Source organism: Tropheryma whipplei str. Twist, assembly GCF_000007485.1.
Lineage (GTDB): Bacteria > Actinomycetota > Actinomycetes > Actinomycetales > Microbacteriaceae > Tropheryma > Tropheryma whipplei.
In genome coordinates this window covers 230,687-692,059 of record NC_004572.3, presented here as the reverse complement: position 1 = coordinate 692,059, position 461,373 = coordinate 230,687, and the positions used below count along the sequence as shown (strand labels likewise).

Genomic DNA, 461,373 nt, shown 5'->3' with positions numbered 1-461,373 from the left:
CATAGGCGGTATCGTAGGCTCCTTCCTGGGCTCTAGTACTACACCATCTCTATATGGCACAGCGCAACATGTAACCGTGTAACCTGTAACCCCTGTTGTGTTACGTGTAACTCATACCAGCGCGACTGGTAACTCGTGTGTTGTGTTACGTGGTTACCTATATTGTGTTACGTGGCTACGCATGCCCACGTTACTGGTAACCCCCGGTGTGTAACTGGTAACTCCTGCTATGGAACCTGTAACGCAGCCCCATACACCAATCTGTCTTATACAGTCACACCCAACGCAAGAGGTGCCCCATCCAGTTATATAGCTACACCTACAGGTGTTACATCTGGTGGAACTAATGCTACAGGTCTACCTAAAGGACTAACCCTTGATAAAACCAATGGAGAGATAGACATCAGACTTTATTAGTCACAGTCCACAACAAACCCAGGCCTCCTTGCCGGTCTTGCAGGTGTCCTACCTACCGCAGTAACAAGTCTGGTTGATGCCTGCCCCCACACGATCACCCAGAGGCATCTGGGATAGCCTAGCTGGTAACACTGCCAAGTGTTAATCCTGTGCCAAGTGTTACTGCTTCGACTTTGTCAAACGGCAGTACTGCATTACCGGATGTTACTGCTGTGCATGTAGGTAACAAAGTATGTAAATAACAAACTCAAATACCCAAAATGCACTAACTATGTATGATGCGTGCAGCGTGACTCAGGTTACGTACCGAGCGATCTGACCGTGTACGATACTCAACCCCGTGAAGGTCGCTTGACTGGTTTCTTTAGATCCATTCCCTTTGGTACTGGCATGTAATTTTTTGGAATGGCATCCAGAAGCTTGCCAGCCTTCCACACTTCGCTTCGATGAAGGGTTTTCTTTAGGGACCTCATTTTTTTACCAAGTCTATTCAATGGTACGGACTTTGGATCTAGATGGTTTACATTCAGAACATGGATCTGTATGTTAGGAAGCACACGTTTTACCCTGCGCTGTTCTTCGGCCAGCATTTTCTGGGCCCTTTGTCTCATTCCCTCGATAATCAGAACAACCCCACATTTACCAACTGCCCTGTATATTGCATCTGCAGTTTTAGGGTTCACAGCAACTGGTATCTCACTGGTCTGCCAGCATCCTCTAAAGGTTTTTATAACAGCCCCCGTTGCCCCGGGGCGGCCCTCCACCTGGCTATACGCGACCTTTTCAGCTTGTTTACCAAGTGTGATCATAAAACTTAACAATGCAGCACCAACAGAGATTAGAATCAAAAGAATAAACACTAATATCGAGGTATAGGCCAAAATAACGGCAGCACTAATCCCCGCGACCAGCGGAGTGATACCGGCTGCTATCAGATAAACAACCACCTTTGGCCTACCCGAACAGGCTATACGAAGAACCTGCATTATCTGCGCAATGCGCCCGGGTGCTTTCTTGTTACTCTTTGGCATTTCTAAACCACCTCAGGGTACCAGAATACTTTAGTTTTCAACAATTTGTGCTTATTCGCTAAGGTGCAAAACAATATGCGCGATATTCGAGTATGTGATTCCATTCTTCAACAAACACACGCGTTCAACAGATGACAAAGACACAGAGAAAGCCCGTCAAATAATAGGTAATTATCGTGTCATAAAAACTCTGCATGAATCTGACCGCGCGGTTATTTACCTTGCACAGGAGATAAGCGGAGATCCGGGAATGGTAGCCCGCCAATCATTCATGGATCCCGGTGAATTAGTAAATCTCGTCGCCCTTAAAATGTACCGGGCGGGTGTTACTTCTGAACACATTGCAATTGAAGCTGATGCTCTGGATTCACTCAGGGGTCCGGGTGTTGTTGAATTGCGTGATGTCTTAAATTTGCCGGATAAAAGGGGTCTTGTGATGCGGGCTTTGCATGGACCCGCACTTGTTGACTTATGGGAAACCAGGGGCAGTTTGAGTCCTGGGGAAATGGTTACAATTCTTGCTTCCCTTGTCGCAACCCTCGCAAGGATTTCATCAGCAGGCTATGCTCATGGTGCTGTATGGCCTGGCAATATTCGTTTCGATGATATTGGAAGGCCCGTTCTGACCGGGTTTAGCTCTGCCAGAAAGCATGCCCCACCTAATGCAGACTGGCTTGATTTTTATTCCTTGTTGCGGGGGTGTGCAGTACTCATAAACGAAAAACAAGAACAAATGTTGCAAATATCCGCAGGGGTAAGAAAAAGACTTGATCCATTTGATCCGGAATTACCCGCATGGGTCGAGGCAAGTCTTTTCAGGCTGGCCGATCCCCAGCCACTCAGGTTTGAACACCCAATTTCTTTGCATGATACTTCTGGGTATAACTTACGCGAATCACCCAATCCTGTTGATTCTAATAGACAGACCGGAAAATCACAGATTATTCTGAAACTAACTGATAACAAATACGTTGCTGCCATCCTCGGTAAACTAAAACGTCCTTCTGTGTTGTTTATCGCACTGTTCGTATCTGTATTTGTTGTTCTTTTGATGGTTATCCCGAATAACTCAGGAGAGGATAATGAGAGAAAATCAGAAAAACCCGGATACGTAAAATCTAAAGGAACATTCAAAAAGCCTAGTAAAACCGGTAAATCTCGTAAAAGGTCTGAGGTTTCTGAAAAGCTTAGGAAGAATATGGAGGAATGTTTGGCCAGCAAGGATGCCGATTGTGTGGATGTTATGTCAGAGATAAACGCAGATCTTGGAGAGAAACTCGATGAAGGTTAATCTGTTCACCTGTTGCCGCTGATATTACCAAGTCTCGTATACCTTCTTATCTTGTTACATATACCTTTTATGTATTACCCAGTAATAGTAGTAGTGTTCATGCACTAACTTCACCAAATAGAACAGCTTCTGTTACGTTTATGAGTACAACATACATTTCTTGTTGATCAAAGTACAGCACCATCTCTATCTAACCAAGCCACAGGTGTATCTATAGGTCAGAGTACTATAACTATTACACCCAAGACAACGGGTTATATAACTTCTTATGCAGTTGCTAACACAGGTGTATACACATCAAACAGGCTCTGGCAGGGGTGGTGTGCCATGGATTACACTGTGTCATGGATAACACTGTGGCACAGTATCAAGCGGTAAGTATCAGTGATGTGCCTTCGCGTGGAGCAAATGGCAGTGATACATTCCTATACCCCACAGATCAACTAACCGAGGGTGGAGAAGGTTATACCCCAATCCCTGTATCTACCCAATCTCTATCTAACTTCACCATAGACACGGTCAGTAACACATGGACATACACGGGAAGTGGTAAAACAAACCAGACACAGGGTACTGTAACCCTAATCATTACTGCCTATAAAAACTCAACATCATCTACCCAACAGACATGGATTGTCATAACCGTAGGTGCAAGTAAGTGTATAAACAGACACTGCACAGCAAACACACAGAACCAGCCGCAGTAGCAGAGTAACCCGCAACAGAGTTACCTGTAACCTATACCTGCACCGACCTGTAACCGTGAATCTGTAACCCATGCATGCACGACTTGTAACCCATTACAGAGTTACCGGTAACCTGTGTGTTGTGCTACACGTCGCCCCTGCGGTGCGCGACCTGTTACGCCTGTTATGTCACCTGTAACTCACAACAACATACACCAATCTGTCTTATATAGCTACACCCATAAATGTTATATATGGCAGATGCTACATCTGGTGGAACTAATGCCACAGGTCTACCTAAAGGACTAGGTATTGATAAAACCAATGGCAATATAACAATCACCCCAAGTATTGTGCCTGGAACATATACAGTAACTATTACTGCAACTGCACCTTCCTATACTTCCTCTGCTACAACCCTTACTAGTACAAGTGTTAGTGCAACATATACATTTCTTGTTACCAGTACAGCACCATCTCTATCTGGTACAACCATAACCATATACACAACAACACCTGTCAGCTTATCTGTAACAGGTTTTATAACCAGTTACACAATAAGCCCAACCACCCTAACCACAGACAGTAACACCGTAACCATCAATATTGATACCAGTAACCCTTGACAGAACCAATGGAACCATAACAGGAAGCATAGATACAGGTGTTAGCCAAGGTATATATACAGTAGTAGTAACAGGTACTGCACCTTCCTATACTTCCTCTGCTACAACCCTTAGTAGTACAACTGTTAGTGCTGTATATATACTGAACAAGCTATTACTGTGTTATTTAACTGTGTTACCAGTTATTTAACTGTGTTACTTATAAGGAAAACATATCTGTGATAACCAAGGATATAAGAAATATTGCTGTTGTAGCACATGTAGACCACGGCAAGACAACCCTGATTAGCGCGATGCTTCAACAGACGAGCGATTCAACCACTGCAGAAGATAGGGTGCTTGACTCGCATGAGCTCGAGCGTGAAAAGGGAATCACGATTCTCGCAAAGAATACCGCAGTTACCTACAAGTCATCCGGAAGATCTGTGACACTAAATATAGTCGACACACCCGGGCATGCGGATTTCGGCGGAGAGGTCGAACGGGGAATGTCTATGGTCGACGGTGTTGTTGTACTGGTTGATGCAAGCGAAGGCCCACTTCCACAAACCCGCTTTGTTCTGAAAAAGGCATTACTCAAAAAGCTTCCGATTGTTCTTGCGGTTAATAAAACAGATAGAAGTGATGCTCGTATAGATGATGTTGTTTCTGAATTTCAGGACTTATTAATATCCCTGGCAGAAGAGATAAACGATCCGGCCCTATACAGTATCCTTGATGTCCCGATTGTATATGTTTCTGGCAGGGCAGGCCGGGCGAGCATAAATAAGCCAGATAATGGACAATTGCCAGATAGAAATAATCTCGATGACCTATTTGAAAAAATAATAAGCTATATCCCGGCACCGGAATATGATAAAAACGCCCCGCTCCAAGCACATGTTGCCAATATCGATGCCTCGGCGTTCTTGGGTCGCCTTGCTCTTACAAGAATTTATAACGGCAGCATATCAAAGGGGCAGACAGTTTGCTGGGTAAATGCCTCATCTAAACAGCGGGTGAATGTCAGGGTAACTGAGCTGCTCAAGACAGTTGCTTTGGATCGCGTGCCCGTCCCTTCAGTCTCTGCTGGTGATATAGTCGCCATCGCTGGCATACCGGATGTAATGATAGGTGACTCCATATGCGACCCTGATGATGTCAGACCCCTGCCCGGTATATCCATTGATGAGCCGGCAATTTCGGTTGTTATCGGTGTCAACACATCTCCTTTGGCAGGGGGTGTCCCGGGCCATAAGCTCACGGCAACGCAAATAAAAGAGCGACTTGACAGAGAGACAATTGGCAATGTTTCTATACGGGTCATTCCAACCCGGGGAACCGATGCCTGGGAAGTGCAGGGTAGAGGAGAGCTGGCCCTTGCAGTTCTTATCGAGCAAATGCGAAGAGAAGGGTTTGAGCTAACCGTTGGAAAGCCCAGCGCCGTAACACGTATTGTAGATGGTAGTCTCCATGAACCATATGAACTATTGACCGTAAACCTCATGGACGAGTATTTTGGTTCAGTGACAAAATTACTTGCCGAACGGAAGGGTAGGGTGGAGAGCGTTATATCCAATGCCGGGTGGACAAATGCTGATTTTGTTGTCCCTTCAAGGGGGTTAATTGGATTTCGTACTGAGTTTTTGACAATTACTCGCGGCACTGGGACTGCAAATGCGATTTTTCATTCCTATGCTCCGTGGTCCGGTCAGATTAACCAGCGAGCACAAGGATCAGCCGTAGCCGATAGGGCAGGGCATGTGACATCTTATGCAATCCTTGGGCTTCAGGAGAGGGTCTTGTTTTTTGTATCCCCATCCGAGCAGGTTTATGAAGGTATGGTTGTTGGCAGAAACTCTCGTCCCGGCGACCTAAATGTTAATGTTACAAAAGGAAAAAAACTTACTAATACCCGCTCTTCCACGGCTGAAGAGCTGGAGAAAATAGTCCCCGCCAGACATTTGTCACTTGAAGAATGTCTTGAGTTCGCGGGACCGGATGAGTGTGTTGAGGTAACACCAGAGGCTATTAGGATTCGTAAGATTGAACTCAGTCAATCGGTGCGCAGTAAGCAAAGGTGACCGCAGCTTTGCTAATATTAGCTTCAACACTGTTCCGTACCTTGCTGTCCGTATTGTATACTCAGTCAGCCACACTATATACTCATACGCTAATCCAAGCCTAAAAGCACGTGTATTACTGTACACACAGAGTCAGAGTAATGTAAGTATTACACCTATACTCTACGGAAGCTTTTCTATATCCACATATGTATTAGTAGATACAACAGGTGCTACATCAGGATCTACGGGTCTACCTAAAGGACTAAGCTTTACCTCTGGAACCATAACAGGAAGTATAGATATACGCCCGCATGTTAGACTGAACTGCGTATGCGCACCGGAGTGGATCTTGTTGACATCATCGACTTCAAAAAAAAGATAGACAGATCCAATCGCCTTCTTGAGCGTTTGTTTGCGCCAACCGAGCTATCGAATTCTTATAACAGAAAGGCCCTTTCTGTTAGATTTGCCCTCAAGGAGAGTGTTATAAAAGCCCTTGGCGGTCTTGCTGGTACATGGCACGATATCCAAACATCCGGCGGGACACACTTGCCAATCTCTGTATCTCTTTCTGGTAGTATGCTGCTCAAAGCAGATGAATTGGGCCTGAATGAATGGGCGGCCAGCGTAACCCACTCATCCGGTTTTGCAATTGCGAATGTTGTTGCTCAGCACAATACAACTATTTCGCATCCTCCATGGAGCATACAAGTCCCAACTTGTGGTGCAACAGAATGTCTTGGTTATGTTTTGGGAAGTGTCTTAAAACCGGGAGATGTTGTCTTGCTTGTTGGTGAGCTTGGTGCAGGAAAAACCACCTTTACAAAGGGTATAGCTGCCGGTCTTGGAATTGAGAGTGCGGTTGTTAGCCCGACCTTTACCTTGGTAAGGGAGCATGTTGCTCAAAACGGCGGAATGAATCATGTTGACTGTTACAGGCTTATTCATGACTTTGATGATTTTGATCTTGACCTAGATAATAGAGTCACTGTTGTCGAATGGCCCCTGAGTTTCTTTTGGAATTTGCCGAGGTATCTTAGCTTCAAGATTGATTTTACATCCAAGGATAATACCCGTATTTTTACACTGCATGCAAAGGGTTTTGATATCAAAGAACTTGCATTCATAACCCACACAATGTCTCAGTCACACACAATGTCTCAGTCACAGTAGGGCACTCACGCAGTAGGCGTATGAAGATTTTGGCAATAGATACATCCTCGCGCTTGGCTATTGCGTGCCTCGAAATTGACAATAATCGTATTACAACGGTTGGGAAGTGTATAGAGGATTCTGGCCGTCTGCATTCAGAACTTATAGCAGAGGCAATCAGTCAGGCATGTTCAGAGCTGCAGTCATTATCATTTATCGCTGTTTGCTTGGGTCCGGGGTTCTATACAGGTTTGAGGTCTGGCTTGGTTGCTGCGCGCATCCTTGGACTGTCGTTATCTATCCCTGTTTACGGTGTCATGGCGCATGATGCGATTTATATGGGTTATCTCTCTTGCGAAGAACATGTTTTCTGCGACCGAGGGTTGCATACATCGCAGGTTTTTTCACATCATGAACCTGTCAGCAAAAGCGCCGATGGAGCCAATCATGAAGAATTCTGTGACAGGAATACATATTCCATGGGCGACGCTATACATCGAAATGTGCCATCTATTGCAAGAACAATTATTACACCAGCGGGTCGCAGGCAGTTTTATTGGAGTCGCTATACGGGACTTGATAATGACGGACTACCTATTATTTATGCAGGTCCAGGACTAATCGATTCTTGCGATATAAATATTTTGTCTCAGGACTTCCCGTTCAATCCGGTATTTGTTGCAAGCGCACACGAACCCCAGTTTGAGGCACAGAAAGAGTCAAATGGCACGTTAACCGGATCGCCAAGACCGCGCCGGACAGGGCGGCATATCGATCGGGGTTCCTGTCCACCAAATGTGTCATCTACAATACCCCCCGGAATATTCCGCGCACGAGTTCCGCAAGCACACGACTGCGCAATCAACGTAGTGTCAAAAAATTCAATGCGTGAAACAGATACTCTAAAAACAGACGCCTCGATTGACAAATCGATCACATCTGACCGTCCGAATACCCAACCCATCCTGCCTGTTAGCGCTGTTAATCCTGTTATCTTGGGTAAGTTGGCGTATTTGCAACTCAAGGCAAAAAGGGCCTGTTCAAGGATTGAACCATTCTATATGCGCCGTGCCGATGTAACTCTTAGGGTGCCATCGGGCGAAATCAATAAGGATTTAGTCTCTATTCACCCCGCGTCCTTACATGATTTGCCCGATATTATGAAGATTGAACGCGGGTCCTTTACCGGGGAAGAATGGTCATCTGCGACCATGCTACAGCAGCTGCGCTTGGGTAGCTATTTTGTGCTAAAGGTCAGCGATATGCCGGTTGGGTATGCCGGGATATCGCACCCGAGGTTTGAGGATGTTGATCTTGAAACATTAGCGATTGATCCTGCTTGGCGTCGTAAGGGATTGGGGGGTATTTTATTGCGACATCTCTTTGAATATGCGAGAGATGCTGGCGTGAAAAGGTGTTTTTTGGAAGTCAAGGTGTGTAATCTTCCAGCTATTGGAATGTATAAAAAACACGGTTTTGTTACCCTGGGTCGGCGACCAAAGTACTATAACGGCGTTGATGCAATAACTATGAAGAAAGAGTTATAGTGTCTATTATCCTCGGAATCGAAACATCTTGCGATGAAACAGGTGTTGGCATAGTGTCTGGTTCAACTGTTCTTGCAAATGAGGTTGCCTCATCAAGCTTACGCCATAAACCTTTTGGCGGTGTTATCCCCGAAATAGCTGCTCGGGCGCATCTTGAGTATTTGCCAAATTTGCTTGAATTGGCGCTTGAGACGGCACAGCTCTGTATTAAAGATATTGATGGTATAGCTGTTACCGCAGGCCCTGGACTTGTTACCAGTCTTTCTGTTGGCGTTTCTGCGGCCAAGGCTTTGGGATTATCTACGGGGACGCCTGTTTATGGTGTAAATCATCTTGTTGGACATGCCGTATCGGCTTTTCTGGATGATTACACTAATGATGGCCTTGGTGTTATTCACCGCAGGGACAGTATCGGATCTAATGGAATTGAGAATGACGCCAGTTCGACACACTCACATACGCATACAACGCAGGTAAACAGACATTCAAACCTGTGTGTCTATACACCTCCCCGGCGTGTTTTACGAGATGTTTGTAAGTATATGCATGTCAGAGATTCAGTTGTTTTGCTTGCATCAGGTGGGCATTCCTGTCTGTTGAAAATACATAACAATAAGATATCGCTTTTAGGTGAGACACTGGATGATGCAGCCGGTGAGGCGTTTGACAAAATCGCAAGACTTATGGGCCTTCAGTATCCCGGAGGTCCTGCGATTGAGATGCTTGCCAGTTCGGGTAACCCCAATGCCGTGGAGTTTCCAAGGGCGCTGTTGACGCATTTTGAAGAACACAACAGGTATAGTTTTTCTTTTTCAGGGTTGAAAACCGCGGTTGGTAGGGTTGTTGAAAGAATAAAGAGTAATCCAGCCCATTCGATACCCAAGATAGAAGATATTGCTGCAAGTTTTCAGGAAGCCGTTGCAGATGTTTTGACAGCAAAAACTGTAGCGGCTGCCTTGGCCAGTGATGTGGATCTAATAGTTATGGGTGGTGGGGTAGCTGCAAATAATCGCATTAGAGAGATGCTTTGCGAAAGAGCGAAAATCCACGGCTTGGACGTAAAGATCCCACCTATTGCGCTGTGCACCGATAATGGTGCAATGATTGCCGCCGCTGGCTCGTGGCTTATGCAGCTGGGATACAATCCGAGTCATTCAAGGTTTTCGCCCGTATCGATTATGCCGCTAACCCAGATGGTTGTGTGACAATTTGCGTCTCTTCTTCCACTTAATAGCGCTTGACTGTTATTCAGCACTGCAAGTGGGATTGTTGGGTATCCACAATCCCAAGTGTTAATGGTCTCAAGCATCAAGGATGTGTTTGTAAATGCCACAGTCACAGACCCAAAGCATCACAGATCTAAGAGAGCTGCTCCCATACGATCACCCAGATACTTCTGGAGTAACCCACTCGGTGTCCTAGGCAATGGTCTAGGCAATATCGTAACCAAGGGCAATATCACAGGCGGACTCGTAGACTCCTTCCTGGATCAACATACGACACAACTAATCTCTCAGGTCTAACCTGTAACCCCCGGTGTGTTACTGGTAACTCACACCTGCGCGACTTGTAACGTAATGTTGTGTTACGTGGTTACCTATGTTGTGTTACGTGTAATACCCACACCCGTAATCTGTAACCCGCTGGCGCACAACATGTTACTCACCTGCGCATAACATGTAATGCTGTGTTACGTGTTGCACATGCCTGTGTTACCTGTAACCCACACCTGCGCGACTTGTAACGCTGTGTTGTGCGGGGTGGTCACCTACAATCCGTAACAGGTTACCCATTAAACAGAGTTACTGGTAACACACGCTGTAATAAACAACCCACACCCATGACTGTTATCTATATCATGGACAAGAAGAGGAACTTACCCCAGGCTTCCGGTTACATGTAACTCGGCACAGAGCAACCTGTTACCTATCCCCGCGCAACCTATGGCGTATGAGCTGCATGACCTGCAACCCCTGCCTGTGTTACATGTAACTCATACCTGCGCGGGTGGTAATCACTACCTGCGTAACCTGTAACGTTGTGTTGTGTAACCGGTAACCCCTGCTGTGTTACGTGTAATACGCACACCCGCAACCTGTAACTCATGGTGCGTCACGTGTTGCACATAACCGTGCAACCGGTAACTCGCCGGTGCGTAACCTGTAACCTATACTGCACAACCTGTAACACACATAGAGTATACGTAACCCCCCGGTTCGCAACTGGTTACCTGTGACTATCACACAACAAACACATATCAACGCAGGTGCTGGCCTAAAACCCCACACAGCTACCCTTACATATACCGACACCCTTACATATACCGCATATCGTGACCTCTCTACCACTGCTAGCCGTACTATACACTCATATGTCAACACGGTACACTGAAGTACCGTGTTGCACAGGCCCCGCATAACTCCTGCAGTTGCAAATGCACGGCGCGCTATGCTAAACACCCTTCCAGCGGATTTGCATAATCAACTCGTTTTGATTGCTCTTTCTGGCGGGAGAGACTCGCTGGCCGCTATGGTAATCGCGTCATGGGTTATTCCGCGCCTGAACGGACGCGTTGGTGCCGTTGTGGTAGACCATGGTTTGCAGGAGAATTCTGCACGCATTGCTGACGAAGTCAGAATACGGGCAGAGCAGTTTGCACTAAATCCCATTCTGATAAAGAGAGTCTCGCCCTCGAGAGTATCTGCTGGGCCAGAGGCGTCTGCCCGCATTGCACGCTATGCTGCCTTTTATGATGCTCTTGAAGAAACTAAAGCTTATGCGATTATCCTTGCCCATACACTCGATGATCAAGCAGAAACGGTTTTACTCGGCCTCATGCGCGGTTCGGGCCCGTCAAGTTTGCGAGGTATGAAGGCTGTATCGTACACTCCGGAAGATTGCAGATACATGAATAATAAGGCGTGTAATTCCGTCACCGCCGTGTATGCCCACAATACACAGCGGTGTTCATGTGACTCAACACAGCGGTGTTCATGTGACTCACGCCCGTACCCACCGCCTCCCGAACCGCGCAATGAGAACAGAAGTTATTTTCCGCACCCATCTTGTAAATGCGTGGAGGGTTCCGCAACGCGCTTCACAAACGCAGATATAGATTCGCGCTTTGGCGTGTTTATAAGGCCATTTTTGGATATTACCCGGCATGAAACAGGTAAGATTTGTGAGTTCTATGGGCTCGATTACTGGAATGATCCTCATAATGAGGATGTGCGTTTTTCGCGTGTTCGGATTCGTCACAATGTTATGCCGGTTTTGGAAAATGAAATTGGACCGGGTGTTAAATACGCGCTATCGCGAACCGCTAAGTTGGCACAATTGGATACTGAATATCTTGATCATTTATCAAATGAATTGCTCGATGAGATAGCGTCTAAAGAATCAGATTGGTCAATTAGGCTGCCGATTAATACTCTTCAAAAAACCCCAGTACCTATTCGACTTAGGGTTATACGACTTGCTGCCCTACAGTATTTTACTGTTAGTTTGAGTTTTAAACACACCCGTCAAATAGAGAGACTACTGTGCTCATCTTGTGACATAAAGCATGTAAACCTGCCACGGTTAATTACGGCACAGAGGGTTGGTAATTACATTTACATGCACACCTTACGCGGTAAACTGTAAGCATATGAAGCCGCTTTTATCAGAAGCAGTAATCCATAGGAGACTTGCACAGCTCGCTTTGCAGATAGACGAGGATTATCGTGGAACCTCGATTGTTCTGCTCGGGGTTTTAAAGGGTTCGATTATGCTTATGGCTGATCTAAGCAGGCTTTTGAGCAGTGATCTCAGAATAGAGTGGGTTACATTATCATCCTACGGAAATGACACTGTTAGCAGCGGTAGTATACGGATTGTCCATGATTTAGACGCCGACATAAGGGATAGGCATGTCCTTATTATTGAGGATATAGTTGATAGTGGTCTAACTCTCGGGTGGCTTTTGGCCAAGATGCGCGAGAGACGTCCTGCAAGTATCGAGGCATGTGTTCTGTTACGCAAACCCCATGCGAGGGGCACTGACGTCAGATACCTGGGTTTTGATATTCCAGATGAGTTTGTTATTGGTTATGGTATGGATTACGCCGAGAAATATCGTAATCTGAAGTCAGTGTACGTTTTGGAGCAATAATCTTGTCGAAGATAACAAAATCCCCTGTGCTCTATATCGTGCTCCTTGTTGTGGGGGTTTGGGTCGCTGTCAATCTGTTTCTCACAAATGCATATCAATCTATACGCACCGAAGAGGGGTTAGAGCTGATAAAAAGCGACTCCCTGGTGTCCGTGAGGATAGTTGACAGAGATCAGAGGGTTGATCTGGAGCTTGCGACCCCCTACAAGAACCACGGAACAAAAGTACAGTTCAATTATGTCAGTCAGCGTGCTACCGAGATCGTAAATGCCGTAAACAAAGCAAAAATAAAGGATGGCTTTACAGATGAAGTGCCAGCGCCCAGTGTCTGGGGGTCTATTATCAGCATGCTATTGCCAATTGCTGCAATTGGACTATTTCTCTGGTTTATGGCAGGTCCGCAAGCTGCCGGCGGCCGGGGGATTGCCCAGTTTTCTAGGATGCGCTCACGTCTTGTTAGCAAGGAAATGCCCAAGGTGCGTTTTACAGATGTTGCAGGCGCCGATGAAGCCGTTGAGGAGCTTCAGGAGATAAAGGATTTTCTAAGCGACCCTGATAAATACCGCAAACTCGGTGCGCGTATCCCAAAGGGGGTTTTACTGTTCGGACCTCCGGGGACCGGAAAAACCCTTTTGGCTCGTGCAGTTGCCGGTGAGGCCGGCGTCCCGTTTTTCTCAATTTCCGGTTCTGATTTTGTTGAGATGTTTGTTGGTGTTGGTGCAAGTCGCGTCAGGGATTTGTTTGAGCAAGCGAAGCAGAATTCTCCTTCGATAATATTTATAGACGAAATTGACGCCGTGGGTCGCCGCCGTGGGTCAGGCTTTGGTGGTGGTCATGATGAACGCGAACAGACCCTCAATCAGCTTTTGGTTGAGATGGATGGATTCGATGTTAAAACAAACATAATACTCATTGCCGCAACAAACAGGTCTGATGTTCTCGACTCTGCGCTATTGCGCCCCGGTCGTTTTGACCGACATGTTGCAATTGATGCGCCAAATTTGCAGGGTCGCCTAAAAATACTTCAAGTTCATGCACGCACGAAGCCTGTTAGTAAGTCGGTTGATCTTGAAGTGTTAGCTCGTAAAACCCCTGGCTTTACAGGCGCAGATCTTGCCAATGTTTTAAATGAGGCTGCGCTTCTTACAGCCAGGAGCAATGCCCAGATAATCGATGACCGCGCGCTTGATGAGGCTGTTGATCGGGTTATGGCAGGGCCTCAACGCCGCAGCAGGGTTATGACGGATCACGAAAAGCTTGTTACGGCTTATCACGAAGCTGGACACGCCTTGACCGCCGCGGCTATGCGTTATTCGGATCCGGTTACGAAGGTCACTATTCTTCCGCGCAGCAGGGCCCTAGGTTACACGATGGTTATGCCGGTCCAGGATCGCTACTCAGTTACGCGCAATGAATTACTTGACAAGTTGGCATATGCAATGGGAGGTCGCGCCGCAGAGGAGCTTGTCTTTCATGACCCCACGACAGGTGCAAGTAATGATATTGAGAAGGCAACCAGTATCGCCCGCAAGATGGTAACCGAATTTGGTCTTAGTAAAGATTTGGGTGCAGTGAAATTTGGTAACGCACATAACGAAACGCTTATGGGTGTAGGTCAAATGACCGCTCGTGATTATTCTGAAGTTACTGCGGAAAGGATTGATGTCCAGGTTCGGGCGCTTATACAGAATGCCCATGACGAGGCTTGGGAAGTGATAAGCAATAATAGAAACCTCTTGGACGATTTAGCCCTAAATCTTCTTGAGAAAGAAACTCTGAATCAGGATGAAATTGCTGAGATTTTCAAAGGTGTTCGCAAATTGCCTGAGCGTCATGTTTGGCAGTCCGCCCCTAATCGCGAGCCGAGTAATAAACCACCCGTAAAGTACAGTGCGATGGGGCCCGATTCCGAAGTGACCGCAAAATCGCCAAAGAGAACTTCCAACAGACGTAGGTTGCCTTCAGCAAGGCGCCCGAGGAAGGATTCGGAGACTCAGGAATAAGTTCAGCCATTCGGTGACGAAGTTGTGTAGATTTGAGAGTGGTTCGGCGCAATCCGCGGTGGCGAATTTGCTGTCCGCGCTTGGGCAGGACGTAGGCAGGCTAAAGGAGACTCCTTCTATTGCATCCTCTGGCCTTGAGTCTCTTATCTCTGGTAGTGAAACGAATCCAGCAGATTGCCTTGTTGACCTAATTCCCAACACACAAAAGGGGATTGTGATTTTGCGCGATATACCATTCAGATCGATCTGTGAACATCACTTATTACCATTTGTGGGCACGGCGAATCTGCTGTATGAACCAGGGAAGTTTCTTGCAGGCCTAGGTAATCTCACTTCCCTGGTGCGATGTGCTGCGCGGCGCCTTAGCATTCAGGAGCGCGTAACAGATCAAATAGCTGATGCGATTTATACGGGCCTTTGTGCGCGCCGCGTTCTTGTGTCACTTGCTGCCCGGCATACCTGCATTTTGGATGAAGCTGGAAATACAGAAGTTACGACCTTCGCGCATCGGGGTATAGGAGATGCCGATATCATCTCTTTTATGACAATAATCCGGTAGCGTGTACCTGCTATTTCGCTTGGGTTAACGTGTATTGTGATGAACATGAGCTATACTCCCGACCCATTTCCACCTCCTAATGTAATGGGCATTCTGAATATAACCGATGATTCTTTCAGTGATGGTGGACTGTTTTTAGACCCCTCTGCTGCCATTACCCAAGGTAGAAAGTTATTTGCTGAGGGTGCTTCAATAATCGATGTTGGGGGTGAATCGACACGCCCGGGTGCTGAGCGGATTAGCGTGGAAGAAGAAAAAAAAAGGGTTTTACCCGTAGTTAGGGAACTTCTATCCGAAGGTATTCATGTAAGTCTTGACACCATGAATGCAGACACAGCAAAAGAGGGCCTTAGCATGGGTGTTGCCATTATAAATGACGTATCAGCGGGCAAAGCCGACCCGGACATGCTAAGAGTGATAGCCGATGCAGGCTGTAAATACATCGCGATGCATTGGCGTGGGCACTCCATGTTTATGGATAGCCTTGCTCATTACGACGATGTTGTGAGTGATGTTCTTCGAGAGCTTAAGTTTGATATCGAGCGTATTACTGCCGCTGGGGTAAAGAGCGACCAGATCATCCTTGATCCTGGTTTTGGCTTTTCTAAAACAAGTGACCATAATTGGCAGTTGTTCAGAAACCTTGATTGCTTTGTTAAGCTGGGCTTTCCCGTGCTGATTGGTCTTTCGCGCAAGAGGTTTTTGAGTCGAGTATTTAAGGGGCATGATTTTTCTCCTAAAGATTCTAAGAATGTTGGAGGGTTGGATAACCGCGAAATACTTGCGCGCGATCTGCCAAGCGGGATACTGAGTGCTATTGCCATAACACGTGGAGCATGGGGCGTGCGTGTACATGATGTTGCCTCAGCTCACACGGCGCTGCGGACTCTACAGCTTGCGCAATACGGCTCGGTATATCAGGCCCACAAACGGGCGGCAAATACCGGAATAGACACCGCAATACCCGGCCAAGGCAACACTGATGACACCACTGCCTCCAGTAACCACACCAACAATTCTGAAACAGGAGCTTCTTTAAAAAGTGGCGTGAGTCAAGTCCGCAACATGATTGCCCCGCCCGTTATAAAGATAAGAAGTCTGCGCGTGTATGCATATCATGGGGTGTATCGTTCTGAGCGGGACTACGGTCAGCAATTCATTATCGATGCAGATATTCAATTAAAACATTTTCCAGAAGACAAGATTGACTCAACCCTAGACTATGACTCATTGACTGGAAAGTTTGTGCAATATGCCACCGCATCATCTGTGAATCTTATTGAGACACTCGCTGATCACCTTGCAAAGATTGCCGTCCTAGATCCAATGGTTGAGTGGGTAAGCCTCAGCATAACAAAGCCAAACCCTCCGCTCGCTTATATGAAACAAAGTAACACAGCCGCCTGTCATGCTATGCATAAACCTGATACCAGAGGTGATTATGCTAAAGAACACACAAATCTTACAGGCCTTCAATTATCGTGCACGGTTAGGAAAGTGCGTTCCGAAAGTGTAACAAGGGTCTATATAGGCATCGGTGCAAATGTAGGTAATTGCCTGGATAATGTCCAGCGCGCGATCAAGGATATTGCAGATCATCCAATGATTGAACTTGTCTCACTCGGCAGGCTTTTCCGAACCACCGCCGTTGTTGGCGAGAGTCTTGATGAATCTCTACCGGTATTTTTGAATACTGCAATCGCAATCGATACTGCTTTATCCATGCAGGATTTGCTTGCCTTAATGCTTTGTATAGAGAAAAAGCTTGGAAGAACTCGTCACAGTAGAACTCGTCACAGTTTATCTTCCGCTCAAGACGCCCACCAGGCTGATTCAACTAGCGATAATCCTAACCAGTTACATTATCCTTGTGCCGGACGCCAAGGCATCCAACAGCCTTTACATTCGTCAACTTTGGCGCACACTCAGGATGGGTTTGTTAATCGGCATATTGACCTTGATATCCTGCTCGCGGAGGGGGTTCAAATTACTGAACACGGGTTATGTATTCCACATCCAAGGCTCAGTAAGAGAGCCTTTGCGCTTTTGCCACTTGAGAGTATAGATCCTGATCTGCATATCCCCGGACATGGCCCAATTACTGACTTGATACATGGTCTTCCTGAGGATCAAATAAGCTCTGTTGCTACCCTTCGAGATTCCGGGTATGAATTATTCAGGCACTCTATTACCAGACTAAACAATTGTTCAGCGCATAATAAAGCGTATGTTACTCCGTCAGCGGGCCAGAATTATGATTCTGAACAGGATTTTGATGCTGGATTGTCACACACAGAATCACGCGGAAAAACAGAGCCACACGGAAAATATGAATAAAACCGCAGCGCTCGTCGCGGCACTGATTGTTTTTAGTGCTGTAATCGCTGCCCTAGCAAGCCAGGTTCTTTCTGAACTTGGATACAGTGTGTTTGTCCCGTCGTACACTTTTGTTTTTGCTTGCTTGGCTCTTGCATTGATACAAATTATTCTCGCGATTAGAATAAAACTCGTTCTCGTAAAGGGCAAGAGGGCAATAAATCCAGCCTTTGCTTATAGGATTCTTGCTCTTGCAAGGAGTTATATCTTGGCTGGATCCTTATTCTTTGGGTTTTTCTCTGGAACCGCACTGTACTTTGTGCGAGGGGGCTTTATTCCAGAAAAGTTTTATTTACTTATCCCACCTGCCATTGCTTCGTTGATTGTAATTATCGCGGGTGTTATCTCTAGGTTTCTCTTACGTATCCCAAAAGACCACGGTGCAGTCGCAAACTTAGAATGAATTCAATATCTTGCCATAAAGATACACATGTTATTAGTCGGTGTCTTTATGGTTGAACTTGGATTTAGGGCAAGTGGGTCAGGTCTTGCTTTCTTTTATCCAGGTGCAGTCCTCGGTATTTTCTTTTTTGAGATTTTCTTATACAATTTGATCATTCGGTGGAACCCGGATGTGCGTCTGAATTGCTATTTGGTTCGTCCGTTTGTGAATGGCAGGGGAGTGAAGTGGCAAAGCTTTTGGATTATATTGCCGAGTCGCGTGTAAAAAAAGGCGAGCTTCTGTTTGCTGTGGATGGCCTTTCAAAGTTCTACGGAAAAGATGCCGCCATAGAAGGTGTGAGTTTCGAGGTTAGGGCGGGTGACTGTGTCGGCCTTATCGGTCCAAACGGTGGTGGTAAGACTACCCTTATCAACCTGATTCTTGGCTTTATGCCACCGTCCTCCGGGGCAATAGCCTTTCACTCGGTTCTAAGCACACCGACGCAGCGCGGTCTTAATACTGGGATTATGCTTGATATCCCGGCTGTTCCCTATGGCCTTAGCGTTATTCGTTATTTCTCACTTGAGGCGAGGCATAGGCAACTGAATGACAGTGATGTCTATAGGTACATAAATGATTTTGATCTTGCTTCCAAGAGAAAGAAGAGCTTCAAGTCGCTTTCCCAGGGTTGGAAACGAAGGGTTCTTCTTGTTTGTCTTCTGATGCTGTCTCCAGAGTTCTTGGTTCTTGATGAGCCAACGAACAGTCTTGATATTGAGGGTATTACTTGGCTTAGGGAAATTATAAAAGCCAGGACGCAGCGCGGTCTTACAACTTTTGTATCGAGCCATAATCATCATGAGCTCTCCCAGGTTGTAACCCGCACTCTGATCCTGAAGAGGCAGCTTCGTTATAATGGTGATCTTGCAGACCTGGCCAAGGATGGTGGGGATCTTGAGAAGGCTTATTTCCGTCTTACAGATGATAGTGCGGTTCAGTATGGATAATTTTAGATTTTTGTATATAGATTTCCTTAGATCTCTCAGATCTGCGTATCTTTGGGTATTCTTTTCAATCAATATTGCTCTCGTCATTTTGACCGCATTGTCTAATTGGTTATTAGTCTCTCAAGGAGGTGTCTCTCACGAATCCGTCAGTAAGGCCATTGTTTCCATGCCGGTCTCGACCATTACCATATTTATCCCGGCTGTGGGGATTATGTTTATTTCTAGGGATTTTGTAAGTGGGTATATTCTTCGTGCCACGCTATTGCTTGGCGATTGGCGTAGGTTCTTTTTCCTAAGAGCTATTGAGGCTGTTGTTCTGTCTGCGCTCTTTGTGCTGGCTATTTGTGTTCTGTCGGTTCTTTTCAGTTCAGTCTTTCTGGCTTTTGCCGGCTACCCGGTTGCGAAGGCTTTTAGTTCTGATCTCTTCTTGTCGCTTTTGTCTTGTATCCCTGTATCGAGTGTTGTTGGCCTCATGGCGTATTTTCTTGGCTGGGCTTTGCGCGGTGCTGTTGTTTTTATGTCGGTCTATTTTCCATATGTTTTCGTCGCTGATCCGGTGCTTTCGCTTCTTATCCCGAATTTTGTCTGGTTTTCGTATCCCGGTGCAGTTACGCGTGCCACTAACTTCTTTCCGACTACACCGGGTGAACATGCACTTTCTGGGTACACATCTCCCTATATAGGCTTTTCGGTTGTATTGGCATACTGTGCTGTCGCGTTCCTATTGGCATATTTCAGAAATACTAGACGTGGTGGCATTCTCTAGCTGGGGATGGGCTATCTTCATGTTTTGGCGCAACGTGGCGTTATTCATGCGACATGGGTTTCTGCTCTGGAGCCGGTTTCATCCAATCTCGCTGCAATGGGAGATTGCTTGCGGTCACTTCGCTCAAAGGGTGAGTCATTCTTACCGGCACCGCGTAATATTCTCAGGGCTTTTCGCTATCCATTCGACTCTGTAAGGGTTCTTATAGTTGGCCAGGATCCGTATCCAACCCAAGGGCATCCAATTGGTCTTAGCTTTGCTGTCGATCATAAGGTGCGTCCGCTTCCCGGCAGTCTGCAAAATATATACACCGAGTATCGAAGTGATCTGAACCTTGATCCGCCACAGCACGGTGATATAAGTCTTTGGTCGGAACGCGGTGTTATGCTCTTGAACAGGACTTTAACGGTCCGCCCGGGCATACCCTCAAGTCACAGAGGTCTTGGATGGGAAGAGATTACACAGACTGCCGTTAGAGCTCTTGCGGCCCGCGATGTTCCGCTGATTGCGATTTTGTGGGGCAGGCATGCACAGGAGCTTAAGTCTGTTCTACAGAGTGACAGGGTTGCCATACTCGAATCTGTTCATCCAAGTCCTATGTCGGCCACGAGGGGCTTTTTCGGATCAAAGCCTTTCAGTAAAGCAAATGACCTTTTACGAGACCTTGGTTCCGCTCCAATTGATTGGCGTCTTACCTAATCGGGTCGAGAGAATAATTGTAAGCGGACACTGTGAGGGTCTTTAGAAGTTTTGATTGCCTTGGGCGGGATAAGCGTACTGCTTTAACGATAGGGAAATTTGATGGAGTTCATCTCGGCCACAGGCGTTTGTTGGAAAGAATCGTAGCATTACAGAATCAGGACACATCTGCGCTTGTAGTAACTTTTGATCGTGATCCAAAAACTTTCTTTAAAAAAGACATGTCCTTTGCGCCCCTCTGCAGTTTGGAGCAGAAGCTTTCTCTTTTAGAGAATTGCAATATTCCTAACTGTCTTATTCTTAGATTTGATGATGAGCTTGCGTCAATGTCGGCTGAAGATTTTGTACATAAAGTTTTGCTTGAGAAATTGAATATGTCTTCGATCGTTATTGGAGATGGGTTTCGTTTTGGCGCTCGTGGGCTTGGTGATGCGATGCTTTTGGAGAAACTTGCGCGCGAATTGGGCTTTTATCTTGAAGTAATTCCAAAAATACAATTTGGCAAGACAAATATTTCTTCGACGCTTATACGTAAATTTTTATCTCTGGGTCAAGTGGGCAATGCGTCAAGCTGCCTTGGCAGGAACCATGTTTGTACGGGGACAGTTGTGCACGGCAAAAAGCGTGGTCGCGAATTGGGATTTCCTACTGCTAATTTAGGCAAGGACGTCTCGGGCTTTATTCCGGCCGATGGGGTGTATATCGGCAGAATAATTTCTGACCGATCCTATCCCGCAGCGGTTTCAATAGGCCGAAATCCAACCTTCGGTGATTTGGAATTTTCGCAAATAGAGGCCCATGCGCTTTATGAGGATATTTCCTCACTTGATCTGTATGGCAGGCGGATTGACGTTGAGTTCATCGCGCACTTGCGAGATACCATGTTGTATAAATCTATTGACTCGTTAAAGGCAGCCATTCGCTCTGATGTTGAGCGGTGTAAAGAGTATTTTTCCACCACCGTGGGTTGATATCTAGTCGTGCCCGCTTAGTCAGTCAGCGCAACACGTTTATAAGCTTCATTACACAGTCATCATTACATAACATCGGTAACATGTTTACATATGGAGCATGGCGGGTTTTCTTCGCACAGCAGGTGCAACGCATGACCCCATCGACAGGTATCTCGCGCCTAAGAGTTACAGGGCGTGCAAACGAACCCACCAGGCACCGAAGGCTTTGTTGCGTGTGTAACCTTCATCTGTAATGCATAGACCTGCACTCAGCTTTATGTGTTAAATCAGGTGTTACAATGCGTGGATCATGTGTTAAAATGTAGGCGTCCATTACAGAGAGAGGGCGAGTCTGTAATGATTGAATATGTGTAATGGTGATGAGTGTGGTTAAAATGAGGATTCTTGCCGCATTGCTAATAATCCCTTTAATGTCTCTGATCGCAATCGGGCCTGTTAGCGCGGAGACGCAGCACGTACAAGAAACAGCCACAAGGTTGACAGCTGATGGCACAAACCAAATAATCAAAGAACTAGAACAAGCAGGATTCACCAAACAAGTAACAGGTAACAAGAGACAAGAAACAATAACCCTAACCAAGGATGGTGTAACTGTAACCCTTACACATGTAACACAACAGACACAGACAAGACTTTCCTGGGGTGATGACCCATGGGGTTTCTACATAAAACTGGAATGGCATGAACAAGTTGCCCTTGCTGCGGGCACTTCCTTCGGCGCCGGTCTTGCGGTTAAGGCCGCCCTGAAGCTCGCGTTTGACATTGTTTTGAGTAAATTGCAAAGGAAGTTAGCAGGGAAACTTGCCAAAGCGTCTCTCGCCGCTATGCCCCCATTTGAGGTATTTATGGAGTCTTTGAGCGCCTGCCCTCCCTTCCAACCCCGCTACATCCGCTTTGATCCCTTCAGAACCAAATGCAATTAACCCAGGTGGCTTTGTTGCAAGCGTATGTAATGCACTTCGTGCAACTCGCCTGCTGTGGGTGCTGACGCGATGAACAGACAATCATCCTTCTTTCCCCTCCTAACAGGTTTCTTCACCTATCTCTTTCTCCTTACAAGACCACATAAGAGAAGACTGTTCATGGCAGGATTAGTTAGGAAATATTACAGAGATAGTACTGCACGTACGTTGATCTTTGATTTTTATGAGTATTCTGTCGAAGGGGGTATTTTATGTCTTCTGTTGGGTGTACCTTCCTATATCCAACTTACAGAACCGCTCTTACTTGCTCTGGTGGTTGCTCTGGTGGCACTTTGCGTAGCACTAATTATGCACCATTCACAGTATACTCTCGTGCTATTCGATGATTGGGGAATTGATAAACGATCCTTCTTCCTCCGCTACTCCTATTACTCACAAACCCCCTCTTTCCAAAACCCAACCAAACGCAGACAAATCCTTCTGCTTGACACTGTTACAAGATATGGCAGAAAATGGAGCAGAGTGTATGTGGCTACCATGGCTGTATGCATTTTTTTTCTAGTTGGAACCCCGATTAGTGCCTGGTATCTCGGTGCGCTATCTTTCTTTGCTTGCCTTTTTTACACTTGTTTTTTTACGATTCTCCCATCGATCATATTCCCGTTCGCATTCGATGGTTTCCCCGCCCTCCTAGTCCGCAAACTCCTCTATAACCTACATATAAGAAGACATGGACCAATACCAAAGGAACTAACAGATATAGTTACCCAAGCCTATGAGATATACCCAGAAAGGCTTTATCCTTGGTTCCGCTCAAGGAAAAACCAGAGATGTGAAAGCCGGTAACTTGGTGATGCATAACGCTTCTGATGGACTTTCGTCGGATGATACAGATGCCGATACGGGTAAAAGATCAAAGCCAGGCAGGATAAGAAGGGCACTCAAGTCGACTATTAACTTTATTATTGATCTTCTTCCGTGAAGGTTTACCAAATCACTTCTTGTGTCACTAACTAAGACGTTTGTTGAAAACCTGTTTTAGTATTCTCCGCGCGGTGTAGTGTAAAGCCCATGACAAAACCCGTGGCATATTCTATCTATGCACTTATCGTTATCCTGACTGGTATTGGTCTGGGTATTATTGGACTTCCCTTTGCCACCCTTGCGTTTATCGCGATTTTCGTCTCGACTCCTGCTTTGTTTAGAGCTGATATCAGAGAGTTACGGCTTCCCAATGCAATTACGCTTCCGCTTATCGCAATTGGCATTGTGGCGTTACTTGCGGATCAGATTGTTCACCCCAATTTGGATATTGTCCTTTCTGCTCTTATCGCAATTGGCCTATCCTCATTCCTTTTTATTGTGTCTATTTTTGGCGGTATGGGAATGGGGGATGTAAAGTTATCGCTTGCCCTGCTCTTGTGTGCGGCGAATCTGGGCCCTGCCTTCCCTATAATTGCAATCTCTAGTGCCTTCCTTGTGGCATTCTGTTTCTGCATCCTGATATTTGTAGGTCTCTTTAGATTCTTTAAAAATAGTGGGAGAATTAGCTGTTTGCCGTTTGGGCCATTTTTATTGCTTGGATTCTGGACAACTGTTATTGTGTGGGGTATAGACAGATGGACAGATGTGGATATCCTCAGAATTATTTGGTGACAGTTTCTGCGGCACTGCCTTTGCCCGGATACCTGCTACGACAGCACTGAAAAGCTGACAAATAGGTCTCCTTGGTTACATTCCTTTTTGTCTTTTATTTCATTAGTTATCCAGGCCTGCTTGTCGTGCCACCCAGAAAACCCCCAGACTAACCCAAACATAATCATGTATATCACCTGGATTACACCACAGGTTAGACCTATCACTCCTTATATCGTCACCTGCGCGTTAATCTTGTCACCTGCGCGTTACCGCTACCGTATTACGGTAACCCCATCACAACAAGAACATACCCTATCTCTCCAGAGTGTCGCACACGGTCAAAGGCTGATATATTTAGACCTAGAAATGTGGTCCGTACGATTTTTCCGCCTGGTCTGCCTGCGTTTGGGTGTTTTGCTTCTGCTTGTCCTCGTTAGCAGCCTATTTTCTCTTTTTGGAACGGCTGGTGTTACATTTTTCTTGGGCGGTGTTCCGGTTGGTCTCTTGCTCGGAATTTCTACTTTAACCCTATTCTATTTGTCGATACGTCTCATGTTCCTAAGTAGGATTTATTTGGCAATAAGCGGAGTAACCAATTTTGCTGTTGTTGTATTTTATGGCAGGAATATTCCAGCAGACCAGGTTGTTATCTGGATTTGGATGGCATCTTTGCCAATTATTTGCGGTACAATCCTCTCTGTGCCTTTGTTTGGCTCCAGACGTTATGGTGCTTCGGCACCCGATGCTTAGTGGTTGTTCTCTTGTCTTTTTGTTTTCTTGGGTTGGAGTTAAATGACCTATGTTATCGCGTTCCCGTGTGTAGATCTAAAAGATAGGGCTTGTATTGATGAGTGCCCTGTTGACTGCATATACGAGGGTGGCCGGTCACTTTATATAAACCCGGATGAGTGCGTTGACTGCGGTGCATGTGAGCCTGTTTGTCCGGTTGAGGCGATATACTACGAGGATGATCTCCCTGAGGAGTGGGGAGAGTACTACCGCGCTAATGTTGAGTTTTTTGATGAAATAGGCTCTCCCGGCGGCGCGGCCAAGCTTGGACCTGTTGATTTTGATCATCCAATAATTGCCCAGTTGCCAAAGTCATCGGATAGTGTTTAGCCGCCAATTGTCTTTTAAGACGGTGTCGTCTCGCTTCTCTCTTTTTACTCCGCGGTGTCTCCTGCGCTTTGCCTGTATTATTGCGCAATTTACCAAGAGGGTATTTCTTCGTTTTTGGAACGGCCATTGGGTTGTTACCATTCTTGGAATATATATCGCCTCGAGAATAGTAACCACGATTTTGGTGTTGATTGTTTCCACGAATCAGCAGCCAACTTTTGCAATCTCGCATAACCCGGACTATTTTGCCTTTGCAAATATATGGGATGCAAGGTGGTACGAGTCAATTGTTTATTTTGGATACCCAAAGGTCTTGCCGACTAATGCGTTTGGTTATGTGGGACAAAATGCATGGGCCTTTCTCCCTGGGTATCCAATTGCGGTAAAGCTTGTTATGTTCCTGTTTGGCCTGGGCTTTCAAAAGGCTGCAGTTGCAATCTCTCTGATATTTGGCTTCCTTACCTGTATCGTTATGTATCTCTTGCAGAGGAGTCTGTTTTCCCGAGACAGGGCTATGCTGTGTGTTTTGTTATTTGCCTTTAACCCATTATCTCCGCTGTTTCAATTTGGGTATGCAGATACTTACAGCTTGTTCTTTGTGCTCTTAGCATTGTGGTTTCTGAGGCTTCGCGAATATGCCCTATTAGTTGCTGTTTTGCCAGGTATAGCCTTTTCTAGACCAATTGCCCTGGCGTTTGCCTTGGGTCTTATATTGTTGTTTCTTATGCGCTGCGTAAAATCCAGGCAAGGAAAAGAGGAATTTCCAAAAAAGGATTTTATATCCCTCCTGATAGCTAGTGTGGTTGCGGTAATTCTTGGCTTCGCTTGGCCCGTCATAGCAGGTATATTTTCTGGGAGACTCGATGCTTATTTGGCTACAGAGCTCTCATGGAGGATTTATATGCAGTCAGATCCGCATTTTGCAATCTTTCAGCCCTGGTTTCTCGCATTTTATTTCTATGCAACTTATTTTGGTATGCCAGGCTGGATTGGCATACTGACCGCGGCGGTCATAATCCTGATTTTGCTTTTTGTTTTGTTCTGTTATATACGACGCCTTGGTGATGAAATCTTTAGCTGGTCTGCTGCCTATATTGTCTACATTCTCGCGGTTTTTTTTCCTCAGAGCAGTGTTTTTAGAATAGCTCTTCCACTGTCACCTGCGCTTGTTCTTCTTGCGCGAAGAAAAAGCGTTGTTATCATATTTCTCGCTCTATCTGTGATTCTTCAGTTTGTATGGCTCGATGTCTTGTGGGTTATATCACCCGGGGGAGATCCAGCGCCACCGTAGGATTTGTGCTCTGCATTACGCGCGTGTTTGTGTCTATTTCCTGAATTCCTTTGCTATTTTGTGACTGTTTGTACCAAACTTCCCAGATTATCTCTCAGGGTTTGTTGTATTCAGGGTCCGTTGTGTTTATTGTCGTAAAACATCTGCGGTCTGGCATTGAGGGTATGGGTCCTCTGGATTTATTCTGCCAATCTGATATCCTCCTGTACAGGAACGGAAAGGGGTTGGCCGTGCTTTTGTTCCCTTGGGGGGGGGCGTCCTCAATCGCTCTGCAGCCAGTGGTGTTTCCTCTGGCGATGCTCTGGCTAGTGATCGTCCGACTACTAATTCTGTCCTGACCGATTGTGTTCTGGGGAGGATAGGGTGAGGCGGAAGCTGCTTCCCGTTTTGCTATTTTCTGTTTTTCTGTGGGTTTGCCTTCCCGCGCAATCTGCCCAGGCTTTTTTATTTGACGGTAAGAATAATATTTTTAAGCAGCTACAGCAAACGGCAGAAAAGAAACTAAAGGAATTAAAGGGTACTGCACAAAAAGCTGTAAACACGGTAAAGAAGAAGGTTGAGCAGGCGAAGCATACGGCGGAAACCAAGGTAAAAGAATTACAGAATACAGTGGCAACCGCCGTGCATAATGCGGTGCAGCCAAAACCCCAGAAGCGACCAGCAAAGCCTGTTGCTACAAAGGCCCCTCCTGCACCCAAGCCATCATCCAGCTCTGCTCCCTCGCGGGTATCACCGCCTACACCCCCCACTCACTCTTCTAGCGCCTCGGCGTCGGTGACTCATTCATCATCTATTCCATCTGCTACTCATTCATCTAATTCTTCTAGTGCTCGCGAGTCTTCTGGCGCAACCAGCACCTCATCTTCCTCGGCCGATGCTGGTAAATCTGTTGCGGCAGAGTCTTCACCCGGCTTGCTTATACCGGCCGCCATAACGGCAGCTGTAACGGTTGCCATTACATCAATTACTGCCGTTATGTATATCGTGTTTTCTCGTTTTCTTTAGATTCCACGTATTCTTGTCCGCTTTCACTCGCATTTAACTGCATTCGTAATCTGCGCCCCTGGTTTATCGGTTACGCTTGCTCTTCTAGATAAGAGATTGCTCCTACGGCAGGATTTACCACACAAGGTTCTATAGCATTGCATGCAGGATTGCATGACTTAACAGTGCCCTGTTTGGGCTTGTCGAAGGGCCCTGCAGTTCTGTAACTACCGACCTTGAGCTAAATTTCTAATAAGCTGCTCTATTTCGGTTTTGTAACCGTTAGGATCCCATCTCCAATCGGTGACAGGCAGCTTACAAAAGTTTCGGAATTTACAACCTCGTGAATCAGAGCGCGAAAGCTTATCTCTGGTTCATCTTTATAAACTGGGCTAGCAACTTTTCCCTGCCATAGGGCATGTGGTACGAGAATTGCCCCACCTGACTTTACAACCCCGAGTGCCAACTCGAAATAATTCAAAACATCGCGCGGGTTCGCGTCAATCAGGACAAGGTCATACATATTGCGATTCATGCGCGGGATAACCTCCAGCGCATTACTATTTATAAAACGCAGACAGGAGAAGTAGTTGGTAAGGTTATTTTTTGCTCGGTTATAAAAGTCGGGGTTTACCTCTATGGTTGTTATATGAGCCTTCCTATTGACCGAGACCATTTTTAGAGCCGATAGCCCAATACCTGTTCCGATCTCCAGAACCTGCGGGGCAGGCAATGCTGCAACCTGAGTTTTTATATGTGCCCCAATTGCAGGGCAAATTGACTGAATATAAAGCTCTTCTGACAGCAGTCTGAGGTGTTTTTCTTCTTCAGTATCCTTTGGTAGGCTCTGGGTAAAATTCCAATTAATCTCGGCCTTCACCCGGCAATGATATCAAAAGAGCTATTATTGTTTGCGTGCATGTATTGGGTATTGGCCTTGACAAGATAGTTATTATTGCTTTTTTTGCTGCCCTATTATTGAGCCCGTCGCAGCTTTTGGCCTATGCCAAAAAAATTGGTTTCTATGCTGGGAAGATACGAGTAATGTCTGATCTGGTGAAGAAGCAATTTGTTGATGCAACTAGTGAACGCAAGGTTCCCGTGGGTGACTTTAGCGTAACTGATGACGAGGCAACGTGATTAACATCAGGAATCTCCCCCAGACTAACCCAAACACAATCATGTATATCACCTAATACACCACAGTGATATACACCCATCTAACCCCCATGTTATAATCAACCCATAACAGGTCAAAGGAGATAAAATGCCTAAGACAAACATGAAGTTCCTAATAACAACCCTCTCTGTAATCTTCTCTCTAATATTCATAGCAACACCCACATACGCAACAACATCTGTAACAACAGATAAAGCAGTAGCAACAACCACAGAACCAAAAGCCAACCAAATAATCAAAGAACTAGAACAAGCAGGATTCACCAAACAAGTAACAGGTAACAAGAGACAAGAAACAATAACCCTAACCAAGGATGGTGTAACTGTAACCCTTACACATGTAACACAACAGACACAGACAAGACTTTCCTGGGGTGATGACCCATGGGGTTTCTACATAAAACTGGAATGGCATGAACAAGTTGCCCTTGCTGCAGGCACTCTTGCCGCTGGTGGCGGTGCCGGCCTGGCCCTTAAGGCCGCTCTAAAAATAGCCGTGAAGGCAGGCACCGCGTTTCTGGCTGGCCTGGAGGTGGTAGACAAGTTGAGTGACATCATTGGCGCAGGGCCCTGCCCTCCCTTCCAACCCCGCTACATCCGCTTTGATCCCTTCAGAACCAAGTGTGGCTAATCTGTAACAGATAAGGAGATAAAGTGCCTAAGACAACAACATCTGTAACACAACCCAGACAATCATCCTTCTTTCCCCTCCTAACAGGTTTCTTCACCTATCTCTTTCTCCTTACAAGACCACATAAGAGAAGACTGTTCATGGCAGGATTAGTTAGGAAATATTACAGAGATAGTACTGCACGTACAGTACTATCAGCCACAGATATCTTCCTGTTCTCATTTGTTATCACCTTTGCCATTGCTGTATTGATTGGTATGTCCTCTGCGCTATATTTCATCATCGCTTCTGTCCCAGGAGCTGTGGTATATGAATCCTCTCTATGGCAATTTGTATGGTGGTCCTCCATTCTGGTTTCCTTTGTTGTTGCCTACCTTTATCTACAGATCTTTTCACCTTCTGACAGATCCTTCCTCCTCCGCTACTCCTATTACTCACAAACCCCCTCTTTCCAAAACCCAACCAAACGCAGACAAATCCTCCTGCTTGACACTGTTACAAGATATGGCAGCAAATACTACAGAGATTTAGCTAAGTTCTGGCTGACACTATTAGCGATACTCGTCTTTATTGGCGCGTTGTTCATCTTTGTCACGCAGAACTTCTCAATTCTCAATCCTATTTTCCTGCTTCTTTTTCTTCTCTCTTGCCTCATCTCGTTTTTGGTGATCGACTCGCTCTCGGGTAGCCTAGTCCGCAAACTCCTCTATAACCTACATATAAGAAGACATGGACCAATACCAAAGGAACTAACAGATATAGTTACCCAAGCCTATGAGATATATCCACAGGTAACTACATAAGCTTTAGTTATGTACTGCATAACTAACCGACAGGTGCACCCTTTAGGGTCTTATCAAGTAATTGATCGAACCTCTTAGCAAAGTCCTCTGCATGCTCATTAGGCCATGAATAGGCGTTTGTCCGGATTTTTCTTTATCATTTACCAAACGCACCGCTCCAGAGATCTGCAAACCGAGGGAATGTTTTACTCGTGCACTCGATATCTTCTATAGTCAGTTTATGACGAAGGCCGATTATTGCGCCTGACGTTGCCATTCTGTGGTCTTTGTAGGTTTTCCATACACCACTTCTTGTAAGAGTGGTTGGGGTGATTTTTATATAGTCTTTCCCAGCTGTTATCGTCCCGCCCAGTGAACTTATTTCATTAACAAGCGCTTCAATTCTGTCAGTTTCGTGATATCGGATGTGGCCTATGTTATAAAACACACTTGGCGTTTCTGCCAGAGTGGCCAGTGCAACAAGATTGGGCACAAGCTCTCCAATATGCCCAAGATCTGCCCTAATTCCTGTTATATTTCCTGTTCCACTGACGGTAATAGTATTTGCGGTTTTTGTTATCTCCGCACCAAACTGCGGCAAAATAGCTTCCAAATATTTTCCAGGTTGCGATGTTTTGCTTGGCCAGTTCTGTATCGTTGCACTGCCCCCGGTAACAATTGCACCAATCATAAATGGAGCCGCATTGGATAGATCTGGCTCAATGGTGATATGTTTACCAGTTAATTCTTTGGGTGTTACTGCCCATACACCATCGGAGTGTGTTACATTGATTCCCCACTCGCGCATAACTTCAACTGTCATATCGATATATGGACGGCTTGGAAGGGGGTTACCGATATGTTTTAGAGTAAGCCCATTTTTGAATCTGCATGCAGATAAAAGAAGACCGGAGATAAATTGACTTGAAGAATGTTCGGTGGTTTCAAGAGCCCCACCCTCTATCTCCCCCCTTCCGTGTACGGTAAATGGAATACGATCCCCATCAACTTGAACACCAAGTTTTCTTAGAGCATGAAGTGTTCCATCCATTGGTCTTCGAATTGCCTGATCGTCACCGAAAAATTCAACTGATCCCTTGCATAGCCCTGCCAAAACCGGTAAAAATCGCATTACGGTACCGGCAAGGCCACAGTCAATTTTTGTGCTGCAGGTGTAATGCTTTGATGGGATTATCCTCACGTCGCTCGGCTGTATCAGATCGTTGAGGCATGTACAGTGTGGCGATATCACGCCGGTATCATGCGTACCGGTGTGATTGAGCTTCTCTATTTTGCACCCGATACGCCTTAGACCTTCGATCATGAGGTTCGTATCACGAGACTCAAGCAAGTTATGTATTGTAGTTTCCCCACTCGCAATCGCTGCAATTATCAAGTGTCTATTTGTTAGAGATTTTGATCCGGGTATCGACATCTTAAAGAGTGCTCTATTGCCTAGAGGTGGTTGGTACATTTCAGTTTTCGCCATCTTGTTGCCCACTAAAATTGTAGTAATGGAGCATGTTTTTTTCAGTGATGTGTCTGTCCACACTGGCAAAAAAATGGCATCACTATTAGCCAAAGAGTTTGGTATTAGTCGGGTGATAGACCTGCTCACATATTACCCTCGAAGGTACATCTGCAGGGGTAAGCTTACTAAGCTTTCAGAGCTAATTCCCGGAGACGAGGTTACGATTGTTGGCCGGGTTCTAAGCACCGAGCAGCGTAAGACATTCAGTGGAGCGAATTTTCTCAGCGTTACGCTCAGTGATGGAGAGAATATCATTCAACTTGTTTTCTTTCACCAACCCTGGCGCGCAGAAAACTTGAAACCCGGTGCATGTGGGCTATTTTCGGGAAAGGTAACAGAGTTCAATAACAAAAAGCAACTCTCACATCCCGAATATGAATTATTTTCATCAGAGCCAACAAGGGAACAGATACAGAAGTGGAATGAGCAGATAATACCGATTTATCGCGCTTGCATCGCGTGTCCAAGCTGGAAAATAGCCCGGGCTGTTGATTTGGCTTTAGAAGCGGTAAAGGGCCAAACTGTAGATTTTATGTCGGGTAATTATGGCTATATGTCAGTTGAAAAGGCGTTTTATGTTATTCATCATCCTACGGACAACGAAGAGCTTGAGGCCGCAAAAGAAAGTTTGCGCTTTTTTGAGGCATTTTTGTTACAAAGCGCCCTTCTACACCGAAAGCGGTTCCGCAATAGAGCAAGCGCAACACCTTTTATTCGTAAAAATGGCGGTTTTTTAGAGAGATTTGATGCGAGGCTGGAGTTTTCTCAGACTAATGATCAGTTGCGCGCTGCAGATGAAATTTTCGAAGACTTGTCGCTGTCAGAGCCAATGACCCGTCTCTTACATGGTGAGGTCGGTAGCGGAAAAACTCTGGTTGCGATAAGAGCTATGCTCCTTGCGGCAGATAACGACATGCAGGCCGTCCTCGTTGCGCCTACCGAAGTTCTTGCAAAACAGCATCACAGGAATTTAACTCGCATGCTGGGCCACGAGCTATGTGCCGAGATACAGCCATCTCTCTTGCTTGGTAGGGAAAAACACACCTTGCGTATTGCCTCAGGCAGAAGCAAGATCATTATAGGAACACATTCGGTCTTTAGTAAAAAAACCGTATTTCATAATCTCGCCCTTGTTGTTATCGATGAGCAGCACCGCTTTGGCGTTGGCCAGCGGGACGAATTACTTTTGAAAGGGGATTCACCTCATTTGCTTATGCTGTCTGCAACACCAATTCCACGAACAGTTGCCCTTTCTCTGCTGAATTTTATAGCAATAAGCGAGATAAAGACACCACCAAGCGGTAAGGCTGAAATTTCGACGCATGTTGTACCCCTTGCAGAAAAGCCTCAATGGGGAAGGGAGGTTATAAGGAGGATTTCCGAGGAAATACAAAAAGGTCACCAGGTTTTTGTTGTTGCGCCCGTTATAGAACAAAGCCGTACGGGCGCGGCCAGCATAAGTGCCTTGCTAAGGGAGCTTGAGGAAACCCCTCTCCTTCAAGGCGCGAAGATCTCCCGACTGCATGGCAAGTTGACCGCTGCGGAGTGCGAGAAGTCTATGGAAGAGTTCTCTTGCGGGGCCAGCGATATTCTGCTCTCAACAACCATGATTGAGGTGGGTATAGATGTTCCAAATGCCACGGCAATGGTTATTGTGTCAGCCGATCGCTTTGGTATCGCTCAGTTGCACCAGTTGCGCGGACGGATCGGTCGAGGTAATTTGCCCGGCGTGTGTCTTCTTGTTACTAATGCCCCCGAGGGCTCGGCGGCGCGCTCTAGGTTGGATTTAGTTGCAAGAACACATGACGGATTTTCTCTTGCGGAAATCGATATGAAAATGAGGAGAGAGGGAGATTTGCTCGGCCTGGGTCAATCTGGGCAGGGTAATTATCGCCTTTTACGCCTTGATGAGGACCTGCAGGTTTTATCGGACGCCCGATTACACGCGGAGGGAATAATGGAGAATGACATAAAACTCGAGAAGAATAAGCTTCTTCGATTGTTTTTGTCTCAATATTTGTCGGGCACTAATTTGAGTCGATTGCTTTCATAAGAAATTTATGTATTGAGCAATTTATCCTGTACTATCATCTCCGCCGACCACCTGATTTTAGAGTCAGTTATCTAGCTGTGTGCGATTTTATATCTAGATGTTCTATCCTGATACTCTGCGATGAGTAACAGGATAGCTGTTGTTCCGGGTACGTTTGACCCCGTTACAAGAGGACACATGGATATCCTTACCAGGACTTCAAGAATTTTTAACACACTCTACGTCCTGGTTGCAAATAATCCGGATAAAACCCCACTTTTACCTATGCATGACCGAGTTGATCTGGTTGGACAGGCTTTGGAAGAATACGGATTTCCCCGCAGTGAGCCAAAATGTGACAGTGAATCAGACCGTAATGGGCCAATAGTCAAGATTCATCGCTTTGAAAAAGGCCTGTTGGTTGATTGCTGTAAACAGCTTGGCGCGACCGTTATTGTAAGGGGACTTATTTCGGCCGATGCACACCGAGAGGCGTCGATGGCATATGCCAATCGGAATATGAGTGGCATTGAGACTGTGTTTATTTTACCTGACCCCCCACTGAGCGTTGTTTCAAGCAGCATGGTCAGGCAGCTTATCGCACTTGGTGGTGATATATCCCCGTATGTACCGGCTTGTGTAACGCGTTTTTTTGGGACGCACAGCGGTTAGGGCAACCCTTAGATTCATTCTGCAGTTATGAGTTGTACCTGTCTAGGGGTTTTATTGCCGTTTAACCCCACTCTCGGATGATCTTGCAATATAAGTAATTTGTTTTGCTACTCGAAATACTTGTTTCGAAATACTTGTTTCACTGGGCTTGTAGCATGAAATGCTGAGCGAAACCTGTCAAGATGGCCCACAGGACAAATGGACGCATTCTATTTCACAGAGTTCGTCTATTTCACAGAGTTCGCGTTTCCAGAACCGGTATTGTTGCACACACCTATGATCTTATTCGACGGTTTTATTCGACCCTGACATCCCGATTATTAACAATTTCGTTCAACCACGGAAATACCCAAGTGAACAAAATTGTGAACAGGATAACCAGTAACAGCAATGCCTGCAGTAGCTTAATCCAAAAAGATCCGGGGAGAATTCTCCATATGAACGCATACATATCAGCTGTTTACAATATTCACTATTTCATGTGGTACGTCTGCTTGCCATTTTTCAAGAACCGCATATGCGATAAGCCTCTCGGCTACAGAGAATGGTGGATTACATGTTGTCATCGTCATAATATAGGTTTCGTCTGGAACAGCAAATGACTGTGGCAAAGGCCGCAGGACATTCACCCCATCGGGTTTTACGTACTCACTGCTCCGATACGCGTATATGTACCAACCCTTTGGCGTCAAAACATAGATTTTGTCACCCAGCCGAAGTTCTGACAATTTTCCAAAAGCCGCGCCCCACCCAACTTCATGTGCTGCAACAGCAAAGTTACCGGATGTGCCAGGTAGCGCGGTATGCGGGTAGTGCCCAACTCCAGCGGTTTTGCTGTTCAAAACGCGCGTAACATCCGTAGTTTCTCTAATTACCCGCTTGTATTTGTTTCCAAAACGAGGAACGAACAAAACTGCTATATCCTCATAATCCTTTACCCTGTCGGTAACCGGCATAGTCTCCGTGGCGTCGGACCTGTGGCGCATGAACTGAGAAGCGGTGAGGTTTGCGCTATTGCCCTGTTCCCATGCGGTTAAGGGTGAGTCTATATATAAAACCCAGGTATAGAAAATCCCAACAAGTACCCCGGCGGTCATCGATAGTTCGCCAAATATCATGACAATCCTCGACCATCCTGACGCCGGTTTTGCCTGTTCCCCTCGCGGAAATTTGACGCCCCTTTTTGTATGTTTGGCGATCATACCCACTTGAATAATGTTACTGCCAGTAATTTGACCGAGACGGTATTATCTCGCACCGCGGGCTATTTGTTTAGTGGATTCTAACGATCCTGATTTCTTTTATATCTGTTACTTTGGGGTGCTGCACAGTAAGGCGAGTCTCAACAAAGGTCCGCGTTTTCCCTAAGGTATAAGCGGAGCTTTATCCATAAGAATATTTAGAACTTAATTTTGTTCAGTTAGTATGTAGTTGTATCATTCACCTGTTAGTGAGATTGCGGGGTTGCTGTGGCTGTTCCAAAAAGGAAGAAGTCTCGTGCTAACACTCGCGCCCGTCGCTCGCAGTGGAAGGCTTCTGTTCCCGGTTTTGCCAGGCTGGAGGAGCGCGGGAGACCTGTTTTTTACCTTCCGCATCGCGCGCGCCGTATTCTTGACTCCAATGGAAATGAGCTCTTTATGGAATACAAGGGCCGCCGCGTCGGGTAGGTGGATGGCGTTGATGAACTTCTTTTGCGGAAGTTCAATCTAACACTTCCTCCTGGGTTGCTTCGTACGGCGTTTGTCCACAAGTCCTTTTCTTTTGAGAACGGCGCGTGTCAGAATAACGAGCGTCTTGAGTTTCTTGGAGATGCTGTTCTTGGCCTTGTTGTATCGCATTACCTATTTGAGACCTGTCCTGAATACACTGAGGGCCAATTATCTGCCGCTCGCTCATATATTGTTTCCGGCACATCCATTGCACAAATCGCCAAAGAGTTAAATCTTGGTCAGTTTATGTTGCTTGGGAAAGGGGAAAAACTTGCCGGTGGTATGGATAAAACATCTCTTTTGGCTGATTTGCTTGAAAGTCTTATTGGGGCTGTTATGGTTGATCAGGGGTTCGAGAGTGCCAGAGATTTTGTATTAGCCCTTGTTGGAGAAAAGCTAAGACAAGTAGGTGAGTTTTCTGTCGACGATCCAAAGACGAAACTGCAGAAGCTTACCCGAACACAGTTGGTGTACGAGGTTGTTACCGAGGGCCCGCCGCACAGTCGTACATTCAAGGCAAGCGTTATTGTGAATGAAAAGAGATTTTTCGGGCAAGGGTCAAGCAAAAAACAGGCTCAAGTTGCGGCTGCAATGTCTGCACTTGCATCTCTGGAGAACAAAAGTTCATAGCTTATTTCTTGATTAGAGCGTTTGTATGATACGATCCTAAGAAATCTAGGTAGGCTGAGGTGATGTGTTTTGAATAAGCTTAGGGTTCGTGTTCTGTTTGCGGCTTCTGCCGCGCTTTTGTTCTTCAGCGGGTGTTTTGGCTCGGGTGATAATAAGTCGAGTGCGGAACATATAGTCCTTCCAAAAGTCACAGCTCCTGTCTCGTTTAAGAATGCGCTATTTCCCGCAGGTGATGGTAAGGCGGTGTGTCCTAAGGGTCTTTCTATTGCCTATGTCGGTATTGTTACCGGTCCGAATGCCGCCTTTGGGAAGAGCATAAATGAGGCGTTTCAACTTGCTGTTAAGCAGCATAACGACAATAATCCTGGCTGTCAGGTTACAGGTAAGGTGTTTGACACAGAGGGATCGCCGGATAAAGCTCCCGGAGTTGTCGCGCAGGTTATTGGAGACTCCTCGATTGTTGCAGTTCTTGGCCCGGCTTTCTCAGGTGAGAACCAGGCTGTTGGGGGTATTTTCGAAACGGCGCGTCTTGTACACATAACTCCGAGTGCAACCCTGCCAACACTTTCATCTCACGGCTGGAAGACGTTCTTCAGGGCCGCCTCGACTGATCTCGAGCAGTCTACGGGGGTTATTGCTTTGCTGGAGAAGCTAGAGGCCAAAAAGACTTTTGTTGTGTCTGATGACAGTGCATACGGTAAATTCCTCGGCGATCTTGTAAAAAAGGGTGTCGATTTGGCTGGAAGCGATGGAATTATAACCGGCAGTCGTGATTTTTCCTCTGTTGTCGCGAAGGTTGTTTCTTCCGGCGCCGACTCTGTCTTTTTCGCCGGCTATTACCCGGAAGCTGCTGCATTCTTTACGCAACTGAGGGGTGCGGGATTTAATGGTTATTTGGTTGTTCCGGATGGTTCACTTGATAGAAATCTCAGTAAGCTCGCTGGACAGGCTGCCGTGGGCGTTTACGCGGTTTGCCCTTGCACCGATGACTCGCAGGTCGCCGGTTTTGGTGATGCAATGAAAAAGGCCTACGGTCACTATCCGGGCATATACTCCTCGAGTGCATACGATGTTACAACCATTCTGCTAAGGGGGATAGACTCTGGGCGCACCTCTCGGTCATCCTTACTGGACTGGGTCAGGGGATATGATGCGTATGGGGTTTCTGGTCACTACAAGTTTAAGGCAAATGGTGATTTGCAGCACACCCGGCTGTATTTCTATAGGTTTGATGAGTCAGGTGCTCCTGTATTGGTTGGAGAGTAAAGTAAATAAAAAGGGTACAGTAGATAAAAGCACAACAAACCGGAGTCTGGTCCGGTTTGTTGCTTAGTTTGGATTATCTTTTGAGTCAGTCGTGGATCACGTTTGATGTGGCTTCCTTCATCAAGGGCTTTGGCTTTGCTACGGTTGAAGGCCTGACTTTCGGTGCCATCTATGCACTGATTGCCGTTGGCTATACCGTGGTGTACGGTGTTTTGGGGCTTATCAATTTCGCTCATGCTGGGGTTTTTGTTACCGGCTGCTACGCCCTTGTATTTACGCTCTCTGCGCTTGGTTTTAGCTCTTTTCCTTCTAAGAAGCCCATTTTTATTGTTCTTATTTACGTCCTCATCGCGGTGTTTGTTTCCATTCTTGCTGCTGCCGCTGTTGCCTTTCTTGTTGAGCGCGTTGCCTATAAGCCTCTTAGGAAGAGAAATGCCCCTAATCTGGCATTTCTAATTACTGCAATAGGTGCTTCCCTGACCATAAGTAATTTATTTTTTCTTCGTTCCCCAAATCCAGAGCCTGCACTTTCTATTTTTACCCCAGTCCCTCTTTTTAAATTTTTTGGTGCAACTGTTACAAGCTTTAATGTGGTGACAATTCTGGCTGCGGTAATCCTGATGTTTTTGGTTGACTGGTTCATAAGGCGGACCAGATTTGGCAGGGGCATTAGAGCTGTGGCGCAGGATCCTAACACTGCTTCACTTGTTGGAGTGAACCCCGAGCGGGTTATAGCGCTGACTTTTGTTCTTGGTGGTGTTATAGCTGGCGCTGCAAGTCTGTTCTATGTTCTAAAGGTTCCTTCGGGTGTTGTGTACAATGCGGATATTGTTCTCGGTTTAAAGGCTTTTGCTGCTGCCGTTCTGGGTGGCATTGGCAGCATTCGGGGCGCTCTACTCGGAGGGCTTCTGCTCGGTCTGTTCTCTAACTGGGGTGCTCTGCTTTTGGGTAATAGCCAGTGGGGTGATGTTTCTGTCTTTGTTCTTCTGTTACTAGTTTTACTTTTCAGGCCATCTGGTATCCTCGGCAGATCTGGCCTTTCGGCTAAAAGCAGGATGTGATGGGCTTTCTATCGTCTGTTATGCGGTGGTGGAAGGGTATGTCTCGCCCCCAGCAGTGGTTTTTTCTTCTTCCGTTTGTGGTCCTTGTTTATCTTTTGCCAATTATTAATCCTCCGGTTATCACAACCGAACCGGGCAATAATTTTCCAATCTCACTGTTTACAATGGCAATTTATGCCCTCGCCGCGGTCGGTCTTAATGTAGTTGTTGGTTATGCAGGACTTCTTGATTTGGGTTATATTGCATTTTTTGCGGTTGGTGCTTATGTATCTGCTGTATTTACGAGTCCGGATTCTCCGTATGTCAAAATTCCTTATCTTTGGACCATTCCTGTTGCGATTTTTACTGCCATGGTTTTTGGCGCAGCCCTGGGTGTACCTACCCTCCGTCTTCGGGGAGACTATCTGGCGATTGTTACTCTTGGGTTTGGAGAGATAGTCAGAATTATGGCGACTATTATCCCTGCCCTCCGTGGTAACCTCGGGTTTTCCAATGTTGGCCACCCGCCGGGCGACTATCCTTCTGGCCAGCCGATTTTCACGCCTGATAATGGAGTAGCTTGGTATTGGGTCGCTATTACAGTTGTTATATTCGTTCTTGTAATCGTTGGGAATCTCGAGAGGAGTATTGTCGGCAGAAACTGGTTTGCTATCTGCCAGGATGAAGATGCTGCAGAGGTTATGGGTGTGAATACCTTTTCCTTCAAGGTATGGGCTTTTGCAATTGGTGCTGCAATTGGTGGCCTCTCCGGTTCCCTGCAGGCTGCACAGACAGGGTTTGTAAATAATCAGCGTTTTGATGTTGCGACCTCCGTTTTATTCCTTGTTGCAGTCGTACTTGGCGGTTCTGGTAACAAATTTGGTGCTGCAATTGGTGGTGCACTTGTGGCGTATATTCCACTGCGTTTTACGGAGATTGCACAATACAAGTATTTGATCTTCGGTGTATGTCTTATACTTCTGATGCTTTTTAGACATGAAGGCCTGTTTCCTATGAAGGCAAATCTTTTTTCAAGACAGGTTTTGCTGCGGAAATTGTCATTGCGCCATTCACCCGATAAACGTGCGTCATCTTCGCCCTCGGGGTCTTGATATGCAAGACGCGCTGTTACAGTCTGAGCATCTTCTTGATGTGCGTGATCTCGTTGTTCGCTTTGGGGGTATTGTCGCGCTCGACGGCGTCTCGTTCAGTGTTGGCAGGGGCGAGATTCTGGCGCTCATTGGCCCCAACGGCGCGGGTAAAACAACCCTTTTCAACGTCATAACGGGTGTTTATCGACCAACCTCGGGCGATGTATCTCTTGAATCTGTGTCTTTGAAATCGGTAAAGAGGTATCGCATAGCCCGTATGGGAATTGCGAGAACTTTTCAGAATATTCGGCTATTCGGCGGTATGACCGTTTTAGAGAACGTCGCAGTTGGGCTTGGAGTGCATCACAAAACCCATATATTGGGTGCGCTCTTTAGAACCCCCAGGCATTGCAGGGAAGAGCGTGAAATTGTGGAGCGAGGCCTTGAGATTCTCGATATGGTCGGGATCGCCCAGGATGCCTATAAACTCGCGGGCAGTCTGTCTTATGGCAGCCAGAGGCGCCTTGAGATCGCCAGGGCTCTTGCTTGTCAGCCAAAGTTGCTTTGCTTAGATGAGCCAGCAGCTGGCTTTAATCCTGCTGAAAAAAATCAACTCGTGGAGCTAATTTTAAAAATCCGTGATGCGGGATATTCAATCCTATTGATTGAGCATGATATGAAGTTGATTTTTGATGTTGCTGATAGAGTGGTTGTCCTTGATTTTGGTAAGAAAATCGCCGATGGATTGCCGGATGATGTGCGTAATGATCCTCATGTTATTGCCGCCTATCTCGGGGAAGGGTAGTGCCGCTTGTTAACTCTTGAGAATGTGAATGTCAGTTACGGGAAGATTCGTGTGTTGTACGATATCTCGTTTACGGTAAATCGGGGCGAGATAGTAAGTTTGATTGGTTCAAACGGTGCGGGTAAAACCACTCTTATGCGCACCATATCTGGCCTTCTGAACACGTCGGGTAAAATCCTTTTTCAAGGTGAGGATATAACTAAGTATGCTCCCTACAAGCGTGTTCTTTCTGGTATTTCCCAGTCCCCAGAGGGGAGGGGGGTTTTCCCAGGCATGACAGTTCGGGAAAACCTTGACATGGGGGCTTATGCGAGAAAGGATCGTAAGAATATAAAGGATGATTTCGACAGAGTTTACGGGCTTTTTCCGCGTTTGCTTGAGCGTCGTGATCAGTTGGGCGGGGCTATGTCGGGCGGTGAGCAGCAAATGCTTGCGATTGCCCGTGCGATTATGAGTAGGCCAAAACTGCTTTTGCTGGATGAGCCGTCTATGGGCCTTGCGCCTCAACTTATTCAGCAGATTTTCAGTATTGTGCGTGAGATTAATCGTCAGGGGGTTACCATCCTCATGGTTGAGCAAAATGCGAATCAGTCATTGGGAATATCGGATCATGCAATGGTCCTGGAGACTGGGAATATTACCCGTACGGGAACCGGAAAGGAGTTATTACAAGACGGGTCCATAAGGAAGGCATACCTGGGGGTCTAGTATTTTCCGAAGGGTCTTTGACAAAGAGGCACTTAAAGGGGTTGTATCTCATGGAACATCATCCCTTTTTGAAATCCTGCTTAGGGCTGATTTCGGATATTCTGTAGCGCATGACATAGTCGCTTCTATTGGGAATAAGTCGAATGTAGATGATCGTGAACGGTGTTTGCGGGAGTATCTTGAATGCCGGCTATCTTCCTTTGATCCTACGCTGCGACTCACAAATCACCCGTCTGTTATCCTTATCGTCGGCGTTAATGGGGTTGGCAAGACTGCGACCGCTGGAAAGCTTGCAAATCTTTTACATCTACGAGGCAAGAAGGTCCTGTTAGCTGCTGCTGACACCTTTCGAGCTGCCGCTGTTGAGCAGCTTAGTATCTGGGCTCAGCGCGCAGGTGTTGAAATAATTACCCCCCCCAAGCCACGCATAGATCCGGCATCCGTTGCATATTCTTCCGTCAAAAAGGCGATTGATGATAATTATGATGTTGTGGTTATTGACACCGCGGGGCGTCTTCACAATAAGGCAAATCTCATGGCTGAGCTCGAGAGAATAGCGCGGGTTACCGAAAAGCTTGTCAGCATAGATGAGGTCTTACTGGTGCTTGATGCAACTACCGGACAAAATGGCCTGACTCAGGCTAGATCATTCCTTGAGGCTGTGAGTGTAACCGGAATAGTCTTATCCAAGACTGACTCGTCCGCAAAGGCGGGTTTTATTTTTCAAGTGCAGGAGAGCACGGGCGTGCCTGTAAAGCTCATTGGCACAGGTGAAGCAATTGATGATATAGCAGGTTTTGCACCATACGCATTTGTTGCGCAGATCTTCGGTTAGTTTGTCTTCGAGCTACCTTGATTCATGCTCGGTTTGTGTTTTTTATTTTATTCTGACAGAATCATCTGGTCGTCTTTTTCCGCGTTCTAGGGCTTGTTGCACAGTGGGTTTCTCGCATGTTTCTTTTTGGCTCTGGGTGTTCCGGGTTAGGTTGGTTTTATGGAAGAGCAGAAGATACGTATAAGGCTCAAATCTTATAGCCATGAAATAATTGACGTATCTGCCAAGAAGATAGTTGATACAGTCACGCGTGCTGGCGCTACCATTGTTGGTCCTGTTCCTCTTCCAACGAAGAAGAGCGTTGTTTGCGTTATTCGCTCTCCCCACAGACATAAGGACAGTCGTGAGCACTTTGAAATGCGAACGCATAAGCGACTTATCAATGTGGTAGATTTGACCCCCAGGGCTGTTGATGCGCTCATGCGTCTTGACTTGTCCTCGGAGGTCAATGTCGAGATAAAGCTCTAGGGGCGTGTCATGGCGAGGGCTCTTTTGGGTACTAAGGTCGGGATGACTCAGATTTGGAGTGGTCGCAGGGTTGTTCCGGTTACTGCCGTCGCGGTTACCACTAATGTTGTGTCTCAGGTGAAGGCCCCAGAGAAGGATGGTTATTCTCGCCTTCAGATTGCTACCGGCGCAATCGATCCGCGTCGCGTAAACAGACCGAGAAAGGGTCATTTTGCTAAGGCAGGTCTTACCCCACGGCGGTTTATCAGAGAGGTTGACTCAGAGGGATCGCTTGGAGATGAGTTCGGGCCTGAGATTTTTCAAGAAGGGCAGCTTGTTGATGTTGTCGGAAAAAGTAAGGGTAAGGGTTTTTCCGGCACGATGAAGCGGCATAATTTTCAGGGCGTGTCTGCAACACACGGCTCGCATCGCAATCATCGTAAGCCCGGGTCAGTCGGTGCTTCTTCAACCCCCAGCAGGGTCTTTAAAGGTACCAGGATGGCCGGGCGCCTTGGCTCAAGCAGAGTGACGGTGCATAATTTGCGTCTTGTGAAAATTGATTCAGAAAATGGGCTTTTGCTTGTTGAAGGTGCTGTTCCAGGATCGTCCGGCTCACCTGTTATTATCCGTGACGCTGTAAAGGGCGTGCCAATTGTCTCCTAGCGCGACCGTATTTGATATAGGTGGGAATGCGGTAGGTACATTGCAGCTTGTCGGGCATCTTTTCGACTCTGATCCAAACCTGCATCTGATACACCAGGTCGTCGTTGCGCAGCAAGCCGCATTCAGGCAAGGTACGCACAAAACAAAGTCTCGGGCTGAGGTGTCCGGATCGGGGCGTAAGCCGTTTAGGCAGAAGGGGACTGGCAATGCCAGGTGCGGGTCAACCCGTGCACCGCAGATGCGTGGTGGTGGTGTCGTACATGGCCCGGTTCCACGCAATTATGTTCACAGAACCCCAAAGAAAATGATAAAGGCTGCGCTGGCTGGTTGTCTCACCAATAGGGCGCGTGCGGGGAGAGTGCATATTGTTGATTCCTTTGGTGATACCCCCTCTGTTGCTGATGCGCTTACTCTGTTTCAGATAACCGGATTGTCAAGCAAACTGCTTGTAGTTGCACAGGCTAGTGATTCAGTTGCCTACAGGAGTGTCCGTAATATTCCAGGTGTGCGTCTGGTGCACGTTGGTCAACTCAATTCGTATGATGTCTTGAGAAGTGACGATGTCCTTTTTACGAGAGGGGCATATAACGTTTTTGTTGGCCCGTCTGGAGATTTAGCATTTTCTGAAGACCGCGACAATCCCGGTACATCACTTCCCAAATCTCCCACCCCGGAAGATAGCTCCGATGCCACAAAAGCTCGTTCGTCCCGTCATGATGATAGGACTGGGGCATGATGCGTCGTTACAGCTCCTCTGTAATAAATAACAAACATGTGCACGATGTGATACTCGGGCCTGCTATCTCAGAGAAGACTTATGGTCTTTTAGAAGATTCGAAATACACTTTTCTGGTGGATCCAAAGTCTAATAAGACTGAAATTAAGCTCGCGGTCGAAAAGATATTCGGTGTTAAGGTTTCTTCTGTTAACACTATGAATCGCCGTGGTAAGTTACAAAGGACGCGCAAGGGTATTGGTAGACGCAAGGACAGGAAGCGTGCTGTCGTCACCCTCAAGTCCGGCACAATAGATTTGTTTACGTAGGGTTGCTATGGCTGTTAGGAAGAGTAATCCGCTGACCCCCGCACGGCGTGGTATGTCTTTTTCAGACTTCGCCGAAATAACGCGCGCTACGCCTCACAAGTCCCTTTTATCGAAGCTGTCAAAAACCGGTGGTCGGAATAATCATGGTAGGATCACTGCGCGTCATATCGGTGGCGGGCATAAGCGTCGTTACAGACTGGTAGATTTTCGCCGGTCAGATAAAGATGGCGTAAAGGCCAAGGTGGCTCATATAGAGTATGACCCGAATCGTACCGCCAGAATTGCCCTTTTGCATTTCCTTGATGGGGCAAAGCGTTACATCTTGGCGCCATCTGGCCTGAAGCAGGGTGATGTTGTTGAATCTGGCAGTTCGGCTGATATTAGGCCTGGTAACAGTCTATGCATCAGGGATATTCCGGTTGGTACTATTTTGCATGCTGTTGAGCTGCGACCGGGCCAGGGTGCGAAGTTGGCCCGGTCGGCCGGCAGTTCGGTCCGCTTATCAGCGAAGGATGGCGATTTTGCGATCCTTAAACTGCCAAGTGGAGAGATTAGGATGGTTAGCCTGTCCTGCAGGGCAACCATTGGTGAGGTTGGCAACGGACAGCGTCTTAATGTAAGCTTGGGGAAGGCTGGTCGCAGCAGGTGGTGTGGCGTTAGACCTTCGGTTCGCGGTGTTGCGATGAATCCAGTTGATCATCCACATGGCGGCGGTGAGGGAAAAACTTCTGGCGGTCGGCATCCGGTTAGTCCTTGGGGTAGACCCGAAGGTAAAACCCGCAGAGCCAATAAGCCGAGCGATCGTTTTATTATTCGTCGTAAATCCAGGAAGCGTAGGTAAGCTTGTGCCAAGAAGTCTAAAGAAGGGCCCATTTGTCGACATGCATCTCTTGAAGAAGGTGCGGGCTGGCAATGAGAGTAAAGACAGGAATATGATTAAGACCTGGTCGCGCAGATCGATGATAATCCCTGAGATGCTCGGTCACACAATTGCTGTTCATGACGGCAGGAGGCATATCCCTGTTTTTATAACAGAATCAATGGTTGGTCACAAATTGGGCGAGTTTGCCCCGACACGGACTTATCGCGGTCATGTGAAAGATGACAGGAAGGCGCGGCGTAGATAGTGAGCGAAGAGAAAGATACCCCGCTTGAAGCCTTTGCATCTTTAAAGCACTCGGGCGTTACTCCGCAGAAGGTTCGCAGGATTGTTGATCTGATTCGTGGGCGGAGTGTTGATGAAGCGTTAGCGATTTTGCGCTTCTCTCCACATTCTGCCAGCGGCATTCTGTACAAGTTAATTGTTTCAGCCCAGGCGAATTACGCGAATTTGTTAGGCCGAGATGATGACCTTTTTGTTTCTTCAGTTTATGTTGATGAGGGTAAGACTTATAAGCGTGGCAGGCCTCGTGCTCGTGGCTCGAGCTCGCGTATCCTCAAACGTGGCAGTCATGTGACTGTTACTCTGTCCAAAGAGGTTCGGTAAGTATGGGACAGAAGATAAATCCGTACGGTCTGAGATTGGGTATAACAACAGACCATGTCTCGCATTGGTACTCTGATAGCACAAGGCCAGGTCAGCGCTATGCAGATTATGTGTCAGAGGATATAAAGATACGCAGTTACCTCACCAAAACCCTTGACAGAGCTGGTATTGCGCGCATTGAAATAGAGAGAACCCGCGACCGTATAAGGGTTGACATTTACACAGCTCGACCGGGTATAGTTATTGGCCGCCGAGGGGCTGAGGCCGATCGGTATCGACTCGAATTGGAGAAAATAACTTCCAAACAGGTTCAGCTGAATATACTCGAGGTAAAGAATCCAGAAACGACTGCCCGGCTCGTTGCGCAGGGTATTGCAGAACAGCTGGCTGCACGTGTTGCGTTCAGGCGCGCGATGCGCAAGGGTCTGCAGTCTGCTACATCCGCAGGTGTTCGTGGTATTAGGATTCGTTTGGCTGGTCGTCTCGGAGGTGCCGAGATAAGCCGTTCGGAGTTCTATATTGAAGGGCAGGTACCTTTGCAGACCCTTCGTGCCAGTATTGACTACGGTTTTTACGAAGCAAGAACTCCGTATGGTCATATCGGTGTGAAGGTGTGGATTTACAAGAAGCCCAGCGTTAGAGGTCGTACTGAAGGTGGTGGGTGATGCTTATTCCGAAAAAGGTTAAATTCAGAAAGCAACATCGTCCCAACAGAAAGGGCATGTCTGGGTGTGGCACCCGTATTGTGTTTGGTGATTATGGAATTCAGGCTCTTTCCCGTGCGTATGTAACTAATCGTCAGGTCGAGTCTGCGAGAATTGCGATGACTCGTCATATTCGCCGTGGTGGCAGGGTTTGGATAAACATATACCCTGATAGGCCTTTGACCAAAAAGCCCGCTGAAACCAGGATGGGGTCAGGGAAAGGTTCTCCCGAGTACTGGGTTGCGAATATACGCCCCGGCAGGATTATGTTTGAGGTTTCGGGGGTTTCTGAGTCGCTTGCAAAAGAGGCTTTAATGAGGGCGATTCACAAGCTGCCCCTGCGCGCAAGAATTGTTGAGAGGCAGGAGTTTGATGATGCTGGGCTCTAAGGGTTTGTCTCCCACCGATCTGAGAGGCATGACGGATGATCATTTGCGAGTTGAGCTGAAAAATGCAAAAGAAGAGGTCTTCAAGCTTCGGTTCCAATCTGCAACCGGGCAGCTCGCGCACAATGCGCGTTTGCGTGCTGTGCGTCGCGATATAGCACGGATCTATACTGTTATGCGTGAAAGAGATATTGGCATTCGAAGCGTTCAGGAAGAGGTTAGTCAATGAGCCAGCAGCGCGGGTACCGCAAGTCGCGCCGTGGGTATGTTACGAGCAACAGTATGGATAAGACTATTGTTGTAAAAATAGAGGATCGTGTCAAACATGCTTTGTACGGCAAGGTGATTCGTAAAACATCAAAGGTAAAGGCCCATGATCAGGGCAGCATAGCCGGTGTGGGTGATCTGGTCCTTATAAGTGAGACGAGGCCGATTAGTGCTACTAAGAGGTGGCGTCTTGTTCAGATACTTGAGAAGGCTAAATGACTTATCCACGTTTTACTCTGCCCCAGATGTGGTCGCTGTTTGCGGTCTGTGAAAATCGCGTCTGTGTTTGTGGGGTATTTGAGATTGCGAGGTCGAGTTGATACAACAGGAGTCTCGGCTTAAGGTCGCAGATAACACAGGTGCCAAGAGTTTGTCGGTTATACGTGTGCTTGGTGGGTCGAATAGACGGTTCGGATCATTGGGTGATGTTGTGGTTGCGAGCGTGAAGGATGCGGTCCCGGGCAGTTCGGCCGTTAAAAAGGGTGATGTTGTCAAGGCTGTAATTGTCCGCTCTACTAAAGAGGTTAGGCGTACGGACGGGTCATATATCAGATTTGATGATAATGCGGCTGTTATTCTGCGGCCTGACAATGATCCCAGGGGGACTCGCATATTCGGTCCGGTTGCTCGTGAACTTCGTGATCGTAAGTTTACGAGGATAATTTCCCTTGCCCCAGAGGTGGTCTAGCCTTGAGTGTAAAAATAAGAAAGGGTGACCTCGTCCAGGTTATTACGGGATCTAAAACTGGTGGCAAAAAAGGGAAACAGGGTCGCGTTCTTGCCGTTTCGGGTGACCGGGTCTGGGTTGAGGGTGTTAACTTGACTACTCGTCATAGGAAACGCGTGACAAATGATAAGGGCACTTCTTCTGGTGGGCTTGAAAAAAGAGAGTCGCCCATGCATATTTCTAATGTTGCCCTTGTTGATCCTGAAACCGGTGCGCCAACGAAGGTTGGTTTTCTTGTAAAGACCTCCGGTGATAAAACTGTTAGGGTCCGTTTTGCTAAGAAATCTGGTAAGGAGCTCACGTGACCTGCTACACTCCAAGACTTCTTACGCGGTACAGAGAGGAAATTGTTCCTGTGCTGATGAGTCGGTTTGATATTAACAACGTGCATCAGGTGCCGAGTATCACCAAGATTGTTGTGAATTCTGGGGTGGGTGATGCTGCTCGTGACTCGAAGATAATTGAGGGAGCCGTTTCGGATATAACACTTATAACGGGGCAGAAACCGAGGATCAATAGGGCAAAACAGTCGATAGCGAAGTTTAAATTGCGTGAAGGTCAGGCAGTCGGAGTAACCGCCACGCTCCGCGGTAGAAGAATGTGGGAATTCTTAGACAGGTTGTTGACTCTTGCTCTGCCAAGGATTAGAGATTTCAGGGGCATTTCTGACAAGCAGTTCGATGGTCACGGTAATTACACCTTCGGACTCAGCGAGCAGGGCATCTTTCATGAAATTGACCAAGATAAAATTGATCGGGTCAGGGGTATGGATATTACAGTTGTCACGACATCGTCGAGTGATGATATGGCTCGTGCATTGCTTGGTGAGTTGGGCTTTCCGTTTAAGAAGTGATTTGAGTTTTATGAGAGGGGGCTCTATCTATGACTATGACAGATCCTTTGTCTGATATGTTTTCGCGTATCAGAAATGCGAATCAGGTTCTGCATAAGAAGGTTACTGTTCCCTCGTCGCGACTTAAAGTGAGCATAGCTGATCTCCTCAAGCGCGAGGGCTATATTCTCGACTATTCTGTAATTGATGAACATCCGGGGCAGTTGCTTGTTATAGAGCTTAAATACGGCCCTGATAAGAGCAGGGCGCTTGTTGGGCTAAAAAGGGTCTCGAAGCCTGGGCTGCGTGTTTACGCAAAATCATCTAACTTGCCGGAAGTATTCGGCGGGCTGGGGATTGCTATCCTCTCTACTTCATCGGGCTTATTGACGTGCTCTCAAGCCAGGAAGAAAGGTGTAGGCGGAGAAGTTCTTGCCTACGCGTGGTAGATATGTCGCGGGTTGGAAAATTGCCTATAGAGATCCCAGTGGGGGTCGAGGTATGTGTTAACGGTCGAACTGTGAGTATTACCGGCCCAAAGGGCAGTTTATACCTTGATATTGCTGAGCAGATTGGTGTCTCTGTGAGTGACGGTAAGGTTCTTGTTTCTAGATCTGACGATAGCCGAACAGCCCGTGCCCTGCATGGGCTTACCAGAGCGCTAATAGCTAATAATGTGCATGGTGTCCTACATGGCTATACCAAAACTCTAGAGATAGTTGGCACCGGATATAGGGTCTCTAAGAAGGGTGAGAATCTTGAGCTTGCCCTAGGTTTCTCTCACCCGGTTTTTGTCGATCCAGTACCGGGTGTTTCGTTTGGTGTTGAGGGTAATAGTAAGATAATTGTCTCCGGAATAGACAAGCAGGCTGTTGGTGAAGCTGCAGCAAGTATACGGAAATTGTCTAAGCCCGAGCCGTACAAAGGTAAGGGTATACGTTATTCAGATGAGATTGTCCGTCGTAAGGTTGGTAAGGCTGGTAAATGAGTTTGACAAGTCGTGCTTCTGCCCGTAAGAGGCGCCATGTCCGCTTAAGGAAAAAGATTTCTGGCACGTGTGACAGGCCCCGTCTTTCTGTTACACGCTCTAACAGGCATGTTTTTGTTCAGGCTGTTGATGATATATCTGGTAAAACCCTTGTGAGTGCTTCGACTATGGAGAAAGATATTCGTGCCCTCGAGCTTGGCAAAACAGAAAGGGCTTTGGCTGTTGGAAAGCTAGTTGCCCAGAGGGCTTTGGCTGTTGGTGTTAAATCTGCCGTCTTTGACCGTGGTGGTTGCAAGTACACTGGTAGGGTTGCGGCAGTTGCCGAGGGTGCTCGAGAGGCGGGTTTGCAGACGTGATCCACGATGATGACACTGTTGATCTAACTGATACTTTGGCTGATGCGGCGGATTCCACGCGGTCTGCTCCAGACCCCGCGCCGGTAAGTGACGCATCCCCACGCGGGAGTTCTTCCGGCGCTGATGTTTTGGATGCCGCACGTCGTCAATCGGGCACGGTAAGACAGCCTGGTAATGACATGGTAAGACAGTCTGGTAGTGAATTGTCAGATCAATCAGATACAGATATCAGTGCAGACTCTGACACTTCCGCCTCCGAAGGCTCTGCTCGTCACTCCGCTCGTGGACGTCATCGTGACTCCCGTCAAAAAGGCGACTCTTCTTCTCGTGGGCAGTTTTTGGAACGGGTTGTCCGGATAAATCGTGTTGCGAAAGTTGTGAAGGGTGGTAGAAAGTTTAGTTTTTCCGCTCTGGTTGTTGTTGGTGATGGAGACGGGACGGTTGGCGTCGGGTACGGCAAAGCACGTGAGGTGCCTCTTGCAATTTCTAAAGGCATTGAAAGTGCGAGGAAGAATTTTTTCACCGTGCCGCGTGTTGCGTCAACTATCCCACATCCAGTTCAGGGTGAGGCTGCGTCTGGTGTTGTTCTGTTGAGACCTGCGGCACCCGGCACGGGGGTTATTGCCGGTGGTCCTGTACGCGCCGTTCTAGAATGTGCCGGCGTAAGGGATGTGCTGAGCAAGTCACTTGGTTCATCGAATAGCATAAATGTTGTTTATGCAACCTTGGATGCACTTAAACACTTAGAGGATCCGGCTTCAGTAGCCCGACGTAGAGGTCTTGACTATTACCATGTAGTTCCTAAAAGGATTGTCCGTGCGGTGAATAGTGTTGGGGCTAGCAGTGACACGGCTTAGAATTACCCAGATTCGATCTTCAGTTGGTGAGAAGCAGAATAAGCGTGGCTCTCTTCGCAGTTTGCGCCTGAGACATGTTGGTGATACTGTCGACTGTGATGATACCCCTCAAGTGAGAGGGTACATCAGTGCATGCAGTCATCTTGTGAGAGTTGAGGAGATTCATTGACCGCAGAAGATGTGTCGGTTGATATAGGCACCCCGGTGCGTCTTATTAAACTGCATCACTTACGCCCTGCACCCGGTTCTCGGAGAGCCCGTGTTCGAGTTGGTAGGGGTGAGGGTTCTAAGGGTAAGACAGCTGGCCGTGGAACTAAGGGAACAAAGGCCCGTGCGCCCGTTAGACCCGGCTTTGCAGGCGGCCAGATCCCTTTGCACATGAGCATCCCAAAGCTAAAGGGTTTCAAGAATCACAAAAAGGTTGAGTATTCGGTTATTTCAATAAAGCGTTTGTGTGAAGCTTATCCTAGCGGCGGTGTTGTGACCAGGGATAATGTGATGTCTGTTATTGGTAAAAAAAGGGGTTTTGTTAAGCTTCTCTCAGATGGTGAAGTGACCGTGAAGTTTGATATTACTGTTGACAAAGCCTCCGCCGCGGCCGTGGAGAAGATAACATCCGCGGCGGGTACGGTAACCCAAGCGCGCTAAGCACTGCAAATAAGGAGAGTTTTGTTTGGCGTAGTTAGGCGGATGTTTTCCACCACGGATCTAAGGCGGAAACTTCTCTTCAGCGTTTTTATCATTGTTATTTTTAGGCTTGGTTCGTTCATTCCATCCCCGTACGTAAATTTTACGAATGTTCAGGTATGTCTCGCCGCCAATTCCGGTGCGACTGGTATATACGAACTAATCAACTTGTTCAGCGGCGGTGCGCTACTTCAGCTCTCTGTTTTTGCCCTGGGTGTTATGCCGTATATAACTTCTTCAATTATTATTCAGCTCCTAAGGGTTGTTGTACCCAGATTCGAGCAGCTCTACAAACAGGGTCAAGAGGGCCAGGCCAAGCTTATCCAGTACACCCGATACCTTACAATAGGCCTCGCGGTGTTGCAGTCTACAACCCTTATAACAGTTGCACGATCCGGTGCGCTTTTTGCGGCATCTAATAGCCCGGCATGCTCTTCGCTTCTAACGGATGATAGCTGGTATTCGACCATAATAATCGTTATTGTCATGACAGCTGGTACAGGTCTTATTATGTGGCTTGGTGAGCTTATAACCGAGCGCGGTATTGGTAACGGGATGAGCATCTTGATTTTTACCTCGATTGCTGCAGGGTTCCCCGGTGTGCTTGTTGGGGTGTATCAGACAAGAGGTTTTGGGATGTTTTCGACTGTTGTCATCACCTCCCTTGTGGTTATGGTCGGAGTTGTTTTTGTGGAACAATCGCAAAGGCGTGTGCCTGTCCAGTACGCAAAGCGGGTCGTTGGCAGACGTATCCTCGGTGGCGGTAGTACGTATTTGCCCATAAAACTGAATATGGCTGGGGTTGTTCCTGTTATCTTTGCTTCCGCCATATTGCGCGTTCCGTCTATTATTGCCCAGTTTAGCCAGCCAGCTCCGGGACAGCCTCCAGCAGCTTGGGTTGTTTGGATAAACGAGAATTTTACAACAGGAAACAGTCCGTTCTATATTGCCCTGTACTTCTTTATGATTGTTGGTTTTACTTATTTTTATGTTGCTGTTACCTTTAACCCAACTGAGATAGCTGACAATATGAAGAATTATGGGGGCTTTATATCAGGTATACGTCCTGGGGTTCCGACCGCAAATTATCTTTCATACATAATCAAGCGCATTACACTGCCCGGTTCTCTGTATTTAGGTATCGTTTCCCTGATACCGCTAATTGCCTTTGCCCTCTTCGGGTTGAGTGCAGATATTCCCCTCGGCGGGACCTCTGTGCTGATTATGGTTGGTGTTGGCCTGGATACCGTAAAACAGATTGATGCGCAAATGCAACAGAGGCATTACAGGGGCTTGTTGACAGCCTAATGCGGGCTATAATGGTCGGCCCTCCGGGGTCTGGAAAAGGTACCCAGTGTGGTCTTATTCAGAGCAGACTTGGTATATCTGTCATCGCAACCGGTGATGTGTTTCGTGAACGCATGAAAACTGATATGGCACTAAGGGACATTGTGTCATCAGGTGGTTATGTTTCTGATTCGACGACCAATCGCATTGTAGAGGACTGCCTTGACAAGGAGGATGTGTCCTCCGGGTTTGTCCTTGATGGGTATCCACGAACCCTGCAACAGCTGGACTTTCTAGAGGGCTTTTTAAAACGACGTGCCCTTACGCTGGATGCCGTCTTTAGCTTGGAGGTTGCGACAGATCTCCTAATTGAGAGGCTGCGTGCCCGATCAAAGGAGTCTGGCCGTACTGACGACAGAGATTCTGTGATTGCTCGTAGATTGGAAATCTATACCGAAATGACCTTGCCGATTATCGATGCCTGCGAAGAAAAGGGACTGCTTCACAGGATAGATGCTTCCAAGGGTATAGAGGAAGTTTTTCAGTCCATCAAAGATGTATTTGACAGGGTGACAATTTAAAAGTGAATACCGAGTATTTGCACGTTTTGTGGTTTAACCCCGATACTGATTGTGAGCCCCGTTTTTATGACGTGCATCACCCGCTCATTCCTGCCACATCGGATGCAATAAATCGTGGTGTTGGTGTATTTGAAACAATTGGAATTCTATCGGGCAGGATACTGAATTTAGATGAACATCTTGAGAGAATGTGCACCTCCGCTAATCGCTTGGGCCTGAGGTCTATTGAACCGGATAGATGGAGGAGCCTAATCTTACAATCTGCAAAAAAAATTGCTGATCAAGAGCGAGCTGGACTCAGGGTTGTGTATGCCAGGAATAGCAATCGGTCTTATTTGGCATGGATAGCAGCTTTTGCTGTACGTGACCCAGATGCGCTTAGCAAAGGTATAAAAGTAATAACTCTTCAACGGGGTGTGCGGTCCGATGCAGGTCGACTGTATCCCTGGCTTCTTTTTGGTGCAAAAACTGTTTCCTATGCGGTAAACATGCATGCACTCGAGGTGGCACAGGCGCGCGGTGCGGATGATGCAATTTTCCTCAGTGAAGATGGACTTGTACTTGAGGGAACAACATCCAATCTTATTGCCTACAACAAGGGCGCTTTTATAACCCCATGCCCTCGGACAATGAGTATTCTCCCCGGCACAACACAGAAGAGGCTGTTTATGCTTTTGGAAGCCGAGGGTAAAAAAACACTTGAGACTTCTGTCGCCACTGAGGCATTGTACAATTCCGAGGGTGTATGGCTTACTTCAAGTGTGAGAATGATTACCCCGGTGGTTTCTGTGGATGGAAACCGTGTGCGCTTTGACCCGGGTTTGACCGATTGGCTAAACGAGTTACTGGCTCGGTCAGCTGTTTAATTTGCTCTTGAGTCGCTTTTCGCGTAGAATTTCTACCCGGCGTTTTGTTTTTTGCGTTAGGTCGGTGGTGTGGCGAAAAAGGATGGGGTGATCGAACTTGAGGGCTCCGTGCTTGAGGCGCTTCCCAACGCCACTTTTAGGGTTGAGTTGAGTAATGGGCACAAAGTCCTGGCTCATATTTCTGGAAGGATGCGGCAGCACTATATAAGGATTCTTCCAGAGGACAGGGTTGTTGTTGAGCTTAGTCCGTATGATCTGGCCAGGGGTCGTATTGTGTATCGCTACAAGTAGGGGTGCTTGTGAAGGTAAAGCCTAGCGTAAAGAAGATTTGTGGGGTCTGTAAGGTAATTCGCAGGAATGGTCGCGTTGCTGTTTTGTGTTCGAATCCCAGGCATAAGCAGCGGCAGGGCTAATGCGGTTGTATAGCTTTCATGGAGGGGCGGTTTCGTGGCGCGCGTAGCTGGCGTTGATATTCCCGGTAATAAGCGGGTTGAGATTGGCCTGACATATATCTGTGGCATAGGTCCCACGCGCTCTCGACATGCTCTAACTGCTGCGGGTATTTCATTTGATACGAGAGTGAAAGATCTGACCGATGATCAGTTGGTTGCCCTGCGTGCACACATACAGAATAGTTATAGAATCGAGGGTGATCTTCGTCGTGAGGTTGCTTCCGACATACGTCGTAAGGTTGAGATTGGCTGCTATCAGGGTTTGCGCCATCGGAGGGGTTTACCTGTTAATGGGCAGAGAACTAGAACCAATGCCAGAAGCAGCAAGGGCCCTCGCCGCACGGTCGCTGGAAAGAAAAAGGCGAGGTAGTAATTGTCAAAACAGGCTCAGAGTAGGTCGCGCAAAAAAGCTAGGAAAAATATCCCTGCAGGCCTTGCCCATATAAAGTCAACTTTCAATAACACGATTGTTACGATAACCGACCTATCTGGCAATGTGATTGGCTGGTCATCGAGTGGTGCAGTTGGCTTTAAAGGATCCAGAAAGTCAACACCCTATGCCGCACAGATGGCAGCCGATGCTGCCGCTCGCTCTGCTCAGGAGCACGGAGTGAAGAAAGTGGATGTGTTTGTAAAGGGTCCGGGTTCCGGCAGGGAGACTGCCATACGGTCCCTCCAGACGGCAGGTCTTGAGATAGGCTCCATAAGCGACACGACCCCTCTTGCGTTCAATGGATGTCGCCCCCCTAAGAAACGCCTGGTTTAAAGCGAAAGGAATAATGCGTTGCTGATTGCCCACCGCCCGACACTGATTGAAAAGAAAGTTTCTGATATTCGCTCGCGATTTATTATTGAGCCTCTTGAGCCTGGCTTTGGCTATACCCTGGGCAATTCGCTTCGGCGCACACTTCTCTCTTCGATTCCGGGCGCAGCGGTGACATCGATAAACATCCAGGGTGTTATGCACGAGTTTAGCACTATTCCAGGTGTTAAGGAAGATGTAACCGAGATTGTTTTAAATGTGAAGCGTCTGGTTATTTCAAGTGAGATTGACGAGCCGTTTACTGTCCGTCTATATAAAACCGGTGAGGGTGAGGTTTTGGCAAAGGACATAGAGGTGCCAACCGGCATAGAAATAGGTAATGGTGATCTTGTAATTGCAACCCTCGCCAAAGATGCGGTTTTTGACATGCAGCTTACAATAGAGCGAGGCAGGGGATATGTTTCAGCGGAACAGAATAGAAATGATGGAATGTCTCTTGCTGGGCATATTCCGGTAGATTCGATCTATTCTCCTGTTCATAAAGTAACCTATCGCGTTGAGGCTACGCGTGCCGGTGAGAGGACGGACTTTGATCGCCTGATAATCGATGTCGAGACTAAGCCTTCGATTCTTCCCAGAGATGCAGTTGCAAGTGCAGGGAAGACTCTTTGCGAGCTGTTTGGCCTTGCACGCGAACTGAATTCTCAGGCCGAGGGTGTTGAGTTTGGTGTTGATTCTATGATCCCGGAAAGTGATGAAGATCTGCGTATTCCGATTGAGGACTTGGGGCTCTCGGTAAGATCCTATAACTGCTTGAAGCGCGAAGGTGTAAATTATGTCAGTGAACTCCTGGGTTTTTCCGAGCAAGAGCTCTTGGATATAAGAAATTTCGGACAGAAATCTGCTGATGAGGTCCAGGAGAAGTTAGCTGAGCTGGGTCACAGCCTTAAGGGAAGCGTCCCGGGGTTTGATGGCTCTTACTTTGATCCGAATTATGGTTCGTAGGATTGGGTAGAAAGAGTGCCTAAGCCAAGCAGAGGCCCGCGTATGTGTTCAGGGCCTGACCATGAGCGGCTCGTTCTTGCGAATATGTCTGCCTCGCTTTTTCTTAACAAGAAACTCCGGACAACTGAGGCCCGCGCGAAGCGTCTTCGCCCCTTTGCCGAGAAGCTGGTCACCCTCTCCAAGAGAGGAGGGTTGCATTCTCGCCGTCGCGCCTTGTCGATTTTGCGTAATAAAGCTGCTTTGCATGAGCTTTTTACCAATATTGCTCCACTTGTTGAGGATCGTAACGGGGGCTATACTCGCATCACTAAAGTTGGTTTTCGATCCGGCGACGGTGCTCCGATGGCGCTTATTGAACTAATTCTGGAGCCCGTTTCCGCACGCACCCGCGGCACTGATACGCTGCCTGATACTGTTACCGATACAGGTCCTGATAGTGCGCCCGATCCCGTCCCGGGCAGTGAGCCGGGTAGCGCAGCGGGTGATTTGCCTGATGCCGATACTGCACCCGCGGACCCTGGCGAATCTTCTTCTAACCAGAGAGTCATTCGGTAATCCGCGTAAGTGCCGACTTATTCTAGTGAATAAGACCCGATATCGTCTTGATGTTGCATATGATGGAGCGAATTTTTGTGGTTGGGCACCGCAGCCCGGGCTTAGGACCGTCGGTGGTCTCATTCTTGATGCTTTACGCCTTATCTGCAGCGAACCGCCCGACATTGTCGTAGCGGCAAGAACAGATGCTGGTGTTCACGCCCTACAACAAGTGTGTCATGTTGACCTTATTTCATCACCAGACCCTGTTTGGCTTTTGCACAGACTCCGCTCTCTACTGAAATCCGAGACCGACCTTCATATCCTTTCTGCTGTCAAGGCACCGGTGAATTTTCACGCTCGTTTCTCAGCAATAGGCAGAAGATATGTTTACCGTGTCATTGACAAGCGCTCTTCGTGGTATCCCCAGAATAGATATTTTGTTTACAGAGTAAATGCTTTTTTGCAAGATTATCGGATGCGCAGGGCAGCTTCTGGCCTTATTGGGCTAAAGGATTTTGGTGCTTTTTGCAAGCCGCGTCGCATGGGAAGTACAGTACGTCATCTAAGGCAATTTGAAGTTATTAGGCAGCCAGATGGACAGATACATTTCTTTCTCGAATCAGATGCTTTTTGTCACTCTATGGTCAGAAACTTAGTGGGCAGCTTGATAGAAGTGGGTCGTGGGGCACTTACATTACAAGATCTGTTTTGCTATACCAAAATTGCGAAGAGAACGCCAAAAATTCCTACCCTGCCGCCCCATGCACTCACTTTGATTGGCATTGACTATCCGCAGGAACATCTTTTTGAGTGTCAAAACAGAAAAACCCGACAGAAGCGCACTTGAAGTTATCAAGACGACTACTACGGGGCAAGTTTGTTTTTCCGCAAGGAATGAATACACACTGATCGGTTTATCTGCAGTTTTCAAACCTGTCGAATACTTGTTACTGCAATGTTTATCCGTAAAGTTTCAAGGCAATTTTTTCGTAAAGCTCTTTGAGTGCAGTATGCCCTGGGCTTCCTTCATACTTGTTTTCAACGAGTAGCGGCACCCCTTCATCCCCACTTTTGCGTATATTCACATCCAACGGAATGCATGTTATTAGATCTATTGCTTCATGAGGATTGGTAATTCTGTTATCTTTCGCGGTGCTCTCTTTTTTGCATTGTTTATCCAAAAATTCTGCCACGAACTTACCACCGCCATGGCCAAAAATGTCTAGTTTACTTTCCGGGCAAGATGACATATTTTCAACCACACCGATAATGTTCTGTTTTACAGAAAGGGCGAACTGCCCACTTCGAATTGCAACATCAGCGGCAACAATCTGCGGAGTTGTTATGACTAGCACTTCAGAATTCGGCAATAACTGTGCAATAGTTATTGCCGCATCTCCTGTGCCGGGAGGCATATCGATTAGAAGAATATCTGGGTCAGCAAAATTCACATCACATAGAAATTGATTGATTGTTCTGTGAAGCAGCGGTCCCCGCCACGCAACTGCCCCTCGACGGCGCATGAACATTCCTATGGAAATGAGCTTAACGCCAAATTTATTGGCAGGCATTATCATGCCATTCTCTCTCTGTGGAATAAAATCTTCATCTATGCCGAACATTCGTGGTATAGAAAAACCATAAACATCAGCATCAATTACTGATACAGAAAAGCCCATTCTCGCGAGGCCAACACCGAGATTAGATACTATGGTTGATTTACCCACTCCACCTTTGCCGCTTGTAACAGCGATAATTCTTGTTTTTGATTCTTTAAATGGGTTGCTGCGTTTTTGTAAATTGAGAACCTCTTTCAGGTTTTGACGTTCTTGGTGCGACATAACGCCTATTTCAATTTTTATATCGTGCTCAGGGCACACAGCAGAGGCTGCATCGGTAACTCTTTGTTTTATTTTGTCCACCGCTGGGCAAGTCGGGGATGTTATATGTATAAGAATTGAGACTGTTTTGCTATCTGCGGTTATGGTTTTTACCATCCCGAGGCGTGTGATTGGTATGTGGAGCTCAGGATCATACACCTTCTCCATCGCGGAATAGAGTTTTTTTTCTATCACAAACTTTTCAGGAATCGTTCCCGAAGTCCTGTATGGTTTTTTCTGTCTCCTCAAGGCGCTTCAGTCGGTTATTGTTTTTCTGTTGATCTGTAATTAGCTGTGCTATTGATAACCTTAAATCGGCAACTTCACGCGCCAGATATTCTGTGCTGGCAATGTTCCGGTCGGCCATTTCGCGCATTTGTTTCATGTTCAGACTTTCACGCTTCCACTGTCTAATTTCTGCCAAAAGGATCAATGGTGCTGCGTACGCAGCTAGCACAGAAAGAACAAGTGTTAGAACCGGATATCCAATTTCTGCACTGTCAAATCTAAGACCGTTTGGAGCATAGTTACTCCAAAGAATCCAGAGAATACAAAATGTTGTGAAAAAAATGAAGAATGAGGCTGTACCCATATAGAGCGCAATCCTCTCGGTTCGCATTTCAAAAACACCAGGGTTATACCTCAACCTCATGCGCGATGTTAAAAGCGGAGTGTGTAACTTGCTACTCTTTTTCATTGTGAACCATATTCTCTTTATTGTTGGTACTGTCGATTTCATTTTTACGCCAATTTTTTGGTAACACGTAGTCCAGAACATCATCAATGGTTATTATTCCGAGCAACCTTTTGCGGTCATCGATTACCGGAAGCGAGAGCAGGTTATAGGTCGCCAAAATCCTGCTTACCTTTTCTGCATCAATTGTTGGCAGAACGGGCTCGATAGACGTGTCAATTATATGAGAGAGTTTCTGATACGGTGGCTGTCTCAGTAAGGCCTGGAAGTGGACAACCCCTATGAACCTCCCGGTCGGTGGGTCATAGGGTGGTAATGCCACACAGACTGTTGATGCAAGGGCTGGTGCGATCTCTTGGCGCCTTATCAAGGCTAGGGCTTCGGCAACCGTTGTGTCCGGTGAGACGATTACAAAATCAGAGGTCATCATGCCGCCTGCTGTATTATGCGCAAAACCGAGAAGAAGCCTAAGTTTTCTTGCCTCTTCCGGCTCCATGAGTTGTAAGAGGCCTTCTTTTCTTTTGTTTGACATATAGCCTATTAGGTCCACAGCATCATCAGGCTGCATCTCTTCCAAAATATCTGCTGTGCGATTATCGTCAAGGGCGTCTATAATCTTTGCCTGCTCCGGCTCTTCCATCTCTTCCAGAACGTCGGCAAGTCGCTCATCCGGAAGATCTTCAACAATCCTGGCAGCATCAGTTGAAGGCATGTCTACAATATCTGCCGCCAAGTCAGCAGCCTTTATTTCTGGGTTAGATATATAGTCGGGTACTTGATCAAGTCCCGAGATATCCTGCCAGTGCATAAAGCAGGTATTTCCCCTGGAAAATAGCCTATTTCCCGAGGTTCTAACAAATATCTTTCCGACATACCATTCGCCTGCCGGGTCTGCAAGTATCTCTATATCTTCAGCCCTTGCAGTTGTGTTATTTCCAATACTGACTTTTTTACCGACGATGTCTTGGGAAAGGCATATCTCACCCGATCTACGCCTGAACCTCTGAATATTGATTACCCCACGAGTTGCGACGTATCCGTTGTCTATTGCGGTGACTCGGTTGATCGAAACAAATATGTAGCGCTTTCCCACGATTTCAAGGACCATACCGATTATTCGAGGGGATTTTCTAAGCCTCGGAGTGCCCAACACATCTTTGACCTTTCCCAATCTGTCACCTGTTGGCCCGAGGACCGAACTGCCACAGACCCTTGAGATATAAACACTTTTACTCATGATGCTTGTTGAATCCACTGTTCCACATCAATTCGGGCCCTTGGTATATCACGCGACATATTTACAGGGCCATCTGAGGCTATGAGTATGTTATCTTCGATTCTTACCCCAATTCCTCGAAAGTCCTTCGGAACAGTTAGGTCATTTTTGTGAAAATACAATCCCGGCTCTATGGTAAGCACCATGCCATCTGCAAGCGTTCCATTACGATAATTCTCGCGCTTGGCAAAGGCACAGTCATGCACGTCCAATCCTAGGTGATGTCCCGTTCCGTGGATCATGTATCTTCTATAAAACTCGTTTTGCGAGGCCTTACAAATACCCCATTCGGAGAGGTGTCGGCGTATAACCCCCATTGCAGCTTCGTGCATTTTGTGGAACGGCTGACCGGGCATGGCCGCGTCAAACGCTGCATCAGCAGCTTCAAGGACAGCCTCATAGACTTTAGCTTGTACATCGGTAAATTTTCCACTTATGGGGACTGTTCTGGTTATATCCGCTGTGTACAAAGTCTCAAGCTCAATCCCAGCATCAACAAGCAACAGATCACCATCATTAATCGGGCCATTATTTACAGACCAGTGCAAAATACATGCGTTGGCACCCGCAGCAACAATCGTCTCGTAGCCTGTTTCATAACCCAGACTTCTAGCAGAAGTGTAAAATGCACCTTCGATTACGCGCTCACCATTCGTAACAGATTTGGCCTCGTTTATCGATTTCACGACGCGCTCAAAGCCCTGAGCAGTAGCATCGACCGCTTTTTGTAATTGGGTGATTTCCCATCTATCCTTCAAAAGTCTCAGTTCGCTTATTGCAACCTTCAAGTCGTTAATTTCTTCAGCATCCTTGCCTCTTGTCTTGCATAAGAGCACATTATCCGTTGGGCATCTAAAGTCCTTTATATCCCGGCACGTAATGCCCAAAAGAGTCTCTATTTCCTGCAAACTGGGCCTAGATCCTATCCAGAATGTACCGTTATGAGAATCCGTAAAGAAGTCATCGTTTTTTTTTCCAGCCGGTGGCTTAAAGAACAGTACCGGCTTCGTGTCGGGATAGATAACCAAAACGGCACCTGGGGTAGTTTCACATCCCCATCCTGTAAGCCAGGTAAATGAACTATCTGGCCTGTATCTGTAGAAGGTATCGTTTGCGCGGCATCGCATATCACCGGCCTCAACAACTATTGTCTTGCCCGGAAATAACGCGCAAACCGCTTGTCTTCGTTTTTCTGTATATTTCGCAACTTCACTCTGCTGGATTTTCTCTTCCAAGAAGCTCCCCCACCCGGAGAGCATATATTCGGTGAATTGGGTCGATCCTGGTAGGGTCGACCTGTTGCGATTCTTGTTCACAAACCGATTTTGCCCTATTTTGGATTATTAAGAAAATTTTTCTGCCCGCTTTTCTGGTGCATACCATGCAAGTAACGCCGCGCGAGATCCCATGTTGTGTGAGCTACTCTATTGCAGCAATTTGTAAATATTTTCGGCCTGACGCAGATGTTGCACTGTTTACAATCAAAAGCCTATTGCCAGCGCGACTTGTGGCTAATGAAACTTTGCACTTTTCTTTGCACTTTTGTTATACTGACACACCGAGATCGTAATGGGTATTTCAGAGGCACATACACCGCACAAGGATATTCATCTAGATGTGGGGTTAATTTCCGCTCAAATCATTTTGCTTCGTAACATATTTTCAACCGCACTTGGCAATATTCGCGCGTGTGATTCATATGCCGCCAGTTTGATTAAACGCTCTGAATCAGTTCAGAAGTGTTCTAAAGCACCGAAAGAGGTGTTTAGGGCCGAACTTGTTGGGGCCGCCTTGTCCGTGCAGCAACTCATGTCCGGAAGGGGTGAATACGTAGACTTGATGAGCTATTTTCTTATATCCGAGCTGATGCGGGATTTTCATCTTCTAGCCCTATCTCATCTTGAGGTCAGTGAAAAATATAGGATTGAGGAGCTAACATGCGTGGATTTGAAGGATAAGAAAAAACTTAGTCGTGAAATTTTTCGCCTTTTATCGCGAATAGCAAGAAACGATTCAACGCTATCCTCAATGATGTCGCTTTGGGGGAGGCGCATTCTGGGTGATGTTTTGCTTTTTATCAAGTTGTGTATTGGTCAAGATCACAATAACTCACGATCCTTACTATCCACCCTTGCCGGAAAGCACTCAGAGCGCATGAGGGCAATTGGCCTGATCGCCTAGGATTTTTTCGCAGCCTGTTTCAAGAGCCCTGGCTACATCAGATGTCGTCTGACATCACGCGCCGCTATAGACACTCAGAAACCCTGCGCCCTAGGATACGAACCCGCAAACGCGCTTCTTTTCCTGAACAATCCAGACATATGCCAGAGCGGATCCCGGGATGATGATCTCTTCGCCCCCCGTGTCTTTGAGGTTGAGCACCCCGTGGTTACCCACAGCGTCATTGACCTTCTGCAATAATTGCTCATGGGTTATATCCACATGAAAGGATATTTCCTTTATGCAATTTGCAATACCGATCTTTAGTTCCACGCTCCCATTATAGATAGGTTTTGGGGTGTTTATGGATATTTCTGAGTGCAGTTTACCTGACGCTATAGATTCTATTGCTCGAATTCCCGAGGGTAGCCGCGTGAGTGTTATCGGTCCCCCTGGCAGCGGTAAGACAAGTCTTCTCCTGAGTCTTCTTGAAAAGTATTCCGAAAGTTTTGAACCCGAGGAGGTTCTTGTCCTTGCCCCTGGGCGCCTCTTGGCCAATCGTCTAAACGGCATAGCCCTTCCGGCACTTCTGAAAGAGAAAAAGGTTCGTTCAGGGCGTCTTGTTGTTACACCGGCAAGTTTTGCATTTCGCATTGTTCAGAACAGTATGAAGGGTGAACGACCCACCCTTCTCTCGGGAGCTGATGAAGATCAGGTAATAGCTGAAACGATTGCACAAAATTGTGAATTATTCAAAAGTTCATATGCTCGTAGCCCGAATTTCAGGAGTCGGATGCGATTCTTTATCGAAGACCTCTCGAGACACGGGATTGACCCTGCCCATCTCGGCAAAATTGACAGATGGAAGACGTACGCTGCCCTAATAGAAAAATATCGCCTGGCAAGGACTTCTAACAATGCATTTACTGCCGTAGAAATAATTGAGCGCGCCGCACAGCTTGCCTCAACGGGCTACTTACCATACAGAGTCATTATGGTTGACGAGGCGCAAGAGCTTGCCGCAGAACATATGCGCCTTTTTTCGGCACTCGCGAGACGTAACATTACCGTAATCCTGTTCGGTGATCCCGATAAAGCTGTTGCAAGAAGCGCCTCCCCCTCAATTTTTCTTGACTTTTCAGAGAAATTGTTTGTTTTAAAAACAGTATTTCGCACACCCAGAAATCTGCATCTGCTGTCACAGAAGATCTGTCAAGGGATAGGTGTTACAGGTAGTGTCTTGGCACATAGACAGTCTTTCAATTCCTCAATTCTTGAAGGTCGTGTAGAAACTGTCATTTCTTCTTCTCGCGCGACTTCTATGGCAGATATCGCGCGATGGTTTAGAGAGAAACATTTGCTGGAAGGTATTGATTGGGAAGACATGGCTCTGATTATTTTTCAGAGGAGCTCTGCCGAGGTCTACTCGCATTTTCTTGAGCGTTTCGGCGTTCCGGTCCAGATCTTGGGTGGTGGTTTGAATCTTTCTGAAAAGCCTATTGCTGGCGCAATTTTGAATGCAATAGAGCTTGCCTGCTTTCCAGACATTCTTACCGGTAAGACCCTTGTCAAACTACTGCTATCGCCTATAGGTGGATTTGATGTATTTCTGATGCGTAAATTGACAATTGAGCTAAAGAGAATTGCACCAAAGAATATTCAAGTTTTGAATGAGAGATTACTTTGGGCATTTCATGCTTACCGTAAGCTACAGACCCAAGACACAGATGAGGTTTACAGAGTTTTTCTGGCCAGCAGGATAGGGAGGAGTTTAAAAAAAATATTTGAATGCTTGATAAGCCTCGAACGTCTGTATAGGGAAGATAATGTCAGTCTTCCCGTACTTATATGGCATGTATACAGTTTTCTCAATTTAAAATCGGCTGTGTCAAAAGAGCCCTGGCAAACTTCAAAAGTTTCACATCGTGTTCTAGAAGAAGTTATAGCACTACAAAAGCTCGCCGATGCGGTCAGCAAAAAAGACCCTCTGTGTTCTGCCGGGCTTATTCTGCAAAAAATAATTAACGCGGAAGTGCCGGTTGACAACTTGTCCATCAGGGAAAAACGGGGTTGCGTGACCATCCTGACCCCGGCATCCAGTGTTGGATATGAATACAGGGCAGTTGTAATAACTGATATCCAGGGCTTACACAAAATGGATTCCACACAGCTTGATCCAGAGCTAGCCCTGGCAGATATAAACAACATTCCGTTTTCCAGATATTTGGAAAGTAAATTGGCGGGACGTAGGCATAATTTGCTTAGAACTCTTTACCAGGCTGTAACACGGTCAACATCGGATTTATTGGTTTCTGTGATCGACAGTGCTGAGACTTCGCCATCCTGGCTGTTTTATGCTTTTTTTTCTGATTATCCATCCTGCGAATTGTCATCTTTACCCCTCACACTCAGAGGTATTGTGACACAGCTCAGGCTTGATTTAGAGCGAGATCCCGGTAATACTGAGGCTGCATCTGCACTTAGGTTACTTGCAAAAGAAGGTATTAGTCAGGCAGATCCACAGAATTGGTATGGATATTTGTCGAGAACAGAGAATAAGTCGTATGTTATGGACAGTATAAAGCCATCGGTCCTCGATAAATTTCACACTTGCCCATTGGGTTGGTTTACAGATCAACTTGATTGCAATCGATATCCCGGTAACGCAACAGAGATTGGCACAATAATTCATAGATGTATGCAGGAGCTTACATGTGATAACAGGCAGCCAAACCTGAATGAGTTTTTAGATTACGCGTACGCAAAACTTCGTGAAGCGGATTTTGAGTCGCGCTGGGTTCTTGAGCGAGAAAAAAAGCGCCTGGTTGGCATTATTAGGAAATTGGTTGATTACCTAATAGATTTTGATGCACATGGCGGAACGCTATTAGCATCCGAAAAGAGTTTTAGTTTTGATCTAAATGTGTTCAAAGACAGGTCGATTATGATATCGGGGCAAATTGACAGACTCGAGCGTCTTTCCAGTGGCGAGATCAGAATTGTTGATCTCAAAACTGGTAGTAGTTTATTGAGTAAAAACGATGCGGAGAGTAATTTACAACTTTCTGCTTATCAACTTGCTGTTGAGCATCTGGATATTGTTTACGAGACTTTACCGTCAGCTATGCTGATTTATCCGGCGGTTGGCACAAAAAAAGCCGCTATTCGGATAAAGGGCCCAATGGACAGAGATTCAAAAAGGGTTCTGAAAAATACTATTCGTGATCTTCTTTTGCAAAACGAAAGTTTCACGCTAACAGCTGCCCTTGAGGAGCATTGTGAATCTAGGACTGCATGCAAAAAACTTATGGTCCCACACGTTAGTTTTTCAGTGAAATGAATATGTCCCTCAGAGACAGTCGTCATATGTGCAGTATTCTCAATCTGCATGCGCCGACTGAAGAACAGAGGGCAATTATTGAATCTCCACTGGAAAATGCTCTTGTTATTGCCGGCGCAGGAAGTGGTAAAACTGAAACTCTTGTTCTTAGACTCTTGTGGCTTATTGCATCCGGCAAGCTCAAACCCGAGTCTATTATGGGCTTAACATTTACCAGAAAAGCCGCGGGCGAGTTGGCATCCCGCCTGCAGAAATCCCTTGCAATACTCAATTCTTATACTGGTGATGTATTGAGTCCAGAGATTGATGTTCTTACCTACAATTCATTTGCCAATTCCATATATCAAGATAACGCCCTGTTGCTTGACCATCCGGTTCCCTATACAGCAATTGAGGATTCTGAAGCCCAACTAATCGCGCGCAGACTTCTTGTGGAACATGGCCTTGACGAGGACGAGCCGTCAGAGACAATTGACAACTTGGCGTCAAGTCTCATAAAACTTGATGATGCCATAGTGGACAATCTACTCGATTTGGGTGAATTAAATCAGTTTGCCTCAGAATTTATCGAGTTTGTAGGTGCTTTTGATGCACCCGTTGCGAAGTCAGACGTATTCAGGGCCAAGAGGTTAATTGCACTTTCAAAACTTATTCCAGCTTTGAAAGATGAAAAAAAACTTCGCGGCAGAATCAGCTATTCCGAGCAGGTTGCATTCGCACTGGAGGTTTGTCGCCAGACTCATGTTTTGGCGGAGTTTCAGGAGAAAATAGCTTACGTTGTATTAGATGAATATCAGGATACATCACCCATCCAGGTTGAGTTTCTGAAAACTATTTTCGGCAATAGATGTCGTGTTCTTGCAGTCGGCGATCCAAGGCAGGCAATTTTTGGTTTCAGAGGCGCAAGCGTGGCTAATATTGCAAACTTTGCACGTGATTTTGTTTCCAACAAACAGTACGAATTGTCTATTAGTTGGCGAAATGACAAAAATATTTTGGATTTAGCAAACCACATTTCTCCGAAAATAAGACCTTTGCACCCAAGACCAGAAGCAAATGATGGGTCAACTTCGCTTGAGGTTTACACTGATCCCGAGCAAGAGGTGCATGAAGGCGCCCTGTGGCTCAATTCGGTTGTAGAAAAAGGTACGGCTGCGGTTCTTACACGAACTAGATCACGTTTGATTTCTGTAAGCCGTGTTTTGGACGAGATCGGTGTTTCGTACACTCGTGCTGATGTGAATATATTTTACGAGCCCGAAGTTGTTGACATCTTGTCATGTATGCGAATAATAAGCGGCGTAAATGAAAATCTTTCTTTCTTGCGTCTCATTACAGGTCCGCGTTGGCAGGTAGGAATAAGTGATCTACACGCCCTGCGGGGTTATATTGCGGTCGGTAAAAAAAACCTGGACAGAATATCCCTTTTGGAGGCGGTAAATCGTATAAATATACAAAAAACACCTATGTCTTGTGAGGGAAAGAAGCGCCTGGAAGATTTTTTGGAATTTTTTCGCAAAATAAAAGGTCTTTCATTTTTATCACCCCTTGAGTTGGCATACCTAATTGAGGAGTCCCTGAACCTTGATATAGAGGTTCAAATGTCCCACCGTGGTCGCGAAAACCTAGATGCACTATACGAACTGATTGCGTCCTTTAGGGGAGATAACTTAAGCGAAATGCTTGCGTGGTTCGATTCCCTTGAAGAAGAAGATGCCTTCAGAGGCCCCACAAAACAATCCTGCCCCGGACAAGTCGAATTATTCACAGTTCATAGCGCAAAGGGCCTTGAGTGGGATTGGGTTTTGCTTCCATTTTTGGACGACTTTCCCGCGAAGAGCAGAGAGAAGAGTGGATGGCTTAGCAAGACAGGCTTATTACCATTTTGCCTTCGTCTCGACAGAGAGAGCCTCCCCGAGTTCTATTTTCACAAATGCTCTGATTCAAAGGAATACAGAGCTGCTCGCCGACAATATGAGGATGATGTTCTGCAGCATCAGATCAGGGAAGAAAGGAAGTTACTCTATGTTGCTGTAACCCGTGCACGACAGGGCCTGCGAATCTCCGCTTCTGCTAGACAAAAACCCGGTCAATTTCTACGGGAGATTTCTGAATTTCTGCAAACAGATCTACCACAAGCTGTTCATAATAACCCGAAAAAGCGTGTTGGTTATTGGCCCCTTGATTCACTTGGCGCGCGTAGAAAACGGGTTAAACTCGCCGCTGCAGCCGTACACAATAGATCTATTGAAGAAAGTGAAGAATCGCTCAAGAAAGAGCCATTAAAGGCTTTGATAGCTGGAATGCTAAAGGAATTGGATATAAGCGTAGATAAACCGGAAAAGAGGATTTCCGCAACAGCGCTTTCCAAAAAAGATCCTAATGTTTTTTTGTTACCACAACCGCCTATAAAAAATGCATGGCTTGGAGTTGCATTTCATGCATGGATAGAAAATTATTACTCAACATATTCGGATATGTTATTCCACGAGAACAGTGCCGACGAATACGGCATCTCGGGCCCTGTCTTTGAGCAATCTCAACGATTTTCCCCAGAGCTTGACCAATTACGACATAACTTTATGCAGTCCGAATGGTCTTATAAAAAGCCCATTGCGGTTGAGCTTAGCCTTGAATGGCTTATTGGTGATGTTATTGTGCCGTGCACAATCGACGCTGTTTTTTTTGATGGCGATAGATATACAATTCTGGATTGGAAGTCGGGACTATCATCTAATCAGTATCGCATTCAGCTTTCGTTGTATCGGCTTGCCTTTGCTGAATGGAAAGGTGTCAACCCTGACAAAGTGGAAGCAAAAATATATTTTGCGGCCGATAATAGAACCATCAAGGTTAGGCCATACACTGTTGATGAGCTTGGTAAGATGCCGGGATTTCTGTCTGACCTTTTCTCATAGAAAAAGCCATGGTGATGTTTAAACTATTCATTTTTTGCTTCACTATTTTCCTCTTCAGTGTTTGTTTTTGCACTGCCAAGGAATTCTTCAATATTCCGAAGATTCTCAGATATCCCACTATCTGACACCTGATCGCTTTTGTATGTCTCTTCGTCAGAATATGCATTTACGTCATCAGACTGTATTTCATATAACCTTTGTTGTTCAAATGACAGATTCTGCGCATTCTCAAGCAGACCTTCAGCCTTGTGTATGGCTTGTTTAGGAGTATCTTCTTGCGCACTTGTGCGATCCAATTCCAAGAGAAGACGCTTTGCCATATCAATGAGTTCATGCTTTTCTTCTCTAACTCCATCGATTAGAATGCGTGCTATATCAAGCTCTGCATACAGCTTTGCACGCTCCAGGCAGCCTCTATCATGAGTGGTTGTACTAAAGGCTTCATATGCCTTTAGTATGCTTTCTGCACTTTCATGAGACAGTTGATTAAGCCAATGCAAATCATAGGCAGGGTCATCAATAGATGCATCTTCCCATTCCAGGATTGCGCATACCGAGCTTCCGCCCTCCTGATTATCTTGAAAGCGAAATGAATCCATCGAGAAATTTTTTTTAACGACTGTAGTTTGAAATTTCCACAGGTCTTCATCTTCTACCAGGGTCTCCCATTTTTCTTTGAGGGACCCTGGCAACATATTCGTTGCATTTGCCTTATCAACAAAATCTATAACTTCGTAACGGCAATCCTGAGCTGTTTTGTGTGTGTACCCAGCAGATATTAGAAGACCGCTCGGCAGATTATGAATCGCTGCTATTGCGCAGCCAATCGAAGTCGCAGCACCTTCACCAGGCTTTATATCTCTCAATGCATAGCCTTGTGGGTGATCCATAATGAGAGTCATATTCATCCCCGAAGACAGTTTGACAGGCTGATAGGCCAGAACATTCGGTATCGAAAATGGCAAGCGCGCTCTGACACCCTTACTAAGTGCTCTCAAATTTTTCACAAGTCTGGCCATTTTATCTTTCGCATTCTGCGAGAGTGGCACCCTTATTAACATCCAGCGATTATCATCACAACGTAGTATGGAGTCTACGTGGTGTGAATCAGAGGTGCCCCTGGCAACCTGTAGTACATTCAGGTTTGGTAAAGTCGCAACAGCCACAGCGGCCATTGACATTGGTGAGAGCGCAATCATGACCCTTAAAAGGCTAAGACTTTTTTGTGAATTGAGGGCGCAGCCACGCAAATATTGGCAATGTTTTTGATGGGAAATAATTGACAATTGATGTTTTTTCGGGACTTAGCGACCAACAGTGTGATGCTGTCCGTACCCTGAGGGGGCCTGTAAAAATAATTGCCGGCGCCGGAAGTGGCAAAACACTGACAATTACAAGAAGAATAGTCAATGGCATTATCTCCAATGAGTATGATTCCGGGCATGTTATGGCTTTGAGTTTCACTCGCCGCGCGAGCATGCAACTCAGGAGTCGCCTTGTAGAGCACGGCGTTAAAGGGGTTTATTCAGGCACTTTTCACAGCGCGGCACTTTCACAGCTCAGGTTTTTTTGGGAGACCTTTCACGGAAAGCCTCCAAGACAGATAATTCGCGATAAGGTGAATTTACTGCGGGACGCAGCACGAGGAATAAACTTTAGCTTTTCGGATGAGTCATTGTGTCAGGTTGCTTCGGAAATAGAATGGGCAAAACAAAACGGCTACGACTTGAGTGGATACGATAAGTGCAATCACAGAATTTCTGGTATGAGTGCCAGTCAGGCGCGCACTCTCATGCTTGCTTATGAGGATGTAAAGAACAATAGAAGGCTAATCGACTTTGAGGATATACTTTCGCTCACAGTTGGCATGCTGTCTGTTCAGCCGAGAGCCGTTGCTCGTGTGCGAGACAGGTTTAGGGTATTTTTGATTGATGAATTTCAGGATGTGTCACCCCTACAATTTGAGCTCCTGCGAATTTGGCTTGGGCGCAGGCGTGATATTTGTGTTGTCGGAGATCCTAATCAGTGTATATATTCGTTTGCAGGGGCAAAAAGGGATTATCTTGTCAAATTTGCCGACTATTTTCCGGGCGCGCGAGAGGTTTTTCTTAGCCGTAATTACAGATCTCGTCCGGAAATAGTGTGTTTATCTAGGCACATTATTGACTCTCACTCACCGGATATCGGACTGTACCAGCCCACCGAGGGTATCTCTCGCAATTATGCCGATACAAAAACGGCTACTCCTGCTCAGGATATGCGGGTAAATGCCGGAAATAGAGCGAAATGTCATTGCACGGCACCCCCTGGCACCAAAGGCGCGGTGAGATGTGGTAATTCCGATTTGGGTTATCGTGAAACCCCTATTCGTTGGCATACTTTTGAAAACCAGATTCAGGAAATGCATTTTATTGCTCAGAGTCTGAAGAATATTTCGCAGAGCTGTGCTGTGCTCTACAGAACGGCAATTCAGGGCGAGCGGTTGGCAAAATATTTACACACATCAGGAATAATTTATAGAAGCCAAGAAAGCCGGCTGTTTCATGAAACTGATGTTGCACAGATTGCCTGCAAGCGGGTTATTGAAAAGACGATTGAATGTAACGTCAGGGTGGTTGATTTGGTTGATAGTGTTGTGTCTGGAATATTCCCGCGCAAGCCAGATGCACTAACAGGCGAGTACGATGGTTGGGTTGCCCTTCAGGCATTGCGATTGTGCGCTAGGCGTTTCAATGGCAATGCTTCGTCTTTTGCCACATATTTGCTCGAAATGCAGCGGCATAGGCGTGAGCCTGAAATGCCCTTCGCAACCCTCGCAACCTTACATTCAACAAAGGGTCTTGAGTGGGACACTGTATACATAATCGGTGTCAACGAAGGTCTAATTCCACATCACACCGGTGACGAAGATGAGGAAAAACGCCTATTTTATGTGGGCGTTACCCGCGCGAGAAAAAACATTGTATTCAGCAGCACACGCACTCCCAGTAGGTATTTAACTGAATTGTGCTTATCACCTATATCTGCCAAGGAATAGGCATGCATGCCTGAATTTATATGCGCTATGTGCCTTGATTAGCTTTTACTTGCGTCCTTTCCGTTGCTATTTGTATCACCTTCATCGTCACCTGTGCTATTTTTGACATTTCGTTCTATTTCTGAGTCAAGCAGTCTTGAAAGTTCATCATCAATCTTGTCACTCTTATTCTCGCTAAGTCTCTTGATCAGACCCTCAGGATCGTCAATATCATGAGACGTAGGCACAAGGTCGGGATGCCCCCAAAGACTATCCCGCTTATAAGGCCCAACAGTTTGTGTTATCTTGTTCCACATGCTTTGGCTTGCGCGTAGCCTACGTGGATGAAGGTCGATCCCTATCAGGGAGGATAAAGCCTTCTCGGCCGGCCCGCCGCCAGCTCTTCTCCGGACAATTGTTTCATTTATTGCCCCAGCGTGCGGCAGTCGGGAAGTTGCGATCGTGGTAACAGTGCTAACCCATCCCTCAAGAATTGCTAACTGATCCTCAAGCACGCGCAGCGCATTTAATTGTTGTTCATTTGGCTCGAACTTTATTGTTCCCGTAATCTGCGTCAGTGCGCTTGCCGCATCGAAGTGCATGTCATTTATGTCCATCAGTTCGTTATCAACGCTCATACTTTTCGAAAAGCTGTGAATTGAGGTAAATATCCTACTCTTTATCCAGGCGCAGTGTTGTAAAACACATGCGTATGCAATCTCTCTGCATGCAAGATAAATCCCGGCTTCATCAAGGGGTAGATGAAAGTCGCTTGCAAACTTTACGACATTCTCCGCAACGATGAGGGCCTTTGGGGATTCGAGAAGCGGAATCCCAACATCACATCCAGACAAAACCTCTAAAGATAAATTGCCTGCTGCATTGCCAACTTGTACAAGTAGCGATGCTTTACTAACCTGCTGCATTGCCTGAGAAAGTTGAGAGATGAGTGGCTTGAGGGATTCTGGAAGATTATGTTGTGCCTGCTGAATGAGTTTCGATGCAATAACTGAACTAATCGGCGAAGTCAGGTCTAGCCATCCGCGCGCAGTATTCCTTACCCATTCATCCCTGGTGAGGATTTCACACGGTACTTTCACTTCTGTCAAAGAACTAGCTTCTGAGAGCCATAGGTTCGCTACATCAATGTTTTTTATCAGCCGCTCTCTTGTGTCGCTATCTATCTGCACTTTCGGCACTGTGTTTATCACTTGCTCTGCCTGACGTAGGACCTGAAGTTCAGGATTCTTTACCGGTCCTATAATGTTTGGAAGAAAGATACCTCCTTGCATCCACGGTGGAAGGCCCTCGTTGCCATCATCCTCGTGTATCATTCCATGATGATTCTACCTGAAATCATGATGATTCTACCTGAAACGGCAATAGCCTCCCAGCACCCTATTTCTCTTATTCAAAGGGTGTAATTTCATTCAAAGGGTGTAATTTCAAAACACGCTAACACATCAGTGCACCCTGATACATACAGCTACATACAGCTACATACAGCAAGGTATGCGCACAGAAGGAGTATGGAATCACGGAACCGCTTCGCAGCCCGCTGCCATGAATGTTTTACGCGCCTGAACACATCCAGCTGAATATATCAGCCTGCATCTTTTTACACTCCGGGGTGCAAGAAAGATGATGACTGCGAAAAATTGTGCTTCGTCAAAGGTTCTGCGAGTACTATCAGGCGTACATTCCATCCTTCGGTAAATGCTAATTGGTGGTGTTTTCTTATACCGAACCATAAAGTAATGCTTTAACCCTATATCGAGACACGCGTACGCGCTTTGGCTTGCGTTACGCATAAAGGCTTTAGCGTTGTTCAGGTAAGTTGAGCGATGGAGTTGTATGCGCGATGTTGTCGGTAGCCAGAATTATCTCGCGGTCATAAAGGTTGTTGGAATAGGTGGCGGTGGTGTTAATGCCGTGAATCGCATGATTGAGCTTGGCCTGCGAGGGGTTGAGTTTGTTGCGGTAAATACCGACGCTCAGGCTCTCCTTATGAGTGATGCCGATGTCAAGCTGGATGTTGGCCGCGCAAGCACACGTGGCCTCGGTGCCGGTGCCGATCCCGAAGTTGGTCGCAGATCAGCCGAAGAGCATGCCGGTGAAATAGAGGAAACACTTACCGGCGCGGATATGGTATTTATAACCGCCGGTGAGGGCGGTGGGACCGGCACGGGAGGTGCACCAGTTGTCGCAAAGATTGCGAAATCTGTTGGTGCGCTCACGATTGGGGTTGTGACGAAACCTTTTGGCTTTGAGGGTAAAAGGCGCGCCTTGCAGGCAGAGCAGGGGATTGCAGCCCTGAAAAATGAGGTCGATACCTTAATTGTTGTTCCGAATGATAGATTGCTTGAAATAAGTGACCGCAATATAAGCATGCTGGATGCGTTTGCAACAGCCGATCAAGTGCTGTTGTCAGGTGTTCAGGGTATAACTGATCTCATAACGACACCCGGGCTTATTAATCTTGACTTTGCCGATGTTAGGTCAGTTATGCAGGGTGCAGGATCTGCTCTAATGGGGATAGGTTCCGCACGAGGCGCCGATAGAGCGATTAAGGCTGCGGAACTCGCCGTCGCATCTCCACTACTTGAGGCTTCGATTGATGGTGCACACGGGGTGTTGCTGAGCATCCAAGGTGGATCTGATCTTGGCATTTTTGAAATAAATGATGCGGCAAAGCTGGTGCAAGAAGTGGTTCATCCTGAGGCAAATATAATTTTTGGAGCTGTTATCAACGATACTCTCGGTGATGAGGTGCGTGTTACGGTGATAGCTGCGGGATTTGATGGGGGAGAGCCAACCCTCAAACCAACTTCTATCGCTCCGCTACAGCAAGATAAGTACCCGGATGCGCTCACCCCCTCTCAGTCTGATGATTACCCATTTGAAGAAGATGGTCTGGATGTCCCAGATTTTCTCCGCTAGGCGCGACACGTTCTCGGATTTTTAGCAAGATTGCACACTGAGGCTTGGGTTTAAGGTTAGGATATTCCCTGGCGTAACAAGGCTGCGTCGTAGTAACAGATAGAAAGGGGCATGCGATGGCGGGTGGTTTGAAAAAGGCAATGGTTTATCTTGGTTTGGCTGAAGATAATCAAGAGCTGCACAGCGCGCCTAGCGGTATGTCGCATCTGAGGCGCGTTCCTCACCCCAAGCAGCAAATGAGCGAGATATTCACTTTTCATCCGAAGAAATATAGTGAAGTTTCGGGCATTGTTGAGCGTTTTCGTCAGAACATACCCGTGATAATCGATATGTCTCAGCTATCTGATACCGATGCTCGCAGGATGATTGATTTTGCCAGTGGACTTTCGCAGGGCCTTGTCGGAAAGATTGAGCGCGTAGTTGGTAAGGTTTTTCTCCTATCTCCGGAGCATATTTCCATAAGCACCGAATCCAAGAAGGAGGAGTAAACTTCTCTATTCTGGTTTTTTGAGCAGTTCTTGTTTTGGTATACTGGTTCGGAAGATCAGAAGTTTTTGAGGATCGGGCTCCACATGGTTTTGTCTCCCAGCGACATCGTGAACAAGAGGTTCGGGGTGACCAAGTTCAGGGAGGGATATGACCAGGATGAGGTTGATGATTATCTCGATGAGGTTGCTGTCGATCTTCGTCATTTGCTTGAGAGAAATGACGAACTGTCGTCTGAGCTGGAGAGTGCCAGGGGGCAAATCCAAGCCCTAAAGGATGAGCTGGCCGAGGCTTCTCGCGGTGCCTCTGGTGGCTCGTTTGGTGATCAGGCTGCAGAGATTCTTGCTCTCGCAAAGCGTGCCCGTGATGAGTATATACAGGAGGGTGTTAAGAGGCGGGATGCTATTGTTGCCGAGGCCCGTGAATCCGCTGAACGTGCTGCTCGCACATCTGAGAGTGAACTCACCAGGCGGGTTGAGGCTCTCAAACTCGAGATACCTGCCCTCGAGAAGCGTGTTCTTGATTTGCGTGCTTTCGAGAGTGACTATAGGGACAGGTTGCGTGCTTTTTTGCAGAGCGGGCTGCGTGACCTAGAGCCTAAGAACCCCTCTTGACGACTAGAACCCTGCGGTTCTACGCTCTGGTGGGTTTTTTAGTTTTTCTGGATCAGGTTACCAAGTATCTTGCGCATGCTTATCTTGCGCGCGATTTTATTGTTATTCCGAATCTTTTTAGGCTTACTCTTGCGAAGAATTCGGGTGCTGCCTTCTCTTTTGGAACTGGCTTTTCTTGGCTTTTCTTTTTGCTCGGGATTATTGCCCTTATTTTTATTGGATGGTTTTTACCGAGGACAACTGGATCGATAGTATTTTTGGCCCTGTTACAGGGAGGTATTGCTGGCAATGTGTTTGATAGGCTTTTCAAGCCTCCATATTTTGGTAATGGCGAGGTGGTGGATTTTCTAAACACCCCATTGCTCTCTGGAGTTGTGTTTAACATTGCCGATCTTTTCATATTGGCTGGAGTCTTTGGGACGTTCTTGTTTTTGAAGGGGTCAAAGTAATATCTGGGTCAAAAGTTTTTGTTATCCCTCCGCATCTTGATGGATGCAGGATTGATTTTGCAATCTCCAGTCTTAGCGGAATGTCAAGGAGTTGTGTTGCTCGGGCAATTTCATTGGGCGAGATAACACGGCAGAATGTCTCGGATAAGAGGCTTACAAAAAGTGATCTTGCCAGTGGGGTTTATGTGTGGAACAGGCATGCACTTCATACATCCGGTGAGGATTCTGCCGCGCCAGATTCCGTACATTTTTCTTCCACACTTGATTCGTGCTGCCTGGATCCGTGCGCATCTACAAGAGACTTACTGCGCGTTATCTATTCTGATGATGACTTATTCGTGATAGACAAACCTGCCGGTGTTGCAGCGCACGCGTCACCAGGCTGGTGCGGCCCAACTGTGACGGGCTGTCTATCTGGTTTACTTGCAGCGTGTGGTCCGCAAGATAGACAGGGCATTGTACATCGCCTTGATGCAAATACATCTGGACTTATGGTGCTTGCTAAATCCGATCTTGCTTATCACAATCTGAAGGCTGCCTTTCGTGACAGAGCTATTCATAAGCGTTATAAGGCCTTAGTGCAGGGATACCCTGACCCAAGCAGTGGTGTTATAAATGCCCCAATTGGAAGGGATCTAAAGCACCGCGATCGGTTTTGTATTGATTACTCTGGACGTGATGCTGTTACTCAATATTCTACAGAGGAGGTGTATCCGGGATTTACCCTTTTATCAGTTGCTCCAAAAACAGGAAGGACGCATCAGATAAGAGTGCATTTTTCTGCCCTGAGACATCCATTGGTTGGGGATGTAAAATACGGTGCTGATCCGGTTTTCTCCCAGAAGGTGAATCTAAAAAGGCAGTGGCTTCACGCCTATCACTTGAGCTTTACGCACCCTGTCAGTGGTGTATTTGTTGAATTTGAGTCAAGAATACATGAGGATCTTCAGGAGAGTCTCAGGATTCTGTCGAAGATATACGATGGGTCATAAATAAGGTTCTTGAGGGATTATATGAGTTTTGTGCATTTGCATGTGCATACTGACTATTCGATGTTGGACGGTGCCGCCCGGACAGAGGACCTTATGCGGAAGGCAGCAGAAGACAAGATGCCGGCAATTGCAATAACTGATCATGGGAATACTTTCGGGGCATTTGATTTTTGGAAAACTGCAAAGACATATGACATCAATCCGATAATTGGTATGGAAGCCTACTTGACGCCAGGAACGAATAGAAAAGAAAAAGTTCGAAAATTCTTCGCCTCGGGCGGTCCTGATGACGTCTCAGCAGGCGGGGCTTATACGCACCTTACCCTTTTATCACAAAATAACGAGGGAATGCATAATCTTTTCAAGCTTTCTTCTCTTGCAAGCATTGAGGGCTACTATTTTAAACCCCGTATAGATATAGAGTTGCTCAATCAGTATTCAAATGGCCTGATTGCCACAACAGGCTGCCCAAGTGGGGAAATACAGACTCGGTTGCGTCTTGGTCAATATTCTGAAGCTCGTCAGGCTGCGGCACAAATGCGCGATATTTTTGGACCCGAAAACTATTACTGCGAAGTGATGGATCATAACTTAGAGATTGAAAAGGCAGTTATGCCAGATCTATTGCGCTTAGCGGGTGACCTGGGCTTGCCTCTGTTGGCAACAAATGATCTTCATTATGTGAATTCTGAGGATTCGGCAAGTCACGCAGCGCTTTTATGTGTTCAATCAGGGTCGACTATAAATGATCCTAATCGTTTCAAATTTGACTCGGATGAATTCTACTTGAAATCTTCCAGTGAGATGCGGATTCTTTTTGAAGACCTTCCTGAAGCTTGTGACAATACCCTTCTGGTAGCGGAACGATGTCATATCAATTTTGATACACAAAGAAGTTTCATGCCGCGGTTCTCCGTACCGGAGGGTGAAACAGAAAATAGCTGGTTTGCCAGTGAGGTAAAGAGAGGAATTGCCTCAAGATACCCAAATGGTCCCAGTAGACGGGTTATTGAACAGGCTGAATACGAAATTCGTGTTGTTCAAGAAGCTGGCTATGCTGGCTATTTTTTGATAGTTGCGGATTTTATAAATTGGGCCAAACTGAACGGAATTCGCGTTGGCCCAGGTCGCGGAAGCGGAGCAGCCTCAATGGCGGCATATGCGATGCGTATAACAGATCTAGACCCATTGGAGCATGGGCTTATCTTTGAGCGCTTTCTAAATCCCGCAAGGATTTCAATGCCAGATTTTGATATCGATTTTGATGAACGCAGGCGGGGTGAAGTTATAGACTACGTCACAAAAAAGTACGGGTCGGATCATGTTGCACAAATTGTGACTTTTGCAACCATTAAGGCTAAACAGGCCCTCAAGGACTCTGCGCGGGTCTTGAGTTATCCGTATAGCTTCGGCGAGCGGCTCACAAAAGCTATGCCCCCCGCAGTCATGGGCCGTGAAATTCCCCTGCGCGCTATTTTCGATACCACTCATTCACGTCATAGGGAAGCCAGTGAAGTCAGGCAGATGATTGAATCTGATTATGAGATGCAACAAATCTTTAATACAGCAAAAGGATTGGAGAACTTAAAGCGCCAATGGGCCGTGCACGCAGCTGGCGTAATCATGTCTGATGCTCCTATTATCGACATAATTCCAATCATGAAGCGCGAGTCTGACGGTCATATAGTGACGCAATTTGACTACGCTTCGTGCGAATCTCTCGGTCTTGTAAAAATGGACTTTCTGGGCCTTCGTAACCTGACAATTATTGATGATGCACTTGCTAATATTCGGCAAAATAAAAATACCAAGGTAGATCTTGAAAATCTCCCCCTCGATGACCCGGAGGTTTATAAACTTTTGCGCAGAGCCGATACATTAGGTGTTTTTCAGCTTGACTCCGGGCCAATACGGCAACTCTTGGAGCTTATGCAGCCTGATAGTTTTGATGATATATCTGCGGCAATAGCACTTTATAGGCCCGGCCCGATGGGGGCTAGGTCACATACGAATTATGCACTTAGAAAAAACCGGAAGCAAGAGATTGATCATATTCATCCTGAGCTCACAAAGGATCTGTCTGTTTTACTGTCTTCCACATATGGCTTGATTGTATATCAGGAACAGGTTATTGGGATTGCGCAAAAACTCGCGGGATTTACCCTCGAAGAAGCTGATGTTCTTCGCTGGGCAATGGGTAAAAAGAAAAAGGATGAGCTCGATCGGCAGTACAATAAGTTTGCTAACGGCATGCGAAAGGCTGGTTACAGCGACGGTGCTACGGAAGCACTGTGGAATGTTCTGTTGCCTTTCTCCGATTACGCATTCAATAAAGCACACGCAACGGCATATGGACTCATATCGTACTGGACAGCTTACCTAAAAGCACATTACCCAACAGAATATATGGCTGCCCTTCTTACAAGCGTTGAAACCTCTAGGGATAAACTCGGTCTTTATCTACAGGAGTGTCGACATATGTGCATAAAGGTTCTGTTACCAGATATAAATGTTTCAAGGAGCGGTTTTACACCATCGGGGGAAAATATTTTGTTCGGCCTGGGGGCGATTAAAAATGTCGGAGCCAATCTTATTGACGATATCCTTGAGGTCCGCGAGGATGGACCATTTGTGAGCTTGATAGATTTCGTTCAGCGTATGCCACACTCGGTTTTGAATCGTAGAAGTGTTATGTCTCTAATACAAGCCGGGGCATTTGATTCAATTCATCCAAATCGTAGATCTTTGATGGATATACACAGGTCAGTCTTGGAAAACTGTCAGGCAAATGCCCGCCGTAGCGATGTGTCATTGCTTGATGGCCTGCTTGATGAATATGAGGGATTTTCACCACCCGATATACCTGATTGGGACAATCGTGAACGATTGAAATATGAGCGTGAAATGCTTGGAATGTATGTTTCTTCACACCCTCTAGATGGCCTTGAGGATTCACTCCTAAAATTCAGGGACTGCTCTATTGCCGAGTGTATTAGCCGTAAGCCTCAAGATGTTATAAGGGTTGCAGGTCTTATTACCAGCGTAGAGCACAAAGTTGCACGCCGCACTGGTATGCGGTATGCCCATGCGATTCTGGAAGATACCAGTGGTGAGATTCAGATCATGCTATCCGGTCAGAACTACAACAATTTTTCAGAACAACTTGTTACAGATTCAATTGTTTCCGTTACCGGCCGCATCAGTTTTCGTGATGATGCCACGACCTTATACTGTGATTCCATCAAAGATGTATTGCCAGTCAAGAAAGAAGCGCGGTTACGCCTGAAATGTTCTGAAGGGTTTCTCACGCAGAACGTGTTTATTGCCCTTGACGATGTTCTGCGGAAATATCCCGGAGATACTCCTGTTACGATGGAGGTTATTATCACCGATAACTCAGTTGTGAAGAGCAAAACCTTTGAGCTCAGTCGCTGTGTTGAAATTAGTAATGATCTCATTGCCGAAGTGAAAGGTATACTTGGGATAGAGGGGATTTCCGGTTAATTTGCTTTCTTTTCTTTGCCGTTTTGTGCACTTTGTTGCACCCCCACATCCGGCCCCATCGTCTAGAGGTCTAGGACGTCGCCCTCTCACGGCGGTAGCGCGGGTTCGAATCCCGCTGGGGTCACACTTGTTTTTCTACTTCCTTCGGCCTATTCAAAAACATGTTTGAATCCATATCTTTGTCGATCTTTGCTGTGATTTTGGTGCTTGACATGCTGGTGACTGTACGTCGACCTGCCGTGCCGAGTTTCAAAGAAGCTCTGTTTTGGTGCTTTGGCTATGTGGCCCTCGCATTGGCGTTTTTTTGCATCCTTTTGCATTTCCGTGGACTTGATGATGCGAGTATGCTTCTGACCGGGTGGCTTATAGAATATAGTCTGTCAATCGATAATATTTTTGTCTTTATTACGATAATTGTTTTCCGTTTTGCGGTTCCTGAAATCTTCCAGAGATATGTTTTGTCAATTGGAATTCTTATTGCAATTTTTCTCCGAGCGATTTTTATTTTCTTTGGATCGGTCGTTATAGAGGCCTTTTCTTGGACATTTTTTATATTCGGCGCACTCCTCATATACACAGCTCTAAAACAATTTTCTGCAAAGGGACACACATCTGGATTGCTTGACAAGGTAATGATCAGGATGAATGTAAGTAAGAACTACGATTCGATGAGACTTAGAACCGGACCTCGCGGCAGCAGACGGTGGACCCCGATGGTTGCCGTTTTTATAGCGATAGGGGTTGCCGATACGATGTTTGCCCTTGATTCTATACCGGCTATTTTTGGGATAACAACTGACCCCTTCCTTGTTCTTGCGGCAAACTTTTTTTCTTTGACGGGCTTGCGGCAGCTATACTTTGTTCTATCTGAATGCGTGCACAGACTGGAGTATATGAAGTTCGGGGTCGCGGCGCTCTTGGCTTTTATAGGTATTAAGCTCGTGCTTGATGCCGGGCACTCTCACGGAATACCTTTTATTCCTGGGTCAAGTGTTTTGTTTCCTGTTATTAACATTTGGGTGAGTTTGTCGGTCATACTTCTCATCATCGCTCTGTCTGTTGCGCTTAGTCTTATAAAAACGAAAAAACCTAAGAAACTCAATAGCGTTCCCTAGCGTCTATTGACCTCTAGGGAACACGATGTGTTAGTTGAGATGACATGAAGCTTGATAGCACCCCTGACAGGTTTGTTATAACGGGCGGCTCGCCGTTACGTGGTGAAATTGCTGTTAAGGGTGCTAAAAACCTTGTAACGAAGGCAATGGTCGCCTCAATGCTCGGCAATTCACAGAGCGTCTTGACAAATGTGCCCAATATATCGGATGTCCTTATTGTCCGGAGACTTATGGAGGCTTATAACGTAAGTGTACGTGCCACGCAGAACGACACACTCGTTATTGATCCGATTCTTCTTGGACAGTGCTCTCGGGGTGATATTGATGTTTATGCCGGATCCAGCAGAGTTCCAATCTTGTTTTGCGGTCCGCTACTTCATAAAACAGGACAGGCATTTATTACTGGCTTGGGCGGTTGCAGGATTGGGGAACGACCAATTGATTTTCATTTACAAGCCCTGAGGAAGTTTGGCGCAAGTCATGAAAAACTTCCAGGTGGAATACTTCTTTCAACAAAAAAAAGATTGAAAGGTGCGAGTGTACACTTTCCGTATCCAAGTGTTGGTGCCACGGAACAGGTACTGCTGACGGCTGTTTTAGCAGATGGTGTTACAGAGCTTAGAGGTGCCGCAATTGAGCCGGAAATAATGGATCTGATCGCGATATTGCAGAAAATGGGTGCGATCATTACCTGCGCACGAGACAGGGTAATTTTTATAGAGGGTGTCGACAGTTTATCAGGCTATACACACCACGCTATCAGTGACCGCAATGAAGCCGCCAGTTGGGCCTGTGCTGCACTTGCAACGCGAGGTGATATCTTCGTGCGGAACGCCGAACAGGCACATCTTCTCGCATTTCTTAGTGTATACAGGAAGGTTGGTGGAGTGTTTGAGATCAAAGATGATGGAATAAGGTTTTTTCATCCCGGTGGTAACCTGAATCCCGTTGTTGTTGAAACAGATGTTCATCCGGGCTTCTCAACAGACTGGCAGCAGCCCCTCGTTGTTGCCCTGACACAGGCGAGCGGCAGATCCGTCGTGCACGAGACTGTCTATGAATCTCGCTTTGGATTCACTGAAGCTCTCAACAGAATGGGTGCAGATATTTCTGTGCACGAGAATGGTTTTCAGGGAACACTTCGCAGGGTGCCACACAGAGCCATAGAGCAAGCTGCTGTGATAAATGGCCCAACTCCATTGACCGGGCAAGACATAGATGTTCCAGATCTGAGAGGTGGATTCAGTCATTTTATTGCTGCATTTGCTGCAGAAGGAAAGAGTATCATAACCAATGCGGGTATTATAAGTCGAGGGTATGAGAACTTTGTCCATAAGCTTGAAAGATTGAAAGTTGATTTTGAGGCATGAAGGAAACGCGTTTGCCTTCGCGCTTTTGGGTTTTTACGTTTCTTATCAATCCCCTTGTGCGGCTCTTGTTTCGTTACACACTGCGGGGTAATGTTCCGCTAAGGGGTCCTGTTATCATCGTTGCAAATCACAATAGTGAACTAGATCCGATTTTATTTGCGATAGCTATTTGGCGCATGGGTCGAAAGCCATATTTTATGGCGAAGCGTCAGTTATTTTCCGTGCCTGCCTTAGGTGCATGCCTGAGGTTCTTGCGGCAGATTCCTGTTACCCGACCCTCTGATACGCCATGTGGTGATATGACAGAAAATACACACGCGCCTTCACTCTTGACAGCTATCAGGCGCCTTCGTGCCGGGGGAGTTATTGTGCTTTATCCCGAAGGGTCTGTTACACGGCATCCCGAGCTGTGGCTTGACAGTTTCAATCCGGGATTTGTTCATTTGGCAAGCCTAACAGGCACACCCATTATTTGTGCGGCCCAGTGGGGTGCACAGAAAACTCTTCCTTATGGAAAAAAGTTACCAAAATTTGGGCTGCGCAATGCGTACAGTGTTGTATTTTGTGCCCCGGTGCATATTCCGAGAAAAAAGCTGTCAGATGAGGAGATTAAGCGCTTCAGTAACCTGATGAAGGAAAAAATTAATACAGCCCTTGCAGCTATCAGGTTATCCGATGAGACAGGCTTCATGCGACATGAAAGAGGGTGGGTTGCGCAATAAAGTCGCTGTTATAGGTTCTGGATCATGGGGGACCGCCATTGCCAATCTGCTTTGTAAGGCGGGGAATGAAACTATTCTATGGGGCAGGGATGAAAATGTTATTGATGAGATAAATAACGCCAGAGTCAATTCGAAATATCTTCCAGGAGTAGAATTATTCCTACGGGCAACTTGTGATCTTGATTATGCCGTTGCCGACGCCTCCCATGTATACATAGCATTACCGAGCTTTGCGCTATCAAAAGTATTACCCAAATTATCCCTGGATAAGTTTTCCATTGTAATAAGTCTTATAAAGTGTCTTGAGCCTGACACGGGCAGACGGATGAGTGAGGTTATTTCGGAGGCTTTGGACCTCGGTCACAATCGCCTTGCCGTCATAAGCGGCCCTAATCTCGCACTTGAAGTGGCCAATGACGAACCCAGTGTGTCGGTTGTTGCGTCTGCGAATATTGCAACAGCGAATATTGTGGCTGGCACTCTGAAGTGTCCTGGGTTTTATTGCATTCCAAGTTCCGACATCAAAGGTGTTGAAATATGTGCTGCCTCAAAAAATCTGGTTGCACTAATATCTGGAATAGCCAGAGGTATGGATCTTGGGGATAATACACGGGCTGCGCTAATAACGCTCGGATTCAGAGAGCTCTTGCGTCTTGTGCTTGAAAATGGTGGTACTGAGGAAACTGTTTTTGGCGTAGCGGGCCTGGGTGATGTGGTGGCAACGTGCAATTCTCATTTGTCAAGAAATAACAAAGCAGGAGTTTTGCTTGCAAAGGGTGCCCCCCTTGATGAGGTAAAACAAACCGCAGAGGGGGTTGTTGCCATTTCGGGCGTTCTCGCCCTCGCGGAACGCAGTGGTGTATACATGCCAATTGCGCAAGCGTTAAGTCAGGTTATTAGCGGTAAACGAACGGCACATTCGCTTCTGGATATTTGTTTTAGCCTGGCGTAATGCGCAGGTTGCTCTTATTATTTGGTGGTCGCTCACAAGAGCATTCGGTTAGTTATGCATCGGCCAGGGCGTTGCTTGAACATATATGCGATGAATGGACTGTAATTCCTGTTGGCATAACAAAACACGGCGATTTTGTATACTGCAGCACTGTGTCAGAGCAGGATTATGGCGAAGTCATTGATAATGGTAATAGAGTTGTTTGGCCCAGCCGCGCGGGGTGCAAAAAAATTGAGGTAGTCCAGGCTCGCGGCAAAAGCTTTTTTGTTGAGTTCGATCTCGTATTTCCTCTCCTTCATGGGGTGTTTGGTGAAGACGGAACAATCCAGGGGATGCTTGACCTGCTTGATATTCCTTATGTTGGTTCCGGAGTATTTGCAAGTGCAGCTGCGATGGATAAGCACTATACAAAAATACTGTGTTCCCACGCGGGCATTCCGGTTCTGCCGTGGTATCTCATTAAGGGGCATGCTTGGCATAAGAACAGAGATTCTTTTTTGAAGCAAATTTCTGACAGATTTACCTTTCCTCTGTTTGTGAAGCCTGTTGATGCTGGCTCGAGTTTTGGTTGCACTTTTGTTGATTTTTTCGAGCAATTGCCAGTGGCTATAGAACATGCTCTTCAACACGGAAAATCTGCTATTGTTGAGCCTGCCCTTGATGCTCCAGAAGTTTTTTGCTCACTCATTGAAAATAATGGGGTATTGCAGTGCTCTGAACTCGTTTTTGTAAAACATAGTGGCAGTAAGTTTTATGATTATTCCGCCAAATACCTGAACCCGGTTGAGTTTGTGATTCCAGCTCAGTTTGACAATACCGACGGATATGCCGAGATTGCTTCAAAAGTTTTTTTCGAGCTTGGCTGTCGCCACTACGCTCGGATTGATTTTTTTGTTACAGAATCGGGTCTTGTTCTAAATGAGATTAACACATCACCCGGCCTCACTCAGAAATCGATTTTTCCATCAAGCTTTAAGTCGATGCAATACAGTCAAGTTATAGAGACTATTCTTGCCTCAGCCTACTGCCAGGTCAAACGCTAAACTGAGACTTGCATCAACTGCATGAAGCCACTTTTGGCAGGTAATTTACCGCCAACCCAAGTGTTGCCAGTGCTGTTGCTGGTGATATTTTAAAATTGTCCAAAAACACCTCAGCTGCCGGCGATCGCCCGTAGGTAACGGCTCTTACATTGAACTTTACCCCATGAATATTTGTATTAAATTTGTCATTTATTACCCAGTCAACATTGTTTACACTGACACACAATTCAGTTGTCGGCTTTTGCACAGGAAGTCCGCAACGCAACACGGCTCCCAATGGTTCTCCCCATGCAGCTGTTGCCTGGGCAGTTGTTTTTCTGCTTACCAGATTTCCCAGTACTTGCGGAAGTCTTACTGTAACAGCTGCACAATTCGGGTTATTCGCACTTTGTGCGGGTTCAAGCACAATAGCCGTGCTGCAGCCAAAAAGCGCAGAGCTAACAATAAAGGCACACACGGTTTTGCAGGAAACTCCCATCGTAGCAACCTTAAATCCATTGCACGCTAAACTGTACAATTTCCCGTTTCAAGCAGGGATTTTATGTATCCTAAAAACCTAGCAGCATCCGCGCCATCAATAACCCTATGGTCGTACGATAGGGCAAAAAACGCCACGGATCTTATCGAGATACACTCGTTTCCTTGCGCGTCTAACACAATTACCGGACGCCTTGCAATAGCACCAATTCCCAAAATCGCGAGTTGCGGAAGAAATACAACCGGCGTATCAAATAGAGCACCTCGGGAACCGGTATTCGTGACTGTAAATGTTCCACCGGTAAGTTCATCTGGAGATAGTTTGTTGTTACGTGCCCTTCGCGCCAGATCAAAAACACTTTTTGCAAATTGCGCCACCGTCATATCTCCAGCGTTTTTTATTACGGGTGTCAGCAACCCTCTTTCGGTGTCAACAGCAAGTGAAATATTTTCATAATCCGGAAAAACTATTTGATCATCCACAATATGGGAATTAATAACTGGATATTTTCTAAGTGCTTGAACTGTGGCGTTGATTATAAACGGTAGGACGGTTAGATTCACACCCTCCGCTTCTTTGAATTTTTCTTTTATGCTATTGCGATAGTCAACTATCCTTGTTAGATCTACCTCAATTACAGTGCTAAGCTGTGCGGTGTTCTGCATTGAATGAACAGCCCTCTCAGCTATTATGTTGCGCAGGCGAGACATCTTAATCCGCGTCCCACGGAGTTCTGATACTTCGCTGTCAAAGCTTGCGGCACTTTTGTCATGTTCTGGACTTGATGGGATGTTTTGAGCACATTCGGTTGAGGTATTTGTTGTGCGGTTACTCGCCAACAATACATCCTCCCTTAGGATTCTGTTGCCCACTCCGCTCCCGACTATGTTAGTTAGATCAATATTCAGTTTTCTTGCAAGCTGTCTAACAATCGGTGTTGCGTACGGTATTTCTGCATTATGCGCAGTAGGCAAATTGCCTTGCTTGTCGCCTTCATCTCCAATATGATCTGCTTTTGCTGATAGATCCGGTTTGCTCTCTGCGGTATGCAGTGTGACTGGCCATCCAGTATCTTCGATTGGACGAGTATTGCCTAACAGGTTACCGGTGGAATCCCCTGTTATTACATCTGATTGTTTTACCCCGTGGTCAAAATTGCTTTTCGTCTCATCTTTATCGACTGCTATCCTAGCGAGAATCTGCCCAGGTTTTGCCGTTTCATCGCGCTGAACAAGTATTTCTTCCAATATCCCAGTTAAAGTGGACGGAAGCTCGGTATCAACTTTATCCGTTGAGACTTCAACCAGTGGTTCATCAACTTCAACCCGATCCCCAGCTTCTTTGAGCCAGCGAGTTATGACGCACTCACTTACGCTTTCACCCAATGCGGGCAGGATAAAGTCCTCACTCATTCAAAGTCTCCAGGATCATAACCATATGTAACACACATCCCGCACAAGCGCCGCATTTCCAAAGATTTTTGTAGGCCGTATTTTGCCTTAAAGTCACGCGGTCTGCATTTACGCAACCACGCGATAAATGATATTTCTTGTAATGCCCAGGTACTAAATACCATGTAGGGGTTTCCCTGCGAGTGCAAGCATCGCTTCGCCGATAGCTTCTGCCTGGGTTGGATGTGGATGAATAAGCGATGCAACATCTGATGGGTTGGCTTCCCAATTTACAATCAATTGAGCCTCGGATACAAGCTCACTAACCCCATCGCCGACCATATGAACCCCAAGGACGTCCTTGTTTTTGTGCTGGACCACCTTAATGCTTCCCGCAGCCCCCATAATGGAACTTTTTGCATTGCCAGCGAGATTGTATTCATAGGTAACTATTTCATTCACGCCATATATCTCTGCTGCCCCAGCTTCTGTATATCCGACAGATGCGACTTCTGGGCTTGTGTAAATCACCCTCGGGATATTAATGTCTGCCACAGCGGATGGGTCAAGACCAGCAATTTGTTCAGCCAAATATATGCCCTGCTGATACCCCCTGTGCGCAAGCTGTAGACCACCTACAACATCTCCCGCAGCGAATACATTAGGCACACTTGTCCTCAGTTTTTCATCAACAGAGATGGCACCTCCATCAATTTCTATTCCAACTTTGCCTATTGCATCTGTTGCGGGTGCCCTGCCAATTGCCACCAGAAGCAGGTCAGCATTTACTTTTTCGTTTGAATCAAGGGATACCACCACACCATCTGTCTGTGACACATCCATTATTTTGTGCCCCAGATAAAGCTTTATACCTCTTCGCCTGAAAACCCGTTCGAGCTGTTTGCTAACACCTCGCTCCTCGGAAGGAATAAGAGTTTCTTGAGCCTCGAGTATGCTCACATCAACACCGAGATAATTAAAGATACTTGCAAACTCGACGCCTATTACACCCCCGCCAATAATGGCAAGACTCGACGGGAGATGATCTATCTCGAGAATAGAATCGCTGTCAAAGATGCACCCCCCGCTTAATCCCGGTATGCCTTTCGGTCTAGAACCTGTTGCGATCACTATGTTTTTCCCTGTAATATCTTCTGTGCCGATCCGAACAGAGTTTTGTGAACTAAGCGTTGCAAAATTCGGGTAGACATGGATACCGTAGGATCTCAAAAGTGACTGTAGCCCACGGTACTTACTTTCAACAATGCCATTCTTGAAGACATTTACAGCATTTATATCAACACCAGAAAAACTATTTATAACCCCAAATTTTGACGCATTTTTGGCAATATGGGCAGCTTTTGCACATTGTACAAGCGATTTTGTTGGGATACATCCCCTATGCAGGCATGTCCCGCCAACTTTATCCCCCTCAGCAAGTGCAACCTTCATACCTAATTGCGTTGCGCGTATAGCAGTCGCGTAACCGGCACTTCCCGCACCAAGAACTATCAGATCGTAGTCCATAATGCTCTAGAACAGCTTTCGCTCTGGAGCAGAAGACAGGCATCGGCAAAATTCAACAAGGGACCTTACAGCCACGCCAGTCGGGCCGCAAGAATTAAATCCGGTGTCGTAAGATGCATTTGCTGGACCTGCAACATCCAGATGGGCCCATGGGATAGCCTCGCCCGAGTCATTTGTTGTCTCAAATTCTTTGAGAAAGACAGCACCAAACTGCATCCCAGGTACTTTATTTGAAGTTGGCACATTGACAATATCTGCGATATCAGACTTTAACGCCTTTTGTAAGGCATCATCATCTATTGGGACAGCAAGAAACTTCTCCCCAACACTTTTCGCCGCAACCTCAAGCGAACAAAGCAGGTCGGGATTATTACCCATAAGCCCCGAACAACTTTCTCCTAGGGCAACTTTTGCTGCGCCCGTTAATGTCGCAATATCAATAATTACATCTGGCCTTTCGTCACCAGCAAGGGCAAGCCCATCGGCTAAAACTAACCTGCCCTCTGCATCAGTATTCGTTACCTCGACCGTTTTTCCGCTGTACGTTCGAAGTATATCCCCAGGGCGGATAGCACTTCCTGACAGCATATTTTCCGCAAGACATAACCACCCCGTCACCCTCACAGACAAACGCAGAAGAGCGACAATTCTGAGCACGGCAAATACATTAGCGGCCCCGGTCATGTCGTATTTCATGCCGAGCATTGCAGATGCCGGTTTTAGCGACAAACCACCAGTGTCGAAAGTGATTCCTTTACCCACCAAACTCAAGTGCTTCTTGTATTGCCCGGGAGTGTACGAGATCTTCACAAGCCGCGGCGGGAAATTAGACCCGCGCCCAACACCAAGAATTCCACCGCAAGACTTTTCCTGAAGGCGCTTTTCATCCCAAGATTCAACAGAAATGTGGTCAATACCCTCCAGGTCCTTCGCAACAAAACTGGCAAACTGCGCAGGATACAGGTCATCCCCGGTTGTGTTCACAAGGTCCTTCGCAAGGCCAACTGATCCTGCAATAACCTTAGCGCGGGCAATTATCTGCCTGCACTCACTATCCGTTATGCCGTTTATGTTATGAGAGACACGTATTACTTCGGGACACTCGCTCTTCTTGCTGCGATATTTATCAAATCTGTATGCTCCAAGAAATGCACCTTCTACGATGGCACTAAGCTTATCCTTCTGCGTCACAGAGAAGTCGATCTGAATACATCTGGCACCAATTTGCCTTACCGCAGATCCAGCTGCGAACATTAATTCTGTCGCAGAAAATGCCTTGCCAACCCCTATAAAAGCCAGAACAACATGTTTACTACCGTCAAGGGGAATGCGAGTGAGCTCATCCTTGGATCCTGTTACACCAAGCTTTTGAAGGATATCCTCGTACGCTCTAAATTTAGAGTCTTCGGGCAGCCTTGGCACTGCGCCAGAAGCTACAGGAACCACGATGACATCTGCCACAAGTGAATCGTCACTTGTAATCTCTACGGTCACAGTATTCGTGTAATCACTCATGTTAAACAGACTGCGCGCGCCCACGCGCGAGTAGATCCCTTCCAAATAAACATATCTCAAATGTTACAACAAAGCAGGTTATATGTAGTCCCAAGCAGCATATTTCCATGAATAGCTTCGTATAGCACACAATAGTCCCAGTCTCGCCGTGCGGATTTCTTCTTCTGGAGTCATAACAAGCGTATTATCGAAAAAATTATTCACAGCTTCCGGTAAATTTTTTGCTGCACGGTAGAATCCTTCCAAATCAGTGCGATTCGTTTGCCTGATCGCTTCAAATGTGTTTATTAGGTTTTGCTCGTGCACAGATTTGAGGGGTGCATCATTCCTCTCAAAATAGAAGTTTTTACAGATCCTGTCAATCCGTTTCAAACACTGCACTATCTCCAGAAATTGACTTTTCTGTCTAATCTGACAGAGTTGCGAAAATGTCTTATCTGCTTCGGAAAGTACTGTCTTTTGGGCAGCATATACGATATTTTGAAGGGAAGCTGTGTCCATGGATAAAGTCCTTGATTGACTGTCTGAAATGCGATGTCGCCACCTTCCCAGGATCAGGTCAACAATAGAGTCCTCTACACCATCCAGAATCACATTGCTTATGCCGCGGTGCTCCATAATGTAACCCTGCATAATGTCAACAACTTTCCCAACAGCAACCCGAATATCAATTGGATTAAGATCATACTTCTGCGGCAAAACACGCAGAATGTCAACAAGTCCACTTGCGGTACGCCTTACCCCAAACAGATCCGAACTGCCTGTTGAGGTTATCCCCAGAGCGGTCATCGCAACTAATTGATCCAAGCGATCTGCGATTGACAATATCGCACCGGCTTGTGTTACGGGCAGTGATTTTCCCGCACTTCTGGGTGCCTCCATGTCTTCCAGCGCTTGTGCGACTTCAGGCGGCTTTCCAGCCCGCTGTGCATATATTTTTGCCATAAAACCCGAAAGTTCTGGCATTTCGGTTACCATTTGTGAGGCAAGGTCGAATTTTGCTATTGCCGCTGATTGTCTTGCTGTATTCGAAAGATTTTTATCAGCCTTCATAAGTGCAAGCAGCTCGTCTGTAATCCTTTGTATGCGCTGTGATTTTTGCAAATAGCTTCCCAGTTTTTCCTCATACACAAGGCCGTCAAGCATTTTGTACAAATTTTCGGGTGACAGTTTAGAATCTGCCTCCTGAAAAAAGAGGGCATCTTCAAAGCGAGTTCTTATTACAGCCTCATTCCCGGATCGCACAGTTTCTTTATCGCACAGGCCATTTGCGAAGGTTATGAAGTGCTGACTTATGGTTTTTTGATCACATTTTTCACGCTGTATACGTTTGCAAGTTGCACATTTTTCAGATAGCGTTATGTACTTTTGCTTTTTCATAATTGCATTCAAGACAACTTCCGGCAGCTCCAAATACTTTTTTTCAAATCTGCATATCACCAAACTTGGCGCCTCAACTAAATCCGTTATTTCTTCAATTGGCTGAGTTGAAAAGTCGATTTCACAAGAAACACTTTTAGCAGCGAGATTAGCGGATTCAAAGATTATTTCTCGTCTTTTGCTTCTGGAGAGGATTACACCGTTTCGTGTAAGAAATTCTTCGTAATTGTCGGCGGCCTTTACCGGCACGATAGGGGTTTTACTATTGCGCAAAACACGCGTATGCATCCCGGATTCCAACAAAGATACCCTTATATTAAGCTGTCTTTGTCCATACAATGCAACAAGCCATCTTATTGGCCTGGAGAATACCAATTTTGGGTCATTCCAGCGCATATTCCGCGAACTCCGGATTTCTAGAACGATTTCGGCAAATATCTGCTCAAGGAGTTTGGCTGCGGACTGTCCTGGAATGTTTTTTGTTATGAAGACATGCCTTCTGTTTTTGTGGACAGCAATTTCTATTTCGTCAAGACTCTTACCATTTGCTTTTAAAAACCCGGTTAGTGCATCTGTTGGTTTTTTATCATCATCAAATGCCGCTTCTACCTTTGGTCCTCTTATTCGCACACTCGAGTCACTTTGCCTGGGGTGCATTTTATAGATTCGTATAACAATTCTTCTTGGCGTTGCATCCACGCTATATTTCTCAAACTTAAGTTGCGACCTTCCCAGTTTTTCTCTAAGCGTGTTTTCAACAGTAGTGATGATTTCTTGTGTGCTGGGCATTTCTTCTGTTCCGATTTCAAACAGGACAGTTTCCGGGCCCTTTGTTACAGGGTCTTTCATGTCTGGCGGTTTTTCTATCGCTATATCGATGCCTTTTGTGTGTACTGTATCGTCACTCACCTCACCATTTGATCTACTTTCGACCCACGTAGCAGAAATCTCTTTGGTTAGTGTACGCATCAGTGAGAACGCTTTCGCGCGTTCAGCGGTGCTAATTGCACCCCTTGCATCAAGAATATTGAAAACGTGGCTGCACTTCAGTACAAATGTGTATGCGGGAAGAGGAAGGCCAGCGCGTAAAAGCATCTTAGCCTCATCGGAATATATCTCGAAGAGCTGTTTATTTCTCTCGATATTTGCTTTCTCGAGGTAATAAGCTGACATCTCGCGTTCGTTCTGCGCAAACAATTCACCATAGCTTATATTCTTCGAATACTCTATGTCTTTGAAGTGACTAACCTTCTGAAGGGCCATCATTATTCTTTCAATTCCATAGGTTATTTCAACCGCACTTGTCTTTAGCGGCACCCCACCAACCTGCTGAAAATATGTGAATTGGGTTATTTCAAGTCCATCAAGCCATATCTCCCACCCAAGGCCCCAAGCGCCCAATGCAGGACTTTCCCAGTTATCCTCAACAAAACGTATATCGTGTTTTTTAAGGTCAATTCCGATGGCTTCCAGACTTTCTAAGTACATCTCTTGCGGATTGCCAGGTTCGGGTTTTAGGAGAACCTGGAATTGCGTGTGGCACTGCAGTCTGCTCGGGTTTATACCATAGCGCGAGTCGTCAGGTCTAACACATGGCTCAACATACGCAACACCCCAGGTCTTGTCACCCAGCACTCCCAGCAGAGTTGCCGGGTTCGCGGTCCCCGCACCAACTTCAGTATTCATCGGCTGAAATACGAGACACCCTCTGTGAGCCCAATATGTCTGAAGAATGAGAATCGTGTCTTGCATTCTGGGTGTGTGTTTCTGCACTACAGTAGTCTATATTCTCTCCGGAGGGGAGTCGCATGTTATAATTCCCCCTAGGTTATGCCGGTAAAGATAAAAACCCAGTCGCGCGGGTCTGATAAAGAGGCTTTTGCCGGGGCTCCCTCTACTTCGGGTGCTTCCGGGGCCGTTCTTGACGAGGATCTTTCAACTGATCCTGCTTCGCATATCTCTGCACAAGCCACTGCATCCGATACCGACGTTGCATCTAAAGGATCGGAAGGGGATTTCGAGGCGATCGTCCTTGCGGATACAAAGGATGATGAGTCAACCCCGGCTTCGCCCGTAATTTCTGGCGCCACTGCTGACCCTGTAAAAGATTATTTAAAGCAAATCGGTAAGGTATCACTCCTAACGGCCGACGAGGAGGTTAGCCTTGCGAAGCGGATCGAGGCGGGCCTGTTTGCCGAGGAAAAACTCTCAGAGTCAGGTGATCTCGCGCCGAAGCTCAAGCGTGAGCTGAGGTGGGTTGTGCGCGACGGTCAGCGTGCGAAAGACCACCTTTTAGCCGCTAATTTGCGATTAGTTGTTTCTCTGGCCAAGCGGTATACAGGCCGAGGAATGCAGTTTCTTGACTTAATTCAAGAAGGTAATTTGGGTCTCATTAGGGCTGTTGAGAAGTTTGACTATGTAAAGGGATTTAAGTTCTCAACTTATGCGACATGGTGGATTCGTCAGGCTATCACTCGGGCCATGGCCGATCAGGCACGGACAATCCGTATTCCCGTTCATATGGTCGAGGTTATAAACAAGCTTTCCAGAGTGCAAAGGCAACTTCTACAGGATCTTGGACGTGAACCGACCCCGGATGAACTGGGTCGTGAGCTTGACATGCCACCGGAGAGGGTCGTTGAGGTTCAGAAATACGGCCGTGAACCGATTTCTCTTCACACCCCTCTCGGCGATGAGGGTGACAGTGAGTTTGGCGATTTGATAGAGGATGTTGACGCTGTTGCGCCTGACGATGCCGTTGGGTTTAGTATGCTTCAGCAGCAACTTCGTCTTCTTCTTGATTCTCTTTCGGAGCGTGAAGCCGGCGTTATTCGTATGCGCTTTGGACTTGATGATGACATGCCCAAGACATTGGACTACGTCGGTGAGTATTTTGATGTAACTCGGGAGCGCATTAGGCAGATTGAGGCAAAGACGATGGCGAAGTTACGGCACCCATCGCGCTCTCAATGTTTGAGGGATTATTTGGGGTAACTTGAGGGGTTGCCTGGCCATCTTCTTCGGCCGCGCTCTTCTTGTTGCCTTGCGTGTTCTACGTTCTGGCGGGTCAGTCTTACCCGGTGTTCTTGCTGAGTTTATATCCCCTGGGATTCTCATTCGTCTTATTGGAAACTCTGAAATTATTTTTGTGACTGGGAGTAACGGGAAGACCTCGACAACCCGGATGGCAGTTAGCATTCTAAGAGCTCATGGGCACGAGGTCTTTACGAATTCTAGTGGTGCCAATATGAAATATGGCATAATCGCCAGTTTGTTGGCAGTGCCAAAGCGCACCCGTAAAGGTATTGCCTTGCTTGAAGTAGATGAAGGGCATATTGAGACGCTTGCAGATCTCTTGAAGCCGAGTACCGCGCTTTTCCTAAATCTCCAGGTCGATCAGCTGAACCGTTTTCATGACCCAGGAACAGTGCTCGTCAAGCTGAAAAATAGTCTTGCATTCGTCAAGGATGTACTTATATTCAATCTTAATGAACCGTGTTTTTCTGAGCTGCTAGAAAGCAGTCTAGCATCTCAGAAACTGAGTGTGTACGGATTCTCTTCAAGCAGTGACATTCTAAACTCAATACCTCCAACCGGACTTTTACCGCATCTTAGGGGTCAATTTTCCCCTCCGGGACGTATAGAGAGCTTGTGCCATATTGAACATTATTCGGCCCGCACAGCGCACTTCTCAATACAAGGTGTCGACAGGCTACAAGAAATACAATTGCGCACAGAAGGGGTGCATCATGCACAGAACGCTGCTGCAGCTTTCGCGCTGTGCATGAAAATTTTGGGCGATGAATTTGATCCAAACAAAGCATCTTCTGCGGTAAGTTTATCAACACCTGCATTTGGCAGAGATCAGGTTATTAGTCTGGCCGGTCAACCGGTCCGGATCCTTCTTATGAAGAACCCAAGGAGTATGCAGGTAAATCTTGAAAGTATTGCTGCAGGATCTCGTGTAATGATAGGCATTGACGGAGGCACCCCTGATCCGTCCTGGCTTTATGATGTTAATCTTTCCGCTATAAAACGCGCTGTGGTAACCGGTAGTATGGCATGGCAGGTTGCCCTGGCCCTTTCGTACGCTGGTGTTGTAATTGATTTGGTTGAACCGAACTTATTTAGGGCTACAAATTATTTCCTTCGCCACTCAAGTTCCGACAAATTTCAGTCTTTTTATAACAAGAAAAGCGAGGTGCTACGCAAATCAAATTTTGACAATAATCAATGTGTCACCGCTACCCATTTGGATGCTGATTTCAACAGAGATCAGTTTGGCGCGAAAGATGATTCGGCAATGGTTATGATCCTCAATTACGAAATGTCCATGAGGCTTCTTAGGCACTACAGGTACCTGGATAGCTCGTGCTATTAGTTGATTTGTTTCCACACCAGCTGAGTATTCGTGGTGATAGGGGTAATGTAACAGCATTGAAGGCTCGAGCGCATTTTGCTGGCCACAAGCTTGAGATATACGATCTTCACCCGGGGAATGTTTTGCCGACCGGTGTATCGGGAGTAGTTATCGGTTCAGGCCCTGATTATGTTTTAGCCGATCTTCTCGGTGATATGAGAAGACTTGCCTGTGACCTCAAAGCCTTGAGGGATGACAATGTGCCGTTTTTAGCGATTTCAAATGGTTTACGGCTTCTGTCAGAAAAATTTGTATCACATGATGATGTTGAACACACTGCCGCGGGAGTTTATCCAATTTCCTGTCATAGAATTCGCAGACGTGTTGGTGAGTCGATTGTAAAATGCGATTTTGGTGAACTTGTTGGGTTTGAAAATCACGATATCGAGATAACTGACAATGAACATCCGTTAGGTTACGGCTTGGACAGTAGGGGAACTTTTTCTAGGCCACACGGGTTTTTCCTGGGGAATTTGATGGCATGTTTTTTGCACGGTGCCTTTCTGCCATTGAACCCCATTGTTGCCGATTGGTTTTTATCACGCATGGGTGGCTGTGCAACAGCACATTCCGTCGATAATGACTGTAACCCTAAACAATCTTGTGATAATCGATATTGTTGCGCACAACCCAGCGCAACTGACTTGGATTTTTATTCACACATGGCACGGAGGGTAATCAAAAAAAGGGTTACCCGCGCGATTAGATACAAGTTTATTCCAGGTAAATAAGCTCAGCTTTTACACGCGATAAGACATCATCTATTGTTGTCCCACAAGACTCTGCCCATTGTCTGGCAGTTAGCTCTGAAAGCCCTCCGGATCCGAAAAGAATAACATGGTTTTGGCTGACACGCAGTGCATTTAAAAAGGGGTCTTGCGGTACGTGATCATAACTATTTTGCAAATTGTCTTGCCGTCGATCGATATCTTGACAGATCTCTATAACAGATGTTTCGGGCCCAACCTCGATTAGTCTTGCCCGGTTACTTCGTCCTGTAAGAGGAACATTATTGCGCACCGCAAGCGGGCTGATTCCATCAGCAAACCCACATGCAATTATTGCACGCCCCTGCTCGGGAAGAAATTTTATAATTGGCGCAACTAATGTCATAACGCCTTTTAGTTCTTCTTTTTCGTAATAACCAAAACATGAGAGGCCTAGCCTTACGTAATCTAGCCTGCTCTCCGGCAGGCCCAATGCCGCAACGGACGCTGCGATATGCATTATTGGCCTGGCACGCCGGCTGTAACTTGCGAGATATGGCGTGACGTTTTCCGTGAATATCTTTAGGGAACGTCTATCTTCCTCTGGAGAAGTGTTAGACAGGTGGGACCAAAATCCAGTTATCTTTATAAGGCCCATCTCCTGAAAGTCTTGTGCAAGACAGACAAGATTTTGCCAGTCCTTCACGCCACACCCACCCCGACTGAGGCCGGTATCAAGCTTTAGATGAATTAGAGCTGGTTTATAACCAGACAGCACCTCGCATGTCATTGTCTTTTTTACACACGATGCGATATATCGCAACTGCCATTCTGCACCTATGCCAATTTCAATATTGTTCTCAATTAGGCTCGGCAGGTCTTCACAGTCTGGGGTAATATGCCAAGTAAATACTCGCACTCCCGGCGATAAGGCTCGTTTTATCAGTAGGGCTTCTTTTGGGAGAAGAACGGCAAAATTGCGAATTCCACTCATTTTTGCCACCTCGGCAACACGCATCGTCCCGTGTCCATTCGCATTTGCCTTTATAACCATGAAAACTTTTGCCGGTGCGACTTCATTTTGCAACCACAGAAGATTCTTTTTCAAAGTCCCGAGACTAATAAACGCTTGAGCGTGGGAATTGGATAAAGCAGTTCTTTGTGTCATTTGGTCTGTTCGTTATCTGCGTTTCTTTTCTTCATCCGACCTTATCTTTTTATGTAAGCCAGCGTTTCTCAACCCTGTATGCTAGTCCTGCGGTAAGGCAGAGGGGGTCTATTCCCGCTGACAAACCCCAAGTCTTTGCACCGCTTTCTCCCCATACGGTAACTCTTGTTCCATGTTTATACGAGTCAGGTGTAACCTTCGCAACCATGTAGTCCATGGCTATTCTTCCGATAATGGGGTATTTTCTCTTTTTTATTTCAACAGATCCTTGAGCCTGAAAGGGCAGTCCGTCTGCATATCCTATGCCTATGAGTGCAACATTTTCCTCTGACTGTGTTCTGTATGTGTGACAATAACTTACACCCGCTCCTGCCGGCAGTTTCTTGCACGTTACTACGCAGCTTTCAAGATGCAAAGCAGCTTTGCACTCTGTATTATCACCCAGGCCGTATATATCGTGTGAGAATGGCTTTATAGGCGCATCTGATACATCCACTGTGAACCCAATTTCTTCAAGAAAGATCTTTTCGTGGGCTTTGCGCACGAAACACTTTCTGACCCCTGTGCTGTACAAGGTGTAAGCAATTTTCACAAGCCCGTGCCCAAATGCGTCGGCACGCAGATCGACCGTTATATCACCATCGGCCTCCAGGCACAGAAGGGCATTATTCTTTATACTCTCCAATGTAATGGTTGCTAAACGCGATATCATACTTTGACACAAAACACTTGTTTGATACTGACTTTTAGAAGATTTCAGGAGCTATCTTGTCGAGTAATACTGATTATAACGCCGATGACATTGCCCTACTAGAGGGCTTGGCTGCTGTTCGTAAACGGCCTGGAATGTACATAGGCTCAACCGACAATCACGGCTTGGCCCATTGTCTGTGGGAAATAATCGATAATTCTGTGGATGAGGTTTTAGCTGGATTTGGCAATGTTGTGAACATTACCTTGCATGGCGATAACAGTTTTTCTGTTCAGGATTTTGGCCGAGGGATACCTGTTGATATTGAAAGCAAGACGGGCCTAACGGGTGTTGAGTTGGTTTTTACAAAGCTTCATGCGGGCGGAAAGTTTGGCACAGGAGCGTATTTCACATCGGGTGGATTGCATGGTGTTGGTGCGAGTGTTGTAAATGCCCTTTCCGAAAAGCTCTCTGTTGAGGTTGACAGAGATGGAATGACATGGGTAATGGAATTTCGTAACCAAGTGACATCTGGCCTTCGATCTAAGTGTAAAATCGCTAGTAATGTAACGGGAACACGGGTGCGTTTTTGGCCTGATCCGCTTATTTTTGGTAGTGCAGAAATCTGTATTGAGTCTTTGCATCAACGCGCGATGCAAACTGCCTTTTTAGTTCCAGGCCTCAGGGTGAATATTGAAGATAGGGTGCTTGGCAAGAGCTCTTCCTATCTCTTTGAGGGCGGTTGCAAACAATTTGTAGAGCATCTTTCCGCAGGAGAGCTGATTACAGATGTCTTGTGTATTAGAGGTAAAGGTAGTTTTTCTGAGGCGGTTCCCGTTTTGAAAGAGACGGGTAACCTTGTTATCAGCTCAGTTGAGCGGGTGTGTGATGTTGATATTGCTCTTGCGTGGCGTAATGATTTTGAAACTCATATCAATAGCTTTGTAAATGTGATCGAAACCCCGAAGGGCGGAACCCATTATTCTGGTTTTGAGCAGGCTCTTTTGAAGACTATTCGAAACGCAGTGTCAAGTCAATCTAGGTATTTGAAGTCTGGCAATAACCGCCCCGAACGCGAAGATGTTTTTTCGGGACTGACCGCTGTGGTATCCGTAAAATTGCCCGAACCGCAATTTGAAGGCCAGACCAAGGAAGTGCTGGGAACACCCGCGGTGAAAGGCATAGTTGCAAATATCGTGGCAGATAATCTTCAAAAACTTTTTGAAGATCCAAAATACAAAACCCAGATCCGGCGTGTCTTAGAAAAAGTTGTTGCACAAATGCACTTTCGGTTAGCCGCACGGGCTAGTAGGGAGACTCAGAGACGTAAGAATGCACTTGAAACTTCGAGTTTACCCGCAAAACTTGTGGATTGTCGAAGCAATGATGTTAACGAAAGCGAACTGTTTATTGTTGAGGGAGATTCTGCCCTCGGCACTGCTCGCAGGGCCAGAAATAGCGAGTACCAGGCACTTCTGCCAATTCGAGGGAAAATCCTAAACGTACAAAAGGCGAGTGTAGCCGATGCACTTGCTAATGCCGAATGTGCAAGTATTATTCAAGTGATTGGTGCCGGATCTGGAAGTAACTTTGATATAGCACAGGCACGCTATGGCAAGGTGATAATAATGTCTGATGCTGATGTGGATGGTGCTCACATTAGGATTCTGTTACTAACCTTATTTTTCAGGTATATGCAGCCGATGATTTCATCCGGCCGTGTCTTTTCAGCCCTTCCTCCGTTACATCAGGTGGTGGTTAAAAACAGCAATGAGAAGATCTACACCAGATCAGATCGTGAGCTAGAAATGGTTTTGTCAAGACTGAAACAGGAGGGGCTTGAACATAGGGAGCCGATTCAGAGATACAAGGGCCTTGGTGAGATGGATGCCGATCAACTTGCAGAGACAACTATGGACAGATCAAAGCGTACCCTTCTTAGGATTAGGATGTCTGATGCCCAACAGGCTTCAGACATTTTTGCGCTCCTTATGGGGAATGATGTCGCACCACGCAGGGAGTTCATAGCAAATTCCGTGGTTAGCACTGACAGAATAGACAGCTAAGATTGCACTGGCAGACCTTGTCAAGGATCCAGGCGATTTCCCAGGCTTGACTCTTCCAGATGTCATATCTGCCGCTTGCGCCAAAATGTCCACATGTATCTTCTACATGGAGTATTGCGTTTGCACCTTTTTCGCGTAGTCTACATACCCACTTTGTGGGCTCGATAAAGCTTACCCTTGGATCCTTTGTTCCTGTTATTGCCAGAATTGACGGATACCGCGACGCATCATTGGCGATATTGTGATATGGAGAGTAGGACTTTATCCATTTGTAAGCCTCTTCACTGTCGGTTGGATTGCCCCATTCTGTATATTCATGAATGGTTAGCGGTAAGTTTGGCATTAGCATCGTTGTGAGCACGTCAACAAACGGAACTCCAGCTATCGCTGCGGTAAATAGCTCTGGTTCTGAATTGATAACCGCCCCGATGAGCATTCCACCTGCACTGCGACCTTCTATTGCAAGCTTTTCTGATGACGTGTAGTTATTTTCTATAAGCGTTTTTGCGCAGGCAATAAAATCCGAAAACGTCAGAGGCTTGTTTTCATATTTGGCTTGGCGGTACCAATTTTCACCCATTTCACCACCACCTCGGACATGGGCGACTGCATAAATAACCCCTCTGTCCAACAGGGGTAATCTTTTAGTTGAAAACTGCGGATCAATACACACCCCGTAAGAACCATATCCGTACAACAAACATGGGGCTGGATAATGCACAAGATCCCTACGAAACACCAGTGAAATAGGAATTTCAGTTCCATCTTTGCTCTTTGCCCAGAGTCGCTTTTCGACGTATTTCTCTGGCAAGTAGTCAATAACTATTTGGGAATGTATTTTTGTAAATCGCTTTGACTTCACTTCATACATATAGGTTGCTTTGGGTAATTTGAAGCTTTCAAGGCTTATTTGAAGGTAAGCAGATGACCATTCTTCATTAGATTCCGAAAAAACTGAATAAACTTCCCCTTCACAGTTATCAAACTTGACTTCCTCCCATTTCAGAGCTTGCAGACTTGTTAGTACATCGTGACGCGCCTCACATGCACCGTTATTATCGATGAATTGCACAGTGTTTTTGTGTCGTTCTGTATTTGAATCAAATACAGTTTTTGCACTATGCATGTCGTGTGTCAGTTGCGCAACGGCAATTTTTGGGAGTCCGTCCTGCCTGTACGAAACGGTCAAATAATCCTCAAAAGCCTCAATATCAGTTATATTGCGCTCAAGGTTATGTGGAATTATTGGGACGCACTGCAATGGGTTTATGAAATTTGCCGCGACCAGTTCGAAATTGACAGCATTGCGATTGTGAACTATAAGGAGGATGTCTTTTCCGTTGATTATTGCATGTTCTGGCGTGTATAAGACATCATTTTCTCTTGGCCACACTTCTCTAAGTGACCGGCTGTCTGATTCAAGGTCAAGAATCCAGTAGGCCGAGGTTTGACTATTCCCGCTTCCTATAAACAGAACTTTCTCGCTTTTTGATACTTCAAATCCGAGCCAATACTCTGAGTCATGAAACACAAGATGTTCTACACCGGACCCAAGTGTGTGTTGCCAGATTTTATCCGGCCTCCATGCTTCATCTGTTGTGCAGTAGAAAAAACTTTTTCCGTCCGGATGGAAACATGCTCCTGCCGCTGTGTTATAGATAACATCCGGTAAATCCTCAAAAGTTTCAATATTTCTTACTCGAAGTGTATATCGCTCGCTACCGTCGTTGTCTATCCCATACAGAAGATATTTTCCGTCGTTCGATATACAAAAAGTTCCAATAGAAAAAAAATCATTTGAACGTGACTCGGCATTTGCATCAAAAATAAGCTCCTCGTTGCTGGATGGGGTTTTATCAAGTTTTGGAGGAAAATCCCCAATTGACTGGATGCGGTAGTAATACGGATATGATTTTCCTGAAACCGTTCTCTGATAGAACCACCACTTCCCCTTTCGCACCGGGGGAGATACGTCCGTCTCCCGTATATGATGTTTTATCTCGTGAAATACTGTGTTTTGAAGGTCCGCGAGGTGTTTTGTGGCCTGAGCGGTACGTGTCTGCTCTTCCTTTAGATGCTTTTCTGCTGCCTTCTTATCCGATCGAAGCCATTCGTAATCATCAATTATTCGATCTCCGTGATTCTCAAAAAATGTTGGGGATTTCACATAAATAAAGCTACCATCCAGAGAATTTCTTGATTTTGGGACCCCTTTTATTTTTCTATTCTTCGAGTAGGGAATTGTCACTTACGCAGAGTAGGGCATTGTCACTTACGCAACTCGATCGCCTAACAAATCTAGATCCGGGGTATAAACCGTGACATGCGTCACTCATAAACCGTGACATGCGTCACTCATAAACCGTGACATGCGTCACAATGCGAACTAGACGTGAATTAGATCCGTGAATAGATCCGTGCCGTATCTGCGACCGATAGATTCACTCCAGTATACTTGAGTTTTGAATGTGGGGCTATGGCGCAGGCTGGTAGCGCGTCTCGTTCGCAATGAGAAGGTCAGGGGTTCGAATCCCCTTAGCTCCACTCGCAGAACTTCGGTAATGTTCAGATTGGAGCGCTGTGCGGGCTGATATCGGTGTATATGGTCTTGCGGTTATGGGCAGTAATCTTGCGAGAAATTTTGCCGGCAAAGGTATCCGGGTTGCTATTCATAACCGGTCATCCGACAGATCTAATTCCCTCGCACAGCAGCACAGTGAGTGTAATTTTATTGTTGCGAAGGATGATAAAGATTTTATAGATTCACTCAGTTCGCCCAGAACTGTCCTTCTGATGGTTAAGGCTGGATCTATTGTGGATGAAGTTATAGCTCGACTCTCCACCTTTATGCAACCAGGAGATGTGATAATCGACGGTGGTAATTCTCTGTACACCGATACAATCAGGCGTGAGGAAGAACTCAAGGCGAGGGGGTTGCACTTTATAGGGCTTGGTGTTTCGGGCGGAGAGGTGGGCGCCCTCGAAGGCCCCAGTCTTATGCCCGGAGGATCTGATTACGCTTATTCGATCGTTGGTCCTATGCTCGAGAAGATAGCCGCTAGGGCGAATGGTGAGCCCTGTGTTGCGCACATAGGTCATAATGGCGCGGGACACTTTGTGAAGATGGTCCACAATGGCATTGAATACGCTGATATGCAAATAATTGCCGAGTCTTATGATCTTTTAAGACGGGGTTTGGGGCTCTCTCCGACGCGTATATCCGATATTTTTCGTGAGTGGAACAGCGGTGAGCTTGAGTCGTATTTAGTTGGAGTAACAGCTGACATACTTTCTCATAGAGACAAGAGAACCGGAAAGCCGTTTGTTGATATTGTTCTCGACCAGGCTGGTGCAAAGGGAACCGGTGCTTGGACAGCGCAGAACGCACTTGACCTTGGTGTTCCCGCCGGTTCCGTGTCTGAAGCAGTTTTTGCGCGCAGTCTTTCATCGGATGAACAGCGTTGCCAGGTGCAACAGAAACTTTCTAGATCACAAGCATCAAGTCATGAAGCACCCTTGAAGGAGGCGGAGTTTATCGATGCTGTACGCAATGCCCTTTACTTGGCAAAGATACTTGCGTACTCTCAGGGTTTTAGAATTATTAGTGTTGCAGCCGCCAAGCATGACTGGGGTATAGACCTTTCTGCCTGTGCACGAATCTGGCGTGCGGGCTGTATAATCCGGGCAGTTTTTCTGGATAAAGTTGCCCATGAGTACAGTAAGAATCCGGACCTCACAAGTCTTATGTGTTCTCCGGGTTTTTCTGATGAATTGGTAGGCAGGTTACGGTTTTTGAGGGAAGTTGTTGCTTCTGCAGCCCGCCTGGCTATTCCAGCACCTGTTTTTTCATCTCTCTTGTCATATATCGACGCGCTTGCTTCAGATCGCTTGCCTGCATGTCTGATTCAGGCGCAGAGAGATGATTTTGGTGCCCACACTTACAGGCGTGTCGACGTTCCGGGGATTTTTCATACCCTTTGGTCATCAGACCTGAGCGAAGTGCCCGCCTGAAATACTTCTCGTGTTTCCGGATCCTAAAAACTATTCTCCAGCAACAGCGTGTTGTAATCCGCTCGGCCTTTCCGTGCCAGGTACAGTCGTTGCGTTTCTTTTTTGCGTTTCTTTTGTAAATTATGATTCTACATAAACAGTGTTGCATAACACACACCGCTGCTCTAATATGACATACTCGCCCTCTGTGGGCCATATTAGAGCTGAATGCAATGCGGCCCCTAGTCACGTTGTAAGGTCCGTCAGCGGTTTGCCATTAATAGGTGTCATTGCTAATAGGTGTCGTTGCCGTGCACGAAAGGATATCCGAGATATCTAATTAGTCGGTCTTCTCGCTTACTTTTTCCCGATTTCTCTTGTGGCAATCGATATTGTTTCACTCCTGCACAACTTTTTGCAGTCACACTGCTTTTGCCAATGGCTACGACATTGCCCAAATTGTCTATTGCTGCCAAATTCTCTCCAACAATTGCTGCGTGTAACCACTCTTCGCCTTTTAGAAACTTGTGACATTGCACACCTCTTGTTGCCCTACCTCTTGTTTGATAAGAGCTAAGGCGTGATGTCGTCATTCTTTTTGATACAGTCAGTACATTTGCCCTATCTACATCTTCTGTATAGCCGAAACTGATAACCCTGTCGTCATCATCCTTTAGGGTTACACCTGCAACCCCTCTTGCGGGCCGATTTTGGGGGTTAACAAGGCCTGCACTGTAGTGCAAGAGATTGCCTTTTGCAGTTATGAAAACAAAGTACCCACAACTGGATACACCTCTAGCGGCCCCAACAACCCTGTCACCCGCACTGAGAGTAATTACCCGCTCAGTTCTATCTGGCCATATAGCCGGAGTTACACGCTTCACAATTCCACTTGATGTGGCAATGGCAAGACTTTCTTTCTGGTGAAGCTCGAAAAGCAAAACAGCTTCTTCGTCATTTTCAAGTCCGAGGAAACTCTTTGCAGTGACAAATCCACTGTCCAATACCGGAAGACCGATTGGAGTGAATGGTATGACCTTTCCCGCACTGGTCAGAGCGCCAATTCTTGATCTCACCCCACAAACAATGGAAGATTTCACAACACGCAAAGGTTCGCTGTGGGTATTGAATGCCATGTCAAACGTCTCGGGTTGGCTCAATTCTGATATCAAATCATTGTTCACCTCAATTGTGAATATAAAGCCATTGGTGGTTAAAACAACTTGACGAGGATAATCCGTCTTTTGTTTTTTACTTTTGACACTTGACTCTAAAATCGTCCTACGGGGTGATGGGAGTCTTTGTGCCACCTTTTTTAGTTCATCGATAAGAATCGCATCGATTTTGTTCGGGTCAGAAAGAATTTCTTCAAGGTCTTGCGTGGTTTTTCTAAGTTCCTCCTGCTCAGACTGAAGTTTTATAGTCGAGAGTTTGGTTAGCATATTCAGTCTTATATCCAAGATGTATTCTGCCTGATCCCGTGTTACATTCAGGCACTTCATAAGGTTTTTCCTAGCCTCTTTTATACCTTCGCTGTTTCGGATTATGGAGATTGTTTTATCTATATCGACTAGAGCCAAAAGAAGCCCATCGATCATATGAAGACGCTTTTTGTGTGTTGCCAAATAGAACTTACTGCGCCTTGTTATCACACATACACGGTGGTCTATAAAAACCTTCAGCATATCCAGCATGCCAAGGGTTTTAGGCTTTCCGTCGATTAGGGCAACACTGTTGACACTGAACGATTCTTCAAGAGGGGTATGCCGGTAGAGGTTATCCATTACCTCATTTGGCGAAAAGTTCGGCTTAATTCCTATAACAAGCTTTAAGCCGTTTTTTCTGTCACTGAGATCAGTGACATCGAGAATTCCGTCGATTCTGTGTGCATTTACACCCTGTTTTATTTTTTCAATAACCCTTTCAGAGCCAACCATATAGGGTAGTTCAGTTATGACAAGATTTGTATGACCGATACCTGCGTAATCAATTGATATCTTTGCCCTGATTTTAAATGAACCTTTACCCGTTGCATATATTTCCTTGAATGCTTCTTTGCCAACAATTATCGAACCTGTAGGAAAATCAGGTCCTGGCAGGATTTTCATTATTTGCTCTAGACTTGACTGCCTATTGCGAACAAGATATATAGCTGCTCGAACGGTTTCTTGTAGGTTATGCGGGGGTATACTGGTTGCCATTCCGACGGCTATTCCGCTACTTCCGTTTACAATCAAGTTAGGTAACAGAGCCGGTAAAACTTCAGGTTGCGTGAATTGGTTATCATAATTTGGCACAAAATCAACAACATTGCTCTCTAAGTCGTTAATCATCGCAACTGCCGCTCTGGATAGTCTGGCCTCTGTATATCTGCTCGCTGCCGGCCCATCATTCAGAGAGCCAAAGTTGCCGTGTCCATCAATCAGCGGAATTCGCATTGTGAAGTCCTGTGACATCCTGACAAGCGTGTCGTAGATTGCTGCATCTCCGTGGGGGTGAAGTTTTCCCATAACCTCACCGGTTACCCTTGCACACTTGACATGGGCTTTATCTGGGGATAGACCCATCCGACTCATTGTGTATAAGATGCGCCTCTGTACGGGCTTTAAGCCATCCCGCGCGTCTGGCAATGCCCGAGAGTGAATAACAGAGTAGGCGTATTCCAGAAACGAGTCTTGCATCTGATGCAAGAGGTCTACATCTGTTATTTTCTCGTTATCGGAAATTACATCAAATATCTCAGGGATGTCCTTATCCAAGCCACTCAATTCTTGTTTTTGTCAGAACCGAAAAGGATTTCATCCCAGCTCGGAACGCTAGTACGCCTCGATGTCTGACGAGCCCTTTCAGGGTCAGCTGCCCGCGCATCCCGCTTTCTATCTATGTCTATTAGGTTCGCCACTTGATTGATATCTGTTTTTGCAACCCTTTGCTGCTCAATACTTTCTTTATGTCGTTTTCTGAGTGCATCAACCAGATCCCGAGCAGAGTCATCCAGAAGAGGCTCTTTTTCTCTGGCAACCGCCACGTCGTTTACTGAGAAAAATCCCGGTGTATTTTCTGCCGCGCGTGTTCTATTTTCTGAATCAAACGAGAGGCTGCCAAGAGCCCCAAAATTCATTTCTTTTGGAAAGGAATCAAAAGTCTCGCTGCATATTTCTTCCGGAACTAATTCCCTTGCTGTGGCATCAACAGGTCTTAGTGACATATCCTTGTGATTAAAATCCCATGTTGCATGATGCGGCTCTGCGTCTGATACGTACTCAACACCCAACACCCACGCACTGAATCCCTTTTTGGCAGATATTTTGTATTCCGAAACACCTTTTTTCTCAAGGGCACTGAGAAGAATTTCACCGAATGACTTATCGCCGAAACTTACTCCGAGTGCCATTTGCGCCATATGCGACCTTTCTGCAGCAACAGGTGGCTCAAATCTTTTTACTCGCTCAATGCTTGTTGAGAGCTTTTGCGCTACCTTTTCCGCAGGCAGGCCCTCTCTAATGAGAGCCTGAATGTCTTTTACGGATGCTGCTCCACACCCGTCTAATACATCTCGTACCGGAGGTTGTGTAGCGGGGTCTGCGTAGGGCAACAGTTCATTGGCTGCAATTCTGAATTTTGTGCCATCCTCAGCTGCAAGAATGAGAAAGCCATCCTCAAGCCCTATGACTGAAAGATCGTACATATTCCTATCCCCTTTGGTAATAAAACCCGCCGCCCACATAATATTTTCACAAATCTCCCGGATAATTTTGTGTCAAGTTTTGTTTTTGGAAATAAACGTCTATAAATATAGACTGAGATGTTCCTTCAGAAGGAGGTAATTTGCATACTGACTACGATACCCCCCGGCAGACAGAAGAGCTTACGGAGTCGATTGAGGTCTTAGAGAAGACCGCCACGGATGATCTCAACACTGACGTTGATGAGGACTTCGATTCTGCTTCTTTTGAGCTGCCTGGCGCAGATCTGTCTGATACTGATCTTGAGGTTGTTGTTATTCCACCTCAGGAAAATGAGTTTACTTGCACTTCTTGCTTTTTGGTGAAGCACCGCTTGCAGCTTAGCTCAGTAGCGAATATGTGTAAAGATTGTGCCGGCTAGGCGAAGCAGTCTCGTTTGTAACGGGCAATATTAACGGCAGTATTTGGAAAGCTTGCGGAATAGTATTTAGCTGTCTGATGGGCAGGCTTTTATCGCATCTACCAGTTTTTGTGGTTTTCGGGATGACACAATCCAATACGGTGTTGGGTCTTCAGGGTCAATTATAGAGATCTTGACGAGATCTTTGACCCACCCCCGTGTCATTTTAAAACTCCGTGGGTGCAGTCTTAGTCCGAGTTCGTCGTGCACGTCTTTTCTGTTTATTACCCGACAAGTTCCGATGTATTTAATTGGTATTTCTACATGTCCTGCACGAAATATCCCACCTGATACTTCTAGTTTCGGGCTCATGACTCTTAGCCATAGACATAGAAGGATATATACACCCGCGGCAATTGGGATAGACCACAATAGGGTAACTCCCGCCCTCTGCAACACCGGCATAGAAATTAAACCCGAAATGGGCATTGCAAGTGCTACCGCCAAAAACAGCCCTGGACCCGGCCAAAGCCTTTCTGTATAACGCATAATCATACGAGGTTTATGAACAAGACCGAGAAATATTTTATTTGATATTTATCTGACTCTTGTGCTAGGTCTATTAGAGTGACTGTTGAGGTGTTGTTCAAGGGTGGCTACACGCCGCAGCGCGCTTTTGATGGTGATGCCGGTTTTGATCTTCAGTCAAGCCACACAGCGGTTATACAACCGCGCTGTCGACAGGTTGTAAAAACAGGTATTGCGATCGCGTTGCCGGATGGCTATGCCGGTTTTATCATGCCACGCAGCGGGTTAGCTTCTGAGAATGGTATTACACTGGTCAATTCACCGGGCGTGATTGACGCTGGGTATCGTGGTGAAATATCGGTTGTGCTGATCAATACGGATTTGCACCAGGCTTTTCATATTTCACAGGGTGACCGAATTGCTCAGTTGGTTATTATGCCGGTTTGTCATGCAAGTTTTATAGAGGTCGATACTCTTCCTGGGAGTGCAAGGGGCATCTCTGCTTTTGGTTCAAGCGGAAGGCACGATACACGTGGATGACAGGTCAAAAACAGGTCCTTTTGACGAATCCGAGGTAGATTCCGTTAGAATCTTCGTTGATCTCGGCGGAATTAAGGTACCTCCGTGCGAACGCTTGTCTATTCGGCTTGAGTTTGACAGGGTTACTAACAAGCCTGTCGCGCTCGGGCTTGATTATGGCAAAAGCACTCTGCAGGTGCAACCATTCGCTGCCCCGAGTAACTCAAGTTTGTGGGAGGATGTTAGAAAACAACTTCGAGATCAATTACTCTCACGCGGTGCGCATTTGGTCGAGACTGATGGCGCACTTGGTAAGGAGCTGCGCGCGAGTATTCCAGTTCTGATGGCTGGTGAGACTTTTTCAGAGACCCGTTGGGCACGTATAGTTGGTGTTGATGGTCCCCGCTGGTTACTGCGGGGCGTTATTGTCGGCGAGGCCTTGACAAACGATTCTGCCGCAGCAGAAATCGAGAATCTATTCCGTAGCCTGGTCGTTGTAAGGGGGAATCTCCCGATGCCTCCACATGAGATGATACCCTTGCGTATGCCGCTTGAACTAACTTCTGGTGTAACTCAAAGTTTGGTGTAGTGTATGCGTTTTTCAGATTTTTCTGAATTGCTTGCAGGTATTTCAGGTAAGCGCTCTGGCGGGCGTACTGGTTTTAGCAATATTCTCTCGGTGCTCGGTGGCGTACGGGGTGTTGTGGAGTCGCTACTCCCACCTCTGGTTTATATTTTGACTTTTTCCATTCTGAAAGATTTGCTTCTTGCCTGCATTATCTCGGTTTTGCTTTCATTGTTCATTGTTTCCCTGCGCATTGCCAAGCGGCAGTCGCTTGTCCCGGCATTTTCTGGTTTTTTTGGGTTTGTCATTTCTGTTCTTGTTTCGTTATATACAGGCCGGGCTATTGATGTTTTTGTTATCGGTATTGTCTGGAATGCGGTTTTAGCGCTACTCTTACTGGTTTCCGTATTGCTCAGGATGCCTGTTTTTGGTTTCCTTCTTGCTGGCCTTTTAGGTGACTTAGGATGGAGGAAGGATCCGAACAGGGTGTGGGCATATTCTGTAATTACGATAGTTTTTTTCGCTGCCTCTCTATTGAGGGCTGTAATTCAGCTGCCCCTGTATCTGTCGGGAAATTTTGAATTACTTGCAACCACGAAAATTTTTATGGGTTACCCTCTTCTTGGGCTTACCGTGTTTACCTCATGGGTTTTGTTTAGAAAAATTAACTCGAAGAGTAAGTAGACTGGTGGTGTTTTTCACGGATTTTTTATGTGTACAAAACGGCAGTATGGTCTACTTGAAAGTATACGAAGCCCAAGAGACCTTGACTCTTTTACCCCGCATCAGCTTGATGAGCTTGAGTGTCAGGTGCGCGATTTTCTCATCCAAAGTGTCGCAAAAACCGGTGGGCATCTGGGGTCGAATCTTGGCGTTGTCGAGCTGAGCATAGCGCTACACAGGTCATTTAGATCTCCCGAAGATTGCATAATCTTTGATGTCGGTCATCAGTGCTATGTTCACAAGCTAATAACCGGCAGGCACGATTTCAAAGCTTTACGGTGCAAGAATGGGCTATCCGGTTATCCGTCACGACATGAATCAAACCACGATATTGTCGAAAACTCTCATGCTTCCGCTGCACTTAGCTGGGCGGATGGCGTGTCACGTGCTCGGACTCTGTTAGGTAATGACAATTATGTTATTGCTGTTGTCGGCGATGGGTCACTGACAGGCGGGATGTGCTGGGAGGCGCTAAATAACATCAGCGACGACAATAACCGCCGGCTTGTAATAGTTGTCAACGATAATGGACGGTCGTATGCTCGTACAATTGGCGGTATAGCACGATTTTTGAATGCGGTTCGTGCAAGTAAGAGTTATTTGTGGCTCAGGGAGTCAAGCGAAGCGGTGTTTTCGCATATGGGGTCACCCGGGCGGCGCCTGTACCAGGGGATTAGAGGGGCAATACATGGGTTCTTGAGCCGCTTTTCAAGCTCAAATAAGCTTTTCTCGAATCTTGATATCCGGTATTTAGGACCGATAAATGGCCATAATCGCAAAGCTCTTGAGAAGGCATTCAAACAGGCGAAGCAATATGCACGCCCAATTATTGTTCACGTGATAACAGAAAAGGGTCATGGATATCCCCCAGCGCTCGAGGATGCTCTGGATTGTCTTCACACTGTTGGTGTAATAGATCCCAGCACTGGTAAATCCGCCTCTGTGCAGGGCCAAGTGCGTCAAGATACATGGACTGGCGTCTTTGGGGAAGAGCTTTTGCGGCTTGCCGAGAGCAATACAAACATTGTTGCTGTCACCGCTGCCATGCTACACCCAACTGGCCTTTCCATGTTTGCTGAAAAATTTCCACACAGGGTTTTCGATGTTGGTATTGCGGAGCAGCATGCCGTTGCATCTGCCGCTGGGCTTGCGTATGAAGGGCTACATCCGGTTGTTGCGATTTATTCAACCTTTATGAATAGGGCCTTTGATCAGGTTATGATGGATGTTGCCTTACATGGCGCACCGGTAACGTTCGTCCTTGATAGGGCAGGGATAACAGGTCCTGATGGGGCTAGCCACCACGGAATTTGGGACCTTTCGCTTTTGCGAATTGTGCCAGGTATTAAACTTTATGCTCCACGGGATGCTAGCACATTGAGAAATACCCTCGCGCTTGTCTGCTCCGAAGATTGTCCTACTGCTATACGTTTCCCAAGAGGGAGTGTTTGCGACGATCTTCCGGCTTTACGTTCTCTGGACGACGGAATTGATGTGCTCTATGGATCTTGCGATCGCGAAGATATCGTTATTGTTGCCATTGGCGTTATGGCACATGCATGCGTTAGAGCTGCCCAATTACTGGCAGAGTCTGGAATAGAATCAACTGTTATAAATCCTGTTTGCTTCTGGCCCCTACATAGGCAGGTCCTGGCCAGGGTGTCGAAGGCAAAGCTGGTTGTGCTTGCTGAAGAAGGGGCGAAATCACCCGGTCTTGGTGACTATATTGCCGGAAGACGATTGTTAGAATTTGTGATCCCAGGGGATTTCCAACCCCAGGGATCACGCGATGAGTTACTTGATGCAATTGGTTTAAATGGGGAGCATATTGCCCGTAAGATAAAGGCCCGGTTCAATCAAATTATCAATTGCGTGTAAGGCACCACGCTTTAAGACACCATGCTTGTGTTATGCCCTTTTGAGCCATGAAACATCGTTATTCACCGTCTCTTTTGTAGAAAAATATCATGAATTCACTGGATAATTTGCTAGAACGTATACAGTAAATCAACTAAACAAACAAGACTTACGCAGCTGAGACTTACGCAGCTGTGCAGTGTTGCATTGCGCTGTGTTCAGAATATTTTTGTGACCAGAAATTTTTGTTACACAGGGGCGCTAATTATCTACTGACAACGGCCAGTAAATTTGACCTGAAATAGGTTGTGTGATCCGTGAGGGGGTGACGGGAATCGAACCCGCGCCACCAGTTTGGAAGACTGGAACTCTACCACTGAGCTACACCCCCAGTAAATTCAATGCTACTCTTTTATCTCTTTGAGATTAAGCGGTTTACCAATTCCATATGATCGCCTGAGTGTACGAGAATTCAGATGTGCGCCTGTTAGGTTGCTTGAGAAGGCTAAGTGCAAGGAAGAATCACGGGCATCAATCAAATGATTATGTCAGGTGATTTGTAAACTCCATAACCCGTGGGTATCGTATTCCTGTGCCCTCCGGGGTGTAGCTCAGTTTGGTAGAGCGCCCGCTTTGGGAGCGGGAGGTCGCAGGTTCAAATCCTGTCGCCCCGACTTTATGCTGAAACATCCCTCCCCTGTTCTATAATTTCCGGAGAAGCAAAAATGGGCAGAACTTTGAAGAGTATCGTACAAAGGGTCAGTGAGACAGAGCTGAAGCTGCAGGTAACTATTCCCTCCGAAAGCTTAAAGCCCCATGTCGACAGGGCCTATAGGGAAGTTGCAAAAACTGTCAGTGTTCCGGGTTTCCGTCGTGGAAAAGTTCCAGTCAGGATTATTGACCAAAGGATTGGAAAGCATGTAGTGCTCGATAGGGCTATCAATGACTGCATAGGCGATTTTTTCCAATCCGCAGTTGATGAGCAGGGCCTAACCCCCGTTGCAGCACCAAAAGCGCATATCGCTTCTCTTCCGACAGAGCCCGACGCTTCGCTTGAAGTTGTGTTTGATGTGCATGTTTATCCGGATGTAGATTTCCCGGCTTTTGAGAATAAGCAGATAGAAGTTGATGCAATAGATGTCACAGATAGTATGGTTGATTCTGAAATAGTTGGTATTCGGGAAAAGCTGGCAACTTTTACTGCTTTAGATAGGCCAGCTATTGATGGCGATTTTCTGATTCTTGACTTACAGATTCTTGATGGCGATAAAGTCTTAAGCGAATCGAATGCCGTGCCGTACGAGCTTGGTTCCAATACTCTGTTTGACGGCCTTGATTCTGCCTTGACCTCTGCCCGTGCGGGTTACACCACAACAATCGATCTAACCCCTCCCGTAGAAGATCCGGCAGGCGAAAACCCTCAGCAAGATCAGTTTGCTAAAAGCGGGGATACAAGACGTGTAAAACTGAAAGTTTCCTCTGTCAATAAACGGGACTTGCCTGAGGAAAATGATGAACTTGCACGTCTTGTCGGTGGGTTTGCAAACCTCGAGGAGTTAAGGAAGGATTCTGCAAAGAATATTGAGAGGTCAATGCTTTTTCAAAGAAGTCTTCAGGCCAGGGATTTACTGCTCGAGCAATTGCTGTCGGAAATTACCTTTCTTCTTCCAGGACCAATAGCTGATGTATTAGACGAGATTAAGGATGAAGAGGAAAAGCAAAACAGAACAAAGCAAGCTCGCAGGGATATATTGCTTGATTTACTTGCAAAGACTTTTTCTGTAACCCTCAAAGAGGATGAATTGGAGCGATATTTGTCAAGTGCCGCAGCGCAGAGAAAGATGAGTGTTGCCACACTTGTCTCTGTGATAAAAAGCGCGGGGCAGGATAAGTATGTTATTTCTGATATTGTCCGAAACAAGGCACTTTCAATTGCATTGAGCAGAGTTAAAGTGATTGACTCGGCAGGAAATCCGTTGGATATTTCTGAGTTTACGATTAAGACTGATGGGGATCCGAAGGTCAGGAGGTCCGAATGAACAGAAGGCAAGGATTGCGCTTTGTGAGGTCTGCCTGTTTCCGTCTGTTGTGCGCATTATCCCTCGGTATTGTCATGTATGGAGCGTTTGCTGTTCTATCATTTTTGACTTCGATTGCGATAGGTAGTTTTACTTTCCCTTCATTCGACTCGTCATCCCCCCCGGGATCCCAGTTTTTTTCATCCGGTCCACAGTCGCTTTTTGCAGTGCCCATGGTCGGCTTTTTGCAGGGTGCTTCTTTGCTTGCGACGGGTTTTTCAAGATTTGCCTTTGACACCGCCTTTGGAAGTATGCGCTTTACGGTCTCTTCTCTTCCTGTCTCCACGGTTGTGTTGCTTGTGATCTTGTTTATTTCCTCCAGACTTCTTGAGCGTTTTTTACCGAGTAAGTCTTTGAAAGAGAAGATTCTGCTGTCTCTGTCTTCGTCTGTTGTTGTCACACTTCTGGCACTTTTTTCACTCTTTGTTTCTGACCCGACAATAATTTACAGTTTATTTTTTCTAATTTTTGATTTTCTTGCTTTGTTTCTGACCGATCTCCTCGGCAGGTTACGTCTGCGCCTTACCGGATTTATTCGCGAATCATTATTTTTTGTTACCCTGTTTGTTGTACTTGGATTTGTTGTTCTGGTCGTGCTGATTGTGCCAAGTTACACCGAATTTCCTTTTCTTCTTTCCGCCCTGGTTATCTACAGCGTCCCTTTGTCTGTCGTGTTTGCTGCGTATGCGGGTGGCGCGGGGTTCTTTTTGAGGGTCGATAGCGTGTATGAAAAGGTATCGTACTTTCATACGCATATGTTATTCGTACTGGTTCTCTTGATTCTTCTGTTTTTTGTCGCCCTGCGTCTTGCTGCCATGAGAAAGCCATGCACAAAAAAACAGGCCCTTTCTTCGATATGGCATATGCCGACAGCGGTGTTTTTATTGGCCATTGTGCTGTCTTGTTTTACGGCCGGGTTTTCCATTTCTCCTGTTGTTCCTTCGGGTAGTTTTGTTACAGTTGAAGTTGGTATGAACGGCGTCATTTTTGCTGTGTTGTTAATGGCCTGGGCGTACCTTGTACAGGTTTTTGCAATCTATGCCGCTCCATTTGTTGCCAGGAGAATCCCATTTTTGTACAGGATAATAAGACTTGGTGTTCGGAAGCGTGGTACCGTGTCAAGAAAACAGATAAAGCGAGTTCTTAAGGGGTTGCCGTGAGCGAGACAAAGCAAACAGTTTTTGATCGCCTTCTTCAAGAGAGGATTGTTTGGCTTGGTGAGGCTATAGATGACAAGCTTGCGAATGAGATATGCGCAAAAATATTGCTTCTGAATGCTGATGACCCGAAGGAAGACATTTTTCTGTATATCAATTCACCGGGCGGGTCCATAACTGCAGGGATGGCGATTTATGACACCATGCAGTTTGTTAGCAATGATATTGTCACCGTTGGTATTGGGATGGCCGCCTCGATGGGTCAGGTGTTGCTTACTTCGGGCACCCAAAACAAGCGCTACATTATGCCGAATGCTCGTGTTTTGCTTCATCAGCCATTGGCCGGTTTTGGGGGGACAGCGAGTGATATACAGACACAGGCGAAGTTGATTCTAGACATGAAGTATAGGCTCAGTCAGATAACCGCCTCTAGAACGGGTAAAACTGTTGAGCAGATTATGGAGGACGGCGACAGGGATCACTGGTTCACTGCCGAAGAGGCATTGGAATACGGTTTTGTTGATCATATACGTACCGAGTAGGAAAGGGCTTTATGTACCCAAATTCAAGATATATTTTGCCGAGTCTCGACGAGCGTACTGCCTATGGGTATAAACAGGTTGATCCGTACACAAAGCTGTTTGAAGATCGCATAGTTTTTCTTGGAGTTCAGATTGATGATGCATCTGCTGATGATGTTATGGCACAGCTCTTGGTTCTTGAAGGTCAAGATGCTGAACGCGACATAATTATGTATATCAATTCACCTGGCGGGTCTTTTACAGCCATGACAGCCATATACGACACGATGCAGTATATACGTCCGCAGATACAGACAGTGTGTCTTGGGCAGGCCGCCTCGGCTGCTGCCGTGATCCTGTCGGCCGGAACTCCAGGAAAGAGACTTGCCTTGCCAAACGCAAGAATACTAATTCACCAGCCCGTTGTCGCCTCTTCCGGTTACGGTCAGGCAAGTGATATAGAGATACAGGCTCGTGAAATAATGCGCATGCGCGAATGGCTAGAAAAAACACTTGCCCAACATTCCAATAAGTCTGTAAAACAAGTCAGTAAGGATATTGATCGTGATAAGATCCTTTCTTCCGAGCAGGCTTTGGAATATGGCTTGATTGATCAGATATTGGTTAGTCGTAAAGCTGGCCTGGGTAAGAAATAGGGGTTATGCTTGACGGATGATACCGAATATCGGTGTTCTTTTTGCGGAAAGGAACACCATCAGGTTGATGATCTGATAGCCGGTCCGGATGTGCGTATATGCAGCGAGTGTGTTGTTCTGAGCTGCGAGATTGTTGAGGATAGAAGAAATGAGGCTCTTGCGAAGCAAGATGCTTTTATCAAGAGAAAACAGCGGTCAGTTCTTGAGGGCTTACCGAAACCCGCTGAGATATATGCCTTTCTTGATGAGTATGTAATTGGTCAGCAGAAGGCAAAGCGTGATTTGTCGGTTGCGGTTTATAACCATTACAAGAGGCTTGTCTCGACAAAAAGTGAGAGCGAAAATGAAGTTGAGCTCTCCAAGTCAAATATTCTACTGATTGGCCCTACAGGTTGTGGCAAAACTTACCTCGCACAAACCCTCGCTCGGATGCTTCGTGTTCCCTTTGCTGTCGCCGATGCAACAGCTTTGACAGAGGCGGGATATGTCGGGGATGATGTTGAAAATGTCCTCTTAAAACTTTTACAGGACGCTGATTTTGATATTACTCGCGCCGAGGCGGGTATCGTATGCATAGATGAGATTGACAAAATATCTCGCAAGGCCGACAGTCCCTCAATTACGCGGGATGTTTCAGGAGAGGGTGTTCAACAGGCTCTCCTGAAAATTCTAGAGGGTACGGTAGCGTCTGTTCCTTTGCAAGGTGGTAAAAAGCATACCCAATACGAACAGGCCAGCATAAACACGAGGAATATTCTTTTTATTGTTGCAGGCGCTTTTTCCGGGATAGAGGAAATTATTTCATCTCGTATCGGCAGATCTAACATGGGCTTCGGGTCGGATTTGCTTAGGAAAGATACGGATGTATTTGACCAGATTTTACCCGAGGACTTGAGAAAATTTGGGCTTATTCCGGAGTTTATTGGCCGCCTTCCGATTGTTACAGCAATTTCTCATCTTGACGGAGAGGATATGATTCGGGTTTTGACCGAGCCTAAGAATGCACTTGTAAAGCAGTACAAAAGGCTTTTTTCGCTCGATGGGGTTTCTCTTGGGTTTGACCACGAAGCGCTTGAGGCAATAGTAGAATTGGCACTCAAAAGAAAAACTGGCGCACGAGCATTGCGCTCTGTCATGGAATCGATTTTGAGCCCCATAATGTTTGATGTTCCATCAAGAGGTGATATCGAAAGTGTCCGAATAACTGCCGAAACAGTTGCAGGTGGTGGCCCGCATCTTACGATGCGATGTGCTAGGTCTAATTACATCAGATCAGCGTGATATCTCTCCGTACTCTATCGCGAGAATCTGAGCGTCCCCGTCGATAAGCTCACATTTGTCGATTTTTCCCGCTCTCCGCAAGTCATCCATTATTGGCATAATTATTTCCGGATTGGGTAATGCGATTTTCAGGTAAGCAATTTCTGTTTTTTGCGACAGTTTTGCTTCCGTTTTGCCGCCTCTCACAAGAGACATAAAAGAGCATGCAATTTTTAACAGCTCAATATCCCCTGAATGGAGTTTCAGTGTTTCTGGCCAGCTCTGCGTATGCACAGAGGTTTCGTTAAACCACGACCATGCTTCTTCCGTTGCGTATGGTATGAACGGCGCGAGAAGTTTTATCACAATATTCGTCACTACCAGAAGTGTTGTAAGGGCACTTTCATCACCGGCGTATGCCCGGTCTTTTACAATTTCCACGTAATTATCACAGAAGTTCCAAAAGAAGGTTTCTGTAGTGTCAAGCGCTTTTGAGTGATCAAAATTTTTGAGGGCGTTTGTAGATTGCTCAATAGTCTGATCTAATTGCTTCAAAAGACTGAGATCCAAGGGGTTCGAAATTGCTGCAAAATCAATTGGGTAACATCGCTTCATATCGGGTTGTCCTGAATAGGTTTCTTTATTTTTATGCAGATGCACAACAAATCGCGCAGCGTTTAGCACCTTGAGGGCGAGTCGACGACCTATTTTTATCTGTGTTGGGTTTTCAACATCAAGAGCCGTATCAACCCCGAGTCTAGCGCAGGCTGCCCAATACCTGACCGCATCCGCACCATAACGGTCGAGTATATCCTTCGGAGTCTTTGCATTACCTTTTGACTTTGACATTTTCTTTCTGTCTGGGTCAAGAATAAATCCGGAAATAGCGGTACTCTTCCAGGGCGCAGTAGCATGGGCATACTCACTTCTAATAATGCTTGAGAAGAGCCAAGTCCTGATTATATCTTGCCCCTGTGGCCTGAGTGAATACGGGAAAATTGCCTCAAATAGCTTCGGATTTTTTAGGTACTTTCCGGCAAGCTGCGGTGTAAGGGAAGATGTTGCCCACGTATCCATAACATCGGTTTCGGCAACAAAACCATTGGGTGCCCCTCGTTGATTTTCAGAGTATCCTCTTGGTACCGCAATTGTCGGATCGAGTGGAAGGTCTTTTCTATCCGGAAAGATAGGATCATCAAATTTGGCATTCCCACGGTCATCTGTTTGATACCAGATCGGAAATGGCACCCCTAGAAACCTTTGTCTCGAGATTAGCCAGTCACTGTTCAATCCGGTTAGCCAGCCTTCATAGCGTCTAAGCATTGTTTTTGGATACCACTGAAGTTGTTTGCCAAGCTCAATTAATCTTTCAGTCAAAGCATTATCGCTGTAGCCATTCCGGATGTACCATTGTCTTGTTAGCAGTATCTCGAGCGGTTTGTCACCTTTCTCGAAGAACTTTACAGGGTGGGTTATTTTTCTCGGCTCACCGATAATTGACTTTTCAGAAATAAGCATTTCAAGGGTATGTTTCTTTGCGGCACTTAGCGTTTTTCCACTGAGGGTAGCAAAAGCTCGCCTTCCTCTTTCAGACACTATTGGGTCTGGGGCATCAGGCACCACCCTGCCGGATGCGTCGATAATCGGGCAGCTCTGTAGGTTAAGGTCTCTCCACCACTGGACATCAGTTATATCGCCAAATGTACATACCATTGCAATTCCACTTCCCTTGTCCGGCTGTGCGGCTCTGTGTGGTAGGACGGGTACCTTTACGTCAAATACCGGTGTAATGACATGTGATCCAAAAAGATGTTTGTACCTGTTGTCATCGGGATGCGCAACCAGCGCGACGCATCCAGCAAGTAATTCGGGCCTTGTTGTTTCGATTTCTACGGTAGCGTTTTCATTCTCGAAAGCGAGTCGGTAGTAAAATCCGGTTATTTGCCTTTCTTCAATTTCCGCCTGCGCCACAGCGGTGCGATATGTCACGTCCCACAATGTTGGTGCCCAATCCTGGTACGCAGCGCCTGAGTTAACGTTTTCTAGAAAGAAATGCTGAGATAGATGGATTGCATCATCATCTATGGTCCTGTAGGTTTGTGACCAGTCAACCGAGAGCCCGAGGTAATTCCAAAGCTCCTCAAACTTTCTCTCATCTTCTTCGGAGAGCTGTTGGCATAGTTCAATGAAGTTCCTTCTTGATATAGATCGCGCCATCGAATCGTTATTGATTTGAGCAAGTTTCAGATTCTGGCAATATGGCAAAGATGGATCACATCGTACCGAGAAGTAGTTTTGTACACGTCTTTCTGTCGGCAACCCGTTATCATCCCACCCCATTGGGTAAAACACAATTTTGCCCTGCATCCGCTGAAATCGGGCAATTATGTCTGTGTGAGTGTAACTAAATACATGTCCAATGTGCAACACCCCAGATGCCGTTGGGGGTGGTGTATCAATCGAATATACGTCTTGTTTTGCACTAACCTGCTCTAACTCAAAGTTATAAATCTTTGAGCTTTTCCAAAGCTTTGACCATTTTTCCTCAAGGCCCTCTAAACTCGGTTTATCTGGAATATTCATTTGTTATTTCTACAATCTCCAAAAAGCTGCATCTCTTGCCGCTTCTTAGCAAGTTTATGTTAGCAATTTCACTGTTAGCAATTTCAAAAGGGATTCTAGCTCTGTTGGTGCTTTGCTGAACATGTCATTGTCATAATAATGACATTGCTATGGGGATCTCATAGTATTGATCTCGATAGAGAAAGGTTTTCTTCAGATGTGTGATCAAGGCGAGGTTTCTTCGCAGAACAGTTCGGATTATAAAGAACAGCGCCCTACACCACGGCCAAATCTTCCGAAAATTGAGGAGAGTGTATTGGCCTTTTGGTCGAGCGATAAGACCTTTGAAGCCTCGCTTGAGCAAAGACAACACGGTAAGCGGTGGGTGTTCTATGATGGCCCTCCATTTGCCAATGGCCTTCCACATTTCGGGCATTTGTTGACAGGTTATATAAAGGATGCTATCCCTCGATATCAAACAATGCGTGGTCAGTATGTTCCACGAGTGTTCGGGTGGGACACCCACGGTTTGCCGGCAGAGCTTGAGGCAATGAAGCGTCTCGGCATAACCGAGAAATCTCAGATTGAATCTATGGGAATTGCGAGCTTTAACGAAGCGGCCAGAAAGTCAGTACTGACATATGTTGATCAATGGGAAGAATATGTTAACCGTCAGGCGCGATGGGTTGATTTTAAAAACGGATACAAAACTCTCGATCTTGATTACATGGAGTCAGTTCTATGGGCTTTTAAAACCCTTTACAAAAAGGGGGTTATATACGAGGGATACAAGGTTTTACCGTATTGCTGGAATGATCAAACACCCCTTAGCAACCACGAATTGCGCATGGATGATGAAGTGTATAAACAACGCTTGGATGATTCCCTTACGGTTACTTTCCCCCTTATTGGCCAGAAGGCCAAAACGTGTGGACTCGACGGTGTTGCAGCCCTTGCCTGGACGACAACGCCATGGACTTTACCGAGCAATATGGCTCTTATCGTTTCCCCGAATGTCGAGTATGTTGTTGTTTCTTCTGCTCGGCAGAATTCTAATTCTGATTTTTTACTCTGCAAGTCTTCTCTTGATTCATACGCAGAGTGTCTCGGTTATGAATCAGGGCAAGATGCCCGTGCATCAATTAGACGCACTCTCCTTGGAAAAGAAATTGAGGGTATCCATTACAAGCCCCTGTTTGACTATTATGCCGACTTGCATAATGCCTTCACGATACTTTCTGACAATTATGTAGATGTTACAGAGGGAACAGGAATTGTCCATGCATCCCCAGCGCACGGTGAAGATGATAAACGAGTGTGTGATGCCTTTGGTGTGCCAACAGTTGTGTCAATCAATGACGCTGCGTGCTTCACGGATGTTATTAGTAACTATGCGGGGATGCATATCTTTGATGCTAATGCGGTTATACGTTCGGATTTATCACGGGATGGTCGTATTCTGCGTCACGAGTCCTATAAGCATTCGTATCCGCATTGCTGGCGCTGCCGCAGCCCCCTTATATACAAAGCGGTTACGAGCTGGTTTTTTAGGATAACCGATTCGGTGAACAGAATGCTTGAATTAAATCAGCAAATTAATTGGGTGCCAAAGAGTGTGAAGAACGGTCAATTTGCAAAATGGCTCTCTTCTGCAAAGGATTGGTCAATATCTCGTACAAGATATTGGGGCACCCCTATTCCTGTTTGGAAGAGTGATAACCCAGAATATCCCAGGATAGATTGCTACGGATCCTTGAAAGAGTTGGAAGATGATTTTGGTATAAAGCTTACAGATTTGCATCGCCCAGAGATAGATCGGTTAACCAGACCCAATCCCGATGATCCAACTGGCGCGTCTACCATGCGCCGTGTTCCTGACGTGCTCGATGTGTGGTTTGATGCTGCATCAATGCCATTTGCCCAATTGCATTATCCGTTCGAAAATATCGAGCGATTCGAGGCAAACAAGAGCGCTGATTTTATTGTCGAATATGCTGGCCAGATAAGAGGATGGTTTTATCTTTTGCATGCCATGTCAACAGCGCTTTTTGACGGCGTGGCGTTTAAAAACGCGATTTGTCACGGCATTGTCCTCGGCGACGATGGGCAGAAGGCATCCAAAAGCCTGCGTAATTATCCTGATGTTTATGACGTATTTGAGAATGAAGGGTCAGACGCCGTTCGCTGGTATCTAATTTCTAGCTCAATTTTACGCGGCGGAAGTCTGATTGTTAGTCGAAAAAAAATTCAGGATGCGATCCGGCAGTACATTACGCCACTGTGGAGCAGCTGGTATTTCTTTCACATTTATTCTGAGGCTGCCCGGCCAGGAGGCTATAAGGCCAGGTTTTCGGTCGACTCTCAGGATATTCTGGATCGCTACATTCTGTCCAAAACGGGGCTTCTGGTAGAAGATGTTACACGCTTTATGGATTCTTTTGATATGGCATCAGCCGCACTGCAGCTTCGTGATTTTGTTGCTGTTTTGACTAATTGGTATATCCGCCGCAGCCGTGATAGGTTCTGGGATGGCAGTGATACAGGTGCTTTTGACACCTTGTATACGGTGCTTGAGACTTTATGTCGGTTAGGGGCAGTATTTGTTCCGATGGTTTCTGAGCATGTCTATAAGTGTCTTACCAACAGTCGATCCGTGCATTTGTCTGATTGGCCCGATGTGGCGACTTTTCCTAATGAGACCGGTCTTGTTGAGACTATGGATAGGGTTCGAAAAATTTGTTCAACAGGCTTGAGCCTTAGAAAGCGCCTGGGCATAAAGGCCCGGCAACCACTTTCCTCAGCACATATCAGGGTCGCTCAAGTGGGATCTTTGGCTCAATACAAAGACATAATATCCGGAGAGCTAAACGTAAAAACCGTTTCAATTGAGGAGGGGTCCTGCACTCAGCGAATGCTAAAAATATTACCCCGTGTAGCAGGTCCCAGGCTTGCAGGGGATGTTCAGACTGTTATTGCCGCGGCCCGACGTGGTGACTGGACTGACCACGACGGGCATGTCACCGCGGGTGGTATTCCTTTGCTTGAAAATGAATACCAACTTGTTGCAGGTGCGCAAGACTCAAAAAATTCACAGCCCTTGCCGTTTGGCGGGAGTGTAACTCTTGATACGCGTATAGACGAAACGCTGAGGTCGGAAGGTGTTGCGCGTGATACTGTACGACAGATCCAAATTGCACGAAAAGAAAAAGATCTGAATATTACCGATCGCATTTCCTTAGAGGTATGCGTGCCCGATGAGCAAGTAAAGAACAATCTTCTAGCTTTCAGTGAGTTGATCTGCAAGGAGACTCTTTGCGACCGTCTTGATATTCTTGTGAAAAAGGGTATAGACGGAATTACAGTTTCGCTGGAAAAATTTAGACAATAGCTGTGTGATACATCTATTCGGCTCGATAGCCTATTCAGTTTGTCCGCCTGAGTTTCCCTTACTGGATGATTGGAGCCTGTAGGCCGTGTCAGAGTTTTACAGGCAGATTATGTCAAGAGCCGGCGAGGCCCTCCCGCAGCCGCGGCTTGATGGCACCAAACTTGCCCTATCGTATCTGTCAAATCCTCAAGAATGTGCTCCGGTAATTCACATCACCGGAACAAATGGGAAAACAACTGTAAGCAGGATGATAGCCTGCATCCTAACATCTCTCGGGCTGCGTGTCGGTTTATTTACTAGCCCTCACATTACCGCTCTCGAGGAGAGAATTCAGATTGACATGAATCCCGTCCAGGGGCACATCTTAGAGAAACACTGGTTCGATATTCAGTTTCAGTTGCGGCTCGCGGATGCTCATCTTGAGAAAAAAAACTGCCCACCGCTGACATTTTTTGAGTGTATGACGGTTCTTGCATTTTCATGCTTTGCAGATACACCTGTGGATGTCATGGTGCTTGAGGTTGGTATGGGTGGTGCTTGGGATGCAACCAATGTTGTCGATGCCAGGGTGTGTGTTTTTACGCCAATTGATTTTGACCATACAGGTCGTTTGGGAAGCAGGTTAGAAGAGATTGCACGCACAAAAGCTGGGATAATCAAGCCAGGATCTTTTGTTGTAGCTGCAGAACAACATCAAGTTGTGCAAGAGTGCCTTGAGGATTATTTTGCATCCATAAATATCGGATGCCAGAGCTATGACACAGAATTACCTGACAAAATAAGGTTCTTTGGGCAAGATTTTGACTGTGATTACAAACCCGTTGCGGGAGGGCAAATACTCGATTTGCGTGGTCTATACGGTGAGTGCAACGAGGTTTTTCTTCCACTTTTTGGTGGATATCAGGCTAAAAACGCTGCCCTGTCCTTAGCTGCCGTGGAAAGCTTTTTTGGTAGGGTGGAACATGATATAGCCCTCGAGGCCTTTTCAAATATAACGAGCCCAGGGCGGCTTCAGATTATTTCTAAAAATCCAGTTGTTTTACTTGATGCAGCACATAATCCACATGCGGCAAAACATCTCGCAATTGCTCTGGATGAATTTTTTTCCTTTGGGAAAATTGTGTTTATTCTAGCGTTTTTATCCGATAAAGACATTGAAGGCATAATTCGTAATCTAATGTCTTTTTTACACGGCTCGCTGCGTGTAACGAGTGACTCCGTAGGTTACAGTGAATCGGAAAGCACCCGGTTCAGTAACCCTCGTGTAACATTTGTCATAACACAATCAACACACCCGCGAGCGGTTGCCGCTGATGTAGCGTTTAGCATTGCTAAAAGAGTTGTAGCTAACGAGGGACTTATAGTATGTGAAAGTGCGAATGATGCGTTTCAGTACAGTACCAGGCTTAACCCGGATGCCATTGTTGTCTCCGGCTCTATCAGCATTCTTAGTAGTTTTATTCCGCGATGAATAAATGAATTATCTCAGGACAAAGGTTGCAAGAGTTGTTCTCTCTTTTGAGCTCGTTGCATTTATTCTCGCAGGTGTTTTTTTGTTTACCATGCCATTTGACAGATTCCCTTCAGGGATTTTTATTGCTGTTGTGGCTCCGATGGCTTTTCTTGCGCTGCTCCTTAGTTCAAAGGTTTTCGGTATCACACTGGGCTGGATTGTGCAAATCTTTATTGTCACCGTTGGGTTTTTTATATCTATTCCAATTGCAATATTTGGGTTTATATTTGGCACGCTGTGGGCCTATGCGCTTTGGTCTGCGAGGCGCCATAACGGGCATATGGGGCAATAGGATTTGGATTAGACTGTGCTAGTCGGTAAATACTGTGCTAGTCGGTAAATAAGGGGGAATTATTTTGGAGCAGACACTCGTGATTATCAAGCCAGATGGGATTCGGCGTGGTTTGATCGGACAGGTATTGTCTCGCATTGAAGCAAAAGGCTATCAAATAGTCGATATCCGCATGCTAGTTCCAGACAGACAGTCAGTTGAAGAGCATTACTTGGAACACCGGGATCGACATTTTTATCTTCCGCTCGTAGATTTCATGACCTCTGGGCCTATTGTTCTGGTTAGGGCAGAGGGTCATGGGGTTGTAGATGCCCTTCGCACTCTCGTTGGCGTGTCAGACCCGACTTTAGCCTTGCCGGGCACAATTAGGGGCGATTTCGGGCGCAACTGGGGTCTTGGTGTTATACAGAATATAGTCCATGCCTCTGACTCGGTCAAGTCTGCTAAGCGTGAATTGGATATTTGGTTTCCATAAGGTTTTGCTTTGAATATTTCCTATTGCGTCAATCCCTTGGTCCTAATACCGTACCTTTAAAAATAACCTGTAACGGGAGTGTTATTTACCGGTAAACTTCTGCGTCCGAGTATATAATCCGTTAACGGACGCTCTTAGCTTTGCGTCGTTTGGCGCCTTTTGCGCATGGGTATCGGTACTGTTTGATATTTCCTGAGGTCAAGTCTGGCCTCGGATTGTGTTTGGTAGATGCATGGTTGATACGGGATCGAAGCGAGCCAGCGGTTATAAAGTTGTGTTTCAAGCTCCTGACTTTTCAGCGCGTATTGTCTCGCAAAAAAAACGGAGCGATATCACGCCTCTCCGTCAATCAAAACGTAGGGCGTCGAGAACTTCCCCCGCTGAAACAGGAATTTTACGGCGTAACACGCAGCGTGTTATGTTGGTTCGCGGCTCTGGCGCCTCAGATGTGCAAGTTGGCATCCTAGAGGAGGGCATCCTTGTTGAGTACTACATGGCTCGTGGTGCTTCAAGTTCTCTTGTAGGGAATATATATATGGGCAGAGTGCAGAATGTCTTGCCCGGAATGGAAGCTGCTTTTGTTGATATCGGCTGTGGCCGTAATGCCGTTTTGTATTCTGGCGAAGCTGTTTGGGAGGGCGTTAAGGCTCAGAGTATCGAAAATACCGTTAGAGAAGGCTCCTCGGTCCTTGTTCAAGTAACGAAGGATGCGGTTGCTAACAAGGGCCCAAGGGTTACTGGACAACTATCTCTCGCGGGTCGTTACTTGGTTTATGCCCCGGGTTCGGGCGGTGTAAGTCGTCGTATTGCACCATCCGAGCGCGCGCGCCTTCAGAAATCTCTGAAGGCAGCTGTGGAAGATGTCTCAAGTCTCATAATACGCACAGCAGCCGTTGGCGCAACAAGTGAACAGCTTGGTAATGATGCAAAGATGCTATGCGAAGCCTACAGGGCTATAAAGGAAAAGTCAGAAAACGCCACTGCCCCTTCAATAATCTATTCAGAGCCCGATCTCCTAATCAGGCTGCTTAGAGATACGTTCAATAACGACTTTAAAGAATTAATTGTTGAAGGTGCTGAACTCTATGAGCGGGTAAATTCCTATTTACAAGACGTATCACCGGAAATGCTGGGTAAAGTAAGTAAAAGTTCCGAAGAAGACTTGTTTGATGCATATCGCATAACGGAGCAAATAGATAGATCGTTGAACAGAAAGGTGCTTCTTCCATCTGGTGGGTCCCTCGTGGTTGATCATACCGAGGCAATGACCGTTATAGACGTTAACACCGGTAAATTTGTCGGAACGAGTAGCAGCCTAGAGCAAACCGTTACCGACAACAATCTAGAAGCGGTTGACGAAATAGTGCGACAGATTAGACTCAGGGACCTCGGTGGAATAGTTGTTATTGACTTTATTGACATGCTTTTACAAGAGAATCGCGATCTTGTTTATAACAGGCTATTGGAGGCCTTATCTCTTGATAGATCTCGTCACAAAGTTGCCGAGATAACGAGTTTGGGTCTTGTTCAAATGACCCGCAAAAAACTCGGTGTTGCCTTAGAGCCTGTCAGTGAGTTGTGTGATCGCTGCTCCGGCCGTGGTAGGGTCATAAATCCAGTACCCAATAAGCCACGTGCGCGGAAAAAGCATAGACTAAGGCAGGTCAACAAGGAGGCTTCTGATGCTGCGGTGAGAATTATTTCTGCAATGCAAGACACAGCGGGTTATTCTGATGCACGCAGTGACACCCTGTCTTCACGCGGCGCCCTTACGCCAGACAGTCAGGTCTCCATTTCGGTAGGTAATCGTCGTCGTAGGCTTGTTACATCGACTATTGACGCTAGTGGCGACCCGAGGGCGTCTTAGATTAAATTTTCTGCGTGCCTTATACGGGTGTTTTATGGCCTATCGTGTCTTTGGGAATTGTTGCCTTGTTGTTTTTTCGTGTAGAATCTTGTGTCGTTTCTGCTTTGCTTTGCAGGGGGCTTTGTGTTTGCTGTTGTGAAGGCTTCGGGCTTTCAGCGCTTGGTTGAGGTTGGCTCAGTTATTAGCATTGACCCAACCAATGTTGATTCTGGGGGTTTTGTCCACTTCCCGGTTCTGCTCCTGGTTGATGGTGCGGAAGTGGTTTCAGATCCGGATAAACTTCGGCTCGCGCGGGTGTCTGCGAAGTTTTTGCGTAAACTTCGTGGCCCAAAAGTGCGCATTCATAAATTTAAGAACAAAACAGGGTATCATAAGCGTCAGGGCCATCGCCAGGGGGTTTACGTTTTTAGCGTGACCTCTATAGAGCGTGGCGATTAGTTTGCTCGGTGCGAATTTATTATCGTTTTAGGTAGGTTGCGTGGCTCATAAAAAAGGTGCCAGTTCCAGTCGGAATGGCCGTGACTCCAACGCGAAGCGTCTTGGCGTTAAGCGCTTTGCGGGTCAAGTTGTGTCCGCTGGTGAGATACTTGTTCGTCAGCGCGGTACGCGCTTTCATCCTGGCACTAATGTGCGCCGCGGGGATGATGATACCCTTTTTGCTCTCGCTTCTGGCCGGGTCAGGTTCGGCAGATCTGGAAAGCGCAGGGCTGTTAGCGTAGACACGTAGTGTCGGGGATCACTCTCCCTGAGTTTGTCGATTGTGTAACTGTAGAATTTTCTGCTGGGCGCGGTGGTAATGGCTGCGCCTCTGTGAGGCGCGAAAAGTATAAGCCTCTTGCTGGCCCTGACGGTGGGAGTGGAGGTCACGGGGGTAGCATTTTTTTAAAGGCTGATACTTCTGAACGTACTCTTATTTCCTTTCGCCGCAAGGGCCATTACTCTGCCAGTAATGGGGCACATGGCCTGAGTAGACTGCGTAATGGTGCTCGCGGTAAGGACTTAGAAGTCTCTGTCCCCTGCGGCACATCTGTTTATGATGAAGGCGGTAGGCAAATAGCTGATCTTGTATCGCCTGGCAGTTGCCTGCAGGTCGTTCGTGGGGGCACTGGTGGCCTTGGAAATGCCGCTCTTGCAGGTTATAGGCGCAAAACCCCAAGGTTTGCCCTGTTGGGCTTGCCCGGCCAGAAGCGCAAGCTCAGGCTTGAGGTCAAATCTATTGCAGATGTTGCACTTGTTGGTTTTCCTTCGGTTGGAAAATCAAGCATAATCAGTGCAATCTCATCTGCAAAACCAAAAATTGCGGATTATCCGTTTACAACCCTCCATCCCAATCTCGGTGTTGTGCAATCTGGCCCGTACAGATACACGGTTGCTGATGTCCCAGGCCTCGTTGAAGGCGCCAGTAAGGGTATTGGTCTAGGCTTAAATTTTCTCAGACATATTGAGCGGTGTAGCGTTGTGGTCCATGTAATAGATTGCGCAAATACACAGCAAGATCCCATATCAGGTTTTAATTTAATAGAAAAAGAGTTGTCAGAATACAAAGTTGCAGAGAACGCGATTCCTCTGAACAAAAGGCCTAAAGTTATTGTTCTCAATAAAATTGATGTCTTGCAGACTAAGGAGGAGCAGGATACTTTGCTTTATCTGCAATCAGTTTTCAAGAAATTGGTCACAGATGTGTATGCAATTTCCGCCGTAACCCGTTCAGGGTTGCGACAGTTTACTCTGAGACTTGGCGAAATATGTCAGGAATACCCCTCACAAGTGCAACCGACATCACAGACCATATTGATCCCTGCAAAAAATACCCCTGAATTTTCCTTAGATAGAACGGATGGAGTGTATAGAGTGACCGGCAAGAAACCGGAAAAGTGGATTCTGCAAACTGATTTTTCAAGTGATGAAGCAATTAGTTATCTTGCAGAAAGACTAGATCGCCTGGGAATTGAAGATGCATTGGTCCGTGCCGGTGCAACTTGTGGTGATGAGGTTGAAATCGGCGGCGTAATCTTTACATGGGATCCGAGTGTTGCCAACACATCATTTTCTCTCTCTGTGTGATTCCCATATATTAACATGCACCCACCTAAGTTATCTTTAGATTGTTTGGTATGTAGTATTGAATCGTGCTAACCGTGTCGTCTATGTGGGTGTTTAAACTGTCGGCTGGAAGCACTCACGGGGTTGGTCACATTCCATTTGTTGAACCAGCGATTTTTTTGCTGCTTGCCTTTGTTGCGTGTGCTGTACTGTGGTCTTACCGGAATGTAAGCAATAGGCATGAGCAATATAGAGAAACGTATGATCAGGTGTGTTCCGCTGTAAAGCGGTACGAGAGTCTCTATGACAAGCACACCAAAGACTGATAGGGGAGCCCGGATAGGTGTTATGGGTGGAACGTTTGATCCCATACATCACGGTCACCTTGTTGTTGCCAGTGAAGTGGCCAGTAGGTTTTGTCTTGATGAGGTAATATTCGTCCCGACCGGTCGTCCGCCACATAAGAAGGAAGTATCTGACCCCTGGCACCGTTATCTAATGGCAGTTATTGCTACTGCCTCAAATCAACGTTTTTCTGTTAGCAAGATTGATATAGAAAGAACTGGACCCACTTTTACAGTTGATACCTTGAGAGAGTTACGTGAACAACTGCCATCATCAGACCTATTCTTTATAACCGGAACAGATGCCCTCGCCAGGATTTTTTCCTGGAAAGACGCTGATACACTTTGGTCTCTTGCGCATTTTGTAGCCGTTAGCCGCCCGGGGCATGAAGTTGTGGATATTCCGAATGACAGGATAAGCTTCCTAGAAGTGCCCGCCATGGCGATTTCATCTTCTAATTGTCGTGAGAGGGTCAGATCCGGATTGCCAATTTGGTACCTTGTTCCTGAAGGGGTCGTCCAGTACATAGCAAAACACGGTTTGTATAGGAGCTTGTATGGATGATAATAAGCACCTCACAAGGCGTCAGTTGAGAGAGATTTTACGCTCCACGCGCAGTGAACAGATTGATGTGCCATCTGTAACGCACGACTCGCCCCTGCCCACCTCGCATATGTTTCTCACCGAGGGGACGGACTCTCGACTTCGCGTAGAACATTCGGAAAGATCAGTAGATGGTTACACAACAGACCCCTCCAGCCCGGATTTTCCGCGCTTTATGAGCAGAAAAATGCGGAGAGCACTCGAGTCTTATAGGTCATCTTCTGAAGAGCCTCTCGAGAAAAAAACTGAAACAACCCCCATCGAGGTAATTCCGAGTGGCGGGGACCATACTAAGGTTCACTTTACAGACTCCCTAGAGTTGCATAACGTATCTTCTAAAATCATTCCTCAACCTTCTGCGCCAGTTGCAGCCGGAGTGGTTGGAACTGGTATTGATAAAGGTAAAGTGTTGCATACTCGCCGCAGCAGGCGGTTTGGTACAGCAGTAGGTTCCTCTCTTCACGAGAGTCCAACTACTACCGGTGAATCCAGAGAGTTTGAGGCACGCAATCACTCCATTGTTGCCACCTCTGCCCTGGTTATTTCTGCCCCAAATGGTCCGACTGAAATGATCACTGATACAGGTGATGTGTTTCACACGGACACGGTTGGTTTGCCGCAACTCATATCACAGACTGGTGGATACACGGGCGTCTTAGATACTTCAGAAATGCAGGAGACCTGTGACACTCAGAACTTTGCTATCGCCCCTGTGAGTGCAAGTCGTGCTGTGTGTGCGTCGCAAACACCAAAAAACCTTTTCTATAAACCCAAAAAGCGCATTTTTTGGGGCTTTTTTATCTCATTTGCTATAGCGACTGCTGTTTCTATTGGGGTCGGTCTGTTTGCTATTGGGGTTATTCTTCAAAATAGCAGATAGCTCTAGATTACCCGAAATATACCCCTTTGCAAGGGGTATATTCGTGCTGCTTGTATTTTGTTTCGTCGATCTATTGTGTAAAAGCCTGATTTACCTTCAGGGTGTTTGTGTTGTTAAAATGTTTAGGCAAGCGGGGCTGTGGCGCAGCTGGTAGCGCATCTGCATGGCATGCAGAGGGTCGGGGGTTCGAGTCCCCTCAGCTCCACCCTGTTTGACGTTCTGTTTTTTGTTTGTATCTGGTCCGGTGCCCATACCACAAACGACACTCTTAGCGGCACTAAACTCTGTGTGAATCCTGACAGGGCGTTTTACTACGAGTTTGAAGATATAGGTAAACCTAGGGTTTTACAGCTTGTAAAAGGCGGTTCATATTATCGTTGTTATGATGAATCCAAAAAGGCCTTGTATGATAACCCCCGTACCCGTTATGCTAAACCTTGATGATGGGTTGTATTGTTCGGGGGTTTTTATGAAGCGCATTCTTGTGCTGTTATCCTTATTCGGATTCCAGCCGGTTATGTCAGCTGAGCGCGCCAGCCTCTCGGATTTAAGTGGCCTGCCCTTATCAGGGCCTGGGATTGGAGGGCGCTTCTCATCTTCCACCAAAGACCTATCTGTTCGTTATGATAGTCCCGGTAATGCACTGGAGCTTGGGTTCTGTTCATTCTTGTTCAGTTCATTCTTGTCCAGGGTAATAAATTGCATTAAGGCCAAGTCGGCAGCTAATGATGCAGTTTCACGGGCAGCGGGCAAATTTCCGGGAAGCACTCTTATTGGTGGAAAGGGTGACGCTTTTCGTCACTGTTATTGGAGCGCTCGCATGACAATCGACATGGGTGAAGCAAAGGGATTCGGGGATAGACACGAGGCTTTTTCGCATGGTCCTGAGAGGTATATGGATCTAAAGAATAATGAAATTGGCCGTTCTGTTGGCGCTGTTTACAGAAGTTACGAGTCAGCTTCAAGAAGATGTGAATTTCTTGCGCACACTGACCAGCTTGTCACCCGGGCATAGATATTCTTTAGTTCAGCATGAGTTCGCCAGTACCTTCAGAGTTGCCCTGTACTCCGAGGCATTCAAGAAAATATAGTCTTCTTCTCACCTGTGCTCTGATTCTCTCTGGCCTGCTGGGGGTTGCATTTTTCGCGCTGGTGTTATTTCCATGGACGCCTTTTGCAAGAGCGCTTAGTATGCGGTCTTTTATTGCACAAGCCCTTGCCTTTCCCCATATTTTTGGTGCATGTGTTGTGGCTGTATCAGTATTGGTCTTGTTTTTTGCGCGCAGACTCTCAAGTCTCTGGATTGCTGCCTCCACACAGGGAGTGTGGGCTTTGTCTGGCGTGCTGCTGATTATTTTTCCATCAACAATTACGGCAGAGCCAAGTCCTATACAAAAACAGTCAATTGCAGGTATAACCCTGAATATTGTTGCGTTTAATACTCAAAACAGCTTCACACATGCCGATATGACGACTCTAATCAGTGCTTTTGATCCGGATATTGTGGTTCTTCCCGAAACAACCAAATCCGATGCGACTCGTGCTGCTGGCGGAACTGCTTTTGCGAACTCGGTGTATGGGTACGGGGATCTTTATAGCAATGGTATCGCACTAACAACCATTATGGTCCACCCTCGGCTTGGCGGTGTAACTCCAATAACGGAGGTCCCGGAAGTTACTTTTGGTACTGTAGGCCTGAAGATTAATTCGCGCCATCAATTTCGAATTTTTGGTGTTCACACGTATCCACCGGTTCCGAATGTTTTTAATTCGTGGGAATGGGATCTTGACCGTGTTATCTCGTTTGGCGAAAATAACCGAGAAGGTCCTCTTATCCTAGCCGGTGACTTTAATGCAACACTCAGACATGGACCCTTGGCGAATAGACAAAGACTTGTTGACACAGCACGTCGATGCAGCCGCGCACCTGCGGGTACTTGGCCATCTAATCTCCCTTTTTGGCTTCGCACGCCCATTGATCACGTGTTTGTTACCCCAGAATTCGAGGTTTTGAAATGCTCAACCATGATGGTTGGTACATCTGACCACCTTGCTTACGCAGCAACGGTGCGCCTGTCGGAATAGGTGCCAAGATCACTACAAATACTCATCAAATAACAGTTCGGACCCCTCAGGATACCTGATTTGCGTGACTGTTTGGCGAGTATTTCATGCCCACCAGGTACAACTTTAGACCAGATCCTGCCAGGGTGCGAAACAGATGCGTTCTACTATTCAATGACATCTGTATTAATGACATCTGCATCGATGATATCTGTAATCAATTGCATCTGTTATTGAATACAAATATGCTCATTACCGCTATGCCCATTACGACCCAGAGTGTTATTAGTGCCACTGAGTTATCTTTTATGAGTTTTTCTGTTCAATTTCGATCAGTGAGTGCTTTATCAAATTATTTGAAGACCCACAATACCCTCCCACCTCACCATTTGACCGTATAACCCTGTGACACGGTACAAAAAACGGCAGGGGATTCTTTGCGCAATAAGCACCAACAGCCCTTGGTGAGGAGTTTACTTTTGATGCTATCTCACCGTAGCTTACACATCCACCGTATGGAATTTTTAAAAGCATATTGAGAACATCTGCCTGTTTTGCAGATGCCTTTTCCAGGCTTATGGGCACCGAAAATGTCTTTAGAGTTCCTGAGAAATATGCGAGGATTTCCCGCCTTGCCTCTGCGGTTAAATCTGTGGTCAAAGATGAGTTCTTATTGCTCGCATGACAATCACATGAACCCTCCGAAAGCGACCTGGTTTTATATCTCGTATTTTTATGTGCATCATCTATCACACTTGCATACCGAAAGATTTTTACCCTAATGATATGTGTTTGCGAAGAATAAACCTTTACCCTAAAAGCACAGGCTCTCATGCGTACTGCAAATTCCACTGAAGACATACTAGACTGCTTGCCTAAAGGACGTTTCCTGCATCTCGATTTCGTTTATGAGTTTCCGTACGCGCTCGGGTATTTCAACCATCTTAGCTTTCACAGATTGTGCCCACAGTTTTCCGGCACGGTATGATGATCTAACTAAAGGTCCGGCCAAAACGCCTGAGAATCCGATCTCTTTGGCTTGCTCTTTATATTCTATGAACTCTTGTGGTTTTACCCATCTTGCCACGGGTAAATGCCTGGGCGATGGTCTTAGATACTGAGTTATTGTTACAATGTCACAACCGGCACTTTTGAGGTCTCTCAATGCCTGTGTTACCTCTTCACCGGTCTCGCCCATTCCAAGAATAAGATTTGATTTTGTTATCATCCCAGCCTTTTGACCTTGTGATATAACATCCAGCGATCTGTCGTATCTGAATGCCGGTCTAATGCGCCTGAATATCCGTGGAACAGTTTCTATATTGTGTGCGTACACTTCCGGTTGTGCTTCGAAGATTTGCTGGAGCAACTCTGGCTTACCGTTAAAATCTGGTATGAGTATTTCAACCCCACTTCCAGGGCACTGTTTGTGTATTTCTCGGATTGTTTCTGCATAGAGCCAGACACCCCCATCGGGCAGGTCGTCGCGTGCTACTCCGGTTACGGTGGCATAGCGTAACTTCATTTGCGCCACGGACTGTCCAACCCGTTTTGGCTCATCCAGGTCGAGCTCTGCAGGTTTTCCCGTGTCTATCTGACAAAAATCACACCTGCGAGTACACTGCGATCCTCCGATCAGGAAAGTTGCCTCTCTATCCTCCCAGCATTCGTAGATATTCGGACATCCGGCTTCTTGACAAACAGTCCGCAAATTCTGTTTCTTAACACGTTCCTGAACCTTTCTGTACTCTGTACCAATAGTTGCACGAGCCCTTATCCATGAGGGCTTCCGTTCTATAGGAACCTGCGAATTTCGTACCTCCAGGCGGAGCATCTTACGCTTGCCCGGGGAGGGTGCTCCCAAACCGGCTGAAGGGGGCCTTACATTAACTTTGCTTGAATTGCCAGAATCGTTCATATTTTGCACGCTGCATGTCTATACGTTGCCACGGCAGGTATTTATATATTCAAGCGCGCTGCAGATACTGTTGAACACGCTGTCAAGTATTTCTTTTGGTGTAATAGTTCTCTTCAAAATTCTTGAGATCGTTGTTACTCCGGCGTCGCTTATTCCGCACGGCACTATTTTTTCAAATGGCGCAAGGTCATTACTGCAATTTAATGCAAAACCGTGAAGAGTGACGTTTTTTTGAACCCTAACACCTATGGCCGCCACTTTTTCATCGCTAACCCCATTTCTTACCCAAACCCCGCTCCTGCCGGCGATGCGGAACCCATTTATTCCTACTGACTGCAGTGCGTTTATGAGCCCTTCTTCGATTTGTCTTACGTAGCGCAAAACATCTGGGGTTGCGCCCAGACTAAGTATCGGATACCCAACTAATTGCCCGGGGCCATGCCAGGTTATTTTGCCACCTCGACCAACTCTAATCACCTTTTCGTTCTGTGGCATCTCCCAGCTCCTGGTTCTGGCTCCCGCTGTATAAACGGGCTCGTGTTCACAAAAAATCATTGATGCCTGACGGTTTTTATTTGTTTGACTTTCGGTTATCTTTTTGTGAAGTTCTTGTTGCATTCTCCATCCTTCCTCAAAGGGGAGATACTCAGGTGCAAGTCTGATGCACTCAATTGCTAGCACTCGAATAGAGTACACCAACCAGTATCCGGGTAAATTCGAGTGCACCCCGTTGGGATACGTCCGCTCTGTTCTGACTGTCTAAGTCAGGATTTCGCTTAAAACCGGACTAATCGGGTTAAAATTGAGTGTGTTTGAGACCGTTTCTGGCCGTTTTTTGAATGCGCTTTCTACGCTCCGCGGTAGGGGGAGTCTGGTCAAACGAGATATTGATGTTGTTCTCAGTGAGGTTTATAAAACTCTTCTTGACTCAGATGTGTCATTTGAAATTGCACAGGCCTTTGTGCATAGGGTGCGTGACAGGTCGATGTCACAGGAGTCTCTGCGTGCAATCAATCCGCACAAACGTGTCACCCAGATTGTTTGGGAGGAGCTTGTAGACCTTTTAGGTCACCAGAAGACTGCCCTAAAATTCTCCCGCACATTCCCTACCATTATCATGCTGGTTGGCCTTCAGGGCTCTGGCAAAACCTCTTTTGCCGGAAAGCTAGCTAAATGGCTTATGGAGCGTGGGCATACGGCTGCGCTTGGTGCATGCGACCTGCAAAGGCCGGCAGCTGCCAGTCAACTTCAGGCAGTTGCAGAGCAGGCCGGTGCCAGCGTACTAATACCCAAGTCAGGTAATGCCCTAGACGCCGTAAAAACTGTCGTCAAGACCGCACGAGAAAAACAATTCAGTGTTTTGATTATTGACACTGCCGGCCGCATGAATGCTGATTCGGACATGATGGACCAACTGAGCGAAATTGACAGGCTTGCAAAGCCACATCAGACTTTGCTGGTTGTTGATTCTGCAACAGGCCAGGAGGCTTTAAATATTACCCGTGTTTTCTGCCAGCACCTCAGTGTAACGGGGGTCGTTATGTCAAAGCTTGATAGCGACGTAAAAGCGGGTGCAGCTCTATCGGTTTCATCACTTAGGCCGATTATTTTTTCCTGCATTGGTGAAGGGGTTGATGATCTTGAACAGTTTAATCCTGACAGTGTAGCGCGTCGCATGCTCGGCATGCAGGGCCCCCTTGAGGAGCTCGACGATGTTCTGAGGCTTTCTGACAAAACCCCAGACTCACATTCGCCCATTACCCTAGAGGATTTTTTGGACTCTATACAAAAGATAAAAAATATGAGACACAAGCTTTCGGCTTTCTTCCCCAACTCAGGCGATCTTGAAAGCATGTTAGATAGCAGTGAAACTATTCGTATGCAGGCAATTGTGAGGTCTATGACTCCGCAAGAAAGGGCACAGCCGCGTATGCTCAACGCGTCCCGTAGATTGAGAATTGCCACAGGGTCTGGAACAACAGTCAATGATATAAATCGGCTTATTCAAAAATTTGAGTATGTATCGAAGGTTTTAAGTTCCGGCAATAGCATGAAACACATGACATTCATGAATGGCCGTTTTCCAGCATTTGGTATGCGGCGCAATAACAGCAAAACTGCGAAGTCAAAACGGAGAAAGCATCGCTAGTACTGGTTTTCAGTAAATAGTTTTCACTGTTTAAAAACCCATCAAAGCACCCAACGTCCTGCACCAAACTGTACGGTATTACTGTGGTATACAACACCGCGTTATACGGTATACAACACCGCGTTATACAATGTATCCGGGTGTATTCGCTTGGATATACTCAGTTTTGTTATACTGTTGTTTGCGCTTTGCCTGCTGAGTCAGTTCTGGGGGTTCCGTGGCGGTCAGAATACGCCTGAAAAGAATAGGGAAGGTAAAGAGGCCTTTTTATCGTATTGTTGTGGCCGACTCGCGTACAAAACGTGATGGAAAAGTTATAGAACAGGTTGGCAAGTATCACCCTGTCCAGAACCCTTCCTTTATAGAGATAGACTCTCCCCGCGCGCAGTACTGGCTCTCGGTTGGTGCCAAACCAACCCAACAGGCTCTCGCACTCCTAAAGCTTACCGGCGACTGGGCGCGTTTTTGCGGTGAAGAAAACCCGGTCTCACGGGTTGAGCAGCCTGTGTCAATAGAGGCCGGAAAGTCGGCTCCCAAGTCGCGCCGCCGTTCTGCGCCAGTTGCAGCCGGTGAGGCGACGCCTACTGTATCAGACAGGTCTGATTTACCCTCCGTGAGCGATACACCCCAGGATGTCCCTGAAGATGTGAGAGGGCAGGCATGACAGGAACAGCTATTGAGGCTCTCGTCCATTTGATTCGTGGGATTGTTCTAAATCCTGATGATGTTAGGGTTGAGGCTTTTGAGGATGGCGTGCGCGTTTTTGTGCATCCTTCTGACTGCGGTCGAGTTATCGGGCGGCAGGGGAATACAGTAAAGGCACTCAGGACAGTTGCCAGGGCACTAAATCGGGGTCCTTTCATGCTTGAAATAGTGTCCGACGAAGAATAGTGCTCCTTAGGGTTGGCGTCCTTCTTCGGCCCTATGGTTTGCATGGCGGTCTTTTTGTGTCTGTCACGACGGATTTGCCCGATGTGCGCTTTGCGGTTTCTGCGACCTTGTTTTGCTCCAGACAACTGACTGACGCAAGTGATACGTGCAGTGTTCTTACCGTGCGCGCTTTGCAGAAGAAGGTTGGTGCGGTGACTGCTAGAAATAGGTGGGTTATTTTTTTTGAAGAAGTACGGGATAGAACTCTGGCGTCAACATTATCCGGATCACTCCTTCTGGCTGAACCCATTGAAGATTCTCGCGATTCCGAGTTGTGGTATGACTCTCATTTGGTTGGGATGAAAGTTACCTTGGAGTGTCGCAAGGAGCTTGGGCGTGTTGTTGGTGTGGAGCATCTTCCAATGCAGGATCTTCTCGTCGTGGAGACAAAAGCCGGCAGCGTACTTCTTCCGTTTGTAAAATCAATAGTAACCTCTGTGTCAGATGGTGAGATAATAGTAAACCCACCTGGTGGAATGTTCGTTTCACAAGTAGATTCTGCCTCCTAATAGACACTTGTTGCTGTGTCGGCCTATTATCTTTGTTTGTCATGCGTTGTGATTTTGTAAGTATATTTCCTGAATATTTTGATGTCTTAGATATATCTCTAATTGGGAAAGCTAGACGAAATGGACTGCTGGATTTAAGAGTCCATAACCTCAGGGAATATAGTGAAGCCGGTAGGGTTGATAGCTCGCCATATGGGGGCGGACCCGGTATGGTAATGAGTGCAGAGCCTTGGGCACGTGCAATAGAACACATTGCTACCGGAGAATCTCTAGTTGTTTTTCCATCACCCTCAGGACAACCATATTCCCACGATTTGGCCCAATCTCTATCGTCCGAGATGCATATAGTTTTTTGTTGCGGGAGATATGAGGGGATTGATAATAGGATTTACGAATGGACCGCTACTCGTTTACGGTCTTCTGGAATAAGTATTGGGGATTATGTACTAAATGGTGGCGAGATTGCCGCGCTGGCTATTCTTGAAGGTTTTGTTCGATTTATACCGGGTGTGTTGGGTAACCCAGAAAGCCTGGTAGAGGAGAGCTATCAGTATAACCTACTTGAATATCCGGTTTATACCAAGCCTGCGGTCTGGAGAGGTCTAGAGGTTCCCGACATTCTTTTGTCTGGCAATCATGATTTGATAAGAGAATGGAGGTATAAAAAACAATTGGAAATAACTCAAAAGACCAGACCTGATTTGTACTCGACGCACATATATGAAACTGATTCTTAAACTTTGACGCATGCGCGACAAGTTATTTGACGGAGAGTAAAAAAGCCAGTTTTCTGTGGTAGCATTCCAGGGTTCGTTCTTTTAGGTTTGTTGTGCATGCTCTTGACGCTCTTGACGCTCTTTCGATAAAGGCTGATATTCCCGATTTTTCCCCCGGTGACACTGTTAGGGTCTATGTAAATATAACTGAGGGTGACAGATCTCGTGTTCAGGTTTTTCAAGGGGTAGTTATTGCCCGACGTGGTTTTGGCGTTCGTCAGACGTTTACTGTGCGTAAGATAAGCTTCCAGGTGGGTGTGGAGAGGATATTTCCCTTACATTCTCCTTCTATAAACCGGATAGAGGTTGTTACCAAGGGAAGTGTTCGCCGTGCGAAGCTGTACTACATTCGCAAGCTTAGGGGTAAAAAGGCAAAGGTCAAACAGAAGCGTGAACTGTGAATGTCGTGCTTCACTCTTCTTTACGTTCCTTATGGGAAAAGTTTCGTGGCACCCTGTTTACACTTCTTGTTGTCGTTACGATCGTCGTTATTGTAAGGACATTTCTCTTCGGCGTTTACTATATACCGTCGGGGTCGATGCTGAACACCCTGCAGTTGGGTGATCGGATATTTGTAAGTCGCCTCCACCCCACGCTGTTTCCACTAAAGAGGGGTGATGTGGTTGTCTTTCGGGACAAGAATCACTGGATTCCCGATGATGATACTAGTTCTCGGTCAGGTTTGCTGGATTTGATTCTTGGCTTTATTGAGGGCAGAGAGCCCCATAAGCTTCTAATAAAGCGAGTTATTGGTTTACCTGGTGATAGGGTTACTTGCTGCAGCGAAGCGGGCCGGATTGTTGTGAACGGTAGGGAGCTAGACGAGACCCCTTACCTGTATGATGCAACACCCCCGGCAAGCAGTATAGTCTTCGATGTTGTTATACCTGAAGGTCGTTTGTGGGTTATGGGAGATAACCGAAATAATTCAGCTGATTCTCGTTTGCATATTGGGTTGCCAGGAGGTGGGTTTGTTCCAATTGCTGATGTTGTTGGCAGGGCACTCCTGGTGTTTTGGCCTTTTGGTCATTGGAAGATTCTTCATAACTATCATGACAGTACTTTCAAAGGTGTTTCGAGAGTTTCCTGATTTAGGATTCACGGTAAGTGTTTGACGAAAAATTGTTTTGTATCAGATCTGGTTTTTGTCGGATATAACGCCCTTCTCGTGGGTATTTGACCTAGACAAGTCCTGCGGACAATTTGGCGAGTGGAATTATTGACTGAGAGAATTGAGCTTTTCAAGTGATTTAACTCGTAGAATTCGGTTACCGCGTCTCGTGCGTCATTCGTGTATCTTTTGATCAACTTTGCTTGAGTGAGTTTTGAACAGATTCGGGTTATTACAAGAAAATCATGCTGCGCAGGTTCATCATGTATTTTTGTGGCTAACAAGGAGAGTGTCAATTGTGTAAATACAGTTTCTGTATCTACACAGTTGACTTGTGCCAACAACGGCTTTTGTGCAAGAGCTTTGCTCAACAATGCACACGGCGTGACTCATGACGTCTCAAAATATGCCCTGGGCCGAATTGCGGAAGATAAGGCGTGCGACTATCTTTCTGTAAATGGCTATATTGTGCTTGATCGTAATTGGTATTGCAGATTTGGCGAGCTAGATATCATTGCCAGGAAAAATGGGGTAATAGTTGCTGTTGAGGTAAAGGGTGGTAAACGCAACGCGGACTACCCAATCTGCAATATAACTGTCAAAAAGCTGTCGAAACTGACATTTCTTCTGAAAGCATGGCTTCACGAGAATAAATTAAACGAATTTTGCATTGATCTCAGGATAGACGCCATCTCGGTTACATTTATTCCGGAATTGCAGATCCGTCATTTTGTTGGAATTTTGTGATTGCAAAAACTTACTCCGTTGCGCTAAATGGCCTTCAGAGCAGCATGGTTGAACTTGAAGCGGATATAGGTAACGGCCTTCCAATTTTTACACTTGTTGGCCTCCCGGATGCTGCCCTTCTTGAAGCTCGCGAGCGTATAAGGGCGGCGTGTAAGAACTCCGATCTTCCCCTGTCGAATAGGAAAATAACAGTCAACCTCTCACCAGCGTCAATTCCAAAGCACGGCTCCGGCTTTGATCTGGCAATAGCTATTGCATGCCTATCTGCCATGGGTAAAGTTGACCGCAGTCTCGTGAGTCAAACTGTTCACATAGGTGAGCTTGGTCTTGACGGTATGCTCCGACCCGTTCCTGGGATTTTGCCAAGTGTGCTCGCGGCAAGAACATATGGATATCGCCGCGTTATGCTTCCTGTAGAAAACGTTCATGAGGCCAGGTTGGTTCCAGAAATCGAGGCGATACCGGTCCCCTCATTGGCCCATGCGGCAGTAGCCTACGGTGCTGATGTGACGGTTCCCAAAACTAAGACTGTGCCCGTACAAGCTGTGCTAGATAACAGTGAATACGGGGGTGATCTTTCTGATATATCTGGGAATCAACTTGGTATTGAGGCTCTTCAAATTGCCGCAGCCGGTGGGCACAATCTGTTTTTTTATGGACCAGCGGGTTCCGGGAAAACAATGCTTGCAAGCCGCCTGCCAGCACTTCTCCCAGATCTATCTCCACAGGCATCACTCGAGGTAAGTTCTGTTGTATCCCTTTCTGGCACAGGCTTAAAGGATGGGCTTATAACTAGACCTCCTTTTGAGGCACCCCACCACAGCATAACGGCATCTGCCCTTGTTGGCGGCGGAGCGAAGCGAATTATTCCCGGTGCTGTTTCCAGGGCTTCACACGGTGTTCTATTCCTTGATGAGGCTCCAGAGTTTTCACCACGCGTTCTGAATATGTTGCGCCAGCCGCTTGAGACTGGGCAGATTAGTATTCACAGATCTACAACCACTGCAACTTTTCCGGCCACTTTTCAACTCATCCTCGCTGCCAATCCATGTCCATGCGGGAATTTTGGGATTAAAGATGCGGAATGTGTATGTTCTTCTTCAGCACGTCGTAAGTACATGGGCCGAATACACAGACCAATAATCGACAGGATTGATATTCAGCTGATGATAAACAGGATTAGCATTGCTGAGCTTCGCTCTGGCTTGTCTGGATCATCGGGTATGACAACTGAAAGCGTGCGGAACACTGTTCTCCTCGCTAGAGAGCGTACCTTGTACAGAATGAAAGATACGCCGTGGAGCACAAATAGTCAGGCGTCAAGTGACTGGCTGCAGAGGCAGCCAATTCTCCCCGGTGCCACAGACAGTCTCGACATTGCATTTCAAAGAGGTCTACTTAGTATGCGGGGTTATCACAAAGTTATTCGTCTGGCCTGGACAATTGCAGATATTACCGGTGTTTCAAAATTAACTAAGAGTGAGATAGACAAGGCTCTTATTTTCAGAACATCTGGTCAATATGGTGGGTAGACAAGGAAGGCAATTTATTGAAGAACATTATTAGTACGCTTAATCTGCCAGATAGGGAAGTTATATCCGCTGTGAAGCCCCTATGTTTTTCTGAGGAGTTGAGCGAAGATCAGGCAGTGGATTACTTTGCTCGTGCAGCATGGAGCTTAATTTCTGAGCCGGGTGACCGCATTGCCGGGCGTCTAATAAGCTGCATGACAGCTCCTAGAGCACTGGGTTGGCTGCTTGGTAATATCTCCTTGCCGTTTACCCTAGATGAATTTGAATCGCAGCAGCTTGAAAAGCACAGATCTGTCTGGAAAATGCGTGCTGACTATCAGCAATTGCTGAAATCATTTCAGGCAGCACATCATACGGGTGCAAAACTTGTTGTAACCGATAAGTACAACAAGCTGCAGGATGAGAAACCCCATATTCTTTGGGTAAGGGGCAACTCCCCGTCTATTTTGCTGGACACGAGTCAAAAGGTCAGTATTGTTGGCACGCGATGCTGCAGTTACTACGGAAAAAGTGTTACAGCGGACATATCCTACAGTCTTGCCAGAAAGAATTATGTAATTGTTTCTGGTGGTGCTCTTGGAATTGACGGGACAGCACATATGTCTGCTCTTTCTGCCGGCAAATCAACGATAGTATTTTTTGCGGGAGGGGTGGACTGGATTTACCCAAGAGGTAATGAGGCGCTGTTCTCAAAAATTTGCGAGTCTGGGATTATAGTTTCTGAAATGCCTTGCGGCTCCAGACCTACCAAATGGCGCTTTTTGCGCAGGAACAGGCTGATAGCCGCTATTCCATCTGCTGTTGTCGTAACTGAGGCCGCCGCGCGCTCAGGTAGCATCAGTACAGCGTACCATGCGGCTGATGTTCAGGTGCCAGTCGGCGCAGTTCCTGGACCTATTAACTCACCCCTATCAGAAGGGTGCAACCGACTTATACGCGACAGGATTGCAGAAAGTGTTACTTGTGCGGATGATGTGGTTGGATTATTCGCCCCACTCGTTGTTTCACCTATCCAAAAGGACTCTTTTGGGCTACAGGCTAGTAGAATTAGGGTTATTGATGCTCTGAGTAAAAAGTATGACAGAGATATAAGTGAGATATGCCGCCTGTCCGGAATGCTCTTTGATGATGTGTCGTCCCTTATGCGTTTGCTTGAACTGTCGGGGCAGGTGATCCGATCAGGTTCCGGCTGGCGCCTATCAGGTAGGCTTAGATGAAAATTTATGTTGGATAAGGGCTCTCTCAAGAGATCAGTGTGCCCCTGCGGCGACACCCTCAACGAGGGGTTTTGCTGTTTAATACGCGAGTTTATTATTTACCTGGAAAATGTTAGGGGCTACAGTTCACACACTTGTCGGGCATATTATCGTGACCTGATGTGCTTTGGTGAATACATTATTACCCATGACTCTCGCGAGAATGTAAAGTCCTTACGAGATGTGTCAATTCAGGATTTACGCTCGTGGCTATACAGTCAAAGCCATAAGTCTGCAAGGTCTATCAGACGGGCAGTCTCTTCTTTGAAAAGCTTTTTTAGATGGGCATATGACAGAAAGATCACTGCCCAAAACACTGCTGCTGCCCTAAGGGCACCGAAGTCCACTTCGCAGCTACCCTCTGTTTTATCGGAAAAAAGGATTGCACAGATCCTGGGTAATTTCTCACATACGGTCCCAGTAATACAGTTACGTAATACGGCAATTTTTGAGCTGTTATATGCATCGGCGATTAGAGTGTCTGAGTTGGTCTCTCTAGATCTTGATAGTATTGACCACGATCTGTGTACCGTCAGGGTTGATGGTAAAAATGGTAAACAGCGGGTTGTGTTGTTTGGCAAGCCCGCATCACATGCTCTGGATTTATACCTGAATATGCGCCACACCCTATTATCTGACAGATCAAGTAAAGCCCTATTTTTAGGTTCCCGTGGTCGTCGCATAAATCCACGTGTTGTGTATCGACTGGTATCAGAACTCCTTGAGATGCCCAAGGGCCCGCGGGGCCCGCACGTTCTTAGACACTCTGCAGCGACCCATATGCTGGACAATGGGGCTGATCTCAGGAGCCTTCAGGAAATCCTGGGTCATAGTAGCCTCAGTACAACCCAAATTTACACACATGTTTCTCTAGAGCGCTTAATAAGCAGTTACAACCAGGCACATCCAAGGGCCTGAATTCGCGCATTGTATTATGTTTACGCCACATTGCCTACATGTCAAGTCAATGAATTTGTGTCGCTTTCGCAGGAATGCCCCGGGTGTGCAGTCCGGAATGTAGAACGTGGAATAGTTCTGGGTTTTTGATGCTCTGAGTTAGTATTCTTCTGTGAATAACAGATCGGTTTGCCGCGACTGGCGATCTGATATTCCTCGTATTTGTGCGGTTCATTCTGGCTGTCAAAAACTGCATATCCCAGAGTGGATCACCTGTGAGGGTTTGCCCACTGAGATTTACAATTCTCTATTATCACTTCGTCAGGGAAAGATTGCCGGTCGTTATATAGCGACAGCAATTAGTTTCCTGAATACAAACCCTATCTTTGCGCTTTCATACGCCTCTGAAGCTGCCAGGATCGCTTACCGGTTGCCCGCAGTAAGATTCATCCTCGCTAAAGCCGCGTTCGCCTGTTGCAACTTCACTCTCGCGCTTAGAAACTTTAGAGCTGCTCGTCGATTGTCAGGCGGTCTTGAGCCTGTGCCCTGGATTATACGTTGCCTTTCGAAGATGAACCGCTCCGATGAAGCTGTTGCGGTCGGGAACGATGTTTATGCACTGCCTGCAAAACCTAGCGTAAGGCAAGAAATAGCGCTCGCGATGGCAGAGGCTCGTATAAAACAGGGCAGGCCAGATTTAGCTTTGCTTGAGCTGCAACAAGTACAGTTTAGAGTGCCATACAGGGACGAAGCCTTAAGGTTGATGCACCGACTCGGCGCCTTACAAGAATCACATAATGTGTGATAACTTGTTTGCTTTCAATTGTTAGGTAATAAAACGGAAGGCTTTATTTTTCCGAAGAATAGCAACGGGTTAATGTAAATCCCGTTTTTTCGCACCCCAATATGTATTCCATCTCCAAGAGCTGAATTCTTAGTTACAGAACTGACGACAAATTTTGCAAGCTCTTTTCCAATTTTTGCACCGACCGGACCAGCTGCAACCGATCCTGCATACTCACCCAGAAGTTGTACAGCAGTATTCAGTGCTTCTCTAAGCCCCTTTTTTACTGAACCGAGAATAATATTCGTATGAAGCCCTGTCTGTACTTGACCAAGTTGTTGCCCTCGTGTAACACGCTGGCCTTTTATAACAGAAGCTTTGACAGGCTCAAAGCTTGACACCAGGCCGTTAGCATGAGTGATACTTATAACGTATCTGTTCGCAAGAAATCCAGAAAATTTTATTACTCCATCAGCTGGGGCATATACAGACTCATTCTCTTTTGCAGCAATGTCTATCCCCCTGTGGAAGCCAGAAAGATATTTTTCTTTCTTATTTCTTGGGGGTTTAAAGCCACGTATAACCTTCTTACTGCTTGATACAGGCCATTTCCAATTCTTCTTATTGAGATCGACAATACTTGTGATTATTTTCTTTATTTGATCGATATAATCGTCGTCAAAGTTAACAAACTGGGTGTTTATGCTAGCTGTGCTGGGCAGGCTGTACACAGAGTTTCCGGCAAGAATCCCGGATGCACATAAGATGATTAGCAATCTTATAACCGGCCGAATAGCCCTACCGGGTAGCAGCACATGTAATTTCTTCACGAAAGCAGTCTTATATCACTCATCACATCTTCCTGAATGTTTAGCAAAAATTGTTGATTTTAAGATGGTTATTTTTCTGCTGGTATACTTTCCCGCGTGTATTCTGTGGGTTTGTGTTCTGGAGGGGTGGATTGCCGCTAGTTACTATTAGGAATTTGCTGGATAACGGTGTACATTTTGGGCATACCACGCAGCGTTGGAATCCAAAAATGAAAGGGTTCATCTTAACCGAGCGGTGCGGCTCCTATATCCTTGATATGCGCGAGACCATTAGGGGTATAGTTACCGCCGTTGATTTTATTAGGGACACTGTTGCTCGCGGTGGTGAGGTGCTTTTTATCGGCACAAAACGTCAGGCTCAGCAGGTTATTTTCAAACAGGCGAGCCGTGTTGGTCAGCACTATATAGCACATAGATGGCTCGGTGGTCTTTTGACTAATTTTTCAACAGTTTCTAAAAGTCTTGTGCGAATGAAGGAGCTTGAAGAGGCTCGTCTTGATGACTCAGTTTCAACCAAGAAGGAACAGCTTATCCGTGGGCGTGAACTTCAGAAATTACGCCGTAGCCTCGGAGGTATCCGGAATATGACAAAGCTGCCAGCGCTACTCTGGGTTGTTGACACAAACAGAGAAGGCATAGCAGTTGAGGAGGCCAGAAAACTTGGTATACCGGTTGTTGCAATCCTTGATTCCAATTGCGATCCGGATCTGGTTCAGTTTCCGATTCCTGGAAATGATGATTCGATCAGGTCTATCGAGCTCCTGACTGGGATTGTTGCCGATGCTGTTGCCCAGGGACTTGTTGAGCGTCATAAGGCCCCGCAGGACGATATTGAACCGATGGCTGAATGGGAAAAGCAGCTTCTTCAATCCGGTGATTCGTCAGGTGAGACTCGTCCTATTTCCGGCACAGATCGCCCTCTTGATGGTGATCTTTCCAAGGGGCCTGCCCCGCAGGACGAAGAGCTGTCAGATTAGGATATCTTTCTTTATGAAGGAAGTGAGTGTGTGGTGGATATAAGCATGGCTGATGTGAGGCTGTTGCGTGAGCGTCTCGGTGTTGGCGTTATGGATAGCAGGAACGCGCTCATAGAGGCCGGTGGCGATATCGAAAGGGCGGTAGAGATTTTAAGGCTTAAAGGCCTTAAATCGGCTGAAAAGCGCGAGGGGCGCTCTGTTAGCGAGGGTCTTGTGGTCTCAAGGCAGTTTGCGACTCATGCCGTTTTGGCTGAGTTGTGCTGTGAAACGGATTTTGTTGCTAAAAGTGACAGATTTCTGGCCCTGTCGGAGAAAGTTGCTGATCTTGTCAGCGATGCCGATTCTCTTGAAACGGCCCTGCGTGTCCGGTGCGATGAAGGGTCTGTTGCTGATCTAATTGCCCTAGAAGCCGCTGTTCTGGGCGAGAATGTAGCCTTGCGCCGGTTTGCCCGTGTCGAAGGCAGCAGATTTTCTGTTTATATGCACCGTACAAGCTCTGATCTTCCTCCGCAGGTTGGGGTCATTCTTGCGTATGAAGGGCATGATGACGCAACAGCCCGCTTCATCGCCCAGCATATCGCGTTTGCGGCTCCCGAATATCTATCGGTTGGTGATATACCTCAGGGTATTCTCCAGAGGGAACGTGATTTGCTCACTGAAATATCAAGGGGTGAAGGTAAGCCGGAAGAGGTTTTACCTCAGATTGTTGAGGGTCGTTTAGTCAAGCTTTATAAGCAGAATGTGCTTCTTGAACAGGATTATGTGCGTGACAATAAGGTAACTATTTCAAAAGTGCTAGAAGCTACAGGTCTTCGTGTGATATCTTTTGCGCGCTTTCGTGTTGGAACCTGAGTGTGCATAGATGGCCAGTCGCAGAGTTCTTCTGAAGCTTTCGGGTGAATCCTTTGGTGGCGGCGCTCCGTTGGTTGACCCTGACGTGGTTAGCGCAATTGCCAGCGAAATAGTGAGGGTGTCAAAAACAATACAAATTGCCATTGTGGTTGGCGGTGGTAACTATTTCAGGGGGGCAGAATTAAGTCGTCGGGGCATGGCAAGGGATCGCGCAGATTACATGGGCATGCTCGGGACTGTGATTAACGCCTTGGCACTTCAGGACTTTCTGGAACAGGCCGGTGGCGATACTAGGGTCCAGTCGGCAATTAGCATGTCTCAAGTTGCTGAGCTATATGTGCCCCGTCGGGCCGAGAGACATCTTACGAAGGGCAGGGTTGTTATATTCGCTGCCGGTGCGGGTATGCCATATTTTTCAACCGATACTGTTGCAGTTCAGAGAGCGCTTGAAATCAAGGCAGATATTGTTCTGATTGCTAAAAATGGTGTAGATGGCGTTTATACAGATGATCCGCAAATAAATCCAAATGCAAAGAAAATATACAAAATTACGTATCGCGAAGCGCTGGAGAGGGGTTTGCGTGTTGTTGATTCCGCTGCCCTTGGGCTTTGTATGGAGCACGGATTGCCAATGCGTGTATTTGGGATGGAAAGTCTTAGAGATGCTGTTTCCGGTCTTAAAGTCGGCACGGAGCTAAGTCAATAAAGTTGTGTCGTGGTTAGGACTTTTCCTGTTAGATCCTTCGGCTAAACAGATTCCGCAACTCTGGGGTGTGATTTTGAGATAAGTGGGTTGTAAGTTTTGTTACGCTTAACTGTGTGCTGCCCCTTCTGGGTAGCTTGTCGAGCTTTGATGGTTTGGATCTTAGGTGGGCATCATGTGTAGCGGCGATGTGTCAGAGCGAATGAACAAAACAATTGAGCTTCTCAAGGAGCAGTTTTTGTCCATACACAGTGGCAGGGTAAATTCAGGACAATTCGAAAAAGTTATGGTTGATTGCGAGGGCGCTAGCGTTCCTCTGGTTAGCCTCGCGAGCATTAGGGTTTTGAATGCTAACACGATTGTCGTTACTCCATACGATTCAGCGCTTCTTTCACAGATTGACCGTGCACTTCGTAATGTACCGAATATTGGCACTCCCGGAAATGATGGGGAGTGCATAAAGATTGTCATGCCACAGCTAACAGAAGCGCGCAGACACGAATATGTAAAACAGGCTCGGGTGAAAGCAGAAGAGGCGAGGGTTTCAGCCAGGAATATACGCCGCAAGGCTAGGGCAAGCCTTGATGCTATGGGACTGGCAAAGGATGAAATTGTCCGTCGTGAAAAGGAATTAGACAAACTAACTAAGGATGTTATATCCGTAGTAGATGATTTGTTGAGACATAAGGAGTCTGAGCTTCTTAGGCTTTGATCCAGCCCCAAGACTTATCCGCAAATCTGTAGTGTTTGAATGAGGCTGCAATGCTTAGATATTTCTTCATGCTAAAACAAAGGGTACAGGCCCGCACGGGAAGGGATTTGGTCCTTGCAATCGGTGTGGGTCTTATTTTGGGCGGACTGCTTCTCATCTCTCTTTTTGTCTTTCTGCATTTGTTTGTTCTGGTTTGCATACTTGTCGGAGTTACCTGCCTTGCCGAGATCTTTACAGCCACCCACACGCGCGGTATCTTCATAGTCCGCCCTTTCTTGACCTTGTCTACTGTTGTTCTGCCCGTATTGGCATTCTTTTTTGCATCCTGGTTTTTACCGTCGATCGCGTTTTTCATGCTTACAATCCTGCTTGCCCAATTTTTTCTGCGTGCCAGGTTTTCTTTACATTCATTATTCATTTTTTTGTATATACCAATTACCGTTTCACTCTTCGCATTTATTGCCGCACATCCAACGGGAAGGTTATGGGTGTTTTTCATGCTTGTCACGGTAATTGCATCAGATACATTCTCGTACGTCTTTGGAACACTGTTCGGAAGGCATCTTCTTGCACCGCGTATAAGTCCAAATAAAACATGGGAGGGGCTCATGGGTGGTTTCTTTTCATCTCTCTTTTTTGGCACACTAACAGGTATTTTGCTGCTTCACAAGTCATTGCTGTTCAGTGCAACTGCCGCCTCAATTCTGTTTCTCTTTGCAATCCTTGGTGATTTAGCCGAGTCTTATATAAAGCGCAGACTTGGTGTTAAGGATATGAGCGGAATACTTCCCGGGCATGGAGGAATGCTTGACAGAGTGGACTCAATGCTTTTAAATATTTTTCCAATTCTTTTGCTTGTGCACATGAATTTTGTGTAAGGTACCCCATGCTCTCTGTCTCGACTGACACGGGGTTGTCGCCTGGCACGGTCCTTTATATCCGGGCAGAAAATCACTTTCTTTGCAACATCTCGTTTTATCGTGTCCTAAACGCTCACTGCGAACCATTTGGTGTATCATCTTTGCGTGCGCGTCGGTACATGGAATGTCAATTCAATTAGGGCACGTCTTGAACGTGTTTTGGCTTGGCTTAAAAATGAATGCATTGATGTTGCTGCCCTACAGGAGACTAAGGTCAGAACTGGGGATTTTCCTGTCGATGCCTTTAGAGACGCGGGATATTATTCTGAAGCTCATGGCCTTAGGGGATTTGAGGGCGTTGCAATTGTTAGCAGGTTCCCGATTAGAAGGGTTACGGTTAACATTCCTCGTGCACCCGGATTCTTGAGTGACCGCTGGGGTACGGATATTCCGCAGGAGGCTCGGGCAATTTCCGCAACGACTGGTGGTATTCGTTTGTATAGCCTGTACGTTCCCAACGGAAGGGAAGTCGGCTCCCCGCACTTTGAGTATAAGCTCGCATGGCTTAAAGCTCTTGCATCTCATGTCAGGACTGTTCTTAGAAGAACTCCGGGCATTCCTCTAATGCTTGTTGGGGATTTTAACATCGTCACCTGCGAACAAGATACAGCTGATCCCGACTTTCAGCTGCCTAATGACATAACCTGTTCAGGTCCTGAGCGTGAGGCCTTTCAGGCCATCCTTGACACGGGGATGTTTGACCTTATCCGCCCTTTTGCCCCAATTGGCTTTACATCCTGGAGTTATCAGCGTCAGCGTTTTCAGAATAACCAAGGCCTCAGGATAGATTTCATGCTCGGGTCTGATTCAGTCCAAAGAAGGACTATTTGGGGTGAAATCGATCGGGTGCAGAGAAGGCATCTTTTTGGCCTTACTCCCAGTGATCACGCCCCACTGGTGTCGGTTATTGATCCCCCTAGGCGGACATTTCGCAGAGACGACTGAACCTACCTGATTTTTGCAGTGAGAAAATTCCTGTTTCGTCGGACCTCTCCCTTTGCGCTCGGATACGACAAACGGCAAGTTGACACGTTTTTTTCGGCTGCTAAGGTTGCTTATGAAAACTCTGACCCGAAACTCCGGTCTTCACTTATTAGAAATATTACTTTCAAGCTGAGAAGGCGCGGTTATTCTCCAAAGCAGGTTGATGCAGCTTTAGATCGTCTTGAACGGGCGTGTATTTTTAAAGAGCGACAGGCCTATGTTGCACTACATGGATCCCAGGCATGGAAAGAGCATGTTGCATCCAGAATTCAACAGATTGCAGACCGTCTTCAAAAACCGCCGAGAAAACGTTTTATCCGCGAAAATTGGGGGTACGAGCCTAATTCTGTTGATCGAGTGCTTGATCGAGTGCTTGGCTATTTACGTCGTACCGGCACCCTAAGTGAGGATGAAGTCCGCTCTGCGGTCTTTCGACCCTCGTACAGGGGGTACAAAACAGGTCATGTTGATGCGTATCTCGATGAAGTTAGATTGATTATCATCATGCTTGAATGGAGATAAGCTGCGCCTAATCTTTATGGGCAGTGAATGAATATCCAGACCAGATGATCATGCGTCATATTTGCGCTTCGGATGACTAATTACGCCCGTTTTATTAGAGAAAAGCGTATCCTAAACCCTTAGGCGCAATAGCACCGCATCGACCGACTGTCTTAAAAATTGTGTTTATTACTTAGGATTACGAATAAATCCAAATCTCGCGCACAGCACTTCTGTACTCCCGGTGAGATTAGTACCAACCCTTTCGCACAGAATGTTCCCATGCCCCACACGGGTTGCCAAACCTTGCAGATATGTACCTCAAACCCCATGATACTTGGGTCTTTGGGTTTGTTCGCCAATCATCTCCAGCAACTTTCATTTTGTTACCTGGGAGGGCTTGGGGTATCCCATACGCCCCAGAATATCTGTTCATTGCGTATGGGTTCCAGCCAGATTCCTTGTTCCACAGTAGAACAAGGCATGTAAACTGCCTATAGTCCCATCCAGAGGCATAAACCCTTTCAAGGGCCCATGATTGTATTTCGCTGGTCGCGACGGGCTTGTAAAGTACGCTAAAAGAACCAAGTGGCCTTGAGGTGTACGCCCTGGAGTCCTGAGCATGCGGTGAGACGAAATAACCCCCGAGAGCAAGTGTTTGACCCTCCTTTTTCAGGTCCTGCAGGTTTTCAAAACCTTGCCAGGCGGAGCGATAAACATCATCAAAAGCGTACGCTCCACTTGGGGTGCCAGACAAAAGGGTCATCGTAAATGTGGCAACCGCGACCCTGACAGGCCAACCCCGGCGCTTTCGAAGAGCTTCCTTTTTACGAAGCTCTCTGCGCGGAAGGCGCCACGCGAGTGACTTGTACCTGATCGACCGCATCACAAAGATTATACAGCTCTTCTTGCATTTAACTTTGCGACTGATTCTAAGTCTGAACCCCCTGAGATACTTCCCAAAACACCGACTTTATTCTTATCAAAACCGGGGCAATCTGAGGATCTTTGAGTTTGCTTTGGGATGATTTTGTTGCCGCTGTTTGCCTCAAGAATTGTCAACATTACCTCCTCTATAGTCATGTTGTGGGTAGGTTATACTTAAACCCGGATTTGTTCGGTTTTCCAAGGAACGGAGATTATGGCTAAAAAAATCACTTTCAACGAGGATGCTAGACGTGGTCTTGAGCGTGGTCTCAACACATTGGCTGATACTGTAAAGGTCACCCTCGGGCCCAGGGGTCGCAATGTAGTTCTGGAAAAGAAGTGGGGTGCACCTGTAATAACAAATGACGGTGTGACAATCGCCAAGGAGATCGAGCTAGATGATCCGTACGAGAAGATTGGTGCAGAGCTTGTCAAGGAGGTTGCCAAGAAGACTGATGATGTTGCAGGTGACGGGACCACAACATCTGTTGTATTAGCCCAGGCTATGGTACGTGAGGGCCTCAAAAACGTGGCTGCTGGTGCTGATCCTATCAGTTTGCGCCGGGGTATTGAGAAGTCTGTTGCTGCGGTATCGAAAGCGCTTCTCACCTCCGCGAAAGAGGTTGAGACTGAGGCAGAAATCGCTGCCTGCGCCTCGATCTCTGCCGGGGATCCGCAGATAGGGGATATTATTGCCCAAGCACTCGAGAAGGTTGGCAAGGAAGGCGTTGTCACTGTCGAGGAGTCAAATACTTTCGGGACCGAACTCGAGATAACCGAGGGCATGCGTTTTGATAAAGGCTACCTTTCGGCTTATTTTGTAACCGATGCGGAGCGGCAGGAAACGGTTTTTGAGAACCCTTACATTCTTATTTGTGATAGCAAAATATCGAGTGTTAAAGATCTGCTCCCGGTTGTTGACAAGGTTATCCAGTCTGGTAAGCAACTTCTTATCATTGCTGAAGATGTCGACGGCGAGGCGCTTGCAACGCTCGTTGTTAACAAGATCCGCGGAATTTTCAAGTCTGTTGCCGTTAAGGCTCCCGGTTTCGGTGACCGTAGGAAGATGATGTTACAGGATATTGCCGTTCTTACAGGCGGTCAGGTCATTTCTGAGGAGGTCGGTCTAAAGCTCGAGAATGCCACTCTTGATCTTCTGGGTCGTGCCCGTAAGGTTGTTGTTAGCAAGGATGAGACGACAATTGTCGATGGTGCAGGGTCGTCTGATCAGATTGCTGGCCGCGTTTCGCAGATCCGGAAAGAGCTTGAGAATAGCGATAGTGACTATGACAGGGAAAAGCTACAGGAGCGCCTTGCTAAGCTATCGGGCGGTGTTGCTGTCATTCGTTCCGGTGCAGCGACTGAGGTTGAATTGAAAGAACGGAAACATCGCATTGAGGATGCGGTGCGTAATGCAAAAGCTGCTGTAGAAGAGGGGATTGTTGCAGGCGGTGGTGCTGCGCTTCTCCAGTCTGGCACTTCTGCCTTGAAGGATTTGCAGCTCACCTCGGAGGAGGCGGTTGGCCGAAATATCGTTCGTTCGGCTATAGAGGCGCCCCTCAGGCAGATATCGTTGAATGCTGGTCTTGAGCCTGGTGTTGTTGTTGGTAAGGTATCTTCTTTACCTCAGGGTCACGGTCTTGATGCATCAACGGGTGAGTACGTTGATATGCTTTCTAGGGGTATTTCAGATCCGGTAAAGGTTACGCGCTCTGCTCTTGAGAACGCTGCTTCTATAGCTGGGCTTTTTCTGACTACCGAAGCCGTTGTTGCCGAGAAGCCTGAGCCAAAGCCTGCTCCTGGCCCGGCCGATCCCGGTGCCGGGATGGATTTCTAAATCCTGTTTTGCCTGACTAGCGGCACGCACTTCTGTGTGCCGCTATTGTCTTGTGTCTCTTTTATGTCATTCTCTTGCAGAACTGTGATTTTGTGCTTATCATCGCAAAGATCAATACGGTGACGGGGGATACATCAGGGAGTGAGAGTAGAAGTACACATGCCCCGTGCGGAAAGAGTGTTTCAGCCCTGAATTCGAGCATTTTACCCGAGTCGTTAATTTCTCTGTCAGTTGCAAAGAACCAGGTTCTTATTAGCGCGGATATTGCCGCGCAGAATATTAGGATACTGCCAATTGCTCCGGTAAATTTGATGTTTTCTGTGAAGTTGACAGATAGTAATATACCGGCGCTTAGTAGGGGTATATAGCTCACTACCCTCCATATTTTCGGTATTTTTCTTGCAAGAATGGCTGCAGTGCAGGCTAGAAAAGAAAATATAACAGGCAGGGGTGCTGGCGCGAGGATGAAGCATACAGCGGAGAGTATGATTGCTGCTATTTTTCCGAAATATTTGTAATTTGCCAAAAAGGCCAAGATTCCGATAGAGACAAACTGCATTTCCGAACCTGTAGGTGGAATGCAGTACAGAAAAATAGCTATCAAAATTGCATCCAGCAGCTCTTTCCAGTAAAGAAATTTTGCCAATGCAATACCTACGAATATGGCAGCAGCCGTTATGCCTGCTTCAATATCGTAGAAGGACTGAAGAAGCCCAAACGCAATAATCGATACCATCAGAATGGAAAGCCTGTTCTGATGGCTGCGCACTCGACTGGGTAGGGCCAGGATCGTAACGCTTGCAATGATAATTAGCATATATGCCCCGAGGGTACCGTAGTTCGGAGCGGTATCTTTCCAGTTATTTATTCTTCTTAGTTCGCCAAGGGGGTCGGATTTAGCAAGTATGTATATAACTATCGCTGATGCCAGAACTACCAGTTTTTCTGCCACTGTGGTTGATAGAGTGCGCAATTTTCAAAATTTCTTTTAGCTCTTGAGTTTCTTGATTCTTAGACCATGCCTCTTCGAAACTCAAAGATTTCGGGTTTAATCACCAAACAAAGTAGCCTTGGATCAGTATACATATTGTATAACCGGGTTTTAGGGGCTTGTGTGGATTATAGGAGTCTAAAACTTGCACTATTCGGTGCTGGTCGGGTTGGCTCCTGCGTTGCACGTTTCCTGCTGAGCAATGCAGATGAACTAAAAATACGCACCGGGGGACTAGATATAGAGCTCATTGGGATCGGCGTAAAGGATTTGAGCAAAAGCCGTGAGTTGGATGCTTCGTACTATACCGATGATTTAGAGGGATTAATTCTCCGCGCGGATGTAGTGATTGAGTTGATAGGTGGCCTCCATCCTGCAAAGGAGCTTATAACAAGGGCTTTACAAGTAGGTGCAGATGTTGTAAGTGCAAATAAGACCCTTATCTCTGAGCATGGCCGTGAGCTTCTGGCATTGGCATCCAGCGTTGGCGCACAGTTTCTGTATGAAGCCGCTGTTTGTGCGGCAATTCCTGTTATACGCCCTCTTAAAGATTCTTTGAGTGGTGATGTTATACAAAAAATTTCGGGCATTGTAAACGGGACAACCAATTTTATTCTTGACAGAATGGAATCAACAGGGGATTCCCTCGAGAATGCACTAAAAGTTGCTCAGGATTTGGGTTACGCAGAGTCTGATCCCAGCGCAGATATAGAGGGGCATGATGCAGCCGCAAAGGCAACAATACTTGCCTCTTTAGCTTTTCATGCAGATATACCAAGAACTTTGGTGTACCGCGAAGGGATATCTAACATCACCCAGGAAACCATAAGCGCAGCAAGGGCGAGTAATAAATTCGTGAGGCTTTTGGCAATATGTGAGCGGATGGCAAATGACACTGATATTAGCGTCCGTGTGCATCCAGCGCTTATCGATCGCAAGCACCCCCTAGCTGCCGTGCGTGGCAATAAAAACGCAATTTTTGTACAGGCAAAGCTGGCTGGCCCACTCATGTTTTACGGCTCCGGCGCGGGAGGTCTAGAAACTGCTTCTGCCATCCTTGGTGATGTAGTGAGTATAGCCCGTAGATACAAGGCTGGATCTATCCCAACCTCCGAGATTTGGATAGATAATAGACGCAAGAGATCTGTGAAAGTGAGTCCGATAGATCTTATAAAAACCAGATATCAGTTTGTTTTATTTGCTATACAGTCTCCCGAGGCGCTTGCTCAGATTGCCAGGACATTCGCGGAATGTAAGGTGCTTTTGGATAGCCTGGTCCAGTCCCGGGTGGATTGTTCGAATCTACACACAAAACTCTCTGAGTCTGATGTAATAATGCGTCTGGTAGTTGTAACTGAGGTTGTTACAGACTCCGCCATATCCTCTGTAATTGTGGAGTTAAAAAATTGCTCGCATGTTGTGAGTATAGTAAGTGTTATGCGGATTGAACAGGGCGGTTTTGAAGAAACTGGCCTTGCGTTACCGGAAACGGCGTGATGCACGATGTATTTTAGAGGGATTATCAACGAGTACAGATCACGCCTGGGGCTTGACGCGGACCTTAAGGTTGTTACCCTTGGTGAGGGTAATACCCCCCTTGTGTATTCAGAAGCTCTGTCGAGCCTAACTGCCTCTTCTGTGTGGTTAAAGTTTGATGGCGCTAACCCAACTGGGTCGTTCAAAGATAGAGGTATGACAGTTGCCGTATCAAAAGCTGTGAATTCGGGCGTGCGCACGGTTATTTGCGCATCAACAGGTAACACTTCTGCTTCAGCCGCAGCTTATTCCGCCGCTGCAGGTATAGAGTGCGTTGTTCTCATCCCCGAGGGCTTCGTAAGTCATGGTAAGTTGTGCCAGGCTGTCGCACACGGCGCGAGAGTTTTGCAGATTAGAGGAAATTTTGATTCATGCCTCAGAGTGGCTAGGGAGCTCGCAGAAATTCACCCCGTACACCTTGTAAACTCAATAAATCCAGACCGTATAAGCGGACAAAAAACTGCTGCGTTTGAGATAATTGATGCCCTGGGGGATGCGCCAGATTACCATTATCTTCCTGTTGGTAATGCTGGTAATTACACGGCATACTATCTTGGATACAGTGAAGAGAAAGTTCGTGGAAACAGTACCCATATTCCGCGTATTTTCGGCTTTCAGGCAAGTGGTGCTGCTCCGATTGTCTCAGGGCATATTGTTGAAAATCCGCAGTCAATAGCAACTGCTATTCGTATTGGCAATCCGGCTTCTTGGAAACAGGCTCTGCATGCCCAACACGCGTGTAATGGTTATTTTGGGAGTATAGATGATTCAGGCATCCTCGAGGCACAGAAATTATTGGCACGCACTTGTGGGTTATTTGTTGAACCGGCCAGTGCGATAAGCGTTGCAGGCCTTCTTGCCTCAAAACCCCCAGAGGGCAGTAGTGTTGTGTGCACTCTAACTGGCCATGGATTGAAGGATCAACAGCTGGCCTTTCGTAAATCTGATGGCACAGAGTATTCCCTTCCGTCATTACCCGGTGATTCGCAATCAATAGCTTCATATTTGAATCTCGCGTGATGCCGCCTGATGCATCTGTTGCGCAAAATCACGGGAAGCAGTGAGATTGGAGGGTTGTAGGAATTTGAGTTTCACAGTTAAAGTCCCCGCGACAAGTGCAAATCTTGGCCCTGGGTTTGATTCGCTGGGCCTTGCCCTCGGCATGTACAGCACACTCAAGGTTGAGATTCTTGATGTTCCTGGGATTACGATAGAAACGCGGGGTTCCTCTCAATTTCCCTCTGATGACTCTAATCTAATAGTCAGGTCTTTGTTGCATGTCTTTGCATCCAGGGGTTTTACCGCACCCGGACTTCGCCTCGTGTCGGATTTTGATTTTCCTCCAGGACGGGGTCTTGGGTCGTCAGCAGCTGCAATATCTTCTGCGGTTCTTGCGGCACAGCGAATTATGTCTCATGCCTCGTATCCGCATGATAGTGCCGAGAGCTTTATTCTTGCAACAGATATAGAGGGCCATCCAGACAATATTGCAGCAGCGCTATTCGGTGGTCTTACAATAGCCTGGCTGCGTGGCTCTGGCGAAAAGACCGTTTCCCCTTCTTATAGACATGATTCCTCAGCCCGGCAAGGCACAGAGCCTGCATATAAAAAACTCGTGCCACACAGGGCCATCCGGCCTGTTATTTTTGTTCCGGTTAATCAGCAGATGTCAACTGTGGTCGCTCGTGGTCTGCAGCCATTTTCTGTTCCGTACACTGATGCCGTTTTCAATCTCTCCAGGTCTGCTTTATTAGTCGCAGCTTTGACGCAGAGTCCTGATGTTCTTCTAGAGGCAACTGAAGATCGATTGCACCAGAATTACCGTGCTGATGCTATGCCTGAAACATTCTCACTTATAGAACATTTGAGACATGCCAAACTTGCTGCAGTTGTATCTGGCGCTGGTCCGTCTATCCTTGTTTTAACTGTCGATCCTGCTGAACGCCTGAAGGCAATTGATGTGGTTACCTCTCATGCCAAAGGTCAATGGGAGCATTTTATGCCTGCTATTGATTTTGAAGGTGCTAGAATTTTCGATGGGCATGACCCTCTAGGACCCTTCTCTTGAGGCTTCGCCCGTGCGGTGTATTCTTCTGTTTTGATAATATTTTGGACTGTCTGGTCCTTGAAGGGAAACCATGTCTGATGGTGAGGATATTCGTAACCTCAGTCTTTCTAAATTACGCACTCTGGCGATTCAGAGGGGTATTAAGTCTGCCTACCGGTACAAGAAGAGCGATCTTTTAGAACGCCTGGCCGCCGCTGATAAGTCGGTTGTGGATGCCGCTGATTCGCCCGGAGAGAGTCCTATAACACTTGATGATCTGGCGAACGCTATACCGGAAGGTACGCCAGAGAGGCAGCAAACAGGCGATATCCGGCGTGTTAATGAGCCTGATCGGGTTAGCATAACTCGTGAGCGCCGTGGCAGGAGTCGGCGACGGCGGATCGAAGAAGGGATTTTAGACTCTTCACAGCTCGTTCCGATTGCAGGGGTTCTTGATGTACTGGATAGTTGTGCCTTTATACGAACTACCGGGTATTCTCCGGGGGATTCTGACATATATGTCTCACTGAGTCAGGTAAAAAAATATTCGCTCCGTAAAGGTGATGCAGTTGCCGGCGAGGTTGCCCGGGTAAAAAGTATTGATAGTTACAAACAGAGGCATTTTCCGCTTGTTAGTGTGAACACAGTAAATGGTTTAGAATTTCAGCAGGTAACTACTCGTCCGGCCTTTGAATCAGGTATGTGCGTGCCCCCTACGCGTCGCCTTAGAATAACACCAAAGACGGCCCCGGTCGAAAAGAGGATAGTTGATCTGGTATCGCCGGTGGCCAAAGGAACACGTGGCCTTGTTCGTGGACCAAGTAAAAGCGGTCGCACAACTGTTCTGCACGAAATCGCTGCCGGCCTGTGTGAGCAAAATAAAGAACTTCATCTGATTACTCTCCTTGTTGGTATAAGGCCCGAAGAGGCAACTCACATGTCCCGTACTTTGAGAGGTGAAGTGGTTGTATCCAGCATGGAATGCTCGCCCGAAGAACAAGTTGGCGTTGCAGAATTGGTTCTTGAGCGTTCTAAGCGTCTTGTTGAACAGGGTAGGGATGTTCTTCTTATTGTCGATTCGATGACCCATCTTGGTCGCGCCTATGCTCTTGTTGGTGCGCCACCAAGTCGCCTGATTGGATCCGCAGCGGAATTAAGTGCTTTGCGCCCGATCACAAGCTTTTTCCTTTCCGCACGCTGTATTGAAAATAGCGGCTCGATAACAATGCTTGCCACAGTTCTTAGTGAAAGCGAGAGTGCGTTTGACCGATTGGTTGAATATGATCTTGTTGCTGTGAGCGGCATGCAGCTTGTTTTGGATAAACTGGCCTCTGAGCGCCGAGATTTTCCAGCCATTAACCCCATACGGAGTTCTAGTAGGGATGAATTTACTCTCCTGAGTGCTTCTGAACAGAGTGAGGTGAAAAGGCTTAGAGTGCGCAGCGAGGGCTCGTGATGTTACCTGTACGATCGGCTTCTAAGACTTTTCTATTGCATATTTTGTCCCATCGCTGCATTCTTTAGGCTGGTAGTGTTTGAGACCATAGATACCCTCTTGCGAGAGCATAGCATCATAGAAGACAGGCTCTCGCGCTGTGACGCAAGTCCGTCTGAAATGAAAGATTTGAGCTTGAGATATTCGAAGCTATCTCGGGTAAAAGCTGCCTATGAGGAGTTTCAGAAAATATCACTTGATCTGAGTGCCGCCCGCGAACTTGCGGATGATGATCCCGGATTTCTCGTAGAAATTCCTGTTCTTACGGAAAAGCTTTCTGACGCTCAGGCCAGACTGCAAAGCCTTTTAACTCGGAGAGATGAAAACGATCATCGTGATGTGATTATGGAGATAAAGGGTGGCGAGGGCGGTGCAGAGAGCGCGCTGTTTGCCGCTGACCTATTGAGAATGTATGCGTATTTTGCCGATTCAAACGGGTGGAAAGTTGAGATACTGAGCTACAGTGAAAACACATTGGGTGGCTACAAAGATGTTCAGCTTGCAATAAGAAAAACACCATCAAGCACGCATGGGGTTTGGGAGCTTCTCAAATACGAGGGTGGTGTACACAGGGTACAGAGAGTACCAGCTACAGAATCACAGGGCAGAATACATACATCGACAACCGGAGTTCTGGTCTTTCCTGAAGTCGATGCCCCGGGGGAAATCGAAATAACTAATGATGAAATCAGAATAGATGTCTTTAGATCATCAGGACCCGGAGGACAGTCTGTTAACACAACAGACTCAGCAGTCAGAATAACCCATCTCCCAACAGGAATTGTAGTCTCCTGCCAAAACGAGAAAAGCCAGATACAAAACCGAGAATCAGCAATGCGGATCCTGCGAGCGAGGCTTATTGCTAAACGCCAGGATGAAATTGAAAAAACTACTCATGCAGCGAGAAAAAGCCAGATACGGGCCATGGATCGCTCTGAGAGGATTAGAACCTATAACTTCCCAGAGAATCGCGTGGTTGACCATAGAACGGGCTATAAAGCGTATAACCTTGACCAAGTGTTGAATGGTGATGTCTCTCAGCTTATTCGGTCATGTATAGAGGCGGACACGGACGTTTAGATCTTGTTTAGAGATCTTCTGTTGTGGGGCACCCGGCGGCTTTCCAACTCGCTTTCGCCCAGGGTTGAATCTGAAATACTTCTAAGCTTTGCTTGCAATATTTCGCGAGAATGTGTTATGCGGCACACCCTCCTATCAACGGGCAGTGTTAGCCCTATTGAAGTGGAAAAATATAAGAAGCTTATCGCGCAACGTTCAGAGGGATATCCCGTACAGTATCTAGTCCGCACGTCTGGTTTTTACGAACATGATATTTTAGTGGGCCCTGGAGCTTTGGTTCCGCGCCCTGAAACGGAGATCCTGGTTCAAAGGGTGCTTACAGAATTGTGTACCACGGGAACACTGATCCGGTCTGTATGGGATTTGGGTACCGGAACTGGATGTATAACCCTCGCGCTTGCTTCGCGTGCTACTGATATTGAATACTTGGCTGTGGATAAAAGTAATTCGGCTATACAGTGGGCTGAGAAGAATTTGCGCCATCTAAGGAATGTCACAATTCGCAAAGCCGACTTTACCGTTGATAGTGATTTGCTAGCTTTACTAAGCGAATTTGGCCCCCCTGATGTTGTAGTTGCAAATCCTCCATATTTGCCCCAATCGGTGATGCATGAGAAATATGAGCCGTATATGGCACTCTGTGGGGGAGGCCCTGAAGGTCTAGACCTTCTTCGGGCAGTTGCGAGGGCTTCTTCGATTGTCCTGGCTAATTCCGGGCTTTTGTTCTTAGAACATTTACCCGATCAAAGTCAATCCCTACGCGTATCCCTTGAGGCCATGGGCTTTTGTGATATAGAGAGCTTTTGTGATCTTAACGATAGGCTTCGCTTTTCGTCTGCAAAGATCATTAGGCTGGATTAGCCGCATTGAGATCCATAAATTACAGTTTTCAATTAGGATGGAACAGTAATGCCACAGACTTTTAACTGCAACAAAGATCCACTGTCCGCTTTTCGCGCCGCCAAAAGGTCGATTTCATCGGGTGGTGTTATTGTTGTACCAACTGATACCGTGTATGGCCTTGCGGCTGACGCGTTTCAGCCTGAAGCGGTTGGTAGGCTTCTGGAAATAAAAGGCCGCACCGCGGCTCCTCCCGTTTTGGTTGGCAGTATAGAAACATTTCAAGCGATTGTTGATGTGCTTCCGGAGCCGGCATTGGCTCTTGCCAAGCGTTTCTGGCCTGGCCCTCTCACACTTGTTCTTCGTACAAGACCTGGTTTGCTGTGGGGTGACACGGTTGCAGTACGGATTCCTCGGCATAGTTTTTTGTTACAACTGCTGGATGAAATAGGCCCTTTGGCGGTTTCATCGGCGAATATATCTGGACGGCGACCAGCTCTTTCAGTTCGAAGTGCTAGGGGTTCTCTTAGGGATAAGCCTGCTATGTATATTGACGGTGACCGAATTGATAATCCAGATCGAGTGCCCTCTTCAATAGTTGATTTAACAGATTTTTGTGAAGATTCAGCCGGTCGAATTTTTGAAGGTGTGTCTCCTAAAACTGCCCAGCCACGCCTTCTGCGCGATGGCGCTATTCCGTGGAAATCTCTAGAAAAAGCCATGCAAATGAAGCTTGTGAAGCAGTGATCTGACATTACAGAGAACAATACGGTTGTGTGGGGATGAATAGCATTTGATTGTTTATCTCTCTGTGGCCCTTTTTGCGGCGCTTGTTACTGCTACTTCGGTCTATTGTCTTTTGAAAATTGCCCCGAAGTTTTGGGCGCTCAGGGAAGTGCGCCCTCGCGATGTGCACACAGTACCAACACTTCGCATAGGTGGGATACCCATGTTTGTGGCATTTTTGTTTTCCATAGCACTCGCGAGGTTTATACCTTATTTTTCAGATGTCTTTCGTACAGCGGATCCGGTTCTAACAAGCCTGGTTATAGCAGTTTCTGTTATAACGCTTTTGGGATTTTTAGACGATCTATTTGAGTTGCATTGGCTTATAAAGCTTTTGGGGCAAATCTTTTCTGCTGCAATAGTTAGTGTCATGAGCAGGGGTATTTTTCACTCCTTTACAGGTGGGGATCTTTCTTGGCTTCTTACCATTGCAAGTATCGTTCTGATTGTCACGACAATGAATGCAATTAACTTCATTGATGGGCTTGATGGCCTGGCTGCTGGTGTCTGCCTCATTGGTAATGGGGTGTTTTTTGTTTACATATATTTCTTTACTCGTGAGATTTCCCCGAGTAACTACTTTAACCTGGTCGGCCTTCTTGCGGCCATTTTGTTTGGAATATGTGCAGGGTTTATACCATTCAACTGGAGACCTGCAAAGCTATTTATGGGTGATTCTGGGGCATTGCTTCTCGGGTTGGTTATGTCCGTTGCGGCCACGACAGCAGTTGCTCAAGCAAGCGCCGTTACATTTGTAAGACGTGCACATTATGTTCCAGCATTTATCCCAATACTCCTTCCTTTTGCTGTGCTCGGATTACCAATTTTGGATTTACTTTTTGCGATTATGAGGCGGCTTTTATCTTTTAAAAGTCCGTTTAATCCCGATAAAAAACATCTACACCATAGGATGCTGCATATGGGACACTCTTCTGTTGCGACTGTTGTTATTTTTTATGCTTGGAGTGGGGTTGTTTCTGTTGGAATGTTACTTTTTTTGTTTACTTCGACGATTTTTGCCGTTCTTTTTTTGCTGTTTGGGGTGCTTGTGTGTTTGATCTTTACGTTTTTACCCATAGTGAGGAAAAGGTCTTGGAATCGAAATTAAAAATAACACCGGGTGTAACCTTGAGAAATAATGCAAGCTAATGGCTGCCTCGCGCACTAATAACGCCGACTCGGTTATCCTGCTTTTTCGCAGGATTCTCTTGGTGTGTCCTGCCTTTACACTTGTGTCCTATTTACTTTTGGGTATTCTGTTTTTCTATATTGCAGGCCAAAGAGGTGTGCTCGGAGTTCTTTTGAGTGGTGCATTATCCGTTTTTTTTATGTCCAGCACTGTGCTAAGTATGATTGTCGCAGGCAAATTCAGGAAGAGTCCATTGTTTCTTAGCGCATTACCCCTAGCTGTTATGTCTGGGTGGGTCGCAAAAATAGTTGTTTCTCTGATTTTTGTATTTTCACTAAAGAATCAAATGTGGTTTGACGGATTTGCATTTTTTTTATGCACAACACTAATCTGCGTTGGAAGTCTCGTAATCGATACACTGCTTGTTCTTCGTAGTGGTGTTTTTGATAGTATCTGAGTGTCTATTGTGTTTTCAGGGGGTGGTTTGCTTCTTTCTGATTCGTGTCAGGCAGGAGAGTTTTGTGGACCCTCTGTTGAGGAGTTTGCACCCTCTGCTCTTTTGTTTCACGGGACTTTTCTAGAGGTGAATCGGATTATTCTTATTCGGTTTCTGGCTGTTGGTTTAATAATCGCTTTTTTTTGGCTCTCCCTCCGTAGGCCTAAGCCGGTTCCGGGAAAATTTCAGTCTCTTATTGAATTGTGTTTGGAATTTGTCCGTAAGAACATAGCTGAGGACATCCTTGGCAAAGATGCCCATCGATTTCTTCCTCTCTTGACCGGCATTTTCTTCCTCACTTTGTCTATGAACATAATGGGCATTATTCCTGGGCTCAATATTGCTGGCACATCTGTTATTGGGCTCCCTCTGGTAATGGCCCTTGTTGCCTCTGTTTCATTTGTTTATGCGGGTTTTAAAAGGCACGGTTTCCGTTATATGTCTATGACGCTTTTCCCCGCCGGTGTCCCACGCCCGCTGTATATTCTCGTTGCCCCAATAGAGTTCCTTTCTGTGTTTATCTTGAGGCCGATAACCTTGACCCTGAGGTTAACTATGAATATGATGGCCGGCCATCTTCTTTTGGTTCTTTGCTTCCTCGCAACTGATTTTTTGTTCTTCACCGTTGGTGGGGCTTTCGCGGTTTTAGGTATTGGCACTTTATTGATCGGGCTTGCTTTTACCCTTTTTGAAATTGCAGTTTGCTTTTTACAGGCTTATATATTCACCCTTTTAACGGGGGTTTATATAGAGCTTTCACTTGCTGATGAGCATTGAAATAGATGTTTTTGGAGAATAACGAAATGAATGGAGATTATGCATGGGTAGTGTTCTTGCTGAAGTAGCTGGCAGTCTTGCATCTATTGGCTATGGACTTGCTGCAATTGGTTCCGCAATTGGGGTAGGTATTGTTGTTGGTAAAACGGTTGAATCTGTTGCAAGACAACCAGAATTGGCCAAACGGCTCACCGTTTTGATGTATGTTGGTGTTGCATTTACTGAGGCTTTGGCTCTAATAGGTATTGGGACTTACTTTCTGTTCAGGTAGCTCTCCGAAAGTTGTAGGTATATGAAGTTTGCACAACCCCACAATCCGCTGCTGCCTAGTGTTCCGGATATTGTATTCTCGGCCATTGTTCTGGCTATTGTTTTACCATTTTTTTGGTGGTTTGTTATTCCGAGAATTAGTAAGCTTCTGAGTGATCGATCCTCCCTGATAGAGGGAAAGATTTCGGAGGCTGCCTCTGCGCATGCCCGCGCGCTCGAGACCCTTGAGCTCAGAAAACAGCAGCTAGATGAGGCAAAATCCGAGGCTTCGCAAATTAGGCAAGAGGCGCGGGATGATGCCCAGCTGATACTACAACAAGCCCGAGAGACAGCCGATGAAACAGCTGAGCGTGTCATGCTTCACGCGAGGGAGCAAATTCAAGCCGAGAAGGCTGCAGCTCTTCTTTCTTTGCGTTCGGAGATTGCAACCTTGGCTCTCGCCGCAGCAGGTAAGGCTGTTTCCGAGAAACTTGATGACGATAAAAAGTCTCGTGAATTGGTTAGTGCATCTATCGCAAAGATGGCTGAAGATGCCGGGTAGCTCGTCCAGGTCATCTCTCGCGCATTTGCGCAATCGACTCAGTGAGTGCAGCGATTTACAGAGCTTATATGAAGTGGCAGTTCTATTGGCGATTTCTCGGCGCCTTCGCTCATCTCTTGTATCCCGATCTCTTAGTTGTGTCTCAAAACAAAAGCTTATTGCGGAACTTACTGGAAAGGATCCGGATGCCTTTATCTGTATGGCAGTTAGCCTTCGCTGGTCGGAGCCAATTGATCTTCTGTATGCCTTTGAGGAGATGTTTATAAGAGCGTCTTGCACGCGTCGATTTGCAGATTGTCGGGATTTTTTAGATGAGCTTTTCTGGGTGTCAAGCATTGTTGATTCGCATAAGATTCTTGATAAGACTCTAAGCGCGCGTTTTCTGCCCGCATATTCGAAGAAACAATTGATTTCCGGCGTGTTTGCCGGAGCTCACGAAGGCACTTTGGCTGTTCTTGAATATTTTGCATGCTATATGCAAAAGAAAAGAGCGTTTCGTGAATGTGTTTTTTTTGCAGAGAAAATAGTTGCTGATGAGCTTGGTGCACAAATAGCAGATGTAACAACCGAAAGGCCATTATCGCGGGAGCAGAGGGATGAGTTAGTTGATGTGCTTTCTAGGCGTTTCAAAAGAAGAATTATTTTGCGCGAGGTTATTAATGAAAAAGTCTTCGGAGGTGTCAGGGTTCAGGTGAATCATTCAGTGATAGATGATACTGTCGCTGTTCATCTGAATAACTTGGCTCTTTCTTTTGGTGCACTTGAAACTTTTAGCTGAAAAGGGGGATATGTCTAAACAACCGATAATCACTTCTGAGGAAGTAAGGGGGGTTATCCGCAATCTCCTGGATTCAACTCTTTCTGCAGCGAGAGAGGCAAATGAATTTGAGGTCGGCAGGGTTGTCGATGCAGCCGATGGCGTTGCTCATATTGAAGGCCTTCCGGCGCTCATGGCGAGTGAGCTTGTCGAATTCTCTAATGGCACTTTCGGAGTCACGCTAAATCTGGATGAAGATTTGGCTGGAGTAGTTGTTCTTGGGGAGTTTGATGGAATCGTTGAGGGAATGGATGTCAGGTCAACCGGACGGGTTCTATCAATTCCTGTTGGCGACGCCTTTCTTGGTAGGGTTGTAGACCCACTTGGCCGTCCTGTAGATGGCTTAGGTGAAGTGCCCCACGAGACCTATAGGGAGCTTGAATTACAAGCCGCAGGTGTTATGCAGCGGCGGTCTGTTCACGAGCCAATACAGACTGGGATAAAGGCCATTGACACAATGATTCCAATCGGTAGGGGTCAACGCCAGCTTATTATTGGCGATAGGCAAACCGGAAAGACCACTATTGCAATTGACACAATTATCAATCAGAAAGATAACTGGTCGGACCCGGAGAAGCGTGTTTTTTGTATATATGTTGCTATTGGCCAAAAGGGCTCGACAATTGCGGGGGTAAAGCGTGTCCTTGAAGAGGCGGGGTGTATGGAATATACGACCATAGTTGCAACCCCCGCGTCTGATCCGGCGGGCTTCAAGTACATCGCTCCATATTCTGGATCTGCTATCGGTCAGCACTGGATGTATCAGGGCAGGCATGTTCTCATTGTCTTTGATGACCTCAGCAAACAGGCGGAGGCTTACCGAGCGATTTCACTTCTCCTGCGGCGCCCCCCAGGCCGTGAAGCGTATCCGGGTGATGTTTTTTATTTACATTCCCGGCTCTTGGAGCGTTGCGCGAAATTGTCAGACGAAATGGGTGGTGGTTCAATGACTGGCTTGCCGATTATCGAGACAAAGGCTAACGATATCTCTGCATATATACCGACTAATGTTATTTCTATAACAGATGGCCAGATTTTTCTACAGTCAGATTTGTTCAATGCAAATCAGAGACCCGCAGTTGACGTGGGGATCTCGGTCTCCAGGGTTGGTGGTGACGCCCAGATAAAGTCGATTAAAAAAGTGTCTGGGATGCTAAAGTTGGAGCTTGCTCAGTACAGGGCACTTGAGGCGTTTTCCATGTTTGCGTCTGATCTTGATGCTGTCAGCCGTCGCCAGCTTGACAGGGGCGCAAGACTTTCTGAATTGTTGAGACAACAGCAACAGTCTCCTTATCCAGTTGAGGATCAGGTTGTGTCGATTTGGGTGGGGTCGAATGGCTATATAGACGATATACCGCTTTCTGATGTATTAGATTTCGAACGTGATTTGCTGGAATACCTGAGAAATAGAACCTCTATTCTTGACGATTTGCGTACATGTGGTGACCTGACAGATGCTCTTCTCGAACGCTTGAAGGAGGCCGTAGAGTCCTTTAAAAACAAGGTCTATTTTATGCGGGTCGATGAGCGCGAAAAGGATCCTCTGGAGGACGAGAATATAGGTCAGGAAGAGTTAGTTCGTTCACGTCGGGCGAACTGAAAGCTCGGAGGTTTTCTGTATGGGTGCGCAGCTTAGGGTATATCGCGGAAAAGCAGCCTCAGCATCGGTGACGAAGAAGATAACCAGCGCTATGGAATTGATTGCTGCCAGCCGAATCGTGAGGGCGCGTGAGAAATGTGGTGCTTTCGCTCCATATGCGGCTGCATTGTCTCGTGCCGTCTCAACCGTATTGAGTTATTCTGATGAAAGGCATCCGCTTATTACCCAGATTGAGCATCCGAGACGGTCCGCCATCCTTGTGTTTGCGTCGGATCGAGGACTGGCCGGTTCGTTCAATGCGCAGGTTATGAATGAGGCTGTGCAGCTTGGAGATAATCTGACAGAACGGTCAATTGAGACAGATTATTATCTAATTGGCCGCAAGGCTGTGAATTTTTTTAATTTTAGAAAAATACCGTTTGTACAAAGCTGGATTGGAAGCTCAGAGCGCCCAACATTTGAGATGGCTCAGGAAATAAGCAGAACTATTTTTAGCTGTTTTTTACCCGCGAGACAGGATAACAAGCATGATTTGGGGGCACAGGTTGTTGAGGCAGAAAATATTGATATGCCTCATACACCCGATATGGGAGATATGCAAAATAATACCTTTCGGCGTAAAGTTGACGAAGTTTATATTGTGTTCAATCGTTTTGTAAACCTGGTAAACCAAGTACCAACTGCCTTTCGTCTGATCCCAATGGAGGTTGTGGATGAGGTTTCCTCATCATCCAATATTCAACGGGAACATGATAGGCCCGTTTTGCCTCTTTACTCTTTCGAGCCAGATGTAACATCGGTTTTGGATGAGCTTTTGAAGGAATATGTTGAGAGCAGGGTATTTGACACACTACTTCAGTCAGCAACCGCAAAACATGCTGCCACTCAACGGGCTATGAAATCTGCGAGTGATAATGCCGACAAGCTTATAGAGAAATACACAAGACTCGCGAATAATGCGCGCCAGGCGGAGATAACTCAGCAGATCTCTGAGATTATCGGAGGTGCTGGTGCCCTCGATTCAGGCTGAATGTTTCTGTGATTGTTTTGTATATTAGGATGCGGATGATTGGAGATTATGACAGGGGATGCAGTTGGGCGGATAGTGCGGGTTACGGGCTCTGTCGTAGATGTGGAGTTTTCACGCAATAACCTTCCTGGCGTTTTTAACGCCTTGAAGACCCGTGTAAACCGTTCTGGAAAAGAAATTGAGATAACCCTTGAAGTTGCTCAGCATCTTGGTGACGACTTGGTCCGTACGGTTGCCATGCAATCTACTGATGGTCTAATAAGGGGTCAAGAGGTGCTTGATACCGGTGGACATATCACTGTCCCTGTAGGTGATGCGACAAAGGGAAGGGTTTTTAACGTTGTTGGTGAGGTCTTAAACAGTAACGGCGAAGATATCAAATTTGATGAGTATTGGTCTATACACCGCAAGCCGCCAGAATTTAGTCTTCTTGAAAGTAAGACTCAGCTTTTTGAAACTGGCATTAAAGTTATTGATCTTCTAACCCCGTATGTTCAGGGCGGTAAAATCGGACTCTTTGGTGGTGCTGGTGTTGGTAAAACTGTTCTTATTCAGGAAATGATACAAAGAGTGGCCCAGGATCATGGCGGTGTATCGGTTTTTGCCGGGGTTGGTGAGCGTACGCGCGAGGGTAACGACCTGATTCGCGAGATGCAGGATGCTGGTGTTTTTGATAAAACCGCTCTTGTTTTTGGACAAATGGATGAACCTCCCGGCACACGCCTTCGTGTCGCCCTAAGTGCCCTTACGATGGCAGAATACTTCCGAGATGTCCAGAAGCAGGATGTCTTATTGTTCATAGATAACATTTTCCGTTTCACGCAAGCAGGATCAGAGGTGTCTACTTTGCTTGGACGTATACCCTCGGCTGTTGGATATCAGCCAAATTTAGCTGATGAAATGGGTGTCTTGCAGGAGAGAATTACATCAACACGAGGTCACTCAATTACTTCTCTTCAGGCGATCTATGTGCCGGCAGATGATTATACGGACCCAGCCCCGGCAACAACTTTTGCTCATCTTGATGCGACAACTGAACTAAGTCGTGAGATTGCCTCAAAAGGCTTGTATCCTGCTGTTGACCCGCTTGCGTCAACCAGTCGCATACTTGATCCAAAATACATTGGTAAGGATCATTACAGGGTCGCAGTTACAGTGAAACAGATTCTGCAAAGAGATAAGGAGCTGCGGGAAATAATTGCAATTCTCGGGATTGATGAGCTATCAGAAGAGGACAGAGTTACAGTTGCCCGCGCCAGGCGGATTGAGCAGTTCCTGAGTCAGAATACATATATGGCAAAGAAATTTACGGGTGTGGACGGATCAACTGTCCCGCTTCAGGAAACAATCGATGGATTTGATGCAATCTGCAGAGGTGACTGCGATCATATTCCAGAACAGGCCTTTTTCAATGTCGGCGGACTTGAGGATGTTGAGCGCAAGTGGAGTAAGCTGCAAAAGGAATTAGGTTAAATTGGCCACCTTTGAAACGAAAGTTGTTTCTGCGAAGTCATTTTCGCTAACATGCAGCGCAACTCTTGTTGTTGCGCGCACTCGCGCTGGAGAAATAGGAATTATGGCTGGACATGAGCCTTTACTTGCGGCACTTGTTCCGGGGTCTGTAAAAATCTTTGATTCGGTAAATAGCGTTCGTGCCCTCAAAACAGGCCGCGGGTTTTTATGTATGAATAACAATGTTCTCGAGATTGTTGCCTCGGATATAGAGGTCGATACACTCGAGCAGTTGCACGGCGCTTAGAATTATTCACATAAGGTGATCGCACATTCGGCTGTGCCGCGTTTGCTAGATTTGTTTGCATTATATATAATCGGGCTGTTCGCGTTTTGCGCTCCTCGTTGCCGGGCTTTGTTTTCTGGATTGCTCAGGGATTCGTCGTTTGTGTATCGGGTGGCCTTAGAGAAGGAATATATGGCTAGAAAGCTCGACATGGATAAGGGTGCGATTATCTCTGAGTATGGGCTTTCAAAGGGTGATACAGGATCCCCAGAGGTGCAGATTGCCCTTCTCACAGCGAGAATAGCGCGGCTTACGCAGCACCTGAAAGAGCATTCTTTTGATCATCACTCGCGCAGGGGTCTTATGCTCATGGTTGGCCGCAGGAGGCGTCTTCTTTCTTATTTGCACGGGGTTGATGTTAGCCGGTATCGCGCGATTCTCAGCAACCTCGGTTTGCGCCGCTAGGTTTGGCTTTGTACTTCGTGGATTGGATTTTCTAGTTGGATGACGTGCAGTTTTCTGAGGGAGTGATAGATAACGGACGGTTTGGCACTCGCACGATTAGGTTCGAGACTGGCCGTCTCGCGAGGCAGGCTCAGGGCTCCGTCGTTGCTTATCTGGATGGCGAGACGATGCTTTTGTCTTCTACCAGCGTCGGCAAGCAGCCGAAGGAAGATTGTGATTTTTTCCCGCTCACGGTTGATGTCGAGGAGCGTTCCTATGCTGCAGGAAAAATACCGGGTTCATACTTTCGTCGTGAGGGAAGGCCCTCCACAGAGGCTATTCTTGCATGCAGGCTGATTGACAGGCCCCTGCGGCCCAGTTTTAATGCCGGGCTGCGGAATGAGGTTCAGGTAATAGTTACTGTTCTTAGCATTGCTCCAGGCGAATTCTATGAAGCTTTGGCAATAAATGCGGCGAGTGCATCAACCCTTGTATCTGGCCTGCCTTTCTCTGGCCCAATTGGCGGTGTGCGTCTCGCTCTTATAGATGGTCAGTGGGTTGCCTTTCCGAGATATGAAGACCTGTCCGGGGCCGTGTTTGACCTAACTGTTGCAGGACGGGTGTTTGTCAATGAGTCTGGCAAGGAAGATATTGCAATCATGATGGTTGAGGCAGAGGCCACAGAATCTGCCTGGGATCTTATTCATTCTCATGGCGCTAAAAAGCCCAATGAGGAGGTTATTGAGGAAGGAATCGAGTCAGCAAAGGTCTTTATACGTACCCTGTGTGACATACAGCGTGATTTGGCAAGCAAGTTGTCATTGAGCCATACGGAGCCGGATTTGTATCCGGATTATTCCGATAGTGTACATTCCTTTGTGGAGGGTCTGGTTAAATCTGACCTCGAGAAAGTCTATCGGGGCAATCATGATTCGGGATACGCTCCGAATGCTTTATCTGCGTCCGATGAGATAAAGCAAAAAGCGTATGATGCTTTTCATGACGCAGTGCTCTCGGGTCGATTCGATCAAGATAGCCTTTCTCAGTTTCCGCATGCGTACAAGGCGGTCCTAAAAGATGTTGTTAGAACTTGCGTTCTTGAGGGTTTTGCCCGAATGGATGGTCGTGGGCTTTCCGATATACGCCCCTTGGATGCGGAGGTCCAAGTTGTCCCTCGCGTTCATGGATCGGCTGTATTTCAGAGGGGCGAGACACAGGTCTTGGGCGTTACAACCCTTAATATGCTCAAAATGGAGCAGCAGATAGATTCTTTGGCGCCGATTGTATCAAAGCGGTATATTCATCACTACAATTTCCCCCCGTATTCAACGGGCGAAGTCGGTCGTGTTGGTAGTCCGAAGCGCAGGGAGATAGGTCACGGCTTCCTTGCCGAGCGCGCACTTGTTCCGGTTCTGCCGAGCCGCGAAGATTTTCCGTATGCAATCCGACAGGTTTCAGAGGCATTGGGCTCCAACGGCTCCACATCCATGGGTTCTGTTTGTGCCTCGACATTATCGCTTCTGAATGCCGGTGTTCCACTTCGGGCGCCAGTTGCTGGAATAGCTATGGGTCTTATCAGCGGTCGTGTTGATGGCGAAATGCGATATGTTACGCTAACGGATATTTCCGGCTCGGAAGATGCTTTGGGGGATATGGATTTTAAAGTTGCTGGGACATCTGATTTTATAACTGCGCTTCAGCTTGATACGAAGCTCGATGGGATTCCAGCACATGTTTTGAGTGAGGCTCTGGCACATGCCCGGTCTGCGCGTTTGGCAATTCTAGATGTTTTAACTCGCGTAATAGATTCTCCCGATCAGATGTCGGAATATGCCCCCCGTGTTGTAAGAGTAAAGATTCCTGTTCAAAAGATTGGCGAGCTGATTGGTCCAAAGGGTAAGGTGATAAATTCCATTCAGGATGAGACAGGTGCGGAAATTTCTATCGAGGATGATGGAACGGTGTATATAGGATCATCTCAGGCCGATTCTTCAGAGAAAGCCGTCGCAATGGTGAATTCCATTGTAAACCCAGTAGAGCCTTGCGTTGGTAGCCAGTTTCTCGGGACTGTTGTAAAAAATATGCCCTTCGGTTCTTTTATAAGTCTTGTTCCTGGTAAGGATGGCTTGCTTCATATATCTGAGATACGTAAGATGGTAGACGGGAGACATCTTGAAAGTGTCGATGAGGTCCTGAGCGTTGGTCAGAAGGTGCTTGTTGAGGTATCAAAGATCGACGATAGGGGTAAATTGTGCCTTGTCGCTGTCAAGTAGCCGCGCTCCTGCTTTGGCGCTAGTTTCTTGTTTGGGGTCCTTTTGCATGGTCATACGCATTCTTCTTTTGATGTACATATAAACGTATCTATTTATAAACGTTTATTTATTGCTCTTTGTCTCACCGTTGGCTTTACGCTTATTGAGCTACTTGCCGTGTATCTTAGCGCGTCAGTTACTTTGGCATCCGATGCGGGGCATATGTTTATAGATTCACTCGGCCTTTTTAATGCACTTATTGCGGCAAGGCTTGTTGCCAAATCAAATAGAAATTCACATAGGACTTATGGGCTCTATAGAGTTGAGGTGTTTTCTGCCGGAGTGAGTATTTTGATTATGTTTTTTCTGGCTTTTCTTATAGCAAAAGAGTCGATTATGCGTCTTGTGTATCCTGAAGAACATATATCAGGATGGGTGATTTTTGTAACGGGTATTGCAGGTCTCTTGGTGAATCTTTCTGCCGTCCTCGTGTTGCATTCTGCCAAACAAAAGGGGATTAATCTCAGAGCCGCATACATGGAAGTGCTTTCTGACGCCATTGCGTCTGTCAGCGTTATGTTGTCGGCAATACTCATTATTCTGACAGGGCTAACTATTATTGATTCAATAGCTGCGATTGCCATAGTTCTCTTTATTTGCTACCGTGCGGCAAAACTTGGCAAAGAGGTTATTAGAATCCTTTTGCAAGCTTCACCTGTTGATATACAAGAGGTGGAAAGCAGTTTGCTTGGAATTGATGGTGTGATTTCAGTCGATCACCTGCATGCGTGGACCTTATCGGACGAAAAGCACATTGCGACGGCGAATATTCTAATTCACAAGCAGACAGATCAGAACAAAGTCCTAGTGGAAGCGGAAAGAATTCTTTATGAGCAATACGGCATCTTGCATACGACCCTGCAAATATCTCCGATGCGACTCGAGAGCAGATTGGCATGCGGAGGGCCCGTTATTTCGCATCGATGAGGACCCGTTTTATAAGTACGACGATACTTGCTGCGGCTGGAACAGCCACCACAGCACCAGGAACACCTGCCAGCATTCCACCTGCTAGGGCTGATATAACCACTAAGGATCCTGGGACAGAAACCGCCTTTTTCATTATTTTTGGGCTTATTACATACGCTTCAACATTCATATACACCAGATAGTAAATCACAACCGCCCAGACCGTCCACCCCTGTGCAGAAAAAAGGGTTATACCAGATATCAGGGCTGAGCTTGAAATAGTGCCGACCAGCGGAATCATAGATCCTATGAAAGCTATAAAGGCCATGAGTATCGGATACTTAAATTGCAAGATTGAAAAAATAAGAAGGGTTAAGGTTCCATTTATTGACGCTAGGAGAAATTGTCCGGCCGTGTACCGTCCGACAGATGACAGGACATCCTCAAGCGTATCTTTTACGAATTCCCGCCTTGAAGCCGGAACAAGTTTGTACCCTGTGGCTTTTATCGTTGGCAGTGTGGCACTAAAATATATTGTGAGTATCAGTACAATCACTATTCCGGTGACAGTATTCACTATTCCGATGCCTATGTTAACCACACTACCGGTTATGGTTGTTACATTGTTTTGAATCCATAACCATCCTTGCTGTAATAATTCATTAAAGTCAAAATCAGGGATAGCTTTTCTTAAGAGGGAAATAAACTGCCTGTAATTCCCCTCCGTCATAAATGAGCTTACCGTCTTCCATAAAAGAGCTGTTTCGCTTGTAAGTATCGGAATAATAAGCCAGAGGGCAACCCCCAGAAATGCACTGAAAAAAAGAAGAAGTAACACAACTGACACACCACGTGAAATACCGAGCTTTACAAGCGCTGAAATCAGCGGTTCGATTGCCAAAGTAATAAATAGCGCAAGGCCAATATACGCGAATAAAACACCCATGCGAAGGATGAGGAGACAACACAAAATACCTAAACCAACACCAAGGGTTGCCCTAAACCCCGTTAGGAAAGGCTGGTAGATGTGAAAGACGCCCGCTGTGCGTTTATCGTTATTCGACGTGTCTATACGGCTCATACAAAAATTTTTATTGATTATCCTGTTTATCTGTCGCTTCATGAAGCGTGCATGAATCGTCTGACACGCTGGAGGGGATATCTGTGCTGTTGAGCGCGGTTGCCTGAACAATTTCACTTAGATTCTGAAAATATGATGCGATGCTATCGCGCTCCGAGCGCAGATCAACAAGCTGCTTTTCAGTCTCCGCTATGAGTTCATATTTCTCCGCCCGTGCTTCGCTGAGTATTTGGGAGGCCTGCTCTTTTGCTTCGCTGAGTATTTGGGAGGCCTGCTCTTTTGCTCTGAAACGCAGATCTTCACTTTCCTTGGTTGCCGACTCCTTCATTTGTTCCAGATAAGTTCTTTGGTCCGCAATTTCTCGATTTATACTCCCTAGAGTTGCGCTCGCTTGGTCAATGTAATTCTTCAGTTGCCCAACAGCCTCATCTTGCTCCAATTTCAGCCTGTTATTCGCCTCTTGCCTAAGTCCCGCAAGTTCTGCTTCAAGCTCTGCTCGGATTATTCCAGATCGCTGTGTTAGCTCCTCGATTTCCGCTTCACCGGCAGACCTCTTCTGCGCAAGTTCTGCTTCAAGCTCTTGCAGTCTTTGTCTCCTTTCATCATCAAAATTTTGCCTAAGTCCCGCAAGTTCTGCTTCGAGCTCTGCTTTTCGGTGACCCATAAGTTCGTTATGTTGGAGCATAGCTTGCTCCATACGGTTTTTATTTTCTATAAGTTCTCGCTCTATCTGGAGGTTTAGGGCGGTTTTCCTTGCAATATCCTCCTGCTCTTTCGCTCTTAGTTCAGCGATTTCCCGACTCAATTCAGCGCGTCTATTCACCGATTCCGATGCTAGATCTGCCTCGAATACCTTTCTTTTCTGTTCAAGCTCAACCCGTAGCGCTTCGCGTTGAGCATTTAGAGACAGTTCTGTCTGTGCTTCAAGCTCCTTTATGCTAGATTCTTTTTCTCTGCATTCAGCTTCAAAATTACCTCTTCTATTCGCCAGCTCTTCCTCGAATCGCGTTTCTTGTTCGGTAATTTCCTGTTGTATTTTCAAGTTTTTTTGTTGCAACCGACTAAACTCTTGATTCGCGTTGTGCAGAATCTGAGAGGCCTCTTTCTCGGCTGACGCCTTGAGGGATTCAATTTCCCTTTGGGCAACGGTGCGCATCTCTGAAACCTCGGTGTTAACTGCTGAGCGAATTGAATTCGCCCCCCTTAGGGAATCCTCGCGAAGCCTGGAAGAGTTTGTTTTAGCTGCGGCCATTATGTCTTGCGCCTGCTTTTCTGCGGAAGACACCATTTCCTTGGCATTCTCTTTGGCCTGTTCAAGCTTGCTTTCAAAAAACTCTCTTGCCTCTCGGCGTAAATTGTTTACTTCTTCGGTGGCCGTTTTTCTGAGCCTTGCCGCTTCTGCTTCTGCCTCTGAGAGCAGTCGTTGTGCCTGCTGTTCGGCCATTTTTAAGGAGGTTTCTAAATGCGAGCCAATTCCGGAAAATCTTGATTCTTTCATTACATCAAGCTCACGCTGCAAAGAGGAGATTCTTTGCTTAAGATCGCTTATATCGCCATCTCGATCTTCTATTTGCTGTTTTCTGGCCGCATTTTCCGCACGTGCCGCACTCAAATCCCTTAGTAGACTTGCAATTCTCCTATCTACCTCATCGCGATCATATCCACGAAAGACCTGCGGGAACTCGCTTTGCTTTTTGTTCAAAACAACACCTCTTATGCATACAATTGTATGCACGATTTTACTGCTTGGGGTTTGGGGTTCTCGTTTTGCGGCTGAAGATTAGCGTATTTTGCTTGCTCTTTGCCGGTATTTTTTTACTTGCCTCAGCTGTTTTGCAGCAGCTTTTTTTTGTGGAGTTGTTTGGCTATAAGAAAGATCACTTTTCAACTTCTTCTGGCTACATACTTCTTCGTGAAAATGAACTTTTTGAGCAGCCTGATATGTCAGTTCAGGTCTCTATTACCCCAAGGGGTAATCCGGAGCCTTTTGAAAAAAGTGCAGGTATATACACCGCATACTCTAGCGAAATACAAGAATGGCTCAAACATTACTCATACAGCGTCTTCGATTTTGCTGCAAATACGCTCAGCCTCGGTGGTTCCGGGAAGGATCCGATGAGTTTTCTTGCTCGCAATAGGGATTTTTTTATATCTCAGGAATTGCCGGATAAGAATGGGAGGATACGCCTTAATCCACCGAGAGGTGTTTCGGTTCTGCTGCAGATTCCAGGCCCTGCGATGGTTGAGGTTGTGCGGATAACGCCTATGGCGGGGCTGTTTATGTGGCTCCCTCTTATTGTTGGACTTCTCTTAATTACCCTCGGGCTTATCGTTTATGTTTGGAGCAAATTCAAGTCCAAACGGAATCCATATGGTCGTCGATCTACGTACATAAGTGGGTACACTAAACGCAGGCCTTTGCGGCATTTTTTTACATTTATAATCTGTTTACCTCTGGTTGCTGGTACCTCGATAGCTTGTGGGTCGGATAAGGATAATATCTCGAGCCTCGAGCTTCTGCGCGAAATGCATGCTCATAAAATCGCAAAAAGAGTTGTAGAAACGCTGCATGTCGCAGATTCAAGACTGTCTGACCCACAGTCGGCTATGGCGGGTACCGCACTACGCCTCAGGCAGGCGGCCTACAAGGTACTTCGTAAAAATAAAAATGCCAAGGTTGATCTGCCAGCTTTTGATACTGCCGCTTCTGTGAGGCTTATTCTCCCGGAGAATACAAAATCGTGGCCCAGAGTCCTTTTGCTTGTTATCGATAGCTCCGATGGTCCGTCAGGCGAAAAACTTCCGCCTTTGGCTGTTCTCCTTAGACAAAATAACCCTCTTGATAACTATCTAATAGAGTATCTCGCGAGACTCACGCCCAATATTGTGCTTCCAAAACTTCCAACTGCAGAGGATGGTTCGATCCTAGTGCGTCCAGAATCGAAATTACTTGCCGTGCAACCGAGCGATATTATTGCTAAATATCGTGCCATGCTTAATACCGCTGGGTCAAGCAAGTTATTTGATCAGTCAGCTGATATCTTGGCCTCACAGATTCGCTCTAGCAGAAGTGCAAAGCAGAAAAGTCTTGCCGGTAACTCAATAATTATTTTCCGCGATAGACAGTCTGGGCAGATAGGGATGACAACTGCAAATGGCGGAGCACTTGTCTTTGTAGATATGCTTGAGCTAGAGAGAGTAATTCCGAGCGGTGGATACAGTATTGTTCCGCAATCCGGCGGAGAGGTCAGCTTGTTATCCGGGATTGTTTCCTCTCTCAGAGGTATCGAGACAACTTACTCTAGCCAGCTTTTGTTCTACATTCCTACTGTTGGGTCGAATGAGAGAATAGCTCTTTTGGGCTTTACTCGGGGGATTGCCTCTGCCAGAGAAGTGCGTTGATGTTCGGTACTTATCTAGACTATGCTGCTCATGCCCCCTTGATGCCTGAAGCTGCCGCCGTTTATCAGGAGTTTTGCAATATGCCCGGCAATGCTTCTTCATCGCATTTCTATGGCAGGCATATGCGTGCTGTTATTGAAAAGGCAAAAGAAGGAATCCTTACTGCACTAAACGCTCCACCCGGGACGGAAGTTTCCTTTACAAGCGGAGGAACAGAATCTATCAATACCTGTATATATGGGACATATCTATTCAGAAATTCTTTTGTTAGTCATATAAACGATGGGAATATCAGCAAAAAGATTATTCTGGCCAATCCTGCAGATCACACGGCGCAGCTCAGCAGTATAAAGAGTTTGCCTTATGCCGAGATAGTATGGCTGCCGATTGATAAATATGCAAGGGTGCTTCCTGATAGCCTCGAGCAGGCAATACTGCAGAAGGATCCAAATAAAATTGCTCTTTTTGCTTGCACGTGGGTTAATAGCGAGCTCGGTACGATCTCTCCAGTTTATGACTACGCCAGGATATGTCAAACATATGATATTCCTGTCCACATTGATTCCGTTGCGGCAACCAGTTTAATTGATTTTTCGCGGCTGGTTGGGAAAGTTTCTCTCTCAATTGCAGGTCACAAAATTGGAGCACCCCCCGGCACAGGTGCCATTTTGTCATCATTCTCGTTTCCACCACTTTTACGAGGTGGGAATCAACAAAGACTCAGGTCTGGGTCGGTGGATCCGCTTGGTTCAACATCCCTGTCTATTGCATTAAACAGAAAAGTTCAATCTTTGAGGGCATTGCGACAGCGCTTGGTCGAGGTGGTTTTGTCTGCCGTTCCAGAGGCAGTTGTAAATTCTGACACTCAGGACAGTAGTGACGCAATTCTTAATGTTTCGTTTCCCGGCTGTTCATCTGACACGCTGCTTTATCTGTTCGATGAGGCAAAAATAGCTATCTCATCCGGTTCCGCCTGCCATTCCGGGGTTATTCAGCCATCACATGTCATGAGCGCGGTGGGCCTCAAGCCAGATTTGGCAAAGGCAACACTCCGGTTTTCCCTTGGCTGGGCTAGTACATTTGATGACATAGAGGTACTGTCCCAAAATCTTGGTGACATATACAAAAAGGCTTTGATCGCGAAATAAATTCACGTATAGAGTATTACCTGTGAAGGTCTTGGCTGCTATGAGTGGCGGTGTCGATTCCGCCGTCGCCGCCGCGCGTGCGGTAGATATGGGTCACGATGTCGTTGGAGTTCACTTGGCACTCAGCCGTAGTGCTTCTGGCAAAAGGGGCTGTTGCACCCCTCGGGATGCGCAAGATGCTGCCCAGGCTGCACAGGCAATTGGGATTCCGTTTTACGTGTGGGACTTTTCTGAGGAGTTTCAAGAGAAGGTTATTGATAATTTCATTTCAGAGTATTCTGCCGGAAGAACCCCAAATCCATGCCTTCGTTGCAATGAACACATAAAGTTTTCTTCACTTCTGCGGCGTGCCTTAGCTCTCGGCTTTGACGCTGTTTGCACAGGTCATTATGCTCGTGTTTTCTTGGATGAAGATGGAACCTATCAGCTTCATAGGGCGAGTTCTTGGGCCAAGGATCAATCATATGTTTTAGCTGTTCTGCAACAGGCGCAGCTAAAGCACTGTTATTTTCCACTTGGTGCAACCCCATCAAAGAAACTCGTACGTCAGGAAGCGGACGAAAGAGGGCTCAAGGTTTCCAAAAAGCCAGACTCTCATGACGTATGTTTTATTCCGAGCTCTAATACGGGAGCCTGGCTGTCACAGAGGATTGGCAGACGGGACGGAGATATAATCGATGATCTCGGTCAGAGAGTTGGCTCTCACACTGGCGCGTTTGCATACACTGTGGGCCAAAGGAAGGGCTTACGTCTATCTAGTCCAGCCTGGGACGGAAAGCCACGTTATGTTTTAGATATTGAACCTATCAGTAACACGGTTGTTGTTGGCCCTCGCGAATCTCTCAGGGTCGATGAGCTCTCTGGTGCGTTTACAACAACAGGATGGTGTTTTACCTCTCGGCCTATTGAGTGTTCAGTTCAGGTTAGGGCTCACTCGGATCCTGTTAGCGCAATTGCATTTATTCGTGACGATGTTCTTGTGGTAAGACCTGATGAACCCGTTTTTGCAGTTGCAAAGGGGCAAAGTGCGGCTATTTATCGTGGAACAAGAGTTCTTGGACAGCTTATGATTGACAACACGAAGAAATATGCCTCATCCTGACGGGGATCTTGATAGACGCATTGAACTTCTAACGGCCCAGATAATTGCGGCACGGAAGGCGTATTATCAAGAGAACACCTCTCTCATGAGTGATGTTGAGTATGATGCCCTGGAGCATGAGCTAAAAGATGCCGAGCATGCAAAAGGCTTTTCTGACCGCAATTCACCTAGCTTAACAGTTGGGATTGCCGCACAGCTAAACCTATTTGAGCCCGTGAAACACATCGAGCCAATGTTGAGTTTAGATAATGTTTTTTCGCTCGATCAACTCCATTCATGGTACGAAAAGACAAAGAAGATTTGCCCTGAGGGTGATCAATGCACATTTGTTTGTGAGCTGAAAATTGATGGCGTTGGTGTGAGTTTGCGTTATGCAAACGGGTATTTGATTTCAGCAGCTACCAGAGGTGATGGTGCTATCGGCGAGGATATAACCCAAAACATGTTATATGTTCCGTCCATCCCTCCCAGGATCGCTTTACCGGGAATATTTGAAATTCGCGGCGAAGCTTTTATAAAGCGCGATGAGTTTGACAGAATAAACCAATTGTCATTGGAGCGTAGCAAGCAGTTTGCGAATCCAAGAAATTTTGTAAGCGGATGTATAAGAACAAAAACACCAAATATGCGATACTTGGAGTCAATTTCCTTCTATGCTCATGGATTTACGCAAGTTTATGGATATACCTCAGGAGGTATGAATCTTCACTCTGATATAACTGCTTCTGGCGGCGTTAAGACTGAAATAGAACATGGTATGTTTTCTGCATATTCCAGGCTGTCTGAATGTAAAATCCCAGTAAACTCGTACAATCGCCTGTGCACTAATTTCTCTGAAATCGAGTCTTATATTGAAAACATTCGATTGAATCGGCAGTGCGTTCCGTACGCAATCGACGGTATCGTTGTAAAGATCGATAGCCTCCAAAAACAGGCACTTTTAGGCAGTACAACAAAAGCACCACGGTGGGCTGTTGCGTATAAATTTCCTTCTGAATCTACTGTAACGCGTCTTCTCGATATAGAAGTGAGTGTTGGAAGAACGGGACGTGTAACGCCTTATGCCGTTCTTCAACCAATTCAACTCGATGGGTCTGAAGTATCGCGTGCAACTTTGCATAATCAGAAGGTAATAGGTGATAAGGATTTACTAATCGGTGATTACGTGAGGATCAGAAAAGCTGGCGATATTGTTCCCGAGGTGCTTTGCGCCCTGCCAGAGAAACGCGATGGCAGTGAGGTTTTATTCAAGATGCCATCGCTCTGTCCGTCGTGCGGTGCAGAACTTATGCCAAGTAAGTTAGGGGATATCGACCTTAGGTGTCCAAATATGCAGAGCTGTCTTGTACAGCTCGCGGGACGTCTTGAGTATATAGGTTCACGCGGTGTGCTGGATATTGCTTACCTTGCAGAAGAGAATGCATACGCCCTGAGTCACCTTAGAAAGTTCGGAAAGTCTGCGGAGGTTCAACTCTTTAAAATTACAATTGATGATCTGGTTGCTCTTGAATTTATGTATAAAGGAAACATGCGATCGCCTTTTCGTAAAAAGGGTGATAGTTTCCCAGGATTTGAGGAACCCACAAAATCTGCACAGGATATGGTAGATAGTATTGAAAGAGCAAAGCGGTCCCCACTCTGGAAATTTCTGCTCGCGCTAAATATACGTCATATCGGTCCCGCATCCGCAAAGGCTCTGGCAGATCATTTTGGCTCTATTGAATCCATAATAAATGCCAAAATAGATGAATTGCTGAAGGTTAGATCCTTAGGAGAAACAATAGCTATTTCGGTGCATGACTGGTTTAGAGACCCATGGCGGGTGGAATTGGTTAATACTTGGCGTTCCGATGGAGCACTTTTTGGGCATTAAAGATTTCAGTTCCAGCATTTGCGTTTTTATTTCGTTTGGTGAAACTTTGATGTTTTACCATTATGCCTTTGTAGAATAGAATTTCATGCAGGCGCGGCGGTGTATCTGTGTTTATTTGAATTGTTCGGAGGGTAGGTTTTGTCGATAAGTATCGACCAGGTTAAGTCCCTTGCCCGCTTGGCGTGCATTGACGTTACTGACTCTGAGGCTGATGTGCTTTCCAGGGAGCTTAGTCAGATTATTGACAGACTCGGTTTTGTCAAAAATGGGATATCGGATAAGAGCATAACAGGCGACGTATCTGAGCCCTTGTCCAACAATACTGGCTGTTTTCGCCATGATACGCCGGGCCCCGTTCTTGATATTGCTCCGGTTCTGTCGAATGGGGAAGATGGCATGTTCCGGATATCCGCCATTTCAGGGGAGGATAGTGCTTTCTGAAATGCCGGCTCACAGGCTGGCCGCCCTGATTCGCTCGAAAGAAGTAAGTGCACTTGAGGTCGCTGAGAGTTTTATAGACAATATTGAAGCCTCGGACTCGCGCATATGCGCATTTCTATATACAGATTTTTCATATACCCGTGACGTTGCAAGAAGGGTAGATGAAGAGCTAAAGTCTGCAACAAAACTTTCGCCATTAGCCGGCGTGCCAATTGCCGTGAAAGACATGATTCTAACAAGGGATATGCCCACAACCGCCGGATCAAAGATTCTGGAAGGGTGGATTCCACCGTACAACGCTACTGTAATAGAGCGTATTTCTCGTGCCCGTATGCCAATTCTAGGAAAAACGAATCAGGATGAATTTGGGATGGGCTCATCTACCGAATATTCTGCCTACAAAACGACAAGAAATCCGTGGGATTTGAGCAGGACTGCGGGCGGCTCAGGGGGTGGTTCCTCTGCGGCTGTGTCAGCTTCCCAGGCACCTTTGGCTCTAGGTACTGATACCGGTGGATCTATTAGATTACCCGCTCACTGTACCGGAACTGTCGGGATAAGGCCAACGTATGGGAGTGTCAGTCGCTATGGAGTAATTGCCCTTGCAAGTTCCTTTGATCAGGTTGGTCCTTGCTCTAGCAATATTCTTGATGCCGCCCTCTTGCACGAGGTTATTGCTGGGTATGATCCTGCGGATGCTGTCTCTATAAAAGATCAGGATCTAAACTTTTCGCAAGCTGCCTATGAAGGTGCTAACAGGGGTATTTCTGGGGTTAGGCTAGGTTTCGTAAACCCAAGCAATTGGTGTAATTCAAAAATCACAGACCTTTTTGGAAGAACTTTGAAGAGCTTGGAGTCTGAGGGTGCAGTTCTGCATGAGGTACAGTTTCCGAATTTTGACCACGCGGTTCAAGCTTATTATTTGATAATGCAGGCCGAAGCATCCTCGAACCTGTCTCGTTATGATTCTATTCGGTTTGGTCCACAGGAGATGGCAGCTTCTGCAAGTGGGACTGTATCAAAAACTCGGTCTATTCGGTTTGGTCCCGAGGTCAAGAGGAGAATTCTCCTTGGCACTCATATTCTTTCTGCCGGTTATTATGATGACTTTTATATGTCAGCTCAAAAAATTCGTTTATTGGTAAAGCGTGACTTTGCCAAGATATTTTCCTTAGTTGATGTTCTTCTTTTACCAACGGCACCCACGCCCGCCTTTAAACTCGGCGAAAAGATTGACCATCATACTTCCATGTATAAGTCCGACACAGCGACCACTCCGGCCAGTTTAGCTGGTTTACCAGCCGGAAGTATTCCTATGGGAGTGATTGATGGTTTACCTGTTGGGTTACAGATAATTGCACCCGGTCAATTTGACAGTAGGGTATATTCTACGGGCGCTGCAATCGAACAGATAATCGGGGACATACATGCAATGAAAAACACAAAGCATAATACGGGGCAAACAGCGTGAGCGAGGTTGTTACTTATGAGGATGCACTCAAGGATTTTGAGCCGATTATTGGCCTTGAGGTGCATGTTGAACTTTCGACGCAAACCAAATTGTTTTCTTCAGCCCCCAATATTGCCGGACCCCTTGCCTCTTGCGCATCGCAAGGGCCCAACACTCTTGTAACTCCTGTTTGCTTGGGGTTGCCTGGCTCCTTGCCGACCGTAAACGAACGAGCTGTCGATTATGGCATAGCCCTGGGTCTCGCTCTTGGCTGTTCTATTGCAGATGAATTAATATTCGCGAGAAAGAATTATTTTTATCCCGATCTGCCAAAAAATTATCAGATATCACAATTTGATTCTCCACTGGCATATGACGGAAAACTTGAGGTTGAAACGGAAAGCGGTGATGTGTTTTTTGTTGAAATCGAGAGGGCACATCTTGAGGAAGATGCCGGGAAACTTGCCCATAAGAGTTCAACCGGCAGAATTCAGGGTGCACAGTATTCTCTAATTGATTACAACCGTTCCGGTGTGCCTCTAGTTGAAATTGTTTCTAGACCTGTTTTTGCCGATAGGTGCGCCCCCCAGGTGGCGAGGGTGTTTGTTGAACTGATTAGGGAAATTGTCCTTTCCCTTGGCGTGTCTAATGCTCGGTTAGAGCGGGGAAATATTCGGTGCGATGCAAATGTTTCTCTTCGCCCACGTGGGCTGGGTGCAGGCATTCTACCTAATAGAACCGAAACTAAGAACCTAAATTCCCTGCGTTCTATTGAGCGGGCTATTAGATACGAAATTCAGCGACAAGCAACACTTATTTCTTCTGGCGAGCTTGTACGGCAAGAAACACGGCATTGGCGCGAGGATCGGGGCATAACCCTATCAGGTCGTGTAAAAGCTGATTCTCATGAGTATCGCTATTTTCCTGAACCTGATCTTTTGCCCATTCCTATTCCTTCGGACAAAGTAGAGGCAATCAGGTTATCGATGCCAGAGCACCCCTTGGCACTTCGTCGTCGCCTTAAGGCTGAATGGAAATTTAGTGATCTTCAGTTTCGTGATGTACTAAATTCCTCGGTTCTAAAACAAGTTGATGAAACTGTCAGAGCAGGCGCAACGCCAGATGGCGCAAAAAAATGGTGGACAGGTGAGATTACGAGAATTGCTTCCCAACGACGCTGCAACGCTTCAGATTTGATCTCCCCGGAGGCAGTTGCAGAGATTGAGTTACTAATAAGTAAGGGAATCCTGAATGACAGCCTTGCAAGAAAGGTACTTGCGGCTGTTATTGATGAGTCATTGAGCGTACAGCAAGCGATCGAAAAATACGATTTATCTCTCACAGAGAGCGCTTCTGTAGAGAGAGTTCTTGAGAAAGTTCTTAGTGAAAATCAGGAAGTTGTACAAAAGGTAATTTCTGGCAAAACCCAAGCTGTCGGCGTATTGGTCGGCAGCTGTATGAAGGCCCTGGGTGGTAAGGCAGATGCCTCAAAGCTTCGACAGACTATCCTGAATAGACTCCTTCCACGGTAAGCTCTTGCGGTAAAGGCTTGTATCACTTTGTGCTGTTTTCGACAGTGATCAGGTGTGCTTGAGTCCCATGAGAATCCCCTTGTGATCACTGCCCTCTAGGTGTATTAGCTTGCCGCCTGTCGCCGTAAAACCTGTCGAGAGTATGTGGTCTAAATCTATAAGCGGGAAAACGGATGGCCACGTGAAATCAAAACCCCACGACGCAGTGTGCATGTCTTTAAGGTTATTTTTCAGGAGTTTTTTGAATCTCGAATCTCTTGCACTCATTCCAAAACCACCAACAACGATTAGTTTTTCTGAATTCTCTTGAGAAAGATAAACTGACAAATCTTTTATCATACCTTCGTATTCATCTTGAGCCAACCTGTCTAGTTGATTTTTCCGGAGGCTTACAACATACATCCGCACAGTTTGTTCCTTAGATATTTTTATGTCGATTTTTCCGGCACTTGTTAGCTTGGAGCCAAGCTGGAGCATAACTGCATTCTCAAGTGGTTTTTTTGACCAAATACCTACAGTTCCAAAAATATGCCAGAATGGAAAGCTTGGGGAAAGGCTCCCGACCAGGGTGCCTATTGCAGCATTCTTTATTCCCTGTAATGCGATGATGTCTGGATTGCTTTCTAATAGTGTTTTTACATCCCTGTTAATATTGTCCGGAGGTGAGTTATTTCTTGACCGGTGTGTAGTTTGCGCTTCGCTTACACTCGCTTCAGAGTTCATATCCTGAGTAACAATGGTTAAATCAGGCACTTGACTCTCACCTGACGGGAGGGCGCTAATTCCGATTTGAGTTGCCCAGAAAATGACCGTGATTGTGCCAACCAGGGAGGGGATAAGGGAAAACCTTATCAGCGAGGGTACCAGGAAAATAAGAATGGGCACGATAAGCCATGGTAGAAAATCTTGAGAGATATATCGCACTTGTTCGGGCAGGGTGTCACTTATGAAAAATAAAGCACTGCATGAGACAAAAAAACATATGAGGAATATTTTCTTTATCACTTACTCATAATCTCATGCCCGTGCAAATAGGCTTGTTACGTTGGAATCCTTAAATCTTAACTTGTGCTATTTTCGATATCACTGTTTTGCAGTGTGCTGAGTCCTGCTTTCAAAGCGGGCGTATATCGCTTTGTACCAGGAATGAACGATTCTTGTGCATAAAATTACCGCGTGATAGACTCTAGTTGAGTCGCGGGAGTCTGGTTTATCAGGCTGAGAGTGGGGCTCTGGGTGCCCCTGACCGTTTGGACCTCCCCGGGTAATTCCGTAGGGTGGGAGCCTGTTCTACCCCCTCTCGTGTTTGTCCTGTTCGGGGGTTGAGTGTGATCCGTCGTGTTATTGACATAGTCTATGCAACCGTTTTATCCGTTGTGTATGCTCTGATTCTGCTGTCTCTTAATTACGCCTATGGCTTGCTGAGCCTATTGTTTTCCATATTGCCCGGCATATCTGGCGTGCTTACTGGGCTTTTTGTGCTTGGTGGGCCACTTGGCGGGATTATTGTGCGAAAACCCGGTGCAGCAGTTTTTGTATCAACCCTTGGGGCGCTTATTGAATCAACCCTCGGGGTTCAGTGGGGCTGGCTTAACCTACTTTATGGTTTTGCGCAAGGGCTGGCGGCAGAGACAATATTTCTGATCTGTTGCTATAGGATCTATACGCCTTTTATCGCTATTCTTTCCGGACTCTCTGCTGTATCTTCAGGGCTTTTTGTGGAAATCATACTGGCCGCATTACTTGAACATACTAGCTTGTACATTGTTATTTATGTGTCAACCTCTTTGATAAGTGGGGCAGCTATAGGCATTTTTTCATGGAAAATCTATCTCGCCCTGAAGAAATCTGGCGCTCTGGACCCTCTTGATACTTTCAAGTAAGTAGGGTTTTGGATTTGCCAGTTTCTTCTTTTACCAACGAATCATACTGCGAGAATAACTGGGTTCTATGAGTAATCCGAATATTGTAGCTACACAATCCGCGATACGCGAGGATGTTGAGATCAGCAACTGGTCTTTTTCTCATTCGGGTGAGACGATCATCAATAATCTCTCTCTCAGTATCAGGCAGGGTGAACGTGTTCTTATAATCGGGCCATCAGGTTGTGGTAAATCCACTTTACTGTTAGCCCTTGCAGGGCTTGTACACGGATTCCGGGGCAGTATTCTGATTGGAGGTGAACAACCCGCTCCTGACCAAACTGCTTTTGTTATGCAAGACCCTGATAGTCAGGTTATTTTTCCAAATATTGGTGATGAAGTTGCATTTCCGCTAGAACTTACAATGCCCAATAGGCGAGATATTTGGGAAGCAGTTAGCATGGGCTTAAAAAGCGTTGGTCTTAGCCTCCCGACCACAACCCAAAGTGACAAGTTATCACACGGCCAAAAGCAATGTCTTAGCATAGCGTGCGCTTTCGCGTCCTGCCCAAAGATTCTGCTTTTGGATGAGCCACTTGCAAGCCTTGATAAAAACAGTACCGAGCAAGTGCTCAAGTGCTTCGATAGTCTATTTGATGTCATGGGTAGCAGTTTCGCTTACACAACGTTTATAACCGGCCATGACGTTGAACCTTGGATAAATCGCGTAGACAGAGTAGTTGTGTTTAATTCAAAAGGCTCACTCAGCTACGACCTTCCCGTGGGCGCAATAAAAAATAATAAAGCTATCCTACAGAAAGCAGGAGTTTTTTATAAACACAGAACCCTGGGTAATAGGTCAGGCCCACGTACACTGCATGATTCCAACCGACCTGTAATTATGGAAGTTACAAATCTTGCTGTTACACGTGGTAAGAATAATCTCTTTGAGAATGTGACTTTCCAAGTGCATTCCGGAGAATGCATAGCGATAATAGGACCTAATGGCGTCGGTAAAACCAGTATTTTACTTACTGTCTCGGGGCTAATGCGCGCCAAGCGCGGTGACATATTCTTTGAATGCTGTATGCATGACTCGCGTGGTAGATGTCAATATTCCTGCGGCATGAATAGAGATATTCTCACACATACATCACCCTGTGGCAGTTTTCGAAATATGCATCCCCCTGCGCGCTGCATAAAAAAACCAAGACATATGGCACGCAATCTTAGAAAACATACTGCAATTGTTATGCAAAATCCGGAGCATCAATTTTTGGCATCCTCAGTCGATAGGGAATTAGCCCTCGGTAAGGGTAATTGTTTCGGAAATGATGATTTGTTAGAAAGACTTAATCTTCTTGATGCAAAATCATTAAACCCTTTCACTTTGTCATGGGGGCAGAAACGCCGTCTTGCTCTTGCAATCTCTGTCTCCATGAGGCCAAGGATTCTTTTACTCGATGAGCCACTTGTTGGTCAAGATGCTGATATCTCTGATCAGATAGTTGATTTTCTTATTGATTTGAAGCTCAAGGGTCTTGGAATCCTTATTGCAACACACAGTAAGCCATTAATTGATGCTCTTGCTGACAGAGTTATGGAACTCAAAGCGGGGGAGATTGCATGGAAATAAGGCTGCCCTATATTTCCTCTATTTATGTAAATCCTTTAACTCGTCTTCTGGCCGGTATCTCCGTGACTGTATTTTTGCTTTTGAGCCTAAACCCATACCGATCTGCAATTTGTGCGATTTTACTATTAGTTTTGTCTGGACTTGATAAACAATGTCTGTATTTTTTGTTATCGGTCACGCTGGTATCGGGTCTTACCTTTATAAGTGCTTTATTGTATGCAAAACCGACAGGTTTGACATATGCAAAGTTCAGTGTGTTTGATGCAACAATAGTGCAAATTACCGACGGATCTCTTTACTTGTCTACTTCTCTTTTTGCCAGGATGATTGCATTTGGCGTTATTTCACTTCTTGTTTTTTACCGTATCAATTTCACGGCTCTGGCTGATGGGTTTGTGCAGTTATTACGTGTTCCGCGAAAATTGGTATTTTCTACACTCTCTGGGCTTAGAACTTGTCTTCTAATCGGACGGGATTGCAGGAATATACGCTACATGTGCGCCCTTAGAGGGGTATCTTTTTTTTCGAGAGGTGTTATGCCGCTTTTTGTATCAGCAATGAGAAGGGCGTACTGGCTTTCAATCGTACTTAAACTTAGGGGTATTGAGGCTCTAGCAAAGACGCACGCCCGATCAGCACATCTCGGTGTCAATGATCTGATGTTTTTCTGCGCATGTATCGCAATCATGGTTGTTTCACACAGTGTGTCTGTAGGTTAGCATGCAAGGCCCCTGATTCGATTATCGGATCCAGGCAGCCGATACACAACCAAGCGCCCCCGACAGGAATCGAACCTGCGACACAAAGATTAGAAGTCTTCTGCTCTATCCGCTGAGCTACGAGGGCTCAAGAAAGAATCGCGGCCAAAGCAGTGACAAATGATACGAAAGCTATAACCAGCGACACTGAAACAAGAAGCGCGTGAACAACAAAAAATCTGGTGACCTTTCCAAGGTCATCCCTAGATCTCTTGTCTTTCTTTACCCTTATCATAAACTGCGGCCAGACCAGAACATTCCACGCAGCATTCACCATGAGAATTGAGGGTAACAGGTAACCCATACCGTAATTATATCCAACCGGCGCTACACTTATGTGTGTGGCTCCGACTCCCTCGCATCTCGTATGGGTTGACTGTGAAATGACAGGTCTGAATCCAGAGCGTGACGAGCTTTTGGAAGTTGCAGTCGTTGTAACTGACAAGGACCTCCTCCCTCTGGACGAGGGGGTTAATGTTGTTGTGTCACCTTCTTCAGAAGCTCTTGGTGCGATGGATAACTATGTTGCGCGCATGCATAGAGTATCCGGTTTGCTTGATGAGCTCTCTAATGGGGTTCCTGTTTCTGAAGCCCAGGCAATGGTCAAGGAATACATAACAAAGCACGTAAAAACCGGTGGGATTATGTCTGGTAACAGTATCGCAACCGACAGGTTATTCATTACACGCTATATGCCCGATGTGCACGCTATTCTTCATTACCGAATGATTGATGTTTCGAGTATAAAGGAATTGGCTGTCAGATGGGCACCCGAGATATACAGTGGCGCGCCCAATAAAAAGGGTGGACATAGGGCAATGGCTGATGTTCTAGAATCAATCGCTGAACTTGCATACTATCGCGAACATTTCCTAACTGGTACTGCGTGAGAGGCGGGCGATTCGCGGTATGATCGTTCTGCATTTATCTTGGTGGATATAGCTCAGCTGGTAGAGCACCTGGTTGTGGTCCAGGATGTCGCGGGTTCGAGTCCCGTTATCCACCCTGAGTTCTGGGAGTTTTGTGTGTTGTGATATATCAAAGACTCTATGCGTGAAGCCGTTTATAGATCCTGAAGAAGAGATCTCACACAGGGTGTCGTTTCTGGCCGATTATTTGCGCCATTCCCGCGCATCGGGTTATGTTCTTGGTATAAGCGGTGGACAGGATTCCGCCCTGGCCGGTAGATTGTGCCAGATCGCCGTTGAAAGTGTGCGATCTATTGGTTTTGATGCAACCCTCTGGGCCATCCGCCTACCCTACGGGCAACAGTTTGATGAGTCTGATGCCCAAACTGCAATGCAATTTATATCTCCCGATGAGGAGCTTAGTTTCGACATACGTAGCGCAACAGACAATCTATGCGTGGATCTCAATAGGTCTCTTGGGTCTAAGATAAGCGATTTTAATCGCGGCAATATAAAAGCAAGGTTGCGCATGGTTGTGCAGTACGCGGTTGCCGCCCATCATGATGCTCTTGTTGTTGGAACAGATCATGCGGCTGAGGCAGTAACCGGGTTTTTTACAAAATTTGGTGATGGCGCAGCAGATATTTTGCCTCTATACGGTCTTACAAAGGGTCAAGGCAGGGCTCTCCTCAAAGCCCTTGGCGCATGCGACTCAATTATCGAAAAAGTTCCAACAGCCGATTTATTAGACGATTTACCGTGTTTGCCTGATGAAACTGAGTTAGGGTTACAGTACCGAGATATAGATGCCTTTTTGGAAGGAAAACCGGTTTCTGAAGATATTACGATGGCTATTACTGAGCGGTACAAATCGACCCTTCATAAAAGAATGCCCCCCATAACCCCACACTCAACATGGTGGCGCAAATAATCTCCTGGTAAATGATCATGCTATGAGTTGCGCACGAGGGGGCACACAGGTTTATTTGCCCCCTGCCTGAATGTCCTTTACCTGCCTTAGGATATCCCTCGCCGCAGTATCAAATCCGGGTCTCATTCTATAGGGCTCTGAGGCCACGTTGTTGTCCTGACCCGCCTTCACTGTATCTGCCCCCGCTAAATCTGTAATTGGTTCTTGAGGGTGCCAATTTTCTTCATCATTCGTGTTTACCTTGCCTGTAAGGGGCCTGTAAGAGGGGTTTTCAGAGCGGAACCGACTTATGTCTTCGCGAATCCCTTTCGTAGCCTTACGAGGATTTTTTACCCATAGGGCCACTCGATCCCGAAACTCGTACGTGATTGCATCAGTGTCTCCGTTCAGCGTAGCTCTTCGCACCTCTCCAGCTATTTGCCCGGCCCAATCAACAAGCAACTTTGCTCCATACTGAGGCATAATGGCAATATGCATGGTACATCTCTCGAATGTTTGATCTGAATTTCGTTTATTTTCTTCAAGGGAATATTGATTACGAAATTCTAGAAATGTATCTATCAGGCATTCTGCTGCATGTTTACGAGCAAGAATTGCATCTCTCTTCAGAAGCTTTTTTACAGACGATCTGGTAATACAGCTGGCAATAAAAACAGAAACTATAACACCAGCAGACATGATTAAAGCCTGTTGTACCGCGGGCAGGTCAAAAACGCTTGCTACCCTCTCCCACGGCATACACCAAAGCTATAACGAATTTCTGTAAAATCGCGTTAATTCCTTTCTGTGTTGTCAGTAATTGTGAAACTCATACTAGTTTTCACAATTTTTCTAAACACCAGGTTGGCTCTTTTACCGTGATGTATAAAGACTATGTTTACACCGCATGAGAGGAAAAAGGATGAATCACATTACTGTTTCAGGATTGGTTGCCACTGAGCCGAGAAGTTTTCTCACCGCTGAGGGTGTCCACATAACTAGTTTTAGATTGGCTGCCCAGGACAGGCATTTTAGCCGAAATGCCAATAGCTGGGTTTCTGGGGATACTAACTGGTTTACCGTAACTGGATTTCGCGCACTAGGTTCTAACGCGGCAGAGTCTATTTCGAAGGGTGATCGGGTTATTGTGTATGGCCGTCTTCGACTGAGAACTTGGGGCGATAACAAAATGGCCGTGGAGATTGAGGCAGAAAGCTTTGGTCATGATCTACGGTGGGGGACCAGCGTTTTTTCCAAGCGTTTTTATCAGCTTCCCGAGGCTTCCGACAACTTGCGTACGAAATATGATGTTGATGAGGCTGAAACACCTGAGATTCATGCAAAGGCTGCGTAATTTCTGAGCTGTTTTGTGTCTTAGTCTTTGTCAAATTTTCTTAACCTGTCTGACTGTTTGCTATGACAACCTTCCTTAGCTGTATTTTATTTGGAAGTTTGTTACATTCGTAGAATGGTTTGTATCGGGCTGTCAAATGGTTTGCGAAATGTCTTGTCGTGAGCGCGTGCGTAGTATGAGGTCAGTATTTCATGGGCTGATCTTTCGAAAAGTGTACTTTCTTGTCGTCTCTATGATATGTTTTGGGGTTTTTGCTGGGTGCTTGAACAGTGAAAGTGGTTCACGTGATTCAGGCAGTCAATTGCATACACCTGCACGGGCTAATCTGGCTTTATCTGCTGCAAAAAACAAAGATGCTTTTGATCAGGCAATCAAAAGCATCTTTGTTCTCCATAAGAAAGATGAATTACCAAGCCCGATTGAGCTTGCTGCTTCTTTGGTTCGCGCCGGGTTTTCCAAGAAAAGCATTCAGGTTACAAATAATCGGACAACTCTTGGTGCTTATGCCTATTCAATGAGCGTTTCAGTGTTTCTTCATAACTCGTGTTTGGTAGGGCAGTTTATCCGCTCTACAGGTGAGTATTCTTCGTCTATACTCGACCCGGTTGGAACAACGCAGCTATGTCTCGTGGGAAAAACTGTGGATATAGAATAGCTTGGTATGTCCGAATACATTTACTCTATGGTGCGTGCCAGAAAAAAAGTCGGCGATCGCTTAATACTAGATGATGTAACGATGGCATTTTTGCCAGGCGCAAAAATAGGTATGGTTGGTCCAAATGGTGCCGGTAAGTCAACAATTCTGAGAATCATGGCCGGACTTGATTCGCCCAGTAATGGAGAAGCGCTTTTATCCCCTGGTTACACTGTAGGGATACTTCTTCAGGACCCCGAGCTTGATGACAGTGCAACAGTTCTCGAGAATGTGCAGATGGGCCTTGGATCCATAAGGCATGATCTGGACCGTTTTAACCAAATATCTGCATTGTTGACTGACCCATCTGAGGATTACGATGCATTGTTGACTGAGATGGGCACCCTACAGGAGCGGATTGATACTGCAAAAGCATGGGATATTGACTCCAGGCTTTCTCAAGCCATGCATGCCCTGCGTTGTCCGGAACCAGATCAAAAGGCTGCGCATTTGTCAGGTGGTGAGAGGCGAAGGGTGGCGCTGTGTGCGCTTTTGTTAACGGCTCCAGATCTTTTGTTGCTTGATGAGCCGACTAATCATCTTGATGCCGAGAGTGTTCTATGGCTTGAGCAGCATCTTGCTCGTTACCAGGGTGCTGTAATAGCGGTAACGCATGATAGATACTTTCTTGACAATGTTGCTCAATGGATTGCTGAGGTTGATAGGGGGCATCTTTATCCCTACGAGGGAAATTACACAACCTATTTGGAAAAGAAACGTGATCGGCTAAAAATCCAGGGTAAAAAGGATGAGAAGCTTGCGCGGCGTCTCAATAATGAAATTGAATGGGTTCGTAGCAGTCCAAAGGGTAGGCAAGCGAAGTCCCGCGCGCGCCTTGTCCGTTATGAAACAATGCTTGAATCTGCACAAAAAACTGGCAAAACTAATTTTGATGAAATCCAGATTCCCCCCGGCCCCCGATTGGGGGATAAGGTACTTGAGGTTGAGGATCTGACAAAGCTGTTCGGCTCTCGGGTTGTAATCAACCGTCTCACCTTTAGTCTGCCCCGGAATGGTGTCATAGGTGTTGTCGGGCCAAACGGTGTTGGTAAAACAACGCTTTTTAGAATACTTGCGGGTGAGGAGAAAGATTATTCAGGACGTGTTTCCTTTGGAGATTCAGTCGTCGTATCGTATGTCGACCAGACTCGATCAGGTATAGATCCAACTAGAAATGTATGGCAGGTTGTAAGTAATGGCCTTGACTACATGGAGGTTGGAAAGGTGGAAATACCGACCAGGGCATATATCTCGCGTTTTGGCTTCAAGGGGTCAGACCAACAGAAATTGGCAAAAGTTCTTTCTGGCGGTGAACTAAATCGGCTGAATCTTGCTCTAACCCTAAAACAGGGTGGCAATCTTTTGTTGCTTGATGAGCCGACCAATGATCTTGATGTTGAAACCCTGTCATCACTTGAAAGTGCCCTTGATGCTTTTCCTGGATGCGCGTTTGTTATAACTCACGATAGATATTTTTTGGACAGAGTATCGACTCATATTCTTGCCTACGAGGGGACACCAGAGTATCCTGGAGAATGGCGTTGGTTCGAGGGGAATTTCCAGGGGTACATAGATGACAGGCTATCTCGACTTGGCCCTGATAGTGCGGGAGTTCATAGGCAGTTAGTTAGGGATTAGTGTTAGTACTTGTTCCCGTTCGTTGGGGTGATCAGGACCCTTACGGACATGTGAATAATGCGCAAATGCTCCGCATCCTCGAAGAGGCAAGGATGCGCGGTATATGGGGTCCTTCTGGCGCGGTTACCTTTGATCCCGGCGCGTCTGATGGACGGTCTGATGGCCAGAATCGGCAGGATGATATGACCGTTCCTCGGAGTATAAATTCTAATACGATGACGGTTGTGGCAAGGCACGAAATCGACTATTTACGCCCAACCATGTACCAACTTGAACCACTCCAGGTCGAGATGAAAATAACTCGTTTGGGTGGGGCAAGTATTGATATGTATTACGAGGTATGGCCTGATGATGACAGGGTTGGCCGGCCACTTGTAAGGGCGGTGTCTGTTTTTGTCCTTGTCAGCACTAAAACCGGTAGATCGCGTAGAATGTCAAACAGCGAGAGGGAGTACTTTCGGCGCTACATGGATTGATCCGCTAAATTGATTGATATTAATCCTTCCATTTAGTTACCCCTCCATTTAGTTGCATCGTATAACCGTAAACTGTACGTCTTCAGCGGATCTTGACCGTAATGTGACGCAAGTTTCAGCCTAAGGTGTGCTTGCAGCCCATCCCAATACGCTTTCGTATATCCTGGCCATTACCTTTACGATTTATTTTTACAGAAACTTTTTTATGAAAAACATTCCTTCAGTTTTACAGCTATTTCAGCCTCATGGAGATTGTCAGTTACTATGCGCCTCAGGCCAACCGGTGCATCCTTATTGTCGCGAAGCCATGATTTTGTTTTTTGCACTAAATCTGTATTTGATAGGCGTAGGGGGAACATACCCTCCGATATTGCGCTCGCGATGGCAAAGGTTCTGTTTTTAAAGATATCTAAAACATTGTCAAAATATACATCAACAAATGGAGATAACTGATCTGCTGACTGTACGAATTGGAAGCCCGCCGATATGCTACGAATAGTTGAGTTTGAAAGTGTTCTGTCCGTCAGAATTTTTTGCCAACAGTCAGCTTTTTTATTCGGCAGGGCTGCCCTGGCTCGAGCTGATAATTCACGTCCTGTTATTGTGTTATCTTTTTTTTCGAAGTTGTTTATCTCATCTTCATCTATGTAATCTCCTGCCGCCAGGGCAGCAATTATGTGCCACTCTAGGTCCGCATCGAGCTGCACCACATTGCATTTTCCAGTCAGAATTGCCAGAAGCCTCTCATACTGCATTTTTGTTGAACAAAACAGCGCGTATCCTTTCAAGAATTGAAGCTGATTGTCGCTGTTCGGTTGCGCCCTTTCAAACATTAACCACACCTTTTCGGCAATAGATGCCTTTGTGCTTTTATCATCTTTCGTATAGAAGTTGATACACTTATTCACTCGCTCAAGAATCCACTTTGTGTCCTGTTCACTTTCTACATGCCTGACAAAGGTCTCGACAAATAAACTTGGGTCAATCAGGCAGTCACGAACATTAAGCCACAAATTGCACCATATTATCGATCTGGACAGCGGGTCTTTCAGTTTTGACAAGTTCTCCAGTATGCAGTCCATTGACTGTATGTCAAAGCGCACTTTACAGTACCCGTAATCTTTGTCATTCAAAAGAATTAAATTAGGCTGCTTAATACCTACAAGCTCTCGTACGGCGGTTTTTGCGCCTGATATTAAAACTGATGTCTGAATAGTCTTCTTCAGGACATCTGATTCGAGATTGTATAGGCCAATGTTAATTCTGTGACTTCTTTGAGGGCCATCCTGTTCTAACGAAAAACTGTCAAATTTTCCGTCTTTCACGCAAAATTTTGCATTTATCGCATTTACGCCGGGGGTCTCAAGCCATTGCTTTGACCATTCGTCAAGCGTTTGACCGCTAGCTGATGACAGCTCTGTTAATAGATCTTTCAGGGTTGCATTTCCGTATGCATATTTCCTGAAATATCGATTAAGTCCTTCATAAAATTTTTCTTCTCCAATCCAGTGGACCAGCTGTTTCAAAACAGACGCTCCCTTGGCATAGGTTATGCCATCAAAATTGCTATAAACATCTGACAGTCTATGCACATCAGCAACAACTGGATGCGTTGTTGGCAGTTGATCTTCCACATATGCCCAACTTTTTTCTGTCAGAGCAAAAGTTGCCCATGCATCTTTATACTCCGTTACGCGCTCTGAGGCCATTGTCGAGACAATCTCGGCAAATGATTCATTAAGCCACAGGTCGTTCCACCATCGCATTGTGACTAAATTTCCAAACCACATATGGGCAAGCTCATGCAAAATCGTTACAACGCGTCTTTCCTTTAAGGCACGATCCGCACGCCCTCGAAAAATATAATTCTCGCTCAGCGTGACACATCCGATATTTTCCATAGCTCCCATGTTGTACTCAGGGAGAAAAACTTGATCATATTTTTCAAACGGGAATGGGTGCGAAAATCGTTTTTCATAATATTCAAAACCGCTACGGGTAATGTCAAATATGTAGTCAGCATCAAGATATTGATTCATGCTTTTTCTGCAATAAATTCCAAGTGGAATAGAACGCGCACCCTTATACACGCTCTGAGTGCCTACATACGGTCCTGCAGCAATTGCAAAGAGGTATGAAGACATTTTTGGCGTTTGTCCAAAATTCCACACCCTAGGACAATTTTCTGTTGTACCGAGAGTCGTATTGTTAGACTCATCTTTTATCTCCCTGCACGTGCTATTTGAGATAACATGCCAGTTCTTTGGAACCTTTGTGGAAACGATAAAACTTGCCTTTATATCCGGCTGTTCGAACACCGCAAATATTCTGCGCGCATCTGAGACTTCACACTGTGTATAGAGGTATGTTTCGTTGTCCACTGGATCGGTAAACTCGTGCATTCCTTCACCAGTGTTTGTGTATTCAAAGTAACCTTCGACTACAACCCCATTATCCGTTTCTAGATTCTCTAGGGCTATTCTGCTTCCATCAAACACACTTTTTATATCGAGGGGTATTCCATTCAATGAGACGCTCTCTATGGCGTTCGCAAGTGCATCGATAAACGTATTTGCGCCGGGCTTCGAGTTGAACTTGACACATGTTCTTGAGAAGAATCTTTCCCTCTTTGTCAGATCAAGAAAAATTTCATAGTGACAATCCTGTATAACCGATGCTCTCTCAGCAGCTTCAGTCCTAGTTATATCTTTCATTATCAATATCCCAATGTCTCAAATAATGTCTCAAGTTACCGCCCAGATAGACCAACCGTTTTCTGCATGGATTGTATAAAAATCAAATCTTGGATACCCACGGCCTTATAAAGACCCCAGGTCACAAGTTTGTTTTATAGGTAACTAGCATATATGCTTGTGTGCGTGAGTTCTTCGTCTGTTCGTGTTTGGCTTGATCCTTTTTGTCCCTGGGCTTGGCTGGTTGCCAATTGGCTCGAGGAGGTATCTCTGCATCGGAAGATCGATGTTGATCAAAGGACTATGTCATTGGCTCTTTTGCCTGGGAACAGCGCCCGTCGAAATGAACCATTTATGGAAGCGAGCCTGGAAGCTACCCTTGTTTTGACGGCTGTGGCCCAGGAACTCGGCTCGGGCGCTTCTAAGCGTCTCTATATGTCACTTGGGAAAAAGATTCACAAGGAAGAATTCAATCTGGGAAATACCGCGACGCTTATTGCAGACTCTCTTTCTGACACCGGGTTACCCGAAGATTTTTCTAGACGGTCTTCAGAGTATTACAATCAGCTGCAGGAGAGCACATCTACCGCGCTAAGCCTTGTTGGAGACCAGTGCGGCACTCCAGTTGTCAGTGTTGGGGATGTTGCTTTCTTTGGTCCCGTTATTTCGCGCGTGCCACGTGGCGAGGATGCAGTTAGGTTTTTCGATAGCATCGTTTCGGTTTGTTCTTGGAGTGGATTCTATGAGCTCAAGCGTACTCGGAGTGAAGGTCCGCAAATAGACTGACATGAGCGGCAGGGTTCATCTGGCTACCGATCATGCCGGTTATGAGTTCTCTAAAGGTCTTTTGAACTTTCTTGCTGATGAGCATTATCAGGTTGTTCATCATGGTGCAGTTAATTGTGATCCTGAGGATGATTATCCATCTTTCTGCATCGCTGCGGCAGAGGCTGTAGTACGGGATATTACAGACGGTATTCCATCTCTTGGGGTTGTTATCGGTGGCAGCGGAAACGGTGAACAGATAGCTGCAAATAAGGTTAAGGGTGCAAGGGCCGCCCTGGCGTGGAATGAGTGTACCGCTCGTCTTGCCAGGGCACACAATAATGCAAACGTAGTTGCCATCGGTGCAAGAATGCATGCCCATGACGAGGGTTTTCGGATAGTTTTGGCATTTCTACGGGAACCATTCAGTGAGGACTCGCGGCATATCAGAAGGATAGATGCGATAAGTTTGTATGAGTGTCAGTCTTGATTGTACCTTTGATTTGTTCTCTGACGAATGCCTGAGGGGCATTCAATCCACCGTTCTGCAATTCAATTTGAGCATAATTTCGTTGGAAAAAAAATAGGGATTTCTTCCCCGCAGGGGAGGTTTTCCCCCGGTGCGCGGCTACTTGACAAGCAAAGAATGATATCTGCCAAAGCATACGGAAAGCAGCTGCTTCTGGGCTTTGAAAATAACCGGTTCTTGCAAGTTCATCTGGGGATATACGGCGCTTGGCAATTCTATGGGAATATATCCTGCGCACCAACTATATTGCCCGGGGCAGAAGGTATTCAAAGCATTGGTGCCCCCAGGCGATTGAAGGGGCCTTGCATAACCAAGAACAGCGGCTCTACCCCCGGGGCATCTTGGAAAGACCTGATGTTTAAGCATCAGGCCCAGGCAAGAGCTAAGCTCATTACAGACACCGCAGGGGTTCTTCTGAGCGGACCGGCGGTCTGCAAAGTTTTGACACCCGAAGAGGCGGATGAGCTTATCTCGCGACTTGGTCCGGATCCGGTCGTCAATCCGATGGGATACAACCGCTTTATCAAAGCAGCTCGAAAAAGCAACCTCCAAATATGCAAGCTACTCATGAACCAGTCTGCTATCGCTGGTATAGGGAATATATACCGCGCGGAAATTCTATTCAGAAATAGAGTAAACCCATTTCTTACTTCGAACACCATCCCGGAAGACACCTTAAAAAGGATATGGGACGACTGGACAGTCCTGTTAAAATGCGGAATAAAAACCGGACAGATGATCACTATGAATAAGGCGCCGGGACACTGGGTTTACAATCACCACAAGTCCCCATGTTCAGTCTGCTTTCACCCAATAGATTGCGTAAACGTGGCAGGCAGAAAGCTGTACTGGTGTGTCGTCTGTCAAGCGTAGTTTACTCAACCGTCTTATGCGCCAAAAGAAACCAACGGTCTTTATCCAGGGTTCTTGCAACTTCTATGACAGCATCTTGACTCGCGGCATCAAGTAAGCTCGGGTTTTCAATTGCCTCGCCTATCACTAACAAAACAGCGTCAAGCTGCGCAACAGCTATGTCAACAGCCTGCTCGGAGTTGATAAAACCTTCCGGAACAGCTGGTGTACTAGTTTCTGCTGCAACACTTGCTATTCGCCCATCAACTGGAACCCCGACAGACACAGCCCTTTCCGCAAGTACATCCGCCGCTTCACGAGCGTGGTCGATAATCTCATCAAGCAGCCTGTGAAGTGCAATAAAATTCCCGCCGCGCACATGCCAGTGAAGCTGTTTGAAATCGACCGATAGAGCTGTTAGGTTCACTACTATCGGGCCAAGGAATTGTGAAACTCTCAATGCTGTTTCATTTTTCTCTCTGAGAATTGTTGTCATAATTTCTCCGTATCTAGTTAACACATTCAAATAAGAATAATTCGGTAATCGAAACTTATCGCATGTGCGGGTCGTGCAAAGTATTGGTTAGGCTACACTAATCTTTCATTAGCTAGTATTCGATCAGCGCTATTCTTTGCCATACAGGCCATCAAATAACGGCTGCTGAAGGGCTTTGATTTGCCAATCTCGCAGCCCTATTTTACGCAAAACACCGCCCATTTCACATAGAGAACTAATGTCTGTAGCAATAACGGATTTTAGTGTATGAGTTGTTATCAAATTTTCCAGCGGAACATTTATTTTTTCAGCACAGCTTTGGGATATGGCCTTTGCCAGGTCCATACGTTCTTTTGGGTATTGTTTTTCGCTGGTTATTACTTTTCTTTGAATTTGTGATTCACTGTTGCGGCATTGCACTCTTGCGCGACTTATTGCATTGTGCCAGAGATTTATGTACTGCTTTCTAAAAGGTCGTTTGTCTTTTTTGAGAAGTGTTTTTAGAATCTCTAAGTTTTCAGGGACTTGTTTTGCCAGAATTCTTATTGCTTTGTTACTCAGGATTCTTGGGGTAAATATATCTTTTGAGCGCGCTATTTCGTCCCTTGCCTTCCACAGGTTCTTAGCTACAGCGCGCTGCATGTCATCTTCTAAGCCATGGCAAAATTTATCTAGCTTATCTATTTCGGATTGATGTTTGACAACCATGAACACATGAGAAAATTCTTCCTTTGCGATTTCCAGTTTATTTTCCGCACGCAAGGCAGTTTTGAGGGCCTGGCTTAAGTCGAGCAGGTGTTTTACATCACCCTCGGCATATTCGAGATATTTCTTATTCAAGGGTCTGGCAGACCAATTAACGGTTGAATATTCCTTTCTCAGTTTTACATTAATGAATTTTTCAGTTACGTATGACAGATTAACCTTTGGTATATTGAGTAGCCTGCATGCGATCTCGGTATCAAAAAGATTTGTTATATGTATTCCAACTCTTTTTAGGCTTTTTATATCATTTATTGCCGCATGAATAACCACCTCTTCTGACCCTATTAGGTCGCCTAATTTACTGAGGTTGTCAATTTTTGATGTATCAAAGATGAAGCAACCAGTTGGTCTTCTGTACAGCTGAACGAGCCAGGGGAATTCCTGATCGTATTTGAATCTATTGGCCCTTTCGGTATCAATTGCAAAGGGTCCAAAACCACTCCTCAAGCCTTCTAATGCTTCTTCATACTGCCTGTTAGTTTCAATCAGAGAGTGCAAATTTGTTTTCGAAATCAGAACGCTACAAAGACAGTTTTTCAATTGGCATAAGGCCTGCGAGATTCTCTAGGGCACTGGAAAATGCGTGCGCATGTGGCAAAATGTCTGTTGTTACCGGAGTCCAGCTAACCCTCAGCTCAATGCCGGATTTGGAACCCATATCTCTAATATCCCCGAAATATCTTGCGGTGCATCTGCTAACCACTCCTGAAAGTGATTTATACCGTGCACCGGCACTATCCAAGGCATCGGTTGTCCATTGCCATGCTATTTCCTCAAGGAACGGATCATGTCCCATGTCATTTTCAAGCGGAGCTTGTAAAAAGCAGATAAATCTTATTTTCCCTTGCCAGCGCTCCATGTATTGATCTTCGTTTAGAACAACAAAATTGCCGCTTGCAAGAATCTTTCCCTCAGTTTCCTCAGAAACATTCGCTCCAAATGCAATCGAGTGAGTTGCCTTTGCGGGCGAGGGGGATATTTCCCAGACATGCATCCCAGATCGATAGGTTGCAGTACGCAACTCTCGCTCTATTTTTTGAAAATCATACGACATACAAAATGACACAACCAAGAGTTTATGAGGCCTATCCCTATTCTTCGTCTCTGCCTCGCCGGTTTTGCAAAACCCATCTTGTGTAAACACTTTTTATTCTTTGCTTTTTATAAAATTCTTGATCGACTAAAACCTGTGTAAGCTTCGGTGTGCAGAGCGTATCTGTATCTATTCGGGGTCCAGTGCTGTTTTTATCAACAATACTTATGCACAGTTCATCTATAGCACCAGCAGACAGCAGCATTCTTATTAGGGTCAGTCCGCCCTCACACACAATCCGTTTGAACCCAAGGCTTTTGACAGCTTTGGCTATTAGTACCCCCATTGTCTGCGAATAACGTGTAATATCCCCAAAATTATCAAGCCAGATTACATTTACGCTTGCACCAATGGTGTGTCTTATTTGCGTTTCTGTTGTTTTTGGCGCGATGACGATTGTATTTCTATTCGCCGAAATCCCACCGAGGTTACCGCTATTTGTTAGTACTATAAGAGGCTTATTTTTTACCGATATATTTTCAACTCTTGCAGTGCGTGCCCCGACAAACACCGCGTCATTAGCCTCTCGTATGGTGTGCAAAATCATTCTATCTCGCGGATTGCTTAGACTATCAGAGGTGCAGTTATCGGAATTTAAATTTCCACTAAAGGACTGTATGTAATTTGCACATATCCAGTCATCTTTCGGGAATTTATATTTTTCAGAAATAAAATCCTGAATAGCTTTGCTCAAAGCATTGCCTTTACGCGGGCTATAAAAGCTGACATCCCTCTTAGCCTGAGAGGACTGACAAGCCTTGTAAGCCCCAAAGTCAAGGGAAAATCAGAAGGTACACCCAGAGCGTTTTCTACTGTCTCACCGTATATACCCTGAACAACAATCGATGCAAAACCACGTGTTGTGGGTGCTTCCTTTGGTGCATATGCCCAGATATAGACCCTATTCTCTTTGACTTCAAGTAAAAACGATAGAGGTGACTGGCACTCTGGAACTTCCCTGTTCACAAGGGATGAGGCATGATCAGGCAAAGGCGGCAGCGAGTCAGAAAAATATAGGAGCAGATTCAGTCTCTCGCCTTCCGGAATAGCAATAAAGTCATCACGTATTTTTTCCAGAGCCGACGTCATTTTAGATCAGCCTTACTCTCTGACGAAACACAGAAAATCGCCCTAATGCACACCGCCCGTGATCCATGGAAACAAAGGAACTGCCGTGTCACCAAAAGCTAGGGATTAGGGCCGGTTACGATAGGAGCACGCACCAGATTACCCCACTCAGTCCATGAGCCATCGTAATTCCTTATATGCTTCACACCAAGTAAGTATTTCATAACAAACCAGGTGTGACTTGATCTCTCGCCGATCCGGCAATAGACAATCGTATCTTTATCAGCACTGTGACCAGTTTGTCCGAAATAGATTTCTTCCAGTTTTTCTCTAGGCAGAAAGGTCCCATCGCTCCCAACTGCGCTTGACCAGGGGATTGAGACAGCACTTGGGACATGTCCCCCTCGCAGAGCACCTTCCTGCGGGTACTCTGGCATATGCGTCAGTTCGCCCGTGTATTCCCTTGTTGAACGCACATCAATCATTTGCTTGCCAATATGTTTCGCGACATCATCCCTGTATGCCCTTATCTCATCATCGTTGCGAACAGGCAGCGCATACGTACCCCTCGGGCGATTGGCAACTTCTTTTGTCATCGGGCGACCCTCCGATATCCATTTATCACGTCCACCATCAAGTAGCTTCCAGTTATCGTTACCGTACAAGCAAAATACCCACGCCGCGTACGCCGCCCACCAGTTTGACTTGTCTCCGTAAAAAACTATTATGTCATTGTCTGAAATACCTTTTGATACACACATATCGCGAAACTTTTCCGGGGACAGATAATCCCTCAGAACCGTGTCGTTCAAGTCGGTATGCCAGTCAACCTTTATAGACCCAGGAATATGCCCGCTCTCGTACAGCAGAACATCCTCATCGGACTCAATAACAGTCACGCGATCAAGATTCTTGGCAAGCCAATCTGTCGTAACCAATCGGTTCGGATCTGCATAAGAAGATATCTTCTCTGCATCACTAAGAAATTCTTTCACAAAACCCCCAGTCCACGACAAACACCGCGTCAAATCACTTTGTCACCACAAGGGTAACAATTCAAGCACAACCGTTCCAAGTATATTCCCGGCAATTCTCCTTTACAAGCATGGCCAGAGTCCGTCAATATATGCATTGACACGGTATATGCATTGACACGGTGCACCGATCTGTCTGGAAGCTTTCAAGTGCTATTACATGCGCTAACTGCGCCACATCCGCGACAATCCAGTGTGGGCGATACTGGACTCGAACCAGTGACCTCTTCCGTGTGAAGGAAGCGCGCTACCACTGCGCCAATCGCCCCCTGCGAATGTATGCCACGGACGTCCAATATCCGCGACAATCCAGTGTGGGCGATACTGGACTCGAACCAGTGACCTCTTCCGTGTCAAGGAAGCGCGCTACCACTGCGCCAATCGCCCGTACACTACACCGCGAGGTGGCGACGGGATTCGAACCCGTGTACACAGCTTTGCAGGCTGCTGCCTCACCTCTCGGCCACGCCACCAAGTCTCAAGCAGCACAGAACAAAAGTAAACGGCAAAAGACCCGAGCGGATGACGAGATTCGAACTCGCGACCCTCACCTTGGCAAGGTGATGCGCTACCACTGCGCCACATCCGCGACAGAAGTATTCTAGTACTTATTGCAGTCGCACGTGAACAAACTGTCAGAAGAATACCTCGCGTAGCACATATAACCCACCGCCATCGTACCCCAAAACAAGAATAAAACCTTATATTTAGGCCTAGTACCAATTTGATTTTTGCCAGAATTCCCAGGCTTTGCAGGGTGTTTTATAGCGAGAAGTTATATACGAAAGCCCCCATTCTATTTGTGTATTCTGATTCGTCATCCAGTCATCCGCAATATTTGCCATTTTGCTACCCGGGAGTGCTTGTGGTATCCCGTAGGCTCCGCTGGACAGATTGTACGCATTCCATCTCCATGTGGACTCACGAGTCCACAGAATCTCTAGACATTTCCATTCTTTTTCATTCCACCCACGATCAAACACCCTTTTCTTGGCATATCGCTTGGCCTCCTCACGTTTTGGCAGGCCAGATATTGCTAGAAGATAGAGCGGATTACTATCATCCTTTTTATTTTTATTCTTCCTAGTGCGCCCGCCCGTCTTACTAGTATTCGAATCTATCTCAATGATTTTCGTGTTGATTCCAGTTGACCTTGCAGGCTCTGTCTTGGCTATTGCAGCCCTCTCCTCCTCTTGTTTTAGTTGTTTTTCTTTTGCAAGGGTAGTTCCTTTTAGAGACGCGAGCATGGACAGAAGCCTCGTCGAGAGATCACGCTTCCGCGCCATATCAAGTTTTAACTGCTCGACACTTTTTACGGCTTCTGCACGCTTAGCATCAACTGAAACAATAAGTTTTTTTTGCAGAAGTCTTGTCTCTTCAATTTGTCGCTGAATATACGAAAACGAGTTATAACTGGCAAACATCTTGTTTCTAAAATTAGACAGGTTGTCCGTGTATCTATTCATAACAGTGAGGCCGTATAACAGTCCATCTGGTACCTTGAATGCATCAAGATCGAATGCAATCAAACTACCCTGAAACATGCCTGTTATAACACGATTTATCTGTTTACTGGATTCAACAATGGATTTTTGCGCATTTCGCCTCTGTAAATTAAGGTTGGAAAGACTGTTGTCAATTATTTCGAGGTTATTCTCACCGACGGTGTAATCTGCGGACAATTTCAAAACCCGGTCACTCGCCTCGTTTAATCGTTGCGATAGCCTATTCAGCGCCAAATTTATTGCATGTATTTGTTTTTGCTTTTCTCGTATGTCTGTTTTTGCTTTCTCGATTTCACTCCATGAAGGTAATTCTGACTCATCAGCAACAACGTAGGTTGTGTGGAAAAATGCAAGACTTGTAACTAAGATACACACACACAGTTTTTTGAAACGGGATTGTGACAAATGCAACCTCACCGGATTCTTCCCGTAACCAGGTCGTGTATACGCTTTAGATCGGCAAGCATTGAACCTATTGCAACCCAGTGAATCGGATCAGGTTTTGTAACGCGTAGAGGTGTTGTCAGGATAGGTATCGCAGACGTTGGTGGAGTTGTGTCAACCGCGACCTTATTACGTATAACTTTCTGCATAAACCTATTTGATTTATTGGGTTTCCATTGTCTTTTAAAAAGCTGTGTATCGTGGGCGGCCTTATTCAACTGTCTGGAAATTTCCTTTACGGCACTGTCTTTACTGAGTTCGGGGGTAAAGCTGTCCATGTAAACATGAAGCATGCCTATTAGATGACCTGCGATTCTCTCTAGCCTAAATAGCACCAATACATCATCATCAAATTTAGCTCTCATCTTCTTAGCTTTGTGGTTCAAAAGCATACTTTCTTTCGCCTTTTCGACAGCCTGATCGGCGCTTTGTATGCCGTGCTTCATAAGTTCTATATTTCTGTTAAACAGCCTTGTATCTGTGACCTTATCTGGAACCCTAAGCGCTTCTGATAGGCCCTGCATTGTAGAAGATGTTATATCGGCAAGGGATCTCATTTTTTTGTACGCGGGTTCGATCTGGATCGGCGGGACAATTATTAGGTTTACCACAAATCCAACCGCCGCGCCCAAAAGACTTTCCATTACCCTGACGAATGCATAGCCACTATTTGTTGGGATAATGGCTGCAACGAACATTGTTGAAATAACCATTTGACAAATTGCGTTATACCCAAACTTCAGTATCCAGCCGATTGTTATTCCAACAATCCCACCAGCGATAATCAATAGTTTGTAATTTCCCGGAAAGGCAATGCCAAGTATCAGTGCCACTGAAGTGCCCAAAATTGCTCCAACCGTATTTTCAGCTCCAAATCTGAAAGCCTGACTTATACTCGGTTGTATTGCCAAAAAGGCCGTAATTGTTGCAACTATTGGATGGGAGTCGGGAAAAATCAGAATACTAGCAATCCAGGCAATAACGATTGCACATGTCGCCTTTATTGGCTGGATAAGGGATCCCCGCTCTTCTGCCGCTACCGCTTTGTGACCGTACAGGACGAGCTGTTTTGTATTTTTTCGCACAGATACCCCTAAATTACTCGGTGAATCTAGATCCTGATTGTAAAGTTGCTCTTTGGAAGCATCCTTATTTCGTTTAGCATATCGGACCCGTCATATCCGTATCTGACAATCTTTAGTGTTGATTTCTTCTGCTTCCTGCGCAGAAACCTCCCTATGAAGAATGCCTCAAATGCAAACAGACGTCGTATAAGGATCAGTTCAACATTTTTCGGATAACGCAGTGCAAACTCCGTGTATATACCCTCATCATGCTGCCCACTGTCTCCTATTAGCACCCATTTTATACGGGGAAATTCCGAAATTAATCTCTCAATATTTTCCCTTTTGTGCTGATTTCCATTTCTAAACCATCTATCATGAGTTGGCCCCCAATCAGTTAGAAGCAGTGGTCCTTGTGGGTATATGTTTCTTGTCATAAATCTCTCGAGAGCAGCTGCGGTGTTCCACGCCCCGGTTGACAGATATATAAATGGTGCCCCAGGGTTTGCGCGTGCCAACAGTTCAAATAGAACATTCATGCCGGATACAGGATGTCTTGCGCGTTCATTAACAACAAACGTGTTCCATGCGGCAACCAACACCCTCGGAAGACGGGTTACGACTATCGTGTCATCTATATCCGATACAAAACCTATTTTTACTCTTTTTGAAACAATTGCTATTTGACACCTGAAAGACCCGGAGCGGGGCGTTGCCAAGTACACCGTGTGCATTCCTGGTGACAATTTGACGGGTACTTTTGCATCTATAACACCCCCGCGATCTGCCCTGAAGAAATACTCAACCGGGTTGCAGGTACAGAATGAATCATCCATGGAAGCATTTTGAGTTCCAATTGATTGCCCAATCGTCGGAGCATAATTCTTACATTTGCATATTCGTGCCTTTACGAGCACTCCAGGAACCGGTATGCTGAAAAAACTTCTCCATCCCCTTATGTCCTTGTTCTTTTTGGCGCTCTTCGGGTTAACCATAAGAACCCTCCCGAGTACTCTTATCCATTCTTCCGATCCGTACCCCATAACAGGGTTTATTATTTCTACCCGTTTTCTTTTTCTTGCCCACTTTCTCAGCAATTCGTGCATCCTATTTTCCCAAATTGCCGCGAAGTGTAGCGAATTATTTTGAATTGCTGAATCTTTGTTGTCAGAATATTTTTTTGCAAATTTTTTTATGACGGTTATGAGTGTTACGAAGCCAACAAGAATTGCAAAAAAGATTAGGGCTGCGTAATGCAATTTTCCTGATAATTCCCGGTAATTGCTTACCGCCAAGAAACCGAATGTGACGTATAAAACTGCCCACAATGTACATGAAATCATCGTCCAGAAAATGAACTTTTTATATTTCAGCCCTGCAATCCCGGCCGCCACTGGCACTACGGAGTGTAAAACTGGCGTAAACCGTGAGATAAGCAGTGCCTTCCATTCGTGTTGCTGAATAAGGCTGTTTGCTCTATCAAATTTGAGATTTTTAAATTTTATTTTCCTAAGAGATTTTCCAAAGAATTTTCCAAGAAGAAAACCGCATGTTTCGCCAACAAATGAACCGAATATTACGGCAATCAAAAGAAGGAGGTATTCACCAAAGTTTTTTACCCCAAGAGAAGCTACGATGATAACCGCATCGCCCGGGACCACAAGCCCTATAAGAATCGAAGTTTCAAGGACAACCGCCACAAAGGCTATCCCAATTAGGAGCAGTGGGTTAATGCTACTTATAACCTCAAGGAAGGTATGCACGAAGTCGAACACCTACTAAAGTTTAGTAAATGGAGACAATTGTGGAAGAAGATCGGGGTGTTTTTTGGGTGGATTACCCCGTTGACCTCTCCGAGGATTTTGCTGACAGTTGTTTCCGATACCTCTTTGAAGCCCTTTTTTACGATTCGGAGAATTGCTTTTGGCTGGATGATGCACGACCACTGCAAAACCGACGACGCAGTGCGATTGGCTCTGGTCCGTCGGTGAGTCTTCGATCTGGGAGCTGTCTTGATCCGACTGATGTGGAGTCTTTTTTCTCAAAGCTCTTGGATTGTGACCCACAGCCTTGGCCATTAGGCTTTGTTGGGTGGATTGATTACGAAGTTGGCGCATGTCTATTGGGTGTAAATTATCCAACACAGCAAGATGCTCCTGCTACAGGTCAAACTAATTTATCCTCGTGGATTTGCTGCAACCGCGCGATATGTATTGACTACAGAATGGGATTGCTGAAAATTATCAGTTTTTCCAAAAATACTGTTGATGCAAAAGAATGGGTAAATAGGGCTTCAACTCTGGTTGAGAAGCTCTTGATGAAAGGTTCAATAGACCGAGAAGATTATATCCCGCAGGCTAAATCAAGGCATTTAGCAAACTCAAAACTCATGCCAAGAAATAGTTTTGCTTCAGGGTTGCAGTGGCTTCATACCGATCAACAATATTTGCAACTTATTCACAGAGTTCTGGAAAAAATCATGCGTGGAGATGTTTACCAAATTTGTCTGGCTAACAGACTTACGATCAGGAACTCCGGTAACAGGTCACCATTTTCTGCCTTTTGGGCCCTTAGACAGAAAAGTCCAACACAGTACTGTGCCTATATCAAAATCGGACCGCGCCACTTTGTTAGCTCTTCCCCAGAGCTTTTTCTGGCATTATCTGACAATATTCTTGTCACAGAACCGATCAAGGGAACACGCCCAAGGGGTAGGTCTCCTTCCGAGGATTCATATCTGATATCGGAGCTTAAAACTTCTGAAAAAGAGAAAGCCGAAAACCTTATGATTGTCGATCTAATGCGCAATGATTTTAGTAAAATCTGCTCTTCGGTTGAAGTTGATTATATGTATAGGGTCAGAACATATAAGGGTTTGCATCAGCTTGTATCGAGAGTAAGCGGTATCTTGCGCCCAGGACGTGGATTTTTTGATATTTTGTGTGCAACATTTCCAGCAGGATCAGTGACCGGAGCACCCAAAATCGCAGCCGTCAAGTCTATATATGATTTGGAAAGGGCAAGAAGGGGAGTTTATTCAGGTGCATTCGGTTATATATCGGGCGATGGAAAGAATATCTGTTTTGCGATGTCTATTAGATCAGCAGTTTTTTGCAATGGAGAAGTCAGTATTGGTAGTGGAGGGGGAGTGGTGTTTGATAGCGATCCGGAGTTTGAACTTGCCGAGACTAAACTGAAGGTAGCGGCAATGATTGATGCGATTTTGGGTAGGTAGATACTCTTCATGAAAACCTATAACCGGTTCATCCAAGAACATGCATGCGTTACGTGCCTTAGATACATTGTGTGAGAATATGGAATACAATTTTCGTGCCTTAGAAGAAAAATGGGCCCCAATCTGGGAGCGCGATAGGTTATTTGAGGTTGATGAAAATGATTCTGAAACACCTCGAAAATACGTTTTGGATATGTTTTCCTATCCCTCAGGGGACTTACATATGGGACATGCTGAAACATATGCTTACGGTGATTTCATAGCTCGTTACTGGCGTCACAGGGGCTACAATGTACTTCATCCTGTTGGGTGGGACTCTTTTGGCTTGCCTGCGGAAAATGCCGCAATAAAGCACGGTTCAGATCCAAAAGTCTGGACTTATAGGAATATTGATCAGCAAGCAAGAAGTATGCGACTTTATGCCGCGTCGTTTGACTGGTCTCGACGGTTGCATACATCAGACCCTGAGTACTACAGATGGAATCAATGGCTTTTTCTAAAACTTTATAAACACGGTCTTGCCTACAGGAAAAAGGCATGGGTTAATTGGGATCCTTCTGACAGAACTGTTCTTGCTAATGAGCAGGTTCTACCGGATGGCACTAGCGAGCGCAGCGGAGCTTTAGTTGTCAAAAAGAAGCTTACTCAGTGGTTTTTGCGAATAACTGCGTATGCTGATCGTCTTCTTGATGACTTGAGCATGCTTGAAAATAATTGGCCAGAGCGAGTGATTACAATGCAGCGCAACTGGATCGGCCGCTCGGAGGGTGTTTCGATTGAATTCAATATTCCAACACTAAAGCGACCTGTAACGGTGTTTACAACTCGTCCTGAAACTATTTTTGGTGTCACTTATCTTGCGCTTGCTTTTGATTCTGAGGTGACAGAAGAGCTAGCGAGCAAATCTGGCGTACTAGGCGAGTTGCTCGAATTGCGACATAATATTGATAAAACCCATGAGGGTGTCCGTGGTCTAGACCTAAAATCCTTTGCAATTCACCCGCTTACAGGACAGAGTGTCCCAATTTTTGCGGCGAGCTACATTCTTTCTGACTACGCAAAGGGAGCTGTTATGTCGGTTCCAGGTCATGACACTCGCGATGAGAGGTTTGCTGTGAGGTACAACCTTCCAATAGTCAAAATTATGGAAGATAATCGCCTTATTTCTTCTGGTAAATACTCTGGGCAGAGTGTCACGCAAGCAAGGGAAAATATTACTAGAGATCTATGCGCGAAGTCCCTTGGAAGAAGAGAAATATCCTATAGGCTCCGTGACTGGCTTATTTCAAGACAGAGATATTGGGGGACCCCAATACCGATTCTGTACGATTCAAATGGCTCCGAAATTCCTGTTGAAGAAGATGATTTACCTGTTCTATTGCCGGATTCAGAGGGTATTGATCTAACTCCAAGCGGACTGTCACCACTTGGTGGTATTCATGACTGGGTAAACCTTCATAAGGCTGGTTCGCTCTTTCGAAGAGATACAGATACGATGGACACATTTTTTGATTCATCGTGGTACTTTCTGCGATATCTGAATCCTGATTGTGATACTGCGCCGTTTACCTTGGAGAAGGCTAAGAAATGGGGCCCTGTAGATCAGTACTGTGGCGGGGTTGAACATGCCGTGCTGCATTTGTTATACGCAAGGTTTATAACCAAATTCTTGTACGATATCGGGTTTGTCGATTTTAAAGAACCATTTCTGCGTCTTATAAATCAGGGCATGGTTGTCCTGAATGGGGCAAAAATGTCAAAGTCAAAGGGCAATATTGTTGAATTTTCGAAGGAAGTTTCCCAACACGGAGTTGATGTAATCCGGTTCGCTCTAATATTTTCTGGACCACCAGAAGAAGATATTGATTGGAAAGATGTATCAATGACAGGAGCGGCAAGGTTTCTATCGCGTTGCATTCAAACTGCAAAAGAAGTTCCAAAGCGCACCGCCGATCTTTCATTGGGGGATATTGAGCTCAGGAAACACACACACAGCTTATTGAATGATATCGACTGGTTAGTCGATTCTTATCGTTTTAATGTTATTGCCGCACGGCTAATGGATCTTCTGAATATAACTAGAAAAAAAATTCAGACAATAGGGGCTGATAATCCTGCTATACGAGAGGCAATTGAAACAATTGCGATTGCCCTTGATATGTTTTCCCCCTACACAGCCGAGGAAATGTGGGAAATTTTGGGCAATAAATACAGCGTCAGTAAAGCGCTTTTCCCAGAAGTTGATACAACTTTCTTAGAACAGAAAACCACCTGTGCAATAGTGCAGATAGACGGTAGACTACGAGGTCGACTGAACGTTTTGACTAATATAACAACTGAGCAGCTTGTACACAGCGCCCGGAGCCTGCCGGCAATTGAGCATGCGCTTTCTGGCAGGTCAGTAAAGCGGGTAATCTGTGTTCCACCAAAACTTGTAAACTTCGTTGTGGAGCCCAAATAGATCGTGCTGCAAGCTAGGTAAGTTTTACACAGTTTTTGCTTTTTCATTTGTTCATAGGGTGTAGCAAAATATCTTTTCTCTATGCACAAGTTTCGCTGGACCCTTTCTGCGGCGACTTCTTGGTCCTTCGTTATCTCTTTGGTACTAGCGTCGGGCCTGCTCATTCTGGTTTATACAAAACCTTTTTTTGGCCCTGATAAGAATTCTAAAAATGTTTCATTTGATGCTATTGAAAGTCCTGCACATACCAGTTTTACAGCCACATCCTCTGGAATGAATATGATTAGCGTTCATGTAGCCGGTGAAATCGTTCATCCCGGAGTCTACTCTCTTGAAGCTGGCTCACGCGTAAATAACGCAATTATTGCTGCAGGTGGATTCAAACCGCTTTCTGATACTAATTCAGTAAATCTTGCAGAATTACTCCGTGATGGGCAAAAAATTGTTGTTCTTCCAAAAGACAGTGAATCTTCGCCTGTAAATATAAACACTGCGGATGCCCAGAGATTGCAGTCAATAAAGGGAATAGGAAAGGCTACAGCTAAAAGAATTATTGATTGGCGCAACAAACACGGACCCTTCAAAAGGCTGGAGGATCTGAAAAAAATATCTGGTATAGGTAACAAACTTATCAAGAGCATAAAAGACAAGGTTATACTTTGACAGATTTTCGTGCTGTGCCCTTAGCTTTATCGGCCTGGACTACATCTGTTTTGTTGGTGCAACACGTTAGGCTGTGGTTCCTCGTATTTGCCCTTTTCGTGCCGTTTTTGTTTACCACCTTCAGATATACTGCCATTGGGTGCGCAGCAACAAGTATCGCGATATGTTCTATATTTTTTGTTATTGAGCCCATTCGAGAGCCTCCTGCTCTTCTTTCTGCAACAACCACGAATTCCGTTCATAAGCTTGTTGTAAGGATTGACTCGTTGCCCCGCAGCAGTGCCTATGCCTCGAATTTAAAATGCACCTTGCTTGAGATAGACACTTATTCTGACCTATCTGTTCCATGCGCCCTGAGAGGTGATACTGCGTATTCGGTTGGAAGTGCTATCGCTCTCAATGGCAAGCTCAAGAAGGCGCCCCCGGGCCGGCGTGAGAGTGTTTATATATCTCCTGTCAGCGACCCGAAACCCGTACGCCATTCGCCTTGGTATCTGGACTGGGCGAATTATCTTCGAAATGGTGTATTCGAAAAGGTCTCTTCCATACCTGGTGACGGGGGAAAGCTGCTTTTAGGTTTATCAGTTGGAGATACACGTGGCGTAGGACAATCGCTTGACAAAGCCATGAAGGATACTTCTCTAAGTCACCTAACTGCCGTTTCTGGATCAAATTGTGCAATGGTTGTGGCTATCATTGCGAGGCTTTTTAGTTTCTTGAGGGTACGCTTTAGGGTTATTGTATCCATTCTTTCTCTTCTCCTTTTTGTGATACTGGTTATTCCCGATTCCAGTATTGTTCGTGCAGCAATTATGGCTTTGGCAACCCTGTGTGGACTCTATTCAGGCCGTATAGGTGTTGGCCTGCCAGTTTTGTCTCTTGCTGTTTTAGGTATGCTTCTGTGGAATCCGTGGTTTGCTTGCGATTATGGATTTTTACTCTCCGTTGCAGCTACTGCGGGTATCTTACTCATGTCAAAATCGATTGAAATTAGAATGCAGTCTATGAGATTTTTGAGATTGAATCTGGGGCCTATTGCGCCACTGATTGCTGTACCATTATCTGCTCAACTTGCTTGCCAGCCAATACTTGTATTGATTACTCCACAAATACCACTTACGGGTGTTGTGGCTAATGCAATCTCAGAGCCTGTTGTCCCAATTGCAACAATTCTTGGTCTTCTTGCGGTTTTATTCTCACCAATTGACATGGTGTCGCACCTTTTTCTTATGCTTGGATACTTACCGTCTGAGTGGATTGCGCGTGTCGCTCGTGCTCTCGCCTTTATTCCACCGCTTCCATTTCCGGGTGGTGTTCTGGGCGTTATGCTCCTGATCACTCTAACATTGAGCATTATTTTTGTCGTTAGAAGATTGACGGGCACGACAGTGCCCATGCAAAAGAGCAAAGTATGAAGAAATATCGTTTGGCTATTGCACTATCAGCTGTTCTCTCAGCAATTTTTGTGTATTTTGCTGCGTTTACAGGAGGGCAAAATTGGGTCGTAGCTGTGTGTGACGTAGGTCAAGGCGATGCGGTTATGATTCGCAGTAACTCGAGTATTGCCATGGTAGATATGGGTGCAAGTGAAAAGTTACTCGATAAGTGTATGAAAAGATTTTCTGTTCAAAGGATTAATCTTCTTGTTATAAGCCACTATGACCGTGACCATGTTGGAGGATACAAGAGCGTTGTTGGGAAGGTTGACAGGGTGCTTACCGGTGAAAATGATCGGCTCTTGGCAAGTGTTATAGAAAGCACCCTTGTAAAGGGTGGGGCCAGTATGTCACGCGTACATAAAGGGGATACCGGACTCCTTGGTCAGATGAAATGGGAAATTATTTGGCCCCGGAGAGATAATCCGCCAAACTTACGCCGTGGTAATAACGGAAGCGTAGTTATAGCCTTTCGGGGAGATAAGCTGAGCATGATATTTTTGGGCGATCTTGGCAAGCCGGCACAGCAGTTAATTTTTAGTGATTTTACAAACACTACGCACGGTGCATACGACATAGTCAAGGTTGCCCACCACGGTTCATCTGATCAATTTCCTATGCTTTACAAGCATATCTCTGCTAAATATGGGATTATTTCTGCGGGGAAGCAGAATCGATATGGGCACCCAACGAAAATCGCTCTTGAAATACTTCGAAAGTATGGTACGCAACCCCTGGTTACGTCTGTTTCAGGTTATATTTCCATTTCTGGTAACAGGGATAATTTTGAGATTCATAAGGAGCATGACTAATATCCATGGCATGTGGTTACTTGAAACATCGACTGATAGTGTGCTTGGCGGTATCAGTCTATGAGTATTGACCCTCTTGTTTTGTTATCAGGTAAATGCGAGTACTCGGCCAATGAGGCTATTGCTAGCATAAGGAAAAAGATAACAGATTCCCTGTCAGCGCCCGAGGTTCATGTAATCTATGCGGACAATTATTCCGCGGGCGAGTTGCACCGATTGGCATCACCTTCTTTGTTGTTTTCTCCAAGACTTGTAATCGTAAAACAAGTCGAGGAGTGTAACGATATTTTCCTTGATGAAGCTATGTCCTACATACAAGATCCTTTTAAGGATACGTGTGTTGTGTTTAGGCACAAGTCTGGTATTCGGGGCAAAAGGCTGCTCGGAGAGCTAAGAAATATAGGCGTAGAGATTGCCTGCCCTGATCTCACCCCGTCACGTTTTGTATCTGATTTTTTCAAGAAGGAGAAGCGTAACATAACCCAAGCTGCTATTAACCTGCTCGTAGAATCTTTTGATGACATACCGGAGCTGGCTCAGTTTTGTAAACAGATTATTTCCGATACCAAAGGCACCATCTCGGCCAAAGGCACCATCTCGGAATGTGAAATTGCTTTCCTTTGCTGGTCTAGGCCTGGTGCATCAGTCTTCCGGGTGGTCGATGCGGCCATGAATGGCGACGAAGCTGCTACTGTACTGCTTCTCAGTCGACTCCTTACAGAGGGTGGTAGTGCGATTCCCCTTGTTGCCGCCGCAAGCGCAAGACTCAGACTTCTTGTTAAAGTGAAGTATGGCAAGAAGGTTACTGCCGCACCCTGGCAGATTGCACTTGCTAAAAAGCAGTTAGCACCCTGGACGAACAGTAGCTTCATGAGCTGTATTCTAGCTCTTCATGCGGCAGATCGTGCCCTGAAAAGCACGGCGGGGAATCCAAACTATTTGGTGGAGCATGCCATGCGGCTTATCGCAAGAAGTGCCCGTCTGGACTGAGTTCTGTAACCGGTGATCTATCCGGCTATGAAGGGTAGGATACGCCGTAGAAACATTACCGGGCACACTACCATGCAGGAAGCCCCACGCTGTGACCCACGCTGTGACACTCGATGTAACCCCTGCTGTGACACTGGCAAAATAAAAGTGCATCAATAAACACTGGGGGTTCTTAAAGGCTAAGGGTCTCTAAAACAGAGACTACCTCACCTGACAAAGCTGTGAAGAACACAAAAGTCCGGCAAGTGGTTCCAAATTCACAACAGCACCCTATCCACTACAAGAGATCGCATATCGTCCGGATCAATGCACTTACAGTCAGAGCTCTCATGCCCTGCTGCCAGATCTCTCGCAACCCGTTCAATCTCAAAGTTCAGCCTACTGTATTTCGAGGTAAGAGCCTTAATTATTCTTTCAACATCCTGTAGATGGGAGGTTTTCATAAATGACACATTACCGACTTCTTCAGAAATAAGGATTTTGAGGCGTATCTTTTCGGCAATCTTCATTCTCTTTATCGCGATCCCTTGCAGGTTTAAAAGCTTAATCGCATTGCTGAGTCGTGCACTTTCAACGCTTCCCTTTTGCAACTCACAACGACTGCGGGCAATTTCGAAATGGTTGAGCATCCTATCACACATAGCCGAACAATCACGGTACTTGCTCTCAGTAACACCCAATTCAGCCTGCAGAGCTTGAACCCTCGAGTTTCTCTTGTCCAGGTTTCGGCGCGCTGCTTCCTTTAACAACTCCGCAAAGCAGGTATCAAACTCATCCTTGCGGTTAATAAGCAGGTTATCAATATGCCGGTTGCAATCGTTCCAGATAGCCCTCGCACGCGTGCGCTCTTTTCTGTCGAGTCGGTTTATTGCCGCCTTGGTCATGGTAACCGTCACAAGTTCCGAGTCGATCAAGCACGCAAGGCCCCGCATATCACAGATTGTCAATTTACTAGGATGAACAAGCATTATGCTAAGAGCTGTTGAGAGCGGTGACAAAACCTCCATTGGTCCACAGGTCAGGAATGAATAGTGTGGCGAGAGTGGGTTATCGATATTCCATCCCTGCGGGGTAACCATTCGCCGAGTTGAAGATAGAATCGCCGCCTCATGCGACTCGGGAAGTGCCCTCCCGGTCCAGAGCCAACAGGAAGTTGACCTGACCGGAACATAACCATACCCAATTTGATACTGTATATCGGCTAACCTGTGGTCAAATGCGAGCTTCTGGTCTGGTGTATAACAGACATCAATCCGCCTCAAGGAAAGGGTGCCAACTGCAGCCGCCATGCTTATTGGATCCAAATCAGATGGGGTGATCAATGTAATAGATCTACGCTTTTCCGCACTCATAGAGAGATGATGTACGAGAACCCCTGGCAAGTCAAATTATTTTTGAAAAATACCTTATAACCAGGTAAAAGTTCATTTTATAATATCGATAAAACTCTTAGTTTTTCCGATCTCATTTTTTATTTTTTCAGAATTCACCGTGTTTGTTTCGACTTTAAGGCTATTTTCCAGGCTCAACAGCTTTGCCTCGAGCTGATCTAGAAGCAGTCTTGATCGCAGATTTCTTTCTGTATCATTCTTTTCCCAAGCTTCATTTTCTTTTTTCCGTATTGCCAAATCCAATTTGCGTAGATCATCTTCAAGAGATTTTGTTTTATCTTTTGGCACACTACCAATTTTTTCCCACTTGTCTACAAGCACCAGATATTCCCTACGTGCCTTACGGCAATCATCGATACTCAGAATGCTTCTACCTTTTTCCAATAGTTTTACTTTCTCTTCGAAAGCTGCGTTCTGTTTCTCCTGTATTTCTATGAGGCTTTTTTCATGCCTGTCGACGAGTTCGGCTGTTGCGGTTCGGAAATTTTGCCAAAGTTCATTCTCCTGACTTCTTGGTACTTTTGGAAGGGATTTCCACTCGTTTAGAAGTGTTTTATACCGGGCATATGCATCTGTTGTCCTTTTTATGGACTTAGCTTTTTGAATGATGCTCCGTTTTTGCTGCACAACACGATCGTTCTTGGCTCGTTGATCCTTGAAATAATTATCTAGGTCTTTTTGTAATTCCATCTTTGCAACTTTCATGCGTTTGTGCAGACTGCCCGCATGTTTTGGTTTTTCAAGTTCATACCACTTCTTCAGAATCGCTTTTGCTTCTCTATTTCTTTGTGCACCGTTTTTATTCTTTTCATTGACCAGCGCTTCCAGCTTGGTAACAAGCTCGTAATTATCTTCATAGACTTTCTTTTGCTTTTCTGAAAGATTTCGTTGAGCTTCCTCAAGATTTTTTCTAGCAAGTGTCAGCTTGTCGCGTAGAACCGTAATATCACCTAAGAACTTCGGAGAGGCAATTTCTTCCTCAAGTCCACATATTTGCTCTTCGATCTGCCGTGGCTGCGCGTAAAGCACGAGAGTGCGGGTAAGAATAATCTCAACCCGTTTACGTACCGCGTCATATTTCCGCCTATAGTGGATCAGCGCTTCCTGAGGTGTTCCGTCTGGGTAGTTCCCGATTAGTACATTAGCGCCGTTACTCCTTAGGTAGACATTGCGGGCATCATCTACAAAACCCCATTTGTCACTGAGCATCTTTAATCCCTTATCTCGTGCCACTCGGAGTCTCTGTGTACACATATTTTTCCATACAGATTTTCTGGCAGATTTTTTCAGAAAGTACTTCCATGCTATCCTTCTTTCGTTTGTTCGGGGGTTTACTTTGTCATCGTGTTCTAGGACGCGCCTTTCTCGCGCCCTTGGTGTTCCTCTCACCCCCAAGGCTGCTCGCCTGATGGAGGTGCGCCCTTACCCTCCCGGTCAGCATGGTCGGTTTAGGCGTAAGGGTGATAGCGACTACGCTGTTCGTCTTCGCGAGAAACAGCGTCTCAGGGGTCAGTACGGTTTGCGCGAGAAACAGCTCGCATCTGTCTATCACGAGGCACGCCGCGTAAAGGGCTTGGCTGGTGAAAATCTTGTTGAGATGCTGGAGATGCGACTTGATGCCTTGGTTCTGCGCGCCGCCTTTGCGCGCAGTATTTCCCAAGCTAGGCAGCTCGTTGTTCACAGGCATATTCTTGTCGATGGCAAGCTTGTTGACAGGCCGTCATACTCGGTCTCTCCTGGGCAGACGGTGAAGGTAAAGCCGAAAAGTGTACCGTTGGACCCATTTCAGGTGGCAGCATCCGGCGGGCATGCCGATGTTTTGCCGCCTATACCGGGCTATATTGAAGCTGACTTGGAAGGATTGTCATTTAGGCTTGTTCGCAGACCGAAACGCTCTGAGGTCCCTGTTACCTGTAACGTTCAGCTCGTTGTTGAGTATTATGCGGCGCGCTAGGTAGTGTGCCCCGTGTTTAGAGCTTTTTCTTTTCTTGTCGGCATTTTTACTGGCGTTTTGCTGTCAGCCCTCGTTGTTCGCAGTTCCTCTGGCCTTCGTTTGCTCAGGACGGTCGGCGACTCTGTGTTACGCGCATCGGGTACACTCATGGAGTGCACCCGTGAGGTAAAGGATGCTAAGGGGCGTTCTTAGGCATACTTAGCTGTCTATGCTTACCTCCGATTTGCGCCTTTTGTTCCTGGATTTCTTCGCTAAGCGGGGTCACAAAGTCTCGCCCTCTGCGTCTCTTATCAGTAATGATCCGTCGGTTATGTTTACAATAGCCGGCATGTTGCCATTTATCCAGTGTTTTCTCGCCCTCGAGCCCCCACCCCATCCGCGTGTTGTTAGTGTGCAGAAGTGCATAAGGACATCTGATATCGATGAGGTTGGAAAAACACCTCGTCATGGGACATTTTTTCAGATGATGGGTAATTTCTCCTTTGGTGACTATTTCAAAAAGGAAGCAATTGAATATGCCTGGGAATTTTTGCTTTCTGAGCTTGACCTAGCTCCAGATAGATTGTGGGTGACTATTCACGGAGACGATAAGGAGTCTGAGAAGTTTTGGCTGCTATGTGGTGTTCCGCAAGAGAGAGTTCAGAGTCTAGATAGTAATTTCTGGTCGACAGGTAAAGCTGGACCTGCGGGTCCCTGCAGCGAGGTCTTTTATGATCTGCATGGTGGCCCGGGTCCGGGCCCGGAAGGAGATCCAGACAGATATCTGGAGGTGTGGAACCTCGTTTTCATGCAGAATCTCAGAGACAATGATGGGCATATCATTTCTTCTTTGCCGAAAAAATGCGTTGATACAGGTATGGGCCTTGAACGGATTGCGATGATTACACAGGGCGTCGGAACCATATACGATACTGATGAGCTAAAACCGATACTTGATGAGGCTGGGTATATTTCGGGGAAACGGTACGGAAAAGACAGAAGAGATGATATAAGCCTTAGAGTGCTCGCAGATCATATTCGCTCCTCTCTTATGCTTGTCGCAGACGGACTTAGACCCTCAAATGAAGGGCGTGGGTATATTTTGCGAAGACTGCTTCGTCGAAGTGTGCGCGCTGCGAAATTACTTGGAATTCAGGAAAACTGCTTTGATCAACTTTTTGCGAAAGCAGCCCAGGTTATGAAAGTGGGTTATCCAGAGCTTGAGGGAAAGCTTGCGGAGATAAAACAGGTTGCATGTCTTGAAGAACAGTCTTTTTCCCGCGCACTTAATGCCGGAACACAGCTTCTTTCACGTTCTATGTCTTCATCAAAGAAACGTGTATCAGGTGACCTTGCCTTCAGGCTTCATGACACGCATGGCTTCCCGATTGACTTGATTACTGAAATTGCCAAAGATTCGGGTCTTGATGTTGATATGGATGGGTTTTTTACGCTCATGAAAGAGCAAAAAGATCGCTCGAGGGCCGCCCTGTCAAGGTCAAAGCCAATTGTTTCGGATACTACAGGTTATGAAGGCCTGAGAAGTAATTTTCTTGGCTATGAGATGTTGCAGGTGGATACTAAAATAACTGCTCTTGTAAAAGATGGCACTATCTTGACTTCTGCTAAGCAGGGGGATTGTGTTGATATAGCCCTTGAACAAACCCCTTTTTACGCAACGGCTGGGGGGCAAGAGGCTGACAGGGGTTTTATAGAATCAGATAATTTTTCTGGAAAAGTCGTTACCGTTTTTTCTCCCCTGCCTGGCCTTACTGTTCATCGCTGCGAAATTGTTTCAGGTCTTGTTGTCTCGGGAGAGGTAGTTCGGGCAAGTGTTGATTCTGCTAATAGATTCGCCGCCTGTCAATCACACACGGCAACTCATGTTATACATGCGGTAGTTCGCGAGATGTTTGGATCAACATCTGTTCAAATGGGCTCTTATAACCGTGCTGGATATCTGAGATTTGATTTCTCATGCAGTTATGCGCCGACCGATTCTCAGAGGATAGAACTTGAGGAAAGGGCTAATCGTGCTATACAGTCTTGTCTTGAAATTTCTAGCACGTATACGACCCTTGAAAAGGCGGTAGCCTCTGGTGCAATTGCTCTTTTTGGTGAGCGGTACGGTGACACTGTGCGTATGGTTGAGATAGGTGGACCTTGGTCACGTGAATTGTGCGCGGGGACTCATCTTCGGAATTCATCAGAAATAGCTGTTGTTTCTCTTGTTTCCGAAACTTCAGTCGCTTCAGGCATCAGAAGGGTTGAATGTTTAACAGGTTTTGACGCATTTTCTCATTTTGCTCAAGAAAGGGCACTTGTTGATACCGTGATGCGTACATTAGGTGCGACAAGACAGGAAATGGAAGGGGCTATCGATGATCTACGTGAGAACCTGAAGCGATCGAAGCACGCCTTGCAGACTGCAAAGGATAAGTTTCTGAGCGCTTTTGCACCCCGATTACTCCAGGAATTTAAGTCTGTTTCTTCTGTTCGTATTCTTATCGCTGATCTTTCGAAATTCTTATCTGGTCCATTGTTTTCACCTTTCGAATTCACTGCTGAAGATATCAGGGCTGTAACTTTGAGGTGCAAGAAGCTTCTAGAAGAGCCACATGTTTTGCTTCTGGCTGCCGTTATTTCAGGGCGGGTACATGCAGCCTGTTCCATTGATTTAAGCTCTGTCAAGTTATCTTGTATGGATGATTTATCCGCTAATAACTTGATCAAGGTTTTTCTTAAAACATTGGACGGTTCAGGGGGCGGGCGTGCCGATTTTGCTCAAGGGGCGGGTTGGAATGCAAAATTGCTTGACTCCGCTTTGGATAACTTGAAGGCCTGCGTAATTGGTAAACTTTCCGGGGTATAGAGATTTATCAAGACACATGGCTAAATCAACATGGTTAAATCAGTAGCTGACCGGTTTTTTTTGGGTCTTGATTTTGGGTCCACACGTATTGGCGTTGCTAGGAATTGCGGCAGTCTGGCGGTTCCCGTTGGCGTTCTTCCCCGCGCCTCCTGTGCTGAGATTCTTGGTTATATCAGTCGGTATTCTATTGATGAGGTTGTTATAGGCCTCCCGTTAACTCTTGCTGGAAAGGAAAAACAGTCAGCGCGGTTGGCAAAGGAGTTTTCACGCTTTCTGGTTTCTTCTGGTGTACAGGTGAGGTTTTTTGATGAGCGCTTCACAACTGTTATCGCGACACAAAAGTTTTATTCCCTTGGGAAAGGTGTGAAGCAGATTCGCAAGTGTGTCGACGCCGCCGCCGCGACTGTTATGTTGCAACTCTTCCTTGATATGGAAGTTAAAGTTGACCCTCTGGAGAGAAAGCCTTGATTCGACGATCTTCTTTTATACGGTATCTTCGTGATCCATCGGATGGTTCCGAAGATGGTATTAATGGTTTTTTCGACGCAGATACAGATTCGGTGAATGTTACTCGCAAAACGAGACGGTCCTTATTGCGCAAGACGCGTAAGAGTTTCTGGTACCGATTTTGCAATTGGCTACGCCGTCGAATGCTCTTGAAAATACTCTCCCTTTCTCTTGCTGCTCTATTCCTGTTTATCGCAGCCGTGTTCGTTATTAATGTTTCAAGTGTGCAACGCGCTGGTGATATTGTGCAGGTTACTGTCCCATCCGGTACTTCTGGTGCGAAAATTGCAGATATTCTGGCACAGAATAGTGTTATCGGTGATAAACGAGGTTTTATTGACTTATTAGTTGCCCAAAAAGTTTCTCTTCGTGCCGGAGTGTACAGGTTAAAAAGAGGTATGTCACCCCGGGAGGCTCTGCTTGCAATGCTTAATCCAGAAAATCGGACTAGCAATACGGTTGTCATTATTGAGGGTGCAACTTTGACAGGAATCTTTAGTGCTTTGTCAAAAAAAACAGGTATACCGATTGTCGAATTTGAAAAAGTTGCATCAGATTTGAGTAATTTTCCTGATCTTCCGAGGCAGGCCTCTTCCGTTGAAGGTTTTTTATTTCCCGCTACATATGACATAGAAGAAGGGGCAACTGCAAAATCTTTGCTGCTTGCTATGTACAAAAGAATGTGGGCAGAGATTAGGACCCTTGGAATTCCGTCTGAGAATGTGTGGCGTACTGTGGTTCTTGCGGCTCTTATTCAGAAAGAGGGAATTCCGTCTGATTTTGCGCGCGTATCTCGCGTTTTTGTAAATAGGCTCGAGCGGGGCATGAATCTTCAGTCTGATGCAACGGTCTTGTATGGCCTAAAACTTTCTGGACAAGTGGTGACAACTGATGAACAAAGGGAAGATAAGGGTAATCCATACAATACATACGTACATGCAGGTCTTCCCCCCGGGGCTATCTCAAATCCTGGGGCTGCGGCACTCAAGGCTGCAATATATCCCGCGCCGGGAAAATGGCTTTTTTTTGTTACATGGAACGAATGCACCGGCGAGACAATTTTTTCTGAAACATTTTCTGAGCATCAAAAAGGGGTTGACAAATGGCTTAGATGGCGCAAAAATCACCCGGATGGTAAGTGCTGATTGCTGTTTACAAATGCTGTTTTGGGCCTTCCGGTCTCCCATTCTTTGTCTCCAAAAATTCATTCTTTGGCATATGACCTGTTAGGTTTACCCTTCCGGTATGTCGCAAAAGAAATGACAATCGATGGGTTCCGTGATTTTGTTTCTAAAATTATTGATGAAGATTATCGGGGGCTTTCGGTTACCATGCCCTTGAAATTCCTCGCAGCGACCTGTGCCGATCGCCTGTCTAATCTGGTACGGCGCTGTGGGGTTGCAAATACTCTTGTTTTTGAGTCACACAGCGAAGAACGTGTAGGTCTTACAGATCAATATCTTTCCAGGATCAGTCCGGATCAAAAAACATTTTTTGGCAAGTCACAGTTACTTGACCCGAACACGCAAATCCCGTCTGACTCAGAACATATGCCAGACCCCCGGGATTTATCCTCAAGGATCCTTACTGCGTATAACACAGATGTATACGGCATAACTAGGACTATTTTTCACTACGGCCTTGATTGCTCCGAAGTTGCTATACTGGGCTGCGGGGCAACTGCCGCATCTGTTCTGCTTGCCCTGGAAGAGCTATCTTGTACTGGTAACACGGTTATTTATGCAAGGAATCTATCTGCAGCAAAAGGCATGCAAAAAAAGCTTTGCCTTGATCTTGACATTCTGCCAATTAGCACATTCAAAGGTAACTTTTCCTGTGTAATAAGCACTCTGCCATCTGACGTGGTGTTGCCAATTCCGCGATCTGTCCGTGGCACCTTGTTTGATGTAAATTACAATCCTTGGCCGACCGGTATTGCGCGCTCTTGGCCGACCGACAGGGTGGTTTCTGGGCGTCTTATGCTTGTTGAACAAGCTATTGCCCAAATTAGCCTTTTTTGTTTTACTCAACTCACTCAGGAGATGGAATGTCTTCTAAGAGACACATTGTACGCAAGGATTGTGACTTGCTAGAGTTTCCTTTCAATGCTAGGTCCAGGTTTATTCATCCCAGGATTGCAAGTATTTTTATGACTCACTCTGAATTACCAAATATCTTCGCCGGATAAGTTACATCACGATAAACTTATTGCAATGTTACGTTGGTTTACTGCTGGCGAGTCACACGGGATGGAGCTTGTTGCCATCCTTGAGGGGCTACCGGCAGGCATACCGGTTTCTCTCGAGCACATAGGCAATGAACTGTCAAGGCGCAGGCTGGGATTTGGGCGCAGTGCAAGGCAAAAATTTGAGAAAGATCTAGTTACGCTATCGGCCGGTGTGTTACATGGCTCAACCCTTGGTAGTCCAGTTGCGATTAGGATAACTAATTCTGAGTGGGGTAAATGGGAAAAGATTATGACCCCGGAAGTGCCTTGTAAATCAGATATGTCTGATGCAAAAAGGGCTCAGGGTCTCTATAAGCCGCGGCCAGGCCATGCCGATCTGGTCGGTATGCAAAAATATGGTTTTCAAAATTCACGTCTTGTTCTTGAAAGAGCCAGCGCTCGCGAGACAGCCGCGAGGGTTGCATGTGGGGCCGTTGCAAAGGCCTTTTTGCAACAACTGGACATTTTTATCCTAAGCCACGTAAAGCAAATTGGTTCCATAAAAATTGATTATGAACAGGGCGCGTATCCGAGATTTTGTGATTTAGAAGCAATAGACTCTAGTCCTGTTCGGTGTTTTGACAAGAACACATCTGAGAAAATGAAAGATGAGCTTCACCGAATCAAGCGGTGTGGCGATACCCTTGGTGGTGTTTTTGAAGTTTTGGCCTATGGCCTCCCTCCCGGCCTGGGAAGCTATGTGCATTGGGATAGACGCCTTGACGCGATGCTTTCAGCAGCTATTATGAGCATTCAAGCAGTAAAAGCGGTTGAGATTGGTGACGGACTTGCGATCTCCGCTCTGCCTGGGTCAGAGGCACATGATCAAATTGTGCTTGAGAGTGGTTTACTAACGCGCATGTCAAATCACAGCGGGGGAGTTGAGGGTGGTGTAACAACCGGATCTGCTTTGAGGATCAGTGGCAGCATGAAACCTATATCGACTGTCCCTCGTGCACTAAAAACTGTTGATATTTCTACACGCCAACCGGCTAATGCCGATCATCAAAGATCTGATATTTGTGCTGTTCCTGCGGCGGCAGTTGTTGGAGAATCAATGGTTGCACTCACGATATCTTGCGCAATCTTGGATAAATTTGGCGGAGATTCGCTTTGTGAAATAAAGCGGAATTTCTCTGGTTATCTTAACTCTATTCCAAAAAATCTCATGTCTGTCATAGAAAGATAGCTTCGGCCGTAATCGGATTAATTGGAATCAATGGCTATCGTACTAATTGGTCCTCCTGCCGTCGGGAAAACCCTTTTGGGGGGTCTTGTTGCAAAGCGCCTTCGGGTAATCTTTAACGATACAGATTTTCTAGTGGAAAAATTTTTTGGACCCGTGAAAGAACTGCTTTTAACCTGCGAAAGTCAGTTTAGAGATGCTGAGTCCATCTGCTTGCGAAATGCCCTCTCTCGCGGGGGTGTTGTCGCAACTGGTGCAGGGTGTGTTCAGCGAAAGGAAAATCAGAGGTACATATCCAGGCATTTAGTTATTTTTTTGCGCACCTCATGCGATAATGTCGCTCCACGCCTTTGTTTTGACACACGTCCCGTAACGGGTGATATTGAATCATGGATTGCTGTGTACAACAAACGAAAAGATATTTATTCAAAACTGGCAGATATTGAATTTGATGTCAATAAGAGCAGTCCGATATCTTTAGCAGATCAACTTGTACGGTTTATTTACAATCGCTCTTGGCATCGAGAATTCTGATACCGTGCCTAGATTTTACTGTTGTCTTGCCGCAAGGTAGGTTGTAAAGGCGGAATCTTGTGATGAAGAAGTACTCGTTGACAACGCACAGCACGGAAACTTGCCAGATCTTGTTTACAAGCGTGTCAAATGTGTTCAAATACATACCATCCGGGACACGCCGCATTCTTATTATGTACCAGGATTCTGTTTCACAGGTGTTACCAATTTTTTCTGCTGCTTCGGGGGTTCAGTGTTATCGATACTTGATTCCAGATTCAGAATCAGCAAAGCAACTTGGTGTAGCCGAGCAGTGTTGGAGATTTCTTGCTCAAAATAATTTCACTCGCTCCGATCTGATCGTAAGCTGCGGTGGTGGGGCAGCCTCAGACCTGTCTGGATTTGTAGCATCGTCCTATTTGCGGGGGATAAAGGTTATACATATTCCCACAACTCTTGTTGGCATGGTTGATGCGGCTATTGGTGGAAAAACGGGAATAAACCTTAAAGAGGGTAAGAACCTTGTTGGTTCCTTTTATTCCCCATATATTGTTTTGTGCGATCCTTCAATGCTAACAACCCTCAATGAGGAGCATTTAAAATCAGGTCTTGCAGAGATAATAAAATGTGGGTTTATACAGGATGAGAGTATCCTCAGCATTCTGGAACACAACGCGCAAGACCATATGGATTGCTCGCAGCGCGTATGTGCAGAAACTTTACCGCCGAAACTCCTTGAAGAATTGATTCATAAAGCAGTATCTGTAAAAATCACAATGGTTGACTCTGATTTTAGAGATACGCATAAGAGGCAATTTTTGAATTATGGTCATACATTAGCTCATGCCCTTGAGGCAGCCACCTCTCATAAGCTGCCTCACGGTCAGGCGGTATCCATCGGCATGGTGTATGCAGCACAGGTTGCTTTTGCAAAGGGTTTAATTGGCAGAAATATTTTGACGAGACATGAGCGAATTCTTGAAACATACGGCTTGCCAATTTGTCCACCTGAGGTTCAGTGGCGCAACATTACTCCCTACATGCAGCGTGATAAAAAGAATATGCAGAGCAATGATACGGATAGCGACAAAGATTCACGAGAGATGCCTCAAATCAGTACGCAGAGTAAACTAGTTTTACTACGTGAAATCGCAAATCCTTTTATCAGTTCGGTTTCTCATACGGTATTGCTTAAAGCGTATGAAGCCATGTTTCCTCAATAGGGGCGTATATTGTTCAGATCCTTTATCGTATACATAAAGGGTGTTTGCAGTGGCGAAATTCCAGGATAACCAAGTGGAGATGTGTGAGTAAGAAGAAAATCTATATTCTCAATGGACCGAATCTTGCTATGCTTGGCAGTCGTCAGCCTGAAATATACGGCACGATAACTCTGGAACAGATAAAACAAGAGCTGACTGAATTTTCCAATGATGTTATTGAATTACTTTTTTATCAGACAAATGATGAGGCAGAGATGCTAGATTACATTTATCAGGCAAGACAGGATGCCTGTGGTGTAATTATCAATCCTGCGGCTTTTACACACTACAGCTATTCTCTTAGCGATGCTCTTATTTTGCTACGGGAGCGGGGTATTGCAGTTATTGAGGTTCATCTTTCAAATCCGTATGCCAGGGAGAGTTTTAGGCACAAAAATGTTATATCCCGTGTTGTTAACGCACAGGTTTCAGGGCTGGGGGTTGATTCGTATAGACTTGCCCTTGACCATATCGTACGAAAGATAGCACGTTAGGTGTTGGGCATTTGAAAGGGGATTGTGGCGTCAACTTCCGATATCCGTAATGGTGTTGTTCTCAATATAAATGGGCAACTGAATACAGTGATCGAATTTCAGCATGTAAAGCCCGGGAAGGGTGGTGCATTTGTTAGGACAAAACTGAAAAATATTCTGACTGGAAAGGTTGTTGATAAAACATTTAATGCAGGTGCCAGCGTTGTTCTTGAGAATGTTGATAGGCGTGATTGCACCTATCTGTATCGTGATGCTGATAGTTTCGTGTTTATGGATCTTGCTGATTACGATCAGATACGCCTAACTGCCTCTCAGGTTGCTTCTGCTGCAAACTATCTTTCCGATAATCAGAAAGTTGTTATCGCGACACATAATAATGCGCCTCTGTATGTTGATTTGCCTCCGTCTGTTGTGCTTGCAGTTACGCATACAGAACCTGGCGTTCAGGCGGACCGTTCAACAGGTGGAACTAAACCTGCAACCCTTGAGACTGGTTATCAGATTCAGGTTCCACTCTTTATTACTGTCGGGACTCGTATAAGAGTCGATACCCGCACGGGGGCATATATCGGCAAAGCATGAGGATATTAAATTGTGACCCGCCAATCTTTTTTTATAAAAAATGTAACACTGCCAGGGCTTGGCGCGAGAACATTGTTTTTGTCTGGTGGTCTTATCCAGGAGATTATTTGCAAAGACATTGAGGAGCATCAGTTTTTATCTACAAAAAATACTGATAAGGCTTCATGTCGGGTTATAGACGCTGAAGGGTTTATTGCCCTTCCTGGTCTTGTTGACCTGCATACTCACTTGCGAAATTCCCGTGATGGTTCCATAAGGGATGTTACCAGTGCAGCTATTGCAGGTGGATATACAACAGTCTCGTCGATGCCAAATATGCATCCCGTGCAAGACTCGCCAGAGGCCGTAAATATCCTGAAGGCCATTGCAAAAGAGGATGCGGTATGTGATATTCGGCCGGTGGGCGCTGTAACAAAGGGACTAAGGGGTAATGAAATTACTGATATGCACTCTCTGCTGGATGCCGGTGTAAATATATTCAGCGATGATGGAAATTGTGTGCATGACCCCGGGATTATGCATCAAGCACTATCTTTTGCGGGGAGAAATAATTGTGTAATTGCCCAACATGCTCAGGATCCCACATTGACAAAAAGTGCTCAAGGGGACACACAAGGCCCAATAGTTGCACCCAAGAGTCTATGGCCTTCAATTGCTGAAAGTACAATAGTTGCCCGTGATATCCTGCTTGCCCGTGCAGCAAATGCACGGCTTCATGTGTGCCATGTTTCATCACAGGAAAGCGTTTATGCAATAGCCTGGGGTAAGAGTCTTGGTGTTCAAGTAACAGCTGAGGTTACTCCGCATCATCTCTTGTTTTATGACTCCCTCGTAATGACAGGAGATACTCGATTCAAGGTGAACCCACCACTTCGATCAAAAGAGAGTGTGGAATGTTTACGAGACGCTCTTATTCGGGGCGTGATTGATGTTGTTGCAACTGACCATGCTCCGCACAGGAATAAAAGTCCCTTTTGGCATTCTGCGCCAAACGGCATGACCGGTTTAGAGTTTTCAGTTTCAGTGATCCAAAAAATTTTTGTTAACTCCGGGCATCTAACTTGGCCAGAAGTTGTGCGGATAATGTCAAACAAACCTGCTGAAATTCTTGGTATGACACCTAATACAGTTAAAGAAGGTTCCGCGGCTAATTTTTTTCTTTACAACCCTGACGTGACACGATTCGTAACATTTGATGATTCTTTAGGTCCGAGTGTAAATTCTCCATATGCCGGGATGAACTTACCGGGGAAGGTTATGTACACCTTTTATGAGGGTAGACTTGTTTTTGAAAACTAGGGCAAGATTGTCTTCTGCTTTTGTGAGGTTTAAAAATAGGCGTGCTTAGCTTTCGGTCTGCGGTATTCGTAATGGAAGATGGTTCTTGTTTTGAAGGTGTTCCATTTGGTGCTGTTGGTACTGCATTTGGCGAGGCCGTTTTTTCGACATGCATGACCGGGTATCAGGAAGTTTTTACAGACCCGAGTTACACAGCGCAAATTCTTGTTATGACAGCTGTGCATGTGGGTAACACAGGTATTAATGATTTTGATAACGAATCGGACAGAATGTGGCCAAGTGGGGTTGTTATAAGGGATCCATCCCCAATCGCATCCAGTTTTCTTGCCAAAATGGATTTGGCAAAAGCCCTTGCTAGTGAGGGAGTTATCGGAATTTCTGAGGTGGATACGCGCGCTATTGTTAGAAAATTACGCACATCAGGCGCCATGCGTGCCGGTATATTCTCGCAACCGGACCGACCTTTGCCCGATTTGGTGGATCAGATAAGGGGAACGCAGTCAATGCATATGCGTTCTCTAACATCCGAGGTGTCCACAACATCGCGCAGGTTTATCAGTTCCGAGTCCCATTTTGCAACTCTTCTTGTCTTAGATCTCGGAGTGAAAAAAAGTACCATCAATTTACTTCTAGAGCAGGGGTTCGATATTTGGCTTATGCCTCATAATATTTCCTTTGATGAGGCTATGCAGATCAAACCTGATGCGATATTTTACTCAAATGGACCCGGTGATCCCGCGGCGAGTGGTACCCAGGTCGATCTCTTGCGCAGTCTGTTGAGAGCGGGTCTGCCCTACTTTGGTATTTGCTTTGGGAATCAATTGCTGGCCAGAGCCTTGGGTTTTGAAACCAAGAAGCTTCTCTTTGGGCACAGGGGGATCAACCAACCCGTTTTCAACAGGGCAACAAAACAGGTTGAGATAACATCTCAAAATCATGGATTCTCGGTTGATATGCCAATCGATCGTATTTCTGTTTCACCTCTGAATTTTGGACGGGTCGAAGTATCTCATTATTGTCTTAATGATTATGAAGTTGAAGGCATAAGATGCCTTGATATTCCCGCCATGTCAGTCCAGTATCATCCGGAATCTTGTGCCGGCCCGCATGACTCGCGCTATCTTTTTCGTGAATTTAGAAGAATGGTCGAAGGACACCTAGAGCGAAGATACAATGCCGAACCCTAGAGATATAGGATCTGTTCTCGTAATCGGCTCTGGTCCTATAACTATAGGTCAAGCATGTGAGTTTGACTATTCAGGAACCCAAGCTTGCAGGGTGTTGAAAGAAGAGGGTATAAGGGTTATCCTCCTTAACTCCAATCCCGCGACAATTATGACTGATCCTGAGTTCTCTGATGCAACTTATATAGAGCCAATGACTATTGAGGTCCTTGAGGCAATTCTTGACAAAGAGCGGCCCGATGCTGTTTTACCAACTCTTGGTGGGCAAACCGCGCTTAATCTGGCGATGCAGCTTCACAACAAAGGTCTTTTGGAAAAATATGGAACTCAGCTTATAGGTGCCACTCCGGAAGTAATTGCGCGCGGGGAAAATCGTGAGATGTTTAGGCACATTGTTCTTTCTTCTGGCGCCGAGGTGGCAACCTCGGAAGTAATAACCTCTGTAGAGGGTGCCGTTTTATTTGCCCAGAAAAATGGATACCCACTTGTTATCAGGCCATCGTACACGATGGGTGGACTTGGATCTAGTCTTGTTCACACTGAGTCCGAGCTTGTAGATTCTGTAAAGCAGGGTATTGAAGCCAGTCCGAATGGCCAGGTTCTTCTTGAGGAGTCGATTGTTGGCTGGAAAGAATATGAACTTGAACTCATGCGCGACGTGGCGGGTAACACAGTTATTGTGTGCTCAATAGAGAATATTGATCCCGTTGGTGTCCATACCGGTGATTCGGTTACAGTTGCACCGGCAATGACCCTAACTGACCGCGAGTATCAGAATTTGCGCAACATAGCAATTGCCATTATTCGCATGATTGGGATAAATACCGGAGGATGTAATATACAGTTTGCGGTAAACCCCACGGACGGCCGTGTTGTTGTAATCGAGGTAAACCCCCGCGTTTCTCGTTCATCCGCGCTGGCAAGTAAGGCAACAGGATTTCCGATTGCAAAGCTTGCGGCAAAGCTTGCATTGGGATACCGTTTACACGAAATAAAAAATGATATAACAAAAAAAACCTTTGCAAGCTTTGAGCCGTCACTTGATTATGTTGCTGTAAAAATACCTCTGTTTGCCTTTGAAAAATTCCCAAAGGCAAATCCCGAGCTTACAACTAGCATGAAATCCGTTGGTGAAGTTATGGCAATTGGGCGGAACTTCACAACTGCTCTGCAAAAGGCCATGCGTTCACTTGATCAGCCCCATATGTGTTTTCATTGGCAGCCATTCGAATCACCGGGGCATTCAATTGCTTCTGATGTACCTGACCCGCGTGAGTATTACCTGGATTTCATAAGGACCCCTCTGCCATCGAGGCTTGTAGCAATACAACAGGCTCTTCGTTTTGGCGCCAGTATAGACGAGGTTCATGAGGCATCCAGGATTGATAAGTGGTTTGTCTCTCAGATAGATTTAATAAATAAAACGGCAGATTCTTTAAAAGATCTTTCTATGGATTGCCTATCTCGTGCAAAAATGCACGGTTTTTCCGATAGGCAGATAGCTGACCTTCTCAGAATTGATGAAGAGGATGTGAGAAAAAGACGGTCCGCACTCGGGATAGTACCCGTGTATAAGACAGTTGATACTTGTGCTGGCGAGTTCCCCGCCGTCACCCCATATTACTATTCGAGCTATGACTCTGAAAATGAGGCTATTCCATCACCCTCCAGAAAGGTAATTATTATCGGTTCGGGCCCGAACCGGATCGGTCAAGGAATTGAGTTTGACTATTCCTGTGTTCATGCCGCAATGGCACTCTCGGGAATGGGTATCGAAACAGTGATGATTAATTGTAATCCGGAAACGGTTTCAACAGATTACGATACAAGCGACCGGTTATACTTTGAACCTCTCACCCTGGAGGATGTTCTCGAGGTTATATCTGTTGAACAACGCAATGGTGATCTTCTTGGCGTTATAGCCCAGCTCGGTGGGCAGATTCCGCTCAGTCTTGCGAAAAGCATACAACATGAAGGTATTCCGATTCTTGGGACATCACCTGAGTCAATTGATTTAGCCGAGAACAGGGATCTATTTTCTAACCTCTTAAGGTCACTCAATTTGCCGACTTATGAGCATAGAACTGTTAGTAATAAAGATGAAGCTATTATCGCTGCAAATAAAATGGGTTTTCCGGTTTTACTTCGTCCAAGTTTTGTTCTGGGGGGTCGGGGCATGAAGGTTATTCATGACTCTCAGGCTCTGGAAGATTATTTCAACACCTTTCACGCGGTTGATTCAGAACACCCGCTTCTGATTGATAAATTCTTATCTGATGCGATAGAAGTAGATGTTGATGCGCTCTATGACAAGCATGAATTGTTTATAGGCGGCATCATGGAGCATATAGAGGAAGCAGGTATTCATTCTGGTGACTCGAGTTGTACGATTCCCCCGGTAACTTTGGGCAAAAACATTGTTAATCAAATTGTTAGCACAACACATGCAATCGCCCGTACACTTTCTGTTCTAGGCCCTGTGAATATCCAGTTTGCCATTGCTTCGGGCATTTTGTACGTTCTTGAGGCTAATCCGCGCTCTAGCAGGACTTTACCTTTTGTTTCAAAAGCCACCGGAATTCCCCTTGCAAAAGCAGCTACGAGGATAATGCTCGGTCATACAATAGAAGATTTGCAGAGAGAGGGTTTATTACCCCAAAGGGATATGCGGTTCTTTAACCCAACAGATCCGATTGCGGTAAAAGAAGTTATTCTCCCTTTCAAGCGCTTTAGAACAAAGTCGGGTGAGTTTTTGGATACCTTACTGGGTCCGGAGATGCAGTCTACTGGCGAGGTAATGGGTATTGGGCCAACATTTCCTATTGCATTTGCAAAAAGCCAACAGGCAGCGTTTAGTGAATTACCTCGCACGGGGGCGATTTTTGTGTCTGTTGCTGATCACGATAAACGTAAAGTTGTTCTTCCGGCAATGCGGTTTTACAAATTAGGATTTAAAATATTTGCAACATCTGGTACGGCCGACACTCTGCGTAGGTTTGGTATAGATGTTGTTACGATTCAGAAATTTAGTGAAGCTAAAAAAACCTCTTCCCGGTCTGTTGTTGACCTCATAAGGGAAGGCAGGATTTCCCTTGTGATTAACACACCGTCTGGAGGGGTCAGTATTGCAGATGGCTATGAGATAAGGGTTACCGCCCTTGCCTGTGAAATCCCTGTCTTCACAACTATTTCGGAAATGAACGCTGCAGTTATAAGTCTTGAGTCGGGTTCGCACGAAATCGCGAGTTTGCAGGAGCTATATTCTAGCCGCGCGCGTTCAGCTGAAAATCTCTGCGGATGATCTCTTTCGGGGATAGATTGCAGAATGCCTTCACTGATTTTGGGCATCTGTGTGTCGGAATAGATCCACATGAGTGGATTTTGGAGCAGTGGGGGCTTCCAAACTCTCCCGCTGGTGCGCAAGAGTTTGCCCTTAGGATACTTGACTTATCATCTGAATGTGTTGGCCTCTATAAGGTACAGGTTGCTTTTTACGAAAGATTTGGCTCGAAGGGGATTTTTGCGCTTGAGGAGGTAATATCCGCAATTCGCTCAACCGGCGCTCTTGTGATAGCCGATGGAAAAAGGGGGGATATTGCATCGACAATGTCAGGATACGCAAAGGCTTGGTTGTGTAGGGATTCACGGCTCTTTAGTGATGCCCTGACCGTATCTCCTTATGTTGGTCTTGGCAGTTTTAAGGGCAGCATTGATATCGCAAGACAAAATGGCGCAGGCTTGTTTTTTCTCGCGGCAACTTCCGAGATGCATGCATTTCCGATACAGAGTGCAATTCTGCAAGATCGCCAGGGAATTTTCGGTGAGTCCTCTGGAAGCATATTGTCATGTTCCGATATAACCGTTGCGTCATACATTTTTGAGAGTATCGGGACTCTTGTAGGTAATCCCTCTGATTGTTCCAGTTTTGGAGTTGTTTTGTCTGCCACAAGCGATCTTTTATCTCTGGGGATTGGTTGCAATCTCTCTGAGTTTTCAAGGGTTATGCCAATTCTTGCACCGGGCTTTGGTTACCAAGGGGTAGAGCTTAAGGATTCCCGAAAACGATTTGGCAGTCTTATCTCTAATTTGATAATAAGTGAATCTCGCAGTCTGCTTGCCTCAGGCCCCAGGCGGTTTTCTGCACTTGTGAATACTCGCTCCGAAGAGCTAAGATCGCTTTTTGACGATTCGCACGAGAATGCTGGTTAGGAAGGTTATTGGCGATATATGAGACGCCCTCCTCCAAAACCCGACTGGCAGTCGGCATCAAAAAAAGGGGTTGAAGTGCGGAAGATCCGTGCAGAAGTGAAGAAGAAAATCGCCTTTCTACCGCACTGCTCCCTGTATTTCCTTCGTTATGGGCGAAACAGGAAGGGCAGTGTAATTTCAAATATGCGTGTTGCAGATCTTTTATCCCCTCTGCCTGGTATTGGCAGAGTAAAACTCGCTCGTGTAATGCTTGAACTGGGCATTGCTTCCCGTAAACGAATTGCGGGTCTTGGGTCGCTTCAATATGTTCGTCTTGAGGCATTTTTGAAAACTCATCTTGGAATACAAAGGATGCAGCTTTTTGACTTATGGACTGACCTTTTGGATCTTTTGACCATTGTTGCCGGGCCAACGGCAGTTGGTAAGGGTACGGTTATAAGCCATTTAAGAAAATGTCACCCTCAAGTCAAAGTTTCTATATCTGCTACAACAAGAGAGCCGAGGGATAGCGAAAGAGATGGTATTGATTATTATTTTGTTACCGATGAGGTATTTGATTGCATGGTAAGAAGTGGGCAAATGCTTGAATGGGCCACCGTGCATGGCCTTCACAAATACGGAACGCCAAAGGAAGAAGTTGAACGTCTGCTGCACACGGGCCAGCCGGTTATACTCGAAATTGATCTCCAAGGAATGCGCAAGGTAAGGAAGATATTGCCTGCAGTTAGAACGGTTATTTTACTGCCTCCCGCTTGGGATGACTTGATTTGTAGAATAAAACGCCGCGGGAGTGAATCACAGGATGAAATTGATGCACGTCTGGCAACAGCAAAAAAGGAACTTGAGGCTATAGGCGAGTTTGACTACAAGATTGTCAATGCTGATGTTGAAATTGCGGCAAATGAATTATGGCTGGCCATGAATCGTGTTTAACAACATCTGGCTATATTTACTCTTGCTAGAGTTCTGTTGTTTACAGCATTGTTTTGGGTTAGTATATTTGCTGTTCGGTTTATTTGGAAAATGTAAATACTTTTCTGGAAAAGGTTTTGTATATGGAAGAAGATCGCGGAATAGCAGATCCACCTCTTGATTCTTTGCTCAGCAGGTCGGGTTCAAAATATGGCCTTGTGATCTATGCGGCTAAACGCGCGCGGCAGATAGATCAGTACTATATTGACCTGCATGAAGGGTCGTTTTATGCTCATGTTGGGCCGCTTGTTTCTGTTGATGCTGATGATAAGTCCCTTACAGTCGCAATGCGTGAGATTGCCGAGGATAAACTCGATCTTAAGTCTTCTGCAGCCGAGTGATGCAAAATGCGATCGGGCGCATTTTCTTGGGCGTATGTGGGTCCATCTCGGCATACAAGTCTGTTTATCTTGCCAGATTATTCGTAAAAGAGGGCTACGATGTTAGGGTTGGCTTCACCAATGGGGCTTCCCAGTTTGTGGCAGGCGAACCTTTTCGTGTTTTTACCGGGCATCACGTTCTGAATTTTCCCTGCGATGACCAGAGTCATATTGATATTTCTCAGAGTCATATTGATATTTCTCGGTGGGCAGACGCCATTGTGGTTGCACCGGCAACTGCAAATATTCTTGCTGCCGCCCGGGCGGGTTTGGCAAGCGATATAGTCACTCAGACCATTCTCTCCTCTCATGCTCCCGTATTGTTCGTCCCCTCTATGCATACTGCCATGTGGGAGAATCCCGCAACTCGTGATAACGTCAATTGTTTGCTAGAGCGTGGTTATCATGTTCTTGGTCCGGTTACTGGTGATCTTAGCAGTGGTGACTGGGGTATTGGGCGAATGGTGGATCCCTGCGAAATTGTGCAGTATGTTTCACGCAGCCTTTTAAACCACCAGACTGGTAAGCTGTCGGGTAAAAAGTTTCTAATAACCGCCGGGGGAACAAGGCAGCCAATAGATCCGGTTCGTTATATCGGGAATCGTTCGAGTGGAAAGCAAGCAATTGCCATAGCTAAAGAAGCGCAGAAGAGGTCTGCTGAGGTGATTCTTATAGCAGCAAATGTCGAGGCGGTTACTTTGCCAACCGGTATGAGAGTTATTACCGTCGTAACAGCTGAAGAGATGCGGAAGGCCTTGTCCGATAACATTGATACGAGCGATGTTGTCATAATGGCTGCAGCAGTTTCTGATTTTCAACCAAGAGAGGTTGCGTCACAGAAAATAAAGAGTAATGATGGCTGGACTTTGCAGCTTATCTCGACCGATGACCTTCTTCGTGAGCTTGCCAGCAATAAATCCCGCCCCAGAGTGCTTGTAGGGTTTTCTGCTGAAACAGAGGAATCTGCCAATTTCCGTATAGATATCGCTCGACAAAAGCTCCTTAGCAAGGGCTGTGACTACATGGTTGTAAATCAAGTTGGTTTTGATGTTGGTTTTGATGTTTCCGATAATGAGGTCAGTTTAATAGATGATAAGCAGGTCTTTTTCACGGCAAGGGGTAGTAAGGATTACATTGCAAAGCGTATCCTTGATTTCCTCTCCGAGAGAGTGATCGTTACATATATTGACCCTCTCGACAGGTCGCTTTAAAGGTAAGTTGTGATTCTCACATCTGAATCTGTGACAGAAGGGCATCCGGATAAACTATGTGATCAGATTTCTGATGCGATTCTTGATGGTGTTATTTGCAAAGATAAGAATGCCCGTGCAGGTATTGAGACAATTGCAGGTAACGGCGTTGTGCATGTCTTCGGTGAAGTATCAAATCCGGATTCTGTTGATATACCCGGGATAATCAGAAAGACAATCTTGGACATTGGTTATACCAGCGAAGACGCGGGCATAGACGGTAATACGTGTTCGATACAGGAATCCATAACCTCTCAATCCAAGGAGATTGCAGATGCTGTAAACTTCTCTCTCGAATATCGCAATCAACAGGGTGATTTGGGGCGAAACAGTTTTTCACAACAAGGCTCAGGCGACCAGGGAAGCGTCTTTGGCTATGCGTGCAGGGAAACACCAGAGATGATGCCCTTGCCAATTACTATTGCGCATAAGCTTGCATACTCCTTAGCCTTCGTGAGAAAAGAGAAGATTCTTCCGTATCTTTTGCCTGATGGAAAATCGCAGGTTACCCTAGGTTATGATTCGGCGAATAGACCCAAAACGCTTGAAACAGTCGTTATTTCGGCACAGCATGAAGATTCTGTTGACCTAGACAAACTGAGGTTTGACATTCTTGAGCGTGTTGTAAGACCGGTTATTTCAGCAACCGGTCTTGATTGTAGCAAAGCTACTTTTTTGATAAATCCGGCTGGAAGATTTGTTACGGGGGGACCTTCCGCAGACTCTGGACTTACCGGTCGAAAGATTGTTGTTGATACGTATGGATGTGCCGCAAAGCATGGTGGAGGTGCCCTTAGCGGTAAGGATCCATCAAAGCTTGATCGTTTCGCCTCCTATATGGCGAGATGGGTTGCTAAACACGTTGTTGCGGCTGATTTTGCCGAATCGATTGAAGTACAGATCTCATACGCAATTGGAAAAGCCCATCCGGTTGCGTTTAACATTGACACACACGGGACAAATACTATCGCCTTAGATAAGCTCAAGCGTGCAATTCTAAAGGTATTTGACTTCAGGCCCGCTGCTGTTATAGATTCTCTCGATCTAAAAAGGCCCATATATCAAAAAACGGCTGCATACGGCCATTTCGGTCGAGATATCTTTACCTGGGAGCGCATCTGTCCTGATAAGCTTAACGCTCTTTTGGGTGCTGTTTAAGTGCCGCGTGTAGCAAAAGTTCTTCTGAATTTATCGGGACGAGATATTCTGCTGGACTATTTTGTACCAGATGGTTTACATATAAACAGAGGGCACCTCGTAACTGTTCCTTTCAGGGGCAAAATCTGTGAGGGTTATGTCTTGAACATACACACTCCAGAATCTTACGTAGGACATTTGCGTTTTATCCATGATAAGCCCTTGGAAATACCTGTTCTAACACGTGATATAAGCCTTTTGGCTCACAGGATTGCACGAAGAAACTGCAGTCAGATTGGTAATTTGCTGCATCTTGCAATTCCTAAAAGAAGAGTCAGGATAGAAAAAGCCTTCTTTAAAAATCTGTCCGGCATAAAAGATACGGATCCACCAGTCCAGAGTCAAGATTTTGCCTTTTTCAGTCAGCGCGTGCGCTTGACCTCACGGTGCAGGTATTCATTGTGCGTCCCGATAGGTATCGATACTCAGGGTATTCAACCGTGGGCCCACGAATTTGCTGCCCTTGCCACTCAATGTTATCGATCTGGTAGAACAGCAATTCTTGCTGTTCCAGATCAAAAATGTCAGAGGCAACTCTTAAAGGCACTGTCAAAGGTGCCTGAATTACGGAATGATGATATAAAGATTCTTAATTCAAATCAAACTTCGTCCGATAGATATAAAAACTTTCTTGATTGCCTCCTTGATAGGGAGAGAATCATTGTTGGGAACCGTTCTGTTATTTATGCGCCCAGCAACAATCTAGGGCTTATAGCAATTTGGGATGAGGCAAATTATGCATTTCTTGAACACAGGACTCCATATCCACATATAAGAGATATTGCACTAATAAGACAACAAATCTCCGGCTGTGTTTTATTATTTGCTTGTCATATCCCAAGCATGCCGGTTATGTATCTGGAAAAAACCGGTCATATAGAATGTGTCGGATACGCATATCGAAGAAGGCCAAAACTTTTTGTACCGAAAGAACCCGGGCAGATTCCATCTGATGCCATAAGAGTTATGAGAAACGCTTTGGATACGGGACCCGTTTTGGTTCAGGTGCAACAGAAGGGTCATATTCAAAGCTTTTCCTGTGCAAATTGCGGCCAACTTGCCCGCTGTAAGGACTGCTCCGGACCTCTCACAAAAACATCTTTTTACGGCACCTCTCAGTGTAAATGGTGTGCCAAAATTGCCGATAACGCATGTTCAATTTGTGGATCACAAAAAATTGTTATGCTCAGAAGGGGCAGTGATAGAACTGCATATGAATTAACCCAGGCATTTCCAGGGTGTAACGTGCTAACAAGCGATTCATCGAATCCGATTGAGTTACTTGATGTCAAAATGCTTAAAGGCACTATTGTTGTTTCGACTTGCGGTAGCGAGCCGTTAGTTTCGCAGGGCTATGCTGCTGTTTTAATTCTTGATGCAAACACAATGGCCGTTAGGCAAAACTTTGAGACTGCCTACTCGACTCTAAAAAGGTGGACTGCTGCAATTTCCCTATTACGACATGATGGCACTCTTATAATTCCAGGTATTGTAAATAGATTAGTGAGAGCGATCGGCGCTTGGCAACTTGTGAGCTATCTGGAAACAGAGTTGGAGCATAGGATTACCCTAAAATTACCTCCGGCTGTGAGAATTTTCAGTATAACTGGTCGTAAAAGTGAAATTGATATTATCGCTTTGCATCTCAGGGAATTTGATCCTGTTAGGGTTTTTGGCCCTATAAGCCAGGATGATTCAAAATTTCGCTTGATTGTTATGAACGATTTTAAGGATGTCAATAGAGTGATGGATTTTGTGAAAAAAATGTTGGATTCTTTGCGTGGTAGCTCTATCAAAATTAGATGTGACGACCCGGAAATTCTCGATGAAATCTAGTTTACGGATTGTATATGCCGGTACTTCAAGCGTTGCGTTGCCAGCGTTGCGTTGCATAAAAACAAGCCAACATGCTCTGGTTGGAGTTTTAGCAAAGCGCGTTCCGGCAGATCTATGCAGTACGGATTTAAACAATGTTATTTCTGTACAGGCGCAGAATTGGCAGATTCCGGTAATAGAGGCACCTATTCTGCGACCCCCTAAAAGCTGTACGAAATCCGCGCTCGCGAGGTACGAGTTAGCGCGAGAAAAAATACATTCCTTAGCCCCAGATATTGGTGTGATAGTTTCATATGGCGTTCTTCTTGGCGAAGAAATTCTATCCATTCCCCGCTTTGGATGGATCAATTTACATTTTTCTCTTCTTCCACAGTTTAGGGGCGCTGCACCGGTTCAAAGAGCAATTATGAATGGTCTTGATTCGAGCGGTTTCACAATTTTTCGGCTTGAACGGGAATTAGATTCTGGTGCAATACTTGAAAGTAAAAGATACACTTTTTCACGAAATCTCAACTCAGGTGAGGAGATTTTAAAAATGGCCGAGTATTCTGCACCTTTTCTTGTTGAAGTGCTGGACTCTCTTGACAGTAAACTTGAAGCTGCCGTGCCACAGAAGGGAAGTGTCACGCATGCGCCAAAATTGACTTACAACGAATGCCAAATTGACTGGACGCAGAATTCTGAGAAAATCCTAAGACTTATAAGGGCTGCCAATCCAGATCCATCTGCGTATTTTTTTGAAAATAATAAGAGAATAAAAGTTATCTCGGCGAAACAACCTTCTGATTGTTTCGCAAGTTCATTAGCACCCGGTGAGCTTGTTATGCTTGACAAGAAAGTGTTTGTCGGAACGGCAGATCTGCCGGTTGAACTTGTATTGCTTCATCCGGAGGGTAAAAATAAGATGTCCGGTTACGCATGGTGGTGCGGTTTGCGGACCAGACATTAATCTTGTTTCTCACAACATCACAGCCTTTGATATTGCTTATGTCATAACCGATTACGGTAATTCCTGGGAATTTTTATTTGCTAAGGTTCACAATTGTTATGTTTGCTGTATTCAAAAATTGCCCTTTGTGTGTCTTATCGACAAATTAGTAGATTGTTCATGATTATGGAATTGGGCGTGATAACTGTCACAGTCCGCGTCCTAATTGGCTAGACTTTATGCGCATAAAGCAGTTTGTGCGTTTGTAATGTCGTCTAAATCACTTGTTAGGGTTTCTCTGAATATAGAATTATTGGGCAATGGAGATTCGTATAAGTCCGAGTATATTGTCGGCAGATTTTTGTAATCTTGAGCGGGATCTTCAACTTATATCTAGTGCAGACATGGTGCATGTTGATGTGATGGATGGGCATTTTGTGCCGAATATCACCTTTGGTCTTCCTGTTGTGAAAAGAATATGCGAAGTTTCACCGGTTCCGCTCGATGTTCATCTAATGGTCGAAAATCCAGATTATTGGGCTTTGCAATACGCTGACCTTGGTGTTTATTCCGTCACATTCCACTTTGAAGCAGCGAAAGATCCAATTGCAACTGCCAGAAATATACGATCTAACAAATCAAAAGTTGGACTTGCGGTAAGTCCCGATACTGATATTGGGGAATGTGTACACGTTTTGCCAGAAGTGGATATGCTGCAGGTCATGACAGTTTACCCTGGATTTGGCGGACAAAAGCTTATCCGAAGGGTTCTTGATAAATTTTCTAGAATTACCCGATCAGAGTTTGAAAACCTATCGTTTTCAGTTGACGGCGGTGTAACATTGGGTAATATCTCAGAAATTGCCTCTGTTGGGGTGGACACATTTGTTGCAGGGTCGAGCGTTTTTCTATCTCAATTACCTGCCGATAGCGTCGAGTCCCTCAGGAAACTTGCCAAAGTGGCTTATAAAAGATTCTAGAGATACTTGCCTGTTCGAAGCCATTCGATCTGGTCACCCAATAGGGTTACAATACATCATCTCGGCCAGACAATCGCAGTGCCTCGACTATCTGTTTTACTTTCTTTGCATCATCTTTTGTTGTAACCAAAAGAGAATCGGGCGTATCTACAACAACTATGTCTTTTGTGCCTATCACAGAGATTATTCTGTCGGTCTGACTTACAACTATCCCTGTGGCTGAATCCGAGAGTACGCGGCTAGTTTCCCCGAGAATAACAAGGTCGCTTCCTCCCCGTGAGTTTAGTCTTGCAATTGATGAAAAATCTCCCGCGTCGTTCCATTCAAACTTCGCCGGGACAGTCACCATCCTACCTTCTGCGGCGCACGGTTCTGCGACAGAGTATTCTATTGCAATACGAGGCATTTTTGGCCAATTCTTTTTTAGCGCAGAATCCAAATCAGGGCTATTGGCAATGTCTATTATCAGGCTGTGTATGTCAGGTCTTGCCTTTTCAAGCTGTTCAAGCAAAACACATGCCTTAGCTATGAACATACCGGCATTCCACAAATATTTTCCAGAAGATAGATAGCGGTCTGCATCTTTCTGGCTAGGTTTTTCAACAAATCTTTTTACCGACAGGACCTGCGGTGCCCCCTTTATTCCAGCTGAATCGCCACATAATATGTATCCAAACTGTGTTGCAGGCTCAGTTGGGGTAATTGCAATTGTTACAACATATCCTTCATTTGCCGCTACTACGGCCTGTGCAACAGATTGCTGAAACAGGGGAGAGGTTTTTATCACATGATCGGCGGGGAATGAGCCAATAATCACATCAGGCTCTCTAGTATTCAGAATGGCCGCGGCAAGGCATATTGCTGCTGTTGAGTCTTTGGGTTCTGGCTCCAGAATTACGTTATGCCCCTTAAGTTCCGGTAGCTGGGATGTAACTGCGTCGAAGTGGTCAGAGCCAATCACTACCATAATTCGATCTACCCCAGAGATGGGCACAAGACGATCCCATGTATCGCGCAGCAACGAGGTTTCAGTCCCGGTCAGTTTGTGTAGGAACTTAGGCGACGCCGCTCTCGAGAGTGGCCACAAGCGGGACCCTATTCCTCCCGCAGGGATGACACTGTAGAGCTCTGAGCAGTCCATAAACCATCCAAAATTCTACCCCAGAGATGGGTACGTTCCACCACTTCAAGAAGGTTATGCTCCAGAACTGAATTCTAACCTATCTTCTTGTAATCGAATGCTACGTGGGAGAGGAATTTACCTGCCTCTAAAAAGATTTTGTAGTGTAAATTTCGTGTGTTACACTGCGACTGTCTTTTGTCGACTAGTGAAGGGTGTGTCGCTTGGATAGAAAGCTTTTTCTCGTATTTGCTTCAGTTGTAACTCTTTTTTCTGTTTCATGTTTTGGAAACTCCAAAACCTCTTTAGAGGGGTCGGTATCAGTAACTGGGGCTTCTAGTCAGAGCGTGGCCCAATCAGTTTGGATATCAGAATTTCGCAAGATCCATCCGGGTGTAACAGTCAACTATGAACCTCAGGGGTCTGGTGCGGGGCGTAGGGCATTCTTGTCTGGTGCAGTTGATCTGGCCGCGACAGATGTTCCCTTTGCTGACCCCGAGCTCACGGGGGACTTTAAGGGTTGTACTGCGGATGGTCCGCTTCAGCTTCCTGTCTATATCTCTCCGATCGCGATAGCTTATAACCTTCCAGGGGTCTCTGACCTAAAACTTGACGCTTCCGTAATTGCTGGGATTTTCAGTGGGGCAATAACTACTTGGGATTCGCCTAGAATTTCTGCTCTCAATCCTGGCATAGAGTTGCCGAATAAAAAGATAACCGCTGTGCACCGCTCGGATAATTCGGGGACTACAGAGAATTTTTCAGATTATATTCATACCAATGCCCCCAGTGATTGGCCCCATAAACCATCAACTAAGTTCCCTTATACATACGGTGAGGCCGCTAAAGGTACCTCTGGGGTAGCGCAGGTTTTGAAAGCTACAGTTGGCTCTATAGGTTATTTGGATCTCTCTTTGGCTCGTGGAATGTCTCTTGCGACCCTGAAGGTTGGTTCGGGCTTTTCAAAACCATCGGCCGAGAGTGCTACCCTGACAGTGAGCGACTCTGAATTTCCGAGCAAGAATCCGAATAGTTTTTCTGTAAAGATAAATCGCAGGACAGAGAAAGCTGGCGCCTGGCCCCTTATCCTTGTCAGTTATGTCGTTGCTTGCGTTGGCTACAAAAAAGGCAACAAAGACGCTATTTTCTCGTATCTCAAGTTTATTCTTTCTGAAAAAGCCCAGGGTCAAGCAGCACAACAGGCTGGCTCTGCTCCATTACCGGAATCTCTTTCAAAGAAACTTCTCGAGCTTGTCAATAAAATCGCTGAGAAAAACGGCGCCTAAGGGGAGATCTGTCTTTGCTTTTCCGCCCCCATTGCGTGTTTTTGCTGATGGTGTGTTCTAAGTTTCTGTAAGGTCTTTTTTCGTGCGTAAGGACTTCTTCCTTTATGTATGCCTTCTGTCCGGTGTATGTATCCTTGCCATCCTTTCTTCTGTTCTTATTTTCCTTGGCCTCCAGGCACTTCCTGTGCTCACCAATCCAGATCTCGTTTTACCCTCCGGTTCGGTTGGTATTTGGGACTATGTAGTTCCGCTCGGCTTTGGCAGTATTTGGGTTTCATTTTTAGCTCTTTTGCTTGCTGTTCCTTTTTCCATTTATTTTGCGCTGTTTACAACTTTTTATATTCCGCAGGGTCTATCAAAGCTTGTTGGTCGCGTAGTTGATTTTCTTGGAGCGGTACACTCTATTGTGTTTGGTCTATGGGGTGTAACAGTTATTGCTCCGGCTTTGGTGCCGGTTTATGAGTGGCTTGGCACGCATTTTCCATGGCTGCCATTTTTTACAGGCAATATATCCACAACGGGGAGAACAGTTTTTACAGCAGCCGTTATTTTGGCTGTTATGGCATTACCCATAATAACTGCCTTGTGTAGGGAAATTTTTTTTCAGATTCCCAGATTCCTTATTGAGGGTGCTTTTGCGCTTGGGGCTACAAGATTTGAGGTCATGAAGCTTGTCGTAATACCGCTTAGTAAAGCAGGTATTGTCTCTGCAGCTGTTCTTGGGTTGGGCAGGGCAATCGGAGAAACTATAGCTGTTGCTTTGATTCTTAGCTCATCTGGTGTTATAAATTTTTCTCTTATAGCCGCCCAAGCTCCGAGCACAATTGCTGCCAATATAGCTTTGCAATTTCCAGAGGCGCAGGGTAATCTTCTTGCCGCGCTTATTGCCTCAGGGCTTGTTTTGTTCGTAGTTTCTTTCCTAATCAATTTGGTTGCCAGAAAAATAACGAATCGTCAGATTAAAGTCCTAAGAGGTATATAAGCTGGGCATTTGATATATGAGTAAAAGATGTGCGCACTTGCTTCGTGAGATCCTTAGGGTCCAGGAATGACTAAGTTACCTCCGCGTAAAAATATGCACAAGAGACGTGTAAGAAATAGGGTGTTTACCTGTGTTGTTTACGCTTCTTTTGTAATCGCGATATTACCCCTTCTGTCACTTTTTTATACGACGATTGCAAGTGGTTTAGGACGCTTTGATATTGCATTTTTTACACGTACCATGGATGGCACTGTTAACGCTGGAGGTGGTGCCTTGCATGCAATTATGGGCAGTTTTGAAATAACAATACTTGCAGCTCTAATCGGTATTCCACTTGGCTTATTGGTTGCAATTTTTTTAGTTGAGTATGGGTCTGGGGGTTTTTTGTCTCGCACAGTTGCCCTCGGGGTGGATGTAATGGCCGGCATACCATCGATTGTTGTTGGACTTTTTGTATATGCCTTTTTTAGTCTTGTTCTTGATCAACCCGGTATCCGCTCGGGCTTTCTGGGCGCTGTTGCGCTCTCCATTTTGATGTTACCGATAGTCATACGCTCTGCGGTTGAAGTCTTGAGACTTGTCCCAAATGACCTCAGAGAAGCGGCTTATGCCCTGGGAACTCCAAAATGGCGGACAATACTTTTTATCGTTTTACCAACTGCTTTTTCTGGTATTGCCACTGGTTCAGCCCTTGCAATTGCGCGAGCAGTCGGAGAAACTGCACCTCTTTTGATTGTTGCAGGTTTTACCAATTCGCTTAATCTAAACCCGTTTGTAGGGCGCATGATGACCCTCCCTGTTTATGTCTACACACAATACTCATCTCCTGGTGTCGATGTAGGCGCATTTTTGGATAGGTCGTGGTCAGCAGCTCTTGTTCTTATTGCAATTGCAGTCTCTTTTTATATCTTAGCTCAGATAGTTTCTAAAATGATTGCCCCAAAATCTACGAATCGTTGAGAAGGGTTATATGACTTCATTACTGGAAATAAAAGATTTAACCGCCTTTTACGGGCCATTGAGAGCTATAAAAGATGTTTCGCTCTCGATACAAGAGGGGAGTGTTACGGCTCTCATTGGACCTTCGGGGTGTGGAAAATCAACTTTGCTCCGGACTTTAAATAGAATGCATGAACTCTCTCCCGGTGCAAAGGTTAAAGGTCAGGTATTACTTGATGGTCGTGATTTATATCAACTCGATCCGGTTTATGTCCGCCAAGAAGTTGGCATGATTTTTCAAAGGCCGAATCCATTTCCAACAATGTCGATCAGAGAAAATGTCCTTGCAGGTATAAAGCTTAACCGCAAGCGCATCCATCGCATTCAGCAAAACGAGTTGATGGAACGCTGTTTGCGTAGCGTAAATTTATGGGATGAAGTGCATAATCGCCTGGGTCGACCCGGGGGAGAGCTCTCTGGAGGTCAACAGCAGAGACTCTGTATCGCTCGGGCAATTGCAGTATCCCCGAGAGTTATTCTCATGGATGAGCCATGTTCGGCACTTGATCCGGTGTCAACCAAGGCAATTGAACAGCTTATTTGCAAGCTGAAAGAAAAACATACAATTGTTATTGTCACGCATAATATGCAACAGGCATCGAGGGTGTCTGATTGGACTGCGGTGTTTAACGTTGCAAGAAGCGGTGGATCTGGTGAATTGGTTGAGCATGACAAAACTGAGGTCATATTCACAAGCCCAAAGAACGAAGTTACTCTAAATTACATTTCTGGTAAGTTCGGCTAATGGTATGTCCAAGATGATTGCGCCCCCAGCGGGATTTGAACCCACGGCCTTCTGCTCCGGAGGCAGACGCTCTATCCCCTGAGCTATGGGGGCACTACTCTACAATCTTAGTAACATACAGGGAATATCTTTATAAGTCTTTTTAGACCATTTTGGGTAAGCTCTTTCGTGGAGATGACAAATACTGAGGCAATTTACATAAGATGTCGAAATAAATAGGTTTTAGACGATGAATGTGGAAGATCTGAAGAAATCCGTAACCAATATTGTGCACTCAATGTATAACTTTGATTGTTCAGAAATTGTTTCACTAACTCGCCCACCGAAGCCTGAATACGGTGACTGGGCTTTGAGTTTACCTCTAAAACTGGCAAGCCTTCTGAAAAGTCCCGCTATTGATATCGCACAAAGCATCGCTTCGGCATTATTAGAGCTTGATGGGGTGCAAGATGTATATGTTGCAAAGCCTGGTTTTATAAATTTAAAACTCAGCCGCGAACACACTACTGGTATCATCTCAGAAGTTCTAGAGCAGGGTAGTTCTTTTGGGCGCAACACAACCCAGTCTAGTAAAAAAATAAATCTTGAATTCGTTTCCGGAAATCCAACCGGTCCGCTCCATCTGGCACATACTAGATGGGCAGCTGTTGGTGATTCAATAGCTCGTATCCTTATAAACTGTGGTGCTGATGTTACGCGGGAGTATTACATCAATAATGTCGGCAATCAAATACATCTTTTTTCTGAGTCAGTGTACGCCCGGGCACTTTCTAAGTCTCTACCTAAAGATGGGTATCCGGGTGAGTATGTAAAAGATATTGCAAGAAGAATACAGTGTGAATTTCCGAATATTATTGATCTGTCATATGAGGATGCAATCAAGATTTTTCGCAAGAGATCATGGCAGATACAAATAGAGGAAATTAAAAAGTCTTGTATAGCCTTTAGGGTCAATTTCGATGTTTGGTTTAGCGAGGAGTCTCTGCATGAGCCAGATCGTTTTGGAAAAAGTCAAATTGATAAGGCGCTTGCTAGGTGTAAACAGAACGGATACCTTTTTCAAAAAAATGGGGCGTTTTTTATTCGCACAACTGAATTTGGTGATGATAAGGATCGCGCAGTCTTGCGCTCTGACACTTCCTATACCTATTATGCTGCGGATTGCGCATATTACCTGAACAAGATCAATAGGGGCTTTTCGGACCTTGTCATCCTGGTGGGTGCAGATCATCATGGGTATGTTAAACGTTTTCAAGCAATGTCAAACATATTTCATGTAGATTCTGAAAATAACCGAAAAAATGTGCAGGTTTTATTGGGACAAATGGTTTTACTAAAGAATAAACGTCAATCAAAGAGGGAGGGTAATGTAATTGGATTATCCGAGATTATCCAATCGGTTGGCGTCGATCCACTGCGTTTTTGGTTTTGTCGTTATCCAATAGACACACCAATTGACTTGGATGAGCAGCATCTCAAAAAGCGCAGTAATGACAATCCGGTTTACTATGTACAGTACGCTTATGCCCGCACTCGTTCTCTTATTCGTAGCGCAAACCTATTGCAAATGGAGAAATTTGGGTTTTTTCCGGAGCTACTGGTGCATGAAACGGAAACCGCGCTTGTGAGTTTATTGTATGATTACAAAACTGTTGTTATCGACGCGGCACGATTCTTGCAGCCTCACAGGGTTGTGAGATATCTTGAGAGTCTTGCAGGTGCGTATCACAAATGGTACGACAAATGTAGAATAATCCCAAGAAAAGGTATTCTCGATAAGAGCGAGGCGGAGCTTGTAAACACCCGTCTGGAGCTCAATAGGGCAGTGGGTCAGGTCTTATACAATGCCTTGGATTTGATTGGAGTTTCGGCGCCCGAACGCATGTGAGGGTTTTGACTCTTCCTGCGTAATATATTTGTAGTCCGGGAATTCGCTACTCAAGACGGGGGCGATAACCTTCTTTATGCTGGTCTTGGAAGACAGTGTCAGCTCAACATAGTCCCCGGGCGCTGCGCCGACATTATCTATGGTAACTTTCACTTTTGGCCCGAAAACATTACTGCCCTCAGATAAGAAAAGTTCAACCTGTTTAGATGAGCTCGTCTCAGCCGTTATCGTCTGCCTCTTGTCTGTAAAGACTGTCATAACGAGAAATCCGTGTCCTGAATCATCTGCAACAATGAAAATATTTCGAATTAGGATAGTTCCAAGATTTGCCGAGGCGCCAACACCGGCAGAATATGTAATTGTTGTTGCCGCAGGGGTTAGAAGTGAACAGCCAGCCGAAGCAAATGTGCAGATAACTAAGATGGCGACGCGCATAATCAGTCGGATCTTTAACGGCAGGTAGAGAGACCGTGATACCCCTGGAGACATAGCACAATTCTAACGTACATGTTTTATTAGAGGGTACACAAAACGTATATGAGTACTGCTTGCTGCGTGCATAACCTATAATTCCGTTAGGGGGTGGTATGCAGTTCAAAGTGGGACAGACTGTGGTTTACCCTCATCATGGCACGGCATCCATTTTGGAAATAAAAAAGCGTGTTATTCGCGGTGAAGAGGTAACTTATCTGAAATTACATGTTTCAGATGGCGACTTGATGATAGAGGTGCCAGCCGAAAAAATAGAGGCTGTGGGCTTGCGTGGCGTTATCGATTCAGACGGTGCCCGCAGGGTTGTTGAAGTTTTACGCGAGAATCTGGTTGATGAGCCAACCAATTGGTCCCGGCGCTACAAGAGTAATTTGGAAAAAATAGCGTCTGGGGATGTCACGAAGGTAACAGAGGTTGTAAGGGATCTGTCGCGACGAGAGAAGACCCGTGTTCTTTCCGCTGGAGAAAAACGGATGCTTACCCGCGCCCGCGGTATTTTAGTTGCAGAGTTAGCGCTTGCCCGTCACACAAACCAGGAAGATGCGGAAGCTTTGCTTGATGAAGTGCTTGCTGAATAAGTCAGTATGGCAGTTGGATTGCTTTTGCTTGCGGCGGGTGTCGGTAGCAGGCTGTCTTCTTCTCTGCCGAAGGCATTTGTCTCAGTTGGTGGTTTGGATTTAATACAATGGTGCCTAAAAAACTTGGGTCAGTTAAGAACAGCTTTGGAAGTTGTTGTCACTGTTCCAAAGGGTTTTGTTGAGCTTTGCGAAAGAAATGTTTTACAGAGCCTAGGAACTCTTGAAAAGATTAAGATAGTAACTGGCGGGGCAACTCGGCAGGATTCCGTTGGTCTTGGTATCAGGTATTTTTCTGCAAGGATAACAAAACTTCTTGTGCATGATGTAGCTCGTGCATTTACACCTCCTGAGATTTATCTATCGGTTATTAAGCAACTTGAGACATCTAAAGCTGTTATTCCTGTAATTGCGATTGTCGATAGCATAAAGAAGGTAAATATGCAGGACGCATATCGAGAGGTTGCACGGGGCCCCGGTGAACCTTTTCATACCAAGAGCGTGTTGCATCTTGACAGGAGAGAATTTTTTAGCGCACAGACCCCACAGGGCTTTGATCGCGCGCTGCTTGAAGCTGCCCACGAGCGCTCTGTTGCTAGCAATGAACAGTTTGCCGATGACTCTGTAATGGTTGCCCAGATTGAAAAGGATATAACACTGATAAATGGACATGAGGCGAGTTTTAAGGTAACCAATCCGTGTGATTTGCAGCGCGCCGAATTTGCGGCATCAAGTCTGCTCTCTAAGTCGAATGTATCTCCTGTAAACATCTCGCAACCGCCGATCTCTGCTCTAAGCATGCCGTTACCACTCATTGGGGTTGGTATTGATTTTCATAAATTCATTCTGGACGAGTCCCCACTCTTCTTGGCTTGTCTAGAGTGGAAAAATTACAGAAGATTGCAAGGTCATAGTGATGGGGATGTTGTTGCGCATGCTTGTACAACGGCTCTTTTATCTGCCGCGAATATGGGGGATATAGGAAGTGTCTTTGGTGTTGACCTGGCCGCAACAAAAGATGCATCCGGGGCTTATTTTTTGGAATCAACTAACAGACTTTTGGCAACAAATGGATTTTGTGTTCTAAATATTGCGGTGCAAGTTATTTCTAATACCCCGCGCCTTGCAGACAGGAGAGTCGAAGCAGAGCATGCAATTTCAGACTGTCTATCAGGCGCGCGAATCAGTCTTTCTTCTGTAACAACTGATGGCATGGGGTTTCTAGGTCGCGGTGAGGGGATTGGGGCAATTGCTGTTGCTCAGATTTACCACCGATAATTCTTGTACAGATTAGTATTTGCTTTATAAGTGCAGTGAATTGGTATAGATCTGCTTTGTTCATTTGACATACTGTATCTTGTAATGACGTTAAATTTATACGATACCCTCTCAAGACGCATTGTTACCCTAGACTGCAGGGATCGTGTGGAACTCTACGTTTGCGGACCCACAGTACAATCACCTCCACATATTGGTCATATGCGATCGGGCGTAGTCTATGACTGTTTGCGACGGTGGTTGGAATACAAAGGCCTTCCGGTTTTGTATGTACGCAATATAACCGATATAGACGATAAAATACTTGCCTCTGCGCGCAGTACTGAAACAGGCGAAACTTGGTGGCAGATTGCCTACAGGGTCTCTGGATTGTTTAATGAAGCCTATAAGGCGTTGTTTGTAAAGCCACCAGACTATGAGCCATTGGTAACAGCGCATATTCCGGACATAATAAAGGCAATAGAGATACTCATACAGAAAAACGTCGCCTACAGGGCGATGGATGGTTCAGGTAACGTCTTTTTCAGTATTGATAAGCACCCAAGTTATGGTGAGCTAACTGACCAGAAAGATCTTTTAATCGATGATTGCATTACTCCTGGAAAGCGTGACCCCAGAGATTTTACTCTATGGAAAGAAAAAAAAGACACAGATCCTGACTTGGCTTTTTGGGAGTCCCCCTGGGGTCCCGGAAGACCGGGCTGGCATATAGAATGCTCAGTTATGGCAACGAAGTACTTAGGCACTCGTTTTGCCATACACGGGGGTGGAGTTGACTTACGTTTCCCTCATCATGAAAATGAGTTGGCTCAAGCCCGCGCTTTGGGAGCGCATTTTGCTGATATATGGATGCACACGGGGGCAGTCAATGTTGAAGGTATCAAAATGTCTAAGTCTTTTGGTAACTCAGTTCTTGTTCAGGATGCTTTGTCAAAAGTGTCACCGTCTGCTTTGCGATACTATTTTCTAACTGCACACTACCGCTCAACCCTTAATTACACGGAAAATTCTTTGTCGCAAGCCTGTAACACTTGGAATAAACTTCAAGGATGTATATACCGAGTATATGACTACCTCGAACGCGAGGGTTATGAAAACGACTTCTGCGTTTCCCAATTGAATACGGATTTTTCTACCTCACTTGATAATGACCTAAATATACCCGAAGCTCTTGCTATTGTTCACAATAAGGTAAGAGAAATGAATCGCTTGGTTGATACACAGGCAGATATGCAATATTTGGGGAATACACTGTCAGAAGTTGTAGAGATGCTTTCTATTTTGTGCCCAATTGATCATAAAATAACATACACCAGTGGAGCGCAGGATAATAGCAAAGCCTTGCTTCAAGTATTACTTGAAGCAAGAGACAGGGCGCGCTCTAAGGGTGATTTTTATACTTCAGACCTTTTGCGAGAATTATTAGCCGAAGCGGATATAAGCGTTTCAGACGGTCATGTGTCTTATGGTAGTCCGCGGGGATGAGACGAAAAAACAGGTCAGTTTCTAGCTCTTCAAGAAGGTCCGGGTTACCAAACCAGATTGAGCACAATACGATTGTTGGAATAAATCCGGTATACGAGGCGTTGCGTGAAAGGGTGCCATCGATAAAGCTCCTTATAGATAAAAGTTTTGCGCTTAAACACAATCCACGAGTGTCAAAAATCATGAATTATTCAGATATTCCTCATATATTTGTACCTCGCAGCACACTCGATAGATTGACAGACTTGCCTCATCAGGGTGTCGCGCTACTGTGCAAGTCTTATAGACCCAGTCGCGCGGAAGAGCTCTTGAAACAGACTTGGCCCCGTCCTCCTTTATTCATTGCATGCGATCAGGTTACAGATCCTCGCAATCTTGGTGCGATTGTACGCTCAGCGGCTGCCTTTCGCGCATCGGCTGTTCTAATAGGCAAGAATCGCAGTGCTCGTGTAACACCTATGGTATGGAAAGCGAGTGCTGGGGCAGTTGGCAAATTACCCATTGCGGAGGTGGGGAATCTAACCCGTTATATTGTCCGTTTTAGAGAGTACGGTGGTTTTGTACTGGGTTTAGATTCGAATTCTAAGACTCCAATTGATAAAAGTGTTTTTTTAAAAAAGGAGGACAAACGTGCACTTCTGCTTATTGTTGGCAGCGAAGGTAGCGGCATAAGTCATCTTGTAAAAAAACACTGTGATGAACTGCTTACAATTCCGACGGATGCTTCTGTTGATTCTCTAAATGTGTCGGTTGCTGTCAGTATAGCCTTGTATGAACTGCAGCGGTAAAGTGCTTTTTGCGACAAGAGGTTTTCTCAAAAACTGCACTTTGTGCTTCAATAGGAGAGTAGACTCGGGTGTTTTGCCCCTTATTGTTTTGAAGAATTCTTTGGGTTTAGCTAGATGGATTTAACTAAGAGGGAGCGACGTGATCGCGCCCGGGAGAAGGCCAGGCACATACGTGACCAACAGGTTAAATCCGAGAGGCGCGCGCGGTGGTTTATCCAGGGCGGTGTTCTACTTGCAATATTTGCGGTTGTAAGTGCGGTAGTTCTTGTTATTGTTTTTTCTGTTCCTTCTCAGGCAGCTGGTCCACGTAATATGGTTTCTGATGGTATTGTTTTTGGGCCAAAAGGGGAACCAATTTTAACTGAGGGTATCCATCCTGAGTTCGGTCCTACTCCTTACTATGAAAGTGCGGAGAATGGAAAGATAAACATCAGGGTTTACGCTGACTACAGCTGTCATTACTGCAAGCAGTTCGAAGAGACTACCTCCGCGTATCTCAGCAGTTTATTGGATGGCGGTAATGCAACCCTGTCTATCCACCCAATTGCGATATTTGGTTCAGGGCTTAATCGTTATTCGGTTAGGGCGACAAATGCCGTTGCGTGTGTTGCAAACTACTCTCCGAAATATTTTCTTTCTGTTAATGCCGCCTTGTTTCAACACCAAGAATCTGCACTTCAGAACAGAGGTTTGGGCAATGATGAACTTTGGACTATTGCCTCTGCATCCGGGGCTTCTGACCCAAAGGTTGAGGAGTGTATAAAGCACGAGATGTTTTCAGATTGGGCCGTTGCTGCTACCGAAAGGGCTACCAGGTATATTCTTCCTAATAGTGACAATGTCTCCCTCAGGGGCACCCCAACTGTTCTTGTGAATGGTGCCCTTTATACTGGCTCTCCGGGTGATCTTGACTCTTTTAAGCGCTTTATTGCCGAATCTCAGGGCAAGACTTTCAGTACAAAACCGCCGAGTCACACAGGCGCTCGGAATACCTAGACATGCGAAGGGCTGTATTGTAATCTTGTGTGCCGTTTTATCCTGCCAGCTTGGCGCAATTGGTAGCGCACCCGACTTGTAATCGGGCGGTTATGGGTTCGAGTCCCATAGCTGGCTCTGCATCTATCTGTTTTGTGTTTCTGCCCCTTGCCCGGTTTATTTGGGGTCTTGGACTATTTTTGTGCTGAGAAAATTTGCTTTCCCGGGGGAGTTTATTGCCCTTGCCGTTTTATTCACCCTAACAGGCCAGGTTTGGTTTACAGTTCGTGTGACTGACAAACTGCTTTCTTCAAAGGATTTTATCGAGATAAACGGATCTAGTTTTTTTAACTCCTCTATTCTTTTGACCCTACTCGTTCTGAGTTTACTCAGCAGATTGTTTAAGCTGTTCCTAGCAAGGATATTACTTTTCTCGATTGCAGTTTTGATGCCATTGCTCTTTGTCTTTACGAAACACGTCTTCTACGCAAAACTGTCTGAGAGCTTCGGAATCTCTGGGGAAACATCCCTAGAGAATATTCTATCTACTGCAAGTATTATTCCTCAGATACCGCTGTTATTATCTATCGTTGCGTACACTGCATACTTGCTATGTTTTTCTGTAGCGATTTTTTTGAAGAAAAAAAATAGGCACAGCAGCAATAATGAAGAAAAGTTGCAAAATAAATACATTTGGGATAGTTTAAGCAGGGGAGTTGACCCCACTTAAGGTTTTATCGCATGTCTTCAAATCACTCTGTTTCTCATGGTAATTCTTTCGCAGCATGGTTTTTGGTTGTGTGCATCTTATCAGCGTTTCTCGCTGGGGGTATATTTCTTATATTCGACTTAAAAGTTTTACTTCTTCCCTGCGCCGTACTGGTCGTTGTAGGCATCCTGGGAGGTTTGAGCTTCAAGAAGAAGACTTATAATCAGTAATTTCTCCAGTGCCTGGACGTTCTGAGCAAAAGGTCGTTTGAAGTATCTGGCCCCCAACTTCCTGGAGTGTATTGGGGTATCAGGGTATTGTCGTTTTCCCAAACCTCCTCAAGGGGGTCTATTATGCCCCAACACAACTCCACTTCTCTTTGCTGCGGAAACAAGGAGGCCTCACCCCTCATTGCATCCAGAATTAAGCGTTCATAAGCCTCTGGACTTGATTCAGTAAATGAGCTTTTATACGAAAAATCAAAATTCACCTGTCGAATATCAGAACGATAACCGGGCACTTTCGACGCAAACCAAATAGACACACCCTCGTCTGGTTGCAACCTTATAACAATCACATTTTGCAAAATACTCATATCAGTTGGCTTGAATACAAGACTTATATATGCACTACGTTTTGCCATCCGTTTCCCAGTTCTAACGTAGAAAGGTACACCATACCAACGTTCATTATCGGCATTTAGCTTTATCGCCGCGAATGTTTCAGTTCTTGAAGATGGATTAACCCCATCTTCTTGCAAAAAAGATACAACCCTCTCATCCCGTAGATAGCCGGATGAGTATTGGCCACGAACAGCATTTTGAGCTATATTTTTCGGAAGACTCACACATTCCAAAACTCTCTGCTTCTCGTGCCTTATATCACTCGCGTTATTCAAATTCGAGGGTCTCTCCATCGTAATTAGAGCCATAAGCTGCAAAAGATGATTTTGTAATACATCACGTGCAGCACCGATTCCGTCATAGTACTTACTGCGACCCTCAACCCCTATATCTTCAGACATCGTAATCTGCACATGATCAACATGTTTCCTATTCCAAATAGGGTCAAAGATTTGGTTTCCAAAACGAAAAGTAAGAATATTTTGAATGGTCTCTTTACCAAGATAGTGATCAACCCGAAAGATAGCACGCTCAGGGAAAGCTGACCTAAGCACTGAATTAAGCTGTATTGCACTTTTAAGGTCATTACCAAAGGGTTTTTCAACAGCAATTTTATGCAAACATCCTCTAGACAGCCCACTAGCAGACAAGTTTTTCATGATGGGAGTAAATACATTTGGCGGAACTGAGAGATAAAAAACACAATTACCCCCAGTTTCCTCTTTGGTGGTTTCTAATTTCTCAGAGAGCTCAATATATGTCTCGGGGTCGGAAAAGTCGCCACTTACATGATGTACCCTTTTTTGGAGATCAAGAAAAACAGACTCTGACCATCCCGTCCTAGAGAAAGACTTAACGCAATGGCGGAAGTGACAGATAAAATCTTGCGCCGAGAAGTCTCTATTCAGAGCAATTAAAACGAACCCATTTGATAGAAGAGAGTTATGAAACAAGTCGTACACCGCTGGCAATAGTTTTTTGGAGCTCAGGTCACCCGTTGCCCCGAATATAGCAAGCGCCCCAGGCAGGGCAATCTGCTGTGTTGCGCAATTCACCTTTGGCATTTATATTCCACTTCTGTTTTAAAATCCATATGCGCGATCAGTTCAATTGGATAGAGATGGCTCTAGGCCTGGCAGATTCAAAGTCAGATCTTCTAATGAATTTACAAAAAGAGTCAAAACAGGTCGTCCGATGGACCTTAGAACCTGCGCATCACCCGCGGCCTGAGATCTTATCAACTTCCCAAAATCAAAACCCAAGCCCGGTATCTCCAAACACCTGTCAGAATCCGTTACAAGTTGCAAGAAGCTGCCAATTCGGGGGCCACCCTTGTGATACTGCCCAGTTGAATGCAAAAACCTCGGACCCCAACCGAATGTAACAGGCCTGTTATAGCGCAGCACCATGTACTTGACAAGATCCATTACCCCATCGTCATTCTTTGGGTCTAAATATGCTTGAATCGCAAGATACCCGGAGGGCGGGATTGCCCTCCCAAGGGTATCTAATAACTCACCAAGATTCTGAGTACAGGCACCTCCAAGGGTCTTTATACCGTTTTGAAGAGATATAACGGGCTCATCTTCAGGTTTTTTAAAGTTGCCTAAAATACCTCTTGTCGCCTCCTTAGCCTTTTCTACATCAGGCTGGTCAAAGGGGTTTATGGAGAGAATATGCCCTAAAACAGCAGTTGCAAACTCCCACAATACGAATTGTTCGCCAAGCCCCGCAGTAATTCGAGCACAGAACTCTTTATCCGCACACTCTGTCTCAGATTGAATACTTTTCTCACTAGAATTCTCGCTAGAATTCCTAGATCCATCTTCTAGCCGTACATCAAAATACGACACACCTTCCAGTCTGACTTTAGACAGGTCACCATTCGTAACAATTGGCAAAACCCCGGTTAAATCTTTACCTGTTGACTCTGCCAATAATTGTTCTATCCAATTTCCTATAAGGCTTTCGGAAGCAATTGCGGCCTTACCCTCAACAGCTAACAATGCGCCAAGTATAAGCGCCGGATTTGCTTGGCTATCTTCCTTTAGTGCAACAAAGGCCCGCTTCGCTGCAGATAGTATCGGAGTAACATCTATTCCGCACAACACTAATGGTACGATTCCAAAGGCTGTTAGGGCAGAGAATCGCCCGCCAACACTTGGATCTGCATTAAATACTCTGTAACCCTTTTCTTGCGCGAGTAAGTCTAATGGTGAGTTAGGGTCAGTTATGCAAATAATACGGCTACTTGGGTCTATTCCAGAGCCTTTAAAGTGTTTTTCAAACAAGCGCCTGTGCGAATCAACCTCAAGCGTGCTACCGGATTTGGAAGATAATATGAGGGAAGTCCTGTCGAGTGGCTCGGATGCGACTCTGAATACGTGATCAGGATCGGTTGTATCAAGAACAATAAGAGATGTTTGAAAGTAATCACTCATCAACTCAGAAGCGAGAGAAGAGCCACCCATGCCACTCAAGACAAAGCGGTCAACCCCATTTTTGAGAAGATCATTTCTTAACGCCTTTGCTGATTGTGCAACGGGGAGAGAGTGATCGTATACATCAAGCCATCCAAGACGTCTTGAGGCTTCCTCTCTTGCACTTTCCACCCATACCGAGCAATCCTTCGCAGAGATACGCGAAGCAATTTTTTTATCAACTAGGGTATCAAGAATGCACCTGATCTTTTCTTTCTCACTTGATAAAACTTCCAAAACTACCCAACTACGCGACAAATCGCGCAACACCGCAAGCCGCAAAGGCTCAGAAGCGGGACCTCACATTCGACTTTAACTGATTCCAGGAATCTATAAACTGTTTAACACCATCAGCTTCAAGCTTGTCTGTTACCTCAGTATAATTCACGCCAAGTTCAGCAAGTTCACTGAGGATGGCTCTTGAATCTTCGTATGTGCCAGTTATTGTATCGCCCCTTATTTCACCATGATCATTCACTGCATCAAGTGTAGCCTCTGGCATGGTGTTTACAACATCTCGTGCCACTAGATTTGTAACGTAACAGGTATCGGGGTATCTCGGATTTTTCACACCGGTACTAGCCCATAACGGTCGCTGTTTATTGGCTCCCTTATCTGCAAGGATCTTATATCTTGGTGTCGCAAAAGCCTCCTCATACACCTCATAAGCAAGTCTGGCATTCGCAACTGCAGCCCTGCCCTTCAAGTGAAGAGCCTGCGGTGTGCCGATGTTATCTAATTGCTCATCAACATAGACATCAAAGCGGGAGACGAAAAAGCTGGCAACAGAAAAAATGTTTTCAATGGATCTTCCTGCTTCAACAGCACGCTCAAGGCCTGTGAGATAGGCATCTATAACTTCTCTGTACCTCTGAAGACTAAATATCAGCGTGACATTAACACACACTCCAGAAGCAATCGACTGCGAGATAGCCTCTAACCCTTCCCGCGTAGCGGGAATTTTCACATACAAGTTAGGCTTGTTAATTGACTCCCATATGCTTTTCACGGAACGGAATGTTCCCTCCGTGTCATACGCAAGAGTTGGGTCAACTTCTATGCTAACCCTGCCATCAATACCCTTCGAAGCGCTATAAGAATCTGCCAGCAGATCAAGCGCCCCACTAACATCCTCAGAAATCACACTTAAGACTGCCTCATCAAGGGTGCATCCTCTCGAAAATGCGTTTTTAAACGAGGAATCGTAATCACGGCTAGAGGCAATGGATTTGGCAAAAATACTTGGATTAGTTGTAACCCCAACAACGCACTGCTTCTCAATCCTCTTCTTCAGGTCACCATCAGTAATTCTCGAACGGGAAAGGTCATCAAGCCACACACTTACACCGGCAGTAGATAATTTCTGCAGGCTATTCACCACACCCTCCCAACAGAGCATCTGCTGTTTTTACAATATTCTCAACGGTAAAACCGAAACGTTCAAAAAGAACATCCCCAGCGGCTGATGCTCCATAGTGTTCTATAGAAACGGATGCGCCCTTATCTCCAATATACTTCGACCAACCCAGCGACAAACCTGCCTCAACAGAAATTCTGGTTTCTACGTCTGGAGGAAGGACATGGTTGCGGTAACTTTTCTCTTGTTGATCGAACCACTCAAGACACGGCGCCGAAACCACTCTTGTGGGAATACCACGATTTTCAAGAACTTCCCTAGCACCTATTGCCAGCGAGACCTCTGAGCCCGTCGCGATTAATATCAATCTCGGATAACGCGATCCATCAGCTAGGATATACGCTCCCTTTCTGAGTTCGCTGGCAGGTGCAAGACAAGTCCTGTCGAGCACAGGAAGATTTTGTCGTGATAAAACAAGCCCAACCGGACCATCACGCCTCTCAAGAATTTCTTTCCAAGCCCAGGCAACCTCGTTAGCATCAGCGGGCCGAATGACAGATAAACCAGGGATGGCACGCAAGGCCCAAAGATGTTCAACCGGTTGATGAGTCGGCCCATCTTCTCCCAGTCCTATTGAGTCATGAGTCCAAACAAAAATAGATGGTATCTTCATGAGTGCAGCAAGTCTAACCGCAGGACGCATATAGTCACTGAAAACCAAAAAAGTCCCACCAAATACCCTTGTATTCCCGTGGAGAACAATTCCGCTTATTAGCGCAGCCATCGCATGTTCCCTCACTCCAAAGTGCAGGATGCGACCATAACGATCAGATTTCCAATGATCAACTGTCACACTTTCGGGTAAGAAACTGTTCGCAGACTTTATAGTCGTATTATTCGATTCTGCGAGATCCGCCGACCCGCCCCATAACTCTGGCATAACTTCAGCGATACGGTTTATAACTTGCCCACTGGCCGCCCTGGTAGAAATCGGTTTCTCCGAGGAAAAAACAGGCAAAACATGATCTATATCCGGAGTAACCCCATTTTGTAATCTGTCAAATAAAGCAGCCTCAATGGGATGCTCTTGACGCCAAGATGAAAAGACATTTTCCCAATTGTCCTGCTGTGACTGGCCTCGATCAAGTGCCCCTTTAGTGTGCTGAAGAACACCGTCTGGAACCTCGAATGTTTTTTCGGGATCAAAACCCAGAATACGCTTCAGGTCTTTCACTTCATTTACGCCAAGTGCAGCACCATGCGCAGCGCCCGTATTTTGTTTGCCCGGTGATGGCCAAGCGATAACCGTTTCCAGGATTATTAGCGACGGTCTATCAGTATCCTTTTGCGCTTCCAAGAGGGCCTCATAGAGGGAGAGGACATCCTCCCTATACTCTGCCCCTGCTCGACGCCAGGGAACCTCGATTACTTGCCAACCGTATGACAGATATCTGGACTTTATATCTTCAGAAAGGGCTATATCAGTATTATCTTCGATACTTATATAGTTTCTGTCAAGAATCACCAAAAGATTACCGAGCTGCTGAAGTCCAGCAAGAGAACATGCCTCAGAAGTAACACCTTCTTCTATATCACCTTCACTCGCGATCACATAGACATAATGATCGAATATATCCGTCTTGAAGAGGCCCCTTTGGAACCGCGCGGAATATGCAAACCCAACAGCGCTAGCAAGGCCTTGACCAAGAGGACCTGTTGTAATTTCAACCCCGGGTGTATGCCCATATTCCGGGTGTCCGGGAGTCAGCGAGCCCCACTGGCGAAGGCCTCGAAGATCCTGCAGGGAAAGTTTATAGCCGGCCAGAAAAAGCTGAATATATAGGGTAAGTGAACTATGACCGCAGGATAACACGAATCTATCGCGCGCCGCCCAGGAAGGATCAGAGGGGTTATGGCGCATAACCTTCTGAAACAAAAGATAAGCAGCGGGTGCCAAACTAATCGCCGTTCCGGGGTGACCGTTCCCGACATTTTCAACTGCGTCTGCCGCAAGTACCCGGGCTGTGTTTACCGCCAGATCATCCTTATCATCCCAAACAAACACAGTCAAAGCAGAAACCCTCCGTTCCCGCGAAACATTATATTCCATTCTGGTTGCAATGCGAATACAGTCGATCTGACCAGTATTTTATGTGTGGGTATTTTCAGTATTTATTTTCTAGCAGTGCCATATATGCTTCCCTATTCAGGTAGACTTGTCTGTGAGAAACCGTCCGCTTTAATCTGAATGGGTATGCAGGGTCGTTCTTTCGCTAGACAAATAAGGGCTTACGTCTCCCTCACCAAACCTAGAGTTGTTGAACTTCTATTATTGACGACTGTACCGACCATGATTCTGGCTCAGCGTGGCGTGCCAAACCCTCTGAGCGTCTTGTCAGTCCTGCTCGGCGGGGCAATGAGTGCCGGCGCAGCTGGAGCGTTTAATTGCTACATAGACAGAGACATAGATTCTAAGATGTCGAGGACGAGAAATCGTCCCCTTGTAACAGGGGCACTGTCCCCAAAGGCATCCCTTATTTTTGCCTGGATGCTTTGTGTGATTTCAGTCCTGTGGTTTTTATTGTTTGTAAACTGGCTCTCTGCCCTTTTATCCGCCATAGCCGTGTTTCTCTACGCTTTTTTTTATTCAATCGTTCTAAAAAAGAGAACCCCCCAGAACATAGTCTGGGGTGGCCTTGCAGGGTGCATGCCTGTCTTGATAGCCTGGGCCGCTGTAACAGGCTCTATAGATTGGCCAGCGATTGTCTTATTTGCTGTTGTTTTTTTGTGGACCCCACCGCATTACTGGCCACTTTCCATCCATTATTCAGAGGATTATCGACTTACCTCGATACCGATGTTGGGTGCAATATTTCCCAGAAAATTGGTTGTTTTGCAGGTACTTCTCTACGCGTTTGCTGTGGTTGCCTGCACATTACTGTTGATTCCAGTTGCACACATGACGCCCCTGTACGGCCTGTTCTCGGCTGTACTGGGCGCATGGTTCGTTTATGAAATATATCGTTTATATGTGAGAGTTGTGCGCGGACATGAGATAAAGGCAATGCACATATTCAGCTTATCGAATACTTATCTTTCGCTTGTCTTCCTATCGGTTGGAATAGACGGTGTTGTTTCTCAGCTTCTCTAGGCACTTTTCGGCTCGTACTTGACCGATATTGTTGAGCAAAGAAGGTCAGAGCCGCAGCCAGGAGTCCTGCCAGCATTAAATGGGATGCTACCAGATATTCCGGAAGGTTCGTGTGAACTTGAACTAATCCGATTGCTATCTGAACAAATAACAAAAGGAGGAGACAAGCAGATGCTCGTTTTGTTCCAAAACCCGCTTTCATTGAAAATACAAAAACGGTAAGAACAAGAAAAAACAATATAACTGCAGAAACTCCGTGCAGCAATGGAGCAAGCCTCAAAGAATTTCTTACAGCAGCAGGATCTCCAGAGTGCTTCAGATTGCCAGTTGTGAGTATTCCAAGTACAAACACAAAACAAGCAAACAGAATTGTAAAAACAGAAAGAAACCTGTAAGCAGCTGGATAGCAATCAATTTTTCTGCGTGTGTAGGTCACAAAAACGGCAAGACATGTATCTGATATCAGGAGTATCGAGACAAGGGTATGCAGGCCAACAACGTATGGATTCAATTTTGTCAGAACACTTATTCCACCAATCAAAGCCTGCAAAGGAACCCCGAGTGCAGACAGAAGTGTGAGATAAAAAATTGTTGAATGTGTTTTTCTAAGCTTCCAAACAGCAACAAGCGTTATAAGTGATATAACAGCAACCGCAAGCGCAACCAGGCGATTTCCAAACTCTATATACCCGTGTATTCCATATCCGGGCGCAGCAATGAGGCTCTTCTCTGAACACGCGGGCCACGAAGGACACCCAAGTCCCGACTTGCTTACACGAACAATATTTCCCGTAAACAAGATGAAAAACTGGGACAGCGCATTTACGATAAGAAAAACTCTAATCCGCACCGTCACCCCGGGTATGAGACCGTTCCTCAGGCCCGGAAAATAATTCCCAGTTTTTGAAACCATACAACAAAACCATATAACAGGGTTATGTGACAAGGCCTGTAAAGTTATCAATTGCCAGATATGCAAAAATAATCTTTTGTCACATACCTCTTATCCCTGATATCGTTACTTCACGCGTTATTTGGATAGTAATTAATGAGTGTTCTAGAGCAAGCCGGATATATTTCAGATTTTGTTGGCCAGACTTTTCATTGGAGCGAATAAGTGAGCGAAAATCTTATCGCCAATAGACCTGACCTTGATAGCCTGGGGAAGTATGAGTATGGGTGGCACGATTCAGATCGTGCTGGGTCAGACGCCAGGCGGGGTCTATCGCGCGATGTTGTAGAGGAAATATCCGAAACCAAGGGGGAACCTGACTGGATGCGCTCAATGCGCCTCAGGGCACTTGAAATCTTTTATCGCAAGCCAATGCCAAACTGGGGCGCTGATCTGACTGGAATTGATTTTGACCAAATAAAGTACTTTGTACGTTCAACTGAACGACAGGCCAATTCTTGGGAGGATTTGCCAGAAGAAATACGTAATACATACGAAAGGCTGGGCATTCCGGATGCCGAGCGGCAGCGTCTTGTGGCAGGTGTTGCTGCACAGTACGAATCAGAGGTTGTATACCACCAGATAAATGCTGAGCTCGAACGGCAGGGGGTGGTTTTTCTGGACACAGATACAGCCCTCAAAGAGCACCCGGATATTCTGCGTAAGTATTTTGGGTCAGTTATTCCAGCGGGAGATAATAAGTTTGCCGCACTGAACACCGCCGTTTGGTCCGGGGGGTCTTTTGTATATGTGCCAGAAGGTGTTAAGGTCGAAATTCCCCTTCAAGCGTATTTCAGGATTAATACCGAGAATATGGGTCAATTTGAGCGCACCCTGATTATTGCCGATAAAAACAGCTACGTTCACTATGTTGAGGGGTGCACAGCTCCAATATATAGTTCGCATTCACTGCATTCCGCGGTTGTCGAAATTCTTGTAAAAGAAGGTGCAAGGGTGCGTTATACAACTGTTCAAAACTGGTCTACTAATGTCTACAACCTGGTAACGAAACGTGCATATGTCTCAAAGAATTCAACTATGGAGTGGATTGACGGGAATATAGGGTCAAAAGTTACCATGAAGTATCCGTCTGTTTATCTTGCAGATGAGGGTGCAAAAGGGGAGATTCTCTCAGTTGCCTTTGCCGGTCCGGGGCAATATCAGGACGCCGGTGCTAAGGCCATACACATTGCACCCCGAACAAAGTCAGCAATTGTTTCGAAATCTATTGCCAGAGGGGGAGGCCGCACTGCTTATCGAGGGGAAGTAAGGGTTGAAGAAGGCGCAAAAGATTCAGCTAATTCTGTCCGATGTGATGCATTGTTAGTCGATACAATCTCAAGGTCTGATACATATCCAGCGATAGACATAAGGAGGGATGATGCGCAGCTAGCCCACGAAGCTACCGTGTCAAAGGTCAATGAGGACCAGCTCTTTTATCTTATGAGTCGCGGTTTGGAAGAAGCTGAGTCTGTTGCGATGATAGTTCGGGGTTTTATTGATCCTATAGTGCGAGAGCTACCCATGGAATATGCAATGGAGCTCAATAAATTGATTGAAATGAGCATGGAAGGTGCAGTTGGCTAGTCAATCGCCAACACAAACTCGGTCCGAGAGATTCTGTTCTGAAAATCCTAGTGATTTTCCGGAACCGAGCAATAGAGATCTGGCCTGGAAATATGCCCCAATCCCCATTGTAGAAAACTTCCTTAGCAAGGATTTTTACCCCTATGAATACCATATATCTCTCGCGGGCTCAGATGCGGGTAATGTAAAGCCAGCCATTGATAGGCCGATTTTTAGGTGGTCTACAAAAGAAAATGTTGCCCTAGGGCGCGCTGGTTTGCCCGAGGATAGAGCCTCTGCTTTTGCGTGGCAAAGGACACAGCGTGTATTGCTCGTTGACCTGGAAGGCACAGAGTCTATTATCCTCGATCGAAGATTTGAGCGCTGCACGGTTGCACATACCATTATTCATGTAAAAGCTCACGCAGATGCAAAGTTATTCATAAATAACCACGGTTACGATGGGCTTATAGAAAACCTGGAAATAATTCTTGAAGATAATGCAATTCTTCAACTTATTAGCTGTCAGGATTGGGATGAAGCATCTGTACATCTTGCGTATCATTTTGTGTATTTTGGAAAAAATAGCCGCCTGAAGCACTGTTCAGCCACGACTGGTGGTCGGTTTGTGCGCCTTAATCCAGCGTTTCAATTGGCAGAAGAAGGTTCCGAAGTTGAATCACTTGGTATTTATTTTGCCCAGAATAAGCAACATTTTGAACATCAAGTATACGTGCATCATGCAGCACAGGATACAAAGAGTGAGATTAATTACCGTGGTGTTCTATCTGGTAATGGTGCACGCACAGCCTGGGTTGGCGATGTGCTCATTGATACATTAGCGAGAAACTCTGATTCGTATGAGCAAAATAGAAATCTCATGATAGGCAGCGGCACCAGAGCTGATTCTGTTCCTAATTTGGAAATAAAAAATGGAAACATCCTGGGTGCCGGGCATGCCAGTGCAACTATGCGCTTTGACGATGAGCATCTCTTTTATCTACAATCAAGAGGTATAGACAAGAATCAAGCTTTACGTATGGTTGTCTCTGGCTTCGTACATGGCATGTTACAGAAGTCTGATATCGGGTGTGGTGGGGATGTCCTTCTGTGCTTATTTTCTAAAAAGCTTGATGCTCTTGTATCTTGTATTGGGGATTGAGCTTCAGCTGGAGGGTGCATTCTATTGAAAGTTTGCCCGGTATCTGATTTGACAGAAAATCAACCGGCACGATTTGAAGTAGATGGTGTTTCTGTGGCCCTCGTAAAGTTATCAGACGGGTCAGTGTACGCGGTAAATGACTGTTGCACGCATGCAGATGTTCCACTTTCTGAAGGTTTTGTTGATGGTGAAACAATAGAGTGCTGGGCACACGGGGCAAAGTTTTGTCTTAAATCCGGCGAAGCTCTTACTCTGCCTGCTTCCACACCGGTTGCAACTTATAAGGTTGTTCTTCAGAACGGATTCGTGTTCATTGACCTGCCTTAACCAATAGAACCCTATGAGTATTTGTTTTCCGGTATTTGTTTTTCCGGCAATTCAATTATCCATAAAATTGTTCTTGTCTGTTGTTGTAACAGACTTGTCTATGAGGATACTTAGCGATACCAGGGACGGTTTATGTCGGTTTTAGAAATAAGGGATTTATGTGTCACTATCGGAGATGATTCTGTCAAGAAGGAGATTCTCAAAGGGGTGTGTTTAAAAATCAAGTCAGGCGAAAAACACGCAATTATGGGCCCAAATGGTTCTGGTAAGTCAACGCTAGCCTCTGTAATAGCAGGCCACCCCCGATACACGGTTACCAGCGGATCGATAACCCTTGATAACAAAGATGTGCTACAGATGTCTGTTGACGAGCGCGCGCGAGCAGGGATCTTTCTTGCTATGCAGTACCCGATGGAAATTACGGGCGTATCTGTCGGTAACTTTCTGCGTACAGCAAAAGCTGCCCTTGATCAGAAGCAACCTCAAATACGCCAATGGATTGAAACGGTGAGGGGTGCAATGGATAGACTCCAAATTGAAAGAGCTTTTCTTGAACGCAACGTGAATGAGGGTTTTTCCGGGGGCGAGAAAAAAAGGCACGAGATACTGCAGCTTGAGCTTTTTAAACCCCTCTTTGCTATTCTTGATGAAACCGATTCAGGTCTTGATATTGACGCGCTGAGGGTAGTCTCGGAGGGCGTTAACCGAGCACATTCGGAAAATAATATGGGCATTTTGCTAATTACCCATTACACGCGTATTCTTCGGTACATAAAGCCAGATTTTGTTCATATCTTTGTCAATGGACGGATTGTCGAAGAAGGGGGAGAGGGTCTTGCCGACCGTCTTGAAAAAGAAGGATACAATGCGTATGTGTCATAGATACTTTCACTTATTCTTTGAACAATGAATACCTGTGAAGATGATCCGCTTGGCCTTGGTAAACAGCCCGATGTATGCGAAGGCGCCTTAGAGGCATTGAAAGATGTTATCGATCCCGAGCTCGGAGTTAACATAGTTGATCTCGGCCTTGTTTACGGCGTGTCCCTTGACGAGGCCGGGGTTCTGTCGGTTCGTATAACGCTCACAAATCCTGGATGTCCGCTTGCTGATGTTATTGAAGAGCAGATAGCATATTCTCTCCAGTCTGTATGCGATTCGTATCGTCTGGAGTGGGTCTGGTTTCCACCGTGGACTCCGGAGAGAATAAGTCATGACGGCCGCGAGATGATGAGAGCACTTGGTTTTGCTCTGTAATTCGTGGGTTGCCCCTACACCCAATTCCCGGCAGACCCATCGCCCGGTTAGCACGAATATCGTATGCAAAATTTCCCGCAGGATCTAACCTTCCAGCAAGTCTTCGTATTCCTCATCGGTTATTCTCTTTCTTCTGGAAAATATCTTATTTTTCACATATGATTTACGGGCTCTTACATCCTTACGTGCGCAGTAGAAAAAAGCGAGAAACGCAGCTACAGCAAACACAACCCACTGAAATGCATATGACCAGTGCATTCCAACATTTTTTGCTGGAAATATAGCCTCAATTGGTAAAACCATCTCAGATGATCCTGGGTAAAGACTGTCTGTTTCGCCGGTGTTTCTATATACTGGAGAGTTCTTATTTATCGCATTTGGCACAGCATAAAAGTCTGTTATCACATCGGAGTTAATATAGGATTTTATAACAGACAAATTTAGACGGTTTATTTGTCCATTATTTATTCTGGCATCCTGAAACACAGGTTTCTGTAGCCTCAAAATCATATGCTGTTCCGGCTGTTTATCATAGACCTTAGGTGTTGCTTGCTGTGCGTTTTTGATCCACCCTCGCTTTACTATCAGAATTTTTCCATCAGAAAGCCGAAGAGGGGTTAGCACGCCAAACCCAACATCAGATCTGAACCATGTGTTTCTAAGAAGAAGCTGTTTTTCATAGAGATATCTACCGCGCGCTTCCACCAAGCGCCATTCAGGATTTTCTTTCTCTATATTCTCAACAGGCTTGATAGGCGCCATAAGGTTGCGTTCAAGAGCTTGATTTTCAAACATCGCATTCTCTGCGCGTGTATATTGCCAAAATGCTAGCATTACGCAAACTATCGCAAATATACATACAAGAGCAAAATAACCGAGAAAATTTTTCTTACGAGCTTTCAAGATTGGTTTTACCGGTAAATGATTCAACACCAATAACAAAATTTCGTAATTGTAAAAAATTTAATAAGAAATCAGAATGCTCTTCACATGCAGTCCAGACCTTATGTCTATCCTCGCTGTGTATTGAGGGATTCCTCCAAAGGATTTTATGAGATGCAGTATTGTCACACCCTACGCGCGAACATATAACCCTCACAGCACGATTCTATATCTTGGTCTTTATTTTAGATTAAATTGTCATAATATATATTATCAGTCATTAATAACCAACGATCCTAACGCTATAAACAGAGACAATCATTCACATTCCGGCACAAAGAAAATATGTGTAAAAGTGCCTTTGATAGGATTTTGTGGGGCGGTAGCTCAGCTGGTTAGAGCTGCGAACTCATAATTCGTCGGTCACGGGTTCGAGTCCCGTCCGCCCCACGTCACGCGCCGAAACTCCTTCTCCTTATTGAAAAATCCCGTATTGCCCTAAGGAAGTCTACTTTCCTAAGGTCCGGGCCTAGAGCCTCGAGAAAATAGAATTCGCTGTGTGTGCTCTGCCATGGCATGAAGTCTGACAGTCTTTGTTCTCCGCTTGTTCTTATTATCAAGTCTGGGTCAGATAATCCCCCAGTATACAGATTTGCTGATATAACCTCTTCGGTTATCTTCTCTGGCAGATCTCCAATTGGATACGTATTGACTATTTTTCTAACAGCCTCGGTAATTTCCGCTCTACCACTGTATCCAATTGCGAGATTTACAGTCATAGACCTTTCTGAATACCTGTTGGTTTTGGTACTAGATTTTACGCCCTCTAGGCTGTTACCTAGCAACTCCGGTAGATTTTCGCAGGATCCGACATGATTTACTTTCCATCTCTTGGAAACTTGTGCAATTAGGTCGCATATAACCTGCACCAGGTCATTTAGCTCCTGGCGGTTCCTGTTTTTTAGGTTGTCATTAGACAATAAGTATAGCGTTACGATATTTATATCGAGCTCATCGCACCAATGCAGAAAATCAACAGCTTTACCAGCCCCCGCCCTGTGCCCGTCGGAAATTCGATCACGCTTCTCTTTACGTGCCCATCGCCTGTTCCCATCAACAATTAGTGCAACATGCCCTGGCAGGTTATTTAGGTTAATCTGTCCTAAAAGATACCGTGCGTACACCTTGTAAATAAGTTCAGAAACAGATCTAAGCATTTTCCCGCCCAATACGCTTTTATGCTTTGTCAGGGTGCTTATCTATGATAAGAGTTATTGGGTAGCTTTTTGGTGCTACGTTGTGCTTCAAGGCGCTGCAGCCCTGAGGTATTTCAGTAATCGGAGGTGCTTTGCGCGAGTCAGAGGGTGTCATGCTTCAAATGACCGGTATAACCAAGTCGTTTTCTGGGGTTAAAGTCCTTGAGGATATCTCCTTTTCTCTCCGAAAAGGTGAAGTGCACGCCATATGTGGTGAAAATGGCGCAGGAAAGTCTACCTTAATGAAAATTCTCTCTGGCGTGATTCCTGATGGATCATATGATGGTGAAATAATCCTTGAGAATAAAAAAAGGCGTTTTAAAAACCTTGCTGCCAGTCAGGCGGCCGGGGTGGTTATGATTCACCAAGAGCTTACCCTCATACCCGAAATGTCCATTGCGGAGAATATATTTTTGGGTAATGAGCAGAGATATTCCGGACCTTTTTCTGGGCAAATAGACTTTACAAAAACCCGCACAAAAGCTGTGGAACTTATGAAACTTGTTCATCTAACAGAATCCCCAGACACTCTTATTAAAGATCTCGGGGTTGGAAAACAGCAGCTTGTTGAGATATGCAAGGCGCTTGGTAAAAATGCAAAGATTCTCGTTTTTGATGAACCAACTGCTGTTTTGAATGAGTCTGATTCTGAACATCTCCTGAATCTTATGAAGAAATTCAAGACCCAAGGTCTGTCATCCATAATGATCAGTCACAAATTGAATGAGGTAAAAAATGTTGCAGATACCGTGACTGTTTTACGAGATGGCAAAAAAATAGATACCATACCTGCCGACGCAACGACGGAAGATGATATCATTCGCAAAATGGCAGGCAGAAGCTTGTCCACGCGCTTCCCTGAGCTTTCACCTTCTATTGGTAAGGGTGCCTGGCAAATAAAGGATTGGACTGTTATACATCCCATTAGGCGAGAGATATACGTTTCGAATAACATCTCTCTTACGGTTCACGATGGTGAAATTGTGGGTCTTGCTGGCCTTGTCGGTGCTGGGAGAACAGAGCTTGCGCGGTCAATATTTGGTCGTCAGTTCGGAATCTATACTTCTGGAAAAATATGCAGGAACAACAAAGAACTTAAGATAAACAAAGTCAGCCAGGCGATCGGTAATCATATTGCATATGTCACAGAAGATAGAAAATCTTTTGGCTTCAATCAGTTTGATGATGTGAAGAATACGATTGCCTCTGCCTCACTGAAACAGTTTTTAGGTAAACACCATTTTTTGGATGATGGCAAATTGCACACTGTTGCTGAGGATTACCGCAAAAAGCTAAAAATAAAGACGGCCAGTGTTGCTGCACCAATTACCTCTCTGTCTGGAGGCAACCAGCAGAAGGTTATTTTGGCCAAATGGATTTGTACGGGACCTGATTTTTTGATTCTTGATGAGCCAACACGAGGTATAGATGTAGCCGCCAAATACGAGATTTACTCTATCATCGGAGAACTTGCTGCCTCCGGGAAGTCTATTTTGTTTATTTCTTCAGAGCTTCCCGAACTGTTAGGTATGACAAATCGTATATATACTCTGTTTGAGGGTAAAGTAACTGGGGAGTTTAAAACTTCAGAGGCTAGCCAGGAGCTACTTATGCGTTATATGACTTCATATGGAAATAATGAAAATTAAACTTTTTTCTAGTAGAAATTTTGGGATTCTTGTTGCAGCCGTTGCGGTCGCTCTGTTTTTTCAGGTAGCTTCAGGCGGTAGGATGCTGACAAGCGACAATGTGCTCAATATTGTCAATGGAAACAGCCATATCTTTATTGTGTCGATTGGCATGGTGCTTGTAATTGTTTCGGGCAATATTGATCTTTCAGTTGGTTCTGTTGCTGCCTTTGTTGGAATAGTTGTTGCCGTTGCTACCGATAGCTTTCATTTAAGCGCATGGCAAGCCATTATCCTGGGGCTGCTAATTGGGCTTGTAGTCGGGTGTTGGCAGGCTTTTTGGGTTGCCTTTGTGGGTATCCCGGCTTTTATTGCCACTTTGGCTGGCATGCTTACTTTCAGAGGTCTCAATCAGCTTGTGGGCAATTCTCGGTCAGTACCCGTGCCAGATGATTTTACTTACTTTGGTGCCGGTTATCTCCCCGATATATTCACTAACACTGCGTTCAATGTCCCGACAGTTATTTTGGGCTTTGTTGTCTTCCTGCTGTTAGTGATAATGCAGATACTTCGCAGGCGCAACAGGAAACTACTTGGCATTCAGCAAGAGAATATTCCCGTATTTTTACTGAGAATCGCAATATATGGGCTTGCCGTGGCGTATCTCACATATCTCTTTGCCACAGGTCATCCCGGGACAAGCTTCCCAATTCCTGGTCTAATATTTGTTGTTATTGCTTTTATCTATGTATTCATCTCCGAGAGAACCATCCTTGGAAGGCATATATATGCTGTTGGCGGTAATAGAAATGCAGCCATTCTCTCTGGTGTCAGTGTGAAAAGAGTTAATTTCTTTGTCATGGCAAACATGTCAATTCTTGCCAGTATTGCGGGCATGATGTTTGTTGGTCGCTCTGGAGGGTCTGGTCCATCTGATGGTGTTGGATGGGAACTTGACGCAATAGCTGCTGTATTTGTCGGCGGCGCGGCCGTCAGCGGTGGTGTTGGGACAGTTATTGGCGCATGCCTTGGTGGTGTGGTTGTTGCCCTTCTAAGTAACGGCTTGCTTATCATGGGTATTAGTGCTGATATAGCTGCGATTATCAAGGGTTTAGTTTTGTTGGCAGCTGTTTCTTTTGATGTCGTTAGTAAAAACCGGGAAAAACCGTCTATAATCAGATTGTTTGTACGACGAAGTGGACTTTCGCGGGATAAGGCCGGTGGTCGAGGATGATCCGGTCTGTTGAGTTTGAGAGTAATTGAAAGGATTCGGTATGTCCATCTCAAAAGGGTTATTCAGGGCGGTTTTATTTACGGCTGCCGCGTCATTGTTTTTAATGTCCTGCCTTGGCGGCGGTAGGGATGAGAGTAAAACGGGCGGTGTGTCATACACGAAGGGATTCCCGTCGGATTCTCTTATTGGTGTGGCTATCACGAAGAAAACAAGTCAAAACCAGGTTGATGCTGGAAATTTCTTCGAGGAGCTGCTTAAAGACGCCGGTTTCAAATCCAAAGTGGTATTTGCCAATAATGGCGTTTCAGAACAGCAAAGCCAAATTGACAATATGATTGCTTCTGGAGCAAAAGTAATCGTTGTTAATGCAGTTGACTCGAGTCTTTTGGGTCCGCAGCTAAAACGAGCTAGGCAAGCTGGCGTAATAGTCTTTGACTACGATAGGTTGCTTGAAAACACAAAAGATGTTGACTTTTATGTTACATACAACGCTCGTACGGTAGGAATTCTTCAGGCCAATGCTTTGCTGCAAGGCTTAGAGAAGAAAAAGCCGGGTGGTCCGTGGAATATTGAGCTTTTTGCTGGCTCCCCTGATGACAGCAATAGTAGGATCTTCTTTGATTCCGCGATGAGTGTTCTGAACGAAAAAATCAAGTCTGGCAAGCTCATTGTCGTGAGTGGTCAGACGGATTTTGCGAAGGCTGTAACTCAGGATTGGTCAGCTGAAAATGCCCAGAAGCGCATGGATGTTCTTTTGTCTACGTATTACAACACAAAGCAGTTGGATGGCGTTCTTGGGCCAAATGATGTCCTTGCCAGGGCTATTCTCCGCTCTGTCGAGCTAGCTGGCAAGCCTGTGCCCGTTGTGGTTGGGCAAGATGCTGAAGAGCCTTCGTTAAAGCTCATTGCTGCCGGTAAGCAATACTCGACAGTTGCGAAGAGTACAAGAGCTCTTGTTGAAGCAACTGTTAAGGCTATCAAGCAGCTTGCCGATAAGAAACTGCCTGAGACAAACAGTAAATCTAATAATGGTGAGGTGGAAATTCCAACGATTCTCCTGACGCCTAAAATTATAACGAAAGAGAATCTTGACACCATTTACAAAAAGTAGGCAGTAAGAATATAGCAGCGGCGGTGTCTATTGCCGCTGCTATATTTGAGGTATCGTGCGCCTGTACCGTCCCCTCTTTTATGCCTGTTTACTTCTGAGCTTTTTATTTTTCATTCTTTCTGACCGGTACGGTATGGAGAGAACCCAGAGCCCTCACACGGTTGACATAAGTCAGAGGTACTTTGCTGACTCGAGCTTATCTCTGCTCCCACATCTACTAGATCCTGATATCAAACATATTGCTTTAGATGTTGATGGGCATCCCGAACTAAAACTCAGAAAGGGTAATAAAGGAAAACATCCGATTGCAAGTATTAGCAAAGTTATATTGGCCCTTATGCTTATAGAGCGATACTCTCTTTCAGAGCTAAACGATGGCCCAAATATCACCTACGATACCGAAGATGTCAGTTTTTTTAGAAATTCTGTCAAAGATGGAGATTCGTACGCACCTGTTTATGCAGGCCTTACCCTGACACTAAAACAGTCCCTTATACCGCTTATGTTACCCTCGGCAAATAATTATGCAACCTCTCTTGTAAAGCATCTTTACGGAAAGTCTTATCCAAAATTTGCTAGAGAATGGCTTGATAAGAACGGCCTATATAACACTGATATTTATGAGGCAAGTGGATTGGATGACAGAAATGTAAGCACCGCCGATAACCTTATCGTGCTTGCGAAAAAAGCTTACTCTAACCCTGTTTTACGCGGGATAATGCGCTTAAAAGAAGCTAGCATTCCAAATATAGGGTTGGTAAGAAATACGAATAAAGCGTTGGGTATAAACGGAATTGACGGAATAAAGACAGGTAGCAGTCCGGCAGCAAAATCCAATCTCTTATTTACTGCAGCTATTAAAACAAAAAATGGCTTGATTCGTATTTATGGCGTATTTAAGACAGAGAAAAGCTACGCGTCACTCTACGGAAAACTGGACACCCTCTTGAAAAGAGTACGCGCGTACTTTCATCAACGTAATTTATTAACTGACTAAACAGTAATTCAGGAATTACAATGCTCAAGGAATACAGCTGTAACGCACTCTTCTATAACAAAACGCCCGCCAGTTATCCCCGGCGGGCGTTTATAAAAACTCAGCTTAAGCTCTAATAGCTACCTTGACGACGTTGTGTTGAGCCGCAGCAGAGAAAACATCATACGCCCTCTCCAAATCGGACAGATCAAACTCATGTGTAACGAATTGACTTGCATCGATTTTGCCCTCAGAAAGCGCAGCAAGAAGGAGGGGAATCGTATGTGTACTAACAATGCCCAGTGTTACGGCAATGTTTTTGTCCCACAGGTCTTGGAGGGGAAAGTCAACCGGTGCCCCATGAACACCAATATTGGCAACTCTCCCACCGGGCGCAGCAATCCCAAGCGCCATACTGAAAGTTACCGGAACACCAACCGCCTCTATCGCAACATCGACCCCGAAGCCACCTTCTGTGAGCTTCTTAACATCTTCAATTGCATCAAGAGGCCTTTCCCTATTGACACGCACGGTATCTGTCGCACCCAACTTTCGGGCTAACTCAAGACGGTTAGAGTCAGCATCAACTGCAATTACCTTTGAAGGTGAGTAAAGCAAGCTCGTAACAATTGCGCCCAATCCAACAGGGCCGCAGCCAATTACGGCAACTACACTACCGAGAGTAACCTGCCCAGCCTGTGCACCCACTTCATGGCCAGTCGGAAGAACATCAGACACCAATATGCCAACCTTTGGATCGAGGCCAGAGGGAAGTTTGTGAAGTGAATTATCTGCAAGCGGTATCCTGGCAAACTGAGCTTGAACCCCGTTAATCAGACCACCAAGACGCCATCCCCCGGGACCCTCTGAATCACCCAGACAATGACCGTTATTATTCGCCCTACAGAACCTACAAACCCCGCAGGAAGACATTGGAGAGACGATAACACGATCGCCAACCGAATGGGATTTAACGTCTTTACCGACCTCAACTATCTTCCCAATCCCTTCATGTCCGAGCACAGTACCCGGTTTCACGGCCGCAACATCACCTTTGAGGATATGAAGATCACTACCGCATATCGTAGTAGTCTCCATTTCAAGGATGACATCCGTGCCAAGCTTTATAGTCGGGTCATCAACTGTGTCCAGACTCCTTTTTCCAGGTCCGTGATAAACAAGCGCTTTCATGCGCACCACCCTTTCTTAGACAGGCGAAGAACACCGCCCACAGCAAAACACAAGAAGCGGATACAACACTGTAACCACCCTCAAATTCTAACACGTTTACATAAGAATATGTATATCTAAATAGCGAGATTTTGGGATTCTGTAACGAGTAGTATGCGCGGCCGCAACACACCCCCGTATAACCCAAAGGTACTGGCAAATAATGGCAAAACAAACACCTCAAAATGGAATAGAATACATGGGATGGCAGATAAAGCATCAACATATCCCCCATTGCCGCTTACCCTACCCTCCCCGGTTTATGACTCTCATACCCATCTTGCGCCTGGCACAGATTACAAAGATCAATTAGACCGCGCTGAGGCGGTAAATGTAATTGGGGTTCTTCAGGTTGGCACTGATGTTAACACCAGCCATGCATCCGTGGAGCTTGCAATGCAAGATCAGAGAATTCTTGCTGCTGTAGCAATTCATCCAAATGACGCTGCGGATATCTATAAAAAGGCAAATGATGCCACACACCGAGTTGAAGGCCAACCACACACAGAGTGTGAAAAATGCATACCCCCAGCAAAAGCTCTTGAAAAGAGTTTGACACAGATCGCGAACCTCGCTGGTAGTAAAAGAGTGCGAGCAATTGGTGAAACTGGCCTGGATTATTTCCGCACACAGAGTGATTTATATCGAGCAGCTCAGAGATTTAGCTTTGATGCGCATATACAAATTGCAAAAGAACATAATTTGGCACTTCAAATTCATGATCGAGATGCACATCGGGACGTTATTGAATGCTTGTTGCGTGCCGGTGCCCCTGATAGGACGATTTTTCATTGCTTTTCCGGTGATGAACAGATGCTTGAAATTTGCATAAAGAACGGATGGTACATGTCATGCTCTGGAATCATTACCTTTAAAAACGCGAGAGAAATGCAAAAAATATTTGCAAAAGTTCCAAAAGAATTGCTTCTGGTGGAAACAGATGCGCCATTTCTAACCCCCTCCCCTTTTAGGGGTTTCATGAATTCCTCCTATATGCTTGCCCATACCGTAAGGGCCCTGGCAGAAATAAGGCAAGAGAATATCGATCAATTATGCACTCAACTTTCGCGTAATACATGCGAAATATTTGGTAAGTGGTAGCCTGCAAGGCCCACCATTATTTAATGGACCTCGCAATCAATCGTCCCGCATCCTATGGATATCGTGATGTATCTGTTTCTGATCGCGGTAAAAAATATGCTAAAATCGCCACGTACTGGTGGGTCCTGTCCCACCGTCCTGATTATTATGCTGTGCTGTTTGTTATATTGTCCTGTTTATCGTGCTGTTTGGGATGGCTAGGTCATGAATAACAATTCTTTGCAGCGGATGTATGGCAAATGACCGGAGTATGACGAATAACCAGGGTATGGCAAATGACCGGACAAATAACTGGAGTGAGTGGGTGCGAGAATGATTGGCGTTGCGCGTAAGCTGTTTCAAAATCCGTCGGGGGGGGGGATATCCCGCATTAGCATGCCGGTTTGCCTTACCGGAGTTTCTGCCCTTCTTCTAGCCCTTGTCTTTATCACGCCCGCCTCTCACGCATATGCCGGTCGGGCCGGTGCCCATGTGTTTGCCACCCGAAACTATAACTGTTTGGGTACTTTTCTTTTTGCGTATCGCCAGCGCGGGAGCTCAGCACCTAAACCGGTCTGTAGAGAGTTCTATCAGCGTAAACCCTCTAGCAAACCACCGGTGCCTCACAAGCCCGTGCCGGCCAAACCCTCTAGCAAACCACCGGCACAACAGAGGCCACCGGTGCCTCATAATAACCCGCGGCCCTTACCTGCCAAACCGACTTCACAACCAACTTCCAAACCACAGCGGCCTTCGGTGCCAGTAGTGCACCCAGTGCCTCCCGCCGCACCAACTACATCACCAACTACAGTGACTGCTCCATCAGAACCTGCACCTACTACTGACACAACTAAGCAATTGTCCACTAGTAACGGGCGTGCTCGCTTGCCATGGTGGGTGATGCTTGTCACTGGATTATCAGGTCTATTTCTAGGCTCTGGACTGGTTGCCCTTCCCTTCCTCTTATAAAGAGTACTTGCCTGTAAATTTCTACGCTTGTCTTATGACAATGCCCTGCAAGCGATGAATCCTGACCCAGCGGCCAGTACCCGCGGGGTAAATCAACAAATGATTTACAAACAACCCTTAAACACCAATGGCAATCAACTGCCCTCGTATACACTACATATATGATTGATGTTCTTGATCACTTTGCTACAACGGTTATTGACTCTGCGCGCTCGTATGGACCGTGTCATGATGCTATAGAGGATATGGTCGGACAGGATGATGGCGATGGTCTTGCGCACTATGCCAGGAAGGGGGAGATAACTCGTTCATATGTTATGGGCATACCCGTCATTGCCCTGTGTGGGAAGAGGTGGCTTCCTTCCAGGCTACCTGACAAACTACCAATCTGTCAGACCTGCAGTGATATATACAACAGCCTGAGCGATTGATTAGCCTTCTGTATCTGTCAGGAATGTACTTATATCGCCAACAAATTTGATATTGCCTTCTGGAATTGGGTCAATTGCTGCTCTGGCTACTTCCGCCGCAAATTCTGATACATCGTACAGCTTACCAGTCTTATTCCTACGCTCATCTAGCGCACCGGGATACAATCTATTGATAAGCATTGCTGTAACTGTGCCGACTATCATATCCCCAGAGACAACAACAAAACCTATATACGGTATATCTTTCATTTTTTGCACGAGAGCATCTTCCCCGGCGCGTTTTGATAGCGCAACTTTTTCGTACTCAGGAAGAGTCTGGCAGGTAGTTATAAAATGCGCCTGGTGACTTGTTACAAACACCACCCTGGAGCCAGCTGGCATAAATGGAAGACAGGTCTCCACGGTATTTAGTTGAGCATCTCGATTTAACCTCATAGGGTAATCGCCGGGCATGCCAGATTCCATGCCACCCGATGCATTCAGAATGAGTATGTCGAGCTTTTCTACTTTCTCTTTTAAAAACCGCCGCAGAACATCCTGATCTGTAGTTATATCAGCCCGAACCGCACAACCTTTAATGCCTGTACCAGATTCTATTTCATGAAGGACCTTATCAGCTCGCGCGGCACCATTCCTGTAAACAATGGAAACTTGAGCTCCCCCTTGAGCAAGAAAATATGCGGTTTTAGCACCGATACCCCTTGAACCACCGGTGATAAGGACGTTTTTATCGCGTAAAACATCAGAATCAAAGACAATTAATCCCAAGTCAGTCACGACAGAGAATCCCTAATTTTTTCATAACCAAAACAAATGAGACAAGCAAAACCGTACAGAAAAATCACAGGTGCGGCAAGCAGAAACATAGAAACAACATCAGATGCCGGTGTAACAGCCGCACTGAACACAATAACAACCAAGATAATCACTCTCCACATTTTCACTATTGCCTTAGCAGAAACAACTCTCAAGATATTCAGAAACACTAAAAAGGACGGTATAACAAATGCCGCGCCAATGACCAAAAGGAGTTTTAAGGCAAACGCATAATACAGTCTCGCGTCCATAATTAGAGTATCCTCGGGCGAAGCGAATTCGGTTGCAATCTGGACAATATTTGGAAACAAGCGCCATGCCAAAAACGCACCGAACAGAAACAGTGGTACATTTACAGCAACAAATAAGATGGCAATTATCCTTTCAGTGCGCTTCAGGGCGGGAAGGAAAAAATAAAAGAGCTGATGAAGCCAAACGGGCGAAGCTAGGATAACCCCAATGGTAAAAGCAACCTGGATCCTCAGCTCAAAAGCTGCAGACAAAACTGGAAAATTTAAAGTCGCAATCCTCTTTCTGCTAAGAAGGGTACGTATCGGCTCCCTAAGAGCTGCAAATATTTGATCAAAAAAAATCCACCCAATAACCGAACAAAGCAGTATGGCAAGACCGGAAATGAGCAAAACCGATCTGAACTCCGCAATATGCCCAAGCAGGGTCATGCTTTTGAAACTATTTGCTCTTCTTAGCTTCTGTAACACTCGCACGTTTCTCTGATTGTTTTTCCGACTTCACAAAAGGCACAGAGCTAGCAGATTCAGCAAAGTTTCCCTGAGAATCATGATGCCCATCTTGCGATCGGGTAATATCTGAAGCCTCATTAAACGACCGCCTGAAAATCTTCAAAGCCTCTACAACACTTTTAGATAGCTTTGGTAACCTCGAAGTTCCAAACAAGAGCACTATAACCAAGAGTATTACAAGCAAATGCCAGCCGCTAAAAACATTACCCATCGACTTAGTTCCTGGAAGTAGCCATGAGGATATCAAAAACAAAAATAAGCGTCGAGTTTGCGGGAATATCACCCTGCGCTTTATCGCCGTAACCAAGGGCAGGGGGAACGACAATCAGAAGCCTGGAGCCCACTTTTGCGCCGACAAGCCCATCTTTTACACCTTTTATAAGCCCATCAAGGAGAAATTCCGCAGGGGCGCGTCTGTTCCAGGAGGAATCAAACACTTTGCCACTCCAAAGAGCACCAACATAATGCACCGTGACTTTATCAGTTGGCTTAACAGGATGTCCCGACCCCTCTATTAAGGTAACAACAGACAGAGCCTGCGGAGCCGGGGCCGTAACAGGCAGAATCTTTGGTCCATTCGCGGAATCAACAACAGTCGGTAAACCCGGTGGAGAAGGCTTTTTTGGGCCATTAAGCTTTGTTGCAATCACATTTAGAACATCGAGGACAACAACCGCATTATCTCGCTCACCAACACCTTCCGGCCGAGAATCAGACCCCCACAGCAAAGCCCCCGGAACCTGCGCGAGAATTCTCGAGTGTACTTTTACTTTCTGGAGGATTTTATCAAGATAAGCCCCCTGGCCAACAGTATACGTCGAGATCCCTCTAGCGGTGCCAAACTCCCCTGGCTTTATCCTATCCCCTGTTGTTCCGTTGAAATAAGCCACTTGGTAAGCAACCAGGTCGCCTGATTTTAACTCCGGACCGTCACCCTCATCAATTACGGTGCGGGTAACATCTTTCACCTTCACAACGGTCTCAATAGACACCCTGACTGGCGTCCCAAATTTACCATCAACCTTGATACCCTGATCGGCGCACCCCGACAAGAGCGCAACAAGCCCGAAGGTCAGAACCACAAATTTCAAAGAAACCATTAGCTAATATAAACAGTCTAGCCTATTTGCTCCGGAAGCCAGGCGGGAATGTCATCTTTGTCGAACTTATGTTTATGGATAGGTTTCTGCCTTATCCGTAAACTATTTTTTTTGAACAGTCGCCTAACCATTATCAAGAATCCGCCAGGCTTCATGCCAGAATGATTTGGCCGTATCGAGAGGCCTTCAATATGCCATTTTCTTTGGAGGGTTTCATAAACAATGGGTTCGGTATAAAATCCTGTATTTCGCAGCGTTTCAACCAGTCTAGAAACTTGAATAAGTCCAGTTGCATAACAGACAAAAATACCTCCCGGACGCAGTGCGACTGTCACCGATTCAACGCACTCCCAGGGCTTGAGCATATCCAGAACAACCCTGTCGATGCTACCACTTTCAAGATTCAAAAAAATATTCTCCCTTAGATTACCTTCAACACAAATCCAATTATCCGGGATATTGTTACAGCTCGGATCGCAGGTCGGATCACTCTGTGTAGATGTTTTACTCAACGGATTACCTCGCGATTTAAAGCCAAGAAAGTCACTCACATTTCTTTTAGCAAGTGCTAAGAATTCTCTACGCTCCTCAAATGAATAAAGAGTGCCAAAACCTGCCAGAGCATTTAAAAGCCATATCGTCAGAGCTCCCGAACCAACACCAGCTTCGAGGACATTTAATCCTGGCCTTATGTCCGCAACGGCAATTATAAAGGCGCAAACTTGAGGAAAAATAATGGCAGTTTTTCTCTTTGCAAGACTTGTGTAACTATCAAGTGTTGCACGAAATGCAATAACTTCATGGTTTTTACAGGTTGTTACAACAACACCTTCCGGATGGCCAAGTATCTGGTCACAATTTATTGCCCCAAATGATGAGTCGATCCTTTTGCCCGGAACTAATTGAACAAGCTTTTTTTTATTTTTCGGATATACGAACTCTGACCAGTCAAAATTTTCGAATAAATACGAATTATTAAAGGACATAATAGTATCTTAAATTATTGGTATTTGGGAACTATAGGTGTCTGTAATAGAGGTGGTGTGGCTAGTTTTTTAGATTGTCGGGTTCTTATCGCCGCATTTGAGGATTGGGGTGATGCCGGTAAAGTATCAACTACAGCACTGAGGATGCTTATGGAAATTTTTCATGCAAAACCAGTGAAAGAAATAGATGCCGATGATTATTTGGATTACCATCTGTATCGTCCTCGTTGTGAGTCAAAGGATGGTGTACGAAAAATATACTGGCCTGCGCCAACTGTATATAAGATGAGCAATGAGCCCGGTGTTCCGTCTGGTTCTGCCGAGGATATCTACTTTCTCATAAGCCCTGAGCCGAATATGCGTTGGAGAAAGTTTGCAGTTGAGATTGTAGATTACGCAAAAGCCAACAATATAAGCGGGATCATATTTCTGGGGAGTATGTTGACAGATATTCCACATACACGGCCGTTTCCAGTCTTTCTAACAAGCGAAGAGCCAAAGGTGAGGTATGAGATTGGGGTCGCGAAACCAAGTTACGAGGGTCCGGTTAGTGTTGCTTCTGCAATACAGGAAGCTGCTCGAAAGGAACTGATAGACACTCTAAGCTTATGGGCTCCCGTACCACACTACACCCAGGGACTTCCCTGCCCAAAGGCACTATTAGCACTCTTAGTGCAAGTTGAGAACCTTCTGTCTTCATCATTCACAGATCAGATAAGCCTGAAGGCCGAGGTGCAAAAATGGGAGGAAAGAGTCACACAGGCGGCATCTTCAGATCCCAGGCTCTTAGAATATATAAAACAGCTAGAAGAGCTGCAGGACCGCGTTGCCCTGTCATCAACTGCGAATGACCATCTTGTAAAGAGTCTTGAAAGATACCTATCAAGTATCAGACGCGAGTCAGAGGAATTCCCAACAATTTCTCGACTGCGCGAGCTTCCGGAATAGTTATTGTACCTTTTCGTGCGTAGCTATCAACAGCATCAAGGGCCTTTGGAGTATCAAGATCATTGCAGAGGTGAAACCGTATTGCCTGATACAGACTTAGATCTAAGTCTGTACCGTTCTGCCCCGCACTACCATGCTCAGAATAATCCCTCATTTGAGGTGAATGTTTAGGATGAATGGGCTGCCTGTGGTCAAAATTGCTGTCAAATACGCCACCGTGAATACGCTCCCAGGCTCCTTGCGTGCCTTTATTTTGATCTGCGGTAGACCTAATACCCTTCGCCCCAATATATTCTTGTAACGCACTCTTCCAGAGTCTGAACCTGGAAGCCGCCCGATCAAGACACTCATCCTGCCACTCCCAATCCTCTCTGTAGTGTCTTTGCAACAGCGCTAACCGGATAACTGAGTGATGCAGGCCAATTTTTTCGCATTGCTCGCGTAATTGTGAGATAAATACAAGATTGCCCTTTGACTTCGACATCTTGTCCCCCATATACGACACAAGTCCGGTATGCATAAATACATCTTGCACAGTATCCTGTTGCTTATTATCCTTTGGCGCACGAATCAATTTGGATAATACATTTGTAAATTCATGATGCGGGAAAGCAAGATCACGGCCCCCACCATAGATATGAAGCACATTTTCGTATTGTGTCTGTAAATTTGATAGGACAGCGCATGAAATATGCCATGCGGGTCTTCCCGCACCAAAAGATGCCTCCCATTGTGGCTCTGCGCCGCGCCCCCTCCACAAAAGCGGGTCAAATGGGTTTTTACCTGTATCTGTTTCAAGCATCAAACTCATGGCTGTTTTTCTGTCAAAACAAAACATTTTTCCCGGATCAGTTAAGGTTGAATCAAAATATACATCTCCATTAGGCAGTTTGTATGCCATATTACGACTGATAAGACCCTCTATGCCTGTTTTTATTCCGTCTAGAACCTTCGAAACGGGAATAACATAACCTGGCGGAAGGCACTCAAGAGTATGCATATCTTCAAAAAAACGCTTGGTCTGGGTTCTGGCCAGGTCTTTGTAATGAATACCAACTTTCTCTGCGTATTGAAATAGAGGCTCATCGATATCACTTATATTTTGAATGTACAGAACATCTCTACCAGAGTCCAACGCCAAACGAAACAGTGTATCAAAGCCCACATACGTAAACGCGTGTCCGAGATGAGTTGATTTGTACGGGGTTATTCCACAGACGTATAAGCGCAGTAAGCAATCTTCAAGTTTTACAATAGACCTGGTCCGTGAATCAAACACCTCAAATGTGTACAAATGCTACCCCGTATACGGCCAATTGGCTTCCATGGAATGCGCCGGAAAAACAACTAAAAGAAGGAAACAATTACCAGAAACAGCCCGAACAAAACCCTATAATACACAAACAAAACAAAGGTGGTCTTTGAGATAATCCTCAACAGTGCGCTAACAACTAATAATCCAACAACGAATGATACAATCGCCCCAATCAGAGAATAACCCAAGGAGTAATAATCCGTGTCAGGGCCGGCTACAAGCCCATACATCCCTCCAATAAAAGTAACTGGTAGGGATAACAAAAAAGAGAAGCGAACCGCAAGTTGTCTATCAAAATTCAAGAACCTGGCGGTTGTTATCGTTATACCGGAACGACTGACTCCGGGAATGATTGCAAAAACCTGCGCCGCACCTATTAAAACAGACTCGATAAAAGTTATCTGAAAAATATTTCCTTTTTTTCGCCGAAAAAGGGCGTCGGCAAAGCCAAGCAAAAGACCGAAAACAATAAGTGCAACACCCATTGTAAATAAATTTCTCGCTGCTGAGAAGAAACCATCTGGCACGAAGCGCACAAGCAGAAAACCTAATAGAACAACTGGAATTGTGCCAGTGACAAGGAGAAGGCCCAATCGTGTGTATTCATTACGTTTCCCTTGTTTTTGTCTAATACCGAATTGAATAAAAGAATAAATAGATCTAGAGGTCTCAGAAATAATGCCCTTTACATCTTTGAAAAAATACAAAATAAGCGCAAAGCTAGTACCGAGCTGGACTGAAGAAAGAAAGAAACGCCCCGGAACATGAAGGTTTAGAAGTTTCGCCAAAATGTACATATGGGCAGTTGAGGATATAGGCAGGAATTCTGTAATACCCTGAACAATTCCAAGCAAAACCGCCTCAAGCACCAATCGATCCTTCCAGCCGATAGATTATTCTAAAAGATCATCGTCTGCCGGTAATCCGAATAACACCGGCACGCACGTGCGCGAGAGGGGACTTGAACCCCTACGCCTTTCAAATTGGCACTAGCACCTCAAGCTAGCGCGTCTACCGATTCCGCCACCCGCGCTCGAGGATATAGACTACCAGATGCTGACATAACAGAACATCCACAAACTATTGTGATTGCTTTTTGTACCGTGCGTAGAATTTCTCAACACGCCCTTCAGAGTCTAGGATACGCTGCTGCCCAGTATAGAAGGGGTGGGAAGCCGATGATATCTCGACTTCAAAAAGAGGATAATGATTACCATCATTCCATTCAATTTGCTTTTCAGGTTTCAAAACAGAACGCGTCAAAAACATCTCACTGCTTGCGAGGTCCTTAAAAACAACATACCCGTATTCAGGGTGGATATCAGACTTCACCTACACTCCAAACAACAAAGGCGCTCAACATCACCTTAATCCTAGTCTAAACACAGAATATTCTGAAGCGAGAAATAAAAACTGCTTGAACTGCATGTGACACAGAAAGCAGGACGGACAGGATTCTGCAACCCGCGGGGGTTAAAAACCCATTGATAAGCCACCGTCCACAGGCAATACAACTCCGGATACATAACTTGCCTCATCACTGGAAAGCCAAAAAACAGCATTAGCAACTTCCTCTGGCAGACCAATTCGACGTATTGGCACCCTTTGTATCAATTCCTCTCTCAAATTGTCAGGGATTGACGATACCATATCCGTCTGCACTATTCCGGGAGCTACAACATTCACAGTAATGCCAAAACTTGCAAGCTCACGGGTTAAAGCTCTAGCAAGGCCTATCATTCCAGCCTTAGATGCTGAATAATTTGTCTGACCAATACCACCCATCCCAGCAGAAACACTTGATATAAAAACTATGCGACCAAACTTATTTCGCATCATCGATCTACTCGCAAGTTTGGCAAGCCTCCACGCGCCTGTCAGATTGGTATCAAGGATATGTTGAAAATCATCCTCTTTCATCCGTAGAACAAGTGTGTCCCTGATAATTCCAGCATTTGCAATCGCCACATCAACAAAACCGAATCTCTCTTCTACCTCTTTGAAAGCTTTTGTAAGTGAGCTAGAGACGGTTACATCGCACTCAACTGCAAGGCAGCCAGCATCCTTGAAAGCTTCAGGTTGCCTTACTCCAATCGCGACATTGTAGTTGAAGCTCTTGAACTTTTCAGCAATTGCGCGACCTATCCCCCGGTTTCCCCCGGTTATAAAAACTGTTCTCTTGCTAGACATAGACTAGTTGCAGGATACTTGAGAGCCTGCATACAGCCGCTCAAACGCATCTATTGTGCGGTCTATTTCGTGTTCCGCAACAATTTCCAAGGACCTGCGTTGCATCGCGGCAAAATCAGCATCATCAAGGGCGATAACTGCGGTGAGCTTAGAGGCCAGATCATCTGGATCCCCTGGACTAAACAAATATCCATTTTCACCGTCACGAACAAGATGGGGAAGAGCCATAGAGTCAGCGCCAACAACTGGCAAGCCGGAGGCCATAGCCTCCATGGTAGCAATTGACTGAAGTTCCGCAGTAGATGGCATAACAAAGACCGAGGCTTCAGAATACGTCTTCCTGAGATCCCCTTCTTCCAGATACCCACAAAAAACCACTCTGTCCGAAACCCCTAGGGAATATGCGAGTGCGCGCAGGGGTTCCACTTCTTCACCAATCCCAACCAGTTTTAGGGTTATATCCTTGTTATTTAACTTTGCAAAAGCCCGAATCAAAACATCTAACTGTTTCTCGCGGGTGATTCTGCCGACATAGAGTAAGACACTGCCCCTTTCAAAAGAGGGGGTATATCCTGAAAGGTCTATACCACAGCTTATCGGAACAACATTCTCAATAGTTGTGTATCGTTCCAAAAAATTTGCCGCACTTTGAGTAGGACTTGTTACAACATCTGCCCGTGCAAAACACCTAGATGCATAATGCCAGTTTGCCTTCCAAAGAAACTTATGCAAGAAAGTTGGCAAAAACTCGCAATAATGAATCACATTATCAGGCATAAAATGATTCGTTCCAACAAGGCGCACACCACGCGCCCTGCCCTTTTTGCTCAGGCTAAGACCGATCATAAAATGCGATTGATAATGAATCACATCGGGTTGAAAGTCATCAATAATTTTCGAACAAAATCTCGAAACAAACAGCGGACTTGCAAAGCGAAACCAGCTATGACCGGGCCATTTAACACTTGGCAAGCGATACACCAGAACGGCATTTCCCTCAATTTCCTCGAGATACTCGCCGCCTCTTCCCCGAGTTCTGGAAGGGGCAACAACCCTGACAATATGTCCCCGTTCTATAAGACACGAAGCAAGCCTGCCGGAGAATTTGGCCGCACCATTAACTTCAGGAGGAAAGGTTTCTGTTCCTATCAGAACCCTAAGCGACTTTCCGTGCACCATGCACTAAAGTCCTAAGACCTTACGGAAAAAACACACAGGAACATACTACACTCAAACACCCAGAATCGGGTGCTTGGTTAAGCAACAAAATATAGAAGCTATGTACCAAAGTTCCTAATTTGAATGGACCAGACACAAATATGGAGCATATCCTTACCAGGGCATTTTGTCGAAAGTAACAAGAGCCAATATGAGTGCGTCAAGCTAGAGATCACTTTTAGATCTCAAATAAATCCTGCAGAGCCCAAGCACGCCCCATATCGCTATACACCCGGCTGAAAGCATCAGAATATACCCCCACACCGGCATATCATCGATTTCCCCCAGAACAATTGCACCGAGGACCACTGCAACAATTGGGTCAATCACAGTCAGTCCCGCAACTACGAGATCTGGGCTACCAATTCCATGAGCTTTTTGGACCATATATGCACCCATAATCCCTGTTGCAAAAAGGGCAAAAAGGGCAAAAAGGGCAAAAACATTGAAAAAACCCGCCTGTATTCTGCCAATCACAGTATCTGTGAATGTTACAACAAGACCATACATTATCCCTGCCGCAACAATATAAAGCACAAAATTCTTGTATTTCATGAGAAATAGAAGCACGATACATATAGAGAGCGCAACAAGAATTGTGACAGTTATTTTCTTGTTATCGATTGTTTTTTCCTCGGCAAACAGGGCAGCCACGAGAACAAAAAGACCCACTCCGGTAACGCATGACAAAACGGGTAATTGTATTTTTCCGAAGCTGTACACAGCACGGCCCCTTTTTTTCTGATGGATACTATTTAATGCGACAGAGATAACAATTGCCAGTGCGCCAAGAGGCTGAACAACAACAAGTGGTGCAAATACCAGACTGAGAACCTGTAGAATGCTGGCAATAGCCAGCAGCACAGCCCCTAAAACCCATAGCCTCTGCTTGAAAAGCATTACGAACTTATGAAGCCCCGTTTTGTTCTGCATGAAAGTCTCTTTTACACCCAGATTTTGCAGGTGTGTCCCGAAAGAGACGAAGAATAAGGAGATAATCGCCAGGAGTGTACCAATTAGAGTACTAGGCATGACCTTCCTCTGTTGCAGTTATAACGGGATTTTGTACAGGTAAAATTTTACTGTGAGTCAGGACAGAAGATACACCGGTTGCAATACACACAGCAATACACACAGCGCGCAAGATAGAGAAAAAGAAGGGGCCGTGCCTAAAATCAGCGGTGGCAAAATACTGCCAATATATATTACGGGTCACGCGGTTCTTCACGCCCCGGCAAAGCCTGTAACCGACTTTTCTGGGATACAGGAAATTGTACGAGATATGTTTGCAACAATGTTTGCAGCGCCCGGAGTAGGGCTTGCTGGGCCGCAGATCGGTCTTGGTTTAAGGATTTTTGTCTATTCCTACACCGAGGGTGATACCCTGCACCAGGGTGTTGCGATAAATCCGGACTTGCTGATTCCAAAAGGTGTTCCTAAGCGACAAACAAATAAGCAACAGGCAAATAACTCTACTTCTTGCGATGAGCCTGATAGAGAAGGTTGTCTTTCATTCCCGGGATATCAATTTCCCTTAGAAAGAGCTCCTCAAGTAACTCTCAGTGCATTTGATGAAAATAAAAAGCCCTTTACTGTACATGCTACAGGGTGGCTTGCGCGCATTTTTCAACATGAATTCGATCACTTGCAAGGGACTTTATACGTGGATCGTCTTGCTCAAAAATATTCCGGAGAGGTTCGCCAAGCAGTTCTAAATAACAAGTGGGGTATTCCGGGCAAATATTGGGTTCCGCAAGAGCCCAAGGAGTGAGAGCTTTGGACACTAATCCCCGGAGTTCCTGAGTTTTCCGCTCGCAATAGTGTGTCTGCAAGCAATCAAAACACCCACAATAATCATCGCAGCCGCACCGACATAATTAAGGTCCAGACCGAATGAGTTCTGCTGCAGATTGTAACGCATAGGTTCGAGAGCAAATCTTCCTAGGCCATACAGCACGAGAAACGCAGCAAACACGGAACCTTTTGGAAAAACTGTTTTTACAAATACTCTTTTTTCTAGAACCAAGAGGATGACAATAATGAACACATTAAGGATAATTTCATACAGAAAAATCGGATGAAAATATTTTTCAACATTCAAATCCTTAAACCCCTCATGACTAAGCTTTAAACCCCACGGAAGAGTTGTCTCAGTTCCAAACACCTCACCGTTGAAGTAATTTCCCAATCTTGCAAAGCATAAAGCAGCCAAAATTCCTGGAGCCAGGGCGTCAAGAAAAGTAAAGGGTGGTACTTTTTTTATTTTTGCGATAACAAAAAAGCATATAAGCCCAGAGAATACCCCACCAATAAACCCAAGACCACCCTCCCATATGGCGAATACCTTGTAAAAGGGCTGATGTTCATACATCTGCGTGTGGCTCACGACATGCCACAATCGCGCTCCCAAAATAACAGGAATCAATAGGGATGTAACAGCGAAGGCCGTAAACTCTCTGTTACCGGTAAGGACAATAAAACGCCTATTTGTTAACTCGAATAAAACCAGTGCCCCTGCAAGCATAAATACGGAATACATATGCACATATAAGGGCCCGAGCCAAAATCCGGATATAGGCGGTGGTGGTATGTAAAAATGCATTTCCCTTATATTTTAAAAGCTTGCAGTGATAAAGACTTACTGGGCCTGCGTGAAATATACTTAGTGGTACTGCATGCCTTTGTCTGTGCGAGGCCCCGGTTTGGAGGAATTATGCTGTCAACGCACTTTCAGGTGCGGGCCTTCCCCAATAAAAGTCTTTTAGTGGAAGAAGTAGCCAATAGATTTTTGCTTACTCTTGAGAATGTCTTGCAGAAGAAAGCTTCTGCCCATGTTGGCCTTGAGGGCGGTACGATGAGTGAGCTGACCCTGTCAAGAATCGCGATGTACGCCGCAAGGGCAAAGGTGATCTGGAATAGAGTTCACTTCTGGTGGTCAGATGAACGATATCTTCCTGATGGAAACTCGCACAGAAATTATGAGCAGGCAAAGAGATGTCTTTTTAGTAGAGTAAAAGTCCCGGAAGGTAATATACATCAGATTCCTTTCATACCTGGTGATATCAATTTAGCTGTTCGTAGATATTCAGATGAACTGGAGAGGCTGTCCCAGGATAATGGAAAGGTTCCGGAATTTGACATACTTTTCCTGGGAATGGGCCCTGATGGTCACACTGCATCCCTCTTTCCCAATATGTCGCATCCAAATGTTTCTGTTGTACCCGTCTTTAACGCGCCAAAACCCCCTCCTGAGAGGATATCTATGACCTTGGGCGCTATAAATAGTGCCAACAGAATATGGGTGCAGTTATCAGGGTTGGAAAAGGCCAAACCCCTCAAAAGCGCCCTAGAGGGGGCAGATGTCCTAGAGCTGCCTATAGCTGGTGTAAGGGGAAGGTTAGAGACTATTATCTTTGCAGATAAGGATGCTGCTAGTTTGATACCTGCAGAGGCTCATACACAGGATTATTAGTTGAAGCGGGATAGGCCTTCTGTGATAATCTCTATGGCCTTATCTTTACCATTCCAGGCACCAAGCTTTACCCATTTACCTTCTTCTAGATCTTTGTAGTGTTGGAAGAAGTGCTCTATTTGGTTTAGCACATGCTTTGGTACATCATCTAGATCATTTATATGATCACAGTAAGGATCTTTCAGGGCAACACATAGAACCTTGTCATCCTCACCACCATCATCAGTCATATGGAGGACACCAACAGGGCGGATATGTAGGGCAACACCGGGGAAAAGCTGGTTCTGAACAAGTATTAGGGCATCGATTGGATCACCATCAAGGGCTAGGGTGTTCTCGATGAATCCATAATTTGTTGGGTAGCCGAATGCAGTTGATACGACACGATCTAGGAAAAGACGACCTGTTTTCTTATCTATCTCGTATTTACTGCGGCTGCCACGGGGAATCTCAACAATAGCAGTAAGTGTCTGCATCCTTAAGCGAACCACTTAGTAATAGCAAACCAAGAGGAGACTGCAGAGATAATTGCAACAACTAAGGTAATGGCAGCGTTACGTGCAGCTACCTTTACCTTACCCAGAACCTGGTCTACACTCTGGTTTGCTTGGGCTAGAAGACTGGTTGCAACGGTGCTTGCCTGGTCACTGACAGCCTGTACTTGGGTCTGTATGGTTTGGGCATTCTGGGCAACTGCTTGCTGGGCAACCTTGACACCTGCCTTTACGACTGCATCAGCACCTGCCTGAAGGACACTCTGTCCAGCACGTTTGAGTGTGTTCTCAAACTTATTAGCTTCTCTCTGTACTGTATGTTTGAAGTTATTAGCTTCTCTCTGTACTGTATTTTTGAGTTCATTTGCCTTTTTCTTTACTGTATGTCCTATATGGTTGAAGACATTACCTAGGGCATCACCAAGACCTGCATGTCTGGGGCTTGCAAAGGCAGACTGTTGTGTAGTTACTATGAGCGTTAGAAAAGATAAAGTGACAAGTGCTTTCTTCACCGTGTAGCTACTCCATTCGTTATTACATTACTTAGTAATCACGTTTACTATTCTTGTTATTTACGTCTTTTATTTATGCTTGACTTACCCGTGTGGGGCAATTATATCACTGGCTGGAGTATAGGGAGATGGAGTATGTTCTCTGTTCTAAAACAAACAGAGTATGGGAGAACGGGGATAATCAGCACATGTAATGGACAGATACATACACCAGCCTTTATCCCTGTTGCAACCAAAGCAAGTATAAAGGGTGTTCTGCCAGAACAGATGAAACAATTGGGTGCGCAGGGGCTACTTGCCAATGCGTATCATTTACGAAGCCCTGCGGCGCCTGAGCTCACGCAGGGCTTCCTCTAATATCTTCTGCCCTTCTTCTTTGCTCCGCCGCTCTTTTACGTACGCAAGATGAGTTTTAAATGGCTCACTCCTGGGTGATTCAGGAGGATTGGCATAGTCACATCCTGCTATAAGGCCGTTCAATGGATTGGTAATTACCCTTGGTATCTCATCCAAGGGCACATCGCTTGCATAGTACCTAACAGTCTTATTCCCCTCTTGATCCCAATAGGTTACACAAATACGACCATCTTCAATTTCAAAAGAAAGGCCATCCCCGACCTCTGTGCCAGACTGAGCCGTAAACAACTTTTTCTTATCAGAGACAGAAGGCTGCTTCATAACCACCAGACTTATAGAATACAAACAAGCGAGCAACGCATACTAAAGCAATACTCCAAACACGCAATGCCCTAAAGGCGAAACCTTGCTAGAACCGAGAGAGTGATAATTGTAACACCCCAAAGAAGGGCAAGCATAACAGTAAGGCGATTCAAGTTACGCTCGGCCACACCGCTTGATGCAAAGGAAACGGTAATACCGCCCCCGAACATATCTGACAGTCCGCCACCCCTTCCCTTATGCAACAGTATAAGCAAAACAAGGGCAAAACTCGTCAAAACAACAATCCCAAGTAGCACAAGCTTTAGAACGATCAAAACATCCTCAGTCAAAAAAACAGGCACAAAGCCGAGAAAGCACAAACACATGCAGTTCGCAAACCCGAGTATACACCAGATTTACAAACAGCACGTCTTTATCAGGGATGCGAAATCAGATGCATTCAAGGAAGCTCTGCCAACAAGAATGCCGTCTAGCAAATCCTCGTTAAAAACTGCAGATGCGTTAAATAGATTCACTCCCCCACCGTAGAGCACCCGAACATTTACAATGTCTTTTATTGCTGCAGCCATCCTGACAATGTCCCCTGAATTTGCACAGTTTCCCGAGTTAATAGCCGATGAGGGTTCATAAGCAACCAACATGTGTAACTGATCGCTATCTAAAAAGTGTGTTTTGGATCCAAGGGCGTAACCGATGCTATGTTTTTTATCTGATATCGCTTTGAGGTGACTTAGAACAGAACGAAATCTAGACAGAGTTGCATCAAAATGATCACCCGGTGAAATATCACCAATACACAAGATCGGACAAATCCCCGCCGCAAAGCTTCTCAATAATTTATTTGCAATAAGACCGTCGTGCTTGTTATTGAGCTCATTGATTGCACTATTGTTGCCGGGGTAGCATGGTAAACATCTTTGCTCTGAATGACCTATTAGGACGTACTTGCAGTCTAGATCTTTCAAAAACTGGGCTGAAATCTGACCTGTATGTGCGCCATCTGAAAATGCGGAGACATCCTGGGCTCCGTATGATATCTGTATGTCATCCGATGCAACGAGAGTTTGTACGGAACGAAGATCAGTAAACGGCGGGAATACTGCAATCTCACAGGAATCAAAATCATGACCATTATCAATAAGCCTCCAGTTGAGCTCCTGTAAATACGAAACAGCCTGACTATGATTTATGTTCATCTTCCAATTGCCGGCAATTATTTTTTTCTCTTGAGAGTGAACATTCGAGTCTTGCACGGGATACGCGCGCTTTGGAAGCATTTTATAAAACCTCTAATGCTGGCAATATTTTTCCCTCTAGCAGTTCAAGGCAGGCACCACCGCCTGTTGAAACATGACTAAAATCTCCATAATCAAAACCAAGAAGGCTAACAGCTGCTGCTGTATCGCCTCCTCCGATAAATGTAAACGCACTAGAAGACGACAATGCATCAAGCAGTGCACGTGTTCCATTTGAAAAGCTTGGGTTTTCAAATAAACCAGCCGGGCCATTCCAAAAAACAGTTTTCGAATCTTGTATTACATTTCTAAAGATACTCTGAGTTTCAGGACCTATATCAAGACCCATATAAGATATAGATTCAGCTTTACTTACAACCCCAAGGGGTGAAGTTAGGCTTCGCGCCTCAATAACATCTACCGGAAGTATAAGTTCAACATTATTTTGCTTAGCAAAATCAATGATTTTATTTGCCTCCGGGATAAAACTCTCTTCCAGGAGACTTTTGCCTGTTTCACACCCCTGTGCCGCTAAAAATGTAAATGCCATTCCACCACACAGTAACAGACGATCAACCGTTGGCAGGATATTCTCTATAAGCCGTAGCTTGTCCGATAATTTTGCCCCGCCGAGAATAACGGTATAGGGACGCTTGGCCTCGCTGGCAAGATGTGAAAAAGCCTGCATCTCTGATTCAATTAAAAAGCCTGCCGCCTTATTTGAGAAAGCCTGTGCAAGCTCATACACACTAGCATGCCTCCTGTGGGAAGCACCAAAGGCATCATTGACATACGCACCCGCAAAAGGCGCAAGTTGCTCAGCCAGAATCCTTCGATCAGCCTGTGCCTTTGAAGTTTCCTCGGCAAAAAATCGTATATTTTCAAAAAGAACTATCCCAGACTTGTCCAGATGCCTAGTAAGTTCACCATAAAGCTTTGTATCTAGATCAAGAAAATCCACAAGCGGTACATTGACTCCGATATATTCCGATAGTCGCTCAGCACAGGGTTTTAGGGAAAATCCTTGCTGCTCATTTTTAACCGGTCGCCCGAGATGAGAAATCAATATAAGTGGCGCGCCACGGCCAAGCAAGCTTTCTATAGTCGGAAGGGAAGCTCTTATACGCAGATCATCCGTTATTGTGCCGACCTCATCCATAGGCACATTGAAATCAACCCGGACAAAAACAGGAGCATCACAAGGAAAGGTGAAACCGCCAAGAGTTCTCAAGGCAACTCAGAGCCCAACAGACGCCATATATTTGGCCAAATCAACCAGCCGCCGAGAATATGCCCATTCATTGTCATACCAGGCAGATAGCTTGACCATATTGCCAGAAATCCGCAAAAGATTGGCATCATATATACAAGAATGACCGTCAGCGACTATATCACTTGAAACAAGCGGATCCTCTGAATAACAGAGGATCCCTTTCAGGGGGCCCAATGCCGCTCGTCTATAGGCCTCATTGACCTCCGGAGCGGAAACATCTGTTTTTGACACAAGTGAGAGATCTGTTATTGATCCCGTTATAACAGGAACTCTGATGGCAAACCCATCAAGCTTCCCCTTGAGATTTGGGAGAACCAATCCTATCGCGGACGCCGCGCCGGTGGATGTCGGAACGAGGTTCATTGCCGCTGCTCGCGCACGCCGCAAATCACTATGCGGTGCGTCCTGCAACCTCTGATCAGCCGTGTATGCGTGGACGGTTGTCATCAGGCCACGCTCTATGCCGAACGTATCATCAAAAACCTTTGCCAGGGGCGCCAGGCAATTTGTAGTACACGAAGCATTAGACACTATGCTGTGCTTGTTTGGATCATAGTCTGTATGGTTGACACCAACGACGAAGGTGGCATCCTCGTTCTTTGCCGGTGCGGAAATTATAACCCGCTTACTGCCGGCAGTTATATGTCCAGACGCGAGATTTGCATCTGTAAATAAACCCGTTGACTCTATGACGATATCAACACCATTCCATGGAATTGAAGAGGGGTCTTTTTCGGAAAAAACTGCGACCTCCCTTTTTCCAACAAGTAACTTGGTGCCATCATGGCAAACACTTTCAGGGAAGCGCCCAAAAATTGTGTCCCGTCTTAGAAGATGCGCCAACACTTCAGGCGAGGTCAGGTCATTAATTGCAACAACATCTATCTCAGGACCATCAATGCACGAGGGAGAAGATAAAGCCCTGAAAAAGCCACGACCAATTCTTCCAAAGCCATTAATTGCTATTTTGACCGTCACACAACCCCTTTATAAAATTATCTAAACGACAGACCTGCCGGCAATTTTCAAAAACTTATCTGTAACGCCATGCCAATTGACTATACTCCAAAAAGCCTTTACGTAATCAGCTTTTACATTTAAATAGTCTAAGTAATACGCATGCTCCCACATATCGAGGAGGAGGAGATTCCTCGCAGATACTGCGTTATTTTGATGATCATAAAATTGCTGAATAATAAGCCTTGATGCGACCGGCTCCCATGACAGAACGGCCCACCCAGAGCCCTGTATGCTCAAGGCTGCGGCCGAAAAATGATTCATGAAAGAGTCGAAGCTGCCAAAATCCCGCTCAATAACCTCAAGAAAGGGACCGGCCGGTGCCTGACCAACCTCGGGGGTTAGAACACTCCAAAAAACAGAATGATTCTTATGCCCGGCAAGATTAAACGCCAGATTCTTTTGCAATTGTGGCACCCTAGAAAAATCACCTTTATCACGTGCTTCACAAAGCTGCTCCAGAGCTTGATTTGCGCCGTCAACATACGCCTTGTGATGCTTTGAGTGATGAAGCTCCATGATTTTTCCGCTTATATAGGGCTCTAGAGCAGAATAACCGTAAGGCAGATCAGGGAGCGTATACAACAACAAACACCTCGACTTACCAAAGAGCTACGAAAACCAAACGCTAAGGATAATTGTAGCGCTATTCAGACTAGTTACTGAAACGGGATGCTAAGAGAATGTATCAGGAATCCCCAGGGTTTTGGCCCTTTTATCGGCAAGGCATAAAAGCCGACGAATTCTGCCTGCGATAGCATCTTTAGTCATAGCCGGTTCAGCAAGTTTGCCAAGTTCCTCAAGGCTCGCATGCGTATTGTTTAGGCGCAACTGCCCAGCATACAACAAATGTTGTGGGGCATCTCCCTTAAGAATCTGTAATGCCCGCTCAATCCTTCTAACAGAGCTAGCCGCAGCTATTGCACTACGCCTCAAATTGGCATCATCAAAATTTGGTAAGCGTGGACCTAAATTTTCTGGGTGCCGCAATTTAATAAATTGTTCAATTTTTTCGACGCTGTTTCGCGCTCCAACATTACGAAGAAGAGGGGCAACATTATCGATATCGCGAATAACAACCTTGTAAGAGCCCCTCACTTCCTTTATTTTTGCAATAACATTCAACTTATTGATAGACCCCTGTAGGCAAAGAGCTGTTTCATTACTTGGTGCATAAACTTCCATCGCGAATTTGCGTGTCGATTCTGTGAACACTCCAGATGCAAGGATTGCACCCCTTACCAGTCCCTTTAGTGCAGAACCAGATGCAAGGGCAAGATGATTTGGCAATCCCCGTACGGGCGCAAGCGACGTATCAATAAGCCCTAATTTCCTTGCTAAAGATGGGTCATCAATTCTCAGAAGAAAGCAACTCTCACCTATATCGTTGCGGGGGGTTGAACGAATAAGCTTTGGGGTAATACCGTATATATTCCTCAAAACACTTTCAACTCTGTTCAGAAGCAAGGATCCACACAGTTTTACCTCTATAACGACACGTCTCTTTATTATGTTCAGGTCAGCCCCAAAGCGCAACAGTGCCGTTAGTTCAGCTGATCTTGTTTGAGCATCCCCTATCGGAAGAGAGAGTAAATCACATCTCAAGAGGTGAAGGGCTTGCAACAGGGAATTCACGGGTTCATTTTATTTCAAAGAGAATGCTTCTGCACATTCCTTGATTTTCTCGGCGGTTTTTACACCAAACCCTGGCAATGCAGATATATCTTCAATGGAAGCCTGCCGAATTTCAGCAAATGAAGAAAATCTTCGCAAAAGCTGCATAACTTTCTGTTTACCAAGGCCCGGAATGCGGAAGAGCTCACTTGTCAAATATGCCTCACGCCGTCTTGTCTGTTGTTTTAGCGCAAACCTGTGAGATTCATCTCTAATCTTCTGTAATAAGAACAGCGATTCGCTGTTAGGTGGAAGAATAAGTGAGGTTTTGACCCCTGGCGACCAGAGCTCTTCAAGTCTTTTTGATAGTGCAAAAACAGGAATCTTTAAACCCACCTCTTGTAATGCCCCCACAGCTGCTGATAGCTGAGGCTTACCACCATCGATAATCATCAAGTGTGGATAATCCGGCGAATCTTGTGCAACTGACTCGAGGGACCTTAACCTACGACATATAAGCGAGAACATCGAAGCAGTGTCATTGTTCTGATCAATATGTATATTAAAGTGGCGATACGCCGATTTCTTTGGCTCTCCGTTCTCGAAAACCACCATGCTTCCCGAGGTGTTTGTGCCCAAGAGATGAGAAATGTCAAAACATTCAATGCGCACCGGCAATGAATTCAAGTTCAAATATTTTTGTAACTCAAAGAGAGATCTATGCCTCTCGGTGTAATCAGAAGAACGCCTCAATCTGTGTCTTTCCAATTCCGAAAGCGCATTATCTTTTACAGTCTCTAAAAGTCTCCTTTCCTGCTCATTCGGGTGATATACAATTTCTATTTCGAGCGACCTGTCAATATTTTTGTCGTTCAAATGAGCCGAGAGTGCACTAAGATAACTCGGTTTGTCAAAAAGAACAATCCTTTTCGGAAGGCTTAGTTTGTCATACACCTGAATAATCGACTGGGACAAAAGCTCAGAAGCTGACTGATCTTCCTGTTGTTCAAAATGCCATGAATACACAGATTTTATGCGACCAGCAATTACTCGAAAGCACTGTACTGAAGCGATAGAATTATCGGATACGACGGCGATAAAGTCTGCCGACACTGTTTCATCTAGCAGAACCGCGCTCCTGGATAAAACCGTTTGTGCGGCTTGTATCTTATCTCGCAAAATTGCCGCCTCTTCGTATTCTTTGTTCTTAGATGCCTTGAGCATTTTTTTCTTCAGAGATTCTAAAAGAGAAGAAGATTGACCCTCTAGAAAAGCCATGAGATTTTTTATTCTTTTCTGATATTGAAGATGGGTTGTTTTTAAAGAACATGGCCCGAAACACTTATTAATCTGCCCTTCAAAACACGGCATCCCAGAGGCAATTGCCCTTTTATAGTTTGTCGGAGAACAGGTCCTTATTTGAAATATCTTGTGCAACAAGCTAACTGTTTCCCGAAGATGAAACACTTTTGGATATGGACCAAAATGCGTAGCGTACTGAATTTTTCTTCTGGTAATCAAAAGTCTAGGCACCTGTTCGCCTATTGTCACAGCCAAGAACGGATAGGCTTTATCATCTTTCAATTTCACGTTACAAGGCGGGGCAAATTCTTTTATCCATGAATATTCAAGTCTCAGTGCCTCTATATCGTCTGCGACGCACGTCCACCCAACCTTTTTGGAAATAGACAGCATATACGAAATACGGCGCCCTCGCCTTGCATTCGTGAAGTAACTTCCCAAGCGATTGCGAAGATTTTTTGCCTTACCAACATAGAGAATACGTCCATTTTCATCTTCAAATCTATAAACCCCCGGTTTGCAGGGTATCTCTATCCTCCTTGGTGGGTACATAAGCTACCTCACAAGCATTTTTTAAGGAAATAACCTGTTGCACTGTCGGGATGGAGTGCAACTTCTTCTGGTGTACCGCAAGCAACCACTGACCCACCAGCATTACCCCCTTCAGGGCCCATATCTATTACGTGGTCTGCTGTTTTTATAACATCCAGATTATGCTCAATTACGATAACTGTGTTGCCGTTATCAACCAGTCTATGAAGTATCTCAAGCAACTGCCTAACATCATGAAAATGTAACCCGGTTGTTGGTTCATCCAGAACATACAGAACATCCTGTGCAGTGCGTTTTTGAAGTTGCGCGGCAAGCTTTATCCTTTGAGCTTCCCCACCGGACAGTGTGGGCGCGGGTTGACCTAAAGTCATGTAGCCGAGCCCTATTTCATCCATGAGTTTCAATGGTTGATGTATAGATGGAATAGCCCTAAAAAACTCAACAGCTTCACAAACCGGCATTGTTAATACATCATGTATACTCATATTGTTGTAGAGAACCTGGAGCGTGTCTCTGTTGTACCGCATTCCATTGCAATCCTCGCAATCCACATAAACATCGGGCAAAAAATTCATTTCAACCTTTATGCATCCATCACCCTTACATTTTTCACATCGTCCACCTTTGAGATTAAAACTAAATCGACCTGGTGAATACCCCCTCGCACGAGCTGTTGGTGTTTTAGAAAAAATATCCCTTATTTTGTCAAACACCCCGGTATAAGTCGCCAAATTTGACCTCGGAGTTCGTCCGATAGGCTTCTGGTCTATATGAACAACTTTTGAGATATTCTCCGCACCATCCAGTGCAGGTGCCAAACGAACAGTCTGTTCATTGTGCTGCATCCCATTGCGTACCGTACAAGCATCAGTACAATCTGCATCCTGACAATTATTCTCGGAAGGCGTATTCCCCTTGCAAATATTCGAGAGCGCTTTGCACAAAACAGAGTTTACTAAGGTTGATTTCCCAGAGCCAGAAACACCTGTAATGACTATAAAGGTTTTTAATGGAAAGAAAACCGTTATATTTTTTAGATTATTTTCTTTTGCACCCGAGAGGGTAATTCCACACGAAGAAACTCGGCGCTTCTTCGGTGTAGAGACCATAAGTTCACCCGAGAGGTATTTTCCTGTAAGACTACGACTGGGCATTTTACCGACTGGACCAGAATAAACGACCTGCCCGCCCATTCTCCCCGCACCAGGCCCTATATCAACTATCCAATCCGAAGATCTAATCGTCTCTTCATCATGCTCAACAACGATAAGCGTATTCCCGCGGTTCCTAAGATTCAGCAATAGCTTTATAAGCTTCTCGTTATCTCTCTTGTGTAGACCAATGCTCGGTTCGTCCAGAACATAAAGCACCTCCGTGAGACCTGAGCCGATTTGAGTTGCCAATCTTATTCTTTGGGACTCACCTCCAGAAATTGTTGTAATACTTCGTGACAAAGTTAAATACCCAAGACCGAGTTCAATCAGAAACTCCAGTCTTGAGATAATTTCTCTGAGTATTGGAGAGGATATTTTCTCAAATTTTCTTGGAATATCCAATGCTTTAAAAAAGTGGAGTATTCCGTCAAGAGGCATATCACAAACATCAATAATATTTTTGTTAGACACTTTGACGCAGAGTGACGATGCCCTAAGGCGCTTTCCAGAGCACGAACGACACGGTGAGTTGTATAAATAACCCGAAAGAGATCCTCCAGAGTTTTCTGATACATCCCTTTCTATCTTTCTTACAAGACCCGTGTAATACCGCACTCTAGTGTTGTGTAATAGAAAATTTTTTGCGTGCAGTATTGTGTTTTGTACGTAATCTGTAAGATCACTCCACGGGGTATTGAGGGTGAATTTAAGATTCCTAGCAAGGGCTGATATCTCGCGCATGAAGTTTTTTGAAACAATTTTTTTACCTATAAGGTCTAGCGCTATCTTCTCAACTGAAAGCTGTATATCAGGCACTAATGTGGTCATATTGACAGATCGAACTGTGCCGATCCCGTCACAGTCGGGACATGCGCCGACAGGTGAATTAAACGAGAAGGTTCTCGGCTCTATTTTGTCAAAGTTCAGAAAGTGTAAATTCGGGCATGCTGAGTTTATAGAAAAGCGAAATACATCACCTTTGAAGGTTTGAACTTCACAAATATTCGAAAGGCCAAATGCGGTTTCAATTGAATCTGTTAACCGAGTTAGCATATTGTCCTCAGAAACAAGCCTATCTACAACAACTTTTATTGTGTGGCGCGAATTTTTTTTAAGTTTCGGAACTTCTGTTAGTAAATAAATTTCTTCATCAACAACAACTCGCGAAAAACCAGATGTGGTAAGCCTCGAGAAAAGATCAACAAATTCCCCCTTTTTTTGTCGTACAAGTGGTGATAAGAGCATGAATCTTTCACCGTGTGGAATCTTGGCAATTGAATCTACTATCTGCTGAATAGTCTGTTTTTGTACGGGTAAATCACATTCCGGACAGTGCAAAACCCCAACACGCGCCCACAGAAGCCGCAAATAATCAAATATTTCCGTGACCGTACCGACGGTAGAGCGCGGATTTCTACTTGTGGTTTTTTGGTCAATCGCCACTGATGGGCTGAGTCCGTCGATAGAATCCACCTCCGGCCTATCAAGTCTTTCTAAAAACTGTCTTGCATATGCAGAAAGAGACTCTATGTACCGCCTCTGCCCCTCAGCAAAAATAGTGTCAAATGCAAGACTTGACTTTCCGGAGCCGGAAAGGCCTGTAAAAACAGTCATTGAATTTCTCGGAATCCGCACATTAAGGTTTTTTAAATTGTGAACCCGCGCGTTTTTAACGCGCAAAAATGACCTGCGACTTGACACTTCTACTCTGATTACTGTTTAATTTTCCCGCCACTGCCTCGCGGTTTTAGGAACTTCTCCTTGAGGGACTGTATTTCATCACGTAATTCTGCGGCTTCTTCGAACATTAAACTCTCGGCTGCCATATACATTTTTGCCTCAAGACTCTTTATATGAGACTTTATCTGCTTTCCATCTATCTTTGGATCAGGCAAGCTGTCAAGAATTGTGCAATCTATTTTTCGCGAAGGTCTTGACAATACCTCTGTTATGTCACTTACTGTTTTTTTTATCGGAACAGGTGTTACGCCCATCTTGCGATTGTAATCCTGCTGGATTCGCCTGCGTCGATTTGTTTCATCAATACTTTTCTGCATTGACTCGGTCATATTATCAGCGTACATATGCACTTCGCCCGACACATGCCGAGCTGCACGTCCGATTGTTTGAATAAATGATGTTGTTGAACGCAGAAACCCTTCTTTATCCGCATCTAAAATTGCAACAAGACTTACTTCGGGTAAATCCAAACCTTCGCGAAGTAAATTTATCCCAACAAGAACATCAATTCTCCCCATGCGTAAACTCGTCAAGAGCTCCACGCGATGCAGCGTATCAATATCCGAGTGCAAATAACTGACATTCACACCAGCCTCAGATAGAAAATCTGTTAATTCTTCAGCCATGCGCTTAGTAAGTGTTGTTACAAGAACTCTTTCTGAGAGCAATTTACGTTTTCGAATTTCTTCCAAAAGATCATCTATCTGACCTTTTATTGGTTTTACCGTAATCTTTGGATCAACCAGTCCTGTTGGTCTAATTATTTGTTCAACCACACCATCTGATTTACTCAGCTCATATTTACCTGGTGTGGCTGATAGATATATCACCTGCCCCACTCTCTGACGAAATTCATCAAAACATAGAGGACGATTGTCAATTGCACTGGGTAAGCGAAATCCATTTTCAACGAGGGCCTTTTTTCTTGAAAAGTCACCCGCATGCATGCTTCCTATCTGCGGAACAGTAACATGGGACTCATCAATGACGGTTAAAAAATCATCATCAAAATAATCTAATAGACAAAATGGCGGTTCGCCGGGCGCTCTACCATCAATATGTCTTGAGTAATTTTCTATCCCCGAGCAGAAACCCAACTGTTCCATAAGTTCTATATCGTATTCTGTGCGCGTTTCAAGTCTCTGTGCTTCAAGTAAGCTATTGTTTCGCTTAAAATATCGGAGTCGCTGCTGCAGTTCTTTTCGTATATCCACAATTGCTCTTTTTAGATTCTCTGAACTTGTAACATAGTGCGAGGCCGGAAATATTAGAACACCTCTCTGTTCCGAGAGTACATTTCCCGTAACTGGATGCAAACAGAGAACCCTTTCAATTTCATCGCCCCACATTTCAATGCGAACTGTATATTCTTCGTAGACTGGAATTATCTCAATCGTGTCGCCACGAACCCGAAAATTGCCTCTTTCAAATCCGACATCATTCCTGTTGTATTGAAGCTGTGTAAATCTTTCCAAAAGAACTCGTTGCGAAATCTTTTGACCAACCTCAAGCCTAAAGCCTGCTTTTAGATATTCAGACGGTGCACCAAGACCATATATGCAAGATACGGTGGCGACAACAATAACGTCACGCCTGGTCAAAAGAGAGGTTGTCGCCCTATGTCGCAATCTTTCTACCTCAGAATTGACAGAAGCATCTTTTTCAATAAAAGTGTCAGTTTTAGGAACATATGCCTCTGGCTGGTAGTAATCGTAATAAGACACAAAGTATTCAACCGCATTATCGGGAAAAAACTTACGAAACTCATTTGCCAACTGGGCTGCGAGAGTCTTGTTGTGGGCAATGATAAGCGTAGGTCTTGCAAGTTTTTCTATAAGCCACGCAATTGTTGCAGATTTTCCCGTACCCGTAGCTCCAAGAAGCACAATGTCAGTCTCACCAGATTCTATTCTGTCTGACAGCTCCCCAATCGCCTTCGGTTGATCGCCAGATGGATCATATTCGGCAGCGAGCCTAAAATATTTTGGATGTAAGTTTTTATACACTTCGGTCTATTGTTTTCATAATTTGGAAGACCGAGGCAACACACTGCCTCAAATGAGAAAAATCAGATGTATTCTGTATCATGCACAGCGTTTTTGAAACTCCGGAAGTGTGCACTGAATAAACCTTTACCCCCTTATGAGGGGCGCGTTCCTCGCGAAAATCATGAGATAAATCCCCCGTGCGCAGGGAGCCCCCCGTGCGCAGTAAATCCCCAGCGCGCAGTGAGTATTGTGGCATATAAGGGGTCTGAGAATGAATCCTCTGCAAAGCCTGGATACGATTAAGGTTATTACGTTTCATTAGTCTGTCAATGCGACTCTCGCAATCTGAATGCACAAACAGTACACCTGAATGCTGAATTTTACCGGAAGCAAACACTCCACATTCCCCAGGCGCAAAGCCCACAAAAGGAGAGGTAGATTCGAGAATAGGGATCTCATAAATCACAACCGGCTCATTACGCAATTGCCAAAAATAATCTAATGCCAAGCTGTTAACTCTCTGGTGGGTAAGCTGATTTAGCACCCTCCGCGCGCGCGAATCCGAGAAAACAAGCTCAGATAGACTTTTCTCATCGTTGCAGAGAAAACGTCCTTTTATCTCCTCAATAAGACGCACATCTGTTCTGTAAAGAACCTCAACCAAACTATCCGCGCTGACAACACGGAGACCAAATTCAGATAATAGGCCAGCAACACAAGACTTACCGGCAGCTATGCCGCCTGTAAGTGCGAAGAGCTGCATTACCAATAACTAGTCTTGTTCACTGCCCTTTGCAGATTCTGGAGAGTTTGTTGTATCTGAATCTATCGCAGATACAGATTCAGCAGATGGCAAGGCCTCGGGTGCATTTGAAACAGACAAAGCCTCCAGTTTTTTCTGGAATTCTGAGACAAAAACTGTATGCGCATGCCACACGTCACGAGCGACAGCGTACCCCTGTTCCCACCTGGCCTTTTCCTCTTCGAAGCCTTCTTTCCACTGATTTGCCTCAGGGTCAAATCCCTCTGGATATTTGTAATTACCATCATCATCGTATTCAGCCAGCATTCCATAAAGCGCAGGATCAAATCCTTTGGAATCGAGAGTGAGAGCAGCAGTTGCCTGCTTTAAGGAAAGACTAATCCGCCGAGAATCAATATCAATATCAACTATTTTTACAAAGACTTCATCTCCCGGAGAAAACACATCCTCAGTTGATTCAAGCGATGAATCAAGTAACTCAGAGACATGTGCCAGACCTTCGACATCTTCAGCAAGTCTCACAAATACACCAAAATTCATCACCTTTGTTACAACACCGGGCATTATTTGACCTATTGCATGGTCATGCGCAAAGACCTGCCACGGGTCCTCCTGGGTTGCCCTTAGAGAGAGTGAAACACGATGTCTTTCAGAATCAACCTCAAGTATTTCGACCGTTACCTCTTCGCCCACTTTCAATACCTCAGATGGTTGAGTAACGTGCTTCCAACTAATTTCTGAAATATGCACAAGACCATCTATCCCGCCGAGATCAACAAATGCGCCAAAACTCACTATAGAAGATACAGTCCCCTTACGCACCTGCCCTTTGTGTAAATTGCCAAACAGAGAAGTGCGCGCTTCAGACTGGTTCTGTTCAAGAAGAACTCTGCGCGAAAGTACGACATTATTACGCTGTCTATCAAGTTCAAGAACCTTCGCCTCAATCTCCATCCCGAGATAAGAAGAAAGATCCCTTACCCGCCTTATATCAATCAAAGAAGCAGGCAAAAACCCCCTAAGACCTATATCAACAATCAGGCCACCCCTGACTATCTCTATGACCTTACCGGTGACCGTCAGGTCACTGTCCTTTATCTTTTCAAGATCACTCCATGCCTTTTCATACTGAGCCCGCTTCTTGCTGAGGATAAGTCGACCTTGGCTATCCTCCTTCTGAAAAACAAGAGCCTCGACAGTTGACCCAACCTCAAGGAGCTCATTCGGATCAACATCGGCCCTGAGTGAGAGTTCCTTTACCGGTATAACCCCCTCAGTCTTGTATCCGACATCAACAAGGACCTCGTCACGATACACCCTCACAACAGTTCCAACAACGATGTCACCATCACTAAAGGATTTGACAGTTTTATCTATTTCTGACAACAAAAGATCTTCAGAAGATAGCTCATCAATTACTTTCATATTCACGCCACTAATTTACCTAAATCTCAAAAAAATGAATGACAGACCCCAGATGTACCCGTACAGCAAACCGCAAAAACTGTAGCAGCAAACGGCTATCATTCACAACTCCGACACTTTAAGAGTACATTCCAGCATATTTAGCTAAAAATTCAATAGATGCCCAGAGGGATAAGACAAGTCTCAAAAAAGCTGTACGGAAGTCCTGTCAGCCCTATATCGCCTCCTTCTAACACCCGAGATGCGGTTATTTCTGACGGGCTTTTGAGTTTTGGAATTATATTTCCGAATGCTCGGCGATCCACGCCTTTGCGGTGACGCAGTTAAAGCTCTGTTCAAATTTGCTGCATTAGTGAATTTCTGTAGGCACCGAAGAAGTCTTGGTGTAATCGAATTCATTCTATACCTTCGAAGAAACCCCTCGAGTTTCTTTGTATCAATCTCTCCGGAAAGTGACAGATCAGATACGCTAGCTGGCAAAGGCAAATCATTAACAAGCGTATTTAGCTTACGATTTCTGAGTGCGACATGATAGTCGTTTCGTATATTTTGCCCAACAACTCCTGATATTTCCCAGCGAGACTCAATAATCTTCTGAAGACACCCGTATTTCTGCAAAAGAGTGGTGGCTGTTTTTTCACCAATTTTTTTTATGCCCGGCAGATTATCACTTGACTCACCAACCAGTGCTGCCATATCCGGATAGACGTGCGGTTCTATGCCATACCTATCCATAACCGCTTCAGGTGTGTAGACTGCAAATCCCAATCTGTGCTTTGCTGAGAAAAATAATAGAGAAACTTTATTATTCACGAGCTGAATAAGATCCCTATCCCCCGACAGGATTCTTACGTCACTAAATCCTTCTTCAAGGGCTAAACGAGACAGAGTCGCGATTATATCATCGGCCTCATAATTCTGGACTGCAAAATGGTTCACCCCAATAAGATGCAGAAATTCCTTTATCAGATCAACTTGCGGAAAAAATTCCTCAGGTACTTTTTTACGGGTGCCTTTATACTCTGGATACGCCTCGGTTCGAAAGGATTTCCTCGATACATCAAACGCAACTGCAAAATGACTGACAGGCCCTGATTCAAGAAGCTGGGTGAGGCGATTAACGAAGCCATAAAGGGCATTCACCTGCACCCCGTTGACTACCGCAATCGCTTTCGTTCCGTAAAAGGATCTAAAAGCAAGAGAGTGGCCATCTACTAAAATAAGTCTCTTACTTTGGTCTAGTGTGCCCGTCAAGCTTTTATAACTGTTCTATTTGCCGGCTAATTGCGCAATGATGCTCTTTGAAACTTCTTTCATGCTAATTCTCCGATTCATTGACATTTTCTGTATCCACCTAAACGCTTCCGGCTCGCTAAGACCCATATGTTTACAAAGCAAACCCTTAGCATGATCAGTTAGTTTCCTGACCTCAAGATGAGTGCTAGCATCATCAAGTTGCTTTTGCAGCGAGTTAATTTTCCTGAATCTTTCGAGTGCAACCGCAACTGCAGGGATAAGATTCCCTCGAGAAAATGGCTTTGAAACATAAGCCATAACCCCCGCATCGACAGCCCTCTCAACAAGCTCTTGTTGATTGAAAGCGGTGAGAAGAACGACTGCCGAACGGCTACTAATTTTTTCCGCTGCGGTAATGCCATCCATAAAGGGCATTTTTATATCCATAACAACAATATCTGGGTTGTGTTCGAGTGTAAGGGCAACCGCAGTTTCTCCATCGCCAGCCTCGGCGACAACCTTATAACCAGCATCACTCATAATGTCATTGATATCCATGCGAATAATAGACTCATCCTCCGCTACGACGGCACAAGGTGACAGGTCTGCTGTCTGCAGAGGGAAACTTTCATTTCTCATCAAATACCTCCCCTGAGGACATAGTGTATCGTTAAAGTCAGCCGGCGTGGCGGAACGGCAGACGCGGAGCACTCAAAATGCTTTGCCCTCATGGGCGTGTGGGTTCAAATCCCTCCGCCGGCACCGCCGTGTTGCGCATTTCGATTTAAGCGCCAAAGATACGAGGTGTCGGAAAACTGTTTAGTTTACCCCGGACGCACTTGTACTCGGGTATTTTGAGCAGTCTTTATAGATCTAGGACGTGCTTCCAAGCTCGTGGATTCTCATATGGTTTGTACTCCCCGGCACCCCAACTGGTGATCCTGAAATAATCACAATCTTCTCTCCAATCTCGGCCAAATTGTTTGTGAGGAGAACATGTTCAGCCTTACGCATCATCTGATCAGTCTGATGGAGCCTCTCTATCAAAAAACATCGAACACCCCAAGAGAGAGAGACCTGTCGGACAACGGACCCAACCGGACTAAATCCAATAATGGGTATATCATGACGCAGTCGCGACACCCGTCTTATTGAATCTCCACTTTCACTAAAGACACACAGATAACGCGCATCGATAAACTCAGCAACCTTTGCTGCGGCCCAGGCGAGGGCACCACCCTGTGTTTTTGGAGTTGTACCAAAACCGACTATTTGTGAAATTGCCTTTTCCTCTGTTTTTTCAATAACCCTCGACATGACCCGCACAGCTTCAACGGGCCACTCACCAACACTTGTCTCACCGCTTAGCATCAGTGCATCGGCTCCATCAAGAACAGCGTTTGCAACATCACTCGCCTCAGCCCTGGTGGGCCGCGAGGAAGAGATCATTGACTCAAGCATCTGGGTTGCGATAATAACCGGCCGAGCAAACCTGCGTGCAACCTTAACAATTTCCTTCTGGGCTACCGGCACATCTTCAAGCGGCAGTTCAACCCCAAGATCACCCCTTGCTACCATAATCGCATCAAACCGCAGTGCAATCTCCTCTATGGCAGATACTGCTTGAGGCTTTTCTATCTTTGCAATAACAGGAAGGCGAATACCCTCTTCATCCATAACCTTGTGCACAGCATCCACATCTGATGCGCAGCGCACAAAACTCAAGGCAATCATATCAACTGGAAGAGAAAGGGCCCAGCGGAGTGAGTCAATATCCTTTTCAGATAAGGCCGGAACTTTAACTCCAACACCCGGAAGGTTAATACCCTTATTATTCGAGACCTTTCCCGGAACTTCAACACGTGTAGTGATCCGAACCCCGTCATTCCCAATCGCCCTCAGGGCAACTTTGCCATCATCAATTAAAAGCAAATCCCCCTCTGAGACATTATCTGGTAATGTCGGCAAAGTTGTGCTGGAAAGCTCTTTCGTTCCCAACACCTGCTCGGTTGTGATTGTAAAGATATCACCCTCTTGTAGGGTATACGGCCCAGAAGCAAAACGCCCTAAACGTATTTTTGGACCCTGAAGATCAGCAAATATAGCAATATGCCTGTCTAGCTCAGCAGCAGCCGTCCTAACATTCAGAAATACCTCCCTGTGAAAATCCAACGATCCGTGGCTGAGATTCATGCGAAAGACGTCGGCACCAGCGGATATAAGATCTCTCACAGAATCAAGATCTGATACTGCCGGACCGAGAGTAACAACAATCTTGGCCCTACGCATAAACAACCACTAGTTCGCTCTAAAAACACCCAGGTAACTGAACAGAAAACGACGCGCCCCTGGAGGGACTCGAACCCCCAACCATTTCCTTAGGACGGAACCGCTCTTCCATTGAGCTACAGAGGCAAATCAGCCACCTACTCTGACAATATAGTAGTTATCCGTCCAGATCCGCGCCACACGGACAGATCGGCCATAGTCCGGTGCGTGGAGAATCAAGCCTGGGCCAACATAGAAACCATTGTGACCCGGCATGAAAACAAGATCTCCGGGTCTTGCCTGCGAGCGCGGCACAATTCTCCCCGCGGCGGCTTGGCCAGAGACAGAGTGCGGGAGGGCTATGCCAAAGCGAGCAAAAACATACTTCACAAGTCCGGAACAGTCAAAACCGTAAGAGGGGTCCGCGCCGCCAAATCTATACGGAACACCAACATACTCTGACGCAACATCAAGCACACTCGACGGAGTATATGGGACGGGCACTAGTGCCGCACTCAGGCCAAATACAGCAGGACGATAGGATGAAACGCCACGACGCACCACAGAATAAGCATCGCCATTGAGTGCGGGCAGTGTATGAGCGCCACCAACCTGCACGGCCTGCACCTCATAAGGATTAGAAGCAACCGAATACGTATCGACAGCATAAACCGGCATTGTAACAGTCGAGACGGCAATAGAAATAAAAACAACGGCAAGAGAGGCCATAGGGGCAGACCGGCCCTCACTGCGCCTCAAGAGCCCCCTCCTTCTTGCGCCCACACTTGGCACATACCTGGAATATCTATCATCCCTGCTGGGAAAAGAAGACCGAATACTAACTGCTGTCAAGTAACCTCCTAAAAATCTGGAAAGCGCAAGACTGCACGCAAAACAGTACGACCGTAACACAAAACACGTAATGCAACAAGCTTGACACAAGAAAAACGGAATATGCGCTGCAAAAGGATGTGTGGGGAGGAGCGGGTTTAAGTGCAAGACACACACGCCCTTGCGGATCAAGAGGTAATGCAATCTGGCCAAGTCAGGTCACGCAAAAGATAAACCTTTAACCAAAAGGTCAAGCACAATAACAGCCCAGAACATGCAGCCAAGCGGTTGCGGTACTAAAAGCTCCCCGACTTGGACTCGAACCAAGAACCTGCCGGTTAACAGCCGGCTGCTCTGCCAATTGAGCTATCGAGGACTGTGCGATAAAGGATATCATGGCATGCTTTGTCCAGAATTTACGAATAATTAATCTTCCTTTGTGTATTGCGCTGCGAAATTGCGCAATATCACAAAGGAACACCTAAAGCATCCAGAGTAATATCCGCCTTTAGATACTCAGTCTGGCAAAAGACTGTTGCGCTGCTTCTCAAGCTCAACAATTCTCTGTCGTAGTTCCAGGCTCTTCTCCAGGCTCTTCTCCGAGCTAAGTTGCCTCAAAAGAAGTGCCTTTTCTTCGAGAAGATGCTGATTTTCAAAACTCCTCACAAGGCCCTCTAAATATGAATCCAATTTATCCGGAGACACTGGTACGGGCAGAACTTCAAGGGCCTGTAGAGTGGCGTGATATTCACTTGGAACTGTTGAATGGATTAATTTTGAAAATTCAGCAGGAGAGATACTCCTATTCTGCTCCCGAATCACCATGCCTATCATCTGGGCAATAAAAGAGAGGGTTGGGTTGTGAAAGGAATAGTCGCACATGGCAATAGCGGTATCCCTTTCAAGAAGGTGCTGGTACTGCAACAAACTCTTTATAACTTGTTGCTCAAGCGCAAATCTGGCATCAGGAGGATTGGTAGGGGCAGCAAACTCCTTTTTTTTCCAATCTTCCTGCCATGGGATTTTTGAAGGATGGAATCTAGAAGATATATGTTCAAGTTTTGGCAAAAGTAAATCGACCTGCTCTCTGTCAATTCCAAGCCGACTGCAAACAAGGCCTGTGTAATGATCACGAAGGATTCTGTCAGAAATTTCTTTCAAGAAAGGCAAAATCTTTGCAAGTGCTGCACGCCTCTCCGGGAATGTCCCCAGTGGGCATTTAGACAACTGATGATTAATTACAAATTCGTACAACGGAATAGCCCGCTCAACCAAGTCAATAACTGCCTGCGCTCCATTTTTAATGCGCAGCTCACATGGGTCAAGTCCTTTTGGGAAAATTGCAGCATATGATCTGGCAGCTATCTCCGGGCTGTCTTTGAATGCGCGCATAATTGCATGCTGACCTGCTTGATCACCGTCAAAAGCAAAGATAAGCACTCCGGAATCGGAAAGCATCCGCTTTATCAGCCTCATATGACCGATACCCCAAGAAGTGCCACAAGTTGCGACGGCTTCATCAATGCCAGACTGGTGACAGGACATAACATCTGTATAACCCTCAACAATCACAACACGATCCTTCTTTGAAATAGCCTTTTTTGCAACATCAAACCCATATAGGAGGGAATTCTTTTTATATAGGCTGCTTTCGGGACTGTTTATATACTTTGGTCCCTGAGCATCTTCAGCAAGTTTTCTTGCACCGAAGCCTACTATGTTTCCAGTAACATCCTTCACCGGCCATACTATTCGTGCTCTGAAGCGATCCATACCAGATGGATTTAGCAATCCCGCTGCAACTGCTTGTTGTAGGGTAAATCCTTTATCTCTTAGGTGTTTATAAAGGTCACCAGAATTCGTGGGCGAAAAACCAATTTGATATCTCTCACACAGGTCTCTGTCAAATCCCCGAGACTTTAGGAAAGTGACTGCGGGGGTGGAACTCAGTAGCTGTTCAGAATAGAACTCTGCGGCAGATTTGCAGGCGGCAAGCAGATTACTTCTACTATCCGGCGTGGAGTCACCTTCATAATAAACAATTGTGATCCCTAGAGTTCTTGCGAGCTGCTCGACCGCATCAACAAAATTTAGGCCTTCTATTTCCTGAACAAAGCTAATAACATCCCCACCCTTACCGCAGCCAAAGCAATGATATAGACCCGTTTCACGAACATGAAAACTCGGTGTTCGCTCGCTATGAAATGGACACAACCCGGCGTATGCACCAGCAGACTGACGCTTCAAGTTTGTGTACTCGCCAATAATCTCTCGGATGTTTGCTCTTTCTTTTATTTCGTGAATAACCTCTTGCTTGATCTTGCTCATAATTGTGATCTCGCGCTCTCTGATTTCATGAGAAATTCTCTTACAGCATCTGATTCTGAGCAGTACCGTTGCATAAGTAATAGAGCATCAAGATCAGTAAGGCTAGCAATTTGATCCAAAACAACCCGGCGTTTTTCCGCCTCACACTTTGCAAGCTCCCAATCCTCGCGAAAAAGATCATCAAGGGCATATGCATCCTTACAGGCAAGTTCCCATATTTTTTCTACAAGTCGCAGCAGGGCCTTGGCTTGTAAAACATAAAACTGTTTTCTTTTCTGCATAACACACACAAAAACCATTGATTTCAGGAGCGCTATCTCGGCCAGAGTTGTATTCGGTACAACAAGCTGTGCGTCAGATCTATCACGCTCAACAAGTGATTCTCGCGTGCGTTCAATCGCAGCATATGCGAAGCGTCCTATTAGATTACTTGTAAGGTTCTTCAAACGCGCTAAAAACCCCCGCATAGAAATACCTGTCAGATATTTATTGTGTAACGAGCCAAAAGCAATATTGCGAGACAAATCACGCCACATCTCACTTAGATTAGAAAAAGCCTCATCGGCTTTATCAGCGATTTCACAACTGAAGGTTTCTGTCATAAATCTTTGAATTTGGTGCGGTAAGTTTTGTGAGCGCAAAACAGAGTGTAAGTTCCGCTCTAAGAGCAGAGAATCTTCAAAATCATGAACCGAATAAGCTACATCATCAGCAAAATCCATTATCTGAGCCTCAATGCTCAAGATATGAGCCCTCGAGAGCTTGCGTACCCAGGAAAAAGTTTCCCTATCTTCTTCATAAAAGCCAAATTTATGAACCGCATCACAGTCACACAGAAGGTTTTGAAGACCCGTAGTCTCTTTTGTTGCAATACAAAACCTTCGTGCATCTTTCAATGACCAGGGGTATTTACACACTGCGTTTAGGCTGGCCCTTGTAAGATTTAGCCCAAAACTACGTCTAGTATCAGGTGCGTAAACTTTTGGCTCAAGACGTGTAATAACCCGAAAAGTCTGAGCATTTCCTTCAAAACCACCTATCTCACACGCCCATTTGTTCAACACCCTCTCTCCGTTATGTCCGAACGGTGGATGGCCTATGTCGTGCGCCAAGCACGCCGTATCGACAATATTTTGATTCACCCCAATTAGGTGTGCAATATCCATTCCAATCTGAGCAACCTCAACTGAATGTGTAAGGCGGTTCCTAACGGTTGTTAAATGTAAAAGAGGACTATAGACCTGGGTTTTATCGGCCAATCGTCTCATGTAAGCAGCATGAACAACACGGGCTCGATCACGAGTAAAACTATCCCTTATGTTTTCTGTTTTTTCGGGATACAGACGCTCTCGATCGAAATCATTGTAAGTAAACTGTTTCATATGAGAAGTGTACGAACACCGTGCGCGAAATGTCTTACAGGTTAACAGTGTCAACAGCGCATTCTATCTGCCAAACCTACGACTTCTGCCCGAGTAGGCACGCAATGCAGCCCAGAAATCGTCACGTCTAAAATCTGGCCAAAGTTTTGACATAAAGATAAGCTCTGCATATGCAGACTGCCAGAGCATAAAGTTACTCATCCTATTTTCACCGGAAGATCGCAGGAATAAATCAACATCTGGAAAATCAGGCATGTACATTCTCCTAGAGATGATTTTTTCGTTAACTGACTTAGCAGAGATGAGACCACTATTTACATCACTTACAATGCTTTTTATAGCATTTACAATTTCCTGTCTCGAACCGTAATTGAGGCACACATTCAGATTCATAGCAGTGTTTTTCTTGGTAATTTCCTCCGTATCCCTCAATTCTTTGACAAGAACTTTACCAAGCCTATTTGGTACGCCAGACCAGCGCACCCTAACACCCCAATGAGCAAAAAGTTCACGACGCCGAGCAATTACATCGCGCGTAAATCTTAACAGAAACCGAACTTCATCAGGTGCCCTAAGCCAGTTTTCTGTTGAAAATACATACAGAGATAAATACGGTACACCAACCTGAACAGCCCCGGCCACAACATCAATCAAAGCGCTTTCGCCGGCTTTATGCCCCTCAATACGCGGCAAATTACGCTGATTAGCCCAGCGCCCATTTCCATCCATAACAACCGCAACATGTCTTGGCAAAGATTTCCTCGGGATATGCGGCGGAGTTTGACCCGTCCAGTCGACTGAAAATATCTCCACGATTACACATTTCCTGCCAGCATATCCTCACCAGGACTTCGCAACAATTTTTAGGCTTTTCAATGGATGATCAATATGCCACTGCGTATACTCAAAGACAAAGTTTCTTGCCTGTCCGCGAAGCGACTCATCGGACTCGTTTATATAGGGCCAATCGCCCTCCCTCAAGGCCAAAAGATACTCGCATAACTTATTGTTTACCACCGGATGTTCTGAACAAGAAGTGCAAACAAGACCACCTGCAGAAATATCTATTGTGTACTCTACGAGAGGTAAAAGGCATTTGGCGCAATTTTCAAGCGCAGGCCGCCATCCCGCTGCAGACATAGAACGCAGAAGGTATGAACTGCAGATAGCCTCAGGCGAGCTAATTCCTCTCGAAAGTGCTGAAAAGGCACCGTGTAAAAGATCAAACTGCTGAACCGACCCACCGGCAATACCGAGACGTCTCCCAGTCTCTGCAATAACATTTGCAGCAATATAAGATTCCGTACTTTTCACAAGCCTCGACCCATATGATGCCAGAATTTCTGCCTGACTTACACCGTCCATACCACGACCGATGTACAAAAAAGCATCGATTACGGTAAAAGGTTCAAGCGAAGAGCCAAAGCGAGACTTAGGACGCCTAATTCCCTTGGCAACAAAATCCGATGTTCCATTGGACCGTGTAAAGAGGGTAATGATCCTGTCTGCTTCACCCAGTGGTTTTGTTCTAAGAACAATAGCTCTGTCACGATAATGCCCGCTCACATCCCAATTCTTACACACGTACCATTCAGGAAAGGTAAATCTTGCCAAGAAATGACTCACTTTTTTGCCAGTTCTTCACAACCTTCACAATAAGACGTAGATATACCTTTTTGCCAAGAAATGATTCAATGGCTAACCGCGAAGTAATTGATATGTTTTTAATTGTTCTGCCACCCTTGCCTAAAACAATCATTTTTTGACTGTTTCTTTCAACATACAAATTGGCATGAATAAAAACCCTATTGCTATCCGTCAAAATCTCTTCAACCTCTACAAGCAATGAGTGGGGAATCTCTTGCTCCAATAGACAAAGTGCTTTTTCACGAATTAGCTCAGATATCTGATCAGACACGGAAGGCTTTTCATGATCAAAAAATAGCTTTTCAGAAAAATTGAGGCAATTCTCGAAAAAGACATCTTTCAATAAATCAATCTGAACCGCCCGTTTTGCAGAAACTGGAACAACGGCGGCAAAATTACACCCAAGGTCAGATATTTCGGATAACTTTAGCAACAAATCACGCTTTTCTACGCGGTCAATTTTTGTTACAATTGCAATTTTTTTATATGGCCCAATGGCCTCAACTTTATCCAGGATGAACCTGTCCCCCGAGCCTATTTTTTGATTTACCGGGAGGCATATACCAATTGAGTCGGAGGCAGACAGAGCACAAGTGGTCATTTCATTCAAACCTTTACCGAATGGGGTTTTCGGTTTATGAATCCCCGGTGTATCTGTTATTGCAATTTGTGCATTCATCCTGCTTATAACACCGCGGATAATTCTTCTTGTAGTTTGTGGCTTATCACTGGTTATCGAAAGATGTTCTCCAACAAGAGAATTTATAAGCGTCGACTTTCCAACATTTGGCCTGCCAACGAGTGTAATTATCCCCGATCTATAGCCTCCGGGGGATCTAGATACGACCAAGCGAAGGCCTAAGGTCTGGGGTTATTGTAATCTCTTCAGAAGGCGTTCCAAGATTCTCCAGGGCAAAAAAATCCTCTATGAGCTTTGCCTGGAGAGAAAACATTTCCTTTTTAGAGGGCGCATCAGAGTGATCAAACCCGAGCAAATGCAAAAAACCATGTACCACGAGCAAATAGATTTCATGCTCAAATGGATGCCGCACAGCCTGGCGCATTACGGTCTCTGGACAGACGACGATATCACCCAGGACACCATAGACAAGTGAATTTTCACTGCCAGGGGCTATTTCATCGATTGGAAAACTTAAAACATCGGAATCCTCATTCACCCCAAAATGCTTAATCTTTAAGTCACGCATTTCTGCTGCAGTTATAAAACTCACACCAAGATATGAGCCCTTGTCTATGAATAACGTACGGTAGAGAAAATCAACTAGAGATTCGGTTTTAAAATAACAATCGTTGTACCCCGAGCTGTTCTGCAGATACAGCAAACCTGTCACTCACCCAGTGCTTCACCCGACAATATGTGGGCATGAACATGAAAAACAGTCTGCCCGACAAGGGCCCCGGTATTGAAAATGAGCCTAAACTGACTGCCAAAATCCTTTGTTAGCCTAACCGCTATTGCAAGAATTTTATTCACAAAGAGGGGGTCATCACGCACCGCCTCTGTTACGTCTTTCCACGGATGTTTCGCTATTACAAGATAATGAATTTTCGCCTTTGGCGCAATATCCTCTATACATATAAATTCATCATCCTCAAAAAGAATCTCTGCCGGAACCTCACGATTTATGATTCTTGTAAAAATAGACGTCATATCTGGCTATGATAATACCCGATGAGGCAGGAAAATTACCATCGCCCCAGGAAAAAATTAACAAGCGACAAGGCCGCAACACTCGCTGTGGAGGATTTAAGAGTCTCAATTCCCAAGCTACAGCAAATTCCCGGTATTGTGGAAATCTCTTCCCTGGTAATCCCACCTTCAGGGCCAATTAGAAGAAAAACTGATTTTCTCTGTAGAAACAAATTCCCGAGAGAGCTAAGTCTTGTATTGGATCCTGGATCTAAAATGATGGCAAGAGAGTCTCCAATTTCTTCGACAAGCCGTTCTGATGGTATATCAGCCTTCACAACGGGAAACCATGCACGCCGTGACTGCTTGGCAGCCTCACGTGCAATACTCGACCACCTGCGACTCGATGAATTGAAACTTCGATCTGATTTCCAGGGCACTATCCTGTCAACACCGAGCTCAACAGCGCTCCGCACAGCAGATTCTGCGCTTGCGCGTCTGCACAGAGCTTGAAGCAAGGAAACAGTGACGCGATTGGGCTTATGAAGAGTAAGATTCATTATCCTTGCGGTAATGGTTCCTGGCTGGCTTGACACAGTGACCCGGGCATTCGCTGTGCGACCCATTGTGTCTGTTAGACCAATTTCCTCGCCAACTCTTATTCTTCGCGAAAGACAGGCATGCCTCTGTTCCCTATCTGATAGAAAAACCGTGTCACCTTCTGATAGCTCAGAAAGGTTCTCAGCAATAAAAAATCCGCTCATGATAACACCGACAGAATTTTTTAGAAAGGTATCTTATGTAAACTTATTTTTCAGCCACGAAAAAAATCCTGATGTACGCTTTGCAAGCTTCGGTTTTGGTGGGTTAGGCATAATCTTTTTCAGTAACGCACGGTGTTCTGGATCTAATTTCTGCATGAGCAATACATTCAGAACAATACAAAGATCGCCCTTTCCCCCCCTCAGAGTCACTGCGCCTTTATTCGCAATCCGAATCACATCCCTATTCTGACTCAGAGCTGGAATAACAACAGCAAGCTCTCCATCTAAGCTGTCAATTTTTACCTTTGTGCCAAGTAAGGCGTCAACGAGGCTTATATCGAGTCGGCAGTACAGATCCTGACCGTCACGGAGAAAATAAGGATGTTCTTTAACCTTGCAATCAACATATAAATCACCTGGCATTGCCCCGCCGGCATTGCCCATATTCGGGATTTTTATTCTCATTCCGGTTTCTACCCCGGGGGGAATATTGATTGTAATATCTCTGGGGGCACTGCGGCTCCCGTTACCGTAACATCTCCTGCAGGGATGATCTATCCTCTCGCCATTACCTCGGCACTTCGAGCATGTATTCTGGGTAATCAAATTGCCAAGCGTCGTCCTTACCTCACCCCTGACTACACCAGAACCGTTGCAGTCAAAACATACCTCGGCCTTATATCCCGGCTCACTCCGAGTGCCATTACACACATCACAAACAACGAGTGAGTCGATCTTTACAACCTGTGATCCGCCATAAATAGCTGTTTTTAGGTCAATATCAATATTGACAAGTAAATCAGAGCCTCTCTGAAATTCAGCAGATGTATCAAAAAAACTCTGGAATAGATCAGACAGATTAAAATCAGACGAAAAACCACCTGATACATGCCGATCATACCGTTGACGCTGTTCAGGGTCGCTCAAAATATTGTAAGCATGTGTTACAGCCTTAAAGCGATCAGCTGAATCCGGATTTATATCGGGATGCAACTCACGCGCAAGGCGCCTATAAGCTCTTCTTATTTCGTCAACACTCGCATTATGGTCAACACCAAGAATGCCATATAAATCTTCCATCTTACAAAGGTCAAAAATTCAGAAAGATAGCCCAAAAATTACAAGGCATACCACAAATCCGAAGCTCAAGGGACATGAATAAACCCTTTCACCCCCGATAAGACTCTGATCTACAGACCTTCTTCACTCCCTCTATCGAACATAATACTCAAGGGTCAAAACTAGCATAAATCAGACCTTGACCTCCTTATTCAAAACTATCAATATTGTTATTTTTCCAGTCAAACACACATCTTCCCCAGAGCCTGAAAGCAAAGAATTCAGAATCCACTACAAGTTTCAAAAGATAAACGCTTGTATATGGAAAAGTCCTCGGCATCAATCCAGTACATGAATCTGATAAAGGTCATTATGTTCTACGCGTAAAATCCCTCACTAGAGCAAAAAGCTGTATAAACACTGTCAAATAAAATGACAACAATTTACAGATTCAAAGACACTAAGGCTATAGAGCCCAAGTAGGATCTAAGACGCGAAGATACCGCGAAACTAGATGTTTGCTCGCATTCATTGTTATCCAAGAAACACATGAGGCCCTCCTGAGGATTCTCACAGTAAATCTAACAGAAGAATCAGGATGCTTTTCGATAAAAAACCCCTCCTCAAGATGCAACCCATGACCGACAATTGAAGCCAAAATTAGGGCCACTCGATTCACATCACTGACAGCATAAACAACCCGCATAACAGAACGAACACGCCGCAGGCCGCTCCTTAGCGCAACAATGCATCCAGGGCGGGCAAAATCAAAACCACTCTCATCAAGAATTCGCTCCTTATCTCTCAATATCGGTGATCCACCCAGACAATCAACTTCCCCAGGATCTAAAACCCTCACATTAAGTCCAGCAAGACGATGAACTTTCCAGCACATAAGCAATTCTCGAGAAGAAAAGAAACGCTTATCACCACTACCTAGGCTTACTGAAGCTTCAACCAGTCTATAACCACTCGGAACATATTTTGGAGACCCCAGACAATCTGTCACACCAACACATGGATACTGTGCGGGCGCAAATCTAAATGATTTAGCCGAGGCCCGTGACATAAGGCCACCACGTTTATTTGTACGATGAAAGCGTTGCAACAAATACCTCCTGCGGAACCTCGACCCTGCCAATCAGCTTCATGCGGGCCTTGCCCTGCTTCTGCTTTTCAAGCAACTTGCGTTTTCTAGTAATGTCACCACCGTAACACTTGGCCACAACATCCTTTCTAACAGCACGAATGGTTTCACGCGCTACAACTCTGGATCCAATCGCGGCCTGAATAGGCACCTCAAACTGTTGTCGTGGAATAAGCTCACTCAAGCGCTTTGAAATACTGGACCCATAAGAGTACGCCTTACTGCTGTGGACTATTGCACTAAATGCGTCTACCTTGTTTCCTTGCAATAGGATATCAACTTTTACCAGGTCGGCGGGCTGACTGCCTTCAGGATTATAGTCAAAGCTAGCGTACCCTTTTGTCCTACTCTTTAAACTGTCAAAAAAGTCAAACACTATTTCAGCGAGGGGCATGACGTAAATAAGTTCAGCTCTTACTGAGCCAAAGTACTCAATACCCTGCATAACACCACGTCGTGCTTGACAGAGTTCCATAATCGAACCGATGTACTCCTTTGGAGACAATATGGACACCTTGACGGTTGGCTCTTTTATTTCTTTTATTTTGCCAGACGGAAAGTCACTAGGGTTCATAACGACCAAAGTTTTTTCACCATCAGGAGTGATTTCGTAAGCGACACTGGGGGCCGTTGAAATCGTCGCAAGACCAAATTCACGGTTAAGTCTTTCACTTACTATCTCCATGTGCAAGAGACCCAAGAATCCGCATCTAAAACCAAAGCCAAGAGCAGCAGATGTCTCTGGAGTGTACACAATCGATGCGTCAGAGAGTTTTAATCTGTCAAGCCCTTCGCGAAGCGCAGAGTACTCGTTTCCGTTAAGCGGGTAAATACCTGAGAACACCATCGGCTTGGGATTTGAGTAGCCTGGCAAAGGTACTGTAGCTGTGTGAGTATCGGTTGTAATTGTATCCCCAACCCTGGATTTCCTGACGTCTTTGACGCCTGTTATGAAATAACCGACTTCACCAACTGAGAGACTGTGGCGCGATTGCGGTTCGGGGTTAGAAACACCCACTTCCAATAAGGTATGCTCAGCGCCTGTCGACATCATTCTTATTTTGTCACCGACACGTATCGTTCCATCGCACATTTTTACATACGTTACAACCCCTCTGTACGAGTCATAGATAGAATCAAAGATAAGCGCGCGAGGGGCAGAGGTAACATCCCCTTTCGGGGGCGGAGCTTTTCTGACAATTAGATCAAGTAGTTCTTTTACGCCATAACCTGTTTTACCCGATACATGCATTACGTCTTCTACTCGACATTCCAAAACCTCTGACAGCTCCAGCGTTGCCCCTTCGACGTCGGCAGAAGGCAGATCAACTTTGCTCAAAACGGGTATTATCAAGAGATTATTCTCAATTGCAAGATGAAGATTGGCCAAGGTTTGCGCTTCAACCCCTTGGGTGGCATCGACGAGAATAACAGCCGCTTCACACGCGGCCAAAGAACGAGAGACTTCATATGTAAAATCAACATGTCCGGGGGTGTCAACCATGTTCAAGACATATTGCGTCGCATCGCAATCCCACTGCAGCGTAACAGCCTGGCTTTTTATGGTTATGCCCCGCTCGCGCTCTATATAAAGCCGGTCAAGATACTGTTCACGCATATCCCGATCAGAAACCGCGCCAGTTAGTTGAAGTATGCGGTCGGCAAGAGTTGATTTACCGTGATCTACATGCGCAATAATCCCAAAATTACGTATTTGCTCAGGCAGAACCCTATCAGTCATAAAAAAATTCTATGCATAAATTGTTGCGATCATGGGCCATTATTACATCTGATAGCATAGTTTTGCCCGATCTGACTGGCTGGTTCGAGCTGTGGGGTTTGTCGCCCTCCTCCTTCCGGTCAGTTTAGCTCGAGCGTAAGCCTGACGGTGCTGCGTGGGTGCTTGCCGTCTCTTGTACGGGTTAATATTTGTGTCAATTAATATTTGTGTCAAAAGGGTTAATATTCAAAAGGGTTATTTGTGTTAAAGAATTCTAGAGCGCGAGGTGTCTTAGTCAGTGGCTAATATAAAGTCTCAGATAAAAAGGAACCGGACAAACGAGAATAACCGCTTGCGAAACAAGGCGGTCAAGAGTGAGCTCAAGACACTTATCCGCCTGGTCAAGCGTGCGGCGCGCGATAATGATTTGCCAAGGGCGGAAGATGCCCTCAGACGTGCTTCTTTGAAGCTTGATAGAGCCGTTAGCAAAGGCGTTATACACCCCAATCAGGCGGCCAACAGGAAGTCTGGCATAGCAAAACTTGTTGTGGCAACTCGCCTGAGAAACTCGACTGCCGGAGAGTAAGGCCCCTTAAAAAAACCCTTCCATAGAGGTTTCAGTCACAAGAGGTTTCGGCCACAGTTTTTAGGCTCTATAACAATCGTATACAGAGTCTATTTTCCGTATTTCAGACATAACCTTTTCCAAACGCGAGACGTCATAGGCTTCGCATACAAATTTATTACTGGCCCTATGCTGATTTGTTGAGAGATTAGCAGATAGGATATTTATACGATATTCAGAAAAAACCTTGGTAATATCATTGATCAAGTCGGGCCTGTTTAGGCCATCAATTTGAATAGACACCCTGAATGGCTTTGTCTGGGCGCTACGGCTCCATTCAACTTTGACCAACCTGCTATCTTTCTCCGGCATATGTGAGATATTGCCGCAGGACATGATGTGAACCGAAACCCCCGTACCTCTCGTGACATAACCGATAATCTCATCGCCGGGAACTGGTGTGCAGCACCTTGCAAGGCGCACTAGGATATCATGTATCCCCCGAACCAGAACAGATGGCTCGTTTGCAGGTTTGTCTGTTGCAGGTTTGTCTGTTCTAATAACCTGTATCGGGGATGTCTCATCCTCAACGGTGTCATGAATCAGCTTGGACAGGGTGTCAACAACGGCCAAGGCTTTAAGCCTTCCCTCGCCAACAGCGCGGTAGACATCATTGATATCACTAAAGCGCAGAGATGACAGGAGTTCGGGTAGGCGCTTTTGAACATATTTTACGGACACATTGCGCTTTCTAAAGCATTTTAAAAGAGCGTTTTTACCCAGCTCAATTGCCTCTTCTCTCCGGCTTTTAGTAAAGAAACTTTTTATCTTATTTCTCGCCCTTGTGCTTTTTACAAACTCAAGCCAGTTTTTGTTTGGAGAGTAGTTGGCAGACTTAATCGTCAGTACCTCTACTACATCGCCTGTGGATAACGGTGTGTCCAGTGAAACCATACTGGAATTAACCTTTGCGCCAACAGTTCTGTGCCCAACTTCGGTATGTACGGCATAGGCAAAATCAACAGGTGTTGATCCTGCTGGAAGTCCTACAAGCTTGCCGGCAGGCGTAAAAACATAAATGTCCTTTACGCTCAACTCATAGCGCATATTCTCGAGCAACTCGTTTGAATCACTGCTTTCCTGCCAGTCGGCTATGCGCGAGATATAGACAGACTCATGATCAAGTGCCGCAGTTTTTCTGAATGCAACCGTAGGAGATCGCAGTTTTTCCTTGTATTTCCAGTGGGCAGCAATCCCAAATTCTGCCTGACGATGCATTTCTGGGGTTCTGATCTGTATTTCTACCGGAAAACCCCCATCGAGCATAACTGTTGTGTGTATTGACTGATAAAAATTCGACTTTGGGGTTGCTATATAATCCTTAAATCTCCCCTGCATTGGTGTCCACCGTGTGTGCATACTACCCAAAACTGCATAGCAATCACGCAGAGTAGGAACCACGATTCGGAAAGCTACTAAGTCTTGTATGTCTGAGAAACTATGACCGCGCAAGACCATTTTTTGATAAATCGAATATATTTCCTTTGGCCTCCCCGATACCTTACCGCGAATTCTCAGAAGCTTCAATTCATCGTCAATCCCCGAGCGAACCTCATTTATAAGTTTCTCTCGCCTGGGGGAGCGTTTATTTACAAGCTCCAAAATTTCCTGATAAATCTTTGGCTCAAGCACCATAAAAGATAGATCTTCTAATTCAGTTTTTATATTTTGTATGCCGAGTCTGCCAGATAATGGGGCATATATTTCCAAAGTCTCACGGGCCTTACGCTTAGCCGATTCAATCGGAACAAAACCCCAAGTTCTTGCATTATGCAGTCTGTCAGCAAGCTTTATAACAAGAACTCTTATGTCCTTAGAAATCGCAACAATCATCTTCCGCCAGCTCTCGCTCTGCACATTTACGCCGTATTTCATGCGATCGAGCTTTGTCACCCCGTCAACTAACAGAGCGACTTCCTGGCCAAAAGTTTCCGATACTTGGTCTATTGTGAAATCAGTATCCTCAACGGTGTCATGCAAAAGTCCAGCAGAAACGCCATTTGGGCCCATTCCAAGATCTGACAGTATTTCCGCCACCGCAACTGGATGCGAAATATATTCTTCTCCAGAGTACCTCTTTTGACCCTTATGACACTCACTGGCAATTTTGTAGGCCAGAGTTACCCCGGATAGATCAGCCTTTGGGTGATGCTTTGCAATGACTTTCAAAATATTATCTATGCCGGTTGTACGATACTGACTAAACAACCTGGAGAAAAGACTTATATTTGCTATTTTCATTACAAAGCTCCTGTGCACATTTTAGCTCTTCAGGAACCCCGCAAAACACAGAAAAATAGTCAACACGACAGATGCATGTAATTTATATTTACCTACATACTTAGATGGTCTGAGCCTGGCCTGTTACGCTTACGCAATACAAGATCTCTGAAGCTAAGAGAAGACACAGAAGCCCATTAATAAATCTCAAATATTGTTATACAAAATGCAATCTATATGCTCAGTATGCTGGAGTGTCGCTTAGCATCCTTGACCAAACGGGTTTGTGTAACAGTTATCAGCAAAGAGACTTATCTTCCAGCCAAAAACGTCAATATTACGTGGTTGGGCATCCAGAAATATTTCACCAATCGCAGGTTCCCATCCGGTCCCCCAGTTAACTTTTGCTCTATAAAAGACTCTCAGGGTTACAATATGATTTCCTACCTGCCCATACACATGACTGGCTCGATTCGTGTAAGACACATCCGAATAGCCATCGCCATATGTCCAGGAATATCTAACCGGGTAAATCCTGACATCAAAATCATCACCCAAGAGATTGAAAGTACCGCTTCTGCTTCTTGCAATTGCAGTTATATCAACTGGTCTGCGCACTAATGCGTACGGCTTTACACTGATTGTTGGAGGCGGGGGTGCTATTCTCTTCTGATCATATAGATCACGTATTGAAATACTCCGCTTTATAGGTTTGCGTACAGGTGTTTTGCCAGGAGGCTTGTCGTTACCAAGTGGCGCACACCCCCAGGTGCCTGGCGCACATAAAGTATCTGTACCTCTGACATAATGCCAATCAGGTTTTACCCTGCTAGGTGAAACAGACCCAACCCTTTTGCGACCATGACCACCGCGATTAGGACGTGGGTGCTTCACTCTGTGTTCTGATTTTTCAGCGATATATTCACCGTCTCCCGGGGTAAGAGATGTATCGGCGTAAACATGATCTGTCTTCGTGAATGACGAGAAAAACTGGGAATGTACGCAGAGCAGAACCATCACAGGAATTATGGTCTTTCTAAACATTCAGATCCTTTACAGAAATTGTGCAATAAATTGTTTCGTAAAAACAGTACGACAAAAAACACTCAATATATGAAGTTTTCAACAGGTCAAAACGCACTCGAAGGGATTCCAAGCATTTCAGCAGCCTGTGCGCTAGAGCGTGCGCGGTTTTATACAGATCTCAGGCAACTATGAATAGGACATACATCAACCCGGCGCCTTGACAGATGCTTTTCTTAGACGCTTTTCTTTCCCAGAAGGTAATTTCTTGCATAACAAAGCATATGTTGGAGAAGCTATAACAATCGTTGAATACGCACCGGCCAGCATTCCGATAAAAAGCGCAACAGATATATCACTCAGCGTACTTGCACCAAGGATCAAAGAGCCAATGAACAATATCGAAGCAACCGGCAAGACTGCTATAAGAGAAGTATTAATAGACCTGACAAACGTCTGATTGACTGCCCTATTCACTATCCCCTTATAATCCGAGCAAGTTGGATCAAGAGCCCTATTTTCACGTACCCTATCAAAGACAACAACGGTGTCATAGAGTGAATATCCGAGAATTGTCAATAAGCCAATAACTGCAGCAGGAGTTATTTCAAGACCCAACAAACCGTAAATACCAGCTGTGATGATAAGGTCGTGAAAAAGCGCAATAATAGCCGATAGGGACATCCTCCAAGTTCTGAAGTAAAGTGCCATAACAACAAAGACAAGGAGCAAAAAAATAACAAGCCCCTGTATTCCCTGTCTTGTAACGTCTTGCCCCCAACTTGGACCAATGTATGATGCCGCGACCGCGTCATGTGACACCCCATACGTATCGGCAAGGGCATCACGCACACTATTTGACTGAGTATCTGATAGCTGATCTGTTCTTACAACAAGGCCCTTACCGAAAGTTGTCACAACAGATGGCTTGTCTACAGTTTTCTTCACTACTTCTCTCGCAAGCTCAATGCTTTTTTGCTTCACATCAGAAATAACAAACTGAGAACCTCCGGTGAATTCAATGCCAAATTTGTATCCACCGTGAAAGAACGGTCCGAGAATTGCGACAAGAAGAATAACAAAAGACGCGGAATACCATATCTTATACCGACCAACGAAGTCTATTGATCTCCGTCCACTGTAAAGATCGTCACTAAACCGCGCAAACCACGCCATTAATGCCCGGCCTTTCGCTCTGCTATCGTCTTTTGAGATTTATCACGCGTCATAAGCCTACCCCTGTAAACAGCTGATTTAACATTCAAACCACTGTATTTCCGAGTAAAGAAACTACTGTGGGAAAGATACTGCAAAACGGGATGCGTGAAGAATACAACAACAAGCAAGTCAACAAGAGTTGTAAGGCCAAGGGTAAACGCAAAACCCTTTACGCTTCCCACCGCGACTAAAAACAAAACAATAGCAGCCAAAAAGTTCACTGCATCAGAGGCGCAAATTGTCCGCAGTGCGCGTGACCACCCACGATCCACTGCACGGACAATATCCCTTCCTTCTCGTAACTCATCCTTAACCCGTTCAAAATACACTATGAAGGAATCGGCAGTAATACCAATTGCAACAATCAGACCGGCAACACCAGCTAAAGAGAGACGATACCCGTTTTGCCAGGAAAGGAAGGTTATTACAAGATAAGTAACAATAGCCGAGCAAATGAGAGATGATACTGTCAAGAGCCCAAGAAGTCGGTACTGAAACAATGAATAAACCACAACAAGAATCATTCCCAGGATCCCAGCCAAGATTCCGCTTTGTAACTGGCTCGATCCTAGGGTGGCGGAAATATTTTCGCTTGACTGGACCTCAAAGCTAACTGGAAGAGACCCGAAACTAAGCTGACTGGCAAGAGCAGTGGCAGTTGTCTGGTTGAAGTTACCCGTTATCTGCGGATTACTGGTAACACCCCTGACTTCAGGAGCTGTTATAACAACTCCATCCAAAACGGCTGCAAACTGATTTCTGGGGGCCGCAAGAGATATAAGGCGATTTGACACATCCTTAAATTTCTCACCACCGTGCGCGTTAAAGGTAATCGTAACACCCCAGCCAATAGAAGCACCTGCAAAATGCGATGAAACGGGATCTGCCACCGCTCTTGATATATCAGTTCCGCTTACTTCAACAGGTCCCAGTAGATACTTTGTGGTTCCGTACTGATCACATACAACAAGGGGAAGATTATCTGGGGTACTGTCCCCGGCGTTATCTTTACAATTGTGTGAATCAAAACGATCGCGCCAGTATTTCGTAATCCACGCCATATCGCTGCCATTTTTTGGGCGCGGAGAAGGAATCATGCCAGACGTATCGTGTGGAGTCTTGGGAATATTTTTCCGATGCTCGCTAGATTTCGGCGACCCACGTGTGGCATTCTTATCACCAATCGCGGCGCTGGCTGTCGAACCTGCATGTGTGGACCCTTCATTCATAGCAGCATGCTGAATGGGCTTCGTTAGTAAAACAGCACGCATATCCATCTTGGATGAAGAGCGAATCCTGTCATAAACCTCCTTAGAGGGTGTGCCAGGAATAGATACGGATATATTTGTACTACCCTGGACGGAAATCTCTGCCTCGGAGATTCCGCTTGAATCAACCCTATTGCGAATAATAGCAACTGCCTGCTGGAGCTGTTCGCTGGTAATCTCCTTTTCGGCAGACTTAGCACGCAAGACAATCTGCGTTCCGCCCTCAAGATCTAGGGCGAGCTTCGGCAGAAAGGTACTGCCAGAGAAAAAGACCTGCCAGATATCTAGAGAAAGAAGGAGAAGGACAACCACAGCCAGGATGCCAAGAGATCTCCTCGCCTTTCTTATTGCAGGTGGGAATTTATGCATTCACGAGATTCTGCAGAAGCCTTACTTATCCCTTGCAGAACGTGTCGACCTCGCCTTGGGTGCAGCGGATGAAGAGGCGGCAGAACGTGCAGTCCCAGTTTTTCCCGCCGTACTTCTCTGCTTCACCGCTTGTTTTGTAGCACCAGATCTCCGTGAAGCACTTCGTGAAGTATTTTTAGATACCGATACACCAGCACCCTCAGGGCTTCGCAGTACATCTGTATCCTCGGGTCTTTCATCTAATACCTGTTCACCTGGCGCCTGCAATTCCTCAACCCGGGCAATCGTTCTCGCATGAACTGACACAACACACCCGGGAGCAATCTCGAGGAGCGCTTTTTCGTCATCTATATTCTTCAAAGTACCAAAAAGGCCAAAAGAAGTCATTACACACACACCCGGGAGCAACTTGGCTTGAAGAGCAGCCATCTCCCTTTTTCTTTTCATTTGCGAAAAGAAAAAAGCAACCAGGAGGAGAACAAGGGCAATGGGGAACAATAACTCAAGAGACATGACAACCTTCTAAGACGAACCTCATAAGTATAACTCAAAGCCAGATAGATCTTCCTTGAAACCCATGTGTTTCCTGGCTAAATCGGTAATCTGACGGCCTCTGGGGGTCCTGACAAGGAGACCCTGCCTAACCAAAAACGGCTCTATAGAGTTTTCAATAGTTTCAGCCTCCTCGCCCAGATAGGCTGAAAGGGTTTTTATTCCAACCGGGCCTCCTGAAAAACGATCGAAGATAGCATGCAACACCGCCCTATCAAGTCGGTCAAGACCCAACGAATCGACTTCATAAACATCCATTGCTTTGAGTGCTATCTCCTTTGAGAGAATTTCTGATGAATTCGATACGAGCAAATAGTCACGCGTTCTGCGCAAAAGACGATTCGCAACACGAGGTGTTCCTCGACTCCTGACGGCAATACTTTCCAGGGCATCGTCGTAATACTGAATCTCCATAAGTCGTGCACTCCGAATCAAGACCTGCAAAAGCTCTTCTGGAGAATAGAAATCGAGGCGTGCAGTAAACCCAAAACGATCCCGTAATGGCCCAGGCAAGAGACCTGCTCTGGTGGTTGCGCCGACCAGCGTAAAAGGGGACAATTCAAGGGGAACGCTCGTAGCACCAGGACCCTTGCCAACCATAATATCAATGCGAAAATCTTCCATGGCAAGATAGAGCATCTCCTCAGCGACCCTACTCATCCTGTGAATTTCGTCGATAAAGAGAAGTTCTCCGGGCAAGAGGCTAGATAAAAGAGCAGCAAGATCTCCGGCATGCTGTATGGCAGGGCCGCTTGACATTCGTATTGAAACCCCACATTCAGCGGCAACAATCATTGCAAGAGTTGTTTTTCCAAGGCCTGGGGGTCCCGCTAAAAGTGCATGATCGGTAACACGCCCCTGAATTTTTGCTGCCTGTATCAAAAGGGCCAGCTGATTCTTTACCTTATTTTGTCCTACAAACTCAGCAAGCAGTTTCGGGCGCAAAGCACCTTCTGTTTGTTTTTCGTCAGACGTCACATCCAAGAGGTTATTCCTGTTTTGCAAGATATCTAAGGGCATTTCTCAAAATTTCTGGCATAGTCAAAGACTGATCTTTTTCTAAAACAGATTCCACGGCCGCAGCAGATTCCTGTCGCTGCCAGCCCAACCCAATAAGAGCCTGGACAATCTCGGCACTTCTATCAACCGCTTGTTCCTGTTTCCTGTTCTCTAATGGGACCGAAGTCAATTTCCCAGCAAGCTGTAACACTATTGTTCCGGCAAGCTTTTTTCCAACACCACTCACTCGCTGCAAGGGCTTGTCATCACCTTCCAGAACGGCCGCAGCAACCTCTGCCGGGGTCAAAACCGAAAGGATGGCAAGCGCAACCCGCGGGCCAACACCGGATATTGTTATTAGCTGTTCAAAAACAGTGCATTCCAGAACAGATGCAAAACCGTAAAGCGAAACCGAGTCTTCTCGGACTTGAAGACTGGTATAAAGTTTTACCTCAGCATCTACTTCAGGGTTAAAAGATTGTGGCACACGAACCAAAAAGCCTATACCATGCATGTTCACAACAACACTGCCGGGACGTACAGCCTCCAACAATCCAGAAAGTGACGCGATCAAAGCAAGCCCTCTGGCGCAAGCAATGCATATACAGACACTTACCGACCCCGCTCTGTCGAACTGGCCCCGAGTGCTGATAGCCATCGCAGCCTCGCCTCGGTAAAATGCTCATTGTGCAGTGCATATCGCCTGGCGCAACATACAGCAAGGGCCAAAGCATCTGACGCATCATGCCTGAGTGGAATATCTTGGGATAAAAAAACCCTATTTACCATGCTACGAATTTGATCCTTCTTTGCGTTTCCATACCCACAAATAGAGGCCTTTATTTCGCTCGGTGTGTGAAACGCAATATGGGTACCATGTTTGTAACATAGATAACTCGCCACGCCTATAACACCCGCAACGCCACTCACTGTACTCAAATTATGCTGCGCGAACACCTTTTCAAGCGCAAATAAATCCGGGGAAAACTCCTCGAGCATTGATAGAAGACTATCACCAATCTTTCCAATACGATTTTCAAATGACAAAGATCTATCGGTATGAAAAACTTTTACCGCCAAGAGCTCAAGAGAAAGAGGCCCGGTCGCATTTACAACGGCCACTCCACAATTGGTCAAGCCAGGATCAACAGCCATTATTCGCATGCGAGGTCTTTCCCGGAAAGATTTGTATAGACACCCTGAACATCATCACTCTCCTCGAGAGCTTCTATCATGCGAATAATCCGATCGTATTTTTGCTCTGGCAAAGAAACAGTCGAGTTTGGTACATACACCGTTTCTACTGACCTGTACTGTATCCCACTATCCCTCAGGGCGTTACAGACGGCAGACAAATTTGACGGCTCGGCAATAATCTCAAATCCGCAGTCTCCGGTTGGCACAATATCATCAACTTCGGCTTCAAGAACCGCCGACAAGACAAGATCTTCAGAGAGAAGATTTCCATTCGCATCACGGTCCTGAAGAACAACAATGCCTTTCCTCTTAAAGTTGTACGCAAGACTGCCGGGATTCACCATAGAGCAACCGGATCGCGTAACAATGGAACGAATACCAGCCGCACATCGGTTTTTGTTGTCAGTAAGGCATTCAACCAATAGTGCAACACCATCAAAAGCCTTTACTTCGTAGACAAGACTCACGTAATTTATGTGCTCGCCAGTCAGGCCCGAGCCACGTTTTATCGCCCTGTCGATATTATCGTTAGGCACAGAATTTTTTTTGGCTTTTTGAACAGCTTCAGCAAGGCCCGGGTTGCCCGCAAGATCAGGCCCCCCTTGCTTAGCGGCGACCTCAATAAGTCTTATAAGCTTCGCGAAATTCTTTGATCTTTGAGCATCATTAACCGCCTTTTTGCGCTTTATTGTTGCCCATTTTGAATGTCCTGACATACATCACCGTGTATCGATTATGACATACCAATAGCCTGAGCTCTATTCTAGACCCAGATGTAAAAAATATTCATGCACGGCTGCACCCCCGGTAAGCTCGGGATGAAATGCTGTTGCCATGACATTTCCCTGTCTTACAGCAACGATATCGCCCGACTCGAGACGAGACAAAACATCAACGCCCTCACCAATCTGAGTAATCTTTGGCGCACGAATAAAAGGCACAGTAATTTTTGAGTTTAGAAAGGAAACTTCGCTCTCAAAACTGTTTATCTGCCTTCCAAAGGCATTGCGCCGAACGGCAATATCAAGACAAGACAAAGTCTTTTGGTTAGGAAAATCTTCTACAAACGTCGATAGCATAATCATGCCCGCACACGTGCCGTACACAGGCATGCCAGACATGATGCGGTCTCTCACCAAATCAAACAGGCCGCTCTTCTGGGTCAGAGCGAGCATAGCAGTAGACTCCCCACCGGGAATTATAAGTCGCGTGACCCGGGAAAGATCTTCAGAAGTTTTTACTTGAATGTGGTCAGTGTTTAGCCTGCTCAAAATAAACAGGTGCTCATAAAAACTTCCCTGGAGGGAGAGAACTCCAACGGTCATTACACACCCCGATTCGAAAAACGCACATCAAGATTGGAAACACCGGGCATAGCCTGACCTAAATTACGCGACACGCGGGCTAGGAGATCCGCATCATCGTATTGAGCAGTCGCCTGAACAATTGCTGCGGCATAGGCTTTTGGATCTTCAGATTTAAAAATTCCCGAACCAACAAATACCCCGTCAGATCCAAGCTGCATAACAAGCGAAGAATCCGCTGGTGTTGCAATGCCGCCGGCAGTAAACAAAACAACCGGCAATCTGCCAAGCCTGGCTGTCTCTCGCACAAGATCAATTGGCGCGCCGAGCTTCCTGGCCCTGGCAGGAAGTTCATCTTCCCGCGCTTGTGTCAACGCAGATATCTCAGACAGGATAGCACGTATATGTTTTGTAGCCTGCGCAATATCGCCCGTACCAGCCTCCCCTTTTGACCTGATCATAGAAGCGCCTTCCGAAATACGACGTAAGGCTTCGCCGAGATTGGTCGCACCACAAACAAAAGGAACTGTAAATTTTCGTTTGTCGATATGATACGAAGAATCCGCAACAGACAAAACTTCCGATTCATCTATGTAATCAACTTTTAGTGACTGAAGGATTTGCGCTTCGGCAAAATGACCGATCCTTACTTTCGCCATAACAGGAATTGACACTGAATCCATTACCCGCTCAATCAAACCGGGATCGCTCATACGCGACACGCCACCAGAAGCACGAATATCAGACGGTATTTTTTCCAATGCCATAACAGCAACAGCGCCAGCATCCTCGGCTATCTTTGCCTGATCGGGTGTAACAACATCCATTATTACGCCCCCTTTGAGCATTTGCGCAAGACCTACCTTTAAATTGTCAAGCCCCATATCACGCCCCCGTCAAACTAAATCGTCCCACCCACGCTGTAGGTCACATCTCACTTGTTCTATCAGTTTTGGCAAGGCTTTTGTCCTCGCAATAATCGGAAAAAAATTAGAATCAAAAGCCCAACGCGGAACAATGTGCTGATGCAAATGCCCAGCAATCCCAGCACCCGCAACGCGGCCTTGATTTATACCGATATTAAAGCCTTCACAGCCCAACACGCGCTTGCTAACCAGTATAGCTTTCTGCAGCAAAAGACCCATTTCAAGAATCTCATCAGAACTCGCAAGATCATAGGTTGCAATATGCCGATATGGGCACACAAGGGTATGTCCCGAATTGTATGGATAAAGATTCATAACAACATAAGACAAGTCCCCTCGATAGACTATAAGACCCTCCTCATCTGTTTTTCTGTATGCAGAGCAAAATGGACAGGTCTCGGGATTTCCATCATGCCTGGCACCTTCCAGATACACAACACGATGTGGGGTCCAAAGTCTTTTATATCCATCCGGAATACCGGCAAAATCAGATGAACCTTCCTGCATATAATCAACTATTCAAGAACAGAATCGAAATCTATACGCGTCTGAATCTGTTTTTTACGGTCTATACTTGCACAAATTCCATCAAAGCATTTCTGAATGGGTAAATCAGATATCTGAGTTCCATCGCGAAATCTAATTGCAACGGTTCTGTTTGTCAAATCACGATCACCTGCGACCAGAACAAAGGGGATTTTTTCCTTTACATAGCTACGGATCTTTTTCGGTAAACGATCTTGCATATAATCAACCCTCGCCCGGATCAAACGCGACGAGAATCTAGAAACAAATTCCTCGAGATACGGTATATGGGCAGATGTAACAGGAAGGGCGACCACCTGTTCTGGGGATAACCAAGGGGGGAATGCCCCAGCATAATGCTCCGTAAGAACAGCGAAAAACCTCTCAAATGACCCAAAGAGGGCACGATGAACCATAATCGGGCGTTTTCTTTCTCCGGCACGGTCTGTGTAGAAAAGGCCAAATCTTTCAGGAAGATTAAAATCAAGCTGAATGGTCGACATCTGCCAATAGCGACCTATTGCATCTTTTGCCTGAACAGAAATTTTAGGTCCATAAAATGCCGCTCCGCCCGGGTCGTCTCGCGTCTGAAGGCCAGAATCCTGAGCAACTTTTTGCAAAATATGCGTTGCATAAGCCCAATCTTCATCGGAGCCTAAAAACTTACCCGATGCATCCCGAGTTGATATCTCAATATAAAACTGATCCAGCCCATAATCACCAAGAAGTGAAATTGTAAATTGCAAAGCCTTGGATACCTCGTCTTCAAAAGACTCTCTTGTGGCGTATATATGTGCGTCATCCTGAGTAAGCCCGCGCACACGGGCAAGCCCATGAATTGCCCCGCTTTGCTCATAACGGTACACAGTCCCAAATTCAGCAAGTCTAAGAGGCAATTGTCTATAACTCCTGGGCTGTGAGCTAAACACAAGGCTGTGAAAAGGGCAATTCATGGGCTTCAGATAATAATCAAACCCTTGAGAACACGAATCCTTATCAAGCCTCATTGGTGGAAACATGCTTTGGCCATACCATTGCAGGTGTCCGCTTCTTTCAAAGAGATCCCTTTTTGTTATATGCGGGCTGTACACAAAATTGTAACCCTCCTCAAGATGACGCAGGCGCGCGTACTGCTCCATTTCACTGCGAATAATCCCGCCCTTAACATGGAAGAGCGCAAGACCCGGGCCGATCTCATCTGGAAGGCTGAATAAATCAAGCTCTTTCCCAAGCTTTCGGTGATCAACAAGCTTTGCAAGCTCGACACGATCCAGATACCCCTTAAGATCCTTGGCACTGCCCCAGGCTGTTCCGTAAACACGCTGCATCTGTGGATTATCCGAATTGCCCCTCCAATACACAGATGACACATGCGTCAGGGCGAATGCATCCCCTATGAACCGAGTCGATGGAAGATGCGGGCCGCGGCAAAAATCCATCCAACGAACAGAACCAGAATCTGCATCGATATTGTAATAGATCGATAGAGTGTCATCGGTTGCGTTAATAATCTCCAATTTGAAAGGTTCATCACGAAACTGACTGTGCGCCGACTGCCTATCTACAACTTTTCGCACAAATTTCTGATCGCTATGCACTATCTCGCGCATCTTATCCTCTATAACTCGCAAGCTATCCGAAGAAAAAGGTTCGTTTACGGAAAAATCGTAATAAAACCCGTTTTCCGTAAACGGGCCAATACCAAGTTTTGCGTCCCCATAAATACTCTGAACCGCCTGCGCCAAGACGTGCGCACAAGAATGTCTGAGTATATCCAAACCATGCGGCGAGTCAAGCTCAATTGGCTCGGGCACCTTACCGGATGGAATTGATTCTGACAGGTCAAGTAACCTATCATCGCAAATCATGGCAACAACATCCGAACGACCAGAAAAAAATTCAAAACCGTCCACTGACTCATTCTACTTCGAAAGCGGACATATGAGGCCGTAACAGTGACAATCAAAAATAACAAACGTGTACAATACACAGGTGTGCACGCAAGGCGCGTGTGGGACGTGGTCAGAGGTGCTGTGTGTTTGAAAATGCAAAAGAGGCAGCTGAGTATATAAAATCGAATCAAATTGAAGTGCTTGATGTTCGCTTCTGTGATTTTCTCGGCGCTCAACATCATTTTGCCGTCCCTGCTCACGCAGTGGATGATGAGTTTTTTCAGTCACCCCAGGTCTTTGATGCTTCCTCTCTGAGGGGCTATGCGGATATAAACCATTCAGATATGCTTCTTGTCGCAGATCCATCGACGTCCTATATTGACCCGTTTAGACACCACAAAACCCTTGCGATGATCTTTGATGTGCACGATCCACGCACGGGGGACGTTTACGAGCGCGACTCACGTAATGTGGCTAAAAAGGCAGAAAAGTACCTCGCGGGGTGCCGTTTTGCAGATACAGCGTATTTCGCAGCCGAAGCTGAGTTTTTCATCTTTGATGACGTTCGGTTCAAGATCAGCAATCACTCATCATCCTATTCTGTTGATTCAGAGGAAGGTATTTGGAACTCATCACGCAGGAAAGGGGGTGGGAACCTTGGTAATCAGCTCAAACACAAGGGAGGATACGCCCCCCTTCCCCCTGCGGATCAACACGCCGACCTGCGCGATGACATAATGAATGCCCTAACAAAGGTTGGTCTGCGTGTTGAAAAAGGTCATCATGAAGCTGGCTCCGCGGGTCAAGGTGAGATAAATTACAGATTTAACACACTCGTCAATGCAGCAGATGATTTGCTGAAATTCAAATATGTCGTCAAAAACACAGCACATGAATGGGGAAAAAGCGCTACCTTTATGCCAAAGCCAATTGCCGGAGACAATGGGTCCGGGATGCACACTCATCAGTCACTGTGGAAAAATGGAAAACCCCTGTTCTACAGTGAAACCGGGTATGCCAATTTGAGCGATATCGCCCTGTGGTACATAGGTGGCCTGCTAAAACATGGCCCTGCTCTAGCAGCATTTACGAACCCGTCAACGAACTCATACAAGAGACTTGTTGCCGGATTTGAAGCACCAACCAGTCTCGTTTACTCTGCGGGCAACCGTTCGGCTGCTATCAGGATCCCCCCAACAATCGGAGCTGAAGGCAGTAAAAGAATTGAATACAGAGTGCCGGACTCCTCTTCAAATCCATATCTCGCGTTTTCTGCCTTGCTTATGGCAGGAATAGACGGAATAAAGAATAAAATACACCCGGGCAGCCCGGTTGAGCAGAATATGTACGAGCTCACAAAGGAGCAGTCAAGGGACCTGCGATATCTACCAAGCTCACTCAGCGATGCACTGCGTGCTCTTGAGCAAGACTGTGATTTCCTCCTTGAGGGGAATGTATTCACCCGTGAATTCATTAGCGCATGGATTGATTACAAGAGGAAGAATGAGCTTAACCGGATTGCGCAGTATCCTCATCCACTTGAATTTGGGATGTATTATGGGGTGTGATCTGTATGTCACGCAAACCTTCTCCAACCAGACGAACAAGGATACATCGCTTTCATAAAGGTTCCTGCGGCAGGAAGCTGGTGGGTCTTACATGTTATGACTTTTCAACAGCCAGGGTCCTGAGTGATTGCGAGCTCGACTTTCTTCTAGTTGGTGATTCAGCAAGCGGTGTGATTTATGGATATGAAAACACAGGCAGTGTCTGTCTTGACGAAATTATTTACCTTGCCGCAGGCGTTGTAAGAGGTGCACCAAATAGCTTTATTATTGTTGACCTTCCCTTTGGAACATACGAAAAATCTGATGAATTAGCTGTCGAAACAGCAATAGAGGTTATAAAAAGAACTGGGGCCTCGGCTGTAAAGCTTGAAGGTGGTGCTCGAATGGCATGTAGGATAAGCGCGATTGTAAGAGCTGGTGTGCCGGTTATGGGACATATTGGGTTTACCCCGCAGACCATTAACGCTCTTGGGGGGTACAAAATACAGGGACGTGATAACGCCGATTTGATTTACCTGGATGCACAGGCTGTTGAGCAGGCAGGGGCTTTTGCGGTTGTTATGGAAATGGTAACTGAAGATCTTGCGAAAACCATAACCTCAGAAATCAAGATAACAACAATTGGCGTCGGCGCGGGGAGATACACAGATGGACAGTTATTAGTCATAAATGATTTAATTGGCCTGAGTGAAAAGAAAATAACATTCGCGCCACGATACGCAAGTATTGATAATACTGTGGCATCCTGCGTAAAACTATGGCGAAAAGATGTTCTAGAGGGCAATTTCCCTCAGAAAGACCATATTCCAGCATAATGACCCCAAAGAATGCATATGGCCATCTTGTGCCGGGAGATATTTCCGCCGCAAGATGGGTTGATCCCAAAATTGCGCGGCCCAATTATGTTGGAAAAAAAAGAGTCCCAAGGTATACAGGTTCGGATATTTATAACAAAGATGAAATTGAACGAGTGAGGGCTGCCGGGTCAATAGCAAGCCAAACATTGGATTATCTCGCAGAGCATATACGGGCAGGAATTACAACAGACGAACTCGATAGACTTGCGCATGAGTTTATAACCTCAAAAGGCGCATACCCATCACCATTGGGCTATCAAGGCTTTCCAAAGTCTATCTGCACTTCAATAAACGAAGTGATTTGCCACGGAATACCGGATAACACTGTTTTGGAAGATTGCGACATTGTGAATGTAGATGTAACAGCATTTTTTGAGGGAATGCACGGTGATACAAACAGGACATTTATCATCGGAAATGCTCCTGAAGCAACCAAAAATCTCGTGAAAAATACAGAAGAAGCCCTGCATGTGGCAATAAAGGCGGTTGCACCCGGGAGAAGGGTCAATGTAATAGGGCTTACAATAGAGCGGCTTGCAAAGCGCTTTAACTACGGTGTGGTAAGAGAATTCACAGGCCACGGTGTTGGAAGGGCATTCCATACTGGACTTGTTATACCCCACTATGATGCAACACCGTATTATGATCGCATTCTTAAGCCCGGAATGATATTTACCATAGAGCCCATGCTGAACCTCGGTACAAGGCATTGGAATATGTGGGAAGATGGGTGGACTGCAGTTACAAAAGATCTTTTACCTTCCGCACAGTTCGAGCACACAATTGTTGTTACGCAAAATGGGGCGGAAATACTCACCCTGTCATAGGTACCAAAACACTATCTAACTTAGAACTAACTAGAAAAATATATGTGAATATACATTACGCCATAGGCGGACACCATCCTGCAGTATTGAATGCTAGAGCAATAAAACCTTGACCATGAACGAGGGCTTGCTATACGCCGGGTTCTGTTCGTTGGATTAAAAACCAACGAGGCGGCCATCCATCTTGACCTGTTGTTGCCAACAGGCTCTAGCGATCTACCCGGGAACTAAACGAGCAGCCTAAGTTCCCTGCTTGATCTTGCTCCAGGCGAGGTTTACCCAGCAGATTGGGTCACCCCAATCCCTGGTGGTCTCTTACACCACCTTTTCACCCTTACCGTAACGGCGGTTATTTTCTGTGGCACTCAGCTCTCGGGTCACCCCGGGTGGGCGTTACCCACCGCCTTGCTCTACGGAGCCCGGACGTTCCTCGGTACCAATAGACACCGCGACCGCCCGCAAGCCCTCCGGATAGAGTCTATCAAATAAGAAAACAATCACAGTAAGGGCAAAAGAAAGGCTTCTTGCCCCCAGCACTCTGCCATCTTTGAATATCTGAGCAGTTTAAAGTAAGACAGCACCCCGTGCATGTATCGTTTTCTATAGTTGCAACAGCATACCCCAGGCCATCTTTCCGCTTGTTATACATCTGCAAAAGCTCGTCCGGTATAGCGCCTACAATGTCCTGTCGCTTTTCTAGTAACATGTCGGATGCAGCATCCCGCTGATCATTCTGGTCTTTGAGTCTGCGCATTTCATCCTTTATTTCAACAATTCTGGAATTAATTTGCTGCAAGCGACTCATATAAGCAGACCTTGCCTCATCTGCTGCGCTTAGCCTGTCAGCATATCCGGTTAATCTGCGATCTAACCCTGTCACCTCCTTCTGTAAACTGTGTAATTCTTTTGGTTTTTTAGCTGAAAGAAGCAGGTTATTCACACGTGTTTTTCTTTGCATTGCACTTGCAAGATCGCTCTTATACTTTTCATAAAGAGCATTAGCTTTCTCTGAGCCAACAGTTAAGGCAAGCAAGGTCCCATTTGCGGCACGCAAAGCTGCGCTAAGTGTATCAAGACGCCTATTACGCGATAACTCTGCATCATGACAGCGCTGAATCTCTGTATCAAGTGTTTGTAAATCAGATAATAGATTCCTGTGCTTTTCTGTATAAAAACTAGACACGAAAATCCCACGGATCAGTCCTAAGAGAACTTACTTCAATCGACAAATCCGGAAAACGTTTCTTTATCAACTCCGCGGCATATCCAAGCCAGAGCCATTCGGAAGCCCAATGTGAAACACAAATAAGAGCTGTGTTTTTCCGGATAAGAATACCCTTTTCCCTGAACCCAACGGCCGGATGATGTCGCAAATCGGATGTTACATACACATCTGCAGGTAAATCAAGTACAAGATCCAAGAAATCATCACCCGCACCGGGAACTACTGCAGCACTGTGTATCTCCTTGGCTTCATCTCCCGCAACCATTATGCCCCCCACGGTCTCTGGCAAAAATGCCTTTAAGTCTTTTGCAAAGTCATAAAGGCTCACCGGCTCAGCAAGATCGCCAATTCTTCCAAAGCCGTATTGCGTCTCTGTAGAGTCAACGGAAGGGGATTCGGGGCAATATCTCACAGGTTTCACATTACGAAGTCCAATGAGATGAGACCAATGCTGTGCAAGACCGTCAGGGGCAATATCAGCATTTGTATGCACAGAAAATAATGCACACTTAGATTCAATAAGTTGCGAAAGAAGAAAGCTCTCGTAAGTGTCACAAGTTAGCTTCTTAATCGGCTTGAATATCAGTGGATGGTGGGATACCAGCAAGTCTGCCCCTGCTTTTATTGCCTCGTTTATAGTTGCAGATGTAACATCGACAACGAAATGAACACGCTCAACACTGAGACCAGGAAAGCCGCATAGCAAGCCGACATTATCCCACTCGCAGGCATCAGAAGACGGCCACATGCTCTCAAAGGTGGCACACAATACATCCAAAGAGCGGGCCAATTTCACACTCCACAAGAAAAGTGGGCCCTACCGGACTCGAACCGATGACCTCCACGGTGTAAACGTGGCGCTCTAGCCAGCTGAGCTAAAGGCCCAATCACGATGAAGCAGATACACACCACGCATCCAGAAAATACGCCCAGGAGGCGCAAGGCCCGCCCTAGGAAGCCAGGGCAGCCCTTATCTCAGAAAAATCTCTAGGTTCGTGAATGCCTGAAAAAAACGAAGCCTTTATCTTCAGATCTTTTCCCACGATAAAGGTACTTCTCGAGGCTACGCCCACATCTTCAAGGAAAGCACCGAACTGCTTCGCAACTCCCCCATGGGGCCAAAAATCACTGAGCAGCGCGAAGGAAAACCCCTGCGACTCAGAATACGCCCTGAGCGTAAACTTAGAGTCAACGGAAAGGGCAAAAACCTCAAACGACTTGAAAGAATCTAGACTGTCACGTACTTGAATGAGCTCATCAGTGCAAATCCCGCTGAACGCAAGCGGGAAAAAGAACAGAACAACATCCTTCTTAGCAGCAACTTCAGAAAGAACAACTGTCGCTCCGTTTTGATCAACAAGCTCGAAGTCCGGGGCGAAACTTCCTTTAGGTAAAACCTGGTTAGACACGATCCCTCCCAAAATCCACGCCAGAGAAGCCCAGAATACAGACTCCGCCTGCGGCGCACAACAATTATACCCTGGTAGAGTTTTAGCGAGACACTATGCCACCTGCAAGAAGCGGATTTGAGCCAACAAGCGATCGTGAGGCGTTTGACGCTGAAACGCAGGAGTGGCTTGATTCCCTTGATGCCTTGATCCATGCCTCGGGAAATGAACGCGCCGGGGAGATTCTCTCCAAACTGTTAGAAGTTGCAAAAGAAAAGGGTGTCCCGCGCAATTGCGACTTATGGGGACCCACAAAACCAGGCACCGGGATTTTACCTAGCAAACATGATACGAGTAATGCGTCAAACAAAGACGAGTCGGCTTGTATCTGGCTACCAAGGGGTCTTGTAACTGACTATGTAAATACAATCACGGGGAAGTCGAATTTCCCTGGAGACGAGCGATTAGAAACGGAATTTCTCGGGTTTGTGAGGTGGAATGCTGCAGTCATGGTTCACAGGGCACAAGAGTCTGGGGTCGGTGGTCACATTTCAACGTACGCCTCTTCTGCACTGCTCTACGAGATTGGGTTTAATCACTTTTTCAAGGGCCCGAGTCATCCTTCGGGTGCTGACCAAGTTTTTTTTCAGGGACACGCCTCACCTGGAATATACGCTCGTTCTTTTCTAGAAGGAAGGCTATCAGAGTCTGATCTGGATGGATTTCGTCAAGAAAAAAGCAGATCTGGGGTACCCTCTTACCCGCATCCAAGGTGCATGCAAAGTTACTGGCAATTTCCGACAGTCAGCATGGGCCTTGGTGCCATAAATGCGATTTATCAGGCTCAAACAAATAAGTATCTAACGCAGCATGGCATAAAGGACTGCTCGCAACAAAAAGTATGGGCCTTTTTGGGTGATGGAGAAATGGACGAACCAGAAAGTCGCGGACAATTACAGGTTGCTTCAAATGATGGACTGGACAACCTGATCTTTGTCATAAATTGCAACTTACAGCGACTCGACGGGCCTGTTAGGGGTAACGGAAAGATAATTCAGGAGCTTGAGGCCTTTTTCAAAGGGGCCGGATGGAAAACAATAAAAGTCGTGTGGGGAGCAGAGTGGGATGACCTGTTTGAACAGGATACAGGAGAGCTCATAGAGCTTCTAAACGAAGTTCGTGATGGGGATTTCCAAACATACAAGGCAAACGGCGGGTCATACATGAGAACTCATCTATTTGGTAAAAATCCAAAGTGCCTATCCCTTGTTGGAAATTACACAGATAATCAGCTTGATCAACTCTCTCTCGGTGGTCATGACTTTCGCAAGATTTATGCGGCGTATTTTGATGCGGTCCATAATACAGACGGCAGACCAACGGTAATCCTTGCACATACGATAAAGGGCTATGGCTTGGGCCAGCACTTCGAGGGGCGCAACGCAACCCATCAAATCAAAACTCTAACCCTTGATGAAATAAAACTTTTCAGAAATGCCCTGGGCATTCCAATAAGCGATAAACAAATTGAAAAAGACCCAGCCTTGCCGCCCTACTATAACCCAGGTCCAACGCACCAGGCCGTAGAGTATGCATTAAAGAAAAGAAATGCTCTGGGAGGACGTTTACCTTTCAGAAGTGGGTGGTTTAGACGTATAGATTTGCCTTCTGAAAGGGTATACGATGTTGCCAAGTCTGGCAGTGAATCTGTTGCCAGCACCGCAGTTGCATCAAGAATAATAAGAGAACTTCTGAAAAGCGGTGAATTTGGGAAAAGGATTGCGGTTATCATTCCAGACGAAGCAAGGACATTTGGAATGGATGCCTATTTCCCAAGTGCAAAAATCTACAACCCCATGGGCCAGCACTATACCCCGGTTGATCACAAGTTGTTCCTCAAATACGAAGAAAGTACAACAGGACAGGTAATACATGTCGGGATCAACGAGGCCGGTGCCATGGGGGCTTTTTCTGCGCTTGGAACAAGCTATGCAACCCATGGAGAAATGCTTGTTCCATTTTATATCTTCTATTCAATGTTTGGATTTCAGAGAACGGGAGATGCAATATGGGCTGCTGCTGACCAGATGGCACGTGGATTTCTATTAGGTGCGGTTGCCGGACGAACAACACTTGCAGGTGAAGGCTTACAGCATGGTGATGGTCATTCCCATCTCTTAGCCTCGACAAATCCGGCAGTTATCGCCTACGATCCGGCATTTGGGTACGAGATAGGCAATATAATCCAGCACGGTCTGGAGATTATGTACGGCGGACAGAGGCGCAATAATTCACACAATAATCAAATTGATCCAGACGTTATTTTTTATCTAACCCTATACAACGAACCGATACATAATCCACCACAACCCGATGATCTTGATCTTGAGGGTCTTATTCGCGGAATATACAAATACAAGCCAGGCATAGTGCCGGTGGCAAGTGTTTTGGCAAGCGGAATCGCGCTTCCGTGGGCTCTTGAAGCGCAAGAAATTCTGAAAGATAAATGCAATATTGACATTGATGTTTGGTCTGTTACCAGTTGGTCTCAACTTGCCAGAGACGGGTATAAATGTGAAAAGCATAATGTGTTCAATCCAGAAGAGGAGCAGAAAATTCCGTATGTAACGCAGAGACTGCGCACTGCCACCCCTCTGTATATTGGGGTTAGCGATTATATGCGTGCTGTGCCCGAACAAATAAGGCCATTTGTTCCTGGAGACTACATAACCCTCGGGACTGATGGCTTTGGCTTTTCTGATACTCGGTCGGCTGCGAGGCGTTTTTTTCAAGTCGACACGAGCAGTATCGTAATAGCCGTTTTGTCACGGTTGGCAAAAAACGGTCTTGTTGACAAAGACATGCTTAAGCGTGAACTGATCCAATACAGAAGCAACAGGCATGGCATCCATCTGTGATACCACCCCTGAAGAGTGTGCAGCCGCAGGGAATGCGGTTATCACGTGTCCAGGACAAGGCGCTCAGAAGTCGGGCCTTCTGAACGAGTGGCTGGACCTTCCGGGCTCCTTAGAATTCTTCCAGGCCCAGAGTGATTTTCTAAAAATAGACCTGATAAAACATGGAACCATCTCTGACACTGATATTTTGCGGGATACACGGATAGCTCAACCTCTTATTGTTGCATTGGGTATTTTTGTAATTCGCACACTGCAACAAAAGGCGAAAATTATTCAATCCATGCCAGAAGAGGGCCTGAACGGAGCCAACCCTACTGAACGGATTATGCGATGTGTAGGACTTGCTGGACACTCGGTTGGTGAGATAACAGCAGCTTTCGGTGCCGGGGTATTGACAGAAAAAAATGCAATGAGACTTGTAAAACATCGCGCAAATCAGATGTATAAATCAACACAAATCTTCGATACAGGTATGGTTGCTGTTCTTGGGCAATCAGAAAACCTGGAAGAATACATTACCCAGCGGTACAAATTATTTCCAGCAAATTACAATTGCCCCGGTCAGATTGTATTTGCCGGCCTTAGAGAGAACCTCGATGTCCTGTTGGCCAATCCTCCTGAAAAAATAAAAGTGATACCCCTCCAGGTTGCCGGAGCTTTTCACACGAGATTTATGCGACCCGCGGTGCAGAATTTAAAAAAACTCAAATTTGTAACTGATAAATCTTTTGCAAAAGATCCCGACAAACGTATATGGACGAATTATGACGGGTCAGAGATATTTTCTGGATCCGAATATGTACAGCTTCTTATTGACCAGATAGCAAGACCCGTCCGTTGGGATCTCTGTCAAAAAAATTTTGAAAATATTGATTATCTAATTGAACTCCCCCCAGCAGGAACCCTCACAGGCCTCGCAAGGCGGAGTCTTCCGAAAGTCAAGGGGATTCCTATCAATACAATTGATGACCTTGAAGAAGCTTCCTGCTGTTTTCTTTTGTAGAATTCTGCCTAGAGTGCGATATTCAAAGATAGTTTCCCTAGGTGCTTACAGGGGCGAGCGGGATGTGTACAATGATGAATTAATCGGTCCGATTAATTCAAGTGACGAGTGGATAAGGCGCAGAACTGGAATAATTTCAAGAAAGCGCGCGCTTTCAGGTACAACTGTCGTTGACATGGCATACGCAGCCTCAAAGGAGGCCCTGAATGATGCGCAAATGCGTCCTGAGGATATCGATCTTATTCTGGTGGCAACTATAACTCACTTCGGGCATACTCCTTCCGTTGCCGCACATGTCGGATTCAGAATAGGGGTGCAGGACGCAATACTGCTTGATATAAACGCTGCATGTGCAGGGTTCTCCTACGCTATTTTCCAGGCAGACCTCATGATAAAAAGTGGGGTTGCATCCAGAGCGCTTGTTATAGGGGTGGACAAACTCTCCGAGTTTATTGACCCGCTCGATAGAACCATCTCTTTTCTTTTGGCGGATGGTGCGGGTGCAGCAATCCTGGTTGGGAGCACATCAATGGGCATCGGGAAAACAGTGTGTGGTGGAAACCCCGGACAGCTTGAATCAGTGGGTCTAACAGGCTCAACAACAGATGTAAAAAGCGGCTCGGCATGGCCAACCTTAAGGCAAGAGGGGTCATCCATTTTTCGATGGGCGGTTTGGCAAATGGCCAAGGTTGCAAAGCAGATCTTGGACATAAACCAGGTGCAACCGGGGGATTTAAACGCGTTTATTCCTCATCAGGCAAATATACGGATAATAGATGAGCTGGCAAAACAGATTGGACTTGAGGAAAATGTCCTGATTGCACAAGACATATGCAAAACTGGCAATACGAGTTCTGCATCAATCCCACTGGCGATGCATTCACTCATCAAGGGCAATCCATCACTCTCTGGGGAACTTGCACTACAAATAGGTTTTGGTGCGGGGTTAGTGTACGCCGGACAAACAGTTGTAATGCCGTAACATATTCCCGATGATTTTGTCCATTCACAGTGTCAGCCGTAAAATTGGTTTTGTTTTAGTCTAGAGAGGTGTTTGCGTGTCTTTATCAAGGGAGAAAGTTCTCGAAAGTATTGCCCAGATTGTTCATGATGAAACTGGGATAGATAAAGGTAGTGTCCAGCTCGACAAGGCATTCGTTGATGATTTAGATATAGATTCAATTTCCATGATGACGATAGTTGTCAATGCTGAGGAGAAGTACGGTATAGAAATTCCCGACGATAAGGTCAGGGAATTGCGTACGGTGGGTGATGCCGTTGACTTTATTATTGCTGCCAAGGCATAATTGTCCAGACAAGTTGTTGTTACAGGTCTAGGCGTCTGTTGTCCCCTTGGGATCGGGACTGAACTGGCCTGGCAGGCGCTCCTGGATGGCGAGAGTGGTGTTCGCACCCTGCCCGATCGGTGCACCAAAGGGTTTGATTTGCCGGTGACTTTTGCTGGACTGGTACCTGATGGCGTGGAGGATTTGCTCGCGCGTACTGAAGTAAATAGGCTCGATAGGGCAGGTCAGATTTCTCTTATTGCAGCACGGCAAGCAGTGGAAGACGCGGGAGATATAAAACAAAATCCTGAGAGAACGGCTGTTAGTTGGGGCACTGGGATAGGTTGTATAAATACCGTCTTGAGTGCATGGGATAGGCTTGCCGAGAAGGGCCCAGGTCGTGTGTTGCCAATGACCGTGCCAATGCTCATGCCAAACGCCCCTGCGGTGGCTGTTGGGATGAAGATGCAGGCGAGGGCTGGTATTCACACCTCGGTAAGTGCTTGCGCTGCATCAACTGAGTCAATTGCTGTTGGATTCGACATGATTCGATCTAATAAGGCTGATGTTGTTATTGCGGGAGGTAGTGAGTCGGCCATAAATCCTCTCACCATTTCAGCTTTTGCCAGCCTGTCTGCCCTGTCGACCTATTCCGGTAATCCTGAGCATGCATCGAGACCCTTTTCTAAGAATCGCGATGGCTTTGTTGTATCTGAAGGCGCTGCGGTCTTGATTTTAGAAGAAAAGACCCGCGCCAGAGCAAGGGGTGCAAAAATATATGCCGAAATCTCGGGTGCGCTTTTTAATAGTGATGCGCATCATATCACTGCGCCTGAGCCAGACGGAAAGATGGCAACAACTGCCATGAGGAACACCCTTAAAATGAGCGGGCTCTCGCCTGAGGACATAACATACGTTAATGCACACGCTACAGCCACTATTCTGGGCGATATAAGTGAATATAAGGCCCTTCTTGCTCTATTCGAAGATCACCTGGCAAATGTATATGTCTCTGCCACAAAGGCATCAACAGGACATTTGCTTGGCGGTGCTGGTGCCTTGGAAGCTGTATTTACCGTTAAGGCCGTTTCTGAGTCAATAATCCCTCCAACAATTAACTGTGATGAACAAGACCCGGATATACAACTGAGAATTCAAAGGCACCCCAAAAAGCTTTCTCGACCGTTTGCAGCAACCAGTAATTCGTTTGGCTTTGGGGGTCACAATGCGGTTGTTGCATTTACGCCAACCGACTGAACTGGACTTCTTCAAAATCTCGTCTCTAAACAACCATATAATGCCAATCACGTAGTGCTATATTGTCATGCACTGTCGATTCTTCTTATTTATGCGTAGGCGTAACCCGCGCTACTGCGATAGGGTTCAAGTTGCTCGTCCCAGGCATTACCCAAACAAAAATTTATCTCTCTTCTAACAGAAGAAAAATTGCCCTCGCACCGTGTTAATATGTCCTGCAACCTGTTTTCCGTAAGAACAATATTCCCAGCGCTATCTGTCTGGGCATAGTGAATGCCAAGTTCCGGTGTGTACAGCCAACGAGCACCGTCATTATCAGCAGTACAATTCTCAGTAACCTCAAATCGTATGTTATCCCAAGAGCGTAAAACTGCTGCAAGCGCCGCGCCAGTACCAGGTTTGTCCGAAACCCAACGATAAACAGACCTGTACGTCCCCGCAAGAAACGGTTGACAAGTCCAGGCAAGATCAACCCTCTTAGAGAGCACACTCGAGACAGCCCAAGACAAATGAGTGCACAGAAAACGCGGCGCAGAGTGAATAAACACATACCCGGAAACAGGTAATACCACAGAAACTCCCATCAGTACAACGCTTCCCCAAACGGACTGACGAGGGTTATATAGGGATTATATCAAGAACAAAAGATCAATGATCTGATGTGTGCACGATATCATCGGGAGCTACGGGGACTATTCGATCCTCAAAAAACCAACGTGATAAAAATGCACGCACCCTGTCTCTAAAATAGACTTTCCCATTCTTACGCGGAAGAAGAGCTAATGGCTTATAGGTGTCATAACTAACAAGACGCCATCGATCATACTCGTTTATCGCAGTTTCCACCTCAACAAATTCCCCACCCGGTAAACGAACTATACGGCCAGATTCCTGACCATGCAGCACAATACTCCTATCCTTTCTTTGCAAAGCAAGACACAAGCGCTTGGTTAAGATAAAAGCGACAACAGGACCAATAATAAGAAGTACTCTGAGAATTATTATTATGATCTCAATTCCCATTTGAAAATGAGTCGCAATAATATCCGACCCAGCGGCAGCCCACAAGACCGTATAGAAGACAACACCAGCAGCACCAATTGCAGTGCGCGTGGGTGCATTCCTTGGGCGATCTAAAATGTGATGTTCGCGAGTATCCCCCGTAATCCACGCCTCGAAAAATGGATAAATGGCAACCGCAAACAAAAAAAGCAACATAACAAACACCGGAATAAGAATGTTGAAGGAAAGGGTAAGACCGAAAACAACCACCTCCCATCCTGAAGGAACAAGCCTCAATGCGCCATCGGCAAACCCTATATACCAGTCGGGCTGCGTTCCGGCCGAGACAGGGGATGGATCATACGGTCCATAATTCCATATTGGGTTTATCGTGAATAAAGAGGCAGTAAGCACAATTAAGCCGAACACAATAAAGAAAAACCCGCCAGCTTTTGCCGCGTAAACAGGTAACACTGGATATCCAACAACATTCCTTTCATTTCTGCCTGCGCCGGGATATTGAGTATGTTTATGCACAACAACAAGAACAAGATGAAGCGCAATTAGGGCTATTAGAATAATCGGCAAAAGGAGAATGTGCATGGTATACAAGCGACCAATTATTTGCGTGCCGGGAAACTCACCACCGAACAAGAGGAAAGAAAGCCATGTGCCAACAAATGGTATCCCGAGCAACATGCCGTCAATAATGCGAAGGCCGTTACCTGACAATAGATCATCCGGGAGAGAATAGCCCGTAAAACCCTCTGCCATGGCAAGAATAAATAATAGAAAACCGATAACCCAGTTAATCTCCCTGGGCTTTCTAAAGGCACCCGTAAAAAACACACGAAGCATGTGCAGACCAATGGAAGCCACAAAGGTAAGAGCCGCCCAGTGATGAATCTGCCTTATCAAGAGGCCCGCACGAATATCAAAACTAATCCGAAGGGTGGACTCCATAGCTGCAGACATCTCAACGCCCTTCAGGGGAGCATAACTACCCTGATAGTGAATGGGGGCCTGAGAGGCCTGGAAAAAAAAGGTTAGAAAAACCCCGCTTATGAAAATAACAACAAAACTGTATAGGGCAACTTCGCCAAGAAGGAAACTCCAGTGGTCCGGAAATATTTTTCTCGCGAACTTGCGTATAACAAAAGCCAATGATGTTCGATCATCAATATAAACACTCAGCCTATCAACAATAGTTGACCTGCCCTCACGCACTTTTTTGTCCCGAGATTTTACCCCAAACATCAGAGCGATCTCTCCCAGAAGCTCGGCCCAACAGGCTCTTTAAAATCACTCTGTGCAATCAGATAACCTTCGGAATCAACCGTTATTGGCAGCTGGGGTAACGGTCTTGCGGCGGGTCCAAAAACCACTGCAGCTTCATCAGAGATATCAAACTGGGATTGATGACAGGGGCATAGCAAACGATGGGTTCTATGTTCATAAAGAGATACGGGGCAACCCAAATGCGTACAGACCTTCGAGTAGGCAACAATACCCTTATAGTGCCACATTTTGCGCTCTGGACTAACGCGCAACTGGTCAAGAGGCATCCGTATCAGCAGAACAACTGCCTTAGCCTTCTGTTCAAGCTTGTCGTGCCTGTCAAGGAGACCGTCTGGAATAACATGAACAATAGACCCAACGGTCAAGTCAGACGCCTTAATCGGAACACCGGTCGGGTCGTGGACTAGACGAATACCCTTTTTCCACATAGTGTGCGACAATAGCGGAACAGGATCTTCTTGAGGGGCAAAACCACGAAAAAGCACTATTGCCGGAAGAGGAAAAGCGGCCAGGGCAGTAACAAGGGCAGCCTTAATCATCGTTCTTCGGGTAAATCCCGATTCTGAATCTGCAGTCTTTATAATCTCATCGGCCTGTTTGCGATCCTCATCGCTTGATCGTATGGGATGCCTTGTTTCTGATATTTCGGTACCAAGCATGAGTGTCTTTGCCCAGTGAACGGCGGCAATACCAAAGCATAACAGAGAAAACGCTATACCAAGCCCAAAGAACATATTGTTGGAGTGAACCGAGCGCGACCCTGCCGAGCTTTCTATGGGAAAAATGAAATACGCTACTATGGACCATACGCTACCTAAAGCTGACAGGAAAAATAAGACAGATACAATCCTTTCACTGCGCTTGGCCGCACTGGGGTCAATATCTGTCAATCGCTGTCTATGTGGAGGCAGGCCTGGGTCTTTAAACTCTGACACGGTCAATTTTCTGCCAGACTTAACCCGCGTTGTACATCCTTCGGCATACTTAGCCCATCCTAATCAGATCTAGCGGCAATCCAAACCGCAAAAGCAGTTATACCTCCAACGAGAAAAACCCAAGCAAACAGACCTTCTGCGACCGGCCCAAGTGAACCAAGCCCAAAGCCCCCGGGTGAGGGTTGCGTAGATAAATAATGCAAATATGTGATTATATCCCTCTTTTGTTCGGGCGTTATAGACGCGTCATTAAAAATCGGCATGGATTGTGGCCCTGTCAGCATTGCCTCGTATATGCGCACAGGGGGCATATTTATAATCCGCGGTGCAAACTTCCCCTCTGTCAGGGCACCTCCTGCGCCAGCAACATTATGACAGGCAGCACAGTTCACCTTAAAGAGCTCTGCGCCCAAGACAAGATCCCCATCTGGAGTTAAATACTTTTCCTCTGGAATGGCGGGCCCAGGACCCAAGGAGGCAACATATGCAACAACAGCCGCTATTTCATCCTTCGTATACTGAGGAGGCTTATAAAGCGCCTGAGGTCCATTCATCCTAAGCGGCATGCGCCCAGAAGAAAGCTGAAAATCAGCTGATGCAGCACCAGCACCAACCAGACTGGGCGCGTACTGCGTTCCCTCACCATTCAATCCATGGCATGTTGCACAATTAGCAATAAAAAGCTTATGCCCCTGAGCAATCTGACTCTCCGAGGCAGGTGCCTGCTCGGCAAACGCTGTAGCCTGAAGAAGGGCAGAATATGTGCCACCGGTTACGACAAGACAAGCGGCAATAAGGCCAATCCTCAACAGGCCATTACGCAGCTTTCTGCGTACGAAGAACGATGCATTTCCACGCAAAAGACTACATAAAGACCGGATCATCACACACCGAGAATATAAATTGACGAAAACAAAAAAACCCACACAATGTCAACAAAGTGCCAGTAGTACGATACGGCGATCGCTGCCACGGCGTCATGAGTCGAAAATCTCTTGACAGCATAAAAACGACCTATCAGAACGAGCATTGCCGCGATACCACCTAGCACATGCAATCCGTGAAAACCGGTTGTGAGGTAAAAAACGGAGCCGAATGCGCTGCTCTTTAATGTAATACCCTCAGCATAGAGAGAGGCATATTCATTAACCTGCCCGGCAAGGAAAATAAGGCCCAAAAAGGCGGATAGATAAAACCATTCGATGGCACCCCAGTCACGAGGTTGCCAGGACCTACGCCTGGGCTGAAATCTCTCAGATGCGCGAACGGCGAACTGACAGGTTACGGAAGACAGTATAAGGATGACAGTATTAACGAGAGCATACAGCCTGTCAAGTTTAGATGAGTCGGCTGCCCACACGCCAAGGGCGGCACCCCTGAGTGAAAAGAATATGGCGAAAAAACCAGCAAAGAACATAAGCTCGCTGCCGAGCCAAACAACCGTTCCAATTGCAACAGGATTCGGGCGAACAGCGCTATGGTAATACTCACCAAGCGCTTTCTTCACGTGATCAATTCTACATCGGGAAAAATATCAGGACAGCGCAAAGCCTTTCTCAAATGCCCAAAGAAACAAGACGCCATAAACAGGGCTCCTAACGGATCCACCTACCCCTGACATGTTCATAAACAAAACCAACAATCGACAATAAGACAAACGGCGCAGTAAACATAACCAGCCACATTCCGCGCAGTTCAGAAAAACCGATCGCAGCTATCCCCAGAAAAACCGATAGAACAGCTGGCCACCAGCTCCATGGCGCAAATACACCAATATCCGGTGGTGCATCATCAATATCGGCATCTTCCTTGTCTTCCGGGAGGGTAGCAATTCTTTTGTTTATGCTGGACAAATAGGCAGAAACCATGAAGAAAAGAATACATGCAACAAAAAAAGACACACTCCCGGTCCATTCAATCTCCAAGCCAAGAAGAATATGCGCACCGGTATAAACAAGACAAACAAAAATGAAAAAAACCCCAAGCCAGAAAAAAAGCTTTATCGATTGGCCCATGTAACAATTCCCCCTAACACTTACCGCACATCAGGATGATGAAGATCAAATGCAGGCCGCTCAGATCTTATTTTTGGTATGGATCTAAAGTTATGCCTTGGAAGGGGTGAAGCCGTGGCCCACTCCAGACTGCACCCATTCCCCCAAGGATCATCAGGAAGGTCAACTTTCGGCCTTCTATATGTCACCCAAAGATTCAGAAAAAAGGGTATAAGGCTAATAGCCAGGATAAACGAACCAACGGTAGACAACTGATGAAGCCAGGTAAACCCATCTTCAGGAAGATAAGTGTAGTACCTGCGGGGCATTCCAATAACCCCAAGCCAATGCTGTATCAGAAATGTCATATGAAACCCAATAAAAGTAAGCCAGAAATGAATTTTACCCAGAGTTTCGTTCAACATTTTTCCGGTAAATTTCGGCCACCAAAAATAAAACCCGGCAAACATCGCAAAAACAACTGTCCCAAATAAAACATAGTGGAAATGCGCAACAACAAAATAGCTGTCTGAAAGATGATCATTTAATGAAGGGGAGGCTAAAATAACACCAGTTAGGCCGCCCAAGACAAACGTCGTAATAAACCCAATCGACCAAACCATCGGTGTTTCAAAAGTAATCGAACCCCTCCACATGGTACCCACCCAATTGAATATCTTTACACCGGTTGGAACAGCTATAAGCATTGTCATAAATGAGAAAAACGGAAGAAGCACTGCACCTGTAACATACATGTGGTGAGCCCAAACAGTTACCGACAGGGCCGCTATAGAAATAGTTGCGAAAATCAAAGAGCGATAACCAAATATTGGCTTACGGCTAAAGGCGGGAAATATCTCCGACACAATACCAAAGAACGGTAGCGCGAGTATGTATACCTCAGGATGCCCAAAAAACCAGAATAGGTGCTGCCATAAAATTGCACCACCCGTTGATGGGTCAAACAAAACCGAGCGAAATACTCGATCCATTCCCAGAGAAAACAAGGCAGCAGCTAAAACCGGAAATGCAACAAGAATCAAAAGGGAAGTTACAAGAACATTCCAGTTAAAAATTGACATCCTGAACATTGTCATCCCAGGCGCCCTCATGGTAATAATTGTTGTAACGAAATTAACGGCCCCGATAATTGAACTAAAACCAGAAAAAGCCAAACCTATAACCCACAGCGTTCCTCCAACGCCGGGCGAATATTCGTAACTAGAAAGAGGGGTATAAGCAAACCATCCAAAACTCGCTGCACCTTGTGGTATAAGAAAAGTCGAGACAACTATAAGAGAACCGACAAGATACAGCCAGTAGGAAAGGGCATTGAGACGCGGGAAAGCCATATCCGGAGCGCCAATCTGAACCGGAGTTAGAACATTAGCAAAACCCGAGAAAAGCGGAGTGGCAAACAGAAAAAGCATCACCGTACCGTGCATGGTAAAGAGCTGGTTATACTGCTCACGAGTCTGAATAAGATGCATCCCCGGCTCGAATAGCTGCGTCCTGATAAGGAGCGCCATAACACCAGCAAGGCAGAAATAGAAAAAAGAAGTTACCAGATACATATAACCAATGGTCTTATGATTTGTGGTCGTAAGAATAGACAGCAGGGCGCTACCCTTTCTGTTTCTCTCGGATAACGTCGCCGCGACACTAGTATTCATACACGCCCAAACTAATGTTTTTTACTGGCAGGATCAAGACTCTCCCACCCAACGGTACCAATGTATCCCATACCTGCAAGATCTGCCATATGCTTTTTATACTCTTCTTGCGTCACAACCTTCACAACAAAAAGCATCGCAGAATGAAACTCACCACAAAACTCAGCGCATTTGCCACGATATTCACCAATACGCGTCGGGGTAAAATAGATGCGATTCGTAAGGCCCGGAACAATATCCCGCTTATAAAGAAAATCGATAATCCAGAATGAGTGGACGACATCACGACTTCTGAGATCAATCTCAACTTTTTTATTCACTGGCAAGTACAAAACCGGTAATTTTGACTCATCAACCTTCCCTGGGGAGCTTTCAATATACTGCGCTTGGAGGCCCGGAAAATAGGTATTACTGTCAAAATACACAAAATCCCACGCCCACTGCTTTCCAATTACCCCAATATGCACATCGGCCGGTTTAGGCAAATTGACAGCATCAGAAACCCTTATACTAAAAACAAAAAAGACAGCAACGAGAATAAGTGGAAGGCCTGTAAGAAGGGTTTCTACCGGCAGATTGTACTGCACCTGGGGCGGAAGGGTGGTGTCACTTCTCTTACGCCTAAACACGACAACTGCCACAACAACCATTGCCCACACCAAAATGCCGATCACTATCAAAACGAACCAGGCATTAAACCAGAGATCTGAATATACCTGTGTTGTTTCAGTCACAGACGACTCACCCTCAACAAAGCCAGGCAGGAAGCCGTGCATTTGCTGTGTTGTACAGCCAACAAAAACAAGCGATAAGGTTAGGACAAATACGACAAGGAGAGATCTGATGGGCCTTATAACAGGCAGGTCCGTCAGAAACTTTCTCAAAACATGGGTAATTCTATATCACTCACCTTGGAAGGCGACAGGAAACCGAATTGTGCAGAAACTCACACTCTAGTTAAAACTGTCACCACAGGCACACATACCCTTGGCATTAGGGTTATCGATTGTAAAACCCTGCTTGCTAATTGTGTCGTGAAAATCAATCGTTGCACCATCGAGATACGGAACGCTCATGTCATCAACAACCAGCGCAACTCCATCAAAATCTTTTACGCAATCACCCTCTAAGAGTCTCTCATCAAAATACAGCTGATATCTGAGGCCAGAGCACCCCCCGGGCTGAACAGCTATTCTGAGTCGCAGGTCGTCGCGCTGTTCCTGCTCTAGAAACTGCTTGACCTTGTTCACAGCGACATCTGTCAAATGCACTCCATGGGAGGGGGGGGTGTCAGTCAATGAACCGTTGGTCAAATCACTCACCGCCAAGTGACAGCAAAAAATACACCTGCGCTGCTATAGCATTTCTGAACACTTTAAGGCTCAATGACTCATTCGGACTGTGAGCGTAAGTTTTTGGATCTTCAACGCCTGTAACAAGAAGACTCATTTGCGGAAATTCACTCTGAAGCATAGACACTATCGGAATAGAGCAGCCAATGCCAATCAAGGCTGGGCGTTTACCCCATGCCTCTTCCATAGCGCACCGCATTGCCTTAAGGTATTTGTCACCGGCAACTGCTCTATAGGGCTCCCCCGCTGTTATATCAAAAACTTCAACGCGCGCATTGAAAGGCGTGTTATTTCTTAGGTGCTGTTCAAGTAAGCGCGACGCCTCTAAAGTGCCCTGACCCGGAGAGATACGCAATGCCAACCTGGCCTGAGTGCTCGGTTGAAGGGTATTGCTAGCAAGGTCAACATTCTCCACATCCAGGCCGATAATAGTGATTGATGGGGCATGCCACGTCCTTTCAGAAATAGACCCTCTGCCCACGAGGCTAACATCCGGCAAAACACCAACCTCATTGCGCAGGGCTTGTTCTGTAAGTTCAAAATCAGTCAGAACAGATGAAGGATCTGTTGTTTTCAAACCCTCTATTGCGACAGACCCACTATCGTCATATAGTGAATTCAATAAACGTATCATAACCATTAGCGCATCGGGAACCGCGCCACCTAAGCCGGAGTGAGCAGCATGAGAAAGGGTTGTCACACGGACAGTTGCCCCAATAGACCCTCTGAGGGAAACCGTAATAGCCGGTGTGTCTTCGTCCGGATTACCAGAATCGGCAATAATCGCAACATCAGCATCGAAAAATGATCTCCTGCTTTTGAGAAGTTTGGGGAAATTTGGAGAAAGTATTTCTTCTTCACCCTCTATAAACACCCGAACACCTATTTTTGAGTTCAGGGTCTTTAAAATCCGCACAGACGCGAGGTGCATGGCAATGGCGACCTTATCATCAGCAGCCCCCCTGCCATACAGCCTGCCATCACGCTCGTCCGGAGAAAATGCGGGAGTAACCCATTTATCTGGATCACCTGCGGGTTGGACATCATGGTGTGCGTACAATAGGACAGTTGGATAGCCCGGGGCAGGTGCCTTCTGTGCGAAAACAGACGGAATCCCGCAATGATCCACAACCTCTACGCAGTCAAAAAAGTCCGTATCAACAAGAAGCGCGCGAATTCTCTCAGCGCTCTCAAAAAGAACAGACCTGTCAAACCCCGGCCACGCGACGGTCGGAAACCTTATGAGTTCTTTTAAATCCCTTAGAGCCTGCGAGTACTCTCTATCAAGATCATCCTTATGCATATAAGTATTCTAGATCCACACGGGACGAAATAATAGAGTAGCTCATTGCCTAATTTTTACTGCCTAATTTTTCTTACCCAAGTATAGTTATTTATTGAAATGTGGATTTTAGAAATTAACTGTTTTAGGCCTTGACTAAGGGAAGGGCAACGCCCAAGAGGCGAGAGAGTGAAAGGAAAAAGAAGAACCCCGTTATACCGAGGGACAGAAAAGAAGCTGCAAGGAAAGCCCGAGAAGACCTCAAACAAAAGAGACAGCTTGCCCGGCAGGGCTACAGAGAAGGGGACGAGCGCTATTTGCCCCTGAGAGATCGTGGGGTTCAGAAAAAACGTGTTAGAGAATATGTTGACTCGAATATCTTTGTCTCCGAGTTTTTAATGCCGGTTATTCTGCTAGTTCTTGTTTTGAGTCTTATACCCTCCATAAGATTGCAAATATTTCTTGAATATTTCCTAATAATTTTGTTTGCTGTGCTTCTGACAGAAAGTACACTTTTAGCTTTCAGGATAAAAAGGGTGTTGTCAAGAGAATTTAGCACCTTTGAAAAGGGTGTTAGGTTATACGCCATAAGCAGAATGGTTGTTATACGCCCCTTGCGCATGCCGAAAACCAGTGTAAAACTGGGCTTAGTATTTGGTAAAAGAAAGGGCTAACTTACAAAAAACAAAATGACCAATAACGAGATAATTGCAGCAACCGACGGATCATCACTCGCCAACCCGGGGCCATCCGGCTGGGCTTGGTACGTCGACGAAAATACATGGGACTCTGGTGGATGGGATATTGCAACAAACAATATTGCGGAGCTAACAGCGGTCAGAGAACTTCTTATCGCTACAAGGCATACCGACAGGCCAATTCTGATTCTGTCAGACAGCAAATATGTTATTAACTCGCTCACAAAATGGGTTTACTCCTGGAAAATGCGTAAATGGCGTAAAGCAGACGGAAAACCGGTTCTAAATCAAGAAATAATTCAGGAAATAGACAGTCTGATGGAAAACCGGAATATAAGAATGAGCTGGGTAAATGCGCACACTGGACACCCTCTCAATGAAGCGGCAGACTCACTTGCCAGACAGGCTGCAAACAACTTTTCTACTCGGAGCGCTCACATTCCGGGGCCTGGCTGGACAGAACGCTCAGCAAAATAGGTATAAGTGATAAATAAACGCCATCGCGTAGCCAGAAGAAACATTACTCTCACAGCCATCAATAAATCGCATAACGGGGCGACACGGTATAACAGGGCAACACAATAAATGCGATTAAGACCTGAGACGACTAAGATCGCGATTTATATTTGACGCCCAATATGGACCGTTATACACAAAAGCTGTGTATCCCTGCACAAGATCAGCGCCGTACTCGAGCCTCTCTAGGACATCGGTATAATCCCATACGCCACCGACTGAGATAATACAAAACTTATTCTTTGGAAGGTCACGACGAAGTATTTTTAACATCTCAAGCGATCTTTCTTTTAGCATGGGGCCTGACAAACCACCATGAAGACTTGAAAATTCATTCGGAAGACCGGTTCGCTTGGTAGTTGTATTAGAAGCAACAACACCCGCAAGTCCGAATTCTTTCACGAGCAGCGCAATGTTTGTTACATCACTATTACTCAGATCTGGAGATATTTTTATCAGAACAGGCCTTTTAAACCTGTCGGCAATAGGTTTCACCGAACGTAGTATTTTGTTTAAATTTCCGACACTCTGCAGGGTGCGCAGGCCCTCTGTGTTAGGGGATGAGACATTTATCACCAAGTAATCTGACACATCTGCTAATAGCTCAAAGGATTTAACATAGTCCTTCGCCGATTCCTCAAGAGGGCACACCTTGCTCTTTCCTATATTCACACCTATTATTGGAAGACGCCTACCGCTTTTTCTAACTTTTAAGATATTTTCACGCATTTTTTGTGCACCGGGATTATTGAATCCCATACTGTTTATAAGCGCCTTCTGGGACATAACCCGATGAATTCTTGGTTTTTTATTACCCGGTTGTGGGTGCAAAGTAACCGTTCCAACCTCAACATGCCCAAAGCCGAGACTGTACAGCGGAATAACAAGATCAGCAAATTTGTCAAACCCAGCAGCAATGCCGAGTGGGGTATCAAAATAAAGCCCCATAGATGTGGTCCCCAGATGTATATGAAATCTCTGCGGCACAAACATGCCCAATCCAGACTTTAGAGCAACCGCGGCAATTCTGTGTGCAAGTTCTGGATCCACACACTTTAGAAAATTCAAAAAATATGAATACACTCGATCTTACTGATTTTTCAGCCTCTCTACAGCCCTGGAAAAATCTTCCAGAGAGTCAAAATCTTGATATACACTAGCAAACCTTATGTAGGCAACCTGGTCAAGCCTCAAAAGCTCAGGGAGTATTGCAAGACCGATATCATTGGAATCAACCTGACTATTACCCGATGCACGCAGGCTCTCTTCAACCCTCTGAGCTAAAACGGCAAGATCAGCCTTTGTTACAGGGCGACCCTGGCAGGCCTTATGCACCCCGGTTACAACCTTCTCCCTCCTAAATGGCTCGGAGGTTCCATTTCGCTTTATAACGGTAAGACTTGCAGTTTCAAGGGTGCTAAAACGCCTCTTACACAACTGGCATTCACGGCGACGCCTTATGCTTATGCCATCCTCAGATGTCCTGGAATCTATAACCTTTGTATCATCAGACCGGCAAAACAGACAGCGCATCTACAATAAAAGATACTTTCTCTCGGCATTCATCTCGCGAGACTCAATACCGGTCAAAGTATCCTCTATTTCGCGAAGAACCTTGCCAACGGCAATTCCAAAAACACCCTGACCCTTTGCTAAAAGATCAATAACATCACTATTAGACCTGCATAGATAGACACTTACACCGTCACTCATAAGGGTTACAGCCGATAAATCCTTCAAGCCCGCGGAACGAAGCTGCTCAACGGCAACCCGAATCTGTTGGAGGCTTATACCAACATCAAGAAGCCGCCTAACAAGCTTCAGCACAAGAATATCTTTGAAATCATATATCCTCTGACTGCCAGACCCACTAGCCTCCTGAACTGTAGGAATCAAGAGGCCTGTTCGGGCCCAATAATCCAGCTGCCGGTACGTGATACCCGCAACACGGGCCGCAACAACGCCTCTGTACCCAGCCCTCTGCCGCGCCTCAGCAAGATTTCCAGACAAAGCAACTCCTCGATTTACAAAAGATCCTGTAGAAACTTTAGCTTAAGAACTGGCCAAATCTTTTGGATCAATCTTAGATTTAGAACTTTGTAAAAAATCTTTTTTAACCTGAGATACCAGTATTGCCTGAATTACCTGCATATTATTGAGGAGCTCACAAAATGAATGTTCAAGCAACCCCTCATCCTTCCTTACACGCAGCGGAAGAACAGCGTTATGAGAAAGCAGGTACTCTTTATCAACGGTTTTTTTAAGAAATGTCAGATGCTTGGGTGAAATCCCCATTTTCTTCAGAGCTGCAAGGCAGACCAATAGTTTGAGAGTATCCTGCCCGTAACACTCTGATGGCTTGATAAGCGAATGGGTTACGGCCTCTGTAAAAAGAGTTGCCGGAACACCAGCACGAGATACAAGCTCCTCACGCCGCATAGAGACACCCGAAGTAGTCGAAAGAGCAATATTTGCCGAATCAAGGCGGGAGCGAATAATCTTGAGCGGAAGATATTCGTCGCGCTGCATCCGCAGTATAACCCTTATTCTTTTGACATCAGCAGGATAAAACACCCGGTAGCCGGCAGATGTCCTGGGCGGAATAATAAGCTTCTGCTCTTCTAAAAACCGCAGTTTAGATGATGTGACATCCGGAAATTCTTTTTTCAAGATGGACAAAACCTGACCAATGGTAAATGGACGATCAGTTTTTTCTTGCGCAGAAGACAAAATACCTAGCCTTTCAGGGCCTTTGAGGTAAAAAAGGTTAGATGAAACTTACCAATTTGCACCTCGAAGCCATCACACAGAACAGCATTGTCAACTCTTTGCTGCATAACAAAAGTACCGTTCAGGGAACCCAAGTCAACAACTCTAAAAATATCACCGTCGCGTTTGAATTCTGCATGACGCCTAGAAACGGTAACATCATCAAGAAAAATATCAGAGGCCGGATGCCTTCCGGCAATAGAAATTTGCGTATCAAGCAAGAACCGGGAGCCCGAATAACCACCACGCCTGATAATCAACAGCCCCGCCCCGGGCGGCAGAGCTGAAATTACCTGGCGCTCCTCATGGGTAAGAGGCTGTGAATAAGAAAGAGCAGCACTGAGATTAACAAGCGTTGTCTCGCCCTCAGGCACATTAGACACAGAAACCCCCCTCACGCAGGAGAAAAACCCCTAGGTTTTGGCCGGACAAAAAAACACCCATATAAGTCGACGCGACTCAAGAACAATAGAAGAGGTAAAGAGAATAACAGAGAAAAGAACCTGCTCAAGCTTGAATTCCCAAGAAGGATACAGACCAGAAAAAGCCAGAGTTGCAAGTGCAATTAAGGGTGCTATTTTTGCAAAAAGCCTCAATCTACCAAAAGCCCACACATACCCCAAACGGGCCCTAAGCACAAAATACAGGGAACCCAGGGAAAGGCATAAAAGCACCGCAGATCTGTAGGCCGATACGGGATGCACAAACAGGCCAGACAATGAATACACAAAAAACCCGAATGTCAGCAAGAGATCAAACAAAAGAAGCAGCAGGACAACCTGAAGCCTTTTATTCGCAGAAGAATCGAGGGCAACACGAGCAGGCCTGCCGCCACACAAGCGGTCAACAATCCGAAAAAAACCATCCACCCTCAAATCCACAACATACAGAAGTCTATCACTGCCGTATGTTGCAGATATACCCCATCGCATTCAACTAGACAAAATATGTTTCACAGGCTCACCGATGCACTTGGGCCGAAGACGAATGACTGCCCTGTTACAGATACAGGTGAGGCAAACGGTTGTCCGATTGTTAGGGTGTACTACAACAACAGGGGTTGTGGGACCTGCACCGTTTGAAAATACACCAACAGCAAACTTTTTCCACAAAATTTCTTTCAAGAAAAACTGAGTGCACTCAGTCTACGTAATATGTAGACCTGAAATTTTAGGAAAGCGATTGTGGATAACAATGCATGCAAAATTCATCAAACATGTGCAATGCAACAGCTATAAAACGGCAAGAAATTCTGTGAATAACACGGATGATATACGCGGCACAGATTCCTTATCTGTAATCGATAAACCTAACGGTTTACTGTCTGTGGAAAACTTAAAGAAAATTACTTACGCGTATTTCTTAGCCGTTAGTGAAGGAAAGCCGATGCTTGTCAGTAGATATCTAAATCCACTTCTGAGCAGAACACTGAAAAGTCATACAACAGTTGTTTCCAAAATATCACCGGCAGCACAGAGCCTAAAATTCAGGGTTATCACATTAACCGATAAAAGTGCCGATGTACAGATAAGATTCAAAAATCTAATTGGTAACGAAATGACCATAGAGCTCACTATTAGAGAAGATGAAGAATGCGGGCTGATGATAACGCGTGCTGGATTTGGAGTGTGAGCCTTGACACTAAGAATCCCCCATTACACACACAAATAAGAACACATATGCTAAAAACTATCGGCCTAGCTCACTGCTGGGGCTTCTGGTGCGGAGACATTAAAACTACTGTAATGCCCGGGAATGGATAACAGCTTTTCAAGCACTTTTGCTTTTAGTTTGCTGTTTTGAAAACTACCCCAAAACACGGTTTTAGTACTGTTATCAAGTTTGAGATTTATTCCCGATGGGGTCTCGGCAGAAATGAGGTCTACACGTTTTTTAAGGGCATCTGGAATATTTGCAATTACCCACCCAAGGGAAGCAACAAGCTGCTCTTGATTACCATCTTTCACATCAATTCTTACCATTCCCAATGGGGGACTTTGGGTTACCTTCAGCGAAACGCCGTCTTCATCCAGCACATGAAAGCCGTCCGGTCTCTCTAAAAAGGCGAGCGGCACACGTTCGGAGACTCTAACAAGTATCGCCCCTGGGGGTTTGGCTTCCACTGTAACCTCCTTTAGTAACTTAAATTTAGCCAGCTTTTTTCTAACAGTTTCCGGATCAACAAAGGCAAGCGGTTTGTTAAACTCCCCGCGAAGAGCGGCCACTATATCATCGGTCTTGACTTGCATATTGCCAGCCACTCGGATACTGCGCAGAGACATAACTGGTGAATAAGCCGAAAGCATACAGAACAGTAGAAAGACAGCGCATGCAAGCAGGATAAACCTCCTTATAATCTTTGTACGTATCTTACAGACCCTCTCGTAATCTTTGCGCTGCTTGCGGCAATAAAGAAAGTTCTGATAGGCATTATCTATAACTGTCATTATCTAAACCGTCACCGAATTCGCACTCATCTTGCCGATCTAAGCTGTTCGACAATACTTGGAATTATCTTATAAACATCTCCGCAACCAAGTGTGATAACTAAATCACCATCGCGCAAGAATTGCCTAAAAAAACTCAATGTGTGATCAAATCCTTCAAGCATCACGACATTGCGTTTATCTCTATATGCATCAAAAATAATCTTCGCATCTACTCCAGGAATTGGTGACTCACGTGCTGCGTAAACCGGCAGGATAATTGTAAAATCAGCACAATTTTCCAAAACAGATGCAAACTCCCTGTGTAATGCCGCGGTTCTCGAATATAAATGGGGTTGAAAAAGAGCTATAAGCCGCGTATGCTGCACGCTGCGAATTGCAGTTAGAGCTGTTCTTATCTCCCTCGGGTGGTGAGCGTAATCATCGAAAATTTTTATTCCATCTTTCCCGCCTGAATCAAAGTGCAACTCAAGCCTTCTTCTGGTTCCGCTAAAAGATAGAATTGCCTCAAGCGACTCAGAGATTCCGTATCCGAGACACAATAGAACTGACAGCGCGGCACAGGTATTTACCGCGTGGTGCTCCCCAAAAAGACCTTTGAAACCTGCATTATAAAAGCGGCCCTCATATAAAACCGTAAATCTTGCTGGATTCATGCAGCCCATCTCATAAAGACAAACATCCGCCGACCTATTCTTACCAAAAGTTATTACCCTCTTTGAGGGTCCTCTAGAACCAGAAGACTGCAATAGTTTGCTTGCGATCTTTATACATGCCGCATCATCAAGCGAAATAACCGCTGCATCGGACGAACGTAATGAAAAGTCAAAAAAACTGCCTTCCAAAGCAGATTGCGAGCCGTAATAATCCACATGATCCATACTGATATTGTTCACAACTGATATATCCGTGTCGTAGAAAAGAAAAGAGCCATCAGACTCATCAGCCTCGATGACAAACAAGTCATTTAATCCCAAAAGTGCATTTGCTGAAAAAAAATTCATGTATGACCCGTTTGCAACACCGCATTTATTGCCCAGTACATGGAGGGCAGTTGCAATCATGGCAGTTGTCGATGTTTTTCCGTGAGATCCCGCAATGCTTATAAGTCTTTTTCCTCGGGTGATCCACTTAAGGGCAAGAGATCTGTGTAACAGATTAATGCGGGCACGTTCTGCGTACGCGTACTCCGGATTAGAGCTATCTATAGCCCCCGAATAAACAAATGTATCAACACCCTCAAGCATTGCTGGATCATGTCCAACTTTTACAATTGCACCCGCCTGGGAAAGTTCAGAAAGTGTTATCGAATCACTTCTATCAGTACCAGATACAGAAATACCAAGCTGCAGAAAGAGCCTTGCAACTGCGGACATACCAGAACCGCCAATACCACAAAAGTGAGCTCTATTTATTGATTCGGGAAGGGGTACGTCCTTCGCATAAATCCCCATGCCTAAGAGGAAAGTGCGAGCTCAATCAGGCTCGCAGTATTTTGGGCAGCATTACAGATAGCAAACCGTTTTGCCGCAATGGACATTGCCTCACGCCGTTCATCGTCAGTCATAAGCTCTAGGAGCTCGTCTTCAAGACGTATCTGAGAAAGATCATTCTCCTGAATAATACGCGCTGCGCTCTCCATATGAGAGACATTGCGCCTCTGTTCACCATTACCAAATGGATAAGGGATATATATTGCCGGGATACCAAAGGTGCACAACTCTGCAACTGTACTGGACCCCGCACGACTAACAACGAGGTCAGCTGCAGAAAGGGCGTAACCCATACTGTCCATATAACGCACAGAGCTATAATGAGGCATGTTCACATCAATAGAATCGCCGTATCCGGTTATATGCAAGACTTGCCATAAATAATTCTTCTCATCGCATAACTTGAGCACCCTGGGCAACGCCGCACGCATATGCATGTTAATCTTCGCGCTGCCCTGTGAGCCACCAAAAACAAGAAGAAGTTTTCTCACCGGGTCCAACCCAAGCTTCTCCTTTGCCAAAACAGGATCAAAAGAAGCCGCCGCGGTAAGATCGCGCCTAATCGGAGTTCCAACAAGTTTTCCGCACGGTAAGGCACCTATCACAGAAATACCCACACACTTTGCAAAATGCGCAGCAAGAAGATTTGCCAACCCAGGCCTGGCATTCGACTCATGCACTACGTATGGAATATTTAGGCTGATCGCAGCGGCATAGGCAGGAGCTGCCACATATCCCCCAAACCCGACAACCACTTGAATCTTGTGCTCAATAAGAATCGATCTAACAAGCTTGACGGAAGAAAAAAACTTAAAGGGAAAACACAAGATATGTCTACTGGTCCTCCTGGGAAAGGGCAACTTCGGTATCGTAAAAAAATCGATACCCGAATTTGGTACAAGGCGACTTTCAATCCCCTCAGATGTACCAAGCGCAAATGTAGCATGACCAGATACCTTCAGCACATCTGCGAGCGCCAGCAGCGGATTTACATGCCCCGCAGTTCCGCCGCCTGCTAATAAAATCCTACTCATTATACGCGACTAGACCTGCGGATGAGCCCCAGAACAAGCCCAACAGCCATCATAGATGTTGTAAGGGCAGAGCCTCCGGCAGAAACAAAGGGTAAGGTAACCCCCAAAACCGGAAAAAACCTTAGAACAACCGCGATATTTATAAGAGCCTGCCCGACAAGCCAAAACATTACACCCCCGATAATAGACCTCGCAAAAAGATCATTTGCATCTCTTGCAATCCTCACCATAGTAATAGCCAAAAAAAGAAACAGCAGAATGAGGGAAATTGAACCAACAAAGCCTAACTCTTCACCAAGAATTGCAAAAATATAGTCACTTGTAGCAGACGGAAGCCAATTCCACTTCGCCACCGACCTGCCTAAACCAACGCCCGCAACATTTCCATTTGCAAGAGCCCACACTGATTGTATCGGTTGCCAACATAGCGTCAAATAATGCTGGTCCACTTTGTCACAGCTTATATTCAAGAAATTCAATATTCGCCCCATTCTATTCGGACTCAAAGTGGCGGCCAAAAATACTATTCCAGAGAATACGCCAAGGGGAAATGCAAGACTGATCATAGGAATATTGGCAAAAATCATAACCCCAAAGAAAATAATCACAATAATCAACACATTCCCAAGGTCATTGCCAAGAAATACCAGTCCACAAACCGCAAGAATTACAACAAACGACGGTATAACACCCTTTGACAAATCACTCGAAGTACTGCGTCTCTTCGTCAGGCCTGTTGCAAGCCACAGAATCACCGCAAGCTTCAAAAGCTCAGACGGCTGTAATGTAATCGGACCAAATCTTAGCCAATTTGTATTACCCCCACTGTTTACGCCAAGTGGGGACAGCACAGCAGATTGCAAAATGCACGCAGCAATGAGAAAGATATTACTAAATCGGAAAAAAAACTGCTCGGGCAGAACCGAAATGGTAAACATTAGTAAAAACCCGATAACTGTGTAAATAATCTGGCTTATAACCGAGCGAGCACCATCATCACTGACGCCTGTAGATGCCGATATAACCATAACCAGCCCAATTGCATTCAGTGCGAACACATTGGCCAATAATAAAAAATAATTTGCTGATATGAGCCTATTATGCTTTGTCATTATTTACGCTTGACAAGATCTTTCACGGCATTTATAAAACAATTGCCTCGATGCTCATAGCTCTCAAACTGATCAAATGATGAACCACCCGGTGACAGTAGTACGGTATCACCAGGAGTGGCGAGCAGATCTGCGGCGGCGACGGCTTCTGACATCGGATCATTTGAATCGGGTATGCATACAATCTTCTTGCACTTTATGTTCCCCACAAAGGATTGATTTTTGCCGATTACTACAACAGCCTTTATTGTTTCATAAAACCTGTCGAATATACCAGAAACATCAACACCCTTCATAAGGCCGCCAAAAATCAAAATTACTCTGGAAAAATTCGAGAGAGATGCAATAACTGCGTGTGGATTGGTTGCCTTTGAGTCATTTACCCACATAACCCCCATCTCTTTTGCGACCACTTCGGTCCTATGAGGTGATAGGCAAAACTCATCCAATGCCCGGGATATCGACAACGGGTTTGTTTCAACCGACCTAGCCAGAGCTACAGCACAAAGCACATCGGAAATAATATGCCGCATCGATAATTTGTTTTTTTCAAGTTTTTCCACACTTGTAATCTCAAGTGCACTGTCTTTTCTCGCGGATAAAAATGCCCTATCGCACAGAATTCCATCAACGATTCCAACCTGGCCCACATCTGGCACGCAAAGACCGAAACCAATTGCCCTAACATTTCGCGCAACACATGCTTGTTCAACCATTTTCTTTGTCTCTTCATCATCTAGGTTGTACACACAAAAACCTGTTGTGCCGTGGTAAACACGAGACTTTGCACAGTAATACAATTCCTTTGCGCCGTGCCATTCAAGGTGGTCTTCATCAAGATTCACACAAGCAGAAGAAAAACCCTTAACCGCACCATTTCCGTGCATCGGGAGCAGTGAGAGCTGAAAACTGGACAGCTCAACAACAAGATAATCAAACCCCTTGGGGTTTCTTACGGCATCAAGAACTGGAGTGCCAATATTTCCGCAGACAGCAACCCGCGCACCGTCTTTAGCAAGCATACTGCCCGTAAGTAGAGCAGTTGTTGTTTTGCCATTCGTGCCTGTAATCAATATCCATGGACAAGTATTGACTTTGTCCCTGACGCGCCATGCAAGCTCAATCTCACTCAATATGGGGATCTGCCTGTCACGTAATCGTTTAATCACGGGATTATCAGGAGAAATACCAGGCGAAACCACGATAAAATCAACATCTACCTCGCACAATTCGTCAAGATATGCACACACATATCTTGCACCAATCGCATCAAGAAGCTTGTTATACCGCGTATGCTTTTCCGGGGCATATACAGTAACATCAACACCCAGTTCACGTAATGAATCGGCGGCGGCAAAACCTGAAACCCCAATCCCCAGAATTGCCGCAGAAAGACCTTGCCAATCTGAATACCAACTTGTAAGCCCCTCAACCCTCGACATTTCAAGTCCCCTGCGCAAATCTTTCAAGTCCCCTGCGCACTTCATCTCTGAGAGAATACGGAATTTTCTTCCCGAGGACATCAAGATAAGGATCATCGCCAAAACCAGAGCATAAAACGGTGTCATCGGATCTAGCAATATCAATTGCCGCCAAAACAGCCTGTGTCATAGAGGGTATCTGCTCTACTTGCCTTCGAGGACCTTCAACTCCGTCAAGAATCATGCGTCTTATTTCTGCTGGATTTTCAAAGCGGGAATGCCCGTCAGTTATAAACAATTTGTCACTGTAAGCTCCGCAGAGCTGCCCAAGATGCTTACGCTTTGAGGGATCCCTCTGACCATCGGCATTAATGATTGTTATAAGCCGACCTCGAGTTATCGATTTGGCTGCAACAAGCGCTGTTTCAACCGCATCCACAGTATGTCCATGATCAACAATTACTCGCGGACTGTTTCCTGTCTGAAAAACCTCCATTCGACCTGGTAAAACCATTTTTAGACCGCCGGCCTTACGTAGAACACTGTCAATTCTTTCTATATCGATACCAAGATTACAAAGAATAACTATTGCCATACATGTATTTAAAGCAAATGCTTTACCGAGCAAACTAATACTGCTTTCAACGCGGTAACCGCTCGGAGAGATAAGCGTAAATCCGAATGACAACCCAACTCTACGAACGCTTGCCTGCCAGAATAGCTTGTGGTCCAACCCGTATTTTGTGTTTTCTGAAATAACCGAAGCACTGCAGCCCGTTTCTTTAAAAAGACGTATCCCGTATGGTGTATCAATATTGATAACCGCACTGTTTGACCTCTTATTCAAAAACAAAGCCTTTTTTGCTTGATAATAAGCCTCCATATTTTTGTGCTCTTCCATATGCTCTGGGGTAAGATTGGTGAACGCAGCAACTTCGAGAACAATGTCCCCGAGCCTGCCTCGATTTATTGCGTGCGAGGAAGCTTCAAGGGCAAAAAAGTCCGCCCGTGCCTGTTTTGCGGTGAAAATACGAGCATATAGCTGGCATAGTTCTGGGGTTGTTAGACAACTGTCAGACTCTGAAGCGGAACTGCCTATTGTCGTGCTAATGCCACACGAAATGCCCATCATTTCAAGCAGCTTGGCAGCAATATGCATTGTGCTTGTTTTTCCATTTGTCCCGGTAATTCCGAAAATGCGAATATCATCGATCGGATACACTCTCTTTGCTAGCACGATAAGATCTGAACGAGGAGAATCTGTAACAAGAATCGGCGTACTGCGTGTTGGTAAACAATCAGACTGCATGATATGCCTGCCTTTATTGTCAGTCAGCACCGCGGCACAGCTTTGTACCTGATCTAGAAATTCAACTCCGTGACGAGTTTTACCCTGAAACGCAACGAATATATCATCCCGTTCAACACTCTGAGCGATTTGTGTTATCCCGGATACAAACCTATCTGAGAACTGATTCGAACAATCGGTAAGGCGCACACCTGTTTGTTTTATTAGATCAGATAATCTGTATGGTTTACCCTGCAAAGTCACGAATATAGCCAATCCGCATAAAATAAACCAATACCAAGGGCAGTGAATAAACCTGCAATTATCCAAAAACGCACAACAACAGTGATTTCAGCCCAACCTTTTAGCTCAAAATGGTGATGTAAGGGACTCATAAGAAAAATCCTGCGTCGATACTTCTTGTAGAAAGCAATCTGCAAAATAACAGAGCCTGCCTCTATAACGAACAAGCCGCCCAGCACAAGAAACAATAACTGGGTGTGGGTAAGAATACTCAAAGCAGCAGCCGCTCCACCAAGCGCAAGTGCACCAGTGTCACCCATCATTATCTTGCTCGGATTTGTATTCCACCATAAAAATCCGAGCAATGATCCCAGTATTGCTGCGGCAAGAATCGACATATCAAGCGGCCCATTTACCGAATAACATTTTGATATATTTTCCAGTGGAAGGCTTTTTCTTGCGCAGTTTTGACCAGACTGCCAAAATCCAATAACTACGTATGCAAGCATTGTGAAAATCATAGCGCCGGCAGCGAGCCCATCCAGACCGTCTGTAATATTTACTGCATTCACAGACGAAACCGCAATAAGATTTATCCAGAGAAGATATAGAATCCATGCAGAAAACACGCCAATTATCCCTAAGCTAAACAGTGCGGAAAAATTAATCCCCGTATCACGCGCGAATGAAATGGACATACTCGAATGAGGGATGCCTCTTGCGTCCTTGACAAGAAAGGTAAGGAGGGCGAATGGCACCGCAATAAAACTTTGTAAAACAACTTTATAGAAAGGACCCAGCCCTCCACTGTGCTGCTTTCTTACCTTTAGGATGTCATCCAGAAAACCAACAAGACTCATTCCAACAAACATAAAAATAACAAGCAGTCCCGAAGGCTCTACACTGAGCCCTAAGAAAAAATTTGCCAGAAAATAAGAAATAATCGATGCAACAACTATTACAAGACCACCCATGGTTGGTGTGCCCCGTTTAATTGCGTGTTGCCTTGGGCCATCAAGTCGGATAAACTGACCCCAACCAATTTTCCTAAACAGTCTTATAAAAAATGGGGTAGTAAACAGTGTGAATGTAATACCGAATGCAACGGCAAGCAAAATTGCAATCATCCCGCAAACTTGCCTGCTTTGTGCTTTACACTCTCCACGAGGCTAGAAAAATTCTCCGCATTTGAGGCTTTGAAAAGAACTATATCTCCTGGAGAAAATAAATCAAATATCTCATGTTTTGCTGTTTCCAGATCTTCAAACCACACAATCTCCTTATTTGGCACTCCTTTGGCCAATTCCTTAGCTATGAGATACATCTGTTTCTCTGAAACAATAACCAGAAGATTAATGTCTGTGTCCAAAAACTGTTTGACAAGCTGCCTATATACATCTTGTGCCAGCTCCCCCATATCATGTATTCGCCCAAGAACAGCAATACGCCGTTTGGCTAGAGACCCCAAAACAACAAGCGAGTCAAGAGCGCACTTCACCGATTCAAAGGACGCATTGTAGGCATCATGAATAATGGAAAAGTCTCCGAGAGGAATATATTGCATACGCCCATCAATCGGGTTAACCTCTGATATATACCGTGCGCACACCTCAGCGTCAAATCCCAAAAGAACAAGAGTCGACAGGGCAGCCAGAACATTACTGACCTGGTGTTTACCTATCAGTTTAGTCTCAACCTCCACGCTACCCTTTTGATAAGTAACAATGAAACGCGTCTTGATTATATTTGTTTCTACGTGACTCGCCCGAAAATGCGCGCGCTTATCCGTTCCAAAATAATATCGATTTCCAACAGAGAGCCTGGCAATCCTCGGGTCATCATAATTGAGCAATACCTTTGATCCCTCTGGCAGGTCGCGCGCAAGCTCAGCTTTCATTGAACAGACACTTTCTAAACTGCCACTTTTCTCAACATGAGCATGGCCTGCTGATAAGAGAACTGCAATATCGGGCACAGCGATCTTCTTTAAACAATCTATATCACCAGGCTTAAATGCACCGTATTCAAGGACAAGATATTTTGTTAAAGGCTCAATTCTGGAAACAGTGATTGGAAAACCTATTTCATTATTCTGATTACCATGAGTTGCCACAGTATTACCAAATTTTGACAGAACATATGCGAGAACACTCTTGGTTGTTGTCTTACCATTCGACCCCGTGATCCCAATCACCGTAATCGTATCTCTACTGAGACATAGTTTAAAACCTGCAATTGCATGCATGGCTTCTGTGACATTGCCAACAAGTAACTGTGGAAGGTCAATTTCCTGTACACGCGTCACAATTGCAAGGCTTGCACCAGACTGCTTTGCCTGATATAAAAACTCATGCCCGTCGAATTTTGTGCCAGTGTGAGCAACAAAAATATCGCCCTGTGAAATATTCCTTGAATCTATCTTCAGGCGCCCGTTAATTGGCAACAAACTTTCCGATAAAGAGGTGTTGTGCAAAATACCGCCGGTCACGCGTTGAATATCGGCACGCCTGATTAGCATATCTTGCCTTTCTATAAAGGTTTACCGCAGCGCTAATTCTGTGGGCAATGTTGTAGATGGCAAAACTCGATACTTTTTTAAAACATGACTCATAACCTTTTGAAAAACAGGCGCAACAGCGGCTGCTGTATTTTGTTTTGTCTTATACATACTGGTTATAACAACAAATTCGGGATCCTCAGCCGGTGCATATCCGGCAACAGATACAATATAGCTCTTGCCATATTTTCCATTACCAGCAGCCACCTGGGCAGTTCCGGTTTTAGCGCAAATGCGATAACCGGGAATCCTCCATAGGTTATGAAGCCAGCTGTGCCTGTAAACCATCTCTAGCATATTTGATGTTGCAGAGGCAGACTTCTGACTTACAACCCGACCGAACACGCCACTCGTGCCCTTTTTAGATTCAGTCGGCTTATCACCGCAGGATGTAACCATCGAAAGCGGTCTGCGCACACCTCCATTTGCAATTGTCTGATATGCAGAAGCTAATTGCAAGATTGTCGCAGAAATGCCCTGGCCGAACGAGCTTGCATACCGCGTTTGTTGATCCCAAAGCTTGTAATTCCCAAGTAATCCTTCTGACTGAGCAGGAAAGCGCAAGCCCGTAGAGGCTCCAAAACCAAAATTTCTTAGATATCTGTACCTCTCCGCAAGATCAACAGACCTGCTTGCAATCGACATGCCGGAATTAGAGGATGCAACAAGGATACCTGTAAGTGTCATATCCATATCGGCATGGCGCTCATCATCAGAAATATCCACATCCCCAGGTGCTCTAAAGTTATAAGGAACACGGAATCTGCTGGACGGTGTAAGGCCACCTGCGTCCAAGAGAATTGAAGCAGTCACAGGCTTAAAAATAGAACCCGGCTCATACGGATCGGAAAAAGTTCTTGCCCCACGATTGATGGCATCAGTGTCACCAACATTATTCGGATCAACAGTCGGGTAATCAGCCAACGCCAAAACTTTACCGGTTTTTACAGAAACAATCGCCACCATACCCCAGCGCGCTGATTCCAATTCGGAATACTGTTTAAGGATCTGCTGTGTGTACCACTGCAGATCAGAATCAATTGTCAGGGCAAGTTGACCGCCATGTTTTGCGGGCTGAACAACGCGATTGCTCCCGGGAATCGGCACACCATCTGGTGAGGCGAGATAATCTTCTTTTCCGTCATGACCAGACAGACAGTTATCATAGGATAACTCAAGTCCTGCCTGTGGCACTTGATCTATATTGAGGAAACCCAATAAATTACCGGCCACACCGCCAAATGGGTAAATGCGCTTATAGACCCGCTCAAAATAAAGCCACGGAATATTCTCTTTCTCAAGAATTCCCTTTTTATCAACACCAATCGCATCGAATATAACAAGATACTGCGAATTCTTATTTTTTCTAAGTGCATTGGTAACCTTATCGGATATCTCCGCGGGTGTAATTGGAACGACATCGGATATTTTCTGGTACGCAGCGGAAGGAATAACTTTTTTACCATTTGCCCAATAGTCAGATACTCTGCTTGGAGACAGCACAAGTCTGTATTGCGTAAGACTTTCAGCAAGTGTTCTGTTATACGCATCAACTATATTGCCTCTTACTCCGGGTATTACATGGGTTTTTGATCTTTGTAAATACGAGTCTCGCCCAAGCTCTTTGGCGCGGATTATTTGTATATCCACCAACCTTGCCATAAAAACGGATGACAGAAGGGCAACAACAAAAAGAGTTGCAATACCCCGACTTGAACTCCTTTTCATCAGTCTAAATAATAGTCACTCAACAATAAGCAATGTACACTCGAAGTAATTCTGACATCAATTCGTCAATCATCAATTCGTCAATCATCAATTCGTCAATCATCAATTCGTCAATGGCGCGGGAAACAGCATTTGAGACAAAAGCCCGGCAAGCTGTTTCTCATCTACCGTATGAATAACCTTTGGAATCCCAGATAATAAATCATTAGATACAAGATTTCCCATATCAAAACTGTCATTTATATTGACAACAGAAGGCTTACCCAAGACAGAACCATCAGAAAGCCGTAAATATGCCGGATGCATACTGCCGGTCATTCCTAATTCTCTAAGACGCGAAACCAAATACTGCGGTGAACTATAAACAGCTATCTGCCTTTGCGCCTCACTTTTATCAAGCAACAATGTCTGCGACTCATTGCGCAGTTTATTCACGTGAAATGCGTATGATCCACTTACAGAACTCAAAGCCAACTGGGAAATAACAAAGACAACAACAAGAGTTGCTGCAAACATAACCAGCCGCTTATAGCGTATATCAGATACCCTGTACATCATGCGCGGGGCTCGACTATCTGGGCTTCAGCTTGTGAATGAGAATGAACCCGTTCCACCGCCCTTAGATGAGCGCTGCTTGCACGCGGATTATTTGCAATCTCAGTTTCTTTAGGATTTTTCAGATCCTTACCAATTAATTTGTACTCTGGGTCCTTGTTAATATAAAAACCCTTAGGCAATTGACTAACACTCACACTTCTGAACAAGTGTTTTACAATGCGATCCTCAAGCGAATGATAAGACAAAACAACAATCCTCCCACCAACTTGCAAAAGATCCAAGGCTTTTTCAAGTGCCGTTCGCAGAAATAACAGCTCACTATTCACCTCAATGCGCAGCGCCTGAAATACCCTCTTAGCTGGATGCCCCTTTCGGATATGTGGTGGGCAGACATCCCGTATAAGCTGCGACACTTGACATGTTGTAACAAGCTCACTTACCGATCTTGCTTTACAGATTTGTCGAGCAATCCTCTTGGCGTAGCGCTCCTGACCGTAATCCCTAAAAATTCTTATCAAAGCAGTCTCCGAATACCCATTAAGGATTTCCTTTGCGGTGATTTTGTCACTTTCGTTCATACGCATATCGAGGGGGCCAGACTTCATATAAGAAAAACCGCGGTCTGGATTATCAATCTGCATAGAGGACATTCCAAGGTCAAACAAAAACACCTTTGGGTGCAGATTAGATAAATATTTATCGAATTTATCAAAGGTGTCATGTACAAATTTGCAGCGATCCGCAAACCCGGAAAGGCGCTTGCGCGCTAGGGCCAGGGCGTAAGCATCGCGATCAATTCCATAGAGCAACGCCCCTTGAGAGGACATAAGAATTGCCTCACTGTGACCTCCTGCTCCCAGCGTTGCATCAATAAACACATCACCAATTCCCAAAACCGGCTCGATAAGCTGACAGACCTCGCCCAGCATAACCGGCAAATGACCATTCATATAAAACCGGGCCTTATAAGGTTCTGTAGCCGGGGAATCGCCACAGACATCAAATAAGACCCGGAATCACCTCCTCGGCTATTTCAGAAAAAGCAGCTTCCTGTTCTTCCAAGTAAGAAGACCAGGCCTCAGAGTCCCATATCTCAACATGCTTACCCGCACCAATAACTGTCACTTCTTTTTTCAAGTCAGCATAAGCGCGGAGATGGTTCGCAATAACTATCCGATGCTGTCTGTCAGGCAGTTGAGCCGCAGCGCCAGACAGAAAAATCCTCAAATAATCCCTAACTTTTTTCTGACTAAGTGCCGTATTGCGAATACCGTCACTTATACGTTCAAACTCAGATCTATCAAACAAGTAGAGACACCTCTCCTGACCTCTTGTAAGCACGACGGAATCAAGCATTCCTCTAAACTTCGCAGGTAAAACAAAACGATTCTTATCATCCAAGCGAACCGGATGGGTACCGAGAAACACTCATATAGTCTATCCCACTTTAAGTAAATAAAACTCCACTTTCCTCCACTATACTACGTTTTACAACTTGCTGGGCGTCAATAGATCCTGATGCACTTGGGCCGAAGACGAATGACTGTCCTGTTACAGATACAGGTGAGGCAAATGGTTGTCCGATTGTTAGGGTAACGGGAGGTACTACAACAACAGGGGTTGTGGGACCTGATGGTGCTACCAGTGTGGTTCCCTGTGTGGTTATCTGTGGTGTGCCAGATGTTACTACTTGAACAACATATATGTATGCAGTAGTTGAATCAGCGATAACGGGGAATACATAGTTACCTGGTTCAACATTGGTTTGTATATTTCCCTGTATTGCACCATTGGTTGGGTTCAGGAATAGGAATGATGGAATATGGTTTGTTCCTGGCATAGAGGCATATGATGCACTTGGGCCGAAGACGAATGACTGTCCTGTTACAGATACAGGTGAGGCAAATGGTTGTCCGATTGTTAGGGTGTACTACAACAAATAAACATATAAGGACTGCCAATATCAGTCCAGCTGTCATATACACAGATGACGCATGCTTATACACAGTAACAACAAGATCCTGTGATGGTAGCTCTGTCACAACCACTGTATATGGAACGGTATACACACCATTTACAACAACAGTTGACCTAAAGACAAGCCTAAGGTATAGATTGGCCTAAGTATAGATTCGCGAAGTTATACGCAATGCAACTAGTGCTTTGATAAAAACCGCGTAAAAAATCCCCCCTTAGGCTTACTGGGTACAAATGCCATAAAAACACCAAGAAACATAATTGCAAAACCAAAAAGCGATGCCAACGGAAGCTGCACAAGAACTCCAGCGACCATAATGCCAACGCCAAAAAGAACTGTCAGAACTCCGAATACAATGAGCCTCGGGTTAAAACCGGGTCTTGATGTAACATCCGCGAGAATATCTGACTCGCTGTTGTATAAATCACGCTCAAGATCATCAAGGACCTTCTGTTCGCTCTCACTTAAAGGCACACCCACCTCCCAGACAAACAACAACACACGCACAGCATCACGCAAGGCACAAGCGCGTCACCTATAATCAAGACTACTCCATGTGTCCGTTTTTCATGTGTCTGTTTTTCCTACTAGAAAGGTACCCTGCCATTGTCAGGATAAATTCGGGTGCTTTATGACACTTCTGGAAATGGTAAATACGAAAATAAGTCGTTTTATTCTGAATAACAAAACATCAAAACATACGGAAAGTATGTATGATTATCTACAAGACTTCACATTCGGTGGAAAAAGGCTGAGGGCGAAGCTTTGCTTTACCGGTGCTGAGTGCATAGGGCCAATTCCAGAAAATCTTTTTGAATTAATTTCTGATATCGCTGTTGCAATAGAGCTGTTTCACGCAGCGGCGCTCGTGCATGATGATCTGATTGATAAATCTGATTCCCGCCGTGGGTTGCCGGCGGTACACAAAAGATTTGCCAAGTTTCATGAAGAAAACTCATTTGTAAAATGCAAAGAGAATTTTGGCACCGCAAGTGCAATTCTTGCAGGAGACATGCTGCTTGTATGGAGCAGTAGGTTCTTTTATTCAGCATTGAACAATCTCCTAAACACCACTGCAAAACAAGCCTCTGATTTTCACCTGGACACGATGAATATCCTATGGCACGAAATGCAAAACGAAGTTGTTATAGGCCAGTACATGGATGTTCTGCACGAACACAGATGGAGACAGTTGTCTGTACAAGAGGCCCTGGATATATCAAAAGAAATCATGATAAAAAAGTCTGGGAAGTACTCGGTGCAAGTTCCCCTTTGTCTTGGCGCCAATACGAACGGTGCAACAATAGAACACCTAGAGGTTTTAAAAAGATTCTCTCTCCCAATAGGCCTTGCATTTCAGATGCGCAATGACATAGACGGCGCGTTTGCGAATGACAAAATAACCGGTAAACCATCCAGTGATCTATCATCTGCAAAGCACACAATGCTAATCGGCCTTGCGCGGATACACAGCACGAAACACGGGCGAATAAGGCTAGAGGAGATACTTGGACAGGCAGATAATGAAGAGGAAATAAGGGCTATAGTCACCGAAAGCGGCGCCCTAAGAGAAGCTGAAAATCTCATCAAAAAATGGACTGATCAGGCTATGGAAATTATCAAAGAAGCGCGGCTGCACAGTATGGGTAAGGAAAAACTAATCAAAATTGCCTCCTGGCTGTCACAAGCAACATAAAATGATCTCATGAGGGATGCAGCTTCCGTAATAGGCATGCGCATAGCGGACCGTTACCTCATTACCGAGAAAATAGCATCCGGCGGTATGGCCACGGTGTATAAAGGGAAAGATATAAGGCTAAAGAGGGATGTATCAATAAAAATAATGCATGACCACTTGGTCGATGATCCAAAGTTTACTGAAAAGTTTATTGCTGAAGCACAATTGGCAGCGGGCATTTCTAATGCAAATATAGTAAACGTCTTTGATCAGGGTAGGGAAAATAGAATCGCCTACATGGTTATGGAATACGTTCCCGGCATAACACTCAGAAAACTTCTTCGCGAAAAACATGTCTTAACCGTAAAACAGACTCTCGAAATAATAACTTGTGTTCTAGAAGGCTTATCATCTGCCCATAAGTCCGGACTTATACACAGGGATATAAAACCAGAGAACATACTGATTGGAAACAATGGACAGATAAAACTTGGTGACTTTGGTCTAAGTAGATTGGCAAGCAACAATACAACAACCGGAACAGGTCTCTTGGGTACAATCGCCTATTTATCTCCCGAGCTAATCACAAGGTCAGAGGCAGACACTAGAAGCGATGTGTATGCGATTGGAATCATGCTCTTTGAGCTATTAACCGGACAGCAACCGTTCCACGGCAAGCAGCCGATGGAGGTTGCGCACAAACACGCCAACTTACCGATGCCAAAGCCAAGTGCAGTCAACCCAGGTGTGCCCTCCGTAATTGATGACATTGTGCTGTGGGCCTGCTCCAAGAATCCAGAACAGAGGCCATCGGATGCCTCTGTTCTGTTGAATGCATTGAAGAAAATAAATCTCGAGAATGAATATTCAACTATTGATGCAACAGAAATAATAGACTTCGGCGCCTCAGAAAATAAATTAAAAACACCGCAAAAAAAAATGATTATAAAACTACTAGTAGTAATTGCTCTACCGGTTGTTCTTGTGTCTTCAGGGTTTGTCAGTTGGTACTTTATTGCAGGCCCTGGTAGTACGGTCGAGATTACGGATCTAGCTGGGCTTACACCTGAAGAAATAAAAGAACAACTTGAGAAAAAGGGCCTTACGGTTACAATATCCCAAAAATACGACAAATCTGTTCCATCGGGGGGAATCATAAACCTACCCAGTGCGGGCACGGCGTGGGAAAGAGATAAAACTTTAGAGCTTGATATCTCGCTCGGACCCAGAGTATTTGATATTAAAGGCCTTGCCGGATTGCCGATCAGTGAGGCTCTAAGCCTATTACGCGATAGGGATATAAAGATATACAGACAGGAAGAACATTTTAGCGGCACTGTATCCTCCGGACTGGTTATTTCCGTAAAAAAGAAATCGGGTGATGATATTTCACATGGGGGAAGGGTCAGCGAGAATGATGAACTGTATATCCTGTCAAGCCTTGGGGCAATTCCAAATCTAATAGGCATGCCAGAAGAAGATGCTAAAGAAGCACTTGCCAACGCCGGTCTAGCGGTCGGGGCAATTACTCAAGAATATAACGATAATTACCCAAAAGGCCGTGTTATACGGCAAACACCATCCGGTGACCCTGTAACAAAAGGATCTGCGATCAATTTTGTTGTCTCTAAAGGACCTGATCTTGTCATAGTGCCAAACCTAACAGGAAAAACACTGCATGATGCAGTTGACGCTTTGACATCTCTGGGGTTTCGAGTGTACCTGACAACCTCTATTCCTCTTGATGCAAGGCCGGCAAAGATAATAACAACCCCCTCTGCGGGCACGGCGGTAAAACGGGGAAGCCGTGTAACCGTAACAACACCCGGATAACCAATCACCATTGGTTGGGTTCAGGAATAGGAATGATGGAATATGGTTTGTTCCTGGCATAGAGGCATATGATGCACTTGGGCCGAAGACGAATGACTGTCCTGTTACAGATACAGGTGAGGCAAATGGTTGTCCGATTGTTAGGGTAACGGGAGGTACTACAACAACAGGGGTTGTGGGACCTGATGGTGCTACCAGTGTGGTTCCCTGTGTGGTTATCTGTGGTGTGCCAGATGTTACTACTTGAACAACATATATGTATGCAGTAGTTGAATGGCTACTTCATGCAATCAGCCAGAAAAAAGGCTAACTCAAGACTTTGCCTGTGATTCAGTCGCGGATCACATAAAGACTCATACCGATCCTTCAAGTCATCGTCCGAAATGGAATCGAATCCGCCAGTACACTCCGTAACATCGTCCCCTGTAAGCTCAACATGCAACCCACCGGGATGCGTTCCAACACTCCTGTGCACATCAAAGAAGCCACGTACCTCATCCAGGATGTCCATAAACCGGCGTGTTTTGTACCCACTGGAAGATGTAATCGTATTACCGTGCATTGGGTCACATACCCATGCGGGATTAAAGCCACCATCTCTCACAGCCTCAATAATCCCCGGAAGACACTGCCTTATATTACCGGCGCCCATTCTTGTGATAAAAGTCAGACGACCGGGTGTCCGACCGGGGTCGAGCCTGTTTGCAAGCTCCAGCACCTGTCTCGCAGTAACTTTACTGCTTAATTTCACCCCTATTGGATTTTCTATTTTTGAAAAAAAATCAATATGCGCGCCATCGATCTGCCGCGTTCTCTCGCCAATCCAAAGAAAATGAGCGGATGTGTCATAAAAAAAACCGGTTCGTGAATCGCATCTCGTTAGGGCATGTTCGTAGTCAAGTAGAAGCCCCTCGTGGCACACAAAAACTTCTGTTTGGGTAAGGTTTGAACAATCAACACCGCAAGCATTCATAAATGCTATTGCCTTATCAATTTTTCGCGCAAGCTCTTCATACTGTTCATTTTCACAGCTCTCCGCAAATCCCCTATTCCAAACATGAAGCGCACGCAAGTCGGCAAATCCACCACGAGTAAATGCACGTATGAGATTCAATGTTGCTGCTGACAGCTCATATGCCTTGAGCATTCTCTTTGGGTCAGGAACCCTGTCGTGCAATTCATGGCCATTCACCATATCCCCCCTGTAGACCGGCAGGGAGCGACCATCCACTAGTTCAAACTGCTCTGACCTAGGCTTTGCATACTGACCCGCCATTCGGGCCATCTTGATAATTGGAACACCCGCTGCATAGGTCAAAATCGCAGCCATCTGCAAAATTGTTTTGAGCTTTCGGCTTATATTATCTGCTGTAATATCCCTAAAGCTTTCGGCGCAGTCACCACCTTGAAGAATAAACGCCCTACCCTCAGCAGCCTCTTGGAGGTGTAGGCGGAGCTTGTCGACCTCACCGGCAAAAACTAATGGGGGAAGCTGTGAAAGAGTACAGCTAACCTCGGATAGCAAAACAGAATCTGGCCACTCGGGCTGCTGTTCAATCGGCAATCCTCGCCAAGCATTGATTGTTTCTAAAGAAACATCAACCGAGTTTTTTATGAACGGATTGACCCTATTTGAGCCGGGCATTTGAAGCATACGCATCAGTATACTGCCTCCCCGATAGGGAGTATATTTCATACATCACTTCATCTGTTATGGATCGCAATACAAACCTATCCCCTTCAAAGCCGAGATATCTCTCAAAACTCAGTTGCTTGCCAAAGATAACTCCAACTCGAAAAAATCTTGGTAAATATTTTCCGCGTGGCATAGCAAGATGGGTATTAAAAACAGATGCCGGAATCACCGGAACATTCGCCTTCAAAACAAGCCGCGCGATCCCTGTCCGTCCCCTATACAGCTTTCCGTCATGACTGCGCGTTCCCTCTGGGTAGATTGCAAGGAGCCTGCCCTTTGCCAAAATATCAAGAGCCGCCTGAAGACTTTTTTCGCTAGCAGTTCCTCCGGAACGATCCATTGCTATTTGATTTGTTAGGCGAAAAAAACATCTCATCAAAAAGCCCTTGAAACCCCTGCCAGTAAAGTACTCGCGCTTGGCAAGAAAATGTACTTTTCTCTTCGAAAAATGGGAAATTATTATTGAATCAATAAAGGACATATGTGAGCTTGCTATTATTGCTCCACCCTTTTTAGGTATATTGTCCCATCCAACTGACCACGGGCGATATAGAAGCTGCAACAATGGGCCAAGAAGAAGCTTCATCAGGAAATACACACAAGCCCCCCCTAAGAGTCACAAAGAGAGTCACAAAGGCGGCACAATGACTTTGAAAAACAATAACCTTGGAAATTTTCAAGTAGCAAGAGAAGACCTTGCCAAGTCTGCTGCGCCTATAATCCCAGCAGTATTGTAAAAATGGGCCAATCGAAAATTAGCACACGGCCGTGACTCTGAATGGGGTAAATATTCTTTATAAGACTCTCTTATTGAATCAATAAAAAAGGTGCCGATTTTACTGACCCCACCACCGATAACAAACAACTCAGGGTCCAAAATAGCGGTAACAGCAGCTGCTGTGCGACCCACGTTATCTGCGACTTGAGAAACGGCAGAAAGAACAACTGGATCCGACTTGGCAACAAGCTCGCCAATTACATCAGACGGGTTCCTACCAAACGGAAAATCTGGCATATTGCTCTTTACATAACGCAAAAGCGCAGTCCCAGAAGCATACTGCTCACTGCAGCCACGTTTGCCACAACCACACGGAATGCCGTCTGGCACAAGGACAATATGCCCCGGCTCCGAAGCGATACCAAAACCCCCCTTAAGGATCTTGCCGTCTAAAATTGCCGCTCCACCCACACCGGTACCAACAGTAATCATAAACAAATCTTGTGAATTAACAATCTCCACAGATCGCGGAGCAAAACGCCACTCAGCCCACGCGGCGGCATTTGCATCATTCTCTATAAAAACGGGAAATTTAATTCTGTTTTGCAAAAGGTTGCGTATCGGAATATTTTCCAGCCCCAAATTAGGAGAATTATAAACAAAATCACGACTATAATTTAGGAAACTGGCAACAGCAACACCAACTGCACACACCGATTCACCATCAGACAGTTTATTGACAAGCTCCACGACCTGATCAATAACACCAACGGGATCTGTCGGCACAGTAAGCTGGCCGTCCATATTGCCAGATCTATCAACCAATGCCGCCGATATCTTTGTCCCTCCGATATCAACGCCGATTGCACGCACCAAAACCGCTCTCAGAAATACAAAATACAAAAAGCACGAACAGGCAAATAGTCCGGTTAGGGAACAACACGAGCGAGGTAATAAAGCGGATCACCGTCGACAATAACAGGGAACCTATACTCACCCGGTTCAACATTGGGAGCCACCGTTCCTTGGAGCCCACCTGACCCATTCAACCAGACAAAATATGGAATATGGTTTGTTCCTGGCATAGAGGCATATGATGCACTTGGGCCGAAGACGAATGACTGTCCTGTTACAGATACAGGTGAGGCAAATGGTTGTCCGATTGTTAGGGTAACGGGAGGTACTACAACAACAGGGGTTGTGGGACCTGATGGTGCTACCAGTGTGGTTCCCTGTGTGGTTATCTGTGGTGTGCCAGATGTTACTACTTGAACAACATATATGTATGCAGTAGTTGAATCAGCGATAACGGGGAATACATAGTTACCTGGTTCAACATTGGTTTGTATATTTCCCTGTATTGCACCATTGGTTGGGTTCAGGAATAGGAATGATGGAATATGGTTTGTTCCTGGCATAGAGGCATATGATGCACTTGGGCCGAAGACGAATGACTGTCCTGTTACAGATACAGGTGAGGCAAATGGTTGTCCGATTGTTAGGGTAACGGGAGGTACTACAACAACAGGGGTTGTGGGACCTGATGGTGCTACCAGTGTGGTTCCCTGTGTGGTTATCTGTGGTGTGCCAGATGTTACTACTTGAACAACATATATGTATGCAGTAGTTGAATCAGCGATAACGGGGAATACATAGTTACCTGGTTCAACATTGGTTTGTATATTTCCCTGTATTGCACCATTGGTTGGGTTCAGGAATAGGAATGATGGAATATGGTTTGTTCCTGGCATAGAGGCATATGATGCACTTGGGCCGAAGACGAATGACTGTCCTGTTACAGATACAGGTGAGGCAAATGGTTGTCCGATTGTTAGGGTAACGGGAGGTACTACAACAACAGGGGTTGTGGGACCTGATGGTGCTACCAGTGTGGTTCCCTGTGTGGTTATCTGTGGTGTGCCAGATGTTACTACTTGAACAACATATATGTATGCAGTAGTTGAATCAGCGATAACGGGGAATACATAGTTACCTGGTTCAACATTGGTTTGTATATTTCCCTGTATTGCACCATTGGTTGGGTTCAGGAATAGGAATGATGGAATATGGTTTGTTCCTGGCATAGAGGCATATGATGCACTTGGGCCGAAGACGAATGACTGTCCTGTTACAGATACAGGTGAGGCAAATGGTTGTCCGATTGTTAGGGTAACGGGAGGTACTACAACAACAGGGGTTGTGGGACCTGATGGTGCTACCAGTGTGGTTCCCTGTGTGGTTATCTGTGGTGTGCCAGATGTTACTACTTGAACAACATATATGTATGCAGTAGTTGAATCAGCGATAACGGGGAATACATAGTTACCTGGTTCAACATTGGTTTGTATATTTCCCTGTATTGCACCATTGGTTGGGTTCAGGAATAGGAATGATGGAATATGGTTTGTTCCTGGCATAGAGGCATATGATGCACTTGGGCCGAAGACGAATGACTGTCCTGTTACAGATACAGGTGAGGCAAATGGTTGTCCGATTGTTAGGGTAACGGGAGGTACTACAACAACAGGGAAAGTAAGAACAGGAGAGATCGGAGTCAAGCGCGCATCACCCTGTGGCGGATCAGCACGCTTAGAACGCACATGCGTCGGCCGAGAAACATCCCGCTGTTGCGCCGCAGCAGGTACCGGAGAATCAAAAAGATAACGGATCGTAACAACCGTCCCGGTAGTGTAATGAACAGCTGTCGCCGTGAGGCCATGTGCCCCAACGGTGGCATCTTTCACAGAACCGGACAGAGCACCCGTATTAGCGTCTAACCTAACACCTGCAACCGGGGTTGACAGAGAATAGGTAAACGGAGACCCGCGCAGGGCTGGCGTAGCAGACCTGATAACACCTGTTTTGGCATCGTACTTGACATTAACGGTAACCGAAGACTGAAAGGAAGACGGAACCTGCGCATAGAAATAAACGTTCCCGCCCGTAAGAAGGGTAAACACCCCAGAAGGAGACACAGAGAAGGAAACTACCCGGTCAGAAGCGGGAGCAACAAAAACACTCGAGTAACCCAGGAATGCCGTTCGTGCATCCGATACAGCACGGGCAATATCTGACGACGGGACTTTCTTGTAATAGAGGTAAAGCCCTCCACGAATATACGGGACATAGACATAAGAATCAGTTTCAGAGTAACGGGAATGAAGCACAGGAACAGCGCCCGAAGCACGATGAAAAACAGCGCCCGAAGCAGCCGAGGCACAGGTTTGTGTCTGACCAGATACAGCCCTCCCTGTCAAAGGGTCCACCGTGTAAACAGAACCGGCGGTGTCGGAAAGACAGGCACGACCACCGGCGAAGCTAACAGAAGAAAAGCGGGAAGTCGAATGAGGCAGCGACGCGCGAGATACAGAAGAGAGAAGTGAGAGGCCCGGAGGATTACTCGGTGAACTATTCGACAGAGCACCTGCCGGAGACACCGGGTACAGAAGGAACAGCTGGAGAATGAAGACACACGCGGCAGGTAGCAACCGCCACCGCAATAGCTTAGAAAACATGGGGATAATTCTAGCACACACGGCCTGGGAAAGGCTAAACACTATTTTTTCACCTATCCCGTAGGGCAAACTGTAAGCGAGGGCCCCAAAAACAGGGCCAGTGCCGACTCGGAGACTAGAACCTGTAATACTTACGCAAAGAAATAGCGACAAAGGAGGCGATCAGCGCCTTTATTATATCGCCGGGTATAAAGGCCAAAGAGCCAATAAGAGCCTTATCAATGGGCACACCAGCAACGGCATACTGCCATGGGATCCCAAAAAGATAAACAATAACAACACCACCCGCAAGGCAGCTCGCAAAAACACCAGCATAAACAAGAGCCCTGGATTGCGCCCTGAAAGCAAACTGGACAAGGAGCCCAACAACGAAGGCGCCAAAAACCCATCCCAAAATATACCCACCGGCTATTCCAACAAGAGGTGCAATGCCACCCCTTCCCCCAGGTAAGAATGGCATACCAACTGCGAGAAGAACATAAAACACCAACAGGGCAAGAAAGCCACGAACCGGACCCAGGACGGCACCGGCGATCATAACCCCGAGTGTTTGAGCCGTTATAGGAACGCCACCCGGAAGATCTATTTTTGGAACAAGCCCAAGGGCAGCAACAAAGGCAGCAAACAGGGCAATTAGCACGGAGTTCAAAATCGGATCATGCACATTTTGCTTACTCATACAACCCTCCTTGTCGTCTAAGGGTAGCACACTTGCCAGGCCAAAGCAAAAGCTGGGGTACCTGGACTCGAACCAAGAACAACTGAACCAGAATCAGCCGTGTTGCCAATTACACCATACCCCAAGAGTAATTCAGTATACCGCGTTCATGCCTCGCAGCACCTTAGATACGCGGCAACGCTAATTGCCCCAGTCATGCGGCATAGTCCCTTATCACACCGTTACAGCACCTGTGTCATATACACAGATGACGCATGCTTATACACAGTAACAACAAGATCCTGTGAGGTGTAGCTAATAGAGGGCGAGATAAGGTCTGGACTTAAATAGTTTGATCTAAAGGGAAGATTGCTCTGTAACTGTGAGGCACGTGATGTAAATCTGACTCTATTCGTTGTTCTTGGTGTAAGAGTAGTAGCAGTTGGCTTTGGAATGGTTATTTTGTTTCACAATAGGCAAATACATCACAATCTAAATAAGGGATCTAGACGATATGTGGCCCAGGGCATCATTCCCATGCGTCTTATTCCCGTGCAGTGTGAATAAATATCTGCCTATATCAAGTGCGACAGATGCACCCTGCCCTGCAGCAATTGATACCTGCCCAATACCGGTTACATCACCCGCCGCCCACATGTTACCCCTGTTCAAGCGACCGTCATTTCCTGTAATAATAAAACCTTGGGAATTCAGGGAAGGATTTTTAATAAAATCCACATTTGGTTTCCAGATAGGACGCAGGAATGCAGAAGATACGGTATGGGACTTTCCCGCGGCATCCATAAAGCCGGTAAATGCACCTTCTTCCAAAAGAACTTCAGTAAGTTGTGTCTCCACTATTTTTACGCCCAAATTCTCTAGAATGCCCTTTTGAGCCTGATTGAACTGGTTATAAAAGACCACGATACTCGATACACGAAACGAAAGGTATATAGCTCGCTGCAGGATATCAACGGCATCCGGACCGTAACCAATAAGACCAACAGAATCGAAGCGTTTTTCCCACATATCACACGATAAACAACTGTGAATATTTGTTCCGTACACAGCACGCAAGTTTTTTATCTGAGGGAACACCTCCCGAACACCGGAAGAAATCAGAACGGTTTTTGCAAGAAACTTTTCCCTATTTCGTGCCGGATGCAGAAGAGCATCGACTTCATACCATTGATTCTCCTTCCGAGTCCCTGCACCTTCTGTCCCTGCACCTTCTGAAGAAGAATTAGATTTCATATCCGAGATCGCACTTGCAGCGCAACAAGACTCGGGCTCCGCAACAGAGCCATCAATAGACAAGCTAATTGGCGACAAGCCAACCGATGATTGATCACCAGTCCATACAACCGAAACAACTTCTGACGGAAGTATTTTCCCACCAAAGGAAATAAGGGCTTTACCCCCATCTGATCTCAATGCATGGGGTGATATCCCCTCTCTGGCAATTACCCCATGCACAGCAATGGTGGCCGCATTTCTTGGGCGATTTGAATCAAAAACACAGACCTTCCACCCCATTCGGGCAAGGCTTATACCTGCGGTAAGTCCAGCAGGACCCCCGCCAATAATTGCGACATCAATCACACCGACACACACTTAGTTTGTTACAAAAGTTTCAACACGGTTAAGGCTTGCCGATCTGCCCAGAATCTGCATCGACTCAAAAAGCGGCGGAGAGACTCTGCGACCGGTAATTGCAAGCCTTAAAATCGAGAATATGCGTTTCGGCTGTAGATCAAACTGTTCAATTGCCTGTTTTATACAAGAGGCAATTTGTGCACTTTCCCACGTATCAAGCAAATTCAGCAGCGCTAGACAGTGGCGCAGCACATCAATTTCTTTATCCGTTACGGCAAAATCAACAGAGATATTATCAACCAATAGGAATCTAACCATCTCTGCCGCTTCGGTCAACAACTGAACCCTCCCCTGCACAAATGGACATATTGCCCGAAGGCTATTTTTCTGCTCAAAAGAAAGTGGAATACCGAGCATCTCTTCAACAAATGGAACAAGTCGAAGAAAAAAATCTTCCACATTAAGCTCACGCAGGTGATAGGCATTGATTGCAAGGCACTTCTTATAATCAAAACGCGCCGGATTACCCCTTACGTCCCGCACGTCAAAAGCATGTATCATCTCAGATAAAGAAAATGTATCCCTGCTATTACTAATTGACCAGCCCAGCAACGACAGATAATTCAAAAGACCTTCACGAATAAATCCACGTGCTTTATAGAAATAAAAATCTGACTCAGGATTTCGTTTAGATAATTTTCTGTTACCCTCACCCATAACAATTGGCAAATGTCCAAAAAACGGAACGTAATCTGTAATACCTATTGTTATAAGTGCCTTATACAGGGCAATTTGTCTTGGAGTTGATGACAACAAATCCTCGCCCCGCAGGACATGAGTGATCTTCATAAATGCATCGTCAACGGGGTTTACAAGTGTGTAGAGTGGCTCACCAGAAGCTCTTGTAAGTGCAAAATCCGGAATGGGATCTGTGAATACCACTTCACCCTTTACAAGATCCTCAAACGCAATATTCTCATCATCCATGCGCAGTCTTATTATTGGCGTACGACCGGCCTCGCGCATTGCGGCCTTGGTTTGTTCTGACAGAGTCCTGTCGTAATTGTCATATCCCAATTGAATCGGACGGCCGGCCTCTAGATTACGCTTCTCTATTTCTTCTTTGGTCGAAAAACTTTCATACGCAAGATCTGCCGCAAGGAGCTTATCGAGCACTTCCTGATATATATCACCCCTCTGTGACTGATAATATGGACCAAACTGACCGCCCTTATCTGGACCCTCGTCCCAATCAAGACCCAGCCACTTCAGGGTATCAATCAGCTGCGAACAACTCTCCTCTCTATTTCTCGTCGCATCCGTATCCTCTATACGAAAAATGAAACCCCCACCATGTTTTCGTGCAAACACCCAGTTAAAAAGCGCAGTTCTTACAAGGCCCAGGTGGGGTGCACCAGTTGGAGACGGGCAAAATCTAACCCGCACACGCGGGTCACGCACAAAAACACCCCCGTCTGTTCAAGTGTTTCTTACAGACCAAAAACTCACCTAAGTATCCTCAAGATTGACCATCCAGTTGTATTTATCCGGACGATTACCAAACTGTATATCCCGCAGATATTCACGAAGGAGCATCGTAACAGGACCCGCCTGCCCCGAGCCCAGGGTGCCTCCATCAAAAGACACGGACCCAATGGGGGTTACAGACGCCGCGGTTCCGCAGCAAAACATTTCCGTTACTTTGTCCTGACTAAATAGATGTGTTACCTCGTCAAGACTGATTTGTCTTTGCTCAACAACAAACCCCAAATCCTCGGCTATTCTTATGATACTGTCACGAGTAACACCCGGAAGAATAGTTCCACCAAGACTCGGCGTAATCAAAGTCTTACTGGAGAGTACAAAGAATATATTCGATGCGGACAGCTCTTCAATATTTTTATAAGATGCCGAGTCCAAAAAAAGAACCTGGTCAAACCCATCATTCCCAGCCTCGACCTGGGGCAAAATAGATGCCGCATAATTACCACCAAATTTAACGGACCCGGTCCCACCCCTGGACGCCCTCGAATACTTAGAAGAAACCCGTACCCTAATGGGCCTTATTTGGCCAAACAAATCACCAACCGGACAGCAAATTAGGGTATATCTGGCGCTGCACGTTGCCCGAAGACCGAGCGCCTCCTCGGTTGCTATCATAAATGGTCTTGCATAAACACATGACGGTGCATTCGGAACCCAGCGGCCGTCAACCATCACCCACTCACGAAGCGATTGCAGAAAATCCTCAACCGGTAAAACGGGAAGCGCGATTCTCTCGGAGGATTTTTGAAACCTCTTTGCATTTTCCAGTGGCCTAAATGCGCGCACAGAACTATCCTGTGAATGGCGAAAAATTTTCAGCCCCTCGAAAATTTCCTGTCCATAATGAAATACCATGGCCGAGGGGGCAAGACTAATTGGACCATACGGTTCGACACGATAATCATGCCAACCAAGATCGCGATGCCAATCCGCGGAGACCATATGCTCAGAAAAAACAGACCCGAACCCTGGGGCAGAAAGCCTCTTTTGTAATTCATCCTGCGAAATGGGGTTTACTAGCAGTGTTTTTTTATAATTCTTGGCACTCAAGGCTTTTCCATTTCACACATCCAAATAGCCGCATTTGGCAATAACCAAGAAGGCCACGGCGCAACATATACAGCGCAGACCAAATACACCGATAACCTCTTTACTTACTCCACGAAAATAATGCGCGCAGCCTGGCACCAACCTCTTCTATTGGATGCCGGGCAGCAATCTCTCTGAGCTGTGTAAATTCATTCGCACCTGAATCTTGATCCTTTATGAATCTATTAGCAAACTCGCCAGAACGAATCTCACCAAGTATTTTTTTCATATTTTCCTTGACATGTTTGTCTATAACACGCGGACCTGATACATAACTGCCGTATTCTGCCGTATCAGAAATACTCCAGCGTGATTTACTAAGCCCACCCTCAACTATCAGATCAATGATTAGCTTCAATTCATGAAGAACTTCAAAATAAGCAACTTCTGGCTGATAACCCGCCTCAACCAAGGTCTCATAGCCATACTGGATCAGCTGTTCAAGACCGCCGCATAGAACTGCCTGCTCGCCAAATAAATCCGTCTCGGTCTCTTCGGTAAATGTAGTTTGTATAGCCCCGGCACGCAAAGCACCTATGCCCTTTGCATAACTAAGCGCAAGGTCAAAACACCTACCACTTGCATCCTTTTCAATAGCAAACACAGCCGGAGTCCCGCGGTTATCAAGATATTCACGTCTAACCATATGTCCAGGACCTTTAGGGGCAACCATAAGAACATCAACACCATCTGGAGGTGTTATATACCCGTATCGGATGTTAAATCCGTGTGAAAACAAAAGAGCATCGCCTTCTGAGAGATTATGTTTTATTGCACTTTCATAAACATCACGCTGTGCTGGATCTGGCACAAGCAGAGAAATTAGCTGCGCCTTTTTGGCTGCCTCTTGCGGCAAAAGAACCTCAAACCCCGAGTCTTGTGCGCTTTTCCGCGAAGCCGAATTTTCCTTCAAACCAATTACAACATTTACTCCCGAATCACGCAGATTCAGCGCTTGCGCATGACCCTGCGATCCGTAACCAATAACAGCAACCAGAACATTTTGAATAAGCGATAAATCTGCATCACATTCGGTATAAACCCTCGTGCCTATTTCACTCATTTCAAACCCCTCACAATCCAGACCACATAAACATACTTGAGATCTAAAAAAACAAAACTACAGATCAATTATCCATAATTGTCCAAGCGCGCGTCCAACACATCTACAAGCTTATTCAATTGCTTGATAATCTGATCAATATTCTCTGGATCACAGACTATTGTAATCCTGGAAAACCCGATCTTATCTAAATCTCGCACGGCCGAGAATGAGATTATATTTTTCCCACGGCGTGAAAAAACACATGACAGTCGTGCAAGCAACCCCGGTGTGTCCTTTGCAAGAACCGAGATTGTTACATCCCTATTCATTATCGTGCCAAACGGGTGATACATCCTGTAAATACTTAAGATGTGAATTACCAAGCCCTTGCGGAACCATTGGCCAAACCATAGAGTCTTTACAGACGACAAAATCTATAACAACCGGTCTATCATTTATTGCCAGGGCAAATTCAATTGCATTATCAACTTCATCAACAGAGCTAACCCTGCAACTTGCGCATGAATACGATTCGGCAAGTTTACAAAAATCAGGTATATACGCATCACCGGTATTCAGGTCGGTCTGAGAATAGCGTTTGTTATAAAACAATCCCTGCCACTGGCGCACCATCCCGAGAGAACGGTTGTTTATAACAGCAACTTTTATTGGAAGTCCGTTTACAGAACATGTTGCAAGCTCCTGATTGGTCATTTGAAAACAACCATCTCCATCAATGGCCCAAACAATTTTTTCAGGATTTGCAGCTTTAGCGCCCATAGCCGCTGGCACAGCGTATCCCATGGTTCCGGCCCCACCGGAAGTGAGAAACGAATTGGGTCTCGAAAAACTTATAGCCTGCGAAGCCCACATTTGATGCTGTCCAACCCCGGTTGCATAAATCGCATCCGGGCCAGACAATTCTCCGAGTCTCTTTATCACATAACCGGGAGATAAATTGCCATCGCTGCTTTTTTGTGGAAAAACCAACGGATAAATCTGACGCATTTTCTCTAAAGACCGCCACCAAGCAGTAAGATCCCCCGTGGTTTTATTCTCCGAATGCGAGTTGATATAGCCCAACACCTCTTTTACGTCCCCGATCACAAAAAGATCTGGACGTCGATTCTTGCCAATCTCAGCCGGATCAATATCCACATGAACAACCCGTGCATTTTGTGCAAAGGAATCAAGCCTTCCCGTCACACGGTCATCAAAACGTGTACCCAGAGCAATCAGTAAATCTGACTTCTGCAGGGCGAGAATTGCCGCAACAGTTCCGTGCATACCCGGCATACCGAGATTTAGCCTATTTGAATCCGGCAAAACACCGCGCGCGGTTAGGGTGGTTACAACCGGTATACCAAAGCCTTCCGCAAAACGAATAAGCTCTTCTGAGGCTCCAGAGCGCACGGTCCCTCCGCCAGCATAAATAACAGGCCTAATGCTGCCAGACAGCATGTCAAAAAAACCATCTGCAAACTGCGCCAATGTATCTGGAATGTTTTGCGCAACGGAATATCCGGATAAATCAATGCTTTTTGGTGGCCACATAAAATCGAATTCGTCTTGTTGTGCATCTTTTGTGATATCTATCAAAACGGGTCCTGGCCTTCCGGTGGTTGCAATTTTTGCACCGGCAAAAATGGCCGCCGGGATCTCTGTGGCCCTTTTTACAGAGAAAGCATGCTTTGTAATCGGCATTGTTATCCCGATAATATCCGACTCCTGAAATGCATCACTTCCGAGTAAATGAGAATATACCTGACCTGTTATGGCGAGAATCGGAACAGAATCCATATACGCATCCGCAATGGCAGTCACAAGATTTGTTGCGCCTGGACCCGAGGTGGCCAAACAAACCCCCAGCTTTCCAGAAGAACATGCATAACCTTCGGCAGCATGACCAGCGCCCTGTTCATGCCTCACAAGAATATGCCTAATGCTTGAGCTAAATAACGAGTTATAAACCTCAAGTATCGCCCCGCCAGGAATGCCAAAAACAAGATCAATACCAAGTTCCTCAAGGGATTTTATAACCGCTTGTGCACCCGATATCCTAACCAAGATCCAAACCCTTCACAATACTAAAAATGAAAAATGCCTTTTGCCTAAGTTATTGCACCCAAAGAAGCAGATTTGACGAGTTTTGAATATTTTGAAAGAACACCGCTTGTATACCTGGGTGGGGGTGGAGTCAAGTGCCTGGCACGCAATTGCTTTTCATCAACCAGAACATCAATACCCGATTTTTCAATATCAACGCGGATTATATCGCCGTCTTGCACAAACGCAATCGGCCCAAGATCAACCGCCTCTGGCGCAATATGCCCTATGCACAGACCGGTTGTGCCGCCCGAGAACCTGCCGTCTGTCAATAATAAAACATCTTTACCAAGGCCACTTCCCTTTATTGCCGCGGTAATAGCCAGCATCTCTCGCATACCCGGACCCCCTTTTGGGCCTTCATAGCGAATAACAATAACGCTCCCCTTTTTTATATTCCCAGCACTGAGAGCATCCATAGCCGCGCGCTCGCGATCAAACACCATTGCGGGGCCTTGAAAAACCACAGTATCGAAACCAGCTGTTTTTGCAACGGCCCCATCCGGTGCAAGCGTACCTTTTAATACCTTTATACCGCCTGTTGGGTGCAGAGGTGAGGAAAAAGAGTGTATAACCTTTCCGTCGGGAAGGCCCGGATTGATATCAGATATCTCCTCGGCCATTGTTCTGCCTGAAACGGTAATTACATCACCGTGTATAAAACCTTCCCGCATCAATGCATTTATAACAACTGGGATACCTCCCACGCGATCTACATCATTCATTACATAGCGCCCAAAAGGCTTGAGGTCTGCAATATGAGGAACCCTATTCCCGATTTTGTTAAAATCGTCTATCGTCAGTGGCACATGGGCCTCATGCGCTATCGCAAGTAAATGCAAAACGGCGTTTGTAGATCCGCCAAGGGCCATAACAACTGCTATCGCATTTTCAAATGCCTCTTTTGTCAAAATATCTCTTGCGGTTATACCCCGCTTCAGGAGCTCAACAACCGCCTCGCCCGACTTATGTGCATAAACATCACGACGACGATCTGCCGAGGGTGGACTTGCCGAACCCAAAAGACTCATACCAAGCGCTTCTGCAACAGATGCCATTGTGTTTGCCGTATACATGCCGCCACATGCGCCCTCCCCGGGGCATATGGCCCTTTCAATCCGGCCAAGATCATCCTGATCAATAAGCCCTGCCTTATAGGCACCAACGGCTTCGAATGAATCAATTATTGTAACTTCTTTTGACTCGCCACACTTGAGTGTGACATAACCGGGGGCAATACTGCCGGCATATAGAAATACTGCAGACACATCAAGCCTTGCAGCTGCCATAAGCATACCCGGGAGGGATTTATCACAGCCAGCAAGAAGAACAACACCATCCAGTGCCTCTGCCATCAGAACGGTTTCCACGCTGTCGGTAATAACTTCGCGAGAAACAAGAGAAAAATGCATTCCCTCATGACCCATAGAGATTCCGTCGGAAACCGATATAGTGCAAAACTGCAGCGGATACCCACCGGCTGCGTGAACACCTTCCCTTGCACCCTGCGCAAGTCTGTCAAGTGACAAATTGCACGGAGTTATGTTATTCCAACTGGATGCAATGCCAATCTGTGGTTTTTCCCAATCAGCATCACCCATTCCAACGGCGCGCAGCATACCACGCGATGTTGTCGCCTCGATCCCATGGGTTACGACTCGGCTTCTCGGCTTTATATCTATTTCACAGGCATTTGCATCGCTCGACATAAACACATTGTACCCAGCAATCCCTACGCAACAGGGGTATTAAAAAGGTATTACCTGTGATAGTAAAAAAATATACTGGCATTTATACACAAATAAGGATATTGAGAGATATAAGTAGCATATTTATGGTAATAGCCGCGGTGTTAAATAGGTTGACGTGTAATGTGCCACACGTAACACGGCGCACGAGTAACACGTAACTCTGTGAGGTGGGCGACCCGTGACCCCGTGTGAGTTACATGTTGTGCAGTACAGGTTACCGGTTGCGCTGGCAGGGGTTACACAGGTAATGTGCCACACAGGGCCACACTGTTAGGATTATCTTCATGAGGTTTATCTTGCGACCGTCTTTTATTCTTTCGACGATAACGGGTCTTTTGTCAATAAGAAAAAGTACAAGGGGCGTAACTGGATATATCAAACTAATCCCCTGGGTATCCTGGGTGCTTTTACTTGTTTTCCAGTACGTGGTTTATAAAAGTAGGGTGGATGCATGTGCGCACAGTACCAAGGATGGGTCAAGGCGTAAACAAGCATCAAGAACAAAAACAGAGGGCGTCCAAGGTGGAACCCTGACTCATGCACAGAAGTGCCATGCAAATCATTAACATACGGCTTTGTTATATACAAAGCCACAGGATTAACACTTGGCGATAATCAATACTTGGCACAGTACATATGCCACCCGGACAAAGTCACAGCCACACCCTTGATACTTGGCACAGTGTTTGTGTCATCTGGGCCAGGTGTGCCACTGATACTTGAGATTACGCCTTAACCTAGGGTGGCTGTGTCTCTCTGCCACCTGGCAAAAGCGAAGGCACTTCCCTGATACCTGGCACAGGATAACGCTTGGCACGGTGTAATCTGTGGCACACCACCGCTGCCAGAGCCTATGTAGATGGTAGCCATGTGAGTTGCTTTGCCACCACCTGCCTTGATATATGGTTGTGGTTATGGGTTACACGGGCAGGGGTTACATGTCACTCTGTTGCGCGCACGGTTACGCAACACGGCGTTACCAGTCGCGCACCGGGGGTTACACGTGACCCCGTGTGTGTTACATGTCGCGGAGGCAGAGGTTACATGTAACGGGTTGTGCTGGGGTGAGTTACAGGTTACACAAGCGGGTACCGGTTGCGCTGGTGTGGGTGATACGTTACTCTGTGGTGAAATCAGTACATCTCTGGTGTTGTACCTGTGTTTAGGGTAAGGCCTGGGGGTAAGGTATTCTATTTGGTGAAGTTAGTGCATGAACACTACTACTGGGTAATACAGGACTAACCTCTGTCTTACTGTTACTACTATACGTAACAGTAATGATTGCAACATACTCTCCAGGTGTAACACCTGTATCTATACTTCCTGTTATGGTTCCAGAGGAATTAAGGGTTAGTCCTTTAGGTAGACCTGTGGCATTAGTTCCACCAGATGTAGCATCTGCCATATATAACATTTATGGGTGTAGCTATATAAGACAGATTGGTGTATGTTGTTGTGAGTTACATGTAACCCGTGGGTAAGGATTGCTTCTTGCCGGTGGTATAGATAACAGTCATTGGTTTCTTTGTTATCTGTTGTGAATAGTCTCTCCCACCCTGTGTTAGTACATCGGTTGTGCGAGTTATCCTGCGGCCGCTGCATTAGCAACCCAGGGAGCTGTGTGTCCGCAATCATCAGAGCCTTTGAAGTAATTGTAAATATCTTTATATGGCTGGGTAACAAGATACCCAAGATATGCAAGACCAAGCGAGTTATATACACAAATGGTATATACAGCACTAACACTTATGCTAGTAAGGGTTGTAGCAGAGGAAGAATAGGAAGGTGCAGTTGCAGTAATGGTTACTTTGTATGCGGTGTGTTAAGAGTATGTGCATGCAGCTGTTTATGTGTACCTTGCTGTCAGGGTAGCTTGAGATATCGCATGGTCGTGTGATGCGCCAGGACCTGTGTGGTTGTATATATGTGGCTGTACAGGATAACTTGCCAACTGGGGCCTCTTCACTAACAACTGCAGCAGCCGGAGTGTGACAAAAACACACTGCAACCCCCGGTTGCAAGTAGCCATGATACACAGGTAACCCTGAGACATTCACCAATCTTCGCGAGACATTCACCAATCTGCACACGGCGCCAAGGATGCGGCATAAACAACAGTGAAACACATGTGACACAGTAATACTGTGTTACATGTGGGCTGGTGTCGCCGGGGGTAACAAGCAATACAGGCAGATTCAACATATATACAAGTCTTGCTGTAATGGTTACAGGGTAAGAGGAATAGGAGGGAGATTTAGATGTATATGTAGATGTATATGTCTGTGTAGTAGTTCTTGTATATGTGAATAGATACTGTGGTTCTGTACTTGTGATTAGGGTAAGACCTGGGATTGTAGATACACCTGTGGCTTGGTTAGATAGAGATGGTGTAGTACTTTGATCAACAAGAAATGTGTGAGTGTACGTAACAGTACTGGGACTAACCTCTGTCTTACTGTTACTACTATACGTAACAGTAATGATTGCAACATACTCTCCAGGTGTAACACCTGTATCTATACTTCCTGTTATGGTTCCATTGGTTGTATTAAGGGTTAGTCCTTTAGGTAGACCTGAGGCACCAGTTCCACCTGATGTAGCATCTGCCATATATAACATTTATGGGTGTAACTGTATAAGACAGATTGGTGTATGTTGTTGTGAGTTACACGTAACAGGTGTGGGTAACACGTAACACGGCGTATGGGCAAGGGTTACAGGTTGCGCAGCTCATACGCTATAGGTCTCGCAGTGATAGGTAACATGTTGCTCTATAGGGGTTACCGGTCTCACGTGAAAGTGTGCAACATGTAACACAACATTGCATGTTATGCGGAGGTGCGTAACAGGTTGCGCACCCCAGAGTTACCAGTTACCCTGTTACGGGTTACAGGTAACCTGTGGTGTGGTTACATGTCGCGCAGGTAGCGGTTACATGTCGCGCAGGTGCAAGTGTTACAGATTCACGGTTACAGGTTACTCTGCTACTGCGGCTGGTTCTGTGTCTGTTTGCTGTGCTGTGTTTGTCTATACAGCTAGATGCACCTACTGTTATGACAGTCCATGCCCGTGATATAGATGTTGACTTACCAAAAGCAGTAATAGTTAGGGTTACAGTACCCCATGACTGTGTTGTTTTACCACCTCCCCCATAGCTCCATGTGTTATGGGTTAGGTTTGTGTATATGCCATTTACAAACACATCACTGATACTTGGCACACCACCCGGGCGGCGCCTGTGTAGTTATACAGGGTTGTTGTGTTATGGGCTACAGATTGTAGGTTATGGGTTGCACAACAGGGGGTTACAGGTTACACGTAACACGGGCAGGGGTTACCAGTGTTTACAGTGTAAGAGGAATAGGAGGAAGCTTTAGGTGTATCTGTAGATGTATATGTCTGTGATGCTTTGGGTATGTGACTGTGTTATTTACAAGCACATCACTGATACTTGTTTTCCTGTGATGAATAACCTGATCCACCCGTTGTTAGTGCATTTGTGGGGTATGTGGGTTTGTCACCTACGAACGTGCCAATAACACTTGAGATTACGCCTTAACCTAGGGTTGCTGTGCCTCTCTGCCATTTGGCAAAGGCACAGCAGTAACACTTGGCACACCATTGTCAGAACTTATGTAGTTCCACAGGGTAATCAGGTTATGGGTTACAGGTATCCCTGATACAGGTTGGTACGGATGCACATAGTACGGCTAGAAACAAAGGATGTACTATATGCGGTATATGCAAGGGTAGCCGTGTGATGTGTTGTGCCAATATCTTGGATATACATAGTCCGTAAAAGTAAAAACCGCACAGGGAAAATCGTATAGAAGTAAACTCTGCAACAACGAAAGACTCGTGCGCCCCCTGGGACTCGAACCCAGAACCTGCTGATTAAGAGTCAGTTGCTCTGCCGATTGAGCTAGAGGCGCACTGAAATTATCTTTCCATGAATATTCTAGCTTCCATCAATAACCAATCAGGAACCCACCAATAAAGACAAATCAAACAAGCTGTATCCACACCCTTCGCATCCATGGTATAGACAAGATTTACGTGTGTATATGTGGTAACTGTATAACCAGTTATATAACCCGTTGTCTTGGGTGTAATAGTTATATTAGTCTGACCTATAGATACACCTGTGGCTGTACCAGATAAACCAGGTGTAGTACTGGTAACAAGAAATGTATATGTTGCACTAACAATTGTGCTAGTAAGGGTTGTAGCATTATTAGTAACAGTAGGTGCAGTACCTGTTACTACTACTGTATATATACCTTGGCTAACACTCGTATCTATACTTCCTGTTATGGTTCCATTGGTTGTATTAAGGGTTAGTCCTTTAGGTAGACCATTTGCACCAGTTCCACCTGATGTAGCATCTGCCATATATAACATTTATGGGTGTAACTGCATAACTGGATGGAGAACCTCTTGCGTTGGGTGTAATAGTTATACTATTCTGACCTATAGATACACCTGTGGCTGTACCAGATAAACCAGGTGTAGTACTGGTAACAAGAAATGTATATGTTGCACTAACAATTGTGCTAGTAAGGGTTGTAGCATTATTAGTAACAGTAGGTGCAGTACCTGTTACTACTACTGTATATATACCTTGGCTAACACCTGTATCTATACTTCCTGTTATCTCTCCTTTGGTTGTATCAATACTTAGTCCTTTAGGTAGACCATTTGCACCAGTTCCACCTGATGTAACACCTGTATTGGTAACTGTATAAGAAGTTATATAACCCGTTGTCTTGGGTGTAATAGTTATACTATTCTGACCTATAGATACACCTGTGGCTTGGTTAGATAGAGATGGTGCTGTACTAGAGCCCAGGAGTCCGGTTATGATACCGGCTATGCCACCGAGTAGGACACCGCCTAGGTCGCTGGTAATGCTGCCAAAGAAGCCTCTGGATGATTGTATATGGGTGGATTGTCTAGGTTACTTCTGTTTTGAATAGTCTGCTCCACCCTGTGTTAGTGCACTTGTGGGGTATGTGTATGTCTCTTTGCCATTTGACCCACGCGAAGGCACAGCCTTGATACTTGCCACAGTGTAATAGTTGACACAGTGTTTGTGCCACCTGGACCAGGCGTGGCACTGATGCTGTGGCACACCATTGCCATTTGGCAAAGGCACAGACACTTCCCTAATACTTGGCACACCACCATTGCCAGCACTTTTGTTCCTATCTTTTGTAGCTATATAGGGTAACTGTGTGGGTGTGTTACAGGTGTGTACATATGATACGGATACACGTGCTTTTAGGCTTGGATTAGCGTATGAGTATATAGTACGGGTAGAAGTAAAGAATGTACTATATGCGGTATATGTCAGGGTAGCCGTGTGTGTTGCTTTGCCCTCACCTGCCTTGATATATGGTTGTAGTGTAATATATACAAGTCTTGCAGAGATGGGTTACAGGGTGTAACCTGTGCACAGGCGCAGGTGCAAGTTACGGGTGACATGTAACATAACACAAGCGGGTTACACGTTGCTCTGTAATGGGTTACAGGTTACTCCGTGGGATGGTCACAGGTAACACGTGGGTAGGGATTGCTTCTTGTCCATGGTATAGATAACAGTCATGGGTTTCTGTGTTACCTGTTTTGAATAGTCTGCTCCACCCTGTGTTAGTGGATCTGTGGGGTATATGTATGTCTCTTTGCCATTTACAGTCAAAGTCACAGCATTAATACTTGGCACAGTGTTTCTGCCAGAGCCTGTGTGAGGTGCAGGAAGCCGTGTGTGTTGCTTTGCCCTCACCTGCCCTGATATGTGGTTGTTACAGGTAACCGGTCGCACAACACAACGTAACACAACGCACGTAACAGGTAACTCTGTAATGGGTTACAAGTCGCGCTGGCGCAGGTAACAAGTCGCACAGGCGCAAGTTACCAGTTACACACCAGTGGGTTACCAGTCGCGCAGGTATGTGCAACACGTAACACGGCGTGGGTGTTACCAGTTACCCTGTAATGGTTGCAGGTAACATAACACAAGCGGGTTACACGTTACCCTGCACTGGTATGGATTGTGGTTATTGGTGTCTGACAGTGGGTACAAGTCGCGCAACACAACGTCACGGGTCGCGCGGGGATAGGTTACCGCCCGCGCGTGCATAGGTTACGGGTAACACACCGTGTGAATCACATGTAACAGGTGCATGTGTAACACGTAACCCTGTGTGAGTTACATGTTATGCAGCTCACACGCCATAGGTCGCACAGGTATGTGCAACATGTAACACAACATTGCATGTTATACGGAGGTGAGTAACATGTTGTGCGCCAGGGGCAACAGGTAACTCTGTGTGGTGGTTACCTGTAACGCAACACAGCGTTACCAGTCGCGCAGGTATAAGTTACCAGTTACTCTGTAATAGGTTACAGGTTGCGCACCGGCATGTACAACACGTAACACGCCATGAGTTACATGTTACAGGCGCAGGTTACAGGTCTCGCAGGGATAGGTTACAGGTTGCGCGTGTAATGGTTATAGGGTGTAACCCGCACAACACAGCGTTACAAGTCGCGCAGTGATAGGTCGCGCAAAACAGTGGAGATGGGGGGAATCGAACCCCCGTCCGCGGCATGGAGCCCGTGACTTCTACGGGTGTATCCGCTAAAACCGTTATACTCAGCCCTGATTCTTTGCAGCGGAATCTAAATCAACAGGCCCAGCTTGCAATAAAGTCCCGGTGTTCACGCAAGCGGCAAACACGCGGCAAGTCCTCTAAAACCATGCCGGATACAGGGCCGAAGACAAGCCCTATACCGACAGATCTAAGCGCTTAAGCAGCAAGACTTAGATCAGTGCGCTTTAAGTTGGCACTTATATTTTGCGAGGATCGTTAACGAGACAACCTCGCATCCTCGACCCGCTTCCCACGAGTACACAAACAGCGTCGAAACCAGTCATCCCCAATGAAATTTTTTGACCAATATTAAGTTTTTATCAACGGCCTAAAAACAAGCTTACCGTTGAATATTGACGGAAAAGTAACACTGTAGGGTAACACACAAAACATGGTGCTACAAAACTTATTCCAAAGCAAAACCCAGAGCTAGGCCAAATGGGTAAGGTTCCGGCCCGTCGAGTATACACGACGTTTCGCAAGATTCATAAAGTTATCAACAGACAGATTCTCCGCGCGCAGCATGGGATCAATCCCAGCCGCGACAAAATCAGCCTGGGGAATGTATCTCAAAGATTGCCTGAGCATTTTGCGCCTCTTGGAAAATGCATCCTCAATCAAAGAAAAGGTCGCTTCCCGCAAAACTTCACAATCGCTCTTCTCATCTCTGATAAATTGCACAATTACGGAATCAACACCGGGAATGGGGTAAAAAACATGCCTTGCGACCTTCATAACCTTTTTCCAGTGACCGAACCACGCCGCTTTGGCAGTCACCGCACCAGCGGATCTGGAAGGTGGCTTAGCGCATATACGATCCGCAACTTCACTCTGCAGCATAATAGTTGCAGATACGATACTGGGAAATTGTTGCAAGACGTGCATTATAAGCGGCACCGCGATATTGTACGGGAGATTAGCAACCAACATCTTTGGGGTAATGGGCAAGGCTCGCAACTTTAAGGCATCGTCATTTATCAAATACACTTCACCCCATTTCCGCATGTGCTCATGCGTGTTATCGTGCCGTGTATCTGTAGAGTGTGTATTTGTGCGGGCTGCAATAGATAGCTTTTCTGCCTCCAGGATGCTCTCCTCAACAGTGCTGTGTTGCCCGTCACCGCTCTGATCGTCACTGTACTGTCTGTCGCTGTGTTGATTGGCACTGTTCAGGTTAGTGCTGTGCCTAACACCCTGTGTCATGTACCCTTGTGTCACATCTCCCTGTAATCCTGTGTCATGTAATCCAGGGTCATGTAATAATGCGCGGTCACGGGGTGTTGCATTATGTGTATCAGATTTATGGGTATCACGTAATCCTGTATCATGTACCCCTTGGTTTGTTGGGTGTTGTGACCCGGAGGTGACCTGTAATCCGTGTAACTGTGAAGTGGGTAATTTGTCGGTACGCTCATCGGTGAATCGATGTGGTAACTCATGCGGATCACACAACCGGCCCAGGTCACACGGTTGATCCGTATGAGATTGACCTGTGCACGGTTGAGGAGCAGACAATGCAGCGGGAATAACCTTACAAAGAGCGTTAAACAACCTTGTGTCAATTTCAACCCCACACACCGTTGCCTTTGCCTTGGCCAGTGCAACGGTTAGCGCACCAAAACCGGGGCCAATCTCCAAAACGCAATCACCCGGGGCAACGCCGGCCAGAGTAACAATTTTGTTACATATATTAGGGTCAGTAACAAAATGTTGACCAAAACGTTTATAAGGAACGAATCGCTTTACCGCAGAATAATAGTCATGTCCGTGAATCACACCTGTGATGGTAACTCTGTCACAACCACTGTATATGGAACGGTATACACACCATTTACAACAACAGGGAAGGTATATGTTCCTGTATTAGCTTCAACACTACCTGAGAGACGTCCATCAGTAGTATTCAGGAACAGATAAACAGGAACTCTATTAACTCCAGGATCTGTATCATACGTAACAAAGTTAGGTAATGAATATGTAGCAGGACCAAGCACCTGTGTCATATACACAGATGACGCATGCTTATACACAGTAACAACAAGATCCTGTGATGGTAACTCTGTCACAACCACTGTATATGGAACGGTATACACACCATTTACAACAACAGGGAAGGTATATGTTCCTGTATTAGCTTCAACACTACCTGAGAGACGTCCATCAGTAGTATTCAGGAACAGATAAACAGGAACTCTATTAACTCCAGGATCTGTATCATACGTAACAAAGTTAGGTAATGAATATGTAGCAGGACCAAGCACCTGTGTCATATACACAGATGACGCATGCTTATACACAGTAACAACAAGATCCTGTGATGGTAACTCTGTCACAACCACTGTATATGGAACGGTATACACACCATTTACAACAACAGGGAAGGTATATGTTCCTGTATTAGCTTCAACACTACCTGAGAGACGTCCATCAGTAGTATTCAGGAACAGATAAACAGGAACTCTATTAACTCCAGGATCTGTATCATACGTAACAAAGTTAGGTAATGAATATGTAGCAGGACCAAGCACCTGTGTCATATACACAGATGACGCATGCTTATACACAGTAACAACAAGATCCTGTGATGGTAGCTCTGTCACAACCACTGTATATGGAACGGTATACACACCATTTACAACAACAGGGAAGGTATATGTTCCTGTATTAGCTTCAACACTACCTGAGAGACGTCCATCAGTAGTATTCAGGAACAGATAAACAGGAACTCTATTAACTCCAGGATCTGTATCATACGTAACAAAGTTAGGTAATGAATATGTAGCAGGACCAAGCACCTGTGTCATATACACAGATGACGCATGCTTATACACAGTAACAACAAGATCCTGTGATGGTAACTCTGTCACAACCACTGTATATGGAACGGTATACACACCATTTACAACAACAGGGAAGGTATATGTTCCTGTATTAGCTTCAACACTACCTGAGAGACGTCCATCAGTAGTATTCAGGAACAGATAAACAGGAACTCTATTAACTCCAGGATCTGTATCATACGTAACAAAGTTAGGTAATGAATATGTAGCAGGACCAAGCACCTGTGTCATATACACAGATGACGCATGCTTATACACAGTAACAACAAGATCCTGTGAGGTGTAGCTAATAGAGGGCGAGATAAGGTCTGGACTTAAATAGTTTGATCTAAAGGGAAGATTGCTCTGTAACTGTGAGGCACGTGATGTAAATCTGACTCTATTCGTTGTTCTTGGTGTAAGAGTAGTAGCAGTTGGCTTTGGAATGGTTATTGGAGGCTGAGTTGTTCTTCTGGTTGTCCTTTTTGTTGTTGTTTTCTTTGTTGTCGGAATCTTGGTTGTACTTTTTCTTGTGGGAAGCGCAGCAAGGCCGCCAATAAGCCCAAGAAGTCCTGCGGCCGCTGCATTAGCAACCCAGGGAGCTGTGTGTCCGCAATCATCAGAGCCTTTGAAGTAATTGTAAATATCTTTATATGGCTGGGTAACAAGATACCCAAGATATGCAAGACCAAGCGAGTTATATACACAAATGGTATATACAGCACTAACAATTGTGCTAGTAAGGGTTGTAGCAGAGGAAGAATAGGAAGGTGCAGTTGCAGTAATAGTTACTTTGTATAATCCCGTAGTAACACCTGTATCTATACTTCCTGTTATGGTTCCTTTGGTTGTATCAAGGGTTAGTCCTTTAGGTAGACCACCAGATCCAGTTGGACTTGTCTCTGTTGTATTAGTAACTGTATAAGAAGTTATATAACCCTGTGTAGTTGGTGTAATAGTTATATTAGTCTGACCTATAGATACACCTGTGGCTGTACTAGATAAACCAGGTGTAGTACTGGTAACAAGAAATGTATATGTTGCACTAACAATTGTGCTAGTAAGGGTTGTAGCATTATTAGTAACAGTAGGTGCAGTACCTGTTACTACTACTGTATATATACCTTGGCTAACACTCGTATCTATACTTCCTGTTATGGTTCCAGAGGAATTAAGGGTTAGTCCTTTAGGTAGACCATTTGCACTAGTTCCACCAGATGTAGCATCTGTACTAGCAACTGTATAAGAAGTTATATAACCCGTTGTCTTGGGTGTAATAGTTATATTAGTCTGACCTATAGATACACCTGTGGCTTGGTTAGATAGAGATGGTGTAGTACTTTGATCAACAAGAAATGTGTGAGTGTACGTAACAGTACTGGGACTAACCTCTGTCTTACTGTTACTACTATACGTAACAGTAATGATTGCAACATACTCTCCAGGTGTAACACCTGTATCTATACTTCCTGTTATCTCTCCTTTGGTTGTATCAAGGGTTAGTCCTTTAGGTAGACCACCAGATCCAGTTGGACTTGTCTCTGTTGTATTGGTAACTGTATAAGACAGATTGGTATATGTTGTACTCATAAACGTAACAGAAGCTGTTCTACTTGGTGAAGTTAGTGCATGAACACTACTACTATTACTGGGTAATACATAAAAGGTATATGTAACAAGATAAGAAGGTATACGAAGGGTAGCAACAGGTGATGCAAAAGCGTAAAAGCTTACTTTATACTCTCCAGGTGTAACACCCCCATCTATACTTCCTGTTATCTCTCCTTTGGTTGTATCAATACTTAGTCCTTTAGGTAGACCCGTAGATCCTGATGTAGCACCTGTTGTATCTACTAATACATATGTGGATATAGAAAAGCTTCCGTAGAGTATAGGTGTAATACTTACATTACTCTGACTCTGTGTGTACAGTAATACACGTGCTTTTAGGCTTGGATTAGCGTATGAGTATATAGTGTGGGTATAAGAAGTAAAGAATGTACGATATGCGGTAATTTCTGAGATAGCTATGTGACGTGCTTTGCCCTCACCTGCCTTGATATATGGTTGTTTTGTAATATATACAAGTCTTGCTGTAATGGTTACAGGGTAAGAGGAATAGGAGGGAGATTTAGATGTATATGTAGATGTATATGTCTGTGTAGTAGTTCTTGTATATGTGAATAGATACTGTGGTACTGTACTTGTGATTAGGGTAAGGCCCGAGGGTAAGGGATTCTTCTTCGTATCCATGGTATAGATAACAGTCATGGGTACAGATGTTGTCTGTGATGAATAACCTGATCCGCCCTTGGTTAGTACATCGGTGGGGTATGTGAGTTTGTTATTTACCTCTGTGCCACTGATACTTGGCACACCATTGCCAGCATTTATGTAGTTCCACAGGGTAACTCGATGAGAGAGTTTGTTCTTGAAATCACTGGGATAGTCATAGTAGTTAGGTATAGCTTTGACAGTAAAGCTGGTTGATGCATCATCTAGTGCAATATTCTGCATTATCAGACCACAGTATGTTTGTGTGTTTATACAGCTAGATGCACCCACTGTTATGACAGTCCATGCCCGTGTTGTAGATGATGATGACTTGTCATAAGCAGTAATAGTTAGGGTTACAGTACCCGACCCCTGGTTTGTGTCACTTCCCGTGTATGTCCACATGTTATGGGTTAGGTCTATGGTGAAGTTAGATAGATATTGGGTATATGCAGAGATTGGGTAGAGTATGTGATTGATGTTGCACCGAGTATTGGTGGGAATGAGTCAGAGATAGTTGCTGATCCTGATTGTTGGATTATGAAGATCGTATTGGTGGGAATAAAGAGAGGATGATTGGTGTATTTGAGAGATTGGGTGGTTGAGCGTTTATTGCGGCGGAGTTGCATATGTGAAGGGGCGGGTGTTACCTGTTGTGAATAACCTTCTCCACCCTTGGTTAGTACATCGGTGGGGTATATGTATATGCCATTTACAATCACAGCCACAGCGTTAACACTTGGCACAGTGTATTTGCCACCTGGCAAAGTCACATCCTTGATACTTGACACAGTGTAATTCACAGCACAGTGTAATCCGTACCATCGTGTCCCTGTCAGAGCCTGTGTATGTGGTAGCCGTGTGATGGTCATTGCCTTCACCTGCCAGGGTATGTGTTTGTGCAGTATGGGTTACCAGTAATGCGGGCAGGGGTTACAGGTTACTCCGTGTGAGTTACATGTTGTGTTTGTTGTGGTTATGGGCTGTTATGGGAGATGTTGGTAGGGATGAGAGATGTATCTGTCCGGTGTATCTATCTATGGTTATGTCTTTGTTTGGGTGTGTTAGAGAGAAGGTGTATCTGGAGTTTCTGAGTGATGGTATGTCTGAGAGATATGTGTTATCTATCTGTTTGTGTATGGGAACAGTTATCTTTGGTTTCTCTGTTACATGTATGTCAAAGAAGAAGATGTTACGGGTTGTTAGGAGAGCTATGAGATTGGTTGTTGTCTTTGTTATGGAGATTACTTTCTCATCTCCGTATGGGGTTGCTATGTCTGTATGAGGGAAGGTTAGGAAAGATGATGGATCTGCTTTCTTATCTGTGTAATAGAGAGATATATGTGTGTTGGTTATATATGGGACATATAGGTATGAGGATGTATCTGTGTATGGGACATATATATGTGTCTGTGGTTGGGGTAAGAGAGATGGGGTGCAGGACAGGGTTTGTTTTGTACTGCTTGTAACAGGATCTATTAGGAGAGATACATTTGTGTTAGTTGTTACACATACTTCTTGTGTATTTGTATTACTTACTCTTGTGTATTTGGTATTAGATGAAACAGATGTAGATGAAACAGATGATAGGAGGGATAGAGCAGGAGGTGTCTGTCTGGCAAAGGCTGTTTCATATTGTAGGGATGATAGGAGGAGAAGGGTTAATAGTAAGGTAAAGGCTTTGGTGAGGTAAGAGAGAGGGTGTCTATATTGTTTTTTCATATACATGTTACTTGTTCTCTCTCTTAACACTACAGAGATAAATACTACAGTGTTATTCAGTAAATGTGTTAATTACACAGTGTTGTTAGTTTACACAGCATAACTATTACAGCACAGTCTATTGGTATGTGATTCTCATATAGATATGAGAATCACCCCGACCTCTGTATAAGCCGACGCGCCCCAATCTTTCAGTTCTACGTGTTGTTATGAACGTATTGTTATAACAACACGTAAGGTCCTTACCTTTCCGTCCCCTTATGTTTTATGTTTATGTTTTATGTATGTTACATGTGTAAGTCACACATGTGATACATGTATGTACATGTATTTGTTGTATTACATATGTAAGTCACATATGTAATACATGTATGTACTGTAATACATGTATGTACAACATATGTTCGTTACACATGTGTTTACTACATACACGGTTGTGTATGTTTGTTATACGTATTAAGTTTTGTGATATTAAGTTTTTATTTGTGTGTACACTCTGCAAGTTCTTACCTGTGTACAGTAAACCCTTACCTGTATACACACTGTGTATATGCTCTTATGTGAATAGATGCGTAATAGTAGTTACGGATTTATTATACACAATAATTCAGAAATACAAAATAATTCAGAAATATATACACAATAATCGGTTTAAATAACTCGGTGACCAAAAAAGAGTGTGAGGATAGATGTCAGAATGGTTGCTAAGGCACCTATTATTAGTTGTCGCTTGTTTTATTATCGCTTGTTAGTTTTCACGCCGTACATTGCGCCTGGCAGACCTTGCCTTACTCCCCCGTACATTTTTATTTTCCCGCGTGCGGCGCGGGGTTACACTGCGTTGTGTATTGCGCTGTGCACGGGGTCTGCGTAAGCGATGTTTTAGGGCACGGTTTGCTTCTAGGGTGGCCTCTCGCTCTTTTATTACCTCGCGCTTGTCAATTAGCTTTTTACCTCGCGCAAGGGCTATAAGAAGCTTCGCGCGGCCGTTCCTGAAATAAAACTTGATGGGCACCAGGGTTATACCAGGGATTAATAGATCTTTTCGTAGACGTGCAATTTGGTACTTGTGTAACAATAGTTTTCTGAGTCGCCGGGGATTATGATTGGTCCATCCCCCCGTTTTGTGCTCTGGGATATACAGATTGGCAAGCCATATTTCTGAGTTATCCTCATAAATATAGGCCTCAGACAGACTTATTTTTTGCTGTCTGACGCTTTTTACCTCACTGCCCAGTAGGACAAGGCCTGCCTCAAATGTTTTGTCCAGAAAATAGTTATATTCTGCGCTTTTGTTTGATGCGATAACGCAATCTGGAATTTTAGAACGCTCTGGAATTTTAGAATTCCTGGAGGAGTAACTCTTAGAAGATCGCCTGTGCACAGCTTGAACCCTTAGACCCGAAGTGAACGAGAAATCGAGAATTTTGCAGATAATCCCGAAAGGAGAATGGCAATCCCAAAAATAATCGGAACGATTATCAAAGAATCACCAACAGAGAAAAATGAGACAACGGGTAACTTGACAGCAAGATAGTCCGTAATAAAGAATTGTGCGATAGACACGATTGCAATGCTCGATAATAGAGCACCGATTGATGCGGCAAAAATCCCCTCGAGAACGAATGGTGCTTGGACAAAGAAATTACTGGCACCAACAAGGCGCATAATCTCGATTTCCTTGCGTCTTGTAAAAGCAGAAAGACGTATTGTAGTTGCAATCAGCATTACAGCCGCAATCAGCATTACAGCCGCAATTGAGATGGATGTTACGCTGGCAAGATTTAGAATATAAAAAATCTGATTTAGATACTGCCTCTGATCGACAACCGAATCAACCCCACTTATATCGTTGAAGGCTTCGATAATAACGGTCGACTGGGAAGGGTTGTGCAGCTTGACCCAAAAAGTTTCGTTAAGCTGGTCGGGTGTTGTCAGCTCGACGATTTTGTTGTTCTTGAATTGTTCTTTGAAGTTTTTGTAGGCTTGCTCATGATTTTCAAAATAATACTTTTCAATTAGTGGCTTTATAACCGAGGAATCAAGACGTTGACGCACGCTGTCTTTCTGCTCTTCGGTAGCCTTACCGGCACTGCAGGTTGATTGAGATGAATGCTCGGTGCAGAGAAAAATGGCAACCTGGGCGCGATCGTACCAGAAGCTTTTCATGTGCACGATTTGTAACTGCATGAGAGCGGCTGTTCCGACAAATGTGAGAGATATAAATGTGACGATAATCACAGAGGAGACCATAGATGCGCTGCGGCGTACATTATGGATCAGCTCGCTGAGGATAAAGGTAAACATTTGCTGCCCGTACTTTACCTGTCAGGTCCGGTGTTTTCTGGATCGTGGGGCGCGCGGTGTTGCACTGATCTGTGTGATTCCCCGCTCTGCCCGTCACGGTGTTGATCTGTATTCGATTTTGGATCGCGTGTTGCGCCAACAGGTGTATCCACACTGCCAGATTGATCACTGTCAGGTAATAAACGTCGCATGTGCTCGTGTGTGTTATCGTGGCGTGTATCTGTGGAGTGTGTATTTGTGTGGGCTGCGGTATCTGTTGCAGAGCTCTGCCCGTCCCTGTACTGATCTACGCCGCTCTGATCTGTGATGCCGGGCAGAGCTCTGCCCGGCACTGTTTTGTCTGTCCCAGTATTTTCTAGATCGTGTTGACTGTTTGGGTTGTATATCGCATTCGCCTGTCCCGGTATTTTTTGGCCCGTGTTGTCTGTTTGGCCCGGGTACTGCCCTGTTTTGATCGGCCCTGTTTTGATCGGCCCTGTTTTGCTTGCTGCCCTGTGTGCTTTGGTGCTGTTTATGCCAGAGTCATGTATGTCTGTCACGCCGGTTTCCGACTGTTTTGATCTACGCCGCTCTGTGTGTCCGTCACCGCTCTGATCTGTGTTGTTTTGCCCTGATCTGTGTTGTGTGCTGTGGGGTGCATAATATGGATTATCAAGACTAAATGGAGTATGGAATCTATCTGCTGCTGTGCGGGCTGCAATAGATAGCTTTTCTGCCTCCAGGATGCTCTCCTCAACAGTGCTGTGTTGCCCGTCACCGCTCTGATCGTTGCTGTGTTGTCTGTCGCTATGTTGCCCATCGCTGTGGCAATCACTGTGTGATTCACCGCACTGTCTGGCACTCTGCTGCGCTGCCCGGTTTTGCCCGTCACGGTGGGCCGTCCCGCTCTGATCTGTGCTGTACTGTACTGATCTATGTTGATCGTCCCTGTACTGATCGGCACCGCTGTGCCCATCCCTGTGTTGCCCATCCCTGTGCTCAGGGGTATCCTTGCCTCTGTTACCTGTATCATGTACCCCTTGGTTTGTTGGGTGTTGTGACCCGGAGGTGACCTGTAATCCGTGTAACTGTGAAGTGGGTAATTTGTCGGTACGCTCATCGGTGAATCGATGTGGTAACTCATGCGGATCACACAACCGGCCCAGGTCACACGGTTGATCCGTATGAGATTGACCTGTGCACGGTTGAGGAGTGTGCGGGCGCGCACCCGCGGCGACAATGCTAACACCGCGTTCACCACGCCCGCTTGCGATATGGTCAGCGTGCATCAAGGTGCTGGATAATACACCATCAGAGGATGCATCGCCGTACAACATACTATCAGATATATCCGCATTATTGGTAATCGAGTAATTTGTATTGAATCTGTCAGAATCTTGATCATCCAACATATGGCCATTGGGCATGCGCCCGGGCACACGACTGGCTGGTGTATTGTTTGGTGCATTTACATTGTTTGGTACTGCCCGGTTTTGATCGTCACTGATCTGTGTTGTCTGGCACTGGACTGATCTGTTTTGATCTATGTTGTCGTGTCTATCGCGGTATGAAACACGACTGCCCGTCACTGTGTTGTCTGTCCCGGTATTTTTTGGATTGGGTTGACTATTTGGGTTGTATATCGCATTTGTCTGTCCCGGTATTTTTTGGATTGGGTACTGCCCTGTGTTATCTGGCCCTGTGTGGCGCTCTGTATCTGCCGACTGGACAGATGTAGGTAATCTGTCTTGCGAATTAATGCCCGAATCACCGTACTGATCTACACCGCCCTGCCCGTCACTGTACTGTCTGTCGCTGTGTTGATTGGCACTGTTCAGGTTAGTGCTGTGCCTAACACCCTGTGTCATGTACCCTTGTGTCACATCTCCCTGTAATCCTGTGTCATGTAATCCAGGGTCATGTAATAATGCGCGGTCACGGGGTGTTGCATTATGTGTATCAGATTTATGGGTATCACGTAATCCTGTGTCACATCTCCCTGTGCCGGTTATGTTATTTGCGCAGCTACTTGCATCACTGCTACCTGCTGCACCCTCTTTTGTTGACAGAAAAACCGATACTTCTTTATCTTGAACCAGGAGTTTCGTTGTGATACCAAACTCACCCTGGACTTCATCCCGCACGATGCATCCCTGACTGACCTCGACAACTCGTTTTTGCATTTCGTTGACTATACTCGCTTCATGAGTTGCCATCACAACGGTTGTCCCCCCGGCGTTTATACGCTCAAAGATCTGCATAATCCCCGCACTGGTAATGGGATCAAGATTTCCTGTAGGCTCATCTGCGAGCAATATTGCCGGTTTGTTTACAACGGCTCGGGCAATAGCAACCCTTTGCTGCTCACCGCCGGATAGCTCGCCGGGAAAGTTGTCAGACTTATTTTCCAATCCAACAGTGCGCAAAACATCTGGAACTGCATTTTGTATAAACCCACTTGAGCGACCGATCACTTTTAGGGTAAAGGCGACATTATCAAAAACGGTTTTATTTGCCAGAAGCCTAAAGTCTTGGAAGACTACACCCAGACTTCGACGAAAAACCGGGATTTTACGGTACCGAATTTTTGTGAGATCCTGACCTAAAACATGGAGAAGGCCCGTTGTCGCCCGCTCTTCGCGGAGAATAAGACGCAAAAAACTTGATTTACCCGAGCCAGAGGCACCAACTAGAAAAACGAACTCACCGCGCGTTATATTGAGTGTTACATCGCTCAGCGCGGGCAGCTGAGCCCCTGGGTATACCTTGGAGACATTCTTGAAGCGTATCACTGCAACAAAAGTCTAGCTCGTATCAGCAATTTTATCACTCTCTCGGTGCCATTTTGGTTTAGTATGTGTTTTTGCGCGTGCTCTGGCCGGCCCTGTGTGCTTTGTGGTTGTTTATGCCCGAGTCATGTTTGCCCGAGTCATGTTTGTCTGTCACGCCGGTTTCCGAATGTTCTATTCGCGCGTGCCATTTTGGTTTAGTATGTGTTTTTGCGCGTGCCATTTTATTCCGGCATCAATGAAGCCATCAATGTCACCGTCAAACACTTTGTCCGGCATGGAACTTTCGTGCAGACTGCGAAGATCCTTTACAAGCTGATAAGGCGCGAGAACATAATTGCGCACCTGCTCACCCCAGCTTGCAACTATGTTTCCGGCAAGCTCCTTACGAATGGCAGCCTCTTCCTGTCTCTTGTTAAGGAGCAGCCTCGCTCGCAGGATCCGCATTGCTGATTCTCGGTTTTGTATCTGGCTTTTCTCGTTTTGGCAGGAGACTACAATTCCTGTTGGGAGATGGGTTATTCTGACTGCTGAGTCTGTTGTGTTAACAGACTGTCCTCCGGGTCCTGATGATCTAAAGACATCTATTCTGATTTCATCATTAGTTATTTCGATAGAAGATACCTCCTCTAGGAGAGGTATTACCTCAACTGCAGCAAAGCTTGTATGTCTTTTTCCGGCTGCGTTAAACGGGCTAATCCGAACCAGCCTATGAGTTCCTGACTCTTGATGTAACTTACCAAAAGCAAATGGTAGATCAATTCGCAGGGTTGCTGAACGAATGCCGGCCTCTTCGGCATAGCTTATGTCCATTACAATCGCTTCGGAAGAGTGTTTTTGGGCCCACCGTATATACATTCGCAAGAGCATCTGTGCGAAATCGGCGGCATCAATACCGCCCGCTCCTGCCCGGATTGTAAGCACTGCAGGATAGCAATCGTACTCATTATTTAGCATGTTTTGAATCAACAGGTGGTTGGCCTCCTCAAGGAGTAATTTCGCCTTTCTGCTGCCCTCATCAAGCAGGCCAGCGTCATGCTCATTCTCTAATAGAGTAACCAGAACACGCATTTCATCAAGTTGGGCTTCAAGATTTGTTAGGCGATCGAGTTGGGCTTTTGTAATGCTGAGCTCACGCGCGATCTGTTGTGCCCTGTCGGGTGTGGTCCAAAGATCTGGATCCGACACGCGAGCGGTTAGTTCTGCTATTCTCTTTGAGAGCAAAACTGGCGAAACAACACTTGTTATTTCACTGAAGGTCTTCTCGATTTCCTTCAGGGAATCAAAAAGTTCGGTAATATTCATACTGCGCTATTTTGCAAAAACAGTGAGAAACGAAAGGTAAGTAACATAAAACAGCTACTCCCAACAATAATAGTGGTTTTTATCCCATCGGTTCTATCCTCTATGGTGGAGGGTGGCCTTCTTCCCTCGGTTGCGCTTATAGCCGCGCATGAGAGCTCCTCCAGTGCTCTTGCGGGTCTTGCTGTTTCAGCTGGCCTGATTGGGTATCTTGCGAGTAATATACCTGGCGGCATTGTCGTAAGCAGATTCGGCGAGCTGCGCGGCATGATGATTGCGCTGAGCTGCGCGGGAATCAGTGTGCTTATAAATATCTTCTCTAGCAGTGTTGCGCTGCTTACATTTGGGGTGTTTCTGAGTGGTTTTTCCTTTGGCGCGTATGGTGTTGCACGGCACTCCTTTATGACTCTTTATACTCCTTTGAAGGTCAGGGCACGGGCATTCTCAGTGCTCGGCGGAGCGTTCAGGCTCGGCGGAGCGTTGGGTACGTTTCTTGTGTCAGGTGTTGTTGTTCTGACAGGAAATGTGCGAAGCGTGTTTGTTGTGCATCTTGCTATTGTTATTCTCTTGGTCATTTTTCTGTTCCTGGTGCGGAATGTGCAGAAAACTGATAAGTCACCCAAAATGCTTGCAGAGCAGCCAAACAGTATAAAAGCTATGTGGGAAGCTGTTCAGTCTAAAAAGGGCCAGTTGATTACAATTGGTTCTGCCGCTGGAATACTTGCTGCGGCGAGGGTTAGCAGGTCGGTTATTCTGCCACTGGTTGGATTACATGTTGGCCTTAAGCCGGAACAAATTACATTCATAATAGGTATTGGGTCAACCCTTGAGGCGTTTCTGTTCTATTCTTCTGGATATGTAATGGATAAGTGGGGGCGGGTGTGGTCCGCTGCGCCAGCATTGTTTATGGTTGGTGGGGCTTATCTCCTCGTTTTCTTTGCCGAAAGTTATGTGGCTTTCTTGGCTATTAGCCTGTTGATGGGAATTGGTAACGCTCTTGGAAGTGGGATTATCCTAACCCTTGGGGCTGACCTTGCTGGAACATCTGATCAGACCGCATTTATAAGTGTGTGGCGTCTTGTAACCGATATTGGGCAGAGTGTTGGTCCGCTCGGTATGTCAACCCTATTGGGAATTACAAGTCTTACCGGCGCGGCTGGGGTTATGGGTCTGACCTGCTTTGCTGCGGCTGGGATTATGATACGCTACCTGCACATTTACCTGCCCAATAAACGAGCTAAAACCTAACATGCGAGCGCGATTTGTGACATGTGGGGGGTAACCAGTCGCGCTGGGTTGAGCAACCAGTTACACACCAGTGGGTTACATGTAACTCTGTGTAATGGTTACCAGTTGCGCAGGTGTGGGTTACAGGTCTCACAGGGATAGATGACACGTAACTCTGTTGCGCGCAACGGGTATGCAACACAACGTTACCGGTTTGCGCAGGGATAGGTAACATGTTGCTCTGTGCAGGTAACCAGTTGCGAACCGGGGGTGACCTGTAACCCCGTGTGTGTTACAAGTCGCACAACAAGGATTACCAGTAACATTACAGAGAACCTGTTACAGATTCACGGGTTACATGTCGCACGGCGTGTGGGTTACCGCTTACGGGTGTGGAGTAGCCGGTAACACACCACAAACGGGTTACAAGTCGTGAACCAGGGGTCACATGTTGTGCACTAGCGAGTTACAGGTAACACAGACATGTGCAACACGTAACACAGCATTACATGTTATGCGGGTGTGGGTAAGGTATTCCCTCTGCCAGTACTCATGAGATAGATAACAGTCATTGGTTGTTGGGTTTGCCCTGTAACCTGATCCACCCTTGGTTAGTCCATCGGTGGGGTATATGTATGTCTCTTTGCCATTTGACCCACGCGAAGGCACAGGATGAATGCTTGGTCACAGGATCAACACTTGGCACGGTGTAATCTGTGGCACACCACCGCTGCCAGAGCCTATGTAGATGGTAGCCATGTGAGTTGCTTTGCCACCACCTGCCTTGATATATGGTTGTGCAGTGTAGGTTACAGGTCTTGCAGAGATGGGTTACAGGTTACATTACAGAGGTTACTCGATGAGAGAGTTTGTTCTTGAAATCACTGGGATAGTCATAGTAGTTAGGTATAGCTTTGACAGTAAAGCTGGTTGATGCATCATCTAGTGCAATATTCTGCATTATTAGACCACAGTATGTTTGTTTGTTACATGCCCTACTTGGTGAAGTTAGTGCATGAACACTACTACTATTACTGGGTAATACATAAAAGGTATATGTAACAAGATAAGAAGGTATACGAAGGGTAGCAACAGGTGATGCAAAAGCGTAAAAGCTTACTTTATACTCTCCAGGTGTAACACTCGTATCTATACTTCCTGTTATGGTTCCAGAGGAATTAAGGGTTAGTCCTTTAGGTAGACCATTTGCACTAGTTCCACCAGATGTAGCATCTGTACTAGCAACTGTATAAGAAGTTATATAACCCTGTGTAGTTGGTGTAATAGTTATATTAGTCTGACCTATAGATACACCTGTGGCTGTACTAGATAAACCAGGTGTAGTACTGGTAACAAGAAATGTATATGTTGCACTAACAATTGTGCTAGTAAGGGTTGTAGCATTATTAGTAACAGTAGGTGCAGTACCTGTTACTACTACTGTATATATGTGGTGTGTTAAGGGCATGCGGTGTGTTAAGGGGTAGCTGTGTAGTAGCTGGGTAATCTATCATGCAGTATCGTGTAGCCGTGTATTTAGTTGGGTACTGTTTTATGCCATTACCTGCCTTGATATATGGTGCTGTAAATAGTTATGGTCAGTTCTGTTTGTTTATACAGCTAGATGCACCCACTGTTATGACAGTCCATGCCCGTGTTGTAGATGATGATGACTTGTCATAGGCAGTAATAGTTAGGGTTACAGTACCCTGTGTTGTGTTTGGGTTTGTATGGCCTGGTTTGTTTTACCACCTCCCCAATAGCTCCATGTGTTATGGGTTGGGTTTGTGACTCTGCCATTTACAGTCGAAGTCATTTCCATGATACTTGGCACACCATTTCCAGTACCTGCCAGGGTTGTGTTTGTTACGGGTTGTAGGTTATGAGTTGCGGGTTACACAACAGGGGTAATAAGAATGGTATATGTTGCAGTAACACTTGTACTAGTAAGGGTTGTAGAGGAAGAATAGGAAGGTGCAGTTGCAGTAATAGTTACTTTGTATAACTCCGTACTAACACCCCCATCTATACTTCCTGTTATGGTTCCTTTGGTTGCATCAAGGGTTAGTCCTTTAGGTAGACCATTTGCATTAGTTCCACCTGATGTAATATCTGTATTAGTAACTGTATAAGAAGTTATATAACCCTGTGTAGTTGGTGTAATAGTTACATTATTCCCCTACTAACCAGACTGGTTACTTAAGTGGGTAAGGACGCCTACAAGGGTGATAAGGATGCCTGTAACATCACCAAGGATGCCTTTGTCTGGTTTGTGTTTGTGTGGCCTGTTTTGGGTTACCTCTTCCTGTATATGTCCACATGTTATGGGTTAGGTCTATGGTGAAGTTAGATAGAGATTGGGTAGAGTATGTGATTGATGTTGCCGTATGAGTTGTTGCGCCAGCACCTGCCTTGGTATATGGTTGTGGTTATGGGTAACCAGTTGAGAACCAGGGGTGACCTGTGACCCCGTGTGTGTTACAGGTTGCGCGGGTGTGGATGTTACCAGTTACTCTGTAATGGGTTACAAGTAACCGGAAGCCTGTGGGTAAGTTCTTCTTGTTCATGGTATAGATAACAGTCATTGGTACAGATGTTGGGTGTTTTGAATAGTCTGATCCACCCTGTGTTAGTGGATCTGTGGAGTATATGAATATGCCATTTACCTCCGTGGCATTAATACTTGGCACACCACCCGGGCCAGAGCCTGTGTAGTTATACAGGGTTGTTGTGTTATGGGTTACCAGTTACACAGCACATGGGTTAGTGCAGGTAGATATATAGTACGGGTAGAAACAAAGGATGTACTATATGCGGTATATGTCAGGGTAGCCGTGTGACGTGCTTTGCCCTCACCTTTAAATGCATGCTTGTTGTGGTTACCAGTAACACACCGGAGGTTACAGGTAATTCTGCGTGCGTTACCGGTCGTGCGGTTATGAGTTACCAGTTACTCTGTTACGGGTTACAGGTAACCTGTGGGTAAGGTATTCCTCTTCGTATCCATGGTATAGATAACAGTCATGGGTTTCTGTGTTATCTGTGATGAATAACCTGATCCACCCGTTGTTAGTACATCGGTGGGGTATGTGAATGTGGCACCTGGGCCAGGCGTGTCACTGATACTGTGGCTGTAAATGTAGCATTGCCATTTGGCAAAGTCGAAGTCACAGCATGAATACTTGGCAGTGAGTTACTGCATATGTCTGTGTAGTACCTCTTGTATATGTGAATAGATACTGTGGTACTGTACCTGTGTTTAGGGTAAGGCCTGGGGGTAAGGTATTCTTCTTGCCCATGGTATAGAATCTGCGAACTCTATTTTGTCGGTTATCCCCAGGATTTCTGAGAAGATTGCCATTCTAACAGGAACCCCATTATTCGCTTGACCAAATGGCATAAACCCACTGTACGAATCAAGATCAGTTCCTATGTCTAGAGCATCTGGGCGGGAATCACGTGGAAGTGGATGCAATACAATCACATCCTTTTTACAATCATCAAGCACTTCCCGTGTCAGCCTACACCCCGTTACAGCTGTCAAGTCCTGCGCAATCCTTTCTGTTTGAACACGCGTTGCATAAATAACATCTGCGGCATTGACAGCATTCCTCAAGCTGTCACAAACCTCTAGGGTATGACCACGACCAGACAGGAGATCATGAAAATCATTCGGAAGCTCAAGATCTGTTATAGAAAATATTTTGAATGTTAACCCCTCATAAAGGGATAAAAGCTTAATCAGTGAATGAACGGTTCTGCCGTGTTTTAGATCACCGATGATCGCAATACAGCTGCCATCGATTGTTTTCTCTCTGTAAAGAAATTCACTTTCTATTGTGTATACATCCAGAATCGCCTGGGTCGGGTGCTCGCCCGAACCATCTCCGGCATTTATAACCGGAACCAAGCTGTCAGAGGCGTATCTTTCAGCAAATCCAAGTTCTGAATGCCGAACAACTACAATATCCGCATACCCAGAAATAACTCGACTGGTGTCTGAGGTTGATTCCCCTTTTGCAACCGAGGAAGACTGAAGCATATCGGCCTCTGTCACAACGGCCCCACCCATCCGGGAAAAAGCAGTCGAAAAACTAAATCTTGTACGCGTACTAGCTTCGTAAAAAAGACAGACAAGGACCGCGCCGTTCAGAATGTTGCACCTCACCTGACGCCTTGCAAGGGGCTGAAACATATCTGTTACATAAAATAATCTCTCAAGGCTTCTGCGATTTATTTGGTCAATGGATAACAAGTGTTGAGTATTGTAAAACGCGGATGTGTCATCAATAGCATCTTCCAGGTCATGCAGAATGGACTGCGGGATGTCAAGTGTTTGCGACCATGTGGGTTCCAGCCATGACCAAAGTTGTTTGATGTCAACACCAATTTGCTCGGCAAGCTGCCGGGGGCCTATGCGCTGACCTCGTAAAGCCTGGCGGATAACACAATGAACCTTCGGGGTATTATGAGCAGTCACATTACCAGTTTAATAAGCCTTCCTTGGGATTTTGCGGTGCTTTTGTAGTTCCACAGGGTAACTGTGTGGGTGAAACTGCTCTTGAAACTACTGGGATAGTCATAGTAGTTAGGTATAGCTTTGACAGTAAAGCTGGTTGATGCATCATCTAGTGCAATATTCTGCATTATCAGACCACAGTATATTTTTGTGTTTATACAGCGTTACGGGTTGTGCAGGTGTGGGTTACGGGTTGTGCAGGCACGAGTTACCAGTTGCGCACCACAGGTAACCACGTAACACAACATTGCATGTTATACGGAGGTGAGTAACATGTTGTGCGCCAGCGGGTTACATGTAACACAAGTATGTGTTACCGGTAACTCTGTAATGGCTACAGGTAACCTGTGGTGTGCACGGGTATGCAACACAAGCGGTTACCTGTAACGCGCACCGGGGGTTACAGGTTGCGCGAGTGCGGGTTACGGGTAACTCTGTTACGCGCACGGTTACGCAACACGGCGTTACGGGTTGCGCGAGTGTGGGGTAACCAGTCACGCAACACAGTGCAACAAGTCGTGCAGAGATTGGGGGATGTCTCTCTGCCACCTGGGCCTTTTGTAGCACTGATACTTGGCACAGTGACACCGCCATTTGACCCACGCGAAGGCACAGCAGTAACACTTGGCACACCACCGCTGCCAGAGCCTGTGTGAGGTGGTAGCCGTGTGGGTATCTCTGCCCTCACCTGCCTTGGTATATGGTTGTGCAGTATAGGTTACATGTAACCACGTGACACAGCGCAATGTAACAGGTTACAAGTAACTCTGGCGGAGCTGGAGTTATGGATTGTGCGTAACAAGAATGGTATATACAGCACTAACAGTTGTGCTACTAAGGGTTGTAGCATTACTAGTAACAGTAGGTGCAGTACCTGTTACTACTACTGTATATATACCTTGGCTAACACCTGTATCTATACTTCCTGTTATCTCTCCTTTGGTTGTATCAAGGGTTAGTCCTTTAGGTAGACCACCAGATCCAGTTGGACTTGTCTCTGTTGTATTGGTAACTGTATAAGACAGATTGGTATATGTTGTTGTGTTACACGTAACACAACACATGGGTCACAGGTAACACGTGGGTAGGGATTGCTTCTTGTCCATGGTATAGATAACAGTCATGGGTTTCTGTGTTGTGTGTTGTGCATACTCTGGTCCACCCTGTGTTAGTACGCTTGTGGGATATGTGTATATCTCACTGCCATTTACAGTCAAAGTCACAGCATTAATACTTGGCACAGTGTTTGTGCCCTCACCTGCCTTGATATATGGTTGTTTTGTAATAGTTACAGGTCTTGCAGATGAATGTCACCGGTTACACAACAGGGGGTTACAGGTTACACGGATGTGGGTAACACGTAACACAAAGCAGTGTTACAGGTCGTGCAACAGAGATTACAGTACCCTGTGTTGTGTTTGTGTGACTGTGTTGGGCTTGTGTCACCTCCCCCATAGCTCCATGTGTTATTGACTGTGTGTGTTATTGGTTAGCTTGCACTGTGCATGCTGTTGGTTATTCCCTTTTGCCATGGATTGCACTATGTCATTTACAAGCACATCACTGATACTTGTTTTTCTGTTTTGAATACTCTGGCCCACCCTCGGTTAGTACATCGGTGGGCCATGTGAATGTGACTTTGCCATTTGGCAAAGGCGCAGCAGTAACACTTGACACAGTGGTATTGCCATTTGGCAAAGTCGAAGTCACATCCTTGATCTTGGCACAGCACCCGCACCAGCACCTGTGTAGTTATATGGAGTAATCAGGTTATGGGTTACAGGTTACACAGCAGGGGGTAACAGGTGACATGTAACATAACACAAGCGGGTACCGGTTGCGCTGTAATGGCTACAGGTAACCTGAGGGTAAGCTGTTCTATTTGGTGAAGTTAGTGCATGAACACTACTACTGGGTAATACAGGACTAACCTCTGTCTTACTGGTACTGGCATTACTATACGTAACAGTAATGGTTGCAACATACTCTCCAGGTGTAACACCTGTATCTATACTTCCTGTTATGGTTCCTTTGGTTGTATCAATACTTAGTCCTTTAGGTAGACCATTTGCACCAGTTCCACCTGATGTAACACCTGTATTGGTAACTGTATAAGAAGTTATATAACCCTGTGTAGTTGGTGTAATAGTTACATTACTCCCCTACTAACCAGTGTTGTTACTGCGGCGGGCAGGACGCTGCCGGCAAGACCTACAAGGGTTGATAAGGATGCCGGTAACATCACCAAGGATGCCTTTGTCTGGTTTGTGTTTGTGTGGCCTGGTTTGTGTCACCTCCCCCATAGCTCCATGTGTTATTAGTTAGGTCTATGGTGAAGTTAGATAGAGATTAGAGTATGTGTCACTGCCATTTGGCAAAGGCGAAGACACAGGATTAACGCTTGGCAGTGAATTTGCCACCTGGGTCAGGCGTGGCACTGATACTTGGCACAGTGACACCGCCATTGCCAGAGCCTGTGTTAGGTGGTAGCCGTGTGGGTATCTCTGCCAGCACCTGCCTGGGTATATGGTTGTGCAGTATAGGTTACATGTAACTCTGTTACAGGTTACCAGTTACTCTGTAATGGGTTACCAGAGACCCGTGGGTAGGGTATTCCTACCCCTTGTATCCATGGTATAGATAACAGTCATTGATACAGATGTTTTGTTTGATGCATAACCTTCTCCACCCTTGGTTAGTACATCGGTGGGGTATAAGAATATGCCACCTACCTCCGTGCCACTGATACTTGGCACAGTGTAGGTTACAAGTAACTCTGGCGGAGCTGGAGTTATGGATTGTGCGTAACAAGAATGGTATATGTTGCACTAACAGTTGTACTACTAAGGGTTGTAGCATTATTAGTAACAGTAGGTGCAGTACCTGTTACTACTACTGTATATATACCTTGGCTAACACTCGTATCTATACTTCCTGTTATGGTTCCATTGGTTGTATCAAGGGTTAGTCCTTTAGGTAGACCATTTGTAGTTGGACTTGTCTCTGTTGTATTGGTAACTGGTATCCGTGTTGTAGATGATGATGACTTGTCATAGGCAGTAATAGTTAGGGTTACAGTACTCTGTGTCTGTGTCGTTTTACCACCTCCCCCATAGCTCCACATGTTATTAGTTAGGTCTATGGTGAAGTTGAGAGATTGGGTAGGGTATGCGATTGATGTAGCCGTGTGATGGTCTTTGCCAGCACCTACCTTGATATATGGTTGTGCGGTTACACGTGACCAGTTGCACACCAAACGTAACCGGTAACTCTGTGTAATGGTATGGATTGTGGTTATTGGTGTCTGACAGTGGGTACAGGTTGCGCAGCGCATACGCCATAGGTCTCGCAGGTGTGGGTTACCAGTCACACAGACATGTGCAACACAGGTAACCATGTAACACCCCGCGCACCACAGTGCAACATGTAACACACCACGGGTTACCACTGTTTACAGTGTAAGAGGAATAGGAGGGAGATGTAGGTGTATCTGTAGATGTATATGTCTGTGATGCTTTGGGTATGTGACTGTGTCATTTACAAGCACATCACTGATACTTGTTTTCCTGTGATGAATAACCTGATCCACCCGTTGTTAGTGCATTTGTGGGGTATAGGAATGTATCACTGCCATTTGGCAAATATGAAGTCACAGCATGAATACTTGGCACACCATTGCCAGCAGCTGTGTAGTTCCACAGGGTTACTCGATGAGAGAGTTTGCTCTTGAAATCACCGGGATAGTCATAGTAGTTAGGTATAGCTTTGACAGGAAAGCTGGTTGATGCATTTCTTGCTGTACTTGTGTTTAGGGTAAGGCCTGGGGGTAGGGATTGCCCTCTGCCGGTGGTATAGATAACAGTCATTGGTTTGGTTGTTATCTGTTGTGAATAGTCTTTTCCACCCTTGGTTAGTACATCTGTGGGGTATGAGAATTTGCCATTTACCTCTGTGCCACTGATACTTGGCACACCACCATTGCCAGCATTTATGTAGTTCCACAGGGTAACTGAGTAATTAGGCTGTACCTGATACAGGGTTGTTGGGTTATTGGTTACCGGTTACACAGCACATGGGTTGGTGCAGGTAGATATATAGTACGGGTATAAGAAGTAAAGAATGTACGATATGCGGTATATGTCAGGGTAGCCGTGTGATGTGTTGTGCCCTCACCTTTAAATATATGTTTGTGGTGGTTACAGGTGGCACAGCATGGGGTTACATGTCTTGCGGGTATGAGTTACGGGTTATGTTTATGGTGGTCATAAGTCGCACCGGGGCGTTACAGGTCGTGCACCGAAGGTAACCACGTTACACAGCACACGAGTTGCATGTTATGCGGAGGTGAGTTACAGGCTACACGACAGGGGCAACAGGTAACGCTGTGTGGGTAACCAGTTACTCCGTTACGGGTCACAGATAACCTGAGGGTAAGGTATTCCTACCCCTCGTATCCATGGTATAGATAACAGTCATGGGTACAGATGTTGGGTTTGATGAATAACCTGATCCGCCCTTGGTTAGTACATCGGTGGGGTATGTGAATATGCCATTTACCTCCGTGCCACTGATACTTGGCACAGTGTAATCCACAGCGCAGTGTTTGTGCCAGAGCCTGTGTAGTAGTTCTTGAATATGTGAATAGATAATGTGGTTCTGTATTTGTGATTAGGGTAAGGCCTGGGGGTAAGGGCTTTGTGATATAGATATTGACTTATCAAAAGCAGTAATAGTTAGGGTTACAGTACCCAATGACTGGTTTGGGTTACCACTTCCCCCATAGCTCCATGTGTTATGGGTTAGGTCTATGGTGAAGTTACTTGGCAGAGATTGGGTATATGCAGGGTTTGCCTTACAACCTGTTCCACCCTGTGTTAGTACGCTTGTGGGGTTGGTGCACTTGTGGGCCATGTGAATGTGTCATCTGTGTCAGGTGTGACAGCAACACTTGGCACACCATTTCCAGCAGCTGTGTGACGTGTTCTGCCAGCACCTGCATTGATATATGTTGTTGTGTAATAGTTGCAGATTACCAGTTGCGCAGGTGTGAGTTACCAGTAACACACCGGAGGTTACCGCTTACGGGTGTGCGAGTTACACGTAACACAACACACGAATTACCAGTTGCGCAGGTGTGAGTTACAGGTGTTGCTTGTGTGTATATATTTTTGTGTTTATACAGTTACTTGCACCCACTGTTATGACATGCCATGTCTGTGTTGTAGATGATGTTGAGTTTTTATAAGCAGTAATAGTTAGGGTTACAGTACCCGACCCCTGGTTTGTGTCACTTCCCGTGTATGTCCACATGTTATTGGTTAGGTCTATGGTGAAGTGTAGAGATTGGGTAGATGCAGTGATTGATGTAGCCGTGTAACGTGCTTTGCCAGAACCTGCCTTGTATATGTTTGTTGTGGTGTGGGTTACAGGTCGCGCAGGTGCAGAGGTTACAGGTCGCACAGAGATTAGTAACAGGTATCCCGTGGGTAAGGTATTCTTCTTACCAGTACTCATGGTATAGATAACAGTCATTGGTTTCTTTGTTGTCTGTTGCACATAACCTGGTCCACCCTTGGTGAGTGCATTGGTGGGGTATGTGAGTTTGTTATTTACAAACGTGCCACTGATGCTTGGCACACCACCTTTGCCAGCACTTATGTAGTTCCACAGGGTAATGAGTAAATGTGTTATGTGTTGCTAACTATGTTACGTGTTGCGCTGATGCTGTGTCAGAACCTGCCTGGGTATATGGTTGTTGGTAACCAGTTGTGCGTGCAGGGGTTACACGTTACTCTGTGTGGTGGTTATGTGTTACGGGATTACACGTAACACAACAGAGGTTACAGGTAACATGTTGCTCCGTAATGGTTACAGGTTACTCTGTGGGTAAGGATTTCTTCTTCGTATCCATGGTATAGATAACAGTCATGTGTGGGATGTGTATTACACAGTAATTACTACTGCGATGGCAAAGCTGGTAAGCAGTAACACCGGTTTCAACAGGTGATGCAAAAGCATAAAAGCTTACTTTATACTCTCCAGGTGTAACACTCGTATCTATACTTCCTGTTATGGTTCCATTGGTTGTATCAATACTTAGTCCTTTAGGTAGACCACCAGTAGTTGGACTTGTCTCTGTTGTATTAGTAACTGGTGTCTGTGTTGTAGATGATGTTGAGTTTTTATAGGCAGTAATAGTTAGGGTTACAGTACCCGACCCCTGGTTTGTGTCACCACTTCCCCCATAGCTCCATGTGTTATGGGTTAGGTCTATGGTGAAGTTATTTGGCAGAGATTGGGTAGAGTATGTGATTGATGTAGCCGTGTAATGGTTTCTGCCCTCACCTGCCTTGATATATGGTTGTTGTGGGTTACCAGTTGCGCAGGTGTGAGTTACAGGTTACACGGTTACATGTAACACAGCAGGGGTAACAGGTCCCGCAGGCAGCGAGTTACAGGTCGCACAGAGATTAGTAACAGGTAACCTGAGGGTAAGGTATTCTTGCCTCCCGTACTCATGGTGTATATAACAGTCATTGCTTTCTTTGTTGGGTTTGGTGCATAACCTGATCCACCCTCGGTTAGTACATTGGTTGGGTATGTGAGTTTGTTATTTACAAACGTGCCACTGATACTTGGCACACCACCATTGCCAGCACTTTTGTAGTTCCACAGGGTTGTTGAGTTATGGGTTACAGGTGCCCTGATACAGGTTGATACGGATACACATAGTACGGATAGCAGTGGTAGAGAAGTTACTATATGCGGTATATGTAAGGGTAGCCGTGTGAGTTGCTTTGCCCTCACCTGCCTTGATATATGGTTGTTGGTAGTTACAGTGTCCTGTGACTAGTTTGTATGGCCTGGTTTGGGTTACCGGTTACACAATAGCTCCATGTGTTATGGGTTAGGTCTATGGTGAAGTTAGATAGATATTGGGTATATGCAGAGATTGGGTAGAGTATGTGATTGATGTTGCACCGAGTATTGGTGGGAATGAGTCAGAGATAGTTGCTGATCCTGATTGTTGGATTATGAAGATCGTATTGGTGGGAATAAAGAGAGGATGATTGGTGTATTTGAGAGATTGGGTGGTTGAGCGTTTATTGCGGCGGAGTTGCATATGTGAAGGGGCGGGTGTTACCTGTTGTGAATAACCTTCTCCACCCTTGGTTAGTACATCGGTGGGGTATATGTATATGCCATTTACAATCACAGCCACAGCGTTAACACTTGGCACAGTGTATTTGCCACCTGGCAAAGTCACATCCTTGATACTTGACACAGTGTAATTCACAGCACAGTGTAATCCGTACCATCGTGTCCCTGTCAGAGCCTGTGTATGTGGTAGCCGTGTGATGGTCATTGCCTTCACCTGCCAGGGTATGTGTTTGTGCAGTATGGGTTACCAGTAATGCGGGCAGGGGTTACAGGTTACTCCGTGTGAGTTACATGTTGTGTTTGTTGTGGTTATGGGCTGTATTACAGGTCGCGCGGCTGTATTACAGGTTACACAACAGGGGTAACGGATGTGGAGTAACCAGTCACACAACACAAGCGGTTACAAGTCGCGCACCACAGTGCAACATGTAACACGGCGTGGGTGTTACCAGTTACTCTGTGGTGTGTGTTACAGATAACCTGAGGGTAAGGTATTCCTACCCCTCGTATCCATGGTATAGATAACAGTCATGGGTACAGATGTTGGGTTTGATGCATACTCTGCTCCACCCGTTGTTAGTACATCTGTGGGGTATAAGAATATGCCACCTGGCCCCTCCGTGCCACTAATACTTGGCACACCACCATTGCCAGCACTTTTGTAGCTATATAGGGTAACTTGCACTGTGTCACGTGTCGTGCCATTACCTGCCAGGGTATGTGTTTGTGGTTATGGGCTGTAGGTTACAGGTAACCACGTAACGCAACAAACGAGTTACATGTTATGCGGAAGTGAGTTACAGGTTACGCAACAGAGGTAGCCACGTGACACAACACAACGTTACGAGTTACGCTGGGTTGAGCAACCAGTTACACACCAGTGGGTAACATGCTGCTCTATAGGGGTAACGGGTCTCACGCACTAACCTGTGCAACATGTAACACACCGGAGGTTACCAGTAATGCGGGTAGGGGTTACATGTAACACAGCACAACGTTACATGTCGCACAGGCGCAGGTGCAGGTTGCGCGGTTATGAGTTACCAGTAACTCTGTGGGGTGATTACGGGTTATGGCTGTACTAGATAAACCAGGTGTAGTACTTGTAACAAGAATGGTATATGTTGCAGTAACAGTTGTACTACCAAGGGTTGTAGCATTATTAGTAACAGTAGGTGCAATACCTGTTACTACACTGATACCGCGAGCGGACTGCGGGGTCGTGCATCAAATATCGCCTGAGAAATTTGATCTTGTCCGGTATCAGTTTGCAGTTTGGCGGAACTTATTCTGACACCACAAGCATGAACATTTCTGAACTACTCGTCAAAGAAGCGGCCACGAGCGTAACTTGAAGCACTGATACGCATGCTATTTGGAAAGAGTGCAGAAAGAAGCGGAGGAGTCCAATGCGCCGAAAGTGTAACACCAACACCTGAACCGTCCGAGTAAAATGACTCAATACGAAGATCATCCAGTCTTTCTTTTCTGGCAACCCGGCTAGCGTATTCTTGCAAAATTTCCCCGACTTTATCATTAGACAAGACCTGTTTTAGAGAGCCATTGTTATAGGAAAGCTGCGAGAGGTCAAACCCTTCTGCAGCTGCCAAGCTACCGCCATCAGCAACAGACAAAATACGCTTTTTCTCAAGATACAATGACGAAGCATTCGTTACGGTGATTATAAAGGCTATAGACAATACAGTGAATAGAATAACCATCGGCATAATGCTGCCATCGCTGCTTTTTATCCACTTCGGTGGGACCTTGTTACTTCTTATTACATTAATATTTCTTATTACATTATTGATTTTCACTTCACCCTCCGTGTTGAAATTGGCGATAAAGCGCCCTTGCGTGTCGCATACGAATGCGTAACTTTTGTGTTTGCAATATAACTTCGGTGTATCTGGATGTGTGCAAGCCTTACCATTAGGTCTGATACTTGGAAATCGGCATTGTAACCGTTGATCCAACTGATATGCCCCTCCTCGGATTGAAAGCATCAGGAATCAGTGGCAGGCCCAAATGCAGTGTCACATGCACAACATAATCATTTCCCGGAGAGCAAGATGGAACACATTCAACAGAAAAACTTGCTTGGTCTGAAGTATATCCATAATCCGCCAGAAGCCTGTTTAAGATAACGTCCATATTGGAGCTCTGGTTGAGAGTGTATGCGCGGGCTATGTTGCGACCCAAGTTCTCTGCGGCATATGATGCCAGTTGTATATTCATAACCGTAATTATTAGATAGACAAGAGGCACCATAAACACCACTGCAAGTGTTAAAAACTCAATTGCCGCAGAGCCAGCCTGGTTTGATAAAACAGTAATTTTTCGGACACGCTGCAAACGCGAGGGCATTATTCTGCCACCGCCTGCCCTATAGCCACAAGCATACCCTCCGGCCCCCAGGGGCCGACAATGGGTAGCCTGGCTGTAATCTTGAGTTTTACAAAAAGTACACCACCCACTGCAATTTTTTCCGAACTTGCAGATGTGAAGATCTTGTTTCCCACAGTATTGTTCAAAAGCGCCCTTGCGTGTTCCTCTCCGCGGGCAAGGGTCATATCCGCAAGGGCCCCCACGCGGGCACCGGCAGCTGCCACATCAATAAGTGTGTTGCGCACGTAGAGCACATAGGCAAACTGGAAAATTGCCAATAAAAGAAATGTGACAATTGTGCCGACCATAACAAACTCTACAACCGCCGAGCCCGATTCGTGGTGTCTTCCAGGGTCACGCAAACTCGTGATACGTCTTCGAAAGTTGCCTGCGCTCATCTAAAAATTTTGACATGCTGCACAGCAGTGTTGAAAAGCTGGGTTAGCGCCGGACCGGCTATAGCCCATATCATCATGACAAGACCAACTGTCATAACTGCTATTAGGACCCATCCCGGAACATCCCCTCTCTCCTGACGTGCAGAATGAAAAATATTTCTTATAGTTTTTTTTATTATGCTCATATTGCCCCTTTCTTATATCGAATCAAAATATATCGTGTGTATAAATAGCCGAATCAGAACAATCAGTGAAAAATCTGTATCCCAGGAAATATTGCAAATAAAATTGTTACCGGCAAAATAAAGAACACAAGCGGAAACATCATGGCGATCTCCTTTTTACCCGCTTGCTCAATAAGCGCAACTCTGGTTGCATTACGCGCCTCTTTTGCCTGCTTTATCAGAATGTCCGCAAGTGGAGTTCCACGCTCGATTGCCGTTATTATCTGACTAACCGCCCTATCGATGCTGACAATGTTAAGCTTTGCAGCCATACGCTTGAGACATCGCTCCAGGGTGTCTCCACTGGAAACACCAATTAATACCTTCTTAAGCTCAATAGAGAATTCACCCTTGCTAATAAAACAGATACGCTTTATTGCATCAAGAACACCCTCTCCGGCAGACACGGAAAGACTCAGGAACTCAAAGGCTGATGGCATTTCATTGAGTATTTTCTGCTTACGTTTTTTGACATATCTGCGCAAATTGTTCTCGATACACCAGAATGAACCGGCAAAAACCGCGGGAGCTAACAGTCCAAAAACAATATTTACCTGACCAGAAAATAGCAATAAGCAAAAAAGCACCCAGAATATACCTGTTAGCAGTGCCGAGATTGCTATCTGAGTGATACGAAAATCGACAACTGACTGATCCCGATTGGAGATTTCCAAGAGTCCAGCAAGTTTGCCAGATGGTTGTGTGCGGTAGAAGCGGTTCAAGTAAATACGAAAAACCCCAAAGAGCTCACGGTAGAGTGGCCTTCTAAAGGAAAAACACATATCCTGTGATAACCCTGATAAATAAGGGGTGAGGCGGCGTCTAAATGTGCTAACCGGAGAAAGCATAAAGGTAAGGCTCGCAATCCCGCACCCCAAAGTTACGGCAAAAAGAACAGAAAGGGCAATTTGACCAATCATCCCATATACCTCTCTTCCTGTGGGATACGCGCAACAACCATCATTATCTTGTAGGCAATAGCGCAGGATAATGCGCCAAGAATAATAACAACAACACCTGCCTGGGAGTTATAAGCGGAGACAGTTTCCGCACGGGTGCTCATAATCGCCAACACAGCCCAGGGGGCAGCAACAGCAATTCTTGCTGCGTTTACGACCCAAGATTGTCGACCGACAATTTCTGCCCGAGTTGCCAAGTCTTCGCGCATATACTCTGATAAATTTCGAAGAACCTTTATAAGCTCGCTGCCACCAAGGCTTCTGGCAAGTTGAACGGTTTCCAGAATCCTATCTGCCTTTGGATCTGCAAGTGCGCATTTTGCGTTTGCAACAGCAGATGCAAAATTTCCCGTTGCACCGTATTCATTCTCAAGATTACAAAAAATCTGTCTTATCCTAACCGGTCCGAATCTGGATAGAGAGCATAAAGCCTCGGGAAGTCCCATGCCTGCCCGAACAGCAGAGATTACATTCTCGACAATGTCGGGCCAAATATTAGAATCAAGACTGACAAGTCTTCGGTATTGATAATTGACAATTAATATCGGTGTGGCGATACCGATTAAAAATCCAAATACACAAAAAATATATATTCCGGTGACCAGTGTAATAATTGCGGCAAATACAACTCCGAATAGCACTGTCAGGGATACAAAGGATCCAAGTGAGACATTCCGTAATCCGACAGCGATAAGACGTGAATGAAACTTATCGAATCTGCCGTACCGCCTTGACGGTTTTGATTTGGCAAGGAGAAATAGATTACCTGCTGATAGTAACAAAGAAAGCGCCACGCTAAGCATCAGTCTCCAAGTTCTTAAATACAGTGGAGCCCTGTTCATTCATGAACCCCCTCCATTGTTCTGGGTAGATGCCTGTGAACTGCAATTGATTATTTGTTGTGGTAAATACAGGACTTGCCTCGATAATGCCCTCATTCACCCGACCACTGAGTGCCAATATTTCAGAAACCCTGCGATGCCCATCTTTGCCAAGCTCGCAATGCACAACAATGTCAATACAATTAGCAACCGTTGGGACTATAAAAGCTGAGTCGATATTTTTACCACTCAAAAGAGGCAGGATTGTCATTTTTCTGAGGGCATCACGTGCGCTGTTAGCGTGTATAGTCGCTGCACCGGGAATGCCTGAATTGAGAGCAATTAACAAATCAAGACTTTCTGCCTCGCGCACTTCACCTACAACAATTCGATCAGGACGCATTCTAAGAGTTTCTTTGACCAAACGCCTGAGATTTATTTCCCCGGATCCTTCAATTGTTGCCTGTCGACACTGTAGGCTAACCACGTCACGCAGCGGAATATCAAGTTCAAATGTTTCCTCAACTGTTACAACCCTTTCATCCTCAGAGCAGCATGATAAAAGAGAATTGAGCATTGTTGTTTTGCCAGCCTGTGTAGCGCCAGAGACTAAAAAATTCGCACGAGACTTGACGCAGTATTGCAAAAATCTGGAGGATTCAGCAGTCAGACTGCGTGTCCTAACAAGCTGATCAAGACCCCGAATCTGGCGCATAAATTTGCGAACATTAATAGATATGTGACGTGCCGTAATATCTGGTATAACGGCATGCAGCCGACTACCATCGGGTAAAGATGCATCAACAAAAGGATTCGCCATATCAATGCGCCGCCCGGTTCCCTGCAGCATTCTTTCGAGAATATCCCTCAATTGAGAATCTGTTAACTTTATATCGACTGCAAAGGATTTACCATTTTTGGCAAGAAATACCTCTTCAGGCGAGTTAATCCAGAATTCCTCAACATCTGGATCATCAATGATGTCTTGCAGTGGACCAAATCCTGTTAGGTTTGCAACTATTTTCCTTTTAATACTGTCTTCTGTTTCATCAATTGGTTGCCTGCTAGCATACTCTTCAAGTTCACGAGTGACATATTGATCGGTAAGTTCGGGCTGCAACGAAAGGTCGTGGTCAGAGGTACGAAGACGGTCCCTAACCCTCTTCGTTATAATCCCAAGCGCATCAGACATACTCATATAATGCACCTTTAAAAGCGGAGGAAATTGACTTTTCAACAGGCAAGGGTGGCTTGGGTTGTGTAACTTATGCGAGGTCCGTATAAAAATGTGGACAGTTGCCCAGAACACCGCGTGACCTCAGAACACCGCGTAAATGAAATGTGTGCAGCACCATACTTCAGGCATGGTTAGTACCTCAGGCATGGTTAGTGCAGGCTGGATGCGCAGTTACTGCATGCTCTCCTGTGACTGGGACCTACCGTGACTGGGATATTGTGTGGGTGCCCTACTGTGACTGAGACATTGTGTGTGACTGAGACATTGTGTGGGTTTGTATATGTGACTTGTATGCACGAAGTTTTATTATGCTGGCAGCTTTGTATGCACTCTCAATGAATTTGGCACTCTCCTGTGTTTGGGTGCAGGTTCTAGTTTTGCATCTGTTTCACTGCATCTGTTTCATGGGGTGTTTCTGCCTCTTAACTTTTCTATCTCTTGTTAGGTATAGGGCATCTGGTTATTATGCGATGTAATTTCGATGTAATTAAATTCAATATGATCACCGGTGCTGTACTGATTTTTAAATACCATACTGATTTTTCAGTGCGCTAAACTAACACCCCCATCTATACTTCCTTTTATGGTTCCAGAGGTAAAGCTTAGTCCTTTAGGTAGACCCGTAGATCCTGATGTAGCACCTGTTGTATCTACTAATACATATGTGGATATAGAAAAGCTTCCGTAGAGTATAGGTGTAATACTTACATTACTCTGACTCTGTGTGTACAGTAATACACGTGCTTTTAGGCTTGGCAGTGTGTTTGTTTATTACAGCATGTGTTACAGGTCGCGCGGAGGTGAGTAACATGTCTCACGTGAAAGTGTGCAACATGTAACACGGCACCAGCGGTTACAGATTGCGCAGGTGTGAGTTACACGTAACACGACATTGCGTGTTATACGCGGGTGAGTAACATGTAACTGTGTGGGTGTTACCAGTTACCCTGTTACGGGTTACAGGCAACCCGTGGGTAGGGTATTCTTGCCTCCCGTGTTCATGGTATAGATAACAGTCATTGGCTGTTTTCGATACGTAACCTGAGTCACGCTGCACACATCATACATGGTTAGTACATTGGTGGGGTTAGTACATTGGTGGGGTATAAGGATGTCTCTTTGCCATCTGACCCACGCGAAGGCACAGCACTGATCCATGGCAGTGAATTTATCATTTACAAGCTGCCCACTGATACTTGAGATCAATAACACTTGAGATTACGCCTTAACATAGGGCCATACATATGTCTCACCGCCACCTGACCCAGTCGAAGGCACAGCACTGATCCATGGCACGGTGTTATTGTCATAGCCTGTGTATGTAGTAGCTGTGTAACGTGTTGTGCCCTCACCTGTCAGGGTATGTGGTGTTCGGATATGTGTTTGTGGTTACGGGTTCTAGGTTACAAGTTACCTGTTACACCAGGTGTAGTACTGGTAACACAAATGGTATATACAGCACTAACACTTATGCTAGTAAGGGTTGTAGCAGAGGAAGAATAGGAAGGTGCAGTTGCAGTAATAGTTACTTTGTATAATCCCGTAGTAACACTCGTATCTATACTGCCTGTTATATTGCCAGAGGTTTTATCAATACTTAGTCCTGAGGGTAGACCACCAGTAGTTGGACTTGTCTCTGTTGTATTAGTAACTGCATAAGAAGTTATATAACCCGTTGTCTTGGGTGTAATAGTTATACTATTCTGACCTATAGATACACCTGTGGCTGTACTAGATAAACCAGGTGTAGTACTGAAGCCCAGGATGGAGCCCAGGAATGAGTTTACGAGTCCGCCTGTGATATTACTTAGGGCATTACTTAGGGTACTGGTTACGATACCGCTTAGGGCATTGGCTATGCCACCGAGCAGGCCGCCCCAGATACTTCTGGGTAATTGTGTTGAATGTCGTACTGCCACCTACAGTCGAGGTCACAGCAGTAATACTTGGCAGTGTATGTGCCATTTGGGCCCCCTGTATCACTGATACTGTCTCACTGATGCTGTGCCACAGTATTATCCATGGCACAGTGTAATCCATACCACAGTATCCCTGCCAGAGCCTGTGTATTTATACAGGGTCACTGAGTGATCGGGATACTGTACAGCCAGGCAGGGCAACCAGACTGTGCGAGTAACCGTTACAACCTGCACATAATACGGGTCACATAATACGGGCAGCAGTGGTAGAGAATGTACGATATGCGGTATGTGTAAGGGTAAATGCAGTGAGCTGTGTGAGGGATGTTGTGCCGTGCGAGAGGCGCAGAATAACTTTACAGAATAGCTTGGTGGGGTGAATTGCCAGCACATGCCTGGATATATGTGTGTTGGTATGGGTTACATGTTGTGCAGTATAGGTTAGCGCTTGCACACGGTTATGAGTTACCGGTTACACGCCGCAGGTTACCGGTTGCACTAACCTGCGCAACACGTGACACGGCAGGGGCAACAGGTAACTCTGTGATGGTACGGGTCGTGGTTATTGGTGTCTGACAGCGGGTTACATGTGACGCGAGCATGCGTTACCTGTAACACAACATAGGTTACTCTGTTACAGGTGTGCGTATTACACGTAACATAACACAAGCGGGCAACCAGTTACCCTGTTACGGGTCACACGTAACCCGAGGGTAAGGGATTCTTCTTCGTATCCATGGTATAGATAACAGTCATTGGCTGTTTTCGATACGTAACCTGAGTCACGCTGCACACATCATACATGGTTAGTACATTGGTGGGGTTAGTACATTGGTGGGGTATGAGAATGTCTCTTTGCCATTTACAGTCGAAGTCACAGCAGTAACACTTGGCGGTGTATCAATACTTGACAGTGTATGTGCCATCTGGGCCAAACGTGCCACTGATACTGTGTCAGTGATGATTGGCACTGATGCTGTGGCACAGTGTAATCCACAGCACATCATGAATAGATAGCACAGCACCTTTTACATGTGTGCTATCTATACTTGACAGTTTGTTACCGCCATTTGACAAAGTCACAGGCACAGCGTAATTCATGTCACAGCGTAATTCACAGCACGGTGTTTCTGCCAGAGCCTGTGTTAGATGCAGGGGTTGTGTGATGTTTTATGCCATTATCTGCTCTGATATATTTTGCTATTAGCTACGGCGGCCTGTGAATCTTACAAGGCTACGTGCTGTTTTTCTGTTTATACAGTTACTTGCACCTACTGTTATGACATGCCATGTCCGTTGGGTAGATGTTGATGAGTTTTTATAGGCAGTAATGGTTAGGGTTACAGTACCCTGTGTTGTGTTTGGGTTTGTATGGCCTGGTTTGGGTTACCACTTCCCGTGTACGTCCATGTGTTATTGGTTGGGTTATTTCTGTGACGAATAACCTGTGGCTTGGTTAGTCCATCGGTGGGCCATATGTATTTCTCACTGCCATTTACAGTCAAAGTCACAGGATAAATACTTGGCAGTGAGCACGTGTCATCAATAAGCACACCACCGATACTGTATCACCGATACTTTGCACAGTAGGTTGCGGTAATTTCTGAGATAGCTATGTGATGTGCATTGCCAGAACCTGCCTTGATATATTTTTGTAGTGTAATAGTTACAGGTCTTGCAGGTGCAGTGTCCTTGTATTTAGGCCGAGTAACACTGTATTTAAGGATAAAGCCTAGGTAGTAGGGGCATTTATCTTTACCACCTGCCCATTAACACTTGGCACAGTGCAATCCATAGCACAGTGTTTGTGCCAGAACCTGTGTAGTTATATAGGGTAACTTGGTGAGAGATCTTGATGGTGCATAACACAGTATGTTTGTGTGTTTATACAGTTACTTGCACCTACTGTTATGACAGTCCATGCCCGTGATATAGATGTTGACTTACCAAAAGCAGTAATAGTTAGGGTTACAGTACCCCGTGATATGCCCTGTGACATTACCCCCGCGTTGGGTTTGTATGGCCTGGTTTGGGTTACCTCCCCCATAACTCCATGTGTTACAGGTTGGGTGTGTTACGGGTTAGGTCTATGGTGAAGTTGGGAGATTGGGTAGAGTGTGTAACACTGACCTTGGATAAGGGCAATGAGGCTAACACCTTGGCGATGAATTTGCCACCTGGACCCTCTGTGCCACTGATACTTGGCACAGCGTATTTGCCACCTGACAAAGACACAGCGTAATCCATAGCCCAGTGTTATCCATGTCACAATATCCCTGCCGGAGCCTGGGTTAGATGCAGGGGTTGTGTGATATGTATACATCTGTATTAGTAACTGTATAAGAAGTTATATAACCCGTTGTCTTGGGTGTAATAGTTATATTAGTCTGACCTATAGATACACCTGTGGTTTGGTTAGATAGAGATGGTGCTGTACCGGAGCCCAGGAAGGGGTTTACGAGTCCGTCTACGATATTACTTAGACCATTACCCAGGACACCGCCTAGGTCGCTGCCTATACCACCGAGTAGGACACCGCCTAGGTCGCTGGTAATGCTGTCCAAGACATCTCTGGGTGATTGTGTTGAATGTCGTACTGCCATTTGACAAAGTCGAAGTCACAGCATTAACACTTGGCCCAGTGTTTTGCCCAGTGTAATTCATGACACGGCGTAATCCATAGCACGGTCTTTTTGCCAGCAGCTGTGTAGTTCCACAAGGTAACTTGGTGATCGGGCTTGTGTCTAATACAGGGTTATCTGTATGCAGGATACAGGCAGCATGATACGGGTAGAGGCGAAGAATGTACTATATGCGGTATATGTAAGGGTAGCCGTGTGATGGTCTTTGCCCTCACCTGCCTGGATATATTTTTGTAGTGTAATAGTTACAGGTCTTGCTGTTTACAGATGTTACATGTTATGTATAACCCAGTCGTTATGTATAACCCAGTCAATGTGTACGTCATCCTTAGTGCATTGGGTATTGTTACCTACACATCAGTGATGCTGTGTCACAGCACAGTGTTATCCATGTCACAGTGTTATCCATGTCACAGTGTTATCCATGTCACGGTATTATCCATACAGTGTCAGCATCTGTGTTAGGTTATGGGATGCGTATGGCAAGGGTGTGGGTTGCCGTGCAGTAGTTACAGGTAACACACCGGGGGTTACAGGTTGTGTGGGTTGGGTTACCTGTAACTCGCCATGCGTTACAGGTTACTCTGTTACTACATGCCATGTCTGTTGGGTAGATGATGATGACTTGTCATAGGCAGTAATGGTTAGGGTGACAGTGCTCTGTCATATGCCATGTGACATGCCCCGTGCCTGGTTTGGGTTTGTGTCACCTCCCGTATATCTCCATGTGTTACAGGTTGGGTGTTACAGGTTGCGCTGTGTGTTATGGGTTGTGTGTTACTGGGCGGGTGTTACTGGTTGAGGGGGTTTCACCGTGTCTATGTGAGAGATTGGGTGGTTGAGCGTTTATTGCGGCGGAGTTGTATATGTGAGCTTGTTTTGTTTGGTGCATAACCTTTTCCACCCTTAGTGAGTGCATCTGTATAAGATTTTGCCACCTACCTCTGTGTCCCTGATCTGTGTCCCTGATCTGTGTCCCTGATACTTGGGCTGTAAATGTAGTATTGCCATTTACAGTCGAAGTCACAGGATTAACACTTGGCACTGTGTAATCCGTACAGTGTCAGCATCTGTGTTAGGTGAGTGGGGTAGCTGAATAATGGGTGTCGTGTAGCCGTGTGTTTAGTTGGGTGTGATGATTGTGCAGTATGTGTTATGGGTTGCGCGGGTGTGGGTTACCGGTTACACAACATTGCATGTTATGCGCGGGTGAGTAACATGTTGTGCACCAGTGGGTTACATGTAACACAAGTATGTGTTACCAGTAACTCTGTTACGGGTTACAGGTAACCCGAGGGTAAGGGCTTCCTCTTTGTATCCATGGTATAAATAACAGTCATTGGTACAGATGTTGGGTTTGATGAATAACCTGGTCCACCCTGTGTTAGTGCACTTGTGAGGTATATGTATTTCTCTCTGCCATTTACAATCAAGGTCACAGCAGTAACACTTGGCACAGTGTAATTCACAGCACAGTGCTCTGCCACCTGGCAAAGGCGAAGCCACATCCTTGATAGTTGGCACACCATTGCCAGAGCCTGTGTAGTTATACAGGGTAATCAAGTTATAGGTTATCGGTACGCCTAAGGCGCATAATACGACTAGAAGTAGCAGAGAATGTGTTATATGGCTTGTATGTCAGGGTAGCTGTATGACGTGCAGTTGCTATGGATATCGTGTAGTTATGTGACGTGCTATACCATTACCTCCCTCGATATATTTTTGTAGTGTAATAGTTACAGGTCTTGCAGATGAATGTCACAGGTGACACATCTGGCGCTACTGGTTACACTTTTACCAGTTACACCGTCTGGCAAAAGATTTGGTGATGATCTCTGCCAGCACCTTCCTTGATATATAGTTTGTAATAAATCGATCCCGGGTGCACCATAAACTGGTGAAATTCTTATTGAATTCACTCACCAGCTTCTAAGATCTCTTGGGGTGTTTACTAAGACATGTTTCTTATGTGGTATTTTGTCCGTTGGGTAAAGCATGAGCAGTGAATCCACAGATACCGATGGCGTGAAAAGCGACCTTGCGATTGTCATTCTTGCGGCGGGCCGGGGGACGCGGATGCGCTCCTCTACCCCAAAGGTCTTGCACAATATCGCTGGGCTGCCCATGGTAGCCCATGTTTTGAGGGGTGCACAATTATTAAAACCCTGTAAAACAATTGTGGTTTTCAGAGATGTACGGGTTGAACAATATATTCGCAATACATTCCCGGATGTACTAACAGTGGCACAGTCTGATGCACTGTATGGAACGGGGTTCGGTGTCTTCTCTGCCATACCTTGGATTCGTTCAGAATCTTACGGTAACACTTATCCTAACACTCGGCACGAAAGTCATGCAGAGTATGAATTAGATGCCTGTGATTTAGATACCTGTAATCCTGCCTCCGACCGGTTGAATGACCAAGAATCCCTTAAAGGAGGTCGACATATCCACACAAAATCGGGTGACGTGACGAATAATAAACCATTTCCCTCAAGGGTTTTAATCCTTTACGCAGATGTCCCGCTCGTACCATTTCAGTTGCTCGAAGAGCTTGTAAGAAAACCACTCAAACAAGCTGTTGGTGCAATAGTGACCACCCATTTGGACAATCCAAAGGGCTATGGAAGGGTAATGCGAGATAACCTTGGTTCTATTGCCAAAATAATCGAAGATTCAAATATACTCCCTGAACAGTCAATAAACGAAGTGAATACCGGAGTGGGTATTTTTGATACAGAGTACCTGCAAGATGCGCTTAATAAGTTGTTAAAGTGCCATATAGCACACAGTCCTAATCAGGACTGTGTGACTAATCAGGACTGTGTGACTAATCAGGACTGTGTGACTAATCAGGACTGTGTGACTAATCAGGACTGTGTGCCCGCGGCACATACAGAAGCGCATGTATTATCACCCAAGGTTATAGTCACCGAGCAAATACACAAAAAAGCAGAATCAGAACACCAACACGCCGGACAATGGATGTGCCGTCAAGATACCGTTGGTGCACAGAACACTAAAGAGGAAATGCGTCTAACAGATATAGTTGAATATTTTTACAACAATGGGTTGAGGGTGAATTCCATTACCACGAGCGATTCCGAGTTATTGCTTGGGGTAAATAACAGGGTGCAGCTTGCAAAAACTGAGAAGATTCTGAACGATCAAATTATTAAAAGGTGGCAGCTCTACGGTGTTACGATAAAAAGCCCGGAAACAACATGGATCGATTCAACAGTGCAACTATCAGAAGATGTACTTATTCTTCCCGGGTGCATTCTATCAGGAAGAACACGAATTGAAGAAGGTGCTGTAATAGGGCCATTTGCTACGATTTCTGATTCTTTTATTGGGAAAAATACAATCGTCAAAAGAGCCGAGATAATTGACGCACGAATTGAAGAAGGTGCTGTAATAGGGCCATTTGCTTTTATCCGCCCAGGTACTGTTATAGGGAAAGATTCTAAAGTCGGAACATTCGTTGAGATAAAACAGAGCAATATAGGCCCCGAGAGCAAAGTGCCACACCTAAGCTATATCGGTGACGCGAATATCGGCTCACATGTCAATATAGGTGCCGGTAACATTTTTGCAAATTATGATGGAAAATTGAAGCATGAAACATGTATAGATGACGGTGTAAAAACCGGTGCTGGTAACGTGTTCGTTGCGCCAGTCAAGGTTGGTAGGGGTGCGTATACTGGCGCGGGTAGTGTTATTAGAGATGATATCGAAGAAGGTGCGCTATCCCTTACAGAGCTAAAGCAAAAAACTATTCCAAAATGGGCCGAGAATAGAGGAGACGGTTGACTGACTTGCTAAGTTGCGCACCGCATGCCCGGGGTGCAAATAATCGACCCGGTTTCTCGGACCGTGATGTGCAAAATGACGGGCCAATGCGCAACCTAGTGCTCATTGCAGGTCGCTCTCATCCGGACTTAGCCCGGGCAACCGCAGAAAGTCTCGGAGTTGGACTTTTGCAAACGGATATCAGAACTTTTGCAAACGGTGAGATATACACACGATTCAATTCAAGTGTTCGTGGTAAAGATGTGTTTGTTCTCCAGACCGGATGTGATCCCGTTAATGACGGACTTGTTGAGCTTCTGCTCTTGATTGACTCATGTAAGCGTGCTTCTGCAAAGCACATTTCTGCTGTAACCCCATGCTATCCCTACTCACGTCAAGACAGAAAGGGATATGGTCGTGAGCCGATTTCTGCCAGATTGGTTGCTGACTTGATTGCATGCGCAGGGGCCGACAGGATAATTACGGTTGACTTGCATGCTTCCCAGATACAGGGATTTTTCAATGGACCAGTTGATCACTTAACAGGCGTTCCTGCTCTTATAAAACATGTAAAATCACTTAGGATTGATAACCTGACAATTGTCTCACCTGATATTGGTCGGGTGAAGGTTGCGGATGTTTGGTCAGATAAACTAAATGCTCCGCTCGCAATTATTCATAAACGACGTGACCCGCGTGTTCACAATAATGTCACGATGCACGAAATTGTTGGTGATGTGCGCAGCAGAGTGTGTTTGGTGGTTGATGACCTGATTGATACCGGAGACACACTGGCAAAAGCAGCTATCGCATTAAAAAAAGCCGGAGCCGTAAAAGTAATAGCAGCTGCAACCCATGGGATTTTTAGCACCCCAGAGCGTCTTGTTTCTTGTGGTGAAATTGACCATGTTATTGTGACTGACTCTGTTCCCGCAAGTAAGGTATTTGATCGCGTTAAAACTGTTTCAATCGCCCCACTTTTAGCATGTGCAATCTGTGAGGTTGTAACGGAAGGTTCAATTAGTGAGATGCTTGACTGTGTCTCGAAGCGCATTGATAACTAACCTGGCGCCGGTAAAAGCAGATGTGATAAGGGCACATGTGGGCTGTGTCTGTTAGGTAGTATTAGTGATCTAACTAGTATTGTTGATCGCTTAAATATCGCTGCTCGTTCACAACAGCAAGACAAGGCGCTGGTATCCTGTATGTGTGTCAATTGACCTTGGTTTGCCAAAAGTGCGTGAGGTCTTGTCACCCCGCAGAAAGACAAGGCGCATAAAACTGGGCAAAGTGTTCGTTGGCGGGGACTCGCCAATTCTTGTCCAGTCCATGACAACAACCCAGACAACAAATATAGACGCAACTCTACAGCAAATTGCAGAACTAACGGCTGCGGGTTGTGACATCGTTCGTGTTGCTGTCCCGAGTCGTGATGACGCCCAGGTGCTCCATATAATAGCCAAGAAAAGCCAGATTCCCGTAATAGCCGATATACATTTCCAGCCAAACTATGTTTACGCAGCAATTGATGCCGGTTGCGCGGCAGTGCGTGTAAATCCAGGGAATATACGCAAGTTTGATGACCAGATTGGAAAGATCGCGGAAAAGGCAAAAGCCGCAGGGGTGAGTATAAGAATTGGAGTCAATGCAGGTTCACTTGACCCACGACTTCTGGAGAAATACGGCCGACCAACCGCTCAGGCTCTTGTAGACAGTGCGGTGTGGGAAGCGGGTTTATTTGAGGAATATGATTTCCACGATTTTAAAATCTCCGTGAAACACCATGATCCCGTGACCATGGTAAAAGCCTATCGATTGTTAGCAGAAAGGGGTGATTGGCCCTTGCATCTCGGCGTTACAGAGGCGGGGCCCGCCTTTCAGGGAACAATAAAATCTTCAACCGCTTTTGCTGTACTACTCGCAGAGGGAATAGGAGATACAATCCGTGTGTCACTATCCGCTCCGCCCGTCGAGGAAGTAAAAGTTGGTCTTGAAATACTGCGATCTCTCGGCTTACGTGAGAGACGATTGGAAATCGTATCATGTCCAAGTTGCGGTCGTGCGCAGGTTGATGTCTACCGCCTTGCCGAGGAGGTAACAAAAGGCCTAGAGAAACTGACCGTTCCTCTCAGAGTTGCGGTTATGGGTTGTATTGTAAACGGCCCGGGTGAGGCGCGAGAGGCCGATCTTGGAGTTGCAAGTGGAAATGGAAAGGGTCAGATTTTTGTTCGCGGACAGGTTATAAAAACCGTGCCAGAGTCCGAGATTGTCCCAACCCTGTTAGAAGAGGCGAATCGTCTCGCGGGGGAAATGCCATTCTCAAGTGGCAGCCCAACAATTGCAATTGTATAAACGCAATCGCATAAAGCCAAGGTGAGTCAAGACGCGAGTCAAGCGGATGTTACTTAGCGAACAGCGGCGCAGAAAACGCCCTAAAGCCAACCTTTTACGGCCGCAACGATATAGCCCACCAGAGACAGGGTTGCTACAACCACACTTGCAGCAAAGCCCCATGGACCGCATTTTGCAGCCGAAGCAATACCAGTGGCAGCTGTTTTTACCTTACTCCACAGGCTCGTGAAGAAAGACTTGACTTTACTCCAGAAACCGCTGGAAGAACCAGCACTGGATTCAGAACTGGAAGAACCAGCACTGCAGGAGTCAGTGCTAGCAGCCGCGGCAGCGGGCTTGGCGGCAGCAGGTTTAGTAGCTGCAGGTTTCGCGGCAACGCGGGCAACCGGAGCCGCCCAAACAGACTGTTGGACGGAAGATACAAGAAACAGGGTTAATAAGAGAATAAGGGGCGCGGTTAGGATATTTTTCCTCACAGCACACCCCCGCTAACAGAAAGAGCAGGTGCAGGAAGAAGACCTAAGGCAGGGTACGCAAGGCTGGTTGAGGATACCCCCCCCCCCGGTACTTTTTCTCTAAATTCCTTTTTCAAGAATCCTCCTTTCATGAACCCCTCTTTCACTTCAAGAGCTCTCTCCATAAGAATCTTCAATAATTCTTTTTTCTCAATAATTCTTTTTTCTTGAGGAAGCTGTGACAAAGACATGAGCCCCTTCCGACCGCACGCCCCGCATGCACAGCGCCAACCCTTCTGGGTCAATAGATGCACAAATGCTATATGGCAGTATAGCAGAGTGTAGGATCTGCAGGAAATAGTATGTAATACACCCCTACTCCGGGGGACTCGTATGTCATGTCAGATTATTACCCTGTGCAGATTGCGCTAAATTACACACGGCAATAGCGAAATCCTTAATTCAATACTGAGATTCCGTGCAGCCAATCGGCATAACAAGAAGCTGGATATGCTGATACCAAAGCATAGGTACAGGGTTTAATAGATATTTATATACAGAGTTTATGGATACTGGCTTTATAAGCGTCAGGGCTGCACATAACGTGAACTGAAGAACACGATATACTGCACCCATGATTACAAAGGTCTCCGGTTTTCTGTTCAGGACATTTCGTGAAGATCCGGCAACCACAGAAAGCAGGGGTTACGGCTTTCTTCTTCGGGCAGGATACATAAGACAAACAGGGTCTGGAATATTTTCTTGGATGCCACTCGGACTAAAAGTGCGACACAAAATTGAAAATATTATCCGCTATGAAATGGGACAGGTTAATGCGATCGAAGTGTTGTTCCCCGCGCTTTTCTCGGCAGACTTATTCAAACAAAGTGGGCGCTGGAGTGAATATGGCGATGATATATTCAGGCTAAAAGATCGACGGCAGGGTGACTATTTGCTTGCTCCAACTCATGAAGAAGCATTTACCCAGATGATGAAGGAAATTTGCACATCATATAGAGATTTACCAAGAACTGTCTATCAGATCCAAGATAAGTACAGAGATGAGCTAAGACCCAGGGCTGGACTGCTGCGCAGTCGGGAATTCTCAATGAAAGATGCGTACAGTTTCGACCTCGACGAAAAGGGGCTGCGACAGAGCTATGAGGCTCAAAAGAGGGCTTATAAAAAAATTTTTGATCGCCTGAAAATTGATTATGTCATAGTCAAGGCCAATGCCGGGGCGATGGGCGGATCTGTGAGCGAAGAATTCCTTCACCCAACTGAAATGGGCGATGACACTTTTGTTGTTACCGCTGACGGGTCTGCTTTTAACGCAGAGGTTTACGTTACGCCACCCGGTCCGGCAATTGATTATTCCAATGCGCCGGAGGCAGAGGATTGTGAAACCCCCGGGGTTATCAGTATTCCAGATCTTGTGAATCACATGAATTCTTCCGGACGGTTTATTGGGCGGGTGATTGAATCTTCGGATTGCCTAAAATGTCTGTTATTCAGGATAGAATACGCCGAGGTGCAGAATGGCAATCCAAGTAATTTGGTGGTAAAAAAAATACTCGAGAGGGGTTTTGAATATATTGGCTTTTTAGTGCCGGGCGATAGAAATGTGGATCTAAAAAGGGCACAGGTGGCACTCTCACCGCTCACGATTGAACCGGCTGACAATAGAGTTTTCGAATGCAATCCATCCTTTGTAAGGGGAAGCATTGGTCCGGGCCTTAGTGGTGTATTTTATTGTGCAGACCCAAGAGTATCCTTGGGAAGCAGTTGGATAATCGGGGCAAATAGACCAGGTGTGCACCGTATCGGTGCCATTGCTGGAAGAGATTTTTCATTTGATTGCACCCTTGATGTATCCTCGATAAAAACCGGTGATAAAAGCGAGTGGGGTCCCGTTACCGTAAAAAGGGGTATTGAAATCGGTCATTTATTTCAATTGGGACTGAAATATTCAAATGCCCTCGGATTAAAGGTGCTAGACAAAGATGGTTATAACAAAGCCGTTTTTATGGGATCCTACGGTATAGGTGTCAGTAGGCTGTTTGCTCTTATTGCGGAAAAAAATTGCGATGAGCGTGGTTTGAAATGGCCTGCAGTACTTGCCCCATTCGATCTGCATGTAGTTTTACTATCTTCGGCACGTGCTGAGCTGATCGATAGCCTGACAGACTGCGGGCTGGATGTCCTGGTTGATGACAGACGCGTCAGTCCCGGTGTTAAATTCACCGATGCTCAGTTGATTGGTGTGCCAAAAATAATTGTTATCGGTGATAAGACCCGAGGGGAAGATGTGGAAGTGTGGGATAGGGCTAATGACCAGCGGACAGTGCTCCCCCTCAAAGAGATGATACAGGGGGTGATACAGGGGGTGATACAGGGGGTGATACAGGGGGTGATACAGGGGGGTGATACAGGGGGTGATACAGGGGGTGATACAGGGGGGTGTACAGAAAGGTGACACAGCAGGGGTTACGGGTTGTGCCCCACGAGATAAATACCGAGAGGTAAATTCCACAGCAGAATAACAGGAATGACACCCAGGCATGACACCGGCCCTGACGCGTCTACAATCCTGTGTTCGCCCGGATGGTGTAAGTCAGGCGCAGCAAAAGCATAAAGCCCTCTTTAGACCCTCTGAGTATCACCCGTATCACGCAGGCTCTTGCAGCACCGGCCATTTGATTCCACCGGCCCATAAGGTATCTTTATATCTTTTATCCCGAGTGACGATACTTTCAATTACAAGAGGTAATAATAAAATGTCTAATTGAATTTATTATCTGAGCGCTGTGCTCAGAATAACCACTGTGCTCAGAAGAAGAGCGGTTAATACAAGCAGAAAGTTTTGAATTCCTGTAGCAAATAAATGAGAATTGCCCATCCCGTAATAGATTCTGGTGTGCGGTATCACTAAAGCTTACTGGTGATACGGTAACAACATCACCCCCTTGGCGAAAATCACTTTTAAGGGTAATGAGGTCTATCCCCCGAGAAGATGCGAGTATGCGCAATCTAGCTAACTCCAGGAGGTTTATTACCTGACTCGGAAGATTGCCAAATCGATCCAGTATTTCGTCTCCAATATCTTTTATATCCGCATCAGATAATGCCTCAGAAATCTTTTTATAAAGCTCGATTCGCAGGCGTTCACTATCAACATACGCTTTGGGAATACTGGCATCAACCGGTATTTCAAGGCGTAAATTATTTGTCCGACTCTGCTCTCCCTTGAAGTTGGAAATCGCATCAGTCACCATCCTGATATAAAGATCAAACCCAACAGATGCAATATGCCCTGACTGTGCATGCCCCAGAAGACTGCCGGCACCGCGAAGCTCAAGGTCTTTCATTGCAATTTGTGCACCGGCACCGAGGTGGTTATTTCTAGCTATTGCCTCCAGTCGTTTGTATGCAGTATCTTTCAGTGTAGAAGTATAAAAAAGATACGCATATGCCCTCTTAGTTCCTCGTCCAACACGACCCCTGAGCTGATGTAATTGGCTGAGGCCGTAATTTTCTGCAGAATCGATAATTATTGTGTTTGCATTTGCGTTATCAAGACCTGTTTCGATTATCGTTGTGCAAACAAGAATGTCATACTTTCCCTCCCAGAAATCAATAACCGTTTTTTCTAGCATTCGCTCGGCTAATTTTGCATGTGCCGAAACCACTCGGGCTTCTGGAATTAATTGTTCAAGTCGCTGAGCCACCCTTGATATTGTTGCGGTATCGTTATGGATGTAGAAGACCTGTCCGCCACGAATTATCTCTCGCCTAACTGCTGCAATAACCTGTTTGTCTCTGTATGGTCCGACATGGGTCAAGATTGGCATGCGGTTTTCAGGGGGTGTTGATAGAGTCGAGATCTCTTTTATGCCCATCAGACTCATTTCAAGTGTGCGCGGAATTGGCGTGGCGCTCATTGCCAATATGTCAATACCTATTTTTAGTTTTTTTATAGCTTCTTTGTGATTTACACCAAAGCGGTGCTCTTCGTCAATAATCAAAAGACCAAGATCCTTGAACTGTATTTTCTTATTCAAGAGCATATGAGTGCCAATTACAATATCAATTCCACCGGATGAAATCCCGCAAATGGTTTTCTGTATTTCAGATTTTGACTGAAAGCGACTGAGGGAGGCAATTGTTACCGGCCACTTATCAAAACGCTCACAAAAAGTTTGGATGTGTTGGCGCGCAAGGAGAGTTGTTGGCACTAGAACAGCCACCTGTTTGTTGTCCTGCACTGCCTTGAACGCTGCACGCATTGCAATCTCTGTTTTTCCAAAACCAACATCACCGCTTATTATGCGATCCATAGGTTTGGAATTTTCCATATCTGCCTTTACCGCGACAATTGTTTTTTCCTGATCCCGTGTTTCTGTGTATAAAAACTCATTTTCAAAATGTGTTT

The 461,373-nt window shown here is 45.7% G+C and carries 440 protein-coding genes, 21 tRNA genes, 2 other RNA genes and 3 pseudogenes (1 of these 466 running past the window's edge); 254 read left to right on the top strand and 212 right to left on the bottom strand.

The features are described from left to right. Positions 1–749 precede the first annotated feature (749 nt). On the bottom strand, positions 750–1,448 hold the full coding sequence (locus tag TWT_RS03345; RefSeq protein ID WP_011096125.1) for a DUF4191 family protein: 699 nt from the start codon (positions 1,446–1,448) through the stop codon (positions 750–752). A 94-nt stretch (positions 1,449–1,542) separates the two neighbouring features. Here TWT_RS03345 and TWT_RS03340 point away from each other — a divergent pair, with 94 nt between their 5' ends. From TWT_RS03340 to TWT_RS03220, 26 genes are all read left to right on the top strand, one after another. Then, positions 1,543–2,739, top strand: coding sequence for a serine/threonine-protein kinase (locus TWT_RS03340; RefSeq protein ID WP_011096126.1), 1,197 nt, complete (start codon positions 1,543–1,545; stop codon positions 2,737–2,739). Positions 2,740–3,083: 344 nt separating this feature from the next. Next, positions 3,084–3,446, top strand: coding sequence for a hypothetical protein (locus TWT_RS03335; RefSeq protein ID WP_038106019.1), 363 nt, complete (start codon positions 3,084–3,086; stop codon positions 3,444–3,446). 233 nt (positions 3,447–3,679) lie between these two features. Then, entirely contained in the window at positions 3,680–4,051 is a 372-nt protein-coding gene (locus TWT_RS03330) for a putative Ig domain-containing protein (protein WP_166806556.1), read from the top strand. After that, the gene (locus TWT_RS04650; protein ID WP_166806555.1) at positions 4,032–4,241 is read left to right on the top strand and encodes a putative Ig domain-containing protein; all 210 of its coding nucleotides are present in this window, start codon (positions 4,032–4,034) and stop codon (positions 4,239–4,241) included. Before TWT_RS03330 ends, TWT_RS04650 begins: the two co-directional genes overlap by 20 nt. A gap of 28 nt (positions 4,242–4,269) precedes the next feature. Continuing rightward, positions 4,270–6,114 carry a translational GTPase TypA gene (gene typA / locus TWT_RS03325; protein ID WP_011102668.1) on the top strand — a complete coding sequence of 615 codons (1,845 nt, stop codon included), beginning with the start codon at positions 4,270–4,272 and terminating at the stop codon, positions 6,112–6,114. Positions 6,115–6,426: 312 nt separating this feature from the next. Then, the gene (locus tag TWT_RS03320) at positions 6,427–7,269 is read left to right on the top strand and encodes a bifunctional holo-ACP synthase/tRNA (adenosine(37)-N6)-threonylcarbamoyltransferase complex ATPase subunit type 1 TsaE (RefSeq protein WP_011096128.1); all 843 of its coding nucleotides are present in this window, start codon (positions 6,427–6,429) and stop codon (positions 7,267–7,269) included. A gap of 20 nt (positions 7,270–7,289) precedes the next feature. Continuing rightward, positions 7,290–8,795: a tRNA (adenosine(37)-N6)-threonylcarbamoyltransferase complex dimerization subunit type 1 TsaB gene (tsaB, locus tag TWT_RS03315; RefSeq protein ID WP_011096129.1), complete on the top strand. Its 1,506-nt coding sequence runs from the start codon at positions 7,290–7,292 to the stop codon at positions 8,793–8,795. Continuing rightward, positions 8,795–10,000 (top strand): tRNA (adenosine(37)-N6)-threonylcarbamoyltransferase complex transferase subunit TsaD, encoded by a 1,206-nt coding sequence (gene tsaD, locus TWT_RS03310; protein WP_011096130.1) that lies wholly within the window; start codon positions 8,795–8,797, stop codon positions 9,998–10,000. The genes tsaB and tsaD overlap by 1 nt, the downstream gene beginning before the upstream one ends. A gap of 1,192 nt (positions 10,001–11,192) precedes the next feature. Continuing rightward, entirely contained in the window at positions 11,193–12,440 is a 1,248-nt protein-coding gene (tilS, locus tag TWT_RS03305) for a tRNA lysidine(34) synthetase TilS (protein WP_011102666.1), read from the top strand. Positions 12,441–12,444: 4 nt separating this feature from the next. Continuing rightward, complete coding sequence (hpt, locus tag TWT_RS03300) at positions 12,445–12,948, top strand: hypoxanthine phosphoribosyltransferase (protein WP_011096132.1); 504 nt, start codon at positions 12,445–12,447, stop codon at positions 12,946–12,948. Positions 12,949–12,950: 2 nt separating this feature from the next. After that, positions 12,951–14,951 carry an ATP-dependent zinc metalloprotease FtsH gene (gene ftsH / locus TWT_RS03295; protein WP_011102664.1) on the top strand — a complete coding sequence of 667 codons (2,001 nt, stop codon included), beginning with the start codon at positions 12,951–12,953 and terminating at the stop codon, positions 14,949–14,951. A gap of 13 nt (positions 14,952–14,964) precedes the next feature. Next, on the top strand, positions 14,965–15,510 hold the full coding sequence (locus tag TWT_RS03290; protein ID WP_011096134.1) for a GTP cyclohydrolase I: 546 nt from the start codon (positions 14,965–14,967) through the stop codon (positions 15,508–15,510). Positions 15,511–15,555: 45 nt separating this feature from the next. Next, positions 15,556–17,847, top strand: a complete 2,292-nt coding sequence (gene folP / locus TWT_RS03285; RefSeq protein ID WP_230453631.1) for a dihydropteroate synthase — start codon at positions 15,556–15,558, stop codon at positions 17,845–17,847. Further along, entirely contained in the window at positions 17,840–18,289 is a 450-nt protein-coding gene (locus TWT_RS03280; RefSeq protein WP_155105146.1) for a DUF3180 domain-containing protein, read from the top strand. Before folP ends, TWT_RS03280 begins: the two co-directional genes overlap by 8 nt. 224 nt (positions 18,290–18,513) lie before the next feature. Then, a complete protein-coding gene (locus tag TWT_RS03275) occupies positions 18,514–19,275 on the top strand; it encodes an ABC transporter ATP-binding protein (RefSeq protein WP_155105176.1) in 762 nt (253 codons plus the stop codon). Continuing rightward, positions 19,268–20,041, top strand: coding sequence for an ABC transporter permease (locus tag TWT_RS03270; protein WP_230453630.1), 774 nt, complete (start codon positions 19,268–19,270; stop codon positions 20,039–20,041). The genes TWT_RS03275 and TWT_RS03270 overlap by 8 nt, the downstream gene beginning before the upstream one ends. A gap of 6 nt (positions 20,042–20,047) precedes the next feature. Then, positions 20,048–20,740: a uracil-DNA glycosylase gene (locus TWT_RS03265; RefSeq protein ID WP_011096139.1), complete on the top strand. Its 693-nt coding sequence runs from the start codon at positions 20,048–20,050 to the stop codon at positions 20,738–20,740. A gap of 32 nt (positions 20,741–20,772) precedes the next feature. Continuing rightward, positions 20,773–21,711 carry a riboflavin biosynthesis protein RibF gene (gene ribF / locus TWT_RS03260; RefSeq protein ID WP_011102659.1) on the top strand — a complete coding sequence of 313 codons (939 nt, stop codon included), beginning with the start codon at positions 20,773–20,775 and terminating at the stop codon, positions 21,709–21,711. 356 nt (positions 21,712–22,067) lie between these two features. Next, the gene (locus TWT_RS03255; protein WP_011102658.1) at positions 22,068–22,637 is read left to right on the top strand and encodes a membrane protein; all 570 of its coding nucleotides are present in this window, start codon (positions 22,068–22,070) and stop codon (positions 22,635–22,637) included. Positions 22,638–22,706: 69 nt separating this feature from the next. Further along, positions 22,707–23,483, top strand: coding sequence for a hypothetical protein (locus TWT_RS03250; protein ID WP_044143963.1), 777 nt, complete (start codon positions 22,707–22,709; stop codon positions 23,481–23,483). Then, entirely contained in the window at positions 23,470–23,619 is a 150-nt protein-coding gene (locus tag TWT_RS04905) for a hypothetical protein (protein WP_155105145.1), read from the top strand. The genes TWT_RS03250 and TWT_RS04905 overlap by 14 nt, the downstream gene beginning before the upstream one ends. An 89-nt stretch (positions 23,620–23,708) precedes the next feature. Then, positions 23,709–24,293 (top strand): prepilin peptidase, encoded by a 585-nt coding sequence (locus TWT_RS03245; RefSeq protein WP_011102655.1) that lies wholly within the window; start codon positions 23,709–23,711, stop codon positions 24,291–24,293. A gap of 234 nt (positions 24,294–24,527) precedes the next feature. Continuing rightward, positions 24,528–25,025 (top strand): hypothetical protein, encoded by a 498-nt coding sequence (locus TWT_RS03240; RefSeq protein ID WP_237696835.1) that lies wholly within the window; start codon positions 24,528–24,530, stop codon positions 25,023–25,025. Positions 25,026–25,067: 42 nt separating this feature from the next. Beyond that, positions 25,068–25,394, top strand: coding sequence for a ferredoxin (gene fdxA / locus TWT_RS03235; protein WP_011096145.1), 327 nt, complete (start codon positions 25,068–25,070; stop codon positions 25,392–25,394). 22 nt (positions 25,395–25,416) lie between these two features. Continuing rightward, positions 25,417–26,685 carry a hypothetical protein gene (locus TWT_RS03230; protein WP_155105144.1) on the top strand — a complete coding sequence of 423 codons (1,269 nt, stop codon included), beginning with the start codon at positions 25,417–25,419 and terminating at the stop codon, positions 26,683–26,685. Between the two features lie 363 nt (positions 26,686–27,048). After that, positions 27,049–27,690: a hypothetical protein gene (locus TWT_RS03220; protein ID WP_011096147.1), complete on the top strand. Its 642-nt coding sequence runs from the start codon at positions 27,049–27,051 to the stop codon at positions 27,688–27,690. Between the two features lie 241 nt (positions 27,691–27,931). Here TWT_RS03220 and TWT_RS03215 read toward each other — a convergent pair whose 3' ends face one another. Next, a complete protein-coding gene (locus TWT_RS03215) occupies positions 27,932–28,549 on the bottom strand; it encodes an O-methyltransferase (protein ID WP_011096148.1) in 618 nt (205 codons plus the stop codon). Between the two features lie 35 nt (positions 28,550–28,584). Here TWT_RS03215 and TWT_RS03210 point away from each other — a divergent pair, with 35 nt between their 5' ends. From TWT_RS03210 to TWT_RS03200, 3 genes are all read left to right on the top strand, one after another. Beyond that, a complete protein-coding gene (locus TWT_RS03210) occupies positions 28,585–28,809 on the top strand; it encodes a Sec-independent protein translocase subunit TatA/TatB (protein ID WP_011096149.1) in 225 nt (74 codons plus the stop codon). Positions 28,810–28,936: 127 nt separating this feature from the next. Further along, positions 28,937–29,479, top strand: coding sequence for a membrane protein (locus tag TWT_RS03205; protein WP_011102650.1), 543 nt, complete (start codon positions 28,937–28,939; stop codon positions 29,477–29,479). Between the two features lie 23 nt (positions 29,480–29,502). Next, the gene (locus tag TWT_RS03200) at positions 29,503–30,282 is read left to right on the top strand and encodes a hypothetical protein (RefSeq protein WP_044143927.1); all 780 of its coding nucleotides are present in this window, start codon (positions 29,503–29,505) and stop codon (positions 30,280–30,282) included. 136 nt (positions 30,283–30,418) lie between these two features. Here the strand turns inward: TWT_RS03200 and aroA are convergent, their stop codons facing one another. After that, positions 30,419–31,696: a 3-phosphoshikimate 1-carboxyvinyltransferase gene (gene aroA, locus TWT_RS03195; protein ID WP_042507111.1), complete on the bottom strand. Its 1,278-nt coding sequence runs from the start codon at positions 31,694–31,696 to the stop codon at positions 30,419–30,421. Between the two features lie 79 nt (positions 31,697–31,775). Between aroA and TWT_RS03190 the strand changes: the two genes are divergently transcribed. Together TWT_RS03190 and coaD are read left to right on the top strand one after the other, a co-directional pair. Further along, positions 31,776–33,845 carry an ATP-dependent DNA helicase RecG gene (locus TWT_RS03190; protein ID WP_042491476.1) on the top strand — a complete coding sequence of 690 codons (2,070 nt, stop codon included), beginning with the start codon at positions 31,776–31,778 and terminating at the stop codon, positions 33,843–33,845. Positions 33,846–33,965: 120 nt separating this feature from the next. Beyond that, positions 33,966–34,496: a pantetheine-phosphate adenylyltransferase gene (gene coaD, locus TWT_RS03185; protein WP_011096154.1), complete on the top strand. Its 531-nt coding sequence runs from the start codon at positions 33,966–33,968 to the stop codon at positions 34,494–34,496. A 452-nt stretch (positions 34,497–34,948) separates the two neighbouring features. On the opposite strand, the gene TWT_RS03180 is transcribed toward coaD, so the two are convergent. Next, positions 34,949–35,698, bottom strand: a complete 750-nt coding sequence (locus TWT_RS03180; protein WP_011096155.1) for a class E sortase — start codon at positions 35,696–35,698, stop codon at positions 34,949–34,951. Positions 35,699–35,965: 267 nt separating this feature from the next. On the opposite strand from TWT_RS03180, the gene rpmF reads away from it, so the two are divergent. From rpmF to TWT_RS02995, 38 genes are all read left to right on the top strand, one after another. Beyond that, complete coding sequence (gene rpmF / locus TWT_RS03175; protein WP_011096156.1) at positions 35,966–36,163, top strand: 50S ribosomal protein L32; 198 nt, start codon at positions 35,966–35,968, stop codon at positions 36,161–36,163. Beyond that, positions 36,164–36,835, top strand: coding sequence for a ribonuclease III (rnc, locus tag TWT_RS03170; RefSeq protein WP_011102645.1), 672 nt, complete (start codon positions 36,164–36,166; stop codon positions 36,833–36,835). It abuts the gene before it with no gap. A 69-nt stretch (positions 36,836–36,904) separates the two neighbouring features. After that, entirely contained in the window at positions 36,905–38,101 is a 1,197-nt protein-coding gene (locus TWT_RS03165; RefSeq protein ID WP_011102644.1) for a branched-chain amino acid ABC transporter substrate-binding protein, read from the top strand. Positions 38,102–38,157: 56 nt separating this feature from the next. Beyond that, positions 38,158–39,162, top strand: a complete 1,005-nt coding sequence (locus TWT_RS03160; protein ID WP_011096159.1) for a branched-chain amino acid ABC transporter permease — start codon at positions 38,158–38,160, stop codon at positions 39,160–39,162. Beyond that, a complete protein-coding gene (locus TWT_RS03155) occupies positions 39,159–40,253 on the top strand; it encodes a branched-chain amino acid ABC transporter permease (RefSeq protein ID WP_011102643.1) in 1,095 nt (364 codons plus the stop codon). The genes TWT_RS03160 and TWT_RS03155 overlap by 4 nt, the downstream gene beginning before the upstream one ends. A gap of 1 nt (position 40,254) precedes the next feature. Further along, positions 40,255–41,037, top strand: a complete 783-nt coding sequence (locus TWT_RS03150) for an ABC transporter ATP-binding protein (RefSeq protein WP_011096161.1) — start codon at positions 40,255–40,257, stop codon at positions 41,035–41,037. Between the two features lie 6 nt (positions 41,038–41,043). Beyond that, the gene (locus TWT_RS03145; RefSeq protein WP_011102641.1) at positions 41,044–41,745 is read left to right on the top strand and encodes an ABC transporter ATP-binding protein; all 702 of its coding nucleotides are present in this window, start codon (positions 41,044–41,046) and stop codon (positions 41,743–41,745) included. Between the two features lies 1 nt (position 41,746). Beyond that, positions 41,747–42,580, top strand: coding sequence for a signal recognition particle-docking protein FtsY (gene ftsY, locus TWT_RS03140; protein WP_033799992.1), 834 nt, complete (start codon positions 41,747–41,749; stop codon positions 42,578–42,580). 159 nt (positions 42,581–42,739) lie between these two features. Further along, positions 42,740–43,048 (top strand): 30S ribosomal protein S10, encoded by a 309-nt coding sequence (gene rpsJ / locus TWT_RS03135; RefSeq protein WP_011096164.1) that lies wholly within the window; start codon positions 42,740–42,742, stop codon positions 43,046–43,048. A 9-nt stretch (positions 43,049–43,057) separates the two neighbouring features. Beyond that, the gene (gene rplC, locus TWT_RS03130) at positions 43,058–43,690 is read left to right on the top strand and encodes a 50S ribosomal protein L3 (protein WP_011096165.1); all 633 of its coding nucleotides are present in this window, start codon (positions 43,058–43,060) and stop codon (positions 43,688–43,690) included. Next, on the top strand, positions 43,680–44,426 hold the full coding sequence (gene rplD / locus TWT_RS03125) for a 50S ribosomal protein L4 (protein WP_011102640.1): 747 nt from the start codon (positions 43,680–43,682) through the stop codon (positions 44,424–44,426). Before rplC ends, rplD begins: the two co-directional genes overlap by 11 nt. After that, positions 44,423–44,734 (top strand): 50S ribosomal protein L23, encoded by a 312-nt coding sequence (rplW, locus tag TWT_RS03120; RefSeq protein ID WP_011096167.1) that lies wholly within the window; start codon positions 44,423–44,425, stop codon positions 44,732–44,734. Before rplD ends, rplW begins: the two co-directional genes overlap by 4 nt. Before the next feature lie 7 nt (positions 44,735–44,741). After that, complete coding sequence (rplB, locus tag TWT_RS03115) at positions 44,742–45,575, top strand: 50S ribosomal protein L2 (RefSeq protein ID WP_011096168.1); 834 nt, start codon at positions 44,742–44,744, stop codon at positions 45,573–45,575. Positions 45,576–45,579: 4 nt separating this feature from the next. Further along, positions 45,580–45,861, top strand: a complete 282-nt coding sequence (rpsS, locus tag TWT_RS03110; RefSeq protein WP_011096169.1) for a 30S ribosomal protein S19 — start codon at positions 45,580–45,582, stop codon at positions 45,859–45,861. After that, positions 45,861–46,220, top strand: coding sequence for a 50S ribosomal protein L22 (gene rplV / locus TWT_RS03105; protein WP_011096170.1), 360 nt, complete (start codon positions 45,861–45,863; stop codon positions 46,218–46,220). The genes rpsS and rplV overlap by 1 nt, the downstream gene beginning before the upstream one ends. 2 nt (positions 46,221–46,222) lie before the next feature. Then, positions 46,223–46,885, top strand: coding sequence for a 30S ribosomal protein S3 (gene rpsC, locus TWT_RS03100; protein ID WP_011096171.1), 663 nt, complete (start codon positions 46,223–46,225; stop codon positions 46,883–46,885). Further along, a complete protein-coding gene (gene rplP / locus TWT_RS03095) occupies positions 46,885–47,313 on the top strand; it encodes a 50S ribosomal protein L16 (RefSeq protein ID WP_033799991.1) in 429 nt (142 codons plus the stop codon). Before rpsC ends, rplP begins: the two co-directional genes overlap by 1 nt. Beyond that, complete coding sequence (rpmC, locus tag TWT_RS03090) at positions 47,297–47,539, top strand: 50S ribosomal protein L29 (protein WP_038104132.1); 243 nt, start codon at positions 47,297–47,299, stop codon at positions 47,537–47,539. Before rplP ends, rpmC begins: the two co-directional genes overlap by 17 nt. Next, positions 47,536–47,796 (top strand): 30S ribosomal protein S17, encoded by a 261-nt coding sequence (rpsQ, locus tag TWT_RS03085; RefSeq protein ID WP_011096174.1) that lies wholly within the window; start codon positions 47,536–47,538, stop codon positions 47,794–47,796. Before rpmC ends, rpsQ begins: the two co-directional genes overlap by 4 nt. A gap of 97 nt (positions 47,797–47,893) precedes the next feature. Next, on the top strand, positions 47,894–48,265 hold the full coding sequence (gene rplN, locus TWT_RS03080) for a 50S ribosomal protein L14 (protein WP_011096175.1): 372 nt from the start codon (positions 47,894–47,896) through the stop codon (positions 48,263–48,265). A gap of 2 nt (positions 48,266–48,267) precedes the next feature. Continuing rightward, the gene (gene rplX / locus TWT_RS03075; RefSeq protein WP_011096176.1) at positions 48,268–48,609 is read left to right on the top strand and encodes a 50S ribosomal protein L24; all 342 of its coding nucleotides are present in this window, start codon (positions 48,268–48,270) and stop codon (positions 48,607–48,609) included. Further along, positions 48,606–49,157 (top strand): 50S ribosomal protein L5, encoded by a 552-nt coding sequence (rplE, locus tag TWT_RS03070; protein ID WP_011096177.1) that lies wholly within the window; start codon positions 48,606–48,608, stop codon positions 49,155–49,157. Before rplX ends, rplE begins: the two co-directional genes overlap by 4 nt. Positions 49,158–49,186: 29 nt before the next feature. Continuing rightward, positions 49,187–49,585, top strand: coding sequence for a 30S ribosomal protein S8 (gene rpsH, locus TWT_RS03065; protein ID WP_011096178.1), 399 nt, complete (start codon positions 49,187–49,189; stop codon positions 49,583–49,585). Between the two features lie 2 nt (positions 49,586–49,587). Further along, entirely contained in the window at positions 49,588–50,124 is a 537-nt protein-coding gene (rplF, locus tag TWT_RS03060; protein ID WP_011096179.1) for a 50S ribosomal protein L6, read from the top strand. Next, positions 50,121–50,480 (top strand): 50S ribosomal protein L18, encoded by a 360-nt coding sequence (gene rplR / locus TWT_RS03055; RefSeq protein ID WP_011096180.1) that lies wholly within the window; start codon positions 50,121–50,123, stop codon positions 50,478–50,480. Before rplF ends, rplR begins: the two co-directional genes overlap by 4 nt. Then, entirely contained in the window at positions 50,477–51,337 is an 861-nt protein-coding gene (gene rpsE, locus TWT_RS05100; protein WP_011102637.1) for a 30S ribosomal protein S5, read from the top strand. The genes rplR and rpsE overlap by 4 nt, the downstream gene beginning before the upstream one ends. Continuing rightward, the gene (rpmD, locus tag TWT_RS03045; protein WP_011102636.1) at positions 51,309–51,506 is read left to right on the top strand and encodes a 50S ribosomal protein L30; all 198 of its coding nucleotides are present in this window, start codon (positions 51,309–51,311) and stop codon (positions 51,504–51,506) included. Before rpsE ends, rpmD begins: the two co-directional genes overlap by 29 nt. A gap of 35 nt (positions 51,507–51,541) precedes the next feature. After that, positions 51,542–51,985, top strand: a complete 444-nt coding sequence (gene rplO / locus TWT_RS03040; RefSeq protein ID WP_038105992.1) for a 50S ribosomal protein L15 — start codon at positions 51,542–51,544, stop codon at positions 51,983–51,985. 21 nt (positions 51,986–52,006) lie between these two features. After that, the gene (gene secY, locus TWT_RS03035) at positions 52,007–53,332 is read left to right on the top strand and encodes a preprotein translocase subunit SecY (protein ID WP_011096183.1); all 1,326 of its coding nucleotides are present in this window, start codon (positions 52,007–52,009) and stop codon (positions 53,330–53,332) included. 11 nt (positions 53,333–53,343) lie between these two features. Next, complete coding sequence (locus TWT_RS03030; RefSeq protein ID WP_230440475.1) at positions 53,344–53,892, top strand: adenylate kinase family protein; 549 nt, start codon at positions 53,344–53,346, stop codon at positions 53,890–53,892. Positions 53,893–53,894: 2 nt separating this feature from the next. Beyond that, positions 53,895–54,758: an aminodeoxychorismate lyase gene (locus TWT_RS03025; RefSeq protein ID WP_011096185.1), complete on the top strand. Its 864-nt coding sequence runs from the start codon at positions 53,895–53,897 to the stop codon at positions 54,756–54,758. 69 nt (positions 54,759–54,827) lie between these two features. Further along, positions 54,828–55,049, top strand: coding sequence for a translation initiation factor IF-1 (gene infA, locus TWT_RS03020; protein ID WP_011096186.1), 222 nt, complete (start codon positions 54,828–54,830; stop codon positions 55,047–55,049). Positions 55,050–55,057: 8 nt separating this feature from the next. Beyond that, the gene (gene rpmJ / locus TWT_RS04640; RefSeq protein ID WP_080502118.1) at positions 55,058–55,171 is read left to right on the top strand and encodes a 50S ribosomal protein L36; all 114 of its coding nucleotides are present in this window, start codon (positions 55,058–55,060) and stop codon (positions 55,169–55,171) included. Between the two features lie 34 nt (positions 55,172–55,205). Continuing rightward, positions 55,206–55,580, top strand: coding sequence for a 30S ribosomal protein S13 (gene rpsM, locus TWT_RS03015; protein WP_011096188.1), 375 nt, complete (start codon positions 55,206–55,208; stop codon positions 55,578–55,580). 3 nt (positions 55,581–55,583) lie between these two features. Next, positions 55,584–55,976 (top strand): 30S ribosomal protein S11, encoded by a 393-nt coding sequence (gene rpsK / locus TWT_RS03010; protein ID WP_011096189.1) that lies wholly within the window; start codon positions 55,584–55,586, stop codon positions 55,974–55,976. 18 nt (positions 55,977–55,994) lie between these two features. Continuing rightward, positions 55,995–56,978 carry a DNA-directed RNA polymerase subunit alpha gene (locus tag TWT_RS03005; protein WP_011096190.1) on the top strand — a complete coding sequence of 328 codons (984 nt, stop codon included), beginning with the start codon at positions 55,995–55,997 and terminating at the stop codon, positions 56,976–56,978. A 15-nt stretch (positions 56,979–56,993) separates the two neighbouring features. Further along, positions 56,994–57,533, top strand: a complete 540-nt coding sequence (rplQ, locus tag TWT_RS03000; RefSeq protein WP_011102634.1) for a 50S ribosomal protein L17 — start codon at positions 56,994–56,996, stop codon at positions 57,531–57,533. Then, complete coding sequence (locus tag TWT_RS02995) at positions 57,472–58,362, top strand: tRNA pseudouridine synthase A (protein ID WP_230440474.1); 891 nt, start codon at positions 57,472–57,474, stop codon at positions 58,360–58,362. The genes rplQ and TWT_RS02995 overlap by 62 nt, the downstream gene beginning before the upstream one ends. Positions 58,363–58,474: 112 nt before the next feature. Here TWT_RS02995 and TWT_RS02990 read toward each other — a convergent pair whose 3' ends face one another. From TWT_RS02990 to TWT_RS02975, 4 genes are read right to left on the bottom strand one after another with little or no spacing between them, the layout of a single operon-like run. After that, positions 58,475–59,644 carry an Mrp/NBP35 family ATP-binding protein gene (locus tag TWT_RS02990; protein ID WP_011102632.1) on the bottom strand — a complete coding sequence of 390 codons (1,170 nt, stop codon included), beginning with the start codon at positions 59,642–59,644 and terminating at the stop codon, positions 58,475–58,477. Beyond that, a complete protein-coding gene (locus tag TWT_RS02985; protein WP_011096194.1) occupies positions 59,598–60,092 on the bottom strand; it encodes a DUF1003 domain-containing protein in 495 nt (164 codons plus the stop codon). Before TWT_RS02985 ends, TWT_RS02990 begins: the two co-directional genes overlap by 47 nt. Continuing rightward, complete coding sequence (locus tag TWT_RS02980) at positions 60,079–61,326, bottom strand: magnesium transporter MgtE N-terminal domain-containing protein (protein WP_011096195.1); 1,248 nt, start codon at positions 61,324–61,326, stop codon at positions 60,079–60,081. Before TWT_RS02980 ends, TWT_RS02985 begins: the two co-directional genes overlap by 14 nt. Continuing rightward, positions 61,323–62,600, bottom strand: coding sequence for an aminopeptidase P family protein (locus tag TWT_RS02975; RefSeq protein ID WP_237696834.1), 1,278 nt, complete (start codon positions 62,598–62,600; stop codon positions 61,323–61,325). Before TWT_RS02975 ends, TWT_RS02980 begins: the two co-directional genes overlap by 4 nt. A 382-nt stretch (positions 62,601–62,982) precedes the next feature. Between TWT_RS02975 and TWT_RS02970 the strand changes: the two genes are divergently transcribed. Continuing rightward, the gene (locus TWT_RS02970) at positions 62,983–63,546 is read left to right on the top strand and encodes a hypothetical protein (RefSeq protein ID WP_237696833.1); all 564 of its coding nucleotides are present in this window, start codon (positions 62,983–62,985) and stop codon (positions 63,544–63,546) included. A gap of 90 nt (positions 63,547–63,636) precedes the next feature. Here TWT_RS02970 and TWT_RS05000 read toward each other — a convergent pair whose 3' ends face one another. Continuing rightward, positions 63,637–63,858 (bottom strand): DUF3107 domain-containing protein, encoded by a 222-nt coding sequence (locus TWT_RS05000; RefSeq protein ID WP_011096198.1) that lies wholly within the window; start codon positions 63,856–63,858, stop codon positions 63,637–63,639. A gap of 31 nt (positions 63,859–63,889) precedes the next feature. Here TWT_RS05000 and TWT_RS02960 point away from each other — a divergent pair, with 31 nt between their 5' ends. Both TWT_RS02960 and TWT_RS02955 read left to right on the top strand, forming a co-directional pair. After that, positions 63,890–66,865, top strand: coding sequence for a PD-(D/E)XK nuclease family protein (locus TWT_RS02960; RefSeq protein WP_237696832.1), 2,976 nt, complete (start codon positions 63,890–63,892; stop codon positions 66,863–66,865). 2 nt (positions 66,866–66,867) lie between these two features. Further along, complete coding sequence (locus TWT_RS02955) at positions 66,868–69,783, top strand: UvrD-helicase domain-containing protein (RefSeq protein ID WP_237696831.1); 2,916 nt, start codon at positions 66,868–66,870, stop codon at positions 69,781–69,783. A 23-nt stretch (positions 69,784–69,806) separates the two neighbouring features. On the opposite strand, the gene TWT_RS02950 is transcribed toward TWT_RS02955, so the two are convergent. Next, a complete protein-coding gene (locus tag TWT_RS02950) occupies positions 69,807–71,069 on the bottom strand; it encodes a macrolide 2'-phosphotransferase (RefSeq protein ID WP_011102626.1) in 1,263 nt (420 codons plus the stop codon). On the opposite strand from TWT_RS02950, the gene TWT_RS02945 reads away from it, so the two are divergent. After that, a complete protein-coding gene (locus tag TWT_RS02945; RefSeq protein WP_011096202.1) occupies positions 71,063–72,820 on the top strand; it encodes an ATP-dependent helicase in 1,758 nt (585 codons plus the stop codon). The two genes, TWT_RS02950 and TWT_RS02945, sit on opposite strands and share 7 nt — an antisense overlap. Positions 72,821–72,858: 38 nt before the next feature. Here TWT_RS02945 and TWT_RS02940 read toward each other — a convergent pair whose 3' ends face one another. After that, positions 72,859–74,133, bottom strand: a complete 1,275-nt coding sequence (locus tag TWT_RS02940) for a zinc-dependent metalloprotease (protein WP_011102625.1) — start codon at positions 74,131–74,133, stop codon at positions 72,859–72,861. A 520-nt stretch (positions 74,134–74,653) separates the two neighbouring features. Between TWT_RS02940 and ftsZ the strand changes: the two genes are divergently transcribed. The 12 genes from ftsZ (at position 74,654) to TWT_RS02880 (ending at position 86,986) form a co-directional block, all read left to right on the top strand. Further along, positions 74,654–75,739, top strand: coding sequence for a cell division protein FtsZ (ftsZ, locus tag TWT_RS02935; protein ID WP_011096204.1), 1,086 nt, complete (start codon positions 74,654–74,656; stop codon positions 75,737–75,739). Positions 75,740–75,855: 116 nt separating this feature from the next. Continuing rightward, entirely contained in the window at positions 75,856–76,227 is a 372-nt protein-coding gene (locus TWT_RS02930) for a cell division protein SepF (protein ID WP_011096205.1), read from the top strand. A gap of 126 nt (positions 76,228–76,353) precedes the next feature. Beyond that, positions 76,354–76,839: a DivIVA domain-containing protein gene (locus TWT_RS02925; protein ID WP_230440471.1), complete on the top strand. Its 486-nt coding sequence runs from the start codon at positions 76,354–76,356 to the stop codon at positions 76,837–76,839. Between the two features lie 29 nt (positions 76,840–76,868). Further along, positions 76,869–77,288 carry a signal peptidase II gene (locus TWT_RS02920; RefSeq protein WP_230440470.1) on the top strand — a complete coding sequence of 140 codons (420 nt, stop codon included), beginning with the start codon at positions 76,869–76,871 and terminating at the stop codon, positions 77,286–77,288. Next, a complete protein-coding gene (locus TWT_RS02915; protein ID WP_080502101.1) occupies positions 77,288–78,280 on the top strand; it encodes an RluA family pseudouridine synthase in 993 nt (330 codons plus the stop codon). The genes TWT_RS02920 and TWT_RS02915 overlap by 1 nt, the downstream gene beginning before the upstream one ends. Before the next feature lie 21 nt (positions 78,281–78,301). Then, on the top strand, positions 78,302–81,784 hold the full coding sequence (dnaE, locus tag TWT_RS02910; RefSeq protein ID WP_042507956.1) for a DNA polymerase III subunit alpha: 3,483 nt from the start codon (positions 78,302–78,304) through the stop codon (positions 81,782–81,784). Positions 81,785–81,835: 51 nt separating this feature from the next. Then, positions 81,836–81,908: transfer RNA gene (locus TWT_RS02905), tRNA-Glu, on the top strand. Between the two features lie 37 nt (positions 81,909–81,945). Beyond that, on the top strand, positions 81,946–82,899 hold the full coding sequence (locus TWT_RS02900; RefSeq protein WP_011102620.1) for a TerC/Alx family metal homeostasis membrane protein: 954 nt from the start codon (positions 81,946–81,948) through the stop codon (positions 82,897–82,899). A 44-nt stretch (positions 82,900–82,943) separates the two neighbouring features. Then, complete coding sequence (gene murA, locus TWT_RS02895; protein ID WP_011096211.1) at positions 82,944–84,269, top strand: UDP-N-acetylglucosamine 1-carboxyvinyltransferase; 1,326 nt, start codon at positions 82,944–82,946, stop codon at positions 84,267–84,269. Then, entirely contained in the window at positions 84,266–84,991 is a 726-nt protein-coding gene (locus TWT_RS02890; RefSeq protein ID WP_011102619.1) for a lysophospholipid acyltransferase family protein, read from the top strand. Before murA ends, TWT_RS02890 begins: the two co-directional genes overlap by 4 nt. Continuing rightward, complete coding sequence (locus tag TWT_RS02885) at positions 84,945–85,943, top strand: NAD(P)H-dependent glycerol-3-phosphate dehydrogenase (protein WP_230440469.1); 999 nt, start codon at positions 84,945–84,947, stop codon at positions 85,941–85,943. The genes TWT_RS02890 and TWT_RS02885 overlap by 47 nt, the downstream gene beginning before the upstream one ends. Further along, positions 85,943–86,986, top strand: a complete 1,044-nt coding sequence (locus TWT_RS02880; RefSeq protein ID WP_011102617.1) for a D-alanine--D-alanine ligase family protein — start codon at positions 85,943–85,945, stop codon at positions 86,984–86,986. Before TWT_RS02885 ends, TWT_RS02880 begins: the two co-directional genes overlap by 1 nt. A 13-nt stretch (positions 86,987–86,999) precedes the next feature. Here TWT_RS02880 and TWT_RS02875 read toward each other — a convergent pair whose 3' ends face one another. The 5 genes from TWT_RS02875 to TWT_RS02855 form a co-directional block, all read right to left on the bottom strand. Beyond that, positions 87,000–87,503, bottom strand: coding sequence for a DUF3515 family protein (locus TWT_RS02875; protein WP_011102616.1), 504 nt, complete (start codon positions 87,501–87,503; stop codon positions 87,000–87,002). Then, positions 87,491–88,876 carry a 2-oxoglutarate dehydrogenase, E2 component, dihydrolipoamide succinyltransferase gene (gene sucB, locus TWT_RS02870; RefSeq protein ID WP_011102615.1) on the bottom strand — a complete coding sequence of 462 codons (1,386 nt, stop codon included), beginning with the start codon at positions 88,874–88,876 and terminating at the stop codon, positions 87,491–87,493. The genes TWT_RS02875 and sucB overlap by 13 nt, the downstream gene beginning before the upstream one ends. A 153-nt stretch (positions 88,877–89,029) precedes the next feature. Then, positions 89,030–90,382: a dihydrolipoyl dehydrogenase gene (lpdA, locus tag TWT_RS02865; RefSeq protein ID WP_011102614.1), complete on the bottom strand. Its 1,353-nt coding sequence runs from the start codon at positions 90,380–90,382 to the stop codon at positions 89,030–89,032. 6 nt (positions 90,383–90,388) lie between these two features. Continuing rightward, entirely contained in the window at positions 90,389–91,942 is a 1,554-nt protein-coding gene (locus TWT_RS02860; protein ID WP_237696830.1) for a leucyl aminopeptidase, read from the bottom strand. A gap of 33 nt (positions 91,943–91,975) precedes the next feature. Beyond that, positions 91,976–95,050, bottom strand: coding sequence for a glycine--tRNA ligase (locus TWT_RS02855; protein WP_011102612.1), 3,075 nt, complete (start codon positions 95,048–95,050; stop codon positions 91,976–91,978). Positions 95,051–95,107: 57 nt separating this feature from the next. On the opposite strand from TWT_RS02855, the gene TWT_RS02850 reads away from it, so the two are divergent. From TWT_RS02850 to TWT_RS02840, 3 genes are read left to right on the top strand one after another with little or no spacing between them, the layout of a single operon-like run. Next, entirely contained in the window at positions 95,108–96,271 is a 1,164-nt protein-coding gene (locus tag TWT_RS02850; RefSeq protein WP_011102611.1) for an RNA polymerase sigma factor, read from the top strand. Between the two features lies 1 nt (position 96,272). Continuing rightward, complete coding sequence (locus tag TWT_RS02845; RefSeq protein ID WP_011102610.1) at positions 96,273–97,658, top strand: Mur ligase family protein; 1,386 nt, start codon at positions 96,273–96,275, stop codon at positions 97,656–97,658. Beyond that, on the top strand, positions 97,649–98,428 hold the full coding sequence (locus tag TWT_RS02840) for a type 1 glutamine amidotransferase (protein ID WP_011096222.1): 780 nt from the start codon (positions 97,649–97,651) through the stop codon (positions 98,426–98,428). The genes TWT_RS02845 and TWT_RS02840 overlap by 10 nt, the downstream gene beginning before the upstream one ends. Here TWT_RS02840 and TWT_RS02835 read toward each other — a convergent pair. Both TWT_RS02835 and TWT_RS02830 read right to left on the bottom strand, forming a co-directional pair. Next, positions 98,412–99,572: an alanine racemase gene (locus TWT_RS02835; RefSeq protein ID WP_011096223.1), complete on the bottom strand. Its 1,161-nt coding sequence runs from the start codon at positions 99,570–99,572 to the stop codon at positions 98,412–98,414. The genes TWT_RS02840 and TWT_RS02835 overlap by 17 nt on opposite strands. Positions 99,573–99,621: 49 nt before the next feature. Further along, positions 99,622–100,284 (bottom strand): alanine racemase C-terminal domain-containing protein, encoded by a 663-nt coding sequence (locus TWT_RS02830; RefSeq protein ID WP_011096224.1) that lies wholly within the window; start codon positions 100,282–100,284, stop codon positions 99,622–99,624. A 56-nt stretch (positions 100,285–100,340) separates the two neighbouring features. Here TWT_RS02830 and TWT_RS02825 point away from each other — a divergent pair, with 56 nt between their 5' ends. Next, positions 100,341–102,329, top strand: a complete 1,989-nt coding sequence (locus TWT_RS02825) for a DNA gyrase/topoisomerase IV subunit B (RefSeq protein ID WP_011102608.1) — start codon at positions 100,341–100,343, stop codon at positions 102,327–102,329. On the opposite strand, the gene TWT_RS02820 is transcribed toward TWT_RS02825, so the two are convergent. Next, positions 102,304–104,577: a S9 family peptidase gene (locus TWT_RS02820; RefSeq protein WP_011102607.1), complete on the bottom strand. Its 2,274-nt coding sequence runs from the start codon at positions 104,575–104,577 to the stop codon at positions 102,304–102,306. The two genes, TWT_RS02825 and TWT_RS02820, sit on opposite strands and share 26 nt — an antisense overlap. 222 nt (positions 104,578–104,799) lie before the next feature. On the opposite strand from TWT_RS02820, the gene TWT_RS02815 reads away from it, so the two are divergent. Further along, a tRNA-Ala gene (locus TWT_RS02815) sits at positions 104,800–104,873 on the top strand. Between the two features lie 36 nt (positions 104,874–104,909). After that, positions 104,910–106,340, top strand: coding sequence for an NADP-dependent phosphogluconate dehydrogenase (gene gndA / locus TWT_RS02810; RefSeq protein ID WP_011096226.1), 1,431 nt, complete (start codon positions 104,910–104,912; stop codon positions 106,338–106,340). 272 nt (positions 106,341–106,612) lie between these two features. Here the strand turns inward: gndA and TWT_RS02805 are convergent, their stop codons facing one another. Continuing rightward, positions 106,613–109,078 (bottom strand): DNA topoisomerase IV subunit A, encoded by a 2,466-nt coding sequence (locus TWT_RS02805; RefSeq protein WP_038105980.1) that lies wholly within the window; start codon positions 109,076–109,078, stop codon positions 106,613–106,615. Positions 109,079–109,083: 5 nt separating this feature from the next. Next, positions 109,084–110,007: a septation protein SepH gene (gene sepH, locus TWT_RS02800; RefSeq protein WP_011096228.1), complete on the bottom strand. Its 924-nt coding sequence runs from the start codon at positions 110,005–110,007 to the stop codon at positions 109,084–109,086. A 140-nt stretch (positions 110,008–110,147) separates the two neighbouring features. Between sepH and TWT_RS02795 the strand changes: the two genes are divergently transcribed. After that, positions 110,148–110,426 (top strand): DUF4193 domain-containing protein, encoded by a 279-nt coding sequence (locus TWT_RS02795; protein ID WP_011096229.1) that lies wholly within the window; start codon positions 110,148–110,150, stop codon positions 110,424–110,426. A 66-nt stretch (positions 110,427–110,492) separates the two neighbouring features. On the opposite strand, the gene TWT_RS02790 is transcribed toward TWT_RS02795, so the two are convergent. Next, positions 110,493–110,954 (bottom strand): DUF3093 domain-containing protein, encoded by a 462-nt coding sequence (locus tag TWT_RS02790; RefSeq protein ID WP_268969103.1) that lies wholly within the window; start codon positions 110,952–110,954, stop codon positions 110,493–110,495. Positions 110,955–111,032: 78 nt separating this feature from the next. Here TWT_RS02790 and dut point away from each other — a divergent pair, with 78 nt between their 5' ends. Genes dut through dxs form a run of 4 tightly spaced genes read left to right on the top strand, consistent with a single transcriptional unit; the run spans position 111,033 to position 114,618 of the window. Continuing rightward, positions 111,033–111,473, top strand: a complete 441-nt coding sequence (gene dut / locus TWT_RS02785; RefSeq protein WP_011096231.1) for a dUTP diphosphatase — start codon at positions 111,033–111,035, stop codon at positions 111,471–111,473. Next, on the top strand, positions 111,466–112,041 hold the full coding sequence (locus tag TWT_RS02780) for a DUF3710 domain-containing protein (protein ID WP_011096232.1): 576 nt from the start codon (positions 111,466–111,468) through the stop codon (positions 112,039–112,041). Before dut ends, TWT_RS02780 begins: the two co-directional genes overlap by 8 nt. A 3-nt stretch (positions 112,042–112,044) precedes the next feature. After that, a complete protein-coding gene (locus TWT_RS02775) occupies positions 112,045–112,701 on the top strand; it encodes a DUF3159 domain-containing protein (protein WP_011096233.1) in 657 nt (218 codons plus the stop codon). A gap of 27 nt (positions 112,702–112,728) precedes the next feature. Next, on the top strand, positions 112,729–114,618 hold the full coding sequence (gene dxs, locus TWT_RS02770; protein ID WP_011096234.1) for a 1-deoxy-D-xylulose-5-phosphate synthase: 1,890 nt from the start codon (positions 112,729–112,731) through the stop codon (positions 114,616–114,618). 299 nt (positions 114,619–114,917) lie between these two features. Here dxs and TWT_RS02765 read toward each other — a convergent pair. After that, positions 114,918–114,988: transfer RNA gene (locus TWT_RS02765), tRNA-Gly, on the bottom strand. Positions 114,989–115,001: 13 nt separating this feature from the next. Then, complete coding sequence (locus TWT_RS05170) at positions 115,002–115,136, bottom strand: hypothetical protein (protein WP_268969102.1); 135 nt, start codon at positions 115,134–115,136, stop codon at positions 115,002–115,004. 61 nt (positions 115,137–115,197) lie between these two features. On the opposite strand from TWT_RS05170, the gene TWT_RS02760 reads away from it, so the two are divergent. The 6 genes from TWT_RS02760 to clpX all read left to right on the top strand — a co-directional run bounded on the left by TWT_RS02760 (position 115,198) and on the right by clpX (position 120,290). Next, positions 115,198–115,271, top strand: a tRNA-Pro gene (locus TWT_RS02760). A 51-nt stretch (positions 115,272–115,322) separates the two neighbouring features. Further along, a complete protein-coding gene (gene tig, locus TWT_RS02755) occupies positions 115,323–116,636 on the top strand; it encodes a trigger factor (protein WP_011102603.1) in 1,314 nt (437 codons plus the stop codon). Then, positions 116,633–117,835: a hypothetical protein gene (locus TWT_RS02750; RefSeq protein WP_011102602.1), complete on the top strand. Its 1,203-nt coding sequence runs from the start codon at positions 116,633–116,635 to the stop codon at positions 117,833–117,835. Before tig ends, TWT_RS02750 begins: the two co-directional genes overlap by 4 nt. Then, on the top strand, positions 117,832–118,374 hold the full coding sequence (locus tag TWT_RS02745) for an ATP-dependent Clp protease proteolytic subunit (protein WP_011096237.1): 543 nt from the start codon (positions 117,832–117,834) through the stop codon (positions 118,372–118,374). The genes TWT_RS02750 and TWT_RS02745 overlap by 4 nt, the downstream gene beginning before the upstream one ends. A gap of 11 nt (positions 118,375–118,385) precedes the next feature. Next, on the top strand, positions 118,386–119,009 hold the full coding sequence (locus TWT_RS02740; protein ID WP_011096238.1) for an ATP-dependent Clp protease proteolytic subunit: 624 nt from the start codon (positions 118,386–118,388) through the stop codon (positions 119,007–119,009). Between the two features lie 9 nt (positions 119,010–119,018). After that, positions 119,019–120,290 carry an ATP-dependent Clp protease ATP-binding subunit ClpX gene (clpX, locus tag TWT_RS02735; protein WP_011102601.1) on the top strand — a complete coding sequence of 424 codons (1,272 nt, stop codon included), beginning with the start codon at positions 119,019–119,021 and terminating at the stop codon, positions 120,288–120,290. Here clpX and valS read toward each other — a convergent pair. Beyond that, positions 120,282–122,852, bottom strand: a complete 2,571-nt coding sequence (gene valS / locus TWT_RS02730) for a valine--tRNA ligase (RefSeq protein WP_011102600.1) — start codon at positions 122,850–122,852, stop codon at positions 120,282–120,284. The two genes, clpX and valS, sit on opposite strands and share 9 nt — an antisense overlap. A 196-nt stretch (positions 122,853–123,048) precedes the next feature. On the opposite strand from valS, the gene ileS reads away from it, so the two are divergent. From ileS to TWT_RS02660, 13 genes are all read left to right on the top strand, one after another. Next, a complete protein-coding gene (gene ileS, locus TWT_RS02725) occupies positions 123,049–126,219 on the top strand; it encodes an isoleucine--tRNA ligase (protein ID WP_011096241.1) in 3,171 nt (1,056 codons plus the stop codon). A gap of 85 nt (positions 126,220–126,304) precedes the next feature. Continuing rightward, the gene (locus TWT_RS02720) at positions 126,305–127,690 is read left to right on the top strand and encodes a bifunctional folylpolyglutamate synthase/dihydrofolate synthase (RefSeq protein ID WP_011102598.1); all 1,386 of its coding nucleotides are present in this window, start codon (positions 126,305–126,307) and stop codon (positions 127,688–127,690) included. Between the two features lie 4 nt (positions 127,691–127,694). Further along, positions 127,695–128,024: a DUF4233 domain-containing protein gene (locus TWT_RS02715; protein ID WP_038110777.1), complete on the top strand. Its 330-nt coding sequence runs from the start codon at positions 127,695–127,697 to the stop codon at positions 128,022–128,024. Between the two features lie 64 nt (positions 128,025–128,088). Then, positions 128,089–128,499: a nucleoside-diphosphate kinase gene (ndk, locus tag TWT_RS02710; RefSeq protein ID WP_011102597.1), complete on the top strand. Its 411-nt coding sequence runs from the start codon at positions 128,089–128,091 to the stop codon at positions 128,497–128,499. A 217-nt stretch (positions 128,500–128,716) separates the two neighbouring features. Beyond that, positions 128,717–130,366, top strand: a complete 1,650-nt coding sequence (locus TWT_RS02705; protein ID WP_011102596.1) for an Rne/Rng family ribonuclease — start codon at positions 128,717–128,719, stop codon at positions 130,364–130,366. Between the two features lie 123 nt (positions 130,367–130,489). Then, positions 130,490–130,804: a 50S ribosomal protein L21 gene (gene rplU / locus TWT_RS02700; protein ID WP_011102595.1), complete on the top strand. Its 315-nt coding sequence runs from the start codon at positions 130,490–130,492 to the stop codon at positions 130,802–130,804. A gap of 40 nt (positions 130,805–130,844) precedes the next feature. Continuing rightward, complete coding sequence (rpmA, locus tag TWT_RS02695; protein ID WP_011102594.1) at positions 130,845–131,093, top strand: 50S ribosomal protein L27; 249 nt, start codon at positions 130,845–130,847, stop codon at positions 131,091–131,093. Further along, positions 131,093–132,430 carry a GTPase ObgE gene (gene obgE / locus TWT_RS02690; RefSeq protein WP_011102593.1) on the top strand — a complete coding sequence of 446 codons (1,338 nt, stop codon included), beginning with the start codon at positions 131,093–131,095 and terminating at the stop codon, positions 132,428–132,430. The genes rpmA and obgE overlap by 1 nt, the downstream gene beginning before the upstream one ends. Before the next feature lie 282 nt (positions 132,431–132,712). Next, positions 132,713–133,318 carry a nicotinate-nucleotide adenylyltransferase gene (gene nadD, locus TWT_RS02680; RefSeq protein ID WP_011102592.1) on the top strand — a complete coding sequence of 202 codons (606 nt, stop codon included), beginning with the start codon at positions 132,713–132,715 and terminating at the stop codon, positions 133,316–133,318. Then, positions 133,311–134,237, top strand: a complete 927-nt coding sequence (locus TWT_RS02675; protein WP_011096251.1) for a hypothetical protein — start codon at positions 133,311–133,313, stop codon at positions 134,235–134,237. The genes nadD and TWT_RS02675 overlap by 8 nt, the downstream gene beginning before the upstream one ends. A gap of 132 nt (positions 134,238–134,369) precedes the next feature. Continuing rightward, positions 134,370–134,442: transfer RNA gene (locus tag TWT_RS02670), tRNA-Ala, on the top strand. 201 nt (positions 134,443–134,643) lie between these two features. Beyond that, complete coding sequence (locus TWT_RS02665; RefSeq protein WP_237696829.1) at positions 134,644–135,252, top strand: DUF6973 domain-containing protein; 609 nt, start codon at positions 134,644–134,646, stop codon at positions 135,250–135,252. Positions 135,253–135,293: 41 nt separating this feature from the next. Next, positions 135,294–136,322, top strand: a complete 1,029-nt coding sequence (locus TWT_RS02660) for an endonuclease/exonuclease/phosphatase family protein (protein WP_237696828.1) — start codon at positions 135,294–135,296, stop codon at positions 136,320–136,322. Positions 136,323–136,607: 285 nt separating this feature from the next. Here the strand turns inward: TWT_RS02660 and TWT_RS02655 are convergent, their stop codons facing one another. From TWT_RS02655 to lipB, 3 genes are all read right to left on the bottom strand, one after another. Then, positions 136,608–137,054: a methylated-DNA--[protein]-cysteine S-methyltransferase gene (locus TWT_RS02655; RefSeq protein WP_237696827.1), complete on the bottom strand. Its 447-nt coding sequence runs from the start codon at positions 137,052–137,054 to the stop codon at positions 136,608–136,610. A 109-nt stretch (positions 137,055–137,163) separates the two neighbouring features. Further along, positions 137,164–138,135, bottom strand: coding sequence for a lipoyl synthase (gene lipA, locus TWT_RS02650; protein WP_033800097.1), 972 nt, complete (start codon positions 138,133–138,135; stop codon positions 137,164–137,166). Between the two features lie 102 nt (positions 138,136–138,237). After that, positions 138,238–138,900, bottom strand: a complete 663-nt coding sequence (gene lipB / locus TWT_RS02645) for a lipoyl(octanoyl) transferase LipB (RefSeq protein WP_033800096.1) — start codon at positions 138,898–138,900, stop codon at positions 138,238–138,240. Between the two features lie 127 nt (positions 138,901–139,027). Here lipB and TWT_RS02640 point away from each other — a divergent pair, with 127 nt between their 5' ends. The 12 genes from TWT_RS02640 (at position 139,028) to TWT_RS02585 (ending at position 148,931) form a co-directional block, all read left to right on the top strand. Continuing rightward, on the top strand, positions 139,028–140,368 hold the full coding sequence (locus TWT_RS02640) for a signal recognition particle protein (protein ID WP_155105141.1): 1,341 nt from the start codon (positions 139,028–139,030) through the stop codon (positions 140,366–140,368). 217 nt (positions 140,369–140,585) lie between these two features. Next, positions 140,586–141,032: a 30S ribosomal protein S16 gene (gene rpsP / locus TWT_RS02635; RefSeq protein WP_011102587.1), complete on the top strand. Its 447-nt coding sequence runs from the start codon at positions 140,586–140,588 to the stop codon at positions 141,030–141,032. Next, positions 141,029–141,259, top strand: coding sequence for a KH domain-containing protein (locus tag TWT_RS02630; protein ID WP_011096259.1), 231 nt, complete (start codon positions 141,029–141,031; stop codon positions 141,257–141,259). Before rpsP ends, TWT_RS02630 begins: the two co-directional genes overlap by 4 nt. Continuing rightward, on the top strand, positions 141,259–141,807 hold the full coding sequence (gene rimM / locus TWT_RS02625; RefSeq protein WP_011102586.1) for a ribosome maturation factor RimM: 549 nt from the start codon (positions 141,259–141,261) through the stop codon (positions 141,805–141,807). Before TWT_RS02630 ends, rimM begins: the two co-directional genes overlap by 1 nt. Before the next feature lie 32 nt (positions 141,808–141,839). After that, positions 141,840–142,544 (top strand): tRNA (guanosine(37)-N1)-methyltransferase TrmD, encoded by a 705-nt coding sequence (trmD, locus tag TWT_RS02620; RefSeq protein ID WP_011102585.1) that lies wholly within the window; start codon positions 141,840–141,842, stop codon positions 142,542–142,544. Between the two features lie 92 nt (positions 142,545–142,636). Beyond that, positions 142,637–142,984: a 50S ribosomal protein L19 gene (rplS, locus tag TWT_RS02615; protein ID WP_011096262.1), complete on the top strand. Its 348-nt coding sequence runs from the start codon at positions 142,637–142,639 to the stop codon at positions 142,982–142,984. Next, a complete protein-coding gene (gene lepB, locus TWT_RS02610; protein WP_011096263.1) occupies positions 142,981–143,673 on the top strand; it encodes a signal peptidase I in 693 nt (230 codons plus the stop codon). Before rplS ends, lepB begins: the two co-directional genes overlap by 4 nt. A gap of 228 nt (positions 143,674–143,901) precedes the next feature. Continuing rightward, the gene (locus TWT_RS02605; protein ID WP_011102584.1) at positions 143,902–144,441 is read left to right on the top strand and encodes a YraN family protein; all 540 of its coding nucleotides are present in this window, start codon (positions 143,902–143,904) and stop codon (positions 144,439–144,441) included. After that, complete coding sequence (locus TWT_RS02600) at positions 144,438–145,973, top strand: YifB family Mg chelatase-like AAA ATPase (RefSeq protein WP_011102583.1); 1,536 nt, start codon at positions 144,438–144,440, stop codon at positions 145,971–145,973. The genes TWT_RS02605 and TWT_RS02600 overlap by 4 nt, the downstream gene beginning before the upstream one ends. A 17-nt stretch (positions 145,974–145,990) precedes the next feature. Beyond that, positions 145,991–147,190, top strand: a complete 1,200-nt coding sequence (dprA, locus tag TWT_RS02595; protein ID WP_011102582.1) for a DNA-processing protein DprA — start codon at positions 145,991–145,993, stop codon at positions 147,188–147,190. A gap of 6 nt (positions 147,191–147,196) precedes the next feature. After that, positions 147,197–148,147: a tyrosine recombinase XerC gene (locus tag TWT_RS02590; protein ID WP_011102581.1), complete on the top strand. Its 951-nt coding sequence runs from the start codon at positions 147,197–147,199 to the stop codon at positions 148,145–148,147. Positions 148,148–148,298: 151 nt separating this feature from the next. Beyond that, positions 148,299–148,931, top strand: coding sequence for a hypothetical protein (locus tag TWT_RS02585; RefSeq protein ID WP_011102580.1), 633 nt, complete (start codon positions 148,299–148,301; stop codon positions 148,929–148,931). Positions 148,932–148,945: 14 nt separating this feature from the next. Here the strand turns inward: TWT_RS02585 and TWT_RS02580 are convergent, their stop codons facing one another. Continuing rightward, complete coding sequence (locus tag TWT_RS02580) at positions 148,946–149,740, bottom strand: M23 family metallopeptidase (RefSeq protein ID WP_011102579.1); 795 nt, start codon at positions 149,738–149,740, stop codon at positions 148,946–148,948. A 131-nt stretch (positions 149,741–149,871) separates the two neighbouring features. Here TWT_RS02580 and rpsB point away from each other — a divergent pair, with 131 nt between their 5' ends. The 7 genes from rpsB to TWT_RS02545 all read left to right on the top strand — a co-directional run bounded on the left by rpsB (position 149,872) and on the right by TWT_RS02545 (position 155,410). Beyond that, the gene (gene rpsB, locus TWT_RS02575) at positions 149,872–150,717 is read left to right on the top strand and encodes a 30S ribosomal protein S2 (RefSeq protein WP_011096271.1); all 846 of its coding nucleotides are present in this window, start codon (positions 149,872–149,874) and stop codon (positions 150,715–150,717) included. 30 nt (positions 150,718–150,747) lie between these two features. Further along, entirely contained in the window at positions 150,748–151,569 is an 822-nt protein-coding gene (tsf, locus tag TWT_RS02570) for a translation elongation factor Ts (protein WP_011102578.1), read from the top strand. A 10-nt stretch (positions 151,570–151,579) separates the two neighbouring features. Continuing rightward, entirely contained in the window at positions 151,580–152,275 is a 696-nt protein-coding gene (pyrH, locus tag TWT_RS02565; protein ID WP_011096273.1) for a UMP kinase, read from the top strand. Positions 152,276–152,474: 199 nt separating this feature from the next. Further along, on the top strand, positions 152,475–152,984 hold the full coding sequence (locus TWT_RS02560) for a ribosome-recycling factor (RefSeq protein ID WP_237696826.1): 510 nt from the start codon (positions 152,475–152,477) through the stop codon (positions 152,982–152,984). A gap of 35 nt (positions 152,985–153,019) precedes the next feature. Continuing rightward, positions 153,020–153,862: a phosphatidate cytidylyltransferase gene (locus TWT_RS02555; protein WP_011102577.1), complete on the top strand. Its 843-nt coding sequence runs from the start codon at positions 153,020–153,022 to the stop codon at positions 153,860–153,862. 147 nt (positions 153,863–154,009) lie between these two features. Then, on the top strand, positions 154,010–154,849 hold the full coding sequence (locus TWT_RS02550) for an exodeoxyribonuclease III (RefSeq protein ID WP_011096276.1): 840 nt from the start codon (positions 154,010–154,012) through the stop codon (positions 154,847–154,849). An 18-nt stretch (positions 154,850–154,867) separates the two neighbouring features. After that, entirely contained in the window at positions 154,868–155,410 is a 543-nt protein-coding gene (locus tag TWT_RS02545; RefSeq protein WP_011102575.1) for a DivIVA domain-containing protein, read from the top strand. A 229-nt stretch (positions 155,411–155,639) separates the two neighbouring features. Here the strand turns inward: TWT_RS02545 and TWT_RS02540 are convergent, their stop codons facing one another. Together TWT_RS02540 and TWT_RS04900 are read right to left on the bottom strand one after the other, a co-directional pair. Next, on the bottom strand, positions 155,640–156,275 hold the full coding sequence (locus TWT_RS02540) for a transglycosylase SLT domain-containing protein (protein ID WP_230453706.1): 636 nt from the start codon (positions 156,273–156,275) through the stop codon (positions 155,640–155,642). An 8-nt stretch (positions 156,276–156,283) separates the two neighbouring features. Then, positions 156,284–156,454 (bottom strand): hypothetical protein, encoded by a 171-nt coding sequence (locus TWT_RS04900; RefSeq protein WP_155105140.1) that lies wholly within the window; start codon positions 156,452–156,454, stop codon positions 156,284–156,286. Positions 156,455–156,530: 76 nt separating this feature from the next. Here TWT_RS04900 and groL point away from each other — a divergent pair, with 76 nt between their 5' ends. Beyond that, complete coding sequence (gene groL, locus TWT_RS02535) at positions 156,531–158,153, top strand: chaperonin GroEL (RefSeq protein WP_011102574.1); 1,623 nt, start codon at positions 156,531–156,533, stop codon at positions 158,151–158,153. A gap of 61 nt (positions 158,154–158,214) precedes the next feature. On the opposite strand, the gene TWT_RS02530 is transcribed toward groL, so the two are convergent. Next, complete coding sequence (locus TWT_RS02530; protein WP_011102573.1) at positions 158,215–159,126, bottom strand: hypothetical protein; 912 nt, start codon at positions 159,124–159,126, stop codon at positions 158,215–158,217. A 141-nt stretch (positions 159,127–159,267) separates the two neighbouring features. On the opposite strand from TWT_RS02530, the gene TWT_RS02525 reads away from it, so the two are divergent. From TWT_RS02525 to TWT_RS02430, 20 genes are all read left to right on the top strand, one after another. After that, complete coding sequence (locus TWT_RS02525) at positions 159,268–160,641, top strand: homoserine dehydrogenase (protein ID WP_033799971.1); 1,374 nt, start codon at positions 159,268–159,270, stop codon at positions 160,639–160,641. Positions 160,642–160,647: 6 nt separating this feature from the next. Beyond that, entirely contained in the window at positions 160,648–161,700 is a 1,053-nt protein-coding gene (gene thrC, locus TWT_RS02520) for a threonine synthase (protein ID WP_011096282.1), read from the top strand. A 40-nt stretch (positions 161,701–161,740) separates the two neighbouring features. Beyond that, a complete protein-coding gene (thrB, locus tag TWT_RS02515) occupies positions 161,741–162,748 on the top strand; it encodes a homoserine kinase (protein ID WP_011096283.1) in 1,008 nt (335 codons plus the stop codon). Between the two features lie 70 nt (positions 162,749–162,818). Continuing rightward, complete coding sequence (locus tag TWT_RS02510; protein WP_011096284.1) at positions 162,819–164,183, top strand: transcription termination factor Rho; 1,365 nt, start codon at positions 162,819–162,821, stop codon at positions 164,181–164,183. 75 nt (positions 164,184–164,258) lie between these two features. Beyond that, entirely contained in the window at positions 164,259–165,302 is a 1,044-nt protein-coding gene (gene prfA / locus TWT_RS02505; protein WP_011096285.1) for a peptide chain release factor 1, read from the top strand. 3 nt (positions 165,303–165,305) lie between these two features. Then, positions 165,306–166,163 carry a peptide chain release factor N(5)-glutamine methyltransferase gene (gene prmC / locus TWT_RS02500; RefSeq protein WP_011096286.1) on the top strand — a complete coding sequence of 286 codons (858 nt, stop codon included), beginning with the start codon at positions 165,306–165,308 and terminating at the stop codon, positions 166,161–166,163. A 48-nt stretch (positions 166,164–166,211) separates the two neighbouring features. Continuing rightward, the gene (locus TWT_RS02495) at positions 166,212–166,889 is read left to right on the top strand and encodes an L-threonylcarbamoyladenylate synthase (RefSeq protein ID WP_011096287.1); all 678 of its coding nucleotides are present in this window, start codon (positions 166,212–166,214) and stop codon (positions 166,887–166,889) included. A gap of 46 nt (positions 166,890–166,935) precedes the next feature. Then, positions 166,936–168,036 carry an MraY family glycosyltransferase gene (locus TWT_RS02490; protein ID WP_011102572.1) on the top strand — a complete coding sequence of 367 codons (1,101 nt, stop codon included), beginning with the start codon at positions 166,936–166,938 and terminating at the stop codon, positions 168,034–168,036. A gap of 40 nt (positions 168,037–168,076) precedes the next feature. Continuing rightward, complete coding sequence (locus TWT_RS02485; protein ID WP_011096289.1) at positions 168,077–168,514, top strand: hypothetical protein; 438 nt, start codon at positions 168,077–168,079, stop codon at positions 168,512–168,514. Next, the gene (gene atpB / locus TWT_RS02480; protein WP_011096290.1) at positions 168,515–169,330 is read left to right on the top strand and encodes a F0F1 ATP synthase subunit A; all 816 of its coding nucleotides are present in this window, start codon (positions 168,515–168,517) and stop codon (positions 169,328–169,330) included. It begins immediately after the preceding gene. A gap of 43 nt (positions 169,331–169,373) precedes the next feature. Then, positions 169,374–169,601 carry an ATP synthase F0 subunit C gene (gene atpE, locus TWT_RS02475; RefSeq protein WP_011096291.1) on the top strand — a complete coding sequence of 76 codons (228 nt, stop codon included), beginning with the start codon at positions 169,374–169,376 and terminating at the stop codon, positions 169,599–169,601. A 21-nt stretch (positions 169,602–169,622) separates the two neighbouring features. Beyond that, entirely contained in the window at positions 169,623–170,141 is a 519-nt protein-coding gene (locus TWT_RS02470; RefSeq protein WP_011096292.1) for a F0F1 ATP synthase subunit B, read from the top strand. Next, positions 170,131–170,919, top strand: coding sequence for a F0F1 ATP synthase subunit delta (locus tag TWT_RS02465; protein WP_011096293.1), 789 nt, complete (start codon positions 170,131–170,133; stop codon positions 170,917–170,919). The genes TWT_RS02470 and TWT_RS02465 overlap by 11 nt, the downstream gene beginning before the upstream one ends. 10 nt (positions 170,920–170,929) lie before the next feature. Further along, entirely contained in the window at positions 170,930–172,558 is a 1,629-nt protein-coding gene (gene atpA / locus TWT_RS02460; RefSeq protein ID WP_011096294.1) for a F0F1 ATP synthase subunit alpha, read from the top strand. Between the two features lie 19 nt (positions 172,559–172,577). Then, positions 172,578–173,588 (top strand): F0F1 ATP synthase subunit gamma, encoded by a 1,011-nt coding sequence (locus TWT_RS02455; RefSeq protein WP_011096295.1) that lies wholly within the window; start codon positions 172,578–172,580, stop codon positions 173,586–173,588. Positions 173,589–173,636: 48 nt separating this feature from the next. Then, positions 173,637–175,061 (top strand): F0F1 ATP synthase subunit beta, encoded by a 1,425-nt coding sequence (atpD, locus tag TWT_RS02450; RefSeq protein ID WP_011096296.1) that lies wholly within the window; start codon positions 173,637–173,639, stop codon positions 175,059–175,061. Between the two features lies 1 nt (position 175,062). Then, positions 175,063–175,347, top strand: a complete 285-nt coding sequence (locus tag TWT_RS02445) for a F0F1 ATP synthase subunit epsilon (RefSeq protein WP_011096297.1) — start codon at positions 175,063–175,065, stop codon at positions 175,345–175,347. A gap of 171 nt (positions 175,348–175,518) precedes the next feature. Beyond that, positions 175,519–175,791 carry a 30S ribosomal protein S15 gene (gene rpsO / locus TWT_RS02440; protein WP_011096298.1) on the top strand — a complete coding sequence of 91 codons (273 nt, stop codon included), beginning with the start codon at positions 175,519–175,521 and terminating at the stop codon, positions 175,789–175,791. A 35-nt stretch (positions 175,792–175,826) separates the two neighbouring features. Beyond that, positions 175,827–178,043 carry a polyribonucleotide nucleotidyltransferase gene (locus TWT_RS02435; RefSeq protein WP_011102569.1) on the top strand — a complete coding sequence of 739 codons (2,217 nt, stop codon included), beginning with the start codon at positions 175,827–175,829 and terminating at the stop codon, positions 178,041–178,043. A 27-nt stretch (positions 178,044–178,070) separates the two neighbouring features. Continuing rightward, positions 178,071–179,009: a cation diffusion facilitator family transporter gene (locus TWT_RS02430; RefSeq protein WP_011096300.1), complete on the top strand. Its 939-nt coding sequence runs from the start codon at positions 178,071–178,073 to the stop codon at positions 179,007–179,009. On the opposite strand, the gene TWT_RS02425 is transcribed toward TWT_RS02430, so the two are convergent. Continuing rightward, on the bottom strand, positions 178,993–180,072 hold the full coding sequence (locus tag TWT_RS02425) for an AI-2E family transporter (RefSeq protein WP_011096301.1): 1,080 nt from the start codon (positions 180,070–180,072) through the stop codon (positions 178,993–178,995). The genes TWT_RS02430 and TWT_RS02425 overlap by 17 nt on opposite strands. 10 nt (positions 180,073–180,082) lie before the next feature. Then, positions 180,083–181,774, bottom strand: a complete 1,692-nt coding sequence (locus TWT_RS02420) for a DivIVA domain-containing protein (RefSeq protein ID WP_011096302.1) — start codon at positions 181,772–181,774, stop codon at positions 180,083–180,085. Between the two features lie 65 nt (positions 181,775–181,839). On the opposite strand from TWT_RS02420, the gene TWT_RS02415 reads away from it, so the two are divergent. The 7 genes from TWT_RS02415 (at position 181,840) to gatB (ending at position 191,020) form a co-directional block, all read left to right on the top strand. Beyond that, entirely contained in the window at positions 181,840–183,474 is a 1,635-nt protein-coding gene (locus tag TWT_RS02415; RefSeq protein ID WP_230440456.1) for a hypothetical protein, read from the top strand. After that, on the top strand, positions 183,474–184,622 hold the full coding sequence (locus TWT_RS02410; RefSeq protein WP_033799965.1) for a cysteine desulfurase family protein: 1,149 nt from the start codon (positions 183,474–183,476) through the stop codon (positions 184,620–184,622). The genes TWT_RS02415 and TWT_RS02410 overlap by 1 nt, the downstream gene beginning before the upstream one ends. A 22-nt stretch (positions 184,623–184,644) precedes the next feature. Further along, positions 184,645–185,724 (top strand): tRNA 2-thiouridine(34) synthase MnmA, encoded by a 1,080-nt coding sequence (gene mnmA / locus TWT_RS02405; protein WP_011102564.1) that lies wholly within the window; start codon positions 184,645–184,647, stop codon positions 185,722–185,724. Further along, entirely contained in the window at positions 185,711–187,597 is a 1,887-nt protein-coding gene (gene ligA / locus TWT_RS02400) for an NAD-dependent DNA ligase LigA (RefSeq protein WP_033799964.1), read from the top strand. Before mnmA ends, ligA begins: the two co-directional genes overlap by 14 nt. A 138-nt stretch (positions 187,598–187,735) precedes the next feature. Continuing rightward, positions 187,736–188,038: an Asp-tRNA(Asn)/Glu-tRNA(Gln) amidotransferase subunit GatC gene (locus TWT_RS02395; protein WP_011102562.1), complete on the top strand. Its 303-nt coding sequence runs from the start codon at positions 187,736–187,738 to the stop codon at positions 188,036–188,038. After that, on the top strand, positions 187,935–189,509 hold the full coding sequence (gene gatA, locus TWT_RS02390; protein WP_011102561.1) for an Asp-tRNA(Asn)/Glu-tRNA(Gln) amidotransferase subunit GatA: 1,575 nt from the start codon (positions 187,935–187,937) through the stop codon (positions 189,507–189,509). Before TWT_RS02395 ends, gatA begins: the two co-directional genes overlap by 104 nt. Beyond that, the gene (gatB, locus tag TWT_RS02385) at positions 189,506–191,020 is read left to right on the top strand and encodes an Asp-tRNA(Asn)/Glu-tRNA(Gln) amidotransferase subunit GatB (protein ID WP_011102560.1); all 1,515 of its coding nucleotides are present in this window, start codon (positions 189,506–189,508) and stop codon (positions 191,018–191,020) included. The genes gatA and gatB overlap by 4 nt, the downstream gene beginning before the upstream one ends. A gap of 48 nt (positions 191,021–191,068) precedes the next feature. Here gatB and TWT_RS02380 read toward each other — a convergent pair whose 3' ends face one another. After that, positions 191,069–192,025 carry an endonuclease/exonuclease/phosphatase family protein gene (locus TWT_RS02380; protein ID WP_011096310.1) on the bottom strand — a complete coding sequence of 319 codons (957 nt, stop codon included), beginning with the start codon at positions 192,023–192,025 and terminating at the stop codon, positions 191,069–191,071. Between the two features lie 323 nt (positions 192,026–192,348). Here TWT_RS02380 and TWT_RS02375 point away from each other — a divergent pair, with 323 nt between their 5' ends. The 3 genes from TWT_RS02375 to TWT_RS02365 all read left to right on the top strand — a co-directional run bounded on the left by TWT_RS02375 (position 192,349) and on the right by TWT_RS02365 (position 195,237). Next, positions 192,349–192,903, top strand: a complete 555-nt coding sequence (locus tag TWT_RS02375) for an ECF transporter S component (protein WP_155105139.1) — start codon at positions 192,349–192,351, stop codon at positions 192,901–192,903. Positions 192,904–192,970: 67 nt separating this feature from the next. After that, positions 192,971–194,518 (top strand): ABC transporter ATP-binding protein, encoded by a 1,548-nt coding sequence (locus TWT_RS02370; protein WP_011102558.1) that lies wholly within the window; start codon positions 192,971–192,973, stop codon positions 194,516–194,518. Then, entirely contained in the window at positions 194,509–195,237 is a 729-nt protein-coding gene (locus TWT_RS02365; RefSeq protein WP_011096313.1) for an energy-coupling factor transporter transmembrane component T family protein, read from the top strand. The genes TWT_RS02370 and TWT_RS02365 overlap by 10 nt, the downstream gene beginning before the upstream one ends. A 54-nt stretch (positions 195,238–195,291) precedes the next feature. Here the strand turns inward: TWT_RS02365 and TWT_RS02360 are convergent. After that, positions 195,292–195,364, bottom strand: a tRNA-Arg gene (locus TWT_RS02360). After that, a complete protein-coding gene (locus TWT_RS02355; RefSeq protein WP_044143923.1) occupies positions 195,365–195,580 on the bottom strand; it encodes an SCO4848 family membrane protein in 216 nt (71 codons plus the stop codon). A gap of 31 nt (positions 195,581–195,611) precedes the next feature. On the opposite strand from TWT_RS02355, the gene orn reads away from it, so the two are divergent. The 3 genes from orn (at position 195,612) to nadE (ending at position 197,115) form a co-directional block, all read left to right on the top strand. Beyond that, entirely contained in the window at positions 195,612–196,166 is a 555-nt protein-coding gene (orn, locus tag TWT_RS02350; RefSeq protein ID WP_011102557.1) for an oligoribonuclease, read from the top strand. Between the two features lie 42 nt (positions 196,167–196,208). After that, positions 196,209–196,281 (top strand) — tRNA-His (locus TWT_RS02345). A gap of 18 nt (positions 196,282–196,299) precedes the next feature. After that, positions 196,300–197,115 (top strand): ammonia-dependent NAD(+) synthetase, encoded by an 816-nt coding sequence (nadE, locus tag TWT_RS02340; protein ID WP_011096316.1) that lies wholly within the window; start codon positions 196,300–196,302, stop codon positions 197,113–197,115. Between the two features lie 51 nt (positions 197,116–197,166). Here nadE and TWT_RS02335 read toward each other — a convergent pair whose 3' ends face one another. After that, positions 197,167–197,853 (bottom strand): hypothetical protein, encoded by a 687-nt coding sequence (locus tag TWT_RS02335; protein ID WP_011102555.1) that lies wholly within the window; start codon positions 197,851–197,853, stop codon positions 197,167–197,169. A 163-nt stretch (positions 197,854–198,016) separates the two neighbouring features. On the opposite strand from TWT_RS02335, the gene TWT_RS02330 reads away from it, so the two are divergent. The 4 genes from TWT_RS02330 to TWT_RS02315 all read left to right on the top strand — a co-directional run bounded on the left by TWT_RS02330 (position 198,017) and on the right by TWT_RS02315 (position 201,256). After that, positions 198,017–198,448, top strand: coding sequence for a single-stranded DNA-binding protein (locus tag TWT_RS02330; RefSeq protein ID WP_230453612.1), 432 nt, complete (start codon positions 198,017–198,019; stop codon positions 198,446–198,448). Positions 198,449–198,623: 175 nt separating this feature from the next. Continuing rightward, positions 198,624–199,103: a DUF6993 domain-containing protein gene (locus TWT_RS02325; RefSeq protein ID WP_237696825.1), complete on the top strand. Its 480-nt coding sequence runs from the start codon at positions 198,624–198,626 to the stop codon at positions 199,101–199,103. Between the two features lie 6 nt (positions 199,104–199,109). Next, positions 199,110–200,780, top strand: a complete 1,671-nt coding sequence (gene ettA, locus TWT_RS02320) for an energy-dependent translational throttle protein EttA (protein WP_011102553.1) — start codon at positions 199,110–199,112, stop codon at positions 200,778–200,780. Next, the gene (locus TWT_RS02315; RefSeq protein ID WP_011096321.1) at positions 200,780–201,256 is read left to right on the top strand and encodes an acyl-CoA thioesterase; all 477 of its coding nucleotides are present in this window, start codon (positions 200,780–200,782) and stop codon (positions 201,254–201,256) included. The genes ettA and TWT_RS02315 overlap by 1 nt, the downstream gene beginning before the upstream one ends. Positions 201,257–201,459: 203 nt before the next feature. Here TWT_RS02315 and pepN read toward each other — a convergent pair whose 3' ends face one another. Further along, positions 201,460–203,970, bottom strand: coding sequence for an aminopeptidase N (gene pepN, locus TWT_RS02310; RefSeq protein ID WP_044143922.1), 2,511 nt, complete (start codon positions 203,968–203,970; stop codon positions 201,460–201,462). Between the two features lie 165 nt (positions 203,971–204,135). On the opposite strand from pepN, the gene TWT_RS02305 reads away from it, so the two are divergent. Genes TWT_RS02305 through TWT_RS02295 form a run of 3 tightly spaced genes read left to right on the top strand, consistent with a single transcriptional unit; the run spans position 204,136 to position 206,116 of the window. Further along, positions 204,136–204,735 (top strand): hypothetical protein, encoded by a 600-nt coding sequence (locus TWT_RS02305; RefSeq protein WP_237696824.1) that lies wholly within the window; start codon positions 204,136–204,138, stop codon positions 204,733–204,735. A gap of 1 nt (position 204,736) precedes the next feature. Next, positions 204,737–205,204 (top strand): ribose-5-phosphate isomerase, encoded by a 468-nt coding sequence (locus TWT_RS02300; protein WP_011102550.1) that lies wholly within the window; start codon positions 204,737–204,739, stop codon positions 205,202–205,204. Between the two features lie 27 nt (positions 205,205–205,231). Continuing rightward, a complete protein-coding gene (locus TWT_RS02295) occupies positions 205,232–206,116 on the top strand; it encodes an Fpg/Nei family DNA glycosylase (RefSeq protein ID WP_011102549.1) in 885 nt (294 codons plus the stop codon). Position 206,117: 1 nt separating this feature from the next. On the opposite strand, the gene TWT_RS02290 is transcribed toward TWT_RS02295, so the two are convergent. From TWT_RS02290 to TWT_RS02230, 13 genes are all read right to left on the bottom strand, one after another. Beyond that, a complete protein-coding gene (locus tag TWT_RS02290; protein WP_324291844.1) occupies positions 206,118–206,615 on the bottom strand; it encodes a Dps family protein in 498 nt (165 codons plus the stop codon). Between the two features lie 105 nt (positions 206,616–206,720). Continuing rightward, positions 206,721–207,854 (bottom strand): HRDC domain-containing protein, encoded by a 1,134-nt coding sequence (locus TWT_RS02285; RefSeq protein ID WP_148224262.1) that lies wholly within the window; start codon positions 207,852–207,854, stop codon positions 206,721–206,723. A gap of 22 nt (positions 207,855–207,876) precedes the next feature. Beyond that, the gene (locus TWT_RS02280; RefSeq protein ID WP_033799958.1) at positions 207,877–208,410 is read right to left on the bottom strand and encodes a DUF3000 domain-containing protein; all 534 of its coding nucleotides are present in this window, start codon (positions 208,408–208,410) and stop codon (positions 207,877–207,879) included. Positions 208,411–208,447: 37 nt separating this feature from the next. Next, positions 208,448–209,143, bottom strand: coding sequence for a dihydrofolate reductase family protein (locus TWT_RS02275; protein WP_011102545.1), 696 nt, complete (start codon positions 209,141–209,143; stop codon positions 208,448–208,450). Next, a complete protein-coding gene (locus tag TWT_RS02270) occupies positions 209,140–209,538 on the bottom strand; it encodes a SufE family protein (protein ID WP_011096330.1) in 399 nt (132 codons plus the stop codon). Before TWT_RS02270 ends, TWT_RS02275 begins: the two co-directional genes overlap by 4 nt. Positions 209,539–209,636: 98 nt before the next feature. Then, on the bottom strand, positions 209,637–210,545 hold the full coding sequence (locus TWT_RS02265) for a sulfurtransferase (protein WP_011096331.1): 909 nt from the start codon (positions 210,543–210,545) through the stop codon (positions 209,637–209,639). Between the two features lie 202 nt (positions 210,546–210,747). After that, positions 210,748–210,819: transfer RNA gene (locus TWT_RS02260), tRNA-Val, on the bottom strand. Positions 210,820–210,866: 47 nt separating this feature from the next. After that, positions 210,867–210,938: transfer RNA gene (locus TWT_RS02255), tRNA-Val, on the bottom strand. Between the two features lie 15 nt (positions 210,939–210,953). Continuing rightward, positions 210,954–211,024, bottom strand: a tRNA-Cys gene (locus TWT_RS02250). 44 nt (positions 211,025–211,068) lie between these two features. Next, a tRNA-Gly gene (locus TWT_RS02245) sits at positions 211,069–211,140 on the bottom strand. 124 nt (positions 211,141–211,264) lie between these two features. After that, positions 211,265–212,431, bottom strand: coding sequence for a hypothetical protein (locus TWT_RS02240; protein WP_411353939.1), 1,167 nt, complete (start codon positions 212,429–212,431; stop codon positions 211,265–211,267). A 38-nt stretch (positions 212,432–212,469) separates the two neighbouring features. Next, positions 212,470–213,585: an FUSC family protein gene (locus TWT_RS02235; protein WP_011102544.1), complete on the bottom strand. Its 1,116-nt coding sequence runs from the start codon at positions 213,583–213,585 to the stop codon at positions 212,470–212,472. A gap of 26 nt (positions 213,586–213,611) precedes the next feature. Further along, positions 213,612–215,339 (bottom strand): phosphatase domain-containing protein, encoded by a 1,728-nt coding sequence (locus TWT_RS02230; protein ID WP_011096334.1) that lies wholly within the window; start codon positions 215,337–215,339, stop codon positions 213,612–213,614. Positions 215,340–215,356: 17 nt separating this feature from the next. Between TWT_RS02230 and TWT_RS02225 the strand changes: the two genes are divergently transcribed. The 6 genes from TWT_RS02225 (at position 215,357) to holA (ending at position 223,161) form a co-directional block, all read left to right on the top strand. Then, positions 215,357–216,799, top strand: coding sequence for an anthranilate synthase component I family protein (locus TWT_RS02225; RefSeq protein WP_011102543.1), 1,443 nt, complete (start codon positions 215,357–215,359; stop codon positions 216,797–216,799). 40 nt (positions 216,800–216,839) lie between these two features. After that, positions 216,840–219,260: a leucine--tRNA ligase gene (leuS, locus tag TWT_RS02220; RefSeq protein ID WP_011102542.1), complete on the top strand. Its 2,421-nt coding sequence runs from the start codon at positions 216,840–216,842 to the stop codon at positions 219,258–219,260. Between the two features lie 81 nt (positions 219,261–219,341). Continuing rightward, on the top strand, positions 219,342–219,923 hold the full coding sequence (locus TWT_RS02215) for a helix-hairpin-helix domain-containing protein (RefSeq protein WP_011096337.1): 582 nt from the start codon (positions 219,342–219,344) through the stop codon (positions 219,921–219,923). Positions 219,924–219,937: 14 nt separating this feature from the next. Continuing rightward, the gene (locus TWT_RS02210; RefSeq protein WP_230440452.1) at positions 219,938–221,338 is read left to right on the top strand and encodes a ComEC/Rec2 family competence protein; all 1,401 of its coding nucleotides are present in this window, start codon (positions 219,938–219,940) and stop codon (positions 221,336–221,338) included. Next, positions 221,335–222,171, top strand: coding sequence for a ComEC/Rec2 family competence protein (locus TWT_RS02205; RefSeq protein ID WP_011096339.1), 837 nt, complete (start codon positions 221,335–221,337; stop codon positions 222,169–222,171). Before TWT_RS02210 ends, TWT_RS02205 begins: the two co-directional genes overlap by 4 nt. Before the next feature lie 60 nt (positions 222,172–222,231). Then, positions 222,232–223,161: a DNA polymerase III subunit delta gene (holA, locus tag TWT_RS02200; protein ID WP_011096340.1), complete on the top strand. Its 930-nt coding sequence runs from the start codon at positions 222,232–222,234 to the stop codon at positions 223,159–223,161. A gap of 257 nt (positions 223,162–223,418) precedes the next feature. Here the strand turns inward: holA and TWT_RS02195 are convergent, their stop codons facing one another. Both TWT_RS02195 and TWT_RS02190 read right to left on the bottom strand, forming a co-directional pair. Beyond that, positions 223,419–224,543: a hypothetical protein gene (locus TWT_RS02195; protein WP_011102541.1), complete on the bottom strand. Its 1,125-nt coding sequence runs from the start codon at positions 224,541–224,543 to the stop codon at positions 223,419–223,421. Positions 224,544–224,585: 42 nt separating this feature from the next. Further along, positions 224,586–225,785: a DUF349 domain-containing protein gene (locus TWT_RS02190; protein WP_237696823.1), complete on the bottom strand. Its 1,200-nt coding sequence runs from the start codon at positions 225,783–225,785 to the stop codon at positions 224,586–224,588. Between the two features lie 175 nt (positions 225,786–225,960). Between TWT_RS02190 and rpsD the strand changes: the two genes are divergently transcribed. The 22 genes from rpsD to TWT_RS02080 all read left to right on the top strand — a co-directional run bounded on the left by rpsD (position 225,961) and on the right by TWT_RS02080 (position 250,363). Beyond that, entirely contained in the window at positions 225,961–226,506 is a 546-nt protein-coding gene (gene rpsD, locus TWT_RS02185) for a 30S ribosomal protein S4 (RefSeq protein ID WP_411353941.1), read from the top strand. A gap of 12 nt (positions 226,507–226,518) precedes the next feature. Then, positions 226,519–226,698 carry a hypothetical protein gene (locus tag TWT_RS02180; protein WP_033799954.1) on the top strand — a complete coding sequence of 60 codons (180 nt, stop codon included), beginning with the start codon at positions 226,519–226,521 and terminating at the stop codon, positions 226,696–226,698. A 16-nt stretch (positions 226,699–226,714) separates the two neighbouring features. Next, positions 226,715–229,357, top strand: a complete 2,643-nt coding sequence (alaS, locus tag TWT_RS02175; RefSeq protein ID WP_011096344.1) for an alanine--tRNA ligase — start codon at positions 226,715–226,717, stop codon at positions 229,355–229,357. A 30-nt stretch (positions 229,358–229,387) separates the two neighbouring features. Next, positions 229,388–229,825 (top strand): Holliday junction resolvase RuvX, encoded by a 438-nt coding sequence (gene ruvX / locus TWT_RS02170; protein ID WP_011096345.1) that lies wholly within the window; start codon positions 229,388–229,390, stop codon positions 229,823–229,825. Beyond that, the gene (gene mltG, locus TWT_RS02165) at positions 229,822–231,009 is read left to right on the top strand and encodes an endolytic transglycosylase MltG (protein ID WP_011102538.1); all 1,188 of its coding nucleotides are present in this window, start codon (positions 229,822–229,824) and stop codon (positions 231,007–231,009) included. Before ruvX ends, mltG begins: the two co-directional genes overlap by 4 nt. After that, entirely contained in the window at positions 231,010–231,957 is a 948-nt protein-coding gene (locus tag TWT_RS02160) for a shikimate dehydrogenase family protein (RefSeq protein WP_011102537.1), read from the top strand. A gap of 120 nt (positions 231,958–232,077) precedes the next feature. After that, positions 232,078–233,280, top strand: a complete 1,203-nt coding sequence (aroC, locus tag TWT_RS02155) for a chorismate synthase (protein ID WP_011096348.1) — start codon at positions 232,078–232,080, stop codon at positions 233,278–233,280. Positions 233,281–233,310: 30 nt separating this feature from the next. Next, positions 233,311–233,811: a shikimate kinase gene (locus TWT_RS02150; protein WP_011096349.1), complete on the top strand. Its 501-nt coding sequence runs from the start codon at positions 233,311–233,313 to the stop codon at positions 233,809–233,811. Between the two features lie 131 nt (positions 233,812–233,942). Continuing rightward, the gene (aroB, locus tag TWT_RS02145) at positions 233,943–235,013 is read left to right on the top strand and encodes a 3-dehydroquinate synthase (protein WP_237696871.1); all 1,071 of its coding nucleotides are present in this window, start codon (positions 233,943–233,945) and stop codon (positions 235,011–235,013) included. Positions 235,014–235,096: 83 nt separating this feature from the next. Next, positions 235,097–235,546, top strand: a complete 450-nt coding sequence (locus TWT_RS02140; RefSeq protein ID WP_038103952.1) for a type II 3-dehydroquinate dehydratase — start codon at positions 235,097–235,099, stop codon at positions 235,544–235,546. 24 nt (positions 235,547–235,570) lie between these two features. Next, positions 235,571–236,128, top strand: a complete 558-nt coding sequence (gene efp / locus TWT_RS02135; RefSeq protein WP_011096352.1) for an elongation factor P — start codon at positions 235,571–235,573, stop codon at positions 236,126–236,128. A 12-nt stretch (positions 236,129–236,140) separates the two neighbouring features. Next, complete coding sequence (locus TWT_RS02130) at positions 236,141–237,427, top strand: dihydroorotase (protein ID WP_011102533.1); 1,287 nt, start codon at positions 236,141–236,143, stop codon at positions 237,425–237,427. A 41-nt stretch (positions 237,428–237,468) separates the two neighbouring features. Beyond that, positions 237,469–238,614: a glutamine-hydrolyzing carbamoyl-phosphate synthase small subunit gene (gene carA / locus TWT_RS02125; RefSeq protein WP_011096354.1), complete on the top strand. Its 1,146-nt coding sequence runs from the start codon at positions 237,469–237,471 to the stop codon at positions 238,612–238,614. After that, entirely contained in the window at positions 238,601–241,912 is a 3,312-nt protein-coding gene (gene carB, locus TWT_RS02120; RefSeq protein ID WP_011102532.1) for a carbamoyl-phosphate synthase large subunit, read from the top strand. Before carA ends, carB begins: the two co-directional genes overlap by 14 nt. Positions 241,913–241,929: 17 nt before the next feature. Further along, positions 241,930–242,820, top strand: a complete 891-nt coding sequence (gene pyrF / locus TWT_RS02115) for an orotidine-5'-phosphate decarboxylase (protein WP_237696870.1) — start codon at positions 241,930–241,932, stop codon at positions 242,818–242,820. 18 nt (positions 242,821–242,838) lie between these two features. After that, positions 242,839–243,753 (top strand): guanylate kinase, encoded by a 915-nt coding sequence (gmk, locus tag TWT_RS05095; protein WP_011102530.1) that lies wholly within the window; start codon positions 242,839–242,841, stop codon positions 243,751–243,753. 122 nt (positions 243,754–243,875) lie between these two features. Continuing rightward, positions 243,876–244,133 carry a DNA-directed RNA polymerase subunit omega gene (gene rpoZ, locus TWT_RS02105; RefSeq protein ID WP_011096358.1) on the top strand — a complete coding sequence of 86 codons (258 nt, stop codon included), beginning with the start codon at positions 243,876–243,878 and terminating at the stop codon, positions 244,131–244,133. Beyond that, positions 244,133–245,383, top strand: a complete 1,251-nt coding sequence (gene coaBC / locus TWT_RS02100) for a bifunctional phosphopantothenoylcysteine decarboxylase/phosphopantothenate--cysteine ligase CoaBC (RefSeq protein ID WP_044143921.1) — start codon at positions 244,133–244,135, stop codon at positions 245,381–245,383. The genes rpoZ and coaBC overlap by 1 nt, the downstream gene beginning before the upstream one ends. Positions 245,384–245,392: 9 nt before the next feature. Next, positions 245,393–246,580, top strand: coding sequence for a methionine adenosyltransferase (metK, locus tag TWT_RS02095; RefSeq protein ID WP_011102527.1), 1,188 nt, complete (start codon positions 245,393–245,395; stop codon positions 246,578–246,580). Further along, the gene (locus TWT_RS02090; RefSeq protein WP_011102526.1) at positions 246,581–248,455 is read left to right on the top strand and encodes a primosomal protein N'; all 1,875 of its coding nucleotides are present in this window, start codon (positions 246,581–246,583) and stop codon (positions 248,453–248,455) included. It abuts the gene before it with no gap. Then, a complete protein-coding gene (locus TWT_RS02085; RefSeq protein WP_044143920.1) occupies positions 248,445–249,404 on the top strand; it encodes a methionyl-tRNA formyltransferase in 960 nt (319 codons plus the stop codon). Before TWT_RS02090 ends, TWT_RS02085 begins: the two co-directional genes overlap by 11 nt. A 299-nt stretch (positions 249,405–249,703) precedes the next feature. Further along, positions 249,704–250,363, top strand: coding sequence for a ribulose-phosphate 3-epimerase (locus TWT_RS02080; protein ID WP_011102524.1), 660 nt, complete (start codon positions 249,704–249,706; stop codon positions 250,361–250,363). Positions 250,364–250,409: 46 nt separating this feature from the next. Here TWT_RS02080 and TWT_RS02075 read toward each other — a convergent pair whose 3' ends face one another. Continuing rightward, positions 250,410–251,504: a mannose-1-phosphate guanylyltransferase gene (locus tag TWT_RS02075; RefSeq protein WP_011096364.1), complete on the bottom strand. Its 1,095-nt coding sequence runs from the start codon at positions 251,502–251,504 to the stop codon at positions 250,410–250,412. 194 nt (positions 251,505–251,698) lie between these two features. On the opposite strand from TWT_RS02075, the gene pstS reads away from it, so the two are divergent. From pstS to TWT_RS02055, 4 genes are all read left to right on the top strand, one after another. Further along, a complete protein-coding gene (gene pstS, locus TWT_RS02070) occupies positions 251,699–252,769 on the top strand; it encodes a phosphate ABC transporter substrate-binding protein PstS (RefSeq protein ID WP_011102523.1) in 1,071 nt (356 codons plus the stop codon). An 82-nt stretch (positions 252,770–252,851) separates the two neighbouring features. Beyond that, positions 252,852–253,751: a phosphate ABC transporter permease subunit PstC gene (gene pstC, locus TWT_RS02065; RefSeq protein ID WP_011102522.1), complete on the top strand. Its 900-nt coding sequence runs from the start codon at positions 252,852–252,854 to the stop codon at positions 253,749–253,751. A gap of 66 nt (positions 253,752–253,817) precedes the next feature. After that, a complete protein-coding gene (gene pstA / locus TWT_RS02060) occupies positions 253,818–254,711 on the top strand; it encodes a phosphate ABC transporter permease PstA (RefSeq protein WP_011096367.1) in 894 nt (297 codons plus the stop codon). A 10-nt stretch (positions 254,712–254,721) separates the two neighbouring features. Continuing rightward, the gene (locus TWT_RS02055; protein WP_033799945.1) at positions 254,722–255,495 is read left to right on the top strand and encodes a phosphate ABC transporter ATP-binding protein; all 774 of its coding nucleotides are present in this window, start codon (positions 254,722–254,724) and stop codon (positions 255,493–255,495) included. 20 nt (positions 255,496–255,515) lie between these two features. Here TWT_RS02055 and TWT_RS02050 read toward each other — a convergent pair. Next, a tRNA-Arg gene (locus tag TWT_RS02050) sits at positions 255,516–255,588 on the bottom strand. Positions 255,589–255,724: 136 nt separating this feature from the next. Between TWT_RS02050 and argS the strand changes: the two genes are divergently transcribed. Then, positions 255,725–257,383, top strand: a complete 1,659-nt coding sequence (argS, locus tag TWT_RS02045) for an arginine--tRNA ligase (RefSeq protein ID WP_011102520.1) — start codon at positions 255,725–255,727, stop codon at positions 257,381–257,383. Here the strand turns inward: argS and TWT_RS04525 are convergent. Then, positions 257,333–257,872, bottom strand: a complete 540-nt coding sequence (locus TWT_RS04525; RefSeq protein WP_011102519.1) for a hypothetical protein — start codon at positions 257,870–257,872, stop codon at positions 257,333–257,335. The genes argS and TWT_RS04525 overlap by 51 nt on opposite strands. Before the next feature lie 98 nt (positions 257,873–257,970). On the opposite strand from TWT_RS04525, the gene TWT_RS02035 reads away from it, so the two are divergent. The 8 genes from TWT_RS02035 to TWT_RS05200 all read left to right on the top strand — a co-directional run bounded on the left by TWT_RS02035 (position 257,971) and on the right by TWT_RS05200 (position 263,915). Next, positions 257,971–258,453, top strand: a complete 483-nt coding sequence (locus TWT_RS02035) for a CarD family transcriptional regulator (RefSeq protein ID WP_011096371.1) — start codon at positions 257,971–257,973, stop codon at positions 258,451–258,453. A gap of 6 nt (positions 258,454–258,459) precedes the next feature. Beyond that, positions 258,460–259,728, top strand: coding sequence for a 2-C-methyl-D-erythritol 2,4-cyclodiphosphate synthase (locus TWT_RS02030; RefSeq protein ID WP_011096372.1), 1,269 nt, complete (start codon positions 258,460–258,462; stop codon positions 259,726–259,728). An 84-nt stretch (positions 259,729–259,812) separates the two neighbouring features. Next, on the top strand, positions 259,813–261,213 hold the full coding sequence (cysS, locus tag TWT_RS02025) for a cysteine--tRNA ligase (protein ID WP_011096373.1): 1,401 nt from the start codon (positions 259,813–259,815) through the stop codon (positions 261,211–261,213). After that, positions 261,210–262,001, top strand: a complete 792-nt coding sequence (rlmB, locus tag TWT_RS02020) for a 23S rRNA (guanosine(2251)-2'-O)-methyltransferase RlmB (protein ID WP_011096374.1) — start codon at positions 261,210–261,212, stop codon at positions 261,999–262,001. The genes cysS and rlmB overlap by 4 nt, the downstream gene beginning before the upstream one ends. Positions 262,002–262,115: 114 nt before the next feature. After that, positions 262,116–262,997, top strand: a complete 882-nt coding sequence (locus tag TWT_RS02015) for a DsbA family protein (protein ID WP_011096375.1) — start codon at positions 262,116–262,118, stop codon at positions 262,995–262,997. Positions 262,998–263,041: 44 nt separating this feature from the next. Next, positions 263,042–263,114 (top strand) — tRNA-Thr (locus TWT_RS02010). A gap of 64 nt (positions 263,115–263,178) precedes the next feature. After that, the gene (locus TWT_RS02005) at positions 263,179–263,706 is read left to right on the top strand and encodes a hypothetical protein (RefSeq protein WP_230440447.1); all 528 of its coding nucleotides are present in this window, start codon (positions 263,179–263,181) and stop codon (positions 263,704–263,706) included. 11 nt (positions 263,707–263,717) lie between these two features. Then, positions 263,718–263,915, top strand: coding sequence for an HGxxPAAW family protein (locus TWT_RS05200; RefSeq protein WP_033799943.1), 198 nt, complete (start codon positions 263,718–263,720; stop codon positions 263,913–263,915). Here TWT_RS05200 and zwf read toward each other — a convergent pair. The 4 genes from zwf to tkt are packed head-to-tail and all read right to left on the bottom strand — an operon-like array spanning position 263,909 to position 270,255. After that, entirely contained in the window at positions 263,909–265,372 is a 1,464-nt protein-coding gene (gene zwf / locus TWT_RS01995; RefSeq protein WP_011096377.1) for a glucose-6-phosphate dehydrogenase, read from the bottom strand. The two genes, TWT_RS05200 and zwf, sit on opposite strands and share 7 nt — an antisense overlap. 42 nt (positions 265,373–265,414) lie before the next feature. After that, positions 265,415–267,025 (bottom strand): glucose-6-phosphate isomerase, encoded by a 1,611-nt coding sequence (locus tag TWT_RS01990; protein ID WP_044143919.1) that lies wholly within the window; start codon positions 267,023–267,025, stop codon positions 265,415–265,417. Between the two features lie 49 nt (positions 267,026–267,074). Further along, positions 267,075–268,169 (bottom strand): transaldolase, encoded by a 1,095-nt coding sequence (tal, locus tag TWT_RS01985; RefSeq protein WP_011096379.1) that lies wholly within the window; start codon positions 268,167–268,169, stop codon positions 267,075–267,077. Further along, positions 268,159–270,255, bottom strand: a complete 2,097-nt coding sequence (tkt, locus tag TWT_RS01980; protein ID WP_011102515.1) for a transketolase — start codon at positions 270,253–270,255, stop codon at positions 268,159–268,161. The genes tal and tkt overlap by 11 nt, the downstream gene beginning before the upstream one ends. Before the next feature lie 138 nt (positions 270,256–270,393). Here tkt and TWT_RS04630 point away from each other — a divergent pair, with 138 nt between their 5' ends. After that, on the top strand, positions 270,394–271,296 hold the full coding sequence (locus TWT_RS04630; protein WP_011096381.1) for a heme o synthase: 903 nt from the start codon (positions 270,394–270,396) through the stop codon (positions 271,294–271,296). Here the strand turns inward: TWT_RS04630 and TWT_RS01975 are convergent. Beyond that, positions 271,220–272,209: a COX15/CtaA family protein gene (locus TWT_RS01975; RefSeq protein WP_230453607.1), complete on the bottom strand. Its 990-nt coding sequence runs from the start codon at positions 272,207–272,209 to the stop codon at positions 271,220–271,222. The two genes, TWT_RS04630 and TWT_RS01975, sit on opposite strands and share 77 nt — an antisense overlap. 204 nt (positions 272,210–272,413) lie before the next feature. Here TWT_RS01975 and sufB point away from each other — a divergent pair, with 204 nt between their 5' ends. From sufB to TWT_RS01950, 5 genes are all read left to right on the top strand, one after another. Beyond that, positions 272,414–273,835, top strand: a complete 1,422-nt coding sequence (gene sufB / locus TWT_RS01970; RefSeq protein ID WP_011096383.1) for a Fe-S cluster assembly protein SufB — start codon at positions 272,414–272,416, stop codon at positions 273,833–273,835. Next, a complete protein-coding gene (locus TWT_RS01965; RefSeq protein ID WP_011102513.1) occupies positions 273,822–274,976 on the top strand; it encodes a SufB/SufD family protein in 1,155 nt (384 codons plus the stop codon). Before sufB ends, TWT_RS01965 begins: the two co-directional genes overlap by 14 nt. A 24-nt stretch (positions 274,977–275,000) precedes the next feature. Beyond that, complete coding sequence (locus tag TWT_RS01960; protein WP_011096385.1) at positions 275,001–275,303, top strand: non-heme iron oxygenase ferredoxin subunit; 303 nt, start codon at positions 275,001–275,003, stop codon at positions 275,301–275,303. A gap of 132 nt (positions 275,304–275,435) precedes the next feature. Continuing rightward, the gene (gene sufC, locus TWT_RS01955; RefSeq protein WP_011102512.1) at positions 275,436–276,185 is read left to right on the top strand and encodes a Fe-S cluster assembly ATPase SufC; all 750 of its coding nucleotides are present in this window, start codon (positions 275,436–275,438) and stop codon (positions 276,183–276,185) included. A 24-nt stretch (positions 276,186–276,209) separates the two neighbouring features. Continuing rightward, a complete protein-coding gene (locus TWT_RS01950) occupies positions 276,210–276,560 on the top strand; it encodes a metal-sulfur cluster assembly factor (protein ID WP_011102511.1) in 351 nt (116 codons plus the stop codon). Between the two features lie 84 nt (positions 276,561–276,644). Here TWT_RS01950 and TWT_RS01945 read toward each other — a convergent pair whose 3' ends face one another. Both TWT_RS01945 and TWT_RS04990 read right to left on the bottom strand, forming a co-directional pair. Next, positions 276,645–277,463: an SURF1 family protein gene (locus TWT_RS01945; RefSeq protein WP_237696869.1), complete on the bottom strand. Its 819-nt coding sequence runs from the start codon at positions 277,461–277,463 to the stop codon at positions 276,645–276,647. Continuing rightward, positions 277,450–277,659 (bottom strand): hypothetical protein, encoded by a 210-nt coding sequence (locus tag TWT_RS04990; protein ID WP_038103921.1) that lies wholly within the window; start codon positions 277,657–277,659, stop codon positions 277,450–277,452. Before TWT_RS04990 ends, TWT_RS01945 begins: the two co-directional genes overlap by 14 nt. A gap of 159 nt (positions 277,660–277,818) precedes the next feature. Here TWT_RS04990 and TWT_RS01935 point away from each other — a divergent pair. Continuing rightward, positions 277,819–277,892 (top strand) — tRNA-Ile (locus TWT_RS01935). Positions 277,893–277,894: 2 nt separating this feature from the next. On the opposite strand, the gene TWT_RS01930 is transcribed toward TWT_RS01935, so the two are convergent. Continuing rightward, entirely contained in the window at positions 277,895–278,671 is a 777-nt protein-coding gene (locus TWT_RS01930; protein WP_011102510.1) for an isoprenyl transferase, read from the bottom strand. A gap of 140 nt (positions 278,672–278,811) precedes the next feature. On the opposite strand from TWT_RS01930, the gene TWT_RS01925 reads away from it, so the two are divergent. The 4 genes from TWT_RS01925 to TWT_RS01910 all read left to right on the top strand — a co-directional run bounded on the left by TWT_RS01925 (position 278,812) and on the right by TWT_RS01910 (position 283,668). Further along, complete coding sequence (locus tag TWT_RS01925; protein ID WP_038104800.1) at positions 278,812–280,347, top strand: sugar ABC transporter ATP-binding protein; 1,536 nt, start codon at positions 278,812–278,814, stop codon at positions 280,345–280,347. Continuing rightward, complete coding sequence (locus TWT_RS01920; RefSeq protein WP_155105135.1) at positions 280,337–281,560, top strand: ABC transporter permease subunit; 1,224 nt, start codon at positions 280,337–280,339, stop codon at positions 281,558–281,560. Before TWT_RS01925 ends, TWT_RS01920 begins: the two co-directional genes overlap by 11 nt. 40 nt (positions 281,561–281,600) lie before the next feature. Continuing rightward, positions 281,601–282,671 carry a substrate-binding domain-containing protein gene (locus TWT_RS01915; protein ID WP_033799936.1) on the top strand — a complete coding sequence of 357 codons (1,071 nt, stop codon included), beginning with the start codon at positions 281,601–281,603 and terminating at the stop codon, positions 282,669–282,671. A gap of 133 nt (positions 282,672–282,804) precedes the next feature. Next, entirely contained in the window at positions 282,805–283,668 is an 864-nt protein-coding gene (locus TWT_RS01910) for a D-alanyl-D-alanine carboxypeptidase family protein (RefSeq protein ID WP_230440443.1), read from the top strand. Between the two features lie 105 nt (positions 283,669–283,773). Here the strand turns inward: TWT_RS01910 and TWT_RS01905 are convergent, their stop codons facing one another. Continuing rightward, entirely contained in the window at positions 283,774–284,838 is a 1,065-nt protein-coding gene (locus tag TWT_RS01905) for a zinc-dependent alcohol dehydrogenase family protein (protein ID WP_033800085.1), read from the bottom strand. 153 nt (positions 284,839–284,991) lie between these two features. On the opposite strand from TWT_RS01905, the gene TWT_RS01900 reads away from it, so the two are divergent. Next, positions 284,992–285,978, top strand: coding sequence for a TatD family hydrolase (locus TWT_RS01900; protein ID WP_011102504.1), 987 nt, complete (start codon positions 284,992–284,994; stop codon positions 285,976–285,978). 1,109 nt (positions 285,979–287,087) lie between these two features. Further along, a complete protein-coding gene (locus TWT_RS01895) occupies positions 287,088–287,357 on the top strand; it encodes a DUF3039 domain-containing protein (protein ID WP_011096397.1) in 270 nt (89 codons plus the stop codon). Here TWT_RS01895 and TWT_RS01890 read toward each other — a convergent pair whose 3' ends face one another. The 5 genes from TWT_RS01890 to TWT_RS01870 are packed head-to-tail and all read right to left on the bottom strand — an operon-like array spanning position 287,358 to position 291,020. Continuing rightward, on the bottom strand, positions 287,358–288,134 hold the full coding sequence (locus TWT_RS01890; protein ID WP_011102501.1) for an SDR family oxidoreductase: 777 nt from the start codon (positions 288,132–288,134) through the stop codon (positions 287,358–287,360). Continuing rightward, positions 288,131–288,892, bottom strand: a complete 762-nt coding sequence (gene tatC, locus TWT_RS01885) for a Sec-independent protein translocase TatC (protein WP_148224265.1) — start codon at positions 288,890–288,892, stop codon at positions 288,131–288,133. Before tatC ends, TWT_RS01890 begins: the two co-directional genes overlap by 4 nt. Then, entirely contained in the window at positions 288,864–289,145 is a 282-nt protein-coding gene (gene tatA / locus TWT_RS01880; RefSeq protein ID WP_038103917.1) for a twin-arginine translocase TatA/TatE family subunit, read from the bottom strand. Before tatA ends, tatC begins: the two co-directional genes overlap by 29 nt. Positions 289,146–289,149: 4 nt before the next feature. Beyond that, a complete protein-coding gene (locus tag TWT_RS01875) occupies positions 289,150–290,034 on the bottom strand; it encodes an FKBP-type peptidyl-prolyl cis-trans isomerase (RefSeq protein ID WP_011096401.1) in 885 nt (294 codons plus the stop codon). 17 nt (positions 290,035–290,051) lie between these two features. Then, a complete protein-coding gene (locus TWT_RS01870) occupies positions 290,052–291,020 on the bottom strand; it encodes a tRNA (adenine-N1)-methyltransferase (RefSeq protein WP_011096402.1) in 969 nt (322 codons plus the stop codon). A gap of 57 nt (positions 291,021–291,077) precedes the next feature. Between TWT_RS01870 and TWT_RS01865 the strand changes: the two genes are divergently transcribed. Then, the gene (locus TWT_RS01865; RefSeq protein ID WP_011096403.1) at positions 291,078–291,968 is read left to right on the top strand and encodes a PAC2 family protein; all 891 of its coding nucleotides are present in this window, start codon (positions 291,078–291,080) and stop codon (positions 291,966–291,968) included. Here TWT_RS01865 and TWT_RS01860 read toward each other — a convergent pair. From TWT_RS01860 to TWT_RS01830, 7 genes are all read right to left on the bottom strand, one after another. Then, positions 291,910–293,262, bottom strand: a complete 1,353-nt coding sequence (locus tag TWT_RS01860) for a cysteine--tRNA ligase (protein ID WP_011096404.1) — start codon at positions 293,260–293,262, stop codon at positions 291,910–291,912. The two genes, TWT_RS01865 and TWT_RS01860, sit on opposite strands and share 59 nt — an antisense overlap. A 53-nt stretch (positions 293,263–293,315) precedes the next feature. Next, positions 293,316–294,152, bottom strand: a complete 837-nt coding sequence (locus tag TWT_RS01855; RefSeq protein WP_230440459.1) for an undecaprenyl-diphosphate phosphatase — start codon at positions 294,150–294,152, stop codon at positions 293,316–293,318. Positions 294,153–294,229: 77 nt separating this feature from the next. Beyond that, positions 294,230–294,316 (bottom strand) — tRNA-Leu (locus tag TWT_RS01850). A 47-nt stretch (positions 294,317–294,363) separates the two neighbouring features. Beyond that, positions 294,364–294,615, bottom strand: coding sequence for a type B 50S ribosomal protein L31 (locus TWT_RS01845; RefSeq protein ID WP_011096406.1), 252 nt, complete (start codon positions 294,613–294,615; stop codon positions 294,364–294,366). 141 nt (positions 294,616–294,756) lie between these two features. Continuing rightward, on the bottom strand, positions 294,757–295,473 hold the full coding sequence (gene fabG, locus TWT_RS01840) for a 3-oxoacyl-ACP reductase FabG (RefSeq protein ID WP_011096407.1): 717 nt from the start codon (positions 295,471–295,473) through the stop codon (positions 294,757–294,759). A gap of 3 nt (positions 295,474–295,476) precedes the next feature. After that, entirely contained in the window at positions 295,477–296,652 is a 1,176-nt protein-coding gene (locus TWT_RS01835) for a glycosyltransferase (RefSeq protein WP_011096408.1), read from the bottom strand. A 204-nt stretch (positions 296,653–296,856) separates the two neighbouring features. Continuing rightward, entirely contained in the window at positions 296,857–297,723 is an 867-nt protein-coding gene (locus TWT_RS01830) for a membrane protein (RefSeq protein ID WP_011102497.1), read from the bottom strand. Between the two features lie 133 nt (positions 297,724–297,856). On the opposite strand from TWT_RS01830, the gene def reads away from it, so the two are divergent. Further along, entirely contained in the window at positions 297,857–298,462 is a 606-nt protein-coding gene (def, locus tag TWT_RS01825) for a peptide deformylase (protein WP_080502115.1), read from the top strand. Positions 298,463–298,474: 12 nt separating this feature from the next. Here def and lgt read toward each other — a convergent pair whose 3' ends face one another. Beyond that, the gene (lgt, locus tag TWT_RS01820) at positions 298,475–299,293 is read right to left on the bottom strand and encodes a prolipoprotein diacylglyceryl transferase (protein WP_011102495.1); all 819 of its coding nucleotides are present in this window, start codon (positions 299,291–299,293) and stop codon (positions 298,475–298,477) included. Between lgt and pgl the strand changes: the two genes are divergently transcribed. Beyond that, the gene (pgl, locus tag TWT_RS01815) at positions 299,288–300,163 is read left to right on the top strand and encodes a 6-phosphogluconolactonase (protein ID WP_011102494.1); all 876 of its coding nucleotides are present in this window, start codon (positions 299,288–299,290) and stop codon (positions 300,161–300,163) included. The two genes, lgt and pgl, sit on opposite strands and share 6 nt — an antisense overlap. On the opposite strand, the gene TWT_RS01810 is transcribed toward pgl, so the two are convergent. Both TWT_RS01810 and TWT_RS01805 read right to left on the bottom strand, forming a co-directional pair. Next, positions 300,160–300,639 carry an inorganic diphosphatase gene (locus TWT_RS01810; protein WP_044143948.1) on the bottom strand — a complete coding sequence of 160 codons (480 nt, stop codon included), beginning with the start codon at positions 300,637–300,639 and terminating at the stop codon, positions 300,160–300,162. The genes pgl and TWT_RS01810 overlap by 4 nt on opposite strands. A 2-nt stretch (positions 300,640–300,641) precedes the next feature. Then, a complete protein-coding gene (locus tag TWT_RS01805) occupies positions 300,642–301,169 on the bottom strand; it encodes a hypothetical protein (RefSeq protein ID WP_011096414.1) in 528 nt (175 codons plus the stop codon). A 135-nt stretch (positions 301,170–301,304) separates the two neighbouring features. Here TWT_RS01805 and TWT_RS04895 point away from each other — a divergent pair. Continuing rightward, positions 301,305–301,505, top strand: a pseudogene (locus tag TWT_RS04895) (tRNA-guanine transglycosylase); the annotation flags it as partial. Here TWT_RS04895 and TWT_RS01800 read toward each other — a convergent pair. The 14 genes from TWT_RS01800 to TWT_RS01735 form a co-directional block, all read right to left on the bottom strand. Beyond that, positions 301,482–301,847, bottom strand: coding sequence for an RNA polymerase-binding protein RbpA (locus tag TWT_RS01800; RefSeq protein WP_011096415.1), 366 nt, complete (start codon positions 301,845–301,847; stop codon positions 301,482–301,484). The pseudogene TWT_RS04895 and the gene TWT_RS01800 sit on opposite strands and share 24 nt — an antisense overlap. 71 nt (positions 301,848–301,918) lie before the next feature. Continuing rightward, positions 301,919–302,179 (bottom strand): preprotein translocase subunit SecG, encoded by a 261-nt coding sequence (secG, locus tag TWT_RS01795; protein WP_237696867.1) that lies wholly within the window; start codon positions 302,177–302,179, stop codon positions 301,919–301,921. A gap of 66 nt (positions 302,180–302,245) precedes the next feature. Further along, positions 302,246–303,127, bottom strand: a complete 882-nt coding sequence (locus tag TWT_RS01790) for a triose-phosphate isomerase (RefSeq protein ID WP_011102491.1) — start codon at positions 303,125–303,127, stop codon at positions 302,246–302,248. A gap of 1 nt (position 303,128) precedes the next feature. Continuing rightward, the gene (locus tag TWT_RS01785; protein ID WP_011102490.1) at positions 303,129–304,316 is read right to left on the bottom strand and encodes a phosphoglycerate kinase; all 1,188 of its coding nucleotides are present in this window, start codon (positions 304,314–304,316) and stop codon (positions 303,129–303,131) included. A 6-nt stretch (positions 304,317–304,322) separates the two neighbouring features. Then, positions 304,323–305,336 carry a type I glyceraldehyde-3-phosphate dehydrogenase gene (gene gap, locus TWT_RS01780; protein WP_011102489.1) on the bottom strand — a complete coding sequence of 338 codons (1,014 nt, stop codon included), beginning with the start codon at positions 305,334–305,336 and terminating at the stop codon, positions 304,323–304,325. Between the two features lie 21 nt (positions 305,337–305,357). After that, positions 305,358–305,966, bottom strand: a complete 609-nt coding sequence (locus TWT_RS01775; RefSeq protein ID WP_011102488.1) for a superoxide dismutase — start codon at positions 305,964–305,966, stop codon at positions 305,358–305,360. An 84-nt stretch (positions 305,967–306,050) separates the two neighbouring features. After that, positions 306,051–307,010 (bottom strand): DNA-binding protein WhiA, encoded by a 960-nt coding sequence (gene whiA / locus TWT_RS01770; protein ID WP_011096421.1) that lies wholly within the window; start codon positions 307,008–307,010, stop codon positions 306,051–306,053. A gap of 9 nt (positions 307,011–307,019) precedes the next feature. After that, entirely contained in the window at positions 307,020–308,843 is a 1,824-nt protein-coding gene (uvrC, locus tag TWT_RS01765; protein WP_011102487.1) for an excinuclease ABC subunit UvrC, read from the bottom strand. Positions 308,844–308,851: 8 nt separating this feature from the next. Further along, a complete protein-coding gene (gene uvrA / locus TWT_RS01760) occupies positions 308,852–311,698 on the bottom strand; it encodes an excinuclease ABC subunit UvrA (RefSeq protein WP_011102486.1) in 2,847 nt (948 codons plus the stop codon). A gap of 11 nt (positions 311,699–311,709) precedes the next feature. Beyond that, entirely contained in the window at positions 311,710–313,743 is a 2,034-nt protein-coding gene (gene uvrB, locus TWT_RS01755) for an excinuclease ABC subunit UvrB (protein WP_011102485.1), read from the bottom strand. Then, the gene (locus TWT_RS01750) at positions 313,736–314,488 is read right to left on the bottom strand and encodes a dephospho-CoA kinase (RefSeq protein WP_230440439.1); all 753 of its coding nucleotides are present in this window, start codon (positions 314,486–314,488) and stop codon (positions 313,736–313,738) included. The genes uvrB and TWT_RS01750 overlap by 8 nt, the downstream gene beginning before the upstream one ends. A 9-nt stretch (positions 314,489–314,497) precedes the next feature. Further along, positions 314,498–315,913 (bottom strand): 30S ribosomal protein S1, encoded by a 1,416-nt coding sequence (rpsA, locus tag TWT_RS01745; RefSeq protein WP_038103912.1) that lies wholly within the window; start codon positions 315,911–315,913, stop codon positions 314,498–314,500. A 183-nt stretch (positions 315,914–316,096) separates the two neighbouring features. Continuing rightward, a complete protein-coding gene (locus TWT_RS01740) occupies positions 316,097–317,167 on the bottom strand; it encodes a 5'-3' exonuclease (RefSeq protein WP_011102482.1) in 1,071 nt (356 codons plus the stop codon). A gap of 15 nt (positions 317,168–317,182) precedes the next feature. Further along, positions 317,183–317,788, bottom strand: a complete 606-nt coding sequence (locus tag TWT_RS01735; protein ID WP_042491032.1) for an ANTAR domain-containing response regulator — start codon at positions 317,786–317,788, stop codon at positions 317,183–317,185. Between the two features lie 40 nt (positions 317,789–317,828). On the opposite strand from TWT_RS01735, the gene TWT_RS01730 reads away from it, so the two are divergent. After that, a tRNA-Leu gene (locus TWT_RS01730) sits at positions 317,829–317,911 on the top strand. Positions 317,912–318,022: 111 nt separating this feature from the next. On the opposite strand, the gene pyk is transcribed toward TWT_RS01730, so the two are convergent. From pyk to lepA, 16 genes are all read right to left on the bottom strand, one after another. After that, the gene (gene pyk, locus TWT_RS01725; protein ID WP_038103888.1) at positions 318,023–319,438 is read right to left on the bottom strand and encodes a pyruvate kinase; all 1,416 of its coding nucleotides are present in this window, start codon (positions 319,436–319,438) and stop codon (positions 318,023–318,025) included. A 54-nt stretch (positions 319,439–319,492) separates the two neighbouring features. After that, positions 319,493–319,564, bottom strand: a tRNA-Arg gene (locus TWT_RS01720). A gap of 3 nt (positions 319,565–319,567) precedes the next feature. Beyond that, complete coding sequence (locus tag TWT_RS05165; RefSeq protein WP_272940640.1) at positions 319,568–320,269, bottom strand: C40 family peptidase; 702 nt, start codon at positions 320,267–320,269, stop codon at positions 319,568–319,570. 282 nt (positions 320,270–320,551) lie between these two features. After that, a tRNA-Asn gene (locus tag TWT_RS01710) sits at positions 320,552–320,624 on the bottom strand. Between the two features lie 140 nt (positions 320,625–320,764). Next, complete coding sequence (gene dnaG, locus TWT_RS01705) at positions 320,765–322,576, bottom strand: DNA primase (RefSeq protein WP_011096431.1); 1,812 nt, start codon at positions 322,574–322,576, stop codon at positions 320,765–320,767. Then, a complete protein-coding gene (locus TWT_RS01700; protein WP_042491029.1) occupies positions 322,573–323,958 on the bottom strand; it encodes a deoxyguanosinetriphosphate triphosphohydrolase in 1,386 nt (461 codons plus the stop codon). The genes dnaG and TWT_RS01700 overlap by 4 nt, the downstream gene beginning before the upstream one ends. Positions 323,959–324,021: 63 nt before the next feature. After that, positions 324,022–324,771, bottom strand: a complete 750-nt coding sequence (locus TWT_RS01695) for an isoprenyl transferase (protein ID WP_011096433.1) — start codon at positions 324,769–324,771, stop codon at positions 324,022–324,024. A 27-nt stretch (positions 324,772–324,798) separates the two neighbouring features. Next, entirely contained in the window at positions 324,799–325,524 is a 726-nt protein-coding gene (gene recO / locus TWT_RS01690; protein ID WP_011096434.1) for a DNA repair protein RecO, read from the bottom strand. A 25-nt stretch (positions 325,525–325,549) separates the two neighbouring features. Further along, entirely contained in the window at positions 325,550–326,455 is a 906-nt protein-coding gene (gene era / locus TWT_RS01685; protein ID WP_011096435.1) for a GTPase Era, read from the bottom strand. Next, positions 326,442–326,957 (bottom strand): rRNA maturation RNase YbeY, encoded by a 516-nt coding sequence (gene ybeY / locus TWT_RS01680; RefSeq protein ID WP_011096436.1) that lies wholly within the window; start codon positions 326,955–326,957, stop codon positions 326,442–326,444. The genes era and ybeY overlap by 14 nt, the downstream gene beginning before the upstream one ends. Further along, on the bottom strand, positions 326,954–327,277 hold the full coding sequence (locus tag TWT_RS01675; protein ID WP_011102478.1) for a histidine triad nucleotide-binding protein: 324 nt from the start codon (positions 327,275–327,277) through the stop codon (positions 326,954–326,956). The genes ybeY and TWT_RS01675 overlap by 4 nt, the downstream gene beginning before the upstream one ends. Before the next feature lie 35 nt (positions 327,278–327,312). Beyond that, positions 327,313–328,020 carry a 16S rRNA (uracil(1498)-N(3))-methyltransferase gene (locus tag TWT_RS01670; RefSeq protein WP_011096438.1) on the bottom strand — a complete coding sequence of 236 codons (708 nt, stop codon included), beginning with the start codon at positions 328,018–328,020 and terminating at the stop codon, positions 327,313–327,315. 33 nt (positions 328,021–328,053) lie between these two features. Then, positions 328,054–329,100: a DnaJ C-terminal domain-containing protein gene (locus TWT_RS01665; RefSeq protein ID WP_011102477.1), complete on the bottom strand. Its 1,047-nt coding sequence runs from the start codon at positions 329,098–329,100 to the stop codon at positions 328,054–328,056. 187 nt (positions 329,101–329,287) lie between these two features. Continuing rightward, complete coding sequence (locus TWT_RS05160) at positions 329,288–329,419, bottom strand: hypothetical protein (RefSeq protein ID WP_272940639.1); 132 nt, start codon at positions 329,417–329,419, stop codon at positions 329,288–329,290. Between the two features lie 126 nt (positions 329,420–329,545). Continuing rightward, positions 329,546–330,190 (bottom strand): DUF1990 family protein, encoded by a 645-nt coding sequence (locus TWT_RS01660; RefSeq protein ID WP_237696866.1) that lies wholly within the window; start codon positions 330,188–330,190, stop codon positions 329,546–329,548. Continuing rightward, the gene (gene lepA, locus TWT_RS01655; protein WP_011102475.1) at positions 330,162–331,967 is read right to left on the bottom strand and encodes a translation elongation factor 4; all 1,806 of its coding nucleotides are present in this window, start codon (positions 331,965–331,967) and stop codon (positions 330,162–330,164) included. The genes TWT_RS01660 and lepA overlap by 29 nt, the downstream gene beginning before the upstream one ends. Positions 331,968–332,244: 277 nt before the next feature. Here lepA and rpsT point away from each other — a divergent pair, with 277 nt between their 5' ends. Further along, positions 332,245–332,532 (top strand): 30S ribosomal protein S20, encoded by a 288-nt coding sequence (gene rpsT / locus TWT_RS01650; protein WP_011096442.1) that lies wholly within the window; start codon positions 332,245–332,247, stop codon positions 332,530–332,532. Positions 332,533–332,592: 60 nt separating this feature from the next. Here the strand turns inward: rpsT and TWT_RS01645 are convergent, their stop codons facing one another. From TWT_RS01645 to thrS, 13 genes are all read right to left on the bottom strand, one after another. Beyond that, positions 332,593–334,830 carry a RelA/SpoT family protein gene (locus TWT_RS01645; RefSeq protein WP_011102473.1) on the bottom strand — a complete coding sequence of 746 codons (2,238 nt, stop codon included), beginning with the start codon at positions 334,828–334,830 and terminating at the stop codon, positions 332,593–332,595. Between the two features lie 222 nt (positions 334,831–335,052). Further along, positions 335,053–335,835, bottom strand: coding sequence for a PKD domain-containing protein (locus TWT_RS01640; protein ID WP_011102472.1), 783 nt, complete (start codon positions 335,833–335,835; stop codon positions 335,053–335,055). Between the two features lie 186 nt (positions 335,836–336,021). Next, entirely contained in the window at positions 336,022–336,990 is a 969-nt protein-coding gene (gene secF, locus TWT_RS01635; RefSeq protein ID WP_011102470.1) for a protein translocase subunit SecF, read from the bottom strand. Continuing rightward, the gene (gene secD / locus TWT_RS01630) at positions 336,990–338,669 is read right to left on the bottom strand and encodes a protein translocase subunit SecD (RefSeq protein ID WP_011102469.1); all 1,680 of its coding nucleotides are present in this window, start codon (positions 338,667–338,669) and stop codon (positions 336,990–336,992) included. The genes secF and secD overlap by 1 nt, the downstream gene beginning before the upstream one ends. A gap of 21 nt (positions 338,670–338,690) precedes the next feature. Beyond that, on the bottom strand, positions 338,691–339,182 hold the full coding sequence (locus TWT_RS01625) for a preprotein translocase subunit YajC (protein ID WP_011102468.1): 492 nt from the start codon (positions 339,180–339,182) through the stop codon (positions 338,691–338,693). A gap of 21 nt (positions 339,183–339,203) precedes the next feature. Further along, positions 339,204–340,241 carry a Holliday junction branch migration DNA helicase RuvB gene (ruvB, locus tag TWT_RS01620; protein ID WP_011102467.1) on the bottom strand — a complete coding sequence of 346 codons (1,038 nt, stop codon included), beginning with the start codon at positions 340,239–340,241 and terminating at the stop codon, positions 339,204–339,206. Next, positions 340,210–340,794 (bottom strand): Holliday junction branch migration protein RuvA, encoded by a 585-nt coding sequence (ruvA, locus tag TWT_RS01615; protein WP_033799925.1) that lies wholly within the window; start codon positions 340,792–340,794, stop codon positions 340,210–340,212. Before ruvA ends, ruvB begins: the two co-directional genes overlap by 32 nt. Positions 340,795–340,832: 38 nt before the next feature. Continuing rightward, on the bottom strand, positions 340,833–341,375 hold the full coding sequence (locus TWT_RS01610; RefSeq protein ID WP_230453602.1) for a crossover junction endodeoxyribonuclease RuvC: 543 nt from the start codon (positions 341,373–341,375) through the stop codon (positions 340,833–340,835). Continuing rightward, a complete protein-coding gene (locus tag TWT_RS01605; protein WP_011096451.1) occupies positions 341,375–342,133 on the bottom strand; it encodes a YebC/PmpR family DNA-binding transcriptional regulator in 759 nt (252 codons plus the stop codon). Before TWT_RS01605 ends, TWT_RS01610 begins: the two co-directional genes overlap by 1 nt. A gap of 42 nt (positions 342,134–342,175) precedes the next feature. Further along, positions 342,176–342,742, bottom strand: a complete 567-nt coding sequence (gene pdxT / locus TWT_RS01600) for a pyridoxal 5'-phosphate synthase glutaminase subunit PdxT (protein ID WP_011102465.1) — start codon at positions 342,740–342,742, stop codon at positions 342,176–342,178. Next, entirely contained in the window at positions 342,742–343,605 is an 864-nt protein-coding gene (gene pdxS / locus TWT_RS01595; RefSeq protein WP_011102464.1) for a pyridoxal 5'-phosphate synthase lyase subunit PdxS, read from the bottom strand. Before pdxS ends, pdxT begins: the two co-directional genes overlap by 1 nt. Positions 343,606–343,617: 12 nt before the next feature. Beyond that, entirely contained in the window at positions 343,618–344,154 is a 537-nt protein-coding gene (locus TWT_RS01590) for an HIT family protein (protein ID WP_011096454.1), read from the bottom strand. Between the two features lie 8 nt (positions 344,155–344,162). Continuing rightward, the gene (thrS, locus tag TWT_RS01585; RefSeq protein ID WP_011102463.1) at positions 344,163–346,085 is read right to left on the bottom strand and encodes a threonine--tRNA ligase; all 1,923 of its coding nucleotides are present in this window, start codon (positions 346,083–346,085) and stop codon (positions 344,163–344,165) included. Positions 346,086–346,207: 122 nt separating this feature from the next. On the opposite strand from thrS, the gene glnA reads away from it, so the two are divergent. From glnA to map, 3 genes are read left to right on the top strand one after another with little or no spacing between them, the layout of a single operon-like run. Then, positions 346,208–347,632: a type I glutamate--ammonia ligase gene (gene glnA / locus TWT_RS01580; RefSeq protein ID WP_011096456.1), complete on the top strand. Its 1,425-nt coding sequence runs from the start codon at positions 346,208–346,210 to the stop codon at positions 347,630–347,632. A gap of 5 nt (positions 347,633–347,637) precedes the next feature. Continuing rightward, positions 347,638–348,447 (top strand): 3-methyl-2-oxobutanoate hydroxymethyltransferase, encoded by an 810-nt coding sequence (panB, locus tag TWT_RS01575; protein ID WP_044143917.1) that lies wholly within the window; start codon positions 347,638–347,640, stop codon positions 348,445–348,447. After that, positions 348,447–349,316 (top strand): type I methionyl aminopeptidase, encoded by an 870-nt coding sequence (map, locus tag TWT_RS01570; RefSeq protein ID WP_011096458.1) that lies wholly within the window; start codon positions 348,447–348,449, stop codon positions 349,314–349,316. The genes panB and map overlap by 1 nt, the downstream gene beginning before the upstream one ends. A 117-nt stretch (positions 349,317–349,433) precedes the next feature. On the opposite strand, the gene rnpB is transcribed toward map, so the two are convergent. From rnpB to TWT_RS01550, 5 genes are all read right to left on the bottom strand, one after another. Then, an RNA gene (gene rnpB, locus TWT_RS04545) (RNase P RNA component class A) lies at positions 349,434–349,784 on the bottom strand. Between the two features lie 13 nt (positions 349,785–349,797). Continuing rightward, positions 349,798–350,499: a zinc ribbon domain-containing protein gene (locus TWT_RS01565; protein WP_011102460.1), complete on the bottom strand. Its 702-nt coding sequence runs from the start codon at positions 350,497–350,499 to the stop codon at positions 349,798–349,800. Continuing rightward, complete coding sequence (locus TWT_RS01560) at positions 350,492–351,337, bottom strand: Nif3-like dinuclear metal center hexameric protein (protein WP_237696864.1); 846 nt, start codon at positions 351,335–351,337, stop codon at positions 350,492–350,494. The genes TWT_RS01565 and TWT_RS01560 overlap by 8 nt, the downstream gene beginning before the upstream one ends. 15 nt (positions 351,338–351,352) lie before the next feature. Then, positions 351,353–351,426 (bottom strand) — tRNA-Val (locus tag TWT_RS01555). Positions 351,427–351,491: 65 nt separating this feature from the next. Next, complete coding sequence (locus TWT_RS01550) at positions 351,492–351,950, bottom strand: peroxiredoxin (protein WP_038110701.1); 459 nt, start codon at positions 351,948–351,950, stop codon at positions 351,492–351,494. A 95-nt stretch (positions 351,951–352,045) separates the two neighbouring features. On the opposite strand from TWT_RS01550, the gene aceE reads away from it, so the two are divergent. The 5 genes from aceE (at position 352,046) to TWT_RS01525 (ending at position 358,393) form a co-directional block, all read left to right on the top strand. Then, entirely contained in the window at positions 352,046–354,847 is a 2,802-nt protein-coding gene (aceE, locus tag TWT_RS01545; protein ID WP_011102457.1) for a pyruvate dehydrogenase (acetyl-transferring), homodimeric type, read from the top strand. Then, on the top strand, positions 354,831–355,850 hold the full coding sequence (locus tag TWT_RS01540) for an ACP S-malonyltransferase (protein WP_011102456.1): 1,020 nt from the start codon (positions 354,831–354,833) through the stop codon (positions 355,848–355,850). Before aceE ends, TWT_RS01540 begins: the two co-directional genes overlap by 17 nt. Further along, on the top strand, positions 355,813–356,832 hold the full coding sequence (locus TWT_RS01535; RefSeq protein ID WP_011096464.1) for a beta-ketoacyl-ACP synthase III: 1,020 nt from the start codon (positions 355,813–355,815) through the stop codon (positions 356,830–356,832). The genes TWT_RS01540 and TWT_RS01535 overlap by 38 nt, the downstream gene beginning before the upstream one ends. 76 nt (positions 356,833–356,908) lie before the next feature. Then, positions 356,909–357,157 carry an acyl carrier protein gene (locus TWT_RS01530; protein WP_011096465.1) on the top strand — a complete coding sequence of 83 codons (249 nt, stop codon included), beginning with the start codon at positions 356,909–356,911 and terminating at the stop codon, positions 357,155–357,157. Next, the gene (locus TWT_RS01525; RefSeq protein WP_011102455.1) at positions 357,158–358,393 is read left to right on the top strand and encodes a beta-ketoacyl-[acyl-carrier-protein] synthase family protein; all 1,236 of its coding nucleotides are present in this window, start codon (positions 357,158–357,160) and stop codon (positions 358,391–358,393) included. Between the two features lie 89 nt (positions 358,394–358,482). Here the strand turns inward: TWT_RS01525 and TWT_RS01520 are convergent, their stop codons facing one another. The 10 genes from TWT_RS01520 to TWT_RS01475 form a co-directional block, all read right to left on the bottom strand. After that, positions 358,483–358,977: a DUF3145 family protein gene (locus tag TWT_RS01520; protein ID WP_011102454.1), complete on the bottom strand. Its 495-nt coding sequence runs from the start codon at positions 358,975–358,977 to the stop codon at positions 358,483–358,485. 64 nt (positions 358,978–359,041) lie between these two features. After that, positions 359,042–360,652, bottom strand: coding sequence for a cytochrome bc1 complex cytochrome b subunit (locus TWT_RS01515; RefSeq protein WP_011102453.1), 1,611 nt, complete (start codon positions 360,650–360,652; stop codon positions 359,042–359,044). Next, a complete protein-coding gene (locus TWT_RS01510; RefSeq protein ID WP_011096469.1) occupies positions 360,652–361,635 on the bottom strand; it encodes a cytochrome bc1 complex Rieske iron-sulfur subunit in 984 nt (327 codons plus the stop codon). Before TWT_RS01510 ends, TWT_RS01515 begins: the two co-directional genes overlap by 1 nt. A 53-nt stretch (positions 361,636–361,688) precedes the next feature. Beyond that, complete coding sequence (locus TWT_RS01505) at positions 361,689–362,513, bottom strand: cytochrome bc1 complex diheme cytochrome c subunit (protein WP_042491015.1); 825 nt, start codon at positions 362,511–362,513, stop codon at positions 361,689–361,691. Then, a complete protein-coding gene (locus TWT_RS01500; RefSeq protein WP_011096471.1) occupies positions 362,513–363,136 on the bottom strand; it encodes an aa3-type cytochrome oxidase subunit III in 624 nt (207 codons plus the stop codon). Before TWT_RS01500 ends, TWT_RS01505 begins: the two co-directional genes overlap by 1 nt. An 88-nt stretch (positions 363,137–363,224) precedes the next feature. Beyond that, the gene (locus TWT_RS01495) at positions 363,225–363,644 is read right to left on the bottom strand and encodes an aa3-type cytochrome oxidase subunit IV (RefSeq protein ID WP_011096472.1); all 420 of its coding nucleotides are present in this window, start codon (positions 363,642–363,644) and stop codon (positions 363,225–363,227) included. Positions 363,645–363,664: 20 nt separating this feature from the next. After that, positions 363,665–365,296 (bottom strand): aa3-type cytochrome oxidase subunit I, encoded by a 1,632-nt coding sequence (gene ctaD / locus TWT_RS01490; RefSeq protein WP_011102451.1) that lies wholly within the window; start codon positions 365,294–365,296, stop codon positions 363,665–363,667. A gap of 11 nt (positions 365,297–365,307) precedes the next feature. Then, the gene (gene coxB, locus TWT_RS01485) at positions 365,308–366,180 is read right to left on the bottom strand and encodes an aa3-type cytochrome oxidase subunit II (protein WP_011096474.1); all 873 of its coding nucleotides are present in this window, start codon (positions 366,178–366,180) and stop codon (positions 365,308–365,310) included. A gap of 69 nt (positions 366,181–366,249) precedes the next feature. Beyond that, positions 366,250–366,609, bottom strand: coding sequence for an iron-sulfur cluster insertion protein ErpA (gene erpA, locus TWT_RS01480; RefSeq protein WP_148224269.1), 360 nt, complete (start codon positions 366,607–366,609; stop codon positions 366,250–366,252). Between the two features lies 1 nt (position 366,610). Then, positions 366,611–367,951 carry a dipeptidase gene (locus TWT_RS01475; RefSeq protein ID WP_011102449.1) on the bottom strand — a complete coding sequence of 447 codons (1,341 nt, stop codon included), beginning with the start codon at positions 367,949–367,951 and terminating at the stop codon, positions 366,611–366,613. Positions 367,952–368,082: 131 nt separating this feature from the next. Between TWT_RS01475 and TWT_RS01470 the strand changes: the two genes are divergently transcribed. Together TWT_RS01470 and TWT_RS01465 are read left to right on the top strand one after the other, a co-directional pair. Beyond that, the gene (locus TWT_RS01470) at positions 368,083–368,604 is read left to right on the top strand and encodes a DUF3043 domain-containing protein (RefSeq protein WP_011096477.1); all 522 of its coding nucleotides are present in this window, start codon (positions 368,083–368,085) and stop codon (positions 368,602–368,604) included. A 15-nt stretch (positions 368,605–368,619) separates the two neighbouring features. Further along, complete coding sequence (locus TWT_RS01465; protein WP_011096478.1) at positions 368,620–369,105, top strand: ribonuclease H; 486 nt, start codon at positions 368,620–368,622, stop codon at positions 369,103–369,105. Positions 369,106–369,219: 114 nt separating this feature from the next. Here TWT_RS01465 and TWT_RS01460 read toward each other — a convergent pair whose 3' ends face one another. From TWT_RS01460 to TWT_RS01435, 6 genes are read right to left on the bottom strand one after another with little or no spacing between them, the layout of a single operon-like run. Continuing rightward, entirely contained in the window at positions 369,220–370,227 is a 1,008-nt protein-coding gene (locus TWT_RS01460; protein ID WP_011102448.1) for a quinone-dependent dihydroorotate dehydrogenase, read from the bottom strand. 6 nt (positions 370,228–370,233) lie between these two features. Next, positions 370,234–370,677 carry a transcriptional regulator NrdR gene (gene nrdR / locus TWT_RS01455; protein WP_011096480.1) on the bottom strand — a complete coding sequence of 148 codons (444 nt, stop codon included), beginning with the start codon at positions 370,675–370,677 and terminating at the stop codon, positions 370,234–370,236. Next, positions 370,678–371,154, bottom strand: a complete 477-nt coding sequence (locus tag TWT_RS01450; RefSeq protein ID WP_011096481.1) for a MerR family transcriptional regulator — start codon at positions 371,152–371,154, stop codon at positions 370,678–370,680. It abuts the gene before it with no gap. 42 nt (positions 371,155–371,196) lie between these two features. Beyond that, complete coding sequence (locus tag TWT_RS01445; RefSeq protein ID WP_011096482.1) at positions 371,197–371,874, bottom strand: transcriptional regulator FtsR; 678 nt, start codon at positions 371,872–371,874, stop codon at positions 371,197–371,199. 5 nt (positions 371,875–371,879) lie between these two features. Then, positions 371,880–372,287 carry an FHA domain-containing protein gene (locus TWT_RS01440; RefSeq protein WP_230453814.1) on the bottom strand — a complete coding sequence of 136 codons (408 nt, stop codon included), beginning with the start codon at positions 372,285–372,287 and terminating at the stop codon, positions 371,880–371,882. Between the two features lie 39 nt (positions 372,288–372,326). Beyond that, the gene (locus TWT_RS01435; RefSeq protein WP_011096484.1) at positions 372,327–372,845 is read right to left on the bottom strand and encodes a hypothetical protein; all 519 of its coding nucleotides are present in this window, start codon (positions 372,843–372,845) and stop codon (positions 372,327–372,329) included. Positions 372,846–373,107: 262 nt separating this feature from the next. Between TWT_RS01435 and TWT_RS01425 the strand changes: the two genes are divergently transcribed. After that, positions 373,108–373,545, top strand: coding sequence for a hypothetical protein (locus TWT_RS01425; RefSeq protein ID WP_237696863.1), 438 nt, complete (start codon positions 373,108–373,110; stop codon positions 373,543–373,545). Positions 373,546–373,610: 65 nt separating this feature from the next. Here the strand turns inward: TWT_RS01425 and TWT_RS01420 are convergent, their stop codons facing one another. The 14 genes from TWT_RS01420 to TWT_RS01355 all read right to left on the bottom strand — a co-directional run bounded on the left by TWT_RS01420 (position 373,611) and on the right by TWT_RS01355 (position 388,246). After that, positions 373,611–374,360, bottom strand: a complete 750-nt coding sequence (locus TWT_RS01420; RefSeq protein ID WP_011102445.1) for an FtsQ-type POTRA domain-containing protein — start codon at positions 374,358–374,360, stop codon at positions 373,611–373,613. 26 nt (positions 374,361–374,386) lie between these two features. Next, positions 374,387–375,814 carry a UDP-N-acetylmuramate--L-alanine ligase gene (murC, locus tag TWT_RS01415; RefSeq protein WP_011102444.1) on the bottom strand — a complete coding sequence of 476 codons (1,428 nt, stop codon included), beginning with the start codon at positions 375,812–375,814 and terminating at the stop codon, positions 374,387–374,389. 2 nt (positions 375,815–375,816) lie between these two features. Next, positions 375,817–376,887, bottom strand: a complete 1,071-nt coding sequence (locus TWT_RS01410) for a UDP-N-acetylglucosamine--N-acetylmuramyl-(pentapeptide) pyrophosphoryl-undecaprenol N-acetylglucosamine transferase (RefSeq protein ID WP_011096488.1) — start codon at positions 376,885–376,887, stop codon at positions 375,817–375,819. Beyond that, complete coding sequence (gene ftsW, locus TWT_RS01405; RefSeq protein ID WP_011102443.1) at positions 376,887–377,999, bottom strand: putative lipid II flippase FtsW; 1,113 nt, start codon at positions 377,997–377,999, stop codon at positions 376,887–376,889. Before ftsW ends, TWT_RS01410 begins: the two co-directional genes overlap by 1 nt. Further along, complete coding sequence (gene murD / locus TWT_RS01400; RefSeq protein ID WP_038103895.1) at positions 377,999–379,441, bottom strand: UDP-N-acetylmuramoyl-L-alanine--D-glutamate ligase; 1,443 nt, start codon at positions 379,439–379,441, stop codon at positions 377,999–378,001. The genes ftsW and murD overlap by 1 nt, the downstream gene beginning before the upstream one ends. Position 379,442: 1 nt before the next feature. Beyond that, entirely contained in the window at positions 379,443–380,972 is a 1,530-nt protein-coding gene (locus TWT_RS01395) for a Mur ligase family protein (RefSeq protein WP_038105327.1), read from the bottom strand. Further along, positions 380,969–382,078 (bottom strand): phospho-N-acetylmuramoyl-pentapeptide-transferase, encoded by a 1,110-nt coding sequence (gene mraY, locus TWT_RS01390; RefSeq protein WP_011102440.1) that lies wholly within the window; start codon positions 382,076–382,078, stop codon positions 380,969–380,971. Before mraY ends, TWT_RS01395 begins: the two co-directional genes overlap by 4 nt. Further along, positions 382,075–383,469, bottom strand: coding sequence for a UDP-N-acetylmuramoyl-tripeptide--D-alanyl-D-alanine ligase (locus TWT_RS01385; RefSeq protein ID WP_011096493.1), 1,395 nt, complete (start codon positions 383,467–383,469; stop codon positions 382,075–382,077). Before TWT_RS01385 ends, mraY begins: the two co-directional genes overlap by 4 nt. A 21-nt stretch (positions 383,470–383,490) precedes the next feature. Then, complete coding sequence (locus TWT_RS01380) at positions 383,491–385,236, bottom strand: peptidoglycan D,D-transpeptidase FtsI family protein (protein WP_011096494.1); 1,746 nt, start codon at positions 385,234–385,236, stop codon at positions 383,491–383,493. A gap of 102 nt (positions 385,237–385,338) precedes the next feature. Continuing rightward, positions 385,339–385,752: a hypothetical protein gene (locus TWT_RS01375; RefSeq protein WP_230453686.1), complete on the bottom strand. Its 414-nt coding sequence runs from the start codon at positions 385,750–385,752 to the stop codon at positions 385,339–385,341. Between the two features lie 38 nt (positions 385,753–385,790). Continuing rightward, positions 385,791–386,744, bottom strand: coding sequence for a 16S rRNA (cytosine(1402)-N(4))-methyltransferase RsmH (gene rsmH, locus TWT_RS01370; RefSeq protein WP_011096496.1), 954 nt, complete (start codon positions 386,742–386,744; stop codon positions 385,791–385,793). 49 nt (positions 386,745–386,793) lie between these two features. Further along, positions 386,794–387,222, bottom strand: a complete 429-nt coding sequence (gene mraZ, locus TWT_RS01365) for a division/cell wall cluster transcriptional repressor MraZ (protein ID WP_011102439.1) — start codon at positions 387,220–387,222, stop codon at positions 386,794–386,796. 19 nt (positions 387,223–387,241) lie between these two features. Then, positions 387,242–387,712, bottom strand: coding sequence for an Ig domain-containing protein (locus tag TWT_RS01360; RefSeq protein WP_237696875.1), 471 nt, complete (start codon positions 387,710–387,712; stop codon positions 387,242–387,244). A gap of 237 nt (positions 387,713–387,949) precedes the next feature. Next, complete coding sequence (locus TWT_RS01355; RefSeq protein WP_230453808.1) at positions 387,950–388,246, bottom strand: DUF3040 domain-containing protein; 297 nt, start codon at positions 388,244–388,246, stop codon at positions 387,950–387,952. A gap of 157 nt (positions 388,247–388,403) precedes the next feature. Here TWT_RS01355 and TWT_RS01350 point away from each other — a divergent pair, with 157 nt between their 5' ends. Both TWT_RS01350 and TWT_RS01345 read left to right on the top strand, forming a co-directional pair. Next, positions 388,404–389,468: a polyprenyl synthetase family protein gene (locus tag TWT_RS01350; RefSeq protein WP_011096500.1), complete on the top strand. Its 1,065-nt coding sequence runs from the start codon at positions 388,404–388,406 to the stop codon at positions 389,466–389,468. A gap of 9 nt (positions 389,469–389,477) precedes the next feature. Further along, positions 389,478–391,283 carry a Stk1 family PASTA domain-containing Ser/Thr kinase gene (locus TWT_RS01345; RefSeq protein WP_011096501.1) on the top strand — a complete coding sequence of 602 codons (1,806 nt, stop codon included), beginning with the start codon at positions 389,478–389,480 and terminating at the stop codon, positions 391,281–391,283. A gap of 18 nt (positions 391,284–391,301) precedes the next feature. On the opposite strand, the pseudogene TWT_RS05155 reads toward TWT_RS01345, so the two are convergent. From TWT_RS05155 to TWT_RS05075, 16 genes and pseudogenes are all read right to left on the bottom strand, one after another. After that, positions 391,302–391,481 (bottom strand): annotated as a pseudogene (locus tag TWT_RS05155) (putative Ig domain-containing protein); the annotation flags it as partial. 79 nt (positions 391,482–391,560) lie between these two features. Beyond that, positions 391,561–392,928, bottom strand: coding sequence for a class II 3-deoxy-7-phosphoheptulonate synthase (locus TWT_RS01335; protein WP_011096502.1), 1,368 nt, complete (start codon positions 392,926–392,928; stop codon positions 391,561–391,563). Next, on the bottom strand, positions 392,912–393,565 hold the full coding sequence (locus TWT_RS01330) for a lysophospholipid acyltransferase family protein (protein ID WP_033799912.1): 654 nt from the start codon (positions 393,563–393,565) through the stop codon (positions 392,912–392,914). The genes TWT_RS01335 and TWT_RS01330 overlap by 17 nt, the downstream gene beginning before the upstream one ends. A gap of 90 nt (positions 393,566–393,655) precedes the next feature. Beyond that, positions 393,656–394,570 carry an ROK family protein gene (locus TWT_RS01325; RefSeq protein ID WP_038103842.1) on the bottom strand — a complete coding sequence of 305 codons (915 nt, stop codon included), beginning with the start codon at positions 394,568–394,570 and terminating at the stop codon, positions 393,656–393,658. 56 nt (positions 394,571–394,626) lie between these two features. Next, the gene (locus TWT_RS01320) at positions 394,627–397,134 is read right to left on the bottom strand and encodes an Ig domain-containing protein (RefSeq protein ID WP_237696862.1); all 2,508 of its coding nucleotides are present in this window, start codon (positions 397,132–397,134) and stop codon (positions 394,627–394,629) included. A 193-nt stretch (positions 397,135–397,327) separates the two neighbouring features. Further along, on the bottom strand, positions 397,328–397,891 hold the full coding sequence (locus TWT_RS01315) for a biotin transporter BioY (RefSeq protein WP_011096506.1): 564 nt from the start codon (positions 397,889–397,891) through the stop codon (positions 397,328–397,330). Between the two features lie 52 nt (positions 397,892–397,943). Beyond that, a tRNA-Gln gene (locus tag TWT_RS01310) sits at positions 397,944–398,015 on the bottom strand. Positions 398,016–398,362: 347 nt separating this feature from the next. Continuing rightward, entirely contained in the window at positions 398,363–399,472 is a 1,110-nt protein-coding gene (locus TWT_RS01305; RefSeq protein WP_230453594.1) for an NAD(P)/FAD-dependent oxidoreductase, read from the bottom strand. A gap of 12 nt (positions 399,473–399,484) precedes the next feature. Next, positions 399,485–400,927 (bottom strand): glutamate--tRNA ligase, encoded by a 1,443-nt coding sequence (gene gltX / locus TWT_RS01300; protein WP_011096509.1) that lies wholly within the window; start codon positions 400,925–400,927, stop codon positions 399,485–399,487. A gap of 48 nt (positions 400,928–400,975) precedes the next feature. Then, on the bottom strand, positions 400,976–402,061 hold the full coding sequence (locus TWT_RS01295) for a branched-chain amino acid aminotransferase (RefSeq protein ID WP_011102431.1): 1,086 nt from the start codon (positions 402,059–402,061) through the stop codon (positions 400,976–400,978). 100 nt (positions 402,062–402,161) lie between these two features. After that, positions 402,162–403,163: a ketol-acid reductoisomerase gene (gene ilvC, locus TWT_RS01290; protein ID WP_011102430.1), complete on the bottom strand. Its 1,002-nt coding sequence runs from the start codon at positions 403,161–403,163 to the stop codon at positions 402,162–402,164. 68 nt (positions 403,164–403,231) lie between these two features. Next, positions 403,232–403,474: an acetolactate synthase small subunit gene (locus TWT_RS01285; RefSeq protein WP_011096512.1), complete on the bottom strand. Its 243-nt coding sequence runs from the start codon at positions 403,472–403,474 to the stop codon at positions 403,232–403,234. Then, positions 403,467–405,212 carry an acetolactate synthase large subunit gene (locus TWT_RS01280; RefSeq protein WP_011102428.1) on the bottom strand — a complete coding sequence of 582 codons (1,746 nt, stop codon included), beginning with the start codon at positions 405,210–405,212 and terminating at the stop codon, positions 403,467–403,469. The genes TWT_RS01285 and TWT_RS01280 overlap by 8 nt, the downstream gene beginning before the upstream one ends. Positions 405,213–405,256: 44 nt before the next feature. Further along, on the bottom strand, positions 405,257–406,960 hold the full coding sequence (ilvD, locus tag TWT_RS01275) for a dihydroxy-acid dehydratase (RefSeq protein ID WP_038103833.1): 1,704 nt from the start codon (positions 406,958–406,960) through the stop codon (positions 405,257–405,259). 1,204 nt (positions 406,961–408,164) lie between these two features. Then, positions 408,165–408,407 (bottom strand): putative Ig domain-containing protein, encoded by a 243-nt coding sequence (locus TWT_RS05080; protein WP_237696861.1) that lies wholly within the window; start codon positions 408,405–408,407, stop codon positions 408,165–408,167. 560 nt (positions 408,408–408,967) lie between these two features. Continuing rightward, positions 408,968–409,612, bottom strand: coding sequence for a putative Ig domain-containing protein (locus TWT_RS05075; protein WP_044143914.1), 645 nt, complete (start codon positions 409,610–409,612; stop codon positions 408,968–408,970). Positions 409,613–410,025: 413 nt separating this feature from the next. Here TWT_RS05075 and TWT_RS05150 point away from each other — a divergent pair, with 413 nt between their 5' ends. After that, positions 410,026–410,157 (top strand): hypothetical protein, encoded by a 132-nt coding sequence (locus TWT_RS05150; protein WP_272940638.1) that lies wholly within the window; start codon positions 410,026–410,028, stop codon positions 410,155–410,157. A 704-nt stretch (positions 410,158–410,861) separates the two neighbouring features. Here TWT_RS05150 and TWT_RS01255 read toward each other — a convergent pair. From TWT_RS01255 to prfB, 12 genes and pseudogenes are all read right to left on the bottom strand, one after another. Next, a tRNA-Lys gene (locus TWT_RS01255) sits at positions 410,862–410,934 on the bottom strand. Positions 410,935–410,941: 7 nt separating this feature from the next. Continuing rightward, positions 410,942–411,394, bottom strand: a complete 453-nt coding sequence (locus tag TWT_RS01250; protein ID WP_044143913.1) for a putative Ig domain-containing protein — start codon at positions 411,392–411,394, stop codon at positions 410,942–410,944. Then, positions 411,348–411,779: a putative Ig domain-containing protein gene (locus tag TWT_RS04610; RefSeq protein WP_324291843.1), complete on the bottom strand. Its 432-nt coding sequence runs from the start codon at positions 411,777–411,779 to the stop codon at positions 411,348–411,350. The genes TWT_RS01250 and TWT_RS04610 overlap by 47 nt, the downstream gene beginning before the upstream one ends. A 1,795-nt stretch (positions 411,780–413,574) precedes the next feature. After that, positions 413,575–413,943: a transfer-messenger RNA gene (gene ssrA / locus TWT_RS04605) on the bottom strand. Between the two features lie 141 nt (positions 413,944–414,084). Continuing rightward, positions 414,085–415,431: a ribosomal RNA small subunit methyltransferase A gene (locus TWT_RS01225; RefSeq protein ID WP_011102426.1), complete on the bottom strand. Its 1,347-nt coding sequence runs from the start codon at positions 415,429–415,431 to the stop codon at positions 414,085–414,087. Further along, positions 415,428–418,991 carry a putative Ig domain-containing protein gene (locus TWT_RS01220; protein ID WP_166806551.1) on the bottom strand — a complete coding sequence of 1,188 codons (3,564 nt, stop codon included), beginning with the start codon at positions 418,989–418,991 and terminating at the stop codon, positions 415,428–415,430. The genes TWT_RS01225 and TWT_RS01220 overlap by 4 nt, the downstream gene beginning before the upstream one ends. Positions 418,992–419,167: 176 nt before the next feature. Further along, entirely contained in the window at positions 419,168–419,551 is a 384-nt protein-coding gene (locus TWT_RS01215; protein ID WP_044143902.1) for a hypothetical protein, read from the bottom strand. Positions 419,552–419,714: 163 nt separating this feature from the next. Then, a pseudogene (locus TWT_RS04600) lies at positions 419,715–420,476 on the bottom strand (WND domain-containing WiSP protein); the annotation flags it as partial. A 742-nt stretch (positions 420,477–421,218) separates the two neighbouring features. Continuing rightward, on the bottom strand, positions 421,219–421,854 hold the full coding sequence (gene smpB, locus TWT_RS01200) for an SsrA-binding protein SmpB (protein ID WP_011102424.1): 636 nt from the start codon (positions 421,852–421,854) through the stop codon (positions 421,219–421,221). 11 nt (positions 421,855–421,865) lie between these two features. Continuing rightward, complete coding sequence (ftsX, locus tag TWT_RS01195; RefSeq protein WP_011102423.1) at positions 421,866–422,777, bottom strand: permease-like cell division protein FtsX; 912 nt, start codon at positions 422,775–422,777, stop codon at positions 421,866–421,868. Positions 422,778–422,791: 14 nt separating this feature from the next. After that, a complete protein-coding gene (ftsE, locus tag TWT_RS05070; RefSeq protein WP_011102422.1) occupies positions 422,792–425,548 on the bottom strand; it encodes a cell division ATP-binding protein FtsE in 2,757 nt (918 codons plus the stop codon). A gap of 171 nt (positions 425,549–425,719) precedes the next feature. Further along, positions 425,720–426,850, bottom strand: coding sequence for a peptide chain release factor 2 (prfB, locus tag TWT_RS01185; RefSeq protein ID WP_011096520.1), 1,131 nt, complete (start codon positions 426,848–426,850; stop codon positions 425,720–425,722). Between the two features lie 72 nt (positions 426,851–426,922). Here prfB and TWT_RS01180 point away from each other — a divergent pair, with 72 nt between their 5' ends. Then, positions 426,923–428,095, top strand: coding sequence for an MFS transporter (locus TWT_RS01180; RefSeq protein ID WP_011102421.1), 1,173 nt, complete (start codon positions 426,923–426,925; stop codon positions 428,093–428,095). A gap of 817 nt (positions 428,096–428,912) precedes the next feature. Here the strand turns inward: TWT_RS01180 and TWT_RS01175 are convergent. From TWT_RS01175 to TWT_RS01085, 22 genes are all read right to left on the bottom strand, one after another. Further along, entirely contained in the window at positions 428,913–429,542 is a 630-nt protein-coding gene (locus TWT_RS01175; RefSeq protein ID WP_044143907.1) for a putative Ig domain-containing protein, read from the bottom strand. A gap of 426 nt (positions 429,543–429,968) precedes the next feature. Beyond that, on the bottom strand, positions 429,969–430,238 hold the full coding sequence (locus TWT_RS05195) for a putative Ig domain-containing protein (RefSeq protein ID WP_080502113.1): 270 nt from the start codon (positions 430,236–430,238) through the stop codon (positions 429,969–429,971). A 1,095-nt stretch (positions 430,239–431,333) separates the two neighbouring features. After that, complete coding sequence (locus TWT_RS01170) at positions 431,334–432,554, bottom strand: aspartate carbamoyltransferase (RefSeq protein WP_011102420.1); 1,221 nt, start codon at positions 432,552–432,554, stop codon at positions 431,334–431,336. Further along, positions 432,551–432,721: a hypothetical protein gene (locus TWT_RS04875; RefSeq protein WP_155105133.1), complete on the bottom strand. Its 171-nt coding sequence runs from the start codon at positions 432,719–432,721 to the stop codon at positions 432,551–432,553. The genes TWT_RS01170 and TWT_RS04875 overlap by 4 nt, the downstream gene beginning before the upstream one ends. 654 nt (positions 432,722–433,375) lie before the next feature. After that, a complete protein-coding gene (locus TWT_RS01165; protein ID WP_044143906.1) occupies positions 433,376–433,657 on the bottom strand; it encodes a putative Ig domain-containing protein in 282 nt (93 codons plus the stop codon). A 496-nt stretch (positions 433,658–434,153) separates the two neighbouring features. Next, complete coding sequence (locus tag TWT_RS04870) at positions 434,154–434,303, bottom strand: hypothetical protein (protein WP_155105132.1); 150 nt, start codon at positions 434,301–434,303, stop codon at positions 434,154–434,156. A gap of 74 nt (positions 434,304–434,377) precedes the next feature. After that, the gene (locus TWT_RS04590; protein ID WP_080502112.1) at positions 434,378–434,740 is read right to left on the bottom strand and encodes a putative Ig domain-containing protein; all 363 of its coding nucleotides are present in this window, start codon (positions 434,738–434,740) and stop codon (positions 434,378–434,380) included. Positions 434,741–435,384: 644 nt separating this feature from the next. After that, positions 435,385–435,717, bottom strand: coding sequence for a putative Ig domain-containing protein (locus tag TWT_RS05065; RefSeq protein ID WP_237696860.1), 333 nt, complete (start codon positions 435,715–435,717; stop codon positions 435,385–435,387). 424 nt (positions 435,718–436,141) lie between these two features. Further along, positions 436,142–436,564: a hypothetical protein gene (locus tag TWT_RS05035; protein ID WP_044143904.1), complete on the bottom strand. Its 423-nt coding sequence runs from the start codon at positions 436,562–436,564 to the stop codon at positions 436,142–436,144. Positions 436,565–438,468: 1,904 nt separating this feature from the next. Then, positions 438,469–438,867 carry an Ig domain-containing protein gene (locus tag TWT_RS05190; protein ID WP_411353940.1) on the bottom strand — a complete coding sequence of 133 codons (399 nt, stop codon included), beginning with the start codon at positions 438,865–438,867 and terminating at the stop codon, positions 438,469–438,471. A 639-nt stretch (positions 438,868–439,506) separates the two neighbouring features. After that, positions 439,507–439,890 carry a hypothetical protein gene (locus TWT_RS01145; protein WP_044143902.1) on the bottom strand — a complete coding sequence of 128 codons (384 nt, stop codon included), beginning with the start codon at positions 439,888–439,890 and terminating at the stop codon, positions 439,507–439,509. Positions 439,891–441,073: 1,183 nt separating this feature from the next. Continuing rightward, positions 441,074–441,571 (bottom strand): Tad domain-containing protein, encoded by a 498-nt coding sequence (locus TWT_RS01135; protein ID WP_011096523.1) that lies wholly within the window; start codon positions 441,569–441,571, stop codon positions 441,074–441,076. Between the two features lie 115 nt (positions 441,572–441,686). Next, entirely contained in the window at positions 441,687–442,121 is a 435-nt protein-coding gene (locus tag TWT_RS01130) for a TadE/TadG family type IV pilus assembly protein (RefSeq protein ID WP_011102418.1), read from the bottom strand. Next, a complete protein-coding gene (locus TWT_RS01125; protein WP_011102417.1) occupies positions 442,121–442,540 on the bottom strand; it encodes a TadE family protein in 420 nt (139 codons plus the stop codon). The genes TWT_RS01130 and TWT_RS01125 overlap by 1 nt, the downstream gene beginning before the upstream one ends. After that, positions 442,537–442,725, bottom strand: coding sequence for a hypothetical protein (locus tag TWT_RS01120; protein ID WP_011102416.1), 189 nt, complete (start codon positions 442,723–442,725; stop codon positions 442,537–442,539). The genes TWT_RS01125 and TWT_RS01120 overlap by 4 nt, the downstream gene beginning before the upstream one ends. A gap of 62 nt (positions 442,726–442,787) precedes the next feature. Continuing rightward, positions 442,788–443,684 (bottom strand): type II secretion system F family protein, encoded by an 897-nt coding sequence (locus tag TWT_RS01115; protein WP_011102415.1) that lies wholly within the window; start codon positions 443,682–443,684, stop codon positions 442,788–442,790. Further along, positions 443,681–444,526 (bottom strand): type II secretion system F family protein, encoded by an 846-nt coding sequence (locus tag TWT_RS01110; protein WP_230453587.1) that lies wholly within the window; start codon positions 444,524–444,526, stop codon positions 443,681–443,683. Before TWT_RS01110 ends, TWT_RS01115 begins: the two co-directional genes overlap by 4 nt. Beyond that, positions 444,519–445,736, bottom strand: a complete 1,218-nt coding sequence (locus TWT_RS01105; RefSeq protein ID WP_237696859.1) for a CpaF family protein — start codon at positions 445,734–445,736, stop codon at positions 444,519–444,521. Before TWT_RS01105 ends, TWT_RS01110 begins: the two co-directional genes overlap by 8 nt. A gap of 1,448 nt (positions 445,737–447,184) precedes the next feature. Beyond that, positions 447,185–447,700: a putative Ig domain-containing protein gene (locus TWT_RS04845; RefSeq protein WP_044143901.1), complete on the bottom strand. Its 516-nt coding sequence runs from the start codon at positions 447,698–447,700 to the stop codon at positions 447,185–447,187. A gap of 1,340 nt (positions 447,701–449,040) precedes the next feature. Next, on the bottom strand, positions 449,041–449,253 hold the full coding sequence (locus TWT_RS04840) for a hypothetical protein (protein WP_148224273.1): 213 nt from the start codon (positions 449,251–449,253) through the stop codon (positions 449,041–449,043). Between the two features lie 738 nt (positions 449,254–449,991). After that, positions 449,992–450,303, bottom strand: a complete 312-nt coding sequence (locus TWT_RS04975) for a hypothetical protein (RefSeq protein WP_166806549.1) — start codon at positions 450,301–450,303, stop codon at positions 449,992–449,994. Between the two features lie 1,319 nt (positions 450,304–451,622). Continuing rightward, complete coding sequence (locus tag TWT_RS01085; RefSeq protein ID WP_038110598.1) at positions 451,623–451,829, bottom strand: hypothetical protein; 207 nt, start codon at positions 451,827–451,829, stop codon at positions 451,623–451,625. A 508-nt stretch (positions 451,830–452,337) separates the two neighbouring features. Here TWT_RS01085 and TWT_RS01080 point away from each other — a divergent pair. The 3 genes from TWT_RS01080 to ispG all read left to right on the top strand — a co-directional run bounded on the left by TWT_RS01080 (position 452,338) and on the right by ispG (position 456,486). Further along, complete coding sequence (locus TWT_RS01080; protein ID WP_011102412.1) at positions 452,338–454,155, top strand: bifunctional UDP-N-acetylglucosamine diphosphorylase/glucosamine-1-phosphate N-acetyltransferase GlmU; 1,818 nt, start codon at positions 452,338–452,340, stop codon at positions 454,153–454,155. Further along, on the top strand, positions 454,152–455,198 hold the full coding sequence (locus tag TWT_RS01075; RefSeq protein ID WP_011096531.1) for a ribose-phosphate diphosphokinase: 1,047 nt from the start codon (positions 454,152–454,154) through the stop codon (positions 455,196–455,198). Before TWT_RS01080 ends, TWT_RS01075 begins: the two co-directional genes overlap by 4 nt. Before the next feature lie 145 nt (positions 455,199–455,343). Further along, positions 455,344–456,486 (top strand): flavodoxin-dependent (E)-4-hydroxy-3-methylbut-2-enyl-diphosphate synthase, encoded by a 1,143-nt coding sequence (gene ispG / locus TWT_RS01070; protein ID WP_011096532.1) that lies wholly within the window; start codon positions 455,344–455,346, stop codon positions 456,484–456,486. Positions 456,487–456,566: 80 nt separating this feature from the next. Here ispG and TWT_RS01065 read toward each other — a convergent pair whose 3' ends face one another. Then, positions 456,567–456,962 (bottom strand): hypothetical protein, encoded by a 396-nt coding sequence (locus TWT_RS01065; RefSeq protein WP_011102411.1) that lies wholly within the window; start codon positions 456,960–456,962, stop codon positions 456,567–456,569. After that, complete coding sequence (locus TWT_RS01060; RefSeq protein WP_038103717.1) at positions 456,959–457,192, bottom strand: hypothetical protein; 234 nt, start codon at positions 457,190–457,192, stop codon at positions 456,959–456,961. Before TWT_RS01060 ends, TWT_RS01065 begins: the two co-directional genes overlap by 4 nt. A gap of 383 nt (positions 457,193–457,575) precedes the next feature. Here TWT_RS01060 and TWT_RS01055 point away from each other — a divergent pair, with 383 nt between their 5' ends. Beyond that, positions 457,576–459,417, top strand: coding sequence for a proline--tRNA ligase (locus TWT_RS01055; protein ID WP_011102409.1), 1,842 nt, complete (start codon positions 457,576–457,578; stop codon positions 459,415–459,417). 277 nt (positions 459,418–459,694) lie between these two features. Here TWT_RS01055 and mfd read toward each other — a convergent pair whose 3' ends face one another. Beyond that, positions 459,695–461,373, bottom strand: partial view of a transcription-repair coupling factor gene (gene mfd / locus TWT_RS01050; RefSeq protein ID WP_237696858.1) — the 3' end only. It continues 2,095 nt past the right edge of the window; only the last 1,679 of its 3,774 coding nucleotides appear in the window; its start codon lies off the right edge, out of view; its stop codon occupies positions 459,695–459,697.

Coding starts and splice junctions, on each gene's coding strand:
- TWT_RS02930 (WP_011096205.1), top strand. CDS start 75,856: ATGGCGGGTGGTTTGAAAAAGGCAATGGTTTATCTTGGTTTGGCTGAA.
- TWT_RS01535 (WP_011096464.1), top strand. CDS start 355,813: ATGACCTTGAAGAAGCTTCCTGCTGTTTTCTTTTGTAGAATTCTGCCT.
- panB (WP_044143917.1), top strand. CDS start 347,638: ATGTCACGCAAACCTTCTCCAACCAGACGAACAAGGATACATCGCTTT.
- TWT_RS03245 (WP_011102655.1), top strand. CDS start 23,709: ATGACAAAACCCGTGGCATATTCTATCTATGCACTTATCGTTATCCTG.
- carB (WP_011102532.1), top strand. CDS start 238,601: ATGCCGAACCCTAGAGATATAGGATCTGTTCTCGTAATCGGCTCTGGT.
- TWT_RS01130 (WP_011102418.1), bottom strand. CDS start 442,121: ATGCCCTCGCGTTTGCAGCGTGTCCGAAAAATTACTGTTTTATCAAAC.
- atpD (WP_011096296.1), top strand. CDS start 173,637: ATGACAGGGGATGCAGTTGGGCGGATAGTGCGGGTTACGGGCTCTGTC.
- TWT_RS01425 (WP_237696863.1), top strand. CDS start 373,108: ATGCATGCAAAATTCATCAAACATGTGCAATGCAACAGCTATAAAACG.
- TWT_RS01800 (WP_011096415.1), bottom strand. CDS start 301,847: ATGAAGCAGCCTTCTGTCTCTGATAAGAAAAAGTTGTTTACGGCTCAG.
- TWT_RS02270 (WP_011096330.1), bottom strand. CDS start 209,538: ATGACGTCGGCTCTGGAAAAAATACGTGATGACTTTATTGCTATTCCG.
- tkt (WP_011102515.1), bottom strand. CDS start 270,255: ATGGAATATAATGTTTCGCGGGAACGGAGGGTTTCTGCTTTGACTGTG.
- lipA (WP_033800097.1), bottom strand. CDS start 138,135: ATGCTCCGCCTGGAGGTACGAAATTCGCAGGTTCCTATAGAACGGAAG.
- TWT_RS01175 (WP_044143907.1), bottom strand. CDS start 429,542: ATGCCCTTAACACACCACATATATACAGTAGTAGTAACAGGTACTGCA.
- TWT_RS02080 (WP_011102524.1), top strand. CDS start 249,704: ATGGAGATTCGTATAAGTCCGAGTATATTGTCGGCAGATTTTTGTAAT.
- TWT_RS02830 (WP_011096224.1), bottom strand. CDS start 100,284: ATGATATCGCGTTTAGCAACCATTACATTGGAGAGTATAAAGAATAAT.
- TWT_RS01410 (WP_011096488.1), bottom strand. CDS start 376,887: ATGAGTAGGATTTTATTAGCAGGCGGCGGAACTGCGGGGCATGTAAAT.
- zwf (WP_011096377.1), bottom strand. CDS start 265,372: ATGCCAAAGGTGAATTGCGCAACACAGCAGATTGCCCTGCCTGGGGCG.
- TWT_RS02980 (WP_011096195.1), bottom strand. CDS start 61,326: ATGAGTAAAAGTGTTTATATCTCAAGGGTCTGTGGCAGTTCGGTCCTC.
- TWT_RS03335 (WP_038106019.1), top strand. CDS start 3,084: ATGGATAACACTGTGGCACAGTATCAAGCGGTAAGTATCAGTGATGTG.
- TWT_RS01080 (WP_011102412.1), top strand. CDS start 452,338: ATGAGCAGTGAATCCACAGATACCGATGGCGTGAAAAGCGACCTTGCG.
- ftsW (WP_011102443.1), bottom strand. CDS start 377,999: ATGACAAAGCATAATAGGCTCATATCAGCAAATTATTTTTTATTATTG.
- ruvX (WP_011096345.1), top strand. CDS start 229,388: ATGGTTAAATCAGTAGCTGACCGGTTTTTTTTGGGTCTTGATTTTGGG.
- TWT_RS01610 (WP_230453602.1), bottom strand. CDS start 341,375: ATGGCTGTTGATCCTGGCTTGACCAATTGTGGAGTGGCCGTTGTAAAT.
- TWT_RS01495 (WP_011096472.1), bottom strand. CDS start 363,644: ATGGGCCAATCGATAAAGCTTTTTTTCTGGCTTGGGGTTTTTTTCATT.
- TWT_RS02590 (WP_011102581.1), top strand. CDS start 147,197: ATGTTGGATAAGGGCTCTCTCAAGAGATCAGTGTGCCCCTGCGGCGAC.
- rpsO (WP_011096298.1), top strand. CDS start 175,519: ATGGCTAGAAAGCTCGACATGGATAAGGGTGCGATTATCTCTGAGTAT.
- cysS (WP_011096373.1), top strand. CDS start 259,813: ATGACGTTAAATTTATACGATACCCTCTCAAGACGCATTGTTACCCTA.
- pepN (WP_044143922.1), bottom strand. CDS start 203,970: ATGAAAGATATAACTAGGACTGAAGCTGCTGAGAGAGCATCGGTTATA.
- TWT_RS01350 (WP_011096500.1), top strand. CDS start 388,404: ATGACACTTCTGGAAATGGTAAATACGAAAATAAGTCGTTTTATTCTG.
- TWT_RS01700 (WP_042491029.1), bottom strand. CDS start 323,958: ATGAAACAGTTTACTTACAATGATTTCGATCGAGAGCGTCTGTATCCC.
- groL (WP_011102574.1), top strand. CDS start 156,531: ATGGCTAAAAAAATCACTTTCAACGAGGATGCTAGACGTGGTCTTGAG.
- pdxT (WP_011102465.1), bottom strand. CDS start 342,742: ATGACCGTTGGAGTTCTCTCCCTCCAGGGAAGTTTTTATGAGCACCTG.
- hpt (WP_011096132.1), top strand. CDS start 12,445: ATGAAGCCGCTTTTATCAGAAGCAGTAATCCATAGGAGACTTGCACAG.
- pstA (WP_011096367.1), top strand. CDS start 253,818: ATGACTAAGTTACCTCCGCGTAAAAATATGCACAAGAGACGTGTAAGA.
- TWT_RS01670 (WP_011096438.1), bottom strand. CDS start 328,020: ATGAGCGGATTTTTTATTGCTGAGAACCTTTCTGAGCTATCAGAAGGT.
- TWT_RS02370 (WP_011102558.1), top strand. CDS start 192,971: ATGAGTAATCCGAATATTGTAGCTACACAATCCGCGATACGCGAGGAT.
- ligA (WP_033799964.1), top strand. CDS start 185,711: ATGCCTCATCCTGACGGGGATCTTGATAGACGCATTGAACTTCTAACG.
- TWT_RS01120 (WP_011102416.1), bottom strand. CDS start 442,725: ATGAGCATAATAAAAAAAACTATAAGAAATATTTTTCATTCTGCACGT.
- TWT_RS04975 (WP_166806549.1), bottom strand. CDS start 450,303: ATGGCAGTACGACATTCAACACAATCACCCAGAGATGTCTTGGACAGC.
- TWT_RS01115 (WP_011102415.1), bottom strand. CDS start 443,684: ATGATTGGTCAAATTGCCCTTTCTGTTCTTTTTGCCGTAACTTTGGGG.
- TWT_RS02280 (WP_033799958.1), bottom strand. CDS start 208,410: ATGTCGTATGATTTTCAAAAAATAGAGCGAGAGTTGCGTACTGCAACC.
- TWT_RS01435 (WP_011096484.1), bottom strand. CDS start 372,845: ATGCGATGGGGTATATCTGCAACATACGGCAGTGATAGACTTCTGTAT.
- TWT_RS02325 (WP_237696825.1), top strand. CDS start 198,624: ATGAGGTCAGTATTTCATGGGCTGATCTTTCGAAAAGTGTACTTTCTT.
- rplW (WP_011096167.1), top strand. CDS start 44,423: ATGATGCGTCGTTACAGCTCCTCTGTAATAAATAACAAACATGTGCAC.
- atpA (WP_011096294.1), top strand. CDS start 170,930: ATGTCTAAACAACCGATAATCACTTCTGAGGAAGTAAGGGGGGTTATC.
- TWT_RS01420 (WP_011102445.1), bottom strand. CDS start 374,360: ATGACAGTTATAGATAATGCCTATCAGAACTTTCTTTATTGCCGCAAG.
- secF (WP_011102470.1), bottom strand. CDS start 336,990: ATGGCGTGGTTTGCGCGGTTTAGTGACGATCTTTACAGTGGACGGAGA.
- TWT_RS02075 (WP_011096364.1), bottom strand. CDS start 251,504: ATGGACTGCTCAGAGCTCTACAGTGTCATCCCTGCGGGAGGAATAGGG.
- gatA (WP_011102561.1), top strand. CDS start 187,935: ATGATACGCCGGGCCCCGTTCTTGATATTGCTCCGGTTCTGTCGAATG.
- TWT_RS01975 (WP_230453607.1), bottom strand. CDS start 272,209: ATGGTTTCAAAAACTGGGAATTATTTTCCGGGCCTGAGGAACGGTCTC.
- TWT_RS02485 (WP_011096289.1), top strand. CDS start 168,077: ATGGCTGCCTCGCGCACTAATAACGCCGACTCGGTTATCCTGCTTTTT.
- TWT_RS01330 (WP_033799912.1), bottom strand. CDS start 393,565: ATGAAGCTTCTTCTTGGCCCATTGTTGCAGCTTCTATATCGCCCGTGG.
- TWT_RS01125 (WP_011102417.1), bottom strand. CDS start 442,540: ATGAGCGCAGGCAACTTTCGAAGACGTATCACGAGTTTGCGTGACCCT.
- TWT_RS02425 (WP_011096301.1), bottom strand. CDS start 180,072: ATGAGCCGTATAGACACGTCGAATAACGATAAACGCACAGCGGGCGTC.
- ftsX (WP_011102423.1), bottom strand. CDS start 422,777: ATGTTTACCTTTATCCTCAGCGAGCTGATCCATAATGTACGCCGCAGC.
- TWT_RS02030 (WP_011096372.1), top strand. CDS start 258,460: ATGGCAGTTGGATTGCTTTTGCTTGCGGCGGGTGTCGGTAGCAGGCTG.
- TWT_RS03265 (WP_011096139.1), top strand. CDS start 20,048: ATGGGCTATCTTCATGTTTTGGCGCAACGTGGCGTTATTCATGCGACA.
- TWT_RS01385 (WP_011096493.1), bottom strand. CDS start 383,469: ATGCTAATCAGGCGTGCCGATATTCAACGCGTGACCGGCGGTATTTTG.
- rpoZ (WP_011096358.1), top strand. CDS start 243,876: ATGGAAGAAGATCGCGGAATAGCAGATCCACCTCTTGATTCTTTGCTC.
- TWT_RS01505 (WP_042491015.1), bottom strand. CDS start 362,513: ATGATCCGGTCTTTATGTAGTCTTTTGCGTGGAAATGCATCGTTCTTC.
- TWT_RS01515 (WP_011102453.1), bottom strand. CDS start 360,652: ATGTTTGGGGTAAAATCTCGGGACAAAAAAGTGCGTGAGGGCAGGTCA.
- TWT_RS02675 (WP_011096251.1), top strand. CDS start 133,311: ATGGATGATAATAAGCACCTCACAAGGCGTCAGTTGAGAGAGATTTTA.
- pyrH (WP_011096273.1), top strand. CDS start 151,580: ATGGCCAGTCGCAGAGTTCTTCTGAAGCTTTCGGGTGAATCCTTTGGT.
- TWT_RS01735 (WP_042491032.1), bottom strand. CDS start 317,788: ATGAGAAATGAAAGTTTCCCTCTGCAGACAGCAGACCTGTCACCTTGT.
- TWT_RS02560 (WP_237696826.1), top strand. CDS start 152,475: ATGAACAAAACAATTGAGCTTCTCAAGGAGCAGTTTTTGTCCATACAC.
- dnaG (WP_011096431.1), bottom strand. CDS start 322,576: ATGAGCAAGATCAAGCAAGAGGTTATTCACGAAATAAAAGAAAGAGCA.
- TWT_RS03250 (WP_044143963.1), top strand. CDS start 22,707: ATGAACAGACAATCATCCTTCTTTCCCCTCCTAACAGGTTTCTTCACC.
- TWT_RS01060 (WP_038103717.1), bottom strand. CDS start 457,192: ATGTCTTTGTCACAGCTTCCTCAAGAAAAAAGAATTATTGAGAAAAAA.
- TWT_RS01875 (WP_011096401.1), bottom strand. CDS start 290,034: ATGGTTTCTTTGAAATTTGTGGTTCTGACCTTCGGGCTTGTTGCGCTC.
- rpsC (WP_011096171.1), top strand. CDS start 46,223: ATGGGACAGAAGATAAATCCGTACGGTCTGAGATTGGGTATAACAACA.
- coaD (WP_011096154.1), top strand. CDS start 33,966: ATGAGTAACAGGATAGCTGTTGTTCCGGGTACGTTTGACCCCGTTACA.
- TWT_RS03190 (WP_042491476.1), top strand. CDS start 31,776: ATGGAGCATGTTTTTTTCAGTGATGTGTCTGTCCACACTGGCAAAAAA.
- TWT_RS04630 (WP_011096381.1), top strand. CDS start 270,394: ATGGGTATGCAGGGTCGTTCTTTCGCTAGACAAATAAGGGCTTACGTC.
- TWT_RS02775 (WP_011096233.1), top strand. CDS start 112,045: ATGCGTTTTTCAGATTTTTCTGAATTGCTTGCAGGTATTTCAGGTAAG.
- sepH (WP_011096228.1), bottom strand. CDS start 110,007: ATGTACGATCTTTCAGTCATAGGGCTTGAGGATGGCTTTCTCATTCTT.
- TWT_RS02015 (WP_011096375.1), top strand. CDS start 262,116: ATGGATTTAACTAAGAGGGAGCGACGTGATCGCGCCCGGGAGAAGGCC.
- TWT_RS02295 (WP_011102549.1), top strand. CDS start 205,232: ATGCCTGAGGGGCATTCAATCCACCGTTCTGCAATTCAATTTGAGCAT.
- folP (WP_230453631.1), top strand. CDS start 15,556: ATGAGCTATACTCCCGACCCATTTCCACCTCCTAATGTAATGGGCATT.
- TWT_RS05075 (WP_044143914.1), bottom strand. CDS start 409,612: ATGGCAGATGCTACATCAGGTGGAACTGGTGCCTCAGGTCTACCTAAA.
- TWT_RS01335 (WP_011096502.1), bottom strand. CDS start 392,928: ATGCCCGGCTCAAATAGGGTCAATCCGTTCATAAAAAACTCGGTTGAT.
- aroC (WP_011096348.1), top strand. CDS start 232,078: ATGTTACGTTGGTTTACTGCTGGCGAGTCACACGGGATGGAGCTTGTT.
- rsmH (WP_011096496.1), bottom strand. CDS start 386,744: ATGAATGGTCATTTGCCGGTTATGCTGGGCGAGGTCTGTCAGCTTATC.
- TWT_RS02355 (WP_044143923.1), bottom strand. CDS start 195,580: ATGGGTTACCTGTTACCCTCAATTCTCATGGTGAATGCTGCGTGGAAT.
- TWT_RS01465 (WP_011096478.1), top strand. CDS start 368,620: ATGACCAATAACGAGATAATTGCAGCAACCGACGGATCATCACTCGCC.
- sucB (WP_011102615.1), bottom strand. CDS start 88,876: ATGAGTGAGGACTTTATCCTGCCCGCATTGGGTGAAAGCGTAAGTGAG.
- TWT_RS03330 (WP_166806556.1), top strand. CDS start 3,680: ATGGCAGATGCTACATCTGGTGGAACTAATGCCACAGGTCTACCTAAA.
- pdxS (WP_011102464.1), bottom strand. CDS start 343,605: ATGGGGCTTGACAATTTAAAGGTAGGTCTTGCGCAAATGCTCAAAGGG.
- TWT_RS05160 (WP_272940639.1), bottom strand. CDS start 329,419: ATGCCGAGGACTTTTCCATATACAAGCGTTTATCTTTTGAAACTTGTA.
- ftsZ (WP_011096204.1), top strand. CDS start 74,654: ATGCGCGATGTTGTCGGTAGCCAGAATTATCTCGCGGTCATAAAGGTT.
- lgt (WP_011102495.1), bottom strand. CDS start 299,293: ATGCATTTTTACATACCACCACCGCCTATATCCGGATTTTGGCTCGGG.
- aceE (WP_011102457.1), top strand. CDS start 352,046: ATGCCACCTGCAAGAAGCGGATTTGAGCCAACAAGCGATCGTGAGGCG.
- TWT_RS01900 (WP_011102504.1), top strand. CDS start 284,992: ATGCGCGGCCGCAACACACCCCCGTATAACCCAAAGGTACTGGCAAAT.
- TWT_RS02085 (WP_044143920.1), top strand. CDS start 248,445: ATGAAATCTAGTTTACGGATTGTATATGCCGGTACTTCAAGCGTTGCG.
- TWT_RS02495 (WP_011096287.1), top strand. CDS start 166,212: ATGCCACAGACTTTTAACTGCAACAAAGATCCACTGTCCGCTTTTCGC.
- TWT_RS02300 (WP_011102550.1), top strand. CDS start 204,737: ATGAGCGGCAGGGTTCATCTGGCTACCGATCATGCCGGTTATGAGTTC.
- TWT_RS02365 (WP_011096313.1), top strand. CDS start 194,509: ATGGAAATAAGGCTGCCCTATATTTCCTCTATTTATGTAAATCCTTTA.
- TWT_RS01165 (WP_044143906.1), bottom strand. CDS start 433,657: ATGTGTTGTGTTACGTGTAACACAACAACATATACCAATCTGTCTTAT.
- lpdA (WP_011102614.1), bottom strand. CDS start 90,382: ATGGACTACGATCTGATAGTTCTTGGTGCGGGAAGTGCCGGTTACGCG.
- lepA (WP_011102475.1), bottom strand. CDS start 331,967: ATGACTGATAGGGTTCTGCCTGAGCAAATACGTAATTTTGGGATTATT.
- map (WP_011096458.1), top strand. CDS start 348,447: ATGACCCCAAAGAATGCATATGGCCATCTTGTGCCGGGAGATATTTCC.
- TWT_RS01835 (WP_011096408.1), bottom strand. CDS start 296,652: ATGGTGCACGGAAAGTCGCTTAGGGTTCTGATAGGAACAGAAACCTTT.
- rplR (WP_011096180.1), top strand. CDS start 50,121: ATGAGTTTGACAAGTCGTGCTTCTGCCCGTAAGAGGCGCCATGTCCGC.
- TWT_RS01870 (WP_011096402.1), bottom strand. CDS start 291,020: ATGTCCTTTAATAATTCGTATTTATTCGAAAATTTTGACTGGTCAGAG.
- TWT_RS03030 (WP_230440475.1), top strand. CDS start 53,344: ATGGTCGGCCCTCCGGGGTCTGGAAAAGGTACCCAGTGTGGTCTTATT.
- TWT_RS01675 (WP_011102478.1), bottom strand. CDS start 327,277: ATGACGTCTATTTTTACAAGAATCATAAATCGTGAGGTTCCGGCAGAG.
- TWT_RS01905 (WP_033800085.1), bottom strand. CDS start 284,838: ATGAAAGCGCTTGTTTATCACGGACCTGGAAAAAGGAGTCTGGACACA.
- TWT_RS01380 (WP_011096494.1), bottom strand. CDS start 385,236: ATGAAAAGGAGTTCAAGTCGGGGTATTGCAACTCTTTTTGTTGTTGCC.
- argS (WP_011102520.1), top strand. CDS start 255,725: ATGAATGTGGAAGATCTGAAGAAATCCGTAACCAATATTGTGCACTCA.
- TWT_RS02850 (WP_011102611.1), top strand. CDS start 95,108: ATGCCGGTAAAGATAAAAACCCAGTCGCGCGGGTCTGATAAAGAGGCT.
- TWT_RS02215 (WP_011096337.1), top strand. CDS start 219,342: ATGCACAAGTTTCGCTGGACCCTTTCTGCGGCGACTTCTTGGTCCTTC.
- secD (WP_011102469.1), bottom strand. CDS start 338,669: ATGCATAAATTCCCACCTGCAATAAGAAAGGCGAGGAGATCTCTTGGC.
- TWT_RS02510 (WP_011096284.1), top strand. CDS start 162,819: ATGTCTGATGGTGAGGATATTCGTAACCTCAGTCTTTCTAAATTACGC.
- murA (WP_011096211.1), top strand. CDS start 82,944: ATGAAGCTTGATAGCACCCCTGACAGGTTTGTTATAACGGGCGGCTCG.
- TWT_RS01375 (WP_230453686.1), bottom strand. CDS start 385,752: ATGTTTGCAGCAACTCTTGTTGTTGTCTTTGTTATTTCCCAGTTGGCT.
- TWT_RS03150 (WP_011096161.1), top strand. CDS start 40,255: ATGCAAGACGCGCTGTTACAGTCTGAGCATCTTCTTGATGTGCGTGAT.
- alaS (WP_011096344.1), top strand. CDS start 226,715: ATGCTTACCTCCGATTTGCGCCTTTTGTTCCTGGATTTCTTCGCTAAG.
- TWT_RS01925 (WP_038104800.1), top strand. CDS start 278,812: ATGCTTCAAATGACCGGTATAACCAAGTCGTTTTCTGGGGTTAAAGTC.
- ctaD (WP_011102451.1), bottom strand. CDS start 365,296: ATGAATACTAGTGTCGCGGCGACGTTATCCGAGAGAAACAGAAAGGGT.
- rpsQ (WP_011096174.1), top strand. CDS start 47,536: ATGAGCCAGCAGCGCGGGTACCGCAAGTCGCGCCGTGGGTATGTTACG.
- TWT_RS05080 (WP_237696861.1), bottom strand. CDS start 408,407: ATGGCAGATGCTACATCTGGTGGAACTAATGCCACAGGTCTACCTAAA.
- TWT_RS02835 (WP_011096223.1), bottom strand. CDS start 99,572: ATGACACAAAGAACTGCTTTATCCAATTCCCACGCTCAAGCGTTTATT.
- rpmC (WP_038104132.1), top strand. CDS start 47,297: ATGATGCTGGGCTCTAAGGGTTTGTCTCCCACCGATCTGAGAGGCATG.
- nrdR (WP_011096480.1), bottom strand. CDS start 370,677: ATGCGCTGTCTGTTTTGCCGGTCTGATGATACAAAGGTTATAGATTCC.
- TWT_RS01540 (WP_011102456.1), top strand. CDS start 354,831: ATGGCATCCATCTGTGATACCACCCCTGAAGAGTGTGCAGCCGCAGGG.
- TWT_RS02890 (WP_011102619.1), top strand. CDS start 84,266: ATGAAGGAAACGCGTTTGCCTTCGCGCTTTTGGGTTTTTACGTTTCTT.
- TWT_RS01590 (WP_011096454.1), bottom strand. CDS start 344,154: ATGCAGGAAGGTTCATCTGATTTTGCCGGTATTCCGGATGGATATAAA.
- rplB (WP_011096168.1), top strand. CDS start 44,742: ATGGCTGTTAGGAAGAGTAATCCGCTGACCCCCGCACGGCGTGGTATG.
- TWT_RS02790 (WP_268969103.1), bottom strand. CDS start 110,954: ATGCGTTATACAGAAAGGCTTTGGCCGGGTCCAGGGCTGTTTTTGGCG.
- TWT_RS02055 (WP_033799945.1), top strand. CDS start 254,722: ATGACTTCATTACTGGAAATAAAAGATTTAACCGCCTTTTACGGGCCA.
- tsaB (WP_011096129.1), top strand. CDS start 7,290: ATGAAGATTTTGGCAATAGATACATCCTCGCGCTTGGCTATTGCGTGC.
- murD (WP_038103895.1), bottom strand. CDS start 379,441: ATGTCGAGGGTTGAGGGGCTTACAAGTTGGTATTCAGATTGGCAAGGT.
- sufC (WP_011102512.1), top strand. CDS start 275,436: ATGTCGGTTTTAGAAATAAGGGATTTATGTGTCACTATCGGAGATGAT.
- aroA (WP_042507111.1), bottom strand. CDS start 31,696: ATGTCGATACCCGGATCAAAATCTCTAACAAATAGACACTTGATAATT.
- TWT_RS01345 (WP_011096501.1), top strand. CDS start 389,478: ATGAGGGATGCAGCTTCCGTAATAGGCATGCGCATAGCGGACCGTTAC.
- TWT_RS01910 (WP_230440443.1), top strand. CDS start 282,805: ATGGAGAGAACCCAGAGCCCTCACACGGTTGACATAAGTCAGAGGTAC.
- TWT_RS02955 (WP_237696831.1), top strand. CDS start 66,868: ATGTCCCTCAGAGACAGTCGTCATATGTGCAGTATTCTCAATCTGCAT.
- TWT_RS01830 (WP_011102497.1), bottom strand. CDS start 297,723: ATGCCTAGTACTCTAATTGGTACACTCCTGGCGATTATCTCCTTATTC.
- TWT_RS02995 (WP_230440474.1), top strand. CDS start 57,472: ATGCCGATACTGCACCCGCGGACCCTGGCGAATCTTCTTCTAACCAGA.
- TWT_RS01895 (WP_011096397.1), top strand. CDS start 287,088: ATGATTGATGTTCTTGATCACTTTGCTACAACGGTTATTGACTCTGCG.
- TWT_RS01105 (WP_237696859.1), bottom strand. CDS start 445,736: ATGTCTGATGCGCTTGGGATTATAACGAAGAGGGTTAGGGACCGTCTT.
- TWT_RS04875 (WP_155105133.1), bottom strand. CDS start 432,721: ATGCAGAATATTGCACTAGATGATGCATCAACCAGCTTTACTGTCAAA.
- TWT_RS01315 (WP_011096506.1), bottom strand. CDS start 397,891: ATGAGTAAGCAAAATGTGCATGATCCGATTTTGAACTCCGTGCTAATT.
- TWT_RS02225 (WP_011102543.1), top strand. CDS start 215,357: ATGGAGACAATTGTGGAAGAAGATCGGGGTGTTTTTTGGGTGGATTAC.
- TWT_RS03205 (WP_011102650.1), top strand. CDS start 28,937: ATGCCTAAGACAAACATGAAGTTCCTAATAACAACCCTCTCTGTAATC.
- rpsJ (WP_011096164.1), top strand. CDS start 42,740: ATGGAAGAGCAGAAGATACGTATAAGGCTCAAATCTTATAGCCATGAA.
- ilvC (WP_011102430.1), bottom strand. CDS start 403,163: ATGAGTGAAATAGGCACGAGGGTTTATACCGAATGTGATGCAGATTTA.
- TWT_RS03320 (WP_011096128.1), top strand. CDS start 6,427: ATGCGCACCGGAGTGGATCTTGTTGACATCATCGACTTCAAAAAAAAG.
- TWT_RS02715 (WP_038110777.1), top strand. CDS start 127,695: ATGAATTATCTCAGGACAAAGGTTGCAAGAGTTGTTCTCTCTTTTGAG.
- TWT_RS02035 (WP_011096371.1), top strand. CDS start 257,971: ATGCAGTTCAAAGTGGGACAGACTGTGGTTTACCCTCATCATGGCACG.
- TWT_RS01750 (WP_230440439.1), bottom strand. CDS start 314,488: ATGCAGCTCTTCGCACTTACAGGCGGCATAGCTGCCGGTAAGTCTTGT.
- TWT_RS02540 (WP_230453706.1), bottom strand. CDS start 156,275: ATGCGGTCGATCAGGTACAAGTCACTCGCGTGGCGCCTTCCGCGCAGA.
- TWT_RS02330 (WP_230453612.1), top strand. CDS start 198,017: ATGAATCACATTACTGTTTCAGGATTGGTTGCCACTGAGCCGAGAAGT.
- TWT_RS02630 (WP_011096259.1), top strand. CDS start 141,029: ATGACAGGAACAGCTATTGAGGCTCTCGTCCATTTGATTCGTGGGATT.
- TWT_RS02665 (WP_237696829.1), top strand. CDS start 134,644: ATGATAACCCCCGTACCCGTTATGCTAAACCTTGATGATGGGTTGTAT.
- TWT_RS05200 (WP_033799943.1), top strand. CDS start 263,718: ATGTCTTCAAATCACTCTGTTTCTCATGGTAATTCTTTCGCAGCATGG.
- ileS (WP_011096241.1), top strand. CDS start 123,049: ATGTGTGATCAAGGCGAGGTTTCTTCGCAGAACAGTTCGGATTATAAA.
- leuS (WP_011102542.1), top strand. CDS start 216,840: ATGCATGCGTTACGTGCCTTAGATACATTGTGTGAGAATATGGAATAC.
- TWT_RS01625 (WP_011102468.1), bottom strand. CDS start 339,182: ATGTCTCTTGAGTTATTGTTCCCCATTGCCCTTGTTCTCCTCCTGGTT.
- ilvD (WP_038103833.1), bottom strand. CDS start 406,960: ATGTCGAGCGATGCAAATGCCTGTGAAATAGATATAAAGCCGAGAAGC.
- TWT_RS02985 (WP_011096194.1), bottom strand. CDS start 60,092: ATGAAAAAGAGTAGCAAGTTACACACTCCGCTTTTAACATCGCGCATG.
- rpsD (WP_411353941.1), top strand. CDS start 225,961: ATGGAGGTGCGCCCTTACCCTCCCGGTCAGCATGGTCGGTTTAGGCGT.
- dnaE (WP_042507956.1), top strand. CDS start 78,302: ATGAGTTTTGTGCATTTGCATGTGCATACTGACTATTCGATGTTGGAC.
- rplF (WP_011096179.1), top strand. CDS start 49,588: ATGTCGCGGGTTGGAAAATTGCCTATAGAGATCCCAGTGGGGGTCGAG.
- tig (WP_011102603.1), top strand. CDS start 115,323: ATGGGCAGAACTTTGAAGAGTATCGTACAAAGGGTCAGTGAGACAGAG.
- TWT_RS04900 (WP_155105140.1), bottom strand. CDS start 156,454: ATGTTGACAATTCTTGAGGCAAACAGCGGCAACAAAATCATCCCAAAG.
- pyk (WP_038103888.1), bottom strand. CDS start 319,438: ATGCGTAGGGCCAAGATTGTTGTTACTCTCGGTCCGGCAGTATCAGAT.
- nadD (WP_011102592.1), top strand. CDS start 132,713: ATGACAAGCACACCAAAGACTGATAGGGGAGCCCGGATAGGTGTTATG.
- TWT_RS02885 (WP_230440469.1), top strand. CDS start 84,945: ATGAGACAGGCTTCATGCGACATGAAAGAGGGTGGGTTGCGCAATAAA.
- TWT_RS03270 (WP_230453630.1), top strand. CDS start 19,268: ATGGATAATTTTAGATTTTTGTATATAGATTTCCTTAGATCTCTCAGA.
- TWT_RS01665 (WP_011102477.1), bottom strand. CDS start 329,100: ATGGAAGATTTATATGGCATTCTTGGTGTTGACCATAATGCGAGTGTT.
- TWT_RS02410 (WP_033799965.1), top strand. CDS start 183,474: ATGTTCGGTACTTATCTAGACTATGCTGCTCATGCCCCCTTGATGCCT.
- TWT_RS02335 (WP_011102555.1), bottom strand. CDS start 197,853: ATGCCGTGGGAGAGGGTAGCAAGCGTTTTTGACCTGCCCGCGGTACAA.
- ettA (WP_011102553.1), top strand. CDS start 199,110: ATGTCCGAATACATTTACTCTATGGTGCGTGCCAGAAAAAAAGTCGGC.
- rlmB (WP_011096374.1), top strand. CDS start 261,210: ATGAGACGAAAAAACAGGTCAGTTTCTAGCTCTTCAAGAAGGTCCGGG.
- coaBC (WP_044143921.1), top strand. CDS start 244,133: ATGCAAAATGCGATCGGGCGCATTTTCTTGGGCGTATGTGGGTCCATC.
- TWT_RS01640 (WP_011102472.1), bottom strand. CDS start 335,835: ATGTTTAGAAAGACCATAATTCCTGTGATGGTTCTGCTCTGCGTACAT.
- tatA (WP_038103917.1), bottom strand. CDS start 289,145: ATGGGTAATGTTTTTAGCGGCTGGCATTTGCTTGTAATACTCTTGGTT.
- TWT_RS02900 (WP_011102620.1), top strand. CDS start 81,946: ATGTTTGAATCCATATCTTTGTCGATCTTTGCTGTGATTTTGGTGCTT.
- TWT_RS01520 (WP_011102454.1), bottom strand. CDS start 358,977: ATGGGAGTTTCTGTGGTATTACCTGTTTCCGGGTATGTGTTTATTCAC.
- TWT_RS01915 (WP_033799936.1), top strand. CDS start 281,601: ATGTCCATCTCAAAAGGGTTATTCAGGGCGGTTTTATTTACGGCTGCC.
- TWT_RS05065 (WP_237696860.1), bottom strand. CDS start 435,717: ATGTGGAGCTATGGGGGAGGTGGTAAAACGACACAGACACAGAGTACT.
- fdxA (WP_011096145.1), top strand. CDS start 25,068: ATGACCTATGTTATCGCGTTCCCGTGTGTAGATCTAAAAGATAGGGCT.
- holA (WP_011096340.1), top strand. CDS start 222,232: ATGAGTATTGACCCTCTTGTTTTGTTATCAGGTAAATGCGAGTACTCG.
- TWT_RS01790 (WP_011102491.1), bottom strand. CDS start 303,127: ATGCTTCCAAAGCGCGCGTATCCCGTGCAAGACTCGAATGTTCACTCT.
- TWT_RS02750 (WP_011102602.1), top strand. CDS start 116,633: ATGAACAGAAGGCAAGGATTGCGCTTTGTGAGGTCTGCCTGTTTCCGT.
- gmk (WP_011102530.1), top strand. CDS start 242,839: ATGAGACGCCCTCCTCCAAAACCCGACTGGCAGTCGGCATCAAAAAAA.
- TWT_RS01920 (WP_155105135.1), top strand. CDS start 280,337: ATGAAAATTAAACTTTTTTCTAGTAGAAATTTTGGGATTCTTGTTGCA.
- TWT_RS02455 (WP_011096295.1), top strand. CDS start 172,578: ATGGGTGCGCAGCTTAGGGTATATCGCGGAAAAGCAGCCTCAGCATCG.
- TWT_RS04525 (WP_011102519.1), bottom strand. CDS start 257,872: ATGTCTCCAGGGGTATCACGGTCTCTCTACCTGCCGTTAAAGATCCGA.
- TWT_RS01605 (WP_011096451.1), bottom strand. CDS start 342,133: ATGTCAGGACATTCAAAATGGGCAACAATAAAGCGCAAAAAGGCGGTT.
- TWT_RS03255 (WP_011102658.1), top strand. CDS start 22,068: ATGGTGATGAGTGTGGTTAAAATGAGGATTCTTGCCGCATTGCTAATA.
- TWT_RS02150 (WP_011096349.1), top strand. CDS start 233,311: ATGGCTATCGTACTAATTGGTCCTCCTGCCGTCGGGAAAACCCTTTTG.
- TWT_RS02470 (WP_011096292.1), top strand. CDS start 169,623: ATGAAGTTTGCACAACCCCACAATCCGCTGCTGCCTAGTGTTCCGGAT.
- TWT_RS02960 (WP_237696832.1), top strand. CDS start 63,890: ATGGATATTTCTGAGTGCAGTTTACCTGACGCTATAGATTCTATTGCT.
- TWT_RS02940 (WP_011102625.1), bottom strand. CDS start 74,133: ATGATACACGAGGATGATGGCAACGAGGGCCTTCCACCGTGGATGCAA.
- TWT_RS02740 (WP_011096238.1), top strand. CDS start 118,386: ATGTACCCAAATTCAAGATATATTTTGCCGAGTCTCGACGAGCGTACT.
- TWT_RS01475 (WP_011102449.1), bottom strand. CDS start 367,951: ATGCATAAGGATGATCTTGATAGAGAGTACTCGCAGGCTCTAAGGGAT.
- TWT_RS03345 (WP_011096125.1), bottom strand. CDS start 1,448: ATGCCAAAGAGTAACAAGAAAGCACCCGGGCGCATTGCGCAGATAATG.
- TWT_RS02205 (WP_011096339.1), top strand. CDS start 221,335: ATGAAGAAATATCGTTTGGCTATTGCACTATCAGCTGTTCTCTCAGCA.
- thrC (WP_011096282.1), top strand. CDS start 160,648: ATGTATTTTAGAGGGATTATCAACGAGTACAGATCACGCCTGGGGCTT.
- ruvB (WP_011102467.1), bottom strand. CDS start 340,241: ATGCCCTTAGATATCTTGCAAAACAGGAATAACCTCTTGGATGTGACG.
- TWT_RS01950 (WP_011102511.1), top strand. CDS start 276,210: ATGAATACCTGTGAAGATGATCCGCTTGGCCTTGGTAAACAGCCCGAT.
- uvrC (WP_011102487.1), bottom strand. CDS start 308,843: ATGTACCCACCAAGGAGGATAGAGATACCCTGCAAACCGGGGGTTTAT.
- rpsA (WP_038103912.1), bottom strand. CDS start 315,913: ATGAAAGTAATTGATGAGCTATCTTCTGAAGATCTTTTGTTGTCAGAA.
- TWT_RS02465 (WP_011096293.1), top strand. CDS start 170,131: ATGCCGGGTAGCTCGTCCAGGTCATCTCTCGCGCATTTGCGCAATCGA.
- TWT_RS03280 (WP_155105146.1), top strand. CDS start 17,840: ATGAATAAAACCGCAGCGCTCGTCGCGGCACTGATTGTTTTTAGTGCT.
- TWT_RS02880 (WP_011102617.1), top strand. CDS start 85,943: ATGCGCAGGTTGCTCTTATTATTTGGTGGTCGCTCACAAGAGCATTCG.
- murC (WP_011102444.1), bottom strand. CDS start 375,814: ATGGGGATTTATGCGAAGGACGTACCCCTTCCCGAATCAATAAATAGA.
- mraY (WP_011102440.1), bottom strand. CDS start 382,078: ATGATTGCAATTTTGCTTGCCGTTGCATTCGGTATTACATTCACACTG.
- TWT_RS01250 (WP_044143913.1), bottom strand. CDS start 411,394: ATGGCAGATGCTACATCAGGTGGAACTGGTGCAAATGGTCTACCTAAA.
- TWT_RS01810 (WP_044143948.1), bottom strand. CDS start 300,639: ATGCAGACACTTACTGCTATTGTTGAGATTCCCCGTGGCAGCCGCAGT.
- rplC (WP_011096165.1), top strand. CDS start 43,058: ATGGCGAGGGCTCTTTTGGGTACTAAGGTCGGGATGACTCAGATTTGG.
- rpsH (WP_011096178.1), top strand. CDS start 49,187: ATGACTATGACAGATCCTTTGTCTGATATGTTTTCGCGTATCAGAAAT.
- prfB (WP_011096520.1), bottom strand. CDS start 426,850: ATGAATATTACCGAACTTTTTGATTCCCTGAAGGAAATCGAGAAGACC.
- TWT_RS01055 (WP_011102409.1), top strand. CDS start 457,576: ATGATTACAAAGGTCTCCGGTTTTCTGTTCAGGACATTTCGTGAAGAT.
- atpE (WP_011096291.1), top strand. CDS start 169,374: ATGGGTAGTGTTCTTGCTGAAGTAGCTGGCAGTCTTGCATCTATTGGC.
- TWT_RS01220 (WP_166806551.1), bottom strand. CDS start 418,991: ATGCAGAATATTGCACTAGATGATGCATCAACCAGCTTTACTGTCAAA.
- fabG (WP_011096407.1), bottom strand. CDS start 295,473: ATGTCTAGCAAGAGAACAGTTTTTATAACCGGGGGAAACCGGGGGATA.
- dxs (WP_011096234.1), top strand. CDS start 112,729: ATGTGTACAAAACGGCAGTATGGTCTACTTGAAAGTATACGAAGCCCA.
- rplP (WP_033799991.1), top strand. CDS start 46,885: ATGCTTATTCCGAAAAAGGTTAAATTCAGAAAGCAACATCGTCCCAAC.
- TWT_RS01285 (WP_011096512.1), bottom strand. CDS start 403,474: ATGAATAGGGATGTAACAATCTCGGTTCTTGCAAAGGACACACCGGGG.
- TWT_RS01110 (WP_230453587.1), bottom strand. CDS start 444,526: ATGCTTAGCGTGGCGCTTTCTTTGTTACTATCAGCAGGTAATCTATTT.
- orn (WP_011102557.1), top strand. CDS start 195,612: ATGTGTGTGGCTCCGACTCCCTCGCATCTCGTATGGGTTGACTGTGAA.
- valS (WP_011102600.1), bottom strand. CDS start 122,852: ATGAATATTCCAGATAAACCGAGTTTAGAGGGCCTTGAGGAAAAATGG.
- TWT_RS03180 (WP_011096155.1), bottom strand. CDS start 35,698: ATGATCGCCAAACATACAAAAAGGGGCGTCAAATTTCCGCGAGGGGAA.
- pgl (WP_011102494.1), top strand. CDS start 299,288: ATGCATTTCCCTTATATTTTAAAAGCTTGCAGTGATAAAGACTTACTG.